Origin of the sequence: Chitinophaga niabensis, from assembly GCF_039545795.1 — a bacterium.
Lineage (GTDB): Bacteria > Bacteroidota > Bacteroidia > Chitinophagales > Chitinophagaceae > Chitinophaga > Chitinophaga niabensis_B.
The window spans coordinates 581,717-1,043,089 of record NZ_CP154260.1 but is presented as its reverse complement, the minus strand read 5'-3'; the positions used below and the strand labels follow the sequence as shown (position 1 = coordinate 1,043,089).

General features: G+C 46.1%; 366 protein-coding genes, 2 tRNA genes and 1 pseudogene (2 of these 369 only partly in view). 116 read left to right on the top strand and 253 right to left on the bottom strand.

What is annotated here, in order from left to right; all coding sequences use genetic code 11:
* From AAHN97_RS04360 to AAHN97_RS04340, 5 genes are all read left to right on the top strand, one after another.
* On the top strand, nt 1-658 hold the 3' portion of the coding sequence (locus AAHN97_RS04360; protein ID WP_343306337.1) for an alpha/beta hydrolase. It extends 329 nt beyond the left edge of the window; the window shows 658 of its 987 coding nt (coding positions 330-987); its start codon lies beyond the left edge, outside the window; its stop codon occupies nt 656-658.
* Nucleotides 659-688: 30 nt separating this feature from the next.
* Nucleotides 689-1,444: an alpha/beta fold hydrolase gene (locus AAHN97_RS04355; protein ID WP_343306336.1), complete on the top strand. Its 756-nt coding sequence runs from the start codon at nt 689-691 to the stop codon at nt 1,442-1,444.
* Nucleotides 1,445-1,592: 148 nt separating this feature from the next.
* Nucleotides 1,593-4,808, top strand: a complete 3,216-nt coding sequence (locus AAHN97_RS04350; RefSeq protein ID WP_343306335.1) for a sigma-54-dependent Fis family transcriptional regulator — start codon at nt 1,593-1,595, stop codon at nt 4,806-4,808.
* A 199-nt stretch (nt 4,809-5,007) separates the two neighbouring features.
* A complete protein-coding gene (locus AAHN97_RS04345; protein ID WP_343306334.1) occupies nt 5,008-5,763 on the top strand; it encodes an SDR family oxidoreductase in 756 nt (251 codons plus the stop codon).
* Nucleotides 5,764-5,986: 223 nt separating this feature from the next.
* Nucleotides 5,987-6,343, top strand: coding sequence for a YciI family protein (locus AAHN97_RS04340; RefSeq protein WP_343306333.1), 357 nt, complete (start codon nt 5,987-5,989; stop codon nt 6,341-6,343).
* Between the two features lie 55 nt (nt 6,344-6,398).
* On the opposite strand, the gene AAHN97_RS04335 is transcribed toward AAHN97_RS04340, so the two are convergent.
* The 5 genes from AAHN97_RS04335 to AAHN97_RS04315 form a co-directional block, all read right to left on the bottom strand.
* On the bottom strand, nt 6,399-7,643 hold the full coding sequence (locus AAHN97_RS04335; protein WP_343306332.1) for an RNA polymerase sigma factor: 1,245 nt from the start codon (nt 7,641-7,643) through the stop codon (nt 6,399-6,401).
* Nucleotides 7,644-7,651: 8 nt separating this feature from the next.
* Nucleotides 7,652-7,993: a YciI family protein gene (locus AAHN97_RS04330; RefSeq protein ID WP_343306331.1), complete on the bottom strand. Its 342-nt coding sequence runs from the start codon at nt 7,991-7,993 to the stop codon at nt 7,652-7,654.
* A 27-nt stretch (nt 7,994-8,020) separates the two neighbouring features.
* Nucleotides 8,021-8,479, bottom strand: a complete 459-nt coding sequence (locus AAHN97_RS04325) for a carboxymuconolactone decarboxylase family protein (RefSeq protein WP_343306330.1) — start codon at nt 8,477-8,479, stop codon at nt 8,021-8,023.
* A gap of 74 nt (nt 8,480-8,553) precedes the next feature.
* Entirely contained in the window at nt 8,554-9,561 is a 1,008-nt protein-coding gene (locus tag AAHN97_RS04320) for a bestrophin family protein (protein ID WP_343306329.1), read from the bottom strand.
* 12 nt (nt 9,562-9,573) lie between these two features.
* On the bottom strand, nt 9,574-9,753 hold the full coding sequence (locus AAHN97_RS04315; protein ID WP_343306328.1) for a hypothetical protein: 180 nt from the start codon (nt 9,751-9,753) through the stop codon (nt 9,574-9,576).
* 157 nt (nt 9,754-9,910) lie between these two features.
* On the opposite strand from AAHN97_RS04315, the gene AAHN97_RS04310 reads away from it, so the two are divergent.
* The 3 genes from AAHN97_RS04310 (at nt 9,911) to AAHN97_RS04300 (ending at nt 11,801) form a co-directional block, all read left to right on the top strand.
* Nucleotides 9,911-10,453, top strand: coding sequence for a T6SS immunity protein Tdi1 domain-containing protein (locus AAHN97_RS04310; RefSeq protein WP_343306327.1), 543 nt, complete (start codon nt 9,911-9,913; stop codon nt 10,451-10,453).
* A gap of 77 nt (nt 10,454-10,530) precedes the next feature.
* Nucleotides 10,531-11,388: a DMT family transporter gene (locus tag AAHN97_RS04305; protein WP_343306326.1), complete on the top strand. Its 858-nt coding sequence runs from the start codon at nt 10,531-10,533 to the stop codon at nt 11,386-11,388.
* A 74-nt stretch (nt 11,389-11,462) separates the two neighbouring features.
* The gene (locus tag AAHN97_RS04300) at nt 11,463-11,801 is read left to right on the top strand and encodes a hypothetical protein (RefSeq protein ID WP_343306325.1); all 339 of its coding nucleotides are present in this window, start codon (nt 11,463-11,465) and stop codon (nt 11,799-11,801) included.
* Nucleotides 11,802-12,097: 296 nt separating this feature from the next.
* Here AAHN97_RS04300 and AAHN97_RS04295 read toward each other — a convergent pair whose 3' ends face one another.
* The 17 genes from AAHN97_RS04295 to AAHN97_RS04215 form a co-directional block, all read right to left on the bottom strand.
* Nucleotides 12,098-13,420, bottom strand: coding sequence for a MutS-related protein (locus AAHN97_RS04295; protein ID WP_343306324.1), 1,323 nt, complete (start codon nt 13,418-13,420; stop codon nt 12,098-12,100).
* A gap of 2 nt (nt 13,421-13,422) precedes the next feature.
* Nucleotides 13,423-14,736 (bottom strand): MutS-related protein, encoded by a 1,314-nt coding sequence (locus tag AAHN97_RS04290; RefSeq protein WP_343306323.1) that lies wholly within the window; start codon nt 14,734-14,736, stop codon nt 13,423-13,425.
* The gene (locus AAHN97_RS04285) at nt 14,736-17,033 is read right to left on the bottom strand and encodes a Gldg family protein (RefSeq protein WP_343306322.1); all 2,298 of its coding nucleotides are present in this window, start codon (nt 17,031-17,033) and stop codon (nt 14,736-14,738) included. The genes AAHN97_RS04290 and AAHN97_RS04285 overlap by 1 nt, the downstream gene beginning before the upstream one ends.
* Nucleotides 17,034-17,957, bottom strand: coding sequence for an ABC transporter ATP-binding protein (locus AAHN97_RS04280; RefSeq protein ID WP_343306321.1), 924 nt, complete (start codon nt 17,955-17,957; stop codon nt 17,034-17,036). It lies immediately after the preceding gene.
* Between the two features lie 59 nt (nt 17,958-18,016).
* Nucleotides 18,017-19,396 (bottom strand): RagB/SusD family nutrient uptake outer membrane protein, encoded by a 1,380-nt coding sequence (locus tag AAHN97_RS04275; RefSeq protein ID WP_343306320.1) that lies wholly within the window; start codon nt 19,394-19,396, stop codon nt 18,017-18,019.
* A 17-nt stretch (nt 19,397-19,413) separates the two neighbouring features.
* The gene (locus tag AAHN97_RS04270) at nt 19,414-20,391 is read right to left on the bottom strand and encodes a hypothetical protein (protein WP_343306319.1); all 978 of its coding nucleotides are present in this window, start codon (nt 20,389-20,391) and stop codon (nt 19,414-19,416) included.
* 26 nt (nt 20,392-20,417) lie between these two features.
* Nucleotides 20,418-23,006: a TonB-dependent receptor plug domain-containing protein gene (locus tag AAHN97_RS04265; protein ID WP_343306318.1), complete on the bottom strand. Its 2,589-nt coding sequence runs from the start codon at nt 23,004-23,006 to the stop codon at nt 20,418-20,420.
* A gap of 126 nt (nt 23,007-23,132) precedes the next feature.
* Nucleotides 23,133-24,296: a FecR family protein gene (locus AAHN97_RS04260; RefSeq protein ID WP_343306317.1), complete on the bottom strand. Its 1,164-nt coding sequence runs from the start codon at nt 24,294-24,296 to the stop codon at nt 23,133-23,135.
* Between the two features lie 62 nt (nt 24,297-24,358).
* On the bottom strand, nt 24,359-24,925 hold the full coding sequence (locus AAHN97_RS04255) for an RNA polymerase sigma factor (RefSeq protein WP_343306316.1): 567 nt from the start codon (nt 24,923-24,925) through the stop codon (nt 24,359-24,361).
* A 328-nt stretch (nt 24,926-25,253) separates the two neighbouring features.
* A complete protein-coding gene (locus tag AAHN97_RS04250; RefSeq protein WP_343306315.1) occupies nt 25,254-25,853 on the bottom strand; it encodes an FMN-dependent NADH-azoreductase in 600 nt (199 codons plus the stop codon).
* Between the two features lie 55 nt (nt 25,854-25,908).
* On the bottom strand, nt 25,909-26,556 hold the full coding sequence (locus AAHN97_RS04245) for a hypothetical protein (protein WP_343306314.1): 648 nt from the start codon (nt 26,554-26,556) through the stop codon (nt 25,909-25,911).
* A gap of 8 nt (nt 26,557-26,564) precedes the next feature.
* Nucleotides 26,565-28,775, bottom strand: a complete 2,211-nt coding sequence (locus AAHN97_RS04240; protein ID WP_343306313.1) for a hypothetical protein — start codon at nt 28,773-28,775, stop codon at nt 26,565-26,567.
* Nucleotides 28,776-28,792: 17 nt separating this feature from the next.
* Nucleotides 28,793-30,520, bottom strand: a complete 1,728-nt coding sequence (locus AAHN97_RS04235; RefSeq protein ID WP_343306312.1) for a hypothetical protein — start codon at nt 30,518-30,520, stop codon at nt 28,793-28,795.
* Between the two features lie 230 nt (nt 30,521-30,750).
* Nucleotides 30,751-30,924, bottom strand: coding sequence for a hypothetical protein (locus AAHN97_RS04230; RefSeq protein ID WP_343306311.1), 174 nt, complete (start codon nt 30,922-30,924; stop codon nt 30,751-30,753).
* A complete protein-coding gene (locus AAHN97_RS04225) occupies nt 30,918-31,292 on the bottom strand; it encodes an SPW repeat domain-containing protein (RefSeq protein WP_343306310.1) in 375 nt (124 codons plus the stop codon). Before AAHN97_RS04225 ends, AAHN97_RS04230 begins: the two co-directional genes overlap by 7 nt.
* Nucleotides 31,293-31,343: 51 nt before the next feature.
* The gene (locus tag AAHN97_RS04220; RefSeq protein ID WP_343306309.1) at nt 31,344-32,558 is read right to left on the bottom strand and encodes a sensor histidine kinase; all 1,215 of its coding nucleotides are present in this window, start codon (nt 32,556-32,558) and stop codon (nt 31,344-31,346) included.
* 34 nt (nt 32,559-32,592) lie between these two features.
* Nucleotides 32,593-38,700, bottom strand: a complete 6,108-nt coding sequence (locus tag AAHN97_RS04215; RefSeq protein ID WP_343306308.1) for a HAMP domain-containing protein — start codon at nt 38,698-38,700, stop codon at nt 32,593-32,595.
* A 156-nt stretch (nt 38,701-38,856) separates the two neighbouring features.
* On the opposite strand from AAHN97_RS04215, the gene AAHN97_RS04210 reads away from it, so the two are divergent.
* On the top strand, nt 38,857-39,288 hold the full coding sequence (locus AAHN97_RS04210) for a response regulator (protein WP_343306307.1): 432 nt from the start codon (nt 38,857-38,859) through the stop codon (nt 39,286-39,288).
* A 24-nt stretch (nt 39,289-39,312) separates the two neighbouring features.
* Here the strand turns inward: AAHN97_RS04210 and AAHN97_RS04205 are convergent, their stop codons facing one another.
* The 5 genes from AAHN97_RS04205 to AAHN97_RS04185 form a co-directional block, all read right to left on the bottom strand.
* Nucleotides 39,313-41,775: a heavy metal translocating P-type ATPase gene (locus tag AAHN97_RS04205; protein WP_343306306.1), complete on the bottom strand. Its 2,463-nt coding sequence runs from the start codon at nt 41,773-41,775 to the stop codon at nt 39,313-39,315.
* A 2-nt stretch (nt 41,776-41,777) separates the two neighbouring features.
* Nucleotides 41,778-42,944: an efflux RND transporter periplasmic adaptor subunit gene (locus AAHN97_RS04200; RefSeq protein ID WP_343306305.1), complete on the bottom strand. Its 1,167-nt coding sequence runs from the start codon at nt 42,942-42,944 to the stop codon at nt 41,778-41,780.
* A gap of 3 nt (nt 42,945-42,947) precedes the next feature.
* Nucleotides 42,948-47,234 carry a CusA/CzcA family heavy metal efflux RND transporter gene (locus tag AAHN97_RS04195; protein ID WP_343306304.1) on the bottom strand — a complete coding sequence of 1,429 codons (4,287 nt, stop codon included), beginning with the start codon at nt 47,232-47,234 and terminating at the stop codon, nt 42,948-42,950.
* Between the two features lie 76 nt (nt 47,235-47,310).
* Entirely contained in the window at nt 47,311-47,613 is a 303-nt protein-coding gene (locus tag AAHN97_RS04190; protein ID WP_343306303.1) for a DUF6660 family protein, read from the bottom strand.
* A 140-nt stretch (nt 47,614-47,753) separates the two neighbouring features.
* The gene (locus AAHN97_RS04185) at nt 47,754-48,341 is read right to left on the bottom strand and encodes an FMN-dependent NADH-azoreductase (RefSeq protein ID WP_343306302.1); all 588 of its coding nucleotides are present in this window, start codon (nt 48,339-48,341) and stop codon (nt 47,754-47,756) included.
* An 88-nt stretch (nt 48,342-48,429) separates the two neighbouring features.
* Between AAHN97_RS04185 and AAHN97_RS04180 the strand changes: the two genes are divergently transcribed.
* Nucleotides 48,430-48,807 (top strand): winged helix-turn-helix transcriptional regulator, encoded by a 378-nt coding sequence (locus AAHN97_RS04180; RefSeq protein ID WP_343306301.1) that lies wholly within the window; start codon nt 48,430-48,432, stop codon nt 48,805-48,807.
* 30 nt (nt 48,808-48,837) lie between these two features.
* On the opposite strand, the gene AAHN97_RS04175 is transcribed toward AAHN97_RS04180, so the two are convergent.
* Nucleotides 48,838-49,728, bottom strand: a complete 891-nt coding sequence (locus AAHN97_RS04175; protein WP_343306300.1) for a class I SAM-dependent methyltransferase — start codon at nt 49,726-49,728, stop codon at nt 48,838-48,840.
* Nucleotides 49,729-49,891: 163 nt separating this feature from the next.
* Here AAHN97_RS04175 and AAHN97_RS04170 point away from each other — a divergent pair, with 163 nt between their 5' ends.
* Nucleotides 49,892-51,388 carry a flavin-containing monooxygenase gene (locus AAHN97_RS04170; RefSeq protein ID WP_343306299.1) on the top strand — a complete coding sequence of 499 codons (1,497 nt, stop codon included), beginning with the start codon at nt 49,892-49,894 and terminating at the stop codon, nt 51,386-51,388.
* A 2-nt stretch (nt 51,389-51,390) separates the two neighbouring features.
* On the top strand, nt 51,391-53,688 hold the full coding sequence (locus AAHN97_RS04165; RefSeq protein WP_343306298.1) for an ATP-binding protein: 2,298 nt from the start codon (nt 51,391-51,393) through the stop codon (nt 53,686-53,688).
* Here AAHN97_RS04165 and AAHN97_RS04160 read toward each other — a convergent pair.
* From AAHN97_RS04160 to AAHN97_RS04150, 3 genes are all read right to left on the bottom strand, one after another.
* Nucleotides 53,657-54,415, bottom strand: a complete 759-nt coding sequence (locus AAHN97_RS04160; protein ID WP_343306297.1) for a LytR/AlgR family response regulator transcription factor — start codon at nt 54,413-54,415, stop codon at nt 53,657-53,659. The two genes, AAHN97_RS04165 and AAHN97_RS04160, sit on opposite strands and share 32 nt — an antisense overlap.
* Before the next feature lie 135 nt (nt 54,416-54,550).
* Entirely contained in the window at nt 54,551-55,741 is a 1,191-nt protein-coding gene (locus AAHN97_RS04155; protein WP_343306296.1) for a serine hydrolase, read from the bottom strand.
* Between the two features lie 131 nt (nt 55,742-55,872).
* Nucleotides 55,873-57,069 (bottom strand): serine hydrolase, encoded by a 1,197-nt coding sequence (locus AAHN97_RS04150; RefSeq protein ID WP_343306295.1) that lies wholly within the window; start codon nt 57,067-57,069, stop codon nt 55,873-55,875.
* A 209-nt stretch (nt 57,070-57,278) separates the two neighbouring features.
* Between AAHN97_RS04150 and AAHN97_RS04145 the strand changes: the two genes are divergently transcribed.
* Nucleotides 57,279-58,286, top strand: coding sequence for a DUF6528 family protein (locus AAHN97_RS04145; RefSeq protein WP_343306294.1), 1,008 nt, complete (start codon nt 57,279-57,281; stop codon nt 58,284-58,286).
* Here the strand turns inward: AAHN97_RS04145 and AAHN97_RS04140 are convergent.
* Nucleotides 58,283-59,407 (bottom strand): hypothetical protein, encoded by a 1,125-nt coding sequence (locus AAHN97_RS04140; RefSeq protein WP_343306293.1) that lies wholly within the window; start codon nt 59,405-59,407, stop codon nt 58,283-58,285. The two genes, AAHN97_RS04145 and AAHN97_RS04140, sit on opposite strands and share 4 nt — an antisense overlap.
* A 1-nt stretch (nt 59,408) precedes the next feature.
* Nucleotides 59,409-60,056: an ABC transporter ATP-binding protein gene (locus AAHN97_RS04135; RefSeq protein ID WP_343306292.1), complete on the bottom strand. Its 648-nt coding sequence runs from the start codon at nt 60,054-60,056 to the stop codon at nt 59,409-59,411.
* 34 nt (nt 60,057-60,090) lie between these two features.
* On the opposite strand from AAHN97_RS04135, the gene AAHN97_RS04130 reads away from it, so the two are divergent.
* Nucleotides 60,091-60,834, top strand: a complete 744-nt coding sequence (locus AAHN97_RS04130; protein WP_343306291.1) for a helix-turn-helix transcriptional regulator — start codon at nt 60,091-60,093, stop codon at nt 60,832-60,834.
* A gap of 50 nt (nt 60,835-60,884) precedes the next feature.
* Here the strand turns inward: AAHN97_RS04130 and AAHN97_RS04125 are convergent, their stop codons facing one another.
* Nucleotides 60,885-61,664, bottom strand: a complete 780-nt coding sequence (locus AAHN97_RS04125; protein WP_343306290.1) for an alpha/beta hydrolase — start codon at nt 61,662-61,664, stop codon at nt 60,885-60,887.
* A 134-nt stretch (nt 61,665-61,798) separates the two neighbouring features.
* Here AAHN97_RS04125 and AAHN97_RS04120 point away from each other — a divergent pair, with 134 nt between their 5' ends.
* Together AAHN97_RS04120 and AAHN97_RS04115 are read left to right on the top strand one after the other, a co-directional pair.
* Nucleotides 61,799-62,257 carry a RidA family protein gene (locus AAHN97_RS04120; protein WP_343306289.1) on the top strand — a complete coding sequence of 153 codons (459 nt, stop codon included), beginning with the start codon at nt 61,799-61,801 and terminating at the stop codon, nt 62,255-62,257.
* Nucleotides 62,258-62,438: 181 nt separating this feature from the next.
* Nucleotides 62,439-63,047 carry a sterol desaturase family protein gene (locus AAHN97_RS04115; protein ID WP_343306288.1) on the top strand — a complete coding sequence of 203 codons (609 nt, stop codon included), beginning with the start codon at nt 62,439-62,441 and terminating at the stop codon, nt 63,045-63,047.
* On the opposite strand, the gene AAHN97_RS04110 is transcribed toward AAHN97_RS04115, so the two are convergent.
* Together AAHN97_RS04110 and AAHN97_RS04105 are read right to left on the bottom strand one after the other, a co-directional pair.
* Nucleotides 63,044-63,994, bottom strand: coding sequence for a bifunctional helix-turn-helix transcriptional regulator/GNAT family N-acetyltransferase (locus AAHN97_RS04110; protein ID WP_343306287.1), 951 nt, complete (start codon nt 63,992-63,994; stop codon nt 63,044-63,046). The two genes, AAHN97_RS04115 and AAHN97_RS04110, sit on opposite strands and share 4 nt — an antisense overlap.
* Nucleotides 63,995-64,231: 237 nt before the next feature.
* Nucleotides 64,232-64,795 (bottom strand): hypothetical protein, encoded by a 564-nt coding sequence (locus tag AAHN97_RS04105; RefSeq protein WP_343306286.1) that lies wholly within the window; start codon nt 64,793-64,795, stop codon nt 64,232-64,234.
* 105 nt (nt 64,796-64,900) lie between these two features.
* Here AAHN97_RS04105 and AAHN97_RS04100 point away from each other — a divergent pair, with 105 nt between their 5' ends.
* The 12 genes from AAHN97_RS04100 to AAHN97_RS04045 all read left to right on the top strand — a co-directional run bounded on the left by AAHN97_RS04100 (nt 64,901) and on the right by AAHN97_RS04045 (nt 78,834).
* Nucleotides 64,901-65,473, top strand: a complete 573-nt coding sequence (locus AAHN97_RS04100; protein WP_343306285.1) for a GNAT family N-acetyltransferase — start codon at nt 64,901-64,903, stop codon at nt 65,471-65,473.
* Nucleotides 65,474-65,519: 46 nt separating this feature from the next.
* The gene (locus tag AAHN97_RS04095) at nt 65,520-65,762 is read left to right on the top strand and encodes an Ada metal-binding domain-containing protein (RefSeq protein ID WP_343306284.1); all 243 of its coding nucleotides are present in this window, start codon (nt 65,520-65,522) and stop codon (nt 65,760-65,762) included.
* The gene (locus AAHN97_RS04090) at nt 65,741-66,328 is read left to right on the top strand and encodes an alpha-ketoglutarate-dependent dioxygenase AlkB family protein (protein ID WP_343306283.1); all 588 of its coding nucleotides are present in this window, start codon (nt 65,741-65,743) and stop codon (nt 66,326-66,328) included. The genes AAHN97_RS04095 and AAHN97_RS04090 overlap by 22 nt, the downstream gene beginning before the upstream one ends.
* A 46-nt stretch (nt 66,329-66,374) precedes the next feature.
* A complete protein-coding gene (locus AAHN97_RS04085) occupies nt 66,375-67,256 on the top strand; it encodes an AraC family transcriptional regulator (protein ID WP_343306282.1) in 882 nt (293 codons plus the stop codon).
* Between the two features lie 439 nt (nt 67,257-67,695).
* A complete protein-coding gene (locus AAHN97_RS04080) occupies nt 67,696-70,761 on the top strand; it encodes a SusC/RagA family TonB-linked outer membrane protein (protein ID WP_343306281.1) in 3,066 nt (1,021 codons plus the stop codon).
* A gap of 11 nt (nt 70,762-70,772) precedes the next feature.
* A complete protein-coding gene (locus AAHN97_RS04075) occupies nt 70,773-72,620 on the top strand; it encodes a RagB/SusD family nutrient uptake outer membrane protein (RefSeq protein ID WP_343306280.1) in 1,848 nt (615 codons plus the stop codon).
* Between the two features lie 27 nt (nt 72,621-72,647).
* Nucleotides 72,648-73,052, top strand: a complete 405-nt coding sequence (locus AAHN97_RS04070; protein WP_343306279.1) for a hypothetical protein — start codon at nt 72,648-72,650, stop codon at nt 73,050-73,052.
* A 10-nt stretch (nt 73,053-73,062) separates the two neighbouring features.
* Nucleotides 73,063-74,052, top strand: coding sequence for a DUF4466 family protein (locus AAHN97_RS04065; RefSeq protein ID WP_343306278.1), 990 nt, complete (start codon nt 73,063-73,065; stop codon nt 74,050-74,052).
* Between the two features lie 54 nt (nt 74,053-74,106).
* Nucleotides 74,107-75,279 (top strand): alginate lyase family protein, encoded by a 1,173-nt coding sequence (locus tag AAHN97_RS04060; RefSeq protein WP_343306277.1) that lies wholly within the window; start codon nt 74,107-74,109, stop codon nt 75,277-75,279.
* A 2-nt stretch (nt 75,280-75,281) separates the two neighbouring features.
* Nucleotides 75,282-77,201, top strand: coding sequence for a heparinase II/III domain-containing protein (locus AAHN97_RS04055; protein WP_343306276.1), 1,920 nt, complete (start codon nt 75,282-75,284; stop codon nt 77,199-77,201).
* A 47-nt stretch (nt 77,202-77,248) separates the two neighbouring features.
* A complete protein-coding gene (locus AAHN97_RS04050; RefSeq protein WP_343306275.1) occupies nt 77,249-77,638 on the top strand; it encodes a BlaI/MecI/CopY family transcriptional regulator in 390 nt (129 codons plus the stop codon).
* On the top strand, nt 77,635-78,834 hold the full coding sequence (locus tag AAHN97_RS04045) for a M56 family metallopeptidase (RefSeq protein ID WP_343306274.1): 1,200 nt from the start codon (nt 77,635-77,637) through the stop codon (nt 78,832-78,834). The genes AAHN97_RS04050 and AAHN97_RS04045 overlap by 4 nt, the downstream gene beginning before the upstream one ends.
* Before the next feature lie 39 nt (nt 78,835-78,873).
* Here AAHN97_RS04045 and AAHN97_RS04040 read toward each other — a convergent pair whose 3' ends face one another.
* Nucleotides 78,874-80,991, bottom strand: coding sequence for a TonB-dependent receptor (locus AAHN97_RS04040; RefSeq protein WP_343306273.1), 2,118 nt, complete (start codon nt 80,989-80,991; stop codon nt 78,874-78,876).
* Between the two features lie 82 nt (nt 80,992-81,073).
* Between AAHN97_RS04040 and AAHN97_RS04035 the strand changes: the two genes are divergently transcribed.
* Together AAHN97_RS04035 and AAHN97_RS04030 are read left to right on the top strand one after the other, a co-directional pair.
* Complete coding sequence (locus AAHN97_RS04035; protein WP_343306272.1) at nt 81,074-81,634, top strand: flavin reductase family protein; 561 nt, start codon at nt 81,074-81,076, stop codon at nt 81,632-81,634.
* A gap of 1 nt (nt 81,635) precedes the next feature.
* A complete protein-coding gene (locus AAHN97_RS04030; RefSeq protein WP_343306271.1) occupies nt 81,636-83,225 on the top strand; it encodes a Na+/H+ antiporter in 1,590 nt (529 codons plus the stop codon).
* On the opposite strand, the gene AAHN97_RS04025 is transcribed toward AAHN97_RS04030, so the two are convergent.
* From AAHN97_RS04025 to AAHN97_RS04005, 5 genes are all read right to left on the bottom strand, one after another.
* On the bottom strand, nt 83,222-83,380 hold the full coding sequence (locus AAHN97_RS04025) for a hypothetical protein (RefSeq protein WP_343306270.1): 159 nt from the start codon (nt 83,378-83,380) through the stop codon (nt 83,222-83,224). The genes AAHN97_RS04030 and AAHN97_RS04025 overlap by 4 nt on opposite strands.
* Before the next feature lie 84 nt (nt 83,381-83,464).
* Nucleotides 83,465-84,703: a glycoside hydrolase family 88 protein gene (locus AAHN97_RS04020; RefSeq protein ID WP_343306269.1), complete on the bottom strand. Its 1,239-nt coding sequence runs from the start codon at nt 84,701-84,703 to the stop codon at nt 83,465-83,467.
* A gap of 8 nt (nt 84,704-84,711) precedes the next feature.
* Nucleotides 84,712-85,629 carry a DUF5017 domain-containing protein gene (locus tag AAHN97_RS04015; protein ID WP_343306268.1) on the bottom strand — a complete coding sequence of 306 codons (918 nt, stop codon included), beginning with the start codon at nt 85,627-85,629 and terminating at the stop codon, nt 84,712-84,714.
* Nucleotides 85,630-85,653: 24 nt separating this feature from the next.
* Nucleotides 85,654-87,684 (bottom strand): RagB/SusD family nutrient uptake outer membrane protein, encoded by a 2,031-nt coding sequence (locus AAHN97_RS04010; protein WP_343306267.1) that lies wholly within the window; start codon nt 87,682-87,684, stop codon nt 85,654-85,656.
* 20 nt (nt 87,685-87,704) lie between these two features.
* A complete protein-coding gene (locus AAHN97_RS04005; RefSeq protein ID WP_343306266.1) occupies nt 87,705-90,896 on the bottom strand; it encodes a SusC/RagA family TonB-linked outer membrane protein in 3,192 nt (1,063 codons plus the stop codon).
* 184 nt (nt 90,897-91,080) lie between these two features.
* Here AAHN97_RS04005 and AAHN97_RS04000 point away from each other — a divergent pair, with 184 nt between their 5' ends.
* A complete protein-coding gene (locus AAHN97_RS04000; protein WP_343306265.1) occupies nt 91,081-95,115 on the top strand; it encodes a two-component regulator propeller domain-containing protein in 4,035 nt (1,344 codons plus the stop codon).
* Nucleotides 95,116-95,201: 86 nt separating this feature from the next.
* Nucleotides 95,202-98,603, top strand: coding sequence for a polysaccharide lyase family 8 super-sandwich domain-containing protein (locus tag AAHN97_RS03995; RefSeq protein WP_343306264.1), 3,402 nt, complete (start codon nt 95,202-95,204; stop codon nt 98,601-98,603).
* Nucleotides 98,604-98,695: 92 nt separating this feature from the next.
* Here the strand turns inward: AAHN97_RS03995 and AAHN97_RS03990 are convergent, their stop codons facing one another.
* The 9 genes from AAHN97_RS03990 to cobA all read right to left on the bottom strand — a co-directional run bounded on the left by AAHN97_RS03990 (nt 98,696) and on the right by cobA (nt 110,410).
* Nucleotides 98,696-99,445 carry a LytR/AlgR family response regulator transcription factor gene (locus tag AAHN97_RS03990; RefSeq protein ID WP_343306263.1) on the bottom strand — a complete coding sequence of 250 codons (750 nt, stop codon included), beginning with the start codon at nt 99,443-99,445 and terminating at the stop codon, nt 98,696-98,698.
* A 3-nt stretch (nt 99,446-99,448) separates the two neighbouring features.
* The gene (locus tag AAHN97_RS03985) at nt 99,449-100,456 is read right to left on the bottom strand and encodes a sensor histidine kinase (RefSeq protein WP_343306262.1); all 1,008 of its coding nucleotides are present in this window, start codon (nt 100,454-100,456) and stop codon (nt 99,449-99,451) included.
* A complete protein-coding gene (locus tag AAHN97_RS03980; RefSeq protein ID WP_343306261.1) occupies nt 100,456-101,385 on the bottom strand; it encodes an extracellular catalytic domain type 1 short-chain-length polyhydroxyalkanoate depolymerase in 930 nt (309 codons plus the stop codon). The genes AAHN97_RS03985 and AAHN97_RS03980 overlap by 1 nt, the downstream gene beginning before the upstream one ends.
* A gap of 24 nt (nt 101,386-101,409) precedes the next feature.
* Nucleotides 101,410-101,760 (bottom strand): hypothetical protein, encoded by a 351-nt coding sequence (locus AAHN97_RS03975; RefSeq protein WP_343306260.1) that lies wholly within the window; start codon nt 101,758-101,760, stop codon nt 101,410-101,412.
* 147 nt (nt 101,761-101,907) lie between these two features.
* The gene (locus AAHN97_RS03970) at nt 101,908-105,024 is read right to left on the bottom strand and encodes a TonB-dependent receptor (protein WP_343306259.1); all 3,117 of its coding nucleotides are present in this window, start codon (nt 105,022-105,024) and stop codon (nt 101,908-101,910) included.
* A gap of 249 nt (nt 105,025-105,273) precedes the next feature.
* Complete coding sequence (locus AAHN97_RS03965) at nt 105,274-106,875, bottom strand: purple acid phosphatase family protein (protein WP_343306258.1); 1,602 nt, start codon at nt 106,873-106,875, stop codon at nt 105,274-105,276.
* A 103-nt stretch (nt 106,876-106,978) separates the two neighbouring features.
* Nucleotides 106,979-108,928, bottom strand: coding sequence for a cytochrome-c peroxidase (locus tag AAHN97_RS03960; protein WP_343306257.1), 1,950 nt, complete (start codon nt 108,926-108,928; stop codon nt 106,979-106,981).
* Between the two features lie 32 nt (nt 108,929-108,960).
* Nucleotides 108,961-109,650 (bottom strand): Crp/Fnr family transcriptional regulator, encoded by a 690-nt coding sequence (locus AAHN97_RS03955; protein WP_343306256.1) that lies wholly within the window; start codon nt 109,648-109,650, stop codon nt 108,961-108,963.
* Entirely contained in the window at nt 109,625-110,410 is a 786-nt protein-coding gene (gene cobA / locus AAHN97_RS03950; protein WP_343306255.1) for a uroporphyrinogen-III C-methyltransferase, read from the bottom strand. Before cobA ends, AAHN97_RS03955 begins: the two co-directional genes overlap by 26 nt.
* Nucleotides 110,411-110,607: 197 nt before the next feature.
* On the opposite strand from cobA, the gene nirB reads away from it, so the two are divergent.
* From nirB to AAHN97_RS03915, 7 genes are all read left to right on the top strand, one after another.
* The gene (gene nirB, locus AAHN97_RS03945; protein WP_343306254.1) at nt 110,608-113,097 is read left to right on the top strand and encodes a nitrite reductase large subunit NirB; all 2,490 of its coding nucleotides are present in this window, start codon (nt 110,608-110,610) and stop codon (nt 113,095-113,097) included.
* Nucleotides 113,098-113,123: 26 nt separating this feature from the next.
* Nucleotides 113,124-113,495, top strand: a complete 372-nt coding sequence (gene nirD, locus AAHN97_RS03940; protein ID WP_343306253.1) for a nitrite reductase small subunit NirD — start codon at nt 113,124-113,126, stop codon at nt 113,493-113,495.
* 80 nt (nt 113,496-113,575) lie between these two features.
* Entirely contained in the window at nt 113,576-114,868 is a 1,293-nt protein-coding gene (locus tag AAHN97_RS03935; RefSeq protein ID WP_343306252.1) for an alginate export family protein, read from the top strand.
* Between the two features lie 12 nt (nt 114,869-114,880).
* Complete coding sequence (locus AAHN97_RS03930) at nt 114,881-116,179, top strand: NarK family nitrate/nitrite MFS transporter (protein WP_343306251.1); 1,299 nt, start codon at nt 114,881-114,883, stop codon at nt 116,177-116,179.
* A gap of 11 nt (nt 116,180-116,190) precedes the next feature.
* Nucleotides 116,191-119,703: a molybdopterin-dependent oxidoreductase gene (locus AAHN97_RS03925; protein WP_343306250.1), complete on the top strand. Its 3,513-nt coding sequence runs from the start codon at nt 116,191-116,193 to the stop codon at nt 119,701-119,703.
* Nucleotides 119,704-119,705: 2 nt separating this feature from the next.
* Nucleotides 119,706-121,079 (top strand): rubredoxin, encoded by a 1,374-nt coding sequence (locus tag AAHN97_RS03920; protein ID WP_343306249.1) that lies wholly within the window; start codon nt 119,706-119,708, stop codon nt 121,077-121,079.
* A 1-nt stretch (nt 121,080) separates the two neighbouring features.
* The gene (locus AAHN97_RS03915) at nt 121,081-121,446 is read left to right on the top strand and encodes a DUF7009 family protein (protein WP_343306248.1); all 366 of its coding nucleotides are present in this window, start codon (nt 121,081-121,083) and stop codon (nt 121,444-121,446) included.
* Between the two features lie 172 nt (nt 121,447-121,618).
* On the opposite strand, the gene AAHN97_RS03910 is transcribed toward AAHN97_RS03915, so the two are convergent.
* From AAHN97_RS03910 to AAHN97_RS03860, 11 genes are all read right to left on the bottom strand, one after another.
* Complete coding sequence (locus AAHN97_RS03910) at nt 121,619-122,710, bottom strand: amidohydrolase family protein (RefSeq protein ID WP_343306247.1); 1,092 nt, start codon at nt 122,708-122,710, stop codon at nt 121,619-121,621.
* Between the two features lie 60 nt (nt 122,711-122,770).
* Entirely contained in the window at nt 122,771-124,117 is a 1,347-nt protein-coding gene (locus tag AAHN97_RS03905; protein WP_343306246.1) for a thioredoxin family protein, read from the bottom strand.
* A 24-nt stretch (nt 124,118-124,141) separates the two neighbouring features.
* Complete coding sequence (locus tag AAHN97_RS03900) at nt 124,142-125,488, bottom strand: thioredoxin family protein (protein WP_343306245.1); 1,347 nt, start codon at nt 125,486-125,488, stop codon at nt 124,142-124,144.
* A gap of 31 nt (nt 125,489-125,519) precedes the next feature.
* On the bottom strand, nt 125,520-126,866 hold the full coding sequence (locus tag AAHN97_RS03895) for a thioredoxin family protein (protein WP_343306244.1): 1,347 nt from the start codon (nt 126,864-126,866) through the stop codon (nt 125,520-125,522).
* Nucleotides 126,867-126,877: 11 nt separating this feature from the next.
* Nucleotides 126,878-129,688 carry an FAD-binding and (Fe-S)-binding domain-containing protein gene (locus AAHN97_RS03890; protein WP_343306243.1) on the bottom strand — a complete coding sequence of 937 codons (2,811 nt, stop codon included), beginning with the start codon at nt 129,686-129,688 and terminating at the stop codon, nt 126,878-126,880.
* A gap of 301 nt (nt 129,689-129,989) precedes the next feature.
* Nucleotides 129,990-131,432, bottom strand: a complete 1,443-nt coding sequence (locus AAHN97_RS03885) for a PLP-dependent aminotransferase family protein (protein WP_343306242.1) — start codon at nt 131,430-131,432, stop codon at nt 129,990-129,992.
* A 54-nt stretch (nt 131,433-131,486) separates the two neighbouring features.
* Nucleotides 131,487-132,767 carry an acetyl-CoA C-acetyltransferase gene (locus tag AAHN97_RS03880; protein ID WP_343306241.1) on the bottom strand — a complete coding sequence of 427 codons (1,281 nt, stop codon included), beginning with the start codon at nt 132,765-132,767 and terminating at the stop codon, nt 131,487-131,489.
* A gap of 67 nt (nt 132,768-132,834) precedes the next feature.
* Entirely contained in the window at nt 132,835-135,267 is a 2,433-nt protein-coding gene (locus AAHN97_RS03875) for an outer membrane beta-barrel protein (RefSeq protein WP_343306240.1), read from the bottom strand.
* 181 nt (nt 135,268-135,448) lie between these two features.
* Nucleotides 135,449-135,709 carry a hypothetical protein gene (locus tag AAHN97_RS03870; protein WP_343306239.1) on the bottom strand — a complete coding sequence of 87 codons (261 nt, stop codon included), beginning with the start codon at nt 135,707-135,709 and terminating at the stop codon, nt 135,449-135,451.
* 66 nt (nt 135,710-135,775) lie between these two features.
* A complete protein-coding gene (locus AAHN97_RS03865; RefSeq protein ID WP_343306238.1) occupies nt 135,776-136,204 on the bottom strand; it encodes an SRPBCC family protein in 429 nt (142 codons plus the stop codon).
* A 57-nt stretch (nt 136,205-136,261) separates the two neighbouring features.
* A complete protein-coding gene (locus AAHN97_RS03860; protein ID WP_343306237.1) occupies nt 136,262-137,623 on the bottom strand; it encodes an acyl-CoA dehydrogenase family protein in 1,362 nt (453 codons plus the stop codon).
* An 87-nt stretch (nt 137,624-137,710) separates the two neighbouring features.
* On the opposite strand from AAHN97_RS03860, the gene AAHN97_RS03855 reads away from it, so the two are divergent.
* Nucleotides 137,711-140,755 carry a CHAT domain-containing protein gene (locus AAHN97_RS03855; RefSeq protein WP_343306236.1) on the top strand — a complete coding sequence of 1,015 codons (3,045 nt, stop codon included), beginning with the start codon at nt 137,711-137,713 and terminating at the stop codon, nt 140,753-140,755.
* A gap of 20 nt (nt 140,756-140,775) precedes the next feature.
* Nucleotides 140,776-142,872 carry a type IA DNA topoisomerase gene (locus tag AAHN97_RS03850; RefSeq protein WP_343306235.1) on the top strand — a complete coding sequence of 699 codons (2,097 nt, stop codon included), beginning with the start codon at nt 140,776-140,778 and terminating at the stop codon, nt 142,870-142,872.
* A 1-nt stretch (nt 142,873) separates the two neighbouring features.
* On the opposite strand, the gene AAHN97_RS03845 is transcribed toward AAHN97_RS03850, so the two are convergent.
* From AAHN97_RS03845 to AAHN97_RS03820, 6 genes are all read right to left on the bottom strand, one after another.
* Entirely contained in the window at nt 142,874-143,797 is a 924-nt protein-coding gene (locus AAHN97_RS03845; protein WP_343306234.1) for a YihY/virulence factor BrkB family protein, read from the bottom strand.
* 3 nt (nt 143,798-143,800) lie between these two features.
* On the bottom strand, nt 143,801-144,472 hold the full coding sequence (locus AAHN97_RS03840; RefSeq protein WP_343306233.1) for an NAD-dependent epimerase/dehydratase family protein: 672 nt from the start codon (nt 144,470-144,472) through the stop codon (nt 143,801-143,803).
* 267 nt (nt 144,473-144,739) lie between these two features.
* Nucleotides 144,740-150,499, bottom strand: coding sequence for an FISUMP domain-containing protein (locus AAHN97_RS03835; RefSeq protein ID WP_343306232.1), 5,760 nt, complete (start codon nt 150,497-150,499; stop codon nt 144,740-144,742).
* Between the two features lie 42 nt (nt 150,500-150,541).
* Entirely contained in the window at nt 150,542-151,753 is a 1,212-nt protein-coding gene (locus tag AAHN97_RS03830) for a multidrug effflux MFS transporter (RefSeq protein ID WP_343306231.1), read from the bottom strand.
* A 40-nt stretch (nt 151,754-151,793) separates the two neighbouring features.
* Nucleotides 151,794-152,945, bottom strand: coding sequence for a mannonate dehydratase (uxuA, locus tag AAHN97_RS03825; protein WP_343306230.1), 1,152 nt, complete (start codon nt 152,943-152,945; stop codon nt 151,794-151,796).
* 83 nt (nt 152,946-153,028) lie between these two features.
* Nucleotides 153,029-154,237 (bottom strand): molybdopterin molybdotransferase MoeA, encoded by a 1,209-nt coding sequence (locus AAHN97_RS03820; RefSeq protein WP_343306229.1) that lies wholly within the window; start codon nt 154,235-154,237, stop codon nt 153,029-153,031.
* A 36-nt stretch (nt 154,238-154,273) separates the two neighbouring features.
* Here AAHN97_RS03820 and moaC point away from each other — a divergent pair, with 36 nt between their 5' ends.
* Nucleotides 154,274-154,744, top strand: coding sequence for a cyclic pyranopterin monophosphate synthase MoaC (gene moaC / locus AAHN97_RS03815; RefSeq protein ID WP_343306228.1), 471 nt, complete (start codon nt 154,274-154,276; stop codon nt 154,742-154,744).
* Nucleotides 154,731-155,312 carry a molybdenum cofactor guanylyltransferase gene (mobA, locus tag AAHN97_RS03810; RefSeq protein ID WP_343306227.1) on the top strand — a complete coding sequence of 194 codons (582 nt, stop codon included), beginning with the start codon at nt 154,731-154,733 and terminating at the stop codon, nt 155,310-155,312. The genes moaC and mobA overlap by 14 nt, the downstream gene beginning before the upstream one ends.
* Here mobA and AAHN97_RS03805 read toward each other — a convergent pair.
* Together AAHN97_RS03805 and moaD are read right to left on the bottom strand one after the other, a co-directional pair.
* Entirely contained in the window at nt 155,309-155,725 is a 417-nt protein-coding gene (locus tag AAHN97_RS03805) for a molybdenum cofactor biosynthesis protein MoaE (protein ID WP_074239668.1), read from the bottom strand. The genes mobA and AAHN97_RS03805 overlap by 4 nt on opposite strands.
* 3 nt (nt 155,726-155,728) lie before the next feature.
* A complete protein-coding gene (gene moaD, locus AAHN97_RS03800) occupies nt 155,729-155,962 on the bottom strand; it encodes a molybdopterin converting factor subunit 1 (RefSeq protein WP_343306226.1) in 234 nt (77 codons plus the stop codon).
* A gap of 47 nt (nt 155,963-156,009) precedes the next feature.
* Here moaD and moaA point away from each other — a divergent pair, with 47 nt between their 5' ends.
* The gene (gene moaA / locus AAHN97_RS03795) at nt 156,010-156,978 is read left to right on the top strand and encodes a GTP 3',8-cyclase MoaA (RefSeq protein WP_343306225.1); all 969 of its coding nucleotides are present in this window, start codon (nt 156,010-156,012) and stop codon (nt 156,976-156,978) included.
* On the opposite strand, the gene AAHN97_RS03790 is transcribed toward moaA, so the two are convergent.
* From AAHN97_RS03790 to AAHN97_RS03755, 8 genes are all read right to left on the bottom strand, one after another.
* Nucleotides 156,965-157,705 (bottom strand): sulfite exporter TauE/SafE family protein, encoded by a 741-nt coding sequence (locus AAHN97_RS03790; protein WP_343306224.1) that lies wholly within the window; start codon nt 157,703-157,705, stop codon nt 156,965-156,967. The genes moaA and AAHN97_RS03790 overlap by 14 nt on opposite strands.
* A 191-nt stretch (nt 157,706-157,896) precedes the next feature.
* Nucleotides 157,897-159,207, bottom strand: coding sequence for a DEAD/DEAH box helicase (locus AAHN97_RS03785; RefSeq protein ID WP_343306223.1), 1,311 nt, complete (start codon nt 159,205-159,207; stop codon nt 157,897-157,899).
* 20 nt (nt 159,208-159,227) lie between these two features.
* Complete coding sequence (locus AAHN97_RS03780; protein ID WP_343306222.1) at nt 159,228-160,733, bottom strand: tagaturonate reductase; 1,506 nt, start codon at nt 160,731-160,733, stop codon at nt 159,228-159,230.
* A 10-nt stretch (nt 160,734-160,743) separates the two neighbouring features.
* Nucleotides 160,744-161,853: a glycoside hydrolase family 88/105 protein gene (locus AAHN97_RS03775; protein WP_343306221.1), complete on the bottom strand. Its 1,110-nt coding sequence runs from the start codon at nt 161,851-161,853 to the stop codon at nt 160,744-160,746.
* Nucleotide 161,854: 1 nt separating this feature from the next.
* A complete protein-coding gene (locus AAHN97_RS03770) occupies nt 161,855-163,312 on the bottom strand; it encodes a glycoside hydrolase family 28 protein (RefSeq protein WP_343306220.1) in 1,458 nt (485 codons plus the stop codon).
* Complete coding sequence (locus tag AAHN97_RS03765) at nt 163,309-164,613, bottom strand: pectate lyase (protein WP_343306219.1); 1,305 nt, start codon at nt 164,611-164,613, stop codon at nt 163,309-163,311. Before AAHN97_RS03765 ends, AAHN97_RS03770 begins: the two co-directional genes overlap by 4 nt.
* Complete coding sequence (locus AAHN97_RS03760) at nt 164,603-166,354, bottom strand: RagB/SusD family nutrient uptake outer membrane protein (protein ID WP_343306218.1); 1,752 nt, start codon at nt 166,352-166,354, stop codon at nt 164,603-164,605. The genes AAHN97_RS03765 and AAHN97_RS03760 overlap by 11 nt, the downstream gene beginning before the upstream one ends.
* Before the next feature lie 11 nt (nt 166,355-166,365).
* Entirely contained in the window at nt 166,366-169,611 is a 3,246-nt protein-coding gene (locus AAHN97_RS03755) for a SusC/RagA family TonB-linked outer membrane protein (RefSeq protein WP_343306217.1), read from the bottom strand.
* Nucleotides 169,612-169,825: 214 nt separating this feature from the next.
* Between AAHN97_RS03755 and AAHN97_RS03750 the strand changes: the two genes are divergently transcribed.
* Entirely contained in the window at nt 169,826-170,857 is a 1,032-nt protein-coding gene (locus AAHN97_RS03750) for a LacI family DNA-binding transcriptional regulator (protein ID WP_343306216.1), read from the top strand.
* On the opposite strand, the gene AAHN97_RS03745 is transcribed toward AAHN97_RS03750, so the two are convergent.
* Complete coding sequence (locus tag AAHN97_RS03745; protein ID WP_343306215.1) at nt 170,854-173,262, bottom strand: ABC transporter permease; 2,409 nt, start codon at nt 173,260-173,262, stop codon at nt 170,854-170,856. The genes AAHN97_RS03750 and AAHN97_RS03745 overlap by 4 nt on opposite strands.
* Before the next feature lie 161 nt (nt 173,263-173,423).
* Between AAHN97_RS03745 and AAHN97_RS03740 the strand changes: the two genes are divergently transcribed.
* The gene (locus AAHN97_RS03740; RefSeq protein ID WP_343306214.1) at nt 173,424-174,059 is read left to right on the top strand and encodes a hypothetical protein; all 636 of its coding nucleotides are present in this window, start codon (nt 173,424-173,426) and stop codon (nt 174,057-174,059) included.
* 60 nt (nt 174,060-174,119) lie between these two features.
* On the opposite strand, the gene AAHN97_RS03735 is transcribed toward AAHN97_RS03740, so the two are convergent.
* Both AAHN97_RS03735 and AAHN97_RS03730 read right to left on the bottom strand, forming a co-directional pair.
* A complete protein-coding gene (locus AAHN97_RS03735) occupies nt 174,120-175,004 on the bottom strand; it encodes an aldo/keto reductase (RefSeq protein ID WP_343306213.1) in 885 nt (294 codons plus the stop codon).
* 17 nt (nt 175,005-175,021) lie between these two features.
* Nucleotides 175,022-177,382: a gliding motility-associated C-terminal domain-containing protein gene (locus AAHN97_RS03730; RefSeq protein WP_343306212.1), complete on the bottom strand. Its 2,361-nt coding sequence runs from the start codon at nt 177,380-177,382 to the stop codon at nt 175,022-175,024.
* A 356-nt stretch (nt 177,383-177,738) separates the two neighbouring features.
* Between AAHN97_RS03730 and AAHN97_RS03725 the strand changes: the two genes are divergently transcribed.
* The 3 genes from AAHN97_RS03725 (at nt 177,739) to AAHN97_RS03715 (ending at nt 179,747) form a co-directional block, all read left to right on the top strand.
* Complete coding sequence (locus AAHN97_RS03725; RefSeq protein WP_343306211.1) at nt 177,739-178,617, top strand: phytanoyl-CoA dioxygenase family protein; 879 nt, start codon at nt 177,739-177,741, stop codon at nt 178,615-178,617.
* Nucleotide 178,618: 1 nt separating this feature from the next.
* On the top strand, nt 178,619-179,437 hold the full coding sequence (locus AAHN97_RS03720) for an SDR family NAD(P)-dependent oxidoreductase (protein WP_343306210.1): 819 nt from the start codon (nt 178,619-178,621) through the stop codon (nt 179,435-179,437).
* A gap of 112 nt (nt 179,438-179,549) precedes the next feature.
* Complete coding sequence (locus tag AAHN97_RS03715) at nt 179,550-179,747, top strand: hypothetical protein (RefSeq protein WP_343306209.1); 198 nt, start codon at nt 179,550-179,552, stop codon at nt 179,745-179,747.
* A 201-nt stretch (nt 179,748-179,948) separates the two neighbouring features.
* On the opposite strand, the gene AAHN97_RS03710 is transcribed toward AAHN97_RS03715, so the two are convergent.
* Both AAHN97_RS03710 and AAHN97_RS03705 read right to left on the bottom strand, forming a co-directional pair.
* Nucleotides 179,949-180,515: an HD domain-containing protein gene (locus AAHN97_RS03710; protein ID WP_343306208.1), complete on the bottom strand. Its 567-nt coding sequence runs from the start codon at nt 180,513-180,515 to the stop codon at nt 179,949-179,951.
* A gap of 136 nt (nt 180,516-180,651) precedes the next feature.
* Nucleotides 180,652-181,023: a VOC family protein gene (locus AAHN97_RS03705; RefSeq protein ID WP_343306207.1), complete on the bottom strand. Its 372-nt coding sequence runs from the start codon at nt 181,021-181,023 to the stop codon at nt 180,652-180,654.
* A 126-nt stretch (nt 181,024-181,149) separates the two neighbouring features.
* Between AAHN97_RS03705 and AAHN97_RS03700 the strand changes: the two genes are divergently transcribed.
* Nucleotides 181,150-182,109: a GlxA family transcriptional regulator gene (locus AAHN97_RS03700; RefSeq protein ID WP_343306206.1), complete on the top strand. Its 960-nt coding sequence runs from the start codon at nt 181,150-181,152 to the stop codon at nt 182,107-182,109.
* A 154-nt stretch (nt 182,110-182,263) separates the two neighbouring features.
* On the opposite strand, the gene AAHN97_RS03695 is transcribed toward AAHN97_RS03700, so the two are convergent.
* The 12 genes from AAHN97_RS03695 to AAHN97_RS03640 all read right to left on the bottom strand — a co-directional run bounded on the left by AAHN97_RS03695 (nt 182,264) and on the right by AAHN97_RS03640 (nt 201,306).
* Complete coding sequence (locus AAHN97_RS03695) at nt 182,264-182,956, bottom strand: DUF4998 domain-containing protein (RefSeq protein ID WP_343306205.1); 693 nt, start codon at nt 182,954-182,956, stop codon at nt 182,264-182,266.
* Between the two features lie 18 nt (nt 182,957-182,974).
* The gene (locus AAHN97_RS03690) at nt 182,975-184,147 is read right to left on the bottom strand and encodes a DUF5000 domain-containing lipoprotein (RefSeq protein WP_343306204.1); all 1,173 of its coding nucleotides are present in this window, start codon (nt 184,145-184,147) and stop codon (nt 182,975-182,977) included.
* 32 nt (nt 184,148-184,179) lie between these two features.
* On the bottom strand, nt 184,180-186,090 hold the full coding sequence (locus tag AAHN97_RS03685) for a RagB/SusD family nutrient uptake outer membrane protein (protein ID WP_343306203.1): 1,911 nt from the start codon (nt 186,088-186,090) through the stop codon (nt 184,180-184,182).
* A gap of 19 nt (nt 186,091-186,109) precedes the next feature.
* Nucleotides 186,110-189,307, bottom strand: coding sequence for a SusC/RagA family TonB-linked outer membrane protein (locus tag AAHN97_RS03680; RefSeq protein WP_343306202.1), 3,198 nt, complete (start codon nt 189,305-189,307; stop codon nt 186,110-186,112).
* A gap of 374 nt (nt 189,308-189,681) precedes the next feature.
* Nucleotides 189,682-190,215: an RNA polymerase sigma-70 factor gene (locus AAHN97_RS03675; RefSeq protein ID WP_343306201.1), complete on the bottom strand. Its 534-nt coding sequence runs from the start codon at nt 190,213-190,215 to the stop codon at nt 189,682-189,684.
* Nucleotides 190,216-190,291: 76 nt separating this feature from the next.
* Nucleotides 190,292-191,212, bottom strand: coding sequence for a DUF5017 domain-containing protein (locus tag AAHN97_RS03670; RefSeq protein WP_343306200.1), 921 nt, complete (start codon nt 191,210-191,212; stop codon nt 190,292-190,294).
* A gap of 16 nt (nt 191,213-191,228) precedes the next feature.
* Nucleotides 191,229-192,779, bottom strand: coding sequence for a RagB/SusD family nutrient uptake outer membrane protein (locus tag AAHN97_RS03665; RefSeq protein ID WP_343306199.1), 1,551 nt, complete (start codon nt 192,777-192,779; stop codon nt 191,229-191,231).
* Between the two features lie 9 nt (nt 192,780-192,788).
* A complete protein-coding gene (locus AAHN97_RS03660) occupies nt 192,789-196,232 on the bottom strand; it encodes a TonB-dependent receptor (RefSeq protein WP_343306198.1) in 3,444 nt (1,147 codons plus the stop codon).
* Between the two features lie 72 nt (nt 196,233-196,304).
* Nucleotides 196,305-197,465: a FecR domain-containing protein gene (locus tag AAHN97_RS03655; protein ID WP_343306197.1), complete on the bottom strand. Its 1,161-nt coding sequence runs from the start codon at nt 197,463-197,465 to the stop codon at nt 196,305-196,307.
* Nucleotides 197,466-197,522: 57 nt separating this feature from the next.
* A complete protein-coding gene (locus AAHN97_RS03650; RefSeq protein ID WP_343306196.1) occupies nt 197,523-199,616 on the bottom strand; it encodes a BNR-4 repeat-containing protein in 2,094 nt (697 codons plus the stop codon).
* 62 nt (nt 199,617-199,678) lie between these two features.
* On the bottom strand, nt 199,679-200,572 hold the full coding sequence (locus tag AAHN97_RS03645; RefSeq protein ID WP_343306195.1) for a 3-hydroxybutyryl-CoA dehydrogenase: 894 nt from the start codon (nt 200,570-200,572) through the stop codon (nt 199,679-199,681).
* 95 nt (nt 200,573-200,667) lie between these two features.
* Nucleotides 200,668-201,306 carry a carboxypeptidase-like regulatory domain-containing protein gene (locus AAHN97_RS03640; protein ID WP_343306194.1) on the bottom strand — a complete coding sequence of 213 codons (639 nt, stop codon included), beginning with the start codon at nt 201,304-201,306 and terminating at the stop codon, nt 200,668-200,670.
* A gap of 109 nt (nt 201,307-201,415) precedes the next feature.
* Between AAHN97_RS03640 and AAHN97_RS03635 the strand changes: the two genes are divergently transcribed.
* A complete protein-coding gene (locus AAHN97_RS03635; RefSeq protein ID WP_343306193.1) occupies nt 201,416-202,513 on the top strand; it encodes an Mrp/NBP35 family ATP-binding protein in 1,098 nt (365 codons plus the stop codon).
* Nucleotide 202,514: 1 nt separating this feature from the next.
* Here AAHN97_RS03635 and AAHN97_RS03630 read toward each other — a convergent pair whose 3' ends face one another.
* Entirely contained in the window at nt 202,515-202,943 is a 429-nt protein-coding gene (locus AAHN97_RS03630) for an RDD family protein (RefSeq protein WP_343306192.1), read from the bottom strand.
* Nucleotides 202,944-202,986: 43 nt separating this feature from the next.
* Here AAHN97_RS03630 and AAHN97_RS03625 point away from each other — a divergent pair, with 43 nt between their 5' ends.
* Entirely contained in the window at nt 202,987-203,610 is a 624-nt protein-coding gene (locus tag AAHN97_RS03625) for an FMN-binding negative transcriptional regulator (RefSeq protein WP_343306191.1), read from the top strand.
* A gap of 346 nt (nt 203,611-203,956) precedes the next feature.
* On the opposite strand, the gene AAHN97_RS03620 is transcribed toward AAHN97_RS03625, so the two are convergent.
* Together AAHN97_RS03620 and AAHN97_RS03615 are read right to left on the bottom strand one after the other, a co-directional pair.
* Nucleotides 203,957-205,327 (bottom strand): Gfo/Idh/MocA family protein, encoded by a 1,371-nt coding sequence (locus AAHN97_RS03620; protein ID WP_343306190.1) that lies wholly within the window; start codon nt 205,325-205,327, stop codon nt 203,957-203,959.
* A 20-nt stretch (nt 205,328-205,347) separates the two neighbouring features.
* Entirely contained in the window at nt 205,348-206,211 is an 864-nt protein-coding gene (locus AAHN97_RS03615) for a sugar phosphate isomerase/epimerase family protein (protein ID WP_343306189.1), read from the bottom strand.
* A 116-nt stretch (nt 206,212-206,327) separates the two neighbouring features.
* On the opposite strand from AAHN97_RS03615, the gene pyrF reads away from it, so the two are divergent.
* Complete coding sequence (gene pyrF, locus AAHN97_RS03610) at nt 206,328-207,134, top strand: orotidine-5'-phosphate decarboxylase (protein WP_343306188.1); 807 nt, start codon at nt 206,328-206,330, stop codon at nt 207,132-207,134.
* On the opposite strand, the gene AAHN97_RS03605 is transcribed toward pyrF, so the two are convergent.
* Nucleotides 207,124-207,543, bottom strand: a complete 420-nt coding sequence (locus AAHN97_RS03605) for a YciI family protein (protein ID WP_343306187.1) — start codon at nt 207,541-207,543, stop codon at nt 207,124-207,126. The genes pyrF and AAHN97_RS03605 overlap by 11 nt on opposite strands.
* Before the next feature lie 98 nt (nt 207,544-207,641).
* Here AAHN97_RS03605 and AAHN97_RS03600 point away from each other — a divergent pair, with 98 nt between their 5' ends.
* Both AAHN97_RS03600 and AAHN97_RS03595 read left to right on the top strand, forming a co-directional pair.
* Nucleotides 207,642-208,820: an acyl-CoA dehydrogenase family protein gene (locus tag AAHN97_RS03600; protein ID WP_343306186.1), complete on the top strand. Its 1,179-nt coding sequence runs from the start codon at nt 207,642-207,644 to the stop codon at nt 208,818-208,820.
* Between the two features lie 25 nt (nt 208,821-208,845).
* Nucleotides 208,846-209,832, top strand: coding sequence for an FAD:protein FMN transferase (locus tag AAHN97_RS03595; RefSeq protein ID WP_343306185.1), 987 nt, complete (start codon nt 208,846-208,848; stop codon nt 209,830-209,832).
* A gap of 267 nt (nt 209,833-210,099) precedes the next feature.
* Here AAHN97_RS03595 and AAHN97_RS03590 read toward each other — a convergent pair whose 3' ends face one another.
* From AAHN97_RS03590 to AAHN97_RS03560, 7 genes are all read right to left on the bottom strand, one after another.
* Entirely contained in the window at nt 210,100-210,723 is a 624-nt protein-coding gene (locus AAHN97_RS03590) for an outer membrane beta-barrel protein (protein WP_343306184.1), read from the bottom strand.
* A gap of 25 nt (nt 210,724-210,748) precedes the next feature.
* Complete coding sequence (locus AAHN97_RS03585) at nt 210,749-211,393, bottom strand: DUF4136 domain-containing protein (RefSeq protein WP_343306183.1); 645 nt, start codon at nt 211,391-211,393, stop codon at nt 210,749-210,751.
* Nucleotides 211,394-211,757: 364 nt separating this feature from the next.
* Nucleotides 211,758-212,378, bottom strand: a complete 621-nt coding sequence (locus tag AAHN97_RS03580) for an HAD family hydrolase (RefSeq protein WP_343306182.1) — start codon at nt 212,376-212,378, stop codon at nt 211,758-211,760.
* A 62-nt stretch (nt 212,379-212,440) separates the two neighbouring features.
* Nucleotides 212,441-213,700, bottom strand: a complete 1,260-nt coding sequence (locus tag AAHN97_RS03575) for a DUF2130 domain-containing protein (protein ID WP_343306181.1) — start codon at nt 213,698-213,700, stop codon at nt 212,441-212,443.
* A gap of 300 nt (nt 213,701-214,000) precedes the next feature.
* Nucleotides 214,001-215,137 (bottom strand): TlpA family protein disulfide reductase, encoded by a 1,137-nt coding sequence (locus tag AAHN97_RS03570; protein WP_343306180.1) that lies wholly within the window; start codon nt 215,135-215,137, stop codon nt 214,001-214,003.
* Between the two features lie 183 nt (nt 215,138-215,320).
* A tRNA-Leu gene (locus AAHN97_RS03565) sits at nt 215,321-215,407 on the bottom strand.
* Between the two features lie 54 nt (nt 215,408-215,461).
* Nucleotides 215,462-216,604, bottom strand: a complete 1,143-nt coding sequence (locus AAHN97_RS03560; RefSeq protein ID WP_343306179.1) for a sensor histidine kinase — start codon at nt 216,602-216,604, stop codon at nt 215,462-215,464.
* Between the two features lie 127 nt (nt 216,605-216,731).
* Here AAHN97_RS03560 and AAHN97_RS03555 point away from each other — a divergent pair, with 127 nt between their 5' ends.
* The gene (locus AAHN97_RS03555; protein ID WP_343306178.1) at nt 216,732-217,769 is read left to right on the top strand and encodes a glycosyltransferase family 2 protein; all 1,038 of its coding nucleotides are present in this window, start codon (nt 216,732-216,734) and stop codon (nt 217,767-217,769) included.
* A gap of 129 nt (nt 217,770-217,898) precedes the next feature.
* Nucleotides 217,899-218,096: a hypothetical protein gene (locus AAHN97_RS03550; RefSeq protein WP_343306177.1), complete on the top strand. Its 198-nt coding sequence runs from the start codon at nt 217,899-217,901 to the stop codon at nt 218,094-218,096.
* A 183-nt stretch (nt 218,097-218,279) separates the two neighbouring features.
* Here the strand turns inward: AAHN97_RS03550 and AAHN97_RS03545 are convergent.
* Nucleotides 218,280-218,352, bottom strand: a tRNA-Gly gene (locus AAHN97_RS03545).
* Nucleotides 218,353-218,546: 194 nt separating this feature from the next.
* On the opposite strand from AAHN97_RS03545, the gene AAHN97_RS03540 reads away from it, so the two are divergent.
* Nucleotides 218,547-219,779, top strand: a complete 1,233-nt coding sequence (locus tag AAHN97_RS03540; protein WP_343306176.1) for a DUF6786 family protein — start codon at nt 218,547-218,549, stop codon at nt 219,777-219,779.
* Here the strand turns inward: AAHN97_RS03540 and AAHN97_RS03535 are convergent.
* Entirely contained in the window at nt 219,774-220,370 is a 597-nt protein-coding gene (locus AAHN97_RS03535; RefSeq protein ID WP_343306175.1) for an IMPACT family protein, read from the bottom strand. The two genes, AAHN97_RS03540 and AAHN97_RS03535, sit on opposite strands and share 6 nt — an antisense overlap.
* A gap of 3 nt (nt 220,371-220,373) precedes the next feature.
* A complete protein-coding gene (ribD, locus tag AAHN97_RS03530) occupies nt 220,374-221,384 on the bottom strand; it encodes a bifunctional diaminohydroxyphosphoribosylaminopyrimidine deaminase/5-amino-6-(5-phosphoribosylamino)uracil reductase RibD (protein WP_343306174.1) in 1,011 nt (336 codons plus the stop codon).
* Between the two features lie 73 nt (nt 221,385-221,457).
* Between ribD and prmC the strand changes: the two genes are divergently transcribed.
* Nucleotides 221,458-222,312: a peptide chain release factor N(5)-glutamine methyltransferase gene (gene prmC, locus AAHN97_RS03525; RefSeq protein ID WP_343306173.1), complete on the top strand. Its 855-nt coding sequence runs from the start codon at nt 221,458-221,460 to the stop codon at nt 222,310-222,312.
* Between the two features lie 243 nt (nt 222,313-222,555).
* On the opposite strand, the gene AAHN97_RS03520 is transcribed toward prmC, so the two are convergent.
* The 4 genes from AAHN97_RS03520 to AAHN97_RS03505 form a co-directional block, all read right to left on the bottom strand.
* A complete protein-coding gene (locus tag AAHN97_RS03520; RefSeq protein ID WP_343306172.1) occupies nt 222,556-222,972 on the bottom strand; it encodes an ExbD/TolR family protein in 417 nt (138 codons plus the stop codon).
* A gap of 10 nt (nt 222,973-222,982) precedes the next feature.
* Nucleotides 222,983-223,699, bottom strand: coding sequence for a MotA/TolQ/ExbB proton channel family protein (locus tag AAHN97_RS03515; protein WP_343306171.1), 717 nt, complete (start codon nt 223,697-223,699; stop codon nt 222,983-222,985).
* Between the two features lie 74 nt (nt 223,700-223,773).
* A complete protein-coding gene (gene pepT / locus AAHN97_RS03510) occupies nt 223,774-225,021 on the bottom strand; it encodes a peptidase T (protein WP_343306170.1) in 1,248 nt (415 codons plus the stop codon).
* 68 nt (nt 225,022-225,089) lie between these two features.
* Nucleotides 225,090-225,518, bottom strand: coding sequence for an FKBP-type peptidyl-prolyl cis-trans isomerase (locus AAHN97_RS03505; RefSeq protein ID WP_074239726.1), 429 nt, complete (start codon nt 225,516-225,518; stop codon nt 225,090-225,092).
* Between the two features lie 171 nt (nt 225,519-225,689).
* Here AAHN97_RS03505 and fmt point away from each other — a divergent pair, with 171 nt between their 5' ends.
* The gene (gene fmt, locus AAHN97_RS03500; protein ID WP_343306169.1) at nt 225,690-226,604 is read left to right on the top strand and encodes a methionyl-tRNA formyltransferase; all 915 of its coding nucleotides are present in this window, start codon (nt 225,690-225,692) and stop codon (nt 226,602-226,604) included.
* Between the two features lie 96 nt (nt 226,605-226,700).
* Here the strand turns inward: fmt and AAHN97_RS03495 are convergent, their stop codons facing one another.
* From AAHN97_RS03495 to hemH, 6 genes are all read right to left on the bottom strand, one after another.
* Nucleotides 226,701-227,759 (bottom strand): LysM peptidoglycan-binding domain-containing protein, encoded by a 1,059-nt coding sequence (locus AAHN97_RS03495; protein WP_343306168.1) that lies wholly within the window; start codon nt 227,757-227,759, stop codon nt 226,701-226,703.
* A 149-nt stretch (nt 227,760-227,908) separates the two neighbouring features.
* Nucleotides 227,909-229,282 (bottom strand): methyltransferase RsmF C-terminal domain-like protein, encoded by a 1,374-nt coding sequence (locus tag AAHN97_RS03490; RefSeq protein WP_343306167.1) that lies wholly within the window; start codon nt 229,280-229,282, stop codon nt 227,909-227,911.
* Between the two features lie 17 nt (nt 229,283-229,299).
* A complete protein-coding gene (locus AAHN97_RS03485; protein WP_343306166.1) occupies nt 229,300-230,829 on the bottom strand; it encodes an NAD(P)(+) transhydrogenase (Re/Si-specific) subunit beta in 1,530 nt (509 codons plus the stop codon).
* A 10-nt stretch (nt 230,830-230,839) separates the two neighbouring features.
* Complete coding sequence (locus AAHN97_RS03480; protein ID WP_343306165.1) at nt 230,840-231,151, bottom strand: NAD(P) transhydrogenase subunit alpha; 312 nt, start codon at nt 231,149-231,151, stop codon at nt 230,840-230,842.
* A 14-nt stretch (nt 231,152-231,165) separates the two neighbouring features.
* Entirely contained in the window at nt 231,166-232,299 is a 1,134-nt protein-coding gene (locus AAHN97_RS03475; RefSeq protein WP_343306164.1) for a Re/Si-specific NAD(P)(+) transhydrogenase subunit alpha, read from the bottom strand.
* A gap of 164 nt (nt 232,300-232,463) precedes the next feature.
* Nucleotides 232,464-233,504 carry a ferrochelatase gene (gene hemH / locus AAHN97_RS03470; RefSeq protein ID WP_343306163.1) on the bottom strand — a complete coding sequence of 347 codons (1,041 nt, stop codon included), beginning with the start codon at nt 233,502-233,504 and terminating at the stop codon, nt 232,464-232,466.
* 318 nt (nt 233,505-233,822) lie between these two features.
* Here hemH and hemA point away from each other — a divergent pair, with 318 nt between their 5' ends.
* From hemA to hemL, 7 genes are read left to right on the top strand one after another with little or no spacing between them, the layout of a single operon-like run.
* Nucleotides 233,823-235,076, top strand: coding sequence for a glutamyl-tRNA reductase (gene hemA, locus AAHN97_RS03465; RefSeq protein WP_343306162.1), 1,254 nt, complete (start codon nt 233,823-233,825; stop codon nt 235,074-235,076).
* A 2-nt stretch (nt 235,077-235,078) separates the two neighbouring features.
* Entirely contained in the window at nt 235,079-236,002 is a 924-nt protein-coding gene (gene hemC, locus AAHN97_RS03460) for a hydroxymethylbilane synthase (protein ID WP_343306161.1), read from the top strand.
* Between the two features lie 10 nt (nt 236,003-236,012).
* Nucleotides 236,013-236,723 (top strand): uroporphyrinogen-III synthase, encoded by a 711-nt coding sequence (locus AAHN97_RS03455; RefSeq protein ID WP_343306160.1) that lies wholly within the window; start codon nt 236,013-236,015, stop codon nt 236,721-236,723.
* Nucleotides 236,720-237,751 carry a uroporphyrinogen decarboxylase gene (hemE, locus tag AAHN97_RS03450; RefSeq protein ID WP_343306159.1) on the top strand — a complete coding sequence of 344 codons (1,032 nt, stop codon included), beginning with the start codon at nt 236,720-236,722 and terminating at the stop codon, nt 237,749-237,751. Before AAHN97_RS03455 ends, hemE begins: the two co-directional genes overlap by 4 nt.
* Nucleotides 237,748-238,662, top strand: a complete 915-nt coding sequence (gene hemF, locus AAHN97_RS03445; RefSeq protein ID WP_343306158.1) for an oxygen-dependent coproporphyrinogen oxidase — start codon at nt 237,748-237,750, stop codon at nt 238,660-238,662. Before hemE ends, hemF begins: the two co-directional genes overlap by 4 nt.
* Before the next feature lie 22 nt (nt 238,663-238,684).
* Complete coding sequence (hemB, locus tag AAHN97_RS03440; protein WP_343306157.1) at nt 238,685-239,656, top strand: porphobilinogen synthase; 972 nt, start codon at nt 238,685-238,687, stop codon at nt 239,654-239,656.
* Nucleotides 239,657-239,668: 12 nt separating this feature from the next.
* On the top strand, nt 239,669-240,955 hold the full coding sequence (gene hemL, locus AAHN97_RS03435) for a glutamate-1-semialdehyde 2,1-aminomutase (RefSeq protein WP_343306156.1): 1,287 nt from the start codon (nt 239,669-239,671) through the stop codon (nt 240,953-240,955).
* Nucleotides 240,956-241,024: 69 nt separating this feature from the next.
* Here hemL and AAHN97_RS03430 read toward each other — a convergent pair whose 3' ends face one another.
* Entirely contained in the window at nt 241,025-243,817 is a 2,793-nt protein-coding gene (locus AAHN97_RS03430) for a S9 family peptidase (RefSeq protein ID WP_343306155.1), read from the bottom strand.
* 215 nt (nt 243,818-244,032) lie between these two features.
* Between AAHN97_RS03430 and AAHN97_RS03425 the strand changes: the two genes are divergently transcribed.
* The 5 genes from AAHN97_RS03425 (at nt 244,033) to AAHN97_RS03405 (ending at nt 254,074) form a co-directional block, all read left to right on the top strand.
* Complete coding sequence (locus AAHN97_RS03425; protein WP_343306154.1) at nt 244,033-244,626, top strand: RNA polymerase sigma-70 factor; 594 nt, start codon at nt 244,033-244,035, stop codon at nt 244,624-244,626.
* Nucleotides 244,627-244,694: 68 nt separating this feature from the next.
* Nucleotides 244,695-245,744: a FecR family protein gene (locus tag AAHN97_RS03420; RefSeq protein WP_343306153.1), complete on the top strand. Its 1,050-nt coding sequence runs from the start codon at nt 244,695-244,697 to the stop codon at nt 245,742-245,744.
* 281 nt (nt 245,745-246,025) lie between these two features.
* Complete coding sequence (locus AAHN97_RS03415; protein WP_343306152.1) at nt 246,026-249,427, top strand: SusC/RagA family TonB-linked outer membrane protein; 3,402 nt, start codon at nt 246,026-246,028, stop codon at nt 249,425-249,427.
* A 12-nt stretch (nt 249,428-249,439) separates the two neighbouring features.
* Entirely contained in the window at nt 249,440-251,185 is a 1,746-nt protein-coding gene (locus AAHN97_RS03410) for a RagB/SusD family nutrient uptake outer membrane protein (RefSeq protein WP_343306151.1), read from the top strand.
* A 75-nt stretch (nt 251,186-251,260) separates the two neighbouring features.
* Entirely contained in the window at nt 251,261-254,074 is a 2,814-nt protein-coding gene (locus AAHN97_RS03405; protein ID WP_343306150.1) for a hypothetical protein, read from the top strand.
* Between the two features lie 34 nt (nt 254,075-254,108).
* Here the strand turns inward: AAHN97_RS03405 and AAHN97_RS03400 are convergent, their stop codons facing one another.
* Both AAHN97_RS03400 and AAHN97_RS03395 read right to left on the bottom strand, forming a co-directional pair.
* Nucleotides 254,109-254,882, bottom strand: a complete 774-nt coding sequence (locus AAHN97_RS03400) for an alpha/beta hydrolase-fold protein (protein WP_343306149.1) — start codon at nt 254,880-254,882, stop codon at nt 254,109-254,111.
* 9 nt (nt 254,883-254,891) lie between these two features.
* Nucleotides 254,892-255,683: a hypothetical protein gene (locus AAHN97_RS03395; protein WP_343306148.1), complete on the bottom strand. Its 792-nt coding sequence runs from the start codon at nt 255,681-255,683 to the stop codon at nt 254,892-254,894.
* Nucleotides 255,684-255,860: 177 nt separating this feature from the next.
* Here AAHN97_RS03395 and AAHN97_RS03390 point away from each other — a divergent pair, with 177 nt between their 5' ends.
* Nucleotides 255,861-256,487 (top strand): DUF4142 domain-containing protein, encoded by a 627-nt coding sequence (locus AAHN97_RS03390; protein WP_343306147.1) that lies wholly within the window; start codon nt 255,861-255,863, stop codon nt 256,485-256,487.
* A gap of 139 nt (nt 256,488-256,626) precedes the next feature.
* Here AAHN97_RS03390 and AAHN97_RS03385 read toward each other — a convergent pair whose 3' ends face one another.
* Both AAHN97_RS03385 and AAHN97_RS03380 read right to left on the bottom strand, forming a co-directional pair.
* Nucleotides 256,627-257,418, bottom strand: coding sequence for an O-methyltransferase (locus tag AAHN97_RS03385; RefSeq protein WP_343306146.1), 792 nt, complete (start codon nt 257,416-257,418; stop codon nt 256,627-256,629).
* 1 nt (nt 257,419) lies between these two features.
* A complete protein-coding gene (locus tag AAHN97_RS03380; RefSeq protein WP_343306145.1) occupies nt 257,420-258,157 on the bottom strand; it encodes a glycosyltransferase family 2 protein in 738 nt (245 codons plus the stop codon).
* Nucleotides 258,158-258,326: 169 nt separating this feature from the next.
* Here AAHN97_RS03380 and AAHN97_RS03375 point away from each other — a divergent pair, with 169 nt between their 5' ends.
* The 3 genes from AAHN97_RS03375 to AAHN97_RS03365 all read left to right on the top strand — a co-directional run bounded on the left by AAHN97_RS03375 (nt 258,327) and on the right by AAHN97_RS03365 (nt 261,515).
* Nucleotides 258,327-259,544: a hypothetical protein gene (locus tag AAHN97_RS03375; protein WP_343306144.1), complete on the top strand. Its 1,218-nt coding sequence runs from the start codon at nt 258,327-258,329 to the stop codon at nt 259,542-259,544.
* Nucleotides 259,545-259,655: 111 nt separating this feature from the next.
* Nucleotides 259,656-260,606, top strand: a complete 951-nt coding sequence (locus AAHN97_RS03370; RefSeq protein WP_343306143.1) for a hydrogen peroxide-inducible genes activator — start codon at nt 259,656-259,658, stop codon at nt 260,604-260,606.
* Nucleotides 260,607-260,750: 144 nt separating this feature from the next.
* Nucleotides 260,751-261,515: a DUF6934 family protein gene (locus AAHN97_RS03365; RefSeq protein WP_343306142.1), complete on the top strand. Its 765-nt coding sequence runs from the start codon at nt 260,751-260,753 to the stop codon at nt 261,513-261,515.
* A 67-nt stretch (nt 261,516-261,582) separates the two neighbouring features.
* Here the strand turns inward: AAHN97_RS03365 and AAHN97_RS03360 are convergent, their stop codons facing one another.
* Entirely contained in the window at nt 261,583-263,709 is a 2,127-nt protein-coding gene (locus tag AAHN97_RS03360) for a carboxy terminal-processing peptidase (RefSeq protein ID WP_343306141.1), read from the bottom strand.
* Nucleotides 263,710-263,940: 231 nt separating this feature from the next.
* Nucleotides 263,941-265,128 carry a PQQ-dependent sugar dehydrogenase gene (locus AAHN97_RS03355; RefSeq protein WP_343306140.1) on the bottom strand — a complete coding sequence of 396 codons (1,188 nt, stop codon included), beginning with the start codon at nt 265,126-265,128 and terminating at the stop codon, nt 263,941-263,943.
* Nucleotides 265,129-265,245: 117 nt separating this feature from the next.
* On the opposite strand from AAHN97_RS03355, the gene AAHN97_RS03350 reads away from it, so the two are divergent.
* Nucleotides 265,246-266,502: an MFS transporter gene (locus AAHN97_RS03350; RefSeq protein WP_343306139.1), complete on the top strand. Its 1,257-nt coding sequence runs from the start codon at nt 265,246-265,248 to the stop codon at nt 266,500-266,502.
* Here the strand turns inward: AAHN97_RS03350 and AAHN97_RS03345 are convergent, their stop codons facing one another.
* Nucleotides 266,503-266,994 carry a YkgJ family cysteine cluster protein gene (locus tag AAHN97_RS03345; RefSeq protein ID WP_343306138.1) on the bottom strand — a complete coding sequence of 164 codons (492 nt, stop codon included), beginning with the start codon at nt 266,992-266,994 and terminating at the stop codon, nt 266,503-266,505.
* Nucleotides 266,995-267,155: 161 nt separating this feature from the next.
* Here AAHN97_RS03345 and gcvP point away from each other — a divergent pair, with 161 nt between their 5' ends.
* The 3 genes from gcvP (at nt 267,156) to AAHN97_RS03330 (ending at nt 274,957) form a co-directional block, all read left to right on the top strand.
* Entirely contained in the window at nt 267,156-270,032 is a 2,877-nt protein-coding gene (gcvP, locus tag AAHN97_RS03340) for an aminomethyl-transferring glycine dehydrogenase (RefSeq protein ID WP_343306137.1), read from the top strand.
* A gap of 323 nt (nt 270,033-270,355) precedes the next feature.
* The gene (locus AAHN97_RS03335; protein WP_343306136.1) at nt 270,356-273,184 is read left to right on the top strand and encodes a TonB-dependent receptor domain-containing protein; all 2,829 of its coding nucleotides are present in this window, start codon (nt 270,356-270,358) and stop codon (nt 273,182-273,184) included.
* An 84-nt stretch (nt 273,185-273,268) separates the two neighbouring features.
* Nucleotides 273,269-274,957 carry a hypothetical protein gene (locus AAHN97_RS03330; RefSeq protein WP_343306135.1) on the top strand — a complete coding sequence of 563 codons (1,689 nt, stop codon included), beginning with the start codon at nt 273,269-273,271 and terminating at the stop codon, nt 274,955-274,957.
* Here AAHN97_RS03330 and AAHN97_RS03325 read toward each other — a convergent pair.
* Nucleotides 274,954-275,463 carry a DinB family protein gene (locus AAHN97_RS03325; RefSeq protein ID WP_343306134.1) on the bottom strand — a complete coding sequence of 170 codons (510 nt, stop codon included), beginning with the start codon at nt 275,461-275,463 and terminating at the stop codon, nt 274,954-274,956. The genes AAHN97_RS03330 and AAHN97_RS03325 overlap by 4 nt on opposite strands.
* 67 nt (nt 275,464-275,530) lie before the next feature.
* On the opposite strand from AAHN97_RS03325, the gene AAHN97_RS03320 reads away from it, so the two are divergent.
* The 3 genes from AAHN97_RS03320 to AAHN97_RS03310 are packed head-to-tail and all read left to right on the top strand — an operon-like array spanning nt 275,531 to nt 278,934.
* Entirely contained in the window at nt 275,531-277,438 is a 1,908-nt protein-coding gene (locus AAHN97_RS03320; protein WP_343306133.1) for a CocE/NonD family hydrolase, read from the top strand.
* Between the two features lie 23 nt (nt 277,439-277,461).
* The gene (locus AAHN97_RS03315) at nt 277,462-278,166 is read left to right on the top strand and encodes a hypothetical protein (protein ID WP_343306132.1); all 705 of its coding nucleotides are present in this window, start codon (nt 277,462-277,464) and stop codon (nt 278,164-278,166) included.
* A gap of 39 nt (nt 278,167-278,205) precedes the next feature.
* Nucleotides 278,206-278,934: an FKBP-type peptidyl-prolyl cis-trans isomerase gene (locus AAHN97_RS03310; protein ID WP_343306131.1), complete on the top strand. Its 729-nt coding sequence runs from the start codon at nt 278,206-278,208 to the stop codon at nt 278,932-278,934.
* Between the two features lie 48 nt (nt 278,935-278,982).
* Here the strand turns inward: AAHN97_RS03310 and AAHN97_RS03305 are convergent, their stop codons facing one another.
* From AAHN97_RS03305 to AAHN97_RS03270, 8 genes are all read right to left on the bottom strand, one after another.
* On the bottom strand, nt 278,983-279,978 hold the full coding sequence (locus AAHN97_RS03305; protein WP_343306130.1) for a chorismate synthase: 996 nt from the start codon (nt 279,976-279,978) through the stop codon (nt 278,983-278,985).
* Nucleotides 279,979-279,988: 10 nt separating this feature from the next.
* Entirely contained in the window at nt 279,989-281,263 is a 1,275-nt protein-coding gene (gene aroA / locus AAHN97_RS03300) for a 3-phosphoshikimate 1-carboxyvinyltransferase (RefSeq protein WP_343306129.1), read from the bottom strand.
* Between the two features lie 11 nt (nt 281,264-281,274).
* Entirely contained in the window at nt 281,275-282,300 is a 1,026-nt protein-coding gene (gene aroB / locus AAHN97_RS03295) for a 3-dehydroquinate synthase (RefSeq protein ID WP_343306128.1), read from the bottom strand.
* Between the two features lie 19 nt (nt 282,301-282,319).
* The gene (locus tag AAHN97_RS03290; protein WP_074239769.1) at nt 282,320-283,405 is read right to left on the bottom strand and encodes a chorismate mutase; all 1,086 of its coding nucleotides are present in this window, start codon (nt 283,403-283,405) and stop codon (nt 282,320-282,322) included.
* Between the two features lie 36 nt (nt 283,406-283,441).
* A complete protein-coding gene (locus tag AAHN97_RS03285; RefSeq protein ID WP_074239770.1) occupies nt 283,442-284,284 on the bottom strand; it encodes a prephenate dehydrogenase in 843 nt (280 codons plus the stop codon).
* On the bottom strand, nt 284,281-285,465 hold the full coding sequence (locus AAHN97_RS03280) for a pyridoxal phosphate-dependent aminotransferase (protein ID WP_343306127.1): 1,185 nt from the start codon (nt 285,463-285,465) through the stop codon (nt 284,281-284,283). The genes AAHN97_RS03285 and AAHN97_RS03280 overlap by 4 nt, the downstream gene beginning before the upstream one ends.
* 16 nt (nt 285,466-285,481) lie before the next feature.
* Entirely contained in the window at nt 285,482-286,309 is an 828-nt protein-coding gene (locus AAHN97_RS03275; protein ID WP_074239772.1) for a prephenate dehydratase, read from the bottom strand.
* Nucleotides 286,310-286,890: 581 nt separating this feature from the next.
* Nucleotides 286,891-287,103: a hypothetical protein gene (locus AAHN97_RS03270; protein ID WP_343306126.1), complete on the bottom strand. Its 213-nt coding sequence runs from the start codon at nt 287,101-287,103 to the stop codon at nt 286,891-286,893.
* Nucleotides 287,104-287,237: 134 nt separating this feature from the next.
* On the opposite strand from AAHN97_RS03270, the gene AAHN97_RS03265 reads away from it, so the two are divergent.
* Together AAHN97_RS03265 and AAHN97_RS03260 are read left to right on the top strand one after the other, a co-directional pair.
* Nucleotides 287,238-287,804, top strand: a complete 567-nt coding sequence (locus tag AAHN97_RS03265) for an RNA polymerase sigma factor (protein ID WP_343306125.1) — start codon at nt 287,238-287,240, stop codon at nt 287,802-287,804.
* A gap of 23 nt (nt 287,805-287,827) precedes the next feature.
* Nucleotides 287,828-288,901 (top strand): serine protease, encoded by a 1,074-nt coding sequence (locus AAHN97_RS03260; protein WP_343306124.1) that lies wholly within the window; start codon nt 287,828-287,830, stop codon nt 288,899-288,901.
* Nucleotides 288,902-288,965: 64 nt separating this feature from the next.
* Here AAHN97_RS03260 and AAHN97_RS03255 read toward each other — a convergent pair whose 3' ends face one another.
* From AAHN97_RS03255 to AAHN97_RS03215, 9 genes are all read right to left on the bottom strand, one after another.
* Nucleotides 288,966-289,742, bottom strand: coding sequence for a carboxypeptidase-like regulatory domain-containing protein (locus AAHN97_RS03255; protein ID WP_343306123.1), 777 nt, complete (start codon nt 289,740-289,742; stop codon nt 288,966-288,968).
* A 133-nt stretch (nt 289,743-289,875) separates the two neighbouring features.
* Entirely contained in the window at nt 289,876-290,061 is a 186-nt protein-coding gene (locus AAHN97_RS03250; protein WP_343306122.1) for a CsbD family protein, read from the bottom strand.
* 115 nt (nt 290,062-290,176) lie between these two features.
* The gene (locus AAHN97_RS03245; RefSeq protein ID WP_343306121.1) at nt 290,177-291,109 is read right to left on the bottom strand and encodes an aldose 1-epimerase; all 933 of its coding nucleotides are present in this window, start codon (nt 291,107-291,109) and stop codon (nt 290,177-290,179) included.
* A gap of 3 nt (nt 291,110-291,112) precedes the next feature.
* The gene (xylA, locus tag AAHN97_RS03240; RefSeq protein WP_343306120.1) at nt 291,113-292,441 is read right to left on the bottom strand and encodes a xylose isomerase; all 1,329 of its coding nucleotides are present in this window, start codon (nt 292,439-292,441) and stop codon (nt 291,113-291,115) included.
* Between the two features lie 13 nt (nt 292,442-292,454).
* Nucleotides 292,455-293,942, bottom strand: a complete 1,488-nt coding sequence (locus AAHN97_RS03235) for a xylulokinase (protein WP_343306119.1) — start codon at nt 293,940-293,942, stop codon at nt 292,455-292,457.
* A 5-nt stretch (nt 293,943-293,947) separates the two neighbouring features.
* Nucleotides 293,948-295,561: a sodium/sugar symporter gene (locus AAHN97_RS03230; protein WP_343306118.1), complete on the bottom strand. Its 1,614-nt coding sequence runs from the start codon at nt 295,559-295,561 to the stop codon at nt 293,948-293,950.
* Between the two features lie 141 nt (nt 295,562-295,702).
* Entirely contained in the window at nt 295,703-295,873 is a 171-nt protein-coding gene (locus AAHN97_RS03225; protein WP_343306117.1) for an alpha-L-fucosidase C-terminal domain-containing protein, read from the bottom strand.
* A gap of 18 nt (nt 295,874-295,891) precedes the next feature.
* Nucleotides 295,892-298,276 carry a glycoside hydrolase family 95 protein gene (locus AAHN97_RS03220; protein ID WP_343306116.1) on the bottom strand — a complete coding sequence of 795 codons (2,385 nt, stop codon included), beginning with the start codon at nt 298,274-298,276 and terminating at the stop codon, nt 295,892-295,894.
* 90 nt (nt 298,277-298,366) lie between these two features.
* Nucleotides 298,367-299,500 carry an NAD(P)/FAD-dependent oxidoreductase gene (locus AAHN97_RS03215; protein WP_343306115.1) on the bottom strand — a complete coding sequence of 378 codons (1,134 nt, stop codon included), beginning with the start codon at nt 299,498-299,500 and terminating at the stop codon, nt 298,367-298,369.
* Between the two features lie 129 nt (nt 299,501-299,629).
* Here AAHN97_RS03215 and AAHN97_RS28970 point away from each other — a divergent pair.
* Nucleotides 299,630-299,851, top strand: a pseudogene (locus AAHN97_RS28970) (type II toxin-antitoxin system RelE/ParE family toxin); the annotation flags it as partial.
* 54 nt (nt 299,852-299,905) lie between these two features.
* On the top strand, nt 299,906-300,229 hold the full coding sequence (locus AAHN97_RS03210; RefSeq protein WP_343306114.1) for a HigA family addiction module antitoxin: 324 nt from the start codon (nt 299,906-299,908) through the stop codon (nt 300,227-300,229).
* Nucleotides 300,230-300,291: 62 nt separating this feature from the next.
* Here AAHN97_RS03210 and ilvA read toward each other — a convergent pair whose 3' ends face one another.
* The 8 genes from ilvA to AAHN97_RS03170 form a co-directional block, all read right to left on the bottom strand.
* Nucleotides 300,292-301,548: a threonine ammonia-lyase IlvA gene (gene ilvA, locus AAHN97_RS03205; RefSeq protein ID WP_343306113.1), complete on the bottom strand. Its 1,257-nt coding sequence runs from the start codon at nt 301,546-301,548 to the stop codon at nt 300,292-300,294.
* Nucleotides 301,549-301,613: 65 nt separating this feature from the next.
* Entirely contained in the window at nt 301,614-302,657 is a 1,044-nt protein-coding gene (ilvC, locus tag AAHN97_RS03200; protein ID WP_074239787.1) for a ketol-acid reductoisomerase, read from the bottom strand.
* 46 nt (nt 302,658-302,703) lie between these two features.
* The gene (gene ilvN, locus AAHN97_RS03195; RefSeq protein ID WP_074239788.1) at nt 302,704-303,246 is read right to left on the bottom strand and encodes an acetolactate synthase small subunit; all 543 of its coding nucleotides are present in this window, start codon (nt 303,244-303,246) and stop codon (nt 302,704-302,706) included.
* A 35-nt stretch (nt 303,247-303,281) separates the two neighbouring features.
* Nucleotides 303,282-305,030, bottom strand: a complete 1,749-nt coding sequence (gene ilvB, locus AAHN97_RS03190; RefSeq protein WP_343306112.1) for a biosynthetic-type acetolactate synthase large subunit — start codon at nt 305,028-305,030, stop codon at nt 303,282-303,284.
* Nucleotides 304,996-306,675, bottom strand: a complete 1,680-nt coding sequence (gene ilvD / locus AAHN97_RS03185) for a dihydroxy-acid dehydratase (RefSeq protein ID WP_343306111.1) — start codon at nt 306,673-306,675, stop codon at nt 304,996-304,998. The genes ilvB and ilvD overlap by 35 nt, the downstream gene beginning before the upstream one ends.
* A gap of 227 nt (nt 306,676-306,902) precedes the next feature.
* Nucleotides 306,903-307,805 carry a branched-chain amino acid transaminase gene (locus tag AAHN97_RS03180; RefSeq protein WP_343306110.1) on the bottom strand — a complete coding sequence of 301 codons (903 nt, stop codon included), beginning with the start codon at nt 307,803-307,805 and terminating at the stop codon, nt 306,903-306,905.
* Nucleotides 307,806-308,348: 543 nt separating this feature from the next.
* Entirely contained in the window at nt 308,349-309,410 is a 1,062-nt protein-coding gene (locus tag AAHN97_RS03175) for a phosphotransferase enzyme family protein (protein WP_343306109.1), read from the bottom strand.
* Nucleotides 309,410-310,309, bottom strand: coding sequence for a sugar phosphate nucleotidyltransferase (locus AAHN97_RS03170; RefSeq protein WP_343306108.1), 900 nt, complete (start codon nt 310,307-310,309; stop codon nt 309,410-309,412). Before AAHN97_RS03170 ends, AAHN97_RS03175 begins: the two co-directional genes overlap by 1 nt.
* Nucleotides 310,310-310,461: 152 nt before the next feature.
* On the opposite strand from AAHN97_RS03170, the gene AAHN97_RS03165 reads away from it, so the two are divergent.
* Genes AAHN97_RS03165 through AAHN97_RS03150 form a run of 4 tightly spaced genes read left to right on the top strand, consistent with a single transcriptional unit; the run spans nt 310,462 to nt 315,801 of the window.
* Nucleotides 310,462-311,796: an alpha-L-fucosidase gene (locus AAHN97_RS03165; protein WP_343306107.1), complete on the top strand. Its 1,335-nt coding sequence runs from the start codon at nt 310,462-310,464 to the stop codon at nt 311,794-311,796.
* A gap of 24 nt (nt 311,797-311,820) precedes the next feature.
* Nucleotides 311,821-314,088, top strand: a complete 2,268-nt coding sequence (locus tag AAHN97_RS03160) for a family 20 glycosylhydrolase (protein WP_343306106.1) — start codon at nt 311,821-311,823, stop codon at nt 314,086-314,088.
* On the top strand, nt 314,072-315,061 hold the full coding sequence (locus AAHN97_RS03155) for a 1-aminocyclopropane-1-carboxylate deaminase/D-cysteine desulfhydrase (protein WP_343306105.1): 990 nt from the start codon (nt 314,072-314,074) through the stop codon (nt 315,059-315,061). Before AAHN97_RS03160 ends, AAHN97_RS03155 begins: the two co-directional genes overlap by 17 nt.
* 35 nt (nt 315,062-315,096) lie before the next feature.
* A complete protein-coding gene (locus tag AAHN97_RS03150; RefSeq protein ID WP_343306104.1) occupies nt 315,097-315,801 on the top strand; it encodes a hypothetical protein in 705 nt (234 codons plus the stop codon).
* On the opposite strand, the gene lipB is transcribed toward AAHN97_RS03150, so the two are convergent.
* Entirely contained in the window at nt 315,779-316,519 is a 741-nt protein-coding gene (lipB, locus tag AAHN97_RS03145; RefSeq protein WP_343306103.1) for a lipoyl(octanoyl) transferase LipB, read from the bottom strand. The two genes, AAHN97_RS03150 and lipB, sit on opposite strands and share 23 nt — an antisense overlap.
* Nucleotides 316,520-316,566: 47 nt before the next feature.
* Here lipB and AAHN97_RS03140 point away from each other — a divergent pair, with 47 nt between their 5' ends.
* Both AAHN97_RS03140 and AAHN97_RS03135 read left to right on the top strand, forming a co-directional pair.
* On the top strand, nt 316,567-317,625 hold the full coding sequence (locus AAHN97_RS03140; RefSeq protein WP_343306102.1) for an RluA family pseudouridine synthase: 1,059 nt from the start codon (nt 316,567-316,569) through the stop codon (nt 317,623-317,625).
* Nucleotides 317,626-317,793: 168 nt separating this feature from the next.
* Nucleotides 317,794-319,479, top strand: coding sequence for a gliding motility-associated C-terminal domain-containing protein (locus tag AAHN97_RS03135; protein ID WP_343306101.1), 1,686 nt, complete (start codon nt 317,794-317,796; stop codon nt 319,477-319,479).
* 48 nt (nt 319,480-319,527) lie between these two features.
* Here the strand turns inward: AAHN97_RS03135 and AAHN97_RS03130 are convergent, their stop codons facing one another.
* The 7 genes from AAHN97_RS03130 to AAHN97_RS03100 all read right to left on the bottom strand — a co-directional run bounded on the left by AAHN97_RS03130 (nt 319,528) and on the right by AAHN97_RS03100 (nt 324,556).
* Nucleotides 319,528-320,469, bottom strand: a complete 942-nt coding sequence (locus AAHN97_RS03130) for a hypothetical protein (RefSeq protein WP_343306100.1) — start codon at nt 320,467-320,469, stop codon at nt 319,528-319,530.
* Nucleotides 320,470-320,523: 54 nt separating this feature from the next.
* Complete coding sequence (locus AAHN97_RS03125) at nt 320,524-321,345, bottom strand: anti-sigma factor (RefSeq protein WP_343306099.1); 822 nt, start codon at nt 321,343-321,345, stop codon at nt 320,524-320,526.
* A gap of 50 nt (nt 321,346-321,395) precedes the next feature.
* On the bottom strand, nt 321,396-321,947 hold the full coding sequence (locus tag AAHN97_RS03120) for an RNA polymerase sigma factor (RefSeq protein ID WP_343306098.1): 552 nt from the start codon (nt 321,945-321,947) through the stop codon (nt 321,396-321,398).
* Nucleotides 321,948-322,103: 156 nt separating this feature from the next.
* On the bottom strand, nt 322,104-322,682 hold the full coding sequence (gene def, locus AAHN97_RS03115; RefSeq protein ID WP_343306097.1) for a peptide deformylase: 579 nt from the start codon (nt 322,680-322,682) through the stop codon (nt 322,104-322,106).
* Nucleotides 322,683-322,724: 42 nt separating this feature from the next.
* Nucleotides 322,725-323,141, bottom strand: a complete 417-nt coding sequence (ruvX, locus tag AAHN97_RS03110; protein WP_074239802.1) for a Holliday junction resolvase RuvX — start codon at nt 323,139-323,141, stop codon at nt 322,725-322,727.
* 4 nt (nt 323,142-323,145) lie between these two features.
* Nucleotides 323,146-324,018: a UbiA-like polyprenyltransferase gene (locus AAHN97_RS03105; protein ID WP_343306096.1), complete on the bottom strand. Its 873-nt coding sequence runs from the start codon at nt 324,016-324,018 to the stop codon at nt 323,146-323,148.
* A gap of 4 nt (nt 324,019-324,022) precedes the next feature.
* Nucleotides 324,023-324,556 carry an RNA methyltransferase gene (locus tag AAHN97_RS03100; protein ID WP_343306095.1) on the bottom strand — a complete coding sequence of 178 codons (534 nt, stop codon included), beginning with the start codon at nt 324,554-324,556 and terminating at the stop codon, nt 324,023-324,025.
* An 84-nt stretch (nt 324,557-324,640) separates the two neighbouring features.
* Here AAHN97_RS03100 and mutS point away from each other — a divergent pair, with 84 nt between their 5' ends.
* The gene (gene mutS, locus AAHN97_RS03095) at nt 324,641-327,238 is read left to right on the top strand and encodes a DNA mismatch repair protein MutS (protein WP_343306094.1); all 2,598 of its coding nucleotides are present in this window, start codon (nt 324,641-324,643) and stop codon (nt 327,236-327,238) included.
* A gap of 74 nt (nt 327,239-327,312) precedes the next feature.
* Here mutS and AAHN97_RS03090 read toward each other — a convergent pair whose 3' ends face one another.
* From AAHN97_RS03090 to AAHN97_RS03080, 3 genes are all read right to left on the bottom strand, one after another.
* Entirely contained in the window at nt 327,313-329,025 is a 1,713-nt protein-coding gene (locus AAHN97_RS03090) for a SusD/RagB family nutrient-binding outer membrane lipoprotein (protein WP_343306093.1), read from the bottom strand.
* Between the two features lie 12 nt (nt 329,026-329,037).
* Entirely contained in the window at nt 329,038-332,322 is a 3,285-nt protein-coding gene (locus AAHN97_RS03085; protein ID WP_343306092.1) for a SusC/RagA family TonB-linked outer membrane protein, read from the bottom strand.
* Nucleotides 332,323-333,005: 683 nt separating this feature from the next.
* Nucleotides 333,006-334,043, bottom strand: a complete 1,038-nt coding sequence (locus AAHN97_RS03080; protein WP_343306091.1) for a LacI family DNA-binding transcriptional regulator — start codon at nt 334,041-334,043, stop codon at nt 333,006-333,008.
* A 293-nt stretch (nt 334,044-334,336) separates the two neighbouring features.
* Between AAHN97_RS03080 and AAHN97_RS03075 the strand changes: the two genes are divergently transcribed.
* Nucleotides 334,337-335,212: an AraC family transcriptional regulator gene (locus AAHN97_RS03075; RefSeq protein WP_153659951.1), complete on the top strand. Its 876-nt coding sequence runs from the start codon at nt 334,337-334,339 to the stop codon at nt 335,210-335,212.
* Between the two features lie 449 nt (nt 335,213-335,661).
* Here AAHN97_RS03075 and AAHN97_RS03070 read toward each other — a convergent pair whose 3' ends face one another.
* The 4 genes from AAHN97_RS03070 to AAHN97_RS03055 all read right to left on the bottom strand — a co-directional run bounded on the left by AAHN97_RS03070 (nt 335,662) and on the right by AAHN97_RS03055 (nt 342,674).
* On the bottom strand, nt 335,662-337,278 hold the full coding sequence (locus tag AAHN97_RS03070; protein WP_343306090.1) for a RagB/SusD family nutrient uptake outer membrane protein: 1,617 nt from the start codon (nt 337,276-337,278) through the stop codon (nt 335,662-335,664).
* A gap of 28 nt (nt 337,279-337,306) precedes the next feature.
* On the bottom strand, nt 337,307-340,777 hold the full coding sequence (locus AAHN97_RS03065; protein ID WP_343306089.1) for a SusC/RagA family TonB-linked outer membrane protein: 3,471 nt from the start codon (nt 340,775-340,777) through the stop codon (nt 337,307-337,309).
* A 4-nt stretch (nt 340,778-340,781) separates the two neighbouring features.
* Entirely contained in the window at nt 340,782-341,810 is a 1,029-nt protein-coding gene (locus AAHN97_RS03060) for a FecR family protein (protein WP_343306088.1), read from the bottom strand.
* Between the two features lie 282 nt (nt 341,811-342,092).
* Nucleotides 342,093-342,674, bottom strand: a complete 582-nt coding sequence (locus AAHN97_RS03055) for an RNA polymerase sigma factor (protein ID WP_343306087.1) — start codon at nt 342,672-342,674, stop codon at nt 342,093-342,095.
* Between the two features lie 240 nt (nt 342,675-342,914).
* Here AAHN97_RS03055 and AAHN97_RS03050 point away from each other — a divergent pair, with 240 nt between their 5' ends.
* From AAHN97_RS03050 to AAHN97_RS03040, 3 genes are all read left to right on the top strand, one after another.
* Nucleotides 342,915-343,778 carry an SPFH domain-containing protein gene (locus AAHN97_RS03050; protein ID WP_343306086.1) on the top strand — a complete coding sequence of 288 codons (864 nt, stop codon included), beginning with the start codon at nt 342,915-342,917 and terminating at the stop codon, nt 343,776-343,778.
* A gap of 29 nt (nt 343,779-343,807) precedes the next feature.
* The gene (locus AAHN97_RS03045; protein WP_343306085.1) at nt 343,808-343,966 is read left to right on the top strand and encodes a hypothetical protein; all 159 of its coding nucleotides are present in this window, start codon (nt 343,808-343,810) and stop codon (nt 343,964-343,966) included.
* An 86-nt stretch (nt 343,967-344,052) separates the two neighbouring features.
* Complete coding sequence (locus tag AAHN97_RS03040; protein WP_343306084.1) at nt 344,053-344,484, top strand: hypothetical protein; 432 nt, start codon at nt 344,053-344,055, stop codon at nt 344,482-344,484.
* A gap of 58 nt (nt 344,485-344,542) precedes the next feature.
* Here AAHN97_RS03040 and AAHN97_RS03035 read toward each other — a convergent pair whose 3' ends face one another.
* Complete coding sequence (locus AAHN97_RS03035; RefSeq protein WP_343306083.1) at nt 344,543-344,869, bottom strand: zinc-ribbon domain-containing protein; 327 nt, start codon at nt 344,867-344,869, stop codon at nt 344,543-344,545.
* Nucleotides 344,870-345,158: 289 nt separating this feature from the next.
* Between AAHN97_RS03035 and AAHN97_RS28965 the strand changes: the two genes are divergently transcribed.
* Nucleotides 345,159-345,278, top strand: coding sequence for a RagB/SusD family nutrient uptake outer membrane protein (locus AAHN97_RS28965; protein WP_430516962.1), 120 nt, complete (start codon nt 345,159-345,161; stop codon nt 345,276-345,278).
* Nucleotides 345,279-345,287: 9 nt separating this feature from the next.
* Nucleotides 345,288-346,697, top strand: a complete 1,410-nt coding sequence (locus AAHN97_RS03030; RefSeq protein WP_343306082.1) for an arylsulfatase — start codon at nt 345,288-345,290, stop codon at nt 346,695-346,697.
* A 98-nt stretch (nt 346,698-346,795) separates the two neighbouring features.
* Here the strand turns inward: AAHN97_RS03030 and AAHN97_RS03025 are convergent, their stop codons facing one another.
* Nucleotides 346,796-348,280, bottom strand: coding sequence for a S41 family peptidase (locus tag AAHN97_RS03025; protein WP_343306081.1), 1,485 nt, complete (start codon nt 348,278-348,280; stop codon nt 346,796-346,798).
* Nucleotides 348,281-348,335: 55 nt separating this feature from the next.
* The gene (locus AAHN97_RS03020) at nt 348,336-349,418 is read right to left on the bottom strand and encodes a helix-turn-helix domain-containing protein (protein ID WP_343306080.1); all 1,083 of its coding nucleotides are present in this window, start codon (nt 349,416-349,418) and stop codon (nt 348,336-348,338) included.
* Nucleotides 349,419-349,444: 26 nt separating this feature from the next.
* Between AAHN97_RS03020 and AAHN97_RS03015 the strand changes: the two genes are divergently transcribed.
* On the top strand, nt 349,445-350,197 hold the full coding sequence (locus AAHN97_RS03015) for a DUF4262 domain-containing protein (protein WP_343306079.1): 753 nt from the start codon (nt 349,445-349,447) through the stop codon (nt 350,195-350,197).
* Nucleotides 350,198-350,372: 175 nt separating this feature from the next.
* Here AAHN97_RS03015 and AAHN97_RS03010 read toward each other — a convergent pair whose 3' ends face one another.
* Nucleotides 350,373-351,257, bottom strand: coding sequence for a DUF1266 domain-containing protein (locus AAHN97_RS03010; RefSeq protein WP_343306078.1), 885 nt, complete (start codon nt 351,255-351,257; stop codon nt 350,373-350,375).
* A gap of 108 nt (nt 351,258-351,365) precedes the next feature.
* Nucleotides 351,366-351,740 carry a DUF1801 domain-containing protein gene (locus AAHN97_RS03005; protein WP_343306077.1) on the bottom strand — a complete coding sequence of 125 codons (375 nt, stop codon included), beginning with the start codon at nt 351,738-351,740 and terminating at the stop codon, nt 351,366-351,368.
* Nucleotides 351,741-351,823: 83 nt separating this feature from the next.
* Here AAHN97_RS03005 and AAHN97_RS03000 point away from each other — a divergent pair, with 83 nt between their 5' ends.
* Entirely contained in the window at nt 351,824-352,333 is a 510-nt protein-coding gene (locus AAHN97_RS03000; RefSeq protein ID WP_343306076.1) for a DinB family protein, read from the top strand.
* 31 nt (nt 352,334-352,364) lie between these two features.
* Here AAHN97_RS03000 and AAHN97_RS02995 read toward each other — a convergent pair whose 3' ends face one another.
* The 4 genes from AAHN97_RS02995 to AAHN97_RS02980 form a co-directional block, all read right to left on the bottom strand.
* Nucleotides 352,365-354,035 (bottom strand): RagB/SusD family nutrient uptake outer membrane protein, encoded by a 1,671-nt coding sequence (locus tag AAHN97_RS02995; protein ID WP_343306075.1) that lies wholly within the window; start codon nt 354,033-354,035, stop codon nt 352,365-352,367.
* A 38-nt stretch (nt 354,036-354,073) separates the two neighbouring features.
* Nucleotides 354,074-357,232, bottom strand: a complete 3,159-nt coding sequence (locus AAHN97_RS02990; protein WP_343306074.1) for a SusC/RagA family TonB-linked outer membrane protein — start codon at nt 357,230-357,232, stop codon at nt 354,074-354,076.
* A 191-nt stretch (nt 357,233-357,423) separates the two neighbouring features.
* Complete coding sequence (locus tag AAHN97_RS02985) at nt 357,424-358,467, bottom strand: FecR family protein (protein ID WP_343306073.1); 1,044 nt, start codon at nt 358,465-358,467, stop codon at nt 357,424-357,426.
* Between the two features lie 126 nt (nt 358,468-358,593).
* Nucleotides 358,594-359,154, bottom strand: a complete 561-nt coding sequence (locus tag AAHN97_RS02980) for an RNA polymerase sigma factor (RefSeq protein WP_343306072.1) — start codon at nt 359,152-359,154, stop codon at nt 358,594-358,596.
* A gap of 118 nt (nt 359,155-359,272) precedes the next feature.
* On the opposite strand from AAHN97_RS02980, the gene AAHN97_RS02975 reads away from it, so the two are divergent.
* Complete coding sequence (locus AAHN97_RS02975; protein ID WP_343306071.1) at nt 359,273-359,674, top strand: hypothetical protein; 402 nt, start codon at nt 359,273-359,275, stop codon at nt 359,672-359,674.
* A gap of 46 nt (nt 359,675-359,720) precedes the next feature.
* On the opposite strand, the gene AAHN97_RS02970 is transcribed toward AAHN97_RS02975, so the two are convergent.
* The 4 genes from AAHN97_RS02970 to AAHN97_RS02955 all read right to left on the bottom strand — a co-directional run bounded on the left by AAHN97_RS02970 (nt 359,721) and on the right by AAHN97_RS02955 (nt 364,428).
* Complete coding sequence (locus tag AAHN97_RS02970) at nt 359,721-360,554, bottom strand: NAD(P)H-binding protein (RefSeq protein ID WP_343306070.1); 834 nt, start codon at nt 360,552-360,554, stop codon at nt 359,721-359,723.
* 69 nt (nt 360,555-360,623) lie between these two features.
* Nucleotides 360,624-361,463 carry a subclass B3 metallo-beta-lactamase gene (bla, locus tag AAHN97_RS02965; protein ID WP_343306069.1) on the bottom strand — a complete coding sequence of 280 codons (840 nt, stop codon included), beginning with the start codon at nt 361,461-361,463 and terminating at the stop codon, nt 360,624-360,626.
* Between the two features lie 55 nt (nt 361,464-361,518).
* Complete coding sequence (locus AAHN97_RS02960) at nt 361,519-363,834, bottom strand: M1 family metallopeptidase (RefSeq protein ID WP_430516967.1); 2,316 nt, start codon at nt 363,832-363,834, stop codon at nt 361,519-361,521.
* Nucleotides 363,835-363,840: 6 nt separating this feature from the next.
* Nucleotides 363,841-364,428, bottom strand: a complete 588-nt coding sequence (locus tag AAHN97_RS02955) for a HupE/UreJ family protein (protein ID WP_343306067.1) — start codon at nt 364,426-364,428, stop codon at nt 363,841-363,843.
* Between the two features lie 67 nt (nt 364,429-364,495).
* On the opposite strand from AAHN97_RS02955, the gene AAHN97_RS02950 reads away from it, so the two are divergent.
* Nucleotides 364,496-364,969 carry a DUF6702 family protein gene (locus tag AAHN97_RS02950; protein ID WP_343306066.1) on the top strand — a complete coding sequence of 158 codons (474 nt, stop codon included), beginning with the start codon at nt 364,496-364,498 and terminating at the stop codon, nt 364,967-364,969.
* On the opposite strand, the gene AAHN97_RS02945 is transcribed toward AAHN97_RS02950, so the two are convergent.
* From AAHN97_RS02945 to AAHN97_RS02790, 32 genes are all read right to left on the bottom strand, one after another.
* Entirely contained in the window at nt 364,966-366,147 is a 1,182-nt protein-coding gene (locus tag AAHN97_RS02945; RefSeq protein WP_343306065.1) for a hypothetical protein, read from the bottom strand. The genes AAHN97_RS02950 and AAHN97_RS02945 overlap by 4 nt on opposite strands.
* 26 nt (nt 366,148-366,173) lie before the next feature.
* Nucleotides 366,174-367,169: an alpha/beta hydrolase family protein gene (locus tag AAHN97_RS02940; protein WP_343306064.1), complete on the bottom strand. Its 996-nt coding sequence runs from the start codon at nt 367,167-367,169 to the stop codon at nt 366,174-366,176.
* 39 nt (nt 367,170-367,208) lie between these two features.
* Entirely contained in the window at nt 367,209-368,498 is a 1,290-nt protein-coding gene (locus AAHN97_RS02935; RefSeq protein WP_343306063.1) for a phenylacetate--CoA ligase family protein, read from the bottom strand.
* A 10-nt stretch (nt 368,499-368,508) separates the two neighbouring features.
* Complete coding sequence (gene acpS / locus AAHN97_RS02930; protein WP_343306062.1) at nt 368,509-368,880, bottom strand: holo-ACP synthase; 372 nt, start codon at nt 368,878-368,880, stop codon at nt 368,509-368,511.
* A complete protein-coding gene (locus tag AAHN97_RS02925; RefSeq protein WP_343306061.1) occupies nt 368,868-370,538 on the bottom strand; it encodes a C45 family peptidase in 1,671 nt (556 codons plus the stop codon). The genes acpS and AAHN97_RS02925 overlap by 13 nt, the downstream gene beginning before the upstream one ends.
* Nucleotides 370,539-370,541: 3 nt before the next feature.
* Nucleotides 370,542-372,050: a phytoene desaturase family protein gene (locus AAHN97_RS02920; RefSeq protein ID WP_343306060.1), complete on the bottom strand. Its 1,509-nt coding sequence runs from the start codon at nt 372,048-372,050 to the stop codon at nt 370,542-370,544.
* Nucleotides 372,043-375,903: a 1-acyl-sn-glycerol-3-phosphate acyltransferase gene (locus AAHN97_RS02915; RefSeq protein WP_343306059.1), complete on the bottom strand. Its 3,861-nt coding sequence runs from the start codon at nt 375,901-375,903 to the stop codon at nt 372,043-372,045. Before AAHN97_RS02915 ends, AAHN97_RS02920 begins: the two co-directional genes overlap by 8 nt.
* Nucleotides 375,904-375,910: 7 nt before the next feature.
* Nucleotides 375,911-377,110 carry a DUF2062 domain-containing protein gene (locus tag AAHN97_RS02910; RefSeq protein ID WP_343306058.1) on the bottom strand — a complete coding sequence of 400 codons (1,200 nt, stop codon included), beginning with the start codon at nt 377,108-377,110 and terminating at the stop codon, nt 375,911-375,913.
* A 1-nt stretch (nt 377,111) separates the two neighbouring features.
* Nucleotides 377,112-377,474, bottom strand: a complete 363-nt coding sequence (locus AAHN97_RS02905) for a 3-hydroxyacyl-ACP dehydratase (protein ID WP_343306057.1) — start codon at nt 377,472-377,474, stop codon at nt 377,112-377,114.
* On the bottom strand, nt 377,474-378,097 hold the full coding sequence (locus AAHN97_RS02900) for a hypothetical protein (protein ID WP_343306056.1): 624 nt from the start codon (nt 378,095-378,097) through the stop codon (nt 377,474-377,476). Before AAHN97_RS02900 ends, AAHN97_RS02905 begins: the two co-directional genes overlap by 1 nt.
* Entirely contained in the window at nt 378,075-378,704 is a 630-nt protein-coding gene (locus AAHN97_RS02895; RefSeq protein WP_343306055.1) for an outer membrane lipoprotein carrier protein LolA, read from the bottom strand. The genes AAHN97_RS02900 and AAHN97_RS02895 overlap by 23 nt, the downstream gene beginning before the upstream one ends.
* Nucleotides 378,697-379,461: a polysaccharide deacetylase family protein gene (locus tag AAHN97_RS02890; RefSeq protein WP_343306054.1), complete on the bottom strand. Its 765-nt coding sequence runs from the start codon at nt 379,459-379,461 to the stop codon at nt 378,697-378,699. Before AAHN97_RS02890 ends, AAHN97_RS02895 begins: the two co-directional genes overlap by 8 nt.
* Nucleotides 379,455-380,462 (bottom strand): beta-ketoacyl synthase chain length factor, encoded by a 1,008-nt coding sequence (locus AAHN97_RS02885; protein ID WP_343306053.1) that lies wholly within the window; start codon nt 380,460-380,462, stop codon nt 379,455-379,457. The genes AAHN97_RS02890 and AAHN97_RS02885 overlap by 7 nt, the downstream gene beginning before the upstream one ends.
* A 7-nt stretch (nt 380,463-380,469) precedes the next feature.
* Nucleotides 380,470-381,660, bottom strand: a complete 1,191-nt coding sequence (locus AAHN97_RS02880) for a beta-ketoacyl-[acyl-carrier-protein] synthase family protein (protein ID WP_343306052.1) — start codon at nt 381,658-381,660, stop codon at nt 380,470-380,472.
* Nucleotides 381,657-381,920: a phosphopantetheine-binding protein gene (locus AAHN97_RS02875; RefSeq protein ID WP_343306051.1), complete on the bottom strand. Its 264-nt coding sequence runs from the start codon at nt 381,918-381,920 to the stop codon at nt 381,657-381,659. Before AAHN97_RS02875 ends, AAHN97_RS02880 begins: the two co-directional genes overlap by 4 nt.
* A gap of 5 nt (nt 381,921-381,925) precedes the next feature.
* The gene (locus AAHN97_RS02870; RefSeq protein ID WP_343306050.1) at nt 381,926-382,540 is read right to left on the bottom strand and encodes a hypothetical protein; all 615 of its coding nucleotides are present in this window, start codon (nt 382,538-382,540) and stop codon (nt 381,926-381,928) included.
* Complete coding sequence (locus AAHN97_RS02865; RefSeq protein ID WP_343306049.1) at nt 382,533-383,783, bottom strand: NAD(P)/FAD-dependent oxidoreductase; 1,251 nt, start codon at nt 383,781-383,783, stop codon at nt 382,533-382,535. Before AAHN97_RS02865 ends, AAHN97_RS02870 begins: the two co-directional genes overlap by 8 nt.
* A 23-nt stretch (nt 383,784-383,806) precedes the next feature.
* Nucleotides 383,807-384,874: a class I SAM-dependent methyltransferase gene (locus AAHN97_RS02860; RefSeq protein WP_343306048.1), complete on the bottom strand. Its 1,068-nt coding sequence runs from the start codon at nt 384,872-384,874 to the stop codon at nt 383,807-383,809.
* Between the two features lie 22 nt (nt 384,875-384,896).
* Nucleotides 384,897-386,009 carry a beta-ketoacyl-[acyl-carrier-protein] synthase family protein gene (locus AAHN97_RS02855; RefSeq protein WP_343306047.1) on the bottom strand — a complete coding sequence of 371 codons (1,113 nt, stop codon included), beginning with the start codon at nt 386,007-386,009 and terminating at the stop codon, nt 384,897-384,899.
* Nucleotides 386,006-386,431: an acyl-CoA thioesterase gene (locus tag AAHN97_RS02850; RefSeq protein ID WP_074239852.1), complete on the bottom strand. Its 426-nt coding sequence runs from the start codon at nt 386,429-386,431 to the stop codon at nt 386,006-386,008. Before AAHN97_RS02850 ends, AAHN97_RS02855 begins: the two co-directional genes overlap by 4 nt.
* Before the next feature lie 24 nt (nt 386,432-386,455).
* The gene (locus tag AAHN97_RS02845; protein ID WP_343306046.1) at nt 386,456-387,094 is read right to left on the bottom strand and encodes a hypothetical protein; all 639 of its coding nucleotides are present in this window, start codon (nt 387,092-387,094) and stop codon (nt 386,456-386,458) included.
* An 11-nt stretch (nt 387,095-387,105) separates the two neighbouring features.
* The gene (locus AAHN97_RS02840) at nt 387,106-387,528 is read right to left on the bottom strand and encodes a 3-hydroxyacyl-ACP dehydratase (RefSeq protein ID WP_343306045.1); all 423 of its coding nucleotides are present in this window, start codon (nt 387,526-387,528) and stop codon (nt 387,106-387,108) included.
* A 30-nt stretch (nt 387,529-387,558) separates the two neighbouring features.
* Nucleotides 387,559-388,440, bottom strand: a complete 882-nt coding sequence (locus tag AAHN97_RS02835; RefSeq protein ID WP_343306044.1) for a lipid A biosynthesis acyltransferase — start codon at nt 388,438-388,440, stop codon at nt 387,559-387,561.
* Nucleotides 388,440-388,697, bottom strand: coding sequence for an acyl carrier protein (locus AAHN97_RS02830; RefSeq protein ID WP_074239856.1), 258 nt, complete (start codon nt 388,695-388,697; stop codon nt 388,440-388,442). The genes AAHN97_RS02835 and AAHN97_RS02830 overlap by 1 nt, the downstream gene beginning before the upstream one ends.
* A 120-nt stretch (nt 388,698-388,817) precedes the next feature.
* On the bottom strand, nt 388,818-390,038 hold the full coding sequence (locus tag AAHN97_RS02825) for a beta-ketoacyl-[acyl-carrier-protein] synthase family protein (RefSeq protein WP_343306043.1): 1,221 nt from the start codon (nt 390,036-390,038) through the stop codon (nt 388,818-388,820).
* Nucleotides 390,039-390,101: 63 nt separating this feature from the next.
* Nucleotides 390,102-390,830, bottom strand: coding sequence for a 3-oxoacyl-ACP reductase FabG (fabG, locus tag AAHN97_RS02820; RefSeq protein ID WP_343306042.1), 729 nt, complete (start codon nt 390,828-390,830; stop codon nt 390,102-390,104).
* A gap of 23 nt (nt 390,831-390,853) precedes the next feature.
* On the bottom strand, nt 390,854-392,428 hold the full coding sequence (locus tag AAHN97_RS02815; protein ID WP_343306041.1) for an HAL/PAL/TAL family ammonia-lyase: 1,575 nt from the start codon (nt 392,426-392,428) through the stop codon (nt 390,854-390,856).
* Nucleotides 392,429-392,662: 234 nt separating this feature from the next.
* Complete coding sequence (locus AAHN97_RS02810; RefSeq protein ID WP_343306040.1) at nt 392,663-393,949, bottom strand: hemolysin family protein; 1,287 nt, start codon at nt 393,947-393,949, stop codon at nt 392,663-392,665.
* A 23-nt stretch (nt 393,950-393,972) separates the two neighbouring features.
* Nucleotides 393,973-394,704, bottom strand: coding sequence for a ZIP family metal transporter (locus AAHN97_RS02805; RefSeq protein ID WP_343306039.1), 732 nt, complete (start codon nt 394,702-394,704; stop codon nt 393,973-393,975).
* Complete coding sequence (locus AAHN97_RS02800) at nt 394,701-395,276, bottom strand: phosphatase PAP2 family protein (protein WP_343306038.1); 576 nt, start codon at nt 395,274-395,276, stop codon at nt 394,701-394,703. Before AAHN97_RS02800 ends, AAHN97_RS02805 begins: the two co-directional genes overlap by 4 nt.
* Nucleotides 395,276-396,025, bottom strand: coding sequence for a class I SAM-dependent methyltransferase (locus AAHN97_RS02795; RefSeq protein WP_343306037.1), 750 nt, complete (start codon nt 396,023-396,025; stop codon nt 395,276-395,278). Before AAHN97_RS02795 ends, AAHN97_RS02800 begins: the two co-directional genes overlap by 1 nt.
* 22 nt (nt 396,026-396,047) lie before the next feature.
* Complete coding sequence (locus tag AAHN97_RS02790; RefSeq protein WP_343306036.1) at nt 396,048-398,018, bottom strand: LTA synthase family protein; 1,971 nt, start codon at nt 398,016-398,018, stop codon at nt 396,048-396,050.
* 192 nt (nt 398,019-398,210) lie between these two features.
* On the opposite strand from AAHN97_RS02790, the gene glmM reads away from it, so the two are divergent.
* Nucleotides 398,211-399,593, top strand: coding sequence for a phosphoglucosamine mutase (glmM, locus tag AAHN97_RS02785; protein WP_343306035.1), 1,383 nt, complete (start codon nt 398,211-398,213; stop codon nt 399,591-399,593).
* 109 nt (nt 399,594-399,702) lie between these two features.
* On the top strand, nt 399,703-400,830 hold the full coding sequence (locus AAHN97_RS02780) for a cysteine desulfurase family protein (RefSeq protein WP_343306034.1): 1,128 nt from the start codon (nt 399,703-399,705) through the stop codon (nt 400,828-400,830).
* A 39-nt stretch (nt 400,831-400,869) separates the two neighbouring features.
* Here the strand turns inward: AAHN97_RS02780 and AAHN97_RS02775 are convergent, their stop codons facing one another.
* The 3 genes from AAHN97_RS02775 to AAHN97_RS02765 all read right to left on the bottom strand — a co-directional run bounded on the left by AAHN97_RS02775 (nt 400,870) and on the right by AAHN97_RS02765 (nt 404,220).
* Nucleotides 400,870-401,562 (bottom strand): LytR/AlgR family response regulator transcription factor, encoded by a 693-nt coding sequence (locus AAHN97_RS02775; protein WP_343306033.1) that lies wholly within the window; start codon nt 401,560-401,562, stop codon nt 400,870-400,872.
* Nucleotides 401,540-402,949, bottom strand: a complete 1,410-nt coding sequence (locus AAHN97_RS02770; RefSeq protein WP_343306032.1) for a sensor histidine kinase — start codon at nt 402,947-402,949, stop codon at nt 401,540-401,542. The genes AAHN97_RS02775 and AAHN97_RS02770 overlap by 23 nt, the downstream gene beginning before the upstream one ends.
* A gap of 239 nt (nt 402,950-403,188) precedes the next feature.
* Entirely contained in the window at nt 403,189-404,220 is a 1,032-nt protein-coding gene (locus AAHN97_RS02765; RefSeq protein WP_343306031.1) for a Kelch repeat-containing protein, read from the bottom strand.
* A gap of 282 nt (nt 404,221-404,502) precedes the next feature.
* Between AAHN97_RS02765 and AAHN97_RS02760 the strand changes: the two genes are divergently transcribed.
* Both AAHN97_RS02760 and AAHN97_RS02755 read left to right on the top strand, forming a co-directional pair.
* Nucleotides 404,503-405,810: a DUF4270 family protein gene (locus AAHN97_RS02760; protein ID WP_343306030.1), complete on the top strand. Its 1,308-nt coding sequence runs from the start codon at nt 404,503-404,505 to the stop codon at nt 405,808-405,810.
* A 7-nt stretch (nt 405,811-405,817) separates the two neighbouring features.
* The gene (locus AAHN97_RS02755) at nt 405,818-407,050 is read left to right on the top strand and encodes a hypothetical protein (protein ID WP_343306029.1); all 1,233 of its coding nucleotides are present in this window, start codon (nt 405,818-405,820) and stop codon (nt 407,048-407,050) included.
* A gap of 90 nt (nt 407,051-407,140) precedes the next feature.
* Here the strand turns inward: AAHN97_RS02755 and AAHN97_RS02750 are convergent, their stop codons facing one another.
* The gene (locus tag AAHN97_RS02750) at nt 407,141-408,499 is read right to left on the bottom strand and encodes a GH1 family beta-glucosidase (protein ID WP_343306028.1); all 1,359 of its coding nucleotides are present in this window, start codon (nt 408,497-408,499) and stop codon (nt 407,141-407,143) included.
* Nucleotides 408,500-408,622: 123 nt separating this feature from the next.
* On the opposite strand from AAHN97_RS02750, the gene AAHN97_RS02745 reads away from it, so the two are divergent.
* The gene (locus tag AAHN97_RS02745; protein WP_343306027.1) at nt 408,623-409,669 is read left to right on the top strand and encodes a formylglycine-generating enzyme family protein; all 1,047 of its coding nucleotides are present in this window, start codon (nt 408,623-408,625) and stop codon (nt 409,667-409,669) included.
* Between the two features lie 61 nt (nt 409,670-409,730).
* Here AAHN97_RS02745 and AAHN97_RS02740 read toward each other — a convergent pair whose 3' ends face one another.
* The 20 genes from AAHN97_RS02740 to hisG all read right to left on the bottom strand — a co-directional run bounded on the left by AAHN97_RS02740 (nt 409,731) and on the right by hisG (nt 430,428).
* The gene (locus AAHN97_RS02740) at nt 409,731-411,845 is read right to left on the bottom strand and encodes a M56 family metallopeptidase (protein WP_343306026.1); all 2,115 of its coding nucleotides are present in this window, start codon (nt 411,843-411,845) and stop codon (nt 409,731-409,733) included.
* A 64-nt stretch (nt 411,846-411,909) separates the two neighbouring features.
* Nucleotides 411,910-412,266 (bottom strand): BlaI/MecI/CopY family transcriptional regulator, encoded by a 357-nt coding sequence (locus tag AAHN97_RS02735; protein WP_343306025.1) that lies wholly within the window; start codon nt 412,264-412,266, stop codon nt 411,910-411,912.
* A 1-nt stretch (nt 412,267) separates the two neighbouring features.
* On the bottom strand, nt 412,268-413,440 hold the full coding sequence (locus AAHN97_RS02730) for a carboxypeptidase-like regulatory domain-containing protein (protein WP_343306024.1): 1,173 nt from the start codon (nt 413,438-413,440) through the stop codon (nt 412,268-412,270).
* 212 nt (nt 413,441-413,652) lie between these two features.
* A complete protein-coding gene (locus tag AAHN97_RS02725; protein WP_343306023.1) occupies nt 413,653-414,795 on the bottom strand; it encodes a TlpA disulfide reductase family protein in 1,143 nt (380 codons plus the stop codon).
* Nucleotides 414,796-414,874: 79 nt separating this feature from the next.
* On the bottom strand, nt 414,875-415,981 hold the full coding sequence (locus tag AAHN97_RS02720; protein ID WP_343306022.1) for a TlpA disulfide reductase family protein: 1,107 nt from the start codon (nt 415,979-415,981) through the stop codon (nt 414,875-414,877).
* Nucleotides 415,978-416,574 carry a bifunctional phosphoribosyl-AMP cyclohydrolase/phosphoribosyl-ATP diphosphatase HisIE gene (gene hisIE, locus AAHN97_RS02715; protein ID WP_343306021.1) on the bottom strand — a complete coding sequence of 199 codons (597 nt, stop codon included), beginning with the start codon at nt 416,572-416,574 and terminating at the stop codon, nt 415,978-415,980. The genes AAHN97_RS02720 and hisIE overlap by 4 nt, the downstream gene beginning before the upstream one ends.
* Before the next feature lie 35 nt (nt 416,575-416,609).
* Complete coding sequence (hisF, locus tag AAHN97_RS02710; protein WP_430516961.1) at nt 416,610-417,365, bottom strand: imidazole glycerol phosphate synthase subunit HisF; 756 nt, start codon at nt 417,363-417,365, stop codon at nt 416,610-416,612.
* A complete protein-coding gene (hisA, locus tag AAHN97_RS02705; RefSeq protein WP_343306020.1) occupies nt 417,365-418,510 on the bottom strand; it encodes a 1-(5-phosphoribosyl)-5-[(5-phosphoribosylamino)methylideneamino]imidazole-4-carboxamide isomerase in 1,146 nt (381 codons plus the stop codon). Before hisA ends, hisF begins: the two co-directional genes overlap by 1 nt.
* On the bottom strand, nt 418,507-419,100 hold the full coding sequence (gene hisH, locus AAHN97_RS02700; RefSeq protein WP_343306019.1) for an imidazole glycerol phosphate synthase subunit HisH: 594 nt from the start codon (nt 419,098-419,100) through the stop codon (nt 418,507-418,509). Before hisH ends, hisA begins: the two co-directional genes overlap by 4 nt.
* Nucleotides 419,101-419,106: 6 nt before the next feature.
* Nucleotides 419,107-419,877, bottom strand: coding sequence for a tryptophan synthase subunit alpha (gene trpA, locus AAHN97_RS02695; RefSeq protein ID WP_343306018.1), 771 nt, complete (start codon nt 419,875-419,877; stop codon nt 419,107-419,109).
* Between the two features lie 6 nt (nt 419,878-419,883).
* Entirely contained in the window at nt 419,884-421,089 is a 1,206-nt protein-coding gene (gene trpB, locus AAHN97_RS02690) for a tryptophan synthase subunit beta (protein ID WP_343306017.1), read from the bottom strand.
* Between the two features lie 8 nt (nt 421,090-421,097).
* On the bottom strand, nt 421,098-421,727 hold the full coding sequence (locus tag AAHN97_RS02685; protein WP_343306016.1) for a phosphoribosylanthranilate isomerase: 630 nt from the start codon (nt 421,725-421,727) through the stop codon (nt 421,098-421,100).
* Complete coding sequence (gene trpC / locus AAHN97_RS02680) at nt 421,724-422,527, bottom strand: indole-3-glycerol phosphate synthase TrpC (protein WP_343306015.1); 804 nt, start codon at nt 422,525-422,527, stop codon at nt 421,724-421,726. The genes AAHN97_RS02685 and trpC overlap by 4 nt, the downstream gene beginning before the upstream one ends.
* A gap of 5 nt (nt 422,528-422,532) precedes the next feature.
* Nucleotides 422,533-423,525, bottom strand: coding sequence for an anthranilate phosphoribosyltransferase (gene trpD / locus AAHN97_RS02675; RefSeq protein WP_343306014.1), 993 nt, complete (start codon nt 423,523-423,525; stop codon nt 422,533-422,535).
* Nucleotides 423,526-423,535: 10 nt separating this feature from the next.
* Nucleotides 423,536-424,105 (bottom strand): anthranilate synthase component II, encoded by a 570-nt coding sequence (locus AAHN97_RS02670; protein ID WP_343306013.1) that lies wholly within the window; start codon nt 424,103-424,105, stop codon nt 423,536-423,538.
* Between the two features lies 1 nt (nt 424,106).
* Nucleotides 424,107-425,516 carry an anthranilate synthase component I family protein gene (locus AAHN97_RS02665; RefSeq protein WP_343306012.1) on the bottom strand — a complete coding sequence of 470 codons (1,410 nt, stop codon included), beginning with the start codon at nt 425,514-425,516 and terminating at the stop codon, nt 424,107-424,109.
* A 217-nt stretch (nt 425,517-425,733) separates the two neighbouring features.
* A complete protein-coding gene (gene hisB, locus AAHN97_RS02660; RefSeq protein ID WP_343306011.1) occupies nt 425,734-426,864 on the bottom strand; it encodes a bifunctional histidinol-phosphatase/imidazoleglycerol-phosphate dehydratase HisB in 1,131 nt (376 codons plus the stop codon).
* 351 nt (nt 426,865-427,215) lie between these two features.
* On the bottom strand, nt 427,216-428,274 hold the full coding sequence (gene hisC / locus AAHN97_RS02655) for a histidinol-phosphate transaminase (RefSeq protein WP_343306010.1): 1,059 nt from the start codon (nt 428,272-428,274) through the stop codon (nt 427,216-427,218).
* Nucleotides 428,275-428,279: 5 nt separating this feature from the next.
* Nucleotides 428,280-429,560: a histidinol dehydrogenase gene (gene hisD / locus AAHN97_RS02650; protein ID WP_343306009.1), complete on the bottom strand. Its 1,281-nt coding sequence runs from the start codon at nt 429,558-429,560 to the stop codon at nt 428,280-428,282.
* Between the two features lie 10 nt (nt 429,561-429,570).
* Nucleotides 429,571-430,428 carry an ATP phosphoribosyltransferase gene (gene hisG / locus AAHN97_RS02645; RefSeq protein WP_343306008.1) on the bottom strand — a complete coding sequence of 286 codons (858 nt, stop codon included), beginning with the start codon at nt 430,426-430,428 and terminating at the stop codon, nt 429,571-429,573.
* A gap of 465 nt (nt 430,429-430,893) precedes the next feature.
* Here hisG and AAHN97_RS02640 point away from each other — a divergent pair, with 465 nt between their 5' ends.
* The 3 genes from AAHN97_RS02640 to AAHN97_RS02630 are packed head-to-tail and all read left to right on the top strand — an operon-like array spanning nt 430,894 to nt 434,565.
* The gene (locus tag AAHN97_RS02640; protein WP_074239894.1) at nt 430,894-431,928 is read left to right on the top strand and encodes a sensor histidine kinase; all 1,035 of its coding nucleotides are present in this window, start codon (nt 430,894-430,896) and stop codon (nt 431,926-431,928) included.
* On the top strand, nt 431,897-432,586 hold the full coding sequence (locus AAHN97_RS02635; RefSeq protein ID WP_074239895.1) for a LytR/AlgR family response regulator transcription factor: 690 nt from the start codon (nt 431,897-431,899) through the stop codon (nt 432,584-432,586). Before AAHN97_RS02640 ends, AAHN97_RS02635 begins: the two co-directional genes overlap by 32 nt.
* Nucleotides 432,587-432,642: 56 nt before the next feature.
* Nucleotides 432,643-434,565 carry a heparinase II/III domain-containing protein gene (locus AAHN97_RS02630; RefSeq protein WP_343306006.1) on the top strand — a complete coding sequence of 641 codons (1,923 nt, stop codon included), beginning with the start codon at nt 432,643-432,645 and terminating at the stop codon, nt 434,563-434,565.
* A gap of 175 nt (nt 434,566-434,740) precedes the next feature.
* Here the strand turns inward: AAHN97_RS02630 and AAHN97_RS02625 are convergent, their stop codons facing one another.
* From AAHN97_RS02625 to AAHN97_RS02565, 13 genes are all read right to left on the bottom strand, one after another.
* Nucleotides 434,741-436,429, bottom strand: a complete 1,689-nt coding sequence (locus tag AAHN97_RS02625) for a hypothetical protein (protein ID WP_343306005.1) — start codon at nt 436,427-436,429, stop codon at nt 434,741-434,743.
* Between the two features lie 111 nt (nt 436,430-436,540).
* Nucleotides 436,541-437,356: an alpha/beta hydrolase gene (locus tag AAHN97_RS02620; RefSeq protein ID WP_343306004.1), complete on the bottom strand. Its 816-nt coding sequence runs from the start codon at nt 437,354-437,356 to the stop codon at nt 436,541-436,543.
* Nucleotides 437,353-438,531, bottom strand: a complete 1,179-nt coding sequence (locus tag AAHN97_RS02615) for an AGE family epimerase/isomerase (RefSeq protein WP_343306002.1) — start codon at nt 438,529-438,531, stop codon at nt 437,353-437,355. The genes AAHN97_RS02620 and AAHN97_RS02615 overlap by 4 nt, the downstream gene beginning before the upstream one ends.
* On the bottom strand, nt 438,531-439,463 hold the full coding sequence (locus AAHN97_RS02610; protein WP_343306001.1) for a DUF4434 domain-containing protein: 933 nt from the start codon (nt 439,461-439,463) through the stop codon (nt 438,531-438,533). Before AAHN97_RS02610 ends, AAHN97_RS02615 begins: the two co-directional genes overlap by 1 nt.
* Nucleotide 439,464: 1 nt before the next feature.
* Entirely contained in the window at nt 439,465-440,133 is a 669-nt protein-coding gene (locus tag AAHN97_RS02605; protein WP_343306000.1) for a GDSL-type esterase/lipase family protein, read from the bottom strand.
* Entirely contained in the window at nt 440,133-440,804 is a 672-nt protein-coding gene (locus AAHN97_RS02600) for a GDSL-type esterase/lipase family protein (protein WP_343305999.1), read from the bottom strand. Before AAHN97_RS02600 ends, AAHN97_RS02605 begins: the two co-directional genes overlap by 1 nt.
* Nucleotides 440,801-442,645 (bottom strand): sodium:solute symporter family protein, encoded by a 1,845-nt coding sequence (locus AAHN97_RS02595; RefSeq protein WP_343305998.1) that lies wholly within the window; start codon nt 442,643-442,645, stop codon nt 440,801-440,803. The genes AAHN97_RS02600 and AAHN97_RS02595 overlap by 4 nt, the downstream gene beginning before the upstream one ends.
* 10 nt (nt 442,646-442,655) lie before the next feature.
* Entirely contained in the window at nt 442,656-443,936 is a 1,281-nt protein-coding gene (locus AAHN97_RS02590) for a DUF5009 domain-containing protein (protein WP_343305997.1), read from the bottom strand.
* Nucleotides 443,937-444,011: 75 nt separating this feature from the next.
* Nucleotides 444,012-445,403, bottom strand: coding sequence for a family 10 glycosylhydrolase (locus tag AAHN97_RS02585; RefSeq protein ID WP_343305996.1), 1,392 nt, complete (start codon nt 445,401-445,403; stop codon nt 444,012-444,014).
* 10 nt (nt 445,404-445,413) lie between these two features.
* Entirely contained in the window at nt 445,414-447,093 is a 1,680-nt protein-coding gene (locus tag AAHN97_RS02580) for a DUF5018 domain-containing protein (protein WP_343305995.1), read from the bottom strand.
* A 31-nt stretch (nt 447,094-447,124) separates the two neighbouring features.
* Nucleotides 447,125-448,831: a RagB/SusD family nutrient uptake outer membrane protein gene (locus AAHN97_RS02575; RefSeq protein WP_343305994.1), complete on the bottom strand. Its 1,707-nt coding sequence runs from the start codon at nt 448,829-448,831 to the stop codon at nt 447,125-447,127.
* 11 nt (nt 448,832-448,842) lie between these two features.
* Nucleotides 448,843-452,037, bottom strand: a complete 3,195-nt coding sequence (locus tag AAHN97_RS02570) for a SusC/RagA family TonB-linked outer membrane protein (RefSeq protein ID WP_343305993.1) — start codon at nt 452,035-452,037, stop codon at nt 448,843-448,845.
* 27 nt (nt 452,038-452,064) lie between these two features.
* Nucleotides 452,065-453,912 (bottom strand): FAD-dependent oxidoreductase, encoded by a 1,848-nt coding sequence (locus AAHN97_RS02565; protein ID WP_343305992.1) that lies wholly within the window; start codon nt 453,910-453,912, stop codon nt 452,065-452,067.
* Between the two features lie 371 nt (nt 453,913-454,283).
* On the opposite strand from AAHN97_RS02565, the gene AAHN97_RS02560 reads away from it, so the two are divergent.
* The 4 genes from AAHN97_RS02560 (at nt 454,284) to AAHN97_RS02545 (ending at nt 458,562) form a co-directional block, all read left to right on the top strand.
* Nucleotides 454,284-455,510, top strand: a complete 1,227-nt coding sequence (locus AAHN97_RS02560; RefSeq protein ID WP_343305991.1) for an ROK family protein — start codon at nt 454,284-454,286, stop codon at nt 455,508-455,510.
* Nucleotides 455,511-455,572: 62 nt separating this feature from the next.
* Nucleotides 455,573-456,472 carry a PhzF family phenazine biosynthesis protein gene (locus tag AAHN97_RS02555; protein WP_343305990.1) on the top strand — a complete coding sequence of 300 codons (900 nt, stop codon included), beginning with the start codon at nt 455,573-455,575 and terminating at the stop codon, nt 456,470-456,472.
* Between the two features lie 17 nt (nt 456,473-456,489).
* Nucleotides 456,490-457,803 carry a GntP family permease gene (locus AAHN97_RS02550; RefSeq protein ID WP_343305989.1) on the top strand — a complete coding sequence of 438 codons (1,314 nt, stop codon included), beginning with the start codon at nt 456,490-456,492 and terminating at the stop codon, nt 457,801-457,803.
* A gap of 27 nt (nt 457,804-457,830) precedes the next feature.
* A complete protein-coding gene (locus AAHN97_RS02545; protein WP_343305988.1) occupies nt 457,831-458,562 on the top strand; it encodes a DNA-formamidopyrimidine glycosylase family protein in 732 nt (243 codons plus the stop codon).
* 47 nt (nt 458,563-458,609) lie between these two features.
* On the opposite strand, the gene AAHN97_RS02540 is transcribed toward AAHN97_RS02545, so the two are convergent.
* The 3 genes in view from AAHN97_RS02540 to AAHN97_RS02530 are tightly spaced (at most 16 nt apart) and all read right to left on the bottom strand, a layout consistent with a single transcriptional unit that may run on beyond the window.
* Complete coding sequence (locus AAHN97_RS02540) at nt 458,610-459,641, bottom strand: isoaspartyl peptidase/L-asparaginase family protein (protein WP_343305986.1); 1,032 nt, start codon at nt 459,639-459,641, stop codon at nt 458,610-458,612.
* A 16-nt stretch (nt 459,642-459,657) separates the two neighbouring features.
* Entirely contained in the window at nt 459,658-460,653 is a 996-nt protein-coding gene (locus AAHN97_RS02535; RefSeq protein ID WP_343305984.1) for a cyanophycinase, read from the bottom strand.
* A 2-nt stretch (nt 460,654-460,655) separates the two neighbouring features.
* Nucleotides 460,656-461,373, bottom strand: partial view of a RagB/SusD family nutrient uptake outer membrane protein gene (locus tag AAHN97_RS02530; RefSeq protein ID WP_343305983.1) — the 3' portion only. Its footprint extends 689 nt past the window's final position; only the last 718 of its 1,407 coding nucleotides appear in the window; its start codon lies beyond the right edge, outside the window; the stop codon is at nt 460,656-460,658.

Below are 461,373 nucleotides of genomic sequence, written 5' to 3'. Positions count from 1 at the left end.
GCTGGTAAGGGACCTGGTTGTAGCAAGTGGTGCGGTAGCAGTTTTCCCTGATTACACCCCATCTCCCGAAGCAAAATATCCCGTAGCGATCAACCAGATCTATGCTACTACAAAGTGGGTCGCAGAACATGGCGACTCCATAGGCGTGAATGGTAAAAAACTGGCGGTAGTGGGTAACAGTGTTGGTGGCAATATGACGGCATCAGTTGCCCTGATGGCAAAAGACAAAGGTGGCCCGGAAATAAAACTCCAGGTGATGTTGTGGCCTGTTACTGACGCCAATTTTGAAACAGCTTCCTATAATGAGATGGCAAAAGGCAGATTCCTCACCAAAAAAATGATGGAATGGTTCTGGGACAATTATTTACCGCAAAAGAAAAAGCGGAATGAAATTTATGCCTCTCCTTTAAAAGCTTCTCTTAGTCAATTAAAAGGCTTACCCCCTGCGCTGATCCAGACAGCAGAAAATGATGTTCTCCGGGATGAAGGAGAAGCATATGCGCGTAAACTGGATGAAGCAGGTGTGCCTGTAACGCTTACCCGGTATGCCGGCTTGATCCACGATTACGGATTATTGAATGCACTTGCAGAAGTACCGGCGGTTAAAACAGCACTCTTACAGGCAGCTGCGGTTATTAAAAAATCACTGAACGATTAATGACTTTTAAAACTTTAAAAAAACACTTTTATGTCCACTATCAAACAAATCGTTGCTACAACTATGATTGCAGCAGCTTCTATTACGTCCAACCCTGCTGAAGCACAAGTTAAAAACGTAGTACTGGTACATGGTGCTTTTGCGGATGGTTCCAGCTGGTCAAAGATCATTCCCCGCCTGCAAGCCAAAGGATTGAATGTTATTGCAGTACAAAATCCGCTCATTTCCCTGGAAGAAGATGTAGCGGCAACTAAAAGGGCCATTGCTTTAATGGACGGCCCCGTTTTGCTCGTAGGGCACTCTTACGGAGGTATGGTGATCACAGAAGCAGGCAACGATCCCAGGGTGGTTGGCCTGGTATATGTTGCCGCACTGGTTCCTAACAATGGGCAAACGGTTGTGGATGTAACATCTGCATTCCCTGCTGCACCCGGTAGCGGAGAGTTCAGGCAGGATGCATCTGGCTTCCTGAGCCTGTCACCAAAAGGCATCAATGAATATTTTGCGCAGGACCTGCCCGCCAAAGAAAGGCAGATACTGGTTGCCACACAAACTCCCTGGGCAGGGAAAGCCACAGTTACCAAAATTTCAACCGCTGCCTGGAAAGATAAACCATCCTGGTTCATCATTGGCACAGAAGATCATATGGTACCGGTTGATCTTGCCAGGGCTGAAGCAAAAATGATAAAAGCGAAAACTACTGAACTGAAATCCAGTCACGTGCCAATGGTTTCCCAACCTGAAAAGGTGGCGGAAGTCATTATCAATGCAGCACAGGGATTATAATAACCTGCTATGAGAAAATCAGGGACCCGGGCAGGCCTGCCTGGGTTCCTTAATGGTTGATTTTCAAATTCATGCTGAAAATTTCCGGTAAATATGTCCATTTACCGGATTGTGATTGTTATACCTATGAACAATCTGTTAATTCAGCATGAAAACGAGAAGCACAACTATTACCCCCAACACCCTCCTGGTTAGTTCCCCGGCGGATACAAACGCTAAAGGGATGGGTAATCGCATCAGGTCATTGGAAACGGAACGCCGTATCCTCCTGGAATTGGGAAACGACATCACAAAGGTCAGAGAGAAAACGGACCTGATCAGCATCTTTTCATCCAGGATCAGGGAGCTCTATCCTTTTTCGCATGCCATTGTTTCCCTTATCAACCCCGATGGAGAGTCATATACCCCCTTTCTGTTCGATCCTGAATTCTCTCCCATTCAAAATCATCCATTATATCCTCAGCTGGTAACCGGCCGCTTTCCGATGCATGAACCATTTATCCGGGAGGTAATGGCAAACGGCGAGCCTACCACTTTCTTATTAGAGGATGTAATGGACATCCCGGGAAGTCCCATATTTCTGAAAGTTAACTATGAACGGGGCGTAAGGGTCATCATGATGACACCCTTAAAAGATATGGACCGGGTGATCGGTTTCCTGCATACTTATACAAAAGATCCGGACGGTTTTTCAGAAGAATTCAGAAGCATCATTACCGGTATTGCTCCGCAGGTTTCCAGCGCAGTTGCCAATATCATCAAGTATGAGTCCATCAGCCATAATGAAGCCATCAACAAAATATTGCTATCGCTGAGCAAAGAAATGGTAAAGGTCAGGGACAGGCAGAACCTGCTGAAAGTACTCAGTTCCGGCCTGAAAGAGATCGTGCCTTTCTCCCGCAGCATGATCACCGTAATGGATGAAAAGGAAGAGTACTATAAAGCCTATCTGATCGATGATGAGCTGCAACTGAAGGAACTGACGGATTCCGGAGATGCATTGAATGTGGCAACTCCCGCAGAGGATGGTATCTACGATATCGCCTCCTTATATTACAAACCGCTGGTTTTTGATATGGAGGCATGCGACCTGGAGAATTCCCCGCGCTGGTTCAAGCTGCATTATGAAGCAGGTGCCCGGGAAATGGTCCTGAAGATACTGGGCGGGAATGGCACATCGAAATTTGCCCTGATGTTGTTTTCCGCTGAGAAGGGTACTTTTGGTACAGAGGCAGTGAACATCGTCAACCATATTTCCGGTCAGCTCTTTGCCGCCGTCAGCAATATTTCAGCCAACGAAGAAATACTGAAACGGGAAAATGAAAAATCATTCCTGCTCGATTTCAGCAACGATATTGCAGCGGTAAGAAGTAAAGCTGATCTCGCAGATGCCGTTCGTAAAAGTCTTAAGAAACTGAATTCGCTGGATGGCTATGCCATCCGCAAGATCAACGAAGACCAGGTCACCTCTACCACTTATATCTATGATGAAACGCAGGCGGAACACAATGATGAACTGGTGCAGGAAATGCTCACGGCCAAACTGCCCATAGACGATGGATTACAGAACAGGGTACTGAACAGTGACATCCCATTATACTTTAGTGTAAACACAGAGATCAACCGGGGCAATAAAGCCCGCTACCTGAAACTCTGGAAGAAAATAGGCTTCAAAACCGTTGTAGGTACCCCTCTTCGTACCGGCAATATAAACCTGGGCATCTTGTGGCTTGGCCTTGAAGATATTAACATGCCATTACTGCAAGGCATCTGCGCCCAGATCTCTATCGCCATGCACAACATTATGGCTAATGAAGAAATAATACGCCGCGAAAAAGAACAGACATTTCTGCTCGAATTCAGTCGTGATATTGCCGCACTCAGATCAAAAGATGATCTGCAAAGAGCCATTTCCAATGTTCTGCAAAATGTGTTGAATATAAAACTGGTCATGATCCGCCTCATTGAAGAAGACGGCGTTTCGCTCATCCCCTATATGTATGATGAAACGGTTTTTGAAGAAGAGGTGAAGCCTGTATTCAGAAAGCTTGCCACCAGGACCATTGATATTACCGAACCATTGACGGTAAGGGTACTTCAAAATGATGGACCGGTAATTTTCAATATCGCAGAAGAAATAAAAAGGGCTGATGCGGGGCCCGTTATTCAGTTCTGGCAAAACGTAGGGATGAAGAATGCATTCGGGTCGCCACTGCGGGTAGGATCTACCAATATCGGAACACTGTGGTTGTTGACGGATGAACTCAACCTCACCATCCTGAAAGGCATCTGTGCCCAGATCTCCATTGCCATTTCGAATATACGGGCCAATGAAAAGATCCTCGCTTATAAACAGAAACTGGAAAATGAAAACGATTACCTGAGAGAGCAGATCAAAACCATTTATAATTTTTCAGAGATCGTGGGCAGTGGCCCGCAAATGCAGAAGGTATACCGCCTGATGACACAGGTAGCCGAATCCGCTTCTACAGTATTGCTACTGGGCGAAACAGGCACCGGTAAAGAACTGATCGCACGTGCTATCCACAACTCCTCTCCCCGCAAGAACAAACTAATGGTAAAAGTGAACTGCGCCGCTTTACCTGCTCATCTGATCGAAAGCGAACTTTTCGGCCACGAAAAAGGTGCTTTTACAGGAGCGATAGACAGACGGATCGGGAAGTTTGAACTCGCCAATAACAGTACCCTCTTTTTAGATGAGATAGGTGAAATGCCCCTGGAGCTGCAGGTAAAATTATTACGCGTACTTCAGGAACGGGAAGTAGAAAGGGTTGGCGGAAAAAGTACCATTAAAGTAGATGTGCGCATTATTGCAGCCACCAACCGAAACCTGGAAGCGGAGGTACAGGCAGGGCGTTTCCGATCTGACCTATACTACCGGCTGAATGTTTTCCCTATTTATCTGCCCTCACTAAGAGAACGGCTGGAAGATATTGAACCGCTTGCTAATTCATTTATCGCCAAATTCAGTAAGAACATTGGCAAAAAAGTAAGCAGCATTTCCGCCAAAGTACTGAAGCAATTAAGGAACTACGACTGGCCTGGGAATGTACGTGAACTGGAACATCAGATTGAAAGAGGCATCCTGCTCAGTGAAGGAGAGGTTCTCCAGGAAGTTCATCTGCCACTCCGCCAACAGGATGAAGAGGGGAAAGGAAATTCATCTTCTTCCGGAACACTGGAGCAGATCGAGCGGACCTACATCATTGAAGTACTGAAACGATGTGGCGGGAAAATTTCCGGGGCCGGCGGGGCCGCGGAAATACTGGAAGTCCCGGGTACCACGCTGCATTCTAAAATGAGAAAACTGAAAATTACGAAAGCAGACTACTTTATAAAATAAAGGAACGAAAATGGAGGGAAGGCTGGGACATACATTGTTCCAGCCTTTTTTATGATCACTGTATTTCGTGAACAGAAGTTCTGATCCTCTTAATATAGTGAAAGACGGCGCTCAGAAACAAATTCAACTAATTGGTTTATAATTAATTAAGCAAGTGGCACTTCACTTGCAAAGTATACTTCACAAAAAATAACAGATCATGAAAATCGTAGTAATTGGCGGGACCGGCCTTATAGGATCCAAAACAGTAAAGAAACTTGTTGGGTTTGGACACGAAGTTATTGCAGCATCTCCTGCATCCGGCGTAAATACCATCACCGGCGAAGGGTTGGCCGAAGTAATGACGGGTGCAAATGTAGTGATCGATGTAGCCAATTCTCCTTCTTTTGAAGACAATGCCGTAATGGATTTCTTTAAAACCTCCGGCCGTAACTTATTGGCTGCAGAAGCAAACGCAGGTGTTAAACATCATATTGCGTTGTCCGTAGTAGGAACTGAAAGGTTGCAGGATAGTGGTTACTTCCGTGCAAAAGCAGCCCAGGAAGATCTGATCAAAAATTCCGGCATACCATATTCCATTATTCATTCTACACAGTTTTTCGAATTCCTGGGTGGCATTGCGGCATCAGCAGCTAAAGACGAAGCCATTCATTTATCACCTGCACCCATACAGCCTATTGCATCAGACGATGTAGCGGCAGCCGTTGTGGATGTTGCACTGGGAGGGCCCTTGAATGGGACAGTAGAAATTGCAGGCCCGGAAAGAGTGAGCCTCTCTGCACTTGTATCACGTTATTTAAATAATGTGAACGATCCGCGCACCGTAATTTCGGATGCCAACGCCAAATATTTTGGTGCTCCGCTCAACGACAAAACACTGGTTCCCGGCGATAATCCACGCATTGGTCAGATCAATTTCGAAACATGGTTCGCTAACCAGCCTGCCAAAAGCTAAACTTTCAGGGCTTGCCCGGTGCCGCTTGTAACGAAGATGACGGGTGTCAGCTCGTTGCGGCTGTTGTAAATGGCATGTGCTTTCCACCCGTTCGCGCATGAATGCCCGCCAAACGCCGGCGCAATTTTCGTGACATCCGGTCAACAACGCAACGACACATCGGCGCCCGGCAAGCCAGAAAGTTTTACCACCAAACATTCACTCATTTTTAAAATAGAACAACATGCAAGAATTTCTTTTAGTGATCCACAGAGATCTCACCAGTGCTAACCCAACACCCACACCTGAACAAATGAAGGAAGCCCTCAAACCTTACCAGGAATGGGTAGCGGGAATTGCAGCCCAGGATAAACTGGTAGCACCGCCCAAACGTTGGGATGTTGATGGCAGGGTGATCAAATTCGAAAAGAAGAAAGAACAAGTGCATACCGGCCCTTATGCTGAAAGCAAAGAATCTATCGGCGGGCTCTTCCTGATCAAAGCAAAGGATTATGACGAAGCGGTTGAATTAGCAAAGGGCTGCCCTATCATTCAGTACGGCGCCATTGTTGAAGTGCGGATGGCAGTACCTGTAGCATAATAAAAAAACCTCCCGGTGTGCCGGGAGGTTTTTTAGTACCAGCGTAATAAAGCTTCTAATTGTTCAGCCTGTGCTTTATTTGCCCGATGTTCTTTTCCAGTAAGGCAATGTCCACAGGTTTGTTCACCTGCTTTAATGCAGTTTCATAATGCTGCAGTGCCTTCCTGTCGTCAATATGTGTATAAAGGTTTCCTAACAATGCGTAATAAAAGTAGTTATCCGTCAATCCCAGTTTTTCTGCCGCAATGATCGCCTCCTGTTTACCCCTTGCTTTGGAAAGGGCAAAGGTGCGGTTCAAAGCAGCAATGGGTGAATACTCCAGGATGAGCAGCTGATTGTACAGGTCAAGGATGTTGTTCCACTTTTCGCTGGAATCTTCTTTATGGGTGTGCCAGTATGCAATGGCAGCTTCCAGGTGGTACCTTGTTAACATAGTAGTATTGCCGGCCTGGTTGAGATAATACTCACCCCGTTCGATCAGCTCACGGTTCCAGAGCGTTTCATCCTGTTCCTCATACAACACCATTTCTCCTGTTTCATTCATCCTTGCATCAAAACGGGAAGCATGGAAACACATTAAAGCCAGTAATGCATTCACGGCGGGTTGATTGGTATGCGGTTGTTCTACCAGGAGATAGTTGAGCCGCATAGCTTCCACACAGAATTCTTTCCGCAATACCGTATTATGGGAAGTGGAGTAATAACCTTCAGAAAAAAGCAGGTACAAAGCTTTCAGCACCGTTTCCAGGCGGTCGTTTATTTCAGAGAATGTAGGCTGCTGAATTTTTAGCTCCGCATCCTTCAGTTTCTCCTTTGCACGTTCCAGCCGTTTATATATAACTGTTTTGGTGGTCAGATAGGCATCTGCTATCTCCTGGGCACCGAAGCCGCAGAGCAGGTTCAATGCAAGCGCTACCTGCGATTCCGTGGGGATGGAAGGATGGCACACCGTAAAGATCATCGCCAGCTGGCTATCCGTAATATTGCGGGCAGAGAGGTCTATTTCTATCTCCTCCCCTTCCGGAATACTGTACCGGAGATCTGTCAGCAATTTCTGTTGAAAGAAGTTGTTCCGCTTCAACCAGTTCTTTGTTTTATTCTTAGCCACTGTATATAACCAGGCGGTTGGATTTTCCGGTACTCCCCTGGCACTCCACGATTCAGTAGCTGCCAGGAAAGTATCACTCACAATATCTTCTGCCATTTCTATATGCTCAATACCAAACAGCGAACTCAGTACCGAAACCATTTTCCGGTACTCCATTCTAAACAGGTGAGGTAACAATTCCTTTTCTTCCATAATGCCTGTTACCCTTGTGCCATACGTATCTCTACAGAACCACCCAGTTCCAGGATCGGAGATCCCTTTGCAATTTCTACCGCCTCATCATAACTCCCTGCCTTAATAATTACAAACCCTCCGATGGATTCTTTGATCTCCGCATAAGGCCCATCTGTTACACTCTTATCATGCTTTAACACCTTCCCCATCGATTCCCATGGCTGTAACGGTCTTGCCAGCACATCGCGGGCTTTAAGATCGTTAAACCATTCCCGCCACCGGCTCAAATGCGCCTGCAGTTGTTCCGGTGACGGTTGAATCTCCTTCGTTTTGTAGTCTCTGCGGAATACCAATAAGAATTCATTCATATATCATGGTTTTTTACTTCCTGTTTCTCAGCCAAACTGTCCTGCCCTGTAAGTACCTACGGCAGCCGGGTTGGTGAACGCTATATTAAAGCGGTTCCAGGTATTGATAGAGGATACAACCAACGTCAGGTCTATAAGTTCTTCGTCTGTGAATTGCTCTTTTACCCTTGTGTAAACATCGTCTGGTACGTGAGCGGCAGTAACTGCTTCAGCCCATGCCAGCGCAGCTCTTTCCCTGGTAGTAAAGAACGGCGTTTCCCTCCATGCGTTCAAAGTGAATAAACGTTGGGCATCTTCGCCATGAGCAATAGCATCCTTTGAATGCATATCCAGGCAGTAGGCACAACCGTTGATCTGCGATACGCGCATGTCCACCAATGTTATCAATTTCTCCTCAATCAGCGATTTTTTAAGATATGCGCCGGTATGAAAGAGTGTTTTGAGGGCACCTTGTCCCTTTTCCTGAAAGTTAATCCTTTGTTCCATTTTATTTGATTTATTGTTTCTACTATAACAATTGAATTTTCAGATTTCGACAAATTCCCGGGAACTTTTTTTATTTACACCAGGATATCGTTCTGCGCCTTTATGGGAGCGGGTAAGGCTGTTTCTCCCAATATTTCCCTGAGGTCTATTTCTATAGCCCGGCAGATCTGGGAAATGGGAACATCGTTGGAGCTTCCTTCAAAAGGGTTCTCCGTACTTTCTCCCACCTGTTCCAACGAGGTGTACATCCAGGAAATAAGTACGCTAAAGGGAACCACCAGCCAGATCATATGCCCCTTCATGACCCCGGTTACCATATCATTCAATTTGTCGAACTCCTGCAACATGCCAAATGGCAGCAGGGAGCAGAACATGCGTACAAAAATGGTATTGATGATGGAATACTGCCGGGGATAAGGCGTTTCTTTAATGGATTCACACTGCCCCTGCTGAATGATGAAATTATTATGCATCCGCTGCATTTCTATGAACTGGGCCAGTTGGATCACTTCACCATCATACGCCTTTTTCATAGCCTGGTTCTGTAAAACCAGCAGTTGCGTTGCTTTGTTCTGCATCCCTGAAATATTCGCCAGTTCTTCTTTTGGGATATATTTCAACATCTCATCTTCAAAGGCCTGCTGCCTTTCGGGAATACTGTAGTATTGTTGGTATTCTGCATTATAACGTGCGTCTGCCACTTCCCATATGCGGTTTTCCCGCATATGGTAGCGCAGTGCCGTGAGAAATGCAAAGTGCCGGTAAAACAGCTTCCGTATAAACCCTTCATCCTGGAAGTAATCGCGGCACATGATACCCCAGGCCTTGCTGCTATTGCTGATATTGGTCCAGACGGTATGGCCGTCCCAGGTACGGCTGTATGTTTGTGTATTCTTAAATCCTACGATAAAGGCCGTAGCAGTACCTAAAAGAGACACAACCGTCCAGGGGACCACCAGCCACTTTATTCCCAAAAGGTGATACAGTATCACAGGTATTATGCCCAGTATGATCAGTGCGTAGATCTTTTTCCTTGTCCAGAAAAGAAAAGCAGAGAATTTATAAGATTTTCCTATGTGCATGTATAAATGGGTCTATTTGTTGATTTCATCTTCTTCTGCCTCATCCGTTCTGATCTGATCATCCAGGAATTCACTGCCATCGTAAATGTCTTTCTCATGGATCGGGTGCAGGGCTTCTTCCACTGTATTTACTGTTGGTGTTATATTATTGCCTCTAAAAAGGCTCCTAAAGATCTCAGATAGCGCTTTCATGATTACCGGATTTAGTTCATGATGAGTTTGCAACCTATGTGCCATAGGATTAACGTGTTTAAAATCAATTAATTAAATACAGACATAAAGGTTTTGCGTAGCGATACATCGTTTTTACACGGTATATAGTGAATAGTTTGTTTCTTACATTTAACCTATGAAAAACACCGATAACTTCCAGTTCGAACTAGCACCCGAAAATGGCTTAGTCGAAAAATACCGCTCACTGCTTCCCGAAAAGCTCATCTCCTTCTGGCAGGAACATGGCTTCGGCACAATAGCAGACGGATATCTTAAAATTGTGAACCCGGACGATTTTGAGCAATCGCTCAAAGAGATCTATAGCCCTGTATATAAGAACCCCATTGTAATGTTTGCTACCGGCTTATCTGATCTTATTATCTGGGAAAACAATTATACCATACTGCTGGATCTCAGGCATGGGACTTCTAAAGTACTTGAGTCCGGGTTTAAATACTTCTTTGAGGATATAAATGATGCAGAATACATCAATGACGACTTAGAGGGTGCAAACTATTTTTCAGCAAAAGAGCAATCAGGTCCTGTTGCCTTTGATGAATGTTATGGTTACGTGCCATTGCTGGGCTTAGGAGGTCCGGAGAAAGTGAAGAATCTTAAAAAGGTGAAGATGAAAGAACATATTTCCCTGACCGCGCAGGCCCTGGGAAAAATTCAGTAGATAAATCAAACTGTACCCTTCAAAATACACAAAACTGATACTGTGCTTATCGGAATTCCTTATTTATTTTTACCTGCATGATAAATAACGGTTGGATAAATGGGTTCATCGGCATATTGATATTCAGCGGTTCGCTACCAGCCACAAGAGTAGCTGTTCTGGATTTTAACCCGGTATTCGTAACAGTTGCCCGCGCAACTATTGCAGGCCTGCTTGCCCTTTGCATCCTGCTGATCTCCAAAGAAAAGCGGCCTTCAGGGAAACAGATCTTTCCTTTAATTATGGTAGCGATAGGTGTAGTGTTAGGATTTCCATTACTGACAGCACTGGCCCTGCAATATATTACCTCTGCACATTCCATTGTGTTCCTGGGTATGTTACCACTTACAACAGCCATATTTGGCGTAATGCGTGGCGGCGAACGCCCCCGTCCCACATTCTGGCTATTCTCCATCCTGGGAAGTTTGCTGGTGGTAGGTTTTGCCATAGCCCAGGGGCTTTCCACATCCCCGCTTGGAAATACCCTGATGTTACTGGCCATTATTGTATGCGGACTGGGCTACGCAGAAGGAGCCAAACTCTCAAAAACAATGGGAGGAGCACAGGTCATCTCCTGGGCATTGGTACTATCCCTGCCTTTTATGGCACCTGTGGTATTTTTCTATCTCCCCTCCTCCTTCTCCGGGATCAGTACAGCAGCCTGGATCGGATTGTTCTATGTTTCAGTGTTCAGTATGCTGATCGGTTTTATATTCTGGTATCGCGGGTTGGCCCAGGGAGGCATAGCTGCCGTTGGGCAGTTACAATTGCTGCAACCTTTCTTTGGATTAGCCCTGGCGGCCACTTTGCTGCATGAGCATGTAAGTTTGGGCATGTTGGGGATCACATTAGGGGTGATCCTTTGTGTAGCTGGGCCCAAGCGATTTGCGAAGTAAAACAAAAAATATTCCCCAAATACTTTGAAATACAAAGTACTTTTGCTTAACTTTGGAATACAAAGTAAATTATTATGACACCAAACAATATTTCAACCATCCGGCCAATTAATAAAGGCCTATTGATTAAACGTATGCTACTGGGTGGCGCTATCGCTTTAGCCGTGATCTCCCTTTTTGTATTTGGCGGAGAAGCTGACCCGGCCTGGCCAACGTACTGGAGAATAAGGCCGCTCATTATTACGCCCTTAGCAGGTGCAGCAGGCGGCGCATGTTATTATGTTATAGACCAGCATTTGCTTAATCAGCCAGGTTGGAAAAAAGGCCTGGCTATTGTATTAAGCATACTGGTATACATTATTGGATTGTGGATGGGTATTGTATTGGGCCTGGATGGCACTATGTGGGATTGATGTAAGTTGTATAATGAAAAAAGATTTCTCTTTTTAACTGAGCTATTAGCCGGTTCGAGTGCGGCAATGCATGCCACTTCATTGTAGATTAATAATCACGCAACTTAAATTCACCAGACGCTGTCTGATGAATTTGCTCACCGTTTTGCTCATACTCTGCAATGTAGTAGCCAACTATTCAATTTCTTACTATTTGTGTTGAAATCACCTTAAACAAAAAAGAGCGCCTGTGGAAACAAGCCCTCTTTATTTGCATCATCAGAGTAAAGCGGGAGAAGTTCCCGCTGTAGCTGCCATCAATTTTGTCGGATCAGTTCAACTATCTTTTCATTCTCAATGATCATCATCCCCTGCCTGTCTGCAGTGATCCCATCTTTTAACTGGTAGGTGTATGCCGGCCTGCTATCCCTGATAATGGTAGGCAGGTAATGATAACGGATATGCCCGCAGCATTCCTTTAAGGCCTCTCCCACTTCAATGATGTGTGTAGAGATCAGGAAAAAGCAATTCCTGTGCGCGGAGAATGCTGCTGTTATGGACAGTGTTGCCTCATAAGCATCTTTCACATTTGTTCCTTTAAACAATTCATCAAACAGTACTACCATATTTTTAGGTATACTAACTGTTTCTGCCACTTTCTTTACGCGGCGTACCTCAGCATAGAAATGACTATAGCCATGCTCCAGGTCATCAGGTACATTAATGGAAGAAAAAATACCATCTTTAACGGAGAACTCCATTTCTGCTGCAGGTACCGGCAGGCCTGCATGTGCAAGATACACGGCTATGCCCATCGCTTTCATGTAGGTGGATTTTCCGGCCATGTTAGCACCGGTTAAAAACACCACATTATTATCTCCATTGAACAAGGCAGGATTGGCTACCGGCTTTTCAAGCAGTGGATGATATAATCCCTCGATGCAGAGAACATTCTTTTCAGCTGATAAAACACTGGCATAAGTATAACCCCGTTCAACGGCTACCGTACCTACTGAAATATCCACGTCCAGTTGAAAAATGAACTGCAGCAAGGCCTTCATTTCATTCTTCATCTGCGATCGCAGGCAATGATCAAAACGGATCAACTGCAGTAGTGAAGGTTTCTCTCCAGCCCGTTGAAGGTCCAGCCATTTCATACGCTTATCTGTAAAGGTTTGTTGAATGGCGTTCAATTGTTTAGCGTATGGATGGTCTGTAGCATTAACCTGCTGACTAATAAAATGCCGGATAGCTCTCAAAACGCGGGTCGTTTTAATGCAACCGGACTCCAGGGTTTTATATTCCTCCGTACCGGTTAATGCGCTGCGTACTTTCAGGGAAATTATACTCCATGCAGTATCCAGGAAACTGCCGCTGCCGGCAAAAAGGTATTGTTCCATCTCCGTAAAATCTTCCCTGGTAAATGGTAAAACCATGGGATGATCACTAAAATACCGGAACCCGTTAGCCCTTTTTCGTATCGCTATTGCGTCCGTCAGCGGCTCCCGGAATATCTGCTCTAATAATTGCCGGCCTCCATTAGTTAGCGTACGGTCAAACAGTTTGTAAACAGAATTGCCTTTATACCTGCCAAACAGATTCAGGTCCTCCAGTGTTTGTTTATCTGTTATAAAGCTCATACTCAACTGTTTTTACGGATGATATCCAGGATCCCTTCGTTATTAATAATTACCATCCCATGCCTGTCCTCCGTAATGCCCGATGTAAGCTGGTAAGAGTAGACCGGTTTGTTTCCCTGCATAGTGGTAGGCATATAAGCGAAACAGATATTGGAAAACTTTTCCTTCAGCACTTGGCCTGCTTCTATGATATGGGTAGACACAATAAACATACAATTGCTCCTGGAGGCAAAGGCCCCGGTGATCTCAATGGTGGCATCGCAGGCATCTTTAACATTGGTACCACGGAATAACTCATCGAAGATGATAAACAGGTTCCTGGATTGGCTCAGCTCCTGCGCCACTTTTTTGATACGCAATACTTCTGCATAAAAATGACTGCTGCCGGAAGACAGGTTATCTGAAAGGTTAATAGTAGTGTAAATACCATCCCTAACAGAAAACTCCATTTTCCCGGCAGCTACGGGGAAACCAATATGCGCTACATACATTGCAATGCCCAGGGATTTCATGAAAGTGGATTTCCCTGCCATATTTGCACCGGTCAGAAAAACAATATTGCTCTCCGGCGTAATGTGCAACGTGTTTGGAACAGCATTCTTTACCAATGGGTGATATACATTTTCCAGGCGAACGGTATGCATTTCCCTGCTCAGTACTTTGGGGAAAACAAACCGATGGTGACCGGCCGTTTTTGCGACTGAGATATAAACGTCTAAAATATAAATGTGCCGCAGTATGGCCCGCAATGTTTGCCTGCAACGGAAACGCAGCAGGTCATCATAGCGCACTACGGCTGCATGCGCCATCTTTTTGGGAGGGGCATTCTGCATAACAGGCACAAGGTCTTCATGTTCGAGCAGCTTCCTTAGTTCCGTTAATACACTGATGCCCGGCTGTCCCTCACGCAGAAACTTCTTCAATGCAGACAGGATGTCCAACACAGCAAGCAGACCATTGCTGATCACCTGGTAGTCGTGGTCTTTGGCAATGAGTGAACGGACCTTATCCCCTATGGTTTCCTTTTCATGAGAAAGGCGCGTACGCTCATCTTCCAGGGCCAGATACAATTCAGCACCACTGAACCAGGAACTATTAAAAGGAAAATCAGTTCCCGAAGTACTAAAATGCTGTATGCTTTTGAGCCGTTCATTGATAGCATCCGCGTCTGCCAGCGGATACCGGAACATTTCTTCCAGCATACTACTGCCTCCTCTTGTGGCAGTATGGTTATAGATGGTAAAAACTGAATCTCCTCCAGGTTTTCCGAATATATTGAGATCGTCCGTTGTTTGCTTGTCTGTATTGAAATGCATCATTTCCGTTTTCTCCTCAACAGTAAAATAGCCCCGGCTGCGAGCAACAGGCCTGGCAGAACCCATACATAAATGATCTTTAATAACTTCACACGCTCTTTGGTCACCGTTACGTTAACATCTTTGGCTGGCGGCCTGCTGCTATCGATCGGGAACTCGCCATTGTTCAGCCAGCTGAAAAGGCCTGTAGCAAATATGAAATTGATGTTCCTTAAGTTAAACCGGTTTAGTTCTGCATTGCTCATAAAGTCCGCATCACCCAGCACCACAATACGTTGTTGCTTATTATTGATCTTCCTGGTAAGGCCAAGTGCCGTTGGGAAAGTTTGGCGTTCATCTCCTTCCGCTGCGTTAAACACTACTTCTGCGGAATCACTTACTAACTTACCTTTCTTCAGCCAGGTAACCTGTGGGTCAGTCATCAGCAAAGGAAAGGTTTTGAATGCCCCGGTATCTGTATAAGAAAGTACGCAGGCATTAGGCATGGATACTTTGGCACTATCGTGATGCGCATGGGTCAGCGGAGGAAAGAATCCGGCACATTCCGCTGTGATATAAGTTGTGATCAGTTCCGGCTGCAATTGTTTGCTGGCCTGAACGAGAATACCTTCTCTTAACTGTATGCCCAATTTTGATAAGAGGGGATTCAGCATATCCTGTTTACCAGGCTCCCCGGCAATCAACATAATCCCTCCGCCATCTATATATCGCTGCAATTTATCCGTCTCCTCCGGGGAAAGCTTTACTTTAGGATCGGCAAGTACCAGCGCTGTAATATCTTTGGGGATATCCTGCGCATTCAATGCAAGGGTATCTACGTCAAAGCCCTGGTTGATAAGGGAATTACGGAACGTTTTCAGGTTAGTGAGCACCCTGTATTCCCTGTCGCCTATTTTATTGATATCCCGCTGCAGGTTTCCCATCACAAAAATGATCTTCGGCATACGGGCACCCTGCAATCTTTTTAACGCAGCCGAAACCTCTGTTTCACTTGGCCAGCGCTTGTTGTCATCAAATACGCGGAGGAAAGTAGTTCTTCCTTTGTACTTCAACTGCATCACGTACCTGTTCAGTTCCGGCTTAAGATCTATGATCTTACGGATCTCTTCCGGTTTCTTAAATATGGAAAAAGATGCGTCCCTGTTATCTGCTGCCTGCTTTGCATATTGCTCCAATGTTTTCCCACCCATGAACCGTGCAAAATTCGGGTTTTCAAAAGAGGTATCGTAATACTGAACGGTTTTCAGTTCAATATTATGTTTGAACCGGAGATAAGGTTCCCACCTGGCGATATTGGCATTGTATGCTTTGGGTTCTCCAAAAGAGAAGAGTCCGCTGAGCAGGTTATTATAGGCTGTAACTTCCAACGGCGCATCCATTTCTTTAACGATCTTCTGCGCGCTTACTGCCAGGGTCCTTGATTTATCCGCAGTGGCATCATAGTAACCTATCAGTGAAGGAATGGAACTTATATATCCAATGGCCAGCGTACAAACCAATACCAAAAGATACCGGCCCGTTTTCATAATGAAAGGAACGGACTCCATAGCAGCCTTCATCCTGTAGATCGTAAATCCTAAGAACATGAATATGATCGCTAAAAAATAGATCACATCTTTGGTAGTGATCAGGCCACCCAGCATTTTACCGGTACGCCCGGAGATAGATAGGAAATAAGTAAGGTTGCGGATAAAGGCTATATCCTGCCACAGATCCCCGATCTTGCTCAGTACACCAAACATCACAAATGTGCAGATAGCTGCAACGATCTGGTAATTGGTAAGGCTGGACATAAAAATGCCGATAGCGGAATAAGCACATAACAGCAGGAAAAAGCCCAGCATACCACTTAACAACATTCCCATATCAGCATTTACCACATGGAAGTAGCCAGACAATACGAATAACCCGATGATCATTACCAGCAAAAAGCTATAGATCATCATAGACAGGAATTTCCCCAGAACAATCTCCCTGATCTTTATCGGAGAAGAGTGAAGGAGTTTGATCGTACCGCTGCTCGTTTCCCGGCTGATAAGGCCCATGGTGAGCAAGGGCATATAGAGATAAAGGTTCTGCATCACTGTGCCGAACAGCCCCTGTCTGCTAAGGAACAGGTAATCCGTAACACTCATAAAAATTTTGCCATTGGCTTCCTGCTCTCTTGCTGCCCCATCCAACATGCCAATATAAACAATGGCACATTGCACCAGGAATATAATGATCAGGAACCAGGCTATCGGTGAGAAAAATAAGGTGCGTAATTCGGTCTTTGCAACTCTGAATATCGTTTTCATCTATGATTGGTTGGACAGTTGTTTAAATATTTCATCAAGTGCGCTTTTATCCAGGTTGAGCTCCCGTAGTTTCCAGCCATGCTGAACGCTGGCTGTTACTATTCTTTCTGTTACTTCCTGATCCCCATTGAAGAACAGGCGTATCTGCCGTTCTGTGAGGAATTCAGCCCTGCTCACCCCTTCGATCTGTTCCAGCACAGATGCAGCAGGCGGGTTTTCCAACCGGAGCACCAGGCTATGCGGCTCTATATAATTATTGAATGCATCGATCGTATCAGAAAAAACGATGCTGCCGTTTTCAATCATCTTGATCTCTTTGCACAATAGCTGTACCTCTGTTAATACATGTGAAGAAAAAATAACAGACCGCTCCTGCGCTATCTCTTTAATGAGCGCCCTCACCTGGACGATCTGGTTAGGATCAAGTCCGTTGGTAGGTTCATCCAGCACTACCAGTTTCGGGCGGTGCACAATAGCCTGGGCAATACCCACACGTTGCTTGTAACCACCCGAAAGATTATTGATCAGGCGTTTGCTGAAATGGGCAATACCACATTGTTCCTTTACTTCGTCAACAGCAGCTTTCATGCTTTTGCGCGGTATCAGCCGAAGCCCTGCACAGTAGTACAGGTATTCATCTACCGTGAGGTCCATATACAATGGTGGGTTCTGTGGTAGAAAACCTATTTCTCTTTTAGCCAGCTCCGGGTTTTCCTTCATGTTCAACCCATTGATATAAACATTTCCTTCTGTTTGCTTCAGGGCGCCGCAAAGTATGTTCATGGTGGTAGATTTACCGGCGCCATTGGAGCCAAGCAATCCTACAATACCTGTTCTTTCGATAAGCATGTTGATATCACGTATCGCCCACTTGGTGGCATACTTATGGGACAGCCCTTCAATCCTTACAATGTTGTTCTGCATTTCTTATGATGTTATGGAACGGCAGCGCTGCTTTATGCGCTACCGTTGAGGATAAGTTATCAGGGATTTTGTTCTATTTCAGGATTCTGCGTAACATTGATACTGGCGAATGGGAAAACATAGCCATTACTGTTAGGCTCAAGTTTATAAGTGACATTATTGAATATCCTGGTCACTGTCTTCGCCAAAAGCGGATCTTTATTCAACCTGCGCTGATCAAACCAACGCATGCCAGTTCCAAAGAATTCCCGTCTTCTTTCATCCACTACCAATTGCAATGCAGCATCAGGAGTAGCTGCGGACAGATCAGCATAGTCCGCCGGCCGGAAACGGAACTTCCGCAATGTATTCAGCATGGTCACTGCTTCATCTTTCTTTCCGGCGCGGGCCATACATTCCGCTTTTATCAGCCAGGTTTCGTTCACTGACAGACCGAGTGCCGGCCCATCCCCACTGGCATAGTTGGACCGTGACCAGTAGCCAAACCCTGTAAAAGCAGGGTTAAAATTAGCACCGGGTCTTACAAACAGCTGATAGCGAATATCTTTGGTACCCAAAAGGTCCAGCAATGACTGGCTAAGCTGTGGTGGGCTGAAGGTTGTCCGTGATATCTTTCGCAGTAGTATCTGCACTTCATTGAACTGCGCAGGAAAAACAGGGGTGGCTCCTGCTACTGCAATATTATAATCGTATAATTGATTTGAAATAGCCAGCGTGCTGTCTGCAAAAGCTTCCGCCTTTGTAAAATCCCGCATGTTCAGGTATACTTTGGAAAGTAATGCATAAGCGGCAACTTTCGAAGGTCTTGTATTCGATAATTGTTTATTAGGCAAAAGCGGAATAGCCTGGCGGATATCTGCAAGGATCTGCTCATAAGTATCCTTTACTGTATGCCTGGTGAGATTGCCCAACAGCTCCGGTTTAACCAGGATGGGGATACCGGGGTCTTTATCTGCGGTGGCCGCATCGTACTGTTTGGCATACATATTAACAAGCATAAAAAAGTTAAATGCCCTTTGGACCAATGCCTCCCCCATAATAGTGTTCTTTGCTTCAGGAAGGCCATTCTTACTTTCCATTACACCATTGATCACAACATTGCAATAGTAGTTGGCATTATAAAGCATATCGAAATCATAATCACTTTGCCTGTCCACATAAAAAGGCTTGCCCCAGGTATACATCGTCCGTTGGATCAGATTCGTAACAACCCTGTCCTGTATTACCTGTGCGGTAAAGTCTACATCGTCCGAACAAAGCACCGGTGGAAGACCAATTGCTTTTTCAAACACGTCCCTGTAATCCATCAGGTAACGGAAGTCCTGCGTATATACCAGCACACGCTGCCCCTGGATGGGTACATCTTCTACGTATTTCCTGCAGGACAGCAACAAAGCCATCGCCATTAAGCAGCCTAAAAATTTTATGTATGTATTCATGTCGTTCTTTTATTTGATTATAAAGTGAGTACAATCCGGAAGGAATAATTCGTTATTGGAGGCAATTGGTAGTTATTACCTGTAGTGTACAGGTATTCCGGATCGAGTTTTTCTTTATTGGCAGCCCATATCATTCCCAGGTTACGTGCCACCGCACTTACGGTTAGACCTTTGGTATAGATCCTGGCCAACAGATGAGCAGGTACTTCGTATGAAAGTGATACCTGCTGTAAACGGATATTACTCCTGCTACGGATCAGGTAGTCAGAAAAACGATAGCGGTCTATACTGGCGAAGTAGTTGGTACCAACACCGAATTCAAGACCAGGCACATTCCTGAATGCCTCATCTCCCGGTTTCCTCCATCGTTCTTCCATATCTCCTGTTCTGCCTACGAAAATATTGTTGCTAAAGCCAATTGATTCAATGGAAGGTTTACGGAACACACCACCAAAGGCACCCTGGAACTGTACGTTCAATTCCAGCCCTTTGTACCGTACCGTATTGCTCCACATGCCAATCCATGGAGAAGTGCTTCTGCCGGAATACACGCGGATCTCCTGTGTCGGAAATTCATTCACGGTATAAGTTTTTGCAGGGTTCTTAGGATCCCTTATCAGGGATTGCCCAAGATTGTCCAGCCCGGCCCAGGCATAAGAAAACACATAATCAGAAGGATAACCTGAATACAGGTACTCCGGATCAAAGCTGGTAGTTGGCCTTTCGAAACGCGCATCCTTAATGATATTCGTGTTGTAGGAAGCATTGACAGTGGTATACCAGTTAATCTTCTTTGATGCGATGATACCAACCGTCAAACCAACATCCACACCATGCCCCTGCATGTTAGCCGTGTTAAATAAAAGGTTGGAAAAACCATAGGTAGAATTGATCGGTAGCTGCCAGATGATATCTGTACTCCTTTTACGGTAATATTCCACAGAGCCGCTCAACCGGTTGGAGAATAATGAGAAATCAATGCCATAATTCGTCATCCTGGTTTTCTCCCATCCAAGATTATCTACTGCCGGAGAGCTGATGGTGGCATAAGGATAGGTGGTATAAAATCAGCTCCAAGGAGGCTGATCACTGTTACCGGGGCATATCCCTGCGGTGCATTACCACTTGTACCTAAAGTTGCGCGTAAAGCCAACCGGTTCAGCCAGGGAACATGCGCAAGAAAATCCTCTTTGCTGATATCCCATTTCAAACCACCAGACCATAAAGGAATAGCTCTTTTACGGCGTTCAACACCCAGCAGGTTATAGTCGTCAAAACGCATGCTACCGGATACGGTATATTTATTCATCAGCGTATAAGAACCATTGGCGTAATGAGACAGGGAACGTGTGGTATTCTCGGTTAAAAGTTTGCTGGTGGCTCCGAGTGATTGGATAGTGCCATACATATCCCTGTATTGCCCTCCCGGGTTCACTGTCCGGAAAACGTTGATCACCTTGTCATAACCATACCGGATCTCTCCGTCTGATTTTGTATAGGTTTCCCTGATCTCCGTTCCAAAGAGCAGGCTAAGCTGGTGGATATCATTAAAGGTTTTATTTACGTTGATCTGCCCCCGGAGATTATAACTTTTGCGGCTGTTCCTGCTAAGATCCAGTTTTCCTCCCAGCGGCGCACCATATTCCCTGCCACCGGTACTATTGATACTGGTAGCCTTGTTGATCAGGATCCGGGCATCATAACTTTCGGGCTCCCAATAGTTCTCTGATCCAGCGAACATCCTGCCGATGTTTCCTGTAAGGTTCACTCCTAACCAGGAAGTGATCTTTCCATTCAGCGCTACATTCAATGAAAGGTTATGGCTGGTGTTTGTGATATTGCTGTAATTGAGCTCATCAATAGGTGAGTATCTGAATGGCAGGTATCCTTTGCCCTCAAGTTCCCGCGCCAGTTTGGGGATCACCAGTAAGTCGTAGTACACATTATTGCCCGCCGCATCTTTCAACAGATCATAAGGGCGCATACCACCAGACCACACACTCATGGCTTTAACAGCGGCACCATTCACTTTGTCATTTGTATTACTGAAGGTCAGGTCCGTACTGATGGAAAAACGGCCATTCGCCATATGCGAAGTATTACCCGCCTTGATGGAATAACCGCGGTTGGTATTACTCCTGTATAAGCGGTCTTCCTTATACATGTATCCGGATAAAAAGTAAGAGTTGTTTGTTCCCCCACCCGAAAGAGAAAGATTGTACTGTTGAGTGGTAGGGGATTGAAGCATATAATCTTCCATCTGGGAGCGGTTATCGATCTGTCCCAAAGCAGTCAGCCGGTTATTCATCTCGGCTTCGGTAATAGTACCCCTTCTGAAAAGATAAACGATCTCCTGTGCCTGGCTGATATTTTCCGGGTTAAACCTGCCGGGAGTGCTGGAGGGTAAAGGGTCTGCGAGCCGGCCTTTAAGGATCAGTTCTTTTTCCAGTTCGATATAGGCAGGTACGCTCATTCTTTTTCCATAGTCCAGGCTGGGCCTGCTGCTGGTACCCAGTGTGGTAGAAAAGCTCAATGTAGGTTTGCTGTTACGGGTGCCGCGTTTGGTTTGGATCACAATCACACCGTTAGCGGCCTGCATTCCCCATATGGAAGCAGCTGCTGCATCTTTGAGGAAAGTGATCGTTTCCACATCGTCAGGGTTAATGAAATCCAGTGCACCATCCTTAATGGCTACCTGAGAAGGAAACCCATCTATTACCAGTAATGGATCTGTAGATACCTTAGTATAGCTGCTCACGATCGTTGAAAGCCCCCGGATCTTCACTGTACCGCTACGGCTTTTATTAGCAGTTGTTTTCATAGAAATATCCACGCCGGGAACAAGGCCCTGCAAACGTTCCAGGATATTCACCACAGGATACTTCCCTAACTGTTTGGTGGTAACAACGCCGAAGGAGCCGGTAGCCCGTTCTTTGGGAAGTAATTCGTATCCGTTATTCAGCACAACCTCCACTTCATCAAGTTTCTTAATATCTTTTTCCATTGAAATGGTGAGGCTGCTACGTCCTTCTATCTTTACGCTCCTTCCTTTGAAAGCAATGCTGGTAAGCAGGAGTATCCCATCTTCCGGTACATTGTTAAGCGTGAATTCACCCTGCGTATTTGTAATGGTGAATACTCTTGTATTGCGAAGGGCTACGGTAACATCCGATATGGGCATACCTGCAGAATCAACGATCCTGCCCCTTAATTTCGGTATCAGCACAGTGTCTGCAACAGGCACCGTTTTTCTTTCGGACAGGAAAATAGTTTTACCCTCCACTGTAAAGGTCAATGGCTGGGCATTGAAGATGTCTCTCAGAAACTCCATCACCGGTTGGTGTCTGGCATTTACCGTTACCGGAACTGCCCGGTCGAGCAATCGCTCGTTGGTAAATACAACATACCCCGTTTGCTTATACACCAGGGAAAAGACTTGTTTCAACGGCAGATCTTTGCCGGAAATGTTTACTTCTTGGGAATAAGTGTTGGCGGAAGCACTCAGGAAGAACGCAAGAAGTATAAAAGCAGTCATTCTCATAATTCGCAGCATTTGAGAAAAGGCGGGCATAAAAGTGCCTACCCGTTCATTCAGAGCGGTTTTTTGCATACTTTTACAATAGTTTGGTTTTAGAAATTTGATTACACGGATTCCCTAATGGCCAGACGATCGCCGGAAGCCCTTCACTGCTTCCGGTTTCTTATGCCGTTTTGGTTGATTGTTTACTTTACTGATTTATTGGTTGATAATTAACTTTCCCTCTGAAATCTCCATGTTTGCGTCTGTTGTACTGTTTAACCCTCTGATGAGCCCGGCCAGGCTTATATCTCTGCTTATTCTTCCATAGAACCTGATATTGGGGGCCTTGCCCACATACACCACTTCCACCTCATACCAGCGCGCAATCTGGCGCATGGCATGTTCCAGGTCTACCCCGCTGAAATCGAAAAAACCATCTTTCCAGGCAATCACTTTTTCCAGGTCTGCATTTTCCGTTACCTGGATGTTCTTTAGCAGGCTGGCCTGCTGGCCTGGTTTTAAAATGCGCTCCTGCCCGTCTTTTCTTATCCTTACAGCCCCTGTAAGCAGGGTAGCCGTAATATGCTCTTCGTTATCGTAGGCATTTATATTGAAACTGGTGCCTAATACCTCTATGTCTGCTTTGTTATTAATGTTCACGAAGAAAGGAGCAGCCGCATCCCGGGCTACTTCAAAATATACTTCCCCTGTGATAAAGATCTTTCGCTCATGATCAGGGAAACTCACAGGATACCTCACAGAGCTGGCGGCATTCAGCCACACAATACTTCCATCCGGTAAAGTAACCCTGAACTGCCGGCCTCTTGGTGTGGTAATGGTATTATAAACTATCTCTCCTGTTGCTTTTTCGGAAGGAGAATAGCTTAACTGACCATTGTCCAGGATGAGGTTCGCTCCATGCTGACTGGCAATCTTACCATTTTGCAAACTGTCCAATACCAGCTGGGAGCCATCATCCAGGGTGAGTATCGCTCCTTCTTTACCTGGTGCTATATCTTTGATGATGTGCTTTGTTTGTGCCATTTCCGGCGCTTTCCTCAGCAAATACTGTCCGCCGAAAAAGGTTATTACTAATACCAATACGGCCGCAGCCCATTGCCAGCGGCGGAATATGCTCACTGTTTTTACCGGCCTGGCAGGTAATGGCGTTTGCAGAACTGCCTCAAGAATATCGTTGGCAGCCATTTCATTCATGGGATAATTGGGTACTTCTCCTGTAGTGATCTGCTGATCTATCCAGTCTTTTACAGCATCTTCATTGCTTGCATCCCTTAATAGTATAGTTAGCTCCTCCCGCTCGATGGTAGTAATATTACGGTCACGTAACCGGTCAAATAGATATGAAAGGCGTGTTTGCATGTCTCGTTAACTATAAAGACTAAATGGAAAATGTTATGGGTTACATCAACCCATAAAAAATTTCAGAGGTATCTCCAAAGAATGAATAAAGCGGCAGAAAGCGGGAGCCTGGCAACTACATATGCCCTGATAGATCGCATTGCCCGTGCGAGGTGAACCTTAACGGTTTCAGGGGAAAGCCCAAGACGGGCAGCCACTGCTTCCCTGGTCAGGCCCACTTCTTTGAGTAAATGATATACTTCTTTTTGCTGGGGAGAAAGTCGTCCCAGCGCTTCAGCCAGGATGGACCTGAATTCCTTTTCGTCTATGACGGTTTCTGCGGTGGCCAGATCTGCCGGTTCATATTCTTCCGGCAAAGGAAAGGTGGCATCTCTGGCCATTTTCTTTAGTGTGGTGTAGATATGGTTCCGGGCAACAATGAAAAGCCAGCTGTCAAAATCCTGAATGCCGGGTAGTGTTTGTTGTTGTTGCCATACTTTTAAAAAAGTATCCTGTACAATCTCTTCAGAAGCGGTAACAGAAGAGGTAATATGAAAAGCCAGGGAATAAACCTTCTCCCGGTAAAGATGAAATATAGCCGCATAAGCTTGCTGGTCGCCTTCTGCAATCTGCAAAAGTAGTTCTCTCACGCTGTATGTCTGATGATATGCCAACTATCTATAATAACCTATTTTCCCCTTGCAAACTATAAAAAAAATCCAGAGGATAAGAACAAATGTGAATTTTGTGGGTTATTAAGTCCGCAGCATTTCAATGGATATACAAGATCCCCGGCTGCACACTTCAAATAGTTGCAACCGGGGATCCGCGCTCCTGTTTAATTTTATCCTTAATAAGTGTTACGACCTATTGGCAATTGTTAATACCTGCATTAACTTCTTCACGGATACCTGCGGCACCTCCCAATAAAAGATTTGCCCGTATTGTTCTGAACACTGGCCACTACTCGGAAAATACTTAATTGTTTAGCTTCGCAAATATTGCGATCTCCTCTTCACTCAGTGATGCGAACAACACCCCTTCCACACGTACAACCCGGGAATTGCTAATGCCAATGAAGTCCAGTATGGATCGTAAATAAGGAGCTACAAAATCCAGGCCCGGCGTTTCTCCCTGTGAATAAACCCCTCCGGACGACATGGCAATATATGCCTCCTTTCCCTGTACCAGCCCTATCCGTTTTCCTTCCGCATTATAACCAAAGGTCACCCCAATGCGCAAAAGCTGATCAGCCCATGATTTTAACCGGGCATCAATACCATAATTATACATCGGTGCTTCGATAATAATAATGTCTGCTTCAAAGACCTCCTGCACTACCCCGTCAGAATAAGCCAATACATCCATATCAGCCACAGTCCGGTCTGCCGGGTCTTTGAAAAAGGAAACAATATGTTGATGTTGTAAATAAGGAGGCGGTGTTGCTACTAAGTCCCGCTCAACGATAACTGAGCCGGGATGCATTGCCAATAACTGTTCAGTAAGTTTCTTCCCCAGCTTTTTGCTATTGGAGTATTCCGCTCTGGGGCTGGACATTATACGAAGGATCTTTTTCATTATTCCGTTTTGCTTTATAACGAGTGATAAAACAAAACGGGGACAAAATGCATGATCACAATATTTGCAAGGGTGCGAATTTGAGGATACCATCCACAAAAGGAACAGCATAACTTTTGGTGGCATCTGAATTAGCGCCCACCAGTAATCCAACGATCAAATGGCTGCTGGATAGGATAATACTGCCGGAATTACCGGACTGGGAAAAAGGCTGCCCATCCGTAGGTGCTATTTCAATCAGTTTGGTGAACAGGTAGGGTTTACCGCAAAGGTCAAACTGCATCACATGATTAATAAGGCTTTTCATGATCTTCCCTCTTCTCACACCGCCAGCCTCTTCCTTCATATATACAAACCCAAACTGGCGGGGTTCAATATACCCCGCCGGTTTGGTGATCGTACTATCATCTATCTGCCAGATTGTTTGAATACCAGGTGTGAGCTTGCAAAGTGCCATGTCTACCAGGTTAATGGTATTGTTGGCGTTCATTATGCTGAGTGGTACCCAATGGCTTAAAGTGGCTATCTGTTCATTGGTATCTGCCCTGAGAATGGGATCGCCCACAGCGCAACTGTTCAGATTGGCCAGTACATGGTTATTAGATATTCCGTAAACAGCATCCCGGCCCGGCATTGTAAAAAAACCACCCAGGGAGCCTGCTCCACATATTCCTTCCCGCAATATTTTAATATTGTTCTGCATAAAACCGTTTATTTTTTCTGCCCGGTATTCCTCCGGGAAAGATGCAGGTTAAAGATGGTTACATCTACGCCTAAAAAGACACCGAACCTGAAGGCATTGGCGGAATAGGTAACACCTTTCTGATCTATATTCCTTAACTCTGGTGTGTAATTACAGCTAAGACCAAACACAACGGGACTGTTATTGAAATGCCACATCACCTGTGCTCCGGGAGATAGCAATTGTTTCCAGCTGATCTCCGGCGCAGTGGATTCTGTAGAGTCTCCTGACAAACGATAGTTCAGCACAGCACCCAGGTCTACCAGTTGCAAGCCAACACTCATACTGGCATACTTATTTTTCTTTGCGCGTTCTTCCAGGTCTTTCTGGGAACGTACATGAAAACTGAAATCAAACCCGATAGGTAAATAAGGTGCTGCAGAGAAACTGGTAGCCGTTTTCTTATTCTGGTTAGGAATGATAGCACCGGAAGCATCTGTAGGATATTTACGAATGTTCTCAGCACCCAGCATTACACCAGGGAATGCACTCAGGGACACTGCAAATTGTTTTGTATTCTTCAGCTGATATCTTCCTTTCGGGATCAGTTCGTCCAAAGCCGCTTCCACCTGCTCCGGTTTATCGGCAGAAAGGATGTTGAGCATAAAGCTGCCATAAAGCTGAAGGTTGCTGATCATCTTATCGAAATCAGGATTGTTCTGGCCTTTATTGAGCATGGCAAAAACACCCAGCGCACCATCCAGCACCTTGCCATATTCCTGGGTAGAAATGCCCTCTCCTATTTCCTGAGCATACCGGAAGTAAGGTTCTATACTGGCTTTGAACAATACATCATCTTTTTCCAGTTTGAAGAATTTCATAAACTGCTGCGTTTGCGTGAACAGGCCAAAAGCAACTTCAAATAACTTGCGGCTGTCGTCAAAGCTGAGTTTACCCGTTCCGGCCTGGCTGATCAGGTTCTGATACGTTTGCACCTGCGCAATTACTTTTCTCACGAGGTAATGGAACTCTTCTGTTTTTGAAAAGAGATCGCCATTGAAAATATCCAGTTTGGCAGGGCTATCCATCACGTATTCCAACCGGCGGTTATTCCTGGCATACATCAGTTTTATCAGCACCATCCAACTGTCTGCATCCAGGGTTTCCACATCGTCCAGCTTCACGGCTTTATAGGTGGTATTATTCTCCAGCGTACCAGACACCTTCATCAGGATATCAGACAGTACAATGATCCTTTTAAATAATGGATTGTCTTTAAATACATCCTGCCCGGCACAGTAACCATCAGCAATGGAAGCAACTGCACTTACCACATGTTCTTTCAGGTAAAGGCGATAGGTAAGGTCTGCACCACCCATAATGGCAGCCTTCAGTTCTTTCTTTGTGGGATCCTGTATGGAAGGTATCTTGCTGAACAGAACGTCTACATATTGCTCGTTCATTAACAGGTGAGGAATACGCCGGAGGTCCTCCTGCATGGCTGCTTTCCATTTATCACCATACTTGGCCAGGCCAAGCCCGTTATCCTGGGTGAAGGCTTTTGTAACGCTTAGTGTTTGTACCAATAAAGGGCTTAAGATCTCGCTTTCATTCAGGCGGTTATACCAGCCTTCCAGGTAAGACTCTACCAGTTCTTCTTTTCCACGGCGGATGATAAAGTCTGTGATGCCATATATAATAGCAGATTCAGAAAACGCAAAGTTGGTAGGGTTTCCTGCTGACTGACCAACAAACACCTCTATAGCTTTTTGAATTTCCTTCAGGAATAAAAATTTTGCAGGAAAGTCACGGACCTTTTTCAATTCATCTTCGCTCTTCACTTTCAGCAGCCACGCAGCATACAGGATCTCTTTTTCAATTGTTTTATTCTCTTCTTCAGATAATAATACCGGAGCTGCTGCCACAGGGACTGCGGCGGCAGGTGCTCCGATAGCCCCTTCTGCAGGCACAGGAACCGGACCTGCTGCAGGGGCACCTGTTTTAAATGCATCCTGCTTTGACGCAGCTACCAGTTGCTGAACGTGTTTGGAAAGGGTATTCATTTTATCCCCTCCGCTTGTTAAAACAGGTCTTCCGTTTGTATCAAGCTTAACCACTACATCCTTCAATGCCGTTTCTGCCAGTTTGGAAAGCTTTTTAGCTTCAGTAAAATAATTGTCTTGCGCCAACAGGCTGCCGGATAATAATACTAGTAAACAAACAAGTTTAATCGTTTTCATCTATAAAGGGATTTATTCTAATCGATAGGAGTAATAGCGCCTTCATCGGGAGCAGCCATAACAGACCGCTGCTGACGGGGCTGGTCGCTTTCCTTATTATAGGCATCCTTATTTTCATCCGCAGGCAAAGGATCAGCGCCTCCGTCTGTTTTTAACGCCAGTTGCTTCTTTGCCCATTCCCAGATCCGTTCACTGTACACAGCACCAACAAGGCAAGCCAGGAATAACACATGCGGGTTAGGATTATTACTGCCATTGTTCACAATGGCAATACCTCCTTTGGTAGCCAGGAAAATAACAATTGCCGCAGAGAAACCGCGGATGATCACGATATATAGATTATCCACCAAAGGATCCTTCTGTGAAATTTTTCTGCGGATATTCACAAAACTTGAAATCGCTGCACCAAGCATACCGAACCCGAACATCCCGATCAGTAAGATAAGATCAGGTGCATTGGGCTTGATGAGCCAGCTGGCGCTTCTGCCCAGCCAGCCCCAATCTGTACCCGGAGTAGGTTCTATTGGTTCCGGCCCCCATCGGGAAGCATCCGGCATCACATCTCCCTGCTGCCGGTAAAAAATAAAGTTCGTGCTGGTGTAATTGGATAGTTCTGCCGGAACAATATCACCGTCTTTCAGCCTCCTCAGGTCAGTAACAAAACCACTGTAGGCAGATGCATAACGCGCAATGGGGTCCTTTACATAGAACATGTAGTCATCGTTGATCCTGACCAGTGCCCTGCGGTAAATATCTTCTTTGATCCTGATCTCATTCCCCACATACTCCTGCAATAACTGGTAATAGGTATACCTGAGTTTAACAGATCCGTCTTTCCCCTTCAGTTTATCATTCAGATTTTTGACAAGGTTCTCTTTTGCCGTTACAAATTCTTTGACGGAGTTATTGAATTCATTCGTCCGTTTCACCAGGTAGCGGTGCTGCTCTTCCATATTTCCCACGAACTGCCCATTGTTCCGGCTTAACAGGTCTTTGGCCAATGCACTTAATTGTTCTGTATTGGCGGTCCGCATCGCCTGGTTGAGCGGGACCGTATCCTGCCCAAAAGTATTCATGCTCATACTCAGTTCACCGGATTCAGCCATCCTTATCTTATAAACCGATGTATCCTTATTCTGATCATTGTAGCCCGGGAAGTTGTTATTATAGGGAATGGCAATAGTTACACAGAGAATGAGGTATAAACTTCCGCTCATGAGCAGGAACAATGCAATGTTCTGCTTTACTGCCCTGGGGCCTCCGATGATACTGCTATGATAAAATTGCAGGCTCCTTTTCCGTATCTGGTAATCGGTGGTGGTTTCATCATAAAAAAGGCTCCTCAGTACTTCATGTAAAAGGCAGGCTGTTAACAGGCCGCCTAAAAAATACGGGGTAAAGTACCTGGTCTTTTCCGCCAGGAGGCTGTATACGTTTTTGATCAACATATATACCTTGTCTGTACCGATCTTTTCCGTTGCTTCCACCATCATCCCAATTCCACTTAGCAACTGTTCCAATGGCACCTTTATCAAAGAAACGGGTACCCAGAAAAGCACGTAAAAGAAATCGCGGAACAGGAAACAGGATACGGATATGGTAAAAAGCCGCATACCAAAGGTGACACCAAACATGTTGGGTCTGAAGAACAGGTACCTGAATAAAAGGAATACCAGCCTACAGCCAATAAGCAGGATCAACAGCAACAATACGCCGGTGAGCAGGGAAGGAATTACAGGGATCATATTATCAGATATACAGTATAATATTAATAAAAATAATAAAGCAAGTAACCGCTAAACAAAAATGGGGTGGCGGTTATTCTGATGCAAATGAAGGATCAACGGGGCTAATTCACTCATAATCATCACAATCAGTCCTTAAAAGTACTCTTTACTTTAATTTTTTCAAAAAAAAGGGTTCTGATCTATTCAGATCAAAACCCGGTTAGTTAACAAATCGCAGTGATGTTACATCATTTCGTATCGAGATCATTTGTTTCCTCCACATCATCCAACCCGGCATCTTTTACATTACTCCTGCCCGTATCCGGAAGATCGGATTCCCTGACCTCCGGCACCTGGCGTTCCGTTGAAACCTCGCGTTGTTCTTCTTTGTCTTCATTATCTTTTTTATCCTTGTCTACCATACGCTATATGCAATGCGCCTGTTATAAGGCACTGTTTTAGTTACCAGGGAAACCACTACGGGGAAAACGCCCAGTACAAGATGTGGAAGGAACACCTCATGTGAGAAACGGAATAACCAGGGTGCGGCCATCAATATTAAACCGCCTGTTATATCCAGCAAGAGATGTGTTTTAAACGAAATAGCCCTGAAGACACCGCCTTCATAATGTGTAAAGAGTGAAAGGAAGATCATAGCAACGCCCATCAATACAGGCAGCCATTCTGCAACTGTTCCGTCATTAAAACGAAAGATCCAGGGTGCGTTGATCAGCAGGATCCCATACATGTAATCCAGCCTGGCATGTGTTCTGGTAGAAATGATACGCATAAGAAAATTTTCAATTTCCTATTCAAATCATATACCAAATGTTTACTGCTGTTAAGCGTTGAACCGCTCAGGAAGACTGAGGATAAAAGTAGAACCTACATCTGCCACACTGGTAGCCGTAATGGTACCATTGTGCTGGTCCATGATCTTTTTGCAGATGGAAAGACCAATGCCGCTACCTTCTATTTCATGGTAACTGTGCAGGCGTTTAAATACGGAGAAAATATCTTCCAGGTATTGGCTATCAATGCCAATACCATTGTCTTTTACAAATACCTGGTACTTTTCGGGAGAACTCTCTGCATAAATATGCACTTCCGGCGGCAGCTCTTTCCGTTTGAATTTAATGGCATTGCTCAGCAGGTTAAAGAATACCTGCCGCATCAGTACAGGGATCACGGGAATGGAAGGCAAAGCATCTATCCTGATCACGGCATTGGTAGCCTGGATCTTCATTTCCAGTTCCGTCATCGCTTCTTTCACCACGGTGTTCAGGTCCGTTACCACAAAATCACCCCCCTGTAAAGCATGTCTTGAAAAACGCAACAGGTCATTCACCAGTTGCTGCATACGGGCAGCGGCGTTTGTGATCTTCACCATGTATTTTTCCACATCTTCATCTTTCCCTTTTTTGCTGAGGATCAGATCGCTGAATACCCTGATCTTCCGCAAAGGTTCCTGCAGGTCATGCGATGCTGCAAAAGCAAAACGGTCCAGCTCCTCATTCACAGCGGTTAAATGCACATTGGACTTTATTAACTGGCTGTTCAGTTCTCTTACCTTCATTTCGGAATTCTCCCTTTCTTCCACCTCTTTCTGCAAAGAGGCATTCATGCGCAGCAGCTTTTGTTCCTGTGCTATCAGGGACTGCGTTTTCCGGTATAGTTCCACAAAAAGCCCTACTTTGATGCGCAGCAGCTCAGGGTTGATGGGTTTATAAATGAAGTCAACCGCCCCTACCCTGTAACCTTTATAAATAGATTCCTCTTCATAATTATGTGCTGTAATAAAAATGATGGGAATTTCTTTCAGCTTATCCCTTTCATAGATCAAAGACGCTGTTTCAAACCCGTTCATATCAGGCATCATCACATCCATCAGGATCAGGGAGAAATCATATTCCTTTAATAATATTTTCAATGCAGCCCTGCCGGAAGTAGCATGCACAATACTATAGTTCTCCCTTTCCAATATGGATCCGATAGACATGAGGTTATCCTGTCTGTCGTCAACAATTAATATTTTAACGGGATCTCTTTCCAGCACAGTTGTTAAGTATTATTGCTAAATTAGAAAAAAATCATTTGTAAAGCCACACACGCATTAACGACAATAGCTGATCGATCTTCAGTGGCTTTGTAATGTAATCAGATGCTCCTGCTTCCAGGCATTTCTCCCGGTCCCCTTTCATAGCTTTTGCCGTAACAGCAATAATAGGTAAGGAACTGTTCTTATGCTCTCTTCGTATTTTCTGCATGGTTTCATAACCATCCATTTCCGGCATCATGATATCCATCAGTACGATGTCTATCTCATTATGCTCATCAAGGATGCTCATAGCCTCTTTTCCGCTCTCTGCTGTGATGGTATTAATATGGTATCTTTCAAACGCCGTTGTAAGTGCAAACAGGTTCCTTACGTCATCATCCACTACCAGCACATTTTTATTGCTCAGCACATCCTTCTGTGTCCGGAGGTCTTCAATTAGTTTCCGCTTCTCCGGCGATAGGGTATTATGGTTGATGTGTAACTGCATCACCGCTTCTTCCAGCAACAGGTCCAGTGAATTCACATCCTTCAGCAATATTTTATTGGCATACTGCTTCAGTTTCGTTTTTTCGTTCTTGGAAAAGTCTTTGGCAGAATAGATGATCACCGGTGTGTTATTGATCTTATTGACCATCTGGATATTGGCAAAGAGATCTGTACCATCCACATCCGGCAGCATGTAATCTGCAATGATGCAATCATAATTATTATGCTCTATGAAATACATAGCATCTTTACCGTTCTCCGCAAATTCTATATTGATCAGTTCTCCGTTCTCAAGTATGCGTGCTATCTGAGATGCATCCGGTGCACTGTCTTCCACTACCAGTACTGTTTTATTCTTCCTGGTATCCTGATCGATGATATTCTTGAACAGCACTGCCAATACTTCTGTTTTCAGGGGTTTCAGGTTAAAGCTCCTGGCACCTCTTTGCATGGCCAGCAACCTGTTCTCTTCCCCGGAAATGAGGTGAATAGGAATATGCCGCAGGTTGATGTCGTTCTTAAACAGGTCCAGTATCCGCCAGCCGCTTGCATCCGGAAGTTTTACATCCAGTGTAACGGCAATAGGACTGAATTTATTGGTGAGTTCAAACACCTCTCCGAAGCTGGTGGCCACCACCACTTTCAGGCCCATTTCATGTGCCTTTTCCAGCATGATCTTGGCAAACCGCACATCATCTTCCACGATGAGCACTACCTTGTCTGTTTCAGAGATATGTGTCCTGTCGTCCCCGATATCATTGATGATCTCATTGAGCCCTTCCAGGTCTTTTGTTTCGGATACTTTGATGGTAGGCACAGATTGCAGCAGGTCCATATCCTCCGACAATTTGTATTCGCCTATGGTAAGACTGCTGGATTTCTCCTTTTTGATAACAGAAGGGTTGTAGCGCAACGGCAGGAAGAGTGTAAATGCACTACCCATGCCCGCTTCACTTTCCAGTTCTATGGAACCGCCCAAAAGGTCTGCCAGTCCACGGCTGATGGAAAGCCCCAGCCCTGTACCACCATATTTACGGCTGGTGGAACCTTCCGCCTGTTGGAAAGCTTCAAAGATGATGTTTTGTTTGTCTTTTGAAATACCAATACCCGTGTCTTTGATCTCAAAGGCCACTACTTTGTCTGCATTATCCAGGCTGCTGTTCACGATCTTCCAGTTCCTGTCCGCCTCATAGATCCGCAGTCTCACTTCTCCTTTTTCCGTGAACTTGAAGGCGTTGGAAAGCAGGTTCTTCAGGATCTGGTTCAGCCTTTGCACATCCGTTTCCAGGGAATGCGGTAACCGCTCATCCATAGAAATACTGAAGCGCAGGTTCTTGCTTTCGGAAATGTGTTTGAAAGTAGTTTCCACAAAGCTGGTCACCTCGTTGAAACGTACTTTAATAAAGTCAGTAGAAATATAACCGGATTCGATCTTAGACAGATCGAGGATATCGTTGATCAGCTGAATAAGGTCATCTCCGCAGCTGTGGATGGTTTTCGCATAACGCACCTGTTTCTCGTTCAGGTTACCATCGTAGTTTTCATATAACTGCTGCGCAAGGATGAGTAAGGAATTGAGTGGTGTGCGCAACTCGTGGGACATGTTGGCGAGGAACTCAGATTTGTATTTGGAAGTAAGCTGCAACTGTTCTGCTTTTTCTTCCAGCGAACGCCTGGCTTCTTCCACCTCTTTGTTCTTCCCTTCCACTTCTTCTTTTTGTTTCACGAGCAGGTGCGCTTTATCCTGCAACTCTTCATTCGTTCTTCTCAATTCATCTGCCAGTGACTGGGATTGTTCCAGCAGGTCTTCTGTACGGGAGTTGGCTTCAATGGTATTCAATACAATACCGATACTCTCTGTCAACTGGCCAAGGAAGTCCAGGTGAGTTTGACTGAAGGTATCGAAAGAGGCCAATTCTATTACCGCTTTGATCTCTGTTTCAAACAATACCGGCAGTACGATAAGGTTGAGTGGTGAAGCCTCACCAAGCCCTGAACCGATCTTGATATAATCAGGTGGTACATTTGTGAGCAATATCCTTTCTTTCTCTACAGCGCATTGCCCCACCAATCCCTGGCCCAGTGCAAATTCCCTGGCCAGGCTCACTTCATCGCCATAAGCATAGGCCGCAAATAATTTCAGTTTAGGATTGTGCAGGTCTTCTTCCTGTTCAAGGATATAGAACATACCTTTCTGCGCATTCACCACCTGTGCCAGTTCGGACAAGATCCTGCGGGTTACCGTGTTCAGGTCTTTTTGTCCCTGCAGCATTTGTGTGAACTGTGCAAGGTTGGATTTCAGCCAGTCCTGTTCCTCATTCCTTAAAGTGGTTTGTTTCAGGTTGGCGATCATCTGGTTGATGGTATCTTTCAATTGTTCCACCTCCCCTTTTGCTTCCACACGGATCATTTGCGTAAGGTCTCCTTTCGTTACAGCAGAAGCTACCGCAGAGATCGCACGTACCTGGGTGGTTAAGTTTTCTGCCAGCTGGTTCACGTTTTCCGTGAGGTTCTTCCAGATACCGGATGCACCGGGTACACTGGACTGGCCACCCAGTCTTCCTTCCACACCCACTTCCCTTGCCACGGTTGTTACCTGGTCAGCAAACACCGCCAGGGTATCGATCATTTCATTGATCGTTTCCGTCAGCTGTGCAACCTCACCACGGGAAACGATAGAAAGTTTTTGTTTCAGATTTCCTGTTGCCACCGCGGTCACTACTTTTGCGATACCGCGTACCTGGTTAGTAAGGTTGGACGCCATCATGTTCACGGAATCCGTAAGGTCTTTCCAGGTACCACCCACACCCTGTACTTCTGCCTGGCCACCCAGTTTACCTTCCGTTCCTACTTCACGCGCCACACGGGTTACTTCATAGGCAAAAGAGTTCAACTGGTCCACCATCGTATTGATCGTATTCTTCAGATCAAAGATCTCACCTTTTACATCGATCGTTACTTTTTTAGACAAGTCTCCCGATGCCACCGCTTTTGTTACCTCTGCGATGTTACGTACCTGTGAGGTAAGGTTACCCGTCATCTGGTTCACAGAGTCCGTAAGGTCTTTCCAGGTTCCTGCCACACCGGGTACAAATGCCTGGCCACCCAGTTTACCATCTGTACCAACTTCCCTCGCCACACGGGTTACTTCAGATGCAAATGCACGCAACTGGTCCACCATCGTATTCAGTGTCTCTTTCAATTGTAAGATCTCTCCGCGCACGTCCACTGTGATCTTCCTGGACATGTCTCCATTTGCCACCGCAATGGCCACGTCTGCGATGTTACGAACCTGTGCCGTAAGGTTACCCGCCATCTGGTTCACGGAATCCGTAAGGTCTTTCCAGGTACCGCCCACTCCGGGTACGTTTGCCTGACCACCCAGTTTTCCTTCCGTACCTACTTCACGCGCCACACGGGTTACCTCTGATGCAAAAGCACGCAGCTGTTCCACCATGGTGTTGATCGTATTTTTCAGTTCAAGGATCTCTCCTTTAACATCCACTTCAATTTTACGGGAAAGGTCTCCATTCGCCACCGCGGTTGTTACCTCTGCGATGTTACGCACCTGCGATGTAAGATTGGAGGCCATGATATTTACGGAGTCTGTTAAGTCTTTCCATAATCCTTCCACACCGGGTACGTCTGCCTGCCCACCCAGTTTACCTTCAGAACCCACCTCACGGGCTACACGAAATACCTCCGAGCCGAATGAGTTGAGCTGGTCCACCATGGTGTTGATGGTATCTTTCAATTCCAGGATCTCTCCTTTTACATCCACTGTGATCTTACGGGAGAGGTCACCTTTTGCCACCGCAGTAGTTACCTCTGCAATGTTCCGCACTTGTGCCGTAAGATTGGAACCCATCTGGTTCACAGATTCCGTGAGATCTTTCCAGGTACCGCCCACACCTTGTACTTTTGCCTGGCCGCCCAATTTTCCTTCTGTACCTACCTCAAGGGCTACACGCGTCACCTCTGATGCAAAGGAGTTCAGCTGGTCCACCATGGTGTTGATGGTTTTCTTCAGTTCAAGGATCTCTCCCGCAACGTCCACCGTGATCTTCTTGGAAAGGTCGCCATTCGCCACTGCCGTGGTTACTTCTGCGATGTTCCGTACCTGTGCTGTAAGGTTGGACCCCATCTGGTTCACAGAATCCGTGAGGTCTTTCCAGGTTCCTCCCACACCTTGTACTTTTGCCTGGCCTCCCAGTTTACCTTCCGTACCTACCTCAAGGGCTACACGCGTTACTTCTGATGCAAAAGAGTTCAGCTGGTCCACCATCGTATTGATAGTGTTCTTCAGTTCAAGGATCTCTCCCCGCACGTCCACTGTGATCTTACGGGAGAGGTCACCCAATGCCACCGCAGTTGTTACCTCTGCAATGTTCCGCACCTGTGCCGTAAGATTGGAGGCCATCTGGTTCACGGAATCCGTAAGGTCTTTCCACAAACCACCCACACCTTTTACGGTGGCCTGGCCACCCAGTTTTCCTTCCGAACCTACTTCCCTTGCCACACGTGTTACCTCTGCGGAGAAAGAGTTCAGCTGGTCCACCATCGTATTGATCGTATTCTTCAGTTCAAGGATCTCTCCTTTAACGTCCACTGTAATTTTACGGGAAAGGTCACCTCTTGCCACCGCGGTTGTTACTTCCGCAATGTTCCGCACCTGGCCTGTAAGGTTGGAAGCCATCTGGTTCACGGAATCCGTGAGGTCTTTCCATGTTCCGGCAACCCCTTTTACTTCTGCCTGGCCGCCCAGTTTTCCATCTGTACCTACTTCCCGCGCCACGCGCGTTACTTCCGAAGAGAAGGAGTTCAGCTGGTCCACCATGGTATTGATAGTATCTTTCAGTTCAAGGATCTCTCCCTGCACATCCACTGTGATCTTTTTAGAAAGGTCTCCCTTCGCCACCGCTGTTGTTACATCTGCAATGTTCCGCACCTGTGCTGTAAGGTTACCTGCCATCTGGTTCACAGAATCCGTGAGGTCTTTCCATACACCCGCCACATCTTTTACTTTTGCCTGGCCGCCCAGTTTTCCTTCGGAACCCACTTCCCGCGCCACACGTGTTACCTCACGGGAGAAGAGGTTCAGCTGTTTCACCATCCCGTTCACCTCTGTAGCGATCCGTGCAAATTCTCCCTGCAATACGTGGTCTCCTATCTGCAAGGTCATTTCCCGGGAAAGGTTACCCTTTGCCACGGAACTGATCACGTGAGCTATTTCAATGGTAGGATGTACAAGGTCAGATATGAGCGTATTGATGGAGCCTACAGCTGTATGCCAGGATCCTTTAGCCGTTCTTGGCATCATCACCCGGTGATTCAGTTTCCCTTCCTTTCCGATGGTATTCCTCGCGAGGTTCAGTTCTTCCACAAGGGTTTCGTTAAGGGAAATGATCTCATTGATGGTATCACAGATCTTTCCGCTTAGCCCTATTTTGTCTACCGGCATGCGGACCGTAAAATTGCCGCTTTTCATCTCAGACAATACCTGTAATAATTCCCGGGAATTTAATTCATCAGGTAAGGACTCAACAAAGATTTCATTCGGTTTTTGGGACTTCTTTGTGGCGGATTGGGGATTTTTATCCACAGTTCCTCCTTTGGCTGTAGAAGTTTGAACAGTTCTTTTGCGGGTGGCCATTTGCTAGATATTAGTTGACATCAACTCATATTAATATTGAAAAGTATTTTTAAGTATCACTTATTCACGATACTTCATTTATTTTCACATACTACATATGATATTTTGTAAGATATTCGGTACAATAATTACTTTTGAGTATCGAACATAACAACAGTGGAACATATACAATTTTTAGGCCATACTAGAAGAACGATCTTTCTGGCCGAGGATGATCTGGATGATCAGGAAATGTTGGAATATGCCGTAAGGGAGGTCGACCCATATGTGGATATCGTCAGTATTACAAATGGCCGGAAATTTATAACACATTTAGACAGTGTTTCCGACCAGGAGTTGCCTGCATTGATTGTCCTCGATTACAATTTACCTGAACTCACTGGTGTTGAGATAGTTAAACTATTGAACCAGAAAAGGCGGTACCAGTCGATACCTAAAGTAATGTGGAGCACTTCCAGTTCTCCGGTACATAAATCTATTAGTTTTGAATTAGGGATCCTGGATTACATTATCAAGCCGAGTGATATGGCTTCGTTCATTTCCATTGCAAAACATATGTTGTCTTTTATCAAGGAACCAACAGCATAAGAGTCGTCCCTTTTCCCTTAAAAATTAAAACTTCATCCGCTGGATCCTCACCGCATTGAGAATAGCCAGCAGGGCAACACCCACATCCGCAAAAACCGCTTCCCACATGGTAGCCAAACCTCCGGCCCCCAGTACCAGTACAATTGCTTTCACACCAAATGCCAGCGCAATGTTCTGCCATACGATCCTGTTCGTAGCCCTGCCGATGCCGATAGCTGTAGCAATCTTAGAGGGCTGGTCTGTTTGAATGATCACATCTGCGGTTTCAATGGCGGCATCACTTCCCAGGCCTCCCATGGCAATACCTACATCACTTAAGGCTAGCACCGGTGCATCATTAATACCATCTCCTACAAAGGCAATGATGGCACCGGTATCTTTTTTTGCCTGCTCCACCTTTTCTACTTTATTCTCAGGAAGTAGATCGCCATATGCATGATCGATCCCCAGGTACGTCGCCACCTTATCTACAACTGATTGTTTATCACCACTGAGCATGGTGGTTTTGATATTCATGCCATGCAGCGCATTGATCGCTTCTTTGCTGTCCTTCTTCATTTCATCTGCGATGGTTACATATCCCGCGAGTTTTCCATCTACCGCTACTGCAACAATGGTGTCTGTAATACTGCGGAGTTCTTCTCTTACCGGGATATTCATTTTCTCCAGCAGTTTCACATTACCGGCCAGTACTGTTCTTCCGCCTGCTTTTCCTTTTAATCCATGTCCGCTGATCTCTTCCAGGTCTTCTATAGCGATGTTATTCATTTTAACATGTGCTACAATGGCCTGTGCCACAGGATGCGTGGATTTACTTTCCAATGCTGCTGCAAGCGGGAGCCATTCTTCTTCCGGCAGGTCATAGCTTTTTACTTCCTGCACTTTAAATACACCTTTTGTAAGTGTGCCGGTTTTATCCATGATCACGCTGGTGATCTTCGTCATAAGGTCCAGGTAATTAGATCCTTTGAAGAGGATGCCCTTCCGGGACGCAGCCCCTATCCCACCAAAATAACCCAGCGGAATGGAAATCACCAGGGCACAGGGACAGGAGATCACGAGGAAGATCAGTGAGCGGTACAACCAGTCGTTGAATACATAGTTGGCTACAAAGAAATACGGCAGCAATGCAATACCTATGGCAAGGAAAACCACGATGGGCGTATAGATGCGTGCAAAACGGCGAATGAACTGTTCTGTTCTTGCTTTGCGGGTGGTAGCTTCCTGCACCAGGGTTAATATGCGTGCCAGTGAACTGTCGTTGAACAGTTTGGTCACTTTCAGTTCTATTACTTTCTCCTGGTTGATCATACCAGCCAATGCTGTTTCTCCTTTGCGGATGGTGGAAGGTTTACTTTCTCCTGTAAGTGCGGCTGTATTAAATGCACTGCCTTCACTCAGCATTTCTCCATCCAGGGGAACTCTTTCACCAGCTCTCACCTGTATGGTATCACCTACTTTCACATCTGTGGGCGCTACTTCCTTATAAGTACCGTTCACTAATACCATCGCCGTATCCGGACGGATATCCAGCAATGCTTTAATACTTCTTTTAGCACGGTTCACAGCAGCATCCTGGAATAACTCGCCTACTGTATAAAAAAGCATCACGGCTACGCCTTCAGGATATTCACCTATGTAAAAGGCCCCCAGTGTAGCGATCGTCATCAGGATGAATTCAGTGAAGATGTCTCCCTTCATCAGTAACTTAAATCCTGTAACGGCAACGGGTACACCAACCGGGATGTATGCAATGCCGTACCAGATCAGTCTCGCCCATCCGGGGAAGGTAGTGTAATTGTCTGCTATGATACCTGCTATCAGCATGGTGAAACTGATGATGGCAGGTAGGTAACTTTTCCAGGCCGGGGCATTGCTGTTTCCGTGGTTATGATCATGGTCATGGCCATCACCGTGATCGTGTGATTCAGAATGATCGTGCGAATGAGCATGCTTATGTTCGCGCGCACCTCCATGTGTACGTACATCTCCATGTTGATGTTCACCTCCATGTCCATCTCCTCCTCCAACTCCCACCTTCACTTCCTTTACCTTCAAACCCTGTTGCCGGACCTCCTTCAACACGCCCTCTTTATCCATCAGGGTCTGATCATACTCAATGCGGATATTCCCTGTGGCAGATACAGATACATCCACCAATGCCGGCACTTTCTTCAACTGCCCTTCCACAACACCAGCCACCATCATCTCCCTGATCTTTTCCACTTCCACCATCAGGTGGCCATACTGTTTAGTGATAGCAGCGCCTGCTTCCCGGGCATATGTTTGTATCTGCTCCAACGATATCTGATCAGGATCAAAATGGAAACAAAGTTTCGCTTCATCTTTTCCATTACCGGGTAACAGATGTGCTTTTGCAATCCCCTTATGATTTTGCATCATGCTGATGATGCGCTGCACGCAGGCATCCCTCTCATCAGGGATTTCCGGCAGCAGCAGATCAAGGTCTATTTTAATCTTTTCCATAATTAATGTGCATGTTCGCCTGAATTAGTTTGTTTCGCCAAGATGAAGAAAGCGCCTTTCACGACTACCTTCGCATCGGCGGGAATATCTTTCAATGGTGTTATCTCTGTATAACCTACATCTGTGGTACCTTTTGCAACCGGGATCCTTTCAAAGTCCATACCATGATCATCTTTACCACGAACGATAAAAATATAATCCTGCCCCTGTGCATTGATCAAAGCATCTGTGGGTACAGCAGGCACTACCGCCTTCTCCAGGCTGATCAATGCCGTGATGCCCATTCCATCTATCAACCCTGATTTATTCCCTTTCACCATGGCATGTACGCTCACTGCTTTGCTCTCTCCTTCAAAAGATGATCCCAGGGAGAATATCTCTGCATCATACTCTCTGCCCGGATTGTTGGTGAGTGTAAAATGGATCACCTGGTTCTTCTTTAACTTCGGCAGATCCTTCTCATACACAAACAGGTCGAGATGCAACTGGCTGTTATCAACGATCTCTGCTACCAGGGTACTCACATCCACATAACTGCCCAGGTTAACAGACACCTGGCTTACCACGCCGTCAATAGGACTTCTCAATGAAATAACAGAGAACAGTTTCCCATTAGCCAGTGAAGAAGGATTAATGCCCATCAGCTCTATCTGCTGTTTCAATCCGGCCCTTCTTGCCTGCACCGTTCTCAGTTCTGTTTCCGCGGCCTGCAGGTTTTTCAGCGCACCGGCATTCCCTTCGTTCAATTCTTTCTGCCGGTTATACTCCTGTTCCGCATGCCGGATCTTTGCATTGATACCCATGTATTCCTCCTGCACCTGTATAAACTGCGGGTTAGAGATCGTTGCAATCACCTGCCCTTTGGTAACAGGGCTCCCCGTTTGCACCAGTAAAGTCTTAACTACTCCATTATAAACGGAATTAATACTGGCTTTGTTCTGATTCGGTACTTTTAGTATCCCATTGGCACGCAGTGAAGCTGTCAATTGTTTCTTCTCAATACTGCCCAGTTCAATGCCGATGCTTTTCATTTGCTCTTCGGTAAGTGTGGCCGTATTACCCTCTTCCTTCGGATGCGCATGTTCTTCTTTTTCCTCCGGTTGTTTTTTTTCAACACTCCCGCAGGCAGTTAAAAAAATAGCTATAATGATGATGATGAAATACTTCATGGTCTACTGATTGATAAAATAATTGTACGCAATAATGGATTGGTTATAAGCATTGAGGTTCTCCAGGTAATTTCGCTGGATATCGATGGCCTGTGTGAGGAACTGGGATAGTTCTGCAAAACTGATCTCCCCGGCCCTGTAAGCCAGTGTTGCCGCTTTGATGATCTCATTCGCCTGTTTCAGCCCCACCGTTTCATAGAACCGCAGCAGGCTGTTGTTCTTCTCTGCCTCCTGCTGTGCCTGGATCCTTTGTGTATGAAAAGACTGCATACCATATTCATACTGCTTCTGCTGCATCGCTACTTCTGCTTTCGCCGTTTTTACTTTATTGCGGTAAGCGCCGGCTCCAAATAAAGGAAAGGCAGCACTAACAGAGAATCCTGTGAACGGATCACTCAATCCATATAAACGCTGACTGAAGAAACGTCCCGAAAACTCCGGCCTGTTTTCATTCTTAACAACCCTTACCCCTGCATTCGCAATAGCTATATTCTGTTGTTGCAAACCAATAACAGGATGCAGGCTGTCTGAACCACTTAAAACAAAAGGCAATTTCTCCAAAGGCTGCAATACCGGTAAGGTGCTTTCAGAACTGTTCATCAACTGCATCAGCAACTGCTGCTGGATCTTCATATCATTCCCTGTTTGTTGCAGGAAAGCCTCCAGCTCCTGCATACGCACACTGGCAGCAATGCTATCCAATCCCGGGCTATCCCCTGTTTTAACTTTCAGTTTAGCCGCGGCATGCAGCGATGTATAAATACTATCCAGCCGCTGGAATAACAATACCTTATCCTGCAGATACCACAGCTGGTAATACACACTGCGCACATCCCTTTTGATCTCCGCATCAATTGCTGTTGTATTTGTTTGGTAGTACTTTAACTGTTCTGCATACAGGTCTTTCTGCGCATTGTATAAACCGGGCCAGGCAACACTTTGCGAAACACCTATCTTCAGGATGCCCTGTTTATCACTGGGCCGGAGATCTTCATTCTCCGCAAAGATGCCTGTTTTAGGAAGCATGCCGGCCGACTTTGTTTGCAGGCGTCCTTTATTGATCTGCTCTTTATTAATGCTGTATTGCAGATTTCCTTTTGCCGCAGCTAGTGTTTCATCGATCGTTTTCCTTTGTGCCTGGGCAGATGGAATGATGAATAAGAGCGCGGCTACCATGGCTCCTTTCATTTTGATCTTCGGGTTAAATATGATATACAATAATGGCAGCACTACCAGGGTGAGGAAAGTAGCCGTCAGTAATCCGCCGATCACTACGGTAGCCAAAGGTTTCTGCACTTCAGCCCCTGCTCCCGTTGAAATGGCCATGGGAAAGAATCCGAAGGAAGCTACCGTAGCCGTCATGAGTACCGGCCGCAACCTGATCTTTGTTCCTTCTATCACCCGCTGCACCACATCCTGCATGCCTTCTTTTTCTAATTGATTAAAGGTGCTGATCAGCACAATGCCGTTCAATACCGCTACCCCAAACAAAGCAATGAACCCTACGCCTGCTGATATGCTAAAGGGCATCCCGCGAAGCAGTAAAGCAAATACGCCGCCAATGGCACTCATGGGAATGGCAGTAAAGATCAAAGCAGCTTCCTTAACAGAACCAAATGTGAAGAAGAGCAATACAAAGATCAATGCCAGTGATACGGGCACTGCAATGCTCAGTCTTGCCGATGCTTCCTGCAGGTTCTCAAAAGTTCCACCGTAAGTATAGTAATACCCGGTTGGCAGGATCTTCGCAGCAGTCAGTTTCTCCTGGATCTCCTTCACTACGCTTTCCACATCCCGGTCTTTCACATTAAAGCCCACTACAATCCGGCGTCTGCCATCTTCACGACTGATCTGTGCCGGCCCCTCTTTAATAGATACGGTGGCTAACTGATTCAGTGGAACCTGCACACCATCCGGCAGGGCAATGTAAAGATTACCCACATCTTCTATGGAAGCACGGTTGGCACTATCCAATCTCACTACCAGGTCAAACTGTCTTTCATTTTCAAACACCCTGCTTGCTGTCTTTCCTGCAAAGGCTGTGCTTACAGTGGTATTAATATCCTGTATGTTCAAACCGTATCCCGCTATCCTTGCACGGTCATATTGAATGGTAATTTGAGGAAGACCACTTGTACGTTCAATCTGCGGTGCTGTAGCTCCTTTCACGGATTGGATAACAGCCGCTACTTTTGGTGCTAACGCAGCCAGTGTATCAATATTCTCTCCAAACACTTTCACGGCAACATCCTGCCTTACCCCTGTCATCAATTCATTGAAACGCATTTGTATAGGCTGGGATGCTTCAAAGAAAACACCCGGGATCACTTCCAGTTTTTCCAACATCTTATTGGCCAGTTCTGTATAACTTTTGGTAGTGGTCCATTCCTTTCTTGGCTTCAGCGTAACGATCAGGTCCGATGCTTCAGGAGGCATAGGATCTGTTGGTACTTCCGCCCCGCCGGTTTTACCCACCACCATTTCCACTTCCGGAAAAGTTCTGAGGATACGGCTCGCCATCATAGAGGTTTCAATACTTTGGGATAAAGAAGTTCCCTGCGGCAATATGCAATGGAGCGCATAATCGCCTTCCTGCAGCTGGGGAATAAATTCTCCCCCCATCCTGTTAAACACGATCAGCGTGATCACCATTACAATTACTGCTGCGCCTGTTACCCAATACTTCATCCTGATAGCACCATGAATAATGGGTGCATATAATCGCTGAAAGAAGTCCATCATCTTATCCGCGATGGTTCTTTTGTTGGAGAGCTTCTTCGGAAGAAATAAAGCAGACATCATAGGGATGTACGTGAGAGACAGGATCAATGCTCCCAGGATGGCAAAACCTACCGTTTGCGCCATGGGCCGGAACATCTTTCCTTCAATACCTACAAGAGAAAGTATGGGGATGTACACAATTAAAATAATGATCTCTCCGAAAGCTGCGCTGTTACGTATCTTAGAAGCAGATACAAATACCTCCTGGTCCATTTCCGCCTGCGTCAGCCGCTCCTGGCTTTTCCTTAAACCCAGGTGATGCATGGTTGCTTCCACAATGATCACTGCACCATCCACGATCAAACCAAAGTCGATAGCCCCTAAGCTCATCAGGTTGGCGCTTACACCAAACAGGTTCATCAGCCCCAGTGCAAATAACATGGAAAGCGGAATAGCAGATGCCACAATCAAACCTGCACGGATATTCCCGAGGAATACCACCAATACAAACACTACGATCAGCGCACCTTCTATTAAGTTCTTTTCTACTGTACCGATGGCACTGTTCACCAGCCCCGTCCTATCTAAGAATGGTTCAATTTCAATATCTGCAGGCAGCGAGTTACGGATGGTTTCCATTTTCTTCTTCACGCGTGCAACAACATCTGCACTGTTAGCTCCTTTGAGCATCATCACAATTCCACCTACTACTTCCTTTTCCCCATTATAGGTCAATGCCCCGTAACGGACAGCACTGCCTAATTTTGCATCTGCCACATCCCTGATCAGTACGGGGATCCCATTCACCGTTTTAATTACAATATTCCGGATATCGTCCAGTGAAGTCACCAGACCTATGCCCCTGATAAAATAAGCGTTCGGTTTTTTATCGATATAAGCACCACCTGTATTTTCATTATTCTTTTGCAGGGCATTGAAGATCTCCGGTATGGTGATGTTCAAAGACCGCAGCTTATGAGGATCTACCGCCACTTCATATTGTTTCTTCAGGCCCCCGAAACTATTGATCTCTGCAATACCCGGCGTTCCATACAACTGGCGGGATACAATCCAGTCCTGCATCGTACGCAGGTCCATGGCTGTATATTTATCCTCACTTCCTTTCTTCGGGCGGATCACATATTGATAGATCTCTCCCAACCCTGTACTTACCGGTGCCAGCTCTGGTGTTCCCATTCCCTGCGGGATCCTGCTCTCTGCTTCTTTCAGCCTCTCGCTGATCAGCTGCCGGGCGAAATAAACATCCACATCATCTGGAAACACAACTGTAATAACAGAGAGGCCAAAGCGGGAAATAGAACGCATCTCCTGCAGGTCAGGCAGGTTAGCCAGGCTTTGTTCAATGGGATAGGTCACCAGTTGTTCCACTTCCTGTGATGCCAGTGTGGGTGCAACCGTGATCACCTGCACCTGGTTGTTGGTAATATCCGGTACAGCATCTATGGGTAAACGTCCGGCACTCCAAACACCCCATGCAATAAGCGCGAGGGTGAGTATGCCGATAACGAGTTTATTCTTTATCGAAAAATTGATAATACTATTCAGCATGTTTCAGTAAAAGTTAGTTGAATGCATAACCTTGCGCCATACGGGTCCCGTATGAACACAGCTAAAAAAGGATACATTAAACTAACTGAGGCGGCTGCCAGATGGGAAGGGAAATTTCATGCAGGGAATCTGCATAGAAAAAGCCGAAATGAGAAGAAGTAACCGGCACCCTTAAAGTGATGGCCGTATGATAAATGAATGAAAAACTGGCACAGCATGTGCAAATGCAGAATGGGGAACAGGCATCCGGATGCTGGTCCTGAACAGGCTGCGTTACAGAAATACTTTCCGAATGCCCGTGTGCCACATTAGCATCCGCACAAGGCAGGCAGCTAAGTGTTAACACGAGCATCGCAAATATGTATGTCAGCAAACGCATGACACAAAAATAGGGGTTTCCGTCACTTTATGGATGAATATTAATGACAATACGTTGCAATTTGGCCTATTTGCCGGATTCTTGACATAGGCTCGACATAGGCTCAAGATAGGGAATGCAAAGGACTCTCCTTGCTTTATCTATGCTACTGCTACACTCTCTAATCCCTTTTGAACCGCCGTTTCCATAATTCCCGGAATACCGCCTCCTTCTATGCGGAACGTAGTGATATCTGTAAGCCCGATAAATCCAAGAATGAACCGTAAATAAGGCTCTGCATGATCATAAGCCTGCATAGGCCCTTCTGAATAAACCCCATTTGCTGCGATCGCCAGGTATACCTTTTTGTCTTTCAGCAAGCCCTCCGGTTTGCCGGTAGCATAACTGAATGTCACACCCGGGCGGACAACATGATCTATCCATGCTTTCAAGGCAGAGGGCAAATTGAAATTATACATCGGAACCCCGATCACAATTACATCCGCATCAAACAACTCCTGTACCGCAGCATCCGAATCCTTCAGCACGTCCTCCGGCTTGTCCGTTGCCTTATAGGCATTGATCAGCGCCGCATCCAGGTGCGGATAATCTTTCTCTGTAGTATCATTCACCACTACCGTACTGCCGGGGTGGAGGTTCTTTATTTTTTCTATGATCCTGTTACCCAGCAAAATACTGCTGGACGCAGCCCCTCTGGGGCTTGAACTGATGTGCAATATCTTTTTCATAACACAAAACTATATACCTTTGCACATGGATGATTCAAGCTAATCCATAGGTTACTACTAACATTCAGGTTAGCGCAAACAGCATATTATGAAGCAGCAAGAAATACTGAAAACACCGTGCCTTAAAGTATTACCGGCAGTAAACGATGCCATTTATGTGATAGGAGGGAAATGGAAACTACGCATTATCATAGCATTGTCAGAAGGTGCCGTAAGGTTCAATGAATTACAACGCCACCTGGATGGTATTTCTGCCAGGGTATTATCCGGAGAATTGAAAGATCTGGAGCAAAATGGTTTCGTGAAAAGGGTCGTGCATCCTGATACATCTGTAGAATACGAACGAACAGAATATGCCGAAACACTGAAACCTGTATTGGCTTCCCTGCATGCCTGGGGCAGCATGCATAAGCAAAATATCATGCAGCGCAGCAAAGAGCAAATGGTCACAGTTGATAAAGGCTGATCTTATCCGCCATGGGAAGAGTAAGGGGGATTAAACCCCTACTCTTACATGCAGGAACAGATTCACCCCCTCATCTTCCCTGCCTACGCTTACATCACCCCTGGAAGCTCCTGCTTCCAATGCCATATTCATCAGTTCTTCCGCAGAACGATGATGTAAATACCAATCTCCCATCAGTTCCATATAATTACGGGTAGGATTATGATCGCCAAAATTCCCGATGATCACTTCTCCACCTGGTTTCGTCCAGCTCATGAACTTACGCAGCAGTTTCACAAAGATCTTATCCTCGAAATAATCAAACAATCCCGCGCTCCATACAACATCAAATTGTTCTGCTGTATTGAAACGGAAAATATTACGATGAACGAATTCTACCTGCGCGGCATGTGATTCATTCAATTCTTTTGCATAGTTGATAGCATGTTCATCTGCTTCCACACATACTGTTTGCAAACGTGAAGGATCTATCAGGCTGTAGATCTCTGCCAGGTCTCTTGCCGGACCGCTGGCCACATTTAATAAACGTAAAGCGGGCTGATGTTGCAATGCATCCAGGATGGTATGAATGAAATAATCTTTCCGGTTCCGTACTGCCCTGCAGGCCGGTTGTTCATGCCAGAAGTTATCCCACTTCTCAAACCGCTGATCTGCTGTTACCTGCTCACGGTAGATCTTATCAATGATCAGGAAGTCTCCCGCATAACCAAATGGTTTGGATTTTACATGGCCCAGGATGGTATCTGTTTCTTCCAGTCCTGTTTGTAAAGCTTCCAGTTCTGCTGCGGTAATATTCCCAGCTTTGAAAGCGGAGGAAATTGCATCGAACACAAGATGTAAGGTGTCGTACTGTTCAGTTTCGGGGCCGCCATTTGCAATTACTTCTCTGAGGAATGCGATAGGCTCGTTACTTGTTTTCATGGGGTGTTTAGTTTTATGCTGTAAAGATGAGGGCAACGGCAGGATCTTCGAAAGTGGAATTAACGGAAAGCTGAATTGGGTTAACCAAAACACCCCATACATTAATTCCACCCCTTTTTACAATCGGCTCCCCACTACATTCGTATCATTAAACCCCCACACCATGAAACATATTGGAATTATCGGCGCCGGACTCAGCGGCCTTGCCACTGCAAAAGCTTTCCTTGAACAAGGATATCATGTAACTGTTATAGAAAAAGCCAAAGCCATTGGCGGCGTTTGGGAAAAAAGCCGTTCTTATCTGAATGTGGCCACACAAACCACCAGGGATGAATATGCTTTTTCTGATTTCCCCATGCCCTCCCATTACCCGCTCTGGCCCTCAGGAGAACAGGTGCAAAGGTACCTGGAAGACTATGCCACTCACTTTAATATTATTACCCGTATTCGTTTCCAGACAACTGTCACTCAATTACAATTCAACAATGGCGAATGGCGGATGGAAGTGCAGGACCCTTCCGGTAACACGGAAGCCCTGCATTTCCACTTCGTTGCTATCTGCACCGGCACTTTTCATAAGCCTCATATACCTGCATTCAAAGGAATGGAAAGTTTTACAGGAAAAGTGCTGCATTCCTCTGCCGTGAATGATCCGGCCCTGCTGGAAAACAAATCCGTAGCCGTAATAGGTTTCGCGAAATCTGCTACAGACATTGCTACACTGGCAGCAGACCGTTCCAGCGAATGCCATCTTCTGTATCGTAAAGCACAATGGAAAGTGCCTCGTTATTTCGGGAATGTATTGAATATGCGTTACCTGCTCTTCTCCCGTTTCTCAGAAGCTTTCTTTAACTGCCCCCGTAAAACGCTTTTCCAGAAAATACTGCATACCGTAGGCAAACCGATGGTTTGGGCACAGTGGCGGGGATTGGAACTGCTGTTAAAAAGCCAGTTTAAACTGAAGGCCTGCGGCATGGTACCACAACATAAAATAGAAGACCAGATCAGCTGCAGCTTAGGCGTAGCGCCGGATGGTTTCTATCAGAAAGTACAGGATGGCCTGATCAAAGCACAGCAAACAGAGGTATGTCATTTTGAAGGAAATAAACTCTACCTGCAAAACGGCAAAGTGCTTACACCAGACCTGGTGGTATGCGGCACCGGTTTCACCCAATCGCTGCCCTTCCTTGAAAAGCAGTATGCAGACAAAATCATAGACAGTAATGGTACCTACCGCCTGTTCCGCAACATCCTCCACCCTGAAGTTCCGCAACTGGGTTTTGTAGGGTATAATTCCAGCCTGTTCACCACCCTTACTTCAGAAGTAGCCGCAAACTGGTTGGTGCGTTATGTACAGGGAAAACTGGAACTGCCCACACGGGAAGGTATTGAGCAGGACATGGCATACATGGCCAACTGGCGCCAGCGCAGCCGCCCTATCTCTGCAGAATTCAGTGGCACCTGTGTAGCCCCATTTAACTTCATGCACCTGGACCAGCTCATGCGGGACATGGGCTTACGTACTACCGCTACACGGTGGGCGCCCTACGAATTTTTTAAACCTATTAACCCGAAAGATTATCGTATTTTGTTGCAAACAACAGTTAAACGGGAGTACCCCCAACCGGCGGTTTACAGAACAGCCGAAATCGTCCAATAACGATGAAAACCTCAACACTACAAGAAAGGATCCGCGCACTGGAAAAAGAGAACGCATCCCTGCGCAATCATTACACGCTGCACGCAGAGGAACCTTCCGTAAAAGTTCCTGCTGAATTTCTTCCTCTTTTTCAAAAAGCGGAAGAAAATGTAAAACAGTATTTCTCGCATATCTCTTTAAATCCCTCACAGGGCACTATAGAGATCAGTAACGAGCGGTATGTATTAATAAGGGCCTCTGCCCTGTCCAAAGACTTTTTAAGCAGTATCCTCAGTTTGTATGCAGACAGAGGAGAAAGCGAAGCCTTTGGCATTGGCAGGAACTTCCTTTTCGATATTGCCCATGCATTAGGCATCAATGATGCCAAGGCTTTTCATGCACAAATGAATGTAACGGACCCGCTGTCTAAACTCTCAGCGGGCCCGATACATTTTGCCTATACGGGTTGGGCTTTTGTGGACATCCTCCCTGAAAGCCATCCCACACCGGATGATGATTACTACCTCGTTTATCACCATCCTTTTTCTTTTGAAGCAGATTCATGGATCAGGTCCGGAGAAAAGTCCAAATCGCCTGTGTGTATTATGAGCACGGGGTATTCTTCCGGATGGTGTGAAGAAAGTTTCGGTATACCGCTTACCGCGGTGGAAGTAACCTGCAGGGCTAAGGGAGATGAAAATTGCACGTTCATTATGTCTCCCCCGCATAAGATAGAAGAGCATATCCAGCAATTTGCCAAAACGCACCGTAAACACCGGATTGCCAAAATACCGCCGGAGATCCCTACCTTCTTTGTCCGTAAAACAATGGAAGAGCAAATGGAAAAGGCCCGGCAGCTGGCAGAAGAATCGTCTAAAGCAAAGTCTGATTTTGTGGCGAACATGAGCCATGAACTGAGAACACCACTGAGTGCTATCCTGGGTTTCACGGAACTGCTGAAAAAAACAAAACTGAACAGCCGGCAAACAGAATACCTGGATGCCATCTGCGCCTCCGGCAGCAACCTGCTTTCCACGATCAATGATATCATGGATCTCAGCAAGCTGGATGCGAAAAAGATCAGTTTTGAAGCTGTTCCTGTTAATCTCCCGGAATTACTGCAATCCATTGAGATGATGCTCGCTTCCAAAGTGCGGCATAAAAAGCTGGCATACAAAAGCAACATCAGCAAACAACTTCAAAAACCTCTGTTAAGTGACAGCGTAAGGCTTACCCAGATCCTGTTGAACATCATTGGTAATGCCATTAAATTCACGGAGAAAGGAAGTATCACAGTAGCTTGTACAGTACTAGAGGAAACCACGCAGACCATGCAGGTGGAGTTTAGCATAAAGGATACCGGCATCGGCATTCCAGCCGCTAAACAGCAAAAGGTATTTGAAAGGTTCACGCAGGCAGATACTGCCATCACCCGTAAATATGGAGGCTCCGGGCTGGGACTGGCCATTACACGCGAACTGGTAGAACTGATGGGAGGTACCATTACCCTCAGCAGCAAACCGAACAAAGGCACAGAATTCAAAGTACAGCTGCCTTTCATCAAAGCGGGCAAACAGGTAAAGGAAACAGCAGCACAGGCGCAAACTGTAGATGGTAAAGGATTACATATACTGGTGGTGGAAGATAATCTGCTGAATCAAAAAATGACGCGCATCATGCTTACCAATAATGGTTTCACCGTGAGCGGAGCAGATAGCGGCACCAAGGCCATCACCTTCCTGCAAAAGAATAAAGTTGATCTCATTCTTATGGACCTGCAGATCCCCGGCATGGATGGTTACCTCACCACACAAAAGATCAGGGAAAGCCTGAAGCTGGCAACACCTGTGATAGCCATCACCGCACATGCATTCAGCGGAGAAAGGGAAAGATGCCTGGCCGCAGGTATGAATGATTACCTGCCCAAACCTTTCCGTGAAAATGAACTGCTGAAAGCCATCGCAGGTTGCATGCCCAAGGCCGTTACAGACCTCAGTTTCCTCAGAGAGCAAACACGCAACAACATTGCTTTTATTAAAGAGATGATCAGCACCTTCATCAAACAGACACCTAAGGACCTGGCTGCTTTACAAAAGGCGATGAAAGAAAATAATGGAGAGATGATCTATAAGATTGCCCATACTATGAGCACTTCAGTTGGTTACTTTGGGCTGAAACAGCATATCGGGAAAGACTTAGTGCATATGCAACAGAAAAGACTGGCGGATGAAAAGCGTTTTCTTAAAGTGAAGAAGATCTGTGAGCAGGCGATCAAAGAATTACAACAGCTTACACCATCCGCTTTGTCATCAGCGTCATAAATTCATCCTTCTTTTTCGGAGAGATGGCTACCATGGCATCATCACTCATCACGGCGTAACCACCATCCGTTTTCACCCACCTTTTTACATCCCTCAGGTTGATCATGTAGGAGTTATGGATCCTGAAAAATCCATGCTCCTGCAGGGTCAGCTCATATTCCTTCAGGTTTTTGCTCACCATGATCTGGCGGCCGTCCCTGATATAAAAGATCGTATACGGGCCCTTTGCTTCCAGCCTGATGATTGTGGACAGGGGAATAAAATCAACGCCTTCTGAAGTGCTCAGGCTAATGCTGAAATCATCGGCTGAGGGCTTTTGGAAGTTCTTCAGGAGCAGGTCCAGCCGGTTATCCTCCTTTTTTCCTTCTATATGTTTCACCGCTTTGGCCACTGCCAGCTCCAGTTCTTCCAGGCTGATAGGTTTCAGTAAATAATCCACTGCGCTGAATTTAATGGCCTGGATGGCGTAATGATCAAAGGCAGTAGTGAAGATCACCTGGAAGTTGTGGTGATTAGCCCTTTGCAGTACATCGAAGCCAGTGCCGGTCTGCATTTCAATATCCAGGAATATCAGCTGCGGAGAATGCGTATTGATAAACTTCACCGCCTCTTCCACATTGGAAGCAGTGCCAGCCAGTTCCAGCTGCGGACAGAATTCGCGCACGAGGTTAGAAAGGAAATCCCTGCTCAGCAACTCATCCTCCACAATTAAAGCTGAAATTTTCATACGTAATTGGATTATAAAGGGTAAGATCGGCAAAAAACAGCAAAATGAAGCCCTGAATTAACGGATAGGGCCTGCCGCTTAATAAAAAATCCCGGTGACTTAATGCCACCGGGACCTGTTTTTATAGTGTATCGGTTATTTCCAGGATTCGTCAAAGGCTTTTGAAAGAATAGAAGGATCATCACTGATCTGGCTATGCATTGAGTTGGCAAATACTGCCACCTGTGTTTTGCCAAAATCATAGATCATTGTTTCAAACTTCTCACCACTTCCTTTCTTCCAGGTGTACCTCCCATGCGCACCCATTACAGCTCCGTCAAAACCTAATAATTGCGTCCTCATAGCCTCATACCCCTCTTTGCTCACGATCTTGTATTGAGTAGCCGCATATTGGAGCTGCGTGAATTCTGATGCACTGATATACAACCCCCTGGCGCCGGCAATCATTCTTTCGTCTTTTATGACGCCGGGTGTTGAGCCATCAATAGTAGAATAGCCCAGGTTACACTCGTATGCAGTCAGATAACTACTATTGGACCATGGTGTATAATCCATCATATTAAAATAGGGGAAACCTGCTGGTTTGAAAACATTCATTTTTATGTGACCGAGAAGCCGGTAAACCAGGCTCTCTTCTAATTCCAGTGGTTGGCTCTCCAGTGCCTTCAGCGTATTGTATTCAGTAACCGTGCCTTTCTTTGCCCTGAGGTAAGGAAGCAGCACTACGGCCAGGCCATAATTAACATCATCATAGACCCTGCATCCATCCTCAAAGATCACTGTATTTACAGCACCTTCCACAGTTTTCTTGTAATCAGCCAGTCTTCTCCCATAATTGATCAACCCGGTACGGTGCTCTAATAAACGGCCGAAAGTCAGTTGCTTAAATTCATCACTCGGCTTCCAGTTAGTGGGCAGATAAGGATAGATCTTTTCATTAAGGGAAAGTCCATATTTTTCGAGCAATGTGATAGTAGCCAGTGCTGTAACAAACTTGGCGGCGTTAGCAATACCCTGGCGTGCCTGGTAGTTATGCCTTGCAATATTCGGAGCATCTACCCTGTGGCGGGCCCATCCGCCGCCGCCCTGGTTCAGAAAATACGGTTTGCCTTCATGCATAATAGTGTATCCATAACCCGCTACTTTACCATTCATATAGGCATCAATTTTCTCAGCCATTAACAGCGGATCAAATGTTTTCGGCGGGGTATTACTGAATTCACCGATCCCGGCTATTTTTCCGTCTGCCTTTACTTTAATGTCTTCTTTCTTACAGGAGCATGCAATAACAGTTACAATTACCAATAAAATGTTTTTTGTCTTCATATAAGGGGGGATTTGAAAAAATTGTTCTCAAATGTAGAACAGTATTGCTTTTACAAAGGGGTACATTTAATGGATGCGTAATTTCGGTTAATAAAAAATCCCGGTGGCTTAATACCACCGGGATGAACTTTTTACTTTTTGACTTCCCATGCATCATCATAAGCCTTACCTAATACGCCAAGACCATTACCGATATCACTCGTGCGGGAGTTGGTAAATACTGCTACCTGTGTAGGACCAAAGTCTGCTACAATTGTTTCATGCCTGTTGGCACCACCATTTTTCCAATAATATTTACCATGTTTACCTGCATAGATGCCATCAAAGCCAAGTCTTTGTTCTCTCATCCTCTTGTAATTGGCAGCGTTCACTATTTTTCCCTGGGCAGCAGACAATTGTATCTTTGCCATTTCCCATGAGCTGCAATACAAACCTCCTGCACCACCATTAGCACGTTCATCTCCTTTCAAAGAACCTTTTTCATTACCAAAAACTGTAGTGTAACCCAAAGTACCCAGTGCTGCATTCATAGGACCATTGTTATTCCATACACACCAGTCCATTACGCTCCAATGCAGCAGGCCAGCAGGTTTGAATACATTCACTCTTACCAGAGACAGGTATCTGCTTGCCAGCTGTTTGTAGAGTTCATTGGGGTTACCTTCCAGGTTTTTCAATACCTGGGCATCCTGAGGAAAACCATGTTTGGCAGAAACATAAGGAAGAACGATAGCTACGAGGCCGAAATTAATATTGTCGTAATTCCTGATGCTGTCTGTGAACTCATCCATCTTAACAGGCCCTTCCACTGTTTTCTTATAATCAGCAAAGTCGCCACCGTTATTGATCAAACCGGTTTCATGAGCCAGCAGGCGTTTGAAGCTCAGTTGCTTAAACTCAGCGCTGGGCTTCCAGTTAGAAGGAAGGTATTTGTACAGCTTTTCATCCAGCGACAGATTGTACTTCTGCAATACGGCGGTAGCTGCCAGCCCCGTAATAAATTTTGTAACACTGGCAGTGCCTTGCCTTACATGCGCACCATGAGGTGTAGCAGGAGGATCTGATTGTTTACGGGACCATCCGCCGCCGCCATTGTCCAGGTAAAAAACATTTCCTTCATGGAAGATCGTATAGCCGTAACCAGCTACTTTTCCATTCAGGTAACGTTCAATGTTTCCGGCAAATTTAGCCACATCCAGCGTGGCAACATTGGCTTCCAGATCCAAGGCGGCGAGTTTATTATCCGCCTGCACTTTAATGTTTTCTTCTTTCTTACAGGATAATGCAGCAACAGCTACAAATGCTAATAGAATATTTCTCGTTTTCATAAAAGGGGTTTTTAAAAAGTTTTCTCAAATGTAGGCTGGAGTTATTTTAGCAGAAGGGCCTGTTTAACGGAAAGCAGTTCTCAATTCACGAAATCATAAAAAGGCTATAAAAATTAAGTTTTAGTTATTATATTCATGCAGGAACCCGTCATTGTTGAAGACTGTTTAAATTCCACATTTATTCACGTTTACATCAAAACCCTTCATCAATGAGATCACTATTGTTAGTTGCATCCCTTATGCTGGCCCTGTCCTGCAAGCGCGAAAAAACAGATGCGCCGGAAAACATACAGGCTGGAACAGAAAGGTCCGATGTGGCTGCCGCAGCTGCCACACCCAAAGAGATCATCATCTGCGATCAAAAGAATGCCCGTATCATTATGGTGGATATTGCCAATGGTAATGCCATCACCTGGGAATGGAAAGCCACAGCCGCCTATGCCATGATCCGTTCCGGTGCACAAGGCTGGTTCTCCAACCTCAGCGAAGCAAAGCTGGTATACAATGGCAATTACATCCTGGCCACCGCATCCGGTGGAGGCGTAGCCCTGATCAGTGTTGCCTCTAAAAAGGCTATCTGGTTCGATTATGCAGGAGGTAACACCCACTCTGCCGAGTTACTGCCCAATGGTAATGTTGTCACCGCATCCTCCACAGGCGGTTACCTCATGATCTTTACAGTAGATTCGTACATCAATGATAACTCTGCCCAAACAGGCCAGATCGCTTTCCCTGATGTGCATAATGTTGTATGGGACAATACCCGCAAGCGGTTATATGCTGCCGGCCTCAACAAGCTGAGGGTATATTCCTATAATAACAGTTGCAATTCCCCGGCGCTGAGCCTCGTCACTACCTACACCCTTCCCCAGGGTAATGCACACGACCTGTTCCCTGTACACGGAAGCACCACAGATCTGTGGCTCACCAATTCAGGGCACATCTACAAGTTCAATGTAACTACCGGTGCATTCACCCTGCAAAAAACCACCAGTGGTGTTAAGTCAGTGACCTCCGGCCCAAGCGGTTACCAAACCATCATGGCACAGGCCAATAATACAGGAGGAGAAACCTGGAGAACAAACAGGATCCTGGATATCAATGGTGCAGTGGTATATAGCAACACAGCACTGGGCTTGTATAAAGCACGCTGGAAACTCGTGAACACATTCAGCTATCCCGCAGGAGACAGCTTCCACGAATGTACCCATCCCTAAGATTCCATCTTAGGTAAAGGTTCATAAGTACGATACTTCGCAAGGAATACGATGGCCGCCGCTGCCTGTAACAACAGAATAGCCGGCCATTCGTATTTCCCCAGTATCATAAACAATACCACAAAGGAAATAAGCAATACATAACGCAGATGTATCTCCGCATCTATCTTTGAGAAATATAACAAGCAACGGAATAATACCAGCAGGGATACCGCCACTGCAAAACAGGTCAGCAATCCCGGTAAGGATGTTTTACCATATGCATTCACAACAATCATCACCATTTCAGGCAGGTATAATAATACATAAATACCAACTACCCGCAGGTAATGCCGCCATAATGGAACCGGTAATTGCTGCACAAAGTTCAGATAGGTATCATCAAATGAACGATGATGCAGCATCAGTTGCATATGCAGCAGCACACTTAATATAATGCCCAGCTGCAAACCCCTGAGATCAAAATCCATCTGTGCCAGCAGGAAGAAAGTCAGCCACAGCACACCCGCAGAAAACAGCTTCACACTAAAAATGCGGCGGGGATAATTCGTGAACAGTTCATACAGGAAGAACAATAAAGGCGGTTTGGTAAAATGTTTATTCAGCCAGCGTTGCAAATGCCCTGTAAAGAAAAGTACATCCGGCTGCTTCAATTTTCTTTCATACACCAGCAAAGGCCAGATGCACATACCCACATTAAACACTATGATAATCATCACCGGCAAATAGTGCCCATGTACAATCCCCACACCTGCAGCAATCCCTGCATACACCAGTACCGGCATATAAATAGCCGTGTGCAGTAATAACCAGATACGCTGCCGCACCCGTTTATCAATACTACCCATAGTAGGATACAGGAATTCATACCCCTGCAGCTGAAATGTTTTAAGCATAAAACCCACACATTTCAGCCCATATAATCCCCATAACAATAACACCACCAGCAGGAAAGTATAACTGCCCAGGAAACCCAGCATCAGGGAAGTGTGATAGCTGATAAGATTACCACCATCCACAACACCAAAAAGCAGGTAAAAGAGCACAAGAAAAAAACCTGTGTTCTGAATATAAAACCGTTGGGTGAAGATCTTCTGAAGGATTTCGATAGTTGTACGCATATCAGTTCAGCGTGATGTTTTTATGAGCTACTTTCAGCGTACCGGTCACTGTTAATTCTGCAGGGTCCAGCGGCTGGTGGGAAGTAATGCAGAAGGTTACTCCCTTTGCACTATAACTACGGATCAGGTCATACAGTGTTTTTAATGCCTGCACATCTATCGTGATCAATGGTTCATCCAGCAAGATCAATACAGGGTTACCGGTAAAGGCCAGCAATAGCGACAACTTCTTCAACATACCACTGGAATAACTGCTCACCGGATTATTTACAAACGTATCAATACCCAGCCTTGTGCTGATCTCCGCAATCTGCTGCCGGTCCCCTCCTTTTGTATTGAGATATAATTCCAGCAGGTCACGCCCCGTCAGGAAAGAAGGATATAATGGTTCTGCTTCCGCATAATTGATCAGTCTCCGGAATTCCACCGGATGCTGCCGGCTGCTCACATTGCCCTTCAGTACAATCTCTCCTTTAAAAGGAATAAGCCCTGCCATCACTTTCATACAGGTAGTTTTTCCTGCCCCGTTCTCTCCCTGCAGCCAGTATATGCCGGGGATCAGTGCAAGGGATGCGATATCCAGCACCGGGGTATCCTGGTAACTCTTCTTAACTGCATGAAGGGCAATAACCGTTTCCGTAATATTCATGATTAAAAGTAGTAAAATCGCGTAAATTTAAGGGATGAATGATAATGACAACGACCTAAAACGGCTCTCCCGGCTTACTGCCATCCTCATTCAGCTACAGTCCAAACGCCTGATCACCGCTACCATGCTGGCGGACAAGTTTGAAGTAAGTGTAAGGACCATCTACCGGGATATTAAAGCCCTTGAGCAGGCCGGGGTACCTATTCTCACGGAAGAAGGAAAAGGATATTCCATTATGGAAGGATACCGCCTCCCGCCGGTGATGTTCACAGAAACAGAAGCCAACGCCCTCATTACGGCAGAACAATTCATCCTCAAAGATAAAGATGCCTCTTTTGCAAAAGAGTATACCGCCGCTATTAACAAGATCAGGTCTGTACTCCCCCACCATACAAAAGATAAAGTAGATCTCCTTTCTTCCCGTATCATTTATAAAAACAACTACGAGGAAGTAAAGACCAGTAAATACCTCTCACAACTGCAACTGGCCCTCACCAACTTCAACGTTACGAAGATCAGCTATTACAGCCCGGAAACAGATGAAAGCACGGAAAGGAAGATCCAGCCCTTCGGCCTTTATAACAGTGCGCAGGAAAACTGGCTGGTGATGGCATACTGTGAACTACGGAAAGATTACAGGGCTTTCCGGCTGGACAGGATCAAAAGCCTGGAACTGCTGCCGGAAAAATTCGAACAACATAAGATGACGCTGCAGAAGTATTTTGAGGAAGCGAGAATAAGAGAAGAAGAAAAAGCCAGGAATTTTAAACCTGATTGAAAACAGGGAAGAGCGCCATTAAATTTCAGATGCCCTTCCCGTTTATATGTTCAGTGTTTTTGTATCCAATCCAGCACATAATCCGCATCTCCCTGCCAGCCGGGTTGCCCTAACACATTATGATTCCTGCCTGCAAACTCTTTATACTCCAGCACAGACCCGTTCTTTTTGTACCGTTTAAAGTTCCTGGCATTCAGATGTGCAGGGATGATGTTATCCCAGCTGCCGGAAGTGATCAGCAAAGGGGCATGCGGTTTATCCCAGTCAACTTTGGCGGCACTGCTTAATCCTCCCCTGGCCACCGTTTTGGATTCAGGAACAGTGAGCTTTTCATAAGCCGCCTGTTGCTCTTCCAAAGGCTGCCCGTTCACAAAAGCATACTGCCAGTCTTTAAAAGACATCATATAGGTTTTCTTCAGCGAAGTGAACAAACCCAGCGATTTCCAACCGGCTTTCAGAAAAGAAAATTCATAAGGGAAAACACCCAGCGGCGGTACAGGATGAATGGCGACTGCTTTTGAAGCCAGATCCCGGTTGAGCAGGATCTGGGTCATCAGTCCTCCCAGCGAATGCCCGATAATGACGGGTTTTTCAGGTAAAGACTTCGCCACATTCGCATAAGAATCGATCACTTCTTTTAAGGTTAAAGTAGCCAGATCAACATCATTAGGCTGTCTGCTACGGAGGCTGGGGGCATCACCATCTTTAAAGGGCCAGGCCGGGGCTAATGTTTTATATCCTTTGCTTTCAAAATACGCTCTCCACTCGTCCCAGCAATGGTGGGTGACAAATGCGCCCGTCACGAATAAGATAGTTTTAGAAGTTTCCATAATAGTACAGGATTTAGAAGTTTAGATAAGGGGTACACGCTTATACAAAATACAATAATCAATTCATACGTCCAAACCAGTACAATTGCCTCAACAGGGATTTTCCTTAGTTTTATTATCTAAAACCCAGCTATATGAAAAAGGCCTTATTTCTTCCATTATTATTACTGTCATTCTCTTCCTTTTCACAAACAGTAAAACTAATGAACCCTCCCTCCCTTGCCACACCCAGAAGTTATTCTCATGCAGCAGTGATAGACCTAGGCACCTGTACCATGGTGATCATCGCAGGTCAGGTTGCATTTGATAAAGAAGGTAACCTGGTAGGCAAAGGAGATATCGGAAAACAAACAGAACAGGTATTCCGCAACATCAAAAGTATTTTGGAAGCCAACGGTGGCACGATGAACCATCTTGTAAAACTGGGATACTTTACCCTGGATGTTTCCAGGATCGAGGAGATCCGGAATGCCAGGAACCAGTTCATCAATACCACCAACCCTCCCACCAGTACATTGGTACAGGTTAGCAGATTGTTCCGGGAAGATCTATTGATGGAGATTGAAGCCACTGCCATTATTCCTAAACAATAATCCCAAAAGTCCCACAACTGAATACCTCCATTTTACATTTCAAGGTCTTAATCCTGCAACTCAAGGGAAATTCTCTTGTGTAAAGGGCCTGCCCCTGCATTTTTGCCATCAAAAAGCCGATGCTGATATTAGTGATCATACTGGCCCTGAAACGGCTGTTGAATGCAAAAAAGGAATAAAGATGGAATTACGGAAGATCAAAAATAAAGGTCAGGCCAGGTTATTTGAAAGCAGGTACCTGGAGATGCTGACCAAAACACATCCGCTTATCATCTGGGGCATGTACCTTCCCCTGATCATCTATATGATCTATTATAGTTATGCCGTATTATGGTTTGCGGCGGGAACCATTGCATGCTTATTTGCGGGAGCACTTTTATTCTGGACCTTTTTCGAATACATGATGCACCGTTTCGTTTTTCATATGGTCAGCGAAAATCCCAGGTTAAAGAAACTGGCCTATATGATCCATGGTAATCACCATGAATACCCGCGGGACAGGCAACGGCTGTTTATGCCACCTGTTCCGAGCATCCTGTTAGCCGCATCCATATTTGGCGTTATGTACCTCCTTATGCAAAATATTGCCTACGTGTTCTTCCCCGGTTTCCTGTTCGGCTACCTGATCTACGGGAGTATACATTATGCTATCCATGCCTGGAATCCTCCCTTTCCATTCATGAAACCCTTATGGCGTAACCACCACCTACATCACTATAAAAGTGATGAGAAAGGTTTTGGCGTAAGCACCTCTTTGTGGGACAGGATGTTCGGCACATTCTTCGATTAAATACTCCGTTCCATCTGGATGTTGCAACGTTCGTAGGGAGTAGCGCGGCCTATCACTTTCTGGAAGCCCAGCTTATAATACAGGTTGATGGCTGGTTTCAGCACCGTATTACTTTCAAGGTATATTTTGCGGGCACCAAGGGAACGGGCCTTTTCAATCACCGCATTTCCCAGGAGCCAGCCAATGTTCTTACCCTGCGCACGGGGAGATACCGCCATCTTGGCGAGTTCAAAATCATACTCCGGGTCTTTCATTTTGATCAAAGCACAAACGCCCACCGGCGCCCCTTCATATAACGCAACTAGGATATGGCCTCCTTTATTGAGGATATAGCCTTTAGGATCATCCAGTGCTTTATGATCCGCCTCTTCCATTTTAAACCAGGTGGAGATCCATTCCTCATTTAAAGTCCTGAATGCCTCCCGGTAAGCAGGTTTATAATCCACGATCTGTACCCTGGCACTTTCCCTCTCCTTTTTCTGTTCCTGCACCCTGCGCAGGAGCGACTTCTGTTCCAGTAAAAACTCCCATTCACCGATAGCTTTCCAGAGATCGTTCCGGGTGTTTGCTGATAAGTCTTCCACGGCATTGTTCACATCTTTATACTGATCCTGGATCTTTTCAACGATCTCCTTCCCTTTCGGGGAAAGGCTTACCATATTGCGGCGGCCGTCTGCCTTATCATTCTTTTCCTTCACATACCCCTTCTTAGACATTTCCGCGATGATCTTGCTCACTGACGGATGGGAATGCCCTATTTCCCTGGCAATAGCTGTTACCGTGCTGGCCCCTTCTGTGGAAAGCACGTAGAAAACAGGGAACCATTTCGGCTGCATATCAATGTCATACAGCTTAAAGATCTGGGCAGCGTCTTCTGTTATTTTTTCGCTCAGTAAGCGTAGCCTGCTGCCGATGGCCAGCTTACCTACGGTATCAAAAAAGTTCATTGTGTATACAATTACGTAACTGGTTACGCAAATTTAAGGAGGAGGGAATTATCTGCCAAATAAAATAAAAAAGGCCCCCTTTCGGGAGGCCTTTCTATCTAAAATAATTGGACTCTTTATATGAAACTTTATCAGAACTCCTTAAATTAAAGGAATCACACTTTATGTGAGGTTCATAAGCAAAGCAACACTTATCCCGGATTCTTTAAACAAACTCACTTAAGTTTCTAAACAACCTCATTTCAATTCCCTAAACAAAGCAACCGTTCCATCCAGCGCCACTCTCAGCACATCAGTTTTAACACCATCCCGTACTTCAATGAAATAGATATCTTCATCATCAAACTGCGTCCCATACAGCAGCATATCGGTATCGTTGGCTTCATTGTCGTCAAACATCAGCACAGGCGCACCTTCATAGTTCTGGTAATGTTTCTTTATATACTTCTGCGCACTCATGGGCAGATCACTGAATTCGCGGGGCGAAGTAGTCCCTACCAGCTGCGAAGTAATGTCATAATAAGCGGTTGTTTTCCTCCCATCCTGGTTAGTGAAAGTAGCTTCATCATAAAATCCCGACCTTACCCATTGTACATCCTGCACATTGCCAAAATCGAAAGCGAACTTTTCTTTAGATTGGTAACTAACTTCCCTGCCTTCCAACGCTCTTAAAGCCACCCGTTTTTCATGTCTTTCTTTTCTGATCTCCTTCTTGTCCTTACCCACCATGGCAATGGTGTTTTGTGCCTGTAAGGAACCCGCCGCCATCACTACGGCGATTAACAATACTACCTTTTTCATTTCCTGTTTTTTAAATTGTTAGTTAAAAAGAAATGCCGCCGTAAATCATAACAATTCAACAGCAAAGTTCATGCGGCAGTTTACAAGGATTTGTTAAATTTAAACATGCTAAAGGCCACCCGACAAGACAAGCAACAGGTAACCGACATACTCACCCGCTCCTTCGCCACCAACAATAGTGTTAACTACATTGTGCAACAGGATCATAAAAAGATGCGCAGGATCCGGGCCCTGATGGATTACTCTTTTGAACTCTGCTTCCTGTTTGGAGAAGTTTTTATATCAGAAGACAGGAAAGCAGCCGCGCTGATCTTATACCCGGAGAAAAAAAGGACGACCCTCAAAACCCTGCTTCTGGACCTTAAACTATTGGTGCAGAGTGTTGGGATCAGGAATGCAAAAAAGGTATTAGACAGGGAAGCGAAGATAGATCAGATAAAACCCAAGACCACCATGACCTACATCTGGTTCATTGGTGTAGACCCTGATCATCATCATGCCGGCATAGGCAGTAAACTGCTCGAAAGTATTATTGCGCACAGCACCAGGCCCATCTACCTGGAAACCTCTATGGTAAAGAACCTCCCCTGGTATGAGCGCTACGGGTTCCAGATCTACGGGGAATTAGACCTGGGTTATAAGATGTATTTCCTTAAAAAGGAGCCTGATCAAGCATAGCAAGTTCCGGGTTTAACAGGTTAAAAAGGACACCTATCTTTGCCTTATGCTACACCATACAGCCATAGAAAATAAACTGGGTGAGCTCATCCGGAAAGGGGAAATAACCCTGGGTGGTTATAAGAAAGCAAAAATATACGGCCTTCTCAGCTGTTCCTCCGGTAAAAGGATGAAAAAAGAGAACCGTGTGTTTTTTAAAGATGAAAAGGAAGCCATAGCCGAAGGATACAGACCCTGCGGTAACTGCCTGCCTCAAAAATATAAACAATGGAAGGACCAGCAAACCTGATACCCGCTGATGGAGAAGTTTATTTCTATCCGGCATTATTCTCCCCGGAAGAAAGTGATCAGCTCTTTTCAGCATTGATAGAAAATATCCAATGGAAACAAGAACCCGTGTTCATCATGGGCAAAGAGATCATGCAACCCCGCCTCACCGCCTGGTATGGCGATGCAGATAAAGCCTACAGCTACACCGGCATTACGATGACACCACACGCATGGACGCCGGAACTACTGATGATCAAAACAAGAATAGAAGAAATCGCCGCCCATACCTTCACCAGCGTATTACTCAATTATTACAGGGATGGAAAGGACAGTATGGGCTGGCACCGGGATAATGAAAAAGAACTGGGCAATAACCCTGTTATTGGTTCTGTGAGTTTTGGTACCGCGAGGCACTTCCACCTGAAACACCGCCTCCATAAAGACCTCCGCACAAAGATCCTGCTTACACACGGCAGTTTTCTGCTCATGAAAGGTACCACACAACATAACTGGTACCATAGCATTCCCAAAGAACTGAAAATTACCGGTGGCAGGATCAACCTTACTTTCAGGACCATTATCTGAGTTTTTTGCTATTTTAGACGAAACAGTGAGTCAATTGAACACTATTGTGCAAAAAAAGAAAGATGGATTTGAAGGTCAGAAGCTGATCAGCCTGCCCGATATCATCCATAAGAACAATACACCTGTTACACAGATCTACATCACGCATATAGGGTATTTTCCTAAAGCCGCCTATCATTACAGGGAACGCAGGAAAGGCTGTGCAGATAATATCCTCATCTATTGCCTGCGAGGAAAGGGCTGGTATATCATTGGCAACAAACAATACCATGTTGGGCCGGGGCAGTTCATCCAGATCCCTGCCACTACGCAATACATGCGCTATGGTGCAGATGCAGATGATCCATGGACCATCTACTGGGTACATTACAGCGGCAAGGACATGCAGACCTTCAATGCCTCTCTTAAGATCACAGAGAAGGACGGGCCAAAAGATATTGCCTTTAACGAAAAGTCTATTAAGATCTGGGAAGACATGTACCAGAGCCTGGAAATGGGGTATAGTAAAGATAATCTTACCAACGCCAACTTCTGCCTACCCTACTTCCTGGCTACTTTTCTCTATCCTGAAAAACATGAGGAACAAAAGAGCGAAAAAGAACCGGACCTGATCACCGAAAGCATCCTGTTCATGCGCAATAACCTGGACCTGAAAGTAACAGTAGAAGACCTGGCTGCCCGCCACAAATTATCGACCTCTCATTTCTCCAACTTATTTAAAAAAGCAACCGGCATGTCTCCCATCGATTATTTAATTCATCTCAAACTACAGAAGGCCTGCCAGTTGCTCTATGATGCCACCATTAAGATCAAGGATATCGCCAAAGCCATCGGCTATGATGATCCCTATTATTTTTCCCGTTTGTTCAAAAAACTCATGGACATGTCGCCCGAACAATACAGGGTATTACGGAAGAAAAAAGCTTAACGTCTTTCATTATACATATCTGCTTACCAATGTGCCAGTAAGTGTACTTACTACCCTTACTCTGAAAATACTATTATTTTAAGGCAAAAAAGAGCAATCGATTGTTTTTTTTATATACTTTTGTTTCAGGTCATTAAATCGAGGACCAGGTAGCAAGCCAAAATCAATACCAGGAAGTGAACTAAACAAATTCCACAAACCAAAAACAACATTATTCCCACGATGAATTCAAAAACAAAGAATAGCTAAAAAACTGCCGCATAATGCAATCGTTTGCATATATGTGGTTCTTATTATTTGTTCCCAGGGCTGAGTGATCTCGCCCAGGATATTCCATTTCTTGCCTCACTTTAAATAAAGCGTTATGTCAGATTATTTACAACTCTGTCCAACTCCCGGTTGGCTGCGTATCCGGTGGATATATTTAGCCTGGATACCTGTGACATGCTTATCCACAGCAGCATCGGCGAACAGGACCACCTCCACTTCTACCTATTACCAACAGGAAACCCGCGAACTCCGCGGTCGCGTTACAGATGAATCCAAAGCACCTTTACCCGGAGTAACGGTAACATTAAAAGGAAGTAAACAAGGCACTGTTACAGATGCCAGCGGATTCTATTCACTGAAGGTTGCTGCCGCTTCCGGTGTCCTTGAATTTACTTTTATCGGTTATGCCAAACAGGAACAGGCTTATTCCAATTTTAAAGGAGTAGATATCCAAATGTCTTTTGACCAGAAAGCACTGGGAGAAGTAGTGGTAGTAGGTTATGGTACACAAAAGAAAGTGAACATGGTGGGTGCTGTTTCTGCAGTGAAAGTAGATGAAGCCATCACCAGCCGTGCATTACCGAACGCCTCTTCTGCCCTGTCGGGACTGGTACCTGGTTTGGCAGTTAGTACATCTACAGGTATGGCGGGCCGCAATGGTGCATCCCTCATGATCCGTGGTTTAGGTACAGTGAATAATGCCAATCCGCTGGTAGTAGTGGATGGTATGCCGGATGTGGACATCAACCTGGTGAATATTAATGATATTGAAAGCATTTCTGTTTTGAAAGATGCCACCTCTGCTTCTGTATATGGTTCCCGTGCCGCGAATGGTGTAATCCTTATCACCACCAAATCCGGTAAGGGCCTGAAAAAAACACAGCTCAACCTAAGCGGATCTATTGCAGTAACCAAACCAACCAAAGCATATTCCTTCATGGCTGATTATGCACGCGGGCTCACCATGCACCAAAGGCAGGCAGCTGTTAACACGGCACGCGCGCTGTGGAACTTTAAGGATGGCACCATCGACCAATGGATGGCCATGAGTATGATAGATCCACTGAGATACCCCAATACAGACTGGTGGGATATCATTACCCGCGATGGTAATTTACAGAACTACAATATTTCTGCTGCCGGCGGAGGAGAGAATTCCAACTTCTTCTTCTCAGTGGGTGTAATGGATGAAAAAGGCCTGCAGATCAACAACGATTTTAAACGTTACAATGCACGTTTCAACTACGACTACAAACTGCGCAAGAACATGAACGTGGGTGTACGCTTCAATGGCAGCTGGACAAAATTCGTTTTTGCACTGGAAGATGGTTTTACAGATGACAACGCCTCCAATACAGCCGGTTTTGACCTTCAGTATGCGATTGCTGGTATCACACCCTATGATCCTAAAACAGGTTTTTATGGCGGGGTAATGGGTTATAATGAAGATGCCCAGGCATACAATCCATACACGGTATACCAGAATACCCTTAACCGGCAGGACAGGCAAGGTGCCAATGGTAATGTGTTCATAGACTGGTCTCCCATCAAAGGGCTCACGGCAAAGGTGGAATATGCACTCAATTATTACAACCAGTTCCGCTGGAATGCGAATACGCCTAACAGGGCTTTCAACTTCCAGACCGGTCAACCCGGTACACGCATCTATGTGGGAGAAAATGCCGGTGTGGGTAATTTTACCAATACGGGGTATAAATCCATGATGACCTCTTCGCTCAATTATGAAAAAACAATCGCCAAAAACCATGAGATAAAAGCCATGGTGGTATATAGTGAAGAATACTGGTTTGACCGCTACCAGGGCAGTTCCCGGAACGACAGGTTGCACAACACCTTACATGAAGTGGATGCGGCACTTACACAGATCCAGAGTGCAAACGGTAATTCCAGCACGGAAGGACTCCGCTCTTATATCGGCCGTTTTAATTATACTGCTTTTGAAAAATACCTGTTTGAATTCAATGCACGTTATGATGGTTCTTCCAAATTCCAGCCTGGCAGCCAATATGGCTTCTTCCCCTCTGTTGCGGTGGGATGGCGCTTTACGGAAGAAAATTTCATTAAACAATATACAGAGAACATCCTCAGCAATGGTAAACTCAGAGCATCCTATGGCTCGCTGGGTAATAACAGCGGCGTAGGCAGATATGAACAGCAACAAACCCTGGGAGATGGCCACTACATGATAGATGGCAACATTGCAAAAGGATTGGTGAACAGAAAGCTGGTGAACCCATACTTAAGCTGGGAAACCAACACCGTGTTCAATCTTGGGCTGGACCTGGGATTCTTCAACAACAGGCTTACTGCTGAACTGGACTATTACAACCGTTTAACAACGGGTATGAACAGGCCTACAGATCTGTCTGAACTGATCTCCGGAGCTTATATTGCTCCCCGCACAAACATCGGTAACCTGCGCAACCGTGGTGTGGAATTAAACCTCACCTGGTCAGATAAGATCGGAAGCTTCAGGTATGGTATCAACCTGAACGGTTCCTACAATTCCACTACACTGGAAAAATGGAATGAGTTCCTTGGTAAAGGTTTTACCTTCATTGATCTGCCTTACCACTTCTTATATACGTATGAGGACATTGGTATTGCGCAAACATGGGAAGATGTTTACAATGCCACTCCGCAAAACGCCTCTCCCGGAGATATCCTTCGTAAAGACCTGAACGGCGATGGCAGAATTACTGCAGAAGACAAGAAAGCCTATCCCAATACTCAGCGGGACAGGCCTACTACTTTCTTTGCACTGAACACCAATGTTGGCTGGAAAGGTATTGATCTGGCTTTTCTCTGGCAAGGCGCAACCGGCCGTAAGGATTATGTGACCAATAACTACAATAACACCAGCCCCTCCGCATCAAGATACGCCTGGACCTGGGACCATTGGTATAATGTATGGTCACTGGATAACAGGGGCGGCAGCTTGCCACGCCTGTCAGGAAATGCTCCGCGTGAGGAAACTACTTTCTGGCTGGATGATATGACCTATCTCCGCTTAAAGAATATTCAACTGGGTTATACGCTTCCCGGCCATTTACTGAAAAGGATTGGTGTGAACGCTTTCCGCATTTTTGGCTCTGCTGAGAATCTGCTCACCATTACCAATTACCGCGGCCTGGACCCTGAAGCATCAGGTAACAGGAGTAATGCATATCCCGTAAATAAATCCTATTCCGCAGGTGTTAATGTGGGTTTCTAAAATTTATTATTATGAAAAGATCAATTGTAAAAATATATCTGATGGGAGCAATTGCCAGCATGGCAATGCTTTCTACCGGCTGTGTAAAAAACCTGCTGGACCAGGTGCCTACCACAGAACTTCCCTACGATCAGTTCTGGAAAACAGAAGCGGATGCCACTACAGCCCTCATGGGCGCTTATTCAGATGTGCGCTATGTGTTTGACCGTGACTATATGATGGAAGGGAATAGTGAATTTGTAAGAGTGCGCGGTGGTGCAGTAAGTACCACAGACCTGCGGGCCGGTGATGCTTACAACGGACCAGGGGGTATTTATGAAGTATCCGGCTATGGAGATAAATGGGATAAGATGTACCGTTACCTGTATGCCGGTGTGAACCGCTGTAATTATGTAATAGACAATGTGAACACTATGCTGGAAACAGCCAGTGAAACGTCAAAACCTAACCTGGAAAGGATTGTAGGCGAGGCCAAATTGCTGCGCGGTATGTGTTACTTTAAACTCATATCCATGTATGGAGATGTTCCTTACATTGGTAAAACCGTTAACAATAACAGCGAAGTTGCAACGCTTGCACGTTTACCTATAGGGCAGGTGAAAGATTCTATCATGGCGGACTATGCCTATGCATTTGATAAACTGCCTGTTGTTTCTCCCCAGTTGGGCCGTGCTGCAAAACCTGCTGCATTAGCCCTCCGTGGCAAGCTCCTGTTGTACTGGGCCAGCTGGAATAATTTCGGATGGCCGGAACTGCCTGGTTTTGTACCCAATGCAGCCACTGCAACTGCAGCCTACACTGCTGCCGCTGATGATTTCAGGAAAGTGATCAATGATTATGGCCTGACCTTATTCAGAAATGGTGAACCCGGCGAAATTGATGCATTAGGCAAAGCCAATGTACTGCCCAATTATTTCCATCTCTTTATGCCTGCTGCAAACGGAGATAAAGAGATCATCATGTCCTTTGCCCATGGTGGTACAGGAACCGGCCAGGGGGAAGAACTGATGCGTTATTTTGGTACCCGTACACAGGAGAACTCCCAGTTATGGATCCATCCCCGGTACGAAATTGCAGACCGCTATCAGTCTACCATCACAGGAGATTTTGCAACACCGCTGATCCCTATGAACGTAACTACACCAGGTGCAAGAACATTACCTAATTCTGCATTAAATCCTCAGAGCTATGCTAACAGGGATTACCGGATGAAGGCCTCTATCATGTGGGATTTTGAAATGTTCATCGGTCTGGCCAGTCTCAAATCCACCGGCTTCTTTCCTTTCTTATTCAAAAATAACAGTGCCAAGATCACTATTGACGGTGTAGAATATACCACGGCCTTCCCTGATGGCGTGAACTCCGGTTACATCTTCCGCAAGTTCGTGAGGAACTATGGTGGTACCGGCCGTAGTGATGGAGAATATGCATGGCCGGTGATCCGCCTTGCAGATGTATTCCTGATGTATGCAGAAGCCACCAACGCAGTGAACGGGCCGCAGGCAGATGCTATTGCACTGGTAAATAAAGTTCGTTACAGGGGAAAACTTCCTCCTTTAGCGCCATCCAAAACAGCGGACAAAACTGCATTTTTTAATGCAATTGAACAGGAAAGGATTATTGAACTGATCGGTGAAGGCCAGCGCGGCTTTGATCTCCGCAGGTGGAGAGCACTGGAAAGAGTATGGGGCCCTCCCGGAAGTGCGGGCGTTTGGCGGCTGGATACTTATGGCGCACAGGTTACACGTTACTATCAGAACACACCGCAAAGAACGTATCAGCAGAATTACATCTTCAGGATACCTCCCGGTGAACGTGACCGCAATCCAAACCTGACGCAGAACACACCATGGCTGTAACCCAATTTAAATTCTAAAAAGAATAAGATGAAAAAATATATTTCAATAACCGTTGTGATGATGCTGATGGCTTTTGCCTGGGTCAGCTGTTCAAAAGATAAACCGGTTGACGAAGATGGCCTGCTGATCACCAACCGCGCAGAATGTTTCGTGAGTAACTTTGAGCTGGTGGGATCAGATTTCCAGACAGTAAGAACAAAAAATCCTGTAATTGATACGGTTGCCTGCACCATTAATGTGGAAGTTTTCTATGGTACGGACCTGAAGAACCTCTGGCCGCAATTCTTCCTGGCAACAGATGCCAAGCTGGACCCAAAGATCACCGGCAAAGTGGATTTTTCTGACCTCGCTAATCCGAAACAGTATGCTGTTGTTTCCGGCAACCGCCAGGTGAGAAAAACGTACAAAATTTTCATTACAGTACAGCAATAAATCGTTGATCATGTCAGTAAAATATTTTCAATATACGCTCGTATTGTTCTCTTCTCTGCTACTGATAGCAGGCTGTAAAGATGATAAATACGAAACGCCGCAACCCAAAGGCATCCTGCAGAACGATGTTATCAAACGTTCCCTGGGGCCTAACCTGGTGGGTCAGAACATAGAATTTGTATATGCCATGGCACTGCCGGCAGATAAAGGCAAACTGGTGTCCGCTACCGTAGAAGCTTCTATTGCCGGCGCTCCCACCACTTTCCTTGAACACAGATCTTTCTACACCAACAGTGGCGGCATAGATGTACCCGTTACAATTGGCGCCCCTTCTGTGAACAATGGCAACAGCACCGTGGTTACTTTTTCAAAAGATACCATGGCAGCAGCGCTCCGCTATTTCTATGTGGCACCGGAAGCAGCACGTGGTAAATCTGTAAAATTCACTTTCACTGCTAAAAGCAGCAATGGTGAAACAGCCACCTATTCCATGGGGCCCTATAATATATCCAAAGTGGATATGAAGCTGGACCTTAAACCGGTAGATGGAGCAGCCTGTTACATCTCTATTGAAGACCTGGCTGTTTATACAGCAGCAGAAGCGGCGGCCAAAGCGAATGTAATAGACCTCGTTTATCTCTACCGCACAACGCCCGTCAACTTCAATCACAGTATCATTGCGCCCGGTACCACCACCCCGGCATATCTGCAGGGCATTACCCTCCCCGCCGGTGTAAACAGGAAGTCTAAAATACTGAAGGTATGGGCCCTGCGCGACCAGCAACTGGCCCGCGCCCAGTTTGGTGTATTCATTGACGACATCGACTTCCAGAAGCTGGACCTGGCTGATGCCACAGACTTTGCCGTGAACCTGAAAGCAGAAGCCGGCATCTGGGTAGAAACAGCTGACGGGAAATACAGAGCATATGTATATATGAACTCAGTGACCAACGGCACCAAAACTGCCACGATCAGTATCAAAAGATACGCGATGCAATAAAAACTTACAGGGGCTATGGGAATTCCATAGCCCCTTTTTTATCTTTAGACTGTTATGAAGAAACTATGCACCTTGTTATGGCTGTTTGCTACTTTGGCAGCCTCCGCACAACAGACCTTTCTGCTGAAACCAGCTGTTCTCAGCGCCAATAAGCAAAAGATAAAAACAGGCGACCCTGCTACGCTCCAGGCCCTCGGCAAACTTAAAAGAGCAGCAGATAAAGCACTGAAGGACGGGCCTTATTCCGTTACTTTCAAAAGCAGGATCCCCGACAGTGGTGACAAACATGACTACATGAGTGTTGGCCCCTATTGGTGGCCGGATTCCAGCAAACCTGGCGGTGTTCCCTATATCCGTAAAGACGGGCAGGTTAACCCGGAACGTTTTGCCATCAACGATGCGGAATTCTACAAATCCCTCTGCCATGATGTTTGCCTGCTGGGCCTCGCCTGGTATTATACCGGAGAGGAACAATATGCCCAACACGCTACTAAACTTTTACGCACCTGGTACATCGATACGGCTACTTTAATGAATCCCAATCTCAACTACGGGCAGGCCATCCCCGGTGTCACCAAAGGTAGAGGCATCGGCCTCATAGATACCCGTGCCGTTAATAAACTCATAGATGGCATTCAGCTGCTCTCAGATTCCAAAGCACTGTCTAAAAAAGATTATACCGCTATACAGGACTGGCATAAAAAATTCCTGGACTGGATGCGTAATAATCCCATCGGCAAAGATGAAGCGGATGAAGCTAATAACCATGGCACCTGGTATGACGTACAGGCTGTTTCCATTGCACTCTTTACAGAGCAGCCGGCACTGGCCAAAGAGATCATTACCACGCAAACAAAAGAACGGATTAAAAACCAACTGAAAGAAGAAGGCAGCCAGCCACATGAACTGGCCCGCACACTTTCCTGGAACTATTCCTCCATGAACCTGGAAGGATTTTTTGAACTGGCTATGCTCGCAGAAAATGTACAGATAGACCTCTGGAACTATACCACCACAGATAACAAAAGCATCCGCAAAGCATTCACCTGGATGTTACCTTTTGCCAAAGGAGAACAAAAATGGCAGCATCAGCAGATCAAAAAGATGGAGATGAATGGTTATGTGAAAATGGCTACTGTAGCTGCTAAAAAGTACCCTGATATAAATATCAAAGGACTCAACATGCCACAGGACGATATATTATTACTCACCGGCTGGAACTTTTAACTATGCGTTACTTACTCTCTATCCTCTGCCTGCTCACCTTCTCCGCGAAAGCGCAAAACCTGCTAAGCGGAAAGTATCCTGTTGCTGAACTAAAGCAGTTACTGGTTCCACAGGCTAAATGGACACCCTTTCCCCGTTTGAACGACCGTGCAGGATGGGCCAAAGCAGATCCCGTATCCGGCAAAGCCATCATACAAAAAGCAGAAGGATTCATTAATTATGAATGGCCCGGTGTACCTGCCATCAAATCACTGCAGATCGTACGCAATGGCAACCGCTCAGAATATGAAGCCATCAGTTTCAAAAAACGCGAAGTATTAGGTACTTTATTATTAGCTGAAATATATGAGAACAAAGGCCGCTTCATTGATCCTATTATCAACGGCGTATGGTCTGTCTGCGAAGAATCTTTCTGGGGTTCTCCTGCGCATTTACCCAAAGGACCGCAATACATGGGCCTCCATGATGTGTCCGCGCCATTCGTTGAACTCTTCTCTGCTGAAACCGCTACTTTCTTAGCCTGGGTAGACTACTTCCTCGGTGAAAAGCTGGATGCCGTTTCCCCCCTGATCAGGAAACGCATTTATAGCGAAACAAACCGCCGCATCTTTGAGCCCCTGATGACAAAACATCATGGCTTCATGAGCAGCAATGCTGCAGGCCGCCGCCCCAACAACTGGAATCCCTGGATCTGTTCCAACTGGCTGAATGCTGTATTGTTACTGGAAAAAGATGATACCAAACGTATAGCGGCCGTAAGCAAAATACTGGGTGTGCTGGACAATTTCCTCAACCCCCACCCAGCAGATGGCGGATGTGATGAAGGCCCCGGCTACTGGGGAGCTGCCGCTGCTTCTCTTTACGACAATGTTTCTTTACTGAACCTGGCCAGTAACAATGCCTTCACTTATGTGTACAAGGATGAAAAGTTCCGCAACATGGGGCAGTTCATTTACAAAGCACAGATCAGCGAAAAATACTTCCTCAACTTTGCAGATGCAGACCCGCAACCCGGTATGGCAGCCAGCATGATCTACCGTTACGGGAAAGACATCAGCGATCCCGCCATGATGGAATTCGGTGCCTATTATATGACGGACAAGGATAAAAGCTCACTGGGCCGTTTCCATTACTTCCGCAATTTCTTTTCCCTCTTCATGCAGGATGAATTTGACAAGGCGGCCAAAGGCTTGCCACTGCCCGGAGATGTTTGGTGGCCCGACCTGCAGGTGATGGTTTCCCGCGATCAGGCAGGCAGCACGAAAGGATTTTTCGTAGCCGCCAAAGGTGGCCACAATGATGAAAGCCATAATCACAACGACATCGGAAACTATGTAGTATACTACGATGGATTGCCCGTGCTGATAGATATCGGCAGAGGCAGTTACACCGCCAAAACTTTCAGCAACAAACGTTACGAGATCTGGTACAATTGCTCCGACTATCACAACGTACCCACTGTGAACGGCAAAACACAACCGCCGGGTGCTGAATTCAAAGCAACAAATGTATCCTATAAAACATCTGCTGCCGCAAGCCAGCTCAGCCTGGATATTGCCGCATCCTACCCTGCCGATGCAGGCATCGTAAAATGGCAGCGCAATATTAAACTCAACAAGGGAAAGAACGTGCAGGTAGAAGATGCCCTGCAGCTAAAAGCAGCAGGTGATTACACAGAACACCTGATGACCTGCTTTCCCGTGGAAGTAGTAAAACCCGGTACGCTGGTGGTACATGCGAAGCAGGATTTCTTTATCCACTACCCTGCTAAACGTTTACAGCCCACCATTGAAAAAGTATCCATGGAAACAATGGAAGATAAAGGAGTTATAGAAAAATGGGGGCCGGATATCTACCGGATCAACCTGAAAAGCATTGGCTCCGTTTCAAAAGAAAACATTGGTATAACGATATCAAAATAAGGGAAAACGTAAAAATAAGTTGTATAACTGAAAAATACGTTATACATTTGGGATACAATTTATCCCTGATGGAAGAACTGACTAAATCAGAAGAACATGTTATGCAGATCCTCTGGAAATTGGGGACAGCATTTGTAAAGGACATCATAGAAGAAATGGAGGATCCCAAACCTCCTTACACCACCGTATCCTCCGTTGTGAGGATCCTGGAAACAAAAGGTTTTGTGACCCACAAAGCCTATGGCAAAACACATGAATACAGCCCCCTGATCTCCAAAGAGCAATACAGGAAAGGCAGTATCCAGCGCATGGTGAAATATTACTTTGATGATAAAACATCCAATCTCCTGTCCTTCCTGATGCAGGAAAAGAAGCTGAGTAAAAAGGAACTACAGGAACTGCAACAATTCATTGACCAGCAAAAACAACGCTCATGAAAACCTTCCTGCTCTCCTCCATAGGTTGCCTGTTATTGTTCTACAGCCTTTATGCTATCTTCTTTAAACGTCTCAGCTTTTATAAGTGGAACCGGTTTTACCTCTTAACCACCCTGCTTCTTTCTTTATCCATTCCGTTCCTGCGTTTCGGGGAAACAAATTATATCCCTGCCGGCATATCCATCCGCACAACGATAGAACAGGCCAATACGGCTGCGGTTATTACTACGCCTGCTGCGCAGGTTTTCAACTGGCTGGCCATGGTTTATTGGACAGGCGTATGCATCATGGCGGGCTTTTTTATCATCAGTGCCATTAAACTCTATAAGAAGATCAAGAACAGCAAACAGGAAGAACTGAATGGCCTTACCATCATACGCACAAAAGACCTCAACGCCTCCTTCTTCCGTTTCATTTTCCTGCAACATAACCTGGATGCCGGGGAAGAAAAGATCATCTTCCAGCATGAACGTGTTCATCAGCAACAATTGCATAGCCTGGATAATCTTTTTATTGCATTGATAAAGATTTGCTGCTGGTTTAATCCGCTGGTATATGTTTACGGCAGACTGCTAAAATCCGTACACGAACTGGAGGTAGATCAATTGATGACCAGCCGGGTAGAAAAAACAGACTACGCGCAACTCCTGTTAAAATTTAATGCAGGAAAGGAATCAGGCTTGTTAAATCTTTATAGTGTACATCCTTTAAAGCATCGCATTCATTCCCTCTTCACCCATAAAACCAACAACATGAAAAAAGCGCTTTATCTGCTAATACTCCCCTGCCTCGCATTGGCCATCAGCAGTTTTTCTTTTATAACAACAAACAAACTGCCAACAGGTGTACTCATTAAATCGGACAGTACAGAACTTACCATGCAAATATCACTCAGGCAATTACTGGGTTCCAACGCTTCCTGGGCAGCATTCGAAAACTTTGAAGCCGGCACTTTTGAAAAGGTTCAAAAGATGTTCAGAGAACAGGGATACGAGCTGACGGTGACAGAGAAAGTACAGGGGGACAATGAAACAATTAAACTGCTGGGCTTTGGATTAACTGGTAACCGTGGGGCAGTAAAGACCACATACAGGGTAAATGAAATGATCAGCAATAACTATTACCTAATGGTTTCGCTAAATAAAGAAAAACAGGAGCTGAGGGTAAATTCCTCCAAATCAGCCTTCTTAAAATAAAAAAAAGGGCGGTCTCTTTAACGGAGACCGCCCTTTCCTTTAATAATTCACCGCAATTCCTATATTGAATGCCCTTCCTTTTCCTTTCGAATAAAAGCCGGGTATCATAAACCATTGTGAACGTGCCGGGAAATAATCCTCGTTGAAGAGGTTTTCCACTCCAAGTGTTACCAGTGCGTTCTTTGTTAAACGGTAGCTGGCATTCAGGTTAAAAAGATTATACGCTTTCACGATCCCTTCATTTCCTTTGTAAAGCCCGTTGGGTAATTTAACAAAGCGGTTCCTTTCCTGGATGCCGGTATATTGCAAACCAACTTCCAAACCATCAACAGGCCTGTAATGTACGTTGGCGCCGATCTTAGGAGCAGCAATACGCCTTCCGTTCAGGTAAGCATCATATTTATCATCGATACGGCCGGTATCTGCTTTTCCTTCCACATAACTGTAAGAGGCACCCAGATCGAGGTTATGCAGCGGACTGTATTGTACAGCTGCTTCAAAACCATAAATGCGCTCCGGTATGCGGGCCACATTAAACAGGTCTGTATTCACATCGTACACCATTTCAGCACCCAGTTTGGAAGTACTTACAAAACCGGTGAGTTCAAAACGCAGCTGTTTGTATTTGCTTACAAAACCCAATTCGTAGTTATTCACCAGTACTGCTTCTGTATTGATCTTGCTGATATTATCCACCTTCGCATCCCTCAGTGCAAGGCCTACATCTGCCACAGAAAATCCCTGGGAGAAACTGGCATAAGGCGTAAAGAGCGGAAAACGGTTGTAACGTAATCCGGCATTGAATAAAGTAGCCGTGTATTTCAGGTCACCACCTTTTACGGCGAAGCTGGGTGTAACAGTACCTCCTGAAGCATTCGTGATTCTTAAAGTAGTGTAATCCTCCACGCCTATCTTCACCTTTTCTATTCTGACACCACCTTTCAGGATAATGTTATCCAGGAAGGTCCATTCGGTTTCTGCAAAAGGTGCCACATTGAACATCTTCATTTCCGGCACCCACACGCGGCCATCTACCAATGGTTGTGAGGTAACATCGTTGATGATATCTGTACCGTAAGACAATGATCCCATTTTCGTTAAAGGAGAGCTGAACATAAAACGCAGTCCTTTCTTCCTGGAAAGTGTGTGCGATTGTCCGTCTCCACCTTCAAACCTGCCGATGGACACATAGAAGATATCATCCCGGGAAGTGTAGTAAGCATCTGCACGCAGCGAAGTTCCGCCGATCAGGCTATCTGCCTGGTAAGAGAGCTGCAGGTTATGATTTCCTTTTACGCCGGTAGGTTCACCGGCTTGTTTACCCAATACCCCTGTTGCAGGTTTGCCGGTCAGGTAATCACCATTCACCAGTGTATAGTTGGAATTCTGCTGGCTCCTGTAGAAGTTATACATTAACTGGATGCGCTGACGGCTGGAGGGTTCAAAACCCAGTTTCACGAATCCATTGTAACTTTCTGTTTCGCCCAGGCTATAGTTGTTGCCCAGGATATTGCCCTTTGCATCCTTGAATTCCCCGTTCTGTTCGTATACCCCGCTGACGGTGTAGTCAAACTTCCCGATCCTGCCATATAACAATTGGCCGATCCTTCCGCCAAGGCTGTTTTTAGGGCTGGTTAAAGAACCAGTAAGGTTGAGGGTGGTTTTACCGGAAACGGCACCGGCATCTTTAGGTGTAAGGGTAATATAGTTGATCAGACCACCTGTTGCACCATTACCATAGATGGCCGTAGCGCCTTTCAGCACATCCACCCTTTCCAGCACAGCAGGGTCTATAGACCGGAGATCTACTTCCCCGTTACGCAGTGGTGTGGATTGTGGAATACCATCTATCATGATCAATACGGAACGGCCCCTTAAGGATTGCCCCACATTGCTGTTGGTTTGTGCAGAAGGTGCCAGGCCGGGTACTTCATTGGCCAGGATCTCTGTGATATCTGTGGTAATAGTCAGGTTACGCTCCAGCGTTTTGCGGGTAACCACGGTTACGGAAGAAGGCACTTTGTCCAGCACCTCCGGTTTACGGCTGGCAGATACGATCACCTCCCCCAGGGAAACGGTATCCTTTTTGATCTTTTGCTGGGCAGATGCAGAGAAAGCTGCTGCCAGTATGAATAAAGTGGAGCCAATACGCCTCATAAGCTTATAAATTTGCGCAAAGCTACAGCCTGGCCAGCGGGTTCAATGATCGTATCCGGAAAAAATAATTAAATTGATCATCATGAGAAGGAATTACAAAAAGGAAAACCTGCCGGTGGACAAGATCCGCAGGTTCCTGGAACCCGGCCCCATCGTACTGGTTAGTTCCCGCTGGAAAGAGGAGACCAATATCATGAGCATGGGCTGGCATACAGTTATGGAGTTCTCTCCTTCCAGGATCGGGTGTTTTATCACCGGGGCCAACCACAGCTACGATATGATCCGTAAAAGCGGGGAATGTGTGATCAATATCCCCACGGTGCAGTTGCTGGATGAAGTGATCGGTATTGGTAATTCCACCGGTACACAGGTAGATAAATTCAAAAAGTTCAGGCTCACACCGGAGGAGGCGGACGAAGTGAATGCACCGCTGATCAAAGAATGTTATGCTAACTTTGAATGCAAAGTAGCAGATGAAAGCATGCTACGTAAATATAATTTCTTTATACTTGAGGTTGTGAAGGCACATGCCGCCATTTATCCAAAGTATCCCACAACGGTACATTACAGGGGCGAAGGCATCTTCATGATATCAGGCAGGAACATTTCAAAAGTCAGAAAATTCAAACCACAGAACCTATAAGATGCTGGATCAGGTTATACAATATCTTTCTCTTATCCTTATTATTATCACGCTGGTCATGCTGGCGCAGAAACTAAAGATCGCTTACCCCATCGTACTGGTGATAGGTGGTTTGCTGATCAGCCTGATCCCCGGACTGCCGTCCGTAACTATCAACCCGGAGCTGATCTTCGTGATCTTCCTGCCACCGCTGCTGTATGAAGCAGCCTGGTATACTTCCTGGAAAGATTTCTGGAAATGGCGGCGTGTGATCACCAGTTTCGCCTTCCTGATCGTAGTACTTACCTCCTTTGTGGTGGCGCTGGTATCCAGCTCTATCATACCCGGTTTTACCATGGCACTGGGCTTTCTGCTCGGTGGCATTGTATCTCCGCCCGATGCAGTTTCCGCCACTGCCGTGCTGAAGAATGTAAAGGTGCCGAAAAGACTCTCCTCCATCCTGGAAGGAGAAAGCCTGCTGAACGATGCATCCAGTTTGATCGTATTCCGTTTTGCCCTGGTAGCTGTGGATACCGGGCGGTTCATCTTTCACGAAGCTGCAGTGAGTTTTGTGGTGGTGATTGTGATGGGTATATTGACGGGCGTGCTGATAGGGCTCATTTATTATGCTGTGCATAAATGGCTGCCCACTACCACCAATATGGATATTGTGCTGAGCCTTACTGCGCCCTATGTGATGTACATCGTGGCAGAGGCTTTCCATTTCTCCGGTGTATTATCTGTAGTGAGCGGCGGGCTTTTCCTTTCTGCCAGGAGCCATCTTTTCCTCAATCACCGAAGCAGGTACCAGGGAAGCAATGTATGGTCCACATTGGGTTTTGTGCTGAACGGGCTGGTGTTTATGCTCATAGGCCTGGAACTTCCGGTGATCGTGAATCAACTGGGACCGGTAAGTTTAGGAGAAGCCATTAAATATGGCCTGCTGATCTCCCTGGTGCTGATCGTTACCCGGCTGCTTTCTACATTCGGCGCTTCCTATTTCACCGTTTTCATCAGCCGGTACATTACCACAGCTGATAACAGACCGGGGTTAAAAGGACCTTTCCTCCTTGGATGGGCAGGCATGCGTGGTGTGGTTTCCCTTGCTGCTGCATTATCCATTCCGGTTTTACTCTCAGATAAGATCACGCCCTTCCCCCAGCGAAACCTCATTCTCTTTATCACTTTCATGGTGATCCTGGTTACATTGGTGGTGCAGGGTTTAACACTGCCGCTCATGATCCGCCTGGTGAAAATGCCGGACCCGGATATTACCCTCACACCGGAAGAACAGGAACTGATGATCAGGAAGAAATTAGCGGCCCATACCCTAAAGTTCCTGGACGAGCAACATGCAGAAGTACTCAAAACCAATACCATCTTGCAGCAGCTGAAAGCCCGGTATGAGAACACGCATTTTCACAATACAGAACATCTTATTGAGCCGGAACATGATGATTACCGCCGCGTTTATTTAGAAGTACTGGAACAACAGCGCACACTCCTGCATGAACTGGATAAAAGCCCGGAAACAGACGACGAGATCATCCGCCGGCATCAAAGCCTGTTAGATTTGGAAGAAGAAAAGTTGCGCTTGAAATTTGAGAGTTAAAATGCGAAATCCTCCCCCAGGGAAAAACCAATAGAGCTGATGTAACGCAGGGGCATTGCTTTCACCACAGGCACTTCCACCTGTCTGAAAACATATTCCGTAATGAAGGGCCTGAGCGCTTCTGCCGGAGCCTTTTTAGCGACTGAAGAAGACATCTGCTAAAGTAGCCAGTTTATGCACATTAAAAAAGGGCTGCCAGACGGCAGCCCTCGTTCCATACGCGATTGTCAAGATTAAACTTATTTCTTCAATTGATCTTCATACCGTTGCAATGCCTCTATAAAATAATAATCTGCATATACCAGTGGTACATCTATTTCCGTATGATGTGGTATACTTCCCACACTGTGCATCAGCAGAAAGTTACCATTACTGCCAACCGGTGCACGGTATGCCGGGCTGGCCAGTGAATGCAGCATTTGAATAGCGGCCTGTTTATATTTTTCTTCCTTTGCACCTGCATACCTGCTCAGCTCAAATAAAGCAGAAGCGGTGATGGCAGCAGCAGAAGCATCTCTTGGTTTATCTGTTACCTTATTGGCATAAGAGTTAATGCCCGGTGTGTAACCTGCTTCATTCGCATTAAAATCCCAGTAAGGCACTTTATCTTCCGGCAGGTTCTTGTTATCCAGGAACCAGTCCGCCATGCCCAAGGCCGTCTTTAAAAAACGGGCATCCTTTGTTTCACGGTATACCATGGTAAAACCATAGATCCCCCATGCCTGGCCTCTTGCCCAGGTGGAATTATCTGCATATCCCTGTGCTGTTTCCCTTGCAGCCACCTTACCGGTAGTGGTGTCATAACACACTACATGATAGGAACTGTAATCCGGGCGGATCTGGTTCTTCATCGCCGTCAATGCATGTGAAACTGCCACATGCCGGAAAGCAGTATCGCCGGTTACTTTCGAAGCAAAGAATAATAGCTCCAGGTTCATCATATTATCAATGATCACCGGGAAAGGATAGATCTTATTGCCATGCCAGGATTTAAATCCATTCCAGGATTTAATACTTCCGGTCACAGGATTAAAACGTGTGCTCAGGGAACGGGCGGATTGCACCAGGATGTCTTTGTATTCAGCTTTCCCGGTAAGGCGGTAAGCATTACCATAACTGCAATACATCATAAATCCAAGGTCGTGATGTTTGGTGAAGTCCTTCAGGGGCTCCAGTTTCTCCGTCCATGTTAAAGCTGCTGTACCCAGGCTTTGATCTTTGGTGAATTCATAGGAATACCAAAGGCTGCCGGGGAAAAAACCGGGTGTCCAGTCGTACATACTGGTAGATACCATTTTGCCGCTGGCATCTGTAGTACGGGGGAAAGTCAGTGGTTTCTGATGCACGGTTTCCTTCAACATATTCTTGATCTGCTGTGTGGCAAAAGAATAGTTGCTCCTGATAAAATCATTCTCTGAGTTGTCTGATTTAAAAGCGAGCAGGCTAACGAACGCTGTACCAATTAATAAACGCTTCATATTCATGCTTAGGGTATTACTTTAATGATCACTTCTCTTATCACTGATCTTTCTTCGTCCAACGTATGATTGAATGCAACGAAGGTGGCTTTGTAAACGCCGGGAACAGTGTATTTATATGGATAACCTGTTTTGGCAGGCTCGGTAATGCTCTTGATGCCTACACTTACATCCGGGGAGATCTGCCCTACATAGATAGGTTTGCTGATGATCCAGCTGGTATTGGTAGGAGAAGTTCCACCTCCACCAGTGATCTTCAGATCAGTGGCAGTAGCTGTCCAGCGTGCGGCGGCTGGGTTCCATACATTCCCATAACGTGTCCAGAAACTAACGTCTGTTGCAAGATTGCTGATGGCAACCGTCTGATCTGCCAGCACGTTATTAAGCACATAATTGGTGATGGTCCAGGTACGTTGTGTGGAACCGGTTACCCCGCTGTATTTGAAGGCAATGAAAAGAGAATCCTTTTCCCCCGATACCTGGTCTGTAAGATCAATAATGCCGGAGTTCACTACCGTGGCACTGGTAGCCAGTGCTGCTTTGGAGGTGATGTTCGTCCAGTTGGCATTCACTACGGTAGCGGAATCCAATGCCGTGAGTTTATTAGTGGCCAATACCTGTAGTGTATTGGTCTGTGTACCAAATTCTGCTTTCGTGGAAAATGATAACGCCAGTTTCCCCAGCTTGAAGCTGGCTTTGCGGTTAGCATAACTCTTCCCTGGTTCACCGGAATAGAAGGCAATATTATCTGCATTGCCTGCAAAAAGGAACTGCGTGGTATCGCCTACCTTATAAGTGAAGGTATCTGCAACCATACGGGCCGGATCAATCTTCACCTGGAAATCAGGTGTAGTTGTTTCCAGCTTTTTGGAGCAGGACACAACCGCTAAAGCCAGTCCTGCTAATATGATGAATGATCTTTGCATAAAATAATGTTTAGAATGTAACAATTACCAGCCGGTGTTTTGGATAAGCGCACGGTTCAGATTTAGCTCATAAGTTGGTTTAGGCAACAGTACGTGCCTTGTGCCCACATTCTGTGCCCCCTGTAATCCATTTGGATTTCCTGTAGCAGCAACGGATGCACCATTGGCAGCCGCCCATGCCGCAAAAGTTTGCATATCCTGGTAGAAATTCCCCCAACGGATCAGGTCTGCTTTTCTCACTGCTTCAAAGCAAAGCTCTCTCATCCTTTCATCGCGGATAGCCAGTTGAAAATCTTCTTTGCTAAGCCCGGGTGTAAGATCTGCCTCAGTACCAGTTGTGATAGAAGCGGTAGCCGTAGCTGGAACACCTGCGTAAGTGAACACCGCACCTGTTACCGCGGCACTGGATGCACCGGAAGTTTGCGTAGGCCCTGTAGTGGTAGAAGTACCAGCTGTCGTAACTGTATAAAGATTACCTGCATTTGTTATTTGCGTACCTGCTGCATAAGCTGTACCTGGTACCCATGCAGTACCGATCACTACAACCGGTGCAGAAGAATAATAAGTACCGGGAGCCAGTGCGCCGGGTGAGTTCAGATAGATGCCTACTACTTTGCCTGCTGTAACAACAGCTGTGCCGCTGGCACCACTTCCGCCGCCACCTGAAATTGTTACCGCTGGTGCTACGGTATAACCGGAGCCCTGGTTATTTACTACAACAGACTTCACCACATTGCCATTCATAATGCCATATCCTCTCCTTCTCACCAGGTTGATATCCGCATAAGCATTAGCAGGGCCGTTCAGGTAGTTCTCTGCTTCTGCACGCATCAGCAACACATCCGCATAACGGATCACCGGCCAGTTAATATTATAAGAACCGCCTACGCCATTAGTGTTACGGATAATTGCAGGGCAATATTCTCTTCTGAACTTACCGGCATTCATCTGCCATACATTCGGGCGGGCCGTTTTTACACGTGGCGTACCACTATAGATATAGTTAGCACAGTTCCAGTCACGCCTTACATCCAGGGAAGATTTAAAAGGTGTGGCGGTGTTGGCAGCATCCAATTCGTAGGAATCAAATAATTTCCTTGTTACCCATACCCAGGATGCAGAACTGTAAGAAGTAGTATCAGCCGCCACAATAGCGGATTGTATGCCCACAAAATTACCAATATCATTTCCACCTTTAGTTACCACACCAGGTGCAGCACCAAAAGAACCCAGTTCCCAGATATTCTCCTTCACATCATACACATCTTTACTCAGGTTAATGAAGATCTGCCTGTAATCAGGGTTCAGTGCATGCAGGCCGGAGTTCACTACTTTGTTGGTATAAGTAAGTACATCCTGGTATTTGGATACATTATTCTGGGGATAACCTGCCCAATAAATGTATACCCTGGCCAGCATAGCCTGTACCGCAGAAATGGTCACCAATTCATTATAACCCAGTCTTGCTGCAGTATAGTCTTTCAGCAATACCTCCGCTTCCTTCATATCTTTTTCTATCTGCGCATACACATCTTTCTGAGGAGTAGCCGGAATGGTAGTTTCATTGATCCCCAGTGGACGTAATACCAACGGTACATCGCCATAGTTACTGGCAAGTGTAAAGTACAGGAACCCACGCAGGAATAATGCCTGCCCTTTGATGATATTCCTTTTGGTAGAATCCATGGTGGGTTTGTTGATATTCTCCAGCAGGGAGTTCAGGTTGGCAATACCTATATAAGAGAACTTCCAGAGATTGCCCACATACACCTGCGATGCATCATAATTGTAACGGAGGCCACGGGCATCACCGTCCGCAGTACGGTTGGATAAAACTTCATCCGTAGTAGTGGTAAAGTTAAATGGTATCACCTGCGCGTACAGTTCAGGGCGCATGAGATCTCCATACACACCCGTGAGTGCCTGTTGCAATTGTGCTTCCGTTGTATAATAATTATCCGGCGTAAAAAAATCAGTTGGTTTTGTATCGAGGAACTTTTTACAGGAAGAAAGTCCTGCTATAATGATCCATGCAAAAAGATAAATGCGTTTCATAATGTTGGATTTTGCGTTGATCAAAAGGTTACATTTAATCCCAGTACATAAGAGAGTGAGTGCGGGTATACGGCATAGTCAAACCCTGGTGTAAGGTTACCGGTTGTGCGGCCGGATACTTCCGGATCTTTACCGGAATAGTTCGTCCAGGTATACAGGTTTTGTGCAGAAGCATACGCCCTTACATTTTTGATCTTCGCTCTTTTCAATAATGGAGAAGGCACATTGTACCCCAGGGATACTGTTCTTAACTTCAGGTAAGAACCATCTTCCACCACACGGGAAGAATAAGCTGCATTACCCATCCCGCCTGCGCGGAACAAAGTATTGCTGGGGTTCTCCGGTGTCCAGCGGTTAGCATAAGTGGCAAACTGGTTGAGGTTCGGATTGTTTACAATGCCGCCTTCAAACACATAACGGTTGGCATTGATGATGTCATTACCATAAGACCATTGCAAGAGTACGTTCAGGTCAAAATTCTTATAGGCGAAATTATTGCTAAAACCGCCTGTATGTTTGGGCAGGCCACTGCCAATGATCGTATAATCTGAATTATTCACCTGCAGGTCTCCGTTCAGGTCCTTGTATTTGATATCACCCGGGCGGATAGCCGTTCTGGCAGAGCCATTGGTGGTGATATCCGGCTTCAGCAGGTAAGTACCGTTAGGCATTACATTGAAATCCGAATATTGGTACACCCCATCAAATACCAGTCCGTACATTTCACCCATAGGGCGGCCAATTGCAGAGATATAAGGGAACAGGCCGGAATAAGTTGTATTGAAGAAAGTGCCGGAACCGGAAAGGATGGATGTTTGCCCTTCTGTTAAAGCGAGGATCTTGTTCTTATTGAAGCTGATGTTGAAGTTACTGTTCCAGGAGAACTTTTTATTTTCAACAATGATGCCGCCAATAGTAAATTCGAGCCCTTTGTTTTCCAGTTTACCGATGTTTTTAAAACCGGCTCCGCTTTCAACACCCTGCATATAAGGCAATGCTGCCAGCAGCAAGAGGTCCTTTGTTGTTCTCTTATATACATCCACCGTTACGTTCATACGGTTTCTGAAGAAAGCCAGATCAAGCCCTATATTGGTCTGCTGATTGGTTTCCCACTTCAGGTCCAGGTTTTCCGGAGATACGATCACAGAGCCGATAGCAGGGAAAAGCCCTCCTGTAGAATACCAGTATTGGTTGCTGGTCATTTGCAGCTGGCTCAGGTAAGCAAAATCTGCTACCCTGTTATTACCAGAAGCACCATAACCGATCCTGATCTTTGCATCTGATACAAAATGCAACGGCTTCATGAACTCCTCACTGCTGAAACGCCATGCTGCAGATGCAGAAGGGAAATAGCCCCATTTATGACCTTCGGCAAATTTGGAAGAACCATCTGCGCGGATAGAAGCCGTGAACAGGTATTTGGAATCATAGTCGTAGTTGACCCTTGCGAGTGCAGAAGCCATCGTCCAACGGGAACTTCTTGAAATCAATGTCGTGTTGGCAGCAGGTGCCATGTCAATGGCATCCAACCCCAGTTCCTCATTCGGGATCTGTGTGGCCGTGAACCTCCTGTCGGAACTTTTATTTCCCTGCGCTTCGAATACACCCAGCACATTCAGGTTGTGCTTGTTGAACTTCTTCCGGTAGTTTAGTGAATTCTCACTTCTCCAGGTGGAATTGGGTTGATTCCAGATAGCACCATTCACTCCATTCGCACTCCATTTACTGCCGGATTGTGTTTTTGAGTTATTGAAGATATTCGTTTCTACATTCACATTATTAATACCACCCGCTACCCTGAGCATAAGGTCTTTAGTAATGGAATATTCTGCATAGGCATTGGCGATCAGACCTGTGTTCTTGGCAATGGTGATCTGGTTCTTGATATTCTGTAATGGATTCACCCGGTAGTCCTGGTTATTGGCCAATTCGTTAGTAGGATCATAGAACTCTTCCAACAGGTCTACTGCACTGTCCCTTCCTGCAATACTTGTAGTAGGGCGGAAACCCCATACAGAATACAAAGTAGTGGCAGAGGCATAAAAATTGGTGGCAGATACCGGGATACCATATGATTCACTATAAGCATAGTTCACATTCATACCCACTTTCAGCTTGTCGTTCACATTCTGGTCTATTGTAAACCTTCCCTGGTAACGTTTAAACCCGCCGTTGATAATAATACCTTTCTGGTTATTGAAGTTGCCGGAGAGAGAATACCTTGTTTTATCATTTCCACCTCTTACAGAAATATCGTGGTTCTGGTTCTGACCAGTCTGGTAGATGTAATCCTGCATATCCAGGGTCTCCTTGTTCCTGTAATCTTCCAGTTTAACGCCGTTCTTCAGGTAAACGGAATCCCGTATACCGGGATTGATGTCCCCTACATACCGCACAAATTCATAAGCGTTCATCAACTCCTGTTTCTCAGGGATCTTCTGCCAGCCATAATAACCATTGTAGGTCACTACAGGAGGACCGGTCTTTCCTTTTTTAGTGGTGATGAGGATAACACCATTACCACCTCTTGCACCATAAATGGCAGTGGCAGAAGCATCTTTCAATACATCAATAGACTCAATGTCTGCAGGACTGATGGAGTTGGCGTTAGAATTCTCCGTAGGGAATCCATCTATCACATATAATGGACCATTGTCCTGCGAGATGGAACCCGCACCCCGGATCACGATATTGGCAACGGAACCTGGCTGCCCGTCATTACTGGATACAGCCACACCCGCTACCCTTCCGGCCAGTGCTTCGTCAAAAGATTTAACCGGCGCTTTTTCAAAGTCACTCATGTTCACACTACCCACAGCCCCTGTGAGGTCCTTCCTCCTTTGGGTGGCATAACCAACCACCACCACATCGCTGAGAGTACCTACCTTTTCTTTCAGGCGAACGTTGTAAACCGCCAGGCTGCCTACCGGTATTTCCGACTTTTCAAATCCGATGTAAGTAAATACGAGCGTAACGCCCGGTGAAACAGATAAAGAAAATTTACCTTGTGCATCTGTACTCACACCTGTCTTTTCATTCTTCACCCCAACGGAAACACCTGGTAAAGGTGTTCCGTTATTATCACTAACCGTTCCGGTAACGGTTTTTTTCTGGGCGAATAAAAGAACAGGAAAGAGTAGCATCACAATAGAACCCGTAAGAGATCTTACAGCATAACGGGAAAGTTGTTGCGCAATTTTTGGCAATCGCATAGCAATGATTTTGGTGGAATTATTAGAATTGGCGAATCACGTGACAGCAAATATGTGGTTCCCGCAAACAAACATGGGGGGAGAATCATAAAAGAATGGGGGGAATATTCTAAACGCTTTACATCACACTGATTATCAAGCAACTAAAACTGTGCTATTTCTCAAAAAAACCATATATTTAGGTATGATGTATCGCTGGGGGGCTACATTGATACTGGCCATTTTATTATTTTCCACGCAAACGAAGGGGCAAAATATCGCATTTAATTACCTGACCGTTGAAAATGGATTGTCACACAATTCCGTATTATCTATTACACAGGACGGCAGGGGATTCATGTGGTATGGTACCCGCTATGGTCTCAACCGGTACGATGGGCAGCGGTTCAGGATCTACAAAACGGACCAAAAGGACAGTACCTCCCTGGACGACAACCTGGTACTGACCCTCTATTGTGATTCCAAAAAAAACTTATGGGTAGGCACCTCCCAGGGCCTGAACAAATACGATCCGGTCAAAGATCAGTTTGAAAGGATCCCCATCACTCCTAAATCCCTCAGCATCTACGCCATCTTTGAAGATAAAAAAGGAAGGCTCTGGATAGGTTCGCCCTCCGGCCTGTTCCTTAAAACTGCCAAAGGCTTCCGGCATTTTGTAACAGATGGTTCCGGTAACAGTATTGCTGGCACACATGTACGCTGTATTTATGAAGATCAGAAAGGCCATCTCTGGATCGGCACTACAAACGGCCTCACCCGGCTGATCATTTCAGGAAATGATTTTCAGTTTGAAACATTCCGCCATGAAGAAGGGAACTCCAACAGCCTCCCTGTTAACTATGTTGCCTCCATTACCGCGGACAGCCAGCAACGTTTATGGATAGGTATGCTGAATGGCGGGGTATGCATCTATGAACCAGCTACCCGAACTTTCACCCATGTAGATAATATTATTAATAATAGTGTAAGAAGGATTATAAGGGACAAAGCCGGCAAACTCTGGGTAGGCACGCAGGAAGGCTTAACCATCATTGACCCTGTCAATAAAACAAGTATCTCCTATCAGCATGATCCCGGCGGCAAAAAAAGCCTCAGCCAGAACTCGATCCATAGTCTTTTTGAAGATGTGAACGGCTCCGTGTGGATCGGCACCTACTTCGGCGGGATCAATATGATCCATTCTTATAATACTTCCTTTTCAACTTCACAAAGCAATGCTTCCCATTCCGGGATCAGTAATAATGTGATCAGCAGCATCCTGGAAGACGGGCTGCATAACTTATGGATCGGTACGGAAGGAGGTGGCCTTAATTACCTGAACAGGAAAACAGGCGCCTATACCTATTATAAACATAATCCTAATGATCCCTCCAGCCTTGGTTCTAACCTGGTAAAGGTGGTATACATTGATAAAGACGGGAACACCTGGATAGGTACTCACGGCGGCGGCCTTAACCTGCTGGGCGATAACGGTAAGTTCTCCCAATACTTCTACGATAAACAAAATCCTTTCACCCTTACCCTGGAAACCACCGCCATCCTGGAAACCACAGATGGCAGATTCTGGGTGGGCACCAATACAGGTTTACATCTCTTTAAGCGGAACGGCCGGCAACTCACGGAGATCATGGATACCGCCCTATTAGGAGAGATGGCAAGATCCTCTATCCGTTACCTCTACGAAGATTCCCGGGGCCGCTTATGGATAGGTTCTACCCTTTACCAGTTTGTGGTAAAAGGCAATACGCGGCAGATCGTGAACACAGATTGTTACAACAATTCCATTTTTGAAGACACCAAGGGAAACATCTGGACCAGCCTGTACTATGGCGGCCTGGTAAAGTATGACCAGGAAATGAAGATCACCGCAAGGTATACGGACAAAGATGGGCTCTCCAGCAATAATATCATGGGTATGCTGGAAGACGATAAACAAAACCTCTGGATCAGTACAGATAACGGCCTCGTCAAATTTGATCCGGAGAAAAAAACCTTCCAGACCTACACCACCAGCGATGGTATAGCAGGCAACGAATTCAACTACGGTTCTTTCCTGGAAGACAGTAAAGGAGAATTCTTCTTTGGCGGTTACAATGGTATCACCAGCTTCTTCCCCGGAAAAATTGAAGCCAATACCTACTCCGCTCCTATGGTGTTCACCGGGCTCAAACTATTTAATCAACCGGTAGGGATCAATAAAGCAGATCATCTTTTAAAACAGGATATAGGGTTCACGAAAGCATTAAAGTTCCATTACAACCAGGGAGTATTCACCATTGAATTTGCACTGCTGAATTATATTAAGAGTAATAAGAACAGGTATGCTTATAAACTGGAAGGGATAGACAGGGATTGGATTGAAACGAATGTAACGGCTGTAACCTACACCAATCTGCCTTCCGGCAATTATACCTTCCTGGTAAAAGGCGCCAATAACGATGGGGTTTGGAGTGAGCCTGCCCGCTTGGGCATCAGGATAATGCCTCCTTTCTGGCGTACCTGGTGGGCTTATTGTATCTATGCATTGCTGGCCGCCTCCATCTTTTTCCTCGTAACCCGCTTCTTCTTTATGCGTGCTTTATTAACGAAAGAAGAAGAACTGCACCAGGTGAAACTGAATTTCTTTACCAATATCTCTCATGAGATCCGCACGCACCTCACACTCCTGATGGCGCCGGTAGAGAAGATGATCGAAACCTTTAAAAAGGATGATCCCGTTCAGCAACAGTTATTTTCTGTAAAGAATAATGCGAACCGCTTATTGAAACTGGTGAGTGAACTGATGGATTTCCGGAAAGCAGAAACGAATCATTTAAAGTTATATGTAGAGAAGCAGGACCTTATCCCCTTTCTCCAGGAAATCTATACCAGCTTCAGCGAATTATCACTCAGCCGGAATATTAAAACCTCCTTCTTACATCATACAGCACACACGTTTGTTTATTTCGACAGGGAGCAGCTGGAAAAAGTGTTCTTCAACCTGCTCAGCAATGCATTCAAATTCACACCGGATGGTGGCAATATCTGCCTGCGTGTGGAACAGCAGAAAGACACCGTGACCATCAGCGTAATAGATAATGGCAGGGGCATTGCGCCGGAGTACCTGGATAAACTGTTCTCCAATTTCTTCCAGGTGGCAGATCATGGTGTGCAAAATACCGGGTACGGGATTGGCCTGGCATTGTCCCGGAATATTGTGGAACTCCACAAAGGCAACTTAACCGTAGAAAGTGAACCTGCTAAAAGGACCTGTTTTACCGTTACCCTGTTGCAGGGCAATAAACATTTTGAGGGCACCCGGCATGTGCTGGGTAATAAACCAGCAGAAGAGGTACCTGAGGTGCTGGGTTTTACACCAGCGGAAGAAATACCTGACCCTAAAGAAGCGCTGGGTTATAAACCAGCAGAAGAACTACCAGAAGTTATTGAAGTGCTGGGTTATAAACCAGCAGATCACCCTTTCACCCTCCTGATCGTAGAAGATAATCCGGAGCTGCGGAAGCTCATCCGGGAAACCTTTGAACAAAGCTACCAGGTGCTGGAAAGCGAAAATGGCGCCCAGGGACTGGCCATGGCCACAGAGCAGATCCCCGACCTGGTGATCAGCGATGTGATGATGCCGGAAATGGATGGCCTGGAATTCTGCTCCCGCCTGAAAACAGACGAACGCACCAACCACATTCCCGTGGTGATGCTCACCGCCAAAAGTTCCCAGGCAGATCATGTAAGCGGATTGGAAAAGGGGGCAGACCTCTATCTCAGCAAACCATTCAGTACCCGGGTGCTGGAACTGAACGTACGCAACCTCCTGGCACTCAGGGAAAAAATGCGGGAAAAGTTCAGCCGGCAAATATTAACGGAAACACCGGAAACACTCAGCAATACGGTAGACGATGCTTTCCTTCAGAAGGTGATCCAGCTTGTGGAAGAACATATGGACGAACCGGAATTCGGGGTGGAGATGTTGTCCCGCAAAGTAGCCATGAGCCAACCTGTGCTTTATAAGAAGTTAAAGGCCCTCACGGATATGTCTGTAAACGACTTCGTGAAATCCCTCCGGCTGAAAAAAGCCGCCGCCCTGATCCTCAAAAAACAGCATACGGTATATGAGGTAGCTTATATGGTGGGGTATGCAGACCGTAAATATTTCAGTAAGGAATTCAAAAAACAATTCGGCAAAACACCCACAGAATTCGCCGGAGAGCGGGAAACAGAGTAAAATTCCCCCTATTTATTTAGAATACTCCCCCTACCTCCCCGTTCCGGGAAGTTATATTTGTTTGTATCCACCAAAATCCACGATTTATGAAGAAAACACTACTCGTACTATTGTTACTTTCCTGCTGGAATACCCTCCGGGCACAAACCGAATACACCATAATCATGGACCGCGTAAGGGCAGATGTGCTCTCCACCGCTTCCAATGTTACCACACTGGACAATGGCGTTACCAGTACCCTGGCCACCCTCCAGCCCAATGGCTCCTGGCCGGACATCAGTTATGCCTACAGTTCCACTACCTACACAGCGGACCAGCATATCAACCGGGTAAAGAACTTTGCAATAGCCTACTCAAAATCCAACAGCAGTTATTACCACGATACCACACTCTTTAATGCCATCACCAGCAGCCTTACCTACTGGGATACTTCAGATCCCCAGAGCTGGAACTGGTACCATAACCAGATCTCGAACCCACAGGCCCTGGGTGAGATCCTGATCGTCCTGGAAGCTTCACCGCAACCTTTAAATGCTACTTTACGCAGCAACCTCATTTCCCAGATGAACAGGGGTGTTCCGGCTAACCAGACCGGCGCCAACAAACTGGATGTGGCTACCCATTTTATCTACCGGGGTTGCTTAACCGCTAATGCCAGTGTGATGAACACCGGGGTAACGGAAGCTTTCTATCCTATCCTGCTCACTACGGCGGAAGGTATCCAGCCGGACCTCTCCTATCAGCAACATGGCCCGCAATTGTATACGTTCGGTTATGGCTTTGTATTTGTGAATGGCGAAGTAAAGGTTGCCCATTATCTGCGGGGTACTTCTTATGCACTCTCCGGCACCAAATTGGCCCTTTTCAGTGATTTTGTACGCAACGCTTACCTGAAAGTAATGCGCGGAAAGTATATCGACTTCAGCGTGAATGGACGGAGCATCAGTCGTAATAACAATTTATCCCAGGGAGGCACATCCGGTTTACTGAATAAGCTAAAGCAGCTGGACACTGCCCATGTTGCGGAGTACGACCAGGTCATTGCCAGGGTCAACGGTACACAGCCCACTTCTTATATGGTCAATCCAACCCATACCCAATTCTGGCATTCAGATTATACGGTACATCACCGGCCGGGATATTTCTTTGGCTTACGCAATGTATCCAACCGCACTGCTAAATCCGAGAATGGCAACGGTGAGAACCTGAAAGGTTACTATCTCTCAGAAGGTGCTACCAATATCACCATAAGTGGTACAGAGTATCATAATATCTTCCCTGTATGGGATTGGGCAAGGATCCCCGGCACAACCGTTCCTGTGATCACTACTTTCCCCCTGCGTACCGCATGGGGCGTTAATTTTGGTACGGCATCCTTTTCCGGAGGCGTATCTGATTCTTTATACGGCGCTACTGCTCTTGCGTTTAATGATTACAATACACAGGCGCGCAAAGCATGGTTCTTTTTTGATAGCGAAGTGGTTTGCCTCGGTGCCAATATTAATTCCACTGCCGCACAGGCTATCAATACTACGGTTGACCAGTCTTTGCTGAACGGCACCGTAACCGTTTCCTCCAATGGCTCAGTAAGTACGCTGGCTGCAGGAAGTTATAGTTATAATAACAATCTCAAATGGGCAACCCACAACGGCATCAGTTATTACTTCCCTGCCGGTGGAAATATTCAGTTGAGCTCCCAGGCACAAACAGGTACCTGGAAAAGTATTAACAATGGCGGTAGCACCAGCCCCGTATCCATGAATGTTTTCAAACTCTGGTTTGATCATGGGCTGAACCCTGTGAATGGCAGCTATGCCTATTATGTAATCCCCGGACAGAATATGGCAAGCTATGATACAGCAGCGGTACGCATTCAGCAGAATACAGCGGATGTACAGGCAGTGAGGCATGTAGGCTTGAACATATGGCAGGTGATCTTTTACAAAGCAGGTACATTCAGTAATGACGCTGTAACCATTACGGTAGACAGGGCCTGCGCCATTATGCTGAAGAACGTGGGCAGCGCAAATGTGGCTTTGTCTATTGCAGATCCGGCGCAGTCTTCTGATCCGGTGAATGTATATATTACCACTCCGGGAATCTCCAATACCCGCCACCTGGTATGCAATATGCCTTCCGGCAACAACGCAGGTGCTTCTGTATTATATAATGTAAATGCTTCCACGCCTGTATATATTCCTACCGCTATCACAGCCATTGCAGATGCTTATGTACGTGATGGTTCCACTTATGCCACCACTAATTATGGTGCAGCTAATTCACTCGTGATAAAAAAAGATGGAGTGGGCTATACACGGGAAGCGTTCTTTAAATTCAACGTGGCCAATATGCCTGCCGGTACAAACCGTGTAAAGCTGCGCCTTTATGTCAACTACGCGAATACCACAGCCAACACCGTACCCTGGATAGTACAATATGTAAGTAACGACAGCTGGACGGAAGCAGGTATCAACTATAGCAATATGCCCGCTGTTACCAGTAATGTGGATACCGTAACCGGCAGATCTGCCGGCAATTATGTGGAATGGGATGTATCAACTATTGCATTGGCCCAGTATAGTGCAGACGGGGTGCTGTCATTGAAAGTAGTTTCTGATGGAACAGGCGGCACTACAGATGCCTCCTTCAGTTCCCGTGAAACAGGAGATACCACATTACGCCCTGTACTGCTCTGCACTACGGATGCTCCTCCTGTGATCCCTGCCATTGCAGATGCCTATGTACGCAACGGCACCACTTATGCCACCACCAATTATGGAACAGCCAATTCATTGGTACTGAAAAAAGATGCAGTAGGTTATACACGGGAAACGTTCTTTAAATTCAATGTAGCCGGCATACCTGCCGGCACTAACCGTGTAAAGCTGCGCCTCTTTGTAAACTATGCCAACGCCACTGCTAATACAATACCCTGGATAGTACAATACGTAAGCAACGACAGCTGGACGGAAACAGGTATTAACTATAGCAATATGCCCATCGTCACGAGTAACGTGGATACTGTAACCGGTGAATCTGCCGGCAACTATGTGGAATGGGATATATCCTCCATTGCACTGGCACAACAAAGTGCAGACGGTGTATTGTCTCTGAAGGTTGTTTCCGATGGAACAGGCAGCACTACAGATGCCTCCTTCAGCTCCCGCGAAACAGGAGATACTTCCCTGCATCCCGTGCTGCTTTGCTCTACGGATGCAGGCTTCCTCTCTAAAATGCCCACGATTAAAGAGGAAACTTCCGGCATTAAAATATACCCTAACCCCGCAGCTGCATTCATCCGCATAGAGTCTGCCGCCACCTACCGGGTAGCAGAATTGAGAAGTGCATCCGGCCAGTTACTCCGGCAGGAAGATGTTTCCGGCAGGCAACAATTTGATTTCAGCCTCAAGGGGATTAAGCCCGGCATCTACCTGCTGCATTTACTGGGGCCGAATGGCGTACAGGTGAAAAAGATTGTAAAGATCTGAGTGTTTAGTACTTGTAAACTCTTCACATAGGGTACTTGTTCGCCCAGACTATAAGCAAGGTATACCTGCGGGTATACCTTGCTTTTTTAGTATTAGTAACCATTCATCCATTGTTTGAAATCACCGGCTTTAGCCTTGCTCACCAATACCTTCTCCCCCGTTGCCGGGTTTATCTTAAGATATAGCCTGCTGTTAAAATAGTAAGACACTTCCTGAATAGCCGGCCGGCTCACCAGGTATTGCCGGTTGGCCCGGTAAAACTGCCCGGGGTCTAAAACATCTGATAATTCCTCCAGGCTTTTTTCTTCCATTATCAACATGCTTTTATCCAGCCGCATTCCTTTCACCACCCCTCCATTCAATTCAAACCAGGCAAATTCATTGACGTTCACCGGGATCAGTTTATCCTTATATGGAACCAGAAAATTACGTTTATAGTTAGGCTGTGCCACGAGTAGTTTACTCACCTGCTCCAATGTATTCCGGTTCTCCAGCCGTAAATATTTATCCAATGCCTGCTGCAGTTTTTCCTTGCGGATGGGTTTCAGTAAATAATCGATACTGTTGAGCTCAAATGCGCGGATAGCATACTGATCATATGCCGTGGTGAAGATAACAGGTATGTCCACTTTCATATTCCTGAAGATCTCAAAAGAAAGGCCATCGGAGAGGTTAATATCCAGGAACATCAGATCAATGCGGGGTTTTGTGGCAAGGAACTCCACAGCATCTTCCACGTTATCTATCACACCTGCAAATTCGGGAAGTTCAACAAGGTCCCGGATCAGGCTTTCCAGTTGCTGTGCTGCATATTCTTCATCTTCAATAATGAGTATCCTCATGGCTTACTGTATTAACGGTACCGCTACTATAAACTTGTTATCCAAACGTTGAATAACAATATCCCGGTTAGACAGGTATTTGGATCGTTGGTTTAAATTAGAAAGCCCTAAGCCCGTAGAACGTTCCCGCACCTTTTTTTCATGCAGATCATTTGAAACAACCAGTTCCCCGTTTCCCCTGCTGAATATCCTGATGCACAGGGGATGCCGGGCGGAAATTACGTTATGCTTCACAGCGTTTTCCACCAGGATCTGCAAGGCCATCGGGGGCAACTTATATGGAAGCATCGTATGATCTATATCCATATTCACCGTGATCTTGCCACCATGCCTGCCGTTCAGCATCGCCGTATAAGCAGCCAGCATATTCAGTTCCTCCTCTAATGTTACCGTTTCCCTGCTTTCCAGTACGTAACGGAATACATCGCTCATATTATTCACAAAATTCATCGCGGCCTCTTTATCCCGCAGGATGAGAGAGTTAATGGTATTAAAGGAATTAAACAGGAAATGAGGGTTCACCTGGTTTTTCAATACTTCATACCTGGTTTCTGCATTTGTTTTAAGCAATACCTCATTAGCCATCTTTATCTGCTGATTGTAAAACACCAGGCGATAAATATAGGAGACCAGTATGATCAGCAGGAATTCCAATATAAAGGTGATATTAAACAGGAACCTGAATAACCGCTCCTTTAGAACTGGCTCAAACAGGTACAAATGCAGCCGCATCAATAAAAAGATCGTGATAAAGAAGAGACCGGCATTAACGAATAACAAGGGGAAGAAACGGTTAGTGTCAATTTTCAAATTCCCAAGCCGCAGCACTCTTCTATCCAGGTTGATCGTAAAAAAAAGAAGTGCGAACAACAGCGAATAAACCGTACGGGCCGCCAGCTCAGGTAGTTCATACTGCGGAAGCCGCAGCAGCGCCAGCCTTGGTATAGAAAAGAGGATGGTGATAGCCATTGAGCTAAGCAGGATGAGTTGGACCTTGTATTTAAACTTCATTATTGTAAAGAAAAACGTTGAAAGAAATCCCATATCAGGTCATTGGCATTAATGGCCGTAGAAGGTTCATCTGCCTGGTCCCTGCTTTTCCTCCCGCCCGGCCATGCATGCCCGCCATCTTTTGTAAGATAACACTGCATCAGGGCGCCATTCCCGCAGGCAGGCCATTCCGTTAATTTATACTGCGCATTATCTGTGACTACCTGCGGCGGCGCCGTACAATTATTTTTAGCAGACCATACATTCAATACTGAATCTACCGGCGGATAATAATACCCTGCTATCCCTACCCCGCCGTAATAAGGTATTTTTGTATCCAGCTCAGAATGCAGGTGAATAATGGGAACCGCGCGGGAGGGACTGCAGGACTGTGTTTGTACCATGGAACAACTTACCGTTGCAACAGCCGCTATCTTATCCGGTATCTCACAGGCCAGCCTGTAAGCCATCATACCGCCGTTGGACATGCCCGCAGCATATACCTTTTTAGGATCCACCTTATAATCCCTTACCAGCTTATCTATCAGCTCGCTGATGAACTTCACATCATTGATATTGTGATCACTGGCGTAATTACAACAGTATCCTGCATTCCAGAATCTCAACCCCAGCAATCCCCCGCTTCGGACACCATCCGGGTATACCGCTATGAATTTAGCGTTATTGGCCTTTTGCGTAAACCGGTAATCCAGCTCAAACTGGCTGCCGCTCCCTGCAGCACCATGCAAACCGATCACCAGCGGAAGTTTCCCTTGTTCCTCATAGTAACCGGGAGGAAGGTTCAGCAGGAAGTACCGTGTTCTGCCATCCACCGTTAAAGTGCCGGAGAAACGATACTGATCACGGCTATCAGGATCAGTTTGTTTCTCGCAGTTGGTGAATAACATCAGGGAAAGGAGAATGGGTAACTGCATGAATAAGTTTTTCATTTGATCAATTCTAAAAGTGAACGTTTAATGCTTGCGGCGATTATTTTTCACAGCTTCCTTCATTTCCTTCTGCTGTGCCGTATAGGTCTTATACTGTTCCTTATCCAGCACGGCTTTCATCTGTTTATCCTTAGTAGCCGACATGTCTTTGAATTTCCGCAGCTTGGAAAGTTTAGAGCCACCTTCCTTCCGCAGCCCTTCCAGATTCAGGAGGTAAACGGAATCGATCGCTTTCACCTTCTGCTCCTGTTCTTCAGTAAGATTGAGTTTCGCGCGATTGGCCTGGTATTTTTCCAGCGCCTCCTGCTTTTGTGCCAGCAGGTTTGTACATGCTGCACAGAGCAGTACCGTGGTAATGATGATGATCTTTTTCATGCTGTAAAGAAATTCCATCCGGCAGCGGCGGACAAGGGCAAAGTAGCGGAAGCGGACTTTTTAGGGGTTAAGGCTTCTGAAGCACTGGCGGAAATAAAAACAGCCAAACCGAATGGTTTGGCTGTTTTTATTTTGAGGAGTATTCAGCTACAAGAGGTTCAGCTTCACACCCAATTGTGCAGTAGCGCCAGTGTACAAAGAAGAATAAGTATACTGCTGCTGCCACATATACCTCCGCTGCGATTGGTTCAACAGGTTATTAGCATTGGCATAGATCACTATTTTCTTAGAGAGGAAGAAGTTCATGTTCGCATCCAGGTAGTATACCTTGTCATAATAAACATCCCCTTTATGGTCTGGCAGGCTGCCTGTGATAGTACTGAAAGCAGAAGTATTGTTGAAAGATGCCCTTATGCTGAACCGGCTTACTTCATAAGCGATAGACAGGTTCAGGATATCTTTTGCAGTACCCGGCAGTTCCGGTTCTCCCTTCCTGGTAAAGATCCAGTTGTGTGTATAGTTCGCATATACACTCAGGTGGTTGAGCGGTTTGGGCAGGAAGGAAAGGTTACGCTGGAAAGCAATCTCCACACCCACCAGGTTAGCTGTTCCTGCATTGGAAGGTTTGGTCCTTTGCAGCAATTCATCATTGGCCTTTAATGGATCGTAATACCTTTTATAATCCGCCAGCACCTCTGGGGTTACGCCTTCCTTTCCAGCAAGTTCCTCAGGTGTTAACACAAATGCATCCACCAGTGAAAAGGGTACCGCATCTTTCTTAATAACAGTGTAACTGCGGATGTTCTTCAGGTAAACACCCCCTGAGATCAAACCTGTGCCCCCGGTATAATATTCACCCAGCAGGTCCAGGTTGTTGGACAAGGTAGGTGCCAGCTGAGGGTTTCCTTCGGAAACTGTTTTGTCCTTAATGCTTACGTTCATTTTAGGCGCAATGTCTCCATAAGCAGGACGGGAAATGGTACGTGTATATGCAAAACGGTAAACAGATTGTTTGGTGGGTGTATACTTTATATGAAAGGCCGGCATCAGGTCCAGGGAATTGGTATTAGAAATGATCTTTTCATCTTCAATAGTGTTCAGCCTTTTGTTGTAGTTATATCCTTCGTACTTCAATGTGCTGTATTCAAAACGCAAACCACCGATCAGGGACAGCTTGCTGCCTAATTGTTGCGTACTCATCAGGTAACCGGCAGAGATCCCTTCTGCTCCGTTGTAGTTACCCGCCAGGGCATCCACTTTGGTAGCATCCTTGATGAAGTGTGCGGTATTGCCGGTGTAACTTACATCCTGGTGAGATACCCATTCCGTTGTTACCGTGCTGCCTACTTCATAACGGGAATTAGGGAAAAGCGAACGGCTTACGTTCTTCATGCTGTTACCATAACCAGTCCAGAAATGCCCCCAGTCGCGGTAATCTTCTATGTTTACTTTTTCTCCGTTTGCAATTCTCTGATCATACTCCGCTTTCCTGTTTGGATCAATACCCGGTTTCCATACCACCTGGTTCAGGATGGTATTTTCTTTGGTCATGCCGCGGTATTTACCACCAAACTTCAGCGTGTTGCCGAACTTACCTTCCCATAATGGAACGGTTATATCCAGCTGTGCTAAATATTGTTGGGTATAGGAACGTTTATCGGAACCATTGTAGCTGTCCGCATACCAGGTATCCACGGTATCGCTGTTATTGGTTGCTCTGCCTTTCAGGCTTTCCAGCACGTTGTCTATGCCGGTACCACCAGTGGCTTTAATAAAACGGGGATTGGTATAATCCATCTGTACCGTTTTTTCCATTTCACTTTCCAGTTCCAGGTTACGGGCATCCGGGTTATCGCCCCTGTTCTTCATGTAAGAACCTTTCCATTCCACTTTCACCTTACCGAAGATATGTTGCCCTTCCAGGCCCAGGTTAATGATCTTCTGCGCGATCACGGCACCGTTCTTACTGTTCACACCGCCATTCACATGCCTTTCCAGTTCAGGATCATACTGCGGATGAAGAGGGTCGTTAGTCCGGTCTACGTAATACTCCTTCGTGTTATCATCTATCATATCCTTATTGGAATCCTTCACCTTATTTCCTTGCACCGTACCTCTTTCATAGCCGGGTGCACGTTTCCAGTTAGTAGGATAATCCGCACCGATATCATCTACTTTCAATGTATAACGCTGGCGCCAGTCCTTATAGTTATTGAAGATCCCCGTGAGCGCTATACTGTGCTTCTCATTGAATTTATAATCCAGGCCAATGGTGTAACTCTGCCGGATACGTTCCAGCAGGATCTGTTCCATGCTGAGGTATTTGGGCATGAAGTAGGTTTTATCATCCACCCACTTTGTATCACTCCAGTCGCTTCCATGCATATTAGAACCAAGGGATTGCTGATAATAGGAACCAGACAGCATCACGCCGAATTGTTTCTTTTTACCATAACGGTTACCAAATACCAGGTTCGCATTCGCCATGGGCTTTTTGATCATGAAGGAATAACCTGTACCACCGGTAAGGGATAACATTTTTGTATAAGGCGCTTTACGGGTGATCAGGTTGATCACACCGCCGATAGCATCTCCATCCATATCCGGTGTAATAGCTTTTGTTACTTCCACGGCCTGCACCATATCTGAAGGCACTGCGTTAATACCTACGGAACGGTCATTACCTGTGCCGGACATATTCGTACCATTGATATTGATCGTGCTCTTGGAAGGATCTGTACCCCGTACACTCACCAGGGAAGCCTCTCCCTGGTCTAACTGTACATAGATACCTGGTACGCGCTTTAATGCATCGCCGATGTTGGGGTCAGGAAAACGTCCGATCTGATCTGCAGAGATCACATTCACGATCCTGTTGGAATTCTTCTGCTGGTTTAATGCTTTTAAGGCAGAAACAGAAGAGCCGCTTACCACCACTGTTTGCAGGTCTTTACTACCACCGGCAGCAAGCACAGCGTCCAGCTGTACAGCTGCACCGTTTGTGATCTTTACTGTTTTCTCAAAAGGTCTGAAACCAATGTAGGAAATGGTCACTACATGTGTTCCGTCAGGAATATTGAGGAGTTTAAAAGTACCGGTTACATCAGATACTGCATTACGCGAAAGTGCCTTAATAACAATAGATGCGCCGGGAAGACTAAGGTTGTCCTGATCTATCACACGGCCGGAAATGAGACCTTGTGAGAAGAGGTGTAATGGGAATAGCAATAACATCAACAGTGTTGAAGTGTAGATCTTTTTCATGCAGTATGTTTGTAGGGATTTGATTCAGATTGACAACACGAAATTACCAGTGCTGTTTTACTAAATCATTACTGAAGTGTTAAGAGATCAACAAATAAAAAATCCCGGTACACTTAAAGTGTACCGGGATGCAAAAAACTTTAGAATTTATTTAGAAACGTTCACAATGAAAATACCTTTCATGGTAAAAATTATACCTTATTTAGAAACGTTCACTATGAAAACATCTTTCACAGTAAAAATTACACCTTACTTAGAAACGTTCACAATGAAAACATCTTTCACACAAGTATAGTTATCCTGCACTTCATACACTGTTTTACCAGCAGAAGGTTTCACCGTGATACTCCTTTCCGTACTCTTGCCTTTATTCCATTTGTACTGTCCAGCAAAAGACGCCGTAAGTGTAGCACTTTGTCCCTTCTTCAGATTGATGGTAGTGGTTTTATTCACATCTTTCATCATCACAAAATGATCTCTGATCTCCCCATCTGCAGCGATAAATTTCAGCTCCAGTTTATTACCATCTACTTCCAGCATGGAAGCGCCGCCCTTTTCATTATAGGAATAATAAAATGCATCATGCGGATAGGTAGCCTGGCGGCCACCCTGTGCACCTGCTGATCCGGTTACGACATATACCGTACCGGCATTGGTTACAGGATCTTTGATGTAAGGGCAGGAATTCTCTGATCCATCATACAGCGCAGAAGAACCACTCAGGTTATGCGTGGCAGAATCAAAGGTTTCTTCCATACCATAATGCCCATGCATCAAACGGGAACGCTCATACACGTGACTGTGACCACAAAGGATCAGGTCTACACCATAACGTTCCAGGATGCGGATAAAGTTCTCACGGATCTTTACCAGCTCTCCTTCTTTATCAGAGTTGTGTGAGCCCATGGTATAGGGAGGATGATGCCAGTAAGCAACCACCCATCCTCTGCGGGTATTCTTAAATGCTTCCAGGTCTTTTTTGATCCATTGCACCTGTGCACCCAGCGTATCATACATACGGGTACTAGCCGCATCTTCCTTACCATAAGAATCCAGGGAGAGGAAATGTATGTTACCGATATCGAAAGAATAGAAAGCCTGTGTTTTAGAAGGAACACCGCCAGCTTCACCATTGGTGGGCATGGAGAAGTTCTGGTAGTAAGCAATGTCTTTAGTACCCTGGGAAGTAGCCCTGAAGCGGTACAGATCACTGTAATCGTGGTTGCCCGGGGCAGGGAATAATGGGTATTTCTTCAGGAGGTTATCTTTATAGATATTGAAGAACTTCTCCTGGAATTCAGGGTCAGTGCCGCTGGAATAAGCATTATCGCCTAACAGTATCCAGGCATCCATTGGTTTATCCTGCAGGTAGTTGATCACCTGGTCCCTTACATTGCGCTGATTGGGAGAGTTGTTCCCGCAATCGCCAAATACACCTATACGGAGCGGGCCTTCCTGGCCGGGCACCGGCATCGTAACAAAATAGTTATCGGCATCCATCTGCAAAGTATCGCCATTACCACCACCGATGGAGTAGTAATACTTTGTGCGGGGTTTGAGACCGTTTACCTGCACTTTATGCTCAAAGGTGAGTGTGGAATCCTCTGCTGCCATATCCAGCTGCCCTTCCGTTGTACCATAGGTCACTACGCTTCTGGTGAGCGCATTCGTTCTCCAGCGGATAATAATGCTATGGTCTGTGGCCACCTGTAAATAAGGCCCTCTCATCAGACCGGCCAGTACATTCGGCTTCCGTTCCTCTCTTGGGGGCTTGGGTTTAGGCGTTTCCTGCGCATTGGCCTGTATGAAAAAAAACACACCTAACAGTGCGAGTAAAGATCTGATGCTCATGTTTATAGATTTGATACCTGTAATTTGCGCTGCCAAGTTAATCGCTTCTTCCTGCATGCTATAACTATGTCAGTTAATAAATCTTTAAGCAATTATGAAGCTGCTATGGCAGCTTATCTTCCAGTGCCCGCATAAATTCGGTCACATCTGCTACTTCCTGTTTGGTTAATTGCAAAGGTACGGCGGACAATGTTTGCGTAGGCGTCTCCAGCCCAATACCACTACCACCGCCTTTGTTATAGAATTCCACTACGTTCTCCAATGTGCTGAATGCGCCATTATGCATATAAGGCCCTGTGGCGGATACATTCCTCACAGTTGGCGTTTTAAACGCCTGTTCGTAGAATGAGATATTCAACACATCATAGCGGCCTTTATCACCATCTATCAATGGTTTTGCCAGGTCTTCATTCCTCGGTGTGCCCAGTACTTCCAGCTCTGTGAGATTATACAAGGGTGGCACCAGCCCATTAAAGAGTGGCGCAAAATGACAGGTGCCACATTGTGCCTTACCCATGAATAAATTGAAGCCCCGTACCTGTGCAGTATTCATTGCCGTGGTATCACCTGTTATATACCGGTCGAAAGGAGCATTGCGGGGATTCAGTGAACGTACAAATGCAGCAATGGCCACCGCTACTTTTTCTGCAGTGATACTGCTATCCGGGAACACCTGTTTAAAAAGTGCCGTATAAGCCGGCAATTGCAAAACCTTCGCAGCATCACCATTCATTTCAAGCGGATTATGCACTACATCCAGTGCCTGCTCTTCCAGGCTTTTGATGCGCCCTTCCCAGAACTGCCCGTACTGGAACCCCGCATAGAAGAGTGATGGTGCATTCCGCCGTACATGTGAATGTCCGTCAAACGCCATACTGGTAGCCAATCCATCCGTGAAATGTTTCTCCGGGCGGTGGCAGGTGGCGCAGCTTATTTTGTTATTGCCGGATAAAGCGGTTTCATGGAATAACTTTTTGCCCAGGCTGATCAAAGCAGTATTCACCGTTGCACCGGTTGAAGTAAATGCATCCGGACTATTAAACTTATATAACGCCGGCGTAGCTGCAACACCGGATAAAGGAAAGGTTTCAACACTGTTAAATTTCTCATTACCGGCCGCAGGAAATGCATCTATATTGATGGCATCTTTGCTGAACAAATGTTCTGCATTGTAATTCAGTACACCACCTGTGGTATTCTGCACCAGCTGCATATCCCTGATCATATATCCCAGCGTTCTTTGCAAAGGCAAAGCGTATTGCTGAAGAAACCGCAAGCGGTCAAAAGCATCAAAATCTTTACCCGCTTCCAGGAATTGCAGGCTTTTAGCAAGATAATAAGTTACACTGTCTGCATAAGGCGCACGTTTATCCAGGTAAGGAGCCAGCACAGCTTTCACTGCATGCAACGCTTCATAAGATTCAGTGATGCCTGATTTTAACAGAGGTGCATCAAATCCTGTAATGCCCAATGTATAAATGCGTATCAGTTCTATGCGTACACTTTCCAGCACTTGTTTATCATTAGCAGTAAATCCATACAACAGGGATAACAGGTCTTCTGCCGATGAGCGGACCACATTCACCTGTTCAAGTAAGGCCGCTTTATTGGCCACCACATCATCTTCGTACAACAATGCTTCTATCACCTGCAACCCTACCGGCTCATTGTATTCCATGTAAGGTTCTTCTATTTCTACTTTAGCGGGTGTATTGTAAATAAGACTGGAAGTTTTAAAGAAGTATTCCAGGAAGAATTCGATCTTTTTGTATTGTAAGCGGCAGTGTTTCAATTGTGCTTTGGCTGCAGCAACACTTGCTGTGTCATCTTTACGGAGTGAGTGAATGGTAGATTGCAGGGCCAATGTGGAAGCAGCAAAGTCTTTCGCACCAGACCTGAAATACTGCACTGTTGCTTCCACGCCTATGGACGGGCCTGTGGCATTGGTCAGGCTCATCAGGATAAAAAGGCAGAAGCCCGGTAGCAGCAATCGTTTTATAGTGACCATATGGCAAAAGTAAACATGCGCCCGCTTTACTGTCTGCGCGCTCATGAAGATAATTATTTCTTAATCAGGTTGTATCCTTAGCCTGCCAGGGTTAAAGCCCGCAGTTTTTCCTCGTGGGCAATGGCAATCTCTTTTCCGGATAAGATAATGAGGTTTTCCTGTATCAGTTCATTCAGCATTCTGAATGTGGTTTCATAAGTAGCGCCAATATAGGAAGCAAGGTCCTGGCGGCTGAGGGCAAAATCAATGAAGCCCCCTTCATTCCTTCCAAATTTATCGCGCAGGGAAAGCAGGGCATAAGCAATCCTTCCTTTCACCGGCATATGTGCCAGGTTGCGCATTTTCTTTTCTGACTCCTGTAGCTCACGCGCATAGAACATCATCATTTCATACATCAGCCCTTCATTCACTTTAAGGGATGCCTGGAAGAAGTCCAGCTCAAAGAAACAAACAGTAGCCGCTTCCAGTACGGTGGCTGTTACAGGGTATATCAGCTCTGCACCAATCCCCCGGTGCCCTACAATATCTCCTTCCTTTGCAAAACGCACGATCAGTTCCTTTTCTTCTCCCCAGTGTTTATGCACTTTCACTCTTCCTGTATGAAGAAAGAAAACACCTTTCACCGGATCACCCTCTTTAAACAACTGTGCGCCCTTTTTCAAGGCAAAGTTTTTGCGCTCATGCAGGATGGCCGGTTTCCATTCTTTTACACACAGCCTGCATACGAGGCAGGTTTGCATGTCACATCCCTGCTTGTCTTTCTTCATATCTTTCTACCTTTTGCGATTGAGCGATGATATCCGGTAAAGCTTCTCTCCAGCGCACCACCTCTCCTATTATTATAATAGCGGGATTCTCCAGTCCGGCATGCTCCGCTTTAAATACAATATCCCGCACCGTTCCTGTAACCATCTTTTCCTGCGGGGTGGTACCATTCTGTATAATAGCTACTGGTGTTTGTGTTTTGCCGAAACTGCTGAACAGGTCCATGATCTCTCCTAACTTGCTCATCGCCATCAGGATCACCACCGTAGCAGTGGATTGTGCAGCCAGGCGAAGGTCATCTGAAATGCTTCCATGGCGGGTAGTACCTGTGGTGATCCAGAGACTTTCTGCCGTTCCCCTGCAGGTGAGCGGGATCATCTGACCAGCAGGTACTGCCAGTGCACTGGAAATCCCCGGTACGATATTCACCGGGATGCCGGCAGCAGCAGCTGCCTCTATTTCTTCCGCAGCCCGGCCAAAAATGAAGGGATCCCCTCCTTTCAGGCGCACCACATGCCCGTAAGCCAAAGCACTGCTGACAATCAGCTCATTAATCTCCTGCTGGGATAAGGCATGGCAGCCATAACGTTTGCCTACAAAGCTCACCCGGGCATTGGCCCCTGCATATTGCAGCAACTCCGGGTTCACCAATGCATCATATAAGATCACATCTGCTTCCCGGATAGCACGGATAGCTTTTAAAGTGATCATTTCCGGGTCCCCAGGCCCTGCACCAACTAAAGATAATAATGGTTTTGGCATGCTTGATATATTACATTAATAATTATATATGATATTTAACACAACTCATGCATAAAATTAGACTAAATACTCGTATTTTTATGATGTTCGTCATATACACCATTACTTTTTTACGATTTTTTAGCTAAAAGACATTATATTGATAATAATACTATATATCACTATACCTTATTCCAGATCTTAAAAATCGTCCTCTAATGAAAGTCGTAGTTATCGGTAATGGCATGGTAGGCTATAAATTTTGCGAAAAAATAGTCGAAAAAACCGGAGATGTCCCTATCCAATTAGTAGTTTTTGGAGAAGAACCCCGCCCAGCCTATGATCGGGTACATTTAAGCGAGTTTTTCGCCGGCAGGTCAGCGGAGGATCTTACAATGGCTCCCTTAGACTGGTATACCTCTCATCATATCACCCTCCACCTGGGCGATCCTGTTAAAGTAATAGATCCCGTTTCCAAAACGGTTCATTCTCACCAGGGTATCACTGAAACGTACGACTTCCTGATTATGGCCACCGGCTCTGCCGCATTTGTGCCATCCATCCAGGGAGTGGACAAAAAAGGTGTTTTCATCTACCGCACCATAGAAGACCTGGAGCTGATGCAGGACTTTGCTCCCAAAGCCCGCAAAGGAACTGTGATCGGCGGCGGACTCTTAGGCCTGGAAGCTGCCAAGGCATTAATAGACCTGGGTGTGGCGGAAACACATATCATCGAATTCGCTCCCCGGCTCATGCCCCGCCAGATAGATGATAAAGGCTCCTTTATCCTCCAGTCCAAACTGGAAAAACTGGGCCTGCAGATCCACACCAGCAAAAACACCCGCGAAATTCTGGGTACTGATACCATCACCGGTCTTCAGTTCACGGACGACTCCATATTAGATACAGATATGCTGGTGATCTCAGCAGGCATCCAGCCAAGAGATGAACTGGCAAAAGCAGCAGGACTCAGTACCGGCCCCCGCGGCGGTATTATTGTAAATGAACAACTGCAAACCTCTGATCCTGCTATTTACGCCATTGGTGAATGCGCCTTATATAATGGTATGATCTATGGCCTGGTAGCCCCGGGATATGAAATGGCGGAAGTAGCTGCCTCACATATCCTCGGTCAACTGAAAGCCTTTACCGGTTTTGACATGAGCACCAAACTGAAACTCATTGGCGTGGATGTGGCCAGCTTCGGCAATCCCTTCATTACACCGGACCAGGGCAACAGCATTGTGCTGGAAGATTCCATGAAAGGAGTTTACCAGCGTATTAATATTTCTACCTGTGGTCAATACTTATTAGGCGGCATCCTCATCGGGGATGCAGACGCCTATAATATGCTCCTGCAAACGAGCAAAAACAAAGTGATCCTTCCTCCCAATCCAATAGACATCCTGTTGGGTGCCAGGAACGGAACTGCCAGCACGGGCATCAATCTCCCGGACGAAGCCATCATCTGCAGCTGTGAAAGCATCAGCAAAGCAAGCATTGCACAGGCGGTAGAAGCTGGCAACGAAACACTGGATGCCGTAAAGAAATGTACAAAAGCCGGTACCTGCTGCGGAGGCTGCGTTCCCATGGTGAAAGATATTATCACGGCCACCATGAAAGCCCAGGGCAAATACATCCGCAACGTGGTATGTGAACACTTCTCTTATTCCCGGCAGGAACTGCTGGACCTCGTTAAAGTAAAAGCCCTGAAATCTTTTGATGAAGTACTGGACCATTACGGCGATGGCGAAGGCTGCGAAACCTGCAAGCCGGTGGTAAGTTCTATCCTCGCCAGCTTATGGAATGAAATGATCCTGGACAAAGGTAACGACACCGCGCAGGATTCTAACGACCGTTACCTGGCCAACATTCAAAAAGGTGGCACCTATTCTGTTGTACCCCGTATCCCGGGTGGTGAGATCACCCCGGAGAAACTGATCGTAATAGGGCAGGTTGCTCAAAAATATAATCTCTACACCAAAATAACTGGCGGTCAGCGTATTGATCTGTTCGGCGCGCATCTCAGCGACCTGCCTGCTATCTGGGAAGAACTGATCCTTGCAGGTTTTGAAAGCGGGCATGCATACGGTAAAGCATTGCGTACAGTAAAAAGCTGTGTAGGATCTACCTGGTGCCGCTTTGGTTTACATGACAGTGTAAGTTTTGCTATCAGGATAGAAGAAAGATACCGCGGCCTCCGTGCGCCGCACAAAATAAAATCTGCTGTATCCGGTTGTATCCGGGAATGCGCAGAAGCACAATCCAAAGACTTTGGCATCATTGCCACAGAAAGAGGATGGAACCTCTATGTATGTGGTAACGGCGGTTCCAAACCACAACATGCCCTGCTCCTGGCCAGCGACCTGGACGATGAAACCTGTATCCGTTATATAGACCGCTTCCTGATGTTCTACATCAAAACAGCCGATCCGCTGACACGTACAGCTACCTGGCTCAATAAACTGGATGGCGGCATTGACTATCTCCGCAACGTGGTACTGCAGGATAGTTTAGGGATCGCAGAAAGCCTGGAAGCAGAAATGCAATTACTGGTGGACAGTTATAAATGCGAATGGAAGGAAGTAGTGGAAAATCCTGCACTGAGGAAACGCTTCAGCCACTTCGTTAACGCACCGGAAGAAAAAGATCCGACTGTAAAATTTGAGACCATGCGGAATCAGAAGAAAGCAGCGGAATGGAAATAGATCACCAACATCAAATCGCTTCACATATGTCAACGCTCAGCACAACCGGCATCACCTGGTTCTTTGCCTGCAAAACAACAGACGTTCCCCCGAACGGAGGTGTTTGCATCAAGTATAAAGAAGAACAGATCGCCCTGTTTTATTTCACCCGCAGCGATGCCTGGTATGCCACACAAAACCTTTGCCCGCACAGGCAGCAAATGGCTTTAAGTCGTGGTATGACCGGTTCACACCAGGGAGAACCTAAAGTTGCCTGCCCCTTTCACAAAAAAACATTTTCATTGGCAGATGGAAGATGTTTGAACGATGAACACGAATGTTCCCTCACTACCTACCCGGTAAGGACGGAAGATGATCGTGTATATATCGGCGTTAGAGAGAACGAAGAAGCGTATTAAAGCGAAACCCGGTAGCTGGCAGGCTATCCGGGCTTCTGAATTTTAATATGATTGGCTCACTTAAAATTTATCAAAAATACATGAAAAAATCGTTCCTCGGCGGGGTCTCCTGTATTTTCTTTGGCACCTTCCTTTCTCTCGATTGTTCCGCACAATTCATGCTGGGCGCGCAACTAAGAACGCGTACAGAACTACGGGATGGCCAGGGAGGCCCACTTCCAAAAGGCAGCAAACCAGCTCTTTTCACTTCCCAACGCACCCGCCTATCCGCAGGGTACAGTACTTACCGCTTAAAACTTGGCCTCACCCTGCAGGACACAAGGGTCTGGGGGCAGGATGCATCAACCATCAACAGAACTACCACTGCAGACAATAACGGATTCCTCCTGCACGAAGCATGGGCAGAGATCCTGGTAACAGATACCACCATTAAGAACAAAAGCCTTAGCCTGAAAATAGGACGGCAGGAACTGGTCTATGACGACAGCCGCCTGCTGGGTAACCTGGACTGGCTGCAACAAGGCCGGAGGCACGATGCAGCTGTACTCAAATTCAAATACAACAACTGGAACTTTCACGCCGGTGGCGCATTTTCCCAAAATAAAGAAAATGCATCAGGCACTACTTACAACCCCACCCCTCCCGGCAACTATCCCGCCAATACCAATGGCGCACCACAATACAAAAGCCTGGAGTTCCTGCATATTAATAAACAGGCAGGCGCAGGCAGTATCTCCCTCCTCTTCCTGGCAGACCAGTTCTCCAAATACAGCGTGGACAGCCTGCTGGTGAAAAAATGGGAAGCAGCCAGTTACAACCGCATCACTACCGGCATGTATGTAAACTATCCATTCTCTAAGAACAGCATCATTGCAGCAGTCTACTATCAGAAAGGAAAAAACGGAGATGGGAAAGCAGTAGACGGCGCATTGTTCTCCGCAGCCTATCAGCGGCGTTTTGTGGAAAACTTCAGCATGGAAGCCGGTGTGGATTTTACCACAGATACTTTCGATCCGCTGTATGGCACACCACATAAATTCTGGGGTACAATGGACTACTTCTATGTGGCCAGCAAATTCGGTAACAACGGCCTGCAGGATTACTACCTGAAAGCCAAATTAAAGAAGAACACCAAATGGAACATCGGTGTAGACCTTCACCAGTTCTATAGTTCATCAGGTTTAACGTTTGGTACGGAAGCAGATCTTACCATGCAGTACAACCTTACCAAAGCCATCTCCTTTGAAGGAGGTTACAGCTACTTTAACAGCACGGCACAACTGGCCGCCGCCAAGAATGTCCCGGATGCACAGTATAATAATCACTGGGCCTACCTGATGATCAATATCAGACCGGACATATTCCTCAAATAAAAAACCTGACAAATGCTCAACAACAAACCACTCGATAAATTACGCATCTTCAGCCTGAACTCCATCCAGATGCGCACGTTCCATATCACCTGGCTGATGTTCTTTGTTTGCTTCTTTGGCTGGTTCGGCCTGGCACCACTGATGCCTACTATCCGTGCAGATCTTGGTTTAACCAAATCACAGATAGGTAATATTATCATTGCTTCTGTATCCAGTACCATCATTGCGCGGCTGATCATTGGCAGATTATGTGATACCTGGGGACCCCGTAAAACCGCAGTACGTATGCTGGTATTGGGTTCTATCCCTGTATTTCTTGTAGGGCTGGCGCACGACTACACCACCTTCCTGATATTTCGTTTAGCGATTGGCATTATCGGCGCCTCTTTTGTGATCACGCAATTCCATACTTCTATGATGTTTGCACCCAATATCAAAGGCACCGCCAATGCGGTTACCGGCGGCTGGGGTAATCTCGGCGGAGGTGTTACCAATATGGTGATGCCCCTCATCTTCGCGGCTATTGTAGGAATGGGTTACAGCGCAGGTACTTCCTGGCGCCTGGCCATGATCGTGCCGGGGTTGATGATGCTGGGTGTAGCCATACTCTATCACAAATACACAAAGGATACCCCTAATGGTAATTATGATGAAACAGGATACAACAGCACTAAACGTAAAACAGACTGGAAAGTATTGGGAGACTGGCGCATCTGGGCTTTAATGCTGGCTTATGCCATGTGTTTTGGCATGGAGATCACTTTCGACAATGTGGCTTCCCTTCACTTCGTGGACACCTACCATTTATCACAAAGCAGCGCAGGTCTCTGGGCAGGTGTATTCGGATTGATGAACCTCTTTGCGCGTGCACTGGGTGGTTTTGTGTCAGACAGGGTGGGCGCTAAACAAGGCATGAAAGGAAAAGGCATTCTGCTGGCTTTAGTGCTGCTGGCAGAAGGTGGCGGCTTATTACTTTTTGCAGGCGCACCTTCACTGGGCCTGGCCATTGCAGCCATGCTGGGATTTGCTTTATTCCTGAAAATGGCAAATGGAGCCACTTATGGTATCGTTCCTTTTATTAACCAGGAGAATGTAGGACTGGTGAGTGGTATTGTGGGAGCAGGCGGTAACCTTGGAGGTATGCTGTTCGGCTTCCTGTTTAAATCAGAGAACATTTCTTACGAACAGGCATTCACTTATATCGGTTATGCAGTTATTGCAACAGGCTTTATCGTATTGGTGACCAGGTTCAGTAAACAACCCGCTAATACACATGTACCGGCCAACGCAAAACCGGTATTAGCTGATTAAATATTTTAAACATGCAGGCATCATTCAAAACAACCTGTTGCTATTGCGGAGTAGGATGTGGTGTAATAGTTCATCGCGACAGGCAGGGAAGATTAACGGTAGAGGGGGATAAAGATCATCCTGTGAACAGGGGCATGTTATGCTCCAAAGGAATGAACCTGCACTATACCGTAACGGATACTTCAGACCGTTTGATGCATCCTGAAATGCGGTACAGCCGGAACAGCCCGCGCCAAAGGGTTTCCTGGGAACAGGCACTGGACAGAACGGCGGCTGTTTTTAAAGCTATCATAGAAAAACACGGGCCGGATGCCGTTGCATTTTATGCATCCGGCCAGTGTTTAACGGAAGAATATTATGTAGTCAATAAACTGATCAAAGGTTTTATTGGCAGCAATAACATTGATACCAACTCCCGGCTTTGCATGAGCAGCGCCGTGGCTGCGTATAAAATGTCTTTAGGAGAAGATGTGGTACCCGGCACTTATGATGATATTGAACAAACAGATTGCATCTTTGTGGCCGGGGCTAACCCCGCCTGGTGCCATCCTATTTTATGGCGCCGCATAGAAGCCGCCAGGGCAGCTAATCCCCGGCTGAAGATCATTGTAAGTGATCCCCGTGTTACGCAAAGTTGCACCATGGCAGACCTTCATCTGCAACTGCACCCGGGTACTGATATCGTGTTACATCATGCCATCGGCAGATTACTCATAGAACAGGGTAAAACAGATGCAGCCTTCCTGCAGCAGCATACCAATGGTTTTGAAAAATACCGGGAGATGGTGATGCAGCGGAGCATTACGGAAGCTGCACTTATTTGCGGCATACCGGATACTGCCATTTATGATGCAGCACATTACATTGGCGAAGCAAAAAGCTTCATGACCATGTGGACCATGGGCCTGAACCAAAGTGTGGTAGGTGTACATAAAAACCTTAGCCTGATCAACCTGCACCTGATCACCGGAAAGATAGGTAAACCGGGTTGCGGCCCTTTCTCTCTAACCGGCCAGCCCAATGCAATGGGCGGACGGGAAGTAGGTGGCCTATCGAATCTCCTGCCTGCACATCGTGTGTTGGATAATCCCGCGCACCGGCAGGCTGTACAGGAATTCTGGGGAGGCGTGCCCTTGTCAGACAAACCAGGGCTTACGGCTACAGAAATGTTTGCCGCCTTAAACGATGGCCGGTTGAAAGCGATCTGGATCATGTCCTCCAACCCATTGGTGAGCCTGCCGGATGTACGTTTCATGGAAGCTGCTTTACAGAAAGCGAAGTTTGTGGTGGTACAGGAGATCTCCAACAAACCGGAAACACTGGCTTATGCGGATGTGGTTTTACCCGCCGCAGCATGGGCAGAAAAGGAAGGCACCATGACCAATGCGGAACGCCGCATCAGCTACCTCCATAAAATAACCGATGCGCCGGGAGAAGCTTTGCCGGATGCAGAGATCATCTGCCGCTTCGCGAAAAAGATGGGTTACAAAGGATTTGATTATGCCAATGCCGGAGAAATATACAACGAACATTGCCGGCTGACAGCTGGTACCAATATCGATATCAGCGGGCTGAACTACCAGCTGCTGAAAGAAAAACGCAGTGTACAATGGCCTTACCCTGATGGTACAAAAGACCATGGCACACCGCGGCTTTTCACAGATCACTCATTTTACACACCTAACAAAAAAGCAAACATCCATTCTTTTGATGATGAAAATAATTCAGAAGCCCTGAACGATACCTATCCCCTGATCCTCACCACAGGCCGCATCCGCGATCAGTGGCATACGATGAGTAAAACAGGGAAAGTGAGTAAACTGAAACAACACATCGCTTCCTCTTTCCTGGAGATCCACCCTGAAGATGCCCGTGAGCGGAACATCCGGCAGGACGACCTGGTAGAAGTAAGGAATGAAAGAGGTACCGTGCGTGTAAAAGCACAGCTTTGCACCACTATCAAAAAAGGCGTGGTGTTCCTCCCTATGCATTGGGGAAAAATATTGAACAGTGATCTCAACCGTGCAAATAATCTAACTAATAATATCGTAGATCCGATCTCGAAACAGCCAGATCTGAAATACGCTGCTGTACAGGTATTGCGTTATGAAAAACCGTTCCAGAAGATCATAGTCATAGGTGCCGGCGCCGGTGCCTATGGCTTTGTGAAAACCTACCGTACCCTGAATACCCGCGATGAAATAGTGGTGTTCAATAAAGAAGACCAGCCCTTTTATAACCGCGTAATGCTCCCCGATTATATCAGCGGTACCCAGCAATGGGCACAACTGGTGAAAATGTCCGATGCGGAGGAAGCCCTCATGAACATTACACTGCACAGGGGCATGAGTATTGAAAAGATCAACCGGGAAGAGAAATATATCATAGACAGTAAAGGAAATACTCACACTTACGATGTACTGATCATGGGCACCGGCAGCCGTGCTGCCATGCTGAAAGATGTACCCCAACTCAAAGGCATCTTCACGATGCGTAGCCGGAGGGATGCAGATGCTTTTGTACAACACACAGATCCTTCAAAAGGCAAGATCGTAATTGTAGGCGGTGGATTATTAGGTATTGAACTTGCAGCATCCCTGCGGGAAATGAATATTGAAGTAGCCGTGGTACAACGTACCTCCCGCCTGATGGACAGGCAGCTGGACACACTCGGTGCACAGTTGCTGCATGAAGAACTGAAAGACCGTGACATCGATATCTATTACAATGATGAAATAGAACAGTTCAGCGGTTTGAAAAAGGTGGATGGCGTACGCCTGAAAAGTGGACGGCATATTGCCTGCCAGGCGGTAGTGATATCTATAGGCACCGTACCCAACATTGAATTGGCACAGGCCAGCCAGCTTGCCTGCAACCGTGGCGTAATTGTGAATGAATACCTCCTTACCAGTGATCCTTCCATTTATGCTATCGGTGAAATCGCCTCCTACGAAGGTACCTTGTATGGCATCACCGCAGCCGCAGAACAACAGGCAGCTATTGTAGCCCGCCATATGAACGGGGATATCACAGGGTATTATGAAGGATCCCTTTTTATGAACATCCTCAAAATGCATGGCATGGAACTGTGCTCGCTGGGCATGGTGGAAACACCGGCTGACCCTGCATATGAAGAAGTAGTGTTCATTGACAAGTCAAGAAGGTTCTATAAAAAATGTATCATCCATAACGACCGCCTGGTAGGCGCTATCCTTATCGGTGATAAATCTGAATTCCAGGAATTCAGGGAACTGATCCAACAGAAGATAGAGCTATCAGATAAAAGACTGGAACTCCTGCGCTCCGGCAAAAAAGCAGCGCCGGTGATCGGGAAACTGGTATGCTCCTGCGGAAATGTGGGTGAAGGAAATATCTGCGAGAAGATCAAAGAAGGATTCAGCTCCCTGGATGAACTCTGCAAAGCCAGTGGCGCAGGATTGGGCTGCGGCAGTTGCAAACCGGAAGTGAAACAGCTGCTGGAAAAGAATAAAGTAAAAAGAACATTGCAACAGGAACTCGTGTAATTATGGCCAGACTATCACAGATCTTCAGTATCAATTTCACCGGCGGTATCATTTCCCCCGGTTATCTGCAGGAAGTGCTGAACATAGCTACAGCAGCACAGGTTACACAGGTACGCTTCGGCCTGCGGCAGCAGCTCTATGTGGAGGTGCAGAACAAATACTGCAAACAATTTGAAAACGCCTGCCGCGAGAAACACATCGTTCTTTCCCAAACACCTAATATCAGCAGCTCTTACGCCGCAACAGATATCTTCATCCCTGATTCATGGCTCAAGGAAGGGATCTACAAAGATATCTTCGATCTGTTTGAAACACCACCTAAACTAAAGATCAATATCTGCGACAGCCAGCAAACCTTTATGCCTTTCTTCACCGGGCATATTAACTGGATCGCATCTGCACATGCACATTACTGGTACCTGTATATCCGCCTGCCGGGTCAGCAATCCACTTACTGCTGGCCAGAGCTGATCTATACCAACAGCATTCCGCAGGTGAGCAGGTTCCTGGAAGAACATATGACACAGATCCCCGAAAAGCTCTGTGATTACATTGGCCGGCCAAAGGATAAAGAACTGGATCTACCGGTTTTCCATCTCCCCTATTACGAAGGGTTCAATAAATACAATAACCAATACTGGCTGGGCATTTACCGCAGAGATGAAGAATTCTCCGTAGCCTTTCTCAAAGACCTCTGCTCTATATGCCTGGAAACCGGCGTAGGACAACTCTATGCCACCTCCTGGAAATCCATCATTGTACGGGATATTGAGCCTGCACACCGGCGGCTCTGGGATTATGCTTTGGGGAAACATGGCATCAATGTGCGGCATGCCGCCAATGAACTGAACTGGCAGATTGCGGATAACTGTGAGGACAGCCTCATTCTGAAAAGACATATCATCCGGCACTTTGACACAGCAGATGTACGTACCTACGGCCTTTGCTTCAGCATCCGCATGCAGCCCGGGAATAGTCATTTCGGGGCTATTGTGATCCGCAAACAGGAAAATAAATACAACAGCAAGCTGAAATACATGCAGCGTTTCGACATCCTCTATACTGCGGATTTCAACCCTAATTCCAGTACCCTGGTGCTCTACCGGGATAATGTCACCAAAGAACATCTTGGACCTTATATCGTATCTTTGTGTAAACACTATTACGAAAAGGGCAGTGAATGGGATGTATTACAGCAATACGTGGCAGAACAGCAGCCTGCCCCGGTGAACAGTGCTCCGGAAAAAATGGTATTGCAATGCCCCTGCTGTATGAGCATTTATGAAGAGGGACAGGGAGAACAGTGTTATATTTGCGAAACGGAGATCAGTGCATTTAAGGAAGTGCCCTTCAGCACATTAATTCAAACTACTTAACATGAAGATCAGGATAAGAGGAAACAGCATCCGTTACCGCCTGGATAAAGCAGATATCGGGGCATTAAAGGAGCATGGCAAGGTGGAAGAAGAAACACATATTGGTGCAGCGAGCCTTCACTTTTGTGTGCGTATCGGCGACAAGTATAAAGTTAAACTGGAAGGCAGCGGTGTACATATGAGCATCCTTGCGGAGAAGGCGAAGGAATGGATAGATACAGACCTGGTAGGGATTCAATTTGAGCAGCAAAACGCAGATAATAGCGTATTGAAGATCTTGATCGAAAAGGATTTCAAGTGTTTGACGGAACGGGAGGAAGATGATAGTAATGCGTTTGAGAATCCTTTATCCAAGCATGAATGCTGAGAGGGTGCGCCTGCGGCGGGCTTTTAATTAAATAGAAAACATGCTGCCAAAATACAGAAGCATACTTTTCAAAGTCTTTCTAGCCTGCAACACGTTTAAAAAGAAATCAATCTTAATAAAATTCTCTCCCATAAAAAAATCCGCCTCATCAGGGCGGCTTTTTTTTGATCTCCTACTCAAACAAACCCTTATCTATCGCCGGGATCAGTTTTAATGCATTTTTATAATACACTTTCTTCAGGATATCATCCGGCAGGTTCATGCCATACATCCGCCAGAAGGCATGGTACTTCTTATGATAAGGAAAGTATTCATCCGCTGTTTCCAGTACGCGGAAATAAGTAGCATACTCTTCCGGTTGCCAGGAATCTTTGCCGAACAAGATCCTGTCCTGGTACTTTTCGAAGAACTGCCTTGCTGCTTTAGGCTGCCTGCCCAGCTCTGCTATCACCGCCCCGAATTCCACGTACATATGCGGCATCTCATCCATCAACTTGCTCAGCTTACCCAGGTCATTCGCATACCAGCCAAAGTGTGCATTGATGAACTTAGTACCGGGATGTTTTTTGAACATGCGGTGTTCTTCTTCAATGATCGTCTCCCAGGGAACAGGATTATCCGGCCCTCTTTTACGACCGGGATGCGTCACTATTTCCAGCCAGCGCTCATTGTCTTTATCCACCGGGTCCCAGAAAGGTTTGGGATCAGCTGCGTGGATCAGCACAGGAATTTTTAACTCCCCAGCCTTTTTCCAGATGGCATCCAGGCGCGGGTCATCTACGGCTACACGTTTACCGGTATTATCTTTAACACTCAGCCCCAGGCTCTTGAAGATCTTCAGGCCATTGGCGCCATTACGCACATCTTCCTCCAGTTGTTTCACCGCTTTCTCCGTCCACCCGGGTTCGCCTATTCCGCCAAAGCTGATATTGGCAAAGATGATGAACCGTTTGGGTGCATTCGCTTTCACATTATCCGTCTGCCTTTTCAGGCCGGCGCCGTTGCCGCCACTGAGGTTTATCATCACTTTCATGTTCAATGCATCCATATCTTTCAGTATGCCCCGCAGGTCTCCAGAACCCAGGCCATTCTGGTGATTATGTATATCAACGAAAGGAAATTTAGCTTTGGTGAGTTTATGCTCCGGCACTACGAGCGTAGACTTCGGTTCATATTCCTCGAAGCCCATGGATGATCTTTCCTGGGCACATAGTATGCCTGCATAGGGCATCAGGGTACAGATGATAGTATAGAATTTCCACATAGCGTATAAGATAATAAACTAATAATATCTGAACAGCCCAAAATGATGAACGGCAATCAGCTACAGGGCTTTCAGCGCATCCTTGTAGATACTAAGGATGGTTTCAGGTACACGCTGTTGTTTCGCCAGGCTGATAGCGGCTTCCATGGTACTAACGGCCTCCCTTCTCATGCCCACCTTTGCGTACAATTGTGAAAGTGTGGTATAGTATGCATAGTTATACATATCCATATCCACAGATCTTGCCGCCCAAACGCAGGCCTTTCTCAGATCTTTCACGTCTGTCGCATGCTGCAGAAAAAGGCTCGCTGCTTTATTCATAACACTGGCAGTATATTTTGAATAATAGCTGCGTGCACTTTCCTTCAAATAGGGAAAATCCTCCACCTGGGTGCTATCCTGTTCACCTGAGGTATAAGGCCGCATGATCTGCTCGAACAGTTGCTGATCCCTGAGCCGGAACCCTTCTTCTCCTATGCGGCAGATACTATCCATAAAAACAGGAGACCTGTCAATCATCCGCTGTATTTGTTTGGTAGCGAGATAATATTCGTTACGGTATAGAAAAACGAGATAAGGATACCTTGGTAACGGATCCTCTAATTTACTGCTGAAAGCATCTGCCTTTCTGAAAAGATCATCGTCCGGTGATGCGGTAGCCTTCATGATCGAATTAATGATCACACTGCCCAGTGTTAAAGAAAGTTCCGGTGCAAAGCCCTTGTAAAAGGCCTGGTTAGCCATAATATGTTCAAATGCAGGAGATGTTACTGTTATGAGTGATTTGAGGAGAACGCTGGCAGTGGCAGTATCTTTTAATTCTGAAGGACTTAACTGACTGAAAAATTGGTCCCGCACCATATTGATGGTATCCGAAGGCATTTCAAAAATGATCAGCCTGTTCAGGTATTCTCTTACAAACTCTTTATCATTTTTACGGTCAGGATAGGATGCCTGCCATGCCGGCATTGCCTGCCTGGCCTCATGGATGTATAATGCAGTATCCGCCAAAGATATGAACCATAGCGGATCTTCCCTGTATCCACTGCTTCTGTACACCACAACACCATCCCCATTAATATAGAGATAAGTAGGATACACTTCTACCTGGTACCTGTTGTTGAAAGACTCCCCTTCCTGCCAATCTCCATCTACCCGGTAGTTGATGAACTGTGCATTATATTTATCTCCCACCATCTTTAAAGGGAAAATTTCTTCTTTCATCCTTTGGCTGGATTCGCTCCAGTCTGTATATACATTTACAAAGATCAGTTTCTTGCTTTTTTTGGCTTCCTCTATTGCTTTCAACCAGCTGCCCCTGAAAAAACGCAAACCTTCCTTCTGTGCGAGCACAGAAAGTGAAAAGAAGGTGAACAAACAGCAGAGTATAATTTTGATTTTTGTCATGCTGAACTTATTTTCCATTTAGCGTTACAGGTTCTCCAGGGCCCTTTTGTACAGGGCTACCCATATAGGAGACACACCTTGCTCCTGCGCCAGCGTGATAGCGGTTTGCATAGCAATGATCGCTTCCCGTTTCATCCCTGTTTTTGCATATAACCTGGCTAACACTGGGTAATTCTTATAGTTATCCTTGTCCAGCTCAACGCCTCTTTCCGCCCAGCCGCAGGCCTTTTTCAGATCAGTTCTGTTCCGGGTATGCTGCTGAAAAATATCTGCCGTTGTAATTAAAGCGTGTGCAACATAAGCAGAATATACTGTGCGCCGGTCTTCCCTTTGCCGAAGAAAATTCCTGGCAGTACTGCTATCAACTTCTCCGGAAAAATAAGGCTCCATCAGTTCTTCAAACTGTTGCTGGTCTTTACGGCGGATCTCATCATCACTCATTTCGCAAACACGGTCCAGGAAAAACGGCGCCCTTTCTATTACCCGCTTCACCTGCTTATTCATTACATAAAACTGGTTCGTATACATGAAAACGGAATAAGGATACCTCAGGGATGGGTTCTCCAGCTTTTTACTGGCAACCAGTGCATCCCAGAAAAGGGCATCATCATCTGTTTCGATGGCTCTCCTGAATGAACTGAGCACTACATTACCCATCCATAAAGGGAACTTTTTAGTAATGCTGCTATAAAAAGGCTGATGGGAAATGAAATGTTCAAATACAGCAGACTTTACAGAGGTAAGCATATTTAAGAGGAAAAGCACAGTAGCAGTATCTTTCAGCTCCATTGGTTTTAACAGGCTGAAATAATGATCCTGCACACTACTGATAGTATCATCCATGATCCCAAACTCCCTGAGTTTCGTTAAATATTCTTTCACGAATGCCTTATCCTGCTTCCTCGTTTCATATCTGGCTTCTGCGTAAAGCTCTACTTTATTCTCCCGGTGGTGCCGCAGCACAGTATCTGCCAAACCATTGAACCGTTTAGGATTAGAGGTCTGCCCATTAGACATGTAAACGAGATCACCATCTCCGTTAAAATAGAGATAGGTGGGAAATCTCTTCAATCGGAATTTTCTGCTCAGGGACCTCCCCTCTCCTCCTTCCACATCTACCTTAAAATTGATAAAATGGGTATTATATTTATCGCCTACCTCCTTTAATGGAAATATTTCAGTTTCCATTCTTTTGCTGGGTAGCCCCCACTCTGTATACACATGTATGAAGATCAGCTTACCGCTTTGTTTAGCTTCTGCCAATGCTTTTTTCCAGTTGCCCCTGGAAAAATGTATCCCCTCTTTCTGCGCCAGCGCAGGAAGGGCAAAACAGAAAAATAAACAACAGAGTACGATTCTAACTTTTGTCATGCTATGCTTTTTAGCACTCATTAACCTTTATTCATAGCTTCTTCAATGCATCCTCATATGCCTGGATGGCCATTTCCGGCGCTTTCTGATTATGCGCCAGATCAATGGCCGTTTTCATAGTAGCCATCGCTTCCTGCTTCATCCCTGTTTTTGCATACAGCTTTGCCAGTACGGCATAAAAGGAATGATTATCCGGTTGCAAATTCACGGATCTCGCGGCCCAGGTACAGGCTTTTTTCAGATCTTCCTTTTGTTGGGCATACTGCAGGAAAACATCTGCTGTTTTATTCAGCGCCACAGCAACATACTTTGAATAATTATTACGCCAGGTCAGTTTCTCCCTGGAAAAAAAGGGTACAGTGGTGCTGTCCAGATAACGGGTAGTATAAAGAGATAAGACCTGATCATAGAATAACTGATCTCTTTGGGCCATTTCTTTTTCGGTGATACGGCAGGTGCTATCCATGAAGGCCGGGGCTCTTTTTATGATCTCATCCGTTTGTTTGGTGGTAAGATAATACTGGTTCTCAAAAAGAAAAACAGAATAAGGATATTTCAGGCTGGGGTTCTCTACCTTATTACTGGCAGCAGATGCCGCTTTGAAAAGCACGTCATTCTTTTTACCGATGGCTTTCATATAGGAATTGAGCACCACATTACCCAGTGTAGTGGGGAGTTGTTTTGCAAAACTCCTGTAAAAAGATTGATTGGAAATAACATATTCAAATACGGGGGACTGTACTGTTGTGAGTGAATTTAAAAGAAGGGCAGCGGTGGCTGTATCTTTTAGCTCCAGCGGTGTTAACTGGCTGTAAAAATGATCCAGTACTTTGCTGATGGTATCCTCGGACATTCCAAACCGGGTAAGCTTCTTTAAATATCCGGCCACAAATGCTTTATCCTGCTTCCTGTTTTCATAGGCGGCCTGATCAGAAACTATGGTTTCCTTTGAATGATGGAAGCGCAAAGCAGTATCTCCTAAGGCAAGGAATCGTTTAGGATTGGGGCTGTATCCCTTAGCCCTAAAAACCAGTTCACCCTCCCCATTGAAATAGAGATAGGTTGGGTAGCTCTTCACATCGTACGCTTTGCTAAGAAAACGGCCTTCTCCCTTTTCAGCATCTATCCGGTAATTGACAAAATGTGTATTGTACTTCTCCCCTACCCCCCTTAAGGGAAATATCTCCTTCTCCATTTGCTTGCAGGGCCCACACCAGTCCGTATACACATCCACAAAGATCAGTTTATTGCTTTTCTTAGCTTCTGCCAGCACCTTCTTCCAGCTGCCTTTAAAAAAAACGATCCCTTCCTCCTGTGCAAGAACGGGCAGGGCAAGGAGAGAGAACAAACAGCAGAGTAAGATTTTAGCTCTTGTCATGATAAGCTTTTTTAGCGGGTACATTCATCCGCCAGATACAGGATCGATTCGTAGTTCTTTCCTACCGCGTCAGACAGGGCCATCTCACAGGTTTTAGCGGTAGAATAGTATCCTTCATAGCTTTGCTTCTTTACTTCATTTGCCTCCGGCGCAGTGGCCGCAGCGGTTAACTCAGGGAAGAGGAAGCCCCTGTCCCCTGCCATACCACAGCATCCTGCGGTAACTGGTACATCTACATTATTGGCATAATGTTTTGCGATATTCACCAGCTTGCCGGTTAACTTCATCTTCTGCAAGGTACAAACCGGGTGCAATACAATGTTATCTTTTTTATGGATGGTGCCGGGTGATTGCAGCACATGATCATGCAGGTAATCAATACTGTCGATGATCATCATTTTATCAAAGCGCTCCCTGTTTTCCGGCGTGAGCACCCCACGCCTGTGCTGAATAGTTTGCGAGCAGGAGCTCACATCCAGCACTACAGGATAAGCGCCATGATGGGTCCATTCCCACAGTTTGCTGATAGTATTATTGGCCGTGTGCTGGTATGCCTGGCTGAATCCCTTGGAAGAGAACAGCTGCCCGCAGCAGGCGGATTGAATATCGTCCGGGATCAGCACATTGATCTGTGCTTTCGCGGATACGCTCATGAAGGTATCTACCAGGTTCTTCTTATCATCCATCGCACCTCCCATTACACGCGAGATACAGGTAGGGAAATACACCACAGTTGCCTGACCACCGTTATTGGTACTTTTAGCTTTGAAGGAAGCAGCCTGCAGTTGATTGCTCCATAAAGGAAAAGCAGGAATGAGTTTTTTAATACCACCGGTAAGGTTATGCATCGCATTTTTACCGAACACACTATTGATGGCATTCCCTGTTTTTAATGCAAAAGATACTACCTGCGTGGTGGCTTCAAAATTCTTTGCAATACGCAGCGCCACATTATTGGCAAACGAAGTATGGTTTTCTCTTCTTAATCTTTTTACCAGATCACCGGTATTGATGTCCACCGGGCAAACGGTAGCGCACAAACCATCCACGGCACAAGTTTCCAGGCCATCGTACTGGTATTCCTTTATCAGTTCTGCATATTCTTTCTTTTTATCTGCTTCTTTCAGCAGTGCCAATTCCCTTCTTACTACAATGCGCCTGCGGGGTGTAAGGGTAATGTCCCTGCTGGGGCATTTATGTTCGCAATAACCGCATTCAATACATTTATCCACCTCCTGCTCTACTACCGGCAGGGGCTTAAGATTTTTGATGTGCAGGTTCTTATCATCGCTGATGATCACACCCGGGTTGAGCAGGTTCTGCGGATCGATCACTTCCTTCAGTTGTTTCATCACCTGGTAAGCTTCCCCACCCCATTCTGTTTCAACGAAAGGCGCCATGTTCCTGCCCGTTCCATGTTCTGCCTTTAAGGTGCCATCATACTTTTCTACCACCAGGGTTACTACATCTCTCAAAAACCGGTCGTACCGCTCAATCTCTGCCTGCGTATTGAAAGATTGTGTTACCACAAAATGGATGTTGCCATCTTTGGCATGCCCGAAGATGATGGCATTATCATAACCATGCTGCACAAAAAGTGCCTGCAGGTCAAGGATAGCACTGCCCAGCTGTGCTACCGGGAAAGCAATATCTTCCAGCACCACCGTTGTGCCACTGGCCCTTACAGCACCTACTGCAGGGAACATGCCTTTACGGAGTTTCCATAAGAATTGCTGCTCATAAGGATCTTCTGTAAACCTTGGTGGTTCCAGCAAAGAGAAATTTGCGAGGGAAAGTCCGTTTAATTTTTCCTCCAACACCGCAGTACTGTCTGCTCCAAACTCCACCAGTAAAGCAGCGGCTGTTTCCGGTAATGTTTTCAACTGTTCAGGAACGCCCGTCACATGTTCTATGGAACGCAGCGATGCCCTGTCCATCAGTTCCACTGCTTCTGCACCTGATAAAGTGAGCGAGGGAATAGCCTGGCAGGCAGCATAGATATCCGGGAAATATAAAAATGCGGTGGATTTATAAGGATAATCCGGTACGGTTTGCATCACTGCCTCCGCAATAAAGCCCAGGGTACCTTCTGCACCGATCAACAGATGTGCGAGTATATCCAGCGGGTGCGAGTAATCGATCAATGCATTCAGGGAATAACCTACCGTGTTTTTGGTTTCGTATTTCTGGCGGATCCTCAGCTGCAGATCAGCATTCCCTGTTACCTGTGCACTGAGGGTTTTGATAGCCTGAAAAATAGTGCTGCATTCATTTTCGAACCGTACATAATCTTCCGGGATGGCAGTGTTGAATACTTTACCATCCGGTAATATGAAGCGGATATATTTTGTGGTATGGTAAGAGTTCAACTTCACACCGCAACACATACCACTGGAATTATTGGAAAGGATGCCGCCGATCATGGCAGAATCAATACTGGAAGGGTCCGGCCCTATTTTCCTCTTGAATTTCCTCAGGCGGGCATTTACCATACCCCCTGTTATACCCGGCTGCACCCTTACCTGGTTGCCCTCCTCTTCTATGGACAAACTGTTCCAATACTTACTGAGATCTACCAGGATGCCATCTGTAATGGACTGCCCGGATAAACTGGTACCGCCTGTGCGAAAAGTGAGAGGGATTTTATGCTGATGGGAAAAATGAAATAAGGCAATGATCTCTTTTTCATTCAGCGGTTGCACCACCGCTTTGGGCCGCAGGTAATAAAAACCTGCATCTGAGGCGTAGGAAACGAGATCTATCAATCGTGTTTTAATCCTGTCCTTCGGTAAGATCGCTTCTAATAACTTCCCTGTTTCCATTTATGATTCCAACTATTTGCCCTACTAAAATATAAAAATTCCCAGTGATAACCTGCTTGCCCTCTTTTCCGGGACCTGGCTTAAGACATAATAAGCCTTCCTTAAGTTATAGATAAGCCATAGATAAGCCATAGATAAGCCGTATCTATAAGGGACGGCTTATATACGACTTATATACGGGTTATATACGACTTATATACGGCTTATCCTATCTTAAACTCAAGCAGGGGAAGGCTTTGAGCATACCTCCCAAACGCAAAAAGGCCGCCCGGAGGCAGCCTTTACTAGTAGTTTTTAACCCTTATTTACAGCATTTAGCCAAAATCCCTACAACATTCGCTAATTCCCGGTCGTTCAGGGCGGCAAAACCGAACCGTAATCCATTATCAGGCTTCCCCTGGTAATGATATTGCACTCCGGGAGAGATCCGTAGCCCCAGGTTCAATGCCTTTTCAGCCACCTCCCGGATAGGTTCCGGGAATTTCAGCCAGAGGGCCAGACCACCGGAGGGAGGGGTAAACTGCAACCGGTTGTCCAATTTATCCACAAGTAGCTTACAGAGCAGGTCCCTCCTTTCATGATAAACCTTTTTTGCCTTTTTGAGATGCCGCTCAATAGCTCCGCTGGCAAGCATAGCCGCCAGGGCTTCCTCCGTGAGGTTATCTCCCCGCAGGTCCATTAACCTGCGCAAATGGGCCGCTTCTGTAATAAAGCGGGCTGGTGCTACCAGGAAGCCTATCCTCAGGGATAAACCCAGGGACTTTGTGAGGGAGCCGATATACATCACATTGCCGGCATGATCTGCACTCGCCAATGGCAAGATGGGGGCCGAACTATAATGAAAATCATAATCGTAATCATCTTCTATTACGGCCAGTTTATAAGTACGGATGATCTCCAGCAACTTCATCCTCCTTTCCGCACTCAGCGTTACAGTAGTAGGATGGTGGTGATGCGGTACCACGTATAACATCCGGATCTTTTTGGTACGGCAGAGCTTTTCCACGGCATCTACATCTATCCCTTCATGATCCACCGGCACCCTGATAATATTAGCACCCAGCTGTTCAAAACAGAGATCCGCAAACACGTAATTGGGGCTGCCTGCGATCACATGATCCCCTTTCCTGATGAGCATAGCTGCCGCCGTGTAAATAGCCATCTGCGCTCCCCTGGTGATCATGATATTATCCGGGGAAATATTCAGGCCTCGGGTATTGGTGAGGAACGTTGTCATTTCCTTCCGCAGCGTATCACTTCCATCCATGAGTAATTTGATGTAGCGCGGGCTCTGAACAATAGAGCGGCATTCTTTTGTCCATTCCGTTAAAGGCGCCAGCCGTACATCCGGGAAACCATCATTGATGGTATAACGGATACCGGTGGCAGGCGGCGGTGGTTCCAGTTTTGGTACGGCATGGAAGGAAAAAGAAGGGCCCTGTGTATATGCAGCGGCAGGAGTTTTAAAAGAACGCGGTTTGATAACAGGGAGGTTAGCCGCTACCATCATGCCTTTGCGCGCCATGGATACTATCCAGTCCTGGCTGGCCAGTTCCTCATAAGCAGCTACTACGGTCTGCCGGTGCAAGCCCAATTGTTCTGCCATTACACGGCTCCCCGGAAGAAAAGCCCCCGGCTGTAAAACCCCTTCCTGGATCAACCCGATGAAGCGGTTAGCGATCTGCTGGTAAACAGGGTATTTCGATTTCTTGTCTATCTGTATGAGCGTTTTAAAAGGAAGCATCTGGACCAGTTAACGATGACTAATTGAATCGCTAAGATAGTCCATATGCACTTTTTATTTTTCCAGGATAGCGGTGATCCCCAATCCTCCTGCGGCGCAGATGGAAACAAATCCTTTACCACTTCCTTTCTGATGCAACAGTTTAGCCATAGTAGCAAGGATGCGGCCACCGGTGGCGGCAAAGGGATGCCCTGCGGGAATGCTGCTGCCTGTAACGTTGAGTTTGCTGCGGTCTATAGCACCCAGGTTTTTATCCAACCCGAACTGTGCTGTTAATTCGGGGCTTTCCCAGATCTTAAGGGTGGCTAATACCTGGGCGGTAAAAGCTTCGTGGATCTCGTAAAAATCAAAGTCCTGCAATTGCATGTTTGCTTTCTGCAGCATGCGGGTGGAGGCGTAAATGGGTGCAAGCAAAAGGTTATGCCTGTTTTGCTGATATTCAAGGGCAGCCACTTCGGCGAAAGTAATATAAGCAAGAACGGGCAGCCCATGCTGCGCGGCCCATTCCTCACTGGCTAACAGTATGCAGGAGGCTCCGTCTGTTAATGGAGAGGAATTACCTGCTGTGAGCGAACCGTTCACTTTATCAAAAGCGGGTTTCAGTTTAGCCAGCTTTTCCATACTGGAATCTGTACGCAGGTTATTATCTCTTTGCAACCCTTTATAAGGCGTGATCATATCTTCAAAGAAACCGCTTTCATAAGCTTTCGCCATTTTGCGGTGGCTTTCCAGCGCAAATGCATCCTGCTCTTCGCGGGGGATCTGGTAGTATTTGGCAGTGATCTCTGTATGTTCTCCCATAGACAGGCCTGTTGGCGCTTCGCGGTTCATGGGGGCTACGGGTGTAAGGTCTTTGAACCTGATCTTCAGGAACTGTTTCAGCCTGTCTCCCGTAGTTTTAGCCCTGCGGGCGGCCAGTAAGATCCTGCGTAATTTTTCTCCCAATACAAGGGGCACATCGCTGGAAGAATCTACACCGCCTGCTATACCCACTTCTATCTGGCCCAGTGATATTTTATTGGCGATGTAAACGGCAGCTTCGATGCCGGTATCGCAGGCCTGCTGAATATCACAGGCGGGTGTACCGGGATGCAGGGAAGTATGGAGTGTACATTCCCGCATGAGATTAATTTCCCAGCTATGCCTGATCACTGCACCGCCGGCTACTTCACCCAGCAATTGCCCATCCAGTTTATAACGGGCAATGAGGCCATTCAGTGCGGCGACCATCATGTCTTTATTACTTGCATCCGCATAGAATGTATTCTGGCGGGCGAAGGGGATACGGTTATATCCAACAATAGCTACCTTCCGGGATTGATGATTGTTAAGCATATTTAAAATAACGGAAAAAGGCTGATAAAGTTTATCAGCCTTTCCGTTCATATGGCATAATTCAGTGTTAATTTCCTGCACGCCGTAATTCATCCGCAGTACCTGTTTGCCGCTCCCTGGCAGCTTCCACTTTTGTGTTACCAAAACGGTAACTGAAAGCAACGTTCAACGTTCTGTTCTGCCAGCGGTTATTTACATTCAGGTATACGTTGTTGTATTCAGCGGTCCCTCTGAAACGGTTGGAAGCAAACACATCTCCTATATTTATTTTAATGTTCCCTTTCTTCTGCAGGATATCCTTCTGCACGCCCATGTTCACAGCTCCCTGTGCCCTGGATTTGAAGATCCCATATACGGTAGGTGCATTGTACCATGCCCCTACTTCAATTTTAATATTATTGGGCAGCGTAAAGATATTGGTAGTATTGAAGTTATAGGACAGCTGTTGTGTACTGAAACTCTTCTTTGGATCAGGATCGTTGATCTTGTATTTATTATAGAAGAAAGAAAGATTGTTCGTAGAGTTCCACCATTTGGTAACATCAAAAGGCAATGTAAGATCCAGTGAATAATTATCCTGTGTACCCAGGTTCTTGTTGGTGCTGGTGGTTACCCTGGTTTCATCATCCACGATCAGCCACTCATCCCAGACGTCATTCGTACGGCTGTAACTTAGTGCCGCGATATATTTCTGCTTGAACATATAGGACAGCTCTGTATTATGCGTATACTCCGGTGTGAGGTAAGAGTTACCACGGAAGAAAGTATACCTGTCCAGGAAGAACATAAAAGGGTTCAACTGACCATATCCCGGGCGGTTAATACGTTTGGAATAAGCCAGGGATAATTTATTGTTATCGTTAAACTTATGATCTATGGAAGCATTCGGGAAGAAATCCAGGTAGGTCCTTTCTGTTCTGGTCTTTAACGAAATAGAATTCCCGTCTGCCGTAGTTTGCTCCAGCCTTAAGCCCAATACAAAGTCTGTTTTCTTTAATTGTTTCTTGTAGATCAGGTAACCGGCCAGGATCTTTTCTTTATAAACGAACTGATCGTATTGAGAAGGTACCGGCACAAATACACCATTCAGCAAAGAATCATACCGCATGAAGTTTTCCGTGTCCACAAAACTGGCTTTTACACCCGCTTCCACTTTATTGGTTTTATTCAGCACTTTTACGAAATCTGCCTTAATACTCTTGATTGTAATATCCGTATATGGCGTGGTATTAATGGCACTGCGCTGGCTGACAGTACCACTCTGTTCAAGAACAGTACTGTCTTTCAGCAGCGTTTTCATGTTGTTGCCAAAATCAGCATAGTCTGCATCTACTGTAAATTCAGACCCGCTGGTATCCAGCTTCAATTTATAGTTGAGGTTGTAAGAAGTGTTTTTAAAGCGGTTATTACCCCATATACCGGTATACAGTACTGAATCCGTCTGCCCTCCTTTGTTCGCGATCTGCGTGGCACTGGGAGCATCTCTCCAGAAAGCATTGCTGTAGGCATTCACCATTACACCTACTGTTTGTTTATCCGTAATGGTATAGTCGATACCGGCTTTCAGGGAACGGTTGAGGAACTCTCCTTTCTGGAAAACATCCTGCCGGAACTGCATGGGAATACTTCCGCCGGTAGTACGGTGCAGTTCCCGGGTATTAAAGAACTGCCGGTCTCCCCAGTTGATGTTACCAAAAACATTCAGCTTTTTTGTTCTCCAGTTCAGGTTAAGCCCTGTATTGTAGAAAAGGTACCTGCCACCGCCGAAGCTGGCATTTACGGTACCGTTCAACCCGGTCAGCTGGCCTTTTTTGGTTTTAATATTAATGATCCCGGAAGAACCTGCGGCATCATACTTGGCGCTGGGGCTGGTAATGATCTCAATCTGGGAAATACTTTCCGCAGGCATGCTTTTCAACAGATCTGCCAATGCTTCATTGGTGAGATAAGTCAGTTTACCATCCAGCATCACTGTTACCCCTTGTTTACCTCTCAGCTGCAGGTTATCATCTTTATCTACCGTTACACCGGGTGCCCTGCGGAGAACATCCATGGCTGTATTACCTGCTGCTACTGCACTGCTCTCTACATTGAGGATAGTTTTACCTTCACTTCTTTCTATAAAAGGTTTCTGCCCTGTAACATTAACCGTCTGCAAATTCTTAGGAGCGGTAGTAAGGGACATGGTTTTAAGGTCTATTTGCTGATGAGCGGCATCCACCTGGAACACGGCACTTTTTTTCGCAGTGAATCCTAATTGCGAAACCTCCAGGTAGTAAGCGCCTGCAGGTACTTTTTCAAAAAAACATTTGCCATCATTATCACTCATCTGACCTTTTAACAGCGCGCTATCTGCAGCTTTGCGGATCACTACACTGGCGTATGGCAGCGGGTTTCCGGCGGCATCCGCGATTTTCACGCTGATACTTCCGGAATGAGTTTGGGCGTATATTGGAGCGCCTGCAAGGAACAGGATCACTATCAGGAAGAGCTTTTTCATTGCAACCTTTTAGCTTTTTAAAGTTCGGGTTAAGTACTGAGCTATCGAAATTGTTTTTGAACTGGAAAACTATATAGAACGATATAAATGACCTGGGGAACAAACGTTTGCGCCATCCGCCCTAAGAAAGACGAATGGCGCCAATAAAAGTTGCATATCGGGGTAAAATATTATGGTTTATCTAGTCGATGGATTCCAGGATGGCCCGGGAGAACTCGCTTTCCAAAGCATTACATTTATCCGGGCACCTGTTCTTATCCGTGATCACAAACTGCCCCTCGCTGTTTATCTGCATATGAAAACGCACCTTTTTGGGTCCGTACATAAAATAAACCTGGTATAACTGCGGGTCCTTAGCGTTCATGGGATTGAAATCAAATTCTACCTGGTGTTGCTCTATACTAAATACTTTACTAAACCTTACGATCTTTTTAATGGCCATTGCTCGCTGTCTAATCTATGAAAAATGAGGGCGCAAGGTGCAATAATTTATGGAAGGAAAAAAGTTTTATCCTTCTGCTTCTACCACTTCTTTTAATTTTTTCAACACGGCAGACCAGTTCCCGTCTGAATGTTCCTTTTCCTTTTCTGAAGCAATATTATCCTGCGAAAGTGTGACCACGGTTTTGCCCTGGTCCTCTGCTAATCTGTAGGTGACCAGGTTATAATTCTCGGGTTTATCTTCCTTCGCGCCACTTAAAAAAGTGCTTTGAAATATTTTACCCGGTTCCATTTTTTGGATCACACCTTTGTCCTTATAAGACTTACCTTCAAATTCTCCTTCATAAGTGATCTCACTGCCTTCTTTAAAGTCGGAGGTCACTTTGGTACCAAACAGGTATTGCTTAATGCTTTTTGGGTCTGTTATAGCTTTCCATACCCTGGCAGCAGAAGCTTTGATGCTTACAGATGTTTCCGATATGAGATTCCCTTTCATGGTTGTAATTTTTAGTACAATGATCGTACGCCAAATCACATGCCACGCTATGGTTGTTTACACAAAAGCACTGAACCCGGTGATAGCGCGGCCTACGATCAGGGAGTTAATTTCCTTGGTGCCTTCGTAGGAATAGATGGCTTCCGCATCCGCCACAAAACGGGCCACATTGTGTTCCAGCAGAATGCCGTTTCCGCCCATCACTTCCCTTGCCCTACTCACAATGTCCCGTGTGCGTAACGAACAGAACACTTTGGCCAGGGAAGCATGTTCATCTTTTAACATCCCCTGGTCCTGCAGTTCAGATAAACGGAATACGAGGGATTGCATGGCCGTTAAGTTGGACAGCATTTCCACAAGGTGGTTCTGTATCAGTTGAAAAGAAGCGATAGGTTTACCAAACTGTTTACGTTTGCGGGTATAATCAAGTGCATTTTCATAAGCCCCGCGTGCACAACCTACTGCCATCCAGGCAACGCCGGCACGGGTCATCTGTAGTACTTTTGCAGTGTCTTTGAAAGAATTGGCGTTCTGCAGGCGGTCTTTCTCCTCCACTACACAATCCGTCATGGTAATAAGCGCATTCTGCACAATACGCAGCGCCATCTTTCCTTTGATCTTTTCTGCTACAAAACCCGGTGTGCCTTTCCTTACGAGGAATCCTTTCACCTGGTTATCATCAACATCCCTTGCCCATATCACTACCACATCCGCAAAAGTGGCATTACCGATCCATTTCTTCTGCCCGTTGAGCACCCAGCCATCTGCTGTTCTTTTAGCAGTGGTGGTAAGCCCGCCTGCAGCACCGGAACCTACTTCCGGCTCCGTAAGGCCAAATGCACCTACGGCCTGCATCTTATGCATCTTTGGCAGCCATTCCTGTTTCTGTTCCTCCGATCCGCAAATATAAATGGAGCCCATGGCCAGTCCGCTATGTACACCAAAGAAAGTAGCAATGGAAGCATCCACCCTCCCCATTTCCATGGCAATAACCCCTTCCATCAGGAAAGACTTGCCCGGGCAGTCATAACCCTGGTACGTTACCCCGCACAAACCAAGCGCTGCGAACTTAGGGATCACTTCAAAAGGGAAGTCGTCATGCAACCAGAAATTATTGACGATGGGTTGTATTTCACGTTCCATGAATTCACGCACTTTCAGTTGTGTGGCACGATCTTCTTCACTCAGGCGCAGATGCAATTCATAAAAATCACCATTGATCGCCGGCAGCTCTTTCTTCTTTCCACTACCACCATCCAGCATATGCATCAGGCCCTTCAACTGATTATCATCCAGTTTGGAAAAACCATCCATTACCTTTTGCAGGTCTACTTTCTGCGACAACTTTCCCAGCTTATCGAAATCAATTGACCTGAACAGATTATATGCGTTCTTAATTTTGGAGAATGTACCAGCCATAAGAGATATTTTTAATCGTGAACATCAAAACTAATATTATTCTTATATTTAGGGGAATATTTACCTCGGTCCCACATTACCCCAAACATGAAAATCAATAAGGTCCTCATCAGAGGGGAACTGCAGCCAAGAGCGCCTGGTGCATCCACCACAGTTTCCACCTATAGTACAAAAAGCACAGCTGAATTGTTGGAATTACCCATCAATGCGGACATTACATTGGAGTTTGTACTGGAAGACAAAACGGCCTGGCGCTGTGGCCAGGATGAGCTGGACCTCCTGTTTCCCCTCGTAGTATCAGACCCATTTGAAATACCGGCACTGATAGTGCCTTATGGGGTTAAAATAGATAGCCCTGTTCAATTCATACATCTTCATCAGAACGGCAGTGACGACTCCCGGGGCCTGAACCTCAAAGGCCGCCAGGCAGGTACACCCGCCGCTACGGTTACTGTCCGGCATCCCCTGCAGGTAAGCATTATGCAGGGAGACCTGAGGTTTGCCAGTTACCCCTTGCTGGCAGGGCACTTCATGGGAGACGCCATCCTTTATGCGGAAAGCGAAGTGGATAAAGCGCTGAAAGGTGCTTTGCGCGAAAAACATAACCTGGGGATCTATCCCGGTGAAATTGGTACCACGGAGATCGTTATCAGCCCCCAAACCACTTTTGCAGGCGCTATCATTGTAGGATTGGGGAAACCGGAAACACTGACCTCCTTTCAACTGGCCAATACCGTGGAAAGAGGGGTTGCCAAATACCTGATTGACCTGAAGCGTGAGCTCTATAATCCCGGCAATAATTACGATGGGCCTGTTGGTATTTCTTCATTGATCATTGGTTGCGGATACGGCGGGCTGAGTGTGGAAAATGCCATCAGTGGTATTATACTGGGCATCCAGTATGCGAATGAAAAGATCCATAAACTCTTTTCTGGTAACGCAAAATTGATAGAGCAACTGGAATTCATTGAACTGTATGAAGACCGTGCCGTGAGCTGCCTGTATTCCATCAGTAAACTGGAAGAGGATGTAACCAACTCTTACAATATCAGTATAGAAAAGAAACGCATCAGTATGCTGCCCGGCAGCAGGCAGCGGATCATTGAAAAATCAGGAGAAGGCTGGTGGAGCAGGATAACCGTTACCCAGTCACAGGACGCGAATACACGTTTCAAATCCCTTGTTTTTAATGCTTCCACCGGCTCTGCGCGGGAAGAGCAAAGTAATCTCTTCAGCAGTACCCAGGTATTGGATCAACTGATAGAAGATATCTCCACCAATAATAAATGGACACCGGCACTTGCACAAACCGTATTTGAACTGCTGATCCCGAATGCATTTAAAGAGCAGTTGAAACGGCAGGGAAATATCAACTGGATCCTTGACCAGGATACAGCAGCTTATCCCTGGGAATTATTGCAGGACACCACTTCCCCCAGTGCAAAACCACTGTGCATCAACTCCGGTATGATCCGCCAGATGGTCACCAATAATTTCAGGAACAGGGTACAAAGCGTGGCAGCCAATAATGCATTGGTGATAGGAGATCCTAAACTCTTCGGCTTTCTCCCGCAATTACCAGGTGCCATTAAAGAAGGAAAGATCGTAGAGCAGAAACTGAACAATCATAACTTTGAAGTAAACACGATTATCAACGGCAATGCCACTGCTATCACAGAAGCATTATTCGGCAATGTGTACAAGATCATTCACCTGGCCGGGCATGGTTCCTATAACCCTGAAAAGCCCGGTGAAACCGGTATGGTGATTGGTAAGGACATCTTCCTCACCTCGGGAGAAATTGCACAGATGAGCTCCGTGCCGGAGTTTGTATTTGTGAACTGCTGTTCCCTGGGCAAAACACAGGGCATGGATAACAGATACTACCAGCAACGTTATAAATTTGCCGCCAATATTGGCACACAGCTGATACAAAATGGCGTAAAAGCAGTGATTGCCGCAGGATGGGCAGTAAGTGATGCCGCCGCACTGGCCTTTACGGAAACATTCTACCAGCTGATGTTTAACGGGGAAACTTTTGGTGAAGCCGTGAAAAAAGCACGCAGCAGGATCTATGAAGATTTCAGTGATACCAATACCTGGGGAGCCTATCAATGTTACGGTGATCCTTTCTACCGTTTCAACAACAGGGGCTGGTCCGGCCAAAGCCAGCGCAGTTATATGATCTCACAGGAAGCAGAGATAGACCTCTCCAACCTCCGCAACCAGCTGGAGATGGGTGCGGCAAAAGATGAAAGTTTTCTGCAGCAATTAGCTGAAATATCCGCAGCAGTAGACAGTGCCGGCATCCGTACCGCCAGGATCACGGAAAAGGAAGCGCTGATCTATGCAGACCTTTTCCGGTATGAAGATGCGAGTGAAAAATTCCAGGCATTACTGCAGGTAGAAGATGCTTCCTTTTCTTTTTCCGTAATGGAAAAATACCTGAGCGTACGTTCCAAAATGTGTTACGAACGCCGCGCCAATTTCACCGCAGATATTCTACTGCAGGAGATCGGTTACATTGATTCGCAATTAATGATCCTCCTGGGCCTGGGGCCAACCGCAGAACGTTACAGCCTGGTGGGCAGCAATTATAAACGGAGAGCCATGCTGCAGGAAGATCCTGCAGAGAAAATAAAAGCCTGCCAGGCAGCAGCCTACTATTATCAGAAAGCCTGCAGTATAGAAGGCAATACCACGCTGGCCTATGCCTATACTAACTGGATAGAGCTGGAAGCTATTGTGAATGTAGCTGCAGCAAGGAGTTGGGGTGCTACCGTGCAGTTCAATGAAGAAAGTTATACCCTTCCGCCAACAGAGCAGCTGCAGGAAGCCCTCAATAAACTGATCAGTACACCCGGCCGTAAATTCGATTACTGGCAGATGATCAACAACGCCAATGTACATTGCTGCAACTGGATCCTGGATGCCTGCAGGGACAAACAGTTCACTACGCATGACGCTGTATTTAAAAGCTATCATGATGTATGGAAAAAAGCAGAGTCCAAGGGTAAAAAGATGGTGGTGATCAATCACCTTGAATTCCTCACGAATATCCTCAGCGGTGCAGGTATTGCCCGGGCAGAGGAAGTAAACAAGCTGCGGGCAAGATTAGCAGAGTTAGTCTGATTTTTTTACCTTCGCTCCGTATGAAAGTTTGCATTGCCGAAAAGCCAAGCGTGGCAAAAGACATAGCAGAAGTGCTGGGAGCGAAACAGCGCAGGGATGGCTTCTATGAAGGCAATGGATACCAGGTCACCTGGACCTTCGGACACTTCTGCACCCTCAAAGAGCCGCACGACTACTATGAACAATGGCGTTACTGGCGCCTGGAGGACCTTCCCATGATCCCTTCCGGCTTTGGTATCAAACTCATTGAAAACAACGGCGTACAAAGGCAATTCAAGATCATAGAACAACTGGTACAGGAAAGTGAAGAAGTGATCAACTGCGGGGATGCCGGCCAGGAAGGAGAACTCATCCAACGCTGGGTATTACTGAAAGCAAAATGCGCCGTACCGGTTAAAAGGCTCTGGATCTCCTCTCTCACGGAAGAAGCCATCCGGGAAGGTTTTCAGAAATTAAAAGAAGCTGAACAATACAATAACTTATATGCGGCAGGCAGCGCCAGGGCTATTGGAGACTGGCTGCTGGGCATGAACGCCACCCGCCTTTTCACTAAAAAGTTTGCACAAGGGAAAGTAGTATTATCCATCGGCAGGGTACAAACACCTACCCTGGCCATGATCGTGCAGCGGCAAAAAGAGATCAATGCCTTTGTATCTGAAGAATACTGGGAACTAAAAACCATTTACCGCGAAACAGAATTCACGGCAGCTATTGACCGGCTCAAAAATGTAGACAAGGCCAACAACGGCCTGGAGTACCTGAAACAACATCCCTTTGAGATCACTTCCTTTGAAAGGAAAGAAGGAAAAGAAGGTAATCCCCGTTTATTTGACCTTACCGCCCTGCAGGTAGAAGCCAATAAGAAATATGCTTACTCTGCGGACGATACACTCAAACATGTGCAAAGCCTGTATGAAAAGAAACTGGTCACCTATCCCAGGGTAGATACCACTTACCTTTCTGAAGACCTGCATCCAAAGATTGCCGGCATTATGGAAGACCTCACGCCCTACAAAGCGCTGATCGCCCCCATCCTGGCCAATCCCATTCCCAAACTTAAAACTGTATTTGACGATAAGAAAGTAACCGATCACCATGCCATTATTCCCACCGGCATGTATCCTGAAGGGCTTCACCTGGATGAAAAAAGGATCTACGACCTCATCGCCCGCCGTTTCATTGCGGCATTTTACCCGGAATGTAAGATCGCCAATACAACAGTGTTAGGGAAAGTAGGCCAGGTACCTTTTAAAGCAACGGGTAAACAGATCCTGGAGCCGGGCTGGAAAGAAGTATATGCCAATGATGTAACGGAAAAGAAAGAAGGGGAAGAAGAGGAAGAAAAGATCCTGCCTGTATTTGTAGCCGGTGAAAGCGGGCCACACAAACCTAAAGTACACAAAGGAAAGACCACACCTCCCAAACCTTATACGGAAGCTACCTTACTGCGTGCCATGGAAACTGCGGGCAAACAGGTGGAAGATGAAGAAATGCGTGAGCTGCTGAAAGATAATGGTATCGGCCGGCCTTCTACCCGCGCCAACATCATTGAAACACTCTTCAGAAGGAAGTATATAGAGAAGAAGAAAAAGAACATCTTTGCTACACAGACCGGTATGGACCTCATTGATACCATCCAATCAGAACTACTGAAAAGTCCTGAATTAACGGGCACCTGGGAGCGCAAATTACGCCTGATAGAAAAAGGGGAATATGCGATGGAAACCTTCAAGCAGGAACTGATAGAGATGGTAACAGAGCTCACACGGGAAGTAAAAACAAGTTCTTACAAAGTGATCACCATTGCCCCGGATGCCCCTCCCCCGCCGGAACCGAAACCCAAAGTGGCGGTGGTGATAGAAGAACTGAAATGCCCTAAATGCAAAACGCATACGGTAAAGAAAGGGAATACGGCTTATGGCTGCGGCAACTACAGCGTTTGCGGATTCAAGCTGCCCTTTGAAGTACTGGGCAAAAAGCTCACGGATAAACAGATCGCAGACCTGCTTAACAAAGGAAAGACCGGTAAAATTAAAGGCCTGAAAGTACCCGGCAGCGATACGGAGAAAGAAGCCAAACTGGTGTTCAATGCAGACTTCAACCTGGAGATGGAATAACTTATTCTTCCTCTACATCCGTCAGCTGATACTTAATAGCATGTGGCAATGGCTGAATGGGATAACCATTGGCATTGGACCATACATTCGCAAAAGCAGCCCCATAATAAAAGATCAGGGAAGTATAGAATACAAAGAGCAGTAAAAGCACGGTAGAAGCGGAAGCCCCGTAAATAGTGTTGATATTGCTGTATGTCAGCAACCAATGAAGTACCAGTTTCCCCACATTGAACAGTACACTTGTAACCAGCGCACTGGTGAATAAGATCTTCCAGCGCGGACGCCCATCCGGTAAGAGGTAGAACACCAATGCAAACCAGAGTGTAACAGTAAGGATCGAAACAAGATAACGCAGCACACTTTCATAGAAGATCATCAGCTCCGGCAATCCCTTCTCAATATAATGACCCAGGAAAGCCTGTGCCGCATCAGCGAGGATGCCTATTACAAAAAGTACGGCCGTGAACAGGATCACCAGCACCCCTTTCAGGCGGGATACCATGATCTGTTTGAAATTCCCTTTGGCGATCGGCCGCAGGCTCCAGATCTGGTTCACCGAGCTTTTCATTACTTTCAGCAAAGTGGTGGCAACAAATAAGAGGAAGATAAAACCACTGATGGCAATCAGCCAGCTTTGCGCAATGCCACGGAAAGCCCGGAGGGTATGGATTACATCCTGTGTGGTTTCGTCCCCGATGATGGCCCTCAGTTCATCAAAAAGCTGGCGGCTGATCACCCTGGGCTCAAAGATGAGCCTTAACATCTGGATGATGATCACCAGGATGGCAGGTAAAGCGAAAGTGGTAAAAAAGGCGGTGGCACCCGCCATGCGCAAGGGGTCATTGGCAGACAATTCGTTGAATGCATCTTTGAATGACAGGAAGAATTTCTGCCAGCTTTTTAAGTGTTCCCGCTTGCTTTCCATGGGTTAAACCGACTTTGCCAACTTAATAATATCCTTTACTTCCAATACCTTTTTAGGATAACCATCTTTTGTAACGGCTATCATGGCCTGGCCCAGTTCTTTTAAGGTGCTCACAAAAGAAGGGAACACTGTTCTGAAGAAAGGATACATCCAGCTCATATAATTATAATACTTCTTCACATTCTTCAGGCCCTTTGTAGGCTGCATATAACCGGGGCGGAATGCATATACTTTTTTGAAAGGCAGGTTCATGAGATCATTCTCTGTTTTGCCTTTTACCCTCGCCCACATTACCCGGCCTTTCTCTGAACTGTCTGTTCCCGAGCCGGACACATAACAAAACACCATTTCAGGATTGACCTTACTCAGGACCTGTGCTATGTACAGCGTAAGGGTATAGGTCATCCTGTAATAATCTTCTTCATTCATACCAATGGCAGATACGCCCAGGCAGAAGTAACAGGCATCGTACCCGCTCAATTGCCCTTCAATGGAAGACAGCTCGAAGAAATCGCTATGAATGATCTCTTTCAGCTTGGGATGTGTAACCCCTGAAGGCTTGCGGTTGATCAACAGTACGGCAGTAATATCAGGGCTTTGCAGGCATTCATGCAGTACGCCCTCTCCCACCATGCCGGTGGCTCCTGTAATAATTACCCTTAAGTCTTTATTCATCAGCCAAATGTAGGGAGAAAGCCGGGAAACTGAGATTTTTAATAAATTTTATTGGCTATTTCAGGCAGAACATATTAAACCACCAATAAAAAACAGCCCAATGTCTCAACACCAGTCAGGCAAACCACTTTAGGTGATGTAGTTGCGCACCAGCTTGCCATTGCCACCAGGACCGTTCCCCAGCTCTCCGTCATCACGCCCGGATGGCTTACCCACCTCTGAAGCCGGATACCTGTTGAATCAGGCATGTAACGGATTGCACACAGGTTAAAGTACAATGATCTTTCTCACGATCGTTTTTTTCTGGTTGCTGAGCCTTAATAAAAAGACGCCTTTACCAGGAATACGGATCTGTAATCTCCCGGTATTGCCGGCTATCTTTTGTTCATGCACCAGCATCCCTTTTATATCATGTACTTCCAGCTGCCAGGTATGAAGGGATATCGGCAGGATGATCTCCACAGGCCCGGAAGTTGGGTTTGGCTGTACTTTAACCAGTGAATCCAGTTCCGGGTTATTTACGGCTGTGATCACTTTCACTATATAATCCTGTGCATTGAAGTCTGATAGCACATTGGTATATACGATCTCTTTTGGCTCAAACTCATAATTCCAGAATACCGGTTTAAATGTACCACTCCAACCCGGCGGTACACTTACGCTGTAGTTTCCATTATCGTCTGTTTTCACCAAAGCGCTGAGTAGTATATTCGGCAATCCGCGCCCGGTTGCAAAATTCACTTTGCCGGAAATGGTGAATGCATTCACCGTGGTAAAACTGCGGACGGCACTTGTTGTGGTATGGCTGTGATCATCTTTTGCTACAACTTTCCAGTTATAAGTATTAGCTGCAAGATTAGTATGTGTATAGCTTAATGTTGTAAGTCCTGCTACTACTTTTACATCTGATACATACAGGTCATAAGTAACAGGGCCATTTTCCGGATCTGAAGCTGCCGTCCAGGTAAATACAACCGGTTGTGTGGCGGCCAGTTTACTTTGATCTGCCGGCGTCAATAATTGTGGTGCAACGGGTGGCTGGTTTACAACAGGTACTTTATAGGTGAATGCCCAGACCGCACTTTCTGCAGTGGCCTGCTCCGGGTCCCTTGCTACTATTTTCCAGTAATACGTTGTATTGGATGTTAGTGTTGAAGTAGTGAATGTATTGGCGTTTACCGTTCCTGCTTTTTGCAAAGCATTCGCAGCTGTGCCGATATAGACATCATACTCAGGCGGCCCGCTATCTGCATCTGTGCTTGCAGACCAGGTAAGTGTTGCAGTGGCAGTGGTAATATCGCTGTTGTTTGCAGGTGTTTGCAGCACAGGTATGGATGGCGCATCATTGCGGCCTGTGAAGGAAAATACCTGGCTGACACCCTCTGCTCCTGCAGGATCACGTGCTACTACTTTCCAGTAATAAACGCTGTTATTGTCAATGGCCGGCGTTGTAAAGGATAAGCCGCTGAGTGACTGCGCGATCCGCGTAACAGGTTGCTGACCCTTATCCAGATACACATCATATACTACCGGATCACCATCTGCATCCTGCACCCCATTCCAGGTGAGTAATGTGGTAGTTGCAGAAAGGTGTTTGCCGTTTTCAGGTGTTGCCAGCACAGGTGCCAGAGGTGCTGTATTAGGCTTAGGTGATTGAACTGTAAAACTGCTGATATCACTGGATGTTGAACCACCGTAGGCATCTTTCACTACCACTTTCCAATAATAAGTTCCCGGTGCCAAAGCAGCAGTGGTATGCTGTAACAACTGCAGGTCTGTTGCAATGGTTGCAGCAGGGTCAGCAGCTGTTCCGAAGTACACATCATACACGAGGATATCATTATCAGGATCTGCGGCTGCCGTCCAGCGAAGTATTGCCGGAAGGGAAACCGAAGGATTTGAAGGATTTGCCAGTATGGGTTTGGAAGGTGGATTATTCATGGTAGTGAACCGCCATGTTGCTGATTCCCTCGTAAGTGTGGTGCTGCTACTCTTCGCTATTACCTTCCAGAAATAAATACTGTGCGGCTTCAGTTTATTTGCGCCATACAACTGTGCTACCGTAAAAGAAGTGTCTGTAATATCATTTGCTACCAGACTCAGGCTCATACTCTCCACGCCTACATAAAGATCATACCTGAAACCAGTGCCTGGTTTGGTCCATTTAAGAAGCGGATTTACATCTACATTAACAGCCAGATTAAGCGGGCTCACAAGCGTTGGAACAACACCGGCAGCTGCTCCCCCATTTGTTTTAAAACTGCGCACCGCCGTTTCTGCCTCACCACCTTTTCCATCCGTAGCGATCACTTTCCAGTAATAGACGGTATTAGCCTGCAGGTAGTTCCATGGGATGGCATAACGTGTGGCATTGGGGTCTGTACTCCATTCTCCCAATACTGCAGGAGAAGTTCCAAACATCAATTTGTAATACACCTTATCTCCATCCGGGTCAGTGACTGCGGTCCATACCAGGTCTTGCTGCAGGGGCACACCTTCCACTCCATCGGCAGGCGTTAATAATACAGGTACAGCAGGTGCACGGTTCGGGGTAATAAATTCACCTACAGCACTCTCTGACCTTCCGCCATGTGCATCTGTTGCCACTACTTTCCAGTAATAGGTGATACCGGCAGTCAGGCTATTTACCTGGTAAGATGTTGCTGTGAGGTTCCTGGCGGTTAATTGCAGGTTTGCCCGTTGATTACCGATATAAAAATGATATGCCACCGCATCCCCATCAGGGTCTGTAACGGATGTCCATTGAAAAGCACCGGTAGCTGTGCTTTGATGTGCAGGTGTTATCAGTTGTGGTGCGGGAGGTGCAGTGTTGGTTGTATTATTTTGGCTGGTAAATGACCATACAGCACTTTCTGCTATCTCTCCGGAAGTATCACGTGCCCTTATGCTCCAATAGTATTTTTTGCCGGGTTCCAGTTCTGATAACTGGTAAGTAGTGGCAGTTATGCCTTGCTGTATCAATTTTGCCGGCACTTCAGTGGTATCCATATACAGATCATATACCACAACATCTCCGTTATCAGGGTCTGTTGCCGCATTCCATTGTAATTGCCCGTTGAAGGATACATGCTGGCTATTATTTAACGGGCTTTGTAATACCGGTTCAGCCGGAGGATGATTATCAGGTGTATTTTTCACACAACGTACAGCGGAAGCCCCATAAATATTATTGTTGGTAGGAAAGTAGAAATTCTGTTGCTGGCTATAGGAAACACCCCGCTGATCAGTAGTTTTCCTATCCCGCTGCGCAATCCATATCTGGTTAGTGCCGGTTTCAAACTGGGGGTAAAAACCGTTAAAGTAACCGGAAGGCAACAAACTAAGACCACTACTGTTTAACCATTCATTTTCCTTACCACTGAAATTCCATGTGCTGTAATGCATCATGGCAGGTTTATTATTCGTAAGCGGATAGAGTTTATTCCAATCCTCTATAGCAGGAACGTGCCAGCCACAGGGACAAACGCCCTGGATATTCCTGGCCGTATCCGGCAGGGCATCAAAATTCATGGCAGCAGCCCAGGTATAGAGGTAGCCGTATTTACTGATGTTCGCATTATTATTGTTGAGGGCCGTATAATTCTTATCTCTGTTGATCTCATTCCAGATCTCATATCCGAAATATCCATCTTTCGCATCCGGCAGGTAGGACAGGTTATGCACCATCCATTTTTCGCCGTTGATGCGTACCCATTGATAGACCTGCCCATCCCGTACATCCCTGAATGTACCTGTTTCATTACTATTCGGGGGTTTTGTCAGAAACTTCCTTACAGTACTGCTGATAGTGCCACCCTGCTGGTCTTTAGCTACCACCTTCCAGTAATAGGTTGTATTCGGCAGCAGGTTTGTTACGGCGTAATGTTTATCCGTGATGCCCTCTGCTACGCGGTCTGGTGTTGACTTTGTATCCAGGTACACATCATAGGTGATGGCCGGATCATTCACATAACGCCATTCCAGTGTTACATCCGTTTCTACAAAAACAGAGATCTCACGCGGATACTCCAGTGAAGGAACTGTGGGTGTTACTATTTTCTCTGTTACAAAAGTATGTATATCGCTTTCCGTTGATTCACCCATGGGGTCGTATGCAATCACTTTCCAGTAATAGCGTTGTAAACCGGACAGTGCAGGAGATACCGGGAAAGATCTGGTATTGACAAAACCACGCGGGCTTAACTGACCGGAAGAAACCCCTAAATATACTCTGTAGGTAACTGCACCGCCATCCGGATCATCTCCGTTCGTCCATTTTAATTCCGGTGTAATACTTACGTTGCCGGCACTATTGGCAGGCTCCAGCAGCATGGGTTTGGTTGGTTTCGTATTGACCTTTGCATTAATGGTATAAGAACGTTTGGCTGCCCCGGTTTGCAGATGCACCGTGATAATATTATCTGCAGCAAAAGTTCCGCTGATCATGTAATATTTAGTGGCACCAAATGGAAGCCCGTAGTTATAAGTGATGCCTTCGGTAACTGTAAGAGAAGGAGGAACATCAAAACTTACTACTGTGGAAGGATCGCTATAATCCAGTACAAGGGCAACGGCATCTTTGAAGGTCGTTCTTCCTATAGTGGTATAATTCGAAGTATTGAGATCAAAAGCCGGAGACAGTGTAGCCGGGTCATATCTGTATAACTGTGCGGGATCGGAAAAACGATAATAAAAACGGAAGTTAAATAATCCCGGATCATCCGTGGTGGTACTGAATTGCCAGGTATTACTTTCCGTTACACCACCTTTGCCGTCATAAGCCGCTACTTTCCAGTAATATGTTTTGCCGGACAACATCGGCGGCAGGAAGGATGTATTGGTTAAACCTGTGCTCACTGCCGTCATATTGTTCTGCGTGGCTCCCATATATACGGTATACTTTACAGGATCGCTGTCAGGATCTGCAGCAGCATTCCACTGCAGCATCTGCTGGAAGATAACACCCGTACTATTATTCAAAGGGCTTAGCAATTGCGTCATCGCAGGTGCTGCATTCCCCGCATTACTTTTGGTAGTGAATGTGTAAATACCGGTTTCTGAACGTCCTCCTTTGGTATCTATTGCCACTACTTTCCAGCTATAGGTAGTATTGGCTGCCAGGTTTAATGTTACGGACAGATCGCTGGTCACCTGCATTCTATCCATCACTGCATTGGCACCATACCACAGTTCATAATGCACAGTATCATTGTCTTCATCTATTGCCTTCTCCCATGTAATGGCAAGATTGTAATCCACATCAGCGGCCTGGTGTGCAGGGAATGATTGCGTTACAACAGGTGGTGGTGTATTCAATGTGGTAAATTTCCACACACTGCCTGAAGACTCCAGTTCACCCGGGTCCTTCGCTACTACTTTCCAGTAATAAGTAGTATTCCCTTTTGTAGGTGTATTCACCTGGAAGCTGGTACTGGCAAGCCCTGTGGCGATGCGGTCAGTAATAGCAGGTTGTGAACTGGTTGACAGGTAAACATCATATACAGGCATATCCCCATCCTGGTCTGTACTGGCTGTCCATTGCAATAAAGGAGCACGGGAAATATTCACTGCGTTATTTGCAGGCACCGGCTGCGTGGGGGCCTCGGGCGGATACATATTCATTCTGCCCATCGTAACGTTCCATACATCGCTTGCCGTTGAGAGGCCTGCATTATCCTTCGCTACTATTTTCCAGTAAATGGTGGATAGCTGATCAGGTGGATAGAATGCGAGTAAATGAAAGGTATCATTTACCTGGTATACCACGCAGGAATCATTCGTAAAATCGGCAAAGGCGTTTTCTGCAAATACACGCAGGTGATCAGCATCAGGCCCCAAATAAACATCGTATGTGATATTACTGCCTGATGCAACAGTCCATCTTAGGTCAAGGTAGAATTCAGTATACCCTTGCGTTTGATCAAGCGGCCAATGTAACACAGGTTTAGGAGGCGCCGTCTGGCTAAAAGCCGCCTGGGTTACTAATAATAGTAAGAAAGTAAATCTAAGCAGGGAGGTAGTAGGCATAGGATATAACACTTGCAAAAAGCAAAGCTATAAGGATTTATGCTAAGACGAAATGGATACTTCGTTGGATTTTGTGATATACCTCCGGCCGGTCAACAGGATAAGCAGGGCCAGGACAGCCGCACCTGCCATCACTATGGCCACCGGCAATGCACTCGTTGATTTATAAAGACTTACAAGTACCGATGCCAGGGTACCAATACCCATTTGTAATGCTCCCATTAAAGAGGAGGCCGTTCCGGCATTACGTTCAAAAGGTGCCAGCGCTAAAGCAATGGCATTGGAGTTGGTGAAGCCAAGCCCGCAGAGGAACACAAATAATACCACAATGGTACCCGTTAATCCCAGCCAGCCATTCATAGAAGCGATCACAAAAAAGATCCCTGTTAAAGATTGTGCAAAGAGCGCTACAGGAATGATCTGTTCGCTGGTGTATTTTTTCAGTAATAAGGTATTCACCTGGCTTGCCCCGATGAAGCCTACTGATAACAACGCAAAGATCCAGCCATAGACCTTACCGCTCACCTGGAAAATAGCCATAAAGATCTTGGGAGAACCGGAGATGTATGCGAACAAAGCAGAGAATGCAACGGCTGCCGTAAACGTATAGGTATAGAATTGCGGCACTTTTAAAACAGACAGGAAATTCTTAATGATGGGCAATGGCATTAACGACAAGGTAGTATCCGGCTTGTAACTACCTGGTAACCACAGGATGCTGGACAGCAATACCAGTATACCCATTACCGTGAGAATAATAAATACGGCATGCCATCCAAATTCAGTGGTCACATAACCACCAACCGTAGGTGCTATCATGGGAGATAAGGCTACTACTAACATGAGTAGTGAGAATACTTTGGCGCTGTCTTTTACCGGGAACAGGTCCCGTACCATAGCTACGGATGCCACAGCTGCTGCACAACTGCCGATTGCCTGGATAAAACGGAGTACTACAAAATTATCGATGGAGTTCACAAAGATGCAGCCGATAGTGGCAACAATGTATAATACCAATCCTATGTAAAGTGGTTTCTTTCTCCCGAACCTGTCCAGCAGCGGGCCATACAGCAATTGTCCTGCAGAGATGCCTACAAAATAACTGGATAAGGATAAACCTACACTGGAGAGATCCGTTTTCAGGTCTTTCGCAATAGCCGGAAAGCCGGGCAGGTACATGTCTATTGTAAAAGGGCCTAATGCGGTGAGTGCTCCCAGGATCAGGATCAGAGAAAAGTAGGTAGCGCGTGTCAATCTTTAGAATTTCCGCAAAGATGCCTACATTATTTCACTTTCATGGATAGAAAATATTGATCAGCCCATACTCCAAACCCCTTAACTCTGCCAGGCCTTTTAAACGCCCTATGGCACTGTATCCCGGGTAGGTTTTCTTTCCCAGGTCGTCCAGCATCTGGTGGCCGTGGTCCGGCCTCATGGGAATGGATATACGTTTTCTTTGCATCACGGTGATGAGTTCCTTTACTACTTCAAACATGTTCACATCTCCATCCAGGTGATCTGCTTCGTAGAAGTTTCCCTGGTCATCCTGTTTGGTATTACGGAGATGAATGAAGTGGATCTGGTCACCATGCCTCCTGATAATACCGGGCAGATCATTATCCCTGCGCACACTTAAAGAGCCGGTGCAATAACATAATCCGTTAGCTGGAGATGGTGCTGCATTCATCAACGCCACGAGGTCTGCTTCCGTGCTTACGATACGTGGCAGACCTAATAAAGGATATGGAGGATCATCCGGATGGATGGCCATTTTCAGGCCCAGTTCTTCTGCTACCGGTACTACCTGTTGCAGGAAATAAAAGAGATGTTGTTGTAAACGTCTGGCATCAATATGTTCATATTGTTTCAGCGCGGTGAGCACCATTTCCGGGGTAAAGCGGTCATCACTTCCCGGCAGGCCCAGCAGCGTATTGTTGAACAACTTCTCTTTTGCTTCTTTGCTCATGGCCTTAAAATGATGACCGGCCTGCATGATCTCTTCGGGGGTATAATCCTTTGCAGCATCGGGGCGTTGCAGGAGGAAGAGATCAAATGCAATAAAGGATAAACGTTCGAAGTATAATGCTTTACTCCCATCCGGCATCCTGTAATCAATATCCGTACGCATCCAGTCCAGCACAGGCATAAAATTATAGGTGATCACCCTGATACCGCAGGCTGCGAGGTTATGTAAGCTTTGTTTGTAATGATCGATATACAGCAGGTATTGCCCTGTTTGCTGTTTAATATGTTCATGTACCGGCAGGCTTTCTACCACTGTCCAGGTCATTCCCGCCTTTTCAATCATGGCCACACGTTTCTGTATTTCTTCCAGGGACCATATTTCACCAACAGGAATGTGATGCAGGGCTGTTACCACACCAGTACAACCTGCCTGCCTGATATCCATTAAACTAACGGGATCGTTGGGGCCGAACCAACGCATTGTATGCTCCATTACCATGTTGCTAAGATGCAAAAAAAACAAACAACTGTTTATTATAACGATGTAAATGCAGGCATCTGCTGTTACCTGAATTTCCAAACAGGGAAACTGCTGCCTTTTCTGAAAAGGTCCTGGTCCGCAGGTAGCGCCATAAAAGCATCCGCCAGCAGCAGGCTGGCCAGGTCTCCGGAACCATGGTAAACAGCAGGCGCTGCCAGCCAGACTCCTTCCGGGGAACATTTTAATTTTACGGGGAGATAATATTCGAGTGGTTTATCAAAGGTTACATCTTCTTCCAGTACTGCAAACTCCGGCTTGTTGGCAGCATCCTGCAAGCAGGCTTTCAGCCAGGGTTGTACATACCGGTAATAACACATGAATCCTGAAACCGGGTTACCGGGTAATGCAAATACCACCGGCCCGTTTTGGAAAGTTCCAAACAATAATGGTTTACCGGGCCGTTGCTGAACGGTATGGAATATTTCCTGCATGCCGGCTTTTTTCAATACTTCCGGCAGGTGATCATATTTCCCGGCAGACACAGCGCCTGTGCAGATCAGCAGGTCCGCGGCGGGAATGAGTTTATTCAAATGGGTGCTGAGGTGTTGTACATCATCCGGCAGGTGTACCATTTCCGCAGGTATACCCAATCCCTGTAAAGCAGCAGCCAGGTTATAAATATTGGAGATGCGCAACTGATGTGCTTCCGGTTTATTTTCTACCGGCACCAGTTCATTACCGGTGGCGACCAGCACTACCCTGGGGACTTTACTTACCAATACCTGTGTTTTGCCAACAGTGGCCAGCACGCCTGCCTCTGCAGCTCCCAGCCGGATACCCTTTTCCAGTAAGGGTTTTCCTTCCGGCGCATCAGATCCTGCGCGATGGATATACTGACCTTTCTTTACTTCTTTAATAATGGTAAAACGCCGGAATCCTTCGTGTTCTGAAATATCCAGGTGTTCATAAGGTATAACAGTATCTGTAAGGTCTGGCAGCACAGCGCCCGTCATCACTTCCATACAGTCCGCCAGGTTCCGGAGCTGCATCTGGGGCATGCCTGCTGCTTGTACGTCTTCCAGTCCAAATACCCGCTGGCCGCGGACGTAACTGTCGTAGTAAATGGAAATGCCATCCATCATTACCCGGTCGAAAGGCGGAAAAGGCCTGTCGGCATAAATAGTTTCGCGCAATACCCTTCCGGTGGCCTTTTCAAAGGGCACCATTTCTGTTCCAAAATCACGGACTGTAGCCATAATGGCCGCAAAAGCTTCTGGTACGCGCATCATCATTTTAACTATTTTTGCTTTGATAAATTTAATGCATTTATGGGCAATGATTTTACACACCTGGATGAAAGTGGCCAGCCGCAGATGGTAGATGTGGGAGCAAAAGACGCTACACAGCGGATAGCCGTGGCAGAAAGCAGGGTGTTTTTACCAGCCATTATCCTGCAACAGTTCAACGGGCAGGAGCTGGTAACAAAAAAAGGGGCCGTATTCCAGACTGCCATCATTGCCGGTATTATGGGGGCTAAAAAAACCCCGGAACTTATTCCTTTATGCCATACCTTACTGCTGGACAATTGCCAGATCAGCATCCGGCTGGAAGGCTCTGAAGCAGTGATCCGCTGTACCGTTAAAACAACAGGTAAAACGGGCGTGGAAATGGAAGCCCTTACCGGGGCCAGTGTAGCTGCATTGACTATTTATGATATGTGTAAAGCATTCTCTCATGAAATGGTGATCAGGGAAACCAGGCTCATCAGTAAAAGTGGTGGTAAAAATGATATCGGATAACAACATAAAAGGCCTGGTATTATGTGGTGGCCTGAGTACCCGCATGCAACAGGATAAAAGCCAGATCGCTTATCATGGCAAACCCCAGTGGCAATACCTCCACGATCTGTTAAAAACCTTTCTGCCGGAAGTATATCTCTCCTGCCGGCCGGAACAGGAATTTCCCGGCTGTAACAACCTCATACCGGATAGCGTAATCGGTGCAGGGCCTTCCTCGGGATTGCTCAGTGCTTATGCCGCATACCCTGATGCCGCCTGGCTGGTATTGGCCTGCGACCTTCCGCTGATCAGTGAACACAGCATTGCTTACCTGCTGAATAACAGGGATGAACGTAAAGCGGCAACCGCTTTTCTGAGTCCGTTTAACTTTTCCCCGGAACCGTTGATCACTATCTGGGAGCCTGCCGGGCTGGCTGCTTTGGAAAGGGAATTCAGGGAAGGGAAGAACTGCCCACGTAAAACTTTATTGAAGGTGGAAGTGGAGATCCTGAAGAATCCCTATAGTACGGAGCAGTTTAATGCGAATACCCCGGATGAGATGAAGGATGCGATGGATAAGATCAATTAAGGATGTGCCGCTACCCAAACAGCCCCATCTTCAAAAAACTCCTGTTTCCAGATAGGTACTGTTTCCTTTAAAGTATCAATCGCATACTGGCAGGCCTCAAAAGCAGCCCCGCGATGTGGCGCAGCCACAGCAATGGCTACCACTACTTCTCCCGGTAATTTCTCTCCTGTTACATGTAAGATAGCTACCCGCTGCACCTGCCATTTTTCCTGCATCTGTGCCGCGATCTTTTCCATTTCCAGTATGGCCATGGGTTCGTAACATTCAAACACCAGTTTCAGCACTTTTTTCTGCTGGGTCTGGTTCCGTACGGTACCAATAAAAGTAACAATGCCGCCGCTCTTTTCTGATTGTACGAATGCGATGGCTTCTGCCGTATCAATATGCTCAGCGATCCTGATCAGTTGTTCCATAAATTAACCTCCGCTTAAGGGTGGGATGATGGCAATTTCATCTTCCGGGGAAAGGATGGTTTCATCTGCCGCATAGGTTTTGTTCACCGCAATCATAACTGCTTTCAGGTTCTGAACGGCAGGATATTCCTGTTTCAGCCAGTGTTTGAGATCCCCTACGGTGGGGATTTCCGCCTCTATTGTCAGTGTTTTAGCAGCCACAATGTCTTTCATGATGCCGAATAACAAAACTCTCATGGTTTAAAGCTACAATATAGCGGCGATAATTTGTTAACTTTAGCCAGATGTTGAAGGATAATCACCAGCGAACGATCAATTATGTGAGATTAGCGGTTACGGACCGGTGTAACCTCCGCTGTACTTATTGTATGCCGGAAAACATGCAGTTCCTGGAAAGATCAAGCCTGCTGAGCTATGAAGAGATCGTACGGTTAATGCAGGTATTAACAGATGCCGGCATCAACAAGATACGGATCACCGGCGGCGAGCCCTTTTTGCGGAAAGACCTCATGCTGCTGCTGGAACAACTCGCTCCCATGGCCGGTATTTCTATCACCACCAATGGTGTACTCACTGCTCCCTTTATTCCTGCACTCAAAGCCCTGGGCATCCATCAGATCAATCTTAGCCTGGATACCCTGCAGGCCGACCGCTTTTTCCGGATCACCCGCAGGGATCAGTTCAGTGCTGTACAGCAAACACTGGACAGCCTGCTGGCCCATGAAATGGATGTAAAGATCAATATGGTGGTGATGGATGGGGTGAATACAGACGAATTGTTAGATTTTACGGAACTTACCCGCAACCACCCGGTATCTGTAAGATTTATTGAAGAAATGCCCTTTAACGGGCAGGGAAATCGTTTTTCCGGCATCAACTGGAATTATCTCCGCATACTGGATACCATCCGTTCTCAATATTCCCTTGAAAAAATAACCGATGCCCCCAACAGCACTTCCCTGAATTACCGGATCCCGGAACACAAGGGCAGTATTGGCGTGATCCCGGCCTATAGCCGTACTTTCTGCGGAACCTGCAACAGGATCAGGATCACTCCTACCGGTGGATTGAAAACCTGCCTTTACGGAGATGATGTATTGAATGTAAAAAACTTATTGCGGGAAGGAAGTTCAGATCTGGAACTCCTGGAACACCTGCAGGCTGCGTTGCAACACAGGGCAAAGGATGGTTTTGAAGCAGCGGCGTCCAATACGCATACGCAGCTGGAAAGTATGTCTGTTATTGGTGGCTAAGCAACATTCTTCCCCCTGCATATAAGATCAGCAAAGCCGTAGCGGCTTCTACCCAACGGGGTTTCAGGGCAGCTGCACTCAAACGCGCACCGATCTGCCCTCCTGCTATTACTGCTATAATTAAAGGCAAGGTAAAAGACCATTGTACGATAATAGCTCCTTTGGCTGCCTGCCCCAGTAAACCTGAAATGGAATTCACGAGTATGAAAAAGCTGCTTAAGCCGGCAATGTTCTTGGCGGTATCATATTGCCCGAGACGTAATACCGGTGCCAGGTAAATGCCTCCACCAATTCCCGTCATGCCGGAAAGGAAACCAATAGCGCCTCCGATGATCCCATACAGACCTCGCGGCTGTTCGCGGATGGTATATGTTTTCTGAAAGAAAAAACGGATACACATAAGCAGTGCTGCTGCTGTTAAAGCAATACCGAGTATGAGGAAAAAAGTAGCCTGCTTCATGGGCAGATAACTTCCAACAAACGCCAGGGGCACACTTACCAGGCTTAACTGCAAGGCTTTCTTCATGGGCAGGTGCCCATTTTTCCAGAAATGGTAAACGCCGCCTAATACTACTACTATATTACAAAGCAGGGCGGTGGATTTCATCAGCTGAAAGCCCACACCCCATAATGCCATTAATGCCAGGTAACTGGAACCTCCGCCAAAACCGGCAGAAGAATAGACCAGTGCGATGAAGAAAAATATGATACAGAGTTCGAAGACCATAGGTAACTAATATACAAAAAGAAAAAACCTCTGCTCTCTTCTGTGCGGTTCGAAGACCATAGGTAACTAATATACAAAAAGAAAAAACCTCTGCTCTCTTCTGTGCGGTTCGAAGACCATAGATAACTAATATACAAAAAGAAAAAACCGCCGCCTTCTTCTGCGCGGCAGGTTTTCTGCAAGCAGCTTTACTATTTGGCGATATCGATCTTTACTTTCTGGTTTTTGATCTTTTCGTTCTTCACCCGCTGCAAAACATCGCTCATGCGGCTTTTACGAACGCCTACAAATGAAAAGAAGTCCTTCACTTCTATCAGGCCCACATCTTCCTTTTTCAATGCACCCTTGTTAGTGAGGAAGCCAACAATATCCACTTTATTGATCTTGTTCTTCTTTCCTCCGCCAATAAACAGGGTAGACCATTTAGGGCTCTCCGGCAATACGGCTGTTTCCGGCAGTTCAATTTCTTCTACTTCTGCAGGAACATAGGCAGGCATCTTTTCATCCGGGGAAAGGATCAAAACAGCTGTACCGCTGGCATCCATACGGGCAGTTCTGCCGTTACGGTGTGTGAAGATATCTTCCGTATGTGGCAGGTGATAATGTACGATATAGCGGATATTAGGAATATCCAATCCGCGGGCTGCCAGGTCTGTAGTAACCAATACATTGGAAGTACCATTACGGAATTTGCATAAGGCCACATCCCGCTCCTGTTGTTCCATAGCACCATGGTAGAACACATTGGTAATGCTTCTGTCCTTCAGCATATTGCTGGTGCGTTCAACGGATTCACGATGATTACAGAACACAATGGTAGAGCGGTTACCGAAATAGCAGATCAGGCGGAAAAGGGTGGCTATCTTATCGTCTTCATCACTCTTCACCCATTTAACAGCCAGTGCTTCTGCTTTTTCGCCCGTGGAGAAATTGAGTACTTCATGGGCTTTCAGGCCGATGTAATCAGGGATCTCCATGGAATCGGTAGCGGAGGTAAGGATGCGTTTCTTCAAACCTTTCAGGCTGCCCATGATAAAGGATAATTCTTCCTGGAAGCCTAATTCGATGGATTTATCAAACTCGTCCAATACGAGTGTTTCAATACTGTCTGTTTGAATATTACCTCTGCGGATATGATCTGCGAGGCGGCCGCAGGTGCCAATGATCAGGGCCGGGGCTTCCAGCAGGTTATTCTCTTCTGTTTCCCGCTTATGGCCACCATAACAAACGGTTACTTTAAAACCGGTGACCATAGACCTGAATACATCATCTATCTGTAAAGCCAGTTCCCGGGAAGGAACAATGATCATGGCCTGTGTTTTCTTATTCGCTGCGTCCAGCAGCTGCAGTACAGGCAGGAGGAAAGCCAGCGTTTTGCCGGAGCCTGTATCTGATAGCAGGACCAGGTCCTGGTCTTTCTTACTTGCCTCAATAGACGCCAGTTGCATCTCATTCAGCTGATCTATCCTTAATCTCGAAAGTATGTCGTTAATTGCTTGCATCGCCGCAAAAGTACGGCAGTTTAATTGATTACCCGCTTTTTTGAAGGTTTCAGCTGCATTCCCTGCTGCATGATCTCCTCTAACTGCTGTAGTACCAGGTCCTGCCAGCCGGGCAGTAAACTAAGGTCGTGTTTCCAGAAAGACCTGTCTGCCAGGGTGGTAAATACCAGTTCCGAAGGCGTCAATTCTTCCCAACGTTTACTAAAAACAGCGCTCATATCGTCTGTTACTTCATAAGGCTGGCCGTTCAGTTCGCCATAATAACGACCGTCCTTTTCCCGCACCCGCATAAAATACAGCCATGCCGCGAATCCCTTTGCAAATAATTCAGGGAGCCGGCCATGGCGTTCATAATATTCGAGCAGGATGGGCAGGCAGCGCATTTTCATTTTGGTGCTGTATTGCATGGTGATGCTCTTCCAGTAATGACGGATATAGGGGTTCCTGAAACGGTCCAGTACACTTTGCCCGAATTGCTCTGCCACCTGCGGTTCAACAGGATAAGGGATACCGTTGGCTAATTCATGTAACAGCAGGTTACTGATATAGCCGGCAAAAGCAGGTTCATCCATGGCTTCTTTCACTGTTTCAAAACCGGAGAGGAAGGCAACGCCGCAGCTGAGTGTATGCGAACCATTCAGCAAACGCAGTTTCAGTTCTCTATGCAGATCAATATCCGGCATGATCACCACTTCTTCATTCGCTTCTGCAAAGCTTAAGATCCTGCGGATGTTTTCATCTCCTTCAATAGCCCAGAGGCTATATGCTTCTGCAATGCTGAGCAATGCATCTGTATACCCGAATTCTTTTTCCAGTAATGCCTGTTGAGAAGGTTCCGGCGAGCCGGGTACAATACGGTCTACCAGTGAATTGCAGAAATAATTGTATTTCTCCAGCCATTCCATGAACTCTTCCGGCAAACCATTCAGGTGCGCCAGTTCCAGCACAATGGCTTCCAGCTTTTTACCATTATCCGGTACCAGTTCTGTTGGTACGATCACCATACCACTATGCACACTGCCACCGAATGCTTTAAACCGTTCATATAAAAAGGCCAGCAGTTTGCCGGGATAAGAAACGGGCGGATGCCGGCGGATATCATCATTCACCAATTGGATCCCGACTTCCGTAGTATTGGAAATGATCACCTGCATGCCCTGATCATGTGCACAGGAAAGGATCTGCTCCCAATCCCGCTGCGCATGTAACACCCTGCTGATAGCAGCGTTGATATAATTCTCCGCGATCGTTTGATTGCTTTTCATACCACGGATGCAAAGCGTATACAATGCATCCTGTTTTTCAAATGTATCTGCGCCGCCCTGGCTGGTAGATTTCACCACTACTATCCTTCCGTTAAAAATCCCTTTGCGGTTGGCTTTATCAATGTAATGATCTGCCAATCCCCTCAGCAATACACCCGTACCAAACTGCAATACCTTTTCAGGCAATTCAAACAGCTGCTCATCCGGAACTTTCACAACACCGGGCACAATGTGCTTCAACGTAAATCGCGACAACATCATAATATTCTATTTATGGCATTTCCATCTCATTGGCAGCCTGCAGGAAAGCCCCTACTCCTTTGGGGTCGTCCACTACTACTTTTTCAGACATATAATATTCAAAACTTCCATCCCTGTAGGGATTACCTCCTAAGCCGGATACGCTCACCGTACCATGCAAATGCGTCCGCCCCTGTTCATCTTTCTTTATAAACTCCCTGAGGATACCGGCATAGGCACGCCTGGCCACTGTTTTATATTTCACAGGCAGAATACCTAAGCGTTGACCTTTGGCGAGTGTATAGGTGAACATACAGGATGCGGATGCTTCGTAATAATTCTTTCCCTTTCCGGGGAGGTCTACAATATCCCACCATAAACCCGTTGCGGGGTCCTGGTATTTTTCCATTGCTATCGCCAGGCGTTTCAGTATGGCGGAGAGGATGGGCCGGCGGGGATCTTTTGCAGGAAACAATTCCAGCACATCCACTAAAGCCATACCATACCATCCCATTGCCCTGGCCCATACATGCGGAGAACGGCCTGTAGTTTTATCGGCCCATTGCTGCTGCCGTGATTCGTCATAACCATGATAAAGTAAACCTGTTTTTTTATCCCGTGCAACCTGCTCCATCTGTACAAACTGCCGGACAACATCGTTCAATATAGTGTCCTCTTTAAAAGTCAGGGCGTAATCAAGATAAAATGGCTGGCCCATATACAGCCCGTCCAGCCACATCTGCCAGGGATAGATCTTCTTATGCCAGAAACCGCCGGCCTTAGTGCGTGGATGTTCTCTTAACTGATTGCGTAAGGTAGTGGCCGCCTGTTTATACTTTTCTTGTTTGGTTTGCTGATAGAGAAAAAGCAGGATGCGGCCGGGCATCACATTGTCTATATTAAAATCCTGTTGTTTATAGGTACGGATGGTACCATCCTCTGCTATGAAAGGATCCATGCTCTTTTTGATATACGCGAGGTAAGCGGTGTCTTTTGTACGTTCCCATAAACCTTGCATACCTCTCATTACAACACCGTGTTCATAAGTCCATTTAACAGGTTCTTTCCAGCTTTCCATCATGGTGGTGGCCATCTCTTTTGCAGGACTAAAAAAGCATGCTATGACTAACAGGATCTTCATCTTAATATACTTTATTGATCATTTCTTCTTTTCCTTTTACGATCACCCGCACGTTCTGCAGGGATACTTCTGTTGCATCAGATACTTCCACTCCTTTATCCGCCTGCAATACCATATCCTTCAACTGGATATTCTTAATCTTCATTTCCGGCAGGCCACGGATAAAAATAGCCCTGGCGGCACCGTAACAGGTAACGTTACTGATGAAGAAATTGCGGAACTGCGGGGTAGCTTCTGTTACAGGCAGCAGCTCTACTTTGGGAGCTGTTTGTTTTTCTCCGGTTAAAGGGATGGGATCTTTTGCCATGTAATACATATCAAACAGGATGGCTTCACCGGGGATATCCTGCATGCTGATATTCTTTATGTAGATGTTCTCTACCACACCTCCCCTTCCGCGGGTGGTTTTAAAACGCAGGCCGATATCCGTACCCATAAAAGTGCAGTCTTCCACATAAATATTCCTGGCACCGCCACTCATTTCACTGCCGATCACAAAGCCACCGTGGGCATGATATACCGTACAATTGCGTACCCATACGTTTTCCGTGGGTACTCCTCTTTTCCTGCCTGCTTCATCACGGCCTGATTTAATGCAGATGGCATCGTCCCCCACATCAAATGTGCTGCGTTCTATCACTACATTTTTGCAGGATTCCACATCAATGCCATCTCCGTTCTGTGCATACCAGGGATTCTTTACGTATACCTCCCGCATGGTCAGATGCTCGCTGAGTAAGGTGTGGAGGCACCAGGCAGGAGAATTCTGGAACGTAACGCCTTCCAGTAAGATCCTTTTGCAATTGGTCAATACCAGCAGGTTGGGACGTAAGAAGTCTTTAATGGACTGAAAATGCGCATCGCTGCGATCAGGACTGATCACACCGGGGTTCTTCATTTGTGATCCCCGCTGCATACTTTCAGAAGGGTACCAGGTTTTCTTATCTTCATCCAGTATACCACCGGAGGCAACGAGCTTTTTCCATTGACTCTCGGTGAGTTTATCTTTCTTCACCATACGCCAGGCATCTCCTCCTCCGTCTACACTTCCTTTACCGGTGATGGCAATGTCTTCCAGGTTGGTACCTGATAGGGGGGATTGGTTACGCATCTGTTCCAATCCTTCCCAGTTCCCTTTTACCAGCGGGTACACTGTTTTATCTGTTGTAAACCTCAGCAGGGCGTTCCTTTCTATATGCAGATTCACTTTGCTCTTTAGTGTAATGGGGCCGGTGAGCCATAATCCTTTGGGGATACGCACTACGCCTCCCCCTTTTTTACTGCAGGCATCAATAGCAGCCTGGATAAAAGCAGTGTTCAAAGTTACGCCATCCGGGTTTGCACCGTAACGGGTAATGTTAAAGGTATCTTTTCTGAAAACAGGTACCTGTACCTGCTGCTGTGCCTGTAAGGGCAACTGTGAAAGCAATGCCAGTGCAATAAATAAGCTGTTCTTCATAATAAACTATTCAGGTACATTTCAATATTCGTATACTGTTTGTTCAATGTATAAGCCGAAGCATCTTTTGCATTTTGCGGATCAAGCCCTTGTTTGCTCTCCCATTCATCCGGCATACCATCTCCGTCCGTATCCTTTGGTGCTGCCAGGGATCGCAGTAATGGCCAGTCCCGGGGTGTATCTAAAATTCCATCTCCAAAACTTGTTTTACCTGTGCTGATCTCCTTCACGATCCGTTCATCTACAGCATCCCTGTGTAAACTTGCCCCGGCATATTGCAGCACTTCTTTGTAAGCCATTAAAGCGGATTGTGGCGGAATAGCCACTACGGGTACCGGTGTTTGCAAACGTACGCCTGCAGGATTATTACAATCCACACCACCCGCCCAGTTATCTGCTGTTATTTTTTCAGATCCCTCCACATAATTGCCCTGCACATAGAATTTTGTAAAAGCAGCCGTATCCCAGGGGTTCACAATCCTGTAACGTACGCTCTTCTTTGTAGCCGGGCCTGCTTTATAGTAATTGTTTACAATGTTATGATTACCACCTTCTCCGCCATATGCACTGTTATGCACCCAGTTAAAGATCACATTGTTCCTGAAATCCACCACTTCTTTTGCCGGTTCCTGTGTATAACGTGCACCACAGAAACGGGGATTCCTGCTGGTATTGCTGGCGAGTATATTATGATGAAAACTGGCGCCCTGGCCGCCCCATATTCCTCCGTAACCATGTTCGCCTTTGGGGTGAACGGAGCTCCGGAGGCTTTCAGCAATGATGCTCCATTGCAAAGTAAATTCTTTGTTGTCGTAGAAAGAAGCGCATTCATCTACTGCCCAGCTCATGGAGCAGTGATCAATTATAATACGCCGGCACCCAATACCATTAAATGCATCGTCCGCCTGTTTCTTTTCATCTCCCAAACGAAAACGCATATACCGGATGATCACATTATCTGCATGAATAGATACCGTGTAATTCCTGATACAGATCCCGTCTCCCGGGGCAGACTGGCCGGCAATCGTACAATCCCCTTCGCTGATCTTCAGCGGAGATTGTAATGCAATAGTACCGGAAACAGCAAACAGGATCATACGGGGATATTTTGCATTGATAGCTTCGCGGAGGCTGCCCGGCCCCTCATCATTCAGATTACGCACAATCAGTACTTTGCCGCCCCTGCCGCCGCTGGTGTTTTTACCAAAGCCCCCGGCGCCGGGAAAAGCTGGTTGTGCAGACGCACAACCAGGGATGATAATTACCAGAATTAGTGAAAAAAATATGTTCCTAATATCCATAATCCTGTTTCAAGTTCGGGTTAGCATCCAATACCGATTGAGCGATAGGTAACAGTTCACTTTTACCTGTTTTAAACTCAATGGCATAATACCTGATAATAGTGGTATTGATAGCTGTTCCGAACCAGGCTACACCAGTGTGGCCTGCAGGAGCAGGTGTTACGGTAGGTTTATAAAATGATCCGGCCCAAACCAGGTCCGGAGAATTGTTCCTGAAATACATGGTTTGCGGATAGGTGTTGTAAGGCGCTGTTCTGTTAGACATGGCGGTTAATGCAGCCTTGGTGGCCGTGATCTTTGCATCCAGCAGGTTCCAGCGGATGAGGTCATATTTGCGGATACCTTCACCGCCAAATTCCAGCAGCCTTTCTTTTACGATGGCATTGAAGAAGTCAGTATAACTGGTGGGTGTTGTACCTATCAATGCAGCATTGGCGCCATAAGCACGTTTCCTTACTTCTTCAAATGCAGCGATAGCAGTAGCAGAAGCGCCATTGTTCAATTCATTATCTGCTTCTGCATACATGAGCAATACATCCGAGAAACGGATCAGCGGCCAGTTTAATCCAAAATATTGTGCGGCAGATGTTACCACTACAGGATTAGTGATCCAGTCGCGGCGGAACTTCCCATCCACCATCGTCTGTAAAGTGCGGCCTGTTTTGTTTAATGCGGTATTAATATCATAAGGTGCGCAGGTAACATCCCTGCGGGTATCAATGGAATCGAAAGTATAGAAATAAGTAGGCAGAATGGTCAATGCCGCATTACCGGTAGTACCATATCTTGGCCCGTTGTAATAACCCATCTTGCTATCTCCCGTAGCACTGTTGGCACCAGCCATCGCTACTTCCCAGATGATCTCACCCGTAGGGTCCAGCTTGTGGGCGCAGAGATTATCCCTGAATAAAGCGAGGTAACTGGTATTCAGACTATGATCACCGCGATGCTGCATGATCTCATTACATTCCGTACGCGCTATTTCATAAAATGGTTTGTAAGCAGCAGGGCGCTCCATTTGTTTTGATCTGCGCAGGGAATATCCGCCACGGAACAATGCGATCTTTGCACGCAATGCTCTCACTGCACCCTGTGTGATCCTTTCATCTCTCGGGCCGGCAGCTGTTCTCCAGGGTACGAGTGGTGCGGCCACTGCCAGGTCATTTAAGATATGGTCATAGATAGAGTCCCTGTCTGTTTTCCCGGGGTATTGATCTGTTTCAAAGATTGCCGGTTGAAAATGTGCAGGCACATCTCCCCAGTTGCGGATCAGTTCAAAATAGAACTGTGCGCGTAATGTAAGCGCTTCTCCATGCAGGCGTTTCAATTCATTCTTTTCGGCTTCTGTTCCGCTTGTATACAATGCCATCTTTGGAATGTAATAAATACAGAGGTTCGCTCTTTCAATGCCATTGTACAACTGGCTGAAAGGTTGTGCCAGCTGTGAGTTATTGGGAGTGAGATTATAATGTGCAATATCTCTCCGTTCGTTATCTGGGAACGGTGTACCACCCTGACCCATCATTTCATCACTGTCGTAAGCATAATACATATTGATACGGATACCATACCCCTGGTCTCCTGTTAATGCGCCATATGTACCCAGCACTGCCATCCTTGCGTTCACCACATTGGAAAAGGTGATAGCGGGATCAAATGAGGAAACCGGCGGCACTTCCAGGTATTGCTTACAGGCAGCCAGGCAAATTGTACATAATAAGATGATATATCTGATTTTCATGGTGCTGTCTTTTATAATGAAAGATTTAGCCCTAAAAGGAAGGAACGGCTGCGGGGATATGCAGAAAAATCTACCCCGGGAGTTACCCCGCTCGCACGCCGTGTGCTTACTTCAGGATCATAACCGGAATACTTCGTCCAGATGGCTACGTTGTTCACAGTGCCGTAAATGCGGAGGCTTTGCATACGCATCTTCTTCAACAAGGAAGATGGTAAGGTATAACCCAGTGAAATATTATTCACCCGCAGGAAAGAACCATCTTCCACAGCCCATGAATGTGCAATGAAAGAAGCCGCTTGTGTGCCGGGCCGCCAGATCTTCGCATTCTTGTTCAGTTCCGCCAGGGCCACCGGGTCTGTTACTACTTCTCCTCTATCGTTAACCGTTCTCCAGCGATCATTCATGATGGCCAGCAAATTGGAGTTGTTGGTATACCCGCTGGTGAATTCCAGCCGGTTGGCATTGAATACATCGTTCCCTACCTGGAAGTTCACAAACACACTCAGGTCAAACTGTTTGTAAGAAAACTGCTGGCTAAGGCCGCCGAAGAATTTAGGCTGCGCCACACCGATCACTTTCCTGTCTTTTTCCGTGATCACACTATCCCCATTCAGGTCTTTGAACTTAAGCGTACCGGGTTGTGGTGGTGTGGAAGTGATGCTGTTATTACTGGGCACTCCTTTTTTGAGGGTGTACACCCTTGTTGCAGCATCGTAATCAAAATCTTCTATTTTATAGAACCCATCCGTTTCCAATCCCCATATAGCACCTACCGGATCACCTACTCTTACAATGTAATCTGCGGTGGCATTTGTAGGATGGAACCAGCCGGAGTTCTGCAGGTACCCGTTCACCTGTTTGGCAGCAAGCCGGTCTACCGTATTCTTATTGAAGGAGATGTTGAAGTTGAGGTTCCAGTTAAAATCTTTCTGCTGAACCGGGATGGCATTCACCTGGAATTCCATACCCTTGTTGGTGGTAGCTCCTACGTTCTGCATTTGTTTGTCGTAACCCAGCGTAGGAGAAATAGGTGCTGCTATCAGCAGATTGTCTGTGGTATTTTTATAGAAGTCTGCATTGAATACCAGCCTGCCGTTCCAGAATGCGATATCAAAACCCAGGTTGCGGGAAATAGTGCTTTCCCAAAGCAGGTCCAGGTTGGCCAATGCTACCGGCGCCAGCGCTGCCACTACCTGTTCGTTCAGTCCGTATTGCGGGAAAGAAACGGCGGACTGGATAGCGCTGTACTGCATCTGGTAGAGGAAGTCGTTGATGCGGTTATTCCCAGCCTGGCCATATGAAGCACGGATCTTCAGGTCATTGATGGGGCCTAGTTTGTCCTTTAGAAAATCCTCGTTGGAAAGCCGCCAGGCAACAGAGCCTGAAGGGAAATACCCCCATTTATTGGTTGATGCAAACTTGGAGGAACCATCTCCCCGCATGGAGAAAGCGAGCAAATACTTTTTATCATAAGCATAATTTATTCTGCCAAAGAGGGATACGAGGCGGCTGGTGATTTCAGTGGTCACTGGTTTGGGCTGCTGTACGCCCTGTGGCGGGGAACCCAGGTTCATATTCGCCAATGCCCATTCCGGTGTAATGCCTATCGGGAAATAACGGGTTTCAATGCTACTGGTGTTCAGCCGGCTTTCATAGATCTCATGCCCTACGAGAACAGTTATCTCATTCTTTTTATTAAACTCTCCGTTCAGTTGTGCGTTGCTGAAGGTGAGCACATTAGAATTATTGAGGGTCACCTTTTTAATATTCTGAATATTCGCAAGAGGTGCCACACCATATTGGCGTGCATTAGCGGTCAGCGTATCATCAAATTGTCTTCTTTCTTCCGTATTCAGGTCATAACCGAAAGTGCTGCGGAAGCTCAGGAATTTGGTGAGTTCCACGTTGGCATAACCACTGAGGTTAAGGATGTCGATGATACCCTTACGATACTCTGATTGGTTCAGTAGGATGGGATTACCAAGACTGAGGCTGTTCGCATTTGTTTCCAGCCAGTACTCCTGGTCAAAATCATCTATCCCCAATCCCTTCATCAGTAAAGGCCGGTATTTGAGACTATGGCGCAGCCTGTTGGTAGAAGCAGAACCTTCATTAGTGGTACCGGCTCCATTCACTACAGTATGATTATAACGGGTGTTAAAACCTACTTTGATCATCTTATTCATGGTATGATCAAACTTAAAACTGGCCAGCTTTCTGTCGAAGTCAGACCGCAGCATTACCCCTTCTTCTGTATTGGAGGTAAGACTGAGATTGTATTGCGTGGAGGCATTGCCACCGTTCACACTTACATTGTGGGTTTGCATCATTGCCCTGCGGCCAAACATCTCCTCCTGCCAGTCTGCAAACGGCACGTTCTTGTAATTGGCGAGTGTATCCCAGGTGGTACCATAAGCCCTGGCAAAAGCAGTACTGTCTGCCACCGTGCCTCTTGTTCTTTCATACCAGTACGTCACAAAATCATAGGGTTTCATCACTTCCAGTTTGTTGGCCAGTTTACGGAAGCCCATAAAACCGCTGTAATTCAGGGTAGTTTTAGCATTCCGGCCTCCTTTGGTAGTGATGATCACAACCCCGTTAGCTCCCCGGGCTCCATAAATAGCGGTGGTGGATGCGTCTTTCAACACATCGATGGAAGCAATATCCTGGGGGGAAATAGCAGAGAGGGCATTTTCAACCTGTACCCCATCTATTACATACAGCGGGGAATTATCCTGTGTAATGGAACCACCGCCTCTTACGCGGATCATTACATCCGCATTGGGAGAACCTTCGGTACCTGTTACCTGCACTCCGGCCAGCCTTCCTGTAAGTGCCTGTGCAGCAGAGTTAATAGGGATGTCTTTGATCTGTTTGGCATTAACGGAGGAAACAGAACCTGTAAGGTCCCGCCGCCGGGCAGTGCCATAACCAATGATCACAACATCATTCAGGGAAGAGGCTTCTTCCGCCAGCACTACATCTATCACACTACGGCCATTCACTTTTTCTTCTACCGTCTTAAAGCCCATGAAGCGGAAAATGAGAACGGGGTCTCCGGAAGCAGGTACATCCAGGCTGTATCTGCCTGATGCATCTGTGGAAACGCCTGTTTTGCTGTTCTTTACCTGCACCGTTACGCCAGCCAGCGAACCGGAACCGGAAGCTGTCACCTGACCGGTGATCTTGCGGGTTTGGGCCATAGCAGGAACTGCGATGAACAGGAAAATGAACAATGAGGGTAATATCAGTTTCATATGTGGAGGGTTGATAAAATAAAATAGGTTACGTGGAAACCTTGTTCAACTGTATAGCAATGCTACATCATAAAGTGTCACCTGCACAATTTATACGTAACTTTATTTATGCAATCGTTCCCGATAACGATTGCGCAGGGATGAAAAATCCCGATTAACTCGTTAAATTTCTTATTTTAGTTATCCACGTACGTTTTTTGACCTATCAGCCAATATGAAATTTGATGATGTAATAACGATCAAGGATATCGCCAAGGCGCTAAACCTTTCCACTTCCACGGTGTCCCGCGCATTACGGGGACGGTATGAGATATCTGCAGAAACAAAGAAGATGGTACTCGAGTATGCTGAGCGCATGAATTACAGGCCCAACCTTATTGCATTGAGCCTGAAGGAACAACGTAGCAAAGCCATCGGCATCGTAGTATCGGAGATTGCCAACAACTTCTTTTCCCAGGCTATTAATGGTATTGAATCCATTGCGTATAACAGGGGTTACCACGTTATCATTACGCAAAGCCACGAGAGCCGGGACAGGGAAATGGTGAATGTGCAGCACCTCGTTTCCCGTAATGTAGATGGGCTCCTGCTCTCCTTCTCCTGCGAAACCACAGATATGGCCTACTTCCAGCAATTGCATGAAAAAGGCTTTCCCATGGTGCAGTTCGACAGGGTGATGGCAGACCTGGATACTCATAAAGTGATAGCAGACAATTACCAGGGTGCTTTCCATGCCACGGAACATCTCATCTCCCAGGGCTTCAGGAAGATCGGGCACATCACCAGTACTAACAACCTGAATATCACAAGGGAAAGATTACAGGGGTATAAAGATGCGCTGCTGAAACATCATATTCCTTATGATGAGGAACTGGTAAAACATTGCAATCGTGGGGGTATGATCTATGAAGAAGTAGAGGAGGCAGTGGAGAGTTTATTCTTCAATAAGAGTAAAATTGACGCTTTATTTACGGCCGGTGATCGTTTAACAACTGTATGCCTGAGCGCACTGAAAAATGTGCAGAATAAATATAAACAGGTAGGCTTCATTGGGTTCACCAATACTAACCTGGCAGACCTTTTTACGCCGTCTGTAAGTGTGGTACGGCAACCGGCTTTTGAGATCGGGCAAAGGGCCACGGAATTACTGATAGAAATGATAGAAAGCAAGAAACCCATCACGGATTTTGAGCAGGAGGTATTGTCCAGCCACCTTATTATCCGCGATTCCTCCAAACCGCTTTAATCCAGTTTCAGGCTTTTTACGGGGTTACTATAACCCGCCCTGATGGCCTGGTAACTCACCGTTGCCAATGCAATCACAACTGCAATGATACCGGCTATACCAAAAACCCACCAGCTGATGCTGATACGGTAAGCAAAATCGTTCAGCCAGGTGTACACGGCATACCAGGCAATTGGCCAGGCAATGAGGTTAGCAATGATCACCAGCTTCACAAAGTCTTTGCTGATCATCGCTACGATATTCTGTACTGTAGCGCCCAGTACTTTGCGGATGCCTATCTCTTTCAGCCTTCTCTCCGCAGCATGGGATGCCAGGCCGAATAAACCAAGGCAGGAAATAACAATAGCCAGCAGGGCGAGGATCAATACCACGGTACTGACCTGTTTATCAGACTGATAGATCTTGGCAAAGTGCTGATCCAGGAAATAGGGATCGAAAGGATGCCCTGTCACGTGTTTGTTCCAGGTGGCTTCCACAAAAGCCATGGATTCTTTGACCTTATTAGCATTGATGCGGATGGCCATTTCGCTGTAACCCCAGTCTTTCTGATTGAACATCATCAGGGTTTCTATCTTATGGTGGAGGGTATTAAAATTGAAGTCTTTCGCAACCCCTACGATCCTGCCGGAAGAGTCCATGCCGCCATATCCGAACATTTTGCCTACAAGGGATTCCATGGTAGCGCCTTTCTTTTCTTCCTTCAGCAATTCTTTGGCTAGTGTTTCATTGATGATATACTCTTTGGCATTATTGGCCACATCCTTTGAAAAATCTTCACCGGCTACAAGCGGGATCTTATATAACCTGATGAAATCCTTATCTACCACTACACCAGAAGTAGCTAAGTTACGTGCAGGGCCTTCTCCATGAAATGTTACGCCGCCCTGGTGAATATTAGCTCCCAATCTTTGCTGGGAAGCAGATACGGCAGAGATCAGCGAATTGCCCAACAGCTCCTGCTTCATCACTTCGTATTTACCATTTGTTTCACTATCCAGTTTCAGCAGTAATACCTGATCTCCGTTAAAGCCACGATCTTTCGTTTGCATGAAATGCAATTGCTTCAGTGCAAATACAGTGGCAATGATAAGGAACACCGCCGCCGTGAACTGTACCACTACTAATGCATTCCGCAGGTTGCCCTTGTTCCTGCCGGATTGCATGGAGCCCTTCAATACTTTCACAGGTTCAAAGGAAGAGAGATATCCTGCAGGGTACAAACCGGCTAATATGCCTAACAATAACGTACCGCCTATTACCAGGCTAAATACTTTGGGATTGGTGAATAGCGGAAAGTGTAATGCCCGTTCGCTGAAATCAGACACGTATGGCAATGTGAGCATCACTATTCCTACAGCAAAGATCAATGCGATGAATGATAACATCACAGATTCTCCGATGAACTGCCAGGCTAACTGTGAGCGATGCGCGCCGATCGATTTGCGGATGCCTACTTCTTTTGCCCTTTCGGCAGACCGTGCTGTAGAGAGGTTCATGAAATTGATGCAGGCAATGATCAGGATCATCACACCAATGATAAAGAAGATGTAAGTATACCGTTTATCGAATTTCTGGAAATTGATATAGTCGTGTGTGATATTCGTAGAACTGGCATGCACGTCTTTCAAGGGTTGCAGGAATAGTTCATATCTCTTCCACCTGTCGTCTTCTGCCATGTATTTCTTCAGGAATGCAGGAAACTTATTGGTGAGCCCGGCAATATTGGCGTTCGGCGTTAATTCCAGGTAAGTGGTCAGCCAGTTGCCTCCCCAGTTCTGTTCCCATCTTGGGTTATAACGTGTATTCAGAGACACCAGCGCTTCAAATTGCATATGAGAAGCGGCAGGTACTTTTACAACACCGGTTACGTATAAAGGAATTGTATCCCCTATATTCTTCACAATGATCTTACCGATAGGATCTTCTTCCCCAAACATTTTTTTAGCCGTTTCTTCCGAAAGGATAATATTGCCTGGTTTCATTAATGCTGTATTCTTATCTCCTGCCGTGAGTTTGAAATCAAACAGCTGCAGAAAAGTAGAATCTACCAGGAGCGCTGTTTTTATAAATATCCTTTTCTCTCCGTAGTTCAGATCTACATTGCTGAGTGGTTGTGCCCTGGTAAAGTTCTTCACTTCAGGATACTCACGCTTCAGTGCAGTAGCCATAGGGTACATACTCAACGCAACATTCTGCGGGGCTACCATCCCTTCAAATTTCTGCACTTCACATAACCTGTAGATGTTCTTTGTATGTTGTCCATCAAAATCCCTTTCATAAGTTACGAACAACATGATCATTATACACGAAGCCATACCAATGGCAAGGCCGGTGATGTTGATAAAAGAAAACGTTTTGTTCTTTAAAAGGTTGCGCCAGGCAATGCGGAGGTAGTTGCGAAACATAGATTCAGGTTATGAGATGATGATCGTCAAATAAAATACCATGATGCGGAGATACTGGAAATCAATTTATTATAAAACAGCAGTGTCCGCTTTTGATACAGCACTTGTTCGATTATGAACAAATCACAAGACAAGTACGTTGTTTATTAAACTGTTATGCTATGAAGAAGGCCACCTGCTTATTGTTATTGTTCGCTGCGCTCTTTTCCTGCAGCACCCCTACTTACGTTACTAATTTCTGGAAAACCGATGCAGCGCCCACCAAAACTTACAAGAGCATTTTCATTGCAGCACTGGTAAATAATGTGAATGCAAAAAGAGCTATTGAAAACAACCTTGCGAATGCCGCCACGGCAAAAGGATACAAGGTGGTTAAAAGTATTGATGCGTTTCCTCCCAATTTCAGTAAAGAAAATCCATCAGACAAAACAGCCATGTTGAACAAAATACAGCAAGAGGGATGTGACGCCATCTTTACTGTTACCCTGCTCGACAAGGAAAGCGAAACACGGTATGTACCCGGTTCCGGCAGGTATGCTCCTTACCCGCGTTATGGCTGGTACGGCAGCTTCTGGGGATATTACTCCTATTGGTCTCCCATGATGTATGATCCCGGTTATTACACTACGGATAAAACCTATGTGATGGAGAGCAATGTGTATGATGCCCAATCGGAAGCACTCTTATTTTCCGTCCAGTCTTCTACCATGAACCCCAACAGCGTGGATGATTTCTCTAAGAGTTATACTGCTGCGATGGTGAAGGAGCTGGAGAAACAGGGAATTTTAAAGAACTGATCACAGGTGTTCTGTGTAATAAAGAATTAGTCACAGATGTTCTGCATTATAAAGAACTGATCACAGGTGTTCTGTATAATCCTTTACGGGTACAGCAGCTGTGAGTTGCTCGTATTCTGATGCATTCAGCCGCGGCACATTTGCAACAGCTTCTTCCAGCTGTTCCTGCATACGGATACCAACTACAGCAGAAGTTACAGCGGAATGCATCAGCACATATTTTACAGCTGACTGGGAAGGCAGGCGCTTTGAGCCGGAAACCGCGGCTATTGCTTCTTTTGCCCGCTGCACTTCTTCCGTTGTATAACTCAGGTAAGGCGCAGCAGGTTTGTTGATCAGTAATCCTTTTGCCACACTCCCCCTGGCCAGTACGCCAATGTTGTGTTTTTCCAGCAGGGGCAGGCAACTGATCTCCGGCCTGCGGTCCAGCAAACTGTATTGCATCATTACACTTACTATATTGGAGCGTATGATATACTCCCTGATCACGTTAGGGCGAATAGAAGAAATACCATAGTAACGGATCTTTCCCTGTTCCTTTAAACGTTCAAATGCTTCTATGGTTTCATCGATAGGGTCTTCTATGGTTCCGCCATGCAGTTGGTACAGATCAATGTAATCTGTTTTCAGGCGTTGCAGGCTGCCTTCTACTGCTGATAAGATGTATTCCTTCCGGGGATTCCAATCCCAGCCACTGCCATCTTCCCGCCACTGGTTGCCCACTTTACTGGCTATGATCACTTTTTCCCTTTTGCCTTCCAATGCTTTCCCGAGCAGGCTTTCATTGGCACCTTTATCATACAGGTCCGCCGTATCAAAATAGTTAATACCCAGGTCTATTGCCTGGCGGATCAATTTCCCGCCATCTTCAGCAGGGAGAGACATGCAGCCGAAGGATACCTCACTGATCTTTAAAGAAGACTTGCCTAATGTATGGTAATTCATACAACCAAGTTAGGCATTTATCTGACGAGCACAACCGTGCCTTTTCTGAAAACTTTCTTTCCGCTTTCACCATCCGTATATTCCAGCATCCAGGCATAAGTGCCCATTCCTACCGGTATACCATTATGGCATCCATCCCAGCGTTTCCGCCAGTCCCCGGACTCAAACATCAGTTGCCCCAAACGGTTGTACACCTGGAATTTTAAGTCCTGCGCCTTGTAAGCATTCAGCGGGTAGAAATAATCATTCTGCCCATCGTGGTTAGGAGAGAAAGCAGAAGGCACATCAATGTAACAACTGCGTGCTGCTTTTATATACCGGTCCATTGTATCCCTGCAGTTCACATTATTACGAACGATCAGGCGGATGCGGTAATCCTGTTCTTTTGATTGCGGGAAATAACGCATGGAGAGTGGCTGCTCCCCCATACTGGTTGTACCATTGCCATAATCCCATTCCCAGGTTAGTATATTCCCGGTACTTTCATTCACCGGTTTTACTATTTCCATAGGGCAATATGGACCGGGCGCTACAGAGAAAACAGCTTCCAGCTCACTGGTGATCAGGATGGAGGTAGCTACTTTTGCATGGCATACGCCATTGGATACTTCCAGCTGTACCAGCTTGTTACCAAAACTATCAAACACTTTCACCGGCCGCTGCTCCCGGCGGATCTCTCCATCCGGCATGGTCCATTTCCAGCTGTTTACATGATTGCTTCCATCATGTACAAAACCTGCGGTGGTTAGTTTGCAATTGAACTGCAGGGAGAAAGTAAAATCCGAATTAACGGTATCGGCTGTATTAAAACCGGATGCCTGTGCCACGGCTGCTGCCTGCCAGCACTCACCCTGTAAAGTATTACCATCTGTACCCGTTGCTGTTTGCACCTGGAAACTTCCCATGGTGAAAATGGGCGCCGAAAATTTCAGGATCACTGTATCTGTAAATCCATTGGCATTACAGATGCCCGTTGCGTTGGTGATGGTAACTGGAATTGGCCCGTTAATCATAAAATCACTGCCATCTGCTGCAATAGAACTACATCTTACCGGTATACTCAAACCTAATTTCACAGCTACCGGTGCACAACCTGGGGATGCTATGCCTCTCAGTAATACCGGAGGTTGCGCTGCGATACTGAACAACGCTTCCCCTCCCGGCAAAGTTTCCACATGGCAATTGCTGGCAATGGTATTACCATCCGTACCAGTTACCAGTGTTACGGTATAATCACCTGCCTCCAATATGCGTTGATCCAGTTTTAATATTACCGTGCGGGTGAGGCCATTTGCATTACAGGTAGTGGAGGCTGATGTAATATTTACAGCGGAAGGACCACTCAGTCTAAAATCACTGCCATCTGCTGCTACAGCGCTACACCTGATATCATCCGGGAATTCAAGTTCCAGCTGATCCGGCGCACAGGGTAATATTTTCATCTTTGCCATGCCTACCGGCAGTGCTGCTATTACTGTAAAGCCGGTTGTTTCCCCTGCGGGCAATTGTTTACTGCATGCATTCAATAAAGTATTGGCATCTTTTCCGTCCTGCGCCATGATGGTATATACACCGGGGTCCAATGGTTTATCCAGGTAAAGAATTACAGAGTCCAGATCAAATCCGTTTGCACAGGTCACGCCTTTTGCAGACCTGATAGCTGGGCCTCCGGGGCCAAATGTAAAATCACTTCCATCAGGATCCAGTGTACTGCATAATACTTTGCGGGATAACTTTATGCCTACTGCAAAATTCGCACAATCATATTTTGAAGATACCAATGCAGGCAGCACAGGATCTGTAATATCTGCAGTACCTCCGCCAAAACTCAGTTTATATCCGCTCTGTGAATTTGAAAAATGACTGATCAACAAGAGGTATTCATGCCCTTTCTTTAAGCTGGCCATGGAACTGAACAGATCCTGTCCAAGACCTCCGCATACATCCAATGATCTCCCTGCTGCGGATGCTCCGGTAAGCCCTTTTTCCCCTGACCAGTTCATGGTGAGATATAAATTCGTGTTGGTGTATACTTCGTTGGGATCACGGCCAGTAATATCCCAGATCTGCCAATCGTAATCTTCACGCAGATCATTGGGTGTGATGGTAAAGCCAAGTGTACCTTCTGTGTAACAAGTGAACTTATACCAGAAAGGATTTTTATCCTTATGAAGAAAATCTCCGGTGTTGTTACAGGCAGGGCCTGGTACGTCCCTATATCCACAAATGGGTACGGATTGTTGTATAAAAGTTTGTGATCCGCATACAGGAAATGCAGTGGCAGGCGTCTGACCAATTGTCGAACAAGCAGCTTGAGAATAAGCCCGGTGGGTGAATGCCAGGAGTATCAGTAGGTAAAGGGAACTGTATTTCAACATGTTAATTGCGTGCAGCCTAAAAACGATGTTGTAAATGTAGGCAATAAAAAACTTTTTTTTGAAGAATTGAATATTACCATTTATATTTGTCTACAAGTTTGGTAGACTATTAAAAATCCAACCATGAAAGTACAAACCGAAACGTTCGAAACCTGCCACCACCAAGTATTTAGTGATCTCTTCACTTTTTCTGTTGTCATGCGCTCCGGTGCATGCTGTTGTTGTAAATGCTAACATCAACATTCTCACCGTTTTAGATTTTATCTTCCGCTGCACCAACCATTTCCCGGTATAAAAACGGGACGGAGTCCTTATGGACCAATAATAACCAATCATTACTTCCCAAAATTTTTGTCATGAACAAAACAGAACAACCCGTGTTTCGTTTCGAAGGAACGATCACTAACCCGCAGCTGCAATATTTCCGTAAACACGGTATTATTCAATTCAAGAATTTTGTAGACAGGAATACTGTACAACGTTTCATTCGTGAAACAGAGAATGTACAGGATCAGTTACTGCGATATGATATCAAAAAAGTAAATGGTATTCCTCTCAAATTTGGCCAGGACGAAACCGGAGCGCCTTTCATCCAGCGTATTGCTTTTGCTTCGCAATACAGCGACACCCTTAGTAATTTCCTCAAAGACAAACGCCTGCGGGCACTCACACAATTGCTGGCCCCCTATGACGGGCGCATTGGTGAAAATGAAAAAGACGGCCTGGTGGTGAACCATTATGTGAACACGGAAGAAAGTCAGTTTAAACAGTTGGGCTGGCATACAGACAGTCCGCGTGATCTCTTCCTGGGTTCCCGCATTATGCCGATGCTGAATGTGGGGCTGCATTTAGATGACTGCCCTTTAGAAAATGGCGGCCTGCGCGTATTGCCCGGCACACATCACCAGGGATTGTTCCGTTTACTGTTCAGGAAAAAATACTTCATTGATAATGATCCTGATAAAAAAGAAGTGGGTTTTGATATTGAAGCAGGCGACCTTACTATCCATGATGGCAGATTATGGCACAGGGTGCAGCAATCACCATTCTATGGAGAAAAAAGCCGCCGGCGTGTGATGTACATTCCTATTATCACAGGTGCTTATCAACCTAAACATGCGGACAGTCCAACACCCTTCTATCATAAGCTGGCACAGCTTGGCTCTTTGAAGAACACTGGCATTGCTGCTTTCCGTTCAAAAGAGAAAAACATTCCGGAATTAAATTCACTATAATATGCCTTACGCTTTAGTAACCGGCGCAGCCAAAGGAATTGGCAAAGCCATTGCAGCAGAACTGGCTGCAAAGAATTACGGGTTGCTGCTGGTAGACCTTGATGCTCATGGTGTGAATACCACTGCGGCAGAACTGATCGTTCAATACAAAGTACCGGTGCAGGTATTACATCTTGATCTGTCCAAACCAGATGCTGCAGAGCAGGTAAAAGTATGGACGGCGGACCATCACAGGGAACTGAGTGTGGTGGTGAACAATGCAGGATATGGTTTGAACGGGCGGTTTGAAGAACTGTCTGTTAAAGACCAGCTTAATATCATTGATGTGAACATCAGGGCGCAGGTTTCTATTTCGCATACCTTCATTCCCATCCTTCGCAGTTTTCCCAGATCATACCTGTTGAATGTGGGGAGTACCACTGCCTTTCAGACGGTGCCTTTTCTGAACATCTATGCAGCGTCCAAAGCATTTGTATTGTCCTTCACCCGGGGCCTCCGTTTTGAATTGCGGCAATCCCCTGTTTCCGTGAGTTGCCTGATACCGGGCAGTACGGATACTGATTTTGTGAACAGGGCCGGGATGGGGCTTAAAACCCTGCGTATTGCAGAGCGGTTCAATATGACGCCGGAGCAGGTGGCTAAGATTGCGGTGAAGGGGTTATTTGCAGGAAAAGCGGAGATCATCCCCGGATTTACCAACAGGCTGAATGGCTTCCTGCCTAAATTTTTCCCGAAGATATTTGTGGAAAAGATAGCGGCGGGGATCTATGAACCGGCACAGTTATCTTCAGACCTGCAGGCTGTTCCGGCAGCTACATAAATTTGTGCCTAAGGGTCTTTCATTTTAAATTATTTTGTTATATTTATACTGACATTAGATGAGAAGTTACCCATCTGCCAAACAGTATGAATCAAAAGCAAAATTAATTGGAATGCCAGACGAACATAATAAGCCGCGGGACATTATTGATAAGCTCAAATTACACCCTCCGCCGGAGGCAGCAGATTATGATGATCATGGAGAAGGAGGAGATTGCCCGGCCTGCGGGGCGAAGGATGCCAGGCAAAGGGGCTTAACACATTGCGCTTATTGCGGGTACGAGTTTATAAAACCGGAAAAGAGAAAATAATATCAAAGGGCTGTTTCATTTTAACATGAAACAGCCCTTAATGTTTTGATCCACAATGAAATAGGAGCACCTTCACTGCTGAAACCCGCCATGGTAGCTTTAACCTTGCTTCATCCTAGCTTCATCTATGTGTGATAGCAGGGGTTTAAGCAAGGATGAAGCTAGGATGAAGCAAGGATAACACTATTTACACAGCATTTTTTAGGCTTTAGCGCTCAAATACTGATACGTTTTATACCTCAACCGGGCAATATCTTCTTCCAGCACAGGCTGGTTGGCATCCTTCCCCATATCATCCCAGATGCGTATACGGATATAGGCATCAAATAAAGGATCGCTCTTAAAGGCAGCCGCTTCTTCTGCAGACATAGGGCCTCCCTGGAAACCGAGTGTTTGTTTGCTGGCTTCGGACAATGTATCGTAATAGGCAGGATCGGCAAAGGTGAGGTAACGTTTTGCAGCTACGTGGCTGGCCACCAGTTTGGCCATCTTTTCCGGAAAACCTCTTTCCATCAGGTAACGGCCTCCGAGGTCATCGTGCTTCATGGTGCCGTATACATGCATCTGCTCTTCGGTTTCAAAGAAATGGCCGATGTCGTGCAGGAAAGCAGCCAGGATCATTTCATCATCATAACCTTCCTGTTCTGCGATCAACGCAGCCTGCATCATGTGCATCATCATGGTAACGCTTTCTCCATATTCATGATGGCCATGTTGCTGGTACAGTTCAAAGATCTCGTCTACGGTTTGTTGGGCTGAGTTGGACATATAGTTTGATTTAGGAGCATCCGCAAATTATGAAATTATTCATGCAGGATGAGGTTATCATATCTTTACCTCATAGATGTTGCAACAGGTAAATAAACAGATCACAGGTATCCTTTCCCTTTGGGTATTTATTTTTCTAAGACCACAACATAATATACGCTCCGGCGGGGTCTTGTATAAGTACAAATTCACCCATCTTACCACAGCTCCTTTTTTCACTCATGATCTTTCCACCGAGCTTTTCGCATTTAGCAAGGCTAAGGTCGAGATCGGCCACCTGTACATATATCAGCCACATGGGCGGCAGGTGTTTATTGCTGCCTTTGCTGTGGCAAACCCCAGCAATGATATCACCTGTTTCAGGGTTTTTCATGAAATAATCTTCATAGTCTCCCATCTGTTGTGTGCCAATTTCCCAGCCTACAACTTCGTGATAAAAATTACTTACTTCTGCGGCATTAGGTACGGTAAGATCGAAACCGATGAATGTTCCGGGTTGCTTATTCATAAACGGTTTTGTTAATATTGCAAATTAATCATTAACAACGGAACTTGCGTCTGGTAAAACCGTCAACTTATTGGTCATTTGTGACAAAAAAATAAGCTATATTGAACCTCACACTGCAGCAACTATATGAAAAAGTTAACCGTATTACTTAGCAAAAAGTACAGACATCTCAGCGTGGCTGCCATACTGGATGTATTTCAAACAGTGAATACACATTATAAGGCAGCAAACGGAGAACCATTTTTTGACATCACATTAGTATGCCTGGATGACGATCTTCCATCTGCACCGGTGTATGATCTTTATGAACCGGTATTGCTGAAAGATGCGCCCATCTCAGACCTCGTGCTCATCCCCGCGTTCCAGAGCGACAATGTGAACCTCATGGGAAACAGTGCTTTTATTCCTTACCTACAGGAGCAGCAGCGGCTGGGGGCTGAAATTGCGAGTTTCTGCACAGGGGCTTTCCTGCTGGCAGCATCTGGTTTGCTGGACAATAAAAAGGCAACTTCCCATGTGATGGCTATCCAGGACCTGGCGATTAAATTCCCCCTGGTGAAAGTGCAACCGGAAGCAGTAGTAACAGATGATGGCGGTATCTACACCAGTGGTGGCGCTACTTCCACTTTCCACCTGCTCCTGCACCTGATCGAAAAATACTGTAGCCGGGAAATGGCGATCGTTATAGCGAAAGTATTTGCTATTGACATGGACCGTTATCAGCAATCCTATTTTGCAAACTGGGCTCCTTCCCGGCGCCACCAGGATGAACTGGTAACAGAAGCGCAGACCAGGATGGAAAACCGATTTAAAGACAGGCTGACGGTGGAAGAAGTGATCCATGATCTGCCAGTGAGCAGAAGGAATTTTATCCGGCGTTTTAAAATGGCCACCGGTATTACGCCCATCGAATATTTACAACGCATCAGGGTGGAAGCAGCCAAGAAATTACTCGAACAACGGTCTCAGAACATTACGGGTGTGATGATGCATACCGGGTATGAGGATGCCAAAGCTTTCCGGCAGGTGTTCAGGAAGATTGTGGGCTTATCGCCGAAGGAGTATAGAGAGAAGTATGCAGGGTAATGTTTAGACAGGCTAAAAACAGCGATAGAGAAGGCTGAGCGAACAGATGGAGAACCTGTACCGAAGGAATCAAAATGGCGATCATTTATTAATACTAAACAAACGAATAAAACAGGCCACCTGGTATTTCAGGTGGCCTGTTACTTTTAATTCCTTACTTCGGCCATTTCTTGGTTACCGGCACGGAATAGAAAGTATCCAATGCAGCAGGTTCCGGTTTGAAATAGGTTACATACGTAAACTCAGACTCCGGTTTTACACCAGCAAGTGAATCCGCGCTGAGTTTATTCGGTTGCCACCATACTTCTTTGGTTACACCAGCCAGATCAACATACGTCATCTTCACCCCGATATAATTTTCCGTTGTTCCGATCCATTCCCAACGCATTAAACCATTGCTGCGTTTCACAATATCTTTTGTGATGCGGGGCAGGCAGGACAGCTGGAAGATGTCTCCATAAACATTTGCAATCTTCTCCACTCTTACAGAACGATGCCCTGCATTATCATAGGTAAAGATGGAAAAGGTTTTCACACCTTCCGTCATATTATTCAATATGATCCTCACCGTATCCACCCCCTGGGTTCTTGTTACCGGGATCTCCACAGAATCAGCCATACCGTTCCAGAAGATGCGGCATTTGGTGATCTTGGGATCAGAGGTGAGTAACCAGCTGAAACCGATCCTTCCTTTACCGCCATAATTCTTCACGGAATCAGCACGGCCGATGTACAGGATCTCTCCTCCTCTCAGGAAATCACGATAGGTATCATCCTGTTTTGCACAGGCCAGGAAACAGCATGCAACGATGCATGCCAGTATTCCGTGTTTACTATTCTTCTTCATGTTCATTCATTTAAAAGATTATCTACTATTTCCCCAAATGGTAACTTCCATCAGGTGAAAAAATCCGCCGGGAGATCCTTCTGCAGCACCCCATGCTTCACGTACCCTCCAGCGCAGGTAACGGTAAGATCCTGCATTAAGGGGTACAATAAACTCCTCTCCTGCTTCTGCATATTCTTTATCTTCCTGTGTGGAGATATAAGGTTCTCCGGATGGTTTAATGGATTCAAATGAACCGATCATGGTCCAGTTAGTCATACTGCCATCAGTGGAGGGTGCATCAGAGCCCCACAATTCCCAGCGTCTGGGATTGCCATGGCCGTAGAGGTAAGTGCCGGTACGCTGCCAGATCTTAAAACGGCTCATCTTGGCTTTTACACCGAGGTCCATGGTAAAATTCAATGGCAAGCCCACATTTTGCAAAGTGTGGAAACCTTTGGTCAGGTTATCGTCCCAGAACATCTGGATGGTCCAGCTGGAGCTGTAGTTCTTTGGCTCACTGGGGAAACGTGCATCCCTGAACTTCGTTTTATCCAGCAGCTCTTCATGGATAGGTACGAGTTTGGTGATAAGGGTATCAGAGAAATTATTCCATTTGTCTTTGATAAAGATCCCGAATGTTCTTTCCTCTGCTTTATAGCCACGTACAGCAAAACTGGCGGATTTCCGCTTTGTATAGAAATTATCTGAAGAAACCCAGTCACCTGTAGAATCCAGCGTGATCACACCGATCACGATATTGGTTTCATCGTTATTCAGGAATTTAATATTGCATCCGCCAAAATCCGGCGCTACTTCCAGGGAATTAAATACTTCTTCTACCGGAGGTGTTAAAGGATTTACTTTAATGGAAACCGGTTCGGAGGATACTTCACTTTTATTCACGGCATATAACTTCACCTCGTATTCTTCCGAAGCGGAGAAACCTTCCAGTACGATGTAATTGATATAAAAAGAAGATTTGGCTTCCCGGATCAGGCCTTTGCGCGGTTCGTACACTGCCTTTATGTATAGGAGGTCCGGATTATCGGGGATGGAATAGGTGATCTTAGCTGTACCATGCAGATTTTCCACCTTTAAATTGGTAACAGGCTTGGGCGGCGCACCCCCACCTTCTATCGGGCCTCGCTTTTCATCTGAACAGCCTAATAACAACAGGCAGGCCAGTAATGGTATGATGAATGTTTTCATTTCAATGCTTTTAAGAAATGTTTTAATAGCTATTACCAACCGGGATTTTGCACCAGGTTACGGTTGTTCAGTATTTCCCTTTCCTGGATAGGCCAGAGGTATTCACGCATCGTAAATGTTTGCATGAATAATACCTTCAGGCGGTAGTAAGCTTCCGGTTGTTCCTGGTCGATATCCCATCCGGTGATAGGTTTATTCATTTCAATATGGGCTATTTTCCACCTGCGCAGGTCCCAGAAGCGATGTCCTTCAAAGGCCAGTTCAATCATTCGTTCCTGCTGGATGATCTTGCGCAGGCCTTCTTTAGAAGCATACTTCGGACCTTTGTTTGAATAAGTATCCCAGGATTCTTTCACGCCTTTCAAACCTGCGCGCGAACGTACAGAATCGATGTATTCAAATGCCTGGTTGGTAGGGCCGTTGGCTTCATTTTCTGCTTCTGCATATAGCAGGTAGAGGTCCGCCAGGCGCATTTCAGGATAAGGGTATTGCTGCATGGTAAAGTTGCCGCTCTTTTCCACCACACTCAGGTAGTGTATCAGCTTCTTGGGCCAGTAACCGGTGATGGAATAGTTGGTATGCCCAGCCTGTGCAGCCATCTGGCTTTTACGGGCCTGTATGTACATGGCGGTATTGATATTGGTGTTGTTATCATCTGAACTGCCATTGCCAAACCATATACCCCTGTCAAAACCAAGGTTGGCATAAAACCGCTGCTCTCTGTCGAAATGCAGGTAAGCGCTTTCTGTTCCCTTTTTAACGAGTGCAGAATCTTCCGGCGCCGCTTTTCTCACGCTGTATCTTTCTGCATAATTGAACTGGTTATCTTCATCGATGGGCACGCCATTTTTTGTGTAGAAGAGTTCTGCCATCTTTTCCGTAGCTGCATACATCCCTTTGGGGTTACCGCTAACGGAGGTCCAGTTGTATAACTTCGGCATGGAAAAACGCTGGAGCTGGTTCACCCTGCTTTGGGTATTTGCCCAGATGATCTCTGAATTCCATTTATCTGTTACTGCCATGCGCACATCCATCTGGGTCCTGATCTGGGAATTCATCACCAGCGTATTGATCACCGGCCTGAAGCGGTATAAACGCATCCCCACTTCGTGACAGGCATCTATGGCCGCTTTACAGGCTGCTGCGGCTTTCACCCATTTATCAGGATCATTGGTGTTAGGGAAGAGCTTTACTCCTTTGCCGAAATCCGCATAGTCCGGATTACCATTGAACAAGGGGCTGGCCGCCAGTACGAGCAACTTAGCTTTAAGCGCCAGTGCGATGGGCCGTGTAACCCTGCCCAGTTCTGCTACTTCATTCTGTATACGCATCGGCAGATCAACTGCAGCGGTATCCAGCAGCCTGGAGATGTAATTTACGCAGGTATCAAAATGTTCCCTGGGCCTTTTCATTTCTTCCAGTTCATTCATTACGTCTATATTCTTTCTTACCAAAGGAATAGGACCATACATCCTCAGCAGGAAAAAATGATAATAGGCCTTCAGGAATTTCACCTCTGCTATCCAGCGGGCTCTTTCATCATCATCAATATCTTTCACGAGGCTTATCTTTTCCAGGAATACATTACAATCCCGGATGCCCTGGTATAAAGGTTTCCCTGTTGCGGCCCCACTCCAGTAATTACTGATGGGATTCACTTTGTTCTGCCCACCTCTTGCCATATTCCAGTTGGTAGCGTCGATATCTTTTGAGGGATACATGAACCACACTTCATCGGCTCCCATAAAAGCTACGTTGGTATTAAAATCGCCTGTTGCCGGCATGTAGTTGTAACAGGTGAATAGATATCGTTCTGCAGTAGAGCGCATAGCAAAAGCGTAATCGATGGTAGCAATGTTATCCGGCACAATGTCCAGGTACTTATTACAACCAGCCACCATACCCAGCAATGCGGCGAATGCTAATATTTTGATCCGTTTCACGGTGATGAGTTTTAAATGTTTAGAAAGACACCATTAAACCAAGGTTGAACACTTTCTGGATAGGATAGTCCAGCCCTTCTCCCGCCATTTCCACATCCCAGAGTTTGAACTTACTCCAGGTGAGCAGATTAGTGCCGTTCATATAGATCCTGAAATTGGTCATACTGTAACGGCGTTGCAATGGTTTAGGCAGCGTGTAACCGATCTCAATGGATTTCAGGCGAAGGAAAGAACCATCACGCATCCACCAGGTACTGGTCTGTGCATTGTTCGCACTCATCTGTTCACTTAATCGAGGCCATAATGCGTAGATATTCCGGTTGTCTTCAGACCAATGATCGTCAGCAATGGCTTTCATCAACTGGTTAACTGGCCTGCCGGGAAGGGCGGCCTCACCGTTATAGTTATATGCTCCAAAAGGACTTACTGCACTGGGGTTTATCCAGAAAGACTCCTGTGCCATTCCCTGGAAGAACATAGAGAAGTCGAATCCTTTGTAACCGGCTGTTACACCAAATCCGTAAACGATCTCCGGCTTTTCAGGATTACCGATCGGTACTTTATCGAGATCGGTGATCTCTCCATCTCCATTCACATCCCTGTATTTAATATCTCCCGCCATGTAATCTGTACTGAAGGTCTGCCTGGGAGAGTTTGCCACATCATGTTCATCCACAAATAATCTCTCTGCAATGAATCCCCATACCTGGTTTGTGCTATAGCCAATTTTAGAGAGATATTTTTCATTGTATTCGGGCTCTTCAAACTTCCTGTACTTGTTGGCGCTGAGGGTGAAGTTCCCGCGCAGCCCTACCCAGAAGTTCTGAGAGAAGTGTTTATTTCCATCTATAGAGAAATCGAGCCCTTGGGAAGAAGCTTTCCCCATATTGGCATATGTAGTGGCCTGCAAGCCCATGGAGGCTGGTATAGTTGTACGGGCCATTAAGATGTTATGCCGGTAATCGTGCCAGAAGTCTGCCTGTATATTGATCGCTTCGAATAAGCCGATTTCAATACCCAGGTTTGTTTTATCTGATGTTTCCCAGGTGATGAAACGGTTATCATAACGGGAAATGGAAACCCCCTGTTGGGTCAACGCATTTTCAAATCCGAATGATGCGCCCTTTGCGCTATTCTTCATGTTGATGTTAGAGAGATAGAAGAAGCGGTCCTGTTTCCTGCCGATGGCATCATTCCCTACCAATCCATATGTACCGCGTAGTTTCAGGTTGTTCACCACGCGTTTGAATGGTTTCCAGAATGGTTCGTTTGAAACCGTCCAGCCCATGCCGGCAGAAGGAAAGAAACCAAAACGTTCTGTTTTATAGAAACGTTCAGATCCATTGTAACCAAAGTTGAATTCTACAAAGTACCTGTCATCATACCCATATGTTAAACGGCCGGATAGCCCTGAGTTACGGAATGGTAAAGAAGATTGGATATCACCATCTGTTGCTTCCAGCTTGTTACGCATAGTGTATACCAGCATACCGCTTAAGGTGTGGTATTTATTGAATACACGGCGGTAATCCAATGCACTTTCCAGGTAGAAGTTGGTGGTCACATCCCGTTTGCCGACACCATTACTGAGGAATTCCTCTCCCTGTTCGATCTGATCGTACCTATAGGTATCTGTTCTTTTATCATAGAATCCCATCTGGTAATAGAAGGGGATATAGTTCCGCGCAATGTCAAAGAAGCTTTCGCGGTTGGTGTTCATCATGCCGCGGAACCTCAAACCTTCTGTAATGGCTTTCAGGTCCTGGTTCACTTCAAACTGCGCCAGCATCAGGGCACGCGAATAATCTTTATACCCTTTCACCATTTCCGCATAAGGATTGATGTAAGCGCCATTCTCTGCGTTCCCGAACATGATATGCCTTACGTGCTCGTGTTCTTCATCCTTTGGAAAATAAGCAGGGAACAGCACGGGATTAGAGCGCATAATGAGCCGGTACATGTATTCCCCGCCCTGGATAGGGCCGTTATAGTCATCAAATGATCCATAGAAACGGAAACCAGCCTTTGTAGTAGGGGTAATATTCACATTCAGGTTAGCCCTCAGCCCGTAACTTTTCAGGTCTATGCCGCTGTTGAAGTTGTTGCGTTTATCTACTTTGAACAATCCATTATCATGACTGTAAGAACCGCTGATATTATACATCGCCACTTTACCACCACCGCTTACGTTGAAGTTGCCGCGTTTGTTGATCGTTTGTTTTTTCAGCAGTACGTCCTGCCAGTTATTGGAAGGGAAGGCTACGGGGTTTGCACCTGCAGCGGTCTGATCTATTTTATATTGCGTGTAAGGTGTTATGGCCAAAGGATTACGGGTGGTAATAGCTTCATTATGTAACTTCATATAGGTTACATTATCCGCCATTTCCAGGTCGCGTGTGGGTTTGGATAAGGATGACTCCAACCTGATATTGATCCTGGCCGCACCTTCTTTACCTTCTTTTGTAGTTACCAGGATCACACCATTGGCACCTCTTGCACCATATAATGAAGTAGCCGTTGCATCTTTCATAATGGTGAAAGTGGCGATATCGTCCACATTCATACGGGCGAGGTCAGTAGTGGTAAGTTCCATACCATCAATGAGGATGAGGGGATCCTGTTTGTAACCGAAAGTAGTGACACCGCGGATAAAGAACTCTGCATTATCCTGTCCGGGTTCGCCGCTTCGCTGATAAGCGATCACTCCCGCCAAACGGCCGGCCAATGCCTGTGTGAGGTTACTGGAAGGGATTTTCATTTCAGCAGGATTGATAGAAGTCACAGCTCCTACCACTTCTGTTTTCTTTTGGCGACCAAAGGCTACTACCACTGTTTCTCCTATTTGTGTAGCGGAAGACTGCATGATAATATCAATCATGGAACGGCCTCCTACATTTACAACCTGTGGCTGAAAGCCGATGTAAGAGATCTCCAGCACTGCGTTCTTAGGGGCTGCTAATTGATAGTATCCGTTTGCATTGGTGGCCGTACCATTTGAGGTGCCTTTGATCTTGATGGTAACACCAGGTAAAGCTGTGCCGAGTGAATCTGTGACGCGTCCATGTAGTGTGGAATCCCGTTGGACAAAGGATATGGGATCAGGATTGCTTTCTGCCAACGCAGGGAGTGCCGCCATTAAAAGGCATGCCACTCCCATTACGATGATCGCAAAGCCTGAAAGGCGGCGCATGGCCTGCCTCCAGAGCTGTTTTTTCATAACGTTTAACTATTAAAATGAGGAATCCGTACCCATACAGAAAATCGCATGGGCAGAAAATTGACCAGTAAAGATTTTTAAATCAGTCGTTTAGGGATCTGATAATTGGGAACGTACTAGTGTCATAAGTGGAATTTAATTGATAAGGTTCTAGTCTTTTTGAGCAATCGTTGTCATACCACGCAAATCGGTCAGGGCAATCATTTTGGTTGAGTTAGGTATCTTCTATGCAATCGTTTGCTGAAAGCTAAATTAATATAAGCTTTAGCAGGATTATGATAGCATCTTGCTTATTAGTGCTGGAAAATTAACGGGGAATTAAAAAAGCCCGGATGTACCGGGCTTTTCTTTAGGGTGGAAAACAGGTCAGGATGTTAAGGCCAATTCATTGTCAGCAGATAAATAGAAACGATCAGGTCAGGGATCAGTTTCATTCTCAATATTTTCAAACCTTTGAGTTTTTGTGATTTAACAGTATTCACTGAGATACCCAGTTCCTTTGCAATTTCAAGGTTTTTCATACCGTCAATATATCCCATCCAGGAGATGCGGCGGCAAGCATCCGGTAATGTTTCCATTGCCTTACAGATCTTTGTTAATACTTCGGTTTGAATGATATGGTTTATTACCTGGTTCTCAGCTGCGGGGGATAATGTCTGTTGTTCAAAGTTCTTTACTACCTGGCGGTGACGGATAACATTCAGGCTGATGTTCTTAACGGTAGCATAGAGATAACTCCTGATCGAATGCAATTCCTGAGCGACCTTGTCCTTATTATTCCAATATCGGACAAAAGCCTCCTGAACAGCATCCTCAGCATCCTGTTTATCGTCTAATATTTTAAGGGAAAAATAGACAAGCCGGTCATAGTACTCATTAAAAATTACTTCTAACGGAAATTTCTGCATGTCGAACGTTTTTTATAACTGGAATTTCAAGGCCTGACATCTGAATATAAATATAAAAACTTCTGCTGTAATTTTATCAGGGCGTGATCTCTACTGCCACTTCCCGGATCACTTCCTTTCTACCGGCAACATTTCCATTATATGCCGTAAATACAGCTTTATAATTACCCGGTGTGGTATAAACATAAACCGCCTCTTTTATCTTTGGATCGGCATATCCTTTAATAGCAACGGGCCTGTCCGGGCCATAGTCCATGTCTCCTGTATCAAACCCTTTGGTAACAATCCAGCATTCCGTTTCTACTGTTCTGGTGGAATCCACCAGTGCAGGTGCTATCAGCTGTAATGTGGTGGTAGATATGGTAGATCTGCAGGGGGCGGTCTTCTGCTTCTGTTCGTAGATCCTGAAGCCGGCGTTTTGCATATTTCCCAGGCTCAACGGTCCTATTGAAGTTCGTGCATTTAACAGGAAATTCTGTATCCTCCAGACATTACCTGTACCATATACGGTTGGATTCCTCACAATATACCGGAAAGCCAGGTAAAAGGGTTTCCCTTCAATACTTAGGTCTGCCAGGTTTGCTTCTCCGGAAGCTTTATAAGTAGCATTCGTACCCAAAGTAAATCTGCTGGTAATATCCGTCCAGCTTGCAGCCGCAACATCCTCAAAAGTGGCACCACCGTTAAAATCAACAGATGCCATTACCCGCAGCTGGTCCGTTTGTTTGCCAAACTCCACATTGCTCCTGAATGAAAAGTCAAGGCTGTTTGTTTTTACGATCCTTCCGGCAGCAAATGCATAATCATGCAATGCTTCTCCGGAATAAAAAGTGATAAGGTCCGGATTGCCGGTAAGCAGGAATTTGATCTCCTCTCCTGCCCTGGCAGTAATTTTTTTCTGCGTAACATCAAACTCAGGTGCGCTCACTTCCAGTTTTTGCGTGCAGGCGGTTAATGTCAGAAAACCGGCTATCAGCGTGAATATATTCTTCATCATATTATTTCTCAGTTTATTACCAATTAGGATTCTGAACCAATGCCGTATTCAGGCTCAGATCTTTGGAAGGTATGGGAAAAAGCAAATGCCGCTCATTTACATTTTTATATGCCAATGCGTAGAACGCCGTAGCACCATGCTGAGACATTTCCGCAGCAACATTTTTCATAACAGGTATAAAGATCCCCCAGCGGATAAGGTCCGGCTTTCTTAATCCCTCAAAACACAACTCCCTGGAGCGTTCGTCTACGATCTGGTCAAAGAACTCATTCTTATCAGTGATGTTAACCAATGTGGCTTTAGCTCTCGCCCTTACTTTGTTCAAGGCATCCAGTGCAGCAGGTGTGGGTGCGCCATGTACCTCATTTTCCGCTTCTGCATACATTAAAAGCACATCGGAAAAACGCAGTAAGGGAAAATTTGTGGGCGTTGAATTGGCTGAACCTGGTTTAACCAATTCCCATTCCCTGCGGTATTTCCCCACATTGCGGAGATAGAGGTCTGCATCTTTCGTGTAAGTATGATTTGTTTTACCACCGGCAGCTGTATACTTATAGGGTGCAATGGCTACATCTCTCCTCAGGTCCTGCGTTTCATATGATTTATACAGCTTTGCCGTTGTATTCAGGAATCCGTAAGCAAACCCGATGATAGTTGTATTGGTTGAAGTGATCCCTATCCAGGCCCCGATCTGCCCCGTTTCGTCATAAGCGCCGGACACATTTCCCCAGAATTCTACTTCCCAGATGCTTTCCTTTATATCATACTTATCCTGCGCATAGTTGATAAATACCTGTTGGTAGTCAATATTGAGATCATGTGCTGCGCCTGCATCATCTATCACTTTTTTGGCCCAGAAAGCTGCCTTCTCATACTTAGTAACATCCCTTAAAGGATATCCTGCCATATACAGGCACACGCGTGCTAAAACACCACGCACTGCAGACTGGCTCACCCTGCCGCCAAAGCCAAGCGTTTGAATGGGTACTACAAGAGTTTCTGCTTCTTCCATATCCTCCAGCACCTTCTCATATACTTCCTTTGTACTGCTTCTGGGAATTTCCACATCATCACCTGTTAAGGTAGGGGCCAATATAAGTGGCACACCTCCAAATTGCTGTACCAGTAAAAAATAAAAGTATGCCCTTAAAAAGAGGGCTTCTCCTTTTATCCGGTTCCTGACTGCTTCATCGATCTGCGGGTTATTATTAAGATTTGCCAATAAGCTGTTTGCCCTGTTAATCCCTATATAAAGTTCATTCCACAGGCCGGATACATAAGTATCTGAAGGAGAGAAGTTATATACCTGCGGGCCGGTCACAACTGCATCTGTATTATAAAATCCCTCATCTGCTTCCATTCCCAGCCGGCAGGTATAGTGGCGTGCATACACATTCCTTGCACCTAATATATCATATACACCAATGAGGGAAGCTGTTAGTTGTTTTTCATTCTGATAATAAGTCTGCGGAGACAGCCGGTCCGTAGGTGTAGTATCCAGGAAACGGGTACAGGAGCTGCCGGACAAAATCATTAAAACAAGTATTATCAACGAGATCCGTTTCATATTATAATGTTATAAAGTAGCATTTAAACCAAATACCAGTGTACGTGCGTGCGGATAGGAGGAAAAATCAAAACCCGGTGTAAGGGTTGAATTCCGTGCTGATACTTCCGGGTCCATACCTGAGTAATTCGTCCAGGTGAGCAGGTTCTGTGCAGCGGCCGTTAAACGGAGATTTTTAATACCTATCCTTTTTATGATACCGGGCGGTATATTGTATCCCAATGAAACTGTTTTCAGCCGCAGATAAGAGCCATCTTCAATTACCTGATCTGAATATCTGCCCAGCGGCCCCTGCCCTCCTACTCTGAAAAGTGTGTTACTGGGATTATCCGGCTTCCAGCGATTATTGTAGCTGGCATACTGGTTCATCTCTGTTCTTACTGTTGCATTCCCTTCAAACAGGATGCGGTTCGCATTGTAGATCTTATTACCGTAAGACCATTGCAGTAATATGTTCAGGTCAAAGCCTTTATAACTGAAATTGTTGGTAAAGCCGCCCGTATGAACGGGGAAAACACTGCCGATGATAGTTTGATCATAGCTATCTACTGTACCATCATTATTTAGGTCCCGGTATTTGATATCGCCGGGTTGAATAACATCTCTTGCGTTCCCATTGGCAGGGATTGAACTTTTAAGTCTGTATACTCCGGGAGAAGGGTTATCAAAATCTCCATACTGGTAAACGCCGTCAAATACAAAACCATAGAACATAGCGGCAGGCATCCCTGTTTGTGCAACATATAAAGGAGTAGTATTGTATTGCGATTCAAAATTCACAAAGGAAAAAAGTTTATCCTGCCCTTTGGTAAGCGCCAGTACTTTATTTCTGTTGAAGCTGATGTTAAAGCTGCTTGCCCATTTGAAGTCCTTTTTGTTGATATTAACTGTATTGATACCTAATTCAAGCCCTTCATTCTGCAATCTGCCAATATTCCTGAACACTGTTTTAAACCCTGTAGTTCCGGGGAGTTGTGCGTTGAGGAGGAGGTCCTTTGTTGTTTTGCGGTAGACCTCTGCGGTTAGTTCTATCCTTCCATTAAAGAGGCCGAGATCATATCCGATATCCACCTGTTCGGCCACTTCCCATTTCAGATCAAGATTCCCCAGATCAAGGGGGATGATCCCTTTCAGCGGTGTACCATTGTTCCAGGAATAAGCAGCTGTATTAGGCATCCCCAGGCTGGTGAAGTAAGCAAAATCACTTACGCGGTTATTACCTGTATATCCGATACTGGCCCTGATCTTGGATTCAGATACAAAGGGAAGGCCTTTAAAAAAGGGCTCCTGCGTCATATTCCAGGCAATGGCAGCAGAGGGGAAATAGCCCCATTTATTCCCCTTTGCAAATTTGGAAGACCCATCTGCCCGCATGGTAGCTGTAAAGAGGTATTTCGACTTGTAATTATAACTCAGCCTGGCATAAAGAGAAGCCAGCGTAAACTTTCCGCTGGTTGCAGGGCTTGCATAAGCGATCCCTTCATCAAACCCGGAGTATCCTAATTCCTCGTTCGGTATATCCTGAACTGCCACTCCATGCATTTTGCTGGTACTACTTTGCATGGAAAATCCTCCAACTGCATTGATCTTATGTACCCTGTTAATTGTTTTTTGGTAGCTAAGTGTATTTTCATTAGACCAGTTGTTGATCTCCGTATACATTACGTCTCCATTTACCCCTCTCACATTTAATGGGTTAAAGGGAGAACCCTGGATTGTTCTGGAGTTATAGAAGTTCTTATTCTCTGAAAGCCGGTTATCTACCGTTCCTGTGATCTTAAGGGTAAAATTCTGATTGATAGCATAGTTGATATAAGCGTTCACCAATAACTCTTTGGCTGTGCTAACACGGTTTGTGTTCTGTACGGTAACTACAGGGTTAAATCTTGCGTTATCTGCATTTACCACCAGGTCATCGAAATCACCTTCCAGCAGGTTCTTATTAGGATCATTGCCGATGGGGCGATATCCCCAGATATTTGAAAAAAGATAGGATGTAGTATTATTACCGGCAGAGGAAGCAGCTACAATACCCGTATTTGAGTTATTACTATAATTCAGGTAAACACCGGCCTTTATTTTGGAATTGATCACCTGATCCAGAGCTATACGGCCCTGGTAACGACGCGTGCCTGTATTGGAAATGATCCCCTGTGTATTATTAAGGGCCCCGGATACGGCATATGTTGTTTGATCGTTACCACCTCTCACCGCAAAGTTATTCATGCTATAAGGGCTGGGATCAAACACTTCATCTGCCCAATCTATTCCCTGTATATTTTTATAATCATCCAGTGTTCTCCCGTCCGTAAAATAACGGGAGGCGGTTGATACAGGATTCCTTTCATATTGATATGAAACAAACTCATAGGGGTTCATCAGCCTCATCTGCTTTCTTGTTTCACTAAATCCATAGAGGGAACTGAAAGTGATCACCGGTTTCCCCTGTTTTCCCTTTTTTGTTTCTACGATGATTACGCCGTTTGCTGCTCTCGCTCCATATATAGCTGTAGCTGAGGCATCCTTCAGCACATTGATAGCTGCTATATCATCATTATTCAACGAACGGGCATCAAAATCCTCTACAGGAAATCCATCTATCACATACAGCGGCGATGTATTCTGCGTTAAGGACCCGGCTCCCCTGATCACAATATCCTGCCCCTTTCCAGGCTGGCCGTCTGTTGTAGATACAACAACACCAGGTACTCTGCCAGCCAGTGCTTCTGTAAAAGAAACAACAGGTGCCTTTTGCATATCAGTTACGTTTACCCGGCTGACGGAACCCGTCAGGTCTTTTCTTGCTACACTGCCATAACCAATAACAACGGCGCCGTCCAGTACTTTTATATCATCATCCAGCGTTACATTATAAGGGCCCGGGCCATTCACAGCTACTTCCCGGGATTTGAATCCCATATACGTAAAAGTTAATGTCCCCTGTTCTCCGGGTAGATCTATCGTATAACTTCCTCCGGCATTACTTGCAACACCTGTATTAGTTCCCTTCAGTCTTATGCTTACACCGGGGAGTGGTTCCCCTTTGTTATTCACCACCTTACCCTTTATGGTGACTGGTGCTGCATTGCCCTTTACCACGGAAAGTTTTACAACAATCGTTTTTTCCATGATCTGGTAGGTAAGCGGCTGCTCTGCGAAACAGATCTTTAGCACTTCTTCCAACCGCTCCTTTGTAACATTAATATTTACGGGTTTTGCCTTTTGGAGGAGCTCGTCACTATAGATGAACAGATACCCGGTCTGCCGGTTGATCTCTTTAAAAATGTTCTTTAGAGACAGTTGCTGCCCTGATATTGTGACATCCTGCGCATGTACTTTTCCGCTCAGCTGTATAAATACAGCTAACAGGAACACCATCTTCATCAGGAGTGATGTTTTGCATAATGGCTGATACAATGTGCTATTTCTACTGAATAATAGCAATACTTTCATAACCTGGAACTTTTAAAAATCGGTTGACGTGCTTATAAAAACTATTCGCTTAATTTCCGGGGTTACATTCAATTATTTAACGGCTTTTACCAACACCTTTCTTCCCTGCACTTCCATGTGCAGGTTACCAGATGCATTGAGCATAGCAATCACCTGTTCAACAGATGAGTTCTTGGAAATGATGCCACTGAAATGAATATCAGGAACCATCCCTTTCTCGTATACTACTTCAATATCATACCAACGGACCAACTGACGCATCACCATTCCTATGCCGGCATTCTCAAAATGGGAAAAGCCCTGTTTCCATGCCACCGCGGCCTGAAGATCAGCTTCCAGCAACCTGATGCCGTCACCGGCAACAGCTTCCTGCCCTGGTTTCATCTTTTGTTTTTCCCTGCCCTTACTTACTATCACCGCACCTTCGAGCAGGGTGGTCCTGGTTGTTTGCTCATCCGGGTAGGCCATTATATTAAAATGTGTACCTACTACTTCCACCTTTGTTTCTCCTGCCTTTACAATGAACGGCATACTTTTATTCTTCGCCACTTCGAAATAGGCTTCCCCGCTAAGTTCCACCACACGAACAGAATCATGGAAAGCAGTTGGATAACGCAGGGAAGAAGTTGCATTTAGCCATACTTTACTTTTATCAGGCAGCACAATACGGTATTGCCCGCCTACAGGCGTATGCACCATATTATATCCTGCAAGCGCTCCTTTATCATCTTCTTTTCCCTGGTATAATAATTCTCCATTCTTTTTGGTCAGTTTCGCAGATCCATCTTCATATAGCGCTCCATCATCCGTTTCATCCAGCGCTATCACAGAGCCATCTGCCAGCGTTAGCCTGGTTTTGTTGATGTTTAGAGGTGTATTTTTTTTCTGAACTACTGTATCTTGTTTAATAGCCCCGGGAGGCTGCCAGATCAGCCATCCACCGGCGAGGCACAGCAAAGCTACTGCGGCAGCAGACCACAGGACCTTTTTCCGCTTGTTAGTATTCCCGGTACGCGCCGCAATTAATTCCCAGGCTTTGCTTTTATCGCCGGATGAAAACAGCGCCATTTCCTTATCCAATGCCAGCTGATCTCTGAACTGATCTATCAGTTTTTGATTATCCTCATCTGCTGCCAGCCAATCTTCCACCATGGTGCGCTCCTCTTCCCGGAGCTCATCCCGCAGATACCTGTACAGCAGATCTGCCTTTTCAAAAGGGTTTAAATTTTCCATATTGAATAACGTATTACTAAGACCCCTGAATGATCAAAACGGGTGACGATCCGGTACCTAATATTTGATAAATTTAAGCGTTCTGTTTTCCGGGCCCGTACTTAAAACAGCTATCATGAAACCTCTGGGCAAACCTGCTGTTCCCACATTAAGTATATTATAGCCTTTTTCTACCTGGATGTTCTGCTGCAGCAATACCCGGCCTAAAAGATCAATGATCCTGATACTGCCTCTCGTTGGAAGTGCTGCATAAAAAGTTGCGTGTACTTCTCCGGGAGAGGCCCAGAATTGCAGGGATTGGGCTATCTCAGGCCGCTTTATTTGCTGCGGCAGGCTTTTCCTGGCGGATCCGGAACTTTGTTTAACAAACCGCACCGCATCAGCAATCACAAAATCATTATTCCCTTCGTCCGTTAACATCACCACACCATTACCGGTTGTATTGGTGGTCATGGTATGTGTTCCAAGCAATACCCAACGGCCGCCGGGAAGCGATTGATCTACATAATAGGTGGTATTGTAACCGCTATGGTAAACTACATATTTTGCATTGGTTGCACGGGAGGGAAGCCCATCCGGCAGCCATACATATACAGCATAATCCCCGGCCTCCGGAATGGTAGCGCGCCATTTCACATAATTTGTACCGGTACCTCCGGAAGCCCTCACGCGATAATTAACACCATAATAATTTGATATGGCGGAAGATGTATTCCAGGTACCTGTTATTTCTGCGGTTGTATTATCCAGTGTAATGGAAGGCTCCGCAGATAAAGTAAAATCAATGGTATGGATCTTTGAAGGTTGACCACTTGCTGTATATTTCTCCTGCACTAAAACGGAAAGAATATTCGATGTTATCATTCTTTCCTTATCAATCAGGATAGTTTCTTCCGCATATTTTGCCAGACTGTCAAAACGGTGGATCAATGCCCAATCCGTATAACCACTGGCTGGCGTAGCCGCCCAGATATCCAGCTTATTACCTGTTACAGCATATAAGATGCCGTTGGTATCTGCAACAAAACTAACCCGGTGGTTATTGAAAGGCAACAAACTGGTTGTCCATGTGCCATTTGTGGCCCGCATATGATGATATGCTTTGGATTTGGTTTTAGCATCGTCCCAGCTGCTTGCATCTGCCTCCGTAGCAAGCATATGTTTCTTGAATGCATGTATCCTTCCCTGTTTATCCGCATACATAAATTCCTGGTTCAGCAGGCCATGCTTTTGCCCCAGGGGGTATACAACAGCGGCTGTATCGATCAGGCCTATCAGATCTGTTCCTGTAGTAGCAAAGGAAACATTCGCGGAATTCTTCCATGTTCTTCCTTCGTCATCGCTATAGCTATACAGGATGTCATGTTCAGATTGTACATCTCCGGTTTCGCGCCAGGTGAAAAGAAGATGCAATCTGCTACCTCCAAAATACCCCATTCCATCACGGTAAATATTCCTGTGCTGCCCATCTGTAACAGGGCCGGTATAAATACCGGCGGAAGAAGTGAAAAATCCAAGATCGGTCCAGTTACCGGTGGAAGGATCATATTCAAAAAGCCTTTCCTTCCCGTTCCCACTATTCCCCAACCTCATCACCAGTTGAAGTTTTCCGGATGGCGTAGCTATAAAAGCAGGATATGTTACGGCAGATTGCGGCACCGTCATTCCTGGTAAAGTGTCTGTTATAGCGCCAAATAAAGCTGCATCCCAGGTATAGCTGCCCGGGTTGTTTGCCACACCGGAACCGGAAACACGGTATTTCAGTGCAGACACATGATGGTCAAAAGAGAGATGGATCTTTCCATCAGTGGAAATCCCCAGCACGGGTACATTATGGCAATCAATTGTGCTGAAAAGATAATCCGTGAACACCAGCGTTTCCCAGGCTCCTCCGGACAAGGACCTCCTTCCCAGGCAAACACGCCGGTCCTTGTTATAATAAATTACATACTGATAATTATTATAGGTAATAACCGGTGGCTGGCTAAAGCTTTGGATACTGGGGTAGTAGCCATAGGCATTCGTGGAATATACCAGTGCTTCGTTATCTACAATCTTGTCGTCCGGAAGAACAACTGATTGTGAAAAGCCGGCTGGCGCCTTAAATAACAGTATTATGGTTGTAATGCTGAAAAGTATATTTTTCCTCATAGGTCCTGTTTGAGTATTTACTCATCTAAGACACGTATGTTCAGGAAAGAGGTGACAGGTTCCTATATTTTGTGGAACCTGTCGCTTACAATAATATTTTTACTGCCAACTGTATACTTATAAAAGCCTTCTCCGCTTTTAGCACCGAGGTATCCTGCGGTGACCATATTTACGAGTAAGGGGCATGGAGCGTATTTAGGATTACCGAACCCATCGTGTAATACCTGCAGGATAGATAAACATACATCCAGCCCTATAAAATCCGCGAGTTGTAATGGCCCCATAGGATGTGCCATGCCTAGTTTCATCACGGTATCAATTTCCTCCACACCTGCCACTCCTTCAAAAAGAGAATAGATAGCTTCATTGATCATGGGCATCAGGATGCGGTTAGCGATGAATCCCGGGTAATCATTTACGACGCAGGGAACTTTACCCAGTTGCAGTGTAAGTGCTTTAATCTGCTCAGAAACGGCCTTTTCCGTGGCGTAACCATTAATGATCTCTACAAGTTTCATTACGGGCACCGGATTCATAAAGTGCATGCCGATCACTTTCCCCGGCTTCTTTGTGACGGCGGCTATTTTTGTAATGGAGATAGAGGAAGTATTGGTAGCGAGGATCACGTCTGCACCCGTATGCTGGTCCAGCTCGCGGAAGATCTTCAGTTTGAGGTCTACATTTTCTGTAGCAGCTTCTACTACCAGTTCCACATCTTTCACACCTTCGGCGAGGTCTGTGAAAGTCTTTAAGCGGTCCAGGGTGTTTTTCCTGTCTGCTTCTTTGATAATTTCTTTAGCGATCTGCCGTTCCAGGTTTTTATCGATCGTAGCGAGTGCTTTGTCGAGTGCAGTGGGGGAAACATCTATCAGGTGAACGGTATATCCGTTTTGGGCAAATACGTGTGCAATACCGTTGCCCATGGTTCCGGCTCCGATCACAGCAATTTTCTGCATAAAGATTCATTTTGGTGAATGGTCAATAATCCGGCAATTTAAGGAAAAACCATTCACATGCGGCAGGCGCTGCGGTTATTATACTTTACCCGGGTCTAATCTTTGCGCTTGAAGTCACCCCGCTTCCAGGCTTCTATGAACTGGGCCCAGGCGATTGGGTTGAAGATGTTCTGAGGAGGCGTTTGGCCTGCATAGTAGAGGGATTGCTGCTGTTTCTGCATAAAAACACCATAAGCCCCGCCAGCATCGATGGGGATAGAACGGGCCAGGGCACGGATCTTGGCCTGGTCATTATTCTTACGGGCCACTTCATACATATCATTCGGAATATCCATACTTACAAAAGCCTTTTCAAATTCCCTTTTGCTGGGATAAGGTTTGATGATGGTTTCTGAGAGGTAAATGGTGTCCTCGGTGAGGAGCTGGATCACGGAATAACTGTTTCCGGGCAGGTTTGCAGGGATCTTGTAGTCTTTTTTGCGGAAGCCCACAGCAGAGAAACTCAGCGTATCTCCTTTAAAAGCCACGATGGAAAATACCCCCTGGCTATTGGAAATGGTACCACGGTTCTGCCCCCTTACGATGATACTTACAGCGGGAATAGCCCTCAGGCTGTCCGCCGTCATGGTAATACCGGATATTTGTATAATGCTGTCTTTGAATGCTTTCAACTGTGCCTTTAACAAAAACGGCATGAACAGCAGGGACAAAAATATGATCAGTTTCTTATGCATGCAGCTACTAAGATAAATATATACTCCCGGAAAGAGGAATATAAAACCAACAAATTAAACCTCTTTTTAGGTTAACTTTGCTGATCGGAAACAATTTTAACATCAATTTATGATCACAAAAGAAATGGTGCTCGAGGCGCTGTCGAATGTGGAAGAACCCGATCTGGGTAAGGATTTGGTGACACTGAACATGGTGAAAGACATCGAGATCAACGGCAATAAAGTTAAATTTACCGTAGTACTGACCACACCGGCTTGTCCGCTGAAGGAAATGATAAAAAATGCCTGTGTGAATGCCATCATTCACCTGGTAAGCAAGGAAGCTGAGGTTGAAGTGAAAATGACGGCCAATGTAAGCACCAACAGGAAAGATGGAAAAGGCCTGCTGCCAAATGTGAAAAATATCATTATGGTGGCCTCCGGTAAAGGCGGAGTGGGTAAATCCACTGTAGCTGCCAATCTCGCATTATCCCTGGCACAGGATGGTGCTAAAGTGGGCCTGATGGATGCGGATATTTACGGACCTTCTGTTCCCATTATGTTTGGTGTTCGCGGAGAAAGACCTATGATGGTGAATGTGGAAGGTAAGGGAATGATTGTTCCTATGGAGAAGTTCGGGATCAAATTCATGTCTATCGGCTTGCTGGTAGATGAAAAACAGGCGATCGTATGGCGCGGGCCCATGGCCAGCAGTGCATTGAAGCAATTTGTGAGTGATGTTTACTGGGAAGAACTGGATTACCTGATCATTGATATGCCTCCCGGCACCGGCGATATTCACCTGACCCTTGTTCAGAGTGTACCTGTAACCGGCGCTGTAATTGTAACCACGCCACAGGATGTGGCCCTGGCAGATGCCAAAAAAGGTATCGGTATGTTCAGCAGCCCCCAGATCCGCGTACCTATCATTGGCCTCGTGGAAAACATGGCTTACTTCACACCGGCTGAATTACCCAATAACAAATATTACATCTTTGGTAAAGAAGGTGGAAAAAGACTGGCAGAAGAACTGGAGATCCCTTTCCTTGGCCAGATACCTTTAGTACAAAGCATCCGTGAAGGAGGTGATGAAGGTGTTCCGGCAGTTGCGGGGAACGATGCCATCACCAAAAATGCTTTTGCTGAATTTGCAGGTGCTACAGCCCGCAGCATTGCTATGCGCAATGCCAATATTGAACCGACAAAGATCGTTGAAATAGTAGTTTAATTTATTTCTGAATCATTACGCTCCCGGCGCCGAAGTCATGTATGGCTCTGCGCTGGGGGTTTAAACGCGCAATGAGTAAAGATAACCAGCCCAGGGAAGCTTTCAGGACACATCTTACAAAAGCTTTCCATAATACGATCTTTTTTGTTCGATCATTGACATCTACCACACGGATCTTCATAATATAATTTCCCGGCGTACAACCGTATGCTATCGCAAAAGGTTCATATAATCCCCAGACGCTCAAAAAAAGAACAATATTAACCCATGTTGGCGTATCTTTTTCCTCTCTGATCGCATTCAACGTCAGGGAAGCAAAAAGCATGAGGATCATAATTATTGAGAGATCAATAATGGCGGATTGTTCTCTTTTTGACACTCCTGGGTATGAAGGTTCGGATACAGGAACATCGTCCAGGTGATCGATCATAGTATAGGAATTTACTTTGCTAATATAACTAAAATACCACTGTATGTATAGCCCTAAGTACAATGAGGAAAAGGACTGGGAAACAGTTGCTGCATTTATCCGGCAGAATGGTTTCGGGTTATTGATCAGTATACATGACGGCCTTCCTATCGGCACACATCTTCCCATTGAATTAGTTGAAAAAACGCCGGGTAAGTTTGTGCTCCATGGGCATATTGCCAATGCCAATGATCAGTCTGCCACCTTTGTAAGCGGGCAGACTTTCATGGTTGTATTCATGGACCCGCATGCTTACATTTCTTCTTCCTGGTATGAAAAGGGGAAGATCCCTACCTGGAATTACATAGCGGTGCATATTTACGGTGTGCTGCGCGTTCTCTCTGAAGCTGAGTTGGCTGAGTCACTTCATCAACTCATGCAGCACTACGAAGCGGGGTCTGAAAACCCGGTGCATGTGCATGATATTCCTGCTAAGGAATTCCAAAATAACCTTAAAGCGATCACTGGTTTTGAGATCAGTGTAGACAGGGTGGATACGCGGTTTAAGCTTAGCCAGAACAGGAATGATCACGATTATTTCAGTGTGGTGGATCATCTGAAAGAGATTGGAGATGATCATTCTCACCGGATTGCTTCCGAGATGGAATTAAGACGGGGGCGAAAATAAAGGGTGTGTATTTTTTTAATAAATAAACTAGCACAATATTGCGCTTTGGCAGTAAAGACAGAATTTATTAAAAAAATACACACCCTTTATTTTCCTGGGCCTACCGTTAATGTGGGATGAGGTCTTGGCGGGTTTGTGGAGGGGATGGAAGGATAATGCCTGTAACCTGTGAGAACCAGCTGCTTTGCTAAAAGATGTATCAATACCGTTGAGCCTGCAAACACCGGAACTAAAAGAGAAACCAGTATATGTATTTTTTTAAGGAAAGCTCTCCGTACTGCCTAAGCGCAACATTGGGCTAGTTTTTTCCTTAAAAAAATACATATACTGGTTTCGGCGCACTTAGTTAGAGTGTGAATACTTTGCCTCCAACAATTACGTCTTGTTTAGCTTCATCGAAAGTAGCTTTCTGGCCAGTACGATATGCAGCGGTACCCATGATCAGCGCTATTGAGTGAGAATAGGCCGCTTCAATGGGAGCGTTTGTTTTAACATCCTGTTTGCGCACACATTCCATCCAGTTACGTACGTGCGCATCCGTAGTATCATCTCCGCCTGTGTTGGCGCTGGTTTCAATAGAAGCAGCTACACTGGAAAGGTCCATGCTGGGAAGGAGATTTGCTTTCATACCCATTTCAGCTGCTTCTTTTTCTCTCAGACCACCGGTAGGACTAATTTTGTTTGTGCTCATGTCTATCATGCCACCATTGGAATAGTAGAGTTCTTTTGTCCCCCCTGCTGAGTTGTGGAAGCGGGAACTGTATACTACCTGGAAGCCATTCTTAGGATCATTCTGCGGACCGTAATCGAATACCGCGGTGAGTGTATCTGCATTGCTGCGGCCATCTTGCCATTGGTAGATACCACCATTTGCTACTGCACTGCGCGGATGCTGCAAACCGGTGAACCAGTGTACAGTATCTATCTGGTGCGTCATCCATTGGCCGAAGATACCTGAAGAGTATGGCCAGAAAAGGCGGAACTCTAAATATTTACGCGGATCCCAGCTGTCTTTGGGGCGGTTGCAGAGGAAACGGTTCCAATCCACATCTGATTCTTTGATCGATTTTGTGAGTTCCGGTCTGCGCCAACGGCCGGGCTGGTTTACATTCCAGGTCATCTCCACCATGGTGATGGGGCCGAACTTTCCTTCTTTGATGAAGTTGGCTGCGGCATGATAGCTGGCACCACTGCGGCGTTGCGTGCCTACCTGGAAAACTTTTTTAGATTCCTTTACTGCTTTGAGCGCGTTCCGGGCATCTTCCATTGTTTCCGCGAAAGGTTTTTCGCAGTAAACGTCTTTCTTATTCTTTACCGCTTCAATGGTATGGAAGGCATGCTGGAAGTCTGCTGTAGCGATCATTACTGCATCGAGGTCTTTGATCTTATACAGCTCATCGTTGTTCACGCAGGTTTGAACACTATGGCCCAGTTTGCCTTCCAGTGCGGCTTTACCTTCTTCACGGCGGCGGTTCCAGATATCGGAAACGGCGATGATATCAAAGTTCAGTTCTTTATGATTCTTCAGAAAGCAAGGCATGAGGGCCTGGCGAAAACGGTCAGAATAGCCTACCACGCCTACATTCACACGGTCGTTGGCTCCAATAATACGTGCATAACTGCTCGCTGGCATCCCCATTGCACTGAGAGCAACTCCGGCACCTCCCATCATGGAAAGCTTCAGGAATTCGCGGCGGTTCTTTTTAGCTTCTGTCATTTTGTACAGTGTTTTTTTGGTTATTTATATACTTCGTTCAGTTGTTCTGTGAGATAGAGGAATGCTGGCCTGCTTTCTTCCGCCATATTTTTCCAACCACTTTCTATCATGATGCGGCCTTTGTAATTGGCTTTTTTCATGGCGGCAAAGTAGGGTTTGAAATCTTCTTTGCTGGTGCCCGGCGCTCTGCGGCCTTCTTTCTCTGCAATATGGCAATGTACCAGGTACGGTGCAGCTTTCAGGATATCTGCGGGGTCTTCTCCTTCTTTCTTCATATGATAGAGGTCTACCGTGAGCCTGAAATTGGGATGGTTCACCTGTTGTGCCACATCTGTTACGATCTGCAGGCTGTTCATGAAATTATCCTCTGATGTATTGAGGCTTTCCATGGCAATGATGCGGTCGTATTTCTTTGCTACTTCTGCCATTTTGCGGGAGATAGCGATCAGTTCTTTTTTAGATTGTACGGGATCTTGCCCTTCCAGCAATTTGCGGGAGCCTGCACTGCCGAATACGATGATCTTTATGCCTACTATTTTAGCACGTTGCATAACGGAATCTACATATCCAAGGATCACTTTTTCATCTGCTTCTTTTCCAATGAGGCGGATAGTACCGGGCAGGAAAACATTGCAGGTTTCAAGTTTGAGTTTCATTTTCCTGATCCGGGCAAGCTGAATTTTAAAGGCGGAATCCGGCATGGAGGGGGCCAATATTTTGCGGGCAGACTCCTCGATGTAGGAGAATCCTGCGGCTTTCAGGAGGCTGTCGTTCTCAAATGAAGTACATACGCCCAAAGGAGGAATACTGCTCTTCTGTGCATTCGATTGCAGATAAAGACCTTGTAACAAGAGGAATAGCAGAAGAAAAGCATATTTTTTCATGGAAAAGTTCGTTTTTCGATACGTGGGTAAGCCAAAAATTAAGAACTTAAATCGGAAAATCAAAATCGGGTTTTCATAAAAATGAAGGAAATTCGCCAATAATTGCAAATACACTTATGAACAGACAGGAATTGGTGCAGCTTATCAGGGAGCGAAAATCTTACCTTTGTATCGGACTGGATACAGATATACATAAGATCCCCAAACACTTATTATCTCACCCTGACCCCATCTTTGCCTTCAATAAAGCGATAATTGATGCCACCAGGGACATTTGTGTAGCGTATAAGATCAATACGGCTTTTTACGAATGCCTGGGTATCCGCGGATGGGAAAGCCTCCAACGTACTGTTGAATATATTCCGAAAGAGATCTTCACCATAGCCGATGCCAAAAGAGGCGATATCGGCAATACCTCCACTTATTACGCCAAAACCTTTTACGAAACCTATGGTTTTGATTCCGTTACGGTGGCTCCTTACATGGGGCGCGACAGTGTGGAACCATTCCTGGGCTTCTCTGAGAAATGGGCCATTGTACTGGGCCTGACCTCCAATGAAGGGACCCGCGACGTACAGCAATTGCAGCTGGATGGGGAATTTGTATATGAGAAAGTGATGAAAACCACCGCATCCTGGGGTACTCCGGATAATATGATGTTTGTGGTGGGTGCTACAAAAGCTGATGTAGTGGCAAATATCCGCCGTTTATTACCGGATCACTTCTTCCTGGTTCCAGGCATTGGTGCTCAGGGTGGCAGTCTGAAAGAGATCTCCGAAAAAGGCATGAACAAAGAAATAGGTTTGCTGGTAAATGCCAGCAGGGCGGTGATCTATGCCGGCAATGATGAGAAATTTGCAGAAGATGCCCGTGCGGTTGCTTTGCAGTACCAGGCGGAAATGGCGCGATATATTACTGCTTAGGGGATAAACTTCTTGCCGTCCAGCAGGGCCTGATCTCTGCTTTCAGCCAGCCGGCGGCAACGGCGGAATCCTGTTCGATCAGGTCTGCCACTTCCAGGCTGTCCTTACATTCTACGATAATTACATCCTGCAGCTGCTCATTTTCCGTAAAAGGACTGGCAACGATTAATTTTCCTTCTTTCGCGAGATTCCTGACGGAGTTGATATGTGCATCCCGGAGTTGTGAAGTGGTAGCGGGATCCTGTTGCCTGTTTATGTCCGAACGCAACATCACCATCCAATATTTCTTGCTCTCTGTTTTTTGAACCGGCTCTCCTGTAGCCGTTGTTTTTTCTGATTTTGATGTAAATCTGGCGATCACAAAAGTCAGGAACACCGCCAATAGTAATACAGGCAACAGTTTAGCCATATGCTTCAGATTTGCTGGCCCTAAGGTAATAAATATCCGTAATTCCGTAAATTAGGAGCCGAGGGCTATAACCTGCTCCCCTCTTAAAATGGAATGCTATGCATCAAGACTTGTTTGAATCGCCTGATTATTTCCAGATAGATGAACTTTTGACGGAAGAACATAAAATGATCCGGGCCTCTGTGCGGCAATGGATAAAAACGGAGATCTCTCCTGTTATTGATGGTTACTGCCAACGTGCAGAATTTCCTGTCCAGATCATCAGGGGGCTTGGCAGTCTTGGTTGTTTTGGTCCTACCATTCCTGTAGAATCAGGTGGCGGAGGGCTCGACTACATTGCTTATGGCTTAATGATGCAGGAACTGGAACGGGGAGACAGTGGCATAAGGTCCACTGCATCTGTACAGGGTTCTTTAGTGATGCATCCTATTTATACATTCGGCAGTGCAGCCCAGAAAGAACGTTTCCTCCCCAAATTGGCAACGGGAGAAGTGATGGGTTGTTTTGGACTCACAGAGCCTGACTTTGGCTCCAACCCTGCCGGCATGCTTACTTATTTTGATGATGATGGCGATCATATTTTACTGAATGGTGCCAAGATGTGGATCTCCAATGCCCCCTTTGCAGATATTGCATTGGTATGGGCGCGCGATCCTGAAGGAAAGATCCGCGGTGTGATTGTGGAACGCGGTATGGAAGGTTTTTCTACGCCTGAAACAAAAGATAAATGGAGCCTGCGTGCCAGTGCTACCGGGGAGCTGGTGATGGATAATGTACGCATTCCCAAAACCAATATCCTGCCGGATGCAAAAGGGCTTAAAGCCCCTCTCTCCTGTTTATCCTCTGCCCGTTATGGGATTGCCTGGGGCGCTATCGGTGCTGCCATGGATTGTTACGATACGGCATTACGTTATGCAAAAGAGCGGGTACAGTTCAACAGGCCTATCGGCGGTTTTCAGCTTATTCAGAAGAAACTGGCGGAAATGATCACCGAAATCACCAAAGCACAGTTGATGAACTGGCGGCTGGGTGTACTACGCAATGAAGGAAAAGCAACGGCGGAACAGATCTCCATGGCTAAAAGGAATTCCTGCGAAACAGCCGTACATATTGCCAGGGAAGCACGTCAGATCCTGGGCGCCATGGGCATTTCCGGGGAATACCCTATCATGCGGCATATGATGAACCTGGAAAGTGTGATCACTTACGAAGGCACACATGAAGTACATTTATTGATCACCGGCATGGATATTACAGGGCTGAATGCTTTTTCCTGAAAAATGGATTGCTTATTTTAGAGACATGAAGGGTTTACTCTTTTTAATTGGTATATGCATCTCCGTTAGCACCTCTGCCCAGAAGCTGATCAGCTTCCAGGGAAAGGCGCAGGGCACTTATTACATCGTCAAATACACCAGTAACGATACTACTTCCCTCCGTGAAGATGTGGAAGACCTGTTCAGGCAGATAGACCGGTCTATGTCACTTTATCTCCCCAGTTCCTTGATCAACCGGTTCAACAAAGGGCCACAGGTTGTGATGGACCATCACATGCGTACTGTGGTGCGCAAAGCGCAGGAAGTAAGCAAACTCACGGACGGGTTGTTCGACATTACCATCAAACCATTAGTAGATCTCTGGGGATTTGGTGTTATAAGACATAACGGGCAGCCATCCCAGGCAGATATTGCCATGAAGCGGCGATTAGTGGATTATAATATGCTCACCGTACGTACAAAATACCTGATCAAAAAAAGAGAAGGTATGGAGATAGATTGCAATGGTATTGCACAGGGATATACTTCAGATGCAGTGGGCAGGCTTTTGCATGCCATGGGTATTCATAATTTTCTGGTAGATGTTGGGGGCGAACTGGTAGCATCGGGTGTAAATACACAAGGCCAACCCTGGAGTGTTGGTATAGAAAGGCCGCCGGATACAGACAGTGCCGGCCAGCCTGTGCAGGCATTATTACGGTTGAAGAATAAAGGCGTAGCTACCAGTGGTAATTATCAGCGGTTCTTTGATGAAGGCGGTACCCGCTTTGCACATACTATTGATCCCCGTACGGGTCAGGCCCTGCATAACAATATTATTTCCGTTACAGTTACTGCGCCGGATGCGATGACGGCAGATGCTTTCGATAATGTGCTTATTATTCTAGGTGTGGATGCAGGATTGCAATTCATCAGCGAACATCCTAAGTTAAAGCTGCAGGCTTTTTATGTGTATAAGGATGACGCCGGCAAGGTGCGGGAAAAATATTCTCCTGATTTCTTTGCGGAATAAAGATGTTGTGTGGGCAAGATTTGTGAATATATTCTCCTGACTTCTTTGCGGAATAAAGATGTTGTGTGGGCAAGATTTGTGATTATATTCTCCTGACTTCTTGCAGAATAAAGATGTTGTGTGGGCAAGATTTGTGAATATATTCTCCTGACTTCTTTGCAGAATAAAGGATGCTGTGAGCAAGGTGCGCTCCTAAACTTTTCATAACATAAAAAAAGGGCTGTCCTCAGACAGCCCCGCCATTCTCACATGTTCCGTTAACTTGGTTTATTGGATATGGAACTTTAGTCCAATATTTGCTTGTATCGAGTTAAAATTTGTGATCTCGTTTACTTTGAAAGGCGCATAGTTGTACTGCACATTCGCATTCAGCATTACTGGAGAATATTTACCAAAAGGTATATTGATACCTACTTCAGGACTCACCTGAAAGGCCCATTTGTTCTCTTTTTCCACAAACTCACCCCAGTACTTTTCGTAGTTCATATTTGCTGTACCGATACCTGCACCAACGTATGGGATTACGCGGGCATCTGCTTTAGCAAGATTATACTGCACTGTGGCAAGGATGGGAATGGTTTGCAGTGTATGCGTCTGAACGGCAGACACATCTTCTCCTTTACCGGGATATACTGCACGGGGGAATCTTTCATAAAAATCCGCATACCCTACTTTACCACCTACGCTCAAACGATCGTTGATAGCATAATTAAATCCTGCGGTCCATCCACGGAAGCTGGTGTTCTTTGCATAATCGCTCAGTGAACCCAATGGCTGTGCAATGGAATAGTTCACATTAAAAGAAACCGGCGGGCGGCTACTTTGGGCAAAGGCGCTATGCACACCCAGCGAGCCGATCATCAATAATATAATTACTTTAATACTTTTCATTTTTCTACTTTTTTAGCTGGTCCAATCAATTATTGCTCGCTTTCAGATACGCGCTCTGATCAAACACTGCTTTCACCATTGAGTCAATGTTATCACTGTTCCATACACCTGTACCACGTAACATGGCATTCCAGATAGCATTCAGTTTGTTATCTGCATGCGGTGCATTCTTCAGATCTACCAGGTCCACTACAACAGATTTTTCTCTTGTGCGGAACACTGAATAGTAAGAAGGGAACCAGTAATCAAAGCCGGGATATCCCCAGTAGCCTGAATCCCAATATCCCGGGAAACCTGTCCAGTAACCTGGGATGTAACCGATAGAAGTAGTGGTGTTATCGATGCGGCTCACGTTCACGGCGAGGTCCGGTTTCGCAGCTTTATCCACTAATGTATAACCTCTGCCCTGTAGCGAAGTTTTCAGGCTATTCAGCAATTTCGCATCATAGGCTGTCAACTCTTTTTTGGCATCTGCCCTATTGCTGATAACGGCAACAGAATCTACAATACTGAACGTTTTGTAGGACGTAAAGTCTGCTGAGTCGTTATAGTTGGTAACGTAAATACGGGATTCTTCTTCCGTCATGTCATTGAGTGGTTCTTTTCTGCAACTGCTGAACAACAGGGCGCCAACGGCAATTGCACTTAAGATCATTCCTGTTCTTTTCATATGTGTTAATTTTTTCTACTGGTTCTTAGGATGGCCGGTGATGACGTCCGCTTTTACTCATAAGCATTACTAGTTAACCGGACAAACGGACGTTCATCATCGTTCATTACACTGTTCATCTGCACGCTACTTCTCTGCCAAACACACATAATCATCTTCACAATCAATTGCACAACCGACCAATCAATTATTGAACGCTATAGACAGAAGAATGTTACTTTCGTTTACAGGAGAAACGTTAAAATAGGTTTAAAGAAATGTTAAAGCAAAAACCGCCCGGGGAGGCGGTTTGCATGGGGGATTTAAAGTATATATTCTCGAATTTGAATATTATTTTTTGCAGTAGTATATTATGATAACTATATCAGTTCAGTATTCCACGTTTTCTGAGTTCTTCTTCTAACTGAGCAGATGATTGGAAATGGATACTCTCAATTCCGTACGCTTCAGCCGCTTTTACGTTGCGTAAATTATCATCGATAAAAATAGTATTTGCTTTGTTCACTTCATAGCGATCGAGCAAAAGCTGATAAAAATCAGGTGATGGCTTGCGGAGTTTTTCTTTGCCGGACACTACGATGCCATCAAACCATTGCAGGAATTTATATTCCATCAATGCGATGGGAAAGGTTTCGTTGGACCAGTTGGTGAGGGCATATAATTTATACTGACCGCTTTCTTTTAATTGCTGCAGGATCTTTACGGTTTCGGGGATGGGTCCACCGAGCATTTCTTTCCATCTTCCGTAAAAGGCGCGGATAGAAGCTTCATGTTCGGGGAATTGGCTTACCAGCAGGTCTGTACCCTCCTGGAGGGTACGGCCTTCGTCCTGGGCTTCATTCCAGTCTGAAGTACAGATGTGTTCCAGGAAATGTTCTACTTCTTCAGGTGTGGCGAAGATCTTGCTATATAGATAACGCGGATTCCAATCAACAAGCACAGCTCCCAGATCAAAAATGACAGAATGGTAGGCATGGTTCTTCATGGAGTAAATGTATAACGCTAAAATTAACCTTGCAAGGATTTATATAGAATTATTTTCATAGATCATTCTTCTCCCGCGGCAAGCAGGGCATCGGTAGCGTCATCCAGTAACTCAAGGTCTACGGAATCGCTGCCGGCAATACCTTCAATAGAACCTTTGATATGGGCAGCGTTGAGCAATACTTTCTCCAGCTGCTTTTCCCGGGCTTTCCAGAGTTTTTCCATGGCTTCCCTTTCTTTCTGGATGCTGGTCCTCATGGCCCTGAAACCTTCCCTGATGGCACTCCATTGCTCTGCAAACTCGCCACTGGTAAGGTAATGATAGAGCAGGTGCATTTTATCCCCTTTGTTTTCGTGGTTTTTGGAAACGTTGTATACCCTCATGATGGCATCCCGCAGTACAAAGGTGAGGCTTTTCACCTCATGGAAAGTACATACCCAGATACCGTCTCTTTCTCCGAAACGTTCCATGTCCCTGGGCATGGTTTGGGTTACCAGTACCGCTATATCTGCTCCCTGGCTGCGCATATCTGCTTTCAGCTTTTCGAGCCATTCCTTTGAAAAGTCTTTGGTGCGTTTGCTTTCATAAATGATCTTCCCGCATTCCTGGCCGAACTGGTTCCGTACCGTTTGGATACAGTCTGCTCCTCTTACGCCTTTCCCTACTTCAGAGATGGCATCGAAAGGGAAATGAGTGCGCAGCATTTCTTCCAGGGCCAGCTCCTGCACTTCTCCCTGCAACTGCATGGAGCCCTGTTCTGCTTTGCGGCGCATTTCTTCCACCAGTTTGCGTTGGTCTTCCAGTTGCTTTTCCAGTTCTTTGGTACGCATCTGGTTTTCCGTTTCTTTTAAGCTGTTGCGCTCCGTTTCTTCTTTCCGTACCTGTTCCATCAACTGGCTACGTTCCTGCAGCAGGCGTTTCTGGAGGTCTATCTCCATTTCCTGTTCCCGGTTATTGAGTTCCTGTGTTTTACGCAGGAATTCCAGTTCTTTTGCACGCGCTTCTTTCAGCTTCTCTTCATTCTCCTGCTGCGTTTCTTTCATGAGGCGGAGCTGGTTCTCGAAGTCTGCACTTACATCTTTGCGTATATTTTCAGAGAGTTGTTCCTGGAGTTTGGCTCTTTCGGCTTGCAGGCGTTTGTTCAGTTCTTCCTCCTGCTGCTGCTTTTCCTGCGATACCTGTTGCCGCTCCAGCTGGATCTGCTGGCGCTGTTGCTCCATTTCATTTTTTTGTGCCTGTAAAGACTCCATTCTTTTACGCCATTCTGTTTCCATCTTACCACGCATCTCCCGCTCAATATCAGCGGCAAATGCATCTTCCATAACAAACTGGTGTTTACAACTAGGACAAGTGATCGAAGTTCCCATAATTCACATGATTAAACGATATGTAAAGGTAGGCGATTTTTTGCGGTGCGTGTACATCCGAAATCCGGAGATATTATTGGTGTGAGCAAAGAAAGTATTGGTGTTTTTTGAACGGCGTGCGGATGCGTAAATGTACTTTTGAAGCGATGTGTTTAATGATGGTTTTTGTTCACAAGAACCTGCTATTCCTGGCAGGTTCTTTTTTTAAAACTGAAAGGTTAATCCATTGAATAATAACAATTTAAGCCAAACCCTTTACTGACCGAGATGCTCGGAAAGCAATTTCTTCAATAGCGTTAGATCAGTATCGTTTATTGTTTTGCTATTGTAAATAGTGCGCCCGGTTTTGTCTATCAGGTAAAGTTGAGGTATTGAGACGTACCCCAGCGAATTATAGAGGCGATCGTCCCCCATTACCTGCGCCCAGTTCATTCCATTTTTCTCAATAGCTTTCCGGCAGGATGAAAGGCTCTTGTCGATACTGAAGGAAATAAGCTTGAACGCCGAGCTACCATATTTATCATTTATTTTCTTCAGATCCGGCACTTCTGCTATACAGGGGATACACCAGGAAGCCCAGAATTGTATCAGCACATAGTTCCCTCTGAGCTTTGACAGTTCAATCTTGTTGCCATTCATATCTACGACCGAAAAATCAGGAAAGTTATTTTTGGAGGTCAGCGCTATCTTGTTCCGGATAATTCCAGCAAGATGATCGCCTGCTTTAGACTTTTTAAATTTATCCGGGAGCACCGTGTTATAAAATTCCATCAGCTCTTTTGGGCTCAGGTCGTTTGCTTTCGCAAAACCTTCGGTTGCAAAGGCGAAGAATGATATGTACAGTTCCGGGAATTGCCTGATAAATTCCATTTTCTTAAGCCTTACCGAGTCTGCCAACGCAAAGGCCCTTTTGACAAGAAGGGTGTCTCTCCCGAGACTATTTTTGTTCTTATGATAGAAAGTATTAAAGGCATCAATTTTTTCCTTTGTGAATGCATCATATGCAGCTCCTCCCATTTTACTGTATGGGATAATATTTATGGATGATCTTTCATCAATGGAATAGTGCTGTCCCGCTATGGGAGAAGCGATCAGGAATACTTCCGAGGAGCCTTTTTCAAAAAAAGCCTTCCTTACAATAAAGTTGGTATCTGTAGCTTCGTAGGCTATGACAATAAGTCCATACGGAGCGAATAGTTCCCCATGCCAGGCCCTTATATTTTGAGGGTTTATACGATGTTCCTGAATGCCGTCATAGATTGTGATCCCGAATTTTCCGGTGGATAACGAATCAACAAAGTTGAATTTGACATAGGAGGAATCATTTGCAAAGGTTGAAACACTGACTAAAAGAAAAATGATGGAGAGTAGCTTTCTAAAACAGGATATCATGGGTCAATGATTTTGATGTTTTAACCAGGATCCGAATTTAATCAACAGTTGATGACTTTTTTTGAAGTGGGAGAATATTACATAGAATTTAACAAGTTGGGGAATGCTGATCTTCAATTGACCAGGATAGGTCTAAAATACAAAGGAGCTATTTCTGTTAAGAAATAACTCCTTCTAATTTGATGGTGCGGAAGAGGAGATTCGAACTCCCAAGCCCTTTCAGGCACTACCACCTCAAAGTAGCGCGTCTACCAATTTCGCCACCTCCGCAGCGTTATAAGGTGTGCAAAAATAAAGCCTTTTTAAATATAAGCAAATATATTTTCATTTTCGCAGCCAAATCCGGAAGGTTGTACCCTTATTCACCTCTGACCATTTCACGGATAAACGGCCTTTGTGATAGTCCTGAATGATCCGTTTGGCAAGGGATAGGCCCAATCCCCAGCCTCTCTTTTTTGTACTGAAACCGGGGTGGAAAATTTTATCATGGAAGGCTTTCGGGATGCCTTTTCCGGTATCCGTTACATCTACTGTTATATGTGCGGGATGGTTTTCTATTACTACGGTAATACTTCCTTTTCCTTCCATGGCATCCAGTGCATTTTTCAGCAGGTTCTCTACCACCCAGTCAAACAGCGGTGGTGAGATCATGGCGCTTACTTCCTGTTCAGCAGATTGCAGGGAGAGGGTTACTTTCTGTGGTGCCCTTTTCCGGATATAGGCCACCATATTGTCTATCTGGGCTACGAGGTTACATTCTTCCAGGTTAGGCACACTGCCTATTTTCGAGAACCTGTCTGAAATCAGTTTCAGGCGGTTCACATCTTTGGCCAGTTCATTGGCCAGGGGTTCGTTCTCTTCCTTTTCTTTCAGGATCTCCAACCAGGCCTCCATGGAAGATAAAGGGGTACCCAGCTGATGGGCAGTTTCCTTCGCCATACCCACCCATACCAGGTTTTGCGTGGCCCTATTGGTAGAAGACAATGCAAATAATACAATACCAATGAACAAAGTCACTACCAGTAACTGGATGTAGGGGTAGTAACGTATCTGTTTGAGGATCAGGGAATCGCCATAATAGATATAGTTGTTAGAATGTGCATCAATGGCCATGATAAAGGGCGGATGCTGTTTCTTAAAAGAACGCAGCTGCTCATCCAGGAAAGTAGATTGGCCAACGACCTTAGAGGAATCAAAATTCCGGTGGTCAATGATGGTACCATGATCATCTGTGAGGATCATGGGGATGGTGGTATTGGTGGTGATGATCTCCCCTACCAGGTTGAGGTTCGCATCCGGAGAAGCCTGCAATAGTTCCCGGTAGGCTTCCACCCAGGTAGCTACTTTCTTTGTTTCCTCCTGCTGTATTTTTTCCGTAAGGCTGTTGACGAACCAGATAGTGGTCACAATAATGACCACTGCTACCGAAATCAACGTAAACTTCCAACCAATGTACTGTTTAAACATCTGTTTGTTTAAGTAAAGCCACAATCAAAGGACTGTTAACTATCAACTAAATTAATAATATTCGGAGGCAATGTTGCATATTTGCAACTGCTAAAAAATATTTCGTCACGGATAAAACGGATCTCTTTTGCAGGTATTGCCCTCGGTAGCTGTGGTTATATTAAACTGGAATGGAAAAGCTTTCCTGGAACGCTTTCTGCCATCCGTTTGTGCATCCCGGTATGACAACCTGGAGATCTATGTGGCGGATAATGCTTCTACAGACGACAGCCTGGCTTATGTAACATCTGATTTTCCGCAAGTTAAGATCATTCGTAATGCCAGCAATGCAGGTTTTGCAGGTGGTTACAACGAGGCCCTGAAACATGTGCAGGCGGATATCTTTGTTCTCCTGAACCAGGATGTGGAAGTAGAGCCGGACTGGATCAATCCCGTGATCGCGCAAATGCAGCAGGACCCGCTCATTGCAGCCTGCCAGCCTAAACTCAGGGGCTACCAGGACCGGGAAGATTTTGAATATGCCGGTGCCGCCGGCGGCTGGATGGACATCCTGGGTTATACTTTCTGCCGTGGCAGGATCCTTTACACCATTGAAACGGATAAAGGCCAGTATGACGATCCGCAGGATATTTTCTGGGCTACAGGCGCTGCACTCTTCATCCGTTCCAAATATTTCTTTGAAGTGGGTGGTTTTGATCCTTATTTCTTTGCCCATATGGAAGAAGTGGACCTTTGCTGGAGGCTGCAGCGTGCCGGCTACAGGATCACTTACTGCCCGCAATCTGTTGTTTACCACGTGGGCGGCGGCAGCCTGCCACAGGGTAATCCCCGTAAACTGTACCTGAATTTCCGCAATAACCTGATCATGCTCTGCAAAAACCTCCATTTTAAAGAGCAATGGATCATTCTTTCCCAAAGGCACTTTTTAGACCTCCTGGCGGCTTTTAAAAGTCTTGTTTCCGGCAAACCGAGAGACATGATGGCTATTTTCCGCGCTTACCGGGATTATTACCGATGGCGCCGTACGGAAGAGAAGAAACTGCAGGATGTATTTCCGCGTAAACGGTTATACGATCTGAAAGGTGTTTTTCATGGAATCATGATCTGGCGGTATTACTTCCTCAACAAGCAAAAATTTAACGAACTGACACAGCTGAAAAAGTGATTTTTATCAGCCAGTGATCACACAGCCCTTATCCATCCTGATTTTCAGCGGGCAACAATTATAGATTTTATTTACATATTTGGACATTGTGGATTTACTTTGTAAGTTTGTGACACGAAAAAAATCTATATGGCGCATACAGTTGAAAATACGAATGATTTTACCCGTGACTGGGTGTCTTCCTCCCGTTTCCTGTTTTATGTAAAATTAGCCTGTATTGTGGCTTTTCTGGTGGGCGGTTCCTTTAAGCTGTGGCAACACCGTTACAAGGGTAAACCTAAGGTGCAGGTAAATGAAAGTTCCTTATACGAACCGAAGTATAAATAATCTTTTCAGAACGATATGTTGAAAGCCGCGCTCGCTGAGTGCGGCTTTTTTATATCCTCAAAGCTATGAAAGAACTTATCTACCCCTATCTTGAGCCTATGTCAAGCCTATCTAAGGTATAGGAATGCCTTTCCCTGAACGCAGAAAAGCCCGGTTGACGATCAACCAGGCTTTTTGTTTTTGAGCGGAAGACCGGGCTCGAACCGGCCACCCCGACCTTGGCAAGGTCGTGCTCTACCAAATGAGCTACTTCCGCGCTTTCCCGTTTTGGGATTGCAAAAATAGGAAACAGATTGAATCCTGCAAATATTTTTTAGCATTCAGGAAAGAAAATTAAATGATCAATCCCGCGAAACAAAATAATGATCGCCAGGAGAACGATTGAACAGCTAGCTGAATTGAAATTTAAATTCTATAATTGTGAATTATTCCGCCGGACATTACCATATCATGAGAAAATGCATCCTCTATGGCGCCCTGTTTTTGATGGCCTGCGGCCAGCGTATTCAGCAACAGGAGCAGGCCCAGCAGCCAGATAAGAAAGAAATGATCACCCGGCCCGATAATTTCGGGGCGGATGTTGCATTCCTGAAAGAATATGTGGAAACGGTGGTATTAACGGATAGTACCAGCAAAGCAGCGATTGCAATTGTACCGGCCTGGCAGGGAAGAGTGATGACCAGTACTGCAGCAGGTGATGATGGAAGAAGTCTTGGCTGGCTGAACCATGATCTGATTGCATCAGAGAAAACACAAGCTCATATTAATGCATATGGTGGTGAGGATAGATTCTGGCTGGGACCGGAAGGCAGCCAGAACAGTTTCTATTTTGCACCGGGGGATCCATTTGATCTTGCCCACTGGCAGGTACCTGCGGCATTGGATACGGAAGCATTTAAACTGATCTCCAAAACAAAGGGTGCTGTTACCTTTGAGCGGGATATGCAACTCACCAATTACAAAGGCCATGTGTTTGATATCAAAGCCACCCGAACTATTACACTCATAGCACGCAGGGATGTAAGGAATTACATTGGTGCTGATCTGCATAAAAGCGTGCAGGCAGTGGCTTTTCATTCCGCCAACCGTATCAGTAATACAGGACAGCATAAATGGGATACAGCTTATGGCATGCCATCCGTATGGATCCTGGGTATGTTTGTAGCAGCTGAAAATAATACGGTGATGATCCCTGTACGGAATGGCGGTACTGTAAATGATAATTATTTCGGGAAAGTACCGCAGGAACGTTTACGGGCAAACGAAAAGATCGTGTACTTTAAAGCAGACGGGAAATACCGTAGTAAGATAGGATTAAAGCAGCATGCCGGTTATAATTACCTGGGGAGTTATGATGCAGCACATAAGCTGCTGACTATAGTACAATTCACGATGCCTACTACCACACAGCGGTATGTGAATTCATCCTGGGGTATACAGGCATTTCCTTTTAATGGTGATGCCATTAATGCATATAACGATGGGCCTCCTGCTGAAGGCCAGCCACAGCTGGGTAATTTCTATGAACTGGAAAGCTCCTCTCCTGCTGCGGCTTTAAAACCAGGCGGTAGTATGGAACATTATCACCGCACCATTCATCTCAGCGGGGATGATAAACACCTTGATCCTATTGTGAAAAAAGTATTCGGGGTTACTTTAGCGGAGATCAAAAAAGCACTATAGGCTTTTTATTTCGAGGTTATAGATATCCTTTAACCGTAGCAGGGTAAGGTCCCGGCTGGACTTGGGTATGCCTATCTCCATTTCACAGAAAAGCTGGATATCCTGTTTCAATACGGTGCAGTTATTTTGTTTCACTACCATCATCACATCATTCAGGATGGTATAATCAAATACAAGGCGGTATTTTGCTTCCACGTTCTTTTGTACGGCAGGGATGAGCTGCAATACCATGGCGCAGGACATTTTGTAGGCATTGATGAGACCGGGCACGCCGAGTAATGTTCCGCCAAAATAACGCACCACTACTACCAGTACATCAGTTAACTGTTTACTGTCGATCTGCCCCAGGATGGGTTTACCGGCAGAACCGGAAGGCTCTCCATCATCTACTGCACGGAATTGCAGACCATCTGTTCCCAGGCGGTAGGCATAGCAATGATGTGTTGCTTTGGGATGTTCCTTCTTTACTTCCTGCAGACACTCTTTTACCTGGTCTGGTGTTTTAACGGGGTAGGCATATGCGAGGAACTTACTTCCTTTATCCTTGAATTCCGCTACTGCTGTCTTTTCTATTGTATAGTAAACTTCCATTTTTTAAGTTGATGAAGTATACATGGAAATGAGATCTCCCTGTACTTCCAGTTCTTCCTGCAATAATGCATTATGCAATACCGGCGCCTGCAAACCACCACCCAGTGTATGTTTTCCGGTGATCACACGGGCTTCGTCCCAAACGCTGCCTATAAATTGCTGTAATAAATGTGCTCCTCCTTCCACGATCACACTTTGAATATTGTCTGCGTGCAGGCGGGTTAAGAGTTGCGGGATAATATCCTTACTGAAATCAAATGTATCTTCTGACACAAAAATAGTGGGTGCTTCTTCACTATGCAATTGATAGTGGCCTGGAATTTCCAAACGCCGGTCGATCACAATACGCAGTGGTTGTTTGCCGGGCCAGAGACGTGCCGTTAATTTAGGATCGTCTTTCAATGCGGTATGTTTGCCTACCATGATGGCCATTTCCCTGCTGCGCCATTGATGTACAAGGCGGTCAGCATAAGGATTGGAGATCCTTACGGGCTGGCCATCCGGGGGAGCAATAAAACCATCCGCAGATTGCGCCCATTTTAAAATGATGTAAGGCCTTTTCTTTTCATGAAAAGTAAAAAAGCGGCGGTTCACGGCTCTGCAGGTTTCTTCCAACACACCGGTGATCACTTCTATTCCTGCATCTTTCATGCGTTGAATGCCTTTGCCTGCTACAGCGGAAAAGGTATCCACACAGCCCACCACTACTTTCGGGATCTTGCGTGCAATGATCAGATCTGCGCAGGGAGGTGTTTTACCATGATGGGCGCAGGGCTCCAGGCTTACATACATGGTAGCTTTAGGGATGAGGGATTGTAATTCCTCCGGCACACTATTGATACAATTCACTTCCGCATGTGCCTGACCATATATGCGATGAAAGCCTTCTCCAATGATCCTTCCTTCATGCACGAGCACAGAACCCACCATAGGATTGGGAGCTACAGCACCCATACCTGTTTGTGACAGATCGACACAACGCTGCATAAAAAATTCGTGCGAAATACTTACCATGAATGCCCTATGAAATATATATGTTTGCAAAAATATCGTTTCAGCGGCTATTTTCCGCTGTTATCTAAAGATCATGACGATTCAAACTGCATATGCCGGACTAGTGGCTGCGATTACACCATTGTACGATAACCGGGAAGCCGCCAATATAGCGCATCTCGTGATGGAACATATTACCGGATTAGGAAAACTGGATCGTGTTTTCCATAAAGACAGCGACCTTTCTGCACCCCAGGAGGCACAATACCAGCAGGCGATGACCGCTTTGCTGGAACACAGGCCTGTACAGCATATCACCGGCAAAAGCTGGTTCTATGGCATGGAACTGCTGGTGAACGAACAGGTGTTAATTCCCCGCCCGGAAACAGAAGAACTGGTGGAATGGATCCTACTGGACCATCCTGCCCAACCTGCCTGGCGTCTGCTGGACATCGGAACCGGCAGCGGCTGCATTCCCATTGCCCTGAAAAAACAATGGCCTGCAGCAGATATGTGGGCCATGGATGTAAGTCCCAGTGCCCTGGCAGTTGCTACTAAAAATGCAGGACTGCAACATACCCCCATCCGTTTTATTCCGCAGGATGTACTGGCAACAGATGCATCAAAAGTACTGCCATCTTTGAATATCATCGTCAGCAATCCTCCTTATATCCGTGAATCCGAACGTGCAAACATGCAGGAACAGGTAGAAGCTTTTGAGCCTTCTATTGCTTTGTTTGTTCCCGATAATGATCCTTTATTGTTTTACCGGCGGATAGCCCGGCTGGCAAAAGAAAAACTGGAACATGGCGGCAAGTTGTATTTCGAGATCAACGAAGCGCTGGGTAAAGAAGTGGTGGAAATGCTGGAGGAGGAAGGTTTCCAGGATGCCAAACTCAAACAGGATATGTTTGGGAAAGACCGGATGGTGAGGGCGGTAAAAAAATAAGTGGCCGCCGGTAACAAGCCCGGATGTTGTACCCGCTGTGCTAAAAATAAGTGGCGCCGGTAACAAGTCCGGGTGTTGTACCCGCTGTGCTAAAAATAAGTGGCAGAAGGTAATAAGTCCGGGTGTTGTACCCGCTGTGCTAAAAATAAGTGGCAGAAGGTAACAAGTCCGGATGTTGTACCCGCTATGCTAAAAAATAACTGCACCCTTTTGGAGGATGCAGTTACCTATAATTACTTACTATTATTTCTTAGCTGCTGCGTTCTGTGGGTTAGCTGTTCCCAATACCGTTTTAGCCCCTAATTCCCTGGCGATCTGCATCACACTCACTACTACCCCGATAGGTACTGTTTCTTCTGCATTGATCACAATAGTAGGATCTACTTCGTTGGGAGACAACTTAGGAACCAAAGTTTCCCGCAATTGTTCAAAATTCACTTTATTGGTGCCCACAAAAAACTGCTGTTTCGCATCGATGCTCACTACAACAGTCTGCTTTGCTTTGGTATTACTTTTGGCTTTCGGCAACATTAGTTTGATAACGTTGGGATTGGCCAGTGATGACACGATCAGAAAGAACAACAGGAGGATGAACAGGATATCGTTCAACGCTCCGCTATGTAATTCTGCCGATCCTTTTTTACGCCTCCGCAAATTCATATATCGTAATTTATTTCGTCGGTGTTTGCATTAGATCAATAAACTCGCCGGTAGTGGCTTCCATTTTATTGATCACTTTATCGATCTGTGCATTCAGGTAGCTGTAACCAATGTAGGCTACCAGCCCGATGATCAGACCTGCCGCAGAGGTAACCATTTTCACATAGATACCGCCGGCGATAGTGCTGAGGGTGATATCTGAGGTCTGGGAGATGTTGAAGAAGGTCTGGATCATCCCTGCGATGGTACCGAGGAAACCGAACATAGGAGCAATACCAGCCACAATGGCCAGGATCACCAGGTTCTTTTCCATTTTATATATTTCCAGCTTACCTACGTTCTCCATTGATTTCTCAATGTTGTCGATAGGTTTACCAATGCGCTGGATGCCTTTATCGATCATCCGGGCAATGGGGCTGTTGGTGTTCTTGGATAAAGAACGGGCGGCATTGATATTATCAGAGGTGATGTGATCACGGATCATGGGCATAAAGTTATCTTCTAACTTTCCTGCCTTTTGAATGGTGATGAACCTTTCAACGAATACATATACCGCAATTACGGAAAGGATACCCAATGGGATCATCAGGGGCCCACCTTTCACGATCATATCCCATAACCTGATCTCCTGAGCTGTGGCAGTTGCTGCATTTACACCCGCGGCCACTGTGTCCGCTTTAGGGAGTAAAAGAGAGTCCTGCATAAACGTAACGAGTCCTAGCAACATGAATTTAATTTTAACATTCGAGTTCTATAAGGGGTTAAAGTAATAATAAAAACGGATTTAGACGTAATTTATTATCAACTTCTCTCTTCCCAGACCTGTACAAGCTCGATAATGGTGTTCACCGCTTTCTGCATATCCTGCACGCTTACATACTCCTGTTTGCTGTGCAGCGCCATTTCTCCTGTAAAGATATTGGGGCAGGGCAGGCCCATGAATGACAGGCGGGAACCATCTGTACCACCACGGATACTCATTCTTTCCAGTTTGATACCTGCGCGTTTGATGGCTTCCTCTGCATTGGCCACTACCTGCGGATGTTTATCCAGCACCTCTTTCATATTGCGGTATTGCTCTGTGACCTTCATAATGGCTGTGGCTCCGGGATGGCGGGCTACAGTGTTTTCCATGATCTTACGCAGGTAAAATTCATGGCCTTCCAGTTCGGCAGCGGTAAAGTCGCGGATGATGAATTCTATCTCTGCTTTTTCCACCATACCTTCTATACGTACGGGATGAATAAAGCCCTGGCGGTCTTCTGTGGTTTCGGGGGAAAGGATATCTTTTGGCAATGCGCTCACTATTTCCGCTGCTACTTTGATGGCACTCACCAGTTTGCCTTTTGCCGTACCGGGATGTACACTCACGCCCTGGATGCTGATCTTCACACCATCTGCAGCAAAGGTTTCATCTTCCAGCGATCCCAGTTCTCCTCCATCCATGGTGTAACCAAACCGCGCGCCCAGCTGTTCCATATTCACATGCTGTACGCCACGGCCTACTTCTTCATCGGGTGTAAAGAGGATGCGGATCTTACCGTGTTTTACTTCAGGATGTTGTATGAGATATAATGCGGCATCCATGATCTCTGCCACGCCTGCTTTATTATCCGCGCCCAGCAGGGTATTGCCGCTGGCGGTGATAATATCGTCTCCTATTTTTCCTTTGAGATATGGATGATCTTTTGTGCGGATCACCTGTGTGGTATCATCCGGCAGGATAATGTCCTCTCCATTGTAAGCCTTGTGCACAATAGGTTTCACATTGGTACCACTGCAATCAGGCGCTGTATCCATGTGTGCGCAAAGGCAGATCACGGGTACCTCTTTTGTAGTGGTAGCGGGGATCGTAGCATACACGTATCCAAATTCGTCTGTTACCGCATCTGTGATACCAATCTCCAGTAATTCCTTTACCAGCAGCTTTGCCAGGTCTTTCTGTTTGGCTGTGGAAGGGAATGTGGTGCTGAGCGGATCTGACTGCGTGTCTATCTGTACATAACGCAGGAAGCGTTCTGTTACCGAATAAGCATAATTTTTATCCATTGGGCAAACCTATTAAAAAAGGCTGTCTTGCAGACAGCCTTTCCCTATATTTCACAAAAATTTCTATATTAAACGATCTCTACCAGTTCAATATCAAAGATCAGTGGTTCACCAGCCAGCGGATGGTTAGCATCCAGTGTGATAAACTCTGCTCCAACGGCAGCCACTCTTACAGGGAACACCTGGCCCTGGGGATTGCTCATTTGTAATTCCATGCCTACTTCGGGATTCAGATCAGCAGGAATATTAGCCTTGGGGAACTCCATGATCAACTCATCGCTCTTAGGGCCATATGCTTCTTCTACTGGGATGTTCAAAGTCTTTTTCTCCCCTACCTTCATATCCAGAACTCCATTATCGAAACCTTTGATCACAGAACCGGTTCCCACCTTGAATTCCAAGGGAGCTTTTCCTTCGGACTTATCAAAGGTGTCACCATTCTCTAAACGGCCGTGATAGTGCACCCGAACGGTATCACCGGTCTTTACTTGTTGCATATAAATGATTTAAAATGATACAATAGGGTGTGAAGGTACAGATTTTGTTTTTGAATTCCGGGACCCGGCCGGTTAAATTGTCCGGCATTGTTTATCTGCACAAATTATATATTTATTTTTAGCATACAATATCTGCTGTTGAATTCCAAGACTTCTAATACATTTGCATTCATGAGGATAATTTTCATGGGTACGCCCGAATTTGCCGTGGCTTCTCTGGATGCGCTTGTTCAGAACGGATATGAAGTGGTGGCTGTGGTTACAGCCCCTGATAAGCCCGCCGGCAGAGGTTTGCAGTTACAACAAAGTGAAGTGAAGCAATATGCGCTGGGTAAAAACATTCCTGTATTGCAGCCGGAGAAACTGAAGAATCCTGCTTTCATTGAAGAACTGCGTTCCTATAAAGCAGACCTGCAGGTGGTGGTGGCTTTCCGCATGTTACCGGAAATTGTGTGGGATATGCCACCGCTGGGCACTATCAATGTACATGCATCCTTACTGCCACAATACCGTGGTGCGGCTCCTATCAACTGGGCTGTGATCAACGGGGAATCTGTTTCCGGCGTTACTACTTTCAAATTACAACATGCCATTGATACCGGCAATATCCTTTTCACGGTGGAAGTTCCTATCCGTGAAGATGAAACTGCGGGAGAACTATATGCAGAACTAATGGTAGCAGGCGCAGGTGTATTGCTGAAAACCGTGGCTGCTTTGAAAGCAGGGAACGCGCCGGAACTGGTGCAGAATAATATTCCTGAAAGTGAATTGAAACATGCACCGAAGATCTTCAAGGAAGATTGTAAAATTAAGTGGGAAGATACGGTGGATAATATCTACAACCTGATACGCGGGCTGAGTCCGTATCCTACAGCGTACACCCTGTTGAATGATAAAACACTGAAGATCTTCAAAGCAGAGAAAGAACATGCAAAACACGCGCATGCATTGGGTTCTGTGCACACAGATCAGAAGACTTTCCTCAAGTTTGCAGCGGATGGAGGGTATATCAACCTGGTGGAATTGCAGTTGGAAGGGAAGAAGAAAATGGGGGTGGTAGAGTTTCTTCGAGGGTATAGGTTCTAGAAGACTGCTATAAGTTTCGGAAGGAAAGTTCTCTATAAAGCAAAACGGTCAGGATCTAACATCCTGACCGTTTTTATTTCAAATAGCTAAGTCCCTTTATTTCTCATCGTAGCTGAGTTCACAATAAAACCGCGCTTCGTTGATACCTAGTGCATCCTGTGCAGCATCGCTGAGTTTGATGATCAGGTTCGCGTTTGCTTTGAGTTGTGGTATGGCATCGAGTACTTTTGCGTAGATGGATCTGCCGGTGAGCGGATTGGTCACTTTTACGATTGTTCCGCGGGGGGCTGTATTATGCAGTGCATAATATTTACCGGAACCTACTACAGCATTGCTTCTGAACCAGGTACCCGGCCCTTTTTCGCCCACTACATTTCTGCCGTTATTGGTCTGTTGCAGGTATTGCTGCTCAAATCCTCCTTCCGGAACTGCGGGCGTGCGGCCCAGGCTGGTAGAGGGTTTGCTGTCTGGCTGCTCCTGCCTGGTTTCTGGTTCAGCAGCTTGTGTTTTAGGTGTTGTTGCCGGTGGAGGGTCCTGGTGTACTTCCTGTTTTACGACAGGCGGTGGATCCTGTTTTACTACGGGTGGCGGATCTTGCCTGGGAGGATCTTGTTTTACAACCGGCGGAGGATCTTGTTTCGGAGGGTCCTGTTTCGCCACTACCGGTACTGCAGGTGCAGCTACCGGAGCAACAATAGATTGCCCGTTTCCTTTCACGAAACCCACGATCAGGTAAGCATCTTTCTTCACCCCGTCTCCTGTGAAATTATTCCACTGGCGCACATTGTCCAACGGCACTTTATCAAAGCGTACATGGATCCTGTAGAGGGTTTCCTTTTCTGCCACCTGGTGATATACCGGCCGGAAACCGGCTCCGGCATGTGCTTCTTTGGATTGTATGAAGTTGCTTTTGCTTAAAGGAATGGTGATGCTTTTCCCTAAACTAAGCCCCTGGTCCATCTGCATTTTATTCTTCGCCGCAATGTCTTTAGGACTCAAACCATAAGCACGACCGAGACTGTACCAGGTTTCCCCTTTCTTCACTGTATGTGTCAAATACAGATCGGGTGCGCTGCCCTGTGCAACAAGCGTATCCTGTGCGGTTACTCCTATTGTACTGACCATGAAAACACCTATCAAAACTGACTTTAACATAATATCTAATACTTTAAGGGAACGAATATATGTGTTAAAAATGAATTAATGTTTATTGAAAAACGACAAAAACCGCCTTTTGTTGTTAGGCCGCAACCGTTGCCGATCCTATTTCTCCACATCTGCCCTCTTACGTTTTCCACATTCCTTTATTCCGGCATTCCTGCTTTCAGGATGCGCATTTCTTTGGGATAATAGTTATTGATCCGGTTGGGTAAAACCTTTGCCCAGCCGAGGTTCATACCGCCATACCGCATCAGTGTCCAGCCTTTTACACTGAGGTCCAGCTGCAGGTCCTCCTTGCGAAGATAACGTAAAGCATGTTCCAGCGGTAATTCCACGGCAGGCAGCTCTGCTGAGATGCAGGTGCTCAGGGCCAGCTGATGATCAGGGATCAGCTCCTTTTGTGTGAGCTGGCCTGCTTTCACACCTGCCTTTCGCAGGTAGAGTTTCTTTTGCAGCACCGGTAATTCTGTTGCTATGGAAGATCGTAAAATGATCACTTCCCCCTTATGATCTACAAAAGTGAGATTCGCTGCATCCCTTAACCATGGCAATAAACGGGCCGATTCTTTAGCAGGGAGCGCAGCTATCTGCTGACGCATTTTCTTAGCCACGCCTTCCTCTCCTTTTTTCCGGAAACAAGCAATGAAAAATCCTTCGCCTTTCACCTGATCCGGGTAAAAGCGGTATCCATGGGCTTTGTACTGATCAGTAACGGAGGTTACAATGTTCCATGCAGGATCTATAGTGAGCGGAATATTTTCCAGTTCAAAGTTACCAAGCAGCCATTCCATGATGTTCTCATCCTCTTCTTTCGCATAGGAGCAGGTAGAATAGATCAATACACCCCCTGGTTTCAGGGCAGGCAGCACATCTGCCAGGATCCTTTGCTGCCGCTGGCTGCAGAGAATCACATTCTCCTGCGACCATTCTTCCACAGCCTCCGGATCGCGCCGGAATAAACCGGAGCCGGAGCAGGGAGCATCTACCACCATTACATCAAAAAAATCTCCCAGCCTTGCGAAGTCGCGCGGATCATTGTTGGTGACCACTACATTATCTGCGCCCCATTTGGTGATATTATCTGCCAGCAGGCCTGCGCGGGATTTGATGACGTCATTGGCTATCAGCAGACTGTCCGGATGCAGCACGGCTTGTATGAGGGTGCTTTTACCACCGGGGGCTGCGCAAAGATCTAATGCTTTCAGGGGTTGCGAGAGATCTGTTGTTTGCCGGAGCGCTTCTTCCAGGAACATGGAAGAGGCTTCCTGCACATAGTAAGCACCTGCGTGAAAATAAGGGTCCAATGTAAAGGAAGGCCTGGCGGAAAGGTAATAACCGTAACGGTTCCAGGGTACTGGTGTTGGCGCCAGTTCAGGAAAAAGCGCCGTGGCTTTTTGCGGGTGCAGCCGGATGGAAGTGATCCGCTCAGCGGAATTATGCACCTCCAGGAAGGATTCTTTATTGAATCCGGGTAATTGATCCAGCGTATCCGTAAACGCTGATGGTAACGATGACATTCCGCAAAGGTAAAAATTTATACGATTTTCACTTCAGCCACCAGCTGCTGTAACACGGCTTTTGCATCTCCAAAAAGCATGGAGGTTTTGGGTTGAAAGAAGAGCTCGTTCTCAATACCTGCGTATCCTGGTTTCATACTGCGTTTATTCACGATCACCATCTTCGCATTTTCTACTTCCAGTATGGGCATACCGTAAATGGGGCTGTCCGGATCATGTTTGGCTGCAGGGTTCACCACATCGTTGGCACCCAGTACCAGTACGGCATCTGTGGTATTCATTTCTCCATTCGCCTGTTCCATTTCTTCTAATTTTTCATACGGCACATCTGCTTCTGCCAGCAAAACGTTCATGTGACCGGGCATACGGCCTGCTACCGGATGAATGGCATATTTTACTTCCACGCCTTTTTCTTCCAGTATTTTTTCCAGTTCATGGCAAACGTGCTGGGCCTGGGCCACTGCTAAACCATATCCCGGTACAATCATTACTTTATTGGCGTAACGCAGTACCACTGCGGCATCGGAGAGGCTGATCTCTTTGTAGCTGCCCGTTTGTTCTTTAGCTGCACCTCCTGCTTTCACTCCTCCGAAAGAACCGATCAGTACGTTCTTCAGGGAACGGTTCATGGCTTTACACATGAGGATGGTAAGAATAGTACCGGCTGAACCAACAAGGATACCACCCGTGAGCATTACAGGATTGTTGTATAAGAAACCGCCGCAAGCTGCCGCCACACCGGTAAAGGAGTTCAATAAGGAGATCACTACCGGCATGTCTGCACCGCCAATGGGCATTACGAATAATACGCCGTATGCGATGGATAAGGCGAGGATAACGTAGAAGGAGATGGTGATCTGGGGGAGGACACCGATAGTGCCATGACTAATATATCTGCCATTTTCGTTGACAATAGTATAACTATCGTTGATCACTACCACGAGGTATGTGGCCAGGATCACAATAACAGCCAGCATGGTGAGATTCACGATATGCTGTCCTTTAAATGCAAAATCTTTTACTTTTCCGTTTAATTTGCCCCAGGCTATTACACTACCTGCAAAGGAAACGGTTCCAATGATCAGCCCCAGGAGGATGATAAGAAGTTTGCCACCTACATGAATGCCTGTTGTAGCCTGTGTTATCAAAGCCGCAATAATTTCTGCCAGATTGGAGCCTGACATAGCAGCTACCGGCGCATGCGTCAAATGATTAAACTCCACAATGGAAATCAACATCGCACAGGCTCCGCCCATACCATTGAACATACTCACCATTTCCGGCATGGCCGTCATTTTCACTTTGCGTGCAGCAATCACACCTATCACTGTTCCTATCAATAAACCACTAAAGATCCAGCCGTAGTTATGCAATTTCTCTCCGCCTTCTTCATACAGGAAAATAGTTCCGGCAATTGCCAGGAACATCCCCGCAGCCGCAACCAGGTTACCTTTGCGCGCAGAGGCAGGATGGCTGAGCATTTTCAGGCCAATAATGAATGTAACAGAGCCGATCAGGTAAGCGATAGACAAAAGACTTGCTTGCATATAGGGCTATTTACTTTTTCTTCTTTGAAAACATTTCCAGCATCCTGTCCGTTACCACAAAACCACCTACCACATTGAGCGTACCCAATATCACGGCCAGGAATCCAAGTACCAGTGCGATGTAATTATCTGATTCCGCTTTCCCCATTACAATAATGGCACCGATGATCACCACACCGTGAATAGCATTCGCGCCACTCATAAGTGGGGTATGCAATACAGCAGGAACACGGGAGATCACTTCTATGCCCAGGAATATGGAGAGGATCACGATGTATACCATCTCTATATGCAGTTGTAAAAAATCCAGTACTGCGTTCATATGTTCAGGTTATTTTATGCGGTTGCGGGTTGGAGGTTTTTCACGCGCTCATTTACGATCTCTCCTTTATGTGTGATGCAGGTGCCCTGGATCAGATCATCCTTAAAGTTCAGATCCAGCTGCCCTTCTTTTGTGAGCATGAGCTTCAGGAAGTTCAGCACGTTGCGGGCATACAGTTTACTGGCATCTGCAGGAGCCGTGCCTGCCAGGTCTGAATTACCGATCACGGTTACACCTTTATGCACAATGGTTTCACCGTTTTTGGTAACGGCGGTATTTCCACCGGTGGCAGCAGCGAGATCAATGATCACAGAGCCCGTGTGCATGTTTTCCACCATCTCCTGCGAGATCAGTATGGGTGCTGCTTTTCCGGGGATCTGTGCGGTGGTGATAATGATATCTGCTTTCGCTGCGCTTTGCGCTATTTTCTCTACCTGTTTCTGTTTATATTCTTCTGTTTGCTCAACGGCATATCCGCCTGCTTTGGAAGCATCTGCCGCACCTTCCACTTCCACGAATTTCGCACCGAGGCTCATCACTTCTTCCTTCACAGCGGGCCTGGTGTCAAATACTTCCACAACCGCTCCCAGCCTGCGTGCAGTGGCAATAGCCTGTAATCCGGCAACTCCGGCTCCCAGGATCAGCACCTTTGCGGGAGGGATACTTCCTGCGGCTGTCATCAGCATAGGAAAATAGCGGCTATAGGTGTATGCCGCCAGGATCACTGCTTTATAACCTGCAATATTGGCCTGGGAACTCAACACATCCATGCTTTGCGCACGTGTGGTGCGGGGAATGGTGTCCATACTGAAAGTAGTGAGTTGCTTTTCGGCCCATTGCTGCATGAGCTCCTGGTTGTAGAGGGGTTGGTAAACGCCCATGAGGATCTTTCCGGGGGCTAACTGGTTCCATTCTTCCGGAACAAGTGAACGGATACTGAGCAGCAGATCTGCCTGCTGCAATATCTCTGTGCGGGGTTTGATGACTGCGCCGGCTTCCCGGTACGCCTCATCCGTGTAAAATGCTTTTACGCCGGCACCCTCTTCCACCCACACCGTTACCTGCTGCTGCACTAATTGTTTCACTACTTCCGGAACCAGCGATACCCTGCTTTCTTCTGCTTTTTCTTTTAGAACGGCCAAGATCATCTGCGATCAAATTTTGCTGATTGAATTTAAAGAAAAAAGCGGAGAAATCGGGGTTAAGGATTAGCCGTAACAGGGCAAAATGGGCTGTATCTCTTGCCCCTAAAGGATTAAAAAAATTTCAAATAGATTAAAAAAAGACCGCCCTGGTGTGGAGCGGTCTTTTTTTACGCGTATTGCGCCATTTCTTCTTTACAAAGCAGGGCTACTGTTTTCACCCATGTTGGATGCGTGTTCATACAGGGGATCATGGTGAAACTGTCCCCACCATTGCTGATAAAGGAATGTTTTCCTTCCATGGCTATCTCTTCCAGTGTTTCCAGGCAATCTGACACAAAAGCCGGGCACACGATCAGTAACTTCTTAACCCCCTGTTTAGGAAGGGTTTCAAACAGGCCTGCGGTATAGGGTTTCACCCATTCTTCCCGGCCCAGCCTGGATTGATAGGAAATACTCCATTTATTCCGGGGAATACCCAGTCTTTCTGCTACCAGTTCAGAAGTGATAGTCACCTGGTGACGGTAACATTGTTTATGTGCAGCAGAGGCAACATGGCAGCAATCATTCACTTTATAACAGTGACTGCCTGTTACATCACCCTTTCGTATGTGCCTTTCCGGTAGCCCGTGATAACTGAAGAGCAGGTGATCATAATCCTGATCAAGATAAGGACGCATGCTTTCAGACAGTGCCTCAATGTATTCAGGACGGTTATAGAACGGCTCCACTACTTTTAACGTGAAGGGATAGTTCTTTTTCTTATAGCTATCTTTTGCATACTCCACCGCGGTTTCATAACTGCTCATGGCGTAGTGCGGATATAAAGGCATGAGGATCACTTCCTTCAGGTTCGGATGTTCCTTCATCAACTTCTCATAAGTGGCTTGGGGAGAAGGATTACCGTACCTCATGGTGATCTCCACAGGGATCTCCAGATCGTGCTGCAGGGCAATTTGTAATTGTTTCGTCAGCGCAATGAGCGGAGAACCATCTGCCCGCCACACTTTGCTGTAAGCTTCTGCACTGTTAGCCGCCCTGTTGGGAACAATGATCCCTCCTACCAGTATCTTACGCAGCAGCCAGGGGTAATCGATCACCCGCTTGTCCATCAGGAATTCCAGGAGGTATTTCTTCACATCCGGCACCGCCGTAGAATCAGGCGAACCGAGGTTCATCAGCATAATAGCTGTATCAGACTTTGCGACCATAGACCTAAAAAATTGTTGCAAAAGTAAGCGCTTTTGAGGCTTTATCCTGCTAGTAGTGTCATTAAATTGTTAGAATAAAAACGAACAGGGGGTGATGTTTCAGACTGATCCAGATCATTGTGGCATTGGATTTTCTGTCATTAATTTGTAGCTTATACCGCTAAATGCTTTCGTATGGCAGCTATCAACAAACATGATGAATATCATTTTTTGCATGCTCCACTTACCATGGTTAGAAATGACACACTAGTGACAGCCTCAGGCGCGGTTTTGAAGTCTAGGCAAGTATTTTTGCAACCGGAAGCTTTTAAGAAACACATGCAGGTCAATCAGCCCAAAGACATATCACATTTTCATATCGTTGGCATCAACTATAAGAAAACAGACGCTGCCATCCGCGGTTTATTCGCAATAAATCAGGATCAATACCAGCAACTTTTACAGACCGCCCAACAGGCTGGCCTGAATGACCTATTCGTACTTTCTACCTGTAACAGGACCGAAATTTACGGTTTTGCACCGGATGTGGAAGTATTAATGAATCTCTTATGCGATGCTGCACATGGCAATCGCCAGGTATTCAAAGAAATGGCCTATCACAGAACAGGAGAAGGTGCCATCAGGCATCTGTACCATGTTGGCACCGGCCTTGATTCCCAGATCCTGGGCGACTATGAAATTGTGGGACAGATCAAAGGCGCGGCCAAATTTGCAAAAGGAGCAGGTTGCATCGGTACCTTCATAGAAAGGCTGGTGAACAGCGTGCTGCAGGTTTCCAAGCTCATCAAAAATGAAACCGGCCTTAGTTCCGGCACTGTATCAGTAGCATTTGCTGCCGTACGTTTGCTGGAAAGTAAGATCCCTGATATCAAAAACAAAAAGATCGTTTTACTGGGTGTGGGCAAAATAGGCCGCAACACCTGCAAAAATATGATGGAGTACCTGGGTGTGCGCAATATCACACTCATCAATCGTACTACCGCAGTGGCAGCAGAGTTTGCCGGTACACATGGCCTGCAATATGCTCCTTATGAAGAAATGGATGCTGTGCTGAAAGCAGCAGACGTGATCCTCGTAGCCACCAATTCTCCCCAGCCTACTATCCTGAAAGCACACCTGGAAGGAGCACAACCCAAACTGGTGATAGACCTGTCCATTCCTTTCAACGTAGCTGCAGATGTACGGGAATTACCGCATGTGGAAGTAGTGAATGTGGATGAACTGAGTAAAGTGCAGGATGAAACATTGCAAAAACGGCTCAACGAAGTACCCAAGGCCATGAGCATCATTGAAGAGCATATGGAGGAGTTCCTCTACTGGTTCAAGATGCGCAAACATGCCGTAGTGCTGAAAGCCGTGAAAGAGAAACTCACGGAGATCCATGCACGCGAAATAAAAGAGCAAAAGAACGGCGCACAATACAATATGGAGGATATGGAAGAAGTTTCTTCCCGCATCATTCAGAAAATGATCAATCTTATGGCCGGCAAAGTGCGCAAAGAATCAGAGAAAGGTGATCTCTACATCGCCATGATCAATGATATTTTTGAAGCCGGCGTTAATCAGGAATAGAAATGGACAAAGTCATCAGGATAGGTACCCGGGAAAGCCAGCTCGCACTATGGCAGGCTAACCTGGTAAAAGATCTGCTTACAGCACAAGGGTTTTCCACTATTTTAGTTCCCATCAAAAGTGAAGGTGATATTGACCTCGTAACGCCTCTCTATGAGATAGGCGTTCAGGGTATTTTCACCAGGAGCCTGGACCTTGCGCTGCTCAACGACCGCATTGATATTGCGGTGCATTCCTACAAAGACGTTCCGACCCAATTACCCCAAGGGCTTATCAATGCCGCCATTCTTGAAAGAGGGCCGGTAAAAGACCTGCTGGTATACAAACACGATACACAATTCTTAGAAGACAGTACTTACGTAGCTAATATCGCCACTTCCAGCATCCGCCGTAAAGCTCAGTGGCTGCGGCGTTACCCGCAACACCAGTTGCATAACCTGCGCGGGAATGTAAATACCCGCCTGCAAAAGCTGGCTTCCGAAAACTGGGATGCCGCCATCTTTGCTGCAGCAGGACTGGAAAGGATCGGCGTAAGGCCGGATGAATCCGAGATACTGGATTGGATGTTGCCAGCCCCTGCACAGGGAGCCATTGTTGTGGCCTGCAGGGAACAGGATACTTTCTGCCGGGAAGCCTTAGCCCCGCTGGACCATGCAGAAACAGCACTTTGCACAGGCATAGAGCGGGAATTCCTGCGTTACCTTTTAGGCGGTTGCACTACTCCTATCAGCGCTTATGCTTATATTCAGGATGGACAACTGAATTTTGAAGGCAACCTCTGTAACCTCCAGGGCACACTGTCCCTCACTGTTTCACATCAGTTACCTGCAGCAGATGCAGCAGGGCTGGGTACATCAGCCGCTAAGGAAATACTGGTACAGGGAGGTGATGCTATCATTGAAGAGATCAAAAATGCCCAACGCTAAATATCGCATATTGAGTACTAAGCCCCTGCCGCAAACACTGGTCGGGGAAGCTGCCACACATGGTATTGCTATATCTGCGCAGGCTTTTATTGACGTGCAGCCAACGCTCACGCCTGAAGCAACAGCACAGAGTTTACAGCATTTTATCAAAGGCAGTACACTTGTATTCACCAGCCCTAATGCTGTGAAGATCGTGAGCAAAGCATGGCATTACAGCCAGGCGCCTTCCAAAAAGGGTATCAGCAAGGTGTATTGCTTACAGGGCGCTACACGCAAAGCAGTAGAGGAACACTTACATCATGTATCCATTGCCGGTACAGCCCTGAATTCAAAAGAACTGGCAGAGCTGATCATTGCCGAACATAATATTCCTTCCGTGGTATTCTTCTGCGGCAGGATCCGGAGGAATGAACTGCCTGATATTCTCAAAGAACACCAGGTAGCAGTAGAAGAGATTGTAGTGTATGATACCGTGGAAACACCTGAAGCACTGAAAGAAGAATTTGACGGCATACTCTTTCTCAGCTCCAGCAGCGTAAAGAGTTTCTTTTCCGTGAACACACTCCCAAAGCATACGGTATGTTTTGCCATTGGCACTACTACCGCAGCTTCGCTGGAAGATGTGACCAATAACAGGATTGTTGTAAGCCCCGAGCCTTCGATGGACCTGTTAGTACAAACAGCTATTTTTTACTTTGACAATATCAATTGCTACGAATGAGCGGACTACAGAACGATTTGTTGTTAAAAGCACTGCAGGGAACTCCGGTTCCACGCCCACCGGTATGGATGATGCGCCAGGCTGGTCGCTTTTTGCCTGATTATATCAAACTGCGTGATAAATATTCTTTCTTTGAGCGCTGCCAGACTCCTGAACTAGCCACTGAGATCACTGTAATGCCGGTTGACCAGGTAGGTGTGGATGCTGCGATCATTTTCTCAGACATCCTGGTGGTTCCGCAGGCCATGGGTATGGAAGTGCAGCTTGTTGAAAAACTCGGCCCCCTTCTCCCCCAGCCCATCAAAACAGCGGCAGACCTGAACAGGATTGAGATCCCCGATGTGAAAGAACGTTTACATTATGTAATGGATGCATTGCGCCTTACCAAACAAACCCTCGCCGGCCGTGTTCCGCTGATCGGTTTTGCCGGTGCACCCTGGACCTTGTTATGTTACATGGTACAAGGCAAGGGCTCCAAAACTTTTGATGAAGCCAAAGCATTCTGTTATCAGCAGCCTGCCGTTGCACATGAACTATTGAACAGGATCACGGAAACCACCATCCTCTATCTGAAAGCACAGGTAGAAGCAGGTGCAGACGTGGTGCAGATCTTTGATTCATGGGGTGGTTTGTTGAGTCCGAAAGATTTTGAAGAATTCTCTTTACAATATATCCGCCGCATCGTTGCAGCATTGCAGGGTGTAGCGCCTGTGATCGTATTTGCCAAAGGTGCCTGGTTTGCACTGGAAGAAATGGCCGCTACCGGTGCACAGGGTCTTGGACTGGATTGGTGTATCAAACCTGAGCTGGCCCGCCAGTTTGCAGGCCCGGCTGTTACCCTGCAGGGGAACTATGATCCGGCATCACTGATGCGCCCCATCCCTGAGATCACCAAATCCGTGCATGAAATGATCCGTGCTTTTGGCCCGCAACGGTATATTGCGAACCTTGGTCATGGCATCCTGCCCAACATCCCGGTAGATCATGCGAAAGCATTTATAGAAGCGGTGAAAAGTTATACGGCATGACCATTAAAGAACAATTCATACCCTTCATTCAGCAGCTGCAAAATGAAATATGCAGCGCAGTGGAAGCCATGGACGGAAAAGCAAAGTTCAGGGAAGACCGCTGGGAAAGAGAAGGCGGCGGTGGCGGGATCACCCGTATCATTGCTGATGGGAATGTTTTTCAGAAAGGCGGCGTGAACACTTCTGTGGTACATGGTAAATTACCGGCTGTGATGGCGCAGCAGTTCAATGTTCAGGGAGAAAGCAGTTTCCTGGCCGCAGGGATCTCCCTGGTCATCCATCCGCTGAATCCTTTTGTACCCACTGTACACGCCAACTTCCGTTACTTTGAACTCTATGCGGCAGATGGCAGCATAGCGGATTCATGGTTCGGCGGTGGTGCAGATCTTACGCCATATTATATCTTTGAGGAAGACGGCATTCATTTTCACCGTACTTTCAAAGAAGCCTGCGATCCTTTTGGAACGGAGCTTTACCCGCAATACAAGAAACATTGCGATGAGTATTTTGTGAATAAACACCGGAATAATGAAGCACGTGGCATTGGTGGTATCTTTTACGATTACCTCCGCCCCGAGCCTTCCCGCACAGCAGAACAGCTGCTGCAATTCCAGTTTGCCAATGGTAATTCCATGATCGGGGCTTATCTTCCGATCGTAGCAAAAAGGAAAGACCTTCCTTATACAGAAGAAAATGTACACTGGCAGGAATACAGGCGTGGCCGTTATGTGGAGTTCAACCTGATACACGACAGGGGTACTTTATTTGGCCTGAAAACCAACGGGCGCATTGAGTCCATACTCATGAGCCTTCCCGCCAGGGCGCGCTGGGAGTATGATTTTCACCCTGCCGCCGGGAGTCCGGAAGCAGAACTGCTGGAATACCTGAAGCCAAGAGAATGGGTTAAATAATGTTGATTTAAAATAGAAGATGATGATCAGAAGAAACAGAATTTTACGCAACTCCCCTGCCATCCGTGCGATGGTAGCAGAAACCATTTTATCCCCTGCCGATTTCATCGCGCCGCTGTTCATTACAGAGGGAAAGGGTATTAAAGAAGAGATCTCTTCCATGCCGGGGTATTTTCGCCATTCGCTGGACCTTACGGTGCAGGAGGCGAAAGAACTGTGGGGAATGGGCATAAAAAGTGTGCTGCTGTTCATCAAATGTGCAGATGAGCTGAAAGATAATAAAGGAACAGAAGCCCTCAACCCCAACGGATTGATGCAACGTGCCATCCGTGCTGTGAAAGAAGCGGTGCCTGGTATGGTGGTGATGACGGATGTAGCGTTAGACCCTTTTTCTTCTTACGGCCACGATGGTATTGTGGAAGGAGAAGAGATTGTGAATGATGCTACCGTGAATGTACTGGCTGCCATGAGTGTAAGCCATGCAGAAGCCGGTGCGGATTTTGTGGCGCCCAGCGATATGATGGATGGCCGTATCCTGGCCATCCGTGAAGCGTTGGAAGATAGTAACTTTACTAAAACGGGCATCATGGCCTACAGCGCCAAATATGCCAGTTGCTTCTACGGCCCTTTCCGCGATGCATTGGATTCTGCACCCGGTTTTGGCGATAAGAAAACATACCAGATGGATTATGCCAATGCCCGCGAAGCATTGAAAGAAACATTGATGGATGTGGATGAAGGAGCGGATATTGTAATGGTGAAACCAGCCATGGCTTACCTGGACATCATCCGTCTTATTAAAGACAGCGTAACTGTTCCGGTGAGTGCCTATCATGTGAGTGGTGAGTACGCCATGATCAAAGCAGCAGCAAAGATGGGATGGATCAATGAAGAGAAAGCTATTATGGAAAGCCTTATCAGCATCAAACGTGCAGGGGCAGACCTGATTGCCACCTACTTTGCAAAAGATGCGGTGCGTTTGTTAAACAACTAAAAAACTAATGGCATGTATACTAAAAGTAAAGCCCTATTTGAACAGGCCAATAAAGTAATTCCCGGTGGTGTGAATTCTCCCGTACGCGCATTCAAAAGCGTAGGCGGCACACCCGTTTTTATGCAACATGCTAAAGGCGCCTACATGTATGATGTAGATGGCAACCGTTATGTGGATTATATCAATTCCTGGGGCCCCATGATCCTTGGCCATGCTTATGAGCCGGTGGTTAAAGCCATCCAGGAATATGCTACCTATTCTACTTCTTTCGGCGCACCTACCCAGCTTGAAATAGATGTGGCAGAACTGATCGTGAGCATGGTGCCGAATATTGATATGGTGCGTATGGTGAACTCAGGTACAGAAGCCTGCATGTCCGCCCTCCGCCTTGCACGTGGTTATACCGGCAGAAATAAAGTGATCAAATTTGAAGGGAACTATCACGGCCATGCAGACTCCTTTTTAGTGAGTGCAGGCAGCGGCGTTGCCACATTAGGCTTACAATCCATTCCCGGCGTAACCAGTGCTGTAGCAGATGACACACTCAGCGTTCCTTATAATAACCTTCCTGCGGTAGAACAACTCATTGCAGAACATCCGGATCAGATCGCTGCTATCATTGTAGAACCTGTAGCAGGTAATATGGGTTGCATCCTTCCCCAGCCGGGTTTCCTGGAAGGCTTAAGAAGTTTATGCGATACACACGGCATCATATTCATCATGGATGAAGTGATGACCGGTTTCCGTTTAGCAAAAGGTGGTGCACAGGAATTATTCAATATCAAAGCAGACATCGTAACCTTTGGCAAGATCATTGGCGGCGGTATGCCGGTAGGTGCTTTTGCCGGTAAACGGGAGATCATGGAGCATATTGCACCAGCCGGTAAAGTATACCAGGCAGGTACACTCAGCGGTAACCCTATTGCCATGATAGCAGGATACACTTTGCTCAAAGCATTAAAAGAGCGCCCTGCCATCTATACCCAACTGCAGGAGAAAACAGCACAGCTGATTGCAGGGTTAAGAGAAACCTTCGGTGCAGCAGGTGTGGTTTACCAGATCAATCACATCGGCTCCATGATGAGCGTACATTTTGCAGAATATCCCATTGTTGATTTCACAGCCGCATCCGGTGCCAACAATGAATTGTTCAAACGTTTCTTCCACGCCATGCTGGAAAGAGGTGTTTACCTGCCGCCATCTGCATTTGAAAGCTGGTTCATCAGCCATGCTATCACAACAGAAGATATCGAGTTTACTGTGTCTGCTGCCAAAGCAGCGATGCAGGCTATCAGATAAAGAAGTTAACGATCAACCGGTTATTGAATGAAACCGGAAGCCCCCCGATTATGTCAGGGGGCTTTTTATTTATGGTTTATTTTCTTTCTCCTGTTCCTTCATTTTATCTAAGTAAGACACACCTTCTGTGATCCACTTCGGTGCCGTTTTACCTAAGAGGTAATGGTCAAACCATTCCCGCTGGCGCTTCTGATAATCTATCTGGTTCTCTTTCTTAGCCAGACCATGGTTTTCATCTGCATATACCAGCATCACATGCGGTTTCTCCATCCTGCGCATGGTACCATACATTTCAATCCCCTGGTGCCAGTCCACAGCTCCATCCTTATCACCAAAGGCAACCAGTAAAGGCGCTTTGATATTTTGTGCAGCATAGATAGGTGAGTTGCGCATATGCTCCTGCATCCTGTCGTACCAGGGACCATCAAAACGGCCCTGGCTGGTTTCGAAGATCTTCTGGTCAGGAATACCGGAGTTCCAGTAAATAGCCAGGGACATACTGATCAGGTTCGTTAAAGGTGCACCTGCACAGGCTGCTTTGAACAGATCGGTCTGTGTGATGATAAAGGAAGTCTGGTAAGCTCCCCAGCTATGACCCATCAGCCCTACTTTGTTCTTATCTATCATGCCTGTTTTCAGTACTTCTTCTACCGCCGGTACCACGCAATCCACGGCACTCATTCCGGGATCGTTAATATCATATACGATATCCGGGCGGAAGATGAAATAACCGCCGGATGTAAAGTTAGTGGTGTTATAAGCTCTCCTTTCAGAAGGCATCACATAACCATGCACGGTATTGGCCAGTTCTTCATAGATGTACACTACCATCGGGTATTGTTTGCCCGGCTGATAATCTGCAGGATAGAACAGCGCGCCCTGTAACTTCTTACCTTTCTTGTTTGTGAAAGACACGAGTTCGCTTTTGCCCCATTTGTAATCCTTCTGCTGTGCATTAGTACCTGCTACTTTCTGTTCTCCCTGGAAGTTCTTAGTGATGTGGAGTTCAGGAGAACGGTTATAGTCTGCCCGGATGAAAGTGAATACATCCGCTTCCTTCGCTTTATTGAACTGATCTATTGCATTGGGTTCATAAACCAGGCGGCTGAACTTTCCTTTCTCTACTTTGCCCACACCAAAGTACTTGCTCTTATCACCATAGAGATCAATGAAGAGTGCTTTGCTATCATCCCAGTAAGGATCTTCAGTATCTATCCTTGCAATCCTGTGCCTGATCTCTTCTTTCGTTCCATCTGTCAGTTTACGGAAACCCTTGCCATCCGGTTTCACAGCATAGATATCATACTCATCATACAGGTATACTTCTTTATCCCCTTTGGTCCAGCCACCCCAGCCAAAAGGAGGTTTGGCAGCAGGATGATCGTCACGGAAGTTTTCAAAAATGGTGGGAATGTTTTTAGTGATGCTTACATTCTCTCCTGTGGCTGTGTTATAGGTGAACCATTGCTTGTCCTTATAGTACAACACATACTTGCTATCCGGTGAAAGCATAGGTGAATAACCGTATGACTGGATGATCTTTTCACCGATCAGTTTCTTTTGCCCGGTGCGGGTATCTACGAGATAGAAATCAGCAAAGTCTTCCTTGAAAGCTGGTTTGTATTTCTTTTCTGTGGTGATCACGGCAAACTTCTGCCAGTTGGCAAGGCTTGCACGGGGTGTGCTGTCGCTGGCCAGCTGGAAGAAACTGTTGCCGGAGATGTTCCAAACGGACTGCAGGCTGAATTCTTTATCCATGGCGTAAGTAAGCTTCTGGCGGGGCTGTATGTCCGCATCCTTCCAATGCCAGATATCCACTGCCGCCAGTTTATCTTCTTTCTTAGGAGCTGCTGCCGGCGGGAGTTTCTTTGTGGTATCCGCCTTCGCGATGTTGGCAGTATCCTTTTTAACACTTGCAGAATCTTTCGCTGCACCTTTCTTCGGAGGTTTGGCCGTCCAGTTCTTGATACTGAAATAAGCGGCTGTTACATCATCTGTCAGGCGCAGGGCAGACGTTGGATTGATGCGCATGCCTTTAGGAAAGGCAGGTTGTTTGGCCGGATCAAATACGGAGAGCACTGGCTTTTTATCAAGTGGTGCATACACATATACCTGTGCATTCTCTTCTTCGTAATCTTCGTTTTTAATGGTCTTATAGAAAGCAAGACCATTTCCCTCCTTAGACCAGGTGAGTTTGGAGAACTTGCAGGTATCGCTGGCCAATACTTTGATCACATTCGTTTGCAGGTTGAACAGTTCTACTGTGTTGCCCGCCTGGTTAGCAGATTCCAGGATATAGGCAAAGTGATCGCTCTTTCGGTTAAATTCAGATGCGGTTACATTTCCTATTGTGCGGGTGCTGCTATCTGCGAGGTTCCGCAGCAGCACCACGGCCCCTTTATCTTTATTCTCCTTTGGCGGGTTGAGTGTAACCGCCAGGAATTTACCATTCCTTGAAAAGCGGAAGTTACTGACGTCTTTGATCACTTCTTTTCTGCCGGTCACCAGGTTCAGCAAACCCATTTTTAAAGGGATGGGCATTTTCTGATCCCTGAGTTTCTCTGCTTCTTTGAAGGGAACACCAATATAATAAGCCACCCACTGGTTATCTCCCGAAAAGGCCAGTGCACTTCCAAATTCAAGCGCATAACGTTTGTTAGAGAGCTGGTTGAAAAGGTAAAGGGTGTCATTATCTTCCTGCACAGCTACCGAATAGGCTACCCATTCTCCATTTTCAGATAAAGCTGAGCCCGTGAAATACTGCCATTTTGCATAATCGGCAGGGGTTAGGTCTTTTTTCTGCTGGGCATTAACGGAAAGGCTCACCGCTAAAAGCAGAAACAGGGAATAAATTCGTTGCATTAAGGTTTAGATTTTAAATTGAAAGCGTATGCCAGCCAAGATAGCAATATAAAATAACATTGAGAAAGGTTAAAATCATATTGACTCCATTAACGAACAGGATAAATTCCGGCTGATATTGACTAAACAAGGTGATTATTGAATTATTTTTCGAAAGGAATGAACTTGTATTTGTACGAAATTAACAATACCTTGTTTAAAGCAAAACAGTGGACATGAATGATAAAGAGATACAGGCTTTACAGGAACAAGTAGCTCTTTCTGATGACCAGCAAGCATTCAAGATCTTATTCAAGCACTATTACACTACTCTTTTCCAGTTCGCCGTTTCCATTGTAAAAGTCAGGGAAGTGGCAGAAGAAATAGTAGAGGACGTTTTTATCAAGGTCTGGGATAAGCGCAGGAATCTAACTGAAATAGCCAACCTTCGTTTGTATTTGTATGTTGCCGTAAAGCATCATTGTTTAAATCATGTAACAAGGCGGGGTAACACAACTGAGCTTGATCCTGATCAGCTGGATGTGGTATGCGCAGAACTGGTTCCCAATCCTGAAGACCTTATGGTAGCCTCTGAATTGCTGCAGCGTGTGAACAGGTCTATTCATGAACTCCCCCCTAAATGCCGTATTGTATATAAGCTGGTAAAAGAGAACGGCCTCTCCTATAAAGAAGCAGGAGAAATACTCAACATATCTCCCCGTACTGTTGAGAACCACATTGCCGCTGCCATAAAAAAAATAGCATCTGTTCTGGATGCGGATTTCCCCCTCCCCCGCAAATCCTTTACCCTGCCGGGTGTAAAGAATTAAAAAAAACTTTTCCTTCCACTAGGGGATTCCTGTAATTCCTGTGTCCTGTAGCAAAGGACCCTTCGTCAATGAATGATACCAGACTTTTTGTTTTACTGGGTAAAAAGCTGAATAAAGAAGCCACGGAAGCAGAGCTTTCTGAACTGGAAGAACTGATCCGGCAGGATGCCATTCAGCCATATACTTTGGAATTGCTGCAGGAGATATGGATGAAAAAAGCCGCAGAGGATGAGCAGCACCTGGAGGAACGCTGGGAGCGTACAGCCCAAAGACTAAATACATATACAGAGGAACCACGAAGAAGGTTCCTTCCAGGCAGGCTGGCAGTTGCTGCCGCTTTAACTGGTGCAATTGTATTTGCCGCATGGTTCGGCTACCGGCATTATAATAACAATACCCTGCAGGCATCTATCCAGCCGGAGCAGGATTCCGTTATCACCGTAATGAACGGAGAACGGAAACGTTTTGTATTGCCGGATGGCACACAGGTGAACCTGAACAGTGGCAGCCAACTAAGGTTCCATAAGGGTTTTGGCCAGCAGGACCGGGAAATATGGCTCAACGGAGAAGCCTTCTTTGATGTATCTAAAGATGCCGCACACCCTTTCCATGTGTATACGGACCGTATGACGGTAAAGGTATTGGGTACCTCTTTCAATGTAAAATCCTATAACACTTTAGAAAATATTGAAACCACGGTTATATCAGGCAAAGTAGAAGTAAGCCTGAAAGAAAGTAAAGAAAAGAAAGTGATCCTTTTACCCAACGAAAAGATATCGCTGAAGAATAACATATTCACCAAAGACAAAGCAGATCAACCAATATCAGATCTTCAATACGAAGTACATACCGTAAAGGCCGCCAACAATGAAACCATACCGGAAGAAGCAGTATGGGTAAAGGAAAAACTAGCCTTTACAGATGAATCGTTCGACATGGTTGCATTAAAAATGGAGAGATGGCATAATGTTAAATTTCATTTCGCCAACGACAAGCTGAAAGACCTGCGCCTGAACGGCGACTTCGACAACGTAAGCATAGAAGAAACAATGCACATCCTGCAAATGATGGTGCACTTTAAATATGAAATGACAGGGAACAATATATATATCAGGTAATACTTCTTTGATCCGCTTGTTGTAAGCCCAACCACGTAATTCTACAATAAACCAAAATCACAGTTATGGAATACCACGGTCCTTAATGCAGTAAGATCTATGAAAGGGGAAGAGGTGGAGCTCCTCCCCATGAATAGCTAACAATTCTGGAACTGGTTTGAGCAGGGCTTTATGCCCTGCTTAGGCCACTGTTATTAACTTTTCAACTCAAATCTATGAAAAAATGCAGGTTTAAGCTGCAGAAAATTTCCACGCAGTCGGTACTAAAGTTGCTCTTGATCATGAAAATAGCTTTTCTATTCATCGTCATACCTTTTTTACATGTATCCGCCATGGGGTATGGGCAGAACAAGTTCTCCCTGAAGCTGGAACAGGTGGATGCGGCAAAGGTGCTGCACAATATCCAGCAGAAAAGCGACTACCGCTTCTTCTTTCTGCAGGACGACATCAAAAAGCTGGGAAAGATAGACATTGATGTAACAGATGCCACCGTGCAGGAGATCCTGCAAAAGGTACTGGGCAATGTGCTTGCCTATAAGATCCTGAACAGGAACCTGGTAGTGATCTCCCCCAATGCCTCTGCCCTGGCGGACAAGATAGAGGTGCACGGCAGGATACAGGATGAAACCGGCACTCCGCTTATTGGCGTTACCGTAAAGGTGAAAGGCCAGAGCATAGGCGTAGTGACCAAAACGGATGGCTCCTTCTCCCTGGCGGTGGACGACAAAGCAGTCCTGGAGATCAGCTTTATGGGCTTCCAATCAATGGAAATACCTGTAAATGGAAAAAGCGAGCTGGGCAATATTGTATTAAAAGCCTCTACCGAAGGCCTGAATGAAGTGGTGGTGGTAGGGTATGGCACACAAAGAAAGGTGAACCTTACCGGTGCTATTGGCACTGTTAAACCTGGAGAGATCGGCAATATTCCTGCTTCCAACCTGTCCAATCTATTAGCCGGCCGTGCTGCAGGTGTTACTGTTGTAGGCAGTACAGGCCTTGCAGGGGCTTCCTCCTCTATCCGTATGAGAGGCAGTTTTTCAGAACCTTTATATGTGATCAATGGCATCATCAAAGGGAAAGCTGATTTCGATGCTCTGGATGCAAACGAGGTGGAAAGCATCAACTTCCTGAAAGATGCCGCCAGCGCATCTGTATATGGTTCTAAAGCAGGCAATGGGGTAGTATTGGTAGTGACCAAAAAAGGCCTCGTTCAAAAACCTTCTTTCGATTACAAAGGCTCCTATTCATTTTCCAACCCCACCAAACCGGTACAGAGTTTTACCGCTACCGAAGAACTTACATTCGTGAACAACATGTCCGTTACGCAAGGGCAACCCAAACCCTATGGCCAGGAGATCTTCGATTATTTTAAAGACAAGAGCTACGCCGTTAACGACTATATCTGGCAAAAACCAACTGTACAGCAGCATAACCTTTCTGTAAGAGGTGGTACTGAAACTATCTCTTATTATTTATCACTCGGCTATCACGATGAAAAAGGTTCTTACAAGAACCTCGATTTTGACCGCTATAATTTCCGCTCAGATATAACCGCCAGGATCTCCAAACGGCTGCAGGTAAGTGTAAACCTCAGTGGTAACCAAAGAAATTATCACCGCTGGTACTGGCCATATGATGGCGCAGAGGATTTCAACGTAGGCGATTTTTACAGGGCTACATTTAACTGGACGCGTTTATATCCTTTCTATGTAGATGCAAAGGGAAATCCGTCCACCAATACGAACGACCTCCCTGTTATTCCCGGTGCATGGCACCCGGTAGAACTGATGATCAATAGTGGCGGCTACCGCGATATCAAAAAACGCACACTGGATGGTATCGTTCGCCTGGACCTTGACCTGGCTGATCTTGTGGATGGATTGAGCACCAGCTTCCAGGCGCATTATAATGGGTATGATCAGAATATGAAGTCTTTTGTTGTACATAACAAAGCCTATATATTCCAATCCGGCAGCCCTACCAATAAATTTGTTCCGGGGCCTATTGACCCTACCAAGATCAATCTCCATAACCTCAGTGCAACCTATCCTAATATTCAGCAGGATGTACAATTCTACAATGCCTACCAGATCAATCTGAACCTCAAATACGAAAAAACTTTCGGGAAACATGCTGTTTCTGCACTGGCGGTGTATGAACAGGGTAAGGATAATGGAACTTATCTTACCGGACGTGCCGATCAGTTGCTGACCACCGAAATTGACCAGATCTACAATGCTTCTGCAGACGCTGCCAGGAGATGGTTCACCGGTAATGAGGGCGCTTCGGCCAGGGCTTCTGTGATAGGTCGTGCTAACTATGCCTATAACGATAAATACATTGCAGAATTCTCCTTCCGGTATGATGGTAACTACAAATTTGCACCGGGTAAAAGATGGGGTTTCTTCCCTTCCATATCTGCCGCATGGCGCATATCCGAAGAAAACTTCCTGAAGGCCAATACACCCTGGCTCAGCAATCTGAAACTGAGAAGTTCCTATGGTACAGCCGGTAATGATGAAGATATAAACGCGCTTCCAATAGGTGCTTTCCAATGGAGCCAGACTTATGCTAAAAGCACCGGCTTCGTTTTTGGGACAGCTTTGAACGATGGTATTGCTCCCGGTGTGATGCCTAATCCCGATATCACCTGGTCCACTTCAAAAATGTTTGATATTGGATTAGAGTATGGATTCCTGGATAACAGGCTTACTGGTGAAATAGATTTCTTCATCCGGAAACAATCAGACATCCTTGCCACAAGGCTTGGCTCTACTCCTTCCACGCTTGGAGCATCCTTACCCGCGGTAAATTATGCAGCGCGTTCCTGGAAAGGATTTGAATTCTCTGCCGGATGGTCAGACCAGATCGGCGAACTGAAATATTCTCTATATGGCAACATTGGCTATGCTAAAGATAAATGGGATGTGATAGATGAAGCCCAGGCATTGCGTGACGGCACCTATAAAAATAACTGGAGAAGTAAGCTGGGGCAGCCGGAGAACAGGGTTTACGGCCTCATTTCAAAAGGTATCCTCAGATCACAGGCAGATGTTGATAAACTTCCTGCCGGCTTTACGCAATATGGCCGCATTCCTAAACCTGGTTATTTATTGTTCGAAGACATCCGCGGCACTAATTACTCAGAAGGCCCTGATGGCAAAATTGATGATAACGACATGACATATCTGTCTACCAACGGCTCTCCAAGAATGAACTATGGTGTTGGTTTCAGATTGGAATGGAAAGGCATTGGATTAAATGCACACTTCCAGGGTGTGGGTGCATACGACAGAATGATCAGTACCCGTAGTGGTGGTGGTGTGTTCCAGGTAGACAGACCTTACTTCGAATTATGGGCCAGCGATTACTGGACACCTGAAAACCCCAATGCTAAATATCCCCGGGTTTCCGGAGAGTTCCAGGTGGCAGATGTGGGCGGTGGTGCTTCTTCCTTCTGGTTAAGGAATGGTGCATACTTACGCCTGAAGAACCTGGACCTTACGTATACGCTTCCTAAAAAATGGCTAAGCAGGATCGGCGTGAACAGTGTACAGTTATTTACAAACGCAACCAACCTGTTCTATATATCAGGACTGAAAGAACATGATCCGGAACAACTGACACTGGATTCTTATCCACTGATGAAAGCCTTTACCGGCGGGGCGTATATTAACTTCTAAATAATGACGATAATGAAAACGATTCAATATATCAGTTACCTGTTTTTATTTATCCTGTTTTCCGCCTGCGGAAAAGTAGTGGATAAAGTAGATAACCTGGGCAACTATCCGGCAGCGGGAACATTTGATGATCCACTCACCTCCGGTGCTTTCCTCAGCAACCTTTACGGCAGTACACTCACTTCCGGATGGCCCACAGGCATGGCAGGCATCGCCGATGAAGGCGGAGGCATCATTGGCGATGGATGGGTGACCACAGATAATAGCACGATGAAATTCTGGCCATATGCTACCATCAGGAAAATAAACATCCTGCTGAAAGAATTACCTGCCGGGAAAGTGGCTGCCGATGTGAAAAATCCCATGATAGGACAGGCTAAATTTTTACGGGCTTTCCTGTATTTCAAAATGGTATACTATCATGGCGGTGTTCCTATTATCGAAGTGCCGCAGGAGTTGACCGATGATCTGAAAGTATCAAGGAATTCGACCAGCGAGTGTTTTAATTTTATTCTGAAAGACCTTGACGAAGCTGCTGCTTTAGTGCCTAAGAAATATACAGGCAACGATCGTGGGCGTATAGATCAGGCCGTTGTGTTAGCCTTCAAAGGAAGGGTATTATTATATAAGGCCTCTCCGCAGTTTAATCCTGTCAATCCATATGATAATGCTAACTGGGCAACTGCTTACACTGCCAACAAAGCAGCTAAAGATTTCCTGGATGCAAATGGTTATGGCCTGCTGGAAGATTTTTCCAAAGTTTTTGAAACCAAAGGGCATAAGGAAAACATCCTTTCCGTTATATATGTGAATCCGGCAAAAACAAATGGCCGCGGGGAAGATGGTGTCCGCCCTTTATCAGAATCAAAAAATGCAACAGGTCTTGATCAGCCAACCTGGGGTATGGCAGAGGCTTTCCCTATGAAAGATGGTAAAAAGCCCGGTGACCCTACTTCCGCCTATACATATAATGCACAAACATTCTGGCTCAACAGGGATCTCCGTTTTGATGCAACAGTGGTGTGGAACGGCGGTATATATGAACTGAGCGGTATCAAAGGCCGCCGCCAATACACCATGTCTGGCATTGCCAAATCAATGGATGCTTTTGGTTTTATTATCCAGGGAGAAAATCACTACCGTACCGGTTTATATACACGCAAAGGAATAATGGAAGAGTTACCTTCCACCCAGGTAACATTGAATGATGTAGACTGGCCGGAGATCAGGTATGCAGAAGTTTTATTCAACTATGCAGAAACCGCCAACGAAACAGGCAAACCTGCCGAAGCATTACAGGTGTTAAAAGACATCCGCAAACGCGCAGGTATTGAAGCCGGTGGTGACGGCATGTATGGCCTTAAAGCCGGTATGACGCGTGCTGAAATGCGCCAGGCTATCCTCGATGAAAAGCGTGTGGAGTTTATGTTTGAGGGCCAACGATTCTGGGACCTGCGCCGCCACCGCATGCTGAATGTATTAAATGGTATGCGCAAATACGGTGTGATGGCAACTAAAGTAAATGGCCTCACTTATGACCAGGTAACACCTGTTGAAATAGGAAAAGCCAACAGGTTTGAATTGCTGCCACAGGATTTCACATATGAAGTAGTGGAACTGATCACCAATGGTCCTAAACAAATGGTGATGCCGGATAAATATTACTTCTTCCCTATTCAGCTAAGCAATATCAATCAGAATCCGAACCTTAAACAGAATAAAGACTGGGGCGGAGATTTTGATCCTACATTACACTAAAACATCCAGCCGGCCTGGTAATTCCCGGGCCGGTTTTATTAACCCGGGATGCTACTCTTTTTTAAAATTATACAGGTGAAAGAAAATTTGATCAGAACCACGTTAGCATTGCTGGTAACAGCATCTGCAGTAAAAGCACAATCCATCAGCGTAGCGGGGCTTCCGTTATACGAAAAAGCAGCGCTGCAAAGTAAAGAAGACTGGCTCCTGGCTGGCACTGCCCGCAAGTCCGCTATCTACAGAACACCTGAAGGATACATGGCCCTCAGCAACGGACTTATCACACGCACATTTGCATTGACGCCTAATGGCGCCACCATCGGACTGGACAACCTGGTAACGAATGAAGCACTGGTACGTGCCGTATCTCCGGAAGCTGTGTTATGGATCAACGGTCATGAGATAAAAGCAGGTGGTTTAACCGGTCAGCCGATCGGGAATTACTTATTGCCGAAATGGATCCCCGAAATGAAAGCGGACCCGTTAAGCCTCAAACTCACATCTTATACCACCGCACCTATCAAAGCCAGGTTTGAATGGAACCGCCGTACGGCATGGTCGCCACAGCAATTACCCTGGCCACCGAAAGGAATGGAAGTAACTTTTACTTACCAGGCAGATGCCACGATCATGAGCAGCCTGTCGTCTGACATCAGCAGGAAAGTATTGTTCGCCGATAATTTCCTGAGCCTTTCTCCTAAATGGGAGATCATCAAAGGAGCCGCTTCACAAAATGCTTCGTTTCAGAATGAAGGCAAAGCAGGAGAAATGCAAACAGCAGCTAACTCCGTATTGTTTGCCGAACAGCCTTTATCTCATGAAACAAAAGTGATCATCTGCAAGCTTAACAGTGGAACAGATGAAAGTAACGGATATGGTGCAGGTATTGCCCTGCAATTCCCTGATGGAAAATCTTCCAAATTCCACCTCGCCCCCGGTGCAAAACGCTTCCGTGTTTTCCACGATAGCAAGAGCGCTAATTTTGAAGGATATGATCCGGGAAAATCTTATTTCCTGCGCATCCTGTTCCTTCCGGGAAAAATGACCTGCAGTGTTTCAGAAGATGGCAAAACATACACCACCCTTACAGAACTTCCTTTAACCAGTCAGCCCACACATGTAAGAATAGGCAAAACAGATCCGCAGGGTGGCAGAACTGAACGTGGGGAAGCAGGTACAAAAGGCCGCAGTAAAATAGAAGCAGTATTAATATTAGGCGCTCCTGAAGCAGTGCAGCAGGATTTGCAGTTCCTTTCCGGATTAACCGTAAAAGTACACTACGAAATATATGATGGTATTCCACTGCTCAGCAAATGGGTGAGTGTAACCAACAACAGCAAAGAACAGATCATCATCAATAATATTAAAAGCGAACACCTGGCAGTGATCGAAGCTGAAAGCGCTGTAGAACATAAACAACGCTGGGAAATGCCACCCATCCTGGCAGAAAGCGATTTCGCTTTTGGCTCTATGTCCAGCAACGCCGCACAGAATGCTTGTGTAGATTGGCAGACAGATCCATCTTACACTACACAGGTGAACTACAATTTAAAAACACCCTCTGTATTGGTATGTATGCCTAAAACAGGTATGGGACAGGAACTAGCCACAGGTACATCAACAGAAAGTGCACGCATCTGGGAATTGATCTTTGACAGTTACGACAGGGAAAGAAGAGGTTTAAGCCAGAAGAAACTGTACAGGACCATTGCACCCTGGGTAACGGAAAACCCTATCATTATGCATGTTAGCAGTGCGGCAGACGAACCTGTGAAAAGTGCTATTGATCAATCTGCGGAAGTTGGGTTTGAAATGGTGATCATGACCTTTGGCAGTGGTTTCAATATTGAAGATACCACACAGCAGAACCTGCAGCGCATGAAACAGTTGAAACAATATGCAGCTTCCAAAGGAATAGCGTTAGGTGGCTATTCCCTGCTGGCCAGCCGTTCCATCAATAAGGAAAATGATGTGGTAATGCCGGAAGGTATGAAACCTGCATTCGGTAACTCTCCCTGCCTGCAAAGTGAATGGGGGCAAAATTATTTCAGGAAGCTCTACAGCTTTTATGAAAAAACCGGTCAGGATCTATTGGAACATGATGGTTCCTATCCCGGTGATGTTTGCGCATCCACCACACATCCGGGGCACAGAGATCTGGAAGATTCCCGCTGGAAGCAATACAAAACCATTCAGCAATTCTATCAGTGGTGCAGGGGAAAAGGCATTTACCTCAATATACCCGACTGGTATTTTTTAAGTGGCGGCACCAAAGTAGCCATGGGTTACAGGGAAACTAACTGGTCTCTTCCACGGGAGCAGCAGGAGATCATTGAACGCCAGAACATCTATGATGGTACCTGGGAAAAAACACCTTCGATGGGCTGGATGTTTGTTCCCTTAGTTCAATATCATGGCGGCGGTGCAGCAGCTACCATTGAGCCTTTAAAGGAACATCTCCCCCATTATGAGCAACGGCTGGCTAATCTTTTCGGCGCCGGCGTACAAGCCTGTTACCGTGGGCCACGTTTATATGACGCACCTGAAACAAAAGTACTGGTAAAGAAATGGGTAGACTTCTACAAGAAGTACCGCCGCGTACTGGATGGAGATCTCATTCACCTGCGCCGGCCTGATGGAAGGGACTATGATGGTATACTGCATGTAGATCCGCAAGGGAAAGACAAGGGGCTCATTATAATCTACAATCCTTTAACGGAGCCTATCACAAGAAACATAGCAATAGACCTTTATTATACCGGCCTAAAGAACCAGGCCAGTATTACGGGGGAGAATGGTGTGGCAAAGAAAGTAACGCTAAAAGGAACAAAGCTCAATTTACAAGTGACCATTCCTGCTAACAGTCAGCAATGGTTTGTACTCAGATAAAAAAGAAGGCCCTTTGATCAAAGGGCCTTCTTTTTTATTTCCTTTTATTTGAAAACAACCACGCCAGAAGGTACGGTTCCGCAAAAGCATTATCCCAGCTATTATGTCCCACACCGGGATACTCTGTATACTTTACGCTGGCACCTGCCACTCTCAGGCTATCGTGATAACTGCGGGAGAATCTAACGGGCACTACATTATCGTCCGCACCATGAAAGATCCATAATGCGGTACTATGTGTAAACCGGGAAGCATATGCTTCATTACCTGCTCCACAGATCGGGAATGCTGCAGCAAAGCGGGTGGGATAACGGGCCAGTATATCAAATGTACCCATACCACCCATAGATAATCCTCCTACATACAAACGCCTGTAATCCACGCTGCCGGAAGCCAGCAGACTATCCAGCAACTGGTGCAGCAGGCCGCTGGGTATGGTAGGTTTGATATCCGCATTGAATTTCACGCCGGCCCAGCCAACACTGTCTTTATTAAATTCCATCACTGCCCAGCTGGTATTCTTTGCACACTGTGGAAAGATCACAATGGCAGGATATGCTGTACGCAGTGAATCGTTGAGGAACAATTTACTGCCATGTTTAAGCTGGGAGATATTATCATTCCCTCTTTCGCCGGCACCATGCATCACCACTATCAGGGGATATTCAGTACCGGGTTTATAATCCTTTGGTAACAACAGCCGGTAAGGCAAAGTATCATTACCGCGTATAAACGTATGGGCCTTAAAATCCTGTCCGTATCCTGCAATGGATAAAACTGATAAAAGGAAAAAGAGCGCGTATTTCATGCTATTAAATTACGGATTATGAGCTAATGATCTGTCTGCGTGCCGCCAGTAATATCCTTTTTCCTGGCTGAAGGCCAGCAGGCTGGTACTTCCTCTTGTGTCAATATGTATTTCAGAGAAGCTGCGTTGATATTGCAAAGCAAAATAAATAGCACCCTGCGTTGGTTCATCTGCATCTTCATAGTTCAACCGCACTTCGCGCGTTTTCCCTATTTTAAACCCTTTGAAGTGGCCTTTATAATATTCTTCCCGCTCCAATACTTTAGTACCGCTTTCGTCAAAATGATAATAGAACTCTCCGCCATACATAGCCACATCACTGGGTTGCAGAGCGGGCATCAGCCAGATGGTGATTGTTTTATCCTGGTGATACTGGATGAACTTATTCATCTTCACATATGATCTGCCCAGGATCACACCCGCTTCGCGATAAGCCGCATTGATAGCTTTTGAAACTGCAACGAGCATTACAGCATCTATGGAATCAGGCACCACATCTATCGAATCGTTTGTATTTAAGCGGTAATGCAGCACCTGGTCGTATTTACCATCTTTGAACTTGCCGTACACACCATTCCACAAACTGTCTGTTCCCTTGTAACAGAACCACTCTCTGCCGATGCGGGCCAACTCTTCGTAAGTAGCTTCTGTGACCAGTTCGGACATGCGCCAGGCCACACTGTCGTACTCCCGCATCCACTGTGCGGTTTCCAGCTTTTCGGAAAAAGATCTCGTATTATTCTTCTGGGCCTGAACGGTTTGCGTCAATAGCAACACGGCCAGCAGTAGCCAGGACTTCATAGGATATAGGTTTTTCTGTAATAAATATATGGAATTTTATTAATTCATGTTCCCTAATTCTCTCAGTTCGGGCATTCAATTCCACAATGCCACACCATAAAAAGCTGTTTAATAAGGATTTACGGCAATGGCACAATCTTTTCAATACTATTCATGAACTTGAAAAACCTTTAACAAATGAAACAGATAAAACAACTGGCAGCATTCTTTTTACCTTTAGCAATTGGTGGTATGCTGGCCTGTAACAGTGGCACCAGAACAACTACGGATGATACTTCTACGGTAGGTAATCAGGATATTACAGCAGTAGATACCGGTATGACGAAGGGCATGGCCCAGGACGTGAACAAGGATAAATTCTCCGACGATTCATTACGTGATGATGCAAGCTTTGTAACAAGAGCGGCAGAGGATGGCTTATACGAAGTAAAACTGAGTACAGATGCGCAGGCTAAAACAGCCAATGCGGGTGTAAAGAAACTGGCAGCTCACATGCAGAAAGCACATGAGAAAGCAAACAAGGAACTGGCAACATTAGCAGCTACAAAAAGCATTACCATTCCTACTGTTCTTCCACAAGGGAAAACAGATGATATTAACAGGTTACTGGAAAAGAGTGGTAATGATTTCGACAAAGCATTGGTAGAAGAGTTATCAGACAAACACGAAAAAGCCATCAGGTTGTTTGAAGATGCATCAAAAGATGTAAAAGATCCGGAATTAAAAGCCTGGTTCGCCAAAACATTACCTGAATTGAGGAATCATCTTGATATGGTGAAGAAGGAACAAAGTAAATTAAAATAAAGCGCAGCTTCTTATTAGAGGGTGGCCCTCAAAGCCTGAGATTACACCTTTTGTACCTGCTCTGGATAATCCCAGCGAAGGAATTGAGAAGTATGGCGTATGAAGCTCCGGTTCTTTAGGAACCGGAGTTTTTTTATCTTTAAAACTTAAGCGTGAAGTGCTGCTTTACCTTAAATTCTTTCCGCAGGAAGATAAGCCCGATAAAGAAGAGATCAATAGATAAAGTAGTAGCAGGATGCGCTTTAATAGTTTCCCATGCGCGCTCCATTCCATCCGTCCAGTGCACATCATCAAAGATCAGCACGGCAGTGGGTTTTACTTTTTTAATACACTCCAGGTAATATTGAACGGTAGGGTCTTCCCGGTGATTACCGTCAATATATATTAAGTCCGGTGCAGGAATTTCGTTGAGCAGGCGGGGTAATACGGCATCAAAATTCCCGATATGCTGCTGAATGTTCCGCAGCCCTAAGACCTCGAAGTTCTTAGCAGCGCGGGCAGCAATATTGGGGCAGCCTTCAATGGTATGCACGTTTGCACCGGCAGCAGCCATATAAGCAGTGGAAAGGCCCATAGAAGTGCCCAGTTCCAGCACGGTGGCTGCATTAAAACGTTTCACCAAACGGTGGAACAATTGCCCGAATTTGGGAGGTTTGGCCGCATGGCGTACAATATCACGCACTTTGCGGGTATTGGTGGCCCCCATTAAAGATCCTGCTCCCAGGTCTGTTACTTCCAGTACTTCTTCACTTTGCAGTAATTGCTGCCGCAGGGCTTCTATGGGAGCATATTCCGGGCGGGGCTTGCGGTCATAAAGCACTTCATCCAGTAACGCATAGGCGAACGGAGAATGCAGGCCATGGCGGTTACCTGCTGTAAAACGGTACCGGATATATTTCCTGGCTAACGCGATCTGGTGCTGTACACTCAAACTAGTAGATTTTTGCCTTGATCAGTCCCCATTTATGCAGGCGGTGTTGCAGCGAAACCCGCAATACCCCTAATCCATAAATGCTGCTGCGTTTGAAATTGATGCTGGATGCACCTTCAAAATATTTAGTGGGGCAGGTCACCTCTGCAATATCATATCCCTTCATAAATACCTGGGACACCATTTCATTGTCGAACACGAAATCATCATTATTCGCCATATAATTGATATCCCGGAGCACTTCCGCAGAAAAAGCCCGGTATCCGGTATGGTATTCACTTAATTTCTGGCCCAGTAAAATGTTCTGGGTGAAAGTGAGCATCCGGTTAAAAATATATTTATACATCGGCATCCCCCCTTTCAGCGCTCCTTTACCCAGGATCCTGGAGCCGAACACCGCAGGATATACATCATTGGCAATAATGCTGCTCATAGCCAGGATAAGTTTTGGAGTGTATTGATAATCAGGGTGTACCATAATAACAATATCTGCTCCCAGCTCCAGGGCCTTATTATAACAGGATTTCTGATTCCCGCCATATCCCTTGTTCGCATCGTGACGAACAATGTGTTTAATCCCTAATTTACGGCCTACATCTACCGTATCATCCTTACTGGCATCATCCACCAATACCACTTCATCCACCACATCCATGGGTATTTCGAGATAGGTCTTTTCAAGGGTCAGTGCAGCATTGTAGGCTGGTAGCACTACCACTACCTTTTTGTTATTGAGCATGAATCGAGGGTGATTTAGGCTGCAAAGGTATAAAATTACTCCTAATGCATAAGTAGCTATATACAATTCTTACTTTTATGCAGTAGAATTAATTCTTATCTTTGTGACTTGGTGATTTTTTGGCATTATATTTTCTTAAGGTTTTCTTAACATAAAAGGACATTCAAGCATGCTGAAGCTAATTAGATGGATGATGCCATTGTTGATGACAGGTTTAGTGACAATGAAAGTATCTGCCCAGGACCCGGAAAAGAAAGCCGAGGTTAAAACGGCGGACACTACTATCAAGAAGATCATGGAAGATCTTCAAAGGGTAGCGGATAGTGACAAGCAGAATTCCCAGGCCATTGAATCATTATCAAGGGGCCGTGAATTCGACAATATCACTAAGTACAACCTGGTCAAGAACAACCTCATCCAGGCCTCCGAAACCTACTATCTGTTGAACAAAAAGATCATTGACCTGAAATCCAGGACCACAACGAGTAATCTCGATGTGTTCATTACCTCCCTCAACAACCCGGAGAGTAAGGAATTAGGGTTCTCCCTGAGCGACCGTGTAGTAGAACTGGTGGAAAAGATCATCCTCAAGGGTAAATCTGATAAGAACGAAAGGAATACCAAACTGGTGGAATCCACCAAGTCCATTATCAACAGCCCCATCTTCAAAAGTTTTACTTCCCTCACCCCTCCCCTGGCCATTGCCAGCTCCGTGATGGGTTTCCTGCACAGTGTAAGCCAGAGTAATAAGGCTATCAATCATAAGCTGCTCCAGGAATTTGAGAAGGAACTGAACAAATACGTGATCTATTACACCGCACTGAATGATGCCAACCAGAAATTTGAATTCGGGTTGAACTTCAATAAGGACCAGCTTTCCCTGCTGCAGGACAATATGTATGACCACCTGGCCTTCACTGCCAGTGCGCTCAAAATGCCCCTGCCGCCCCGTGGTAATAAAACCATCGCGGAATCACTGAACGAATACTTCATTGATTTCAGGAAAGAAAAAGTGGTGGATTACTTTAACAAACTGGAAGAGAAATATACCAAAGGCAAAAAGATCGATTACGAAGCCCTGCTGAATGATAACATGAGCCTGAAAGAGGCCAACAACCAGCTGGAAGATCTCATTCTCCAAACCAAACGTTTCGAGAACCTTTACAATGAATATTTCAGCCTGCTGGATTCCTACTACACCAAGGTGAACCATTCCCTCCGCCTGGCGCAGGACAATGCCCTGGCCGATAAGGGGATCGTAGAGACCAAACAGAATGAATTCCGCCAGTTAAAGAACGAAGCAGTACAGGAGATACAGTCTTCTATCAATATGCGGGAACTCACCATCAACGTAGAGAAAGTGAAATACCGTTACAGGATATTCTAAGCGTTATAACGCCATACAGGAAAGCGGATCGGAAACGGTCCGCTTTTTTTAATCACATTTTACACACCCCGTTCCAACCAATCCCCTTTTAATACCTAATTTTGCCCCATTATGACTACAGTACAACTCGAATATGTAGTGGCCGTGGATACCTACCGGAGTTTTGTGACAGCGGCAGACAAGTGCTTTGTAACACAACCTACGCTCAGCATGCAGATCCAGAAACTGGAAGATGAACTGGGTGTGAAGATATTTGACCGGAGCAAACTACCCGTTGTGCCTACGGAAATAGGCATGGCTGTTATAGCCCAGGGGCGCGTGATATTAAAGGAAAGTGCCAGGATCAGGGAGATCATAGCAGATCAGAAGAAAGAGATCCAGGGAACGCTGAAAGTAGGTATTATTCCTACCCTGGCCCCCTACCTCCTGCCCCGTGTGCTCACTTCCTTTATGAAGAAATACCCGAAAGTAAAACTGGAAGTATGGGAATATTCCACCGAGCAGATCATCAGCCTGCTTAAACAGGAGCAATTGGATTGCGGCCTCCTGGCCACACCATTGCATAATCAGCACCTGGAGGAACATCCTCTGTTCTATGAAACCTTTGTGGTGTTCACCGCTAAAAGCAATAAACTCTCGGATAAAAAGGTGATCCTGCCGGAAGACCTGGAAACGAAAGACATCTGGCTGCTCAATGAAGGTCACTGCATGCGTAACCAGGTGCTCAATATCTGCCGGGATAAATTCAGCATGGGAGAATTCAGGAACCTGGAATACAATACAGGCAGTGTGGAAACACTCAAACGTATGGTAGAGCTGAATGAAGGATATACCATTCTGCCGGAACTATCGCTGCAGGACCTCTCTGCCAAACAAATGAACATGGTGCGCTTTTTTAAAGCCCCTGAGCCCGTTAGAGAGATCAGCCTGGTCACACACCGCTATTTCATTAAACAGGGCGTTATTGAGGCTTTTAAGAAGGAGATCCTGGCCAATGTGCCGGAGAAGATGAAGGTGAAGAAAACGAAGAAGGTGATAGAGATAGTGGTGGATAAGAAGTAAATGTTAGTTTCAGTTAATAAATAGGGGGCTAAATCGGATAAAGTGTTAGTGCTTTTACTTCTTATTCCGGAGAAGTAGGGGTAGCTTTGTAATCTCCAATTGGTTGAATAAGGCGTAATAAGTTTGTTAACCTAAATATCTGCAATGTATACTTATGAGAGTATCCATGAACCAAAGCAATCTATTTATAATGTAGCTCAAAGTGTAACAGAAAAACTCATCGAATATTCTTTCATCAGCAAAGGGGAAAAAGATCTATTAAAAATGGTTCAGTATTCCTTTGCAGAAGACGTAAACGGGAGGCAACTCTTCAATTTCGGATTTGGAGATTACAATTTCTCGAACAGTATAATAGCAGATGATGTGATTTCCAATAACGGGGATGCCTATAAAGTATTTAATACCGTTCTCAGTACTGTTCCCCGTTTCTTTGAAATACATAACAATGCTATTGTGGAAGTACGGGGAAGTGATAGCATTTCCGGATTTGCTGAAACATGCCGTGCTACCTGCAGAAAAAACTGTACGTATATCTGTAGAAATGTGAATAGAAGAATAAATATCTATAGAGGTTATGTAAACAAACATTACGATGTATTAACTAAGGATTATACTTTTTATGGAGGGTTAGATAGAACTAACAATAAAATAACTATGATGGATTATATTCCCGATCACAAACGGCAATCAGTTATTCTAACAAGAAATAAAAACCAATATATTATGAAAGCTGAAGAAAATCAAACACAAGAAGTGATGGAGCCAACCACAGAAGAAGAAATGTGGGCATTATATTACAAACAGAGGGAAGCAGCAAACTGGTCAGATCTCTTTGCAGAACAAACCGCGAGAGCCAGGGAGCGTTGGAAGGGTGTTGTATTACCAGATCATCTGAGATTGGATCTATAGCAAATCATCACGCAATAAAAAAGGGGTAAAACTTTCGTTCTACCCCTTTTTTATTTATCCAATAAGTTTAGTTCTCCTTATTCTTTGCATCCGTGTAGTTGTTCTTCAACTTCGGATAAGATTGCAGGATCAGATCATTCATCACATTCACCGCTTCACTCAGGTAAGCATCTTTCGTACGGGCCTTTAACCAGTCTTTATTACGCGCCAGCTTTACCGTATCTCCCGCGATCTTGCTGAGGTCTACTTTCAGGCTGTTGATGTTCAGGTCTTTCACCTTATCATTCACGGCATCATAACGTTTCAGCGCTGCAGCATTCTTCTTCTGGTCAGCTTTATAAGAAGCCAGGTCCAGCGGATAGGTCTTCTGCTCTTCCAGTTTCTTCAGCGTGGCAATGTTATCATTGATGATCTTAAACGCTTCGTTGTTAGCTACACGTTTGGCACTGTTTGCTTTCAATGTTTTCACATCCACAGGGTCCTGCCATACGGTGTAATCTGCTTTCGGGATCACATCCCATTTCAGGGCATCTTCGTCTTTACGCTCACCAACTTCATAGTATGGAGAAGGTAACACCACATCAGACTCAACACCTTTCAACTGCGTGGAACCACCATCTGCACGATAGAACTTCTGCACCGTGAGCTTGATAGCACCAAGACTGCCGCCCATATCTGTACGTACAAAGTTGTCCAGTTCCAGCAAACGTTGCACCGTACCTTTACCAAAGGTAGAAGGGCTACCGATAACTACCGCACGTTTGTAATCCTGCATGGCAGCTGCCATGATCTCAGAAGCGGAAGCGCTGAACTCATTCACCATAATGGCAAGCGGGCCATCGTACTGTACGCTTTTATCACGGTCTTTTTGCTGCTGTGTTTCACCGCCACGGGAACGTACCTGTACCATTGTGCCTTCCGGTACAAACAGGCCGGCCATTTTGATCACATCAGGCAGGGAACCACCACCATTGAAACGGAGGTCCAGGATGATACCATCCACTTTTTCTGCTTTCAGTTTTTTGATCTCTTCGGCAACATCATCGTAAGAGAAAGAACCCTGACGATCATTGAAGTCTGCATAGAACTCAGGCAGATAAATATACCCGATCTTATGCTGGCCGGAGATAACAGCGGATTTTGCAAAAGTATCGTCCAGCTTGATCTCATCACGTATAAGGCTCACCACTTTGGTGGTACCGTCTACACTCTTCACGGTTAAACGTACTTCTGTTCCTTTATTACCACGGATCAGGGTCACTGCTTCATCTACGGCAAAACCGCCGATATCAACAGGCTCCTGGCTTCCCTGCGCTACTTTCAGGATCACATCATCTGCTTTCAGCTGCCCCTGTTTCCAGCTGGGGCTGCCCGTTACAATGCTCACGATCTTGATGCGGCCTTCATCTTCTCTCAGCTGTGCGCCGATACCGAAGAATTTACCAGCCATCTGCTCCTGGAAAGCACGTTTCTCCACAGGAGGCATATAGTCCGTATGCGGGTCCATCGTGGTAGTGATGGCATTCACATACATGGAGAAACGATCATCTTCTTTCATGCGGTTCTTCATCCGGTCGAAATAGCGATCGTATACTTTTTTCACTTTAGCACGGGCTTCTGCTTCCAGCGCTGCATCCGTTTTACCGGTTTTTTCTTTATCACGCAGTTCTATCAGGTCCGCATATTTTTCCAGCGTACGCAATTTCAGCGATTTGCGCCAGGCTTCTGTACGGGCTGCAGCATCTGCAGGCCAGTCCATAGCATCCGGATCAATCACGATATTTTCCTGTTTGGAGAAGTCGAAAGGTTTATCCAGGATCACAGGATAGATAGCCGCAGCTTCTGTTACCCTTTGACGGATGATATCGTTGGTTTTTTTGAAGAGGTCCAGCGGAGCGCCGTTCAACTCGTCATCCACATGTGTTTCCAATGGTTTGAGCGCATCGATGTCGCTCTTCATGAAAAATTTCTTCTCACTGTCCAGGCTCTTCATGTACTTCTTGAACACCTGTTTGGAGAAAGCATCGTCTATCGGTTTCGGCTGGTAATGCCCCTCTTTCAGGATCTGGCCAACGAGGGTCATAATAGCTTCATATCTTCCCGGCGGATCGTCTGTACCACCAATCTTTGCGAAGGCAAATATTCCTGCCGAGATGCTGATCAGCATGATCGGTACTATCACTTTCAATTTCATCTGATTCAATTACGAATTACCAATTACTTACGAATTTCGAATGGTTGTTCGGTTCGCGTTTCTACTCAAATATAAACTTATTCGCGCAGCCCCATAAGGGGTGCAAGGCGTTTTAACAAAATATTACTATCCAAAAAGTTGTAAATATGATGCGTAAAACAATTACAAATTACCGCTAATATGGCTCAATTCACCACTCGTAATTCGTAATAGATAATTCGTGGATCAAATTTACTTTACGAGTTTATAAACACCGGGCGTAACCGCACCACCGGCACCTGGAATAGTAACAAGCATGTAGAGTTCACCTGCCTGATCCTGCCCCCAGCTCAGCAACTGTACGTTACCCTGAGGTTTGTTTTCAATTTCGAGGTCAGAACGCTCCCATTTGTTGCCTTTTTGGGACAGTATCCAGGTTTTACCATTGTAATCCCCGAACACATATTTACCTGCCAAGGCCGGAATGGCTTTACCACGGTAAATGTAACCACCGGCAATGCTGATACCCAGGTCATGGTCATATTCATGAATAGGTTCTATCAGGCTTTTTTTATCAGCACCTGCAGGTACATTGAAATCATGATACCCTTCCATGATGCGCCAGCCGTAGTTACCGCCTCTTACAATAATATCCACTTCTTCATACTTATTCTGCCCTACATCTCCTGCAAACAGCCTGCCAGTAGGTTTATCAAATGAAAAACGCCATGCGTTACGCAGGCCATATGCCCATATTTCACCCTTTGCTCCTTCTTTTGCTACAAAAGGATTGTCCTTAGGGATCCGGTAAGGGCTGCCATTCACATCTATGCGGAGTATCTTCCCCAGCAGGTTACCCAGGTCCTGCCCGTTCCCGATAGTGCCATGTTTATCACCACCACCGCCGCCATCGCCGGAAGAAATATAAAGATATCCATCGGCGCCGAACATAATATCACCGCCATTATGGTTGGATTCCGGCTGGTTGTATTCCAGGATCAGCCTTTTAGTGCTGAAGCTGGCTGTATTATCGAAAGATTTAGCTGCTTTGAATTCAGCGATCACGGTTTTATGGTTCAGGCCCTTTGCAGGATTAGCCACCGGCGCGCTGTAATACAGGTAGAATTTGCCGTTGGACTTGTATTGCGGGTGAAAAGCCATCCCCAGCAGGCCACGTTCGTCATAAGCCGGATTTACTTTCACCATATCCGAACTTACATCAATAAAGGGTGTGGGGAGCAATTTACCATTCTGAATTACCCATACTTTACCTTCTTTCTGTACAATGAACTGGCGGTTGGTGCCATCTCCCGGAACAGCCATGGTTACGGGGGACGCTACTTTGTCTGTGATCAGTTGCAGTTTAACTTTCTGTGTTTGCGTATAGCCTTGCGAAAAGGGTAACAGGGCACCCAGCAATAATAAACGAACTAGCTTCATACGATTTGGAATTTTAAGGAGCTAAAAATAATCATCTGCTCCATACAAATGATAAAAAGTTGATTAGCGGGGATCGGTGATATGTTTTACTTTTGATCAGCCTTAAAAACTAACAGATTGGACGACGCTATAACTAACAGAAACGATCCGTACGCATCGCTGCGATTCAGAGAATTTAAGTTCTTCCTTGTTATCCGTTTTGCGCTGATCTTTGCGCTGGCCATGCAGTTTGCCATTATTGAATGGAAGGTGTATATACTTACAAACGACCCGCTGAACCTGGGCCTGATAGGCCTGGCGGAATTTGTGCCCGCCTTTTGCCTGGCGCTGTTTGCGGGCAATATTGTAGATAAGAAGGAAAAAAGAGGGATGGTGCTGAGATGCATTTTCGGCTACCTGTTCATTGGCACCGGCCTGTTCTTCCTCACTTGGGATTATGTGATGGCCGGCGTACCCAAAAACATGGTCCTGGGCCTGATCTACTTCCTGGTGTTCTGCGGGGGTATCGTCCGGGCCTTTACCAGCCCCTCCAACTTCACACTCCTTTCTGTACTGGTTCCCCGTGAGTTATATACCAATGCTACCACCTGGAGCACATCCGCCTGGCAGATAGGCGCCATTGCCGGCCCCGCGCTGGGTGGGCTGTGTATTGCCTGGATTGGCGTTCACTGGTCTATGTTGCTGGTACTGGCCTTTGTACTGTTGGCCCTCTTCTGCATTCTTCAGATTGCACCTAAACCCATTTACTATAAAGAAATTGGCGAAACGGTTAAACAGCGGCTCACTTCGGGCCTGCGTTTCGTCTGGAAAACCAAGGTGCTGCTTAATGCCATGGCCCTGGATATGTTTGCCGTACTGTTCGGCGGCTCCGTGGCCATGATCACCATTTATGCCAATGATATCCTCCATGTAGGGCCACAGGGCTTCGGGATGATGCGGGCTGCTCCTGCAGTGGGTTCATTTCTGATCCTTTTCACACTGGCCTACAAACCCATTGTCACCAAACCGGGTATCAAACTGCTGGCTTCCGTTTTCGGCTTCGGACTGTGTATCATTATATTCGGCTTGTCTAAGAATTTTGTGCTCTCCCTCGCAGCTTTGTTCATGAGCGGGGTCCTGGATGGCGTTAGCGTGATCATCCGGCAAACCATCCTGCAGCTGAAAACCCCGGATGATATGCGGGGCAGGGTATCTTCCGTAAGTTCCATATTCGTGGGTTCCTCCAACGAACTGGGTTCCTTTGAAAGCGGGGTAGCCGCTAAACTAATGGGTACAGTGACCTCCGTGGTATTTGGCGGATGCATGACCCTGGGGGTAGTGATCACCACCTATATTATCTCTCCCGCCATGCGGAAGCTGGAACTGAAAGCCTGATTATTTCACGATCGTTTTCAACCTTTCCAGTACGTAATATACAGCCGGGCAGATCACGGAATTGAGCATAGTGGTATTGGGCCTTTTGAAGAATTCCTCACTGTCCGTATAAGGATAATTACGGCAGTCATTTGGCCTGATATCATAGATGGAGCAATAATTATCCGCGCCCAGGAAGGCACAGGGGCTTTTTTTCACCACATAGTCCCCATCCTCATCCAATCTAAGATAAGTGTCTATAAAAACGGATTCCCTTAAACCCAGGTGTTTGGACACCCGCTTGATATCCGGTGTTTTAAACCGGGGGCTGATGCTTTTACAACATCCGGCGCATTGCAGGCAGTCGATCTTTGAAAAAGCTTCGTCATGAAGGTCCGGCAACTGGCGCAAAGTTTCCTTTCCCTTCTTGGTCTGCATCTTCAGCAACAGCTGTTTGTAAGACTTCTGATTTTCTTTCGATCTTTTCTCCCATTCGGAGAGTAACTCGGACATCCTGACGATTTTATGCAAAAGTAGATGAAAATTCCATGACAAATACAGCAGCATTTCAGCGACTTATATCAGCGCATCTTCCCGCTATTGCCAGCTGTTTGGCTGTTGCTTAAAAACATCATAGCTTTGCGCATTCTTTTCTTTAAATACCTGCTTACATCATGAATCTTTTGAATACGTTCAAGAATGAATTTATTGGTCGCCACATAGGCCCCAATGATGCAGAGACAACTGAAATGCTCGGCAAGATAGGCATCAGCACTTTAGACGAATTGATCAACAAAACTGTACCGGCGGCTATCCGCATGAAAAGTGACCTGGATATTCCGGAAGCGATCAGCGAATTTGCTTACCTGAGTCAGCTGAAAGACATCTCCTTAAAGAATAAAGTATTTAAAAATTATATCGGACAGGGTTATTACGATACCATCACCCCCAGTGTGATCCTGCGTAATATTTTTGAGAATCCGGGATGGTATACCCAATATACGCCTTACCAGGCTGAGATCTCCCAGGGCCGCCTGGAGAGCCTGCTCAACTTCCAGACCATGGTGAGCGATCTTACAGATCTGCCTATCGCCAATGCCTCCCTGCTGGATGAAGCTACCGCAGCGGCAGAAGCAATGACCATGTTCTTCAACGCACTGAACAAAGACCATGATCATATTACCCGTGGTAAATTCTTTGTAGATAAACATGTATTCCCGCAAACAATAGATGTGGTGATCACGCGTGCCACCCCATTACAAATAGAAGTGGTGGTAGGTGATTTCGCAACTGCTGAGATCAATGGCGATTACTTTGGTGCCCTGGTGCAATACCCGAATGCAGAAGGTACGGTAGCAGATCACCGCCAGTTCATTGAAAAGGTGCATGCCGTTGGTGCTTATGTGGCCATGGCAACAGACCTGCTGGCATTGACCCTGATCACCCCTCCCGGTGAACTGGGTGCTGATGCTGCGGTAGGCAGTGCACAACGTTTCGGCGTTCCATTAGGATTCGGCGGCCCGCACGCTGCTTTCTTTGCTACCAAAGATGAATTCAAACGTGCCATCCCCGGCCGTATCATTGGTGTGAGCATAGATGCACAGAACCAGCGCGCTTTACGCATGGCGCTGCAAACCCGCGAGCAGCACATCAAACGTGAAAAAGCAACTTCCAATATCTGTACTGCCCAGGCATTACTGGCTAATATGGCTGCGATGTACGCCGTATATCACGGACCGAAAGGCCTGCAGAACATTGCCCTGAAAACATCCCTGCTCACCGCATCACTGGCCGCCAAATTACAGGCAGCCGGACTGAAACTGCGCAACGGCAGTCATTTCGATACCATTACCGTAGAAGTAGCAGATGCTGCAGCCACTTTATCCAAAGCACAGGCAGCCGGCATCAACTTCCGCACTATCAATAATACCCAGGTAGGCATCTCCCTGGACGAAACGACTAACGTAGACGAAGTGAATGACATCCTCGCTGTATTCGGCGCAGGAAAAGTAACGGAAGCAGAAGTGGAAAAAGCCGCTACCGGCATCCCGGCTTCCCAGCAACGTACTTCCAGTTATTTGCTGCACCCGGTGTTTAACACCCACCACAGCGAAACAGAAATGATGCGTTACATCAAATCTCTCGAGAACAAAGACCTTTCGCTGAACACCTCCATGATCTCCCTGGGATCCTGCACCATGAAGCTGAATGCTGCTTCAGAAATGATCCCCCTGAGCTGGAACCACTGGAGCAAAATGCACCCCTTTGCACCCATTGCACAAGTGGGCGGCTACCAGCAGATCGTAAAAGAACTGAGCGATTACCTCTGCAAGATCACAGCTTTTGATGCCTGCAGCCTGCAACCGAACTCCGGCGCACAAGGTGAATACGCCGGCCTGCTCACCATCAAATTATACCACGAAAGCCGTGGCGATGCACACAGGAATGTGATCCTCATCCCTATCTCCGCACACGGCACCAACCCTGCCAGCGCAGTAATGGTAGGTTATAAGGTAGTGATCGTAAAAGCACTGGAGAACGGATACATTGATGTAGCGGACCTGAAAGCAAAAGCAGAACAACATAAAGATAACCTGGCCGGTGTGATGATCACCTACCCTTCCACCTATGGTGTGTACGAAGAAAGTGTGAAGGACATCTGCCAGATCATTCATGATAACGGCGGCCAGGTTTATATGGATGGTGCCAACATGAATGCACAGGTAGGCCTTACCGCTCCCGGTCTTATCGGCGCGGATGTTTGCCACCTGAACCTGCATAAAACATTTGCGATCCCGCATGGTGGTGGTGGTCCCGGCATGGGCCCCATCTGCGTAGCTAAACACCTGGCACCTTTCCTGCCATCTCACGTAAGCCTGCAGGCTACCAACAACGGCAGCAAACAGGCACATGCTGTATCAGCGGCTCCATATGGCTCCGCCAGCATCCTGCTGATCTCCTACGCTTACATCCGCATGCTGGGCCGTACCGGTGTTCGCAAGGCTACAGAATACGCTATCCTGAATGCTAACTATATGAAGGCAAGACTGGAGAAAGATTACGAGGTATTATACACCGGCGTAAGCGGTACCTGTGCACATGAATTCATTGTAGACCTCCGTCCGTTTAAAGCTACGGCCGGCGTTGAAGCGGAAGATGTGGCAAAACGTTTGATGGACTATGGCTTCCACGCACCTACCATGAGCTTCCCGGTTGCGGGCACTATCATGATTGAGCCTACGGAAAGTGAAGATAAAGCAGAACTGGACCGTTTCTGCGATGCACTCCTGGCCATCCGGGCAGAGATCCGTGCAATAGAAGAAGGTAAAGCTGATAAAGCCAATAACATCCTGAAAAATGCGCCGCATACCCAGGCTGTGATCACGGCGGATGAATGGGCATTACCTTACACCCGTCAGCAGGCCGCTTTCCCATTGGAGTATGTTAAACAGAATAAGTTCTGGCCTTCTGTTAGCCGGATCAACAATACTTTCGGAGATCGTAACCTGATCTGCACCTGCGAACCGGCCAGCGCCTACGCAGAAGCATAATACATTCAATATCTGTTTGAAAAGGCTGTTCCGTACATGGAACAGCCTTTTTTGTGCTCCCATGGCTGGATTGAGATAGGATAAGCCGTATATAAGCCGTATATGACCCGTATATAAGCCGTAGATAAGCCGTCCCTTATAGATACGGCTTATCTATGGCTTATCTTTGACTAAAGAATGGGTATATCTCTCTTGACGATAATTTAGAACCTGTTAAGTTTCTCCTTCCGCCCCTCCTTTTCACCCGCTCATCCATGTTTTAACTATTTGATTCGTTTTTCTACGAAATGTTCGTATTTTAGTTTCCTAATTTAATCCACCAGATGTTACGAAGTTTACTCGCCTCCATTTTACTCATGTACAGCCTATGTTCCGTTGCCCAGCAAAAATCAACGCTACGGGGAACTGTGGCAGACTCTACGAATAAAGAACTATTGGAAATGGCGTCCGTAAGCGTCCAGGACCCAAAGGACAGCAGCCTCATCACCTATACCCTTACTGATAAAAAAGGGGCTTTTGTGCTAAATGGCCTGCCAGAGAATAAAGCAGTACGCCTGCTGATCTCTTATACCGGTTACAGAACTTATTCCCGCATCTTACCGGCAGACCGGGCTACCGACCTTGGTCAGGTATTCCTCCCCCTTGCCACCCGCGACCTGAATACCGTAGTGATAGAAGGAGACCGTCCGCCGGTAGCCATCCGTGCAGATACTATCGAATTCAATGCAGCGGCTTTTAAAACCCGCCCTAATGCTGTTGTGGAAGATCTTCTGAAGAAACTGCCCGGTGTGGATATAGATGAAGAAGGTGGTATCACCGTGAATGGAAAGAAAGTAAGCCGCATTTTAGTAGATGGCAGGGAATTCTTTGCCAACGACCCTAAACTGGCTACCAAAAACCTGCCCTCCAATATCATTGATAAGGTGCAGGTGATGGACACTAAAACCAAACAGGAAGCAAAAATGGGGGTTCAGAAAGATGGGGAGGACAGGACCATCAACCTTACACTGAAAGCAGATAAGAAAAAAGGACTGTTCGGCCGTATATCTGCAGGTTATGGTACAGATGAACGTTTTGAAGCCAGCGGTATGGTGAACTATTTCAACGGCCCAAAGCAGATCAGCTTCTTAGGCTCTTCCAATAACCTGAATAAGATCGGGTTCTCACAGGGAGAAATGATGTCTGTTGCGGAAAGAAAAGGAGGCGGTACTTCTGTTATGGTATCCAATGGTGGAATAGAAGTGAATGGTATTTCTTTCGGTGGCGGTGGGGAAGGTATCCGTACAGCTTCCACGCTGGGTTATAACTATAACGACAGATGGAACGATAAAGCCAATGTGAATAACAGTTACTTCTTCAACAATACCAATTCCCGCAATTATTCCATCAGTAACCGTCAGCGGCTCATTGATAATTACAATATCTACGGCATCAGAGATGGTTATGGACGCAACACCAATCACCGCATGAACTTCAGTGTTGATATTGAACTGGACTCTGTAACACAGTTAAGCATCCGTCCCAGCTTTGACTATACAAGGCAAAGCGCGAACAATAATGGTGATGAAACAACCCGGGATGAAAACAATGCACTGGTGAATACCAACAAAACAACTAACCGCTCTTTAAGCGACCGTTATAACTTCCAGAACAATATCGATTTCACCCGTCAATTAAAAAAGAAAGGCAGAAGTATCGGTTTAAATTTTTCCAATACCTATAATACACAAGAGGGAAATGCGTATGTAGTCTCCGACCGTGATTTCTATGTGAATGAGCTGGTGGACTCTACAGCCAATACCAATCAACGGACTATTTCAGATAGTAAGAATGAGAACTACAGGGTACAGCTCAGCTTTAATGAACCACTGTCTGCTGTATGGAGGTTAAATGTCTCCTATGCCTGGAACTATAATTTGAGTAAATCCAATCGCAGAACCTACAACTATGATGAGGGAGCAAAAGATTATACGGAGCTGGACAGCCTGTTCACAAACCGTTTCAGAACCCTCAACACCAGCCAGCAACCACAATTATCCTTTATCTATTCCAGCAAAGATAAAAAGTGGAATGCGACCCTGGGCGGTACGGTATACCTGAATGTGCTGGATAATCATTCTTATACTGACAATACTACTTTACGGCAATACCAGACCAACCTGTCTCCCAATTCCCGCATCTCCTACCGTTTGAAGAACAATGGCAACCTGTCTTTAAACTACAATGGCTACATGCAGCAACCAAGCATTGATCAGTTGCAGCCGGTAAGAGATAATGCGAATACCCTGAACATCAGGGTGGGTAATCCTGATCTGAAACCATCTTTCTCACAGAACATTCGTTTTGGTTTTGACCGTTTCTCTCCCACCGGGTTTGGGATCTTTTCCGGGATAGGCATTATGCCGGTACTTAACCGCATTTCTACTGCCACCCGTATACTGAGCGGTGGCGGGCAGGAAACAAAGGCCATCAATGTGGATGGTACTTACAGTATCAATGCGAACTTAAACATCAGCAAGAATAAAAAGGCGAAGGATTATCAGTGGCGCATCAATGGCGGGTTCTTTGGAAATGGTTCAAAGAACATCAACTTCTCCACACTCGGCAATGCCAAAGGAGATACCGTACTGCGTGCTAATTCTACCATGAACTGGTCATTATCCCCGATGCTGAATTTCTCCTATTCTTACAAAGAATTGCTGGATGTAACAATGATGTACCGTCCCAGCTTCAATGCGGTGAAATATTCCGTAACGCCACCGAATAGCCAGAACAGCTATTATACACATCGTGCAAATGTGGGTGCTACACTGTACTGGCCTTATAACTTCTCGCTGGAGAATGATGTGAATTATACCTATAACAGCCGTACTTCTCCTGGTTTCCGCAAAGGGGTGGTATTGTGGAATATGGGCCTGGCTTATGACTTCTTTAAAAATAAGAGTGCACAGCTGAAGCTGAGCGCCTATGACCTGTTAAGGCAGAATACAAGTGTAAGACGGATGCAATCCGACTATTACATTGATGATTACCAGACGAATATTGTGGAGCAATATTTCATGCTCACGTTCTCTTATAATATCAGCAAGTTTGGCGCGAAACCTAAAACCTCTAACCGCAGGGGCCAGGGTGGCGGATTCATGATCTGGTAAATAAAAAAGCCTCCGGTGCACCGGGGGCTTTTTTATTTCTTCCTGTTCCCATAAAAGCGTAAATTAACAATCTAAGCTGTGAACATGAAACATTCACTCTTCTTCCTTGCGCTCCCCCTCCTCCTGCTGGGTATTTCCCTGTTCGGAACAAAACATACCCCGCCACTGCCAAAAGGCGACAGTATGGGCTGTGCACCTCCCCTAAGGGAAAATTTCGATACTGCGGCTAATGGGAAATTCATTGTATCACTTCCCGGCTGGGGACAGTATGCTTACCGTATTTCCACAGATAACGACAGTGCACAGTATTATTTCAACCAGGGGCTGAATATGTATTACAGCTATCACCTGCGGGAAGCTACCGCTTCTTTTAAGGAAGCCGCACGCTTTGATCCTGCATGTGCAATGGCATACTGGGGGCAGGCCCTGTCCCTTGGGCCAGGCTATAATTTCGCGCATACTTATTCCATGCCTAAGAGTGTGCCGGCTGTACTGCAACTAATGAATCAAAATATTGCACAGGCATCAGATAAAGAGAAACAACTGATTGCCGTGATGAACCGCCGCTATGATGAAACAAAACATCTAAACATCCCGTATGCCAATGGCATGAAGGAGCTCATAGCCCTGTACCCGGAAGACCAGGATCTAAAAGCATTATACATAGATGCCATTATGCTGATCCATCCCTGGGATTTCTGGTTCAATGATGGCCGCCCGAAAGAATGGACACCGGAAGTAGTAAAGCTCTGTAAATCGCTGTTAAAAGCATCTCCTGAACATCCCGGGGCTTTGCACTATTATATCCATCTTACAGAAGCTTCCCGCCACCCGGAAGTAGCACTGCCTAATGCGAAAGCATTAAAGCAGCTTTTACCGGGTGTAGCGCATATGGTGCATATGTCCAGCCACGAGTATGAAAGGAATGGTTTGTATGCACAGGGGGTGGAAGCCAATGACCTGGCAGATAAAAACCTGGTATACTATGATTCTCTTGCGGATAATATTTTCCTTGCCAGTCATTCTTCTCATTACTTCGCTGTGCAAACCTTCTGTGCTCTGAGCGGCGGTATGTATACCACCGCCAAACGTACTGCGCAGGAATGCCGGAACAGTGTTTCGCCCAATTCCTCATCTACCTATGAGCAATACCTCTACATGATGCCGGAGCTGATGCTGGTGCGCTTGGGCAAATGGGGTGAAATACTGAAAGATGATCTACGGCCTGATGAAAGCTGGCCTTATGCATCCCTCCTGCACAACTTTGCCAGAGGGCTGGCATTTGTTTATACTGGCAGAACTGATTCTGCACAGGTACAATTGCTGCAGCTGCAGGAAAAAGCCAAAGATCCGGTGTTAAAAACGAGGCGTGTGCCGTTTAACTCAACCCTGCAGGGAGCAGGCATAGCGGAGGGAATATTGCATGCAGCCATCCTTTTTGCGAAACAGGAAAATAATGCTGCCATCAGCAGTCTCACGGATGCGATCAGGATAGAGGACAGTCTTGTTTATACAGAACCCAAAGACTGGATGATCCCTGCCCGTCAATTTTTAGGTGCTTATTTGTTGCAACTGGGTAAACCTGCCATGGCAGAAAAAATATACAGGGAAGACCTGGTGTGGAATCCGGGGAATGGCTGGTCTTTACTGGGTTTATGTCAGAGCCTTGAAGCACAGCGTAAAAAGAAAAACCTGGCGGTATACCGTACTAAATATCAACAGGCTTTTTCGCATGCTGATGAAATACCACCAGGTTCTGTTTATCTGCGTTAAAAATATCGTTCCTTCAATACGTTCTGGTGATGTAAAGCATGACCGATGGTGATGAACCCTAAGCTCCGCACTGTAATATCCACACCACTGGCTTTTCCGTAGCGGCCCAGTTCTTCTTCGTTCAAAGAACGGAAAAAGAATTCGCTGGCCTTGCGTACCAAACGGAATTCCTCCAGCATATCTGCCCAGTTCAGGTGATCCACCCGTGCAACATCTGCGTAATCATTCTCTTCGAAGCTGGCAAGCGGCGTAGCATCCTTACGTGCAAAACGAAGGGCGCGGTATACAAAAATACGTTCCGCATCGATGAGATGCTGTAATACCTGCTTCACCGTCCATTTGCCGGGGGCATAGGCGTAGTTCAGTTTAGCTTCGGGGATATTCTGCAGGAACTGCAGTGTGCCGGCAGTCTGGTTACCAAAAGATACAGAGAGATCGTCTTCAGGAACCAGGCTGATGTAGCCGTGGTAATATTTACCATATTCCTGGGGCAATGGTCTGGGCATATAGTTGTACGTTTAAATTTTAATTGAAGATATCACTTATATTTAAGGTGCGAAAAACTTACCTGCTATGAGAAAAACAGCTATCCTGCTTTTAACCCTCTTCGCTTATTGCACCGCCGTTGCGCGCGTGAATGAAGATTCCCTGTGGATTCGCGAAAATTATGTCAAGAAAGAAGTGATGATACCCATGCGCGACGGGGTAAAATTATTCACGTCGGTTTTCATGCCCAAAAGCGGTGCTGAAAAACATCCTATCCTCATGAGCCGTACGCCATATTCCTGTGCGCCATATGGAGAGCAAAACTTTCCGCCTTTTTATCTTAAGTATCACAATCATTATTTCCGTGAAGGTTACATCATTGTTATACAGGACGTACGTGGCCGCTGGATGAGTGAAGGGGAATTTGTAGATGTACGCCCGTTTAATCCAAATAAGAAAACGAATAAAGATATTGATGAAGCCAGTGATACATATGATACTATCGACTGGCTGGTGAAGAATATCGAAAACAATAATGGCCATGTGGGTGTGTTCGGTATTTCTTACCCGGGCTTTTATTCCACCATGGCAGCACTCAGCGGGCATCCTGCATTGAAAGCTGTAAGTCCGCAGGCACCCGTTACTGACTGGTTTGCAGGAGATGATTTTCATCACAACGGCGCCTTTTTCCTGAACGATGCATTCTCATTTTATTCCGGCTTTGGAAAACCAAGGCCGAAGCCAACTACTGTTGGGCCTACGGAATATCCTTATCCCACGCACGATAATTATAAATTCTATCTCGAAGCAGGCTCCTTAAAGAACATCGCCAAACTGATGGGAGACAGTATTAAATTCTGGAAGGACCTGTATGCACATCCCACTTACGATGCCTTCTGGAAAGCCCGCAACGTGCGGAACTTTTTGAAGGATGTAAAGCCTGTTATGCTGACAGTTGGCGGCACTTTTGATGCAGAGGACCTGTTCGGCGCCTGGAATACTTACAAAGCTATTGAAACACAAAGTAAAAACACCAATAACAGGATAGTGATGGGCCCATGGTATCATGGCCAATGGTCTGCCAATGATGGCAGTTATATGGGGAATGTGCGCTTTGGCAGCAATACCTCTACATGGTATCAGCAAAATATCGAAATACCTTTCTTCGATTTTTACCTGAAAGGAAAAGGCAATGTGCCGGATATCAAAGAAGCTACTGTATTCTTCACCGGAGAAAACAACTGGAAACAGTTACCGGTTTGGCCGCCTGCAGAAATGAAAATGACGCCTGTTTACCTGCAACCGAAAGGAGGGCTGAGTTTCAGCCTGCCTGCCGTTAGCGAAAATTTAAGATCAACGTATTTCAGTACCTATACCAGCGATCCTTCCAAACCAGTCCCTTATACAGAAGACGTGCATTTCAACAGAACGATCAGCTATATGAACGATGATCAGCGTTTTGCTGCAAGAAGGCCTGATGTACTGGTATTCCAGACAGATACCTTAACAGAAGACCTTACCCTGGGAGGCCCCATCGTAGCAGATCTGCTGGTGAGCATCAATACTACAGATGCAGATTTTGTGGTGAAAGTGATTGATGTTTTTCCGGATAATTTCAGCTATGGCGATGTTCCCGCTTCCACAGCTCACGCAAGATATGTATCTTCAAGTTATCCGATGGGCGGTTACCAGATGCTTGTGCGTGGAGAAGTAATGCGTGGTAAATTCCGTAACAGTCTTGAAACACCGGTTCCTTTTAAACCCAATGAGCCCACTACCGTAAAATTCACCTTACCGGATGTGGCACATACTTTTCAGAAAGGTCACCGGTTGATGGTGCAGATCCAAAGCTCATGGTTCCCTCTGGTGGACAGGAATCCGCAGCAATTCACAGACATTTATAATGCGGCGGACAAGGATTTCATCAAATCGGATATTACTATCTATCATAGTAACAAACGGCCGTCCAAGATCATCTTGCCGGTTATTAAATAACACCACGTTAAAAAATACGCATTATGAAACGACTATTCCCTGCAATACTGCTGTTGCTGGTAACGCATCTGTCCTTTGCACAGAACCCGCTTACAGGCGCATGGCAATTGATGCCAGGCGGCAGTGAACCACAAACTGTGCGCATCATTGAAGACGGTTATTTTATGCAAACGGTTTACGACCATGCCGGCAAACAATTCATCAGTACCCTGGGCGGACAGTTTTCTGCAGATGGTCAATCCCTGCAGGAGATCATTGAATTCAATACAGCCGATAAAAGCAATGTAGGCACTAAAAACACCTGTTCCTACATACTGGCTAAAGATGTACTGACAGTTACCTGCAATGGCAAAAACGTGAAATGGCAGCGCCTGGATGAAGGCAAAGCAGCCCTGAGTGGCACCTGGCGTATTACCGGCAGGGAAAATAACGGCACTATTGAACCCATGCGGCCCGGCCCCCGTAAAACATTGAAGATCCTTTCCGGCAACCGCTTCCAGTGGGCAGCCATCAATACGGAAACCAAAGAATTCTTTGGCACTGGCGGCGGTACCTACACTTTTGAGAATGGCAAATACACTGAAACCATTGCTTTCTTTTCCCGGGATAGCAGCCGTGTAGGCATGAGCCTGTCCTTTGATGGTAAAGTAACCGGCAAACAGTGGCACCATAGCGGAAAAAGCTCTAAAGGGGATCCTATCAGCGAAATATGGAGCAGGATTGAATAATGTATTATATTGCAGTTCTAAATATACATAACTGTTAATATGATAATAAGAAAATGCCTATTTATCGCCGCTCTGAGCGTACTGGCCCTGCAAACTGCCTATAGTCAGAAAAAGAAACCTGCCGCAGCACCGGTTTCTGCCTTAAAAACACCGCTGGATTCCGTTAGTTATGCTATCGGAAATGACCTTGCACAAATGCTGAAAGGCCAGGGGCTGGACAGCCTTAACCTGAAGCTGCTTTTTACCGCCATTCAGGATCAATATGCAGGCAAAAAACCCGTGCTTTCTGCAGACGAGGGAACGTTAGCGGTTAGCAGGCATATCCAGAAGGTAAAGGCAGAAAAAGCGGCAAAAAACAAAGCGGTGGGAGAAAAATTCCTGGCGCAGAATAAAATCAAACCAGGCGTGGTAACCTTACCCAGTGGTTTACAATACCAGGTGATCACAGCAGGAACAGGGCCTAAACCCGTTCTGACAGATAAAGTGAAAGTACATTATCATGGTACGCTGATAGACGGCAAAACTTTTGATAGTTCCGTCGATCGCGGTGAACCATTGGTACTCGGCGTAAGTGGTGTAATTAAAGGCTGGACGGAAGCGCTTCAGTTAATGAACACAGGTTCCAAATGGAAATTATTCATCCCTTCTGATCTCGCCTATGGCGATCGCCAGGCGGGTGCAATGATCACACCGGGCAGCGCATTGATATTTGATGTGGAATTAATTGGTATAGAACCGGCAGCACCTCCTGCCGCTCCTGCACAGTAAACGCATAAAAAAAAAGGTAAAGCTCCCGCTTTACCTTTTTTTATTTACTTATTTTATTATCCTCGGTATCCTTGTTTCCAGCATCATAAAATCTGCCAGTACCATAGCTGTGATGGCTTCCAGTACCACGGGTACACGGAGTGCGATACAGAGATCGTGACGGCCTTTTACGGAAAATGTTTCCACTTCCCCGCTGGTGATGTTGAGTGTCTGCTGATCTTTAGGTGTGCTGGAAGTAGGTTTCACGGCTACGCGGAATACCAGCTGGTTTCCGTTAGTAATGCCGCCTACAATACCTCCTGCGTTATTAGTAGCTGTTTTACCACTCGCATCAATAATAGGATCGTTGTGCTCAAGACCTTTCATCTTAGCGGCAGCAAAACCTGCACCGAATTCAATGCCTTTAATAGCCGGAATAGCAAATGCAGCATGTGCGATATTAGACTCCACGGAATCAAAGAAAGGCTCTCCTAATCCTATAGGCAATCCATCCACCGTACATTCCACGATACCACCTACAGAATCTTTTGCTGCAATAGCAGCAGCCAATCCTTCTTCTGCATCGGCAAAACCGCCTACTTCTTTCAAAGTAGCGTTCACCTGGATCTTATCTCCCAGTATCTTTTTTGCGATCACACCGGCTGCTACCAGGTTGAGGGTGAGGCGGCCGCTGAAGTGACCACCACCGCGGTAATCCTCAAAACCACCAAACTTTTGTGTAGCCACAAAGTCTGCATGGCCGGGCCTCGGAAACTCGCGGAGTTTGGCGTAATCAGCACTGCGGGTGTTATTGTTCTCGAATAAAATAGTGATCGGCGCACCGGTGGTATGATCATTGAACACGCCTGATTTCAGGAATGGCAGATCATCTTCTTTGCGGGGAGTGGTACCTTTTGCACCTGCCTTACGGCGGCCCAGGTCATACAGGAAATCTTCCTGTTTCAAGGGAATACCGGCAGGTATACCGTCGATATTCACACCCACGCTTTCCCCATGCGATTCGCCAAAAACATTTACCCTGAATATTCTACCAAAACTGTTCATGAACGTTATTTTATACTTTCAATTCCTCTCTTTCCACTATGCCACCCAGTGTTTCCAGGTGTTCATAGAATTCCGGATAGGATTTATTGATCGCTTCCGCATTTTCAATGGTGACAGCACCGTCTGCTGTTAAGGCAGCCACTGCGCAGGCCATGGCAATGCGGTGATCGTTATGGGAAGATACGGTCACATTACCTTTGATACCGGTACCGCCATGCACAAACATCTCATCTCCCTGCAGGTCTATCTTAATACCCATCTTCGCAAATTCCTGCTGCAGGGTAAGGCCGCGATCGCTTTCTTTATGGGCCAGGCGGCTTACCCCTTTGATCTTTGTGATCCCTTTGCAATTGGCAGCGAGTGCTACCAGCGGGGGGAACAGATCAGGGCAGTCCGTTGCATCCATTTCAAAAGGCTTCAGTTCATTCTTCACCACAATCATGGTGAATACACCGGGCAATATTTCCGCTCCGGCTTTTTCCAGCGCTTCCATAATAGCCTTATCTGACTGGGCAGATTGTGTGTTGAGGTGATGCACTTCTGCTTTACCGGCTACAGCAGCAGCTACGAGTAAAAAGGCGGCACCGCTCCAGTCACCTTCCACCGTATATTCCTTTGCACGGTATTCCTGTTTCTTATCGAAATGGAATACTTCGAAATTATCCTGGCGCACTTTCACACCAAAATGTTCCATGATCTGTAAGGTCAGTGCGATGTAAGGTTTGCTCTTCAGGTCTTTAACCGTGATAGCTGCCTTATCCGCTACTGCGCCAAAAGCCATCAGTAAACCGGTGAGGAATTGGGAAGAGAGGGAACCGTCTATGGTAATATCTTTTGCCTGCAGCGGGCCTTTGATCTTCAGCGGCAACTTACCGTCCTGGCTTTTGATATCAACGCCCAGTTGCGGCAGTACTTCTTCAAAGAAATGCATGGGCCTTGTAACAAGGCTGCCATGTCCTTCTATAGTGATAGGCTGTTCAGACAGTGCAGCGATGGGCGTGAACATACGGATGCCCAAACCGGACTCTCCGCAGTTGATCTCATCATAAAAAGGTTGTACGCCTTTACTGGTGATCTGAATACCATCATCGAGCCGCTTTACCATGGCACCCAGGTTCTCTGCTACTTCCAATGCTGCCAGGCAGTCATTGCTTAAACCCGGATTGTGGATCATGGTGGTGCCTTTTGCCAGGAGTGCTGCCGCAACTGCACGTTGCATGGCACTCTTGGATGGATTGGCTGTAACCACACCATTGATAGCAGCAGGTGATATAATGACTTTCATTCTTTATGGATCTACAGTTCTTGTAAAATTTGTTTCAGCTCATCTAACAGGATCGGTTGCGTGGTGGCTTTACCGATCTCGTTGAGCAGCACAAAATGAATATGGTCCTTCTCGCGCTTTTTATCCAGCTTGAAGATATTGAACACCTCCTCTTTATTTGAAGTCATGGTTACCGGTAAACGGTAATCATTGATCAAACGGATCAGCCGGTTGGTTTGTTCGGATGGCAGCTTGTTTATTTTTTCGGAGATCTTAGCAGCTGCTACCATTCCGATGGCCACCGCCTGTCCATGTGGAATGCTCTCCAGCTTCTCCACGGCATGCCCGAGGGTATGACCAAAATTCAGCCAGCGGCGAACACCACTTTCAAACTCATCTTCCAGTACAAACTTCGTTTTAATCTCCACCGAACGTTCCACCAGGAATTGTAATACGCTTACATCCTGCGCAAGGGCTTTATCCTTGTTCGCTTCCAGGTAAGAAAACAGTTCAGCATCATAGATACATGCATACTTGATGATCTCGGCAAAACCGTTGCACCACTCCGTTTCCGGCATGGTGGTGGGCAGGCTGTAATCAAAAAGAATGAACTCCGGCTGGCGGATAGTACCCAGCATATTCTTATGCATGCCATGGCTCACTCCATTCTTGCCACCGATAGATGCATCTACCTGGGCCAGTAATGTGGATGGTATAAAACCAAAAGGGAGTCCGCGCATATATATGCTGGCCACAAAACCCGTCATATCCGTGAGCATACCGCCGCCAATACCAACCAGCATTGTTTTGCGGTCTGCTTCCAGTTCAATCAGCCCATCTATGATCTGTTCCAGCACCTCCATGTTCTTGTGCTCTTCTCCATCCGGTACTACCAGCTTTTTCCAGCCGGGCAGCACATCTGCATAGTGTTGGTCCACATTCTCATCCAGTAAAAGGATGGTGCGGTCTTTATTTACATAATTGCCGAGGTTTGCCAGGCTTTCGCCGAGGTAATACTTCGTTGTTGCGTGTTGGAACTGGTGTGTTTGCGTTGTCATATATCCGGAAAAATGGGGCTTAGTCGTTCATCACTTTGTTCTGGCGATTGATAGATTCCAGGTGAACTGCATCAAAGTATTTCAATACAAAATCTTTGGTGAGGCCCAGTTTCTCTCCTGCCCTGATGGCGCGGTCCAGAATTTCGTTCCAGCGGTTTGTTTGCAGGATAGTGATGTTGTTATCTTTCTTATACTGACCGATGTTCTCAGCAATGTTCATGCGGCGGCCCAGGAGCAACAGGATCTCATCATCGATACCATTGATCTGGTTACGCAGTTTTTCCAGTGCAGTGTTGAAGTCTTTATGATCAGTACGTTCATGTCTCCAGGTAATATTATCCAGCAGTTCACCGAATTTCTCAGGTGTGATCTGTTGTTTGGCATCGCTCCATGCGTTATCGGGATCTACGTGTGTTTCCACCATCAGACCATCGTAATCGAGGTCGATCGCTTCCTGTGAAACAGCCTGCAGGATATCGCGGCGGCCGCTGATATGGCTTGGGTCGCAGATCATCGGTAATTCAGGATGACGGCGTTTCAGTTCAATAGCCAGGTGCCACATAGGTGCATTACGGTAGTCTGTATTACCATAGCTGGAGAAACCGCGGTGGATAAGACCTACTTTTTCAATACCAGCTTTCTGGATACGTTCTACTGCTCCGATCCAGAGTTCCAGATCAGGGTTGATCGGGTTCTTGATCAATACAGGGATCTTCACACCTCTCAGTGCATCTGCCACGTCCTGTACAGAGAAAGGGTTCACGGTTGTACGTGCGCCGATCCACAGGATATCTACACCAAAGTGCAGTGCATCTTCCACTTGTTTGGCGGTAGCTACCTCAACGGTAGTAGGCATGCCGGTGAGTTCTTTTGCTTTTTGCAACCAGGGCAAACCTTTAGGTCCGATACCTTCAAAAGAACCCGGGCGGGTACGTGGTTTCCATATACCGGCGCGGAGTACGTCCACTTTACCGGTTTTAGCAAGTGCCAGTGCAGTGGCTAATACCTGCTCTTCGGTTTCTGCAGAGCAGGGACCTGAGATGATCAGCGGCTTCTTATCTGAAGCCGGGTCAGCGAATTTCGTTTTTGCTAAGATCTGTTCCATTTTATTTGTGATGTGTTAAGTTGAAAATTTGCGTGTCTATTTTAATATCTTCCTTATTTTATTGCTCTTCTGGATCAGCTTGTAGAACGTATCGTAATCCTCATCCTGCAGCAGCTGCTTCATCTGTTCCAGTTGTTTGATATGTTCTTCCAGAACGTCCAGCACATTGTGGCGGTTGTGTTTGAAGATGGGCACCCACATATCCGGGGAGCTTTTCGCCAGCCGCACGGTAGATTCAAAACCACCGCTTGCCAGTTCAAAGATGCGGCCCTGCTCTTTTTCCTTTTTCAGCACCGTTAATGCCAATGCAAAAGAAGTGATGTGTGAGATGTGGGATACATAGGCCGTATGCAGGTCATGTTCTTCCGCATTCATGTATACAATGCGCATGTTCAGCTGGTCTACCACTGTTTCTATCAGCTCCACCGCATCTTCATCACTGTTCTTCACATCGCAAAGTACCATGGTCTTTTGCGCGAAGAGGTTGGGTATGGCAGCATCCGGACCGGAGTATTCTGTACCCGCCATCGGGTGCGCTGCTACAAAACGGCCTCTGTGCGGATGGCCTGAAACGAGCTGTAATATTTGCTGTTTCGTAGAACCCACATCCATGATCACATGGGTTTTGTTTATTTTATCCAGGATGGAAGGCAGGGCTTTCAGCATGGCATCCACGGGGATGGCCAGTATGATAAGCTGACTGCGGTTCATCGCATCTTCTATATCCGAAGCTTCATCTATGATCTTTAATTCCTGCGCCCTTTTCAGGTTCGCTTCATTAAAATCCACGCCAATGATCCAGTTAGCTATTCCTTTCTCTTTTAAACTCAGCGCCAAAGACCCGCCTATTAAACCAACACCTATTATAGTTGCGATCATATTTTAGCAGTTTGGGGTTCCCGTATAGTTTGTTTTACACGTTCAATGGCTTCGGCAAATACCTGCTCATCCCTGCAAAGGCTTACTCTTATATATCCATTGCCGTTAGCACCGAAGATACCGCCGGGGGTAATGAATACATGTGCTTTCTGCAATACTTCATCACTTACGGCAAAACCATCTTTGTAACCGGCAGCGATCTTAGCCCATACGAACATTCCTACCTGTGCAGGATCAAAGCTGGCACCCAGGAGGTTCAGCAGTTCAAATACTTTCTTACGGCGGCCGCTGTAGATCGTATTTAATTCAGCATACCATTCAGGACCCAATTCCAGTGCGGCTACGGCAGCCATCTGTACAGGCTGGAACATACCGGAGTCCATATTGCTTTTGAAGCGCAATACTTCATTCAGGATCTCCGCTTTTCCCACCAGCATGCCTATACGCCAGCCGGCCATATTGCCGCTTTTGCTGAGGGAATTCAGTTCCAGTGCTACCTCCATGGCACCCGGTGTAGCCATGAGGCTGGCGGGTTTATCGTTCAGGATGAAGCTGTATGGGTTATCGTGGCAAAGCAGGATGTTATGTTTTTTTGCAAAAGCTACCAGGGCAGTAAAAGTACCTTCCTTAGCTTCTGCGCCGGTGGGCATGTGCGGGTAGTTCACCCACATCAGTTTCACTTTGCTAAGGTCGCGTGCTTCCAGTGCTGCGAGGTCCGGCTGCCAGTTGTTCTTATCTTCCAAAGCATAGGTAACCGGTGTTGCGCCACTCAGCTGAACTGCGGAACGGTAGGTGGGATAACCCGGATCAGGGATCAGGGCTTCATCCCCGTCCTGCAGAAAGGTCATACAGATATGCATGATGCCTTCTTTAGACCCGATCAGTGGTAACACTTCTGTGTCCGGGTTGAGGGGAACGTTGTAGAACCTGCCGTACCAGTTAGCCATGGCCTGCCTTAGTGCCGGGATACCTTTATATCCCTGGTAAGCATGCGTGTTAGGTTTAGCGGCATGCTCATTCAGAGCGGCTACCACAGAGGGATGCGGCGGAAGGTCCGGACTTCCGATACCAAGGTTGATCACGTTGGCTCCCGCTTTATTCATCTCATCGATCTCGCGGAGCTTCCGTGAAAAGTAGTATTCCTCGGTGTGTTGCAATCTTTTAGCTACGGATGGTTGCATTGATTTTCAGTTATATCTAGGCGTGCGTGTTACCTTTTTTGTAAATGCCCAACACCTTGAGGTGTTCTGTGAGCGGTGTGATCTCTTTGAGCGCCTGGTTAAAGTGTTCCAGTGAATCAAATTCCATGTCCGCATGAAAATAATAATTCCACTCTTTAGCCGGTATGGGAAAACTCTGGATCTTGCTCAGGTTGATCCCTTCAGCCGCTACCCTGGCCAGCACCTTGGCAAGACTTCCCCGCTCGTGAGAAGTTTGGAAATATACGGAAGATTTGTTTGCATCCGCAGGTGCTTCTACCCCATCTTTTGAAATTGCCAGGAAGCGGGTATAGTTATTCTTAGCCGTATGGATATTTGGTGCAATGATATCCAGCTCAAAGATCTCGGCGGCCAGTTTACCTGCAATAGCTGCGGTAGCTTTCAGTTTCTTCTGGCGAACATGTTTTGCACTCAGCGCGGTATCTTCTGTTTCCACCAGTTTAATATGGGGGTATTTTTCCAGGAAGTCCGTGCATTGCAGCAAAGCCATCGGATGCGAATGTACTTCTTTCACGTCATCGATCGTTTGGCCGGGCAAAACCATCAGGTGCTGGTTGATCTGCAGGTATACCTCTCCTACTATATGGAGGCCTGAGTTCTTCAGCAGGCTGTAATTGGGAAGGATGCTGCCGGCGATGGAATTTTCAATGGCCATCAGCCCTGCGTCCACCACGTTTCCCTGCTTCACTTTCCGTACCAGTTCGGAAAAGGAGCTGCAAGCTTCAATAGATATCTGTTTACCGAAATAATTCCTTGCGGCAACCTGGTGAAAACTTCCTTCAAAACCCTGAATAGCTATGTGCATAAAATTGTGTTCGTATTTGAATAAAAAAGGGGCCCCCTGAGCAGGGCCCCTTTATTTGTACGTTTATGATAAACTGTTGTTACAAAAGAGGCCCTGCTTCTTCTCCGTAAAAGAAAAAGTAAAAGAAATACAGGCTAAAGCTCTTTTGTGACATATAATTGATCGTTTATCAGGTTTCATTGTAAAAAGAAAGGCCTCCTTTAGCAGGAGGCCCTTTTGTTAGTTTATATTTTTTAGCGTTACTAGCAAACGAACCTCCTATTCCTGGTACCAGAAAAAGTAAAAACCATAAAAGTAACCGAAGGTGCGTTGTTGCATTGCTGTTTATTTGCTTGTTTGATTGTACAAAAGTAATTCAGGATTTCAATTTCTCAAACAGGGAGCGTAAAATATACATACTGTCTAATAATTCAGTAGTTTCTATCGAAATTATCTAAAAACCTTCTTAAAATGATCTTATCCGAATAGCAAAAGGGCTTTTTCCCTGCTATAGCAAGTATTTATAAGATGTACTAAAAACAAAAAAGCCCCTCGTTTGCACGAGGGGCCGGATTAATATCCTTTATATTGCTTGCCGATAATTAGTGTTTAACAGCAGAATCGATCTTTTGAGCAGCAGAATCAATTACTTGAGCAGCTGAATCGATAGTTTGAGCAGAAGCAGAATCTACTGGAGGTACTGCGTTGATAGCGCTATCCAAAGAAGCAGAATCACCTTTGTTTTCAGTGCCAGCATTGTTACAAGCAGCTACGAACAGACCCAGAGCGAGAGCTAAGAAACCGAATTTTTTCATGACTAGTGTTTTTTAAGGTTTTTTGAAATGAGATTTACAGTTTATACCGGAAAGAGATAAAAGGTAACCCGTTCTTTAAAAAAATATTTTTTCGGTACTTTGGGTTACTAAAAGGTCGTTAATCGTATTAATAAGTGAATAATCTTTTGAACATAGAACGGGATCAGGAATTGCTGCAAGGGCTCGCCATGAATGACGACAAGTCGCTGGAAGTCATCTATTTAGATAATTTCCCCATGGTAGCTAAAATGATCTTGCAGAATAACGGATCAGAGGACGATGCCAAGGATATCTTCCAGGAAGCGATGATTGTGTTATATGAAAAGGTGCAGGAGGGGAATTTCATCCTTTCTTCCCGCTTAAAAACCTTCCTTTATGCTGTTTGCCGCCGCTTATGGCTCAAAAAGTTACAGGGGAACGCTTTAAACGGGCCTATTTATGAGGAACTGGAAGAAACCACTCCCGTAGAGGAGACCCTGGAGGCACAGGAAGAGAAAGACCTCCTTTTTAGCAAGATGGAAGCATCTATGGAAAAGATAGGGGAACCTTGCAAAACCATCCTCGAAGATTATTACATCCATCGTAAAAGCATGCTGGAAATTGCAGACCGTTTTGGTTATACCAATGCGGAGAATGCCAAGAACCAGAAATACAAATGCCTGATGCGCCTGAAGAAATTATTCTTTGCTCAAAATAAATAAATAGGCCCCCCGGGGCTACTGTGATGAACGATATACATCTCATACAAGAAATAGAACGCTACCTGGATGGCGAAATGAGTGCCCCCGAAAGGGAGGCCTTCGATGTCCTCCGCCGTAGTGATTCCAATATAGACCGGCAGGTGACTGAACACCAACTGCTGTTACAACAGTTCAGGGCCAATGGCCAGCGGAAAGCCCTCCTTCGTAAGATGGAAGCTATTCACGCCCAGATGCCTGCCACACATGTTGCCCAACCTGCGGCTCCTGTTGTTAAAATGCGCAGTAAGCGCACCTGGCTCAACCTGGCCGCCGCAGCCTGCATTGCACTGGTTACCTCTCTTGGTACTATTGCTGTTATGCAAAAGGCCGCCAAAAATTCCTCTACTGCTCAATACGAAGATGTAAGAAGGGTATTGAACAATATCCAGCGTTCCCAGAATGCCCTCAATCGCGATATCAATATTATTAAGAAAGCCCCCCTTAACCCGGGTACTTATGGCGGCACCTGCTTTGCCATCTCCCGGAACGGTTATATGGTCACCAATTACCATGTAATTGCCGGGGCAGACTCCATTTATATACAGAATAATAAAGGCGAAGCATTTAAAGCCGTTAGCGTATTCGAAGATGTGTCCAGCGACCTGGCCGTTCTCCGTATTGCTGATTCCGGCTTCCGTTCTCCTTCTTTACCTTACTCGCTGAAACAACAGCCTATCCGCCCCGGTGAAGAAGTATTCACTATGGGTTTCCCCCGCGATGAAATCGTTTACGGAAAAGGATATATCAGCGCACAGACCGGCTTTAACGGAGATACCCTGGCCTACCAGGTATCCATCCAGGTGAATCCCGGTAACAGTGGTGCTCCCCTGTTGGATAATAACGGAGAAGTGATCGGTATCATTACCGGCAAACAATCTACATCAGACGGTATTGCTTTTGCAGTGAAATCAGGTCACCTGAAACGTTTACTGGATGAATTACCAAAAGAGCGGTTCTCCCGTAAGGACCTGAAAGGTAATCAGCTGAACGGCCTTAACCGTGTAGAGCAACTGAAGAAACTGGAGGAGTTTGTGTATATGGTGAAGGTGTACAACTAAGCGAATTAGAAATGAAAAATAGAAGGAAGAGCTGGAGTGATCCGGCTCTTCCTTTTTTATAATCCTATTGATCTTCTTTTAAGGTAGCCTTTGGATCTCTCCGCCACAATTTAGCCCGCTCCGCCGTCCAGTAGATCAATGTTTCATTGGTCATGTTCCGCAACAGGTCGTGCGAAGGAGTGTATTTGTAAATGAATTGCAGCAGCGAATCTCCCACCAGGCCGGTTACTCTGGTGACAAAAGCTTTGGAATAACGGTAATCCACATAGGATTGCCTGTTATATTCATCGTAGAGTTTCTTGAATTTGCGGAGATCTTTCTCTTTTTGGGAATAGCGGGAGAAGGGGCTGAAAACGATACCAAATCCTCCCTGCCCCGGGCCTCTTTTGGATTTATCTACCAGGCTGCGGTTCTCTGTTTCCAGGAAAGGTTTGAACTCTTCTGCACGGGCGAGGGAATCCAGCTGATAAGGACTCCATTTCCCGGATACTTCCACACTGGGCAGAAAACGTTCCTGCTCGCGCAAGCGTACATCATTCACCTGTGTGCCTGCATAATTGGTGACCGTAAAACTATCGGACACATAACCAATAAAGGATACGATAATGAGGTCCCCTTTGCTGGCATTGATGCGGTAATATCCGCCGTTGTCAGAAAATGCTTTTGCGTTCGTATTCTTATTACGAACGGTAGCCGGGTATAACACCGTTTTTTTTATCGGATCAGTGATCTGGCCGCGCACCAGTACGGGTGTTTCAGATTGCGCAAAGGCCTTGCTGGCAGAACCTCCTGCTATGAGGCAGGCTACTATCGGGACGAGGAACAGTCTACAGGATTTCATATAACTATTAACAATTATGCACCAAAATAGTTAAGTATTCCCCCGTAATTATGCCATGCGCTGTTAAATGTATCCTAAAAAAAATACCGATATCCGGAGGCAGGGTATCCCGTCTCCGGTACCGGGTTAATTTTTACAAGGAACGGATGAGATTGATGACCTCATCCCGGGATTTACCAAGTTTGATCTGGATCTGCCCGATGAGCCGATCATCTTTGCCTTGCTCATAGAACAGGTCTGTGTCAGAAAGGTCAGCAAACATGTTTTTCAGCTTCAGCTTGATCTCATTCCACCTATCCTTGATCATTAGGATGTCCATATCGCAATGATTTAAAGTTAAATAATAAAGGGACAGGTAATGAAATTCAAAGTTTGTGCCAAATGAGAAAGATGGGCCATGGTAGCGGCAGGAGAAAAATCTCCTGCCGCGCCGGCTATGCTTTTATTTTAGTAGTAGTGGAAAAACGGGCAGATTGCCCGGCGGGAATAGTAACAAGTCCGATGCCATTATTAAAGGCATTAGGTGCGCCTGTGAGATTTTCCACCGCAATACTTTTACGATGCGGCGGTGTATAGATCTGCAGGATGGGATAACTCTTTTCCGGGTAGAATTCGATGCTGATACCTTTCAGGGGGTCATGCAGGGTGCATAACGGTGACGGTTGATCGAAATCCAGCACGAAAGAATTATCCAGGCTTACGCCCTCCATGCTTTTTGCCTGGCTAAACGCTGTATAAGGCAATACTTTACCGGTGGGAATCAATTGTTCGTTGAATTCCACGATCTCTTTGGAATGGAATTGCAGTTCCAGCTGATCCACGGGTGTGCCGGTAGAAAAATACGGATGCCAGCCATCCATCATTGGTATGGGCGCAGTATGCTCATTAGTGATGGTGGTGGTCACTTCCAAAGCATTGCCACTGAGCAGGCGGTATAACACATCGCAGGTATATGCAAAGGGGTAACCGGGATCGGTGCCTTTATATTTGTGCTGCAGTGAAACACTTGCATACTCCGGGGTAGCTTCTTCCGCTATTATTTCAAAGACCTGGTCGTACAGCAAACCGTGAATAGGTGATTTGCTGATCGTATAATCTTTTTGTTCCCAGCTGTATTGCGCATCTTTAATGCGGCAGGCAAACGGGCTTAGTTTCACACTTTTGAAACTACCGGCTACCTGCGCTTTCATTTCATCGCTGTTCTTGTAACTGTCTATAAGGTTGGTCTTCTGCCCTTTGTGCATGAATTCAAATGCATGCAAAAGAGCGCCATAGGAAGGGATGATCTGTACGCTGGTACCAGCATCGCTTTTTAACTCAATGATGTAAAAACCGTTCTGCTGGAGGCGTGCTGTACTAAAAGTCATGCTTTATATATACTGATTAATGATGTTTTCGAGCCACTCCTGTCTGCCACTGGTCTGCTTCGGTTCACCATTTGCCAGTGCGAAACTTCTCAGGTCTTCCAGTTGTAGTTTTCCCTCTTCAAATGCTTTACCCTGACCACTATCAAATGAGGCATAACGATCTGTACGGAATTTCCTGTAAGAAGATTCCTGCAGGATCCTTTCTCCGATAATAGCAGCGCGGGCAAATGCATCCATACCGCCGATATGTGCGTGGAAGATATCTTCCAGGTCTGTTGAGTTCCTGCGTGCTTTAGCATCGAAGTTGACGCCGCCGCCTGCAAATCCGCCTGCTTCCAGGATCACCAGCATGGTTTCTACCAGCTCGTTCAGGTTCATGGGGAACTGATCTGTATCCCATCCGTTCTGGTAATCGCCGCGGTTGGCATCTATGCTGCCCAGCATACCTGCATCTGCTGCTACCTGTAATTCATGCTGGAAAGTATGGCCTGCCAGGGTAGCGTGATTCACTTCGATATTCAGTTTGAAGTCTTTATCCAGGCCGTATTCACGGAGGAAGCCGATCACAGTGGCACTGTCGTAATCATATTGGTGTTTGGTGGGCTCACACGGTTTAGGCTCTATGAAGAAAGTGCCTTTGAAACCCTGTTTGCGTGCATAATCTTTTGCCATGGTGAGGAAACGGGCCAGGTGATCCAGCTCACGTTTCATATTGGTGTTCAGCAGAGTCATGTAACCTTCGCGGCCTCCCCAGAAAACATAGTTCTCACCACCTAATGCAATGGTAGCATCCAGTGCATTTTTCACCTGTGTACCGGCATGGGCCACTACTGCAAAATCAGGATTGGTGGAAGCACCATTCATGTAACGCGGATTGCTGAATACATTGGCAGTACCCCAGAGCAATTTCACGCCGCTGGCTTTTTGTTTTTCTTTCGCGTATTCCACGATCTGCTGTATATGGCTTTCATATTGCGCCAGGCTATCTCCTTCATCGATCAGGTCGATATCATGGAAGCAATAATAAGGCACGCCCAGTTTGGTGATGAACTCAAATGCTGCGTCCATTTTATCTTTGGCCTGTTGTACAGGATCTTTGGCTGTTAACCAGGGGAAAGCTTTTGTACCAGGGCCGAAGGGATCTCCGCCTGTTCCGCAGAAGGTATGCCAGTAACTAACGGCAAAACGGAATAATTCTTCCATGGATTTTCCGTTGATCACTCTTTTGCTGTCGTACCATTTGTAAGCAAATGGATTATCTGATTTCACTCCCTCAAACTGGATCTTTCCTACTGTAGGGAAATAAGTTTTAGTTCCTGTAATGATATTCATGTTCAATGTTTTTTTAGTATTCAAGTAAGATCTGGTCCAAACGTTTTTTCCATTGGTTATAAGCGGCTGTATATGCCTGTTGCGGGCCTTTTTCCGGTTCAATAGTAGCAAGGCATTCCATACCAATGAAGGCATCTTTCATATTGCTGTAATAACCTGAACCTACACCGGCAGCACGGGCTGCACCCAATGCGCCATCTGTATTATAGAGTTCAATGGTAACACCGGCTGTGTTGGCAAAGGCTTCGCGGAATAAAGGGCTGAGGAACATATTGGCTTTACCGGCACGTACGCGGTTGATCTTTAATCCCATTTCGCGCATGATATCCACGCCATAGGTTAAAGCAAACACAATACCTTCCTGACCTGCCCGCAGCAGATGCGGCTGATGATGCACACCAAATGCCAGCCCTTCCATTCTTGCACCCGGTTGGCGGTTAGCGAGAATACGTTCTGCTCCGTTTCCGAAAGGAAAGATCTGCAGCCCTTCAGATCCAATAGGCGCCTGAGCGGCCAGTTCATTCATCTTATTATAATCCATACCGCCTGTGATGGAACGTAACCAGCTGTTTAAAATACCGGTTCCGTTCAGGCACATCAGTACACCATTCCTGATCTCCTTCGCAGTCTGGTTCACATGGATAAAGGTGTTCACCCTGCTTTGCGCGTCATAGGCTACCTGGTCGTGCACGGCATAAACAACCCCTGATGTACCTGCTGTGGTAGCAGCTTCACCAGGTTGCAGCACATTGAGGGAAAATGCATTATTGGGTTGATCGCCTGCCCTGTAGGTTACAGGAATGCCTGCTTTCAATCCTAACAACTGCGCTGCCTTTTCTGTTACGCGGCCCTGCTCTCCGAAAGTGGGAACAATGGGCGCCAGTAATTCTTTATCTATTTTATAATAGTTCAGCAGCGAAGTGGATACCTGTTGATCTGCAAAGTCGTAGAAGATGCCTTCGGATAAACCAGACAAAGTAGTGACTGCATCACCTGTTAAACGCATGGCAATAAAATCGCCGGGCAGCATGATGTGCTGTATACGTTTGTATTTCTCCGGTTCATTCTGCTGCACCCAGCGTAATTTGGATGCGGTGAAATTCCCGGGGGAATTGAGCAAATGCGGCAGGGTATATGCCTCGCCCAATGCGATCGCAGCCTCATCTCCTATTTGTACGGCACGGCTGTCACACCAGATGATAGCAGGCCGTAATACCTGCTGCTCCTTATCCACACAAACCAATCCATGCATCTGGTAGGCAATACCAATGGCGTTTACCGCTGCGGGATCAAAGGGATGTAATTGTTGTAATGCATGTGTTGCTTTGATCACTTCCTTCCACCACATTTCAGGGTCCTGTTCCGCCCATCCTGAGCGGGGAACCTGTATCACCAACTCTTCAGCAGAGCCGGTGGCTGTGGCCAGACACTTGCCTGTAGCGGCATCAAGTAATGCCGCTTTAATGGAAGACGATCCTATATCATAGCCAATTAAATACATAGTTATTACCAGAATATAGTGTACAATGCAGCCAGGATACCACAGATCAGGATAGCACCCACTGTAAATCCGGTGTTGAGTTTGAACATGGAAGCGTCCACCTCAAGGCCTTTAGGATTGTTTTTACTCTTCGGATCCAGTAGGCTCACCAGCACCATGATGGCTACGATGATCACAAACACCCAGCCCATACGATTAATGAAGGGCAGTTCAGGGATGAAGTATTTCAGCGCAACGGATAATGGTATAGCCAATGCAGCACCTACCAATGCAGCGTTTGCAGTGGTACGTTTCCAGAAGAAGCCCAGGATGAAGATGGCAAATACACCCGGAGAGATGAAGCCGGTATATTCCTGGATGTATTGGAAGCCCTGGTCGAGGCTTTTCAATGCAGGCGCTACCAGCGCACCAATGATGATGGCCACGATGATTGCAATGCGGCCTACTTTCACCTGCTCTTTTTCGGAAGCTTCTTTATTGAAGAAGTGTTTGTAGATATCGAGGGTGAAGATGGTGGCGATACTGTTTGCCTTTCCGGCGAGAGATGCCACGATAGCTGCTGTGAGTGCTGCGAAAGACAATCCTTTCAATCCTTCCGGCAGGAGGTTCAGCAACACGGGGTATGCATGGTCCGGCTTAACGTTACCGGCAGCATCCAGCATTTCCTTCTGGAACACACCGTTCTTATACAATACATAAGCCGCAATACCCGGCAATACAACGATCACGGGCATCAGCAGTTTCAGGAAACCTGCGAACAGCAGACCATTACGTGCCGTTTTCAGATCTGCACCCAGTGCACGTTGTGTGATGTATTGGTTACAGCCCCAGTAGTTGAGGTTCACGATCCACATACCACCAATGAGTACAGCAATACCTGGAAGGTCTTTATAATGTTCGCTTGAACTGTCAAAGATCATATGAAAATGCTCGGGTGCTTTCTGGCGTAACAGGCCTAATCCTTCCATCATACCACTTCCGCCGAAATGGTCGGATACGAGATTCAAAGCAAGATATGTTGTAGCCAAACCACCCAGTACCAGGAAGAACACCTGCAATACATCCGTATAACCGATCACCTTCATACCACCCAGTGTAATGAAAATAGCAAAGATGGAAAGGCCGATGATCACGGTGGAGAACTCATATCCTGAAATGGTCTGGATAGCCAGGGCACCCAGGTACAGGATAGAAGTGAGGTTCACAAACACATACAACAGGAGCCAGAATACGGCCATCACTGTACTTACGCGACTATCATACCGCTGCAGCAGGAATTGCGGCATGGTAAAGATCTTGTTCTTGAGATAGATGGGCAGGAAGAAAATAGCCACCACCATTAGTGTAGCTGCTGCCATCCATTCATAAGTGGAAATTGCCAGGCCCATTTTAAAACCGGAGCCGGACATACCAATGAACTGTTCAGCAGAGATATTGGACGCGATCAGTGAAGCGCCGATAGCCCACCACGTGAGAGATCCTTCTGCAAGGAAAAAGTCCTTTGTATCCGTAGTTGCTTTCTTTTTTCTACGATAGATATAATAACCATATCCGGCAACGATCAGAAAATAAAACAGGAACACAATTTTGTCCCAGAAGAATAGTGATTCATTTTTCATTTTAGCTCAGTAAAACGTGTTAACGTGGTGAATGAAAATAGCGCGTCAAGATAACAAACTATTTGAAGTATTTTACTAGTACAGATATAAAAAGTGTTCAGAGTACATTTCTTCTCCTGAAACACCTTAACACATTCACTATCAATAGATAGCATTTGTTATTTTAAAGATCCAGGCATATTCGCAGGGAACTTCTTTCAGTGAAAGCTTCGGTACGGTCACTTCTATCCCCTCTTTCACCTTCTTAAAGGCCAGTGGTTTTTTAAGACCCGGCATTTGAACCGTAGTTTTAGCAGAGGTGTTTAGCAACACTTCATACGCAGACGTTGTTTATAACAATTGGTTGACCGGAACGATGATCTCCTTCCCTCTTTCAATTGTAAGTGGTAATAAATGCTGACGATATTTGAGAACGAGGTTGCGCCCTCCTACAGAACGTAATTTCAGGCCTGAAAGCTCTGCATTCTTCCAGACGATATCCAATTCAAAACCTCCCCTTGCACGCAGGCCTGTTACGGAACCATTATTCCATGCGGCAGGCAAAGCAGGTAACAGTTCCACATAATCACCATGACTTTGCAACAGAGCCTCTGCAATTCCCGCGGTACCGCCAAAGTTACCATCTATCTGGAATGGTGGATGGTTGTCAAAGAGATTGGGCAGCGTAGATTTTGCAAACAATGCCTGCAGGTGATTACGCACACTGTCTTCCTGTTTCAAACGTGCATAGAAGTTAATGATCCAGGCACGGCTCCAGCCGGTGTGACCACCTCCTTTGCTTAAACGGCCGGTGAGTGTACGCATGGCTCCTTCAAAGAGAGAAGGTGTTTGTTCCGTGATCTGTGTACCGGGATGTAAACCGAACAGGTGAGAGATATGCCGGTGCCCGGGCTCTGCTTCTTCATACTCATTGATCCATTCCAGTATGCGGCCATCTTTGCCTATTTTGGTAGGTGGTAATAGTTTAACAATACTGTCCCATTTTACCACCTCTGCAGAATCTGTTCTTAATATTTTGGCTGCTGCCATACATTTATTCAGGAACTCCCTTAGTATCTGGTTATCCATGGTAGGGCCATAAGTGATGCCGGTTGGTTTTCCTGTAACCGGATGTTTGAACCTGTTTTCAGGTGAGCTGCCGGGATTGGTAACAAGGTAACCTTCAGGGCTCTTCACCAGGAAGTCTTCCACAAACAAAGCATGTTCCTTCATGAGGGGATAAGCTTTGTTCTTCAGGAATTCATAATCCAGCGTGAAAGCAAAGTGTTCCCAGAAATGCAGGCACATCCAGCTGGCAGCCATGGGGAAAGTTCCAAATGCTGCATTTGCCTGTACCCCTGTTTTGCCAAAAGCATCTGTACAATGATGCACTACCCATCCTCTCGCATCATACATTTTCTTTGCCGTCTTACGGCCTTCCGGGCGGATCCTGTCCATGAAATCAAACAGCGGAGCGGTTGTTTCTGTAAGGTTGCATACTTCCGCGGGCCAGTAGTTCATTTGCAGGTTGATATTGGTATGGAAATCTGCATTCCAGGGTGCATCTATATGTTGGTTCCAGATGCCCTGTAGGTTAGCGGGCAATACACCCGGTTTGCGGGAGCTGGAAAGCAGCAGGTACCGGCCGTATTGAAAATACAGGGCAATCAGGTGTGTATCTTCTTTACCCGTTTTTGCGAGCGCTAATCTTTCATCCGTTGGCAGTTCATCAACAGGCTCATTGATCTGCAACTGCACTCTTTTCATGTAAGGTTCAAAGTCCTTTATATGACTTGCAGCTATTAGTGCGTAACTGCGCAAGACGGCCTTTTGCAGGAGTTGTTTGCATTTATTGAGCGCGATGTTTGCCCCTTCATCAACATCCTGTTTCAGGGCGTTGTAATTCGTTGCGCCCTGAATATATAAAGTGAGGGCAGCTGCATTCTTTACCTGCAGCGTTTGCTGTTTAGCTACAACCGAGCCTCCCTGCGGCACAGCCTGCAGCATGCCGGCGAAACGCATATGATAACCTTCAGGGCCGCGGAGGTCTTTTGTATTCTTATCGTTAATACGGCCGTTTAAGATCAGCTGGTTCTTCACTGCCGCCACCGTGCAATCTTTCATGTGATTGGCTGTATCTTTTGTATCCGGGCGGTCCAGTGAAAGGATGGCATTGATGGTGCCGGGTTTTACGGTGGTGATCCTTACCACAATCACATTATCCGGCGCTGAGGCCAGCACTTCCTGTTTATATTCAATGCCATTCACTTTGTAGGTAGTGGTGGCAATGCCGTTCATTAAATTAAGCTGGCGTTTGTAATCTGTTACCTCTCCGAAGTCATAATCAATATTCACATTCATTAAGGTCTGGTGAGAACGGAAGTTGCGTGCAATGCGATTGGAGTTTTCATCATCCACGGCTACAAAGTTCTTTTGTGCGAGGTTCAGGGCTTCTTCATTTTCGCCGGCGAAGATCAGTTTGCGGATGGTATCCAGGTACCTGAAAGCATTGGGGTTGGCATCGTTGAACTTATTTCCGGCCCATACGCTTTCTTCATTGATCTGGAGTATTTCTGTATTGGTGCGGCCATACACCATGGCACCAAGTCTGCCGTTTCCAACGGGCAATGCTTCCTCCCATCTCCGGGCAGGCTGTTTGTACCAGAGATGCAGAGATTGTTCTTGCGCGAGAGCAGAACTGCTTAGCAGTAAGGAAAGGATAAGGATCTTTTTCATACCTGTAAAACGATCTTGGTTAAATATAATCATTGCAGCACCCTACAACAAGATGCTGTTAATTCAGTACAAACAATTGCGATTATTTCTTTAGCCTTGCATCATTCCAGCCAGTGTTCTGCCCACTTCAGAACCGATGGCAATACCCATACCTCCCATGCGCACGGCCAGGTATATACGATCAGAGTATGCCTGTAGTATAGGCCGTTTGGTTTTACCAAATCCCATAATACCCGTCCAGCGGTCTTCTACGGTATAGGAATGATCGGGTAGGATGAAAGTGCGGAGTTTTTCTTCCAGGTCCTGCTGGATTGTTTCTTTCAGTTCGAAGTTGGTGGTAGCTTCCCCTGCAAAATCCAGGTTACGCCCGCCGCCAAAGAGTACGCGGCCTTCGATCTCTCTAAAATAGTAATAACCTTTGTCAAAATGAAAAATGCCTTTGAAGGGTAATCCCTTAACAGGCGTTGTGATGAGCACTTGTCCGCGGCCCGGGGTGATATCCAGTTCCGGTAACAGGCCTTTGGCAAAGGCGTTTGTGCATATAGCCAGTTGATCTGCGCTGAAGGTGAGTGTTTCTTTACTGCCGGGCTGCTGTATGGTAACCAGTACCTGTTGTGCATTTTCTTCAAAACCAATGACCTCGCAACCTGTTTTGATCTCTATGCCTCTTTCAAAGGCCAGGTCTATGAGGGTGCGCATCATTTTGCCGGTATTCAGTTCACCTTCAAAATTATTCTGTACAAGGGATTGAACATGTTGTGTGTTAAAACCAAAGCTTTGCAGCTTTTGATCTGCATGGCTGAAGGCAGGGCCGGGAAGGATCCCGAAGAGCATGGAGTTGACACTTTCCATTTGTTCCAGGGCAGCAGACTCTGCCGCACTGATCAGTTCATAACTGCCGTTTTCCCGGTAGTTCATGCGATCATCGCCAATACGGGAGCGCAATAACTGAAGTCCTTTAAGGCGCATGTGAACAAGGGAAACCACTTCTTCTGTGGTCATGGTTTGCAGGTCTTCCAGGATCTCTGTTAAACTGCCGATGCAGGCAAAACCGGCGTTTTTGGTGCTGGCGCCTGTGGGTAATATACCTCTTTCCAGTACCAGGATCCTTTTGCGGGGGAACTTCTCTTTATAGCTGATAGCCGTGGAGAGCCCAACAATACCACTTCCTAAAAGGATGCAGTCATATTGGAGGAGGCTTTGTTTTTCCCAGAAGCTGAGCATGCGTGTAATTTAAAGAAAAAATTTGAAGATCAGCGCGTAAAGCGTAACTTTACGCTATGCAGAGATCATAATGCCCCATATTTTTCATTTTGTTAACCCTGGGCGGATTATGATCAAAATTTTAAGAGCAAAGCTTTAAGGGCTTTCTGGGAATACGATGACAGGAGCAGGTTACCTGCCCAACAACTTACAAAGATCCTCATGATATTGGATCGGTTGAATGATGCGGAAATTGTTCCCGATGATCTGTCAGGTATTAAGGGGTGGCGTATCCATCCTTTAAAAGGACCAGTAAAGAATATCTGGAGTTTAACAGTAACCGGTAATTACAGGATTGTTTTTTTTATTTGATGGCGGCAATGCCTACAATGTAGACTACCTGGATTACCATTAAAAATGATAATGATGCAACGAAGAATGCCATTTATCCATCCCGGCCTGGTGTTAAGGTCGGAAGTGATAGAAGAACAGGGGCTTACTATCACAGAAGCCGCGGCCTTGTTAAAAGTAACGCGTACAACGTTATCTAATGTGTGCAATGGCAAAGCAGATATTTCTGTAGAAATGAGCCTCCGGATTGCCAAGGTTTTTGGCGGTACCGCAGAGATCTGGCAGCGGGCACAGATCTCTTATAACATTCACATTGCCACACCCAAAATTGAGAAACTAAAGCTGAAGCCATATGTTCCTTCTGAAGACAAAAGGAAATATGCTTCAGCTAAGAGTTAATCAAAAAAAGAAACCCCGATCGCAACGACCGGGGCTTGAACACTACTATAGGTTGAACCATACTAAACCAGGTAACCAAAAAGATTATCGTCTTTATTCAGCTCCGTGTAATTGATATTGTATTGCTGCATGTTAGTCAGCAATACATCATAATCCTTCCTGTCGCTTAATTCAATCCCCACTAATGCGGGCCCTGTTTCTTTATTATGCTTCTGTATAAATTCAAAACGGGTGATATCATCTCCGGGACCCAGCACAAAGTTCACAAACTCTTTGAGGGCACCTGGGCGTTGTGCAAAACGGATAATGAAATAATGTTTTAATCCTTCGTAAAGCAGGGAACGTTCTTTGATCTCCTGCATCCGGTCGATATCATTATTACTACCACTTACGATGCACACTATTTTCTTCCCTTTGATCTCTTCTTTAAAATCATCCAGGCATGCCATAGAGAGTGCGCCGGCTGGTTCCACCACAATAGCTTCTTCGTTGTATAAACGGAGGATGGTTGAGCAGATACGGCCTTCCGGCACCAGGCTCATTTTGTCCAGCACATCTTTGCAGATATTATAGGTGAGCTGGCCCACACGTTTTACGGCAGCGCCATCCACAAAGCGGTCTATTTCTCCTAATGTAACGGGGCCACCGTTCTCCAGTGCACGCATCATGGAGGGGGCGCCTACAGGCTCAAGGCCAATAATTTTTGTCTGGGGGCTGTAGGTGCGGAAGTAGGTTCCTACACCGGAGGCAAGGCCGCCTCCGCCAACAGGTATAAACAGGTAATCGATGCCGGATTGTTCTTCCAGGATCTCCTCTGCTACAGTTCCCTGTCCTTCAATGATCCTGATATCATCAAAGGGAGGAATAAAGGTCATGTTGTTTTCCAGGGTATATGCCTGTGCTTCAATAGCGCAATCATCGAAGGTATCTCCTACCAGCCTGATCTCGATATTCTCACCACCGAACATCCTTACCTGGTTCACTTTTTGTTTTGGTGTGATAATGGGCATGAATACTACCCCTTTCACGTTCAGCTTTTTACAGGAATAAGCAAAACCCTGTGCATGGTTACCAGCACTTGCGCAGGTAACACCATCTGCCAGTTGTTTTGGATCCAGGCTGCTCATCATGTTGTAGGCACCGCGCAATTTATACGAGCGCACCACCTGCATGTCTTCTCTTTTCAAATAGATATCACAGTTATACCGGCGGGATAAACTGGCGCAATAAGTGAGGGGTGTACGTATCACCACTGACTTCAACCTTTCGGCGGCTTCCTTTATCCGGAGCGTATTTACTGTATTGACGACTTCCTCCATTTCTTACCACTATTGCAAAATGAAATGGGAAAAGATATTTCACTTTTCCCATTCTCACTTTATGATTATTTATTAGGGCGCAGTTTCCTGACTGCAGCGCCTGCCTGCCACATTTCACTGTTACGCAGTTCTGCCAGTTCCACTTCCAGCTTAGCACGATAATCGGGCTGGCTGTTGAGGTCGATAGAACGAGCTGCTTCTTTACCTGCAGCTACGCTTGCGTACAGTTCATCAAATACTGGTTGTGTTGCATCTTTGAATTTCTTCCACCAATCCAGCGCACCGCGTTGAGCAGTTGTGGAGCAGTTCGCATACATCCAGTCCATACCGTTCTCTGCTACCAATGGCATCAGGGATTGGGTCAGTTCTTCTACTGTTTCGTTGAAAGCTTCTGAAGGAGAGTGACCGTTGCTGCGGAGTGTTTGGTATTGTGCAGCAAAGATACCCTGGATGCAACCCATCAAAGTACCACGCTCACCTGTAAGGTCAGAGAATACTTCTTTTTTGAAATCTGTTTCGAAGAGATATCCTGAACCAACACCGATACCGAGTGCAATTACTCTGTCGCGGGCTTTACCAGTTGCATTCTGGAAGATTGCAAAGCTGGAGTTCAGACCCTGACCTGCGAGGAACAGTCTGCGGAGAGAAGTACCGGAGCCTTTAGGAGCTACCAGGATAACGTCTACATCAGCAGGCGGAATGATATTGGTTTGTTCTTTATAAGTGATACCAAAACCATGAGAGAAATACAGCGCTTTACCAGGAGTCAGGAAAGGCTTCAGGGTAGGCCACAGGGTGATCTGACCTGCATCAGACAGCAGGTATTGAATGATCGTACCTTTTTCTGCAGCTTCTTCGATCTCGAACAAAGTTTCGCCCGGAACCCATCCGTCTGCTACTGCTTTATCCCAGGTCTTGGAATTCTTACGCTGACCGATGATCACGTTAAAGCCATTGTCCTTCAGGTTCAGAGCCTGGCCGGGACCTTGTACGCCATAACCAATGATAGCAATAGTTTCATTTTTCAGAACTTCTCTTGCTTTTTCCATGGGGAATTCTTCTCTGGTTACTACGTCTTCCAGTACTCCGCCAAAATTGATGGTTGCCATGTTGTGATTGTGTTTTTTTAAAGAGTTAAAAATTGCGTCGGTTAGGTTAGTCTTTCAGGTTGTCTGTTTCAATCAGTGACAAGTCCTTCAGATGTTCGTGGAAACGACGGCTCCATTTCACAATCGCTACGCGACCGCTTTTGGAATATTCTATGAGACCATATGGTTCCAGCTTTTGCAGCATTGCAGTCAGCTCCTGCTGGTGGCCTGTTTTTTCTAAAACGAAATAGTCCGGCGTAATGGTAAGGATGCGTGCATTGTTATCCCGGATGATCTTTTCAATATCCCCGCTGTGCAGGGCTTTGGTAGAGATCTTGTACAATGCCAGCTCCTGGTACACCACTTCATCTTCCTCATGCACGAATGCACGATGTATTTCGATGAGCCTTTCTATCTGCCCCACTACTTTATCCAGCAGTTCCCTGTTGGAAAGTACGGTGATGATGAATTTATAAACGCCCGGGATCTCTGTTTCCGCAGTATTTAAACTGGTGATATTGATGCCCCGGCGGGTGAAGATCACGGAGATACGATTGGTGATCCCAATCCTGTCTTCCGTGTACACCGTTATGGTATATTCTTTTTGCATGTTGTGTCTTTTCTAAAATGTGAAATACTACGCTACTACTCGAGACGGATGGCTGAAATTGGTGCCCCTGCTGGAACCATTGGGAATACATTGTCTTCCTGCTCCACCACACATTCCAGGAGGTAAGCCCCCGGCGTGTCCAGCATTTCTTTTACTGCTGCTTCAATCTCCGTGCGTTCGCTGACCTTGCGGCCCGGAATGAAAAATCCTTTGGCGATCTGTACGAAATCCGGGTTCGTCATTTCTGTAGAGGAGTATCTCCTGTCGAAGAACAACTGCTGCCACTGGCGTACCATGCCCAGGAAATTATTGTTCAGGATCACGATCTTCACGCCTATCTGTGATTGATAAATAGTACCCAGTTCCTGTAAGGTCATCTGGAAGCAACCGTCTCCGATGATGGCTACCACTTCTTTTTCAGGAGCACCTACCTTGGCGCCCATGGCTGCAGGCAGCGAGAAACCCATAGTACCCATACCACCGCTGGTGATATTGGTATTGGGATCTTTAAAGCGGTAATAACGGGAAGCGATCATCTGGTGCTGCCCTACGTCTGTTACGAGGATAGCTTTTCCGTTTGTTTGTTCGGAAATGATGCGGATCACTTCTGCCATCTTCAGCATACCTTCTGTTGGATGCAGTTCTCTCTGCTGCACTTTTTCGTATTCCTGTTTATCCAGGTCTTTGAAAGATTGCATCCACTCTTTATGTTCAGCAGGTTTGATCAGCGGCAGCAATGCTTCCAGCGCCTGTTTGGCATCTGCATGCACGGCTACGTCCGCTTTGATGATCTTGTTGATCTCTGCTTTATCAATTTCTATGTGTAATACTTTTGCCTGGCGTGCATAGGTATTTACATCTCCTGTGATACGATCATCGAAACGCATACCTATTGCGATCAGTACATCACATTCATTGGTGTTGATATTGGGTGCATAGTTACCATGCATACCCAGGAAACCAACATAACAAGGATGATCTACCGGCACAGCGGAAAGGCCCAGCAGTGTGGAAGCTACAGGGATCTGTGCTTTTTCTGCCAGTTCGATCAGTAACTTTTCTGCGCTGGAGAGCAATACCCCATGACCGCAAAGGATATAAGGTTTTTTAGCACTGTTGATCAGCTCAGCAGCCGCTTTTACATCTTCTATCTTCAGTTCGGGAACCGGGCGGTAGCTACGGATATATTCGCAGGCTTTGTATTGAAAGTCCAGTTTGTTTACCTGTGCATTTTTGGTGATATCTACCAGTACAGGGCCTGGGCGGCCGCTCCTGGCAATATAGAATGCTTTGGCAATAGCACCGGGAATATCTTCCGGCCTGGTCACCTGGATGTTCCATTTGGTGATGGGCGTGGTGATACCAATCACATCTGTTTCCTGGAAAGCATCTGTACCGAGCAATGCTGCTGCTACCTGGCCAGTGATGCATACCATGGGAGTTGAATCCATATAGGCATCAGCGAGGCCGGTCACCAGGTTGGTGGCACCGGGACCAGAGGTGGCAAATACCACACCTACTTCTCCGTTTGCACGGGCAAAACCCTGAGCGGCATGTGTAGCGCCTTGTTCATGACGAACGAGTATATGATGGACTTTATCCTGGAAATCATACAGGGCATCGTAAATGGGCATGATAGCGCCACCGGGATAACCGAAAATGGTTTTAACACCTTCTGCGATCAGTGACCTGATCACAGCTTCGGCCCCCGTAATTATGTTGGCAGCGGCGGCCCGCTTGTCAGACTCATTAGTCTTCATCGGTAACACATCCTTCTGTTGCATTTTTAACATGTTTAGCGTACTTGAATAATATTCCTTTCGTTGCCTTCAATGCCGGTTGTTTCCATGCGGCTTTGCGGGTTGCCAACTCTTCAGGAGTAAGGTTAACTTTGATAATGTTGTTGACTGCATCCAGTTCAATAATATCATCATCTTTCACCAGGGCAATGGTACCGCCTTCGTAAGCCTCCGGCACAATGTGTCCGACGACGAAACCATGCGTGCCACCGGAGAACCTGCCATCTGTAATGAGGGCTACGTTCTTTCCTAAACCGGCACCCATGATGGCGGAAGTAGGTTTCAGCATTTCCGGCATGCCCGGTCCGCCTTTAGGACCCACATAACGGATCACTACCACATCACCTGATTTTACTTTACCGGAACTTATACCTGCGATCAATTCAAATTCGCCGTCAAAAACACGGGCAGGGCCAACAAAACGCTCACCTTCTTTACCGGTGATCTTGGCTACGGAACCTTTTTCAGCCAGGTTTCCGTAAAGGATCTGGATGTGACCGGTTTCTTTCAATGGTTGTTCCAGCGGAACTATAATATTCTGTGTTGTAAAGTCGATGTCAGGAACATTTTCGAGGTTCTCTGCAATTGTTTTACCGGTTACGGTTAAACAATTACCATGCAGCATACCTTTTTTCAGGAGGTATTTCATGACTAAGGGAACACCGCCAATGTTGTGCAGATCTTCCATGAGGTATTTACCACTTGGCTTCAGATCAGCCAGCAGTGGCGTTTTATCGCTGATACGCTGAAAATCGTCTGCAGTGATATTGATATCCACAGATTTTGCGATAGCGATAAAATGCAATACAGCATTGGTGCTGCCGCCAAGTGCCATGATCAGGGTGATGGCATTTTCAAATGCTTCACGCGTCATGATATCCCTTGGCTTAATATCTTTTTCGAGCAGCAGGCGGATGTACTGGCCTGCTTCAAAACATTCTTCCTGTTTTTCTTTGCTGAGTGCAGGGTTAGATGAACTGTAAGGTAAGCTCATTCCCAGCGCCTCAATTGCAGAGCTCATGGTATTGGCAGTATACATACCACCACATGCACCTGCACCCGGGCAGGAATGCTGTACAATCTGTTTGAAGTCGCCCTCATCCAGGTTGCCTGCTATTTTTTGGCCCAGGGCTTCAAATGCAGAGATGATATTGAGGTCCTGCCCCTTGTATTTACCCGGAGCAATGGTTCCACCGTATACCATAATAGCGGGGCGGTTCAAACGGCCCATAGCCATCAGGGAGCCCGGCATGTTTTTATCACAGCCCGGAACAGTGATCAGGGCATCATAATACTGTGCACCGCAAACTGTTTCAATGGAGTCAGCAATCAGATCACGACTAACCAGGGAATAACGCATACCATCCGTACCATTGCTGATACCGTCACTTACGCCGATGGTATTGAAGATAAGGCCTACCAGGTCATTTGCCCAGACGCCTCTTTTCACTTCTTTCGCCAGGTCGTTCAGGTGCATATTGCAGGTGTTACCATCATAACCCATGCTCACTACCCCTACCTGTGCTTTTTTCAGATCGTCTTCTGTTAATCCAATTCCGTACAACATAGCTTGTGCCGCCGGCTGTGTTGGATCCTGTGTAATCGTTTTGCTGTATCTATTTAACTCCATATGATTAAGTCAGTTAGCCTAATTTCGAAATATTGGTAAAAGTATCCCGGGAGCGCCTCATGTTCCAAACCTATAATTTGCCGGTTCCCGGTCTTCAAAAGGAGGCCTCAAAGGCCAAAATTCGCTATGGTAGTGGGTTAGGGGGTTTAGCGGTTACGCCATTCAAAGGTAAAAAAGAGGGTGGCGGCCCCGCAGATAGCCTGGCCCACCACCCTGCTATCGGTACACTAAGCTGGAATAGCTTCGCGTTTGAATTCTTTTTCGAGGACTTTTGCTTTGTAGGCCTGTTGAATGACCTTACCCAAAGATTCTGCCCATGGTTTGCTGAAGCCCTGACCGTCCAGTGAATCCCATCCGATCACCTCAGCAGCAGTACCGCAATAGAAGACTGCCTCTGCCTGCTTGAGCTCTTCCACGGTAATTTGTTTCTCAATCACTGGAATACCCAGCTCTCCGCAGATCTCAATCACCGTAGCGCGGGTAATACCAGGGAGGATGTTGCCTTTTTGCGGGGTATAGATCTTACCATCTTTTTCATAAAAAAGATTAGCGCCGGGGCCTTCAGCGACAAAACCGTCGATATCCAGCAGCAGCGCTTCTTCATATCCTTTTTCCTTAGCTTCCTGCGAAGCAAGTATGGAGTTTATATACATACCCGCCGCTTTGGATTCTATCTTAAAGGCTTTCGGATTAGGACGCTGATAAGAAGAAACCATTACACGCAGCAGCTTCTCACCCAGGTAAGCACCCCATTCCCATGCACAGATCAGCAGATGTGTTTCCGATGCAGCTTTGAGGGTCATATTAGGAGGGCAGAATACCAGCGGACGGATGTACGCCTCTTGCATATTATTCAATTCCAATACCTTATAGCAAGCAGCGATCAATTCATCGTTGTTGTATTTGTAGGGGATGTGGATCAGTTCGCAGGAACGCTTGAACCTGTCGAAGTGTTCCTTGGCTTTAAAGATCTTCACCTCACCGCTTTCTGTTTTGTAAGCACGGATGCCTTCAAACACTGCGTATCCATAGTGGAGCGATTGACCATAGAGGTCGATTTTGGCTTCGGCGGCTTTGGTATAAGCCCCGTCAAAGTAGAGAATCGTGTTTTCGTTGTAATAGCTATACATATTATTGGAATTTGCACACATAAAAAAAGCCTTCCTGTGTGGAGGAAGGCGTTCTATTTTCAGTTAGTTTAATACACGCTAATCTATCCTCCGGTTTGGTGGCTGATAATGACAACGACGATCACGACTAGCGTAATAGCCCAGTTCAACTGAGGTATTATGTTACCGATCTTGTTATTGTTTTTATTTAACCACATGGAGGTCTAATCAATTTTTTGTTGATCAGTACAAATGTATTGGTGATTGGAATAAAAAACAATACAAGGGCCAATATTTTGTCAAATATTAAACACAGGGGCGATTTTTAAAAATATCGAAATAATGACTCCCCAGATTGAATAAAATCTAAGAATATCTGAGTTCCTGTGGTTCCTGTCAAAAGCCCCGGATTAATTTCCGGAGATGGGCCATGGTAGCTTCATCCTTGCTTCATCCTTGCTTCATGTTGCCTCCCGGAGCGGGTTTAAGCTACTTTGAAGCAAGGATGAAGCAAGGATAAGCATAAAAAAGGGCCGCCTTTTGGAGGCAGCCCTTATTATTTTGTTACAGGCAGCTATCAATTACTGCCTGTAGTTTCGTTTCTTTCTCTAACAGCTTCTCCAGCAGTACTAACTGGTTTTTAGCCCGGTTATAATTGTGTTCCGGGTATTTAATGGGATAATATACATCGCCATTCAGGTAGTCTGTAAGGAAGCGGATGCCCTGCATATAGATCATGAACTTACCGGCATAGAAAAGATGGTCTTTTTCCGTCCGGGACAGGGTGCTGCCCACTTCAGAGAGATATCCTTTCATCAATGCTTCGTAATAGTCCTCCCGGATGCTGATCTGGCTGAAATCACGTTCTTCTTCGGAAACGGGGCTTACGTAGGTACGCACCATATCTCCCAGGTCTGAGATGATCTTGCCGGGCATCAGGGTATCCAGGTCGCACACGCAGATGCCTTCAAAGGTGTCCTTATTGAGCAGTACGTTGTTGATCTTGGTATCGTGATGCATCAGGCGGTCGCCGAATTCGGGATCCGTTTTAAGGGATTCGAAGGTAATGGCGATGTCTGAATAGCGCAGGCATTGCTCTATCAGTTCTTCCGCAAAGTTCTTCCGTTCTTCTTTGGCTGTGCGGATAGCCTCCTGGAAGGCGGAATAACGCAAAGTGAGATTGTGGAAGTTAGGAATGGAGGCTTTGAACTCATGCAGGTCTATACCATGCAGGAGCCGGGCCATTTTCCCAAACTCGCGGGCAGCTTCGTACGCTTGTTTTGGCGTATCTGCCTGATCTACAGAGGTTGAGTTGGGAATGAAAGGGATCATCCGCCAATATTCCTCGTTAAAAAAGAACATCTCCTCCCCCGTTACCGTGGGAATAGGTGTAATAAACAGGTAATCCGGATGGTGTTCTGCCAGGAAATCAGCAGCCAGCCTGAGATTACGGGCTATTATACCCGGTTCTTTAAAAACATAGGTATTGATCCTTTGAAGGATGTACTTCTGATCCTGTTGTCCGCTTAAAAGGAAGGTATTGTTAATATGGCCGCTTCCAAATTTCTTTATTTCGTAATCGGCCGCATTCAATCCAAATGCACTGACAATTTCAGCATTCACCATTATTTCCAGAGATTATCCGGGTATTCCCCTTTATTTACTAATGCGGACAGGCTTGCCTGAACACCGGGAGCATCTTCTTTGTAAGTAACGCCAAACCATTGTGAGCTGGTTGGGATCACTTTAACAGAACCCGTGCCGCTGGCAATGAACTGATCTACCACAATAGGAATAAAGAATTCAGATTTAGGATCTGTGATCTTCTGGTCAAGGAACTGATCGAACAGTTTTTCGCTTACAGGGAACACGGATGGTGCAAAGCCCCAGAAGTTCATGGATACAGGGGTTTTAGGGCCCAGTTCCACTTTCTTATCCCCTTCTTCGTATACGATCTTACCGTTATCTACGTAGATCTTGGTCCTTTCAGTGATACCAGCCAGGTTGCCATCGCCGTTTGCTTCGCAAACACCGCGGGATACAGAACCGTATTCACTAATGGTTTTACCCAGTTCGTAACCTACTACGCTGTACCTGTCTGCTGCGCATTCTCCTTTCAGGAATTCAGCCATCTTTTCGAAGGCGTCACGGCCATAGAAGTCGTCTGCGTTGATTACGGCAAAAGGCTCGTTGATAGCGTCTTTCGCGCAAAGTACGGCATGTGCGGTACCCCAGGGTTTTGTGCGGTCTGCCGGAACAGTATGTCCGTTCACGAAAGCATTCATGTCCTGGAATACATATGCAGTTTCTACTCTGCCTTTCAGTTTGGGTTCAAAGATCTCTTTAAACTCTTCTGCAAAGTTGTCGCGTATAATAAACACGATCTTGCCAAAACCCGCGCGGATAGCGTCGTAGATAGAATAATCAATGATAGTTTCTCCACTGGGGCCAAACTGTTGGATCTGTTTTAAACTTCCGTAACGGCTGGCCATGCCTGCCGCGAGAATCAATAATGTCGGTTGCATTTGTTGATATTAGTTTATAAATTTCGAACGAATTAATATCGGGGGCTAAATTTAGTGATTAAATTTTTCCCCAACTCTTTATTTTTTTGTTATAGTTGCGATCTGACGTTATCGCCTGCAGTGAACATTATTTTATTACAAATTAAACGCAGATGAAAAGATTAGTAGTGGCGGGAGCCATGGTACTGCATTTCATGCAGCCAACACATGCACAACAAAAGACTAACCCCCAAGAGATCAGCCCCAAAATGCAATGGTTTGCAGATGCCAAACTGGGGATTTTTATTCATTGGGGCATTTATTCAGTGAAAGGGATTGATGAAAGCTGGAGCTTTTATAACAAAAAGATCGCCTATCCTGATTACATGGCACAGCTGAAAGGCTTTACGGCAGACAAATACGATCCGCAGGCCTGGGCAGACCTGGTGAAGGAATCCGGTGCCCGTTATGCTGTGATCACCACCAAACACCACGATGGTGTTGCTTTATGGGATACTAAACTGAATAAACTCAGTACAGCTAAAAGCACACCTGCCAAAAGAGATGTGCTCACACCCTTCTTTGCCGCATTACGCAAGAACAATATCAAAGCAGGAGCTTACTTCTCACTGCTGGACTGGAGTTCACCTGATTATCCGGGTTTCCTGAAAGACAGCAGCCGTTATAAGATCAGTGATGATCCCAAACGCTGGGAGCGGTTTCAAAAGTTCTACCAGGGCCAGATGGCAGAGGTGATGACACAGTTCAACCCTGACCTCTGGTGGTTTGATGGAGACTGGGAACGCAGTGCGGAAGAATGGGAATCCGTAAAGGTCCGCAACATGCTCACCACACATAATCCTGCAACCATTATCAATGGCCGCCTCCAGGGATATGGCGATTATGATACACCGGAACAGAACTTCCCGGTGGTAAGGCCGCAATTTCATTGGTGGGAATTATGCATGACCATTAACAATAACTGGGGATACCAGCCACAGGATACCAACTGGAAAACGCCTTATGAAGTGATCACCATCTTTGCAGATGCCATCAGTAATGGCGGCAATATGCTGCTGGACATCGGGCCGAAAGCAGATGGCACCATTCCTCCCGAGCAGGTGCATGTATTAAAGGAATTAGGGAAATGGAATAAGAAACACGACAAAGCCATCTTTAACACCATAGGGGGTATTCCACAAGGTCACTTCTATGGTCCTACTACTTTATCAAAAGATTCCAGCACACTCTATCTTTTCCTGCCGGGTAAAGTAAACGGGCAGATCATGGTGAAAGGATTGGATAATAAGATACAGGATATCACCGTTGTTGGCAATGGCACTAAGCTCAGCCATAAGATCGTGGGGAAAATTTCCTGGAGCCCGGTGCCGGGATTGATCTATATTGATGTGCCATCTTCCGTACAGGATACATACATGACCGTGCTGGAACTGAAGCTGGATAAGCCCGTGAAGTTATATCGCGGCAAAGGCGGATTGAATGGATAAATGAACACAAGCAACTCAACTAATATGAAAAAAACGCTCCTATCAGCTTTTATGGCGCTGGCCTGCTTAACAGGCATGGCGCAGGAAAAGCAAGCCTTGTCGATTATCCCGGAACCTAAGTCCGTAGAAATGCTGGGCAGCCCGGTAACGATCACTCCACAAATGAAATACTTCTCCAATGGTGCCGCAGCAGAAAAAGCAGCGGAACTGTTTGTGTTGTTTGTTTCTTCCAACTATGGCTTTGTAATGGAAAAAGGTACCATGCAAAACAGTACGCTGGTATTTTCTGAGGATGATGCTTTATCTGCTGAAGGTTATCAGCTCACCGTAGCCAGAAATAAAATTGTGCTGCAGGGCCGTGCGGCGGGTTTGTTCTATGGTGTACAAACATTACAACAGATGCTGCCTTTCAGCGGCCAGGTTACAAAGAACAAGATCCCCGTTCCCGGTGTGCTCATAAAGGATGAGCCGCGTTTTGCCTATCGTGGGCTGATGCTGGATGTGGGGCGTCATTTCTTCTCCGTTGGTTACATAGAGAAGTTCCTCGACATTATGGCTTATTATAAACTGAACCGCTTTCACTGGCATTTAACGGAAGATCAGGGCTGGCGTATTGAGATCAAAAAATATCCAAAGCTGCAGTCTGTTGCTTCCAAAAGAAAGGAAACAATGGAAGGGCCTTATGGGGATAATAAGTTTGACGGGAAACCTTATGGCGGTTATTATACACAGGAGGAGATCAAAAGAGTGGTTAAATATGCGGCAGACAGATTTATTACGGTGATACCTGAAATTGAAATGCCGGGTCACGCACAAGCCGCACTGGCAGCCTATCCACAACTGGGTTGTACAGGTGGCCCATACGAAGTGGTTACTAAATGGGGTGTTCATAAAGAAGTATATTGCGCAGGAAATGATGAAGTATTCTCTTTCCTGGAAGATGTGCTCACGGAAGTGATCCCATTATTCCCCAGCCAGTATATTCATATTGGTGGTGATGAATGCCCGAAAGACAGATGGAAGGCCTGCCCCAAATGCCAGGCACGTATGAAAGCGCTGGGCCTGAAAGACGAGCATGCCTTGCAGAGCTACTTCATTCAAAGGATGGAAAAGTTCCTGAACAGCAAAGGTAAAAGGATCATCGGATGGGATGAGATCCTGGAAGGCGGGCTGGCACCGGATGCTACGGTGATGAGCTGGCGCGGCGAAGCTGGTGGCATTGAAGCTGCAAAGCAGAAACATGATGTGATCATGACGCCGAACACGTACCTGTATCTCGATTATCACCAGGGTAATCCTGCAACAGAACCGCTGGCCATCGGCGGATATCTTCCACTGGAAAAGGTATACAGCTATGAGCCATATCCTGCTGCATTGGCCGAAGAAGAGAAAAAATACATTAAAGGGGTGCAGGGAAATGTATGGACAGAATATATCCCAGACGAAAAATCTGTTGACTATTTCACTTATCCACGCGCATTGGCACTCGCAGAGATCACCTGGAGCCCGCAAAACAAAAAGAACTATACCCGCTTTACAGCTGCGTTGCCTAAACAACTTGCCAGGCTGGATGATGCGCGTATTAACTTCCGCATTCCTGAACCAGGAGGCCTTGAAGATGAAGTATTAACCAGTGCCAGCACTACGGTCACTTTAAAACCATCCGTAGCTTTCGCAACTATCCGTTATACACTGGATGGCACTATACCTACAGCCAACAGCCCTTTATACACGAAACCACTTGTGGTTACACCTCCATCCAATGGTACCACTACTGTTAAATGTATTGTGGTCACGCCTAACGGAAGAGCCAGCGCCGTGTATTCAGCAGCTTACATGCGCAAGGATTATAAAACGGCATTAAATGTAAATCCAACCAATAAAGGCGTAAAGTTTGATGCGTTCTATAAAACCTTTAACCAGGCTAAAAACATCGGCAGCGGGAAAGCGGATTCAACAGGTGTAATACCTGCTTTCGATATCCGTCCATTCATTGCTAAAGTTACATTTGGTGTGCGCTATGAAGGATATGTGAAAATTGAAACGGATGGTTTGTATGAATTCAAAACCAATTCTGACGATGGTTCCGTACTGTTGATCGATGATGAAGTGATCGTGGATAACGATGGAGAACATGCGCCTACCGATAAATCAGGCATGGTGCCGCTTCGTAAAGGTTTCCACAAGATCAGCGTGAAATACTTTGATGCCGGCGGGGATCAACGGCTGCAGGTTAGCTTTGGGCTGAAAGGCAAACAAAGTATTAACTTGCGGAATGCACTTTTCCACTAAAGACATATTACAACCTATTCATACCACATGGCTGCCGGAGCATATCCAGGCAGCCATGTTGCGTTTGGACCAGCTGGATCCGCTTGTTTCCGGGAATAAATGGTTCAAGCTCAAATACAACCTGGAAGCAGCAGCCGGCAAACCTATTGTTACTTTCGGGGGCGCATGGTCCAACCACATCCTCGCTACTGCTGCTGCCTGCAAAATGAAAGGTTTGCGCTGCACGGGTATTATCCGCGGAGAAAGACCCGCTGTATTAAGCACTACCTTGGAACAGGCCAGCAGCATGGGCATGCAGCTGGTATTTGTAAGCAGGGAAGATTATAAGCTGCTCACGGATGCAGATGATGTTGGTGCAGATGATCATATGTATGCAGCGTATCAGCTTGACGATGACATCATTCCCCCGAATGCTTACGTAATCCCCGAAGGTGGTCACAATGCCCTTGGTGTAAAAGGATGCAGTGAAATACTGTCTTTAGCCGACACAAAAGATTTCACCCACATCATCTGTTCCGTAGGTACAGGCACTACCCTGGCCGGCCTGATCAATTCAACCGTAGAAGGCAGCGAAAACATGGTGGAAGAGGTATTACATGACCTGGCCCAGTTGGTGACCGGCGATCCCGGCCATGTTGTACAGAAAGTAATCGGTATTTCTGCATTAAAAGGTGCTTTCTCTTTACAGGCCCAGATAGAAAGCCTGCTGATCAGCCCCGGCCCCTGGGAATTGCTGCATGACTATCATGAAGGAGGATACGGAAAGATCAGCCCTGAGCTGATTGATTTCATGAATGATTTTTACCGGCAAACCCATATTCCGCTGGACAGGGTATATACCGGGAAAATGGTATTTGCCGTAAAAAAACTGGTTGAACAGGGTTATTTTCCTGCCAATAGCCGTTTATTATTGATCCATTCCGGTGGTTTACAGGGCAATGATTCATTACTTCCTGACGTTCTATGCTTTTAAAGAGTGACAACGTATATTTGTATTTTAGCCAACGTATGAAGCAGACTGTTAGAAGAATAATTGTGATGGTGATCTTATTCGGTAGCATCACTGTTGCAAAAGCACAAGAACGCGTACCGCCTGTATTACCGGATTTTTCCGCCCTGATCAAAACAGGGAAGATACAACTGGACTGGATCTCCGGTTTCCCCAATGCTGTGCAGATAGGCATCCAGCGTTCGCTGGACAGCGTGCTGAATTTCACCACGATCGGTTATGCCAGCAGCCCCGGTGAAAGCCGTAATGCTTATATGGATAACAAACCTTTACCCGGCAAAAACTACTATCGCCTCTTCATCCTTTTTTCTAATAACCGTTACATGCACAGTAAAGTGGTGCTGGCCGTTGAAGACTCTACCATCAATGCGGACACCAAACTGAACGCTTCTGATATTGCCAATCTCAGTCAGGGGAACACAAGAAAAGATGATGCTATTCCCTGGAAACCATCTAATTACATCTATACCACAGCTGACGGGAATGTGAATATCAGGCTGCCGGAAGCTTTAAAGAAAAAATATCTCGTTAAGTTCTATGAGCCTACAGGCGTTTTCCTGTTTGAAGTAGCGCATGTACAGGAACCTTTCCTGATCATGGAAAAAGCCATTTTCATGCATGCCGGCTGGTTCAACTTTGAGATCTTTGAGGATGGAAAGCTACTGGAGAAATGGAACTTATTTATTCCGCTGAGTTACAAGTAATATCTTCCTGAGCTGTAAGTAGTTCTGCTTCAAATACTTCTGCAAAATATTTTGCGATCTTACTTTTCACTTCTTCCAAAGGAATGGCATGGCCAAGTTCCTTTTCCAGGGAGGTAACCTGCTTATCAGTAATACCACAGGCCACAATGTTGCTGAAATAATCCATGTCTGTATTCACATTGATGGCAAAGCCATGCATGGTTACCCAGCGGCTGCAACGAACCCCCATTGCACAGATCTTCCGGGCTTTTGCAGGGTTTTCAGGGTCCAGCCATACGCCTGTTTCCCCTTTTGAGCGATCTCCTTTCAGGCCGTAATCTGCCATAGTACGGATAATCACTTCTTCCAGGAAACGTAAATACCGGCCTATATCTGTGAAGAACAGCTCCAGGTCTATGATGGGGTAACCTACTACCTGGCCGGGACCGTGGAAGGTGATATCCCCACCCCTGTTGGTTTGCACGAATTCGATCCCCTTTTCCTCCAATTGCTGGCGGTTGATCAGCAGGTTCTCCAGGTGGCCGCTTTTGCCGAGTGTATAAACAGGAGGATGTTCGCAAAACAGCAGGTGGTGGGCAATGGCAGCAGATGCATCAGCAGTGCCATTACGCAGGGCGGCCTTCAATTGCACACTTTCCTGTAATAACTGTTCCTGGTAGTCCCAGGCGCGCTGGTAGGGAATTACACCCAAATCGTTCACTCTTATCTGCTGTTTCATTCGTCTGCAAAGATAACTATAAGCTATCTTTGCAAAAATTTTTACTGATGAGTGATCAATTGCCGGTACTGGAAGATGAACTGGAAAACGGGGAAGGTAGTGAGGAACTATACGAAAGGGTGAACCTTGTGGTAGACAAGGGGCAGGAGCCTATACGGATAGACAAGTTCATCCAGAACCGCATTGAAGGTGCCACCCGCAGTAAAGTACAGCAGGCTATTGAAGCAGGCATGGTGCTGGTGAACGATAAACCCACCAAAGCCAACTATAAAGTGCGGCCCCTGGACCGCCTCATCGTTTATTCCAACAGGAGCCCTGAAAGCAATGAGATCATCCCGGAGAATATTCCCCTGAACATTGTATATGAGGATGAAGATGTAATGGTGATCAATAAACCGCCCGGTATGGTAGTACATCCCGGTTCCGGTAATCCCAACGGTACATTGGTGAATGCACTGGCCTATTACCTTAGCGAGGATAAAGAAAATGTGGTGGAAACCATCCCCCGCTTCGGGCTGGTACACCGGATAGATAAAAATACCAGCGGCCTGCTGGTGATTGCCAAATCAGAAAAAGCGATGACAGACCTGGCCAAACAATTCTTTGACCATACCGTTAACAGGCGTTATATGGCATTGGTATGGGGTGATTTTGAAGAAGATAAGGGTACGGTGGAAGCACATGTGGGCCGCCATCAGCGTCTCCGCAAGATCATGGATGTTTTCCCGGATGGGGAACACGGCAAGGAAGCCATCACCCATTACGAAGTGCTGGAACGTTTTAACTATGTGACCCTCATTGCCTGCAAGCTGGAAACCGGCCGTACGCACCAGATCAGGGTACATATGCAGCATATCCGCCACCCCTTGTTCAATGATGAAACCTATGGCGGGGACCGCATTGTTAAAGGTACCGTATACACAAAATATAAGCAATTCATAGACAACTGTTTTGAGGTAATGCCAAGGCATGCCCTGCATGCCCAGACTTTAGGCTTTATCCACCCCAAAACCCGTAAACCTATGCTGTTTGAAAGCGAACTGCCAGCCGATTTCACGGCCGTTTTAGAGAAATGGAGAAGATATAAACGCCGGGAGGAGGATTGAGTGTAATTTTTAGGGGATTATTCCGTTAGATAGGTCGTCTCGCTTAATTTTCAAAAATACTATACAAACCAAAATCAGCCTATGCACCTGCGTTTCATCTTAATTTCATATTAATTATTTTATTAAAAACATTCTACATATCATTTTTTCTACTAATTTAGTAGCATAATGCGTCCCAAGAAAAACCTTGCCCGTATCCTGACTATTCTGTTCCTGGCTTTCTTTGCTATTAATATAGCCAGAGCCGGTAACCGTCCCCTACTCACTAATTTTACCTATAGCACCACCTGCCTGAACGATACTGTACGATTCAGGATCACTGACGACATCACTACCATTGATTCCGTGAAGTGGTATTTTGTGAGTCCGCCAGCCTTGCCTATAGATTCTTCCAATAGTATAGACAGTGCCAAGTATGTATATAAAACACCCGGTACCTATACCATTACATTGAAAGCATACCGCGGAGGTGTGGAAGATATCACTACGATGTCTATCACCATTGCTGCCCGTTTAGGTATTGACCTGGGGCCAGACCTTACACTTTGTGAGAATGGCACCACTACTTTAACGGCACCTAATATTCCCGGTGCTACTTATACCTGGTATTATTTAGAAGATACTGTTCCCGGCACAAATACCTTTGTTGTTTCACAAATGGCTACCTACCATGTGGCCATCAACGGATGCCGGGAAATAGATTCGGTGAATGTGTTCTATTCCCCGATCCCTGATTTTGACCTGGGGCCGGACAGAACTTTGTGTACGGATGAATTGCTTACACTGGATGCCACTGCGCAAAACGCCACCTATGTGTGGAGCACAGGAGAAACCACGCCAACTATTGTAGCCAGCGGCGTCAGCAGAACCTACTCTGTGGTTGCTACTGTTGCCGGTTGCGGTGACTTTACAGACCAGGTGACCATCAACTTCACCGGCTTACCTTATCCTTACAGTCTGGGCCCGGATACATTGCTTTGCCCCGGGGAATCTGTGATACTGGATGCAACAAAACCAGAAGGTTCGAGTTATACCTGGAATACCGGTTCAAGACAACCAAGGATCAATGTGAGCAGGAGCGGTGAGTATTCTGTGTTCATGACCGTTAACGGCATCTGCGATGTGGTGGATACTATTGAAGTACGTTACAGCCGCTTAAGGGATTTCAGTTTAGGAAATGATACCACCTTGTGTTACCCTAACTTCCTGGTGCTGAGTGCGGATTTTGGAACGGGTAATTATCTCTGGCAGGATGGATCAGACCAGGCCACTTATCATGTGGATAGTAGCGGATATTACAATGTTACGGTACAGATAGGCAGATGTATTGAAAGGGATACGATAAGGGTTGATTTCCAGGATAGCCTGAGAGTAACCCTGGGAGAAGATTCTATGCTTTGCGTGGGAGAAACACTCACTTTATTACCGCGTGGTGCAGGTACAAATTATAAATGGCAGGACAGTACTTCCACTTCCACCTTCCTGGTTTCACAACCCGGCATTTATGCAATTGTTGCCAGCAATGTATGTAACAGGGCTACAGACTCTGTGAATATCTACTACCAGGAATGTAATTGCACACTTTTCTTACCAACGGGTTTCAGTCCGAATGGGGATGGGCGGAATGATCTATTCCGGCCGGTGTACCGATGTATCTTAGGTAAATACAAATTAGCCATCTACAACCGCTGGGGAGATTTCATCTTCTTCACCTCAGATCCCGGTGTTGCCTGGACGGGTATGCATAACGGGCAAATGGCGCCTGTTGGCACCTACGTTTGGACTGTTGAATATGTGGATGAATTAAATCAGAAATTCTACCAGAAACGAGGCACTGTTACTTTGATACGATAAACTAAGTGATCAGCTAATAATTGCTAAATCTGTTCGTTTATGATGCAGTTATTGTTCGCTTTTGAATTCAGTGAACTTTGCTGTAAAATCTGCTGTTTCGCGCTTTTTGAAAGGTACATTCCAGGTACCTGCGTAAGTGATCAGGGCGGGTAATAAGAGGTCGCCTTTCTTCGTCATCTGTACATTCATGCGTACATTAAAATCGAAGATCATGGTTTTGTAGGAGAGAGAATATTTGCGGCCTACGATCTCCATGGTTTCTTTATCAAAATAGGTGATCAGTTCGTTGATCACAATTTCTGCACGGTCTATACTATTGAGGTTCTTCCGCATGATGGCGCTGAATACATAACAATCTGTGCCGGTATATGCTTCCGAGGTGACGGAAAAATCATAATACTTCATGAGGTCCCTATCGAAGATGGCTACTTTATTTCCCACGATAGGTACGCCAGTGATGGGTTTCCCGGGATTAAAGATCAATTGTTTCAACTGGTTCTTATGCCGGGCAAGGCTTCCTTTGCCGGAGCTTCCTTTGCTGGATCCTCCGTCTTCCCCGCAAACGGTGCCGTGTGTGAAAAAGAGATTGGCGTAGAGTTCTGCGGTGTAGTAATTATAGTCGCCTTTTTTGGTGTAGAAATTACCGGTGGTCTTTTCGTCTATCACTTCCATTTTGCGGCAGTTGCCGGTCATGATCTGGCGGGTGTGGCTTTTGAGGGAAGCGATGGTCTTTCCTCCTTTTTTATCTGTTACACGAATGTCGTTATCTGCTGTAAAGCCTACCAGGCGGAGGTTTTTGAATGCGCGGTAGAAAGTGGTATCCTCTTCTACCCTTTTGATGAAGCCGGCCACGTCAAAGCCTATACGTTTCGCTTTCACCACTACTTCGTCCAGGTTAATGGTCATGCCTTTGTATTTAAAAGCAGTATCCTGGGAAAATAAAGGTGTGCAACAGAACAAAAGTAATAACAGTAGCAGAAACTTGCGCATCCGGCAAATTTAAGGAAATTCAGGCTTATGAGATGGGGAGGGAAGTAAGTTTTATCAGCTGGATACTTTACCGGCTACGTACATAGCGGTAAGTGTTGGTGTTGGGCTACCACCTTTCTTTTCAAGGGTAACGGCAAACATTTGCGCGCCTTCAATGGCTTTCATTTTCTGGAAGCCTTTAGCGGTATCGCCCATTTCGAACACACCTGCATCTACCGGTACGCCATTTACGATGGCCCAGAGTTGGTACTGTTGATCTGCAGCTGGTTCAGGGAGATTATTAACAGTGAGCATCACGTCTTTGGTCTTCGGGTTCCAGAAAACAGTAGCCAGTAGATTGGGCCTGTCTTTGGATGCCGTGAACATACGCACTGCTTTCACATCCGGGTTGCGCATCATCGCGAGCATATCATCGGATTGTTTCATCTTCGTCTGATATACTTCACTTTGTGCGAGTACCTTGGTCTGGTCTACAAGCAGCGCTTCATATTTACCTTTCCATTCTTTGGAACTGTTCAGGTAAGTGACGTTGAATGCGATACTGGTGATCAGGCCTGCGATGGCTGCAGCAGCTACCCACTGCCATTTGCGTGCAGCGGAGATCACCCTTGCAGGTTTATCTTCATCTGCATATGCATCTTCATATAAGCTGGCCGGTACAGAAGAACCGCTAACCGGTACTGCTGTTTCCACACCTTCATTATTCACGATCTGGAAAACCCTGTCTTTCACAGTAGCAGGAGGCGGAACCGCCTGCATCTGGATATAGCGCTCCATATCAAGCTGAGCAGCATCTGCCGCAGCTTTTATTTCCGGATATTGGGCCATCGCAGCGTTCAGCTCCCGGACCTCCTGGTCCGTAGCTAAGCCAGCCACGTAGCTTTCAATTATTCCGGATGATATGTAACGTTGTACATCCACTTTTACTAAATCGTTTTTAGAATATTTCTAAGTTGAATAATCGCGTTTCTCATTCTGGTCTTCACGGTACCCAAAGGAATATCCAGCACCTTGGCTATTTCTTCCTGGGTGCAACCTTTGTAATAAGCTAGGTCAATAATGATTCGTTGTTCTTTGTTGAGCTTTTCCAACACCTTGGTGAGGCCCAGGTGATCCACGGAGGGATGAACCGTTAAGTGACTTGTATGATGATATACGTCATTACTGAGCTCCTGGATTTTTTGATCCAGCTTGTGGGCTTTAGAGCGTAATGAATCTATAGCAGAATTGCGGGCAATATTGAGCATCCAGGTAAAGAGACGCCCTTTCTCTGTGTCATATTTTTCTATGCTCCGCCAAATTTTCAGAAAGACTTCCTGGAGAACATCGCTTGCCGCGGCTTCGTCGTTGAGGACTTTAAGAACTACCCCGTAGAGAGCGGGAGAATAGTTGTCATACAGGTAACCAAATATTACCTGATCCCGGTCTTTAAGACCCTGGACCAATTCGGCTTCAGTGTATGTGTTTGCAGTTCCCAAATGTAATTATCGAAAATAGTGGCACTAAAATAGGGAAAATTATTACAATATAAAATTCTTAGGCATAATAATTTTAAATAGCTGTTAAAGAATAGCTAAAATGAAACAGGGACCGGTAATAACCGGTCCCTGACAAATATGCTGGAAGAAATTTAACTATTTAGCGAAGGTCATCTTATAATCCACCTTGATCTTTCCTTTGGAAATATCGTCCAGCCTGCTTTTTAACAGGCGCTTTTTCAATGGTTTAAGGTAGTCGATGAACAGTTTTCCTTCTATATGATCATATTCATGGAAGATCACGCGGGCGGTGATACCATGGAATGTTTTTTCGTGTTCTTTAAAGTTTTCGTCCACATAACGGATAGTCACCTTTTCAGGGCGGTATACGTCTTCCCGGATCTTGGGGATGCTCAGGCAACCTTCCTGGTAAGGCCATTCTTCTCCTTCTGTTTCAACGATCCTTGCATTGATGAACACTTGTTTAATACCCAGGTCACCGGGGTAAGCGTTCACTTCATCTTCTTCAAGATTATTGATAATCTGTTCACTATCAATGACGAAGAGGCGGATGGGTTTGTTGATCTGTGGTGCTGCGAGCCCTACCCCACTGGAGGCATACATGGTTTCCCACATATTATCGATCAGCGTTTGCAGACCTGGATAATCGGGGGTGATATCCTGGCTTACTTCTCTTAAAACCTGGCTGCCGTAGGCGACTATTGGTAATATCATCTGGTAAATTGATCAAAATTTGAAAGCAAAAGTAAGGTTTTTTCAGCTAGCGGTATGCTGCAGGTATTCCTGCAGGATGATCGTTGCGCTGATCTCATCCACCAAACCCTTATTCTGCCTGTCTTTTTTCTTCATTCCACTATCCAGCATACTCTGAAAAGCCATCTTTGAGGTGAAACGTTCATCTACTTTTTTCAGCGGCATATCCGGAAAATGTTTCTGCAGAATGCGGATGCATTCTTCCACCAGCGCCGTAGCATCTGTGGCACTGCCATCCAGGTTACGCGGCAGGCCTATCAGGATGAGCTCCACCGGCTCTGCTGCAAAGTATTTTTTGAGGTAAGGGATCAGTTCATGTGAAGGAACTGTGCCCAGCCCACTGGCTATGATCTTCAGCGGATCCGTCACCGCCAGCCCTGTTCTTTTTTTCCCGTAATCGATAGCCATTATCCTGGGCATATTCCTATTGATTTAATATAAACATATCTGCAATGGCAAACACGGCAAAAACCACGCTTGCGATACCATTCGTTGTCATAAAAGCCAGGTTCACCCGGGAAAGATCGTTGGGTTTTACCAGCCTGTGCTGCATAAATAACATCAGGATAAAAACACCGGCACCTATCCAGTACAGCCAGTGAAAACCTCCCAGCAGTCCAATGGTAACAGCCAATCCGGCCGCCACCAGGTGTAATGCTTCTGAAAACCGCAGCCCTCCTGCTTTCCCTAACCAGGCAGGAATAGAATGCAATTGCTGCGATTTGTCGAACTCCTCATCCTGTAAAGCATAGATGATATCAAAACCGGATACCCAGCACAATACCAGGAAACTCAGCAGAACAGGCAATACCGCAAAACGGCCGGTCACTGCCAGAAATGCCCCGATGGGTGCAAGCGACAGGCCAATACCGAGTATCAAATGGCACAATGCCGTAAAACGTTTGGTATAGCTATAACCCAATACAACGATCAGGGCTATGGGAGATAAAAAGAAACATACGGGATTGATGAACCAGGTGCTGGCCATGAACAACACTGCATTGCCGATCACGAAATATAAAGCATTGGAAGCGGAAATGATGCCGGCAGGGATCTCTCTTTGTGCGGTACGGGGGTTCTTTTTATCAAAATCCGCATCCAGCCAGCGGTTGAAAGCCATGGCCGCACTGCGTGCGAAGACCATGCAAAGTACCACCAGTAAAAGTTTGGTCCAGTTGAATGAATACCCTGCCCAGGTCACTGCCAGGAAGAATCCGATCATGGCAAAGGGCATGGCAAAAATGGTGTGGCTGAATTTTACGAGCGACAGGTAATTCCGGATAACAGGTGAACTCATATGGCTAGTTTTCAGTTTTTAATTTACAGAACAGGTCCCAAATTACGATACCTGTGCTCACGGAAATGTTAAGCGAGTGTTTCATTCCCAGTTGCGGTATCTCGATACAACCATCCACCAGTTTCATTACTTCCGCATCCACGCCGGAAACTTCATTGCCAAATACCAGTGCCAGCGGCGTCTGCGAAGGTTTAAAGCTATCCAGCATCACACTTTGTGCTGCCTGCTCGATGGCCATAATGGTATATCCCTCTTCTTTTAACGCATTCACCGCTTCCACGGTTGTGGCAAAATACTGCCATTCCACTGTTTCTGTAGCACCGAGGGCAGTTTTCTGAATATCCCTGTGCGGTGGAACGGGGGTATACCCACATAATATAATACCCTGTACCAGAAAGGCGTCTGCCGTTCTGAATACAGATCCTACATTGTGCATGCTCCGTACATTATCCAGCACGAGCACCAGCGGGGTTTTGTCTGCCGCCTTAAACTCGCTGACCGTTTTCCGGCCCAGTTCATGCATGTTCAATTTACGCATCCTGCAAAGATAGTTGAAGCCCGGTTAATGCGGGCACCCTGTTTTGATCGGGTCATTAATTGTCTTTTCTACTATATTTGCCGCATGGCTAAAAGCAAATCGGAAGAAACACCCCTCATGGCGCAGCATAAGGCTATTAAGGCCAAATATCCTGATGCAGTGCTGCTTTTCAGGGTGGGGGATTTTTATGAAACATTCAATGAAGATGCTGTAATAGCTTCCAAGGTATTAGGTATTGTACTCACTAAAAGGGCCAATGGCAGTGCTGCTTATATAGACCTGGCCGGCTTCCCTTACCATTCGCTGGAAACCTACCTGCACAAATTGGTGAAGGCAGGTCACCGCGTGGCTGTTTGCGATCAGCTGGAAGACCCTAAAACGGTGAAAGGGATTGTGAAACGGGGTGTAACAGAAATGATCACTCCCGGTGTGGCGGTGAACGACAAGCTGCTGGAAAACAGCACGAACAACTTCCTGGCTGCGGTACATTTTGGATTGAATAACACCGGCGTGGCTTTCCTGGATATTTCCACCGGGGAATTATTTGCTGCGCAGGGCAGTACGGAATACATCGATAAATTACTACAAAGCTTCCGCCCCGCGGAGGTGATCTTTGCCAAGCAACAGCAAAAACATTTCAGGCAAACGTTCGGTTCCCGCTTCTATACCTACACACTGGAGGAGTGGATCTTTACGAATAATTATGCCCGCGAGGTACTGCATAAACACTTCGGGACACATTCCCTCAAAGGATTTGGTGTGGAAGACCTCACTGATGCGGTGATTGCCGCAGGTGCCACCATGCACTATCTGAAAGATACGGAACACCCTCACCTGCAGCATATCACTGCCATTCAACGGATAGACCAGGATGATTTCCTCTGGATGGACCGCTTTACCATCCGTAACCTGGAACTGCTGCAAAGCACGGTGGAGCAGGGAAAATCCCTCATTGGCACCCTCGACAACACACTCACGCCAATGGGTGCACGTTTATTGAAACGCTGGATCGTATTTCCCCTGCGTGATCTCACACGCATTCACGAAAGGCTGGATACGGTGGAAGACCTGATCAAAGAAGCTGACCGGACCCATGCCCTGCAGCAACATCTCAAATCAGTGGGTGACCTGGAACGGCTGGTGTCTAAAATTCCTCTGCGGAAGATCAATCCAAGGGAGGTGATGCAACTGGCGCGTTCCCTGCAACAGGTGACGGCTATTAAAGAGCTGCTTTCCAATGCGGGCACCGGACTTTTACAGGAATTACATGGGTTGCTGGATCCCTGTTTTACTATCCTCGAAAAGATCCTGGCTGAAATATCAGATAACCCTCCGGTACTGGCTAATAAAGGTGGTGTGATCCGGGAAGGTGTTCATGCTGAATTAGATGATCTGCGGGCCATCGCTACTTCCGGTAAGGAATATCTCCTGCGCATTCAGCAGCAGGAATCTGAGGCTACGGGTATTCCTTCCCTTAAAGTGGCTTTTAATAATGTATTCGGTTATTACCTGGAAGTAACCAATACCCACAAGAATAAAGTACCTGCCAACTGGATCCGTAAACAAACGCTGGCCAATGCAGAAAGATATATCACACCGGAACTGAAAGAATACGAAGAGAAGATCACCGGTGCGGAAGATAAGATACAGGTGCTGGAAATACAATTGTATGATGCATTGCTGCTTGCGTTGCAGGAATACATTCTTCCCATTCAGCGTAATGCGCAGGCGCTTGGCCGCCTGGATTGCCTGCTTTGCTTTGCGCATAATGCCGTTCAATTTAAATACCGCCGTCCGAATGTTACGGATGCGTACTTTATTGATATTAAAGATGGAAGGCATCCTGTAATTGAACAGGGGCTGCCTACCGGAGAGGCTTATGTTACCAATGATCTGCTGTTGCATCAGAATGAACAGCAAGTGATCATTCTCACCGGGCCCAACATGAGTGGTAAATCTGCTTTATTAAGACAAACTGCGCTGATCACTTTGATGGCGCATATGGGTAGTTTTGTGCCTGCTTCCGCTGCAGAGATCGGGCTGACGGATAAGATATTCACGCGTGTAGGAGCTTCTGATAACCTGAGTGGTGGGGAAAGTACTTTCATGGTGGAAATGAATGAAACGGCGAGTATCATTAATAACCTTACACCGAGGAGCCTGATCATCCTGGATGAAATTGGCCGGGGTACCAGTACATATGATGGGATCTCTATTGCCTGGAGCATTGTGGATTACCTGCATGATATGACGCCTCACCGGCCTAAAACATTATTTGCCACGCACTATCATGAGTTGAATGAGCTGGAAAATAAGCACAGCCGGGTGAAGAATTTTCATATCACCAATAAAGAAGTGGGGAATAAGATCATCTTCCTTCGCAAACTGGCGCCTGGAGGTAGCAGGCATAGCTTTGGTATTCATGTGGCGAAGATTGCAGGAATGCCTCCGCAGTTGATCGATAGGGCGAATGAGATACTTACACAGTTGGAAAGTCAGCATATTGCGGCGCCTATGGAACAGATTGCTGCGCCGATTCAGAAAGTGCAGCTGAGTATTTTTGATGCGCATAGTGATACTTTCAAGGATATAAGGGAGAAGCTGGAGTCTGTTGATATTAACAGGTTGACGCCGGTAGAGGCTTTGTTGAAATTGAGTGAGATTAAGGAGTTGTTGCAGTAGGTTGAGAGCCAGCGAAAATCCTTTATAAAATAAAAAAAGCCGTCTCCTTCGAGACGGCTTCTCTTTTTTCAAGATCACTGTTTATCCCACCATACGCGTCCGGTCAGCTGGTTAGGGCTGCCGTACTCACCACTCGTCTGCATTTCAGCGAGGGCGTTATTGTAGTTCGTTATGTTCAATGAATTGGGGATCGGTAATTGCCAGCGGCGGGGGATTGCACCTTCCACACCACCGATCATTACTGGCTCCATTGGTAAGATGCCACCTTGTTTTGGAATACCCAGCCTTTTCCAGCTACCCCATGCTTCCCATGGAGATTTGAAATGGTTCAGGAAATTCTGCACGCCGATCTTTTCCAGCTTCTGCTCATCCGTTCCTGCGAAAGCGATATCCGCATTTTGCAGGTAGGTATCTATCTCTGCAGGCGTTACGGCACTGTATTCTACAACACCTGCAATCTTACCCATAGCATCGTAGGCCTGGATAGAAGCAGTTACACCTTTGTCATACCATGTTTTTGCATCCTGTGTGATAATGTTACGCACAGCGAGTTCGGACATGATGAAGCAGTATTCTGCATATGTGAGCAAAGGTTGTGTGTACTGGCCATTTGCACCACCATCGCCGGAAAGATCAAACAGCCTGTTCTGATATTGAGATAATGTATCTACTGTTACATTTTCTTTTCTTCCATCTGCAAATACAAGGCTGTAAGTTTTTGTACCAAAGAGGTTCACGTTTGCAGGCAGGCTCACGGCATCAGGACTAACCGGTAAACCCACATAACGTTCCGGGTTGTACACAGCTGTTTCAGGAAAACCGCCACCCAGTTTAATATAATCGAAACGTTCCTTCGTCATGCCATTCTTTTTATAGAACAGGCGAAGACGCGGATCCGTATGCGTACGCAGGAAGTTCAGCATATTACGGCCGGCTGCACTGGAATTATTTCCCTGGGAACCCCAGTTACCGCCACGGGCAAAGTTTGTTCCGGAGATGAATTTCCATTCCTCCTCGTTGCTGGTGTATACACCGCCTGCGCTGGCGAGTACATCATCCACGATCTGTTTTGTTTTGGCAGCATTCCGCTTCAGTAAACGCATCGCGATCTTTAACCGTAGTACGTTAGCAGTTTTAGCGTAATTAGCAGTTGCCGTGGCTGCATTGGTATAGAACATATCGTATGTGCCATAAGATATTTGCCCCGCTGCAGGTTTCACCAGGGAATCCACTGCACCTTTCAGCTCTGTGTCCAAAGTGGCAAATAGTTTCTCCTGGCTATCATATACCGGTGTGAAATTAGCTGTTTCGCGTGCTCTAAGTGCTTCTGTGTATGGAATAGAACCATTCACATCAGACACACGGAATGCGGCAAATGCTTTATGGATCCGTGCAATCGCAATGAGGTTACGGTACTGGCTGCGATCTGCTTCCGGCATTTTACCCACGATCTTTTCGATCTCTACGAGGTTACGGCCGATGTTTGTATAGAAAGCCTGGTAATAATCGTTCACATTCTGTGCACCGAACATACCAGCCACATTACCTGCAGGAAAAGCTACTGTGAACTGCATCCAGCGCATCAGGTAACCATAATTATCATAATACCAGTCGAAATCCCTGTCTACCATTGCCTTCTGGGAAGAAGTGATCATATATTCAGGCGGCAGTGTGGGAGATACTTCCGGGTCTGTATTGTATTCAGCAAAATTCTTTGTACAAGCGCTCGCAAAGGTTGCGATGGCCAATACGCCGATGCCTAATTTATGTTTGATATTCATCATCATCCTTTTTGAAAATTAGAAACCAAGTTGAACCGTTATTGCCATGTTGCGGATAAAAGGCGCACCACCATATTCAGAGAAAGCGAAAGTGCTGTTGTTACGCAGACTTTCCGGGTTGATGTTATCCGGCAGGTTGTTGAACAGGTAACCGAGGTTACGGCCTACCAGCATCACACGTGCTTTCGTCAGTTTCAGGCGTTCGATCATCTTAGCAGGGAAAGTATAACCCAGGGAAACTTCGCGCAGCGCTACATAAGACGCATCAAATACAGAAGCCTGGCGGATACCGATACCCCACTCTCCTATCATGCTGTAATACTGATAAGGTGTTAAAGGATTTACATAACCTTTATCATATGCTTCACGGTAGCTCATGCCGCTAATGTCCTGTGTTTTACCAGTAGCGGTTGTTCCTTTCATACCAGCACCAAACACCCCATCCGGGATCATACCATCGTTACGTTGCACACCCTGATCATCTGTCCATGCCAGGCCACCTGATGCGGCATCACGGCCAGGCAATGTGCTTTCAACTGTACCACGGCCAGTTCCGTATTGGTGAGAAGCAGAGAAGATATCTCCTCCCACACGTGCCTGCAGCAATACGCTCAGGTTCCAGTTCTTGTAAGTGAAGTTGTTGCTCAGGCCCAGGTTGAAATCAGGCGTGATGTTACCCACTTCAGCATAACTGCGTTTGTATTGAACCGGAAAGGAAGTAGATGTTTCAATAACGGGTTTACCGTTCTTGGTTGGATCAGTAGACTTATAAGGCGTGTAACCGTAGTTGGTCACCAGCACACCATATGGACGGCCCACTTGTGCAATTACACGTACGTCCTGGTCGTTGCCCATTTCGTAGGTGTTCACACCGGGCGTGAGTTCAACGATCTTATTGGTGTTGCGGCTACCGTTCAGGTTTACATCCCACTGGAAGTTTTTGCCCTGGACCGGACGGCCATTGATGGCGATCTCAATACCCTGGTTCTGGAAGTTACCGGCGTTGATGAATTTATTCTTCACACCGGATTCAGTAGGTACATCCAGTTTCAGGATCTGATCTTTGATGTTTGTTTTATACAATGCCACATCCAAACCGATCCTGTTGTTGAGGAACCTCACATCGGCGCCCACTTCAAAAGAGTGCGCCATGGAAGGTTTCAGGTTATCATTCGGATATGTGTCTTTGTTGTAAGGATAATAGAGGTATCCGCTGTTCGGACCACCATTCCATATTTCTTCCATGATGTATCCGCTGTTCAGCTGGAATGGATCAGTGTCTCCACCCACTACTGCATAAGAGGCCCTTACTTTACCATAAGAAATCCAGGAAGGCAGTTGTGATTTATAGGTTTCAGTGAACTCCCATGCAGCACTTACTGAAGGATAGAAGTAAGAGTAGTTACCACCACCCAATGGATAAGCGAGTGCAGAAGACCAGTCGTTACGGCCTGTTACATCCAGGAAGAAAGCGTTCTTATAAGAAAGGCTGGCGGATGCGAACACAGCATTGATCTGTTTGCGGGCCAGGTTTTTATTATTACGTGTATCAACAGGGCCGATGCTGTTGCTCACAGTGAACTTACCGGGGATCAAAAGACCATTGGTAGTTCTGGCGCTGTATTGGTTACCGATGCCGGAGTTCCAGGTTTCAGCACCGAGGTTTACATTCAGGCTGAAGTCATCGTTCAGCTTGGGTGTGAACATAGCCATACCGGTGAAAGTATATTGGGTTTTGTTGATACCGGAGTAGGCATACAAACCACGTGAGCCGCCAAAATTAACACCCCAGCCCAGTTCACGGCGATCGTCTTTATTCTGTTCATTACTGAAAGTACCACGCACGAGGAATTTCAGCCAGTCTGTTGCTGTTGCGTTGAGGGAGAGATTTCCCATCATCAGGTTTTCGTTATGCATCCACCTGTCGTTGTTCAATGCAAACCAGTAGTCAGCACCAGGATAAGAACCGAGGTAATCCATCAGGTCCTGTTTACCGGGAGTGGGTCCAAGATAGCGGGCGCTCCAGTAAGCGGGATCGTAGTTACGAGGGAATACATAGATCCATTTACGGCCAATGTTCTGGCTGGTATAGTCACCTCCCTGTGCGGTAGGATTGAGTGTTTTGGAGAATGAATAGGTAAAGCCGCCTTCTGCGCTGAGCCATTTAGAGAGTACGGCAGAAGTTTTCAGGGAGAAGTTGTCTCTGGAGAATTTGTTGTTCGGCATTACGCTGTTGTTATCCAGGTGAGAATAGGAAAAGCGGAAGTTTGCTTTATCTGTTCCACCTTCCACAGCCACATTCGTATTGGAATATTTTCCAAGCTGGTAGCCATCTGTGGCATTATCCGGCATGGGGCTGTAAGGAACGATATCACCATTGGGGAGTTTAGCCATTTGGCCCTGCATTTTAGGACCAAAGCTGTTACCGCCGGGAACGATCACATCATTACCCTGTGCATCCTTGGTGAACTTACCATCTGTTCCGCCGCCATATACATTCTGCAATGCGATAGGGCCACGGTATACATGTTCGAACTGAACCGTCTGACTAACATCTACACCAAGACCTTTACGGGTGAGGCCTTTTTTGGTGGTGATGAGGATGGCGCCGTTGATAGCACGTGACCCATATAATGCAGTAGCGGCTGCACCTTTCAGTACAGACACTGTTTCAAAATCGTCCGGGTTAAAATTCTTCAGTACGTTACCAAAGTTTACGGCATTATCTGCGTCTTCATTTTCGAAGATCACACCATCTATAATAAAGATGGGTTGGTCTTTACCGTTCAGTGATTTGGCACCGCGAAGTACGATACGATTAGCAGCCTGCGGACCTCCGGCAGCTCCGGAAATGTCCACCCCTGCTACTTTCCCCTGCAATGCAGCAACTGGGTTCACGGAGTTGGTGCGGGTAAGTTCGGAGCCTTTCAGTTCCGTCATAGCGTAACCGAGTTTGCGGGCTTCGCGTTTAATACCCAATGCTGTTACTACTACTTCATTCAGATTCTTGGAATCTTCTTTCAGTATAACAGCAAGCGGGCCATCTGCTACCTGTACTTCCTGGGCAGCATATCCGATAAATGAAAAAATGAGTGTGGCAGAAGCGGGTACATTGATTTTAAAAGACCCGTCTGCAGCTGTTAATACACCATTCTGCGTACCTTTTTCCTTAACGGTAACACCTGGTAAGAGGGTGCCGTTTACATCCCTGACCGTACCGGCAACTGCCTTTTTCTCCTGTGCCCAAACGTGGGGGGCAAAGCAGAAAGTCAGTAACGTGGCGAGAAGAATAATCCTGCGCATAGCTTCCTTAGATTTTAATTGTGAATGCGTGATCAATAGACAATAGTTATCCATTACTGGTTGATAGCTGATGTTAAAGCATCCGCTGCAAGTCAATACAATTTCATACCGTGACGCGGTTATTTGCGCACAGTCCACATACAGGTTGATAAATGGGAGTGATTAGATTGCTACCTGAATCCTTTTCTTTGTTTCCGTACTACGTTATCTCCGAAACCTGCTAATAAAACGATTTAGCATTCTACCAATAAAAAAAACCTGTGATCACCAACCTCAACACTTTCAATAAACACGCACAGATTTGGTTCAGAAAAACGAACGCATGCAAACTAGCGAATCTTGTTAAAGGAGCAAAAGAAAATTTAACTTTTTTTTGATGATGTGTTAAGATGTACATCACATTTCGCAAAATAACATCATCAGGTGAGAATATTATATAGGCATCAACGTGATGCATGAAATAAAAAAATATTACTTCCTGTGTGCAATAAAAATGCTGCGGATTTTTATTGCATGGGAGCGTATCCTATTTATCAGTAGATGAAAATATCATAAAAACCGTCACTGGTGCAGATATCATCCACTAATGACCGCAGCATATATATATTTCACGGGTAAATTCCCCCAAATAAAAAAGGACCGGCATTTCTGCCAGTCCCTTTTTGTTGGATATAAATTATGTATTACCCGGCTACCACTTTCACGCGTTTGCTGCAGCTTTCTCTTTTAATGAGTGTAGCAGGCAGCACTACCTGGTTTAGCTGGTGATTATTATCATTGAGTTCGTTCATGAGCACCTGGATCAGATTCCGGGCGATATCATGGATGGGTTGTGCCACACAGGTGATACTTGGTGTGTGAAGCCGGAAAAGATCGTGATCGTCAAAACTAACAAGCGCAATGTCCTCTCCTATTGTCATGCCCAATTGTTTTACGCTTTCGATGCCATAAACGCCGAGATAGTTGGTGGCGAAGAAAATGGCATCCAGGTCAGGGATGGTTTTGATAAAATCCGAGATCTGGTCCACGGCCTGTTCCCGGGTACCGGAAAAAGGGATCTTTTTGAGCATTTTCCGGGGGAAGCTGGCCTGGTGTACTTTCATGGCAGCGGTGAATCCGTTGAGCCGTTCCTTCATCTGGATCTGCTCAGAGGTGGTGGTCACCAGCGCTATTTTACTATATCCGAGCTTCAGGAGATATTCCGCCACATCGTACCCGCCCTGGAAATTGTCTACCATTACATAATTGGTAGGGATCTGGGGAAGATAACGGTCCATCAGCACCATGGGCTTCCGGGCATTCTTGAGCATTTCTATTTCCTTATCCAGGTTGGGCGTGGGCGTAATGATATATCCATCTACCTGGCGGTATTCCAATACTTCCAGGAGGCCTTTGGCTTTGGCGAGATTGTCTTCCGTGCTGCCGTACAGTACCTTATAACCGAATTTATCTGCTTCTTCCTCCACAATCTTGGCCACATTGGCAAAGAAGTTGTTGGCGATGTCCTCCACGATAAGGCCGATGGTTTTGGTTTTGCCGGTACGCAGGCCTCTTGCGAGCTGGTTGGGCTTATACTTCAGTTTTGCAGCCAGTTTCAGGATCTTTTTGCTCACCTGCTCACTGATCCGCTTTTCCTTAGCTTTGCCATTGAGGACGAAGGAAACCGTTGTAGGGGATACCCCTGCCTGTTTTGCAATATCTTTGATTGATATACCTTTCATGTGAGTTTATAGGTCGTGCTTAATCGATTTAGCACAGACAAGGTACGGAAAAAAACATAAAACCAAAAAGAATTTGGCCCCTGGATAACCCCCAGATGGGGCTTTTGCTGGAAAAAACCCTTCCCGGGGAGCCCGGGACTGCCAGCCGGAAAAAAAGTTTACAATATTCTGAAGATATTAGGGCAGACTAGTATTTTTTTAACTTAAATTTAATAATTTGGCAAAATAGAATTTAAAATGACAGAATTCTGCTGTCAGCTTTTTCATAGGACTAAAACAATCAAGGAAGCAATATGAAACCCATTCTAATAAAAGTGGGAGCCTTTGCCGACAACCAGATCACTATAATTGAACGTTGTGATCCGCATTTTAATACACCTTTCCATTTTCATCCCGAATGCGAACTGGTGTATGTTACCGAGAGTCATGGTAAGCGGATTGTGGGGGACAGCATTGAAAGCTTTGACGTAGGAGATATGGTATTCCTCGGGCCTAATATTCCACATGTGTGGTATAATGACGAGGGTTATCATAAAAATGACGAATCGCTGAAGGCACGCTCCGTGGTGATCTATTTCCCTAAAGACATCTTTGGCGACAAATTTTATGGTTTACCGGAAACCAAGGCCCTTACCGACCTTTTTCATCGTGCCCAACGTGGGATGAAGATCATTGGCAATACGCAGGATGTTTTGCGTAATGAGATATTGTCTCTTCCTAAAAAAGAGGGGCTGGAGCGGATCATTGCTTTGCTGCAGATCCTGAAAACCCTGTCTGAAACCAAGGATTGTTATTACCTGGCCAGTACGGGATATTCACATGCTTATAATGTAAAGGATAATCATAAGATAGATGAGGTGTTCAAATACGTGATGAACAACTTCTCCAAGGAGATCTCCCTGCAGGATGTTGCGAGTATCACTAATCTGTCGCCGCAGTCTTTCTGCCGTTTTTTCAAGAACAGAACGAAGAAGTCTTTTGTACAGTTCCTGAATGAAGTGAGGATTGGGCATGCCTGCAAGCGGTTGACGGAGGAGGATTGGTCTATTGCTGAGATTGCGTATTCGTGTGGATTTAAGAACCTCTCGAACTTTAACCGGTTCTTTAAGGAGATAGTGGGCAAAACGCCGAAGGAGTATAAGAATGAATTGCGGTTAAAGGAGAATTAGCATTTATCAACCAAAGATAGAAGGCGTAGCATGGAGAATGCTGCGCTTTTTTTTCTCCCGCCGCTCCCAATAAGCATAAAAAAAATTCGACCGAAAAAACTGGACCGTTGCTTATCAGAGGCAAGAGGGATCAGTTTTCGGTCGATTTTTTTTTATACTTATTTTCGCTGGAGGGGTTGCGCGGGGATTGTCGTGCAGCGGAGGGCGGAGGATTTTGTTTTTTTTGGGGAAGGGGAATTATTGTTACCGGTAGCTGGTAACTGGTGTAGAAAAAGATGTTTCTTCTCTATTAAAAAATAGCGAACAAGCCGTTGAAGTGAGTGACACAACGGCGGCTGAGTAATGAACAAAAAGCTGGTCACATGAAAATTATCCCTGCACTTAAATAAATAAAGCCGGCCCAAAAGGGCCGGCCGTTCATTGTTAGATGAGCTATGTCTATTTATTGTTTATGGCTTGTCCCACCAGAGACGGGTTCCCCCGTTGTCCGGGCCACCTAGTAAAGTAACTGCTCTTTCCACACCTTTCGCGTTAGTGGCATATTCTGTGGTTACAAAATTGATCCGGCGAACGAATGTGGCAGTGGGGATCTTTCCTCCACTGTTGTTCACTACAACCGGGAACAATTTAGGATAACCGGTACGGCGGAATTCCGTCCATGCCTCCTGCCCTTCCGGGAACATCGCGATCCATTTTTGGGTGATGATGCGCTCCAGTTTCCTGGCTGCACCATCTCCTTCTTCCCAACGAATAGTAACCGTGCTGAGATAAGGATCTCCGGCAGGTACATTGTTCGCTGCGTTCTTCAGATCTGTATACGGCGCGGCCTTGCTGGTATTATCTGCCAGGTAAGCTGTAGCCTGGCCGGCAATGCCATATTGTTCAAACGAAGTTTTTACACCGTTCTCATAATTGGTTGCAGCTGATCCTGCACCTGCCCAGCCATTCAATGCAGCTTCTGCTTTCAGGAACCATACTTCCGCAGCAGTCATTAACTGCATCCTGGAAGGGAAAGTGGCCAGCCTGGAATAATCTTCATACATCTTTGAAGGCAATGCAATACCTGTTCTTACACCTTTGTAACCGTCAGGTTTAGCCGCAGCGGTTTTGAAGTATAATTTGATACGGGGATCGTTGTAACCTGTGAGGATAGATTCCATGGGCGCCCCCATCCTGATATCGTTCCAGCTATCGCTGAAAGCGTTGTAGGGATGTTCTACAGGTGCAATATTGATGCGGGCATCATCAAGCGGTACAGTCATCAGGCCTACAGGGTTGGCCAGTGCGGCTTCACCTTCCTGTTTTGCTTTTACAGGATCTACCTTTGCAATGCGGATAGCCAAACGGAGACGCAGGGAATTCGCAAATTTGATCCATGGTTTGTAAGAACCATCGTATGTGAGATCAAAGCGGGCAAAAGGTTTCAGCGGATCGTTCGCCAGTGGCGTTAAAGTAGTGATAGCTGAATTGAGGTCTGCAAAAAATGCATAGTAGGCATCTTTCTGAGAGTCATAATCGATGCTTTTATCGGGATTGATCACACCATATTTGGTATAGATGATCGGGCCGTATACATCGCTGATGCGGTGCATGGTAGCCACTTTCAGGATCTGCAGCCAGGCTTTGAAATCATTGAACTCCGTACCTGCCAGTTTTGTGATACGCGTGGCGATGGGCATTACAGCGATGTTTGGTGCATCTATATAAGAACCGTAAGCACATCCCCACATCACCTGGTTCCAGCCATCTGTGAGGTTATAGGTAGAATTATTGTTACCGAAGTTTCCAAAAGGACCGGGCACACCCATATAGCCGGAGAAAATATCTCCCTGCAGGTTCTGTTGCACCTGCATTACCCAACCTGGTTGTACGGCGAAAATATTGAACTGTATCTGGCGGAATGGTTCACCGACTAGTCTGAAATCTGCTTTCAGTTCGTCTTTACTCATTCCGTAGGGATTTGTATTGATACGCTCGAAATCTTTTGTACAGGCACTGAGCAATATGCTACTCAGCCCTGCTATGGCCAGACTCCGGGTAAGTTTGTATTTAAACGTTCTCATCATTGTAAGTTTTTTGTTGTCAATACTTCTCTTATAATCCTACTTTCAGGCTTGCTCCGAAACTGCGTGTGGCAGGCTGGCCAAAAACATCTATACCCTGCAGGCTGTTGTTACCGCCAGCACTTACTTCAGGATCAAATGGCGCATCGTTCTTGAAGAAGAACAGGTTGCGGCCTATCACACCGATCTGGAGGTTACGGATGTATTTGGATTTAACCGGTATCTTATAACTCACTGCCAATTCACGTAAACGGATATTGGTAGCATCGTACATGTAAAAATCGCCCACGCCTGCACGTCCGCCAACGGACTGATAGAATTTCTTGGCGTCCAGTTTGCCGGTGAATGGTTTACCATCCTGCGTTACAGCATTCAGGCTTACGCCACCATTGTCCCTTGCCTGTGCAGAAGCTTCACTCACGCCATAACCATCGAGGATGGCTTGCGTCATACTCATTACTTTACCACCAAAGCGGCCATCGATCAGGAAGCTGAGGGAGAATTGCTTGTAATCAAAGGTGTTGTTCCAACCCAGGTTGAATTTGGGATTGGGATTACCGATCACATAAAAGTTAGCATTTGCGTTTGCAGGGATACTATCAGAAAGCCCGTCTCCGGTTGCGTTCAGGATGTAAGCACCTTGTGCATTCCTGCGAAGTGCACGGTTGGTGTAAATATCACCCCAAGAACCGCCTTCCTGGATAAAGGAACCATACATATTGGAACCAAACTGTGTGAGCTGAAAACGGCTGGAAGCATCTGCGCCTGCAATGTTATCGTCAGACAATTTGATGATGGTATTCTTATTGGCAGAGAAGTTGATGTTGGAAGTCCAGCTGAAAGCTTTTGTTCTGACAGGTACAACTGTTAACATACCTTCTATACCCTGGTTCTGGATATTACCCATGTTCACGTAGTACACCTGGTAATCACTACCAGATGGTGCCTGGATCTCCATGTACTGTTTGAAGTTGTTGTTCTTGTACCAGGTAAGGTCCAGTGAAAGTTTGTCGTTGAACAAACGAACTTCCAGGCCTGCTTCAATGGAGCGGTTATCTTCCGGTTCCAGGAAGGTGCCGGGATAAGGTGCGCGGATATTGGTGTTCAGCTCATGACGGCCACCTACGATCTGCATATTAAAATCTGCGGGGCGGGAGAAGTAAGGTTGTACTTCATTACCTACCCTGGCGTAAGAGAACCTTACTTTCGCAAAGTTGATCACCTCCGGCAGTTTCGCCATTTCGCTTAATACAGCGGTTACACCTGCAGAGTAATAAAAGTATCCTCCTTTATCTTTCGGTGTAAAAGCCAGTGTGCTGGACCAGTCGTTACGGCCGGTCACATCCAGGAAAAGGTAGTCATTCAATCCGAGTTGTACGTTGGCAAACAGTGCTTGTGTTTGTTTACGGTCCACGCCCTGGATCTGTGTTAAAGCTAATGGATCGATATTGGTTAACTGGAATTTGTTGGCGTAAACAAGACCTGGATTGGAACTCCAGTTCACATCGGAGAGTATCCTGTCGCGCGCTTTCAGGTCGGTAATGCTGGAACCCAGGTTACCGCTGATGCTCAGGTGATCACTGAGTTTTTTATTGGCAGAGAGGATCAGGTCGCCATACAACTGGGTGTTGAATTCTCTTTCAAAAGTATAGCGGCCATTGGTGGGTGCGAGTGTGGCTTGCGTGCTGGCATGAGCTTTCATCTCGTACTCATCGTAACTCTTATCAAAGCTACCGCGGGCCTGTACGCTTAACCAATCCAGCAGTTGATATTTGAGGGAGAGGGAAGCCATACCACGATTACGCATTTCTGTACGCTGGTTCCTGTTCAGAATCCAGTAAGGGTTCTGCTGGTCAGCATCACCGGCCCATCCTTTTTCGTTGTTGATGTTCCACCAGTCCTGCAGGGGCATGTTCCTGCTCTTGTCGAAATATTCGTATGTTTTGTATTTATCGAAATCAATACCGCGTGGCAATAAGTACAAACCGGTGAGCGGGTTGAAATAAAGGCCTACGCCTGGCCTGTTCTTTGCATTTTGTGCGAGGAAAGTGATGTTCGCATCAACCGTTAACTTATCGTTGAGCAGCTTCAGTGTTTCGCGGAAATTGAAGGTATGCCTGTTGAGTTTAGCGGTAGGAATGATGCCTTTGCTGCTGGTATTGGAGTAGGAGAAATAAGACTGGGCAATTTCGTTACCGCCGCTGAGTGCAATACTATTGGTATAAGTTGAACCTGTGTTGAAAAAATCTTTTGCGTGTTCTTTTACGTTGGAAACTTTAGGACCCCAGCTCTGGTTATCACCAGCTCCTGAGCCTCCGGGCGTTTGACCGTACCTGTATTGCAGATCAGGTAATAAGAAGGGAGATTCGAAAGTAGCGTCTGAAGAAAAGTCGATTTTGGTTCTTCCTGCGCGGCCTTTTTTGGTGGTGATGATGATCACACCATTTGCGGCCTGGCTTCCATATAATGCAGCTGCGGAAGCTCCTTTCAGGATATTGATGGTTTCAATATCGTCCGGATTGATGTTGGAGATACCGTCTCCCCCATCACGACCGGCACCACTCTGGATATCAGATGACTGGCCGAATGAGTTGGCGGGTTGGGAAGGAGAAAAGTTAGCCAATGGCACCCCGTCTATGATATACAGGGGTTGATTTTCGCGGGTGGATTTGTTACCGCGCATGATCACGCGGGCGGTTCCACCAAGACCTGAGGCACTGCGGCCAATTGTTACACCGGCAGCTTTACCAGCCAGGCTATTGATCACGTTCACATCTTTCACGCGGGAAAGATCTTCGTTATTCAATTGTTGGGTAGAGTAAGTGAGTTCTTTGGATTTACGCTGAATACCCAAAGCCGTTACAACAAATTCACTGAGGGAACGGCTGTTCTCTTCCAGTACTACGTCATATACATCACCACTGCCAACAGCTACTTCCTGACTGGTAAACCCCAAAAAACGGAATACCAGGATGTCGCCGGGGTTGGCGGTTAATACAAAATTACCGTTGGCCTGAGTTTGGGTGCCCCTGTTGGTGTTTTTGATCACAACCGTTACGCCGGGAAGGCCGGCACCTTTCGCGTCCTTTACGGTACCGCGGATCTCTTTTTCAGCTAAATTGCCACCGTTCATCAGGGTAACGGTAGTTAACGAACCGTTATGTTGTTCCTGATTTACTATGATTTTACTGTTTTTTCTCGTAAATTTCAGTCCGGTTTGTTCCGCGAGCAGTGCCAGCACCTCATCAATGGGTTGCTTCACACAGTTCAGGTTAATCTTCTTTTTGAGATTCAGATCGGATTTGTCGTAATGGAAACTGAGCCCTGTTTTCGAGGAAATTTCAGTAAACACCTCTTCCATGTTCTTATTCCTGACCTGGATGGTGAGACTGACGTTTTTAGTATCCTGCGACTCGGCATTAGCACTGGCGGTGTAAGGAGCCGCCAGTGTAACGGCCAACGCAAGAGTCACTAGTGATAGAAGGCGTAAGCATTTTTTCATACATCTAGTTTTTGCATTTAAGGAAAATTGTGTCGTTCTTGATCGTGTAGTTTATGTTTTTGGTTAAGCAAATGGTTTCTATAATTTCCTGCAGATTCTCATCTTTAAAGAAGCCCGTGTAATTCCACTCTTTCTCTTCACATTCATTGATCACGGTTACGTTGTACCTGTTCTCTATTTCGTTCACCAGTTCATCATAGCTGGCATCTTTGAACACAAGGAATCCGTGTTTCCATCCTACGATATCGTCTTCTTTCTCAAAGGTGGTTTTGGCCATGCTAAGTGATACTTTGTCGTAGCTTAAACGCTCGCTGGGGTTCAATATCACTGGTTCTTCACTCGTTGCATGGTCTATTTTTACTTTACCGGTGAGCAATGCTACCGTGATCTTTTTCTCGCGTGAGTAAGCTCTGATGTTGAAGGAAGTACCTAATGCCGTGGTGGCAATATCCCCGCTGTGTACCACAAAAGGATGTGCAGGATCTTCGGCTACTTTGAAGAAGGCCTCTCCTTCATCCAGGTAAATGCTGCGGGTTTTGCCGGAGAATTTTTCAGGATAACGCACCCTGGAGGAGGAGTTGACGATGATGGTGGAACCATCTGCCAGTACAACCTTTTCTGTGGAGCCCTTGGTGGTAGAGACTTCTACGTAGCCATTCCTAATCACTTTATTTGCTTTTACCACAGCAGATTGTACGGCTGGATGGAGTGGGTTTACAGGATGACTGGCAGGCATAGATCTGTATAATAAAGTAAATGCTATCACACCTGTGATCATGGCAGCAGCGCCGGTATAGATCCAGGGGCGCCAGTTCCTTTGGCGGACGGGCATTTCCACGATCGGTGTATTGATCTGGTCGTGGATGCGCATCCTGACCTCTTCCAGTTGTTCCTTGAGGAAATCGTCTTCGATCATGGCGGACCGGTGCTGATTGATGCTCGCAAACCATTGCTCGATGATCTTGATCTCTTCGGCAGTACACTTGTTTTGTGTATACCTTTCCAGGACTTTTTTGATCTGTTCAATATCCACTGCGGTAGTTTTTAGTTGGTGATATAAAGGGAGTCGCGCGAGTGGAGGGGAAGTACCATCTGTTTTTAAAATAAATGGAGGGGTTGATTTTGAGGGCGTTGAGGGAAGGGGGGTATAGTGCTTGCCGTGCAGCAGAGGGCGGAGGTTTTTTATTTTTGGGGAAGAGGTTTCCTTACAGGGGTTGAGGAAAGGGCATAGCGCTTGCCACGCAGCAGAGGGCGGATTATTATATTTTTGAGGGACGTTTTTTTTTTAAAGGTGGCCCTTTCTTTTAGGGAAGGATTAAAGTATAGTGAGAATAGCGGCTACTACCAACAGGTCTGTCTGGGTGTAATGAGTGCGGAGGATCTTCAGGGCTTTGGTGATCTGGTTCTTCACGGTTTGTTGGGAGAGGTCCAGGCGGGAGGCGATCTGTTCTATGCTCAGGTTTTCGAAACGGCTGAGCATGAATATTTCTTTCATGCGGGCAGGAAGGCGGTTGATGGCTTCGAAGACTTCGCTGGCTTTGGCTTTGTAATCGTAGGTTTCGGAGATGTTATGTGGTTGTGCGTCAAAGTGTTCGATCAGTTGCTGGAGATATTTGCGGTAGGTACTGTCCTTGCGGTAGAGATCGATGATCTTGTGGCGTACAGACTGGTATAAGTAAGAGCGTAAAGACAAATGGATATCTAAGGTGAAACGTTTCTCCCAGAGGGTGGCAAACAGGTCCTGCAGCAGGTCTTTGCTGGTTTCTCCACGGTCTGTTTTGCTGAGGATGTAAAGGTATAATGGACGGCTGTAGCGGTCATAGATCATATTGAACGCTGCGATATCGCCATCTTTTAAAAGGGATAACAATTGCTCGTCTGAATAGCTATTGTACATAAAAAATTTCGGTTGATAAAATGCTGTTGATCCTGGTTACGCTGTTATAATATCTCTTCTTATCTGTCTTTTTCCGGTTAACTGCTGACCCAAAATAGTCATTCTCTTCTAATTTAAAACTTTTTTCCCCTCCTATTTTTTAAATATTTATTGGTGTATGAATTACACGATGCATTTTTTTTATTCCGGAAGGAATACTATATTTGATATCAAATTGATATCATTTTAAATAATCCCCTTATGGAAAAGATCATTAAGCCGATGTCTGGCTACCTCGCGTTCGTATTATCTATTCTTGTTTTCTTCCTGGGTATTTACATAATTGTATTAGCTACGGAAACACCAGGTTTGTCGTGGCTTGCCGTGATACTTTTTATCCTCTTCATCTTTATCGCCAAAGGTATCATGATCGTTAACCCTAACCACTCCCGGGTGCTTACCTTCTTTGGAGAGTATGTGGGCAGCGTTAAACAGAATGGTCTTTTATGGGTGAACCCGCTCTACCGTTCACAGAACATTTCATTGCGGGCCAATAACCTGAACGGGCAGACATTGAAGGTGAATGATAAGATGGGTAACCCGATTGAGATAGCTGCGGTGATCGTTTGGCAGGTGAAGGATACTTACAAGGCTGCCTTTGAAGTAGAGGGTTTTCATCAATATGTACAGATACAGAGTGAAGCGGCAGTTCGTCACCTGGCGGTAAGCTGTCCGTATGAACATATGGAAGGTGCTCCGGACCAGCTGACCTTAAGGGATGGTGGTGAAAAGGTGAATGATATGCTGGAAAAGGAATTGAATGAAAGGCTTTCCCCTGCGGGTATTCATGTATTGGAAGCACGCATCAGCCATCTCGCCTATTCCCCTGAAATTGCAGGTGCCATGTTACAGCGTCAGCAGGCAACAGCTATTGTTGCTGCAAGGTCTAAGATTGTGGAAGGTGCTGTGGGCATGGTGGAAATGGCATTGGAGATGTTGTCTCAGAAACAGATAGTTACCCTGGATGAAGAACGGAAGGCTACGATGGTGAGCAATTTATTAGTAGTATTGTGTGGTGAGAAAGGCGCTCAACCAGTTCTGAACACCGGATCCTTATATCAATAAAAATGGCTGCGAAGGAAAAAAAATCTTTTGTGTTAAGAATTGACGGCGCCATGTACGATGCGCTGGAACGTTGGGCTGCGGATGAGTTCAGAAGTGTGAACGGCCAGATGGAATGGATCATTTCCAAAGCGCTGAGAGATGCAGGGAGGGAGAAAAAGGTGAAGGAAAAGCGGGATGATAAGAAGTGAAATTATCTTCTAATAAAAAAAAGAGGGCACCCTTGCAGGATGCCCTTTTTTTATGTATCTTAATGAGACCAAAATACCACGGGACCATGCAAAGTAAATTTACCCTGCCAGCAGCGATACTGATGTTATCGCTTTATGCCTGTACCAAACAGCACGATGACAGCAAAAAAACAATTATTGATTATGCCACTTATGGGTATGTTTCTAACTGGAAAGAAATTGAAAGTAAAACGGGAACTGCCAACTGGGTGGCCATCGCCAACGGAAACACTTTTTCCATCTTCTCTAATTCCATTGATCTCACAGTAAACCCTATCAGGGGAGAATATCTTTATAAGGGTGTTCGTTCAGGGATCAATATTGATTCATCCGGTTTTATTCAGCAAACGGATAGCTACTTCAATTTTATCTCCAGGGGGTTAAAAGATACCACTACCCTGCAGTATAAGAGCTATGGGGATTCACTGCTGGTGATCCGGAACCAGTCTACAGAGATTAAATACAGGAAAGTGCGTTAACAGTTAACAACTCTTATCTCAAATAATCCAGGGTTTTGCTTTATGCTGCCCTGGATTTTTAATTTGCTATGATTATAAAAATGATCATAACTATTATGATCAATATACCGGAGTAAGTAAATGCAGGATGCCTGAACTTCTTTGCCTGAATAGAATTCTCCTGCACGAATTTCCTGGAAAACTCAAATGATCTTTGATAACCGCATTTATTGCAGATGGAATATGCATCCTTATCTATGGGAATTACCGGAAGATAATACAGGTGGAAGTATTGCGAAGAAACTAAAATATCGGAGAACTGATGTGAGTTGCAGGAAGGGCAGTTCAATAACAGGTTCTCCGTATCAATAGGTATCTGTTTGGTTCCAAGGATAATCGGAAGCATTAGGAATAAATTTCATACAAGATAAGGAAATTATGCTTGGATCTGCATTGTACAAATATGCCGGCAATGTCATAGACCTGTACCCGCGGGTAAACAATATTACTAAAATAAGACAAGGACAGTACACAGCATCCCCTATCTTGAGCCTATGTCAAGCCTATCTAAAGTATAGGATACCTCTTCCCGGAAGGTGTATTTATTATATTTTTGGAGTAGTTTTGGTTTTCGAGATATACAGTCCTACTCTTTATATACCGACAGTGAACTGCTTGATTTGCTAAAACAAGTAATGCCACCGCGTTTGACGAGATCTACCAGTGTCATCCCGGAATATTATTATTTTTATCCGCTTCCATCAAACCAGATTGTACTGAACCCGAACTTAGTTCAAAATCCACAGTGGAAATAAAACGTAAGCATGATGATGAAACTCTTTGTACTGACAAGCATATTGATGATATCCGCCGTTTCCTTACAGGCACAAAAAAAGCCCAATATCGTTTTTATCCTTGCGGATGACCTGGGATATGGTGATCTTGGTGTATACGGACAAACAAAGATCAAAACACCAAATATAGACCGCCTCGCTAAAAAGGGCATGCGATTTACCCGCTTCTATGCAGGTACTTCTGTATGCGCGCCTTCCCGTTCTGCTTTGCTGACAGGGCAGCATACCGGGCATACTTATATCCGTGGTAATAAGGAGATTCAGCCGGAAGGGCAGGAACCTCTGGCAGATACCGTGCAGAGTTATGCTTTGCTTTTACAACAGGCAGGTTATACTACAGGAGCCTTTGGCAAATGGGGTTTAGGTATGACAGGCACTACCGGTGCGCCGGATAAAAAAGGCTTTGATGTTTTCTTTGGCTACAACTGCCAGCGGCAATCACATCGTTATTATCCTACACATCTCTGGAGCAATAATGAGAAAGTACCGCTGACCGGCAATGATCTTACACAAAAGAATATCTACGCACCCACATTGATACAGGAAAAAACGCTGGCCTTTATTGAGGATAACAAGAATAAACCTTTCTTCCTCTTTGTTCCCAGTGTATTGCCGCATGCAGAACTCTCAGGGCCGGAAGATCAGTATTACAAACAGTACGAAAACAGTTTTGAGGAAACTCCACATAAAGGCAATGATTACGGACCGAAAGCATTGGTACCAGGTTATGCATCTGTTGTCAAACCACGTGCTACTTATGCAGCTATGGTATCCCGTTTAGATGCTTATGTAGGGCAGATACTGGATAAACTGGAAGCGCTCGGTTTAGCCGGCAATACGATCGTTATTTTCAGCAGTGACAACGGTTCACATCAGGAAGGCGGTGCAGATCCTGTATTCTTCAACAGTTCCGGTGGCCTGCGTGGTAACAAACGGGACCTGTATGAAGGAGGTATCAAAACACCTTTCATTGTAAAATGGCCGGGGAAAGTAAAAGCAGGGAGCGAAAGTAATTTCATCGGGGCCTTCTGGGACCTGATGCCTACGTTTGTGGAGATTGCAGGTGCACCGGCTCCTAAATATACAGATGGTGTTTCCTTTCTCCCTACCCTACTGGGGAAAGGTAAACAGGCACAGCATACTTACCTCTACTGGGAGTTTCATGAAAGCGGCGGGCGACAGGCTTTGCGGATGGGGAACTGGAAGGGTGTGAAGTACAATGTGAAAGATAGCAATGCGCAGCTGGAGTTATATGATCTGAGTAAAGACCCAAAAGAGCAGCATGATATTGCGGCAGCGCATCCTGCGGTACTGAAGCAGATGAATGATTATATTAAGGCAGCGCATACGGAGAGTACGGTGTTTCCTTTGATAAAATAGCTAGCAGAAACCTTGCCGCGCAGCAGAGGACAACGTTATTTTTTTTACAAAGTAAGTTTTGATAAGTAGTTGTAAGAATGGCCCGATCGGGCCATTCTTTATTTTTTGCCTTCAATCAATCTATACACAAACTCCAACTGCGTATCCACCCCTGTTAAGAGATCCTGAAAGGTATAGGATACCTCATGATCTGGCATTGTACCCCTGCCCTTTTCCCTGGGTTCATCCACTGCATTACGGTAGTATACAAGCGGGATATTCAAACGCATTTTGGTTACAGGTAAAGTAAGGCCAACAAATTCGGCTCCATTTCCTCCTGTATAATTCCCTCCTGTTTCTTCTCCGATAAATGTTCCTACTTTAAGATGATGGGCTACTGCGGTAAACTCTGCTGTGGCAGAACCTGTAGCGCCATTGGTAACAAAGTAAACATTTCCCTTGTATGCATTCGGCTTGGGTTGCAGGATGGCTAAAGTGGGATTGGCCTGTTCTGTTACGAGGAAGGTACTATCTGGTTGCGGTATTAAGAGTTTTCCTTTTGCAAGTTCTTTCAGTTCTTCTTTGGATATGCCGGACTTTTCGAGGAAGGGGGAATTGTTGGTGATGGTGTGCATGCTTTTATAATACTGCACCGGTTGATGAATGAGCCAGCTCAGTAATTCCTGGCCCTGGGAATCATATCCGCCGGCATTATTCCGGAGGTCTATTACCAGGTGCCGGATCTGCTGCTTATTCGCTTTAGTGATACATTCATTCATGAATTCTCCCAGTTTCTGATCCGCTTCTTTGCTTGTTTTCCCTCCAAAAAACGCACGTAGCTGAATTGTTGCGATACCTTTTCTCTTATTGATGCGAAAATTCCTGGCATCAAATTTCACCTTAGGTTCTTTACGGATGCCTTCCATGATCTGTTTATTTACCGGGTTCGCCCGCATGTTTTTTTCTGCTTCTGCTACACTTACTGAAGGGAGGGTCACCTTTTTTACCTGGCCTTGCTGGTTACGGTATTCAATGTTAAAGGAATCTGCCTGGGAGATGAAGGCATTGTAATAATAGGAAAACAGGAGGTTATGGATCTGCCGGTATTTCAGGGTTTCATTAAAGCCATCCGCAAAAAGATGGCTGAAAATTTCATTCACTATATCCATGATCGGCCGGCCATCTATTTTTAACAGTACTGCTCCGGGACTGATCTCCTCATTCCTGGAACGGTTAATGATCAGGATAGGTTCTCCTCCTATGAAAAAAATCTGGAATGGGAAATAGAACCGGGCAGTACGAAGCGTATCCGCCCAGTTGGATTTAGGGATAATAACGGTATGGGCACAACGAATACTGGAAATAAGGCCGGACATTACCTTGTAAAAGTCCCTGAGGCTCATGCTGTCTTTGAGCTGTGCATAGGTGACGGCGAGGGTACTGTCGAACTGCTGTTTTGTCTGGTACCTGAATAATCCGGGATGTGTTTCCCTTAATGCTTTCTCTGCGTAACTGAGGTCTTTTTGCAAATCTGCCTTGCTGTATTGTGCGATAGCTCCCGTCAGCGGGTAAAAAAATAAACAAAGGAGTAAGATGCGCTTCATGTTTTTTTTGAACAAAGGTCATCAGAAATGGTATTTTTTTCTCCGTGAGCAATGCTCAAATCCAGCGATGAGTAGTATTTTTCAGGTAGGCAGAGGGCACCATACCTGTCTGTTGTTTGAAAATCCGCTGGAAGGTAGCCTGTGAACTGAAGCCACATTCCTTTGCGATCCCAGCGATAGTGAGCTGTGAGGTATCCTCTTCCCGGACCCTGCTTTTAAATGCTTCTATCCGGTAGGTGTTGATATACTCGTTAAAGCTTTTGTGCAGGTGTTGATTGAGTACAGCGGAAATGGTTTTCTGCGGAAGCCCGGTATGTTGCATCAACATGGAAAGATTAAGTTCCGGGTTTAAATAGAGTTTGTCTGTTTCCATGGCACTGGTTAATAGGGCAATTGCTTCCTGAACGGTTTGCTCCGGTAAGATGGCAGGCTTTGCAGCCGCCTGTTTTCCTTTTCGTGATTGCAGGAAACCATTGAACCCCATCCAATAGATCAGTATCACCAGCGGAATAAATACAGGGAACCAGGGGATGTTGTTCCACCAGGCTGGTTGGATGATATAAGGAATAAGGTAGGCCAGCCAGATCAGCTGGAATATTAAAAACCCACTCAGGAAATGTTTGAGCCACCTGATGTCTTTCTTCATTCGCCAGGCATAAAACAAATAACTAGTGATGGACATCCAGCGTGGAATATCCGCATAATGATTCCACCCGTCCATGAAGTATCCCCAGGGGCCCGGACCGCTCCTGACCAGTCCGCTGAAGAAACCAATAATAAAGATCCAGGCAGTGAGGTAAGGAACAAGGTCTATGATCACAGGAGCAAAATGCCAGCGTTGCTTTCTGCTGATCCTGAATTGTGGGTCTGCATATGCCCTGGTGTAAAACAGGATCAGGGGGCCGAAGGACATGGGGAGGACAAGGGGAATAAGATCGGCCAGTAAACGTGCGAGGGGATTAGCCTGTACCCATTGATCTTCGTAGAGATATTGACTAAGGCAATTGAGGGTTACCAGCAGCATAAGCCATCCGAAAATGCGGGTATGCAAATGACGTGGGCCGGTGAAGAACAAAAGGCCGGAGATGATGAACCCCTGGATTGTTCCCAATAGTAGTATGTTATGCAGGAATAACATAAAACTAAAGATAGTATATTTAATGTATGAGCATACCGGAACAAGACAAACAACGCATCCTCCAGGATATTGAGCAACATGGCTGCCACCTCATTCTGATAGAAGCTGATAACTATCTGCCGGCATTTGTATATTCAATTGGTCTTTACCAGAAATTCGGGCACCCGGAAATAATTTGTTTCGGTATGGAAATAAATTTAATGGCATCGCTTATTAATGAGGCCTGTGCAATGATCCAAAATGGGGAAAAGCTGGAAGTAAACAAGGCCTATCCTGATTTCCTGGAAGGCTATCCTATCCAGTTCCTGCAGGTTGATAAGGATTTTTACCAGAATTACCTGGGTTATGGTGGCAGATTCTACGGGTCATTTGATTTCCCCGCCCTTCAACTTGTCTGGCCGGATAAAGGAAGCAACTTTCCCTGGAATGAAAACTTTAACCCCAACTGGAAATTCAAACAACCATTGCTGGACAGGAATACAGACTTCAAATTTTATGAAGAAAGAAACCTGGGTGTTTTTACAACAAAACAAGTACTGGAAGGCGATCCCATATTATATGTTTCTCATGATAGTGATGGCGACTGGCAATTCCACGGCAGTGCAAATGCTGATCTGGAAGATGCTAAAATTATATGTATGGAAGACATCACCCGGCTTGACCCTTCCGTCAATCAGATCTATCATTTACAATACGGCTGGAATGCCTGGCGGCAGGATATAAATTCCGACTGGGAATATGAGGAAGGTGAAGAGGAAGAAGAGGAGGAAACGGAATAATCTGTTACCAGATCACTCAGGAACTACGTGGAACCTAATAGCCTGTTACCATGCCAAGGTCAACTGCAGGCTGCCGGAAACAGAATAACTGGTCCTTCAGGCCGCTCCTGTTACCATGCCAACGTCAACTGCAGGCTGCCGGAAACAGAATAACTGGTCCTTCAGGCCGCTCCTGTTACCATGCCAACGTCACCCAGGGACTCCGCGGATCCGTCAACAACAACTCCATATTCTTTCTGAACACTTCAAATTCATCTTCATCCACACCGTTCCATACACAACGTGCAAACTGGTAGGATATAGAGAGATGTTTCCAGGAAACGTATACTCTTTTGATAGCGGGCACTACTTCCATGATGTGTTCCAGGGCTTGTTCCCGTGTGAAATAGCCTGCATCGAATCCTCCCCTGCTGAGGTTAATGATCCGGGCATAGTCCCATATGAGCATTTCGGGTTGGGCAACAGGGTCTATGAGTGCTTTTTCTCTGAAGAGTTCCAGCGCATCGCGGGTGTTGCGCATATGTTCCATTACGGTTTGTTCCTCCAGTTTATTGGCGATCACATGCTCCCGCAAGAAGGCTTTGCTTTCTTTTACAGATACGGTATTAAGGGCCTGCCAGATCAGATCGTATTCCATGCGGTGGCCGCTTTCTTTCAACCATGCGATCATTTCTTCTAACTCTTCTGTACTATCTATATCCCACCATTCGGAGAGCAATTGACGGCAGGTTTGTTTGCCGAGCCCGGTAGTGAGGTCGTTCAGGAATTGTTCATTTGTGAAAGCTACATCGGCACCGCAGCCTATTGCCCATTGTTGTTCTTTCGTTAGTTGTGTATTATCATTTAAGAGCAGTTCTGTTGGTTGATCGTCTCCTTCCGCATCTGCGTCATCTCCTGTAAAGAGCTGATTGAACTGCTGCATGTTCTGGGAGAACTGGTTTAGCTGGCCAGCCCAGTTACTGGTAAGGTCGACCTGTTTTTTATACATTTCGATGGCCTCTTCGCTCAGTCCCATGCTGCGCAGGTAATTCCAATACTGTTCCATGTTTTGCTGGTCCATAGCTGTAACTTATTAAGTAGGTGTCCATGCAAAATAGGATGTACTGTGATATAAAACTGCGTGGTTCTATTTTCGTTGGTAGTTTTCCGAAATCCGCTACGGGTTTGTTTATTTACGTGCGTGGTAGGCTTCCAGGGCGGCAGCCAACAGTCTTTTAAGTTGTGGGGAATTTATCTCTTCTTCTCCTTTTATTTCTACATACCGGGAGATCTTTCCTGTTCCCTGTAACAGCTTATCAGGATCCGGCAGACTGCTACCTCTGTTGAAGCTTAGCTTCAGGCCTTTCTTTGAAGGAATGAGCATACATATTAATTCTGCATACTTCTGGCCATAGCAATAGCCGATCATTTTCGCGGGCAGGTCTATTTGTTCCTCTATGTCCGGGAGGTTTGCAAATAATAGCTTGCGAAGTAGCAATGCATCGGAAGTTACTTTCTCATCATAAGATGATAAGAAGGTGATTATATCTTTATCACTTGCCATTATTTTGTGTGTTTTTTGCTCCCTCTAAGATAAGATATCGGAAGGCATTTTGCTGTACATTTGACCTGATAAACCCATATGCCATGCAAAAAACAGAATGGTTCAAAAGAAAATTCCCCCTGATCGAAGACAATGGAATTTTGCCTTCTATTATTGAGCGGTTGAGAGGTACGCCTGCAAGGATCGAGGAAATCACCAGGGAACTCGACCCCGCTTTACTGACTTTAAAAGAGGATGATAAATGGAGTATCAAGGAACAAATAGGGCATCTCTCCGATGTTGAGTCTTTATGGATCGGCAGGCTGGATGATCTCATCAACGGTTTAGCAGAACTAAGGGTGGCAGATCTCACCAATCAAAGAACCCATACGGCCAACCACAATGCCGCGGATATAAAAACATTGCAACAGGGGTTCAGGGAACAAAGACTAGAGTTTGTGAACAAGCTGAGCCGTCTGAAGAATGAACAATTGCATAACACCGCTTTACATCCCCGTTTAAAAACGCCTATGCGGATCATTGATCTCGCCTATTTTGTTGCGGAACATGATGATCATCACCTGGCGAGTGTCCGGGAGATCATTGCAAAATAAAAGGGCGGCTAAGTTATAGCCGCCCTTTTGGTTAGTATCCATCGTTCTGTTTCAGGTTATTATTCCCTGATATGGCCTGCGTTGGCACCGGGAATCTGTTGTAATGTGCGTCAGATGGTGTATGGTCCCACCAGGAATCTGAGGTGAATTTCTTCCAGCGGATCAGATCCGTTCTGCGACGGCCTTCAGCCAGGAACTCTGTTCCCCATTCGGCCAGCATGCGGTATTCATCCAGGTTAGCTACAGTAACAGGGTCAGGATCTACACCGCCTGTAAAGTTCCTTTTCCGTACGGTATTGATCAATGTAGCAGCGCCACCTTTATCTCCTTCACGCATCAGGCATTCTGCCAGCATGTATTGAACTTCCGTAAGGCGGATAGCAGGATTGTCTGCTCCCCAGCGGAGGGTTTTATCAGTGTTGTTCGGGATAGGCACCTTTACAATGCGCACACCGGTGTTCTCTTCTCCTTCAGACATTTTGGAAGGCAGGTCAGCAATGCTGGCATAACGTTTACCAGGGCCAACTTCAGAGAAACGGCCAACCTGGTCCACAAATACCATGGGCAGGTTTTTATATTCCTCTCCTCCAACAATCACGTCACCGGCAGGTGTTAAGTGAGGGCCGTAAATGAACATGCCTTCATATTTTCCGCCGCCTAAATACTTGTATGGCTTTTTGCGAAGGTCTGCATTGTTGAACTTCTCAAATGGAGAACCCAATTTGTATTGCGCAGAATATTGCGCACCGGTTGGTGTGAGAGAAGGTTGAAGATGCCCGCCATTGTTAAGCCCTCCATCTATATCAAAATACTTGGCTGTATTGTAGTGATAGAACACACTGAAGAACCAGTCGTATTGCAGCTTGTTGAATTCAGAAGGAATAGACCAGATGATCTCAGGTGATTTGTCGTTTGTAAAAGTATGCATGCCAAACCAGGTGGGATCTAAACTGTATTCGCCGTATTGTTTGGCGAGTATATCCTGGCAGAGTTTCTTTGCTTCTGCAAACATGGGTTTATTGATGTAGGCTTCTGCATTGAAGTACAGCCTTGCCAGCAAAGTAGCAGCGGCGGCTTGTCTTAATGCTCCTTCTTCTTTATCCGTTACTTTCTTCTTCGGCAGTTTCAGTATTGCTTCTTTCAGCAATGTTTCGATATGCGTGAAAGTTTCCAGGTCTGTTTTACGCGGAAGGGATTCTCCTTCCAGCGATGTGAAAATGGGCAGCCCGCCGAAATAATCCAGCCCTCTCAGATAGAAGAGTGCAATGAGGGTGTTCAGTTGGTTCACATGATCATCTTTATCTGCCTGTGTTAAGGCAAATTTAGTGTAGTCCAGTTTCTCCAGGTCCTTTTTAGCATCCAGGGCCAATGCAACACCCATGAGGGTTCCACGCCATGTTCCCCAAACCCATCCATCATCCGGCGTCCAGCGGTGATAATGGAAACGTTCGTTCTCTCCTCCATTGTACCAGTGGCGGCCTTTAGTGGTAATGGCAAACTGATCTGCTGTATATTCCTGCAGGTTCCATCTGTCTTCTCCCAAATACCAGCGTGCATGGGTAAAGGGGCGATAGAGTGCAGCGAGAATATCTTTTTTGCTTTTATAGAATGTTTCCGGTGTTACCCTGTCGTGGAACTGCTGATCCAGGTTTGTGCAGGCTCCGAAGAAGAGTATCATTAACAATAAGAATATCTTTTTCATACGAATTACTTGTGGAATGAATAATAAGGGCTGCAGGCTTAGAAACTTGCCTGCAGGCCGAACATGAACGTGCGTGTTTTCGGATATACATTCCGTTCTTCAAAACCAGGTTCCAGCCCGTTGATGTTCACTTCAGGGTCCAGACCACTATAATTGGTGAGTACAAAGAGGTCGCGCGCAGTTACATACAGGCGCAGGCCCTTCAATGGTTTCACTGTTTGTGCAGGGAAGGTGTATCCGATGTTGAATGCATCAAGTTTCAGGAAGGTGCCTTTTTCCAGCCAGTAATCGGTCAGTTCTTTTTCACCTTTTACGTTCTTGTTCTTATCGAATGCATCACGTAGTACATTCTGCCCCTTTACAGTCGGAAGGCCGTAGTACATGTTGATCATATTGAATACATCGTGGCCTATCCAGCTACGCATATAGAGGCCCGCATCAAAGTTCTTCCAGCTAAGGCTATGATTCCAGGACAACATTACTTTAGGGATGGCATTACCGATGAACACTTTGTCTTCATTCTTTTTCGCCTGTGCCTTCACATCAAATGGTTTACCTGTTTTATCATAGAGCATCCAGTTACCGGCATCTGTAAATCCGGCAAAACGCCAGATAAAGAAACGGCCGATATCTTCTCCGGGATAGAGCCTCACGGCAGTTCCGGGATTACCGGGGGCAGGGAAACTTTTACGGTCTGCAAAAGTTTGCCCGCCGTTCAATGTGGTCAATGTACTGCGGTTACCTGAAGCTATGATGCCGGTGGTATAATTCCAGTCTGCATTTTTTATGGCTACCCAGTTAAGTTCAATTTCATATCCTTTATTATCCATGTTACCAACATTCACACTGGTTTTGTCATGAATAGCGGGTGGCTGGGAGACGCTCACATCGTAGATCATATCATCAACACGGCGTTGGTAAAAGTCAACACGACCATTCAGCCTGTCGTTAAACAAACCGAAATCAAGACCTACGTTCACTTCTTTTTTTACTTCCCAGCGGATGTTTTTATTCTGGTTGTGCAGCACACCATATGTACGCATCCATTCTCCATCTGCCAGCCACCAGGTGTCTGCTCCATAAACACGGGTAGATACATTGGCGTTGAATCCTTCGTTACCGGTAGCGCCATAACCGCCACGGAGTTTCAGGTTGCTCACCAGGTTGGAGTTTTTCAGGAAGGTCTCTTCTGAAATACGCCATGCGGCTGAGATACCCGGGAAATCACCCCATTGGTTACCGGGTGCGAATTTGGAAGATCCTTCATGCCGCAGTGAAGCAGTGAGGATATAACGATCCCTGAAAGAGTAGTTCACTCTCGCGAAGAACGCGATCAGTTTTACGGTATTGCTCTTCCAGGATCCAATACCTGCGCGGCCGTCTGCCAGCCAGGTACCGGTACCCATATCATTGTCCTGAATACCATCTACCGGAAAGTTGGAGTTATTGGCACTGAAGCCCTGGCCATTAAAATCCTGGTAGGTATAACCACCTACGGCATTGATGTAATGGTGGCCGATATTCTTGTTGTAATTCAAGGTTAGTTCCAGTGTGCGATCGTCCCAGCGGGAATAGGACTGGCTGGCATTCCCGTCAACATTATCATTCCTGGAAATGCGGTGCTGTGCTGAGCGGTAGTAGTTCTTATGTTCCGTATCATTCTTTAATGCTATCATACCTGAAGCATAAAAGTCTTTGGTGATATTGAGCCGGAGTGTGGAACTGGCCAGCAGGTTTTTATATTGGCCCAGGTCCTTTCTCAGTTTTACCTCTGCGATGGGGTTAAAATAATCAAAGCCACCAAGAGGAATATTATAACCGGTTACATCATTTGCGTTATAAGGTGTTTCCGTGGGGTTCATGGTGAGTGCCATGTTGAAAATACCATTATCACTAAAGGTGGCATTGGCCTGGATGTAGCTGACGTTGGTACTGAGTTCTGCTACACCATTGAAAAAAGTGAAATGGGTATTGATGCGGCCGCTGTATTCCTTTCTTTTGGATTCTATGGCCATGCCCGTTGCATTACGCGTCATGAAGGAAGCGTATACCTGTGCATTTTCCGTTCCACCATTTACGTTCAATACGTAACGCTGGCTAAAGGGAGATTTGTTGGTCACTTCTTTGTACCAGTCTGTTTTATGCCCCAGGTCTGTACCCACTTTATTAGCTACAAATTCTTCTGCGGTAAGGGATTCCGGTCTTCTGCGGATAGATTCCAGGAATAATTCGCTGGTAAAGGTGGCGCGGAGCATGCCGGCCTTTGCTTTTTTAGTGGTGATCAGGATCACGCCGCCGGAAGCCCTGGTACCATAGATGGCGCCGGCAGATGCATCGCGTAATACGCTGATGGATTCAATATCTTCTTTTACTACCGTGTTGATGTTACCACCGGGGATACCATCAATTACCACCAAGGGACCCTGTGCGGCATTGATGGAATTCACACCACGCAGTTGTAATGATACCCCTGCATTGGGATCGGTTCCATTGGTGGAGATCACTGTAAGGCCGGGTACTTTTCCCTGGATAGCCATCAGCGGGGATACGGAGCCTGCGATCAGATCTTCCTGGCCCAGTTTTGTAACGGCGCCCGTGAGGTCGCGTTTGTTCATGGTACCATAACCAACTACCACCACTTCGTTCAGCTCCGTATCCTTACTTTCCAGCAGGGTAACGTTAATGGACGTCCGGCCGTTTATGGGGATGGCTTGTGGGGCGTATCCGATAAAGCTGAATGTGAGCGTGCCTTTTTCATCTATGCGGATGGAGTATTCTCCCTGTTCATTTGATATCGTGCCTTTTCCGGGGCCGGATACAATGCTAACACCCGGAAGGGGCAAACCCGTGCGGTCTGTGACCTTTCCTTTTACGGTGATCTCTCCCAGCGGCGTTTCTTCTTTTTTGATGACCACCAGGTTTTCGCCAAGTTTATCAAAAACGAGGCCGGTGCCGTTGAGCATTTGTGAGAGCAGGTCTAAAACGGGGACGTTCCTGGCGTCCACCGTCACTTTCACACCCTCATTCAATACAAGGTTGCTGAACACGAAGCGGTAATCCGTTTTGCGTTCCACTTCCTTCAGTGCGCGGGTGAGTTGTGTGTTACGAAAATCCACACTGACCTTATTCTGCGAGTTTCCTTCATATGCCGTCACCTGCAATGTGGTAAGCAGCAACAATGCCGTTGTCAGTTTCATAAGTAGAATCTTTTTAAACGCCCTCCGGGAGGGCAGTTTAATACAGGTGTTTTTCATACCTTAGAGGAGGTTTAAATGTTAAAAATGCGGCGCAGCAATGCTGCCCTTGTTTTTAGCCAGGGGAGAACAGGTACCAGCTGTGCTCCCCTCCTTTTTTAAATGGGAATTGTGATTGCTATATGTAAAAAACGTTATCTCCGATTTTGGTGACTGATCTTGATCTCTTTTCCTTTAATGTTATACTTGAATCCATAAGAAGCCTGCAGGGCTTTCATAACCTGGTTGATATCTTCCTTTTCAAAAGTGGCGGTGAATGTATACTGCTCTACTATTTTATCTTCAAAGATGATCTGTACGTTGAACCAGCGTTCCAGCTTTTGCCGGATATCGCTGAAGGTTTCATTTTCAAACACCAGGCGGTTCTGTGACCATGCGGTTTCCACGTTCACCAGGTTGCGGTTGTAAGACAGCGGCATAATTGCAGTGGAACGCGGCTTTATATCTGCGGGTGCGGATGATGCCGGCAACGCCTCCAGGTCTTTTACGATCACAAACTTCTCTTTTGGCAGCAGGGTTTTATAAGCTGCGGCCGTATGTTTCAGGTAGATCTCTACCTTTCCGCTGATCAGGGAGGTTTCGCTTTTTTTGTCTCCGGGATATGCTTTTACATTGAATACCGTACCCAATACTTTAACATCATACCCTTCTACACCTACGATGAAAGGTTTTTCCGCATCGTGCTGTACTTCAAACAAAGCTTCTCCTTTCAGGCTTACGGTGCGGTTTTCTCTGCCAAAATCCTTGTCCAGCAGCAATTCCGATCCGGCGTTGAGGATCACGGTAGAGCTGTCAGGCAATTTGATCGTGCGCTTTTCTGCGAGGGCGGTGGTGAATGCATATAATTGCGGCGCCACTGATACCTCTGGCTTATTTCTGAAGAGGAAAAACGTGGAAACAGCGATCACGGCTGCGATGGCGGCTGCGGCGAAGAGGGTTTGGAGGTTTTTTCTCCTGCTATGCATGGGGATCACAACGGTTTCTTCTTCCTTTGTTTCTATTAACATGAGGGAGATGCCGAGTACCAGTTCCCGGGCCTCAGCGATGGTGGCTGCCTCTTCCGGATGTTCGGTGAGGTAGTTTTTCCAGTGGGTAGTATCTGATGGGTTCCTGTTAAAGCAATAGTTGATAAAACTGTCGTTTATGACGAGTTCCTCGATTTCATAACGGTCCGGCATATGTACCTGTTTCCTCTATAGACGGAGGGAGAGGTTTCTTTTACCAACTTTTGGGGAAGTTTTTTTTGAGGGGTTGCTTAAAGCGCTGGCAGCAGGGAGAATGGTGATTTATTTGCCGGGGGTTGCTTAAAGCGCTGGCAGCAGGGAGAAAATGGCGGCAAACTTCAACCTTGGATTGGAATTCCTCAGCTCCTCACGGAGGGCTTTAATGCCTTCGTAGAGGTTGTTGTATACGGAGCGGGTATTGAGGCCTGTTCGTTCTGCGATCTGCTCTGTGGTGAGGCCCTCATAGTATTTGAGGTGGATCACGTTCTGGCAGCGGGCAGGGAGACGTTTGAATGCAGCTCTGATAGAGGCCAGGAGTTCTTCATTAGATTGAAGGCGGACCAGGTTTTCCAGCACGGAGGGTTCGTAGGCCGTATTTTCTGTCAATTCTGCTTTGGGCTGCTGTTGCTTCGAACGGCGGTAGTCATCTATCAGCTTACGGCCGAAAGCCCGGGTGAGGTAAGCTTTGGGATGTTGAATATCAGCAGGCTCGAGGTTCTTTTGCAGCAGTTCCAGGAAGAATTGCTGTACCTGGTCTCTGCTCTCTTCCTCCCCATATCCCCAACGGGTGGCGATATAGATCAGGTGCGCATGAAACTTGGCATACCAACTGTCGACGTGTTGTGTTAGGTTTGAACCCATGACTTATCTAGTGGCGAAAAAGTAAGGAATTTTATCCAATTGGACGAAATTTCCTTTTGGCTCCCATGCTGTGTAACCTTTCCCGTCTTTTTGCCGTTTCACCATTAAACACCACGACATGAAATATCTACTCTACACCTGTATGCTTTTTTTACTATTTGCCTGCAAGAAAAATAGAGACAAGGGCAAAGAACCGGTAGAATACCATTGGCTTGTTGGTAAATGGAAACTTAAGCAATCAGCTATCAGCACTGGCGGGCCACTGGAGATCAGACCTGCTGATCCGAATAATCCTGTTTATATTGAATTCAAAAGCGATGGCCAGTTTAGCGCTTCGCCTGCTGTGGCCAACGGGAATGATCATTATAGAATTGATAGTAACAGGATCTCCTTAACCAGTACCTCGCGCCCAACAGCCCATGTTCTTAAGTATGTTATTGGAAAAGAGTTATTGATCCTTTATCCCATTGACCCGGCTTGTATAGAAGGTTGCTACAACGTATACACGCTTGTCCGGTAAATATTAAGGGCCCACAGCTTCTTCACTGCGAACCCTTTAGATGATTTTAGTTGCGTGCATTCCAGATACCTGTTGCCGCCGTTCTTTTAACGTAATCTGAAAAATCCCGTGGTGCTCTGCCCAAAGCGCGTTGTACACCATCGGCCAGGCTTTCATTCCTTCCGTCCAGCACTTCTGAAAATAAGTAGATGACCAGCCAGATAAATTCTTCAGGAACACTATATTCCTCAAGCATGGACCTGTATTGCTTTTCAGAAACCTGTTCATATTTAATCTTCCTGCCGGTGGCTTTAGAGATCTCTGCAATAGCTTCACGAAAAGAGATCAGACGGGCACCTGTTAATTCGTATAACTGACCGTTGTGGCCTTCTTCTGTTAATGCAGCTACGGCTACATCAGCAATATCGTCCACATCTACAAATGGTTCACGTACATCTCCTGCGAGTAGTGCTACATGACCTTCAATAATAGGATCCAGCATATATCCTTCGCTGAAGTTCTGATTGAACCAGGCACATCTTACAATCGTCCAATCCACACCTGCCTGCATGATGAGCTCCTCGCAATCCTGTGCTTCTTTTTCTCCGCGGCCGGAGAGTAATACCAATTTCTTTACACCATTTTCCACGGCCAGTTTGGTAAATGCGCCTACTTTTTTAACGGCGCCGGGTATGGCCAGATCCGGGTGATAACTGATGTAAACAGCATCAATGTCTTTCAATGCGGGTTTCCATGTTGCTGCATCTTCCCAGTCGAAAGAAGGGGTTGCGGAACGCGAGCCGATCCTTACGGGCCAACCTTTTGCTTTTAGTTGTTCTGCTACTCTGCTACCTGTTTTGCCGGTGCCGCCTAATACGAGGGTTGTTGTTTGTGTGTTCATATAGTTTGGTTATTTTTTACCAAAATTAGGATGAGCCACACCTGGAAAATAGAACAAAACCGACAGGGATTATTTTCCTTTCAATTTTTTTAAATAAGCATTCTGAAGATCGTTTAGGTAAGTATCATATCCTTTTCGGTCTGCAAATACAGCCGGGTTATAAGCATCGTTGGGTTTGTGTTTTTCGTGCAGCTCAAACTGGCTGGCATGAGAAGAAAGCCAGAGATCGAACTGCAGCTTTTTCATTGCTCCCAATGTATAAGCATAATCTTTGGCCACCTCCGGATATTTGGGCATGCCGGCAAGATTGGTTTCATCCAGGATGGAGGGCATATTGGCGATCAATACACGATATGAGCGGCTGGAATCTTTCACCGTAAACATAAAACTATTGGCGCCTTTTGTATGACCCGGGTGATGCAACTCTATGATCTGCATGCCACCGAGAGTAATGGTATCCTGTTTATGCAGCAGGCGATCTGCCTTCACAGGGTCGAACCTGAATTCCGGTCCAAGCACATAATCGGACTTCCCGCCATCAGCCAGCACCAGTGCATCCTTTTCATTGATCATCATTTTTGCACCTGTTGTTTTCTTTATGGCTGCCATTGCGCCTACATGATCAACATGCGCATGCGTTGTCAATAATATCCTGATATCGGTAAATTTAAAGCCTAAGGCTTCCACATGTGAACGGATCATGGGAGCCGATCCTGTTGTGCCGGTGTTGATAAGTATATGGCCCTGTTGAGTGGTAATAAGATAACAGGCCAGGTCGTACGTACCCACGTAATACAGATTACCGGCAATCCTGAAGGGTTTATAATCCCTTGTCCAATCCGGGTTTTGCGCATTTGCGCAGAAGCTGGTTAACAGCAGCAATGTGATCTGAAATAGTTTCTTTAGCATGGTATTGTAAAGATAAAAAAAAGGCGTCTCCTGCGAGACGCCCCAACTGCTTTTCTTATTGCCTGGCCCTTTGCATAGGGTTCCCGTCATTCCGGGTCCCCCGTGCCGGCCTTTCCCCTTTAAACAATTCAAATTTAGAAGGAACAGCCTGGCGTGGCCAGTAGTTATTGGTTTCTTCAATATCTGCGGTTTCCCGGTAGGGGTCTAAGCGCACAGATACTACCTGCTTGTCTTTTGCGAAAACCTTGGTTACTTTATATTCATCGAGCCGCCAGATATAAGCGGAAATACGATCTACTTCTTTGCTGCCATCTGCAAAGGTCCATTCAATAATAATAGGCATTACGTTACCACCCTGGTTGCTGAAAGAGAGTTCGTAGAAATTCTTTTTGCTTTCATACAACCGTTTTTCATCCGGTGTGAGGGAAGCCTGCATCTGACTGTAAGCTTCTGTTTGATCCGGTGTTACGGCGTAACGTTCCCATTTATTATAGAAGTCCTGCAGACTGGTATCCTGCTCTACTGCAAACTTAACACCTTGTGCGCGGTTGCGGGTTTGAGCGATATGTTTTTGTTTCTGTTGTGCTTCGCTTTCCGTGAGTTTGTTTTCAATAGCAGGATTCTTTGAATCCATGCGGTACCATTTCACGCTATCCAGGGAAATATCTACCGGTTCAATACCAAAGAACCATCCGCGCCAGAACCAATCCAGGTCTACTGCGGAAGCATCTTCCATAGTGCGGAAGAAGTCAGTAGGCGTAGGATGTTTGAATTCCCAGCGGCGTGCATACTCTTTGAATGCATAATCAAACAGCTCGCGGCCCATCACGGTTTCACGCAGGATATTCAATGCGGTGGCAGGCTTTGCGTAAGCATTCGGGCCAAACAACACAATGTTCTCTGAATTGCTCATCACCGGTTCCAGCTGATCTTTAGGCAGTTTCATGTAATCTGTGATGCGCTGTGCTGGGCCACGCTGGGAAGGATAATTGTTATCCCATTCCTGCTCTGCGAGGAACTGGCAGAAGGTGTTCAGCCCTTCATCCATCCATGACCACTGGCGTTCGTCTGAATTCACGATCATGGGGAAGAAGTTATGCCCTACTTCGTGAATGATCACACTGATCATACCGTACTTGGTAGATTCGGAATAGGTGCCATCCTTTTCTGCACGGCCATGGTTGAAACAGATCATCGGGTATTCCATCCCGTTGGAAGCTTCTACGGAAATAGCTACCGGGTAAGGATAAGCAATGGTATGTTTAGAATATACTTTCAGGGTATGTGCAACAGCTTTGGTTGAATACCTGCGATAAAGAGGATAAGCTTCCGGGCCATAATAGCTCATGGCCATTACTTTCTTTCCTTCTACATTGGTGGCCTGCGCATCCCATACCAGGCGGCGGGAAGAAGTCCATGCAAAATCACGTACATTCTCCGCTTCGTAGATCCATGTTTTCTTATTGGTGGATTTACTTTTTATCGCCTGCTGTGCTTCTGCCAGGGTCACTATTTCCATGGGCTGGTCTGCAGACTGTGCCTGCTGCCAGCGCTGGAATTGTGCAGGCGTGAGCATTTCTTTATAGTTACGGCATTCGCCGGTTGCGCCTACCACATGATCTGCCGGCACGGTCATCTTCACTTTAAAATTGCCAAAGGTGAGGGCAAACTCTCCCCTGCCGGTGAACTGTTTGTTCTGCCAGCCCTGGAAGTCTGAATACACAGCAAGGCGCGGATACCATTGTGCCATGGTATAGAGGCTGTTCTGATCTTCAGGGAAGTATTCATAACCACCGCGGCCGCCAAGGGTCATACGGTTGGGGATCTTATACCACCAATCCACATTAAAGCGGAATTTTTCACCGGGCTGTAATGTTTTAGGCAGCTCTATCCGCATCATTGTTTGGTTGATGGTATAGGTGAGCGCTTTGCCTGTGGCATCTGTTACTTTGAGGATGTTCACACCATGACCAGGTTCCATTCCCATAATGCCATTGATGGCACGGGAGCTCATCCTGTCCGTCATCTTACTTCCGTTAAAGCTGTTGTTATCGCTTTTAGGATCGTGTTCATTTTCATCCAGCTGGAGCCAGAGGTATGTAAGCGGGTCAGGAGAATTATTGAAATAAGTGATGGTTTCTGAACCATTGAGGCGTTGCTGTGGTTCATCAATCTCTGCCGCTATCTCATAGTCCGCACGTTGCTGCCAGTATTTTGGTCCTGGTATGCCGGATGCAGAGCGATACATATTCGGGTCTGCCAACAGGTATCCTAACTGCTCAAACCGGTTCCCATGGTTAGAGCCAGGGTTCTGTGCATGTAACAGCATAGGCGCTATTGCAAACAAGCAGAGGAATAGTTTTTGCTTCATCATATACTACTTCATTAAAGTTCCTAAACGTTCCAGGCTCATCATAAAGGCTATTCCGAAAATAGCTGCGGAAATGAACATCGTCCAATCCCTTCTTTTTGCGCCGGATAAATTTACAATGATCTGTGCCAGCAGCAGGACCACCAATACAATGATCAGCTGACCTGCTTCCAGGCCCAGGTTAAATGCCAGTAAAGGCTGTACGATATCGGTCTGCGAGCCTAGCATACTTTTCAGGTAATTGGAAAAACCCATACCGTGAATAAGGCCGAAGAACAGGGCAAAGAAATAGTTCAGCTGTACAGCGCCTGTTTCTTCTGTTTTTCTGAATACATTACTTAATGCAGTGATCACAATGGTCACCGGGATCAGGAATTCTATCAGGGCCGTATTTACTTTTACGATGCTCAATACGCTTAATGCGAGGGTGATGGAATGGCCTATTGTGAATGCAGTGACCAGTATGAGTACCTTTTTCCAGTCCTTCATCAGGTAGACGGCACATAATGCCATCACAAATAAAATATGATCGTATCCGCTCAAATCGACGATATGTTGCCAGCCTTCCTGAAAATACAAGCTGAACTCCTGCATGGATTTAGATTTTTGTAACTTCGTAATGATAAGGATGCTACATTAAAAAACGAAATATTTGGGGCAAATGGGGCTATTATTATGCAAATGGTTATTTTTTCTGCATCCGTTCTACCTGAGTGTGACGGAGATCAGGCACAATCCGGCTCATAAATCACTGGAAATCAGCTGCAGGATCTTTGCGGACGACCTGGAGAATACACTCAAAAAACAGTCTAATACCACCTTTGATATCATCAAACCACAGAATCGTGTGATCGTGGATACTTTGATAGCAAGGTATATCCGGCAGCATCTGCAGATCTCCGTGGATGGTCATATGGTGGCGCCCCGTTACCTTGGTTATAAGATAGAGGAAGATGCGGCCTGGTGTTTCCTGGAGGTTTCCGGAGTAGCCAATGTAAAAAAGCTGGAATTAAAGGATGATATACTTTATGAGGCACACGAATCACAAAGCCACATGATCCATGTGATCGTGAATGATAAGCGGCAGAGTACGAAGCTGGATAATCCGAAGAGTGCGGCGAGTTTTGTGTTTTAACGGCTCTTTTTCAACTCACTTATTTCCTTTTGCTGTTCTGCAATTATTGCCTGCTGCGCAGCAAGTTTTTTATTGACCTCTATCAGGTATAGTGTTAGTTCTTCTATTTTCTGCATTTGCAGTTGCTGCATTTCGCCAAGGTCCAGGCCATTTTCTTTTATTTCTTTCGCAGAAGGTATGCCCGGAAGATGTTTTTTAGACCTGATGTGTACCTCTACTTTCTCCAAAGTGGGTAAAGCATATGCAGGATCAAATACAAAGTCGGCCCAGGGCATCTCCTGTGCCATTACTTTTACTTTCCTGGCACCGATCGTACCTTCCACAGCTAATTTATAGGTTCCCGGCGTTGTTGTTCCAATCCCGATATTGTTAGTATTGGCTTTAATGCAAAGTGCAGTATTAGTGGCGCTGGGGCTATCATGTGCCCAGATCATGATATCTTTTGTAACACCGGTACCTTGCTGGGTAGACATTAAGGCAACCGAAGGGACTGGTGCAGCCCAGCTGGAATTAGCTATCCCAAACAATGCTGATGCTGAATTACCAAGATCTGCTTTTTCATATGCCTCAAATATACCGGAGATGGTTGCTGTATTGGATGCTCCTGGTTTGAGCCTGACGGTGGTGTTTTCCGCACTCACATCATTTATCATCATTCCGCTGTATCTAATAGAACCGGTCACGTCCAGCGGAACTACCGGGTTTGAAATGCCAATACCAATATTCCCGGAGGAAGATATATTGAAAATCGGGTTTAGAGGCACATTGGCAGTTGCAGCACGTCCTCCCCAGATAGAGAAATTATTGTACGTATCCCCACTTCCAAATGTGAGCGCCCATGATTGACGATAAGCATTGGTAGGTTGTATATTCCTGGAAGTTGGTTTCCCATTAGCATCAAGAACAGGATTAATATTAGTGCCAAAAATACCAGTAAACACGCCAGTTATTTCCTTCTCTCCTTGTTCATGTGACCCAATGGTCAACCAATCATAATCAGCACCTGTTCCAAACTGCTTTCTGAACAACTGATTCCCATTGTATATCGTCAGTTTCTCTGAAGGCGTTAGAGTACCGATCCCCGCATTCCCGGTTGAATCAAGTTTGTTCTGAGCTTGGGTTGTAACACTCAGTAATAAAATAGCGGCGTATAATAACTTAAAGAATTTTACAGGCATTGGGTTATTTTTCTATAAATATAGAATTAAAATAACATTGGCTTATTAATACCTTTATAGTGCAGCACCTTATCAATAAATTGATAAGCCTCTAATCTCACTGCAGGCGGAAAATCATGTGCTGCATCCGGATATCTTACCTGCAGGTTCTTTTCTGCTTTAAGCTGCTTATATGCCTTTGTGATCGTTACCATTCCCTTCTCCACTCCTTTCACATCAAAGTTAGCATCTCCAACAGGTGAATTGTTGAAAAACGGCCTTGGAGCCAGAGAACTGATAACTTCATCAAAATCCCAGGGTACTTTTTCCAGTTGGTATTTATCTTTGATCAAAGGCATGTAACGTGTCTGTGCCCATGGACCCAGCCTGCCGCCAAATTTCTTAGATGCAGCTTCACCAATGTTGTAATAATCCATCAGCGTCCAGCTGCAACTGGCCACGATCACTTTGATGCGGGGATCAAATGCTGCCACGAAAATAGCATTGTGGCCTCCGAGGGAATGGCCTATTACACCAATGCGTTCGGGATCTACTTCCTTTCTTGATTGCAGCAGATCAATACAGCGGATATGATCGAAGATGGCTTTCATGGTGCCGGATGCGTATCTGTCCTTTTCAAAATCATAGTCCTTCATATCTCCAAAGCTGGGATAATCAGGTGCTATCACTACATATCCTCTCTGCGCTAATTCTTTGGCGTAGGCCCTGTTAGGCTTCTTGTTTTCGCCGCTGATGGCTTTTCTACCTAAAGGATCTGTGCCATGTAAGGCCAGCATAGCGGGGAGTTTGCCTTTCTTATGCGGGATGTAGAGTAATGCAGGCAGAATCTCGTTTTCCGCTACAGTGAAGCGGATATCGTAACGGGTATGGTCTTCTTCAACAAGACTATCTACGATTGTTACGTTCATATCCGGCAGATGGGTACGGTCTGGCAAAGGGCCCATGACCAGTTCCATTTTCTGAAGCACCTGTGCTTTAGTGATGCCGGAGAGTAGTAAAAAGGCAATAAGGAGCTTTTTCATATACGCTAATATATGAAAATTGTGTACGTTACCGTAATTTTACCGGTTATCCATAAATTTCACCGGTTTCCGGCTGCCTTCGGGGAATTGCATTTTAAGGATATCCTGCATGGTGGCGTATTTTACCTGTGGGATCACCCTGAGTTTGGCCTGCAGGTATGACTTAATCTTCCGGTCAATCTCCTCAGACTCCTCAGAAGGGCTGAGATGGAGTAAGATCTCGTCTGTCCCGATCTCGTTGGAGAACACTTCCACAATAAATTCCTTCACATCTTCCATTTCACTCAGGAGGTCGTATAGTGCAGGTGGGTATAAGGTAGTGCCTTTGTATTTGATCATTTGTTTGCGGCGGCCGATCACAGGAGATAAACGTACAGTCTGCCGGCCACATTTGCAGGGCTCTTCATAATACTGGCAGATATCTCCTGTTTTGTAACGCAGCAGGGGCATGGCTTCCACGCCTAATGTTGTTATAGTTACTTCACCGGGAGTGCCGGGAGGCACAGGCTGGTCCTGTTCATCCAGCAATTCAACAATGAGTAGTTCAGGATGATGATGCCCCCCCTGCCCTGCTTTACATTCTGTAAAAGCAGTTTGCATTTCTGTGGAAGCATAGGTGGAAAAGAGCTGGATGTTCCATTTATCCGTGATCTTTTTGCCCAGTACATTATAGGAGAAGTCAACGTTGCGGATGTTCTCTCCAATGCATACAGCTTTCTTAACAGAAGAAACATTGATATCAATGCCATGTTCTTCTGCAAATGCGATCAGCTTTAAGATGAAAGAAGGTACCGCCACGATGGTGGTAGGTTGTATGCGTGCAATATTCTCCCATTGCAGGGAAGGTACCCCAGGGCCTACACGCAATACGCCTGCGCCTAATTTCCGGATACCTGAATAGTAGGCCATACCAGCCATGAATTGCCTGTCCAGCGTAAGCATCAGCTGGTAGATATCTTCATCTGTACCACCGGCACAGCTGAAAGAAATGTATTCATTATAGGTCAGCCTTTGCAGGTCTTTCTCTGTGAGGGCAATGATCACGGGTTTACCGAGTGTGCCGGAAGTGGTAGTATACTCTGCTATTTTGCCTTTATCCACGCATAAGAAATCCCAGTTACGTTGTTGCAGGTCTTCCTTGCTCACAGTGGGAATATTACGCAGGTCTGCAATGGTCCGGATGTTATCAGTGTTTACTTTGTGCAGGGAGAACCATTCTTTATAAAAGGGAGAGAACTGGCGCAGGTATCCCAGCAGGTGTTGCAGCTCCTTTTCCTGGAATTGCCGGATCGAAGCGGCAGATTGCAATTCTATGTCTGGTATGTACATAAATATCTTATTACAGGATCACCACGGTGGCCATGGCAACTGACTTTACATGTGATAAGGAAACGAAGATCTGTTGAACATTCAATCCCGCCAACTGGCTGGCAGCATTCCCGATCAGGTAAAGGTCTGGTTTACCGGCTTCATTGTTCCTGATCTCTATTTCATTAAAATGAATGCCACTTCCGCCCCAGCCTGTTCCCAGCGCTTTCAGGAAAGCTTCTTTTGCGGCAAAGCGGGCGGCGTAACTTTCGTACTTATGGGTCTGCTTTTCGCAATAGGCTATTTCCAGCGGTGAAAACACCAGCTCCCGGAATCCCTGCCCCTTTTCCATTTTGGAGGTTATCCGGTCTACTTCAATGATATCTGTTCCTATTCCCCGCATAATTTAATACGTTGCAAAATATGATCTTTCTCGGCTTTTGTGGCTATTTCGCGTGTTAATGCCTGACGATAGTATTTTTCCGCCTGTTTGTAATCTTTCTTTTTAAACAGGTAATCTCCGGCTATCACGTATGTATGATAATACTTAGGATTATCTTTTACCAGGCGCTCCACATCTATGGGCTGCTTATCCATGAAGGCGGCTTTCAATCTTCTGAAGTCCACAAACCGCTTGTAATCTTCCGTGAACAGGAAAGTATCTGCGGGAATGATCAGGGCACTGTCGCAGATCTCCTGATCCGCTTTCAGGCCTTTCATGGCCAGTACCTTTTTCAGGTCATAGGCCACAAATTCACCCAATTGCCAGGGAGCGGTGGACACCCATACTTTCAGCTGTTTAGGCTCAAATACAATGGAGTGATGCGCGATCAGCTGGTTCACTGCTTTTTCATTCCCCATGCCTATATCGGCATCTTTTACACCTTTCTGGTCACGCAGAATAGCTACTGTTTTGGCCACACTGTTCTTACCGTTGCGTTGCAATAATTCCTGCAAACGCTGATACCTGTATGGAGATGCGCTTTCTGCGAGTTGCTGCTGATTGGGATCGGAAGCGCCCAGTGTTTTACTCTGGAAGTGATTGGCGCAGGAGATCTCATTGCCTTTGGGGTCATAGAGTGATAACTCGGTTGGTGTTTTCTCTATGATAGCCGCACGGTTATCATTCGCCGAGCCGATCAGGAAAGATTCCGATACGAACATTTTTCTTTTATGTGCTATGGCGTATGCTTCGTCTATGTTCTTTGCATATTGTAATATTTCCCTGGCCACCAATGATACGGGTGTAGCAGAACCGGATGGGATGCTGGATTTGGCAGCATTAATGGTAACGGTCAGCCCCTGTTCATTCATGCCGGATACCACCCCGGTGAATCCTCCCCAGGTGATCATCATAAAGCCGTATCCTTTATCCGGCCTGTAGAATGCTACGATCTTATCTTCTGCGAACTTATCTCCTACATAAAAATCAAAGTTGCGGCCAATGATCAGGCTGCTGTCTTCCGAACGGTCGTTCCAGGTACCGAAGGAGGTACAGCCCACCAGGGCCATACTTTGCAGGGCATGCCCGATATCATGTGCGGCATGATAGTTCATGATGCGCTGATAGTTAGAGCCGATGAATTCATACTTTTCAGAAGCGGCGAAGGATACACCGTAGATCTCTTCTTTATATTCTTCCGGCACATTTTTATCCATGTTCCGGTTGAACCAGCCGATCAGGTATTTGAGGAAGTGCTGGTATGTTCTGGAAGGGATCATTTTACCGATCTGTTCCGTAAAATGATCTTCCTGGCGCTGTACAAGTTCTGCTGCAAGTTTGCCATATACAACTCCCCGCTCAAAGGGTTTTCCTTCCACATACATTTCATATAAACCACTGCGGCTCTTCCGGAACCAGCTGTTGTTCAAAGTGAAAGCAGTGGAATCCAGTTGTGTACGTTGCCATTGCAAACTGCTTTTGTCTGTTATCTCCGGCGGGAACATCCTGGCCACGCTGTAGAGATAGATGAAGACTCCAATTATCAGCAACACGAAAAAGCCTACAATGTATAGTAAGCCTTTCCAGATCCTTCTCCATATTTTTCTTCCTCTGGTCATATATTAAGCCGTCCTGATCTCGTGTAATAATTTCTCTATATCCAATAATTCTGAACAGGTTACCACGGAGCTCATGCTCACACCCAGGATACCATGCATATTCAGGTTCTGCCCGGTCAGGAACAGGTTCTTCAATTTTGTTCGCGCAGATATGAAGGTACGCAATGGATCATTGCAATCCTTCAATACACCGTACATGGAACCATCGTGCGTTCCGATGTAATCACGGAAAGAAAGTGGTGTAGCTACATAATAAGATTGTATACACTGGCGCAATACGGGGAAACGTTTCTCCACCAGGTCCAGCAGTTTTTCTGCTCTTTCTGTTTTGTAGGCTTCATAGTCCTGCCCGCGGTCACCTTCCTTTGATACCGTATTGAAGGTATCTTTCCATTGCTCCACATCTTTGAGACTGAGGTAAGCCATGATGGAGAGCCCATTCGCAAAGCGGTCGTCTTTCGGATTCGGGGATACGAACATGGCATAACCCGCAGGCCATGATTCATGTGTATACTCCAGGCCGCCCCACACATTGTCTATTCCGTAATAGTAATAGTTGTAGTTCATATGGGGGAACATACCGGGTTTCAACACGGCATTCACCATAAGAGTGGATGCTCCGTTCTCCAGGTTCTGAATGCGGCTGCGGTAAGCCTGGCGGATCACATCACTTTCCAGCATATCCAAAGTATTGGATGGGTGTGCATTGGAAATATAATGTGTTGCCGTATACTGTTTTCCTTCTGCTGTTTCCACATATTTCACTTCATGGCCTTCTGCCACGATCTTTTTTACATCCTGGTATTTCAGCAGTACACCACCGTGATCTGTGATCACGCGTGCCAGCCATTTTCCGATCTGGGAGCCGCCATTCACACATTTCCAGGAGCTTTCTATATAACTGTTCAGTACCAGTGCATGCACGTACATGGGCGTTTTACTTTCCACACCTGCATATAAGGGATTATTACCTGCCAGTACTGATGTGAGCTTTTTGTTGGAGCTGAGGCTACTGATGTAATCCGCCGCGTTGATGCTCAACACGGATTCTTTTTCGTCAAAACCTCCATTCCGCAGGTTATACAAAGGGAATTTGCTGCAGATATGCTGTAAGGTATTGCAGTATTCGCGCAGTGCTTTTTCTTCATCAGGGAAATCTTTCAATAAGCCCTGGATGAATGGTTCATACCCCTGCGCCATTTTATACTCTTTCGGATCACCATCAAACGCAATACGGTCAAAGCAGTCCGCATCCAGTTTCTTGAGGTGCAGCTTATCCATGATGCCCAGGTATTTGAAGATCTGGTACAGGTTCTGGCCTGGTTCAAGCCCTCCTACATAGTGCACGCCGGAATCGAAAATAGTTTTATCCCTGCTGAATGTCTGCAGGCAGCCACCTATCTGTTTGTTCTTTTCCAGTACACACACCTTGTAGCCGTTCTTGCTCAGGATCGCTCCGCAAACCAAGCCGCCCAGGCCACTACCAATGATCACTACATCGTAATTATGCATAATGCTCCCTTAATGAATGTTTGATGATAAAAATAACGTTCGATGTATACTTTGTGTTGTCGATCTGCTCAATGGTTGCACCATTCCGTTGTACAATGTCGCGGATAGTGGAAGAAGAGAAGAAAGACAATGGCTGATTGCCTGTTTTATTGAATCCCAGCAAACGGGTACTGAACAGTTCAGTCATCTTTGTGCCTTCGTGCCGTTTACCCAGGTCCGCATCCCCATCCCGTACAATGATCACACCACCGGGGTTGAGTTTGCTGATGCATTGCTGTAATAACTGCTCCTGATCGGCAGGCTGCAGGTAATGCAGTACGTCCAGGATCACAAAGGCATCCTGGTTCTGCAGTTTATACTTTGTAATATCTGCGGCTTCAAACTGTACCTTCTCGTTGCGGATGTAACAATGCTGCGCCGTGGCTATTTTATCTTCATCATAATCTACGCCCAGGATCTGACGGTTAGGTGCGCGGAAATGAAGCATATAACTCATAAAACCATATCCGCAACCGATGTCCATGATCTTTCCTTCTTTAGGCAGCAGATCGTGAAAGAGTGCGTAGTTGTTCTCCAGTTTTGTTTTAATGCGCATGTACCATTCCAGTACCGGGCCTTTATAGATATAGTTATAAATCAGTTGTTCCCTGTAATAATCCGGCCCTTCTATTTCGTTCCGCATCTGCTCATACTCCTGCTTGAAGTATTTGCTGACAAGTTTGGTGCGTGTACTGTAGTTATCTCCCCAGCGTTTATCATCCGGTTTGATACGTGGCAGGTACTTCATGGTGAGGATACCATTCTTCAGCAGGAAGTCTCCTTTGGACATGGTATACGCCGTTCCATGGATCACCGCGGGCAGGATATCCAGTCCCAGTTCTTCCGCTAAGTAGAAAGCACCTTTGTGGAATCTTTTGATGCTGGTATCTGTAGAGCGGGTACCTTCAGGATATACTACGATAGAATAACCGTTGTTCACCCTGTCCTGCAATTTATCAATGCTGGCTTCCGCACCTTCTGCTACGGGGTAGTAATCCGCCATTCTCACTACATAACCAAATAAAGGAGAGTTATATACCCATTGGTTGGTGAGCAGGATCACGTTCGGATGCATGGAAGTGGACATCAGGATATCCAGGAAAGACTGGTGGTTACTGATGATCACCGCTGGTTTCTTAAAGTCTTCTCCGTGTTTATTGATCGTTCTCTTCCTGATATTGCCCATGATGTGCAACAGGCTCCAGGTAAAGGTGGATAGGATCCTGTGGTAGATCTTCTTCCCTTTTTCAATATTGATAAAATTAATCCTTGTAAGGATCACGCCGATGGGTGTGAGCAATAAAGCACCTACCGTATAATAGGCAAATGCAAACATGGAAAGGCTCCATCCTTTCAGTGTCCATGGTGGGCGCTGGCCTTTCTTTACCCGGTTAGTGATCAGCCAGTTAAAGAGGAAAGGGATCAATACCTGCGAGGTGATCACCACACAGCTGATACCGATCACGGCGATCAGCGCAATGGAACGCAGGGAAGGATGTTTCGCGAAAATGAGTACACCCAGGCCTAATATGGTGGTGACTGCAGAAAAGATAATAGAGGACTTGAACGAAGGAAGGTGTTTACTGCCGGTTTTATATTCCTGCTGCAAACCATCCATGGTGAATATGCTGTAATCATCCCCCAGGCCGAATATGAAAGTGGACAGGATGATATTCACGATATTGAAAGGGATACCGAACAGGCCCATGATACCAAGGATCCATACCCAGCTGATCAGCATGGGAATGAAAGTGATCAGGGCCAGCTCAATGCGGCCGTAAGAAAGCAGCAAGGCAGCAAATACCAGCAGGGAGGTCATCCAGGCAATGGTGTTGAACTCTTCTTTAATGATCTCTGCCAAACGGTTAGCGGTGTATTGTTTATCAAAGATCACCGTATGTTCGCGGCCATCGAGTGCGGCGTATACTTCTTTTTTCCTTTCATGTTCCACTTTCAATAAGCTGATCACGGAGGCGTTATCCTTTTTGATGGTCACAAAGTCGCTGATCAGATCGGCCTGCAGGAGTTCTGATTGCTCCGGTGAAATGACCTCGTATTTTTGATTAACAAGCGTGTTGAATGGATTGAATGCCGTGGATCTAAACTTATACAGTTCTCCTTCTTTATACAGCAGCGTGAGTAACCGCACTTTCTTCTCTTGTGTCCAGTAAGCTTCCCAGCGGGCGATACGTTTTGCCTGTTCTGCCTTGGAAAATAATAAGCTGCCAGGGGAGAGTACTTTTTTTATGGCGCCTTTGTCGATCAACGATTGTATCGCGGGCGCTGTTTCCTCACGGCTGCGCAATGCATCATTCAATGTTTTCCCTTCTGATACGAGGTATACGGATTGTGCGGCGTAGGCGTATAATTTATTCAGCTTTGCCTCTGACTTTTGCAAACGTTCCGTCATGAAGTTCATGCGCATCATGTCGCTTTCAAAGGTTACGCTGCGGGCCGTGAAGAAGAATACTATTGTCAGTGCCACGATGCCCCATACCAGGTATTTATTGCGTTCAGGGCGATAGTTGGATAACTTGTCTATCCAGTTATGATGTACTGTTGCTGTATTTGGTTGTTTACCCAGCACAATGAAATGCGGCAGGAAGATCAGGGAAAACAACGCGGCACCTATCAGGCAGAAAGCAGCAAAGAACCCAATATCCTGCAACATGGGAGATTTCACAAACTGCAGGCAAAGGAAACCGCCCACGGTAGTGAAGCTACCTACCGTCATAGGCATAGCCAGGTCTTTGATCACCTGCCTGATATCCGGCAGATGCCGGTAATGATTGAAAACATGCAGGGAGTAATTCACGGCAATGCCCAATACCACACAACCTGCGCCCAGTGCAATCACAGAGATGGAGCCTTTGAGCAGGTATACCATGGCTACAGAGAACAGGGCACCAAATATTACAGGCAGCATCACCAATAATGGCGCTCTCTTTTTCCGGAAGAAGAAAGCGATCAGGATAATGAGGATTATTACTGTTACGCCCTGGGTGAAATAAGTATCCTGGCGTAATTGTTCTGCATTACCTACTGATACTGCGGTGGCACCGAAATAGCTTATTTCTGTATTTTTCTGCGGGAGGCTGTCAATTAATTTATCCAAACCAGTGAGGAACACTTTGTTCTTCCCGGTTTCATTAGGCGGATGTGCCGGTGTGATAAAGAGGATGAGGTTACGATGGTCTTTACTCATTACATAACCATCATACAATTCAAACTGATCATCTACCTGCAGGCGTTCCAGTTTCTTCACACCCAACCAGGAAATACCCACAGGGTCTGCCTGGATCATTTGTTTGAAAACAAGGCCAGCCGGGGAGATCAGGGTATTGTAATTAGACTGCATGGTTTGCTGCAAACGCTCCGGCATTATCAGCGAATCGATGGTCTTATAGTCTTTCTCTTCTAAAAAAACGGGGAGATGCTGCTGTACGGTTTGCAGGAAACCCATCATCATGGCATCATCTGTTTGCGCATGGATGGTTTTGATATCACTGCGCAAAGGCTCCAGGCCATTGGTGAATGCCTGCGCCGTGGCAACAAGACTATCCGCATCGCCGGGAAGCGTGGTATCTTTCTGCGATACCATGATCACCAGTTTGTCTGCAAACTTGGCGTTCATTAAGAACTGCTGCAGCTGGTCGATCTTTTTATCCTGTGGCAGGATGCGGGTAATGTCTTCTTCCAGTTTAATACGGGAGGCGAGTAAACCTGAAATGAGGAATGTGCAGAGCATAAAAAGCCATAACAGCCATTTACGCCTGTCAAAGAAATTGTAGATAGATATAAAAATGCTTCCCATCTCTGCTTTAAATTACTGCAGGCCGCTTTTTTCTACGGATTGCGGCCAATAAACCATATGTGACAGCCCATGCAAGTATCCCGGCCACCACAGCCAGCGTAATACTGCCGGTAATATATTGATAGAGGTTCAGATAAATGTCTTCCAGGCTCAGGTCTTTCTTAAAGAGTACCCAGGTAGCATCTTCTTTTACCCAAAAGCGGCCCATTAAAAAGCTCAGGTAAACAATTACAGGGATGCAGGGCGGAATGCTGATATTAGCCGCCACGATCACCAATGCCCTGTTTAAACGGAACAGCGTGGCCAATGCCAGCGCTGCCAGCATCTGGAAACCCCAGATGGGTACAATGCCCATGAACACCCCAAAGCCTATAGACAGTGCCTTACGGCTGGTGCTTTCTTCTTTATTGAATAAATGCTCCCGCAGCATTTTCTTAAAGTTGCCCTTTGTGAAAATGAACTTGAGGAAATTACGCGGGTGGATATAAGCCAGTGCAATGGTGACGAGTACTGTGTTGAGCACACCAATGCGGGAGAAATCCTTGAATGGCCTGAAATGAGACACTCTTTCTTCCGCAGGCGGATAATATACTTTCACGGGTGCAGGCAACACTTTGATCCCTTTCCAGGAAGCGCGGACCATTACCTCTATTTCAAACTCATACTTGTTGCAGAAAAATCGCATGCCCTTCATGGCATACAAAGGATACAGGCGGTAACCGGATTGGGTATCAGGTAGTTTCAAACCTGTTTCCACATAAAACCAGAAGTTGGAGAACTTATTGGCAAAGGTGTTTTTACCCGGCATGTTCTCCTGCTGCAGGTTCCTGGCGCCAATAATAATTGCCCTGGGTTCTTCTTCCACTTTTTGCAGGAATACAGGAAGATCATCGGGGAAATGCTGGCCATCTGCATCAATGGTGATGACATAATCATACCCCTGCTCCATGGCAAATTTAAAACCCCTGCGCAGGGCAATACCTTTCCCTCTATTCGGGCCATAGGACACAACAGCTATCTGGGGATACTGCTCCAGGATCTGTGGCGTCTGATCTGTTGATCCATCGTTTACCACTATCACGTGGCTGGTATAGGTCAGCACATCTGCAATCACTTTGCCCAGCGTACCGGCATTGTTATACGTAGGGATCATCACACAGATCTTTCTGGCGATGAATTGTTGATCGTATGTTGGAGTCTGTGCCATTTTATTTAAAGAGTCCCTGGAATTTCAGGAAAACCATTGCTTCATGTTTTATGATGGCGGTTGCTTTCACCCCTTCTTCCACGGTGGAATAAGTGATGTCCACATTCACCTGAGGTTGCTGCTGGGGATCGATCATGTTCAGGAACTTCATGTTCGCTGCTTTCTGGATCAGCAGTTTCCTGCCCACTACGCCGGAAACGAGTTCCTGGATGATCTGCATCATGCACACACCGGGCACAACGGGTTGATCAGGGAAGTGGCCTTCGAAAATAGGATGGGCCGCATTCAGGGCAATAGTGGTGTTGACGGATTGTGCATCCGGCTGCTGTTGCGTAACAATCGTATAGAATTTTCCTGCTAACATTATTTTTCCACGCGTTGTGATGAAATATTGAATTTTACTTTCTTATGCTGTACAAAGATCGAATCCGGTACACCATTGGTATAATGCGTTAAAAACACTTCCACTACCGGTTTGCGGCGGGAGCCATTTTCCACGCGTACCAGTTCTGAACAATCTTTGCTGGTGATATAATAGATCTTTCCTTTCTTCAGTTTGAAAGCAGTATACCTTTCATTCCCGTTCGTGAACACTTCTGCTGTTGCCGGGTCCTGCCGCATCAGTACCATTTCAAAATCCTTTCGCAATGTTTTCACTACCGCTTTCTTATCCATCTTTGGCAGCATGTAATGTTTGGTGAAAGTGCCATCCTTCCCGAATTCGAAATCGAAGAACTTCAGGCCCATTTCACTGGCAAATACCACGCGCATACTGCTGTCCTCCATTGGCTTGAATAACAACAGGCCGCTGAGGTGATGCTGTAAGATATCCACCTGTGTGCTGTACAATACCGTTTGATTGGTCTTCGGCTGAAAGCGTTTGATACAGGCGGCATCTCCTTCTGTTCGCTGTAAGGAACGGTAGGCGGAACTGCAGCTGCAAAAGAACAACCACGCTATTAAGCTATTTAAGTGCAAAGATCTCATCTGATATGGGTACGTTCAATTCACGCTGGGTGAAACTAATATTGGTATCGTCTCCGGAACGCTCATGCATAACTATCTTCACTACCGCCAGGTCTTTTTTCTCCACCAGCAGGTCTATGGAATTGAAGAAGTCCTTCAGTCCTTTCGCTACCGGTGTCATTTGTACCTGGTAGTACTGGGCATTTTCCAGCACTTTGGTGGAAAAGTCTTTATTGTTCAGCACGTTTCCCTGCACACAGTCCGCCGTTACTTTACTGATCTGTTCAAAGAGTTTGCTGCCGCTGGTGGATATGTTCCTGTCCGTCTTCGCATCCTTGATGCGGAAAGACTTGCCATTGATCACCATCAGGTAATAACTGGGTGCGGAATATTCCATCCTTACTTTATTCTCTTTCTTGAACCAGAACTTTCCTTTGCTCACAATCTTTTCAGACAGCATGCTCAGATTCTTTTCCTGCACAAAGTCACTCTTGATGGTATTGGTGCTCTGGGCAGTTTTCATGAACTGCTGTTTGAACAGTTCTAAGTTCGCAACCGGCTTAAAGCCTGTTTGTGCACTGGTGTTCAGCGCAACAAAACAGCAACATAACAAGATCCAACTACGCATAAGCGGGTACATTTAATAGTTCATCAATCCGTTTAAAGGCAAAACCTTTTTCTTTCAATTGCTTTATTAATGCCGGCAGTATTTTTACGGTAACGGCACAGGTATCATGAAAGAGGAAGATATCTCCGGGTTGCACATCTTTCGTCACTTTTGCCAGTAATTTATCTGCATCTTTCGTTACCGTATCCATGGAACGGATACTCCAGCCTACGGGAATGTATTTCTTTCTTTTAATGGCTTTTGCCAGCATGGGATTGGTTACACCATACGGCGGCCTGAACAAACGGGGTTTTAATCCAATGGCTTCATCGATGGTAATATCTGCCATATCCAGGTCATTCTCCATATTCCGGGTTGTATTCAGATCAAACAGGGTGGAATGAGAATAACTGTGATTGCCGATCAGGTGGCCAGCCTCATGTATTTTCACAAGCAGCTCCGGTGTTTTTTCCACGCGTTGGCCAATGCAAAAAAAAGCAGCCGGCACTTTGTGCTGCTGCAGGATCTCTAATATCTGCGGGGTATAATTTTCAGCAGGGCCATCGTCAAAAGACAGGGCTACTATTTTTTCCTTTGTTTGTGCTTTACAGATCACATCAATAAAAAAATTGGAACTCACCTGCGAAGCACCCCATGCCATAAAACCAATACATACTGCCAGCGTCAGGAACACCGGCCATAGCGGAAAGCCTGGGATAAGCAGCATTGCTATCATCAGCACAAGGCTTATGGGCCATATGACGCGCGACTTTAGCATGCGCTCAGCAGTATTAAAGAATGATGGGTGGTATTGTGATGATTCCAGATCAATATCCTCTTTACTTTCTCCGGTGCAGCTCCTTTCACCATAATAGCTTGCGGCACTTCCTGTTTTTTCAGGATCCCCGTTGCCATCCATAAAGCAAAAGCGGCAGCAGTAGGGAATTCTCCAAAGAGGTGTTTGAATTTAGCTACAGGTTGCGTGGCAAAAAGATCGGCTTCTATCGCTTCATAATAACTATCATCTCCTCCGTTCCTTCCTGTGATCAGCAGATCAATATCGGAAGGCTGCAGGCCATTCCTGTTCAGGAACTTCTCTATATGTGAACCTGTTTCTTCTTTGGAAGCAGGTTTATACAACATTTCAACTGCTGTTAATTCGGCCTGTGAGGCGGCGTCCTTCTCTGCACTTAACACAAAAAATGCAGCACCTTCTCCGGCGGCTACACCGTTTTTATATAAACCAAACCTTGAAAGGATGGCATGACTGTAATCTGTTATCTCTTCTACAGCACCTGTCAGTACTTTGCGGGAAGTATCTTCCTGCAGAAAGAGCAGGCTGTCCTGCAGGGCATTCTCTAAAGAGAAAGCGCCATGCACAAAAGTATTATTATAAGCGTGGCAGCCCAGCAGCAAAGCTATCTGGCCACCAACGGTATTATGCGTACTTTGAATAAAGGCAGTGGGTGTAAGCATATCCTCCTGCTGTGTGACCAGCTTATTGAGGAATACACCTGTATCCGCGAGGCAGCCATAAGCTGTGCCCATGATAATGGCATCCGGCATTTTCAGTTCCGCATCCTGCAAAGAGATATGCGAAGCAGCTACGCCCATCTTAATCACACGGCCCATGCGGCGGATCTGTTTGATATCGATCCATTGCTTATAATCAGGGTCTGCTACAGGCAAACGGTCTCCTTCATATTCCCGGATAGTTTCCGGAAATACGCTGCTATCCTGAGCGGATACACAACCGGTGCCCTGTATATATGCTTTCATTTGTTCGCTACTTTGAAAAAACAAGGCTGGAACAATTCCCGCCAAAACCGAATGAATTAGACATCACATGCGTAAGTGCATTACCCCGGGAGAAAGTAGTAGCCGGTTTAAACGGCAGTTCTTTCATCTGTGTAGTGAACTGTGCATTCGGATAAATAATGCCTTCTTTTACAGCTAATGCTGCAAACACAGCTTCAATTCCACCGCTTGCACCAAGTGTATGTCCTGTAAAACTCTTGGTAGAGCTTAGCGGAGGAAATGCCGGTGCAAATAACCGTTCTATAGCCAGTCCTTCCGAACTATCATTATTCTGTGTACCGGTACCATGCAGGTTGATGTAATCAATATCCGCAGGTTCCAGTGCAGCCATTTGCAGTGCTCCCTGCATGGCTTTGTAATTCCCTATCCCTTCAGGTGATGAAGCCGTTTGGTGATAGGCATCGTTGGCATTGGCGAAACCACTGAGTTTACACCAGGGTTTCACTTTCTCTGCAATGGCATCAGATACCAGTACCACATACCCTGCGCCTTCACCAAGGTTCAGACCGGTACGTGTATCATCAAAAGGCCGGCACTTCTGCTGGTCCAGGATCATGAGAGTATTGAAACCATTGAGCGTAAAACGCGTGAGGGCATCCGTACCGCCGGCAATCACTACATCCAGCATACCGTTGCGTATCATACGTGCGCCATACATCAATGCATTGGCGCCGGAAGAACAGGCTGTGCTGATAGTGGATACATGGTGGCGGATACCTAAAGCATCAGCTACGAGTTCTGTGATGCTACCACATTCATGATGCACCACTTCTTTCAAACGGCCCTTGCTTTGATCTGTAAGGAACGCTTCCATGAAGTGTTCCGTTTTGTCCATCCCCCCTACGGTATTGGCTGAAACCAATCCTGTACGGTATTGCTTCAGATCACCGATACCCGCAGCTTCAAGCGCTTCTTTTGCTGCGATCATGCTTAACAATGCAGTCCTGCTCCAATGTGCAGGCATGCCAGCACGTTCAGCTAAGGTGGCATTGCTTGCCTTTACTTCCACTACCGGGAAGGTTTGGGCATGCACAGAATGCAGGTGTTGCATAGTGGCCATTCCCGGTTGCATTTTTTCAAATGCATCCAGGCAGGCACCGAGGTTTTCCCCAATGCCACAGATCACGCCGCCGCCTGCTATCCATACACCTTTACTCATGCGGTCTTAGCTTTTTCAGCAGTGATGTATTCTGCCATGGTGCGCACGGAATAAAAGATATTCGGACCATCTTCAGGATTCGCGATACGGATACCATGGTGTTGTTGTAATAACACGATCAGTTCCAAAGCATCAATCGAATCCAGTCCCAGTCCCTCTTTGAACAAAGGCTGGTCATTCCCGATATCTTCCGGTTTTACTTCCTGCAAATTCAATTGCTGAATGATCTGGGCTTTCAGATCTGCCATCAACTTTTCCATATAAATTATAAGTACAATTTTCTAATGCTCTCCGCAGTGAATGGCATTGCCATACCACGGCTGTTCTTTTCAATGAGATACAATGCAGCATCGTATGCAGTGTGGTATTGTTCTACCCAGCCGCAGATACAGGCATTAATAGCGCCGGTATCCAGTAATTGCTGCACGTACCCTGTTATAAATTCAATATCAAATTCCTCCGTTATAAAAAATGCGTTCTCCCCTTTCAGCTTATGCCGGATACTGATCTCTCCTATCACAATGTTAGGGAGGGTGTATACGAACAAAGCAGGGCTAGCAATTTCCTGAACGGTTTCATAATAACGTTCGTCTGTATCCAGGCTGCTGCTGGTATTTGCCAGGATCACGCCGGTATCTTCCGGGGTGTATTGATCCATGGGCAGATCCTGCAGTAATACTTCCGTAGCAACCCAGCCCAGTTTGCTGAGCAGGTCCATCTTGTGAAACTTCGGGTACTGGCCACTGAAACGGTCGTACCCGCTGCGCAGGAATTCCGGCAATGCGGAACCGGTTTCTTCCAGTACCACAGCACCATTTTTCACTACCGTATTGTTACGGATAATGCAACTGGAGGTGATATATGCGTTTGTGTTACTCACCGGATGTATTTAGCTTCTCCGTCAGTTCAATCAGGCGGGCCAGTCTTTTCAGCGCCTCCTCATGATTCTTCACATAAGGGTTGCTTTGGTCCCAGACGTAACCTGCCAGTACGGAACAGATCTGTTGTTTGATCACGGGATCAGGGTTCTTGCTGAAGAAAATAGTATCCAGCGTACCCTCATACCATGCCATCACGTAGGAGCGGAATACATTCACGCCCTGCATAGTGGGTTCCATATAATCTTTCTCCCAATCCACTTCTTCGCCCTGTAATTTTTTGATCACCAGTTTAGCAGCCGTCTGGCTGGAAACTGTAGCCAAAGTTACGCCGGAAGAAAAGATCGGGTCCAGGAATTCTGTTACGTTGCCGGTGAGCACAAATCCATCTCCATAGAATTTATCTGTGGTGGCAGACCATGCTTCGAGCACTCTTGGTTCAAACACAAAATCCACATCCCTGAAACGCTCACGGGTGTGAGGTTCAGCTTCCAGCATAGCGCGGAACTGTTCTTCATTTGTGCCCGGGTATTCATTATGGAAACCATGTTCTCCTACAAAACCTACGGAGGTGATGCCGGTAGAGAATGGGATGATCCAGATCCATACCCCTTTTTTATGCACAACAGCTGTAATACGGTTGGGTTCATCTGCCATGGAACGGCGAACGTCCATCGTATGCGCGAACAACGCTTTGCGGGATTGCAGTACGGAAGGTTTATCCAAACCAAAGAGTTTGGGGATCACTCTGCCATAACCACTTCCATCTACAATAAAACGTGCTTCGATCTGTTTTTTATTGCCATGGATATCTTCTACCGTTGTTACGGAATCAGATCCGGAAAATTTAATATCAGTTACAGTTGTTTCGTATTCTACGGGAACACCCATTTTTTCTACGGTGTCAGCCAGCGTTTTATCAAAATCCGCTCGTTGTACCTGCCAGGTCCAGGTCCAGCCTGGTGTATGTTGTTCTTCAAAAGTGAAGTCGCACACCGAGCCGTTCTTTACGAACTTGGCACCGAACTTCTTCTGAAAACCTCTTTCGGAAATAGCATCGATGAAACCGGCTTCCGTAAGGGCATCCATACAACGTGGCAACAGGCTTTCGCCGATCACAAAGCGGGGGAATTTCAGTTTTTCCACCACTTTTACAGAATAGCCCGCCTTTTTAATAATGGATGCGGCAACAGATCCGGAAGGGCCAGCGCCGATTACAAGCACATCCACTTTTTCAGTTTGCATACTATGGGATTTTGAATTATTCTTTATGCTTTAGTACATCTTAACAAGGTATAACTCAAGCCTACTTTGTGATTTTCCATCACTACATCCAGCCCTGCAGCGCGGATACAGTTGTAGAAATCATCGGTATGATACATCTGGCTGTTACCATTTGCTATCGCCGTAAAGTAGAGAGAGGTTTGCTGCAGGCAGAAAGCAGCAGATTTAAACTGTTGTTTATTCCAGAAAGGTTCCAGGATAAAGATGCTGCCGCCATCATTCAATGCCTCCCTGCAACGGCGCAGGATGCTGATGATCTCTGCTTCTGAGAAACAATCCAGGAACTGGCTCATCCAGATCACGTCAAAACCTTTCGCAAACGGCAGGCTTTCGTCCAGGATATTTGTTTCGAAGAAAGAGATGCGGTCGCTCAGGCCGGCTTCTGTGATGTTCTTTTTGGCTAAGCCTACCTGGCCGGGAAGGTCCATGATGGTAACATGTACATCCGGGTTGTACTTGGCGCAGGCCATAGACCATTTGCCGGTGTTGCCGCCAATATCCAGCAGGTTTTTAGGCTGCTGTTCAAAAACGATGGGTAATACGGAAGGGAAAGCCAGGTCTGAATAATAATGGTCAAAGTTGAACCAGCTGGTACCGGCGGGTTCCGGTAAAATGGAAAGCCCTTCGTAAATGGTGTTCCAGGGACCCAATTCTTTCAATCCGGCAGGTTTGCCTTCTGTTAAACTATCCTGCAGGTGATACATGGCTTTGTAGCATACATCATGCGAGAAGTCCATATTTATACGGGTAAGCGTATCGTGCAAAACGAAGTACCCTGTTTTGGTAAGGGTGTATTTTTTATCATTCACGATCAGCATTTCCAGTCCAAGACCTGCTTCGAGTAATACTCTCGCAGAATAACGGGAGAGTTTTACCTTTTCCAGTATCTCTTCAATTGTTACGCCCTGCTGGCCACTTTTGTCCACCACATCCAGTATACCCAGGTCGCGGAGGGCCTTAGATGCCTGGAAGGCGATGGGTGCAAATGCAAGCCACAGTGCCTGTTCTTTTGCCTGTAATGCGGTTTTCGTTTCCTTGTTAAAAAAATCCATTGCTGATCTCGCTTTTAAAAATTTACAATTTCACTTTACTAAACACCATGGCGGCATTACAACCTCCAAAACCGGAAGTGGTTTTCAGGTAGTGCGTCATAGGCTTTTGTGCTAACTGACTGCTCAACACCAAAGGCACGCTTACCCCGGAGGATTCAAATCCTGCGGTGGGGAGCACTACGCCTGCCAGCATGCTGTGCATGCCGATGATGGCTTCTATCAAACCAGCCGCACCTAAGGTGTGGCCGTAATAACCTTTCAGACTGTTCACGGGTACATCCTGTAAACCGGAAAGATGGAATGCTTTCGCTTCCATCTCATCGTTATACAAAGTGGCGGTACCGTGTGCAGAAACAAAACCAATGTCCTGCGGTTGCAGGCCGCTTTGCCGGATAGCCTTTGTAATGGCGCCGGACAATTCTTCTCCTGTACGGGAAGGGCCTGAAATATGATTGGCATCATTGCTGGAGGCGCCTTCGCCTAAACGAATAACTTCACCTTCCGGCAATAATGATGTATCCTTTGTTAAAACTACAGTGGCTGCGCCCTCTCCTAACGTGATCCCTTTACGGTTGGCATCAAAGGGTTTGCAGGGAGCATCGCTCACTGCCTGGAACGACTGGAAGCCGGATAATACAAACTGTGTGAGTTCATCCGCTCCGCATACTACTGCATGATCATAATGGCCTGAACGGATCATTCTCTGACCGATCAGCAAAGCCAGTAATCCGGAAATGCAGGCATTGCTGACTACCACCGGCCTGCTTATTGCAGAGAAATATTCTCCTACTTTATCTGCCGTAGCATATAATTGCAGTGGCCGCAGTTTTTCCGCCTGCCCCTGTTCCATCAAAGCAATATTACCTTTGGTAGTGGAAACAATAAAAGCAGTGCGGTTATTCAGGAGACTGATCTTTGTTCTGGATAAAGCATCTTTTATGCTGCTGATGAGCAGCTGTTCAAATTTCGTATATCCCTGTTGTTGAAACTGATCGACGGGGATGGCAGCTGCAAAATAACCTTCCGGCTGACGGCTGATGCCGCTCTCGCCTTTCAGCAAACGATCAAAATTCGTTTTCGAATCCGCACCGAGTGGTGAAATGATATTATCTGCCGCTACAAATACGTTCATCATATCAGTCCCCACTGTTTTTTCCATTCATTAAAGAAGGAAGGTACTGTTAATTGCAGCGCTGACTCCTGTTTATCGAGGAAAACCTGTACAGAGGAACCTGTACATACTACTTCTTTAGTGGCAGCATTGTAGAGGGTATATTCAAACCGCATCTTGGCAGCTTCGCAGGGTACGTAGCGGGTTTCAATCACTACTGTATCCCCGTAACGCAGTGAGCGTTTGTAATTACATTCCACATTCACAATGGGCACGGTGTACCCATGTTCAAAAATATCGAGATAACGCAACCTGTATTTACTGCCAAAGGCTTCTCTGCCGTCTTCAAAATACCGGATATAATGGCCGTGCCATACTATTCCCAAAGGATCTGCTTCATTAAACCGGATCAGCACTTCAGCACTTTCGCTCAATACAGGTTGCATGTAAAATTTTATACTAATGATGAATTATTCCCCGTAGGAGGACTTCCACTCTTTATATTTCTTCTTTTCTATGTTGTCAATGGCGTTCGCAATACCGCCCAGCCATGTGTTCTCAAAACCGAAAGCGATCTTATTGAAAGGGCCAGTTACGCGGTCTGTGAACAATACTTTTTTGGCTTTCATATCTATCAGTGTTACGAACATGGATACTTCCTTCTTCGTTTTGTTCACACCTTCCATTACGAACAGGAGGCCAATGCCGGTTTTACCACCAAAGTCAAAACCTTTCACCAGGGCAGTTACATCTTCCGGTTTCAGGGCCTGGTAATCGTCTGAGTTGTCAGACAGGATCTTATCAGGATCTATCTTATCGTTACGTTTATTTACAGGGCCGATATCAGTAGACACTTCATCTCTCTTGAAAGCGCCGGCGATATCGAACTTTTTGCTTTCGTTCACCACTTTCTGATTAATACTTTTCAGGTTATGGTCAACGATCTGGTCTGTTTTAGCGGCAGCATCGCCGATCAGTTTGGTTTTGGTAAAATCAATCCCCAGATAGGTGATCTTTTGGGTTTTGTCAAACACATCTTTCGCTGTTTGTGCATTTACGGCCGAAACGCTCAAAACCATTGCCAGCAGGGGCATTACTACTTGCTTCATATTCATTTGTTTTATTTATTTTGGGACACAAAAATCTTCATATCGCATTCCGCCATCAGTTTACCGTTCTGTTTCACAGTGCCTTTTATGACGGTGGCATTAAATACTTCATGTTCGATCACTATTTCAGATTCCACGGTGGTACCGGCTGCGGGTAACTCTATAACGTGTAAATTCTGAATAGCCCCTATAAACCCTAAAGGAACAGGTACATTATGTTTTTTGGCCAGATATCCTATGCGTGCGGCAGCAGTCTGCGCAATATTCTCTACCAACCCGGGTGCCATGAACAGGCCATTTTCCACAAATACATTATCCACCGCAATATCCAGTTCTGTGCGGATGTTCTTTTCACCAGCTTCCATCAAACGGCTGATCATCACGATCGGCGGACGTTGCGGAATGTATTCTGTAATATCTCCAGTATTGATCAATGTTCGGGTTGTTATCAGGTTAAAGGAATATTAATCTTTGGACCAAAAATCGTAATAATTAAACCATTGCAGCGGGTACTTTCTCACTTTCTCTTCCATCACCTGCACAAAGTCCTGAATAGCTTTTTCCACTCCGCCCTGCCTTGCACTCTGGTAAACCGTAGGTTCCGTGGCATAGAGGTGGTAGTGGTTAGTGGTTTCCTTAAATGCGAATACCAGCGATACAGGTACCCTGAAAGTACATGCTAACAGGAATGGACCAATGGGAAAGCGTGCGGGCTCTCCCAGGAAGTTCATTTCCATGGTTTTGTTCCCTTCCAGGAAACGATCTGCATGCATACATACGAGCTCCTGTTTGCTCAGCGCATCGTGGATGGCGTAAATATGCGATAAATCGTCTTTTAAAACAATGACATTCACATTTCTTCCCCCGGTAATGCCTTCCAGGTAGCTTTTGATCCGCTGGTGCTCTCCATCGAACATCACAATATTGATGCGGGTCTGCAACCGGCTGAACAAATGCCCTGCTACCTCCCAGTTCCCGAGATGGGCACTTAGCAAAATTCCTCCCTTTCCGCCGGATACGATATCATGCAAGTGAGGTTCCCCGTCAAATTCAAATGTGAAAGGGTTTGGAAGTTCTGCCATTACCACCACCTTATCCAGCAACGTTTGCCCGAAAACATAATAATTCCGGTACACACTGATGAGGGCGCGGAAGCGGCCATAGCCAATTTTACGGTGAAAATACTGAAAAATGGATCGGGAAGAGCGGTAGGAGAACAAGCAGTAGTAAAATGCAACAAATCTCAGGAGAAAATAAGCCGGCTGCACTCCTCCATAACGCAATACACCAATAAAGATCCTGTACCCCAGCTTATTTCCTTTGGACTTACCTTGCCAGGAAGGCATTATACCAGTTCTTTTTGTTTAACACGGGCTACTACGTAATCATAGAAATCCTGGAAGGTAACAATGCCCTGAAAGTCTTCGGGTTTAACCTTAAATCCAAAGTTGCTTTCAATGGCCACTACCAGGTCTATGTAGTCCAGGCTGTCCAATTCCAACGTGGCTTTTAAATCAGCCTCGGGGGTAATGCTTTCGGGAGCGACTTCAAATTCCTCCACTAAAAAAGCGTTCGTTTGTGTGATGATCTCGTTAATTTCCATAAATCTTGTGTTCCAGATATAGGTTGATTAGGCAATACTAGCAGCGTTCCGTTATATTCTTTTGTGGGGAAGCTTCTACAAAATTAGATAAATTCCCTTTCCCACCCCTTTCTTTGTTAATTATTGCCATTTCCTGACAACCAAAGAGGAGTTGGTGCCCCCAAAACCAAAAGAATTAGACAAAAATATATTAAAGTTTTTATTAATTGTATCCGTAACGATATTTAATTTGGCGGAATCCTCATCCGGGTTCTCAAAATTGATATTTGGGGCAATGAAGTCGTTCTGCATCATCAACATAGAGTAAACGATCTCGCTGGCACCTGCCATCCAGCACTCATGACCTGTCATGCTTTTGGTGGAGCTGATGGGTGTTCTGCAGCTGCCGAATACCGCATCGAGGGCTTTGGCCTCACTGGCATCTCCTGCCGGCGTAGAAGTAGCATGGGCGTTGATATAGCCAATATCTGAAGCCATCAGTCCGGATTCCCGGAGGGCCATTTCCAGGGAACGCATAGGGCCTTCCACGCTGGGATTGGAAATATGGGCACCATTGCTGGAGAAGCCATAACCCAGGATCTCACCCAGGATGGTGGCACCACGGCGTTTGGCAGATTCCAGGCTTTCCAGGATCACAGTGGCTGCTCCGCCGCTGGGCACTAACCCATCACGGTCACGATCAAACGGACGGGAAGCTTTGGCCGGCTGGTCTTCTCTTACAGAAAAAGCAGCGATGGCATCAAAATTCCCCATGGCATATAAGTTCACTTCCTGTGCGCCGCCACAGATCACGGCATCCTGCATGCCATTGCGGATGAACATAGCGCCGAGTCCAATAGCATGAGAGCCGCTGGCGCAGGCTGCGCTCACACTGAAGTTGATCCCTTTTAATTTGAAAATAGTGGCCAGGTTCATGTTCACTGTGGAGTTCATGGTCTGAAACACAGAACCGGAGCCTACCAGCATGGTATCTCCTTTTGCACGCATAATATCTGTGGCTTCGATGATGGGTTTGGCAGAACTATCGTTGCCGAAGAGGATGCCCACCTCGTTCTTATCCAGGTAATCCTGGTCCATACCAGCCTGGGCTAATGCTTCCCGGGTAGAGATATAGGCATATTCCGCCTGCTCCGGCATCATCATCCGGGCCCTGCGGTCCAGCAGACTTTTTAATTCAGGACGGGACATATTACCTGTGAGGCCGGAACGGTATCCGAAACGCTTGCGCTCTTCGTCCAGCACAATGCCGGAACGTCCGTGGAATAAAGATTCCCGAACTTCCTCCAGGTTTTTACCAATGCAGGAGTAAATACCTGTACCTGTAATCACGACTCTGTTCATGCGTTATAGTCTTAAAAGCCGCCAAATTGCTGCGGGCCAACGTAATTTATGATATTAAGATGATCAGGAGTAGAGGCCACCGTTAATGTTCATGACCTCTCCCGTTACATATGATGCGCCACGTGATGCAAAAAATGCCACTGCTTCCGCTACTTCTTCTGCTGTGCCAAAACGTTGCATGGGCACCATGGCAGACAACTCTTTCTCGGGCAAACCCTCTGTCATATCCGTTTTAATGAAACCGGGTGCAATGGCGTTCACGGTTACATTCCTTTTTGCGATCTCCTGTGCCAGGGCTTTGGTGGCTCCTATCAGGCCTGCTTTTGCAGCACTGTAGTTCACCTGGCCGGGTGTTCCTTTCAAACCAGACAGGGATACCATGTTTATGATCCTGCCGTAACGTTTGATCAGCATACCGGTGAGCACTTGTTTGGTAACATAGAAAAATCCGTCCAAACTGGCATCCAGTACACCTTTCCATTGGGCATTGCTCATCTGGAACATCATCATGTCTTCCCGGATACCGGCATTATTTACCAGTACTTCTATCTGTTTTTCCTTGTTATTCTCTATCCAGCCGCCTAATACGGTTTGCACTTCGTCAAAATTCCCTACATCGAACTTCAGCAGTTCTCCTTCCACGCCTTTCGCTTTCACAGCTGCGAGGGTTTCTTCTGCCGCCGCTGTGTTACCTTTATAATTGATCAGGATATTGTATCCCTGTTCCGCCAGTTTAATACATACTGCTCTTCCTATACCCCGGGAACCTCCTGTTATCAAAGCAAATTTCATCTTATTATTCTTTTCGTTTAGGCTTACACGGATGTTTTATGTCTTTTTTCTGTTACCGGTTCCACGGCCACCATGGGTTCGTTGCGCATCAGGTATGCTTTGATGCGTTGTACATCTGCATAACGGGGAGCGTCCTCAATAAATTTAGGGAAAATAGCCCTGATGTCCTGGTAGATCCGGGAAGAGAAAGCTCCCAGCCTGTCCTGGCAATTCAGGTAATCCACTGCCTGCAAAAGGGTCATCACCTGTACGGTGAGTACTTCGAAAGTATTTTCGATCACTTTGTAGGTCATCTGCGCAGCATTGCAACCCATGCTCACAATATCCTGGTTGTCGTTATTATTCGGAATGCTGTGTACATACATGGGGAAGCTCAGCGTTTGGTTCTCCGCAACTGTGGAAGTGGCGGTGAACTGTACACCCTGCATACCAAAGTTGAAGCCCAGTTTGCCGAGGTTCATGAACGGCGGAAACTTGTGGTTCAGCTTATCGTTCAGGAGATAGTTCAGCTGGCGTTCGCTGAGCATAGACAGTTTGGTGATGGCAATCTTCACTTTGTCCATTTCCAGGGAGATGTAATCACCGTGGAAGTTACCGCCATGGTACACATTCTGGTGGCGATGGTCCACTACAGGGTTATCACTCACGGAATTCAGCTCTCCTACCACCACCGTTTCTGCATGTGTGAGGGTATCGTAGATGGGGCCCAGGATCTGGGGCACACATCTCAGCGAGTAATATTCCTGTACTTTATCTTTAAAGATCTCTTCTTCCAGTTCTTTATACAGGTGATCAGGCCTGTGGCGGATCATCTTGCTACCCTTAAGCATGCCGCGCATCATTTCCGCGATCTTGTTCTGGCCTACGTGTTTTTTCACTACGTTCAGCTCATAACTCAGGTGATCGTCAAAGGCTTCCACCACTTCATTGATCATGGCGGACAGGGCGCAACTCCAGAGGAGGAGTTTGCGTGCCTCGATGATGTTCACCAGGCCAATACCCGTCATGGCAGAGGTGCCGTTGATGATGGCCAGGCCTTCCCGCACGTGTATATTAATCGGTTTCAGACCTAGTTGTGCGTATACTTCTGCCGCAGGGCGGATCTCTTCTTCATATAATACATTGCCTTCGCCGATCAATGCATGGGCCAGGTGAGCCAGTTGCACGAGGTCGCCGGAAGCTCCTACTCCCCCATGTTCGTAAATGCAGGGGTAGATATTATGATTGATCAGGTCTTTCAGCAGGTGAACTGCATCTGTATGTACGCCGGAAAAACCCTGCATGAAACTGCTCAAACGGGCAATCATGAGGCTTTTGGTGAGCACAGGGGCCAGGCATTTGCCGGCTCCGGAGCTATGGCTGCGGATCAGGTTATATTGCAGTTGGTGGGTATCGTCTTCACTGATACGGTATTGTGCCATGGGCCCAAAGCCCGTGTTGATACCGTAAATAAGTTTTTTAGAGGAGAATTTTTTAAGAAATTCAAAGTTGTCATTCACATTTTGTACGGCTGCTTTATCCAAAACCAGCTCCTCCCCATCAAACAAAACCCTATGCACCTCTTCCAAAGAAAGCACCTTACTTCCTAGTACGACCATTATTTTAGATTATATAATTTGTTTATGTAAAAAAGTGCTCAAAAATAATATAAAGATGGATCACTTAAAATATCCCTTATAAAATTTTTATAACATACGTTTTAGAGATACTCACTTGGCATTCAACTAGTTCATTCTGCTGTTATAGGTTCCCGGTCTGTCGTGAAAATAGTTAGCTTTTAACATAGGTATGCCGCATGGTGCGCTCACCTGCGAATTTAATATGTAAATGTATTAATCTTCTTCAATATTTTCAGGGGGAGTCACCAATATTTTATCAATACGGTGGGCATCCATATCAACAATTTCAAAAGTAAAATGCTTCCAGGTAAGCTTTTCGCCCGTTACGGGGATATGTTCGAGGTGATGGAGTATAAAACCGGCCAGGGTATCGAATTCCTGTTCAAATTCCGCCATCAGGTCCTCCATTTCAAACTCGCTGAGGAAATCGTAAAAGGGGATCTGGGCATCAATGAGATAAGTGCCATCATCCCTTTTCACCATATCATAATCATCTGCTCCCACTTCCGGCATGTCTCCCACGATGGCTTCCAGGATGTCGTTGAGGGTGATCATTCCCAGGAAAGTGCCATATTCATCTACGATAAACGCAGCATGTACCTGGGTTTCCTTAAATTTCTCCAATACCTGGTAAGCAGAATTGTTATCCGGGATAAAAAGGGGCTTTTTCATTACATCTTTCAGAACGGCCAGGTTACCGGCGGCATAGAGGTCTTTGATGGTGATGATCCCTTTAATATGGTCTATCTGCTCCTCGCAAACCGGGTAAACGGAGTGCGGGGACTGCCTGATCTTGCGTTTGTAACTTTCTCCTTCCTCTGAAATGTCCAGCCATATAATGTCTGTACGGTGGGTCATAAGGGAGGTGATATTCCGGTCTCCGAGGTGGAAAACCCTTTCGATGATCTCCTGCTCTGTTTCTTCAATGGCCCCGGAGCTGGTGCCTTCGCTGATAATGGCCTTTATTTCTTCTTCCGTTACATTATTATCTGAGCGGCGTTTTAAACCAAAAAGCTTTACCAGGGTAGCGGTAGAGCGGCTGAGCAACCAGATAAAAGGAAAAGTGACACGGGAAATGAAATACATGGGCTGGGCCAGGGCTTTCGCAATGACCTCCGGATTGGCAAGGCCGATCCTTTTGGGTAACAATTCCCCGAGTACTAATGTAAAGTAGGTAACACCAATTACGATAATAGTAGTTGCCAATGCATTGCTGTAGGGTGCCAGAAAAGGAATAGTATTGAGATATACCCGGATATCATCTTCCAGGTTCTTACCAGAGTACAAACCGGTTAAGATACCTATGAGTGTGATGCCGATCTGTACGGTAGACAAAAAGGTATCCGGATTATTAGACAGTTTGAGTGCTACTTTGGCCTTTTCGTCCCCTTGCTTCGCTGCGTTTTCAAGACGTGCTTTGCGCGCAGAAACCAGGGCAATCTCCGCCATGGAAAACACACCGTTGAGCAAAATAAGGACGAGGATAATGACGACTTCCATAATATAAGCCTAAAAATAAAGAATTATTCAAATATCAGTGTAATAAATGCCAAACCAATACCAACAGCAATGGCCAGCACCTTCTGGCGGCTTAGTTCATGATGTTTAGTGCCACTCTCATAAAAAATGGTGGTGGAAATATGTAAAAAGGCGCCCACAACAAGGGCAACCAGGTAAACCAGTGAATTAGTGACCACTTCAAACTCCTGCCCTAACTGTGCAGCCAGGATAGCAGATAAAGGCGTGATCAGGGAGAAAATGATGAGGATGCGCCATAATTTGGCTTTCCCCTGGTGTGCATGCATCATTACGGTGATGAGAGTAAGTGCTTCCGGAACTTTATGCGCCATCACACCCAGCATAAGGGATGGCAGGGCAGACTGGTCTTCATAATGAAAACCCAAGGGGATACCTTCCATGAAAGCATGGATGGATAAACCTATCAGCAATGGGAAAACAGCTACATGATGATGGCCGGCACCGGGCAGATGGGTATGCCCGTGTTCCATTCCATGGCTCAGTTGCTGCAGGAACACCTGGATGAAAAATCCCAATACTATATAGATACCTGCGGAATGCCCCAGTTCATGGTACACTTCAGGAAGCAGGTGCATGATGGTGATGCCGAAAAGGAAAGCGCCGGTAAATGCCAGCAAATAGATAGGCAGGTTAGGATGAATCCTTTTAAATAACATGGGAATCATGCCCCCGCCAATAGTGGCAGCCAGTATAAATATCAGGTATGTTAAGTTCATGTTGTTTGTTCCAGTTCCAGTCTTATCCTTCTTTGAAAAAATCCACCACTCAATGTGCCGGCGAGTATTCCCAGTAAAGCGCCTCCCAGGATATCAAGGGGATAATGAACGCCTACATAGATCTGGGAATAACCAATAACAGCTGCCCATAAGAAGAACAACCAGGCCCATTTGCCGATCTGCGACCTTAAAGTTAAGAAAGAAAACATCGCTAAGCCAAAATGGTTGGCGGCATGAGAGGAAGTGAAGCTACCGCTTGAGGGGCAATACACCACTAATACACGTACATATTGCGAGATCAGCGGGTCTCTGCAGGGCCGTAACCTGTCCACCGCATCCTTAATAAACATGCTGCACTGATCGGTTAAAGCAAAGGTGATGATGAAAAAAGCCATCCAGAAAAATCCGCGCCATTTATAATTATAAATGATGAACACTGCCAGGAAGAGATACAGCGGCGCCCACAAATAAGGCTCCCGCATCCAGGGTAACAGGAAGTCCAGAAATCCATTGATCCACTGACCATTGATCTTAAAGAAAAGCCGCAGGTCCCATGTAAGCAGTTTCTCCATTAACTGATTGGTTTTTGAGCAATGATGATCAGCCGCGGAGATTGCTGTTCGTCAAAGATATTGAAATGATAATCTCCGAAAATATCTGTAATAACAAGGCGCTGCCGGGCAAACATCTCTTCAAAATCCTTTTTGTGGAAAGCGCTGACGCTTTCTGTGTAGGATGCCCGCTGGAATTGTTTTTTATCGAGGATATTGATCTGCTTCAGGAACTTGCCGTTCTTTACCTCCCGCTGGATATCAAATACCACCTGGTCTTTTTCTATCACTTCATCATGTACCAGGTGATTCTCCACATAAGTGCTGTTGAGGTAATCCAGTACAAGGCGGCCGCCCGGTCTGAGGGAATTGGCCAGTGTGCGGAGTGCATTATCGTTTTCATGACGGGTTTCAAAGTAACCAAAGCTGGTAAAGAAATTGAACACGACATTAAAGTAGTTGACCCGGAAAGGCAGGCGCATATCATGCTGAAAGAAGCTGAGGTGCTCGTTCTCCAGTTTTCGTGCAATGGCAATACTTTCTCCTGAAAGATCAATGCCGGTAACACTAAAGCCCTTATCTGCAAGGTATTTGGCATGCCGGCCCCTGCCACATGCCACATCCAGCATCAGTGCGTTGGGTGCAGGATGCAGGTATTCCACCAATTTGTCTATAAACGCAGCGGCCTCCCTCTCATCCCGGTTGCTATATAGCAAATGATAATAAGGAGAATTAAACCAGTCTTTGAACCATTGTTTCGCTACTTCCATTCTCAACGCTTGTAAAACAAATCTACTTCTTATTATTAAACATCAAATATCGGGTGCTTTCGTAGAACCCGCGTGTTAATTTATCCAGATCGCCCGTTTGTTGCGGGTTTTGCTGCTTTACATCCTTCAATGCATCGGCCTTCAGATCATACAGACTGGCAGCATTTGTTTTGGTATCTATCTCATAGAGGTATTGCCCATTGATCATACCCATACACCAGTTAAGGTTTTTGGAGTACTGAATGAAAGCATACCTTCCTGCACCACGGGTAGTATCCATCAGGTCTATTCCCAGGGTGTAGTTCTTAAATGGTATACCGGTAAGTTTAGCCACGGTGGGGTATATATCCAACAGGCTGCCGGCATGGCTGACCCTTTGCGGTTGCAGCAGCCGGGGATTGTAAATGATGCAGGGTACATGGTCTACGTAGGTGGACATCTCGTATTCAGGGATCGGCATAAAATGGAAAGGGTTCAGTTTGGCGCTGTGGTCTCCGAAGAAAACAAAAATGGTATTGTCCAGGTAACCGGAAGCTTTTGCCAGCTTCATCAGGTGACCTATATTATAGTCCAGGTAACGCAGGGCATTGAACTGGTCCAGGTTTACGAAGCCGGATGTTTTGAACAACTTCATATCCACATCCTTTGCCGTTAGTTTTTTAAAATCACCTGCACCTGCTGTAGTGGTATAGGGTTCATGGTTATCTGCCGTTTGCAGGAAAGCGATGAAGGGCTGCTTTTTGTCGTGCGCCTTTTTGAAGATCTCATCAGATTCCGTGATCAGGTCAAAGTCTGAAACACCCCATACATCTGCTTTGGGGGATTTGAAATAACCTTCCTCAAAGATCTCTATCCCTTCCACATTATTGGTAAATACCGCGCGGATATTAGCCCAGTTGGTGTTTCCGCCCAGGAGGTAATATTTTTCATATCCGGCAAACTGGTCCATTATCACCCGCTGGTCTACAATACCCGGATGCCGGGAGGCTGTTTTGGAGCGTACCACATCCGGCAAACCTGTAGTGATGGCGAATACGGAGCGGGCCGTGCTCATGGCAGGCACGTAAAAGTTTTCGAACAACACCCCATTATCTGCCAGTTGTTGCAGGTTGGGCGTTGCTTTCATGGGATTGTTGAACATGCTGGTCATGGCCGCCCCGCCGGATTCCATCATCACAATGATCACGTTCTGCCTGGGTTTGGAGGAATCTCCCGGATCTGTTCTTACAAAGTTGAGTTGATTGGGTACCGGTTTTTCCACCCCTAAATATTGCGCAATAAGGGGAAAGTATTTATGGGTTTCCCTGTCATCGAAAGTATCGTTCTGTACGGTGAAATTGGAAACGAAGTATAATACGGGATTCAGGGCAAGGCTGGTAACGGCATTGTCTCTTGTGAACATGGCCTGGCTCCAGCGTAAAGGGAAATATGCCAAATTGCCATAAATGCCTGCTCCGAAAAGGATCACCAGCGTTACCACATAAGCTGCATAACCCCATGGCCGTACCGGCGTACCTTCTTTTTGTGCATACCTGCGGAAGATCTTACGGTAGCCATAACGGAGGAGGATCATTACCAGGACCATTCCCAGCAGCCCCCACACAACGGGGTAACTTTCCCACAGCATCCTGGCGTTAGTAGCTTTTTCTCCATAGGCCAGGAAGCGGGTAACGGAAGGATCCAGGCGCAGGCCCAGGTAACTGTAATGCCCCAGGTCCAGCACGTAAAATATGGACAATAACAAATAGATAAGAAATAAATAGCCGAAATTGATCCTCCTGAGCAGCCCGGTACCAAAGAGCCGGTCCTTTGCTATCACGGCTAAGAGGCCAACAGGGATCATCAGGATCAGTGCCAGGCGCATATCGAACCGCAGGCCCAGATGCCAGGCCCGGGCAATAATGCCAGCATCTTTTATAGTGCTTGAAAAGAAGAAAAAGTAGAAGACCGCTCTAAATACAACCAGGTAACCAAAAAGGAACAAGGTTTGCATGAAAATATACCGGATGTATCTGGGAATGCGCGACCAAATATGAATCATTATATTCTCTTAAAAATTTATACGTAGCTGCAAATATAGTCTAATTGACATAATCTCTCCGTTGATCCTTCCCGGCAAGCCAAATTAACAGGTAGATTAAAATTCTAATCGATTATCTTTGCACTCCAAAAAAAATCAACAATTGTGGCACTGATTAAATCAATTTCGGGTATTCGTGGAACGATCGGCGGCAGGCCCGGGGAAGGACTTTCTCCCCTGGATGTTGTGAAATTCACCGCTGCTTATGGTACATGGCTGTTAAAACAGAACGCTGAAAACAAGAAAGTAGTGATCGGCAGAGATGCACGCATATCCGGAGAAATGGTCAGGAACCTGGTAGTATCCACATTGAACGGTTTAGGCATTGATGTGGTGGATCTGGACCTGAGCACTACGCCAACGGTAGAGCTTGCTGTTACCATGGAAAATGCAGCAGGCGGTATTATCCTTACTGCCAGCCATAATCCCCGGGAATGGAATGCACTCAAACTGCTCAATGCAAAAGGTGAGTTCATCTCCGGTGCAGATGGCGCAGAATTGTTAGACATTGCGGCGAAAGAAGATTTTGTATTTGCGGATGTATCCAAACTGGGTACTTACCAAAGGAACGATTCTTACCTGCAGAAACATGTGGACCTGGTTGTGAACTATCCCCTCGTAGATGTTCCGGCGATCAAGGCTGCTAACTTTAAAATAGTGGTAGATGCCGTAAACTCCACCGGCGCCACTTACATCCCTGCATTATTAAAAGCACTGGGCGTGGAAGAAGTAACCGTACTCTTCGGGGAAGTGAACGGTAAGTTTTCCCATAACCCTGAGCCATTACCGGAAAACCTGACGGCACTTTCCAACGAAGTGAACAAATCCCAGGCAGACCTGGGTATCGCGGTAGATCCGGATGTAGACAGGCTTTGCTTTGTTTGCGAAGATGGCAGCATGTTCGGGGAAGAATATACCCTGGTGGCTGTGGCCGATTACGTGCTGAAACACCGGAAAGGCAATACCGTATCCAATATGAGTTCTACCCAGGCGCTGAAAGATATTACCCTGAAGAACGGTGGTGAATATCATCCATCTGCTGTGGGAGAAGTGAACGTAGTGACCAAAATGAAAGCCGTAAATGCGGTGATCGGCGGAGAAGGGAATGGCGGAATTATTGTTCCGGACCTGCATTATGGCCGGGATGCCCTAATCGGTATCGGTTTATTCCTGAGCCACCTGGCACAGAGCAAAAAGACCATCAAGGCGCTCCGTAACTCCTACCCCGACTATTTCATCTCCAAAAACAAGATAGAACTGGACAAAGGGATCGATGTGAAGGTGATCTTTGAGAAGATCAAAGGCAAGTATAAGAACCAGCCCCTGAATACGGAAGATGGCCTGAAGATAGAGTTCGACAAGGATTGGGTGCATTTGCGTACATCCAACACAGAACCCATTATCCGCATCTACGCAGAAAGCCAGAACGAAACAACGGCGGACAATATTGCCCGTAAGATCATGCAGGATATCAAGGAATTCATATAATTCCATATAAAAATAAGGATGAACGGATGGCAGATTTGATCTGCCATCCGTTTTTCTATAGGGTAATTCCGTAAATTTGTGGCGCTTTTAATCAAAAACCACCACCACCTTGGAAAGAATTTATTTCGACAACGCGGCCACCACTCCGCTTGACAAAGCAGTATTGGATACCATGCTGCCCTATATGACCGATAAATTCGGCAACCCTTCGTCTATTTACTCATATGGCCGGGAATCCAGACTGGGCATTGAAAGTGCGCGCAAAACCGTAGCCAAGATCCTGAATGCACATCCGGGAGAGATCTTCTTTACTTCCGGCGGTACCGAAAGCAGCAATACAGCTATTCATGCCGCTATCAACGATCTGGGCTGCAGGCACATCATCAGCTCCCCTATTGAGCACCATGCCACCCTCCATACCGTAGAACATGCACACGCTAAGGAGAATATCAAACTCTCCTGGGTGAAACTGCAGCCGGATGGGCATGTGGATATGGAAGATCTCCGCAGGCTGCTGTCTGAATCAAAAGAAAGATGCCTGGTGAGCCTGATGCATGCGAATAATGAAATAGGCAACCTCCTGGACCTGCATGCGGTAGGTAACCTCTGCAAGGAGTTTGATGCCATCTTTCATTCTGATACCGTGCAAACAGTAGGTCACTATCCTTTCGACCTCCGCAACACGCCGGTACATTTCATTAACGGAGCGGCACATAAATTCCATGGCCCTAAAGGCGTGGGGATCCTCTACATTAATGAAAATGTGAAGATCACACCTTTTGTACAGGGTGGGTCCCAGGAACGTAACATGCGTGCGGGTACTGAAAACCTGTATGGCATCGTAGGATTTGCCAAAGCACTGGAACTGGCAACGGCTAATTACGAAGAGCATAGCAATTACATCAACAGCATCCGCCAGTATATGGCAGATCAACTGGAAAAACATATTCCGGGCGTAGGTTTCAATGGCGATCTGCGTGGCCGTAGTTTATATACTGTGTTAAATGCATCGTTCCCTAAATCTGAGAAGAGTGAAATGCTGCTTTTCAATTTAGATATCAATGGCATCTGCGCATCTGGCGGAAGTGCCTGTACATCCGGAGCGGATGCAGGCTCTCACGTGATCCGTTCCATCAATAACGATCCGAATAAAGTAGCAGTACGTTTCTCTTTCTCCAGGGATAATACAAAAGAAGAAGTGGATAAAGTGGTGGAGAAACTGAAGGAATTAATATAATGGCTAAGCCGGTACATGCTGTACCGGCTTTTTTTTATGCTAAGAATATTTCGTGATCACATCATAGAACTTATCCCTGTACCCTTCGCTGATGGGTATCGGCTGGTTGGCGATCATCACGGTATTCCGTTCTACTGAATTGATCTTATTCATGGCCACCAGGTAGGAGCGGTGCACGCGGATAAATTTGTCTTTAGGTAACCTGCTTTCAAAAGCTTTCAGGCTTTTCAGTGTCAGTACCGGTTGATTGGGAGTATAAATCTTTATATAGTCTTTCAGTGCTTCGATGTAAAGAATGTCTTCGAGATTGATCTTAATGATCTTGTATTCTGTTTTCACGAAGATGTAATCATTATCCATGCTCTTAGGGCTGGAATTAGACAGGTATTCCTGCGCTTTGGTAACGGCTTTGATGAACCGCTCAAAGGGAATGGGCTTCAGGAGATAATCCACCACATCCATGTTGAATCCATCCACGGCATACTCCTGGTAAGCGGTAGTGAAGATCACCATGGGAGGATGCTTCAATGCTTTCAGGAATTGTATGCCTGTGATATCAGGCATTTTGATATCAAGGAAGATCAGGTCTACATGTTCCTCCTGCATGTAACGAAGGGCCAGTGCGGCGTTTTCGAATGTTTTTACCTGCATGGGAAACGGCGCCTTAGCGGCAAAATCTGCGATGATCTCCAGAGCCAATGGCTCATCATCAAGAGCTAAACACTTCATCATGTTTCAGCGCAATTTTAAGGTCAGCAATAAATTCATCTCCATGCTCTCTGACAGTTATGGTATGTGCATCTGTATATAACAAACTCAAACGTTTGAGTACATTGTTCAATCCTACGCCGCCCTTTTCTGAAACGCGCTGCTTAAATAAACTGTTGCGCACTATCAAGTGTAATGTGCCGTTCTTTCCTATCTCCAGGCTGATGTTGATGAAAGCGCTCTCTGTATAACTGATCCCGTGTTTGAAAGCATTTTCCACAAAAGGGATCAGTAACATCGGTGCAATTTCAAGGCCGGAAGGATCACCTTCCACTTTAAATTCAACCGGAATATTGCGTGCCATCCGGAGGCGTTGTATATCTATATAATCCTGTAAATACCGCAGCTCATTTTCCAGCATCACTTTATCGCCATTACTCTGGTAGATCATGTAACGCAATATGGTGGACAGTTTCACCAATGCGTGCTCGGTTTCCGGTGAGCGGCGGTGTGCCAGTGAATAAATAGTGTTCAGGCTGTTAAACAAAAAATGCGGATTGATCTGCGACTTCAGGAACTTTAGTTCCGCATTCAGGTTCGCCACTTTCAGGGCCTCCTTTTGTTTCTCACTCTTAAACCATTCCAGCGCAATCTTTATAAACCCGCTCATGAATAACATCAGCAATGCAAACGTAGCGGACTTCCTTAGCACCTCCGGGAAAAAGAAATGCCGCAGAAAGATGCCATCTTCAAAAGGCCGCGCAGCTGTAAGACTGGCCACGCCTGCTGAAGGAAAGGAATCTCTGTATTCCACTATCCTCGGGCGCTGGTTATGCCAGTTGGTGTATAAACGTTTTCGCCATGGCACCAGTGAAGGCTGATCTGCTGAATCAAACATCCTGTCCCTGAAGATCATTCTGCCATATCTATGATGTGGATGTGGTACAGAATCTGCTGCTATAAAAGCTACATTCTGTGGTGCGGTGGTTATTGCCATGCTGCCGCCATACCCTGTATTGATCGCTATCGCAGGGCCCGGCGCAGCATGCAATGTATTCGCAGGCATGGTTACACCATAAAATCCCGCGGGCGTCCGGCTCATCATGTACGACATGAACTTGTATTCCACCAGGGCCTGCTGCCCTGCCAGTAAAACAAGTACCAGTACCACACAACCGATATAGATCCCGATCTTTTTTAAAGTAAAGAACTTCGGGATCAGCACGTATACATTCAGATAAAATAATCCTATCAGGAATAAAGTATTGATCGCCTCTTTAATGTAAAAAGAATGATCCTGCACCCTGATACGATATACAAAGAATGGGAACAGGAAAAGGCATGACCAGGCTGCGAGATGCAAACCTATTATTACGAGACGATTCCTGAATATATTTCTTAAATTAAACATAGGTGCTAATCCGGGTTAAACATACACCACATTACTCTTAAGCAAGTGTTAAAACACATTGTCTTAGTCTTAAGTAAGTGTTAAAGTTGAATGTGAGCCTTTTTTCCTGTCTTCTATAAAGGAAACGGCACTAACCAGTGTAATGTTACAGACCTTTATTTCATCCTGACAATGAACTGATAGTAGTCCGAACATCCACCGTTAGTGCCTTCCATATTCCTCAAGCGACGGGAATGCCTTTAATCGTTCTTATTATACGTTGCGTTAGGTGTGAACTGGAACATATTATCCAATTGCAGTCCAGCTGAACGGCCGGACAATACATAGCCTTTTCCTCCCAGTGTAAAAGCTACTGCACCTTCCCGGGCAACACCTTCAAAATCGCGTTTCTTGGCCCACAGGTCTGTGATGGGATCGTACTCCCAGTTCTCTGTTGAAAGACCTGGCTTGGAACCTGTGGTCAGGTATGCTTTGTTACCCGCTACAAACACAACGGCATTGCTGCGTATCACTGCATAGTCATTATCATAATCCTCATCTTCGTTGGAGTTGTCTATCTTACGTTTGGCCGTCCACTCATCTGTAAGTGCATCGTACATATAGAAGTCTGTTTTCAACTCACTGTTATTAGTACCCGTTACCACGTAAGCTTTATCACCGATCACAAATGATACCGCATCCCTGCGTTTTTCTCCTCTGAAGGAGCGTTTGGGCGACCAGCTGTTTGCTACCGGATCATATTCCCATACATCATTTAATGCACCGCCATCGTATCCTGAAACCACATAACCTTTGCCGTTCAGCGCAAAGCTTACCGCATCCCTGCGGGCGAGGCTCACTGAAGGATCAGTACCTTTCAGTTTGGCACATTCTTTCCATTGACCGGTAGCTGGTGTATAAGACCAAAAATCATCCAGGTATCTTTTTCCGTCAAAGCCGGTACCTACATACGCAACACCATTCACTACAAATGCCGTGGCACTGATGCGCCCAACAGCCAGTGCAGGAAAGTCCACTGCCTTTTCCCAGCCACGGCCAAGGCTGTATTTCCAGAAATCATACTTATACTCTCCTTCTGTTTCATTTCCTAACCCTGTTCCGATATACACAGTATCCCCGATAGTAAAGGACACCGCTTCTGAACGTGGCTTGCCGGACATTTCGCCCATCCTTACCCAGTTACCATTATTCTCATCTTCTGAGTCATCATTCTTTGAACATGCTGCCAGCAGGCCCGCCAGTATCCAGCACAAGTGTTTTGCATTCCGCATACAGATATTTTTTTAATCAAGCCAAAATTATCCGGGGAACTGTTACAGGTAATATAAAATAGACGGATACGGAGCAATAGCGGACGAATATTCCATTTTTATCTGCCAATGGGCCCTTTCCCTCAACCAGCACAAAACAGCCCTATACGGCCTTAAAATGGCAACTAACGGCATGATGCAATTACTCATCGATAAATACCCGTCATTGGCATAATACCCTTAAAACAGGCAAGGCTTCCTGATTATCATTGCGCATCTATGCTAGTTTAAAACCATTGCTTAATGTTCAGGACGAGATTTATTGGAGTAATAGCGGTGTTGTTCTTTTCCGCCTGTGAAAAGAGCGGCTTCAGTTATGAAGATGTACCTAAAGACGGTGATCTGCAACAGACCTTGCTGGATACTGTGAGCATCACCATGCGTACCGTGCAGATGGATTCTGTTATCACTTCCGGTACCGGCGTTGCGCTGATAGGAGGATATAATGATCCTTTCTTCGGAAGGATAGATGCCGGCACTTATTTCAGGGTTGGATTACCAATGGATAAAACTGTACCGGACCGTGCAGTGTATGATTCCATTGAGATCATTATGAGACCAACGGGATATTATTACGGCGATACCACAAAGCCGCAACGCATCATGGTTCATCAGCTTACACAGGAACTTAAATTGCCGGATGATTTCAATGCTTTTTATGCACATCAGTCCTTCCCTGTAAAAGCTGCAACACTTGGTGATCAGCAACTGGAGATCCTGCCTACTTCCGGTAAACTGGTAAGGTTCCGGCTGGATGATGTGAAGGGCCGTGAGATGTTTGACCTGCTCAAAACAAAAGCACAGGAGGTTTCCTCGGAAGACCTTTTCCTGGAATACATGAAAGGACTGGCCATCAGGGGCAGTAATAATTCTGCCGCATTGGGCTTCCAGGCAAAAGACAGTTCTCTTTTCATTCGTGTGCATTACCATGTTACCACTACAGAAATTGAGAAAAAGTATTTCGACTTCTTCCTGAGCAGACCTGATCTGCAATTCAACGGAATAAAGAAAGACCGCACGGGAACTCCGCTCGCAGCTTTACCACGTGGTGCCAACGGACTTTTAACCGGTGATACGGATAAGCAGGCATTTTTACAAAGCCTTACTGGTACTGCCATCCGCATGGACTTCTTCTCCCTGCCGGAACTGGTGAAACTAGGGCGTTACGGAAGGATCATGCGGGCACAACTGGTCATTAAACCTGTGAATGGCACTTTCAAAGATTATGCACTGCCACCTAAAATAACGATCTGCCTAGCAGATTATAAAAATGTGGTTGCACCGGGAGACACAGTACCCAACAGCAATTCAGCCATCCAATATGGCGACCTGGTGGTAGACAAACTCAATCCTGAAAACACCAATTACACTTATGATGTTACGGCTTACTGCAAGGCAGTAATAGCCAGTGATCTATATTCCTACAGAGGTTTACTGCTGGTACCTACAGCCGGGGATTACCGGACGCAATTCAACCGCCTGATCATAGGTGATGGAAAGAACACCAGCTACCGTGCACAATTGAGGATCTATTATCTGTTATACCAATAATACCGTGATGCGAAAAATTATACTGGGATGTTTATTATTACTGGCCGCAGAACATGTACAGGCACAGAAAGGTGTGAATTCATTATACTCTGCTTTTGGCATTGGCGACCTGGAGGAGAAAGATTACAGCCGGAGCTTTGGAATGGGCAGTGCAGGTATTGCTCGTCCATCCGGCAGTTTCCTGAACGAACTGAATCCTGCTTCCTATGGCCGTATACCTATGGAAACGTTCCTGTTTGAAGTATCCCTGGCAGCCAAGGCTTTGCAATACAACACGTCTACAGAAAGCCAGCCGGCCGGCGATGTTAATTTCAAACGGGTGGCCATGGGTTTTAAACCGCACAAAATATGGGGTGTTGGTATAGGATTGATGCCCTACAGCCGTGTGGATTATAAAATGCTGAACACAAAGTTCATTGAAGGTACCAACACCGGCATCCGCAATGCGGTTGAAGGAAGTGGCGGTATTAACCGTTTGTATCTTTCCAATGCGCTCCAGATCAGCAAGAACTTCTCTGTTGGGGTGTCCACTGCTTTCCTGTTCGGGCCGGTCACTACTACAGATAGTCTTGGCAGCAGCGGATCAGATGAGGATATCTATTCTGAACAACGCCGTGCCTACCGCAGCTTTAATCTTACCACAGGTTTACAATACAGTGGCAAGATCGGGGAATGGCAATTAGGCCTGGGAGCCACTTACCGTTTTAAAAGTACCCTCTCAACAGATGACGATTTTTCTATTCACAGCAAAGATGCCACTGTACTGTATGAAGAGAAACGCAGCTCCAGCGATTATGTGCTGCCTGAGCAGATCGGTGCAGGGCTTTCTTTGACGAACGGGGCTATTACCTGGGTAGCAGATTACCGCCAGCAGAACTGGAAAGGTTCTAATCCCAATCTTCAGGATTATAAATATGTGAACTCCCGGCGGTACGCGGCCGGTGTGGAATATTCTTTCTATAAATATTACTTCGATTCACGGGTAGAGGGGCTTTCGCTGCAGGCAGGCTTTAATTATCATACTGGCTATATGCAGATTAAAGGACAGCAGATCAATGATCTGGGGTTCAGCCTGGGCGGCTCCCTTCCCAGTAAAACAGGGCACCTGCGTTATTATTTAGGCGTGGAAGCAGGGCAACGCGGAACAGCATTGCAGGGCCTGGTAAAAGAGAATTACGTCAATTTTGTATTACATCTTTCCATGCGGGACAACTGGTTCTTCAAACGCAGGGAATATTAACGGCCCGGCGGGTAAAAGTCATCTCCTGGAAAATACGGCAAACCTTTATACATTCTCCCCCAAAACCAGGACCCTTTTGCCCGCCGGCGCTTATCTGCCGACACTTTCAGGTTGCAGCAGCAATTGCCGGAACCAGTGGCCGGAAGCTTTTATTGTTCTTTGCTGGGTAGCAAAATCTACATGCACAAGGCCAAACCTTGCTTTGTATCCTTCAGCCCATTCAAAATTATCTGTTAAGGTCCAGGCGAAATAACCCGTTACGGGCACCCCTTCTTTTTTTGCTTTCAACACCGCCTCCAGGTATTCTTTAAAGTAAGCGATGCGGTTTTCATCTGCCACATTGCCCCCCAGCAGGTTATCATCAAAAGCGGCACCACTTTCCGTAACCATGAGTTCCTTTACACCTTCGTAAGCACCAAACTGTTTCAGAATATTGTACATGCCTGTTCCGCTGATCTCCCAACCCAGGGAAGTGAGTGGCACACTGCGGTAGCGGGCTTTCACTTCAGATACCTGCACATAGGGCATAAAGGGATTATAGCGTACTACTAAAGGAAAGTAGTTCTGAATACCTATAAAGTCAAAATCAAAAGGCAGTTTATCCCAATCACGCCAGAGGGCGTAACGGCGTTCAATCCTTTTAAGCAGCGGGAAAGCATCAGAAGGATAACCCATACCCAGGGCGGGTTCTATAAAAAGGCGATTAAACAATGCATCTGCTCTTGCAGCAGCACGTACATCCTGTTCACTCTGTGTATAGGGAATGATATGAGAGCAGGAATAAGTGGTGCCTATCCTGGCATTCGGTACTTCCGCTCTGATCACCCTTGCTCCTTCTGCCTGGGCAAGTGCCACATGATGTACAGCGGGCAGAAAATAGGAAAGGCCGAATTTTCCGGGTGCATGTACACCCAGCATATAACCCAGGGACGTAAAGCCAAAGGGTTCGTTGAGGATGATCCAGTTCTTCACTTTATGGCCAAATGCCTGTGCGCAGATGGTAGCAAAGTTTTCAAAAGCATGTACCGTACCTCGGTGGCACCATCCCCCCTTTTGTTCCAAGGCGTGCGGAAGGTCCCAGTGATAAAGGGTTACATAAGGTTCCAAACCCAGCTCCAGGCAATAGTCTATTACCCGGTGGTAGAAGTCAATGCCCGCCCGGTTCACAGCTCCCGTGCCCTCTGGTATGATGCGCGGCCAGGCAAGCGAGAACCGGAATACGTTAAACCCCATTTGTTTTGCCAGCAGGATATCCTCCCGGTAGCGATTGTAGAAATCGCAGGCATGGCGGGCATCCGTTTTGTCCCTGATCTTTCCTTTACGGGTGGTGAAGGTATCCCAGATGGAAAGTCCTTTACCATCGGCATCGTGCGCTCCTTCATTCTGAAAGGCAGAGATCACAACTCCCCATTTGAAATCATCCCCGAAATCATCACGACTAATGGACATGTAGATCCGATTATAATTTATAAATATTGCACGCTCGCTGTAATATGTAATTCGTATTTGATATTTCCATCTTTTACCAACAATTTAACAATTTCACAATCAGGGTTGTACATTTGCAACCGTATGAAGCGGAATACTTTCTATTCAATTATCACTACAGCTGTTCTACTCTCAGCCTGCAGTACCCCCACTACCAAACAGGAGCAACATAAAATACCGGAAGTAGTGGAAAAGCTCAACCCGATGGTGCTCATTCCCGGCGCGTCTTATAAAATGGGCGCGGATGACGATACGGGCATGCCGGATGAATATCCGCTGCATCCGGTAAAAGTGGATTCTTTCTGGATAGATGAACATGAAGTAACGAATGCGGAGTTTAAAGCCTTTGTACAGGCAACGGGGTATGTGACCACTGCCGAGATCCCCATTTCCAAAGAAGAATACATGCAGGCGGCAGGGCCTGGCGCCCCGGCTCCGGACAGTGCCATGCTGCTTCCCGGCTCGCTGGTGTTTGTACCTACCAAAGCAGCGGTGGACCTCAATGATGTATCCCAGTGGTGGAGCTTTGAACGTGGCGCCAGCTGGAAACATCCTGAAGGGCCGGAAAGTAATATTGAGGGGAAGGACCAATACCCTGTAGTACATATTTCCTGGGACGATGCACAGGCATTTGCCAGCTGGGCCGGCAAACGGTTACCTACAGAAGCAGAATGGGAACTGGCGGCCAGGGGCAAACTGACCGGTAAACCTTTCCCCTGGGGAGATGAAATACCGCAAACCGGGAAAGCCAAAGCCAATATCTGGAACGGACATTTCCCGTATGAGAATACACAAACAGACGGTTTCTATAACATAGCGCCTGTTAAATCCTTTGCACCTAATGGCTACCAGCTGTTTGACATGGCGGGCAACGTATGGGAATGGACGGCAGACTGGTATGATAATTCCTGGTACACGAAAGAGAAACCGGATGCAGTAAACCCCCAGGGACCTAATACTCCTTTTGACGCTATGGACCCCCAATCTCCCAAACGCGTGATCCGCGGCGGTTCTTTTATGTGCAGTGATGAATATTGCAGGGGTTACCGGGTATCAGCCAGGATGAAAACTACGCCCAGTTCAGGATTATCCAACCTTGGTTTTCGTTGTGCAAGAACTTTCCGTTACTAAAATGAAAAATGGATAGCGCAGGGGAAGCGGCTATCCATCTACTTTTCATTTTTATACTTTATCAGGTTTTAGAGAGCCTTGAAGTTATTTTCACGCCGGATGCGGAAAGCGTAAGGATGTACACCCCGGCAGGGAAACGGCTGAGATCTATTTTCTCATTAAAGCTCCCCGGGCCGGATATCTGTTTATTGTAAACAGGTCTGCCGCTCATATCCTTCACTTCGATATATCCTTTTCCTTCTTTCGCAAGCGTATACGCCAGGTTGAATATGCCAGTACCCGGATTAGGGGATACCGTTGCGGAAGCCCCGTTATTATCGTTCTCGTAATTTTTACCCTTTGTGGCGCTCAGCGTGAGCCCGCTGACTTTACCTGTTGTGGTACGGGGAGTTGCATACCCGGTAACCACTACTTCTTCCACATTTCCTCCACCCACTTTGCTTGTGGTACGGGGAGTTGCATACCCTGTCACTACTACTTCTTCCACTTTGCCTGTTGTGGCACGGGGACTTGCATACCCGGTAACTACTACTTCTTCCACTTTGCCTGTTGTGGTACGGGGTCTTGCATACCCGGTAACTACTACTTCTTCCACTTTGCCTGTTGTGGTACGGGGAGTTGCATACCCGGTAACTACTACTTCTTCCGTATTTCCTCCACCCGCTTTGCTCACCCGCGTGGAATCCGCCACTACTACAAGACCTTTGAGCGTTTGTGCTCCTTCCGGATCCGGACTCCTTGTGCCATAGCCTACTACCACGACTTCATTCAGATCTGGTTTTGATGCTGCCCTCATCTCTTTCACCTGGGCTGCTTTTTTCTTGGTAGTGATAATGATCACACCATGATTTCCGGCAGGGCCATAAATGGCAGCAGCAGATTGATCTTTCAATACAGAAATGGATTCGATCTCATTGGGATTAACATGCTGCAGCGCGTTCTCGCCTGGTGCAGGTTTCATTGGTTCGCCATCCAATATAAATAAAGGAGGTGTTGAGAACCGGTCCCTTCCGCCAAGACGCAGGCGTACAGTAGTATCCCTGGAAATGGCAAAACCTGTTACCGTCTTCGTGTTGTACACTTTCAACATTTTCCTGGCAATTCCGGTATCTGCTTTTGCATCTCTTTCTACTACTGTGCGTTCCACTACAGAATCTTTCCCGTTCTCTGCCAATCTGATGATCACAGGCTCGGAGCTGGTGTTTTTCTTCTTTATTTTTTCTATGATCACTGATTTAACGGGAACTGTATCCTTCGGCTCTTCGATCAGTACACCTTTCACTTCTTTCACTACATTATGCATTACAGTGGTACCTGCTTTCGTAAAGTTTAGGGATAAAAGGACTCCGCATGTGAGGCAACCCAATAGCGCATATCTGTAGATATGCAGGCGGGATGATTTTTGTTTATTCATCATTTTAATGCGGTTTTTTAAGTGAGAAAAATTGAAGTTGTTGGCAATCCCTGCTGCATACTGAGCAGCATTCACCTGCACCAGGCTGTATTGATAAGATTTCTTATCCACGCCTGTGCGCAGCATTTTACGGTCTGTCAGGAATTCAAGGTTTTCCTTAATAGCCGTTTTCATCAGCCATGCGCCGGGATTAAACCAATAGAAGATATTATTTACTTCACCCATCAATACATCCGCGGAGTGCCACTCTTTTACGTGGATGGATTCATGCTGCAGGATAGCCTGCAATTCCTCCGGTGAATGGAGGCTGGGGTTAATGTATATATGGCGGAAAAAGGAGAATGGGTTCATGGCTTTATTCATCACCCGTACAGGGCGCTCCTGGATATTAACGGTGCCTGTTTTCCTGTGCAGGAAAAAGAGGGATATCAATTGTATCACTAAACGCAGGAACATCACAGCTACACCAGCCCAGAACACCCAGGCCAGGAAAGTCCATACTGTAAAGACCTCTGCCTCTGCAGGTTTCCATGCTGCAAGATCCGGTACATAAGTAACCACCTGCTGCGCCAGTTTTTCATTGCGGTTAAAGAAATCGTTTACATCCACCAATGGAAACAGGGATGAAAATACAATGCCGGTTAAAAGGAAAAAGCGGTTGAGCGTATAGAACGTTAGTCTACGCAGTCCCAGCCTGTATGCCAGGTAGAACAGGCACAATGCGATATTAGCTTTGATCAGGTATATGAACAGTTCAGACATGCCTTTGTGTTTGAGCGTAAATAAAATAGCAGCCGGTACCGATAAATGTGGAATCTATAAAAGTTTATTTCTTTTCGATCATGTTGATGATCTCTTTTAATTCTTCCGGGCTGATCTTCTTATCTTTTGCAAAGAAGGTGACCAGTTCTTTATAAGAGTTTTCAAAATAATCTTTCACAAATCCGTTCATGAATTTCTTCTTATACTCCCCTTCTTCAATGGTTGGTGTATACTCATATACATTTCCCATTTTACGGGCATCTACATATCCTTTTTTCTCGAGGTTCTTAATGGTAGAAGCCAGTGTGGTATAAGGAGGCACAGGTGCAATGTGCGCTTCCAGAAAATCTTTTACAAAGCCCTTTCCAACTTTCCAGATAGCCTGCATCGCAGCTTCTTCTTGTTTGGTAAGTTTTTCCATTTTATTTTTTTGAGTTTGTATTGATAATTTTAAAATCGAGTGGCAACATTTCCGCCATTTTTTCCCATCCCCAGTATTGTTCTACGATCAGGTCCGTGGGAGATTCCACATTTCCATTCCCGTCTACATTTACTGCCGGCGCCAGTAATCGCAGGTAAGAGATCTGCGGGCCTGGTTTTGCGTTTGCCGGGTAATTGTTGTATTCCATGTATTTCCTTTCTTCCTTTTCCTTTGTATAAGTGATAAACAGGTAGTTCCCAAAGATCAGTGACTTTATTCCGCTGCTGTCCCTCATCAGGCTATCGTATGGTACCTGGCCGGGGTACAGATAATTCACATACTTTGAAAACATGCCGTCCGATTTGATCTTTATATCCTTTGTTGTGTCTATGCCTGTGGGCGCAACAAAATCTCTCTTCTTTTCTTTCCTTACCATCTTCTGTACTAAAAACCCATCTTCCTTCAGTGTTTTATTGACCAGGCTACGGTAAAAATGCATGGAAGAGCCATTGTACGCTTCTATCCGTTTCTTCTCCCAGTTCCTTTGCTGCCTTGCATTACGGGGTTTCATCAGTTCAAACAGCGGATTGCCGTAGTACAATGAATAACCGGAGTAACGCTGGTATTCAAAATGCATGAGCAAGAACTTCACCCGGTAACCCAATGCCCTGTTCTCTAATACAATGAAATCGTCCGAAGTGGCTTTGAGTATTCCTTTGTTCTCATCGTTCACCAGGTCTATCACTTCATCATTCAGAATGGTACATTGTTCTGCGTTTCCGCTATTTCCTACCCAGATTGATTTAAAGATATTCATCAACCTGTCCCGCTCCGCATTCCTCCTTACCACTACTTCCTTCAGGATGCCCGCTTTGGGCTTTAATACGGCCACCACACCTGCGAGGTCATTCGTTACTGTTACTGGTACTAATAATGGCTCATATCCCAGATAAGACACGATGAGATCATATTTCCCCGGTGGTACCCCCTTGATGGTAAACCCTCCGGTTTCTGTAGTTCTGTCTCCCAAAGTTGTCTGGCTCAGAAAGGCGCTGGCAAACGGTAAAGGCTTTCCCTTTTCATCCTGCACCTGTCCGGTGATCTTATAAGTTTGTGCTATTGCCGGACTGAACCACCCTATGCAAAACACCATTGTTGCCAATACGATCTTCATTAGTACGAGTCTGTCGTAAATCTACGAACTGTTCGTAACTAATCCAAATTTTATTTTTGGCGGGGGATATTTTTCCGTTAAAAGGGGGAAGGCTGATTAAAGGCCGATAAAGGCCGTCTCAAGGCCGATTAAAGGCCAGTTAGAGGCCGACTAGAGGCCATTCAAGGCCAATCCAAGGCCGTAAAAAGGCCAGTACGAGGCCGTAATCCCACTTATTTCAGCAATTCTTCCAGCTTAGCTTCCAAAGCCTCAGCGCGGAGATTTTTAGCGATGATCTTCCCCTGGGGGTCCAGCAGGAGGTTTTGAGGGATAGCGCGGATACCATATAACTGGCCTACTGCATTTCCCCAACCTTTGAGGTCAGATACCTGCGTCCAGGCCAGTTGATCATCCTGCACCGCCTGCAGCCATTTCTCTTTGTTTTCATCAAAAGAAACACCGAGGATGGTGAATCCTTTCTCTTTATACTTATGGTAGGCTTTCACCACATTAGGGTTCTCTGCACGGCAGGGACCACACCAGCTGGCCCAGAAATCAACGAGTACATATTTGCCTTTGAAAGAACTCAGGCTCACCGGTTTACCGGCTGCATCATTCTGGCTGAACTCAATGGCCGGATTACCAACAGTGAGTTTCTTTGCCAGTTCAAGGCGGTATTCAAACTGTTTACCGGAAGGATAATTACGTACTGTTTTAGAGAGTGTATTGAAAACGGGATAGAATTCATCCGCATTCAGCTCATATCCTGCCACCTGGTTGATCACATACATACCAATAGGGGTATGCGGATTATCTTTCAGGTATTTGCTCATTACGGCCAGGCGGCTGGCATTTAATTCATCGAGGCGGGACTCGTATTTTCTGACCAGTGCATCATCTTTTGCCCTCGCAGCTTTCATGTATTTGCCATATATCTCATCTGCTTCTTTGGTGAAGGGCCAGGTAAGACTGTTCAGCTGGTTAAAAGCTTCCTGCTCCGGCGTGCCGGTGGCCGTGCCGCGGCTGTTAATATCTTTTATATCAACGGTGGTAGCGCCCTGCCCCAGGAATAACATGACCACTTCTTTGCGGCCAACGGGATTTTCCGGTGTGGGTGTTACCTGTGTGAATAATTGAGCGGTTTGCGGTTCGGGGATATTACCGAGGAAGAGGAATCTGCCATCCGGCGTGATCACACTGTCTATGATCATTTTCCCTTCTGTTTTTCTACGGAGATAGATCTTAGTGGGTTTGTCCTGCTTAGCGATATTCCCTTCCACCTGGAAGGAATATACTTTCTCTTTCCTCCCTCTCTCCTGCGCAAGCAGCATTACAGCCGGACATAACAGTACAGCTGTAAATATCAATATCTTCATAGTAACTAGCAGTTTTTGATCTTATTACAACAAAATTGCTGATTCCGCTACGGAATAGCAAATTCATAGTGATAAGCGGTTACTGCAATACTTCTGCCAGTTTTCTCTCCAGGGCGCCGCCACGGAGATCTTTAGCGATAATGTTGCCGGAAGGGTCTACGAGGTAATTCTGCGGGATGCCCCTCACGCCATATAATGCGGCTGCCGCATTACCCCAGCCCTGAAGGTCAGATACCTGGGTCCAGACGAGTTTGTCTTTTTCAATGGCATCCAGCCATTCTCTTTTGTTCTTATCAAGGGAAACACCTAAAACGGTGAAGTTCTTGTCTTTAAATTTATGGTAGGCCGCTACCACGTGCGGATTTTCTACTCTGCAGGGTCCGCACCAGCTGGCCCAGAAATCGATCAGTACATATTTACCACGGAAAGAGGAGAGCTTTACCATTTTACCGTTAGGGTCTTCCTGCTCAAAGTCCTTTGCCTTGATGCCGGTCATTGCAGCATTGCCACCGGAACCGGATACTTCAGCAATTTGCTCTCCTATCTTTTTACCAAATTTGGTGTTCTTTACGCTTGCATCGAGGGAATTGAACTGCTTTGCAAAATCTTCCTCCGAGAGGCGGCTCCGCAGTTCTCCCATGAGCAGGAACAGGCTGGCCTGTGCTTTGGGATGGGTTTTAATGAAATCCGTTCCTGTTTTCAGCACTTCGTCTTCAAATACTTTCGCCTTTTCGCGGAAAGCGGCTTTTGCATCCTCATCCGTTCCGCTGATGCCTGCAGCTTCTGCATTCAGCGCAGCAGCTTTGCTGATCACAGGTTTGAAAGTACGGTGATATTCCTGCATCCATTGCGCCTGCTGCCCTCCTTTGAAAGTAGTGGCTACAGGGAAAATGCTTTGCTCGGATTGTATCGCTACTTCCGGTTTATCTGCCACCAGGATCATGGGATACGGATGCCCTTTCAGGATCAGTGCAAACATATCTTCACTGGTAGTTTTATGAGGTGTGCTGAAAGAAAACTCCCCGTTCGTTAAAACAGCGGAATCTGCCGTACGTCCGTCCTCACTAAAAAAGAAGAGTTTAGTACCTTCCTCTGTACCGGCAATCTTTCCGTTTACTTTAAACTGCGCATGTGCAGCTGTTGTGATAGCTGCAAAACAAATGATCAGGGATGAAATACGTTTCATTTATGACGGTCTTTTAAAATGTTCACTACATCTTCCAGTGTAAAGCCTTTGGCCTGTAACAGGATCAGGTAGTGAAAAAGCAGGTCTGCTGCTTCGTTTATAAAAAGGTGATCGTTATTATCTTTTGCTTCTATTACCAGTTCTACTGCCTCCTCTCCTACTTTCTGCGCTACCTTATTGATACCTTTGGCAAACAGGGAAGCGGTGTAGGATTTATCAGTCGGATTTTGCTTCCTGTCCCTGATCACCTGCTCCAGGTTACCCAGGAAAGAAGTGGCATCTTTATTCACCTCATTCCAGCAGGTGTCTGCTCCCGTGTGGCAGGTAGGGCCTTCAGGATGAACTTTCAGTAGTAACGTATCCGCATCGCAATCTATTGCCGCATGTTTCAACTGAAGGAAGTTACCGCTCTCTTCTCCTTTGGTCCACAGCCTGTTTTTGGAACGGCTGAAAAAGGTCACTTTCCCTTCGGCCAGTGTTTTATCCAGCGCCTCCTGGTTCATGTACCCCAGCATCAATACTTTATTCGTAATGGCATCCTGTATAATAGCTGGCACCAGGCCGTCCGGTGACTTTGAAAAATCTACCTGCATCGGTATTAAAATTAAATATAATAAATATTCATCAATTAAAATCGTATTTGCACACCTCTTTTGTAGAGGTACGTTTTCAGGTCCGGTATCTCCATTTCCTTATAATGGAAAATACTGGCTGCCAGGGCTGCATCTGCCTGTGCTTTTTCAAATACATCCGCAAAATGCTCCATGGTACCTGCGCCGCCGGAGGCAATTACGGGTACATGCAGGTTTTGCGATAAGCGGGATGTGATATCCAGCGCAAAACCCTGTTTGGTACCATCGTTATTCATGGAAGTAAGCAGTATCTCTCCTGCTCCGCGTTCCACGGCTTCCCTGGCCCAATCCGTTGTTTTTGTTGCTGTTTTTACCCGGCCGCCATTGAGGTATACGTACCAGTCTCCTTCCTCAAAACGGGTATCGATGGCCAATACAATACACTGGCTGCCGAACTCGCGGGAAAGGCCGTTCAGTAATTCCGGGTTGCGGAAGGCGGCTGTGTTTACGGATACTTTGTCTGCACCGGCGTTCAGCAGCACGCTTACATCTTCCACAGAAGAAATACCTCCACCTACCGTGAAGGGAATGTTTACGTGACGGGCAATGCGGGTAACCAGTTCAGAAAGGGTTTTCCTTCTTTCGTTGGTAGCCGTAATATCCAGGAACACCAGTTCGTCTGCTCCCTGCTGGGCATAGAGTGCGCCGAGTTCAATGGGATCACCTGCATCGCGGATGTTTTCAAAGTTCACACCTTTTACAGTGCGGCCGTCTTTAATATCCAGGCAGGGTATGATGCGTTTTGTAAGCATTATAAAAATTTCTTTAATTCAGCGAGTGTGATCAAACCTTCGTAAATGGCTTTGCCGATGATCACACCGGCCAGCCCTGCTTCCTGCAGTTCGTATACATCTTCTATCTTACTTACGCCGCCACTGGCAGTCAGTTGAATGCCGGGCAGTTCTTTGATGATCTTTTTATACAGTTCAGTGGACGGTCCTTGCAGCAGGCCATCCTTCGCAATATCTGTACAGAATATTTCCTGCACGCCTCTTGCCATATTACTTTTCAGGAAATCGTAAACACTCAGCTCTGTGGTTTCCAGCCAGCCGCCTACTGCAATTTTTTCTTCCTTCACATCTGCACCCAGGAACATTTTATCTGCGCCATACTGTTGCAGCCAGCTAAAGAAAAGTTCCGGCTGTTTCACGGCCACACTTCCGATAGTGGCCATAGCAGCTCCTGCTTCAAATACGATCCTTACATCCGCATCACTTTTGATGCCTCCGCCAAAATCCACTATCATACTGGTTTTACCGGCGATGGCTTCCAGTACTTTCCAGTTCACAACGGCTCCTTTTTTAGCGCCGTCCAGGTCTACCAGGTGCAGGCGGGTGATACCACTTTCTTCAAACTCCTTTGCTACTTCCAGCGGATGTTCGTTGTATACTTTCTTCTGCTCGTAATCTCCCTGTGTGAGGCGTACACATTTTCCACCAATGATATCAATGGCAGGAATGATGGTAAAATTCTTCTTGGCAGCTGGTTCCAGGCTGATCTCCATTTTGTAATAAGCAATATTGTCTTTATAAAATAATTCGCTGCTGCGTTTAAAACCGAGTTGCTGATAGAAAGATTCCGCTGTTGTGCGTGCGTTGCACCAAAGGCTTTCCATCTGGCGCTGACGGCATTCTTCCATCAGGTGTTTCAGTAGTAAAGAGCCATAACCTTTCCGCTGGCGATTGGTAACAGTGGCCAGTTTGCGAAACTGTGCCCTTTTACCTTTAAAGAACAGGGACACCACGGTGACCAGGTCTTTTTCCTCGAACACGCCAAAGTGCAGGCCTTCCGCATCATCGCTGATCCTCACATCATCCAGCCCCCAACCGGGATATAACATATCCCTGCGCAAATGCAGTGTTTCTTCTGCAGTTATGTATCGGATATTCACACTCATAATTTCAGGAAACTCTCCAGTATACGCTGACCTCCATCGGCGGATTTCTCCGGGTGGAACTGAACTGCATAGAAATTATCCTTTTGCAGCGCAGCGCTGTAATTGATCACATAATTGGCGATAGCCGTTGTTTCAGGGCCAAGGGCCACAAAGTAACTGTGCACAAAGTACATGTAGGAATTCTCCGGTACATGTTCAAAGATCACACTGTGCAGGCCGGCAATATTGTTCCAGCCAATCTGCGGGATCTTCAGCAGGTTCTCTACCGGGGATTCAAATTTCTTCACCGGCAGGTCAAAGATGCCCATGCATTCCGTGTTGTTCTCTTCTGAATGTTTACATAACAACTGCATACCGAGGCAAATACCTAAAACGGGTTGTTTGAGGTCTTTGATCAGCAGGTCCAGTTTACGTTCTTTCAGGTAATTCATGGCAGTGCTGGCCTCGCCCACACCGGGAAAGATCACTTTATCCGCAGCACGCAGTTCTTCCGGATCATCGGTAACTGTGGCTTCCACCCCCAGGCGTTCCAGGGCAAAGAGCACAGAGCGGATGTTACCGGCGTTGTATTTAATGATGGCTGTTTTCATGTTTGATCAACCTTTTATGCCTTGCACAAAACTTTGTATTGAAGACTGCAAGTTAGTACTGTTTTCGATGGCTTTTACAAAAGCGCTCCCAATTATGGCGCCATTGCTGTTGGCGCAGGCGGCCTGGAATGTTTGTTTATCCTTGATCCCAAATCCTATCAGCACCGGGTTCTTTAATTTCATGTTTTTCAGGCGGGCAAAATAAGCCTGCTGATCACCCATATCCTTATCCTTTCCGGTGGTAGAGGAAGAAGAAACGGCATATACAAATCCTTTGCTCAGGCTATCGATCTTACGGATGCGCGCTTCGCTGGTTTCTGGTGTTACCAGGAAGATCAGGTGCAGTCCGTATTTTTCAAAGACCGGGCGGTATTCTGTTTCGAATTCATCCATCGGCAGGTCTGGCAGAATGATACCATCCACCCCTGTTTCTGCGCATTGCTTACAGAAGTTTTCCACGCCGAACTGCAGCACCGGGTTCATATATCCCATCAGGATAACGGGCAGGGAAATACGATCGCGGAATCCTTTCAGCTGCTCAAACAACACACTGATGCGCATGCCATTGGCAATGGCGCGGGTGCTGCTTTCCTGGATCACCGGGCCATCCGCCAGGGGATCGGAAAAGGGCATGCCCAGTTCTACCATATCCGCACCGCTTTGCTGCAGTGTTTCCATGATGGTGAGGGTATCGTTGAGGGCCGGGAAACCGGCAGTGCAATATATATTGAGTATCTCCTGCGGTTTATTGAGAAACAATTGATCTATGCGGTTCATTGCCTTTTACTTTAAATGTTTGATATAGGTTTCCAGGTCTTTATCCCCACGGCCGCTCAGGCATACTACCACTACATCTTCCGGTTTCAGCGGCAGGTCTTTCAGTTTGGCCAGTGCATGTGCTGATTCCAGTGCGGGAATAATACCTTCCAGCAGGCTCAGTTCATAAGCGGCTGCCAGTGCCTCATCATCTGTAGCATTCAGGAATTGTGCACGGCCCGTTTCGTAGAGATGTGCATGCAATGGTCCTACGCCGGGATAATCCAGCCCTGCAGAAATGGAATGCGGCTCTACGATCTGGCCATCTTCCGTTTGCATGAGCAAAGTTTTACTGGCGTGAATGATCCCCATCTTCCCTAATTGAGAAGTAGCTGCTGAAAAACCACTGTTAACACCTTTTCCGGCTGCTTCCACGGCAACGAGTTTCACTTTTTCTTCATCCAGGTAATGGAAGAAAGCCCCGGCGGCATTACTGCCTCCACCCACGCAGGCGATCACATAATCAGGATTGGTATTACCTGTTTTCTCCTCCAGCTGTTTGCGCATTTCTTCACTCACTACAGATTGAAAACGTGCCACCATATCCGGATAAGGATGCGGGCCTACTACGGAACCAATGATGTAATGTGTATCTACGGGATGATTGATCCAGTGGCGGATGGCTTCATTGGTAGCATCTTTCAGTGTTTTGCTTCCACTGGTTGCGGCTACCACTGTGGCACCCAGCATTTTCATACGGGCTACGTTAGGCGCCTGCCTTTCTATATCTATGCTTCCCATATACACCACACATTCCAGTCCCATGAGTGCACATACGGTAGCTGTTGCCACACCGTGCTGCCCTGCACCTGTTTCTGCAATGATCTTTTTCTTGCCGAGGCGTTGCGCCAGCAGGATCTGGCCAATGGTATTGTTCACTTTGTGGGCACCTGTATGGTTCAGGTCTTCCCGCTTCAGGTATATGTTCGCTTTATATTTTTCGGATAAACGTTTGGCAAAGAACAAAGGGGAAGGACGGCCTACATAGTCTTTTAACAACTGCTCAAACTCTGCCTGGAAAGCAGGTTCACCGATGATCTGCAGGTACTGTTCTTTTAATTCCTCTACGTTGGGATAGAGCATTTCCGGTATGTATGCCCCGCCAAACCGGCCATAATAGCCTTTATCGTTTACATGATATTTAGAATGTGATGTGTTCACGGCTATGTCCATGATGCGTCTTATTTTACGAGTTCTTTTTTAATTGCTTTCAGAAAGATGGCTACTTTCTCCATGTCTTTTACACCGGGTGAAATTTCAAACCGGCTGTTCACATCCAGTGCGAACAATGATGGGTGGTGCCATCGCTGTATGGCTTCCACATCATCCGGACCAATTCCCCCGCTCAGGAAGAAGGGTTTATCCAGGTTGTAATTATCCAGCAGTTCCCAGTTGAATTGTTTGCCTGTGCCACCGTATTCTTTACCCGCGGTATCGAACAGGAAGTAGTCACTATGTGGCAGATAAGGTGCTGCATTCTGAAAACCATTTGCGTCAACAGGGAACACTTTAATCACAGGCACCGTCAATCTAACCTGCTGGCAGAAGGCAATGGATTCATCACCATGCAGCTGTACGGCATCCAGACCATAGTCTTTCACCGTTTGCAATACCTGCTGTACATCCGCATTTACAAATACCCCTACTTTGCCAATGTTCTTACCGGCTTCCCGCACAGTGCGGCCATCCAGTTTGTTACCTACAAAACGTGGCGACCTGTTATAGAAAATAAAACCGGCATAGTCCGCACCCAGTTCCACGAGGGTTTCCAGGTCACTTCGTTTAGTGATGCCACATACTTTTATTTTCATAAGGCTGCGAGTTTTGTTTTAAGTACTTCTGCAAATGATTCAAATGCACTGCCCGGGTTTTCATCTCTCATGAAATGTTCCCCGATCAGGAAACCGTCAAAGCCTGCTTTCTTCAGGGTGATGATAGTGTCTGTATCATCCATGCCGCTTTCTGCTACTTTGCTGTGCCCGGCAGGTATTTGTTTGAGTAGCTCCATGGAACGGTGAATATCTACTTTGAATGTTTTCAGATCGCGGTTGTTGATGCCTACTAAATGTGTGTGCGGCGTGATCTTTTCCAGTTGCTCTCCGCTGTGTACTTCCAGCAGTACTTCCAATCCCAGATTATGGGCAAAAGCAGCGAGATGTTTCACTTCTTCTTTGCTGAGGCATTCTGCGATGAGCAGGATCACATCTGCACCGATCGCTTTGGCTTCTACGATCTGGTATTCATCTATCACAAAATCTTTGCGGAGGATGGGAATATTATTCACAGCGCGGGCTTGCTGGAGATCATCCATAGAGCCGCCGAAATAGATCTGGTCAGTAAGTATACTCAGGCCGGATGCACCGCTCCTTGCATAAGCAGTGGTAACATCCTGAACCAGGGCTGTACCATTGATGATGCCTTTGGAGGGTGACTGCCTTTTGAACTCGGCAATAATGCCGGTACGGTCAGGCAGGGTGAGGAAACTGCGGAGAGAAAGTGGTTCGCGGCTGAACATGGAAGCACCTTCCAGTTCCTCCACAGGTCTTACTTTCTTGCGGTCGGCCACTTCCGTAATTTTACTGGCCACTATTTCAGCTAAGATATCCTTCATAATAATTATTGTAACGCGATCAGTTTCTGGAACGATTTATAAGCAGCGCCGGATTCCAGTGATTCCACCGCAGCCTGGAAACAGTCATCGTAGGTAGGATATTTCTCCAGGCAGAACAATCCCATAGCGGCATTGGCCATTACTACGGAATGTTGCGCCCAGCTTCCTTCTCCCTTCAATACTTTCATAAATATCTTTGCAGCTTCCTCTATGGAGTTACCGCCGTAAATATCTTCAGGATGTACTTTGCGTTTGCCTAATGCTTCGGGCGTCCAGTCCTGTTCTCCTTTGTTGGTGATGATGCGGGTATCGCCGGTGAGGGAGATCTCATCATAACCATCCAGGCTGTGAACAATCGCAAAACGTTTGTCCGTTTGCTGGAACAGGTAATTGTAAATACGTGCCATTTCCAGGCTGTACACACCAATCAGCTGATGGTCCGCAAATGCAGGATTCACCAGGGGGCCCAGCATATTAAAGAAAGTACGAACACCTAACTGGCGGCGGACAGGGGCAACATTTTTCAGGGCCGGGTGAAAGAGCGGGGCGTGTAAGAAACAGATACCTGCCTCTTCCACTTCCTGCGTTAATTTGCCCTGGTCTGCCTTGAACTTGTATCCTACAGATTCCATTACGTTGGAAGCGCCGCTGATCGAAGATACGCCATAGTTACCGTGTTTCGCTACCTTTCCGCCGGCACCGGCTACAATGAAGCAGGACAGCGTGGATACGTTGAAAGTATTCTTCCCGTCCCCGCCTGTACCTACAATATCCAGTACGGCATGGCCATTCAGGTTAATGGGTACGCAGAGTTCCAGCAAGGCATCGCGGAAACCCAGCAGTTCTTCGATAGTGATGCTGCGCATGAGGAATACCGTCATGAAAGCAGCCAGCTCACTTTCGTTATACACGCCTTTGGAGATATTTGTCAGGATCTCTTTGGCCCCCTCCCGGCTGAAGGTTTTATGTTCGAACAGATAGTTGAGTATCTTTTTCATCTTTTATGATTTAAAGGGCTAACCAGTTGCGTAAAATTTGTTCTCCTTCCGGCGTCAGCACACTTTCCGGGTGGAACTGCACACCGCTTACATCATACTTTTTATGCTGCAAAGCCATGATATAACCGTGTTCATCCCTTGCCGTTACTTCCAGTTCCGCGGGTAATGTGGATTCATCCACTACCCAGGAATGATACCGCCCTACTTCCAGTTCATCCGGCAGGTTGTTAAAGATCCTTCCGCTGCGGGAAGTTACTTTCACCGGGGTGGCTATGCCATGATACACTTCTTTCAGGTTGGTGAGTTTTGCACCAAATGCTTCGCCAATAGCCTGCTGGCCAAGGCATACACCAAAGATGGATTTGGTAGCAGCATATTGTTTGATCAAAGGCAACAGCAAACCTGCTTCTACCGGGATACCGGGACCAGGGGAAAGGATGATCTTATCGTACTGATCTACTTCTTCCAGTTTGATCTCATCATTCCTCACTACTGTTACTTTATCATTGATGATCTTTTCAACAAGGTGTACCAGGTTGTAAGTGAATGAATCGTAATTATCGAACACCAGGATCTTCATATCAAATATTTTGCGCCAGGATAATGGCCTGTTTTAATGCGTTGAGTTTATTGTTCACTTCCTCCAGTTCTGAACTGGCCACTGATTTAGCCACAATACCTGCTCCCGCCTGGTAGTATAAAGTATTATTCCTGCTCAGGATAGAACGGATCATAATAGCATGATTGAAGTTGCCGTTGAATCCTACAAAACCTACACAGCCGCCGTAGAAACCTCTTGCAGTAGGTTCATAACTATCGATCAGTTCCATGGCTTTGTACTTGGGTGCGCCGGACAAAGTGCCTGCGGGGAAAGTAGCGGCCAGTATTTCAAAGGGATTGCTGTTCTCCGGCAATTGCCCTGTTACTTCACTTACGAGGTGGATCACATGTGAGTAGTATTTGATCTGGCGATAGGTTTCTACTTCTACTTCCGATGCCTTCCTGCTGAGGTCATTTCTTGCAAGGTCCACCAGCATCACATGTTCTGCATTTTCTTTTGGATCTTCCAGTAGCTGTGCTGCCAGTTCCTTATCCTGCTCATCGTTGCCGGTACGTTTGAAAGTACCTGCTATAGGGTGGATCACTGCTTTGCGATCTTTGATGATCAGTTGTGCTTCCGGAGAAGAACCCATTAATTTATAATCGCCGTAATCAAAATAGAAGAGATAGGGAGAAGGGTTGATGGAACGCAACGCACGGTATACATTGAATTCATCTCCGGAGAATTCACGGCTGAATGCACGGGAGAGTACTATCTGGAATACATCTCCGCGGAAGCAGTGTTGTTTGCCTTTCTCCACCATTTCCATGTATTGCTCATTGGTGAGATTGCTTTTTTCTTCGCCTTTTCCGGCGAAGGTATAACCGGGGAAATCCTTATTGCGGATGAGGGATTCGAGGTATTCAAACTCGCTTTCCTGGCCATCTACCTGGTTCTCTATGAGGTGGAGTTCATCTTTGAAATGGTTGATGGCAATTACATACTGGTAAAAACGGTAGCGCATCAGGGGAATGGTATTGCCTGCTTTCTCCCGTTTTTTAAACACGATCTTCTCAAAGAATTGCACGGAGTCGTAGGTACTGTAGCCGAAGAGGCCTTCTGCATATGGCACCGGGGACTTTTCACTGAATGAAAAACTCTTCAGGAAAGCATCCATTTCTTTCACCACTTCCTTGCTGCTCTTCAACTGCTTTCTCTCTACGGGCTGGCCGGGGTACTTGAATTCGAAGATATCCGTGGAGGTTACTTCAATCCCTGCAATAGGTTTGATACCTATAAACGAGAAGCTGTTCTCACTGGCGTGAGAGTCAGTGCTCTCCAGGAGGATGGAGCCGGGGAATTTGTCCCGGATGCGGAGGTAGATGCTTACAGGTGTGAATACATCTGCCAGCATTTGTTTGGATCGTGTTTTTACCTGAATTTTTTTCATCCGATATTGTTATTTAAAGCAGCCCTATGGGGCAAAAACGAAGAAGGCCCGCTGTGTACAGCGAGCCTTCTTAAAGTATTTGAAATACGAACATGGCAGCGTTACACAGCGAAGAGAGTCGTTGCGTGCCACCAAAGTTTGTATGTATTGTTCATTTGCATTATGAGGGCAAATATGGGGGGATTTCTCCAAATATGCAAATTTTATTTCGCTCATCTTATAAAACCCCTTTTGTGCTTGGTAACTGCATATTGTCAGGATTCCGCTTCACGGCCATCTTGATAGCCTTTGCAAAGGCTTTGAAGATCGCTTCTATCTTATGGTGCTCATTCTCCCCTTCCGCTTTGATGTTCAGGTTACATTTAGCCGCGTCTGAGAAGGATTTGAAGAAGTGGAAGAACATTTCCGTGGGCATATCCCCTACTTTCTCCCTTTTGAATTCTGCGTCCCAAACGATCCAGTTGCGGCCGCCGAAATCAATCCCTACCTGTGCCAGGCAATCATCCATGGGCAGGCAGAAGCCATATCTTTCCATGCCTTTTTTGTCTGCCAGACCTAAGGCAAAAGCCTCTCCCAGTGCGATGCCGGTATCTTCTATAGTATGGTGTTCATCGATATGCAGGTCTCCTTTGGCGGTGATGTCCAGATCAATGCTGCCGTGGCGGGCTATCTGGTCCAGCATATGGTCAAAGAAGGCCAGGCCTGTGTGGATATTGGCTTTGCCAGTACCATCCAGGTTCAGTTCGATACGGATATCCGTTTCCTTGGTGGCTCTTACATGGCTTACCTTTCTGAGGCCGATCTTGAGGAACTCGTAGATCTTTGCCCAGTCCGTAGACTCCAGGGCGATAACGCCACTCAGGTCTGCGTTGTCTACTTCCGCTCCGCCGAGGCCGGTTCCTTCATTCAGCCAGATGGCTTTGGCACCCAGGTTCTGCGCCAGTTTCACATCTGTGATCCTGTCGCCGATCACAAAGGAGTTGGCGAGGTCGTAGTCTTTGGAGAAGTATTTGGTGAGCATGCCTGTGCCGGGTTTCCGGGTGGGGGCATTATCAGCAGGGAAGCTCCTGTCTATATATTCTGCTGCGAAATGAATGCCTTCATTTGCGAAGCTTTGCATGATGTGTTTGTGCGGGGCGGTGAAGGTTTCTTCAGGAAAGGAGGCTGTGCCTAATCCATCCTGGTTGGTTACCAGTACCAGTTCGTAGTCCAGCTCTGCGGCTATTTTGCCGAGGTAAGTGAATACTTTGGGATAGAACTCCACTTTTTCCAGACTGTCTATCTGGTAGGTTGGTGGTTGTTCTTTGATCATGGTGCCATCCCGGTCTATGAATAGGACTCTTTTCATCAGTAGTTGTTTGTCTTTTTTATTTGTCTGATGGGATCTCGCGAACTCATCAGTAGTTGTTTGTCTTTTTTATTTGTCTGATGGGATCTCGCGAACTCATCAGTAGTTGTTTGTCTTTTTTATTTGTCTGATGGGATCTCGCGAACTCATCAGTAGTTGTTTGTCTTTTTTATTTGTCTGATGGGATCTCGCGAACTCATCAGTAGTTGTTTGTCTTTTTTATTTGCCTGATGGGATCTTGCGATCTCATCAGTAGTTTTTTTGCCCTCTGATGAATCCTTCGGATTCATCAGAGGGGGATGATTATTTTTTATAGATCTTACGATTTCATCAGGTATTGTTTGCCTGTATTTAATTTTTAGCGGCGGCGAAAGTCTGTAAAGTGTTAATTAATTCAACATTCTCAGCCGGTGTACCTACCGTTATACGAAGGCATCCCACACAAAGCTCCACTTTAGAACGATCCCGCACCACAATGCCTTTTTCTATGAGATGATTGTAAATCCCTTTTGCATCTGTTGTTTTAGCCAGCAGGAAGTTAGCATCACTGGGGTAAACTTTCTCTACGATCGGCAATGCTTTCAATGCAAACTCCAGCTTATCCCGCTCCAGTACTGTTTCCCTGATCCAGGCATTCACCTGGTCTATGTTGTTCAACGCTTCCAATGCCAGTTCCTGTGAGGCCTGGTTGATATTGTAAGGCGGTTTTACTTTATTGAACACATTGATGATATCCTCGCTTGCAAAAGCCATCCCTACCCGCAATGCAGCCAGGCCCCACGCTTTGGAAAGGGTTTGCAGGATCACGAGGTTAGGATACTCCGTGAGTTCCTGGATCAATGTTTTTTGTTTGGAGAAGTTAATGTATGCTTCATCCACTACTACGATGCCGTGGAAGTTATTCAGTACTACTTCAATGTCCTGCCGGTTGATGGCATTCGCCGTGGGGTTGTTGGGAGAACAGATGAAGATCAGTTTGGTATTGTCGTCAATGGCTGCTTCAATAGCTGGGAGGTCCAGCTGGAAATTTTCGGTGAGTGTGGCTTTGCGGATAGTCACATCATTGATGTTTGCGCTCACTTCATACATACCGTATGTGGGCGGGCACAATACCACGTTATCAATGCCGGGGCGACAAAATGCGCGGAATAATACATCAATGGCTTCATCACTGCCGTTACCGAGGAAAATATTCTGTGGCGGTACCCCTTTGATATCAGCCAGGCGGTATTTCACCTTCCATTGCAGAGGATCCGGATAACGGTTGTAATCTGTGGCTAAGGGAGAGCCGTAGCTGTTTTCATTGGCATCAAGGAATACAGATGCTTCTCCTTTGAACTCATCGCGTGCGGAAGAGTAAGGGACCAGTCTTTTGATATTATCTCTTAAGAGACTATTAAGATCGAACATAGCAATTAATTAGATTTTATACGAATACTTACCGCGTTCTTGTGTGCGTCCAGTCCTTCTGCAGCAGCCATGGCTTCAATGGAAGGGGCTAATGCCAGCAGGCCTTCGCGGGTGAGGCGCTGGAAAGTGATCTTCTTCACAAAACTATCTACACTCACACCACTGTAGGCAGTGGCATAACCATTGGTAGGTAAAGTATGATTGGTTCCGGAAGCATAATCCCCAGCGCTTTCCGGAGAATAATTCCCCAGGAATACGGAACCTGCATTTATTACACGGGTAGCTAGAGCTTCATCATTTTCACAGGCCATGATCAGGTGTTCCGGTGCATAAGCGTTGAGCATATCCATGGCTTCATCCCTGTCTTTCACAAGGATCAGTTTGCTATTGTCCAGTGCTTTAGCGGCCAGGTCTTTACGCGGCAGCAAAGCCAGTTGCGCTGCTACTTCTTTCTCCACTTCCACGATCACCTTTTCAGAGGTGGTCACCAGCAATACCTGGCTATCCGCACCATGTTCTGCCTGGGATAATAAGTCTGCCGCTACAAATGCGGGCACACATGCATCGTCTGCAAATACCGCTACTTCAGAAGGTCCTGCCGGCATATCGATGGCAGTGCCGGCACTGTTCACCAATTGTTTGGCACAGGTCACATACTGATTGCCCGGTCCGAAGATCTTATAGACTTTCGGTACGCTTTCTGTACCATAGGCCATTGCGCCAATAGCCTGTACCCCGCCGGTTTTGAATACCTGTGTGATACCCGTGAAATGTGCAGCCCACAATACTGCAGGATGGACGAGGCCATCTTTGCCGGGAGGAGTGCAAAGCACTATTTCATTACAACCGGCCAGTCTTGCAGGAATCGCCAGCATCAGGATGGTAGAGAATAAAGGAGCAGTACCGCCCGGGATATATAAACCCACCTTTTCAATACCTACGGGCTTGCGCCAGCATTGCACTCCCGGCATGGTTTCTATGAGGGTAACAGATTCTACCTGCGCCCGGTGAAAAGCTTCTATGTTCAGCGCAGCCTGCCGGATAGCGTTTTTCAGTGATTCATCCAGGATGGCATCTGCTGCTTCAAATTCAGCTGTGGTTACGCGGATGTCCGTCAGCGTTACTTTGTCGAACTGCAGTGTGTACTTGCGCAAAGCAGCATCGCCAGTAGCTTTTACATCGGCGAGGATGGCAGACACGGTGGCTTCCAGCTCGCGTGTATCAAAAACCGGGCGTTGCAGCAATGTGTTCCATGTATTCTTTTCCGGATAGCGGATGACTTGCATATAGTAATCTTTAAACAACCATTTTCTCGATCGGTACCACCAGGATGCCTTGTGCACCGGCATCTTTGAGGCTTTCAATGATATCCCAGAATTCGTTTTCATTCAGTACGGAGTGTACAGAACTCCAGCCGGCTTCTGCCAAAGGCAGTACAGTGGGACTTTTCATACCCGGCAGCAGGCCAATGATCTCAGAGAGTTTATCATTGGGTGCGTTAAGCAGGATGTATTTGTTGTTCTTGGCTTTCTTCACCGCCTGGATGCGGAAGATCAGTTTGGCCAGGATCTGCTGCTGTTCGGCAGTGAGTTTGTCGTTTGCCACCAGGATGGCTTCAGACCTTAAAACTGTTTCCACTTCTTTCAGGCCATTCATAAACAGGGTGGAACCGCTGCTCACGAGGTCGCAGATAGCATCTGCCAAACCAATACCAGGCGCTATTTCCACAGAACCGCTGATCTCGTGGATCTCAGCTGTAATGCCCATTTTGGTGAGGAAATCGCCCAGGATGCCGGGATAGCTGGTTGCAATACGCTGGCCATCCAGGTCTTTGATAGAGTTGTACTCCATGGATTTGGGAACTGCCATGGCTAAACGGCATTTGCCGAAGCCCAGTTTTTCCACCGTACGAATAGGCGGACGGCTCTTTTCCAGCACTACGTTCTCTCCCACGATACCGATGTCCGCTACGCCGTCTTCCACGTATTGCGGAATATCATCGTCCCGCAGGAAGAATACTTCCAGCGGAAAGTTAGTGGCTTCCGTTTTGAGTTTGTTCACGCCGTTATTGATGTCTATCCCGCATTCTTTCAGCAGTTTGATAGAATCTTCGTGCAGGCGACCTGATTTCTGAATGGCAATACGCAGTTTCATAATTTTCTGATTGAAACAAAAAAAGGCTTACCGGAATGCGGTAAGCCTTTGATGGTGAATATCTGTGTGTACATTACAGCATTCCCTGCCTACCGGTCTGGTAAGTATGGTGATGATGTATGTGTACGTTGTTGATCATGTTTTAAAAATCTGGTGCAAAAATAGGAAGTAATCTGAATAATCAAATCATGTTTGTCTTTTATAGATAATTTACCAGAAAATACGGCTTTTGTTAGATAAAATCTAACTGCCTGGCCTTATAAGGCACAGGCAGTCAGGAATTAATGGTGAAAACAAACACTGAACCAGGTTAAAATGGCGGAAAACAGTTTAATCTGATGCAAAGCTGCATCATGATAAGTTAGTGCCAAAATCCGATTGATCAACCGGCTACTACAAGTGATGAACGCCGTACATCAGAAAATCCCCGAACTTTGAGACCGATCGTGCTAAATTGCTTGCTGTATGGCTCAGAAAAATATACTTAATAACAGCTGGGTGGTGAATACGCTCTTCCTGATCGTGCTCCTTACCGTGATGGTGCTGGTGAACATGCAGTACGAGCCCATCAATAATGTGCGGTTGTACCTGAACAACGGAGTGTCTGTTATTTTCATTTATGTGATGTGCGCGGTCCACAATAAATACATGCTGAACATGCTGATCATGAAACGGCTGTACTGGCAGTATTTAGGACTATTGGTTGGCTGGCTGGCCTTTACCACCTGGGGCTCTTATACTTTAAGGGTAAATATCTTCCGCACGGATATGGACATGATCTGGGTGAGCGACCTGGTATTTTCCCTGGCCTGCCTGCTGATCGGCATCGGGTTATGGTTCCTTTACCGGCAGGCTACCTGGCATACCCTGGAATTAAGGAATTCGCTGCTGATGCGGGATAAGGAGATCCAATACCTGCAAAGCCAGCTGAACCCGCATTTCTTCTTCAATACCCTCAACAACCTGTATGGCGTAAGTCTCCGTTATCCCAATAAAACGCCGGAACTGATCCTCAGCATTTCCGAACTGCTGCGTTACCAGTTACAAAGCTCCCGCAAGCAATTGGTGCCACTGGAAGATGAGTTGCAGTTTGTGCGGAACTATGTACACCTGGAAAGAGCGAGGGTAAGGCAAAGATGCCAGGTGAGCTTTAAAAAGAAAGGGAGTGAAAAAGACCTGCTGATCACGCCGCTGATCCTGATCACTTTTGTGGAGAATGCATTCAAATATGCGCCTTCCAGTATCCAGGCCTCCTACATCAAAGTAGAACTGGAGATCAAAGGGGAAACTTTGCTGCTCAAGATCCGCAACACCGTTCCGGAAAATAAACAATCCGTATCTTCGACCGGCGTAGGATTGAACAATGTGAAACAGCGGCTTGCCCTTGCCTATGCGAAACGGCATACGCTGGTCACCCATGAAGAGAACAACATTTATTACACAGAACTGCTTTTAACTTTAGAACGCCATGCAAGTACTCCGTTGCCTGATCGTAGATGACGAACCCGGGGCACATTATGTGCTGGAAGCGCATATTGAAAAAGTGCAGGCCTTACAGATAGTAGGGCATTGCTACAATGCCATGGAAACCGCCAACTTCCTGCATCGCGAGAAAGTGGATGTGGTATTTCTGGATATCAATATGCCGGAACTAAGCGGGCTGGACCTTCTCAAAACACTGAACAATAATCACCCTAAGATCATTCTTTGTAGCGCCTACAGCGAGTTTGCACTGGAAAGTTATGAATATGATGTAGTGGATTATATCCTGAAACCTATCAGTTTCCCCCGTTTCCTGAAAGCGGTGAATAAAATACTGCAACAGGAAGCGCCGGCCGTTAATCCGCCGGAAGAACCCCTGCTGCTGAAAACCGGCAGTACCCAAACGTCTGTAGATCCCGGAGATATCTACTACGTGCAGAGTATGGGCAACTACGTGAAAGTATACCTCGAAAATAAATGCCTCATCGTGAACGCTACCACAGCAGAAATGGAAAAGCTGCTGCCTGTTTGCAATTTCGTGCGCATTCACAAATCCTACATTATCGCTGCGGATAAAGTGGACGAATGGGGGCCACGCCATGTGGTGATCCTGGATGAAAGTCTGCCTGTTGGCCAAACCTTCAAGATTAACCTGAATAAGCTGAAAGAAAGATAAGGCCTGCTTTGATCCCAGCAGAAATGGAAGTATTTTCACGATCAAAATTCCACATTGTGAAAAGTATCTTCTTATTACTGGCATCCGTGTTCCTTCTCGTCACCGTTTCCGCGCAGGATCACAAGGACCTGCTCACCAGCCGCTACAGCGAAACACAGCTGGGCACTATCCTTACTAAAAACCAGGATTGGGTAACGCTGCCCTCCTACACACAACGTGATTTCTGGGATGGTCTCCCTTCCGGTATCCGCACCGCCCTAATCAAACAGGGCGAAACATCCCTGTCTTTCAAATGGGATGTGGTAAAAGCTACAGACATCATGGAGTTTACCCGTACAGGTAACCGCAATACCATGCAGCACCCTAATTCTGCGCGCAAGAGTGCGTTGCAGAACCTTGTGCTCGCAGAACTGGCAGAAGGGAAAGGCAGATTCATCGATCAGATCATCAACGGCAGCTGGGCCATCTGTGAACAAAGTTCCTGGGTGCTTTCTGCGCATCTGCCTGTTACCAAGGGTTTCGAGCTATTGCCGGATATCACCAAACCTGTAATAGACCTGGGTTCTGCAGATGCTGCTGCTTTGTTGTCCTGGGTGCATTACTTCCTCAAAGCGCCCCTGGATAAAGTGAATCCGCTGATCGCGGAAAGGATCAAATACGAAGTGCGTAAAAATGTATTGACCCCTTATTATACCCGCAATGATTTCTGGTGGATGGGTTTTAATGAACGCCCCCAGAATAACTGGAATCCCTGGATCAATTACAACATGCTGCAATGTATGTTACTCATGGAAGATGATCAGGCGGTGAAGGTGAAGAACGTTTACAAGGCCCTGCAATCCATCGATAAATTCACGAACTCTTATAAGCCGGATGGCGGCTGCGATGAAGGCCCTTCTTATTGGAGCCATGCGGGTGGCAAATACTTTGAATGCCTGGAGTTGTTGCACCGTGCCACACATGGCAAACTGGATGTATTCTCTCATCCCCTGATCAAAAATATGGGCAACTACATTTGCAATATGTATATCAACAGTCCCTACTTCGTGAACTTTGCCGATGCCAGTGCTAAAGGTGGCATCAATGCAGGGATGGTATACAGATTTGGCAGAGCGATCAAAGATTCAACTATGAGCGGCTTTGGTGCCTTCTATGCGCAAAAAGGTAAAATGCCTGGAGGCGGTACTATAGAAGCAGTGATCACAGACCTCACCACGATGAATGAGATACTGGCTTATCCGGCCAAAGAACCGCTGATTGGCTCCTACTGGTACCCTGACAATCAAATTGCGATTGCACGTGAATACCCCGGCACTAAGCAGGGTTTTTATTTTGCAGGCAAAGGCGGGCATAATGCAGAATCACATAACCATAATGATGTAGGTACTTTCATTCTCTATTATAACGGCTTGCCTTGCCTGGTAGATGCGGGGGTAGGTACCTATGTGCGGCAGACTTTCAGTCCTGACCGTTACAAGATATGGACGATGCAATCTGCTTATCATAACCTGCCTATCATCAATGGCGTGCAACAACAGAATGGAGCGGAATTTAAAGCAGCTTCTGCTGCGTTTGCGTCTAACACTAAGCAGGTTTCTTTTACGGCCGATATTGCTACGGCGTACCCTGCTGCCGCTAAAGTAAAAACATGGAAGAGAGGTTACAAGTTAAACAGAGGCGGTGCGTTTGTGATCACAGATGACTATGCACTGAATGAATTTGTAGCAGCCCAGCAGCTGAATTTTCTCACGTTCTGCAAAGTGGTGGAAACGGCACCGGGGCAGCTGAAATTAACGGGAGAGAACTTTGTATTGATCATGCAGTATGATGCGAAGCAGTTTGATGCGGAGATCACGCATATTGATAACAATGACCCGCGGCTGGAGAGCATTTGGCCGGGTGGGTTGGAAAGGATATTGCTGAAGGGGAAGAATACCGGGTTGAAAGGAAGTGCCAAGATTGAAATAAAGAAGGGCTGAAGGCTTTGAAAAGTAGCTTTATCATTGCTTCATCCTTGCTTCATCCTAGCTTTATCCTAGCTTCATGTCCTTATCTGGAGCAGGTTTGCACAAGGATGAAGCAAGGATGAAGCAAGGATTATACAACCATTAGGCTAATTTCAGATTACTTTTGCACAATTCTGTAAAGGATTTCCTACTTATTTGTCACTACAAAATTAAACCTTCCCCCCGGGGCTGCATCTCCATTCACGTACCAATCCAGCGGATTATCCTCCTGCATATTATCAGACCATTTGAATTCAAAGTTGATATTGTTGCTCTTTATACCTATGCGTGATAAAGGTATACTGATCATCAGCTCTTTTCCTTTCATCCGATATGCCACTTTTGCCAGATCGCTCCATGTACCATCTTTATTAAACTGCAATTGATCTCCTCCTACAATACGGTAGTCATATTTCCCCGAGCGGTCCATATCTAACCATAATGTCATCCAGTTCTTACCCGTATTAGGGGTTATAGCTGCAACCGTACTTGCATAAAAATATACATACTGTTTATCACGGGCTACTTTCATTACAGAGAGATCATTCCTGCCGGTCGTATTCTCATATATTACTTTGGGTTCTGATTGGGCACCCGGGTATTTCCTATGCAATACATCCCCGGTATAATCCCTGTACACCGGCAATACATGTACCCAATCTCCCCAGCCTTTTATTGATTTCTCCGGCCCCAGTAAGGGAATGGCTCCATACCCCTTATACCGCCTGATATTGCTCACCATCTGCATGTAATAATGATCTTCCAAGCCGGCAGTCAGTGAAGGTTCTATATCCCTGCTATACTCCGGGCTGGCCTGATCTACAAAGACCGCAGTGTCTTTACTTTTCTTGTATCTCCATTTCCCGGCAATCCATTCATTCCACCCTGTTATAAATATAAACGGCACATCCTGCTTCAATGCAAACTCCCACTGTTCCTGTATATTATAACCGTAAGGCAGATCTGCTGCATTACCTTCCGCACCATTCCGATAACTTCTGCCCCAATTGCCGGGCCGTTTATAAAAAGCTGAATGCCCCATAGGAACAACAGGATGTTGTGCAGTGGAAACATTTACAATCTCTCTTTCACCTTTATTATTGAGGTATACATGTTGCAGGCGCTGGAATTCTATCCAGGGCCAGGCGTTGTTTTTGAAAGCTTCCGTAGGCCACTGGGATTCACGTATTGTAAAAAAGGAATTCCTCGCTTCTTTGGAAATACCAATGATCAGGGGTTTTCCTTCCAGATAAAACCAATTTTCCGGATAGCGGTATGGAGCACCTACTTTGTAACAGCTGTCATATAGTTCCTGCATGGTTTCCCCGGATTTCGTATTGGTGTAGAATACCACTTTAGGCGTTTTCCTCCCCTGTTTGCGGACGGTTTCCAGGGCACGCATCAAGGCATCTGTTTGTTTCAGATAGGTAAGGCGGTTGGTGGCATCAAGGATTAGAATATCCACACCTGCATCTGTTAGCAGTTGTACATTTTTCAAATGCACCCAATAATCCCCGCCCTGGTAATAGCCATAAATGGGTTGCCCCCAGAAATAGTATTTGCCTGCTACGCCGGCACCGCCACCCCAGCCGGGATGGTTGAAATCATTAAATACAGAAGAATCCCGCTGCCACATTTCGGTGAGATCCCAATATTTCTCGGAGGTAGGGGAATCCCCCTGCCATAGAAAATAAAACAGGGCAACGTGTTTATTAGCTTTGGGTGCGCCTACCTCTTTTTGCTGCGGCAGTACGCGGCCCAGTCCGTCTGTAGCTGCTAAGGTTTGGGCAGATCCCATAATCGGGATGAATAAAAGCATGGTAAATAGGAACCTCATGCTTACAACTTACAGGATTTTGACGATAGGGGCATCCTGCACCATCCTAACATAAAAAAAAGCGTACCATCCTGAACAGATGATACGCCTCTAATATACACTAAATCAGATTTACAGCTTTACCTCCTTCGCCCCCAACTCTTCCCCCTTCACTACCGCTTTCATAAATCCATCCATCTTCTCAAACTCCCTGAACATAAAGTTAGCCACTTCATGTCCCTTCCCTTCATAAGTATATAACACCACCGGCTTCTTCCATGCCTTTGCCTGTTCGTAGATCGTCTTAGCCCCGAACAGCATCATCCAACCCGGTGTATTCGCTTTACAGAAATGATGCGCGGCTGTGCCAAAAGGTACCAGCTGGTCCTTTGTGCCATGCATGAATAAAGTGGGGATCCAGTTATCCGGGGTAACGGTATTGATATCCAGCAAGGCACCGGAAAACACCATGGCACCACGGAAACGGATAGTATTTACAGTACCAAAAGGATTATATAACAATTGCAGGATAGTCTCCGCACCGGCACTGCTGCCTGCAATGAAAAACTTATCCTTATCAATGTGCAAACTATCGAGGATAAAACGGGCAGCATCTCCGGCATCCTCCACAGCAAGACGGATGGCTTTCAGTTTTTCCGTAGTAGTAGTATTACAGCCAAAATTGCTCCCTTTCAGGTACAGGCGATAAGAGATCACATATACATTGTACCCCAGTTTACCCAAACCATCTGCCATCGGCTTCTGGTTAGCAGGATCTCCACCGGTAAAGCCACCACCGTGTACAAACATTACAGACATGCCGTTGGGTTCAACAGATGGTTTGTAATGATCGATGTATAAAGACTGTTTGTCTTTTACGGCGTAAGTGATCCTTGTTTGCGCCTGCGTACAGCTGGCAAAAAACAGCAAAAATATCAGCGTTCTCATGCTTCAAGATAACTAAATGCGGGCGCTTTTTCAAGCGTTTGCCATACCTGGTATAAAGCACGGGGCACATGGAAACAACCCTTCCATTTACCACCTTTCAATTGCAATAAAGGCTCTCCCTGGCGGTTCAGGTAACCGAACCATTCAGGATGTTCCGCATCTTTAAAATGTTTCCAGGTGTAGGCATGTACTTTTTCAAACCAGTTCTTACAGGCTTCGCTGCCAGTGAGCTGCCAGCCTTTAGCGAGGAACACCAGGGTTTCCATGTGTACCCACCATAACTTCTGGTCCCACTCCAGCTGCTGCGGAGGTTTGTTATGTACATCCATAAAATAGAAGATACCACCGTATTGATGGTCCCATCCAAACTCCAGCATGCGCAATCCTATTTCCATGGCTTTGTTGGCCAGGGTCATATCATTCAGGCGTACCGACAGGTCCATGATAAACCACATGGCTTCGATTGCATGACCGGGATTTAATAAGCGGCCTTCAAAGGAATCAGAGAAACTGCCATCTTCCAGCACATTTTCCAGGATGAGCCCTTTGCCTTCCAGGTAAAAAACATGCATCACTTCTTCCAGCACTTCGGGAATGAACTCATTCACCTTCTCACTGCCCAGGATATGTTCCAGTTCCAGTGAGAGATTACAGAGGATCATGGGCAATGCGAAGTTCTTCAGGTTGCGTGTGCCCGGAACGTTTTTGGTGTAATGTCCTTTGGGATTCTTTCTGCGGTGCAGGATGTTCTCGAATGTATCCTTTGCGATCGCATGGTATTCCGGCTTCGGATCTATTTTGTACAATGCACCAAAGCCCATGGCTGCGAAGCAATCCGAAAAGATATTATAGGGCTGGATGAGGGGCTGGCCTTCCTGTGTGGTAGAAAAGTACCAATTGCCCTGTTCATCCCTCCCGTATTTTTCCATGAAAGTGGCACCATGTAAGGCCATCTCCTTCCATAGGGGGTTCTGATCTACTTTGTCGTACAGCATGGAGAACATCCATACTTCCCTTCCCTGCAGCCACATGAATTTATCTGTGTCAAATACTTTTCCGTAACGGTCCAGGCAGGTAAAAAAACCACCATGCTGCTCATCCCTGGAGTTGCTCGTCCAAAAGGGTAACACGTTCTCCAATAACTCCTTCTTATAAAGTGTGGCTAGATGTTTCATTAAAAATTGGCTAAATATTCTTTGTATCGGTTATATAAATGGCCTGCCTGCAAGTAGGCAGACTGTGGGCTCATAAAATGAGAAAATTCAAAAGTGATGGCTTTATCATATCCTGCCAGCCTTGCTGCTTCCAGCTTTAACCGCAACTTCTCGAATTTGATGGGCAGGAACTTAATGGGCATGTCCCGGTCAAAAGATTCCGCATTGGTCCAGCATTGCATGCCGAATTTATCTGCCATTCTTTTATTCACGGCAAAGAATTCCGGGAGTTCATGATAATCGATATGACCATCCTGGAAGGCAATAGCATCCACTGCGCCACGTACACCATCAAATATTTCACTCCATTCTTTTTCATGCTCCTGTATGGAAACGGCATCTTCTTTAGTAAGACCGGCAGAAGCGGCCATTACCGCTTTTTTGCCATCTATCCAGGGAGAGATGAAAGTGGGCAGGCCATTGCTTACAGCTTTACATTGTTTGCCTAAAGTAGAAAAGGCTTCCACTGCCCCTTTCGTACGGCGGCTGATCTCCATACTCAGGTACCAGCCTTTAAAGCTTCTATAGTGGCCATATTGTTGCCACACTTCATCTATCACATAGCGGTTGGCATCTATCTCTGATTGCATGTTACCGGTATCCCAGTAATGGCCGCTATCATAGAGGCCAAAGTAAAACTGCATGCCATGTTTATCTGCCAGCTCCAGGTACATTTTCACCAGGTCTACCGGCGGTACGTAACATCCATGCTGCTTTTGCAGGTACGCAGAGGGGTAAGTGATAAAACGGCGATAACCGCTGCGGATAAGGATCACCGTGTCGATACCAATGGCTTTCATGTGACCGAAATCACGGTCCCATTCCTCATATCCCCAGTTCTGATGCGGGATATCATGACTGATCTCATCCAGGAAAGTGCCTGTTATCTTCATGTTATAACTGTTTTTTCTGTTTTAACCAATTCACCCAATCCACATAAGCAGCCGGCTCCAGGTGAATGCCATCTTTCGTATAAGCGGCTTTCAATTCTCCCTTTTCATCTGCAAACAATTCATGCAGGTTCAGGTAGGGGAGCTTGAATTCTTTTGCAATGTTTACAAAGCCTTCATTCAGCGCCTTTATTTTTGCTGCTTTTCCTTTGAGGTAATCATAAGGCAGCTTCCCTTCGTTCATGGGCAATACACTCTGAATGATCAGCTTTGTTCCAGGCAAACCTTGTGTGAGTTTTGTAACGATGCGGTGGTAATTGTTCAGGATCACCTCAGTGGGTAATCCTCTTCCGATGTCGTTGATGCCGATCAGTAAAAAGATCTTTCGGGGCTGTTGTTTGATCACGCCATCCAGGCGGGCCAGCACACCAAAAGTATTATCCCCGCCGATTCCCCTGTTAGCGATCCTCCTGCCTGGCAACAGTTCTGCCCACTCCCCTCTTTCTGTAATACTGTTACCCAGGAACAGGATATCCGCCGGTTGGTTATTGAGTTGATTGTAAAGGTCCATGCGGCCTTCGTAATACCAGTTATTGTAACTGCTGTCTATCTTCTGCTGTGCAGATCCGAGCAGTGGCAAAAGGCAGGCAGCTAATAGTAATTGCTTCTTCATTATAAATATTTTTTACTGCGCAGGTAATTCACCCATGCCGGATAAGAACTCACTTTCAGGTGCAGGCCATCCGGTGTTTCTGCTCTTTTCAATTGCCCTTTTGCATCTGCAAATGGTTCATGCAGGTTCACGAAGTAGTATCCATGTTGTTTGGCCAGTTGTTCATAAGCTTTGTTCACCAATGCCACATTTGCATTCGTTACTTTTTTGAATGGTTCTATCAGGATCGTATCGTTCACCGGCAGGATGCTTTGCACATACACTTTGGTACGGGGAGATCCGGCTTTGATCATAGACAACATCCGTTCGCAGTTATTGATGATCACATTCGCAGGTACTTCCCTCTTAAGATCATTGACCCCGATCAGCAGGAAGATCTTTGCAGGTTTAGCCTGTACGATCTGTGGCAGGCGGGCCAGTACACCAAATGAATTATCACCGCTGATGCCTCTGTTCTGTACAGGAAGCCCTGGTAATATCTCATTCCATTTACCGGCTTCTGTAATACTGTTGCCCAGGAAAACGATCGCATTTTTCTGCTGCGGCAGGCTGGCGAATAATGCCTGCCTGTCTTTATAATGACCGTTATCGTAAGTACTGTCTATTGTTTGCGCCATAGCGGACAAGCCCATAGCCATCAACAGTACCGTTCCTTTCAGTTGCTTTATCATTGTTTATATTTTTCGTCTGCTTTACCAAGATGGTTCCACCAGTTCTTTTTCAGGATCCAGGTAGTAGCGATGAAGATGATCGTCCAGCCCAGCAACTGCCAGTTTTCCCTGATCATGAAGTAGATCGGGATCACTACCTGTGCCATCTGCCATATTATACCGATCAGGATATTGAACATATCCCGTTTGAATTCACCATTAGGTTTGAAAGTTGGATCTTCTGCCATTACTTCCTTTTTGATCGGCCCCCAGAAACCCCATGGGTTTGTTTGCTTATAGAACGCTTTCACGGCCTCGCGGTTCACCAGCGGAGAAACATAGGTACCCAGGATACAACCAGCGAAAGAAAACACAAGGATGATCGGGAACACATAGATGTCTACTATCTCCGGGAAGAAGAACAACTTGATGGTAGAACCGATTAATCCGAACAGCATACCATAGAAGTAACCGTAACCCGTGAATCTCCACCACAGCCATTTCAGGAAGTTGGAAGCAGCATAACCACCATAGAGCGCAGACGTGATCCAAAGGGTGAGTTTATTCAGGGAAGCGCCCATGAAGCCAAACATGATACCTACCATCACCAGTACAAGTGAAGAGATCACGCTGATACGGATGTATTTGGCATCGGAGGCGTTGGTATTAATATATTTCTTGTAGATATCGTTCACCACATATGCAGGCGCAGCATTCACAAAGGCGGCGAAAGTACCCATAAAGGAAGCGAGCAGGCCAGCCAGTAATAAACCTTTGAAACCTGCGGGAACAAACTTCGCGATAGCGAGTGGCGCTATCTTTTCAAAATCGATATGACCTCCCTGCTGGTTCAGTTCTGTTTGCATAAATACGAGCGCCAGCACTGCAAACGCGGCTACCATCAGGTAACGGGGAATGTACATTACCCAGATAGTAGTGAAGCTCATTTTAGCAGCATCACCGGGTGTACGGGTGGAGAGCACACGTTGCATATCATAACTGGGAACAGGCCCTGCAATAGAAGCAAAGATACCTTTGAACAACATCATCATTAAGAGAATGCCAAACAGGCCAAATCCATCTGAAGCGATCTTATTGTCCACTCCCGGGAAAGGCGTACCGCTCCAGTCAAGGCCCAGGTCCCATCCAAAAGACAGGTCTTTCCAACCTGCAGGGATAGCAGCGTTGATCTGTTCTGCGGTAACGGAAGTATAAGCAATGTACCCGATCACCAGGCAGGAGATGGTCATAATGATGAACTGCATCACTTCTGTAGCTACCACGCTATACATACCACCTTTGATGGTATAGAGCGTGGTCATGATACAAAGGATAAGTGCATAACTCCTTTCAGAAGAAAGATGAAATGATCCGATCTGTACGGAAAGGTCCCAGGGTAAAATAGAAGTGGAGAACTTACCGATGCCTTCAAAGAAATAAGCGATAAAACCGATCACGCTCACAATGGCAAAGATCACAATGATGATGTGTGATAACCGTGCGCCCTTTCCATCTCCGAAACGGAAGGTGATCCATTGTGCGCCTGTCATTACATTGGAGCGGCGCATCCAGATGGCGAGGTATACAAATACGAATACCTGGTTCCATACCGGCCATAGCCATGGAATAAAAGCACTCTTCAATCCATAGATGAAGAGGATGCTCACCGTCCACATGGTACCTGAAATATCAAACATGCCGGAAGCATTGCTCAGCCCCAGCATGTACCATTTCATTTTATTCCCTCCCAGGAAATAAGATTGCAGGTCCTTTGAGGCTTTCCTTGCTATGTAAAAACCCAGGAACAGGATGGCTATCACATAACCGATAATGATCCCTATATCCAATACACTTAACGACATCTATAATTTTTTATGTTTTCCAATACCATTTGCGCCGAACAAAAAAGATAGTGATGAGGGATACAATGCCGGTGAACACAAGTCCACGCAGTACCCCCAGCCACACATTATGCTCCATCGCACTTAACAGATCAATTGCTCCCGTGAGCTTTAACAAAGGCAGTAATAACAGGTTACCTGCTACATATGCTACCATCGGATTCCTGCCGTTAATGGCCAGGTAACCAATGATGCGTTGACAGTATCCATAATATTCCAACACCATAAAACCCAGTACTGTGAGGAAGGCAAGCCCTCCTGTCACAAAGTAATAACTATAATTAGAGGGATCTTTTTTAATGCCGCCCTGCGTACAATCAAAACATAAACCCAGCCATAGTAAATACACACCGGCCTGCAAATAGTTCTTCCAGGCCTGCACCTTTGTTGCCATCACCAGCATAAAGGTGCCTATCAAAACAGATAAAACGAGATTTAATACTACCTGCCTGCTAAAAAGGTATACCACATTCACGATCACCAGCAGGAATGCTCCTCCTGCGATCATCATCCATTTCCGTTTATCCCATGCAGGAATTTCGGGAACTGAGAGCAGTAGCCATTCCCCGGCAAAAGTGCCGGGGAGGATAATGAACAGGTATTTGAGATAATAGAACTTATACATCCAGGGAAGCGGAGACCAGTTGTAAATAGCCTCTGCCCAGCTGCCGGGCGTTTCGGCAGCTAAAAAAACGGCTGCAATAAAAGGTAATACTCCTAAGCGGAGCAGCGGCTGCTTAGCCGTGAGCCACCAGATAATACCTCCAAAGAAAGCCATATTCGCTAATACCAGGATGATGATATCGCTTTTGTAAACATCTACGCCTTTCCAGATCAGAAAAGTGACAGCTGCGGTTAACGCTATAATCCTAGGGATCTTAGATTCCATCCTGATGAACAGGAAACATAACAGCACAAATGCACCGATGGAGATAAACTGTTGGTTCCGTGTGTGCAGTGTAAATACAGCAAAAAATACCAGTAAGATGAAACGTTGCGCCAGCCCGCCTAAAACCTTCTCTTTGTTATGCAGGGCTAAGGGAATAGCCGCACCCATGCTGAACAAAAAGAAAGGGAATACTAAGTCCACCCAGGTAATACCGGGAACCGCAGGATTGAACTGATGAGATGGTGGTGGCGTTTGTGCATGATACATCCAGTCCGGCAGAATGCCGAATGCGATGCTGCTGGACAGGACCATGGCCAGTATAGCAAAACCGCGGAGTGCATCAAGACTATTGCTTCGTTTCATATTGATTTGTACACTTAGTAAGCTGCCGGCTTTCACCGGCAGCTTATGCTTCATTGTCCATTCTGTGATTCGTAACTATTTTTTCAACCCGTTCCTGACAGCTTCCCATAATGGTTGTTTCAACCTGTTATACTGCGGTGCGTAAATGTGCACCACATCAAACAACATCACACCACCACTGGCTTTCCCTAAAATGTATTGAATGGTTTTAGAGATATCCGCCTGTGATGCCCAATCCACATTCCCCATATCAATACTACCATACAACGGCATTTTATTACGGGTGATATACATCCCTCCTATCAGAGAACCTTCCACACTCCACCAATGGTATTTCAGTCCCGCGGTAGCGGGATTGTCTGCCAATTTGAGTTGTGTGAAATAATTACCTGTCATCAGGAGGTCCAGGTTTTCTGCATAACCGGTTTCACCGTATTTGGGATAAGCCCAGTCGAAACGCAGCTCCTGGTCGTTGAAAGGATCATAATCTTTACTGGCCCAGTTTACACCCACCTGGTAATAAGTAGTGTACCATGCGCCTACATAAGTACCGAACTTCATATCCGGCTTCACGGATTTTACCGCCTGCCTTGCTTTGATAAAGAATTGCTGGATAGTATGGCAACGGTACATCAGCCATTTCTTGTAATACTTTCCTAAAGTGTTAGGCAGTGTTTGCCCCGCGTTAGTTCTCCAGGTGGCAACGATATCCTGCGGGAACTTCATGTTCTTCGCATCATTGTCCTGGTAGTTTGCTTCCAGGTATTTGATGAACTCTGCTTTGGAGAAATCAGAGAAATCCGCGTCGATGTCTGTATAACGGCAATAATCCAGGATCAGGCCATCAAAGGTATATTTGGTACAGATCTCTTTGATGATATTGAGCGCACGGGTTTGTATTTCCGGTTGTGCAGGATTTACAAATGCATTCCTGCCGGTAGAAGTGATGGGAACACGATTGCCGTTAACATCACATACAATACTTTCGAACTTACTCCTGAAGTTGGCATCATCAAACACTGTTCCGGAGTTGCGGGCACCATCTCCTTCCACAAAGGTGACAATAGAGGCATATACCTTGAAGTTGCGTTTGCGCGCTTCCTGGATCATATAGCCAACATAATCCACGCCGGCAGTGATGGATTTGCCATCCTGCGTGGTCACCTGTTTAGTATAGGCACTGGGATACATGGTGTACCCGCTGCTGCCTTTTACATCAATTACCAGTCCGTTCACACCTACCTGTTGGAGGGTATCCAGTACGGTTTTGATATTAGCAGTATCGTTGAGGCGGCCGTATGTTCCAAATACATTGGAGCGTGCATCCACCCATGCAATCACATCCCTTTTGGGTGTGATAACAGTATCCCCTCCACCGGGAGCCGGTGGAGCAGGATCTGAATTTTTCTTACAGGCTACTGCAGAGATCATGATGATCGCCAGCAGGGCGCTTATAGTTCTTTTCATTGTTGCGTTTTTACTTTGCGTAAGTAGTGAACTCATGTGCTACAATGCCACCGTTGGTGAGCAATGTATACACCTGCATCCTTTCTTTGTTCTGAGAAAAACCTATACAGATATCTGCTGTACCGTTACCATTCAGTGTACCGTTCTGTTCTGCAGAAGTAAATACATTGAACGTAGCGTAGTTTGGATCTGCGGAAGAAGTACCTAACCTGGAAGTGTTGGTAACATCAAACAAGCAAGTATGTATGCGGTTCAGATCGTAGGAGGCTACATACTTCACAATAGCGAGATAATTTGCATTATTGAACCGGGTGTAAGCGGTAGGCATGTGGAAGATACCGAAGTTACCTACCTCATTTGCAAATGCTACTGTTCTGCCTTGTGTAGCTCCGTTCACCAATGCTATATCAAACTGGTAATTGATAAAGTAGTCTGCATTAGCTCCTGCAGAAACCGGTTGTGCTTCCGCATAGAATCCAAAGTTGGTTGCGCCGTTGGCAAGGCCGGTATAAGTTAATGTTTCAGGTGTTTGGCTCACCACTGCACCATTTTGTACCCTCCATCTGAAAATGATATTGGATTGACCAGCCGGTGCCATGATCACGGCATTACCATCCAGGTTACCATAGATATTCACCCTGCGGCCTACGCCACCATCCAGTGAAATAGCTGCGGGATTGTTGTTAGTCCACTCTATCAGTTTCACAGGCGCAGCATCTAATGCGTTCTTATACTTGTAGAGTATAAACTTGGCATTCTTGGGAGCCCAGGAGGCCGCCAGCAGGTTACCTACTGTATCTTCCACCATCTGGAAAGACAATTGAGATCCGAAAGGATTGTACATCTCCTGTACATATGCTGCCGTGAAGCGATTGTATACACTGAACTTGGAAGGGTTCGTTCTTCTTACCAGGATCAGGTGGTCTCCGCTTACTGCAATGCTTACTTCGTTATTTGCGGTAAAACCAAAATCGGAACCCGCTTTAGCCCAGAGCTGGCGATTGATACCAACGCCATAAGCCAGTTTGATGGGCTCTGCGGTTTTCAGGGTGTAGGTTTTAGTTACACCGTCTTTTCCTGTTATGGTTAAAGGAAGGGGTTGTGACAGATCAACTGCAGCATCATTTGCAATGGAAGCAGTGGAATGTTTGTTGATCTCATAAGATACCTTCGCATTATTCAGCACCGTTCCGGGTAATACATAGAACAATATTTCACCATTGGGTTGCTGAACACCATCCAATTCCTGTGCTGCACCGCTGCCATCTGTATATTTTACTTTCACATTGGATAAAACGAGGTTACCCACTTTCTTTGCTATCACCACATACTTCTTTACTTCACCGGTACCTGCAACAACAGAGAAGCTGTAAGGTTTGGAGAGATCAGTAAATACACCAATAGCAGGTGTGATGTATGAATCAGAAGGAACAGATCCGCGCAGGATGATCTTTGTGAGATCCATCTCATTATCGGAATCTTCCGGGAAGTAATAAGGGATGTCGAAATAGATGGTATCGTTGCTATAACGGGGATTAAATAAACGGTCGCGGCCATTGCCATCTTTGGTGGCGTAAATATCGCTGAGGGTATTTGCCGGATTACGTTTGATCTCATCCGCTTTGCGGCAGGCAGTAAATAAACTGCCGGCAGCCATGGTGAATATGATAAATGAACTGATACGTTTCATAGTTTGCATTTTTGTGTGAACAGGTAAAACCTTACCAACCCTGGATTTGTTTCATGGCGGCATTACGTTGGATCTCGTCTACCGGAATGGGGATGTAATACAAAGCAGGTGTAAACTGGCGATTAACATTATCTGCCGGTACTACTTCATATTTCCAGCCTGCACCTTGTGGCGTGATCCTGTGGCCGGTGAATTTCACACCGTTCAATACAGTGTGTGCTTTACGCCAGCGGCGAAGGTCCCAGTAACGATGTCCTTCAAATGCCAGTTCTACTTTACGCTCATGTTCAATAGCTGTCATCAGTTGTGCAGCATCGCCGGCTGTTGTGCCAGGCAAACCACGTTTGTTCCTCAGCGCATCCAGTGCTGTAGTAGCACCTGAGAGATCATTGATCTTTGTTCTGGCTTCTGCAGCAATCAGCAATACTTCTGCATAGCGCATTTCGATAGCGCTTTGTGTGCTCTTGTTCACCACAAAATTTGTATTAGTGGAATCCAGCATCTTTTTGATGTAGTAGCCCGTCACTGTTCTTTTTGGTTCAGGGGAAGCAGCATATTCTATAAAGTTTTCCACACCGGTACCAGCCTGTGAATTGATGGTCCTGCTTTTCCAGGGAGCGCCATTATAAAGGATAGTGGCATAGAACCTGGGTTCACGGCCAACATAGGGATTGGCAGCCTGGGTGGCATTGCTCCAGGAGAATTTGGAACCATCTGCCATTTCAAATTCGTTCACCAATTCTGCGGTAGGCACACCATACACCAATCCCTGACCAGGAATATCACCCGGAGGTGCAAAACCCAGATCAAACTGATGCGTGAATTGCGGTGCGATGTAATCCAGTTTGAAGAGGGATTCTTTGGAATCCTTTTTCAGGAAGATAGCGGCAAAATTGCTTTCCAGCGCATAAGTGCCCTGGTCTGCCAGTTTGATCACTTCCGCAGCGGCATCTGCTGCATTCTTGTAATAAGCAGGAGCGTTGGCAGCAGGCACACCGGTTAAGGGGTCCTGGTTGTATAATTTCTTATCGTATTCTGCAATGGAAGCAGCATATAACCATGTGCGGGCCAGCATACCATAAGCAGCGCCTTTTGTAGCGCGGCCTGCACGTGCAGCCGGTTGTGTAACAGGCAGCTTTTCTGCGGCATAAGCAAAATCTGCTGCAATGTATTTCCAGCAATCATCTTCACTGGAACGGGCATTGTCCTTATTGCTATAACCATCCAGTTCAGGCATGATCACCACACTGCCATGTAATTTCACCAGCCAGAAGTATACGTATCCACGGATAAAACGGGCTTCTGCTTCATACAAAGCTTTCTCTTCCTCACTCACCTTTGCATATTTGTAAAGGCCGTAAATAAATTCATTGAGTTTGCGGATACGGGAATAACCAGCACTCCAGTAATTCAGTTGCGGGCCGGCAGCATCTACACGGCTGGCATCCATGGCAAGGATATTCACCGTTCCGTTACCGGAAGTGGTGGAAGTATATTTCATCACATCTGTAAGTGCGTCCGTTGCATTACTGTAACCAATAGGGAACTGGCCGAACTGGAAAGTATTGAACTCCGAATACATGCCGCCGATGTACAGTTCCATATTCGCCGGGTTCTTGTAGATGGCTTCTTCCGTATATTTATTGGTAAGCGGTATATCAATTTTACAGCCATGCGCCAGTACCACAATGCCGGCCAGTAAAAACGATCTCTTTATTGTTGAAAATATTATACTCATCGCTGTACTTTTTAGAATGAAAGGTTTACACCTGCTGATAAAATGCGTTGTTGCGGATAGAAACCGTTGTTAACGTTCGGCATCTCAGGATCCAGGTATTTGAGCTTGTCAAATGTGAACAGGTTGAAGCCTGAAACATAGACACGGAACTGCTGGATCTTTGCCTGTTTCATCCAGCTAACAGGAATGGTATATCCGAGTTGCATGGATTTTACACGCAGATAACCACCATCACGGATCCAGCCTGAGTTGATGTGTGCATTGTGAGCAGTCAATGGTGCTTTATAAGCAGAAAGACGCGGGAATTCAGCATTCGGATTATCAGGCGTCCACGCTCCTTCTACCAGGAAGTAGGGAGAATTACCATATCCGTAGAAAGATCTTGTGAAAGGTGTGTTATCATCTACACCGGAAGTTCCACTGGAACCTTCATAAGTACCCGCCAGGTTCACACTGCTGAGCGCAGCACCCTGTAATAAGGCAGAGAAATCAAAACCACCATATTTCAGGTAGATGTTGAGGCCATACATGATCTCCGGCAGATTGCTGCGGCCGATAGCCACGAAATCATCTGTACGGGTGATACGGCCATCGCCATTAATATCTTTATACCTGAAGAAACCCGGCGCCACTACACCAGCACTTGGTGAAGGTGCATTGGCTGCTTCCTCCCAGTTCTGATACATACCTTCTGCCACAAAACCGAATTTGGTACCCAGCGGTTTACCTACACGGCGCAGCCACTCAGGCGTGGAAGCGTTTTCATCCATACGGATGATCTTATTCCTTGCCCAATTGAAGTTACCGGTAACACCATATTCCAGTTTACCAACATGGTTATTGTAACGGATCTGCAGATCAAATCCGCGGTTATCCATAATACCTGAATTTACGGTAGCAGGATAATAGCCGCCGATGGTTGGTGGGAATAAACCTGCCTGGCCCGCCAGGATATTGGTGGTGAGCTTATAGAAATATTCAAAGTCAAATCCGAGTTTACCATCCAGCCATAAAGACTCAAAACCCACATTGGTTACTTTAGCTGTTTCCCAGGTAATAGAAGGGTTAGGAGGTGCACTGGTATAAATAGCAGCAGTTGGTTTGCCCCCCAGCACGATCACCGGATCGGTAGTCAGCTGGTAAGTTTGCAGATATTGGAAGGAAGAGATAGACTCATTACCCAAACGCCCTAAAGAGGCTTTCAGTTTCAGGAAGTCCACCACTCCTTTTGCTTTTTCAAAGAAAGGTTCTTTACTCACGATCCAACCCACTGCCGCTGCAGGGAAATAATCCCAGCGGTAATCGGGATGGAAGTTGATAGAGGCATCATAACGGGTAGCTAATTCTACCAGGTATTTTCCCTTATATACGTAGTTGATACGGCCAACATAACCAGCCCTTGAATCCAGTCCGCTGCTGCCTGTAGGTGTAATGATATCCAGCGGGCCCTGGCCGCCGTAGTCGATCTCATGAATATCCGTCAAAGGGAAATTGCTCGCGCCTGTAGAGAACACGTTATTCCTGCCCTGGCCAAATTCATACAACGCCAATGCACTGATCTCATGGTCACCAAAGGTTTGATTATAGGTGATGCTGGGCTGGAATGTTTTACGGAAGTTTTGGCTGTAAGACTGGCGCAGGGTAGTTCTTGTGATACCCGGTAAAGTGTTCAGCATTACAAAATCGCCTGTAGTCTGATCCCTTGCGCGGCCCATCAAAGTATAAGGTGTGAGCCAGCTTTTATTTTCTGTACTGGTCTTATCATACGCAGCCAGCACTTTTGCTTCCAGGCCTTTTACCCATGGTATCTTTGCACGGAAAGTGATATTACCCTGGAAGATATTGGATTGGCCGTTCTGATAACCGGATTGTTGTACAGATGCAATTGGATTCACCCAGCCCGCATTACTGTTATAAGCAACCGGCAAACCATTCGGTGCATACTCCGGCATGTTAGGGAGCATACGCACTGCCTGGTAGAATGGGTTCAGGTAAGCCGTATTATCCGGAGAAATACCAGGTGTACGGGTGTTAGTCTGACGAACACCGAGGTCTACTGACACAGAGAAGATATCATTCAATTCCGCATCAATATTGGACCGAACATTATAACGTTTAAAACCGGTGTTTTCAATCACCCCGTTCTGATCCAGGAAACCGGCACTGGTGAAATACTTCACTTTATCTGTACCACCTCTTACTGTTACGTTATGCTGATGTGAAATGGCGGTGTTGTCTGCCAGTTTACCTACCCAGTCAGTATTACCCAGCAACGGATTGGTATTGGTACCATTGCGTACCGCCTCTATCTGTTCTTTTGTATACACGTAAGGAACAGGGAATGCGCCGGTATGGTCCAGGTAATCATTATCCATATCCGTTCCTTTATTGTACCAGTACATATAGTCCGGGCCATCGAGGAATTTAGGGAAACGCGTATTGGAAGTTACCTGTAAACCGCCATCATAGGTGATCTGTGGTTTACCGCTTTTACCACGTTTAGTGGTAACGAGGATAATACCATTCGCTGCCTGCAAACCATATACTGCGGTAGACACAGCATCCTTCAGCAATGTAACGGATTCCACCTCAGCAGGGTCCAGCGTACCGAAAGAAGAACGCGGCACCCCGTCAATGATCACCAGCGGAGCCTGGTTGCCATTATACGTAGCCACACCACGGATGCGCAAAGTTGCATCATCCGCACCCGGGCGGCCGGATTGCTGTAAAGTGGTAAGACCAGGTAAACGGCCGGCCAAAGCATTCGTAAGATTCATGGTGGGCGCTTGTTTCAGCTGATCACCACTGATCTGTACAGCAGAACCGATTACGTTCTGTCTCTTTTGTTTACCATACCCTACTATGATCACTTCATTCAAACCACTCGCAGATTCTGCCAGTGTTACTTTAAGATCGGCCGCAGGGCCTGTTGTAATTTCTTTTGTCTGAAAGCCGATAAAGCTAAATACTAACGTGGCTGATGCTGATTTCAACGGTAAAGAGAACTTACCGGTCACATCTGTTTTGGTGCCAAGTGAGGTGCCTTTGATCTGCACCGTAACACCTGGTATGGAACCTCCTTTTTCATCCGTAACCGTTCCGCTAACATTGCCTGTCTGTGCGTAGGTGTGGATGGATGGCGCTATCAGAATAGCGAGGCATAGCAACCATCTGACCATACTTCTTTTGGTAGATAAAACATCCATAATAATCGTTGATTAGGTGAGTAGGAATTAATTGAATTGTCCGCTAAAGTCCACGCCCTTTTGGAATGGCTTCAAATAATAGTCTATTAATACAGCTGTAGTGCTTCTGTTGAGTTCCAGTGTGGCAACAGGTTTTCCGGCAAGCGCCAGTTTATTCCAATCCGCTTCCACTTGTTGCAATGTTACTTTAGTACCTGCTTTATCAAAAAGTTCCAGCAGGAATTGCAGTGTTAAAGGATCGCCGGATGCGCCCCAGTAATTCAACAGGGAAGTATAATAAGAGCGAAGGCCTTCTGTAAGTTCATAACGTGTAATGATCTTCTCCGGGTAGAACCATGTTTGGTTGGCCCATTGATAAGGAACACCTGTTCCTTTTAGAATACCGGTAGCGCCAATGCGCTGGATAGCAGCAAAATGCGTACTCTCCGCAGGTACATCAATAAAAGGCATGATGTAAGCTTTAGCATCCAGCAGTGCCTGTTGTACTGATCTGATCACTACCTGGCGAGGTGCCATATTTTGCTGAAGGGAAATGGCTGCAAGGGCACCTGCGGCCTGGCCAATGCCTAATACCACAGGTTGCAAACGGGTAGCGCCGTTTACGATATTCGTAACACTGATGCTCTTTTCCGCTACGATCAATCCTTCCACTCCTTTTGGTATGAGACTGCCTAAAGGAACATTATAAGAAGGCACACGGATCTTTACGAAATCAATCTTTGGTGCTGCCTGGTTCTTTTCATGATGATGATCTATGGTGTAATCCCCTACAGCCACGCCCGTACGATACAAGGTCTTTTCATAAGGCCTGGACACTTCATTCACTGTTAACACAGCCTCTCCTTTTACACGGCGGGACTCCCGGTGATAAGGGATCATGGGTAATTTATCAGTTGTAGGAAATTCATCGTCCGCAATGCCCAAATGTTTGTAGCCGAGCGCGGTCTGCAGGTAATAGATAAAGCGCAAACTGTGCAGTTTCGCAGCTTTCAGGGCTTGCTCCCTTTCTGTAGGTGTATGCTCAATAATATTGAGATAAAAATCATTGCCGGATTTCGGCCAGTTGATCATGTATTTATTATTCGGCAAGCGGCCGTACTGCATCATATGATGGCAGTTATTATCCGGAGAATCAAAAGAAGCAGGATCAGATACATCGCAGCTTTTGGCAAACTCAGCCGCATTGTATCCTTCCGGTTTGGGAATGGTTTTGTTGGCGCCTTTGCCATAATCTTTCAGTACCACTACATAAGTAAGGTCCTGTATAATATCGTTGGCTTTTTCGGGCGCCTGCAGTTCTCCTGTTTCATCACGGCTATCCATCCCGATATCATACTTTGCACCTGCGGCTGCCATTACATCTCCCAGCTCAGTGGCATCTATCACCAGCTTTGCTTCTATGGTGCTTTTCTTCTTTCCCTGCAGGATGGTTACTTCCCAACGATCATTCAGGCGGCGGATGGATTGCCATTTGGTTTGATAAGCGATCTGCAGTTTGGGTTCGGCAGCCACCATCTTCTTTAATATATCATTGCCTACATGCGGTTCAAATAAACAGTTACTCACCCAACCGGTGTATACTGCAGCAGGACCACCATAATAAGTATAAAGATGAGAACGGAACTCTCCCCATAAACCAGAAGGCATCCTGTTATTACCATCAATGGCAGATACCCCTGCGGAAGTAAGCATGCCTCCAAGCCAGGTAGTTTCTTCTATGATCAGTGTATTAGTGCCCATACGGGCGGCCTGAATTCCAGCCATTGTACCACTTGCACCGCCACCGATCACCAACAGATCAGTTTTCGTTTGTGCGTTCACAGTAGTATAAATAAAGCTGAATACCAGTATTAATAGCTGAGTACAGTTGCGCATCCTTCTAGTCGATTATATATTGTTAAAGTCCCCTGCCTGTTGAATAATATTCAGATCTGGTTGGCATCTAAATATTTAAAATGATTCCTCTAAATAAGAATAAATTTTATTAAAAGACAAGTACTTTTTAATATTATTTTTTAACTAGAGTATTATTAACCTCATAAATAAGAAAAGTAGCCTCAAAAATGAATATAGTATCATCGTTTTCCGGGATATGGCCGGAATAAGAAGAATTTTGCCTAAAACGGGCATATTATGAAGATTTGTTTTTAATTTTTTTTAAAAAGAATATCTTTGCGTAGATTGTACATTTATAAGATGTGGCAAATGCTGTAAAACTTTTTAAAAAAACTATCTCCCCAACTCACATGAGTCAAACATTCTTTGAAGAATTAAATAATGAAACCCTGGGTGGTGTCGCCTATAAGAATCTAAGTCTGAAGAAAAAGATGATCGCCTATTTTGCCAATATCAATAATGCGACCATTGCAGACCTGGCCAAAGAACTGAATGCCAGCACCCCTAAAGTGACCACGCTGTTGAACGAACTCCTGCAGGAAGGCCTTGTGCACGACTACGGGAAAGTGGACAGCACAGGAGGGAGAAGACCTAACTTATATGGCATGGCGCCGGACGCCGGCTTTTTTATTGGTGTGGAAGTAAAGCGGTACCATATTAATCTTGGCCTGCTGGACTTCAAAAAGAACCTTGTAAAGTTCGTAGAGAAGATCCCTTACGACCTGCAGAACACGGCTGCCTCATTAGATGATCTGTGTAAGATAGTCGTGAAGTTCATTGATGAGCTGCCTGTTGGCAGGGAAAAGATCCTGGGGGCAGGTGTGAACCTCTCCGGCCGTATTAACTATGCAACTGGTTACAGCTACAGCTTTTTCCATTTTGATGAAGAGCCGCTGAGCAAGGTGATCGAGGCCCGCATTGGCATCAGGACCTTCCTGGAGAATGATTCCCGCGCCATGGCTTACGGTGAGTTCAGCAGCGGCACAGTCAACAATGAAAAGAATGTACTGTTCGTGAACCTGGACCATGGTATTGGTTTGGGGATCCTCATCAACGGTCAGTTATATTATGGTAAATCCGGTTTTGCCGGGGAATTCGGGCATATCCCCTTCTTTAATAATGAGCTGATCTGCCATTGCGGTAAAAAGGGATGCCTGGAAACAGAAGCTTCCGGTGCTGCGCTGGTCCGCAAATTCCAGGAAAAACTGAAGGAAGGTTTTTCTACCGTGGTGATGCGCAAACACAAACAACCGGAGCAGATCACTTTAACAGATATCATACATGCTGCCAATAATGATGATATGCTGGCCATTGAACTGGTAGCAGAGATCGGCGAGAAACTCGGAAAAGGCATTGCCATGCTCATCAACCTCTTTAACCCTGAGCTGGTGATCCTGGGTGGCAGTATTTCCACCACGGGCGATTACATCCGCCTGCCCATCAAAAGTGCCATTAATAAATTCTCACTGAGCCTGGTTAATAATGATACACAGCTGATCCTCTCTCGCCTGGGCGAAAAAGCAGGGATCATTGGGGCCTGCCTGCTGGTGCGGAATAAATTATTATCCCTGGCATAGAAATAATTTGGCGGGATAGCGCAGGGCATGTACATTTATCGCCCAATTTAAAGGCTATCTCTATGACAACGGAACAAAGATCCATGCAGTATTATGTGCTGGATGTATTCACCCATGAAAGGTTTAAAGGCAATCAGCTGGCAGTAGTGGTGATCAATAAAGAACTGGACCTTAAACTATACCATGATATCTCCCGCGAATTTAATTATTCCGAGACCTCGTTCATTCATTATTCAAAAGAAGAAAAGGCATTAAAAGTCCGCTCCTTCACAGCCACCGGTGTGGAAATAAATGGTGCGGGGCATAACCTCCTTGGTGCTATCTGCCTCGCGGAACTGAAGGACATGAACATTTTCCGCCACCAGGAAAAAGCACCTTTTGTGATCATGAAAGATGAGCGCATCCCCATCTCTATTGAAAACAACGGGCACGACCTCCCCTATGTAGGTATGTTGCAAAAACCCGCCACCACCGGCAATACCGTTCCCATTGAAGACATGGCCGCCGCACTTTCCCTGCAACCGGAAGATCTCGTGGTGCGCGACTGGCAGCCTACTGTTGTTAGAACAGAAGTAGCTCATCTGATGATCCCCATTAAAAACATGGAAGCATTGAACAGGGCTGTACCTGTAAAATCCAGCCTGAAGAACCTGGCCACCGGTTATGGCTTTGAAGGTTGTTACTGCTTTACCATAACGGACAAGGATACCCCACAGATTGCGCAGGCACGTTTCTTCAATCCGGGCATCGGTATTGATGAAGACGCAGCTACCGGCAGTGCTGCCGGGCCTCTTGGCGGTTTCCTCTTCTTAAAAGGATACATTCACCAGCATACGGATTACAGTATACTGCAGGGTGTTAAAATGAACCAGCCCTCCGTGCTGCGTTTTCGCATAACACCTGAAGGCATCTGGCTCAGCGGCTCTTCCATCATTGTGATGGAGGGGATATTGCATGTGTAATTGCGTATATTTAAGGTATGGCCACTTCCTTCTTACAAGTACTGCTGTCTCTCGCAGCAGGTATTGGATTGATCGTACTACTCACGGTAAAGTTCCGGGTGCATGCTTTCTTCGCTTTATTCCTCGCGTGTTTTGTGGTGGGCTTAGGCGTGCAGTTGTCTGTTGCTGAAATTGTAACAGCCATGAAAGAAGGTTTCGGGCATATCCTGAAAAACCTTGGTTTTGTGATCATGCTGGGTACCATGCTGGGTGTGATACTGGAACATACAGGCAGTACGCGTGTGATGGCGGCATTCATTTTAAAGTTAGTGGGAGAAAAGAATGCAGCAGCTGCCATGGGTATTACAGGATTCATTGTAGGACTTCCCATCTTCTGCGACTCCGGTTATATTGTTTTAAGCGGATTAAATAAATCTGTAGCAAGAAGAAGTGGTATCTCCATTCTTGTAATGTCTGTTTCACTGGCATCCGGCTTGTACGCTGTGCATTGTTTAATTCCTCCCCACCCTGGCGCTACGGCTGCTGCAGGTATTATTGGCGCGGACATTGGCAAACTTATTCTGATAGGTATACTCGTTGCCGTTCCTGCTGCTGTGGTAGGTTGCTGGTGGGCAGCTTACATGGGCAAAAAGATCCCGGTAACAGCCATGGATGAAGAAGAAGAAACACAGGTGTTGCCAGATATTCCTGTCTGGAAAGCCTTCCTTCCTGTTATTGTTCCTATTATTTTAATTGGCGTTGGTGCATTCAGTGATCTGCAAAAAGGCGCCGCCATCCTGCACGTATTAGGTGATCCTATCATTGCTTTATCCATTGGTGTGATACTTGCCTTCTTCACCAGTACCAAATGGCACAGGGATGCAGTGAGTAATTTAATGCAGGAAGCCGCAGAGAAAGCCGGGAGTATACTGGTGATCATTGGTGCAGGTGGAGCTTTTGGCGCTGTACTTGCCACCACCAAACTTGGCGATCATTTTAACAGCTCCTTATCACTGGGCAACCTGGGGATCATCTTCCCCTTTTTGCTCGCGTTCTTATTGAAAACAGCTCAGGGTTCTTCTACCGTAGCTATTATTACGGCCGCTTCCATCATTCATCCTTTATTGCCTGCACTGGGGCTGGATAGTGATATGGGTAAACTACTCTGCATGCTGGCTTTGGGGGGCGGCTCCATGATGATCTCTCATGCCAATGATGCCTACTTCTGGGTGATCAGCAAATTCTCCGGGCTGGAGATGAAACCCATGTTAAAGGTATATTCCGTGGCTAGCTTATTCATGGGCTTAACAACATTGGTGATCGTGTACATCCTATCGTTGTTTTTACTGTAATGGCCTGAATATTGTGTTTTAACCCACATGCCAGAAGGACCATCAATTGTTATATTAAAAGAAGCGCTTGCGCCATTTATCGGCAAGAAAGTAACGGCTGTTTCCGGTAATGCAAAGATTGCACTGGAGCGCATGGAAAAGAAAAAGATCACAGACATCAAAAGCTGGGGTAAACATTTACTGATCTGCTTCTCTGGCTTTACCGTACGTATACATTTCCTTCTTTTCGGCACTTACCGTATCAATGAAACCAAAGATTCCCCACCCCGTTTACACCTGCAATTCAGCAAAGGAGAGATTAATTTCTACACCTGCTCTGTTGTTATCATAGATGAACCACTGGATGAACGTTATGACTGGAGCAGGGATGTAATGAGTGAAACCTGGGATGCAAAGAAAGCGATGGCGAGCCTTAATGAGATCCCTAAAACCCTTGTATGTGATGCATTGCTGAACCAGGACATCTTTGCAGGCGCCGGGAATATCATTAAAAATGAAGTGCTGTTCAGAATAAAGGTACACCCTGCCAGTAAAGTAGGTAAGCTGCCGCTTAAGCAAAAGAAAGACCTGATCAAAGAGGCTGTTAAGTATAGTTTTGATTTCCTGGAATGGAAGAAGGCCTATGTTTTGAAGAAACACTGGAAAGTGCATACCAAAAAGACCTGCCCGCGCTGCCATATTCCATTAATAAAAGAATACCTGGGCAAAACAAACCGCAGAACATTCTTCTGTGAAAACTGCCAGGTACTGTATAAATAAAAAACCGCCTCAGCAATTGAGACGGTCTTTTAAGGTTTCCGAAAATATTATTCTTTATAGATCAATATCTCAATTTTACCATCTTTGGTAACAGCCCCCCTGTACATCCCTTCTGTATTGAAAGGCATGGCCATATTACCATCTTTATCCAGTGCAATCAATCCACCATCTCCACCAAGGTCACCTACTTTTTTGATCACTGTTTTACCAGCCACCTGTACAGACAGGCCCTTGTATTCCATGAGTGCAGAGAGATCATGTGCTACCACACTGCGGATGTAGAACTCACCCCATCCTGTGCAGGATACAGCCACTGTTTTATTGTTGGCATAAGTACCGGCACCAATGATAGGTGCATCCCCCACACGTCCGTATTTCTTATTGGTCATGCCACCCGTGGAAGTACCTGCGGCAAGATTGCCACTATGATCTAATGCCACGCAACCAACAGTACCGAATTTATTATCGCGGTTAATGGTGCCTGCTTTTTGTGGTGTGAGGAAGCTATGGTCCAGCTTTGCTTTAATAGAATCTTCTTTTAAGGCATTCTGTAATCCCTGCCAGCGTTCTTCTGTTCTGAAATAGGAAGTGTCTACTATTTCCACACCTACTTCTGCTGCGAACTGTTCTGCCCCATTACCCACCATCATCACATGCTCTGATTTTTCCATCACTGCCCTTGCCAGGGTGATAGGATTTTTGATGGTACGCACACCTGCCACAGAACCTGCTGCCAGTGTTTTACCATCCATGATAGCGGCATCCAGTTCGTTCCGTCCATCATGCGTGAATACGGCACCTTTACCAGCATTGAACAAAGGATTATCTTCCAGTATATGAATAGTAGCTTCTACCGCATCCAGGCTGGTACCGCCTGCTTCCAGAACGGAATACCCTTTCTTCAGCGCTTCTTCCAGACCGGCTTTGTAACGGGCTTCCTTTTCAGGCGTCATGTTCTTTTTGAGGATGGTACCCGCGCCGCCATGGATCACTAATACATAGTTCCCCATGTTCCGTTGTTGTGTATTCTTGCAGGCGCTTATCAGCAGAACGAGCAAAAAGAGCAGTAGTTTTCTCATAAACAGATAATAGATTTTATTGTAACCTTTCCTTTAAGAGTCCGTTTTCAACCCACCAAAAATACCACTTTCCTCCTTTCGCTTTGTTTACAGAAAAATCAGCTACGGAGAAGTGGCCATTCCCCTGCGGAGTGCCTTGCAACTCATACACTTTCACTGCCTGTTGGTTGGCTTTCCATTCTACTGGTTTACCAGGCGCACATTGCTCAGGTGGATCTTTTGTGATCAGGAAGTAAGCCTTCCCTTCTCCATACACCTGCGCCTGCCCTTTCTCGTCAATGCAAACCGCTGTTCTTTCATCCGGCGCGATCCCTTTCGGATAGATCTTCCAGTCCGTGATAATACGTGCCATAAAAGCCATATGCCTGCCCTGTCTTTTTCTTGCCACATAATGCTGGTCACTGATCACATGTTTTAAGAAAGGCGGATGCAGGAGATCATTGTTATATAAGGTCACCAGTGAATCATATGGGTTCTTCAATGCTGCTGCCGTAGCGCTGCCTGTTTCCCCGCTGTAATAAAGACCGGTGAGGATAGCACAGCCTGCGCTGGTTCCGCCTACAGGTACTTTCTTTACATTCAGCAGGTAATTGATAGCATCCGCTGTTTTAGTAGCCCGCCAGAAGTTCATGTAATTGGATTGATCGCCTCCGGTAATGAAAAGCATTTCTGCATTCCTGATCACTCTTTCCACTTCCGGATTATTTGCCAGTTCACGGGAATCGATCAGCAGTGTTTCCACGGAAGCCACTTTACCCAAACTGTCTATCGTACGGTTGTATAAATAATTGCTGGACGCGCGGATCACCACTACATTGCCACCACCACTCTTTTTGATCATCCATTTAAAAGCACCGGGAACATCTCCGCCGCCACCGATCAATGCCACGCCACCACTTGTTTTTGTCTGAACATCTGTTGTATCACCGATTACACCCAGTGATGCGACTCTCTTCTGTGCCTGTACATAAACAGCTATGCTTATGAAGAACAGGATCATATATCCTTTCATACTTAGTATCCCGGGTTTGGTTTCATATTTGGATTGGCCCTTAACTCGCTGTTAGGGATGGGAAATACATACTGCGCGTCTGTAGGTTTTAACAATACAGCACCCAGGGCATTCACGGCATCTTCCGGGTTACGGGAGATACTCCAATTCCTTCTGCGCAGGTCAAAATGACGATGTCCTTCAAAAGCCAGTTCTTTAAAACGTTCTGTGATGATGTTATCGATCATGATGTCCTTATCCACGATCGTCACCGGTGTATATCCTGTGATGCGGGCTGCACGCAGATCATTCAGGTCATCTCCTGCTTTGGGGAGATTGTTCTTTTCTGCATAGGCCTCTGCACGGATCAGGTACATTTCTCCTGTTCTCAGCAATTTCACATCCGTGAGATTGGAGCCATCTGCTTTGATATATTTCACCACCACGTTCGGCACTTTATTATCCGCCAAACGGCCCGGCTCTATCATGATATAAGCACCGAAACGCACATCATTTACTTTATCGAAGAGATTGGTAAGTTTATAAGAAGCGGCATAATAGATCCTTGATCCGGCAGGATCATCCAGGAAACCGGCTTGTGTATAGAGGTTACCGATAATCTCATCTCCTTCTACCCTTTTCAGTTTCCAGATCACTTCTGCATTGGAATTATCCTTCCAGATCTGCGGGAAGGCAGTTTTGGAAGCCAATGGCAAAGCATTGATCACTTCGGTAGCATAC

Excerpts from the sequence above, each read along its gene's own strand:
- AAHN97_RS04355 (WP_343306336.1), top strand. The coding sequence starts at position 689 with ATGTCCACTATCAAACAAATCGTTGCTACAACTATGATTGCAGCAGCT.
- AAHN97_RS04350 (WP_343306335.1), top strand. The coding sequence starts at position 1,593 with ATGAAAACGAGAAGCACAACTATTACCCCCAACACCCTCCTGGTTAGT.
- AAHN97_RS04345 (WP_343306334.1), top strand. The coding sequence starts at position 5,008 with ATGAAAATCGTAGTAATTGGCGGGACCGGCCTTATAGGATCCAAAACA.
- AAHN97_RS04340 (WP_343306333.1), top strand. The coding sequence starts at position 5,987 with ATGCAAGAATTTCTTTTAGTGATCCACAGAGATCTCACCAGTGCTAAC.
- AAHN97_RS04335 (WP_343306332.1), bottom strand. The coding sequence starts at position 7,643 with ATGGAAGAAAAGGAATTGTTACCTCACCTGTTTAGAATGGAGTACCGG.
- AAHN97_RS04330 (WP_343306331.1), bottom strand. The coding sequence starts at position 7,993 with ATGAATGAATTCTTATTGGTATTCCGCAGAGACTACAAAACGAAGGAG.
- AAHN97_RS04325 (WP_343306330.1), bottom strand. The coding sequence starts at position 8,479 with ATGGAACAAAGGATTAACTTTCAGGAAAAGGGACAAGGTGCCCTCAAA.
- AAHN97_RS04320 (WP_343306329.1), bottom strand. The coding sequence starts at position 9,561 with ATGCACATAGGAAAATCTTATAAATTCTCTGCTTTTCTTTTCTGGACA.
- AAHN97_RS04315 (WP_343306328.1), bottom strand. The coding sequence starts at position 9,753 with ATGAAAGCGCTATCTGAGATCTTTAGGAGCCTTTTTAGAGGCAATAAT.
- AAHN97_RS04310 (WP_343306327.1), top strand. The coding sequence starts at position 9,911 with ATGAAAAACACCGATAACTTCCAGTTCGAACTAGCACCCGAAAATGGC.
- AAHN97_RS04305 (WP_343306326.1), top strand. The coding sequence starts at position 10,531 with ATGATAAATAACGGTTGGATAAATGGGTTCATCGGCATATTGATATTC.
- AAHN97_RS04300 (WP_343306325.1), top strand. The coding sequence starts at position 11,463 with ATGACACCAAACAATATTTCAACCATCCGGCCAATTAATAAAGGCCTA.
- AAHN97_RS04295 (WP_343306324.1), bottom strand. The coding sequence starts at position 13,420 with ATGAGCTTTATAACAGATAAACAAACACTGGAGGACCTGAATCTGTTT.
- AAHN97_RS04290 (WP_343306323.1), bottom strand. The coding sequence starts at position 14,736 with ATGCATTTCAATACAGACAAGCAAACAACGGACGATCTCAATATATTC.
- AAHN97_RS04285 (WP_343306322.1), bottom strand. The coding sequence starts at position 17,033 with ATGAAAACGATATTCAGAGTTGCAAAGACCGAATTACGCACCTTATTT.
- AAHN97_RS04280 (WP_343306321.1), bottom strand. The coding sequence starts at position 17,957 with ATGCAGAACAACATTGTAAGGATTGAAGGGCTGTCCCATAAGTATGCC.
- AAHN97_RS04275 (WP_343306320.1), bottom strand. The coding sequence starts at position 19,396 with ATGAATACATACATAAAATTTTTAGGCTGCTTAATGGCGATGGCTTTG.
- AAHN97_RS04270 (WP_343306319.1), bottom strand. The coding sequence starts at position 20,391 with ATGACGAATTATGGCATTGATTTCTCATTATTCTCCAACCGGTTGAGC.
- AAHN97_RS04265 (WP_343306318.1), bottom strand. The coding sequence starts at position 23,006 with ATGCAAAAAACCGCTCTGAATGAACGGGTAGGCACTTTTATGCCCGCC.
- AAHN97_RS04260 (WP_343306317.1), bottom strand. The coding sequence starts at position 24,296 with ATGCAAACACGCCTTTCATATCTATTTGACCGGTTACGTGACCGTAAT.
- AAHN97_RS04250 (WP_343306315.1), bottom strand. The coding sequence starts at position 25,853 with ATGAAAAAGATCCTTCGTATAATGTCCAGCCCCAGAGCGGAATACTCC.
- AAHN97_RS04245 (WP_343306314.1), bottom strand. The coding sequence starts at position 26,556 with ATGCAGAACAATATTAAAATATTGCGGGAAGGAATATGTGGAGCAGGC.
- AAHN97_RS04240 (WP_343306313.1), bottom strand. The coding sequence starts at position 28,775 with ATGAAAACGATTAAACTTGTTTGTTTACTAGTATTATTATCCGGCAGC.
- AAHN97_RS04235 (WP_343306312.1), bottom strand. The coding sequence starts at position 30,520 with ATGATCCCTGTAATTCCTTCCCTGCTCACCGGCGTATTGTTGCTGTTG.
- AAHN97_RS04230 (WP_343306311.1), bottom strand. The coding sequence starts at position 30,924 with ATGGTAGACAAGGATAAAAAAGATAATGAAGACAAAGAAGAACAACGC.
- AAHN97_RS04225 (WP_343306310.1), bottom strand. The coding sequence starts at position 31,292 with ATGCGTATCATTTCTACCAGAACACATGCCAGGCTGGATTACATGTAT.
- AAHN97_RS04215 (WP_343306308.1), bottom strand. The coding sequence starts at position 38,700 with ATGGCCACCCGCAAAAGAACTGTTCAAACTTCTACAGCCAAAGGAGGA.
- AAHN97_RS04205 (WP_343306306.1), bottom strand. The coding sequence starts at position 41,775 with ATGGAAAAGATTAAAATAGACCTTGATCTGCTGCTGCCGGAAATCCCT.
- AAHN97_RS04200 (WP_343306305.1), bottom strand. The coding sequence starts at position 42,944 with ATGAAGTATTTCATCATCATCATTATAGCTATTTTTTTAACTGCCTGC.
- AAHN97_RS04195 (WP_343306304.1), bottom strand. The coding sequence starts at position 47,234 with ATGCTGAATAGTATTATCAATTTTTCGATAAAGAATAAACTCGTTATC.
- AAHN97_RS04190 (WP_343306303.1), bottom strand. The coding sequence starts at position 47,613 with ATGCGTTTGCTGACATACATATTTGCGATGCTCGTGTTAACACTTAGC.
- AAHN97_RS04185 (WP_343306302.1), bottom strand. The coding sequence starts at position 48,341 with ATGAAAAAGATATTGCACATCAGTTCAAGCCCCAGAGGGGCTGCGTCC.
- AAHN97_RS04180 (WP_343306301.1), top strand. The coding sequence starts at position 48,430 with ATGAAGCAGCAAGAAATACTGAAAACACCGTGCCTTAAAGTATTACCG.
- AAHN97_RS04175 (WP_343306300.1), bottom strand. The coding sequence starts at position 49,728 with ATGAAAACAAGTAACGAGCCTATCGCATTCCTCAGAGAAGTAATTGCA.
- AAHN97_RS04170 (WP_343306299.1), top strand. The coding sequence starts at position 49,892 with ATGAAACATATTGGAATTATCGGCGCCGGACTCAGCGGCCTTGCCACT.
- AAHN97_RS04165 (WP_343306298.1), top strand. The coding sequence starts at position 51,391 with ATGAAAACCTCAACACTACAAGAAAGGATCCGCGCACTGGAAAAAGAG.
- AAHN97_RS04160 (WP_343306297.1), bottom strand. The coding sequence starts at position 54,415 with ATGAAAATTTCAGCTTTAATTGTGGAGGATGAGTTGCTGAGCAGGGAT.
- AAHN97_RS04155 (WP_343306296.1), bottom strand. The coding sequence starts at position 55,741 with ATGAAGACAAAAAACATTTTATTGGTAATTGTAACTGTTATTGCATGC.
- AAHN97_RS04150 (WP_343306295.1), bottom strand. The coding sequence starts at position 57,069 with ATGAAAACGAGAAATATTCTATTAGCATTTGTAGCTGTTGCTGCATTA.
- AAHN97_RS04145 (WP_343306294.1), top strand. The coding sequence starts at position 57,279 with ATGAGATCACTATTGTTAGTTGCATCCCTTATGCTGGCCCTGTCCTGC.
- AAHN97_RS04140 (WP_343306293.1), bottom strand. The coding sequence starts at position 59,407 with ATGCGTACAACTATCGAAATCCTTCAGAAGATCTTCACCCAACGGTTT.
- AAHN97_RS04135 (WP_343306292.1), bottom strand. The coding sequence starts at position 60,056 with ATGAATATTACGGAAACGGTTATTGCCCTTCATGCAGTTAAGAAGAGT.
- AAHN97_RS04130 (WP_343306291.1), top strand. The coding sequence starts at position 60,091 with ATGAATGATAATGACAACGACCTAAAACGGCTCTCCCGGCTTACTGCC.
- AAHN97_RS04125 (WP_343306290.1), bottom strand. The coding sequence starts at position 61,664 with ATGGAAACTTCTAAAACTATCTTATTCGTGACGGGCGCATTTGTCACC.
- AAHN97_RS04120 (WP_343306289.1), top strand. The coding sequence starts at position 61,799 with ATGAAAAAGGCCTTATTTCTTCCATTATTATTACTGTCATTCTCTTCC.
- AAHN97_RS04115 (WP_343306288.1), top strand. The coding sequence starts at position 62,439 with ATGGAATTACGGAAGATCAAAAATAAAGGTCAGGCCAGGTTATTTGAA.
- AAHN97_RS04110 (WP_343306287.1), bottom strand. The coding sequence starts at position 63,994 with ATGAACTTTTTTGATACCGTAGGTAAGCTGGCCATCGGCAGCAGGCTA.
- AAHN97_RS04105 (WP_343306286.1), bottom strand. The coding sequence starts at position 64,795 with ATGAAAAAGGTAGTATTGTTAATCGCCGTAGTGATGGCGGCGGGTTCC.
- AAHN97_RS04100 (WP_343306285.1), top strand. The coding sequence starts at position 64,901 with ATGCTAAAGGCCACCCGACAAGACAAGCAACAGGTAACCGACATACTC.
- AAHN97_RS04095 (WP_343306284.1), top strand. The coding sequence starts at position 65,520 with ATGCTACACCATACAGCCATAGAAAATAAACTGGGTGAGCTCATCCGG.
- AAHN97_RS04090 (WP_343306283.1), top strand. The coding sequence starts at position 65,741 with ATGGAAGGACCAGCAAACCTGATACCCGCTGATGGAGAAGTTTATTTC.
- AAHN97_RS04075 (WP_343306280.1), top strand. The coding sequence starts at position 70,773 with ATGAAAAGATCAATTGTAAAAATATATCTGATGGGAGCAATTGCCAGC.
- AAHN97_RS04070 (WP_343306279.1), top strand. The coding sequence starts at position 72,648 with ATGAAAAAATATATTTCAATAACCGTTGTGATGATGCTGATGGCTTTT.
- AAHN97_RS04065 (WP_343306278.1), top strand. The coding sequence starts at position 73,063 with ATGTCAGTAAAATATTTTCAATATACGCTCGTATTGTTCTCTTCTCTG.
- AAHN97_RS04060 (WP_343306277.1), top strand. The coding sequence starts at position 74,107 with ATGAAGAAACTATGCACCTTGTTATGGCTGTTTGCTACTTTGGCAGCC.
- AAHN97_RS04055 (WP_343306276.1), top strand. The coding sequence starts at position 75,282 with ATGCGTTACTTACTCTCTATCCTCTGCCTGCTCACCTTCTCCGCGAAA.
- AAHN97_RS04045 (WP_343306274.1), top strand. The coding sequence starts at position 77,635 with ATGAAAACCTTCCTGCTCTCCTCCATAGGTTGCCTGTTATTGTTCTAC.
- AAHN97_RS04040 (WP_343306273.1), bottom strand. The coding sequence starts at position 80,991 with ATGAGGCGTATTGGCTCCACTTTATTCATACTGGCAGCAGCTTTCTCT.
- AAHN97_RS04035 (WP_343306272.1), top strand. The coding sequence starts at position 81,074 with ATGAGAAGGAATTACAAAAAGGAAAACCTGCCGGTGGACAAGATCCGC.
- AAHN97_RS04030 (WP_343306271.1), top strand. The coding sequence starts at position 81,636 with ATGCTGGATCAGGTTATACAATATCTTTCTCTTATCCTTATTATTATC.
- AAHN97_RS04025 (WP_343306270.1), bottom strand. The coding sequence starts at position 83,380 with ATGTCTTCTTCAGTCGCTAAAAAGGCTCCGGCAGAAGCGCTCAGGCCC.
- AAHN97_RS04020 (WP_343306269.1), bottom strand. The coding sequence starts at position 84,703 with ATGAAGCGTTTATTAATTGGTACAGCGTTCGTTAGCCTGCTCGCTTTT.
- AAHN97_RS04015 (WP_343306268.1), bottom strand. The coding sequence starts at position 85,629 with ATGCAAAGATCATTCATCATATTAGCAGGACTGGCTTTAGCGGTTGTG.
- AAHN97_RS04010 (WP_343306267.1), bottom strand. The coding sequence starts at position 87,684 with ATGAAACGCATTTATCTTTTTGCATGGATCATTATAGCAGGACTTTCT.
- AAHN97_RS04005 (WP_343306266.1), bottom strand. The coding sequence starts at position 90,896 with ATGCGATTGCCAAAAATTGCGCAACAACTTTCCCGTTATGCTGTAAGA.
- AAHN97_RS04000 (WP_343306265.1), top strand. The coding sequence starts at position 91,081 with ATGATGTATCGCTGGGGGGCTACATTGATACTGGCCATTTTATTATTT.
- AAHN97_RS03995 (WP_343306264.1), top strand. The coding sequence starts at position 95,202 with ATGAAGAAAACACTACTCGTACTATTGTTACTTTCCTGCTGGAATACC.
- AAHN97_RS03990 (WP_343306263.1), bottom strand. The coding sequence starts at position 99,445 with ATGAGGATACTCATTATTGAAGATGAAGAATATGCAGCACAGCAACTG.
- AAHN97_RS03985 (WP_343306262.1), bottom strand. The coding sequence starts at position 100,456 with ATGAAGTTTAAATACAAGGTCCAACTCATCCTGCTTAGCTCAATGGCT.
- AAHN97_RS03980 (WP_343306261.1), bottom strand. The coding sequence starts at position 101,385 with ATGAAAAACTTATTCATGCAGTTACCCATTCTCCTTTCCCTGATGTTA.
- AAHN97_RS03975 (WP_343306260.1), bottom strand. The coding sequence starts at position 101,760 with ATGAAAAAGATCATCATCATTACCACGGTACTGCTCTGTGCAGCATGT.
- AAHN97_RS03970 (WP_343306259.1), bottom strand. The coding sequence starts at position 105,024 with ATGAAAAAGATCTACACTTCAACACTGTTGATGTTATTGCTATTCCCA.
- AAHN97_RS03965 (WP_343306258.1), bottom strand. The coding sequence starts at position 106,875 with ATGAGCATCAGATCTTTACTCGCACTGTTAGGTGTGTTTTTTTTCATA.
- AAHN97_RS03960 (WP_343306257.1), bottom strand. The coding sequence starts at position 108,928 with ATGAGCGCGCAGACAGTAAAGCGGGCGCATGTTTACTTTTGCCATATG.
- AAHN97_RS03955 (WP_343306256.1), bottom strand. The coding sequence starts at position 109,650 with ATGAAGAAAGACAAGCAGGGATGTGACATGCAAACCTGCCTCGTATGC.
- cobA (WP_343306255.1), bottom strand. The coding sequence starts at position 110,410 with ATGCCAAAACCATTATTATCTTTAGTTGGTGCAGGGCCTGGGGACCCG.
- nirB (WP_343306254.1), top strand. The coding sequence starts at position 110,608 with ATGAAAGTCGTAGTTATCGGTAATGGCATGGTAGGCTATAAATTTTGC.
- nirD (WP_343306253.1), top strand. The coding sequence starts at position 113,124 with ATGTCAACGCTCAGCACAACCGGCATCACCTGGTTCTTTGCCTGCAAA.
- AAHN97_RS03935 (WP_343306252.1), top strand. The coding sequence starts at position 113,576 with ATGAAAAAATCGTTCCTCGGCGGGGTCTCCTGTATTTTCTTTGGCACC.
- AAHN97_RS03930 (WP_343306251.1), top strand. The coding sequence starts at position 114,881 with ATGCTCAACAACAAACCACTCGATAAATTACGCATCTTCAGCCTGAAC.
- AAHN97_RS03925 (WP_343306250.1), top strand. The coding sequence starts at position 116,191 with ATGCAGGCATCATTCAAAACAACCTGTTGCTATTGCGGAGTAGGATGT.
- AAHN97_RS03920 (WP_343306249.1), top strand. The coding sequence starts at position 119,706 with ATGGCCAGACTATCACAGATCTTCAGTATCAATTTCACCGGCGGTATC.
- AAHN97_RS03915 (WP_343306248.1), top strand. The coding sequence starts at position 121,081 with ATGAAGATCAGGATAAGAGGAAACAGCATCCGTTACCGCCTGGATAAA.
- AAHN97_RS03910 (WP_343306247.1), bottom strand. The coding sequence starts at position 122,710 with ATGTGGAAATTCTATACTATCATCTGTACCCTGATGCCCTATGCAGGC.
- AAHN97_RS03905 (WP_343306246.1), bottom strand. The coding sequence starts at position 124,117 with ATGACAAAAATCAAAATTATACTCTGCTGTTTGTTCACCTTCTTTTCA.
- AAHN97_RS03900 (WP_343306245.1), bottom strand. The coding sequence starts at position 125,488 with ATGACAAAAGTTAGAATCGTACTCTGTTGTTTATTTTTCTGTTTTGCC.
- AAHN97_RS03895 (WP_343306244.1), bottom strand. The coding sequence starts at position 126,866 with ATGACAAGAGCTAAAATCTTACTCTGCTGTTTGTTCTCTCTCCTTGCC.
- AAHN97_RS03890 (WP_343306243.1), bottom strand. The coding sequence starts at position 129,688 with ATGGAAACAGGGAAGTTATTAGAAGCGATCTTACCGAAGGACAGGATT.
- AAHN97_RS03885 (WP_343306242.1), bottom strand. The coding sequence starts at position 131,432 with ATGCTTCCTTTTAAAACGCTCATACAGATAGACAAGAAATCGAAATAC.
- AAHN97_RS03880 (WP_343306241.1), bottom strand. The coding sequence starts at position 132,767 with ATGCTTAACAATCATCAATCCCGGAAGGTAGCTATTGTTGGATATAAC.
- AAHN97_RS03875 (WP_343306240.1), bottom strand. The coding sequence starts at position 135,267 with ATGAAAAAGCTCTTCCTGATAGTGATCCTGTTCCTTGCAGGCGCTCCA.
- AAHN97_RS03870 (WP_343306239.1), bottom strand. The coding sequence starts at position 135,709 with ATGGCCATTAAAAAGATCGTAAGGTTTAGTAAAGTATTTAGTATAGAG.
- AAHN97_RS03865 (WP_343306238.1), bottom strand. The coding sequence starts at position 136,204 with ATGAAAGGGAATCTCATATCGGAAACATCTGTAAGCATCAAAGCTTCT.
- AAHN97_RS03860 (WP_343306237.1), bottom strand. The coding sequence starts at position 137,623 with ATGGCTGGTACATTCTCCAAAATTAAGAACGCATATAATCTGTTCAGG.
- AAHN97_RS03855 (WP_343306236.1), top strand. The coding sequence starts at position 137,711 with ATGAAAATCAATAAGGTCCTCATCAGAGGGGAACTGCAGCCAAGAGCG.
- AAHN97_RS03850 (WP_343306235.1), top strand. The coding sequence starts at position 140,776 with ATGAAAGTTTGCATTGCCGAAAAGCCAAGCGTGGCAAAAGACATAGCA.
- AAHN97_RS03845 (WP_343306234.1), bottom strand. The coding sequence starts at position 143,797 with ATGGAAAGCAAGCGGGAACACTTAAAAAGCTGGCAGAAATTCTTCCTG.
- AAHN97_RS03840 (WP_343306233.1), bottom strand. The coding sequence starts at position 144,472 with ATGAATAAAGACTTAAGGGTAATTATTACAGGAGCCACCGGCATGGTG.
- AAHN97_RS03835 (WP_343306232.1), bottom strand. The coding sequence starts at position 150,499 with ATGCCTACTACCTCCCTGCTTAGATTTACTTTCTTACTATTATTAGTA.
- uxuA (WP_343306230.1), bottom strand. The coding sequence starts at position 152,945 with ATGCGTTGGTTCGGCCCCAACGATCCCGTTAGTTTAATGGATATCAGG.
- AAHN97_RS03820 (WP_343306229.1), bottom strand. The coding sequence starts at position 154,237 with ATGATGATGCGCGTACCAGAAGCTTTTGCGGCCATTATGGCTACAGTC.
- moaC (WP_343306228.1), top strand. The coding sequence starts at position 154,274 with ATGGGCAATGATTTTACACACCTGGATGAAAGTGGCCAGCCGCAGATG.
- mobA (WP_343306227.1), top strand. The coding sequence starts at position 154,731 with ATGATATCGGATAACAACATAAAAGGCCTGGTATTATGTGGTGGCCTG.
- AAHN97_RS03805 (WP_074239668.1), bottom strand. The coding sequence starts at position 155,725 with ATGGAACAACTGATCAGGATCGCTGAGCATATTGATACGGCAGAAGCC.
- moaD (WP_343306226.1), bottom strand. The coding sequence starts at position 155,962 with ATGAGAGTTTTGTTATTCGGCATCATGAAAGACATTGTGGCTGCTAAA.
- moaA (WP_343306225.1), top strand. The coding sequence starts at position 156,010 with ATGTTGAAGGATAATCACCAGCGAACGATCAATTATGTGAGATTAGCG.
- AAHN97_RS03790 (WP_343306224.1), bottom strand. The coding sequence starts at position 157,705 with ATGGTCTTCGAACTCTGTATCATATTTTTCTTCATCGCACTGGTCTAT.
- AAHN97_RS03785 (WP_343306223.1), bottom strand. The coding sequence starts at position 159,207 with ATGCAAGCAATTAACGACATACTTTCGAGATTAAGGATAGATCAGCTG.
- AAHN97_RS03780 (WP_343306222.1), bottom strand. The coding sequence starts at position 160,733 with ATGATGTTGTCGCGATTTACGTTGAAGCACATTGTGCCCGGTGTTGTG.
- AAHN97_RS03775 (WP_343306221.1), bottom strand. The coding sequence starts at position 161,853 with ATGAAGATCCTGTTAGTCATAGCATGCTTTTTTAGTCCTGCAAAAGAG.
- AAHN97_RS03770 (WP_343306220.1), bottom strand. The coding sequence starts at position 163,312 with ATGAAGAACAGCTTATTTATTGCACTGGCATTGCTTTCACAGTTGCCC.
- AAHN97_RS03765 (WP_343306219.1), bottom strand. The coding sequence starts at position 164,613 with ATGGATATTAGGAACATATTTTTTTCACTAATTCTGGTAATTATCATC.
- AAHN97_RS03760 (WP_343306218.1), bottom strand. The coding sequence starts at position 166,354 with ATGAAAATCAGATATATCATCTTATTATGTACAATTTGCCTGGCTGCC.
- AAHN97_RS03755 (WP_343306217.1), bottom strand. The coding sequence starts at position 169,611 with ATGAAACTGATATTACCCTCATTGTTCATTTTCCTGTTCATCGCAGTT.
- AAHN97_RS03750 (WP_343306216.1), top strand. The coding sequence starts at position 169,826 with ATGAAATTTGATGATGTAATAACGATCAAGGATATCGCCAAGGCGCTA.
- AAHN97_RS03745 (WP_343306215.1), bottom strand. The coding sequence starts at position 173,262 with ATGTTTCGCAACTACCTCCGCATTGCCTGGCGCAACCTTTTAAAGAAC.
- AAHN97_RS03740 (WP_343306214.1), top strand. The coding sequence starts at position 173,424 with ATGAAGAAGGCCACCTGCTTATTGTTATTGTTCGCTGCGCTCTTTTCC.
- AAHN97_RS03735 (WP_343306213.1), bottom strand. The coding sequence starts at position 175,004 with ATGAATTACCATACATTAGGCAAGTCTTCTTTAAAGATCAGTGAGGTA.
- AAHN97_RS03730 (WP_343306212.1), bottom strand. The coding sequence starts at position 177,382 with ATGTTGAAATACAGTTCCCTTTACCTACTGATACTCCTGGCATTCACC.
- AAHN97_RS03725 (WP_343306211.1), top strand. The coding sequence starts at position 177,739 with ATGAACAAAACAGAACAACCCGTGTTTCGTTTCGAAGGAACGATCACT.
- AAHN97_RS03720 (WP_343306210.1), top strand. The coding sequence starts at position 178,619 with ATGCCTTACGCTTTAGTAACCGGCGCAGCCAAAGGAATTGGCAAAGCC.
- AAHN97_RS03715 (WP_343306209.1), top strand. The coding sequence starts at position 179,550 with ATGCCAGACGAACATAATAAGCCGCGGGACATTATTGATAAGCTCAAA.
- AAHN97_RS03710 (WP_343306208.1), bottom strand. The coding sequence starts at position 180,515 with ATGTCCAACTCAGCCCAACAAACCGTAGACGAGATCTTTGAACTGTAC.
- AAHN97_RS03705 (WP_343306207.1), bottom strand. The coding sequence starts at position 181,023 with ATGAATAAGCAACCCGGAACATTCATCGGTTTCGATCTTACCGTACCT.
- AAHN97_RS03700 (WP_343306206.1), top strand. The coding sequence starts at position 181,150 with ATGAAAAAGTTAACCGTATTACTTAGCAAAAAGTACAGACATCTCAGC.
- AAHN97_RS03695 (WP_343306205.1), bottom strand. The coding sequence starts at position 182,956 with ATGAAGAAGAATAGTAAACACGGAATACTGGCATGCATCGTTGCATGC.
- AAHN97_RS03690 (WP_343306204.1), bottom strand. The coding sequence starts at position 184,147 with ATGAAAACATTCATCATACCATTACTGGCCTGCCTGTTGTTATTAGGC.
- AAHN97_RS03680 (WP_343306202.1), bottom strand. The coding sequence starts at position 189,307 with ATGAAAAAACAGCTCTGGAGGCAGGCCATGCGCCGCCTTTCAGGCTTT.
- AAHN97_RS03675 (WP_343306201.1), bottom strand. The coding sequence starts at position 190,215 with ATGCAGAAATTTCCGTTAGAAGTAATTTTTAATGAGTACTATGACCGG.
- AAHN97_RS03670 (WP_343306200.1), bottom strand. The coding sequence starts at position 191,212 with ATGATGAAGAATATATTCACGCTGATAGCCGGTTTTCTGACATTAACC.
- AAHN97_RS03665 (WP_343306199.1), bottom strand. The coding sequence starts at position 192,779 with ATGAAACGGATCTCGTTGATAATACTTGTTTTAATGATTTTGTCCGGC.
- AAHN97_RS03660 (WP_343306198.1), bottom strand. The coding sequence starts at position 196,232 with ATGAAAGTATTGCTATTATTCAGTAGAAATAGCACATTGTATCAGCCA.
- AAHN97_RS03655 (WP_343306197.1), bottom strand. The coding sequence starts at position 197,465 with ATGGAAAATTTAAACCCTTTTGAAAAGGCAGATCTGCTGTACAGGTAT.
- AAHN97_RS03650 (WP_343306196.1), bottom strand. The coding sequence starts at position 199,616 with ATGAGGAAAAATATACTTTTCAGCATTACAACCATAATACTGTTATTT.
- AAHN97_RS03645 (WP_343306195.1), bottom strand. The coding sequence starts at position 200,572 with ATGCAGAAAATTGCTGTGATCGGAGCCGGAACCATGGGCAACGGTATT.
- AAHN97_RS03640 (WP_343306194.1), bottom strand. The coding sequence starts at position 201,306 with ATGCATAAGAAACTGATCATATTTTTGTCCCTGCTGTTCATGCCGTTT.
- AAHN97_RS03635 (WP_343306193.1), top strand. The coding sequence starts at position 201,416 with ATGATCACAAAAGAAATGGTGCTCGAGGCGCTGTCGAATGTGGAAGAA.
- AAHN97_RS03630 (WP_343306192.1), bottom strand. The coding sequence starts at position 202,943 with ATGATCGATCACCTGGACGATGTTCCTGTATCCGAACCTTCATACCCA.
- AAHN97_RS03625 (WP_343306191.1), top strand. The coding sequence starts at position 202,987 with ATGTATAGCCCTAAGTACAATGAGGAAAAGGACTGGGAAACAGTTGCT.
- AAHN97_RS03620 (WP_343306190.1), bottom strand. The coding sequence starts at position 205,327 with ATGACAGAAGCTAAAAAGAACCGCCGCGAATTCCTGAAGCTTTCCATG.
- AAHN97_RS03615 (WP_343306189.1), bottom strand. The coding sequence starts at position 206,211 with ATGAAAAAATATGCTTTTCTTCTGCTATTCCTCTTGTTACAAGGTCTT.
- pyrF (WP_343306188.1), top strand. The coding sequence starts at position 206,328 with ATGAACAGACAGGAATTGGTGCAGCTTATCAGGGAGCGAAAATCTTAC.
- AAHN97_RS03605 (WP_343306187.1), bottom strand. The coding sequence starts at position 207,543 with ATGGCTAAACTGTTGCCTGTATTACTATTGGCGGTGTTCCTGACTTTT.
- AAHN97_RS03600 (WP_343306186.1), top strand. The coding sequence starts at position 207,642 with ATGCATCAAGACTTGTTTGAATCGCCTGATTATTTCCAGATAGATGAA.
- AAHN97_RS03595 (WP_343306185.1), top strand. The coding sequence starts at position 208,846 with ATGAAGGGTTTACTCTTTTTAATTGGTATATGCATCTCCGTTAGCACC.
- AAHN97_RS03590 (WP_343306184.1), bottom strand. The coding sequence starts at position 210,723 with ATGAAAAGTATTAAAGTAATTATATTATTGATGATCGGCTCGCTGGGT.
- AAHN97_RS03585 (WP_343306183.1), bottom strand. The coding sequence starts at position 211,393 with ATGAAAAGAACAGGAATGATCTTAAGTGCAATTGCCGTTGGCGCCCTG.
- AAHN97_RS03580 (WP_343306182.1), bottom strand. The coding sequence starts at position 212,378 with ATGAAGAACCATGCCTACCATTCTGTCATTTTTGATCTGGGAGCTGTG.
- AAHN97_RS03575 (WP_343306181.1), bottom strand. The coding sequence starts at position 213,700 with ATGGAAGATGCATTTGCCGCTGATATTGAGCGGGAGATGCGTGGTAAG.
- AAHN97_RS03570 (WP_343306180.1), bottom strand. The coding sequence starts at position 215,137 with ATGATATCCTGTTTTAGAAAGCTACTCTCCATCATTTTTCTTTTAGTC.
- AAHN97_RS03560 (WP_343306179.1), bottom strand. The coding sequence starts at position 216,604 with ATGTTTAAACAGTACATTGGTTGGAAGTTTACGTTGATTTCGGTAGCA.
- AAHN97_RS03550 (WP_343306177.1), top strand. The coding sequence starts at position 217,899 with ATGGCGCATACAGTTGAAAATACGAATGATTTTACCCGTGACTGGGTG.
- AAHN97_RS03540 (WP_343306176.1), top strand. The coding sequence starts at position 218,547 with ATGAGAAAATGCATCCTCTATGGCGCCCTGTTTTTGATGGCCTGCGGC.
- AAHN97_RS03535 (WP_343306175.1), bottom strand. The coding sequence starts at position 220,370 with ATGGAAGTTTACTATACAATAGAAAAGACAGCAGTAGCGGAATTCAAG.
- ribD (WP_343306174.1), bottom strand. The coding sequence starts at position 221,384 with ATGGTAAGTATTTCGCACGAATTTTTTATGCAGCGTTGTGTCGATCTG.
- prmC (WP_343306173.1), top strand. The coding sequence starts at position 221,458 with ATGACGATTCAAACTGCATATGCCGGACTAGTGGCTGCGATTACACCA.
- AAHN97_RS03520 (WP_343306172.1), bottom strand. The coding sequence starts at position 222,972 with ATGAATTTGCGGAGGCGTAAAAAAGGATCGGCAGAATTACATAGCGGA.
- AAHN97_RS03515 (WP_343306171.1), bottom strand. The coding sequence starts at position 223,699 with ATGTTGCTAGGACTCGTTACGTTTATGCAGGACTCTCTTTTACTCCCT.
- pepT (WP_343306170.1), bottom strand. The coding sequence starts at position 225,021 with ATGGATAAAAATTATGCTTATTCGGTAACAGAACGCTTCCTGCGTTAT.
- AAHN97_RS03505 (WP_074239726.1), bottom strand. The coding sequence starts at position 225,518 with ATGCAACAAGTAAAGACCGGTGATACCGTTCGGGTGCACTATCACGGC.
- fmt (WP_343306169.1), top strand. The coding sequence starts at position 225,690 with ATGAGGATAATTTTCATGGGTACGCCCGAATTTGCCGTGGCTTCTCTG.
- AAHN97_RS03495 (WP_343306168.1), bottom strand. The coding sequence starts at position 227,759 with ATGTTAAAGTCAGTTTTGATAGGTGTTTTCATGGTCAGTACAATAGGA.
- AAHN97_RS03490 (WP_343306167.1), bottom strand. The coding sequence starts at position 229,282 with ATGTCATCGTTACCATCAGCGTTTACGGATACGCTGGATCAATTACCC.
- AAHN97_RS03485 (WP_343306166.1), bottom strand. The coding sequence starts at position 230,829 with ATGCAAGCAAGTCTTTTGTCTATCGCTTACCTGATCGGCTCTGTTACA.
- AAHN97_RS03480 (WP_343306165.1), bottom strand. The coding sequence starts at position 231,151 with ATGAACGCAGTACTGGATTTTTTACAACTGCATATAGAGATGGTATAC.
- AAHN97_RS03475 (WP_343306164.1), bottom strand. The coding sequence starts at position 232,299 with ATGATCTTGGCCGTTCTAAAAGAAAAAGCAGAAGAAAGCAGGGTATCG.
- hemH (WP_343306163.1), bottom strand. The coding sequence starts at position 233,504 with ATGGTCGCAAAGTCTGATACAGCTATTATGCTGATGAACCTCGGTTCG.
- hemA (WP_343306162.1), top strand. The coding sequence starts at position 233,823 with ATGCAGGTCAATCAGCCCAAAGACATATCACATTTTCATATCGTTGGC.
- hemC (WP_343306161.1), top strand. The coding sequence starts at position 235,079 with ATGGACAAAGTCATCAGGATAGGTACCCGGGAAAGCCAGCTCGCACTA.
- hemE (WP_343306159.1), top strand. The coding sequence starts at position 236,720 with ATGAGCGGACTACAGAACGATTTGTTGTTAAAAGCACTGCAGGGAACT.
- hemF (WP_343306158.1), top strand. The coding sequence starts at position 237,748 with ATGACCATTAAAGAACAATTCATACCCTTCATTCAGCAGCTGCAAAAT.
- hemB (WP_343306157.1), top strand. The coding sequence starts at position 238,685 with ATGATCAGAAGAAACAGAATTTTACGCAACTCCCCTGCCATCCGTGCG.
- hemL (WP_343306156.1), top strand. The coding sequence starts at position 239,669 with ATGTATACTAAAAGTAAAGCCCTATTTGAACAGGCCAATAAAGTAATT.
- AAHN97_RS03430 (WP_343306155.1), bottom strand. The coding sequence starts at position 243,817 with ATGCAACGAATTTATTCCCTGTTTCTGCTTTTAGCGGTGAGCCTTTCC.
- AAHN97_RS03425 (WP_343306154.1), top strand. The coding sequence starts at position 244,033 with ATGAATGATAAAGAGATACAGGCTTTACAGGAACAAGTAGCTCTTTCT.
- AAHN97_RS03420 (WP_343306153.1), top strand. The coding sequence starts at position 244,695 with ATGAATGATACCAGACTTTTTGTTTTACTGGGTAAAAAGCTGAATAAA.
- AAHN97_RS03415 (WP_343306152.1), top strand. The coding sequence starts at position 246,026 with ATGAAAATAGCTTTTCTATTCATCGTCATACCTTTTTTACATGTATCC.
- AAHN97_RS03410 (WP_343306151.1), top strand. The coding sequence starts at position 249,440 with ATGAAAACGATTCAATATATCAGTTACCTGTTTTTATTTATCCTGTTT.
- AAHN97_RS03400 (WP_343306149.1), bottom strand. The coding sequence starts at position 254,882 with ATGAAATACGCGCTCTTTTTCCTTTTATCAGTTTTATCCATTGCAGGA.
- AAHN97_RS03395 (WP_343306148.1), bottom strand. The coding sequence starts at position 255,683 with ATGAAGTCCTGGCTACTGCTGGCCGTGTTGCTATTGACGCAAACCGTT.
- AAHN97_RS03390 (WP_343306147.1), top strand. The coding sequence starts at position 255,861 with ATGAAACAGATAAAACAACTGGCAGCATTCTTTTTACCTTTAGCAATT.
- AAHN97_RS03380 (WP_343306145.1), bottom strand. The coding sequence starts at position 258,157 with ATGCTCAATAACAAAAAGGTAGTGGTAGTGCTACCAGCCTACAATGCT.
- AAHN97_RS03375 (WP_343306144.1), top strand. The coding sequence starts at position 258,327 with ATGCTGAAGCTAATTAGATGGATGATGCCATTGTTGATGACAGGTTTA.
- AAHN97_RS03370 (WP_343306143.1), top strand. The coding sequence starts at position 259,656 with ATGACTACAGTACAACTCGAATATGTAGTGGCCGTGGATACCTACCGG.
- AAHN97_RS03365 (WP_343306142.1), top strand. The coding sequence starts at position 260,751 with ATGTATACTTATGAGAGTATCCATGAACCAAAGCAATCTATTTATAAT.
- AAHN97_RS03360 (WP_343306141.1), bottom strand. The coding sequence starts at position 263,709 with ATGAAATTGAAAGTGATAGTACCGATCATGCTGATCAGCATCTCGGCA.
- AAHN97_RS03355 (WP_343306140.1), bottom strand. The coding sequence starts at position 265,128 with ATGAAGCTAGTTCGTTTATTATTGCTGGGTGCCCTGTTACCCTTTTCG.
- AAHN97_RS03345 (WP_343306138.1), bottom strand. The coding sequence starts at position 266,994 with ATGTCCGAGTTACTCTCCGAATGGGAGAAAAGATCGAAAGAAAATCAG.
- gcvP (WP_343306137.1), top strand. The coding sequence starts at position 267,156 with ATGAATCTTTTGAATACGTTCAAGAATGAATTTATTGGTCGCCACATA.
- AAHN97_RS03335 (WP_343306136.1), top strand. The coding sequence starts at position 270,356 with ATGTTACGAAGTTTACTCGCCTCCATTTTACTCATGTACAGCCTATGT.
- AAHN97_RS03330 (WP_343306135.1), top strand. The coding sequence starts at position 273,269 with ATGAAACATTCACTCTTCTTCCTTGCGCTCCCCCTCCTCCTGCTGGGT.
- AAHN97_RS03325 (WP_343306134.1), bottom strand. The coding sequence starts at position 275,463 with ATGCCCAGACCATTGCCCCAGGAATATGGTAAATATTACCACGGCTAC.
- AAHN97_RS03320 (WP_343306133.1), top strand. The coding sequence starts at position 275,531 with ATGAGAAAAACAGCTATCCTGCTTTTAACCCTCTTCGCTTATTGCACC.
- AAHN97_RS03315 (WP_343306132.1), top strand. The coding sequence starts at position 277,462 with ATGAAACGACTATTCCCTGCAATACTGCTGTTGCTGGTAACGCATCTG.
- AAHN97_RS03310 (WP_343306131.1), top strand. The coding sequence starts at position 278,206 with ATGATAATAAGAAAATGCCTATTTATCGCCGCTCTGAGCGTACTGGCC.
- AAHN97_RS03305 (WP_343306130.1), bottom strand. The coding sequence starts at position 279,978 with ATGAACAGTTTTGGTAGAATATTCAGGGTAAATGTTTTTGGCGAATCG.
- aroA (WP_343306129.1), bottom strand. The coding sequence starts at position 281,263 with ATGAAAGTCATTATATCACCTGCTGCTATCAATGGTGTGGTTACAGCC.
- aroB (WP_343306128.1), bottom strand. The coding sequence starts at position 282,300 with ATGACAACGCAAACACACCAGTTCCAACACGCAACAACGAAGTATTAC.
- AAHN97_RS03290 (WP_074239769.1), bottom strand. The coding sequence starts at position 283,405 with ATGGAACAGATCTTAGCAAAAACGAAATTCGCTGACCCGGCTTCAGAT.
- AAHN97_RS03285 (WP_074239770.1), bottom strand. The coding sequence starts at position 284,284 with ATGATCGCAACTATAATAGGTGTTGGTTTAATAGGCGGGTCTTTGGCG.
- AAHN97_RS03280 (WP_343306127.1), bottom strand. The coding sequence starts at position 285,465 with ATGCAACCATCCGTAGCTAAAAGATTGCAACACACCGAGGAATACTAC.
- AAHN97_RS03275 (WP_074239772.1), bottom strand. The coding sequence starts at position 286,309 with ATGCACATAGCTATTCAGGGTTTTGAAGGAAGTTTTCACCAGGTTGCC.
- AAHN97_RS03270 (WP_343306126.1), bottom strand. The coding sequence starts at position 287,103 with ATGAAAAAATTCGGTTTCTTAGCTCTCGCTCTGGGTCTGTTCGTAGCT.
- AAHN97_RS03260 (WP_343306124.1), top strand. The coding sequence starts at position 287,828 with ATGAACGATATACATCTCATACAAGAAATAGAACGCTACCTGGATGGC.
- AAHN97_RS03255 (WP_343306123.1), bottom strand. The coding sequence starts at position 289,742 with ATGAAATCCTGTAGACTGTTCCTCGTCCCGATAGTAGCCTGCCTCATA.
- AAHN97_RS03250 (WP_343306122.1), bottom strand. The coding sequence starts at position 290,061 with ATGGACATCCTAATGATCAAGGATAGGTGGAATGAGATCAAGCTGAAG.
- AAHN97_RS03245 (WP_343306121.1), bottom strand. The coding sequence starts at position 291,109 with ATGACTTTTAGTACAGCACGCCTCCAGCAGAACGGTTTTTACATCATT.
- xylA (WP_343306120.1), bottom strand. The coding sequence starts at position 292,441 with ATGAATATCATTACAGGAACTAAAACTTATTTCCCTACAGTAGGAAAG.
- AAHN97_RS03235 (WP_343306119.1), bottom strand. The coding sequence starts at position 293,942 with ATGTATTTAATTGGCTATGATATAGGATCGTCTTCCATTAAAGCGGCA.
- AAHN97_RS03230 (WP_343306118.1), bottom strand. The coding sequence starts at position 295,561 with ATGAAAAATGAATCACTATTCTTCTGGGACAAAATTGTGTTCCTGTTT.
- AAHN97_RS03220 (WP_343306116.1), bottom strand. The coding sequence starts at position 298,276 with ATGAAAAAGATCCTTATCCTTTCCTTACTGCTAAGCAGTTCTGCTCTC.
- AAHN97_RS03215 (WP_343306115.1), bottom strand. The coding sequence starts at position 299,500 with ATGCTCAGCTTCTGGGAAAAACAAAGCCTCCTCCAATATGACTGCATC.
- AAHN97_RS03210 (WP_343306114.1), top strand. The coding sequence starts at position 299,906 with ATGCAACGAAGAATGCCATTTATCCATCCCGGCCTGGTGTTAAGGTCG.
- ilvA (WP_343306113.1), bottom strand. The coding sequence starts at position 301,548 with ATGGAGGAAGTCGTCAATACAGTAAATACGCTCCGGATAAAGGAAGCC.
- ilvC (WP_074239787.1), bottom strand. The coding sequence starts at position 302,657 with ATGGCAACCATCAATTTTGGCGGAGTACTGGAAGACGTAGTAACCAGA.
- ilvN (WP_074239788.1), bottom strand. The coding sequence starts at position 303,246 with ATGCAAAAAGAATATACCATAACGGTGTACACGGAAGACAGGATTGGG.
- ilvB (WP_343306112.1), bottom strand. The coding sequence starts at position 305,030 with ATGCAACAGAAGGATGTGTTACCGATGAAGACTAATGAGTCTGACAAG.
- ilvD (WP_343306111.1), bottom strand. The coding sequence starts at position 306,675 with ATGGAGTTAAATAGATACAGCAAAACGATTACACAGGATCCAACACAG.
- AAHN97_RS03180 (WP_343306110.1), bottom strand. The coding sequence starts at position 307,805 with ATGTATAGCTATTACAACGAAAACACGATTCTCTACTTTGACGGGGCT.
- AAHN97_RS03175 (WP_343306109.1), bottom strand. The coding sequence starts at position 309,410 with ATGGTGAATGCTGAAATTGTCAGTGCATTTGGATTGAATGCGGCCGAT.
- AAHN97_RS03170 (WP_343306108.1), bottom strand. The coding sequence starts at position 310,309 with ATGCAACCGACATTATTGATTCTCGCGGCAGGCATGGCCAGCCGTTAC.
- AAHN97_RS03165 (WP_343306107.1), top strand. The coding sequence starts at position 310,462 with ATGAAAAGATTAGTAGTGGCGGGAGCCATGGTACTGCATTTCATGCAG.
- AAHN97_RS03160 (WP_343306106.1), top strand. The coding sequence starts at position 311,821 with ATGAAAAAAACGCTCCTATCAGCTTTTATGGCGCTGGCCTGCTTAACA.
- AAHN97_RS03155 (WP_343306105.1), top strand. The coding sequence starts at position 314,072 with ATGCACTTTTCCACTAAAGACATATTACAACCTATTCATACCACATGG.
- AAHN97_RS03150 (WP_343306104.1), top strand. The coding sequence starts at position 315,097 with ATGAAGCAGACTGTTAGAAGAATAATTGTGATGGTGATCTTATTCGGT.
- lipB (WP_343306103.1), bottom strand. The coding sequence starts at position 316,519 with ATGAAACAGCAGATAAGAGTGAACGATTTGGGTGTAATTCCCTACCAG.
- AAHN97_RS03140 (WP_343306102.1), top strand. The coding sequence starts at position 316,567 with ATGAGTGATCAATTGCCGGTACTGGAAGATGAACTGGAAAACGGGGAA.
- AAHN97_RS03135 (WP_343306101.1), top strand. The coding sequence starts at position 317,794 with ATGCGTCCCAAGAAAAACCTTGCCCGTATCCTGACTATTCTGTTCCTG.
- AAHN97_RS03130 (WP_343306100.1), bottom strand. The coding sequence starts at position 320,469 with ATGCGCAAGTTTCTGCTACTGTTATTACTTTTGTTCTGTTGCACACCT.
- def (WP_343306097.1), bottom strand. The coding sequence starts at position 322,682 with ATGATATTACCAATAGTCGCCTACGGCAGCCAGGTTTTAAGAGAAGTA.
- ruvX (WP_074239802.1), bottom strand. The coding sequence starts at position 323,141 with ATGCCCAGGATAATGGCTATCGATTACGGGAAAAAAAGAACAGGGCTG.
- AAHN97_RS03105 (WP_343306096.1), bottom strand. The coding sequence starts at position 324,018 with ATGAGTTCACCTGTTATCCGGAATTACCTGTCGCTCGTAAAATTCAGC.
- AAHN97_RS03100 (WP_343306095.1), bottom strand. The coding sequence starts at position 324,556 with ATGCGTAAATTGAACATGCATGAACTGGGCCGGAAAACGGTCAGCGAG.
- mutS (WP_343306094.1), top strand. The coding sequence starts at position 324,641 with ATGGCTAAAAGCAAATCGGAAGAAACACCCCTCATGGCGCAGCATAAG.
- AAHN97_RS03090 (WP_343306093.1), bottom strand. The coding sequence starts at position 329,025 with ATGATGATGAATATCAAACATAAATTAGGCATCGGCGTATTGGCCATC.
- AAHN97_RS03085 (WP_343306092.1), bottom strand. The coding sequence starts at position 332,322 with ATGCGCAGGATTATTCTTCTCGCCACGTTACTGACTTTCTGCTTTGCC.
- AAHN97_RS03080 (WP_343306091.1), bottom strand. The coding sequence starts at position 334,043 with ATGAAAGGTATATCAATCAAAGATATTGCAAAACAGGCAGGGGTATCC.
- AAHN97_RS03075 (WP_153659951.1), top strand. The coding sequence starts at position 334,337 with ATGAAACCCATTCTAATAAAAGTGGGAGCCTTTGCCGACAACCAGATC.
- AAHN97_RS03070 (WP_343306090.1), bottom strand. The coding sequence starts at position 337,278 with ATGATGAGAACGTTTAAATACAAACTTACCCGGAGTCTGGCCATAGCA.
- AAHN97_RS03065 (WP_343306089.1), bottom strand. The coding sequence starts at position 340,777 with ATGAAAAAATGCTTACGCCTTCTATCACTAGTGACTCTTGCGTTGGCC.
- AAHN97_RS03055 (WP_343306087.1), bottom strand. The coding sequence starts at position 342,674 with ATGTACAATAGCTATTCAGACGAGCAATTGTTATCCCTTTTAAAAGAT.
- AAHN97_RS03050 (WP_343306086.1), top strand. The coding sequence starts at position 342,915 with ATGGAAAAGATCATTAAGCCGATGTCTGGCTACCTCGCGTTCGTATTA.
- AAHN97_RS03040 (WP_343306084.1), top strand. The coding sequence starts at position 344,053 with ATGCAAAGTAAATTTACCCTGCCAGCAGCGATACTGATGTTATCGCTT.
- AAHN97_RS03035 (WP_343306083.1), bottom strand. The coding sequence starts at position 344,869 with ATGCTTCCGATTATCCTTGGAACCAAACAGATACCTATTGATACGGAG.
- AAHN97_RS28965 (WP_430516962.1), top strand. The coding sequence starts at position 345,159 with ATGCCACCGCGTTTGACGAGATCTACCAGTGTCATCCCGGAATATTAT.
- AAHN97_RS03030 (WP_343306082.1), top strand. The coding sequence starts at position 345,288 with ATGATGATGAAACTCTTTGTACTGACAAGCATATTGATGATATCCGCC.
- AAHN97_RS03025 (WP_343306081.1), bottom strand. The coding sequence starts at position 348,280 with ATGAAGCGCATCTTACTCCTTTGTTTATTTTTTTACCCGCTGACGGGA.
- AAHN97_RS03020 (WP_343306080.1), bottom strand. The coding sequence starts at position 349,418 with ATGTTATTCCTGCATAACATACTACTATTGGGAACAATCCAGGGGTTC.
- AAHN97_RS03015 (WP_343306079.1), top strand. The coding sequence starts at position 349,445 with ATGAGCATACCGGAACAAGACAAACAACGCATCCTCCAGGATATTGAG.
- AAHN97_RS03010 (WP_343306078.1), bottom strand. The coding sequence starts at position 351,257 with ATGGACCAGCAAAACATGGAACAGTATTGGAATTACCTGCGCAGCATG.
- AAHN97_RS03005 (WP_343306077.1), bottom strand. The coding sequence starts at position 351,740 with ATGGCAAGTGATAAAGATATAATCACCTTCTTATCATCTTATGATGAG.
- AAHN97_RS03000 (WP_343306076.1), top strand. The coding sequence starts at position 351,824 with ATGCAAAAAACAGAATGGTTCAAAAGAAAATTCCCCCTGATCGAAGAC.
- AAHN97_RS02995 (WP_343306075.1), bottom strand. The coding sequence starts at position 354,035 with ATGAAAAAGATATTCTTATTGTTAATGATACTCTTCTTCGGAGCCTGC.
- AAHN97_RS02990 (WP_343306074.1), bottom strand. The coding sequence starts at position 357,232 with ATGAAACTGACAACGGCATTGTTGCTGCTTACCACATTGCAGGTGACG.
- AAHN97_RS02985 (WP_343306073.1), bottom strand. The coding sequence starts at position 358,467 with ATGCCGGACCGTTATGAAATCGAGGAACTCGTCATAAACGACAGTTTT.
- AAHN97_RS02980 (WP_343306072.1), bottom strand. The coding sequence starts at position 359,154 with ATGGGTTCAAACCTAACACAACACGTCGACAGTTGGTATGCCAAGTTT.
- AAHN97_RS02975 (WP_343306071.1), top strand. The coding sequence starts at position 359,273 with ATGAAATATCTACTCTACACCTGTATGCTTTTTTTACTATTTGCCTGC.
- AAHN97_RS02970 (WP_343306070.1), bottom strand. The coding sequence starts at position 360,554 with ATGAACACACAAACAACAACCCTCGTATTAGGCGGCACCGGCAAAACA.
- bla (WP_343306069.1), bottom strand. The coding sequence starts at position 361,463 with ATGCTAAAGAAACTATTTCAGATCACATTGCTGCTGTTAACCAGCTTC.
- AAHN97_RS02960 (WP_430516967.1), bottom strand. The coding sequence starts at position 363,834 with ATGAAGCAAAAACTATTCCTCTGCTTGTTTGCAATAGCGCCTATGCTG.
- AAHN97_RS02955 (WP_343306067.1), bottom strand. The coding sequence starts at position 364,428 with ATGCAGGAGTTCAGCTTGTATTTTCAGGAAGGCTGGCAACATATCGTC.
- AAHN97_RS02950 (WP_343306066.1), top strand. The coding sequence starts at position 364,496 with ATGGGGCTATTATTATGCAAATGGTTATTTTTTCTGCATCCGTTCTAC.
- AAHN97_RS02945 (WP_343306065.1), bottom strand. The coding sequence starts at position 366,147 with ATGCCTGTAAAATTCTTTAAGTTATTATACGCCGCTATTTTATTACTG.
- AAHN97_RS02940 (WP_343306064.1), bottom strand. The coding sequence starts at position 367,169 with ATGAAAAAGCTCCTTATTGCCTTTTTACTACTCTCCGGCATCACTAAA.
- AAHN97_RS02935 (WP_343306063.1), bottom strand. The coding sequence starts at position 368,498 with ATGTACATACCAGACATAGAATTGCAATCTGCCGCTTCGATCCGGCAA.
- acpS (WP_343306062.1), bottom strand. The coding sequence starts at position 368,880 with ATGCGGGGAATAGGAACAGATATCATTGAAGTAGACCGGATAACCTCC.
- AAHN97_RS02925 (WP_343306061.1), bottom strand. The coding sequence starts at position 370,538 with ATGACCAGAGGAAGAAAAATATGGAGAAGGATCTGGAAAGGCTTACTA.
- AAHN97_RS02920 (WP_343306060.1), bottom strand. The coding sequence starts at position 372,050 with ATGCATAATTACGATGTAGTGATCATTGGTAGTGGCCTGGGCGGCTTG.
- AAHN97_RS02915 (WP_343306059.1), bottom strand. The coding sequence starts at position 375,903 with ATGGGAAGCATTTTTATATCTATCTACAATTTCTTTGACAGGCGTAAA.
- AAHN97_RS02910 (WP_343306058.1), bottom strand. The coding sequence starts at position 377,110 with ATGGCACAGACTCCAACATACGATCAACAATTCATCGCCAGAAAGATC.
- AAHN97_RS02905 (WP_343306057.1), bottom strand. The coding sequence starts at position 377,474 with ATGTTAGCAGGAAAATTCTATACGATTGTTACGCAACAGCAGCCGGAT.
- AAHN97_RS02900 (WP_343306056.1), bottom strand. The coding sequence starts at position 378,097 with ATGAGATCTTTGCACTTAAATAGCTTAATAGCGTGGTTGTTCTTTTGC.
- AAHN97_RS02895 (WP_343306055.1), bottom strand. The coding sequence starts at position 378,704 with ATGCGTAGTTGGATCTTGTTATGTTGCTGTTTTGTTGCGCTGAACACC.
- AAHN97_RS02890 (WP_343306054.1), bottom strand. The coding sequence starts at position 379,461 with ATGCTAAAGTCGCGCGTCATATGGCCCATAAGCCTTGTGCTGATGATA.
- AAHN97_RS02885 (WP_343306053.1), bottom strand. The coding sequence starts at position 380,462 with ATGAAAGCATATATACAGGGCACCGGTTGTGTATCCGCTCAGGATAGC.
- AAHN97_RS02880 (WP_343306052.1), bottom strand. The coding sequence starts at position 381,660 with ATGAGTAAAGGTGTATGGATAGCAGGCGGCGGCGTGATCTGTGGCATT.
- AAHN97_RS02875 (WP_343306051.1), bottom strand. The coding sequence starts at position 381,920 with ATGGAAAAGTTGATGGCAGATCTGAAAGCCCAGATCATTCAGCAATTG.
- AAHN97_RS02865 (WP_343306049.1), bottom strand. The coding sequence starts at position 383,783 with ATGCAAACTGAAAAAGTGGATGTGCTTGTAATCGGCGCTGGCCCTTCC.
- AAHN97_RS02860 (WP_343306048.1), bottom strand. The coding sequence starts at position 384,874 with ATGGATTTTTTTAACAAGGAAACGAAAACCGCATTACAGGCAAAAGAA.
- AAHN97_RS02855 (WP_343306047.1), bottom strand. The coding sequence starts at position 386,009 with ATGATGAACGTATTTGTAGCGGCAGATAATATCATTTCACCACTCGGT.
- AAHN97_RS02850 (WP_074239852.1), bottom strand. The coding sequence starts at position 386,431 with ATGCAACCTGTATTGAGCGAAAGTGCTGAAGTGCTGATCCGGTTTAAT.
- AAHN97_RS02845 (WP_343306046.1), bottom strand. The coding sequence starts at position 387,094 with ATGAAGCAAGTAGTAATGCCCCTGCTGGCAATGGTTTTGAGCGTTTCG.
- AAHN97_RS02835 (WP_343306044.1), bottom strand. The coding sequence starts at position 388,440 with ATGCCTTCCTGGCAAGGTAAGTCCAAAGGAAATAAGCTGGGGTACAGG.
- AAHN97_RS02830 (WP_074239856.1), bottom strand. The coding sequence starts at position 388,697 with ATGGAAATTAACGAGATCATCACACAAACGAACGCTTTTTTAGTGGAG.
- AAHN97_RS02825 (WP_343306043.1), bottom strand. The coding sequence starts at position 390,038 with ATGAACAGAGTCGTGATTACAGGTACAGGTATTTACTCCTGCATTGGT.
- fabG (WP_343306042.1), bottom strand. The coding sequence starts at position 390,830 with ATGAAATTTGCTTTGATAACAGGAGGTTCCCGGGGTATAGGAAGAGCA.
- AAHN97_RS02815 (WP_343306041.1), bottom strand. The coding sequence starts at position 392,428 with ATGGTCGTACTAGGAAGTAAGGTGCTTTCTTTGGAAGAGGTGCATAGG.
- AAHN97_RS02810 (WP_343306040.1), bottom strand. The coding sequence starts at position 393,949 with ATGGAAGTCGTCATTATCCTCGTCCTTATTTTGCTCAACGGTGTGTTT.
- AAHN97_RS02805 (WP_343306039.1), bottom strand. The coding sequence starts at position 394,704 with ATGAACTTAACATACCTGATATTTATACTGGCTGCCACTATTGGCGGG.
- AAHN97_RS02800 (WP_343306038.1), bottom strand. The coding sequence starts at position 395,276 with ATGGAGAAACTGCTTACATGGGACCTGCGGCTTTTCTTTAAGATCAAT.
- AAHN97_RS02795 (WP_343306037.1), bottom strand. The coding sequence starts at position 396,025 with ATGGAAGTAGCGAAACAATGGTTCAAAGACTGGTTTAATTCTCCTTAT.
- AAHN97_RS02790 (WP_343306036.1), bottom strand. The coding sequence starts at position 398,018 with ATGCAAACCTTGTTCCTTTTTGGTTACCTGGTTGTATTTAGAGCGGTC.
- AAHN97_RS02775 (WP_343306033.1), bottom strand. The coding sequence starts at position 401,562 with ATGATGAAGTGTTTAGCTCTTGATGATGAGCCATTGGCTCTGGAGATC.
- AAHN97_RS02770 (WP_343306032.1), bottom strand. The coding sequence starts at position 402,949 with ATGTTTAATTTAAGAAATATATTCAGGAATCGTCTCGTAATAATAGGT.
- AAHN97_RS02765 (WP_343306031.1), bottom strand. The coding sequence starts at position 404,220 with ATGCGGAATGCAAAACACTTGTGCTGGATACTGGCGGGCCTGCTGGCA.
- AAHN97_RS02760 (WP_343306030.1), top strand. The coding sequence starts at position 404,503 with ATGTTCAGGACGAGATTTATTGGAGTAATAGCGGTGTTGTTCTTTTCC.
- AAHN97_RS02755 (WP_343306029.1), top strand. The coding sequence starts at position 405,818 with ATGCGAAAAATTATACTGGGATGTTTATTATTACTGGCCGCAGAACAT.
- AAHN97_RS02750 (WP_343306028.1), bottom strand. The coding sequence starts at position 408,499 with ATGTCCATTAGTCGTGATGATTTCGGGGATGATTTCAAATGGGGAGTT.
- AAHN97_RS02745 (WP_343306027.1), top strand. The coding sequence starts at position 408,623 with ATGAAGCGGAATACTTTCTATTCAATTATCACTACAGCTGTTCTACTC.
- AAHN97_RS02740 (WP_343306026.1), bottom strand. The coding sequence starts at position 411,845 with ATGTCTGAACTGTTCATATACCTGATCAAAGCTAATATCGCATTGTGC.
- AAHN97_RS02735 (WP_343306025.1), bottom strand. The coding sequence starts at position 412,266 with ATGGAAAAACTTACCAAACAAGAAGAAGCTGCGATGCAGGCTATCTGG.
- AAHN97_RS02730 (WP_343306024.1), bottom strand. The coding sequence starts at position 413,440 with ATGAAGATCGTATTGGCAACAATGGTGTTTTGCATAGGGTGGTTCAGT.
- AAHN97_RS02725 (WP_343306023.1), bottom strand. The coding sequence starts at position 414,795 with ATGAAGATATTGATATTTACAGCTGTACTGTTATGTCCGGCTGTAATG.
- AAHN97_RS02720 (WP_343306022.1), bottom strand. The coding sequence starts at position 415,981 with ATGAAACGTATTTCATCCCTGATCATTTGTTTTGCAGCTATCACAACA.
- hisIE (WP_343306021.1), bottom strand. The coding sequence starts at position 416,574 with ATGCAGGTAGATTTTTCAAAGTCACCGGACGGCCTGGTGCCAGCTATT.
- hisF (WP_430516961.1), bottom strand. The coding sequence starts at position 417,365 with ATGCTTACAAAACGCATCATACCCTGCCTGGATATTAAAGACGGCCGC.
- hisA (WP_343306020.1), bottom strand. The coding sequence starts at position 418,510 with ATGAGTGTGAATATCCGATACATAACTGCAGAAGAAACACTGCATTTG.
- hisH (WP_343306019.1), bottom strand. The coding sequence starts at position 419,100 with ATGAAAACAGCCATCATTAAATACAACGCCGGTAACATCCGCTCTGTG.
- trpA (WP_343306018.1), bottom strand. The coding sequence starts at position 419,877 with ATGAACCGCATAGATCAATTGTTTCTCAATAAACCGCAGGAGATACTC.
- trpB (WP_343306017.1), bottom strand. The coding sequence starts at position 421,089 with ATGGACATAGCCGTGAACACATCACATTCTAAATATCATGTAAACGAT.
- AAHN97_RS02685 (WP_343306016.1), bottom strand. The coding sequence starts at position 421,727 with ATGAAAATAAAAGTATGTGGCATCACTAAACGAAGTGACCTGGAAACC.
- trpC (WP_343306015.1), bottom strand. The coding sequence starts at position 422,527 with ATGAAGGATATCTTAGCTGAAATAGTGGCCAGTAAAATTACGGAAGTG.
- trpD (WP_343306014.1), bottom strand. The coding sequence starts at position 423,525 with ATGAAAAAGATACTCAACTATCTGTTCGAACATAAAACCTTCAGCCGG.
- AAHN97_RS02670 (WP_343306013.1), bottom strand. The coding sequence starts at position 424,105 with ATGAAGATCCTGGTGTTCGATAATTACGATTCATTCACTTACAACCTG.
- AAHN97_RS02665 (WP_343306012.1), bottom strand. The coding sequence starts at position 425,516 with ATGAAAAAAATTCAGGTAAAAACACGATCCAAACAAATGCTGGCAGAT.
- hisB (WP_343306011.1), bottom strand. The coding sequence starts at position 426,864 with ATGAAAAGAGTCCTATTCATAGACCGGGATGGCACCATGATCAAAGAA.
- hisC (WP_343306010.1), bottom strand. The coding sequence starts at position 428,274 with ATGTTCGATCTTAATAGTCTCTTAAGAGATAATATCAAAAGACTGGTC.
- hisD (WP_343306009.1), bottom strand. The coding sequence starts at position 429,560 with ATGCAAGTCATCCGCTATCCGGAAAAGAATACATGGAACACATTGCTG.
- hisG (WP_343306008.1), bottom strand. The coding sequence starts at position 430,428 with ATGAAACTGCGTATTGCCATTCAGAAATCAGGTCGCCTGCACGAAGAT.
- AAHN97_RS02640 (WP_074239894.1), top strand. The coding sequence starts at position 430,894 with ATGGCTCAGAAAAATATACTTAATAACAGCTGGGTGGTGAATACGCTC.
- AAHN97_RS02635 (WP_074239895.1), top strand. The coding sequence starts at position 431,897 with ATGCAAGTACTCCGTTGCCTGATCGTAGATGACGAACCCGGGGCACAT.
- AAHN97_RS02625 (WP_343306005.1), bottom strand. The coding sequence starts at position 436,429 with ATGAGGTTCCTATTTACCATGCTTTTATTCATCCCGATTATGGGATCT.
- AAHN97_RS02620 (WP_343306004.1), bottom strand. The coding sequence starts at position 437,356 with ATGAGAACGCTGATATTTTTGCTGTTTTTTGCCAGCTGTACGCAGGCG.
- AAHN97_RS02615 (WP_343306002.1), bottom strand. The coding sequence starts at position 438,531 with ATGAAACATCTAGCCACACTTTATAAGAAGGAGTTATTGGAGAACGTG.
- AAHN97_RS02610 (WP_343306001.1), bottom strand. The coding sequence starts at position 439,463 with ATGAAGATAACAGGCACTTTCCTGGATGAGATCAGTCATGATATCCCG.
- AAHN97_RS02605 (WP_343306000.1), bottom strand. The coding sequence starts at position 440,133 with ATGAAGAAGCAATTACTATTAGCTGCCTGCCTTTTGCCACTGCTCGGA.
- AAHN97_RS02600 (WP_343305999.1), bottom strand. The coding sequence starts at position 440,804 with ATGATAAAGCAACTGAAAGGAACGGTACTGTTGATGGCTATGGGCTTG.
- AAHN97_RS02595 (WP_343305998.1), bottom strand. The coding sequence starts at position 442,645 with ATGTCGTTAAGTGTATTGGATATAGGGATCATTATCGGTTATGTGATA.
- AAHN97_RS02590 (WP_343305997.1), bottom strand. The coding sequence starts at position 443,936 with ATGAAACGAAGCAATAGTCTTGATGCACTCCGCGGTTTTGCTATACTG.
- AAHN97_RS02585 (WP_343305996.1), bottom strand. The coding sequence starts at position 445,403 with ATGAAAAGAACTATAAGCGCCCTGCTGGCGATCATCATGATCTCTGCA.
- AAHN97_RS02580 (WP_343305995.1), bottom strand. The coding sequence starts at position 447,093 with ATGAAACGTATCAGTTCATTTATCATATTCACCATGGCTGCCGGCAGT.
- AAHN97_RS02575 (WP_343305994.1), bottom strand. The coding sequence starts at position 448,831 with ATGAGTATAATATTTTCAACAATAAAGAGATCGTTTTTACTGGCCGGC.
- AAHN97_RS02570 (WP_343305993.1), bottom strand. The coding sequence starts at position 452,037 with ATGGATGTTTTATCTACCAAAAGAAGTATGGTCAGATGGTTGCTATGC.
- AAHN97_RS02565 (WP_343305992.1), bottom strand. The coding sequence starts at position 453,912 with ATGCGCAACTGTACTCAGCTATTAATACTGGTATTCAGCTTTATTTAT.
- AAHN97_RS02560 (WP_343305991.1), top strand. The coding sequence starts at position 454,284 with ATGAGTCAAACATTCTTTGAAGAATTAAATAATGAAACCCTGGGTGGT.
- AAHN97_RS02555 (WP_343305990.1), top strand. The coding sequence starts at position 455,573 with ATGACAACGGAACAAAGATCCATGCAGTATTATGTGCTGGATGTATTC.
- AAHN97_RS02550 (WP_343305989.1), top strand. The coding sequence starts at position 456,490 with ATGGCCACTTCCTTCTTACAAGTACTGCTGTCTCTCGCAGCAGGTATT.
- AAHN97_RS02545 (WP_343305988.1), top strand. The coding sequence starts at position 457,831 with ATGCCAGAAGGACCATCAATTGTTATATTAAAAGAAGCGCTTGCGCCA.
- AAHN97_RS02540 (WP_343305986.1), bottom strand. The coding sequence starts at position 459,641 with ATGAGAAAACTACTGCTCTTTTTGCTCGTTCTGCTGATAAGCGCCTGC.
- AAHN97_RS02535 (WP_343305984.1), bottom strand. The coding sequence starts at position 460,653 with ATGAAAGGATATATGATCCTGTTCTTCATAAGCATAGCTGTTTATGTA.